Annotated in this window: 381 protein-coding genes, 5 tRNA genes, 4 pseudogenes and 1 riboswitch (2 of these 391 only partly in view); of the genes and pseudogenes, 209 read left to right on the plus strand and 181 right to left on the minus strand. The window is 60.5% G+C overall.

What is annotated here, in order from left to right:
• The 6 genes from LIS66_RS00820 to pgaD form a co-directional block, all read left to right on the plus strand.
• Window positions 1-27: the end of a hypothetical protein gene (locus tag LIS66_RS00820; protein WP_042610156.1), read on the plus strand. 609 nt of this gene lie to the left of the window's left edge; only the last 27 of its 636 coding nucleotides appear in the window; the start codon falls outside the window, past its left edge; the stop codon is at window positions 25-27.
• Between the two features lie 292 nt (window positions 28-319).
• Window positions 320-1,825, plus strand: coding sequence for a YdgA family protein (locus LIS66_RS00825; protein WP_065615327.1), 1,506 nt, complete (start codon window positions 320-322; stop codon window positions 1,823-1,825).
• 235 nt (window positions 1,826-2,060) lie between these two features.
• Window positions 2,061-4,541 (plus strand): poly-beta-1,6 N-acetyl-D-glucosamine export porin PgaA, encoded by a 2,481-nt coding sequence (gene pgaA, locus LIS66_RS00830; RefSeq protein WP_227973412.1) that lies wholly within the window; start codon window positions 2,061-2,063, stop codon window positions 4,539-4,541.
• Between the two features lie 12 nt (window positions 4,542-4,553).
• Window positions 4,554-6,551 carry a poly-beta-1,6-N-acetyl-D-glucosamine N-deacetylase PgaB gene (gene pgaB / locus LIS66_RS00835; RefSeq protein ID WP_227973413.1) on the plus strand — a complete coding sequence of 666 codons (1,998 nt, stop codon included), beginning with the start codon at window positions 4,554-4,556 and terminating at the stop codon, window positions 6,549-6,551.
• A 1-nt stretch (window position 6,552) separates the two neighbouring features.
• The gene (gene pgaC, locus LIS66_RS00840) at window positions 6,553-7,908 is read left to right on the plus strand and encodes a poly-beta-1,6-N-acetyl-D-glucosamine synthase (RefSeq protein WP_042610160.1); all 1,356 of its coding nucleotides are present in this window, start codon (window positions 6,553-6,555) and stop codon (window positions 7,906-7,908) included.
• A complete protein-coding gene (pgaD, locus tag LIS66_RS00845) occupies window positions 7,905-8,426 on the plus strand; it encodes a poly-beta-1,6-N-acetyl-D-glucosamine biosynthesis protein PgaD (protein WP_042610161.1) in 522 nt (173 codons plus the stop codon). Before pgaC ends, pgaD begins: the two co-directional genes overlap by 4 nt.
• 109 nt (window positions 8,427-8,535) lie before the next feature.
• On the opposite strand, the gene LIS66_RS00850 is transcribed toward pgaD, so the two are convergent.
• Window positions 8,536-10,059, minus strand: coding sequence for an FAD-dependent oxidoreductase (locus LIS66_RS00850; protein WP_227973414.1), 1,524 nt, complete (start codon window positions 10,057-10,059; stop codon window positions 8,536-8,538).
• A gap of 139 nt (window positions 10,060-10,198) precedes the next feature.
• Between LIS66_RS00850 and LIS66_RS00855 the strand changes: the two genes are divergently transcribed.
• Together LIS66_RS00855 and LIS66_RS00860 are read left to right on the plus strand one after the other, a co-directional pair.
• A complete protein-coding gene (locus LIS66_RS00855) occupies window positions 10,199-10,759 on the plus strand; it encodes a YbhB/YbcL family Raf kinase inhibitor-like protein (RefSeq protein ID WP_227973415.1) in 561 nt (186 codons plus the stop codon).
• 46 nt (window positions 10,760-10,805) lie between these two features.
• Window positions 10,806-11,075, plus strand: a complete 270-nt coding sequence (locus LIS66_RS00860) for a hypothetical protein (protein WP_177330582.1) — start codon at window positions 10,806-10,808, stop codon at window positions 11,073-11,075.
• Window positions 11,076-11,152: 77 nt separating this feature from the next.
• Here the strand turns inward: LIS66_RS00860 and LIS66_RS00865 are convergent.
• Window positions 11,153-11,229: transfer RNA gene (locus tag LIS66_RS00865), tRNA-Arg, on the minus strand.
• A gap of 433 nt (window positions 11,230-11,662) precedes the next feature.
• Here LIS66_RS00865 and gabD point away from each other — a divergent pair.
• The 3 genes from gabD to LIS66_RS00880 all read left to right on the plus strand — a co-directional run bounded on the left by gabD (window position 11,663) and on the right by LIS66_RS00880 (window position 15,913).
• Complete coding sequence (gene gabD, locus LIS66_RS00870) at window positions 11,663-13,105, plus strand: NADP-dependent succinate-semialdehyde dehydrogenase (RefSeq protein WP_227973416.1); 1,443 nt, start codon at window positions 11,663-11,665, stop codon at window positions 13,103-13,105.
• 184 nt (window positions 13,106-13,289) lie between these two features.
• Entirely contained in the window at window positions 13,290-14,567 is a 1,278-nt protein-coding gene (gabT, locus tag LIS66_RS00875; protein ID WP_016772251.1) for a 4-aminobutyrate--2-oxoglutarate transaminase, read from the plus strand.
• 134 nt (window positions 14,568-14,701) lie between these two features.
• Entirely contained in the window at window positions 14,702-15,913 is a 1,212-nt protein-coding gene (locus LIS66_RS00880) for a response regulator (RefSeq protein WP_042610166.1), read from the plus strand.
• Window positions 15,914-16,046: 133 nt separating this feature from the next.
• On the opposite strand, the gene LIS66_RS00885 is transcribed toward LIS66_RS00880, so the two are convergent.
• Both LIS66_RS00885 and desA read right to left on the minus strand, forming a co-directional pair.
• The gene (locus LIS66_RS00885) at window positions 16,047-17,036 is read right to left on the minus strand and encodes a GGDEF domain-containing protein (protein WP_042610167.1); all 990 of its coding nucleotides are present in this window, start codon (window positions 17,034-17,036) and stop codon (window positions 16,047-16,049) included.
• Between the two features lie 210 nt (window positions 17,037-17,246).
• Window positions 17,247-18,431 carry a delta-9 fatty acid desaturase DesA gene (gene desA / locus LIS66_RS00890; protein WP_042610168.1) on the minus strand — a complete coding sequence of 395 codons (1,185 nt, stop codon included), beginning with the start codon at window positions 18,429-18,431 and terminating at the stop codon, window positions 17,247-17,249.
• A 147-nt stretch (window positions 18,432-18,578) separates the two neighbouring features.
• On the opposite strand from desA, the gene dibA reads away from it, so the two are divergent.
• The 6 genes from dibA to LIS66_RS00920 all read left to right on the plus strand — a co-directional run bounded on the left by dibA (window position 18,579) and on the right by LIS66_RS00920 (window position 24,929).
• Window positions 18,579-20,498 carry a phosphodiesterase DibA gene (gene dibA, locus LIS66_RS00895; RefSeq protein WP_042610169.1) on the plus strand — a complete coding sequence of 640 codons (1,920 nt, stop codon included), beginning with the start codon at window positions 18,579-18,581 and terminating at the stop codon, window positions 20,496-20,498.
• A gap of 237 nt (window positions 20,499-20,735) precedes the next feature.
• Window positions 20,736-20,918 (plus strand): sulfur starvation response protein OscA, encoded by a 183-nt coding sequence (gene oscA / locus LIS66_RS00900; RefSeq protein ID WP_007917682.1) that lies wholly within the window; start codon window positions 20,736-20,738, stop codon window positions 20,916-20,918.
• A gap of 146 nt (window positions 20,919-21,064) precedes the next feature.
• Window positions 21,065-22,078: a sulfate ABC transporter substrate-binding protein gene (locus LIS66_RS00905; RefSeq protein ID WP_042610170.1), complete on the plus strand. Its 1,014-nt coding sequence runs from the start codon at window positions 21,065-21,067 to the stop codon at window positions 22,076-22,078.
• A 154-nt stretch (window positions 22,079-22,232) separates the two neighbouring features.
• Window positions 22,233-23,051, plus strand: a complete 819-nt coding sequence (gene cysT, locus LIS66_RS00910) for a sulfate ABC transporter permease subunit CysT (protein ID WP_007952818.1) — start codon at window positions 22,233-22,235, stop codon at window positions 23,049-23,051.
• Between the two features lie 12 nt (window positions 23,052-23,063).
• Complete coding sequence (cysW, locus tag LIS66_RS00915; RefSeq protein ID WP_042610171.1) at window positions 23,064-23,936, plus strand: sulfate ABC transporter permease subunit CysW; 873 nt, start codon at window positions 23,064-23,066, stop codon at window positions 23,934-23,936.
• Window positions 23,937-23,939: 3 nt separating this feature from the next.
• Window positions 23,940-24,929 carry a sulfate/molybdate ABC transporter ATP-binding protein gene (locus tag LIS66_RS00920; protein ID WP_064361636.1) on the plus strand — a complete coding sequence of 330 codons (990 nt, stop codon included), beginning with the start codon at window positions 23,940-23,942 and terminating at the stop codon, window positions 24,927-24,929.
• 81 nt (window positions 24,930-25,010) lie between these two features.
• On the opposite strand, the gene LIS66_RS00925 is transcribed toward LIS66_RS00920, so the two are convergent.
• Window positions 25,011-25,535, minus strand: coding sequence for a DUF962 domain-containing protein (locus LIS66_RS00925; protein ID WP_227973417.1), 525 nt, complete (start codon window positions 25,533-25,535; stop codon window positions 25,011-25,013).
• A gap of 84 nt (window positions 25,536-25,619) precedes the next feature.
• On the opposite strand from LIS66_RS00925, the gene LIS66_RS00930 reads away from it, so the two are divergent.
• Window positions 25,620-26,297, plus strand: coding sequence for a Crp/Fnr family transcriptional regulator (locus LIS66_RS00930; protein ID WP_227973418.1), 678 nt, complete (start codon window positions 25,620-25,622; stop codon window positions 26,295-26,297).
• A gap of 124 nt (window positions 26,298-26,421) precedes the next feature.
• Here LIS66_RS00930 and uraH read toward each other — a convergent pair whose 3' ends face one another.
• Window positions 26,422-26,832: a hydroxyisourate hydrolase gene (gene uraH, locus LIS66_RS00935; protein ID WP_042610175.1), complete on the minus strand. Its 411-nt coding sequence runs from the start codon at window positions 26,830-26,832 to the stop codon at window positions 26,422-26,424.
• Window positions 26,833-26,843: 11 nt separating this feature from the next.
• Window positions 26,844-27,329: a GlcG/HbpS family heme-binding protein gene (locus LIS66_RS00940; protein WP_065615337.1), complete on the minus strand. Its 486-nt coding sequence runs from the start codon at window positions 27,327-27,329 to the stop codon at window positions 26,844-26,846.
• 136 nt (window positions 27,330-27,465) lie between these two features.
• On the opposite strand from LIS66_RS00940, the gene LIS66_RS00945 reads away from it, so the two are divergent.
• From LIS66_RS00945 to LIS66_RS00960, 4 genes are all read left to right on the plus strand, one after another.
• The gene (locus LIS66_RS00945) at window positions 27,466-28,146 is read left to right on the plus strand and encodes a heavy metal response regulator transcription factor (protein WP_064361631.1); all 681 of its coding nucleotides are present in this window, start codon (window positions 27,466-27,468) and stop codon (window positions 28,144-28,146) included.
• Window positions 28,136-29,524 (plus strand): heavy metal sensor histidine kinase, encoded by a 1,389-nt coding sequence (locus LIS66_RS00950; RefSeq protein WP_227973419.1) that lies wholly within the window; start codon window positions 28,136-28,138, stop codon window positions 29,522-29,524. The genes LIS66_RS00945 and LIS66_RS00950 overlap by 11 nt, the downstream gene beginning before the upstream one ends.
• 111 nt (window positions 29,525-29,635) lie before the next feature.
• Window positions 29,636-29,884: a helix-turn-helix domain-containing protein gene (locus LIS66_RS00955; RefSeq protein WP_064361629.1), complete on the plus strand. Its 249-nt coding sequence runs from the start codon at window positions 29,636-29,638 to the stop codon at window positions 29,882-29,884.
• Complete coding sequence (locus LIS66_RS00960) at window positions 29,877-31,100, plus strand: type II toxin-antitoxin system HipA family toxin (RefSeq protein WP_227973420.1); 1,224 nt, start codon at window positions 29,877-29,879, stop codon at window positions 31,098-31,100. The genes LIS66_RS00955 and LIS66_RS00960 overlap by 8 nt, the downstream gene beginning before the upstream one ends.
• A gap of 3 nt (window positions 31,101-31,103) precedes the next feature.
• Here LIS66_RS00960 and LIS66_RS00965 read toward each other — a convergent pair whose 3' ends face one another.
• Complete coding sequence (locus tag LIS66_RS00965) at window positions 31,104-32,108, minus strand: AraC family transcriptional regulator (protein ID WP_042610181.1); 1,005 nt, start codon at window positions 32,106-32,108, stop codon at window positions 31,104-31,106.
• A 100-nt stretch (window positions 32,109-32,208) separates the two neighbouring features.
• On the opposite strand from LIS66_RS00965, the gene LIS66_RS00970 reads away from it, so the two are divergent.
• Window positions 32,209-33,279 (plus strand): fatty acid desaturase, encoded by a 1,071-nt coding sequence (locus tag LIS66_RS00970; RefSeq protein WP_227973421.1) that lies wholly within the window; start codon window positions 32,209-32,211, stop codon window positions 33,277-33,279.
• 177 nt (window positions 33,280-33,456) lie between these two features.
• Here the strand turns inward: LIS66_RS00970 and LIS66_RS00975 are convergent, their stop codons facing one another.
• Genes LIS66_RS00975 through LIS66_RS00985 form a run of 3 tightly spaced genes read right to left on the minus strand, consistent with a single transcriptional unit; the run spans window position 33,457 to window position 37,492 of the window.
• Window positions 33,457-35,067, minus strand: coding sequence for an arylsulfatase (locus tag LIS66_RS00975; protein ID WP_227973422.1), 1,611 nt, complete (start codon window positions 35,065-35,067; stop codon window positions 33,457-33,459).
• 14 nt (window positions 35,068-35,081) lie between these two features.
• Window positions 35,082-35,897, minus strand: coding sequence for an ABC transporter ATP-binding protein (locus LIS66_RS00980; protein WP_227973423.1), 816 nt, complete (start codon window positions 35,895-35,897; stop codon window positions 35,082-35,084).
• Window positions 35,894-37,492: an ABC transporter permease gene (locus tag LIS66_RS00985; RefSeq protein ID WP_227973424.1), complete on the minus strand. Its 1,599-nt coding sequence runs from the start codon at window positions 37,490-37,492 to the stop codon at window positions 35,894-35,896. Before LIS66_RS00985 ends, LIS66_RS00980 begins: the two co-directional genes overlap by 4 nt.
• 381 nt (window positions 37,493-37,873) lie before the next feature.
• Here LIS66_RS00985 and LIS66_RS00990 point away from each other — a divergent pair, with 381 nt between their 5' ends.
• Complete coding sequence (locus tag LIS66_RS00990; RefSeq protein ID WP_227973425.1) at window positions 37,874-38,887, plus strand: ABC transporter substrate-binding protein; 1,014 nt, start codon at window positions 37,874-37,876, stop codon at window positions 38,885-38,887.
• Window positions 38,888-38,989: 102 nt separating this feature from the next.
• On the opposite strand, the gene LIS66_RS00995 is transcribed toward LIS66_RS00990, so the two are convergent.
• A complete protein-coding gene (locus tag LIS66_RS00995; protein WP_064361622.1) occupies window positions 38,990-39,910 on the minus strand; it encodes a LysR family transcriptional regulator in 921 nt (306 codons plus the stop codon).
• Window positions 39,911-40,092: 182 nt separating this feature from the next.
• Here LIS66_RS00995 and LIS66_RS01000 point away from each other — a divergent pair, with 182 nt between their 5' ends.
• The gene (locus LIS66_RS01000; protein WP_083353959.1) at window positions 40,093-41,001 is read left to right on the plus strand and encodes a TauD/TfdA dioxygenase family protein; all 909 of its coding nucleotides are present in this window, start codon (window positions 40,093-40,095) and stop codon (window positions 40,999-41,001) included.
• Between the two features lie 191 nt (window positions 41,002-41,192).
• Here LIS66_RS01000 and LIS66_RS01005 read toward each other — a convergent pair whose 3' ends face one another.
• Together LIS66_RS01005 and LIS66_RS01010 are read right to left on the minus strand one after the other, a co-directional pair.
• Window positions 41,193-42,809: an alkaline phosphatase family protein gene (locus LIS66_RS01005; RefSeq protein ID WP_227973426.1), complete on the minus strand. Its 1,617-nt coding sequence runs from the start codon at window positions 42,807-42,809 to the stop codon at window positions 41,193-41,195.
• A gap of 179 nt (window positions 42,810-42,988) precedes the next feature.
• A complete protein-coding gene (locus LIS66_RS01010; protein ID WP_042608540.1) occupies window positions 42,989-43,933 on the minus strand; it encodes a LysR family transcriptional regulator in 945 nt (314 codons plus the stop codon).
• Window positions 43,934-44,098: 165 nt separating this feature from the next.
• On the opposite strand from LIS66_RS01010, the gene LIS66_RS01015 reads away from it, so the two are divergent.
• On the plus strand, window positions 44,099-46,459 hold the full coding sequence (locus LIS66_RS01015; RefSeq protein ID WP_227973427.1) for a TonB-dependent receptor: 2,361 nt from the start codon (window positions 44,099-44,101) through the stop codon (window positions 46,457-46,459).
• A 160-nt stretch (window positions 46,460-46,619) separates the two neighbouring features.
• Here LIS66_RS01015 and LIS66_RS01020 read toward each other — a convergent pair whose 3' ends face one another.
• A complete protein-coding gene (locus tag LIS66_RS01020; protein ID WP_227973428.1) occupies window positions 46,620-47,186 on the minus strand; it encodes a hypothetical protein in 567 nt (188 codons plus the stop codon).
• Window positions 47,187-47,568: 382 nt separating this feature from the next.
• Between LIS66_RS01020 and LIS66_RS01025 the strand changes: the two genes are divergently transcribed.
• The 10 genes from LIS66_RS01025 to LIS66_RS01070 all read left to right on the plus strand — a co-directional run bounded on the left by LIS66_RS01025 (window position 47,569) and on the right by LIS66_RS01070 (window position 56,040).
• Window positions 47,569-48,378, plus strand: a complete 810-nt coding sequence (locus LIS66_RS01025) for an energy transducer TonB (protein WP_227973429.1) — start codon at window positions 47,569-47,571, stop codon at window positions 48,376-48,378.
• Between the two features lie 45 nt (window positions 48,379-48,423).
• A complete protein-coding gene (locus LIS66_RS01030; RefSeq protein ID WP_042608544.1) occupies window positions 48,424-49,149 on the plus strand; it encodes a MotA/TolQ/ExbB proton channel family protein in 726 nt (241 codons plus the stop codon).
• Window position 49,150: 1 nt separating this feature from the next.
• On the plus strand, window positions 49,151-49,552 hold the full coding sequence (locus LIS66_RS01035) for an ExbD/TolR family protein (RefSeq protein WP_007972930.1): 402 nt from the start codon (window positions 49,151-49,153) through the stop codon (window positions 49,550-49,552).
• Between the two features lie 286 nt (window positions 49,553-49,838).
• Complete coding sequence (locus LIS66_RS01040; RefSeq protein ID WP_064361616.1) at window positions 49,839-50,420, plus strand: alpha/beta hydrolase; 582 nt, start codon at window positions 49,839-49,841, stop codon at window positions 50,418-50,420.
• A 51-nt stretch (window positions 50,421-50,471) separates the two neighbouring features.
• The gene (locus tag LIS66_RS01045; RefSeq protein ID WP_227973430.1) at window positions 50,472-51,392 is read left to right on the plus strand and encodes a sigma 54-interacting transcriptional regulator; all 921 of its coding nucleotides are present in this window, start codon (window positions 50,472-50,474) and stop codon (window positions 51,390-51,392) included.
• Window positions 51,393-51,646: 254 nt separating this feature from the next.
• Window positions 51,647-52,444 carry a MetQ/NlpA family ABC transporter substrate-binding protein gene (locus LIS66_RS01050; RefSeq protein ID WP_042608547.1) on the plus strand — a complete coding sequence of 266 codons (798 nt, stop codon included), beginning with the start codon at window positions 51,647-51,649 and terminating at the stop codon, window positions 52,442-52,444.
• 642 nt (window positions 52,445-53,086) lie between these two features.
• Complete coding sequence (locus tag LIS66_RS01055; protein ID WP_227973431.1) at window positions 53,087-53,752, plus strand: amino acid ABC transporter permease; 666 nt, start codon at window positions 53,087-53,089, stop codon at window positions 53,750-53,752.
• Entirely contained in the window at window positions 53,733-54,392 is a 660-nt protein-coding gene (locus LIS66_RS01060) for an amino acid ABC transporter permease (RefSeq protein ID WP_227973432.1), read from the plus strand. The genes LIS66_RS01055 and LIS66_RS01060 overlap by 20 nt, the downstream gene beginning before the upstream one ends.
• Window positions 54,389-55,171, plus strand: a complete 783-nt coding sequence (locus tag LIS66_RS01065; RefSeq protein WP_227973433.1) for an amino acid ABC transporter ATP-binding protein — start codon at window positions 54,389-54,391, stop codon at window positions 55,169-55,171. The genes LIS66_RS01060 and LIS66_RS01065 overlap by 4 nt, the downstream gene beginning before the upstream one ends.
• Window positions 55,168-56,040 carry a transporter substrate-binding domain-containing protein gene (locus tag LIS66_RS01070; protein ID WP_042608551.1) on the plus strand — a complete coding sequence of 291 codons (873 nt, stop codon included), beginning with the start codon at window positions 55,168-55,170 and terminating at the stop codon, window positions 56,038-56,040. Before LIS66_RS01065 ends, LIS66_RS01070 begins: the two co-directional genes overlap by 4 nt.
• Before the next feature lie 221 nt (window positions 56,041-56,261).
• Here the strand turns inward: LIS66_RS01070 and LIS66_RS01075 are convergent, their stop codons facing one another.
• Complete coding sequence (locus tag LIS66_RS01075; RefSeq protein WP_083353965.1) at window positions 56,262-57,422, minus strand: AAA family ATPase; 1,161 nt, start codon at window positions 57,420-57,422, stop codon at window positions 56,262-56,264.
• A gap of 194 nt (window positions 57,423-57,616) precedes the next feature.
• On the opposite strand from LIS66_RS01075, the gene LIS66_RS01080 reads away from it, so the two are divergent.
• From LIS66_RS01080 to LIS66_RS01090, 3 genes are read left to right on the plus strand one after another with little or no spacing between them, the layout of a single operon-like run.
• Entirely contained in the window at window positions 57,617-58,720 is a 1,104-nt protein-coding gene (locus tag LIS66_RS01080) for an efflux RND transporter periplasmic adaptor subunit (RefSeq protein ID WP_064361610.1), read from the plus strand.
• Window positions 58,717-59,781, plus strand: coding sequence for an efflux RND transporter periplasmic adaptor subunit (locus tag LIS66_RS01085; RefSeq protein WP_064361609.1), 1,065 nt, complete (start codon window positions 58,717-58,719; stop codon window positions 59,779-59,781). The genes LIS66_RS01080 and LIS66_RS01085 overlap by 4 nt, the downstream gene beginning before the upstream one ends.
• Window positions 59,778-62,831, plus strand: a complete 3,054-nt coding sequence (locus LIS66_RS01090) for an efflux RND transporter permease subunit (protein ID WP_042608555.1) — start codon at window positions 59,778-59,780, stop codon at window positions 62,829-62,831. Before LIS66_RS01085 ends, LIS66_RS01090 begins: the two co-directional genes overlap by 4 nt.
• 97 nt (window positions 62,832-62,928) lie before the next feature.
• Here LIS66_RS01090 and LIS66_RS01095 read toward each other — a convergent pair whose 3' ends face one another.
• The 13 genes from LIS66_RS01095 to LIS66_RS01155 all read right to left on the minus strand — a co-directional run bounded on the left by LIS66_RS01095 (window position 62,929) and on the right by LIS66_RS01155 (window position 75,922).
• Entirely contained in the window at window positions 62,929-63,558 is a 630-nt protein-coding gene (locus tag LIS66_RS01095; protein WP_227974482.1) for a class I SAM-dependent methyltransferase, read from the minus strand.
• A gap of 102 nt (window positions 63,559-63,660) precedes the next feature.
• Window positions 63,661-64,017: a DUF6124 family protein gene (locus tag LIS66_RS01100; protein ID WP_042608557.1), complete on the minus strand. Its 357-nt coding sequence runs from the start codon at window positions 64,015-64,017 to the stop codon at window positions 63,661-63,663.
• 412 nt (window positions 64,018-64,429) lie between these two features.
• Window positions 64,430-65,074, minus strand: coding sequence for a methionine ABC transporter permease (locus tag LIS66_RS01105; RefSeq protein WP_064361607.1), 645 nt, complete (start codon window positions 65,072-65,074; stop codon window positions 64,430-64,432).
• Entirely contained in the window at window positions 65,064-66,185 is a 1,122-nt protein-coding gene (locus LIS66_RS01110) for a methionine ABC transporter ATP-binding protein (protein ID WP_227973434.1), read from the minus strand. Before LIS66_RS01110 ends, LIS66_RS01105 begins: the two co-directional genes overlap by 11 nt.
• Window positions 66,186-66,187: 2 nt before the next feature.
• Window positions 66,188-66,997 (minus strand): MetQ/NlpA family ABC transporter substrate-binding protein, encoded by an 810-nt coding sequence (locus tag LIS66_RS01115; RefSeq protein ID WP_227973435.1) that lies wholly within the window; start codon window positions 66,995-66,997, stop codon window positions 66,188-66,190.
• A gap of 120 nt (window positions 66,998-67,117) precedes the next feature.
• Window positions 67,118-68,476 (minus strand): LLM class flavin-dependent oxidoreductase, encoded by a 1,359-nt coding sequence (locus LIS66_RS01120; RefSeq protein ID WP_227973436.1) that lies wholly within the window; start codon window positions 68,474-68,476, stop codon window positions 67,118-67,120.
• Window positions 68,476-69,669, minus strand: a complete 1,194-nt coding sequence (locus LIS66_RS01125; protein WP_227973437.1) for an SfnB family sulfur acquisition oxidoreductase — start codon at window positions 69,667-69,669, stop codon at window positions 68,476-68,478. Before LIS66_RS01125 ends, LIS66_RS01120 begins: the two co-directional genes overlap by 1 nt.
• A gap of 26 nt (window positions 69,670-69,695) precedes the next feature.
• Window positions 69,696-70,937: an SfnB family sulfur acquisition oxidoreductase gene (locus tag LIS66_RS01130; RefSeq protein ID WP_227973438.1), complete on the minus strand. Its 1,242-nt coding sequence runs from the start codon at window positions 70,935-70,937 to the stop codon at window positions 69,696-69,698.
• Window positions 70,938-71,200: 263 nt separating this feature from the next.
• Window positions 71,201-71,965: a hypothetical protein gene (locus LIS66_RS01135; RefSeq protein WP_227973439.1), complete on the minus strand. Its 765-nt coding sequence runs from the start codon at window positions 71,963-71,965 to the stop codon at window positions 71,201-71,203.
• A 461-nt stretch (window positions 71,966-72,426) separates the two neighbouring features.
• Window positions 72,427-73,176 carry an L-cystine ABC transporter ATP-binding protein TcyN gene (tcyN, locus tag LIS66_RS01140; protein WP_042608565.1) on the minus strand — a complete coding sequence of 250 codons (750 nt, stop codon included), beginning with the start codon at window positions 73,174-73,176 and terminating at the stop codon, window positions 72,427-72,429.
• A 4-nt stretch (window positions 73,177-73,180) separates the two neighbouring features.
• On the minus strand, window positions 73,181-73,846 hold the full coding sequence (tcyL, locus tag LIS66_RS01145; RefSeq protein WP_042608566.1) for a cystine ABC transporter permease: 666 nt from the start codon (window positions 73,844-73,846) through the stop codon (window positions 73,181-73,183).
• Window positions 73,846-74,646 carry a cystine ABC transporter substrate-binding protein gene (tcyJ, locus tag LIS66_RS01150; protein WP_064361601.1) on the minus strand — a complete coding sequence of 267 codons (801 nt, stop codon included), beginning with the start codon at window positions 74,644-74,646 and terminating at the stop codon, window positions 73,846-73,848. Before tcyJ ends, tcyL begins: the two co-directional genes overlap by 1 nt.
• A 283-nt stretch (window positions 74,647-74,929) precedes the next feature.
• A complete protein-coding gene (locus tag LIS66_RS01155) occupies window positions 74,930-75,922 on the minus strand; it encodes a D-cysteine desulfhydrase (RefSeq protein WP_227973440.1) in 993 nt (330 codons plus the stop codon).
• 191 nt (window positions 75,923-76,113) lie between these two features.
• On the opposite strand from LIS66_RS01155, the gene epsC reads away from it, so the two are divergent.
• Window positions 76,114-77,040 carry a serine O-acetyltransferase EpsC gene (gene epsC, locus LIS66_RS01160; RefSeq protein ID WP_227973441.1) on the plus strand — a complete coding sequence of 309 codons (927 nt, stop codon included), beginning with the start codon at window positions 76,114-76,116 and terminating at the stop codon, window positions 77,038-77,040.
• Between the two features lie 865 nt (window positions 77,041-77,905).
• Window positions 77,906-79,867 (plus strand): choline transporter BetT, encoded by a 1,962-nt coding sequence (gene betT / locus LIS66_RS01165; protein ID WP_160768576.1) that lies wholly within the window; start codon window positions 77,906-77,908, stop codon window positions 79,865-79,867.
• A 24-nt stretch (window positions 79,868-79,891) separates the two neighbouring features.
• Here the strand turns inward: betT and LIS66_RS01170 are convergent, their stop codons facing one another.
• Window positions 79,892-80,152, minus strand: coding sequence for a hypothetical protein (locus LIS66_RS01170; protein WP_042608731.1), 261 nt, complete (start codon window positions 80,150-80,152; stop codon window positions 79,892-79,894).
• A gap of 189 nt (window positions 80,153-80,341) precedes the next feature.
• Window positions 80,342-81,379, minus strand: coding sequence for a LacI family DNA-binding transcriptional regulator (locus LIS66_RS01175; RefSeq protein ID WP_227973442.1), 1,038 nt, complete (start codon window positions 81,377-81,379; stop codon window positions 80,342-80,344).
• A gap of 202 nt (window positions 81,380-81,581) precedes the next feature.
• Here LIS66_RS01175 and LIS66_RS01180 point away from each other — a divergent pair, with 202 nt between their 5' ends.
• The 3 genes from LIS66_RS01180 (at window position 81,582) to mgrA (ending at window position 86,238) form a co-directional block, all read left to right on the plus strand.
• Window positions 81,582-83,807, plus strand: a complete 2,226-nt coding sequence (locus LIS66_RS01180; protein ID WP_227973443.1) for a TonB-dependent receptor — start codon at window positions 81,582-81,584, stop codon at window positions 83,805-83,807.
• A gap of 1 nt (window position 83,808) precedes the next feature.
• A complete protein-coding gene (locus LIS66_RS01185; RefSeq protein ID WP_227973444.1) occupies window positions 83,809-85,128 on the plus strand; it encodes an LLM class flavin-dependent oxidoreductase in 1,320 nt (439 codons plus the stop codon).
• A gap of 72 nt (window positions 85,129-85,200) precedes the next feature.
• Entirely contained in the window at window positions 85,201-86,238 is a 1,038-nt protein-coding gene (gene mgrA, locus LIS66_RS01190) for an L-glyceraldehyde 3-phosphate reductase (RefSeq protein ID WP_064361597.1), read from the plus strand.
• Between the two features lie 198 nt (window positions 86,239-86,436).
• Here mgrA and tauD read toward each other — a convergent pair whose 3' ends face one another.
• The 7 genes from tauD to LIS66_RS01225 all read right to left on the minus strand — a co-directional run bounded on the left by tauD (window position 86,437) and on the right by LIS66_RS01225 (window position 94,875).
• Entirely contained in the window at window positions 86,437-87,279 is an 843-nt protein-coding gene (tauD, locus tag LIS66_RS01195; RefSeq protein WP_227973445.1) for a taurine dioxygenase, read from the minus strand.
• A 141-nt stretch (window positions 87,280-87,420) separates the two neighbouring features.
• Window positions 87,421-88,254 (minus strand): taurine ABC transporter permease TauC, encoded by an 834-nt coding sequence (gene tauC, locus LIS66_RS01200; RefSeq protein ID WP_042608576.1) that lies wholly within the window; start codon window positions 88,252-88,254, stop codon window positions 87,421-87,423.
• Window positions 88,251-89,045 (minus strand): taurine ABC transporter ATP-binding subunit, encoded by a 795-nt coding sequence (tauB, locus tag LIS66_RS01205; protein WP_042608577.1) that lies wholly within the window; start codon window positions 89,043-89,045, stop codon window positions 88,251-88,253. The genes tauC and tauB overlap by 4 nt, the downstream gene beginning before the upstream one ends.
• A 16-nt stretch (window positions 89,046-89,061) precedes the next feature.
• Entirely contained in the window at window positions 89,062-90,039 is a 978-nt protein-coding gene (gene tauA, locus LIS66_RS01210) for a taurine ABC transporter substrate-binding protein (protein ID WP_227973446.1), read from the minus strand.
• A gap of 274 nt (window positions 90,040-90,313) precedes the next feature.
• The gene (gshA, locus tag LIS66_RS01215) at window positions 90,314-91,897 is read right to left on the minus strand and encodes a glutamate--cysteine ligase (RefSeq protein WP_042608579.1); all 1,584 of its coding nucleotides are present in this window, start codon (window positions 91,895-91,897) and stop codon (window positions 90,314-90,316) included.
• Between the two features lie 270 nt (window positions 91,898-92,167).
• A complete protein-coding gene (locus LIS66_RS01220) occupies window positions 92,168-92,551 on the minus strand; it encodes a PaaI family thioesterase (RefSeq protein WP_052512482.1) in 384 nt (127 codons plus the stop codon).
• Window positions 92,551-94,875 (minus strand): Tex family protein, encoded by a 2,325-nt coding sequence (locus tag LIS66_RS01225; RefSeq protein ID WP_064363403.1) that lies wholly within the window; start codon window positions 94,873-94,875, stop codon window positions 92,551-92,553. Before LIS66_RS01225 ends, LIS66_RS01220 begins: the two co-directional genes overlap by 1 nt.
• Before the next feature lie 358 nt (window positions 94,876-95,233).
• On the opposite strand from LIS66_RS01225, the gene ompR reads away from it, so the two are divergent.
• A complete protein-coding gene (gene ompR / locus LIS66_RS01230; RefSeq protein ID WP_042608581.1) occupies window positions 95,234-95,974 on the plus strand; it encodes a two-component system response regulator OmpR in 741 nt (246 codons plus the stop codon).
• 113 nt (window positions 95,975-96,087) lie between these two features.
• Window positions 96,088-97,401 carry an ATP-binding protein gene (locus LIS66_RS01235; RefSeq protein WP_016770645.1) on the plus strand — a complete coding sequence of 438 codons (1,314 nt, stop codon included), beginning with the start codon at window positions 96,088-96,090 and terminating at the stop codon, window positions 97,399-97,401.
• A gap of 91 nt (window positions 97,402-97,492) precedes the next feature.
• Here LIS66_RS01235 and rimK read toward each other — a convergent pair whose 3' ends face one another.
• The 3 genes from rimK to LIS66_RS01250 all read right to left on the minus strand — a co-directional run bounded on the left by rimK (window position 97,493) and on the right by LIS66_RS01250 (window position 99,670).
• On the minus strand, window positions 97,493-98,398 hold the full coding sequence (rimK, locus tag LIS66_RS01240; RefSeq protein ID WP_024011184.1) for a 30S ribosomal protein S6--L-glutamate ligase: 906 nt from the start codon (window positions 98,396-98,398) through the stop codon (window positions 97,493-97,495).
• Entirely contained in the window at window positions 98,395-98,814 is a 420-nt protein-coding gene (locus tag LIS66_RS01245) for an ATP-dependent zinc protease (protein WP_231982547.1), read from the minus strand. Before LIS66_RS01245 ends, rimK begins: the two co-directional genes overlap by 4 nt.
• 76 nt (window positions 98,815-98,890) lie before the next feature.
• Complete coding sequence (locus LIS66_RS01250; RefSeq protein WP_042608582.1) at window positions 98,891-99,670, minus strand: EAL domain-containing protein; 780 nt, start codon at window positions 99,668-99,670, stop codon at window positions 98,891-98,893.
• 116 nt (window positions 99,671-99,786) lie between these two features.
• On the opposite strand from LIS66_RS01250, the gene LIS66_RS01255 reads away from it, so the two are divergent.
• Window positions 99,787-100,191: an RNA-binding S4 domain-containing protein gene (locus LIS66_RS01255; RefSeq protein WP_042608583.1), complete on the plus strand. Its 405-nt coding sequence runs from the start codon at window positions 99,787-99,789 to the stop codon at window positions 100,189-100,191.
• 158 nt (window positions 100,192-100,349) lie between these two features.
• Here LIS66_RS01255 and LIS66_RS01260 read toward each other — a convergent pair whose 3' ends face one another.
• Window positions 100,350-101,153 carry a phosphatase PAP2 family protein gene (locus tag LIS66_RS01260; RefSeq protein WP_227973447.1) on the minus strand — a complete coding sequence of 268 codons (804 nt, stop codon included), beginning with the start codon at window positions 101,151-101,153 and terminating at the stop codon, window positions 100,350-100,352.
• A 106-nt stretch (window positions 101,154-101,259) separates the two neighbouring features.
• On the opposite strand from LIS66_RS01260, the gene hslO reads away from it, so the two are divergent.
• Window positions 101,260-102,162, plus strand: a complete 903-nt coding sequence (hslO, locus tag LIS66_RS01265; protein ID WP_042608585.1) for an Hsp33 family molecular chaperone HslO — start codon at window positions 101,260-101,262, stop codon at window positions 102,160-102,162.
• 181 nt (window positions 102,163-102,343) lie between these two features.
• On the plus strand, window positions 102,344-103,885 hold the full coding sequence (locus LIS66_RS01270) for a phosphoenolpyruvate carboxykinase (RefSeq protein ID WP_016772179.1): 1,542 nt from the start codon (window positions 102,344-102,346) through the stop codon (window positions 103,883-103,885).
• A gap of 127 nt (window positions 103,886-104,012) precedes the next feature.
• Here the strand turns inward: LIS66_RS01270 and nadS are convergent, their stop codons facing one another.
• The 4 genes from nadS to LIS66_RS01290 form a co-directional block, all read right to left on the minus strand.
• The gene (gene nadS, locus LIS66_RS01275) at window positions 104,013-104,300 is read right to left on the minus strand and encodes a NadS family protein (RefSeq protein WP_064363398.1); all 288 of its coding nucleotides are present in this window, start codon (window positions 104,298-104,300) and stop codon (window positions 104,013-104,015) included.
• A gap of 2 nt (window positions 104,301-104,302) precedes the next feature.
• Complete coding sequence (locus LIS66_RS01280) at window positions 104,303-104,617, minus strand: type II toxin-antitoxin system RelE/ParE family toxin (RefSeq protein WP_083353976.1); 315 nt, start codon at window positions 104,615-104,617, stop codon at window positions 104,303-104,305.
• Window positions 104,618-104,722: 105 nt separating this feature from the next.
• Window positions 104,723-105,022 carry a hypothetical protein gene (locus tag LIS66_RS01285; protein WP_064363396.1) on the minus strand — a complete coding sequence of 100 codons (300 nt, stop codon included), beginning with the start codon at window positions 105,020-105,022 and terminating at the stop codon, window positions 104,723-104,725.
• Window positions 105,023-105,367: 345 nt separating this feature from the next.
• Complete coding sequence (locus LIS66_RS01290; RefSeq protein ID WP_227973448.1) at window positions 105,368-106,510, minus strand: hypothetical protein; 1,143 nt, start codon at window positions 106,508-106,510, stop codon at window positions 105,368-105,370.
• Between the two features lie 298 nt (window positions 106,511-106,808).
• Here LIS66_RS01290 and LIS66_RS01295 point away from each other — a divergent pair, with 298 nt between their 5' ends.
• From LIS66_RS01295 to LIS66_RS01305, 3 genes are all read left to right on the plus strand, one after another.
• Complete coding sequence (locus tag LIS66_RS01295) at window positions 106,809-108,743, plus strand: RecQ family ATP-dependent DNA helicase (RefSeq protein ID WP_227973449.1); 1,935 nt, start codon at window positions 106,809-106,811, stop codon at window positions 108,741-108,743.
• A gap of 124 nt (window positions 108,744-108,867) precedes the next feature.
• The gene (locus LIS66_RS01300; RefSeq protein ID WP_227973450.1) at window positions 108,868-110,094 is read left to right on the plus strand and encodes a 3-hydroxyacyl-CoA dehydrogenase; all 1,227 of its coding nucleotides are present in this window, start codon (window positions 108,868-108,870) and stop codon (window positions 110,092-110,094) included.
• Window positions 110,095-110,239: 145 nt separating this feature from the next.
• Window positions 110,240-110,671, plus strand: coding sequence for an acyl-CoA thioesterase (locus LIS66_RS01305; protein ID WP_064363392.1), 432 nt, complete (start codon window positions 110,240-110,242; stop codon window positions 110,669-110,671).
• A 55-nt stretch (window positions 110,672-110,726) separates the two neighbouring features.
• Here the strand turns inward: LIS66_RS01305 and LIS66_RS01310 are convergent, their stop codons facing one another.
• The 4 genes from LIS66_RS01310 to LIS66_RS01325 form a co-directional block, all read right to left on the minus strand.
• Window positions 110,727-111,212: a glycine zipper domain-containing protein gene (locus LIS66_RS01310; RefSeq protein WP_039756448.1), complete on the minus strand. Its 486-nt coding sequence runs from the start codon at window positions 111,210-111,212 to the stop codon at window positions 110,727-110,729.
• Between the two features lie 349 nt (window positions 111,213-111,561).
• On the minus strand, window positions 111,562-113,910 hold the full coding sequence (locus tag LIS66_RS01315; RefSeq protein WP_042608592.1) for an FdhF/YdeP family oxidoreductase: 2,349 nt from the start codon (window positions 113,908-113,910) through the stop codon (window positions 111,562-111,564).
• On the minus strand, window positions 113,907-114,746 hold the full coding sequence (gene fdhD, locus LIS66_RS01320) for a formate dehydrogenase accessory sulfurtransferase FdhD (protein ID WP_227973451.1): 840 nt from the start codon (window positions 114,744-114,746) through the stop codon (window positions 113,907-113,909). Before fdhD ends, LIS66_RS01315 begins: the two co-directional genes overlap by 4 nt.
• Window positions 114,747-114,838: 92 nt before the next feature.
• Window positions 114,839-115,726 (minus strand): LysR family transcriptional regulator, encoded by an 888-nt coding sequence (locus tag LIS66_RS01325; RefSeq protein ID WP_042608594.1) that lies wholly within the window; start codon window positions 115,724-115,726, stop codon window positions 114,839-114,841.
• 137 nt (window positions 115,727-115,863) lie between these two features.
• Between LIS66_RS01325 and lysM the strand changes: the two genes are divergently transcribed.
• Entirely contained in the window at window positions 115,864-116,304 is a 441-nt protein-coding gene (gene lysM, locus LIS66_RS01330) for a peptidoglycan-binding protein LysM (protein WP_227974483.1), read from the plus strand.
• Window positions 116,305-116,392: 88 nt separating this feature from the next.
• Here lysM and yrfG read toward each other — a convergent pair whose 3' ends face one another.
• Window positions 116,393-117,064, minus strand: a complete 672-nt coding sequence (gene yrfG, locus LIS66_RS01335; RefSeq protein WP_227973452.1) for a GMP/IMP nucleotidase — start codon at window positions 117,062-117,064, stop codon at window positions 116,393-116,395.
• 88 nt (window positions 117,065-117,152) lie between these two features.
• Between yrfG and nudE the strand changes: the two genes are divergently transcribed.
• Both nudE and cysQ read left to right on the plus strand, forming a co-directional pair.
• Window positions 117,153-117,722 carry an ADP compounds hydrolase NudE gene (gene nudE / locus LIS66_RS01340; protein WP_042608597.1) on the plus strand — a complete coding sequence of 190 codons (570 nt, stop codon included), beginning with the start codon at window positions 117,153-117,155 and terminating at the stop codon, window positions 117,720-117,722.
• Between the two features lie 7 nt (window positions 117,723-117,729).
• Entirely contained in the window at window positions 117,730-118,557 is an 828-nt protein-coding gene (gene cysQ / locus LIS66_RS01345; RefSeq protein ID WP_227974484.1) for a 3'(2'),5'-bisphosphate nucleotidase CysQ, read from the plus strand.
• A gap of 204 nt (window positions 118,558-118,761) precedes the next feature.
• Here the strand turns inward: cysQ and LIS66_RS01350 are convergent, their stop codons facing one another.
• From LIS66_RS01350 to LIS66_RS01370, 5 genes are all read right to left on the minus strand, one after another.
• The gene (locus tag LIS66_RS01350) at window positions 118,762-119,217 is read right to left on the minus strand and encodes a YiiD C-terminal domain-containing protein (RefSeq protein ID WP_227973453.1); all 456 of its coding nucleotides are present in this window, start codon (window positions 119,215-119,217) and stop codon (window positions 118,762-118,764) included.
• Window positions 119,214-120,596, minus strand: a complete 1,383-nt coding sequence (locus LIS66_RS01355) for a sigma-54-dependent transcriptional regulator (protein WP_042608600.1) — start codon at window positions 120,594-120,596, stop codon at window positions 119,214-119,216. Before LIS66_RS01355 ends, LIS66_RS01350 begins: the two co-directional genes overlap by 4 nt.
• Entirely contained in the window at window positions 120,593-122,401 is a 1,809-nt protein-coding gene (locus LIS66_RS01360) for a sensor histidine kinase (protein WP_042608601.1), read from the minus strand. The genes LIS66_RS01355 and LIS66_RS01360 overlap by 4 nt, the downstream gene beginning before the upstream one ends.
• A 186-nt stretch (window positions 122,402-122,587) precedes the next feature.
• Window positions 122,588-123,133, minus strand: coding sequence for a dTDP-4-dehydrorhamnose 3,5-epimerase (rfbC, locus tag LIS66_RS01365; RefSeq protein ID WP_042608602.1), 546 nt, complete (start codon window positions 123,131-123,133; stop codon window positions 122,588-122,590).
• An 83-nt stretch (window positions 123,134-123,216) separates the two neighbouring features.
• On the minus strand, window positions 123,217-123,741 hold the full coding sequence (locus LIS66_RS01370; protein ID WP_227973454.1) for a DUF3916 domain-containing protein: 525 nt from the start codon (window positions 123,739-123,741) through the stop codon (window positions 123,217-123,219).
• A 212-nt stretch (window positions 123,742-123,953) separates the two neighbouring features.
• Between LIS66_RS01370 and LIS66_RS01375 the strand changes: the two genes are divergently transcribed.
• The 9 genes from LIS66_RS01375 to LIS66_RS01415 all read left to right on the plus strand — a co-directional run bounded on the left by LIS66_RS01375 (window position 123,954) and on the right by LIS66_RS01415 (window position 133,806).
• Window positions 123,954-126,866, plus strand: a complete 2,913-nt coding sequence (locus LIS66_RS01375; protein WP_227973455.1) for an aminotransferase — start codon at window positions 123,954-123,956, stop codon at window positions 126,864-126,866.
• A gap of 305 nt (window positions 126,867-127,171) precedes the next feature.
• Window positions 127,172-128,050 carry an N-carbamoylputrescine amidase gene (aguB, locus tag LIS66_RS01380; RefSeq protein ID WP_227973456.1) on the plus strand — a complete coding sequence of 293 codons (879 nt, stop codon included), beginning with the start codon at window positions 127,172-127,174 and terminating at the stop codon, window positions 128,048-128,050.
• Window positions 128,050-129,156: an agmatine deiminase gene (aguA, locus tag LIS66_RS01385; RefSeq protein ID WP_227973457.1), complete on the plus strand. Its 1,107-nt coding sequence runs from the start codon at window positions 128,050-128,052 to the stop codon at window positions 129,154-129,156. The genes aguB and aguA overlap by 1 nt, the downstream gene beginning before the upstream one ends.
• 244 nt (window positions 129,157-129,400) lie before the next feature.
• Window positions 129,401-129,613 (plus strand): hypothetical protein, encoded by a 213-nt coding sequence (locus tag LIS66_RS01390; protein WP_042608606.1) that lies wholly within the window; start codon window positions 129,401-129,403, stop codon window positions 129,611-129,613.
• Window positions 129,614-130,075: 462 nt separating this feature from the next.
• Window positions 130,076-131,362, plus strand: a complete 1,287-nt coding sequence (locus LIS66_RS01395) for an OprD family porin (RefSeq protein ID WP_065615377.1) — start codon at window positions 130,076-130,078, stop codon at window positions 131,360-131,362.
• A gap of 231 nt (window positions 131,363-131,593) precedes the next feature.
• Window positions 131,594-132,340 carry a 2OG-Fe dioxygenase family protein gene (locus LIS66_RS01400; RefSeq protein ID WP_064363380.1) on the plus strand — a complete coding sequence of 249 codons (747 nt, stop codon included), beginning with the start codon at window positions 131,594-131,596 and terminating at the stop codon, window positions 132,338-132,340.
• Between the two features lie 79 nt (window positions 132,341-132,419).
• The gene (locus LIS66_RS01405) at window positions 132,420-132,797 is read left to right on the plus strand and encodes a GNAT family N-acetyltransferase (RefSeq protein ID WP_042608609.1); all 378 of its coding nucleotides are present in this window, start codon (window positions 132,420-132,422) and stop codon (window positions 132,795-132,797) included.
• Window positions 132,794-133,510, plus strand: coding sequence for an AzlC family ABC transporter permease (locus tag LIS66_RS01410; RefSeq protein WP_227973458.1), 717 nt, complete (start codon window positions 132,794-132,796; stop codon window positions 133,508-133,510). The genes LIS66_RS01405 and LIS66_RS01410 overlap by 4 nt, the downstream gene beginning before the upstream one ends.
• A complete protein-coding gene (locus LIS66_RS01415; protein ID WP_042608611.1) occupies window positions 133,489-133,806 on the plus strand; it encodes an AzlD domain-containing protein in 318 nt (105 codons plus the stop codon). The genes LIS66_RS01410 and LIS66_RS01415 overlap by 22 nt, the downstream gene beginning before the upstream one ends.
• On the opposite strand, the gene LIS66_RS01420 is transcribed toward LIS66_RS01415, so the two are convergent.
• The gene (locus tag LIS66_RS01420) at window positions 133,723-134,649 is read right to left on the minus strand and encodes a LysR family transcriptional regulator (protein WP_227973459.1); all 927 of its coding nucleotides are present in this window, start codon (window positions 134,647-134,649) and stop codon (window positions 133,723-133,725) included. The two genes, LIS66_RS01415 and LIS66_RS01420, sit on opposite strands and share 84 nt — an antisense overlap.
• Before the next feature lie 469 nt (window positions 134,650-135,118).
• Here LIS66_RS01420 and LIS66_RS01425 point away from each other — a divergent pair, with 469 nt between their 5' ends.
• The 3 genes from LIS66_RS01425 to LIS66_RS01435 all read left to right on the plus strand — a co-directional run bounded on the left by LIS66_RS01425 (window position 135,119) and on the right by LIS66_RS01435 (window position 136,764).
• Window positions 135,119-135,409 carry a type II toxin-antitoxin system RelB/DinJ family antitoxin gene (locus LIS66_RS01425; protein WP_042608613.1) on the plus strand — a complete coding sequence of 97 codons (291 nt, stop codon included), beginning with the start codon at window positions 135,119-135,121 and terminating at the stop codon, window positions 135,407-135,409.
• A gap of 270 nt (window positions 135,410-135,679) precedes the next feature.
• Window positions 135,680-136,087: an MbcA/ParS/Xre antitoxin family protein gene (locus tag LIS66_RS01430; protein ID WP_083353988.1), complete on the plus strand. Its 408-nt coding sequence runs from the start codon at window positions 135,680-135,682 to the stop codon at window positions 136,085-136,087.
• A complete protein-coding gene (locus LIS66_RS01435; protein WP_227973460.1) occupies window positions 136,084-136,764 on the plus strand; it encodes an RES family NAD+ phosphorylase in 681 nt (226 codons plus the stop codon). The genes LIS66_RS01430 and LIS66_RS01435 overlap by 4 nt, the downstream gene beginning before the upstream one ends.
• Window positions 136,765-136,820: 56 nt before the next feature.
• On the opposite strand, the gene LIS66_RS01440 is transcribed toward LIS66_RS01435, so the two are convergent.
• The 8 genes from LIS66_RS01440 to LIS66_RS01475 all read right to left on the minus strand — a co-directional run bounded on the left by LIS66_RS01440 (window position 136,821) and on the right by LIS66_RS01475 (window position 143,761).
• Complete coding sequence (locus LIS66_RS01440) at window positions 136,821-137,978, minus strand: ATP-binding protein (protein ID WP_227973461.1); 1,158 nt, start codon at window positions 137,976-137,978, stop codon at window positions 136,821-136,823.
• 233 nt (window positions 137,979-138,211) lie between these two features.
• Window positions 138,212-138,287, minus strand: a tRNA-Thr gene (locus LIS66_RS01445).
• A gap of 75 nt (window positions 138,288-138,362) precedes the next feature.
• Window positions 138,363-139,199 carry an FkbM family methyltransferase gene (locus tag LIS66_RS01450; RefSeq protein WP_227973462.1) on the minus strand — a complete coding sequence of 279 codons (837 nt, stop codon included), beginning with the start codon at window positions 139,197-139,199 and terminating at the stop codon, window positions 138,363-138,365.
• Between the two features lie 346 nt (window positions 139,200-139,545).
• Window positions 139,546-140,781: a methyltransferase gene (locus tag LIS66_RS01455; protein ID WP_227973463.1), complete on the minus strand. Its 1,236-nt coding sequence runs from the start codon at window positions 140,779-140,781 to the stop codon at window positions 139,546-139,548.
• Window positions 140,762-141,451 carry an ABC transporter permease gene (locus LIS66_RS01460; protein ID WP_064363372.1) on the minus strand — a complete coding sequence of 230 codons (690 nt, stop codon included), beginning with the start codon at window positions 141,449-141,451 and terminating at the stop codon, window positions 140,762-140,764. Before LIS66_RS01460 ends, LIS66_RS01455 begins: the two co-directional genes overlap by 20 nt.
• The gene (locus LIS66_RS01465; RefSeq protein ID WP_042608620.1) at window positions 141,448-142,143 is read right to left on the minus strand and encodes an ABC transporter permease; all 696 of its coding nucleotides are present in this window, start codon (window positions 142,141-142,143) and stop codon (window positions 141,448-141,450) included. Before LIS66_RS01465 ends, LIS66_RS01460 begins: the two co-directional genes overlap by 4 nt.
• A gap of 78 nt (window positions 142,144-142,221) precedes the next feature.
• Entirely contained in the window at window positions 142,222-142,974 is a 753-nt protein-coding gene (locus tag LIS66_RS01470) for an ABC transporter substrate-binding protein (protein WP_042608621.1), read from the minus strand.
• 13 nt (window positions 142,975-142,987) lie between these two features.
• Complete coding sequence (locus LIS66_RS01475) at window positions 142,988-143,761, minus strand: ABC transporter ATP-binding protein (RefSeq protein WP_064363370.1); 774 nt, start codon at window positions 143,759-143,761, stop codon at window positions 142,988-142,990.
• A gap of 543 nt (window positions 143,762-144,304) precedes the next feature.
• Here LIS66_RS01475 and gabP point away from each other — a divergent pair.
• Window positions 144,305-145,696, plus strand: a complete 1,392-nt coding sequence (gene gabP / locus LIS66_RS01480) for a GABA permease (protein ID WP_042608623.1) — start codon at window positions 144,305-144,307, stop codon at window positions 145,694-145,696.
• 301 nt (window positions 145,697-145,997) lie between these two features.
• Here gabP and LIS66_RS01485 read toward each other — a convergent pair whose 3' ends face one another.
• The 16 genes and pseudogenes from LIS66_RS01485 to LIS66_RS01555 all read right to left on the minus strand — a co-directional run.
• The gene (locus LIS66_RS01485; RefSeq protein ID WP_123419788.1) at window positions 145,998-146,450 is read right to left on the minus strand and encodes a hypothetical protein; all 453 of its coding nucleotides are present in this window, start codon (window positions 146,448-146,450) and stop codon (window positions 145,998-146,000) included.
• A 6-nt stretch (window positions 146,451-146,456) separates the two neighbouring features.
• Complete coding sequence (locus tag LIS66_RS01490) at window positions 146,457-146,870, minus strand: hypothetical protein (RefSeq protein ID WP_227973464.1); 414 nt, start codon at window positions 146,868-146,870, stop codon at window positions 146,457-146,459.
• A gap of 29 nt (window positions 146,871-146,899) precedes the next feature.
• Window positions 146,900-147,820, minus strand: a complete 921-nt coding sequence (locus tag LIS66_RS01495; protein WP_227973465.1) for an alpha/beta fold hydrolase — start codon at window positions 147,818-147,820, stop codon at window positions 146,900-146,902.
• A 121-nt stretch (window positions 147,821-147,941) separates the two neighbouring features.
• Window positions 147,942-149,000: a PDDEXK nuclease domain-containing protein gene (locus tag LIS66_RS01500; RefSeq protein ID WP_042608626.1), complete on the minus strand. Its 1,059-nt coding sequence runs from the start codon at window positions 148,998-149,000 to the stop codon at window positions 147,942-147,944.
• Window positions 149,001-149,256: 256 nt separating this feature from the next.
• Window positions 149,257-149,595: a hypothetical protein gene (locus LIS66_RS01505; protein ID WP_227973466.1), complete on the minus strand. Its 339-nt coding sequence runs from the start codon at window positions 149,593-149,595 to the stop codon at window positions 149,257-149,259.
• Between the two features lie 49 nt (window positions 149,596-149,644).
• The gene (locus tag LIS66_RS01510; RefSeq protein WP_227973467.1) at window positions 149,645-151,123 is read right to left on the minus strand and encodes a PLP-dependent aminotransferase family protein; all 1,479 of its coding nucleotides are present in this window, start codon (window positions 151,121-151,123) and stop codon (window positions 149,645-149,647) included.
• A 27-nt stretch (window positions 151,124-151,150) separates the two neighbouring features.
• Window positions 151,151-152,575 carry an L-lactate permease gene (locus LIS66_RS01515; RefSeq protein WP_227973468.1) on the minus strand — a complete coding sequence of 475 codons (1,425 nt, stop codon included), beginning with the start codon at window positions 152,573-152,575 and terminating at the stop codon, window positions 151,151-151,153.
• Window positions 152,576-152,590: 15 nt separating this feature from the next.
• Window positions 152,591-153,205, minus strand: coding sequence for a glutathione S-transferase family protein (locus tag LIS66_RS01520; RefSeq protein WP_227973469.1), 615 nt, complete (start codon window positions 153,203-153,205; stop codon window positions 152,591-152,593).
• The gene (locus tag LIS66_RS01525; RefSeq protein ID WP_227973470.1) at window positions 153,202-154,983 is read right to left on the minus strand and encodes an FAD/NAD(P)-binding protein; all 1,782 of its coding nucleotides are present in this window, start codon (window positions 154,981-154,983) and stop codon (window positions 153,202-153,204) included. The genes LIS66_RS01520 and LIS66_RS01525 overlap by 4 nt, the downstream gene beginning before the upstream one ends.
• On the minus strand, window positions 154,977-156,008 hold the full coding sequence (gene sbnB, locus LIS66_RS27780) for a 2,3-diaminopropionate biosynthesis protein SbnB (RefSeq protein ID WP_322746233.1): 1,032 nt from the start codon (window positions 156,006-156,008) through the stop codon (window positions 154,977-154,979). Before sbnB ends, LIS66_RS01525 begins: the two co-directional genes overlap by 7 nt.
• Before the next feature lie 5 nt (window positions 156,009-156,013).
• The gene (sbnA, locus tag LIS66_RS27785) at window positions 156,014-156,988 is read right to left on the minus strand and encodes a 2,3-diaminopropionate biosynthesis protein SbnA (protein ID WP_322746234.1); all 975 of its coding nucleotides are present in this window, start codon (window positions 156,986-156,988) and stop codon (window positions 156,014-156,016) included.
• A gap of 405 nt (window positions 156,989-157,393) precedes the next feature.
• Window positions 157,394-157,469 (minus strand) — tRNA-Phe (locus tag LIS66_RS01535).
• Between the two features lie 91 nt (window positions 157,470-157,560).
• On the minus strand, window positions 157,561-157,833 hold the full coding sequence (locus LIS66_RS01540; protein WP_227973471.1) for an oxidative damage protection protein: 273 nt from the start codon (window positions 157,831-157,833) through the stop codon (window positions 157,561-157,563).
• The gene (gene mutY / locus LIS66_RS01545) at window positions 157,830-158,897 is read right to left on the minus strand and encodes an A/G-specific adenine glycosylase (protein ID WP_042608633.1); all 1,068 of its coding nucleotides are present in this window, start codon (window positions 158,895-158,897) and stop codon (window positions 157,830-157,832) included. Before mutY ends, LIS66_RS01540 begins: the two co-directional genes overlap by 4 nt.
• Window positions 158,894-161,110 (minus strand): AsmA family protein, encoded by a 2,217-nt coding sequence (locus LIS66_RS01550; RefSeq protein ID WP_227973472.1) that lies wholly within the window; start codon window positions 161,108-161,110, stop codon window positions 158,894-158,896. The genes mutY and LIS66_RS01550 overlap by 4 nt, the downstream gene beginning before the upstream one ends.
• A gap of 78 nt (window positions 161,111-161,188) precedes the next feature.
• Window positions 161,189-161,407: pseudogene (locus LIS66_RS01555) on the minus strand (acetyl-CoA sensor PanZ family protein); the annotation flags it as partial.
• Window positions 161,408-161,635: 228 nt separating this feature from the next.
• Here LIS66_RS01555 and LIS66_RS01560 point away from each other — a divergent pair.
• The 7 genes from LIS66_RS01560 (at window position 161,636) to LIS66_RS01590 (ending at window position 167,601) form a co-directional block, all read left to right on the plus strand.
• On the plus strand, window positions 161,636-163,300 hold the full coding sequence (locus tag LIS66_RS01560) for an OFA family MFS transporter (RefSeq protein ID WP_227973473.1): 1,665 nt from the start codon (window positions 161,636-161,638) through the stop codon (window positions 163,298-163,300).
• Window positions 163,301-163,564: 264 nt separating this feature from the next.
• The gene (hisB, locus tag LIS66_RS01565; protein WP_016772125.1) at window positions 163,565-164,158 is read left to right on the plus strand and encodes an imidazoleglycerol-phosphate dehydratase HisB; all 594 of its coding nucleotides are present in this window, start codon (window positions 163,565-163,567) and stop codon (window positions 164,156-164,158) included.
• Window positions 164,158-164,796 carry an imidazole glycerol phosphate synthase subunit HisH gene (hisH, locus tag LIS66_RS01570; protein ID WP_042608636.1) on the plus strand — a complete coding sequence of 213 codons (639 nt, stop codon included), beginning with the start codon at window positions 164,158-164,160 and terminating at the stop codon, window positions 164,794-164,796. Before hisB ends, hisH begins: the two co-directional genes overlap by 1 nt.
• A complete protein-coding gene (locus tag LIS66_RS01575) occupies window positions 164,797-165,057 on the plus strand; it encodes a DUF2164 domain-containing protein (RefSeq protein ID WP_042608637.1) in 261 nt (86 codons plus the stop codon). It abuts the gene before it with no gap.
• A gap of 103 nt (window positions 165,058-165,160) precedes the next feature.
• Entirely contained in the window at window positions 165,161-165,901 is a 741-nt protein-coding gene (gene hisA / locus LIS66_RS01580; protein ID WP_227973474.1) for a 1-(5-phosphoribosyl)-5-[(5-phosphoribosylamino)methylideneamino]imidazole-4-carboxamide isomerase, read from the plus strand.
• Window positions 165,902-166,001: 100 nt separating this feature from the next.
• Window positions 166,002-166,772, plus strand: a complete 771-nt coding sequence (gene hisF / locus LIS66_RS01585) for an imidazole glycerol phosphate synthase subunit HisF (protein WP_007897430.1) — start codon at window positions 166,002-166,004, stop codon at window positions 166,770-166,772.
• Between the two features lie 73 nt (window positions 166,773-166,845).
• Window positions 166,846-167,601, plus strand: coding sequence for a substrate-binding periplasmic protein (locus LIS66_RS01590; RefSeq protein WP_042608639.1), 756 nt, complete (start codon window positions 166,846-166,848; stop codon window positions 167,599-167,601).
• On the opposite strand, the gene LIS66_RS01595 is transcribed toward LIS66_RS01590, so the two are convergent.
• The 5 genes from LIS66_RS01595 to gpmI all read right to left on the minus strand — a co-directional run bounded on the left by LIS66_RS01595 (window position 167,582) and on the right by gpmI (window position 174,250).
• The gene (locus LIS66_RS01595) at window positions 167,582-168,955 is read right to left on the minus strand and encodes a Vps62-related protein (protein WP_227973475.1); all 1,374 of its coding nucleotides are present in this window, start codon (window positions 168,953-168,955) and stop codon (window positions 167,582-167,584) included. The two genes, LIS66_RS01590 and LIS66_RS01595, sit on opposite strands and share 20 nt — an antisense overlap.
• 118 nt (window positions 168,956-169,073) lie before the next feature.
• A complete protein-coding gene (locus LIS66_RS01600; RefSeq protein WP_042608641.1) occupies window positions 169,074-169,850 on the minus strand; it encodes a divergent polysaccharide deacetylase family protein in 777 nt (258 codons plus the stop codon).
• A gap of 2 nt (window positions 169,851-169,852) precedes the next feature.
• Window positions 169,853-171,172 carry a S41 family peptidase gene (locus LIS66_RS01605; RefSeq protein ID WP_042608642.1) on the minus strand — a complete coding sequence of 440 codons (1,320 nt, stop codon included), beginning with the start codon at window positions 171,170-171,172 and terminating at the stop codon, window positions 169,853-169,855.
• Between the two features lie 31 nt (window positions 171,173-171,203).
• On the minus strand, window positions 171,204-172,490 hold the full coding sequence (locus tag LIS66_RS01610; protein WP_083354001.1) for a murein hydrolase activator EnvC family protein: 1,287 nt from the start codon (window positions 172,488-172,490) through the stop codon (window positions 171,204-171,206).
• 230 nt (window positions 172,491-172,720) lie between these two features.
• Window positions 172,721-174,250, minus strand: a complete 1,530-nt coding sequence (gene gpmI / locus LIS66_RS01615) for a 2,3-bisphosphoglycerate-independent phosphoglycerate mutase (RefSeq protein ID WP_227973476.1) — start codon at window positions 174,248-174,250, stop codon at window positions 172,721-172,723.
• Between the two features lie 153 nt (window positions 174,251-174,403).
• Between gpmI and LIS66_RS01620 the strand changes: the two genes are divergently transcribed.
• The 3 genes from LIS66_RS01620 to secB are packed head-to-tail and all read left to right on the plus strand — an operon-like array spanning window position 174,404 to window position 175,616.
• Complete coding sequence (locus LIS66_RS01620) at window positions 174,404-174,817, plus strand: rhodanese-like domain-containing protein (protein ID WP_016772116.1); 414 nt, start codon at window positions 174,404-174,406, stop codon at window positions 174,815-174,817.
• Between the two features lies 1 nt (window position 174,818).
• Complete coding sequence (grxC, locus tag LIS66_RS01625; RefSeq protein WP_042608645.1) at window positions 174,819-175,073, plus strand: glutaredoxin 3; 255 nt, start codon at window positions 174,819-174,821, stop codon at window positions 175,071-175,073.
• 57 nt (window positions 175,074-175,130) lie between these two features.
• Window positions 175,131-175,616: a protein-export chaperone SecB gene (gene secB / locus LIS66_RS01630; RefSeq protein ID WP_016772114.1), complete on the plus strand. Its 486-nt coding sequence runs from the start codon at window positions 175,131-175,133 to the stop codon at window positions 175,614-175,616.
• 123 nt (window positions 175,617-175,739) lie between these two features.
• Here secB and trmL read toward each other — a convergent pair whose 3' ends face one another.
• Window positions 175,740-176,195, minus strand: coding sequence for a tRNA (uridine(34)/cytosine(34)/5-carboxymethylaminomethyluridine(34)-2'-O)-methyltransferase TrmL (gene trmL / locus LIS66_RS01635; protein WP_065615411.1), 456 nt, complete (start codon window positions 176,193-176,195; stop codon window positions 175,740-175,742).
• Here trmL and LIS66_RS01640 point away from each other — a divergent pair.
• From LIS66_RS01640 to LIS66_RS01650, 3 genes are all read left to right on the plus strand, one after another.
• On the plus strand, window positions 176,194-176,634 hold the full coding sequence (locus tag LIS66_RS01640) for a hypothetical protein (RefSeq protein ID WP_227973477.1): 441 nt from the start codon (window positions 176,194-176,196) through the stop codon (window positions 176,632-176,634). The two genes, trmL and LIS66_RS01640, sit on opposite strands and share 2 nt — an antisense overlap.
• Window positions 176,635-176,824: 190 nt before the next feature.
• Window positions 176,825-178,879, plus strand: coding sequence for a leucine-rich repeat domain-containing protein (locus LIS66_RS01645; RefSeq protein ID WP_227973478.1), 2,055 nt, complete (start codon window positions 176,825-176,827; stop codon window positions 178,877-178,879).
• Window positions 178,880-179,414: 535 nt separating this feature from the next.
• Window positions 179,415-180,983, plus strand: coding sequence for a leucine-rich repeat domain-containing protein (locus LIS66_RS01650; RefSeq protein WP_227973479.1), 1,569 nt, complete (start codon window positions 179,415-179,417; stop codon window positions 180,981-180,983).
• 639 nt (window positions 180,984-181,622) lie between these two features.
• Here LIS66_RS01650 and LIS66_RS01655 read toward each other — a convergent pair.
• The 6 genes from LIS66_RS01655 to glnA all read right to left on the minus strand — a co-directional run bounded on the left by LIS66_RS01655 (window position 181,623) and on the right by glnA (window position 188,468).
• Window positions 181,623-182,764 (minus strand): IS3 family transposase gene (locus LIS66_RS01655; protein WP_371919907.1). Its coding sequence is split into 2 segments (ribosomal slippage): window positions 181,623-182,503 and window positions 182,503-182,764, totalling 1,143 coding nucleotides; the frame shifts between segments, so codons are not numbered across the junction.
• A gap of 124 nt (window positions 182,765-182,888) precedes the next feature.
• Complete coding sequence (gene ntrC / locus LIS66_RS01660; RefSeq protein WP_065615412.1) at window positions 182,889-184,325, minus strand: nitrogen regulation protein NR(I); 1,437 nt, start codon at window positions 184,323-184,325, stop codon at window positions 182,889-182,891.
• Window positions 184,322-185,407 carry a nitrogen regulation protein NR(II) gene (glnL, locus tag LIS66_RS01665; protein WP_039756599.1) on the minus strand — a complete coding sequence of 362 codons (1,086 nt, stop codon included), beginning with the start codon at window positions 185,405-185,407 and terminating at the stop codon, window positions 184,322-184,324. Before glnL ends, ntrC begins: the two co-directional genes overlap by 4 nt.
• A 230-nt stretch (window positions 185,408-185,637) precedes the next feature.
• Complete coding sequence (locus LIS66_RS01670) at window positions 185,638-186,261, minus strand: DUF4124 domain-containing protein (RefSeq protein WP_227973480.1); 624 nt, start codon at window positions 186,259-186,261, stop codon at window positions 185,638-185,640.
• Window positions 186,258-186,770, minus strand: coding sequence for a DUF4124 domain-containing protein (locus LIS66_RS01675; protein WP_227973481.1), 513 nt, complete (start codon window positions 186,768-186,770; stop codon window positions 186,258-186,260). Before LIS66_RS01675 ends, LIS66_RS01670 begins: the two co-directional genes overlap by 4 nt.
• Window positions 186,771-187,061: 291 nt before the next feature.
• A complete protein-coding gene (gene glnA, locus LIS66_RS01680) occupies window positions 187,062-188,468 on the minus strand; it encodes a type I glutamate--ammonia ligase (RefSeq protein ID WP_016772104.1) in 1,407 nt (468 codons plus the stop codon).
• A 327-nt stretch (window positions 188,469-188,795) separates the two neighbouring features.
• Here glnA and thiI point away from each other — a divergent pair, with 327 nt between their 5' ends.
• Complete coding sequence (gene thiI, locus LIS66_RS01685; protein WP_042608651.1) at window positions 188,796-190,250, plus strand: tRNA uracil 4-sulfurtransferase ThiI; 1,455 nt, start codon at window positions 188,796-188,798, stop codon at window positions 190,248-190,250.
• 139 nt (window positions 190,251-190,389) lie between these two features.
• Window positions 190,390-192,210, plus strand: a complete 1,821-nt coding sequence (gene typA / locus LIS66_RS01690; RefSeq protein WP_016772102.1) for a translational GTPase TypA — start codon at window positions 190,390-190,392, stop codon at window positions 192,208-192,210.
• A 284-nt stretch (window positions 192,211-192,494) separates the two neighbouring features.
• On the opposite strand, the gene LIS66_RS01695 is transcribed toward typA, so the two are convergent.
• Window positions 192,495-192,932, minus strand: a complete 438-nt coding sequence (locus LIS66_RS01695; protein WP_042608652.1) for a YkgJ family cysteine cluster protein — start codon at window positions 192,930-192,932, stop codon at window positions 192,495-192,497.
• 259 nt (window positions 192,933-193,191) lie between these two features.
• Here LIS66_RS01695 and LIS66_RS01700 point away from each other — a divergent pair, with 259 nt between their 5' ends.
• The 5 genes from LIS66_RS01700 (at window position 193,192) to LIS66_RS01720 (ending at window position 202,766) form a co-directional block, all read left to right on the plus strand.
• On the plus strand, window positions 193,192-195,642 hold the full coding sequence (locus tag LIS66_RS01700) for a glycogen/starch/alpha-glucan phosphorylase (protein WP_042608653.1): 2,451 nt from the start codon (window positions 193,192-193,194) through the stop codon (window positions 195,640-195,642).
• A gap of 251 nt (window positions 195,643-195,893) precedes the next feature.
• A complete protein-coding gene (locus tag LIS66_RS01705) occupies window positions 195,894-199,475 on the plus strand; it encodes a DUF2339 domain-containing protein (protein ID WP_227973482.1) in 3,582 nt (1,193 codons plus the stop codon).
• Complete coding sequence (locus LIS66_RS01710) at window positions 199,472-200,836, plus strand: DUF3999 domain-containing protein (RefSeq protein WP_227973483.1); 1,365 nt, start codon at window positions 199,472-199,474, stop codon at window positions 200,834-200,836. The genes LIS66_RS01705 and LIS66_RS01710 overlap by 4 nt, the downstream gene beginning before the upstream one ends.
• A gap of 313 nt (window positions 200,837-201,149) precedes the next feature.
• Window positions 201,150-202,160 carry a class 1 fructose-bisphosphatase gene (locus LIS66_RS01715; protein WP_039756611.1) on the plus strand — a complete coding sequence of 337 codons (1,011 nt, stop codon included), beginning with the start codon at window positions 201,150-201,152 and terminating at the stop codon, window positions 202,158-202,160.
• Window positions 202,161-202,163: 3 nt separating this feature from the next.
• A complete protein-coding gene (locus LIS66_RS01720) occupies window positions 202,164-202,766 on the plus strand; it encodes a DUF924 family protein (RefSeq protein WP_116657416.1) in 603 nt (200 codons plus the stop codon).
• A gap of 89 nt (window positions 202,767-202,855) precedes the next feature.
• On the opposite strand, the pseudogene LIS66_RS01725 reads toward LIS66_RS01720, so the two are convergent.
• Window positions 202,856-204,748 (minus strand): annotated as a pseudogene (locus tag LIS66_RS01725) (methyl-accepting chemotaxis protein).
• Window positions 204,749-205,029: 281 nt separating this feature from the next.
• Here LIS66_RS01725 and LIS66_RS01730 point away from each other — a divergent pair.
• Both LIS66_RS01730 and LIS66_RS01735 read left to right on the plus strand, forming a co-directional pair.
• Window positions 205,030-205,284 carry a hypothetical protein gene (locus LIS66_RS01730; RefSeq protein ID WP_016772095.1) on the plus strand — a complete coding sequence of 85 codons (255 nt, stop codon included), beginning with the start codon at window positions 205,030-205,032 and terminating at the stop codon, window positions 205,282-205,284.
• A gap of 29 nt (window positions 205,285-205,313) precedes the next feature.
• Window positions 205,314-205,883: a lipocalin family protein gene (locus tag LIS66_RS01735; protein ID WP_042608659.1), complete on the plus strand. Its 570-nt coding sequence runs from the start codon at window positions 205,314-205,316 to the stop codon at window positions 205,881-205,883.
• 120 nt (window positions 205,884-206,003) lie between these two features.
• On the opposite strand, the gene LIS66_RS01740 is transcribed toward LIS66_RS01735, so the two are convergent.
• A complete protein-coding gene (locus tag LIS66_RS01740) occupies window positions 206,004-207,368 on the minus strand; it encodes a formimidoylglutamate deiminase (RefSeq protein WP_227973484.1) in 1,365 nt (454 codons plus the stop codon).
• Between the two features lie 146 nt (window positions 207,369-207,514).
• Here LIS66_RS01740 and hutC point away from each other — a divergent pair, with 146 nt between their 5' ends.
• The 18 genes from hutC to LIS66_RS01830 all read left to right on the plus strand — a co-directional run bounded on the left by hutC (window position 207,515) and on the right by LIS66_RS01830 (window position 230,288).
• Window positions 207,515-208,225, plus strand: a complete 711-nt coding sequence (gene hutC, locus LIS66_RS01745) for a histidine utilization repressor (protein WP_162803449.1) — start codon at window positions 207,515-207,517, stop codon at window positions 208,223-208,225.
• On the plus strand, window positions 208,222-208,791 hold the full coding sequence (locus LIS66_RS01750) for a HutD family protein (RefSeq protein WP_227973485.1): 570 nt from the start codon (window positions 208,222-208,224) through the stop codon (window positions 208,789-208,791). The genes hutC and LIS66_RS01750 overlap by 4 nt, the downstream gene beginning before the upstream one ends.
• Before the next feature lie 482 nt (window positions 208,792-209,273).
• The gene (hutU, locus tag LIS66_RS01755) at window positions 209,274-210,962 is read left to right on the plus strand and encodes a urocanate hydratase (RefSeq protein ID WP_227973486.1); all 1,689 of its coding nucleotides are present in this window, start codon (window positions 209,274-209,276) and stop codon (window positions 210,960-210,962) included.
• A 146-nt stretch (window positions 210,963-211,108) separates the two neighbouring features.
• Window positions 211,109-212,581 carry a purine-cytosine permease family protein gene (locus tag LIS66_RS01760; RefSeq protein WP_083354013.1) on the plus strand — a complete coding sequence of 491 codons (1,473 nt, stop codon included), beginning with the start codon at window positions 211,109-211,111 and terminating at the stop codon, window positions 212,579-212,581.
• 71 nt (window positions 212,582-212,652) lie between these two features.
• Window positions 212,653-213,621, plus strand: coding sequence for an ABC transporter substrate-binding protein (locus tag LIS66_RS01765; RefSeq protein ID WP_064363319.1), 969 nt, complete (start codon window positions 212,653-212,655; stop codon window positions 213,619-213,621).
• 70 nt (window positions 213,622-213,691) lie between these two features.
• A complete protein-coding gene (locus LIS66_RS01770; protein WP_016772087.1) occupies window positions 213,692-214,543 on the plus strand; it encodes an ABC transporter permease in 852 nt (283 codons plus the stop codon).
• Complete coding sequence (locus tag LIS66_RS01775; protein WP_042608737.1) at window positions 214,540-215,370, plus strand: quaternary amine ABC transporter ATP-binding protein; 831 nt, start codon at window positions 214,540-214,542, stop codon at window positions 215,368-215,370. The genes LIS66_RS01770 and LIS66_RS01775 overlap by 4 nt, the downstream gene beginning before the upstream one ends.
• Window positions 215,371-215,526: 156 nt before the next feature.
• Window positions 215,527-217,050: a histidine ammonia-lyase gene (gene hutH / locus LIS66_RS01780; RefSeq protein WP_042608665.1), complete on the plus strand. Its 1,524-nt coding sequence runs from the start codon at window positions 215,527-215,529 to the stop codon at window positions 217,048-217,050.
• A 116-nt stretch (window positions 217,051-217,166) separates the two neighbouring features.
• Window positions 217,167-218,699 (plus strand): histidine ammonia-lyase, encoded by a 1,533-nt coding sequence (hutH, locus tag LIS66_RS01785; protein ID WP_227973487.1) that lies wholly within the window; start codon window positions 217,167-217,169, stop codon window positions 218,697-218,699.
• A 200-nt stretch (window positions 218,700-218,899) separates the two neighbouring features.
• Complete coding sequence (gene hutI / locus LIS66_RS01790; RefSeq protein WP_227973488.1) at window positions 218,900-220,105, plus strand: imidazolonepropionase; 1,206 nt, start codon at window positions 218,900-218,902, stop codon at window positions 220,103-220,105.
• A gap of 10 nt (window positions 220,106-220,115) precedes the next feature.
• Window positions 220,116-220,919, plus strand: a complete 804-nt coding sequence (hutG, locus tag LIS66_RS01795; RefSeq protein WP_227973489.1) for an N-formylglutamate deformylase — start codon at window positions 220,116-220,118, stop codon at window positions 220,917-220,919.
• A 241-nt stretch (window positions 220,920-221,160) separates the two neighbouring features.
• Window positions 221,161-222,132 (plus strand): prolyl aminopeptidase, encoded by a 972-nt coding sequence (pip, locus tag LIS66_RS01800; RefSeq protein ID WP_041477549.1) that lies wholly within the window; start codon window positions 221,161-221,163, stop codon window positions 222,130-222,132.
• Entirely contained in the window at window positions 222,129-222,566 is a 438-nt protein-coding gene (gene dtd, locus LIS66_RS01805; RefSeq protein WP_042608669.1) for a D-aminoacyl-tRNA deacylase, read from the plus strand. Before pip ends, dtd begins: the two co-directional genes overlap by 4 nt.
• Window positions 222,567-222,916: 350 nt before the next feature.
• On the plus strand, window positions 222,917-224,698 hold the full coding sequence (locus tag LIS66_RS01810) for a glucan biosynthesis protein G (RefSeq protein WP_161806073.1): 1,782 nt from the start codon (window positions 222,917-222,919) through the stop codon (window positions 224,696-224,698).
• A complete protein-coding gene (gene mdoH / locus LIS66_RS01815) occupies window positions 224,691-227,261 on the plus strand; it encodes a glucans biosynthesis glucosyltransferase MdoH (RefSeq protein WP_065615427.1) in 2,571 nt (856 codons plus the stop codon). Before LIS66_RS01810 ends, mdoH begins: the two co-directional genes overlap by 8 nt.
• Before the next feature lie 359 nt (window positions 227,262-227,620).
• Window positions 227,621-228,418 (plus strand): transporter substrate-binding domain-containing protein, encoded by a 798-nt coding sequence (locus LIS66_RS01820; protein ID WP_039756640.1) that lies wholly within the window; start codon window positions 227,621-227,623, stop codon window positions 228,416-228,418.
• Window positions 228,419-228,601: 183 nt separating this feature from the next.
• Complete coding sequence (locus LIS66_RS01825; RefSeq protein WP_080902497.1) at window positions 228,602-229,561, plus strand: amino acid ABC transporter permease; 960 nt, start codon at window positions 228,602-228,604, stop codon at window positions 229,559-229,561.
• Window positions 229,554-230,288, plus strand: coding sequence for an amino acid ABC transporter ATP-binding protein (locus LIS66_RS01830; protein ID WP_042608674.1), 735 nt, complete (start codon window positions 229,554-229,556; stop codon window positions 230,286-230,288). Before LIS66_RS01825 ends, LIS66_RS01830 begins: the two co-directional genes overlap by 8 nt.
• A 94-nt stretch (window positions 230,289-230,382) precedes the next feature.
• On the opposite strand, the gene LIS66_RS27855 is transcribed toward LIS66_RS01830, so the two are convergent.
• The 11 genes and pseudogenes from LIS66_RS27855 to ubiE all read right to left on the minus strand — a co-directional run bounded on the left by LIS66_RS27855 (window position 230,383) and on the right by ubiE (window position 238,645).
• The gene (locus LIS66_RS27855) at window positions 230,383-231,255 is read right to left on the minus strand and encodes a methyl-accepting chemotaxis protein (protein ID WP_370695128.1); all 873 of its coding nucleotides are present in this window, start codon (window positions 231,253-231,255) and stop codon (window positions 230,383-230,385) included.
• 30 nt (window positions 231,256-231,285) lie between these two features.
• A pseudogene (locus LIS66_RS27860) lies at window positions 231,286-232,299 on the minus strand (methyl-accepting chemotaxis protein); the annotation flags it as partial.
• Between the two features lie 236 nt (window positions 232,300-232,535).
• Window positions 232,536-233,243, minus strand: a complete 708-nt coding sequence (locus tag LIS66_RS01840; RefSeq protein ID WP_227973490.1) for a 16S rRNA (uracil(1498)-N(3))-methyltransferase — start codon at window positions 233,241-233,243, stop codon at window positions 232,536-232,538.
• A complete protein-coding gene (gene tatC / locus LIS66_RS01845) occupies window positions 233,240-234,031 on the minus strand; it encodes a twin-arginine translocase subunit TatC (protein ID WP_016772075.1) in 792 nt (263 codons plus the stop codon). The genes LIS66_RS01840 and tatC overlap by 4 nt, the downstream gene beginning before the upstream one ends.
• Window positions 234,028-234,486, minus strand: coding sequence for a Sec-independent protein translocase protein TatB (gene tatB / locus LIS66_RS01850; protein ID WP_227973491.1), 459 nt, complete (start codon window positions 234,484-234,486; stop codon window positions 234,028-234,030). Before tatB ends, tatC begins: the two co-directional genes overlap by 4 nt.
• A gap of 10 nt (window positions 234,487-234,496) precedes the next feature.
• Window positions 234,497-234,778, minus strand: coding sequence for a twin-arginine translocase TatA/TatE family subunit (locus LIS66_RS01855; RefSeq protein WP_039756649.1), 282 nt, complete (start codon window positions 234,776-234,778; stop codon window positions 234,497-234,499).
• A 25-nt stretch (window positions 234,779-234,803) separates the two neighbouring features.
• Window positions 234,804-235,136, minus strand: coding sequence for a phosphoribosyl-ATP diphosphatase (locus tag LIS66_RS01860; protein WP_007909355.1), 333 nt, complete (start codon window positions 235,134-235,136; stop codon window positions 234,804-234,806).
• Window positions 235,129-235,530 (minus strand): phosphoribosyl-AMP cyclohydrolase, encoded by a 402-nt coding sequence (gene hisI / locus LIS66_RS01865; protein WP_007899278.1) that lies wholly within the window; start codon window positions 235,528-235,530, stop codon window positions 235,129-235,131. Before hisI ends, LIS66_RS01860 begins: the two co-directional genes overlap by 8 nt.
• A gap of 120 nt (window positions 235,531-235,650) precedes the next feature.
• Window positions 235,651-237,255: a ubiquinone biosynthesis regulatory protein kinase UbiB gene (gene ubiB, locus LIS66_RS01870; protein ID WP_064363295.1), complete on the minus strand. Its 1,605-nt coding sequence runs from the start codon at window positions 237,253-237,255 to the stop codon at window positions 235,651-235,653.
• Window positions 237,252-237,875, minus strand: a complete 624-nt coding sequence (locus LIS66_RS01875) for a ubiquinone biosynthesis accessory factor UbiJ (RefSeq protein WP_227973492.1) — start codon at window positions 237,873-237,875, stop codon at window positions 237,252-237,254. Before LIS66_RS01875 ends, ubiB begins: the two co-directional genes overlap by 4 nt.
• Entirely contained in the window at window positions 237,875-238,645 is a 771-nt protein-coding gene (gene ubiE, locus LIS66_RS01880; protein ID WP_039756654.1) for a bifunctional demethylmenaquinone methyltransferase/2-methoxy-6-polyprenyl-1,4-benzoquinol methylase UbiE, read from the minus strand. Before ubiE ends, LIS66_RS01875 begins: the two co-directional genes overlap by 1 nt.
• 154 nt (window positions 238,646-238,799) lie before the next feature.
• On the opposite strand from ubiE, the gene LIS66_RS01885 reads away from it, so the two are divergent.
• The 3 genes from LIS66_RS01885 (at window position 238,800) to LIS66_RS01895 (ending at window position 240,642) form a co-directional block, all read left to right on the plus strand.
• The gene (locus LIS66_RS01885; RefSeq protein WP_042608680.1) at window positions 238,800-239,075 is read left to right on the plus strand and encodes a polyhydroxyalkanoic acid system family protein; all 276 of its coding nucleotides are present in this window, start codon (window positions 238,800-238,802) and stop codon (window positions 239,073-239,075) included.
• A gap of 216 nt (window positions 239,076-239,291) precedes the next feature.
• Entirely contained in the window at window positions 239,292-239,714 is a 423-nt protein-coding gene (locus LIS66_RS01890; RefSeq protein ID WP_227973493.1) for a phasin family protein, read from the plus strand.
• A 10-nt stretch (window positions 239,715-239,724) separates the two neighbouring features.
• A complete protein-coding gene (locus LIS66_RS01895; RefSeq protein WP_227973494.1) occupies window positions 239,725-240,642 on the plus strand; it encodes a phasin family protein in 918 nt (305 codons plus the stop codon).
• Window positions 240,643-240,896: 254 nt separating this feature from the next.
• On the opposite strand, the gene LIS66_RS01900 is transcribed toward LIS66_RS01895, so the two are convergent.
• The 9 genes from LIS66_RS01900 to argS form a co-directional block, all read right to left on the minus strand.
• Window positions 240,897-241,517 carry a TetR/AcrR family transcriptional regulator gene (locus tag LIS66_RS01900; RefSeq protein WP_042608683.1) on the minus strand — a complete coding sequence of 207 codons (621 nt, stop codon included), beginning with the start codon at window positions 241,515-241,517 and terminating at the stop codon, window positions 240,897-240,899.
• A gap of 30 nt (window positions 241,518-241,547) precedes the next feature.
• Window positions 241,548-243,230 (minus strand): class II poly(R)-hydroxyalkanoic acid synthase, encoded by a 1,683-nt coding sequence (phaC, locus tag LIS66_RS01905; protein ID WP_042608684.1) that lies wholly within the window; start codon window positions 243,228-243,230, stop codon window positions 241,548-241,550.
• Window positions 243,231-243,370: 140 nt separating this feature from the next.
• Window positions 243,371-244,225 (minus strand): poly(3-hydroxyalkanoate) depolymerase, encoded by an 855-nt coding sequence (phaZ, locus tag LIS66_RS01910; protein WP_016772063.1) that lies wholly within the window; start codon window positions 244,223-244,225, stop codon window positions 243,371-243,373.
• Window positions 244,226-244,375: 150 nt separating this feature from the next.
• On the minus strand, window positions 244,376-246,055 hold the full coding sequence (gene phaC / locus LIS66_RS01915) for a class II poly(R)-hydroxyalkanoic acid synthase (RefSeq protein ID WP_039756663.1): 1,680 nt from the start codon (window positions 246,053-246,055) through the stop codon (window positions 244,376-244,378).
• 257 nt (window positions 246,056-246,312) lie between these two features.
• Window positions 246,313-246,690 (minus strand): gamma-butyrobetaine hydroxylase-like domain-containing protein, encoded by a 378-nt coding sequence (locus tag LIS66_RS01920; RefSeq protein WP_133337328.1) that lies wholly within the window; start codon window positions 246,688-246,690, stop codon window positions 246,313-246,315.
• Between the two features lie 153 nt (window positions 246,691-246,843).
• The gene (gene hslU / locus LIS66_RS01925) at window positions 246,844-248,181 is read right to left on the minus strand and encodes an ATP-dependent protease ATPase subunit HslU (RefSeq protein WP_016772060.1); all 1,338 of its coding nucleotides are present in this window, start codon (window positions 248,179-248,181) and stop codon (window positions 246,844-246,846) included.
• A 55-nt stretch (window positions 248,182-248,236) separates the two neighbouring features.
• Window positions 248,237-248,767, minus strand: coding sequence for an ATP-dependent protease subunit HslV (gene hslV / locus LIS66_RS01930; RefSeq protein WP_007968352.1), 531 nt, complete (start codon window positions 248,765-248,767; stop codon window positions 248,237-248,239).
• 289 nt (window positions 248,768-249,056) lie between these two features.
• Window positions 249,057-249,767, minus strand: coding sequence for an SPOR domain-containing protein (locus LIS66_RS01935; protein WP_016772059.1), 711 nt, complete (start codon window positions 249,765-249,767; stop codon window positions 249,057-249,059).
• Window position 249,768: 1 nt separating this feature from the next.
• A complete protein-coding gene (argS, locus tag LIS66_RS01940) occupies window positions 249,769-251,505 on the minus strand; it encodes an arginine--tRNA ligase (RefSeq protein WP_227973495.1) in 1,737 nt (578 codons plus the stop codon).
• On the opposite strand from argS, the gene LIS66_RS27675 reads away from it, so the two are divergent.
• The gene (locus LIS66_RS27675; protein ID WP_016772057.1) at window positions 251,504-251,626 is read left to right on the plus strand and encodes a hypothetical protein; all 123 of its coding nucleotides are present in this window, start codon (window positions 251,504-251,506) and stop codon (window positions 251,624-251,626) included. The two genes, argS and LIS66_RS27675, sit on opposite strands and share 2 nt — an antisense overlap.
• A gap of 102 nt (window positions 251,627-251,728) precedes the next feature.
• Here the strand turns inward: LIS66_RS27675 and LIS66_RS01945 are convergent, their stop codons facing one another.
• Window positions 251,729-253,948: a primosomal protein N' gene (locus LIS66_RS01945; protein WP_227973496.1), complete on the minus strand. Its 2,220-nt coding sequence runs from the start codon at window positions 253,946-253,948 to the stop codon at window positions 251,729-251,731.
• Window positions 253,949-254,233: 285 nt separating this feature from the next.
• Here LIS66_RS01945 and rpmE point away from each other — a divergent pair, with 285 nt between their 5' ends.
• The 3 genes from rpmE to LIS66_RS01960 all read left to right on the plus strand — a co-directional run bounded on the left by rpmE (window position 254,234) and on the right by LIS66_RS01960 (window position 256,733).
• Window positions 254,234-254,455, plus strand: a complete 222-nt coding sequence (gene rpmE, locus LIS66_RS01950) for a 50S ribosomal protein L31 (RefSeq protein WP_041477565.1) — start codon at window positions 254,234-254,236, stop codon at window positions 254,453-254,455.
• A gap of 41 nt (window positions 254,456-254,496) precedes the next feature.
• Window positions 254,497-255,279 carry a thermonuclease family protein gene (locus LIS66_RS01955; protein ID WP_227973497.1) on the plus strand — a complete coding sequence of 261 codons (783 nt, stop codon included), beginning with the start codon at window positions 254,497-254,499 and terminating at the stop codon, window positions 255,277-255,279.
• Window positions 255,280-255,464: 185 nt separating this feature from the next.
• Window positions 255,465-256,733: a malic enzyme-like NAD(P)-binding protein gene (locus LIS66_RS01960; RefSeq protein ID WP_042608691.1), complete on the plus strand. Its 1,269-nt coding sequence runs from the start codon at window positions 255,465-255,467 to the stop codon at window positions 256,731-256,733.
• A 357-nt stretch (window positions 256,734-257,090) separates the two neighbouring features.
• On the opposite strand, the gene LIS66_RS01965 is transcribed toward LIS66_RS01960, so the two are convergent.
• Complete coding sequence (locus LIS66_RS01965) at window positions 257,091-259,535, minus strand: penicillin-binding protein 1A (RefSeq protein WP_371919887.1); 2,445 nt, start codon at window positions 259,533-259,535, stop codon at window positions 257,091-257,093.
• Between the two features lie 219 nt (window positions 259,536-259,754).
• Between LIS66_RS01965 and LIS66_RS01970 the strand changes: the two genes are divergently transcribed.
• The 11 genes from LIS66_RS01970 to hemE all read left to right on the plus strand — a co-directional run bounded on the left by LIS66_RS01970 (window position 259,755) and on the right by hemE (window position 275,548).
• A complete protein-coding gene (locus tag LIS66_RS01970) occupies window positions 259,755-260,819 on the plus strand; it encodes a pilus assembly protein PilM (protein ID WP_042608693.1) in 1,065 nt (354 codons plus the stop codon).
• Window positions 260,819-261,385: a PilN domain-containing protein gene (locus LIS66_RS01975; protein ID WP_042608694.1), complete on the plus strand. Its 567-nt coding sequence runs from the start codon at window positions 260,819-260,821 to the stop codon at window positions 261,383-261,385. The genes LIS66_RS01970 and LIS66_RS01975 overlap by 1 nt, the downstream gene beginning before the upstream one ends.
• Complete coding sequence (gene pilO, locus LIS66_RS01980) at window positions 261,382-262,005, plus strand: type 4a pilus biogenesis protein PilO (RefSeq protein ID WP_227973498.1); 624 nt, start codon at window positions 261,382-261,384, stop codon at window positions 262,003-262,005. The genes LIS66_RS01975 and pilO overlap by 4 nt, the downstream gene beginning before the upstream one ends.
• Window positions 262,002-262,526: a pilus assembly protein PilP gene (locus LIS66_RS01985; protein ID WP_039756678.1), complete on the plus strand. Its 525-nt coding sequence runs from the start codon at window positions 262,002-262,004 to the stop codon at window positions 262,524-262,526. The genes pilO and LIS66_RS01985 overlap by 4 nt, the downstream gene beginning before the upstream one ends.
• Before the next feature lie 13 nt (window positions 262,527-262,539).
• Window positions 262,540-264,618 carry a type IV pilus secretin PilQ gene (gene pilQ, locus LIS66_RS01990; protein WP_227973499.1) on the plus strand — a complete coding sequence of 693 codons (2,079 nt, stop codon included), beginning with the start codon at window positions 262,540-262,542 and terminating at the stop codon, window positions 264,616-264,618.
• Between the two features lie 4 nt (window positions 264,619-264,622).
• Window positions 264,623-265,141 (plus strand): shikimate kinase AroK, encoded by a 519-nt coding sequence (aroK, locus tag LIS66_RS01995; RefSeq protein ID WP_024011270.1) that lies wholly within the window; start codon window positions 264,623-264,625, stop codon window positions 265,139-265,141.
• Window positions 265,142-265,293: 152 nt separating this feature from the next.
• Entirely contained in the window at window positions 265,294-266,394 is a 1,101-nt protein-coding gene (gene aroB / locus LIS66_RS02000; RefSeq protein ID WP_227973500.1) for a 3-dehydroquinate synthase, read from the plus strand.
• A 10-nt stretch (window positions 266,395-266,404) separates the two neighbouring features.
• Entirely contained in the window at window positions 266,405-267,991 is a 1,587-nt protein-coding gene (locus LIS66_RS02005) for an AAA family ATPase (protein WP_039756683.1), read from the plus strand.
• A 351-nt stretch (window positions 267,992-268,342) separates the two neighbouring features.
• Window positions 268,343-272,788, plus strand: coding sequence for a glutamate synthase large subunit (gltB, locus tag LIS66_RS02010; RefSeq protein WP_227973501.1), 4,446 nt, complete (start codon window positions 268,343-268,345; stop codon window positions 272,786-272,788).
• Window positions 272,789-272,821: 33 nt separating this feature from the next.
• Entirely contained in the window at window positions 272,822-274,240 is a 1,419-nt protein-coding gene (locus LIS66_RS02015) for an FAD-dependent oxidoreductase (protein ID WP_007909438.1), read from the plus strand.
• A gap of 240 nt (window positions 274,241-274,480) precedes the next feature.
• Window positions 274,481-275,548, plus strand: a complete 1,068-nt coding sequence (gene hemE / locus LIS66_RS02020) for a uroporphyrinogen decarboxylase (protein WP_116659283.1) — start codon at window positions 274,481-274,483, stop codon at window positions 275,546-275,548.
• A 178-nt stretch (window positions 275,549-275,726) separates the two neighbouring features.
• On the opposite strand, the gene LIS66_RS02025 is transcribed toward hemE, so the two are convergent.
• Entirely contained in the window at window positions 275,727-277,001 is a 1,275-nt protein-coding gene (locus LIS66_RS02025; protein WP_227973502.1) for an MFS transporter, read from the minus strand.
• A gap of 118 nt (window positions 277,002-277,119) precedes the next feature.
• Between LIS66_RS02025 and LIS66_RS02030 the strand changes: the two genes are divergently transcribed.
• Window positions 277,120-278,022, plus strand: a complete 903-nt coding sequence (locus LIS66_RS02030; protein ID WP_042608701.1) for a LysR family transcriptional regulator — start codon at window positions 277,120-277,122, stop codon at window positions 278,020-278,022.
• Between the two features lie 260 nt (window positions 278,023-278,282).
• Here LIS66_RS02030 and LIS66_RS02035 read toward each other — a convergent pair whose 3' ends face one another.
• The 21 genes from LIS66_RS02035 to LIS66_RS02135 are packed head-to-tail and all read right to left on the minus strand — an operon-like array spanning window position 278,283 to window position 296,872.
• Window positions 278,283-278,726 carry an excinuclease gene (locus LIS66_RS02035; RefSeq protein ID WP_101156598.1) on the minus strand — a complete coding sequence of 148 codons (444 nt, stop codon included), beginning with the start codon at window positions 278,724-278,726 and terminating at the stop codon, window positions 278,283-278,285.
• Between the two features lie 29 nt (window positions 278,727-278,755).
• A complete protein-coding gene (locus LIS66_RS02040; protein WP_227973503.1) occupies window positions 278,756-279,982 on the minus strand; it encodes a beta-ketoacyl-ACP synthase in 1,227 nt (408 codons plus the stop codon).
• Window positions 279,982-280,710, minus strand: a complete 729-nt coding sequence (gene fabG / locus LIS66_RS02045) for a 3-oxoacyl-ACP reductase FabG (protein WP_227973504.1) — start codon at window positions 280,708-280,710, stop codon at window positions 279,982-279,984. The genes LIS66_RS02040 and fabG overlap by 1 nt, the downstream gene beginning before the upstream one ends.
• Window positions 280,703-281,167, minus strand: a complete 465-nt coding sequence (locus LIS66_RS02050; RefSeq protein ID WP_227973505.1) for a hotdog family protein — start codon at window positions 281,165-281,167, stop codon at window positions 280,703-280,705. The genes fabG and LIS66_RS02050 overlap by 8 nt, the downstream gene beginning before the upstream one ends.
• Window positions 281,164-282,360, minus strand: coding sequence for a beta-ketoacyl-[acyl-carrier-protein] synthase family protein (locus tag LIS66_RS02055; protein WP_227973506.1), 1,197 nt, complete (start codon window positions 282,358-282,360; stop codon window positions 281,164-281,166). The genes LIS66_RS02050 and LIS66_RS02055 overlap by 4 nt, the downstream gene beginning before the upstream one ends.
• A complete protein-coding gene (locus tag LIS66_RS02060; RefSeq protein WP_227973507.1) occupies window positions 282,357-282,950 on the minus strand; it encodes a hypothetical protein in 594 nt (197 codons plus the stop codon). The genes LIS66_RS02055 and LIS66_RS02060 overlap by 4 nt, the downstream gene beginning before the upstream one ends.
• Window positions 282,938-283,675: a class I SAM-dependent methyltransferase gene (locus LIS66_RS02065; protein ID WP_227973508.1), complete on the minus strand. Its 738-nt coding sequence runs from the start codon at window positions 283,673-283,675 to the stop codon at window positions 282,938-282,940. Before LIS66_RS02065 ends, LIS66_RS02060 begins: the two co-directional genes overlap by 13 nt.
• On the minus strand, window positions 283,672-284,919 hold the full coding sequence (locus LIS66_RS02070; RefSeq protein WP_227973509.1) for an NAD(P)/FAD-dependent oxidoreductase: 1,248 nt from the start codon (window positions 284,917-284,919) through the stop codon (window positions 283,672-283,674). Before LIS66_RS02070 ends, LIS66_RS02065 begins: the two co-directional genes overlap by 4 nt.
• Entirely contained in the window at window positions 284,906-286,069 is a 1,164-nt protein-coding gene (locus LIS66_RS02075; RefSeq protein WP_227973510.1) for a sodium:proton antiporter, read from the minus strand. Before LIS66_RS02075 ends, LIS66_RS02070 begins: the two co-directional genes overlap by 14 nt.
• Window positions 286,066-288,396, minus strand: a complete 2,331-nt coding sequence (locus tag LIS66_RS02080; protein WP_227973511.1) for an MMPL family transporter — start codon at window positions 288,394-288,396, stop codon at window positions 286,066-286,068. Before LIS66_RS02080 ends, LIS66_RS02075 begins: the two co-directional genes overlap by 4 nt.
• Complete coding sequence (locus LIS66_RS02085) at window positions 288,380-288,982, minus strand: outer membrane lipoprotein carrier protein LolA (RefSeq protein ID WP_042608712.1); 603 nt, start codon at window positions 288,980-288,982, stop codon at window positions 288,380-288,382. The genes LIS66_RS02080 and LIS66_RS02085 overlap by 17 nt, the downstream gene beginning before the upstream one ends.
• The gene (locus LIS66_RS02090; protein ID WP_042608713.1) at window positions 288,979-289,404 is read right to left on the minus strand and encodes an acyl-CoA thioesterase; all 426 of its coding nucleotides are present in this window, start codon (window positions 289,402-289,404) and stop codon (window positions 288,979-288,981) included. The genes LIS66_RS02085 and LIS66_RS02090 overlap by 4 nt, the downstream gene beginning before the upstream one ends.
• Window positions 289,397-290,941, minus strand: coding sequence for an HAL/PAL/TAL family ammonia-lyase (locus tag LIS66_RS02095; RefSeq protein WP_227973512.1), 1,545 nt, complete (start codon window positions 290,939-290,941; stop codon window positions 289,397-289,399). Before LIS66_RS02095 ends, LIS66_RS02090 begins: the two co-directional genes overlap by 8 nt.
• Entirely contained in the window at window positions 290,922-291,869 is a 948-nt protein-coding gene (locus LIS66_RS02100) for a glycosyl transferase (protein WP_227973513.1), read from the minus strand. The genes LIS66_RS02095 and LIS66_RS02100 overlap by 20 nt, the downstream gene beginning before the upstream one ends.
• Window positions 291,866-292,600, minus strand: a complete 735-nt coding sequence (locus LIS66_RS02105) for a glycosyltransferase family 2 protein (RefSeq protein WP_227973514.1) — start codon at window positions 292,598-292,600, stop codon at window positions 291,866-291,868. Before LIS66_RS02105 ends, LIS66_RS02100 begins: the two co-directional genes overlap by 4 nt.
• Window positions 292,601-292,623: 23 nt before the next feature.
• The gene (locus tag LIS66_RS02110; protein WP_227973515.1) at window positions 292,624-294,303 is read right to left on the minus strand and encodes an acyl-CoA synthetase family protein; all 1,680 of its coding nucleotides are present in this window, start codon (window positions 294,301-294,303) and stop codon (window positions 292,624-292,626) included.
• On the minus strand, window positions 294,300-294,845 hold the full coding sequence (locus LIS66_RS02115; protein WP_042608716.1) for a membrane protein: 546 nt from the start codon (window positions 294,843-294,845) through the stop codon (window positions 294,300-294,302). Before LIS66_RS02115 ends, LIS66_RS02110 begins: the two co-directional genes overlap by 4 nt.
• Window positions 294,842-295,096 (minus strand): acyl carrier protein, encoded by a 255-nt coding sequence (locus tag LIS66_RS02120; RefSeq protein ID WP_016772026.1) that lies wholly within the window; start codon window positions 295,094-295,096, stop codon window positions 294,842-294,844. Before LIS66_RS02120 ends, LIS66_RS02115 begins: the two co-directional genes overlap by 4 nt.
• Window positions 295,097-295,105: 9 nt before the next feature.
• Window positions 295,106-295,381 (minus strand): phosphopantetheine-binding protein, encoded by a 276-nt coding sequence (locus LIS66_RS02125; protein ID WP_039756723.1) that lies wholly within the window; start codon window positions 295,379-295,381, stop codon window positions 295,106-295,108.
• Window positions 295,359-296,171, minus strand: a complete 813-nt coding sequence (locus LIS66_RS02130; protein ID WP_042608718.1) for a lysophospholipid acyltransferase family protein — start codon at window positions 296,169-296,171, stop codon at window positions 295,359-295,361. The genes LIS66_RS02125 and LIS66_RS02130 overlap by 23 nt, the downstream gene beginning before the upstream one ends.
• Window positions 296,147-296,872 carry a beta-ketoacyl synthase chain length factor gene (locus LIS66_RS02135; protein ID WP_227973516.1) on the minus strand — a complete coding sequence of 242 codons (726 nt, stop codon included), beginning with the start codon at window positions 296,870-296,872 and terminating at the stop codon, window positions 296,147-296,149. Before LIS66_RS02135 ends, LIS66_RS02130 begins: the two co-directional genes overlap by 25 nt.
• Window positions 296,873-297,228: 356 nt before the next feature.
• On the opposite strand from LIS66_RS02135, the gene LIS66_RS02140 reads away from it, so the two are divergent.
• On the plus strand, window positions 297,229-297,999 hold the full coding sequence (locus tag LIS66_RS02140; RefSeq protein WP_024011296.1) for a ParA family protein: 771 nt from the start codon (window positions 297,229-297,231) through the stop codon (window positions 297,997-297,999).
• Window positions 298,000-298,132: 133 nt separating this feature from the next.
• Here LIS66_RS02140 and trxC read toward each other — a convergent pair whose 3' ends face one another.
• Window positions 298,133-298,567 (minus strand): thioredoxin TrxC, encoded by a 435-nt coding sequence (trxC, locus tag LIS66_RS02145; RefSeq protein ID WP_227973517.1) that lies wholly within the window; start codon window positions 298,565-298,567, stop codon window positions 298,133-298,135.
• A 200-nt stretch (window positions 298,568-298,767) separates the two neighbouring features.
• Here trxC and LIS66_RS02150 point away from each other — a divergent pair, with 200 nt between their 5' ends.
• On the plus strand, window positions 298,768-299,157 hold the full coding sequence (locus LIS66_RS02150) for a helix-turn-helix domain-containing protein (RefSeq protein ID WP_042608722.1): 390 nt from the start codon (window positions 298,768-298,770) through the stop codon (window positions 299,155-299,157).
• Window positions 299,158-299,163: 6 nt separating this feature from the next.
• Here the strand turns inward: LIS66_RS02150 and selO are convergent, their stop codons facing one another.
• The 5 genes and pseudogenes from selO to LIS66_RS27870 form a co-directional block, all read right to left on the minus strand.
• Entirely contained in the window at window positions 299,164-300,627 is a 1,464-nt protein-coding gene (gene selO, locus LIS66_RS02155) for a protein adenylyltransferase SelO (RefSeq protein ID WP_227973518.1), read from the minus strand.
• A 48-nt stretch (window positions 300,628-300,675) separates the two neighbouring features.
• On the minus strand, window positions 300,676-304,029 hold the full coding sequence (mscK, locus tag LIS66_RS02160; protein WP_083354048.1) for a mechanosensitive channel MscK: 3,354 nt from the start codon (window positions 304,027-304,029) through the stop codon (window positions 300,676-300,678).
• A 34-nt stretch (window positions 304,030-304,063) separates the two neighbouring features.
• Window positions 304,064-305,806, minus strand: coding sequence for a potassium/proton antiporter (locus LIS66_RS02165; RefSeq protein ID WP_042608725.1), 1,743 nt, complete (start codon window positions 305,804-305,806; stop codon window positions 304,064-304,066).
• A gap of 322 nt (window positions 305,807-306,128) precedes the next feature.
• The gene (locus LIS66_RS27865; protein ID WP_371919857.1) at window positions 306,129-307,001 is read right to left on the minus strand and encodes a methyl-accepting chemotaxis protein; all 873 of its coding nucleotides are present in this window, start codon (window positions 306,999-307,001) and stop codon (window positions 306,129-306,131) included.
• A 30-nt stretch (window positions 307,002-307,031) separates the two neighbouring features.
• Window positions 307,032-307,754 (minus strand): annotated as a pseudogene (locus tag LIS66_RS27870) (MCP four helix bundle domain-containing protein); the annotation flags it as partial.
• A gap of 277 nt (window positions 307,755-308,031) precedes the next feature.
• Here LIS66_RS27870 and LIS66_RS02175 point away from each other — a divergent pair.
• Window positions 308,032-308,262, plus strand: a complete 231-nt coding sequence (locus LIS66_RS02175; RefSeq protein WP_227973519.1) for a hypothetical protein — start codon at window positions 308,032-308,034, stop codon at window positions 308,260-308,262.
• Entirely contained in the window at window positions 308,259-308,561 is a 303-nt protein-coding gene (locus LIS66_RS02180; RefSeq protein WP_064363216.1) for a cell division protein ZapA, read from the plus strand. The genes LIS66_RS02175 and LIS66_RS02180 overlap by 4 nt, the downstream gene beginning before the upstream one ends.
• A 183-nt stretch (window positions 308,562-308,744) precedes the next feature.
• Here the strand turns inward: LIS66_RS02180 and LIS66_RS02185 are convergent, their stop codons facing one another.
• Window positions 308,745-310,547: an acyl-CoA dehydrogenase gene (locus LIS66_RS02185; protein ID WP_227973520.1), complete on the minus strand. Its 1,803-nt coding sequence runs from the start codon at window positions 310,545-310,547 to the stop codon at window positions 308,745-308,747.
• A gap of 311 nt (window positions 310,548-310,858) precedes the next feature.
• The gene (putA, locus tag LIS66_RS02190; RefSeq protein ID WP_227973521.1) at window positions 310,859-314,812 is read right to left on the minus strand and encodes a trifunctional transcriptional regulator/proline dehydrogenase/L-glutamate gamma-semialdehyde dehydrogenase; all 3,954 of its coding nucleotides are present in this window, start codon (window positions 314,810-314,812) and stop codon (window positions 310,859-310,861) included.
• A 458-nt stretch (window positions 314,813-315,270) separates the two neighbouring features.
• Here putA and putP point away from each other — a divergent pair, with 458 nt between their 5' ends.
• The 5 genes from putP (at window position 315,271) to LIS66_RS02215 (ending at window position 321,472) form a co-directional block, all read left to right on the plus strand.
• Window positions 315,271-316,755 (plus strand): sodium/proline symporter PutP, encoded by a 1,485-nt coding sequence (putP, locus tag LIS66_RS02195; protein WP_065615468.1) that lies wholly within the window; start codon window positions 315,271-315,273, stop codon window positions 316,753-316,755.
• A gap of 353 nt (window positions 316,756-317,108) precedes the next feature.
• Entirely contained in the window at window positions 317,109-319,121 is a 2,013-nt protein-coding gene (tssI, locus tag LIS66_RS02200) for a type VI secretion system tip protein TssI/VgrG (protein ID WP_227973522.1), read from the plus strand.
• A complete protein-coding gene (locus LIS66_RS02205; protein ID WP_227973523.1) occupies window positions 319,111-319,824 on the plus strand; it encodes a DUF4123 domain-containing protein in 714 nt (237 codons plus the stop codon). Before tssI ends, LIS66_RS02205 begins: the two co-directional genes overlap by 11 nt.
• Window positions 319,825-320,155: 331 nt before the next feature.
• Window positions 320,156-320,476, plus strand: coding sequence for a hypothetical protein (locus LIS66_RS02210; RefSeq protein WP_064363204.1), 321 nt, complete (start codon window positions 320,156-320,158; stop codon window positions 320,474-320,476).
• A gap of 156 nt (window positions 320,477-320,632) precedes the next feature.
• Entirely contained in the window at window positions 320,633-321,472 is an 840-nt protein-coding gene (locus tag LIS66_RS02215; RefSeq protein WP_227973524.1) for a 23S rRNA (adenine(2030)-N(6))-methyltransferase RlmJ, read from the plus strand.
• A gap of 102 nt (window positions 321,473-321,574) precedes the next feature.
• Here LIS66_RS02215 and msrA read toward each other — a convergent pair whose 3' ends face one another.
• The 5 genes from msrA to aceE form a co-directional block, all read right to left on the minus strand.
• Complete coding sequence (msrA, locus tag LIS66_RS02220; protein ID WP_227973525.1) at window positions 321,575-322,240, minus strand: peptide-methionine (S)-S-oxide reductase MsrA; 666 nt, start codon at window positions 322,238-322,240, stop codon at window positions 321,575-321,577.
• 202 nt (window positions 322,241-322,442) lie between these two features.
• Window positions 322,443-325,139, minus strand: a complete 2,697-nt coding sequence (locus tag LIS66_RS02225; RefSeq protein WP_042607750.1) for a putative bifunctional diguanylate cyclase/phosphodiesterase — start codon at window positions 325,137-325,139, stop codon at window positions 322,443-322,445.
• A gap of 243 nt (window positions 325,140-325,382) precedes the next feature.
• Entirely contained in the window at window positions 325,383-326,780 is a 1,398-nt protein-coding gene (locus LIS66_RS02230) for an alkaline phosphatase D family protein (RefSeq protein ID WP_227973526.1), read from the minus strand.
• Between the two features lie 277 nt (window positions 326,781-327,057).
• On the minus strand, window positions 327,058-329,019 hold the full coding sequence (aceF, locus tag LIS66_RS02235; RefSeq protein WP_227973527.1) for a dihydrolipoyllysine-residue acetyltransferase: 1,962 nt from the start codon (window positions 329,017-329,019) through the stop codon (window positions 327,058-327,060).
• Window positions 329,020-329,030: 11 nt separating this feature from the next.
• Window positions 329,031-331,676 carry a pyruvate dehydrogenase (acetyl-transferring), homodimeric type gene (gene aceE / locus LIS66_RS02240; RefSeq protein ID WP_042607752.1) on the minus strand — a complete coding sequence of 882 codons (2,646 nt, stop codon included), beginning with the start codon at window positions 331,674-331,676 and terminating at the stop codon, window positions 329,031-329,033.
• A 262-nt stretch (window positions 331,677-331,938) separates the two neighbouring features.
• On the opposite strand from aceE, the gene LIS66_RS27680 reads away from it, so the two are divergent.
• From LIS66_RS27680 to LIS66_RS02295, 12 genes are all read left to right on the plus strand, one after another.
• Complete coding sequence (locus LIS66_RS27680) at window positions 331,939-332,064, plus strand: hypothetical protein (RefSeq protein ID WP_265583206.1); 126 nt, start codon at window positions 331,939-331,941, stop codon at window positions 332,062-332,064.
• Window positions 332,061-335,000, plus strand: a complete 2,940-nt coding sequence (glnE, locus tag LIS66_RS02245; RefSeq protein WP_042607753.1) for a bifunctional [glutamate--ammonia ligase]-adenylyl-L-tyrosine phosphorylase/[glutamate--ammonia-ligase] adenylyltransferase — start codon at window positions 332,061-332,063, stop codon at window positions 334,998-335,000. Before LIS66_RS27680 ends, glnE begins: the two co-directional genes overlap by 4 nt.
• A gap of 310 nt (window positions 335,001-335,310) precedes the next feature.
• Window positions 335,311-336,345 (plus strand): lipopolysaccharide heptosyltransferase II, encoded by a 1,035-nt coding sequence (gene waaF / locus LIS66_RS02250; RefSeq protein WP_042607754.1) that lies wholly within the window; start codon window positions 335,311-335,313, stop codon window positions 336,343-336,345.
• 1 nt (window position 336,346) lies between these two features.
• The gene (gene waaC / locus LIS66_RS02255) at window positions 336,347-337,408 is read left to right on the plus strand and encodes a lipopolysaccharide heptosyltransferase I (RefSeq protein WP_227973528.1); all 1,062 of its coding nucleotides are present in this window, start codon (window positions 336,347-336,349) and stop codon (window positions 337,406-337,408) included.
• Window positions 337,408-338,529, plus strand: a complete 1,122-nt coding sequence (locus tag LIS66_RS02260) for a glycosyltransferase family 4 protein (RefSeq protein ID WP_227973529.1) — start codon at window positions 337,408-337,410, stop codon at window positions 338,527-338,529. Before waaC ends, LIS66_RS02260 begins: the two co-directional genes overlap by 1 nt.
• Entirely contained in the window at window positions 338,529-339,335 is an 807-nt protein-coding gene (gene rfaP, locus LIS66_RS02265; protein ID WP_064363185.1) for a lipopolysaccharide core heptose(I) kinase RfaP, read from the plus strand. The genes LIS66_RS02260 and rfaP overlap by 1 nt, the downstream gene beginning before the upstream one ends.
• Entirely contained in the window at window positions 339,335-340,069 is a 735-nt protein-coding gene (locus tag LIS66_RS02270; protein ID WP_042607758.1) for a lipopolysaccharide kinase InaA family protein, read from the plus strand. Before rfaP ends, LIS66_RS02270 begins: the two co-directional genes overlap by 1 nt.
• A complete protein-coding gene (locus LIS66_RS02275) occupies window positions 340,066-340,818 on the plus strand; it encodes a lipopolysaccharide kinase InaA family protein (protein WP_123419866.1) in 753 nt (250 codons plus the stop codon). Before LIS66_RS02270 ends, LIS66_RS02275 begins: the two co-directional genes overlap by 4 nt.
• On the plus strand, window positions 340,818-342,269 hold the full coding sequence (locus LIS66_RS02280) for a lipopolysaccharide kinase InaA family protein (RefSeq protein WP_227973530.1): 1,452 nt from the start codon (window positions 340,818-340,820) through the stop codon (window positions 342,267-342,269). The genes LIS66_RS02275 and LIS66_RS02280 overlap by 1 nt, the downstream gene beginning before the upstream one ends.
• 336 nt (window positions 342,270-342,605) lie before the next feature.
• The gene (locus LIS66_RS02285) at window positions 342,606-344,360 is read left to right on the plus strand and encodes a carbamoyltransferase (protein WP_042607761.1); all 1,755 of its coding nucleotides are present in this window, start codon (window positions 342,606-342,608) and stop codon (window positions 344,358-344,360) included.
• Window positions 344,353-345,261, plus strand: coding sequence for a glycosyltransferase family 2 protein (locus LIS66_RS02290; RefSeq protein ID WP_042607762.1), 909 nt, complete (start codon window positions 344,353-344,355; stop codon window positions 345,259-345,261). The genes LIS66_RS02285 and LIS66_RS02290 overlap by 8 nt, the downstream gene beginning before the upstream one ends.
• 76 nt (window positions 345,262-345,337) lie before the next feature.
• A complete protein-coding gene (locus tag LIS66_RS02295) occupies window positions 345,338-346,774 on the plus strand; it encodes a hypothetical protein (RefSeq protein ID WP_227973531.1) in 1,437 nt (478 codons plus the stop codon).
• 3 nt (window positions 346,775-346,777) lie between these two features.
• Here LIS66_RS02295 and LIS66_RS02300 read toward each other — a convergent pair whose 3' ends face one another.
• The gene (locus LIS66_RS02300; RefSeq protein WP_042607764.1) at window positions 346,778-347,431 is read right to left on the minus strand and encodes a lipopolysaccharide kinase InaA family protein; all 654 of its coding nucleotides are present in this window, start codon (window positions 347,429-347,431) and stop codon (window positions 346,778-346,780) included.
• Between the two features lie 125 nt (window positions 347,432-347,556).
• On the opposite strand from LIS66_RS02300, the gene msbA reads away from it, so the two are divergent.
• From msbA to LIS66_RS02335, 7 genes are all read left to right on the plus strand, one after another.
• Entirely contained in the window at window positions 347,557-349,383 is a 1,827-nt protein-coding gene (gene msbA, locus LIS66_RS02305) for a lipid A export permease/ATP-binding protein MsbA (RefSeq protein WP_227973532.1), read from the plus strand.
• Complete coding sequence (locus LIS66_RS02310) at window positions 349,377-350,273, plus strand: GNAT family N-acetyltransferase (protein WP_042607766.1); 897 nt, start codon at window positions 349,377-349,379, stop codon at window positions 350,271-350,273. Before msbA ends, LIS66_RS02310 begins: the two co-directional genes overlap by 7 nt.
• A gap of 4 nt (window positions 350,274-350,277) precedes the next feature.
• Complete coding sequence (locus tag LIS66_RS02315) at window positions 350,278-351,678, plus strand: PIG-L deacetylase family protein (RefSeq protein ID WP_227973533.1); 1,401 nt, start codon at window positions 350,278-350,280, stop codon at window positions 351,676-351,678.
• A gap of 64 nt (window positions 351,679-351,742) precedes the next feature.
• Complete coding sequence (gene hldE, locus LIS66_RS02320; RefSeq protein ID WP_042607768.1) at window positions 351,743-353,164, plus strand: bifunctional D-glycero-beta-D-manno-heptose-7-phosphate kinase/D-glycero-beta-D-manno-heptose 1-phosphate adenylyltransferase HldE; 1,422 nt, start codon at window positions 351,743-351,745, stop codon at window positions 353,162-353,164.
• Between the two features lie 130 nt (window positions 353,165-353,294).
• On the plus strand, window positions 353,295-354,269 hold the full coding sequence (locus LIS66_RS02325; protein WP_064363163.1) for a glycosyltransferase: 975 nt from the start codon (window positions 353,295-353,297) through the stop codon (window positions 354,267-354,269).
• On the plus strand, window positions 354,270-354,956 hold the full coding sequence (locus LIS66_RS02330; protein WP_042607770.1) for a hypothetical protein: 687 nt from the start codon (window positions 354,270-354,272) through the stop codon (window positions 354,954-354,956). It begins immediately after the preceding gene.
• A 57-nt stretch (window positions 354,957-355,013) separates the two neighbouring features.
• The gene (locus LIS66_RS02335; protein WP_042607771.1) at window positions 355,014-355,814 is read left to right on the plus strand and encodes a hypothetical protein; all 801 of its coding nucleotides are present in this window, start codon (window positions 355,014-355,016) and stop codon (window positions 355,812-355,814) included.
• On the opposite strand, the gene LIS66_RS02340 is transcribed toward LIS66_RS02335, so the two are convergent.
• The 4 genes from LIS66_RS02340 to LIS66_RS02355 form a co-directional block, all read right to left on the minus strand.
• Window positions 355,811-356,776, minus strand: a complete 966-nt coding sequence (locus LIS66_RS02340) for a metal ABC transporter ATPase (protein ID WP_227973534.1) — start codon at window positions 356,774-356,776, stop codon at window positions 355,811-355,813. The genes LIS66_RS02335 and LIS66_RS02340 overlap by 4 nt on opposite strands.
• 31 nt (window positions 356,777-356,807) lie before the next feature.
• Window positions 356,808-357,620 carry an aldo/keto reductase gene (locus LIS66_RS02345; RefSeq protein WP_227973535.1) on the minus strand — a complete coding sequence of 271 codons (813 nt, stop codon included), beginning with the start codon at window positions 357,618-357,620 and terminating at the stop codon, window positions 356,808-356,810.
• Window positions 357,617-358,792: an NAD(P)/FAD-dependent oxidoreductase gene (locus tag LIS66_RS02350; RefSeq protein ID WP_116657173.1), complete on the minus strand. Its 1,176-nt coding sequence runs from the start codon at window positions 358,790-358,792 to the stop codon at window positions 357,617-357,619. The genes LIS66_RS02345 and LIS66_RS02350 overlap by 4 nt, the downstream gene beginning before the upstream one ends.
• A gap of 199 nt (window positions 358,793-358,991) precedes the next feature.
• The gene (locus LIS66_RS02355) at window positions 358,992-359,324 is read right to left on the minus strand and encodes a DMT family transporter (protein WP_042607775.1); all 333 of its coding nucleotides are present in this window, start codon (window positions 359,322-359,324) and stop codon (window positions 358,992-358,994) included.
• A gap of 108 nt (window positions 359,325-359,432) precedes the next feature.
• On the opposite strand from LIS66_RS02355, the gene LIS66_RS02360 reads away from it, so the two are divergent.
• Together LIS66_RS02360 and waaA are read left to right on the plus strand one after the other, a co-directional pair.
• Window positions 359,433-360,329 (plus strand): LysR family transcriptional regulator, encoded by an 897-nt coding sequence (locus tag LIS66_RS02360; RefSeq protein WP_042607776.1) that lies wholly within the window; start codon window positions 359,433-359,435, stop codon window positions 360,327-360,329.
• A gap of 11 nt (window positions 360,330-360,340) precedes the next feature.
• Entirely contained in the window at window positions 360,341-361,615 is a 1,275-nt protein-coding gene (gene waaA / locus LIS66_RS02365) for a lipid IV(A) 3-deoxy-D-manno-octulosonic acid transferase (protein ID WP_227973536.1), read from the plus strand.
• Window positions 361,616-361,706: 91 nt separating this feature from the next.
• Here the strand turns inward: waaA and LIS66_RS02370 are convergent, their stop codons facing one another.
• Complete coding sequence (locus tag LIS66_RS02370) at window positions 361,707-363,140, minus strand: TolC family outer membrane protein (RefSeq protein WP_227973537.1); 1,434 nt, start codon at window positions 363,138-363,140, stop codon at window positions 361,707-361,709.
• 206 nt (window positions 363,141-363,346) lie between these two features.
• A riboswitch (TPP riboswitch) is annotated at window positions 363,347-363,452 on the plus strand.
• Window positions 363,453-363,597: 145 nt separating this feature from the next.
• Here LIS66_RS02370 and thiC point away from each other — a divergent pair.
• Together thiC and cytX are read left to right on the plus strand one after the other, a co-directional pair.
• A complete protein-coding gene (thiC, locus tag LIS66_RS02375; RefSeq protein WP_123419877.1) occupies window positions 363,598-365,487 on the plus strand; it encodes a phosphomethylpyrimidine synthase ThiC in 1,890 nt (629 codons plus the stop codon).
• Window positions 365,488-365,682: 195 nt separating this feature from the next.
• On the plus strand, window positions 365,683-366,975 hold the full coding sequence (cytX, locus tag LIS66_RS02380) for a putative hydroxymethylpyrimidine transporter CytX (protein ID WP_227973538.1): 1,293 nt from the start codon (window positions 365,683-365,685) through the stop codon (window positions 366,973-366,975).
• On the opposite strand, the gene LIS66_RS02385 is transcribed toward cytX, so the two are convergent.
• Window positions 366,944-367,690 (minus strand): RsiV family protein, encoded by a 747-nt coding sequence (locus tag LIS66_RS02385; protein WP_227973539.1) that lies wholly within the window; start codon window positions 367,688-367,690, stop codon window positions 366,944-366,946. The two genes, cytX and LIS66_RS02385, sit on opposite strands and share 32 nt — an antisense overlap.
• 227 nt (window positions 367,691-367,917) lie before the next feature.
• Here LIS66_RS02385 and LIS66_RS02390 point away from each other — a divergent pair, with 227 nt between their 5' ends.
• From LIS66_RS02390 to LIS66_RS02430, 9 genes are all read left to right on the plus strand, one after another.
• Window positions 367,918-368,535 (plus strand): NUDIX domain-containing protein, encoded by a 618-nt coding sequence (locus LIS66_RS02390; RefSeq protein ID WP_024011344.1) that lies wholly within the window; start codon window positions 367,918-367,920, stop codon window positions 368,533-368,535.
• Window positions 368,526-368,978, plus strand: coding sequence for a DUF1249 domain-containing protein (locus tag LIS66_RS02395; protein WP_016771972.1), 453 nt, complete (start codon window positions 368,526-368,528; stop codon window positions 368,976-368,978). Before LIS66_RS02390 ends, LIS66_RS02395 begins: the two co-directional genes overlap by 10 nt.
• A gap of 97 nt (window positions 368,979-369,075) precedes the next feature.
• Entirely contained in the window at window positions 369,076-369,891 is an 816-nt protein-coding gene (gene cpdA / locus LIS66_RS02400) for a 3',5'-cyclic-AMP phosphodiesterase (RefSeq protein ID WP_227973540.1), read from the plus strand.
• Window positions 369,892-370,048: 157 nt separating this feature from the next.
• Window positions 370,049-370,657, plus strand: a complete 609-nt coding sequence (locus tag LIS66_RS02405; RefSeq protein ID WP_227973542.1) for a YqiA/YcfP family alpha/beta fold hydrolase — start codon at window positions 370,049-370,051, stop codon at window positions 370,655-370,657.
• Between the two features lie 41 nt (window positions 370,658-370,698).
• Window positions 370,699-372,606 (plus strand): DNA topoisomerase IV subunit B, encoded by a 1,908-nt coding sequence (gene parE / locus LIS66_RS02410; protein ID WP_024011346.1) that lies wholly within the window; start codon window positions 370,699-370,701, stop codon window positions 372,604-372,606.
• Window positions 372,606-373,595, plus strand: a complete 990-nt coding sequence (locus tag LIS66_RS02415; RefSeq protein ID WP_227973543.1) for an esterase-like activity of phytase family protein — start codon at window positions 372,606-372,608, stop codon at window positions 373,593-373,595. Before parE ends, LIS66_RS02415 begins: the two co-directional genes overlap by 1 nt.
• Window positions 373,592-374,116, plus strand: coding sequence for a retropepsin-like aspartic protease family protein (locus LIS66_RS02420; protein ID WP_227973544.1), 525 nt, complete (start codon window positions 373,592-373,594; stop codon window positions 374,114-374,116). The genes LIS66_RS02415 and LIS66_RS02420 overlap by 4 nt, the downstream gene beginning before the upstream one ends.
• Before the next feature lie 7 nt (window positions 374,117-374,123).
• Window positions 374,124-376,388 carry a DNA topoisomerase IV subunit A gene (parC, locus tag LIS66_RS02425; protein WP_227973545.1) on the plus strand — a complete coding sequence of 755 codons (2,265 nt, stop codon included), beginning with the start codon at window positions 374,124-374,126 and terminating at the stop codon, window positions 376,386-376,388.
• Window positions 376,389-376,573: 185 nt separating this feature from the next.
• Window positions 376,574-377,284: a PqiC family protein gene (locus LIS66_RS02430; protein ID WP_039756820.1), complete on the plus strand. Its 711-nt coding sequence runs from the start codon at window positions 376,574-376,576 to the stop codon at window positions 377,282-377,284.
• Between the two features lie 346 nt (window positions 377,285-377,630).
• On the opposite strand, the gene LIS66_RS02435 is transcribed toward LIS66_RS02430, so the two are convergent.
• On the minus strand, window positions 377,631-379,142 hold the full coding sequence (locus LIS66_RS02435) for an AhpA/YtjB family protein (RefSeq protein ID WP_227973546.1): 1,512 nt from the start codon (window positions 379,140-379,142) through the stop codon (window positions 377,631-377,633).
• Between the two features lie 134 nt (window positions 379,143-379,276).
• Between LIS66_RS02435 and serB the strand changes: the two genes are divergently transcribed.
• Complete coding sequence (gene serB / locus LIS66_RS02440; protein WP_227973548.1) at window positions 379,277-380,491, plus strand: phosphoserine phosphatase SerB; 1,215 nt, start codon at window positions 379,277-379,279, stop codon at window positions 380,489-380,491.
• 103 nt (window positions 380,492-380,594) lie between these two features.
• Here serB and LIS66_RS02445 read toward each other — a convergent pair whose 3' ends face one another.
• From LIS66_RS02445 to LIS66_RS02460, 4 genes are all read right to left on the minus strand, one after another.
• Window positions 380,595-382,343 carry a hypothetical protein gene (locus LIS66_RS02445; protein WP_042607787.1) on the minus strand — a complete coding sequence of 583 codons (1,749 nt, stop codon included), beginning with the start codon at window positions 382,341-382,343 and terminating at the stop codon, window positions 380,595-380,597.
• Window positions 382,344-382,409: 66 nt separating this feature from the next.
• Complete coding sequence (gene asd / locus LIS66_RS02450; protein ID WP_024011354.1) at window positions 382,410-383,270, minus strand: archaetidylserine decarboxylase; 861 nt, start codon at window positions 383,268-383,270, stop codon at window positions 382,410-382,412.
• An 18-nt stretch (window positions 383,271-383,288) separates the two neighbouring features.
• Window positions 383,289-384,104, minus strand: a complete 816-nt coding sequence (gene rhdA / locus LIS66_RS02455; protein WP_042607788.1) for a thiosulfate sulfurtransferase — start codon at window positions 384,102-384,104, stop codon at window positions 383,289-383,291.
• A 42-nt stretch (window positions 384,105-384,146) separates the two neighbouring features.
• Window positions 384,147-385,685 carry an HDOD domain-containing protein gene (locus LIS66_RS02460; protein WP_042607789.1) on the minus strand — a complete coding sequence of 513 codons (1,539 nt, stop codon included), beginning with the start codon at window positions 385,683-385,685 and terminating at the stop codon, window positions 384,147-384,149.
• 166 nt (window positions 385,686-385,851) lie between these two features.
• On the opposite strand from LIS66_RS02460, the gene motA reads away from it, so the two are divergent.
• On the plus strand, window positions 385,852-386,703 hold the full coding sequence (gene motA, locus LIS66_RS02465) for a flagellar motor stator protein MotA (protein ID WP_024011357.1): 852 nt from the start codon (window positions 385,852-385,854) through the stop codon (window positions 386,701-386,703).
• Between the two features lie 3 nt (window positions 386,704-386,706).
• Complete coding sequence (gene motB / locus LIS66_RS02470) at window positions 386,707-387,747, plus strand: flagellar motor protein MotB (RefSeq protein ID WP_042607790.1); 1,041 nt, start codon at window positions 386,707-386,709, stop codon at window positions 387,745-387,747.
• Window positions 387,748-388,008: 261 nt separating this feature from the next.
• On the opposite strand, the gene LIS66_RS02475 is transcribed toward motB, so the two are convergent.
• The 3 genes from LIS66_RS02475 to rsgA all read right to left on the minus strand — a co-directional run bounded on the left by LIS66_RS02475 (window position 388,009) and on the right by rsgA (window position 390,798).
• The gene (locus LIS66_RS02475; RefSeq protein WP_083354071.1) at window positions 388,009-388,494 is read right to left on the minus strand and encodes a toll/interleukin-1 receptor domain-containing protein; all 486 of its coding nucleotides are present in this window, start codon (window positions 388,492-388,494) and stop codon (window positions 388,009-388,011) included.
• A complete protein-coding gene (locus LIS66_RS02480; RefSeq protein ID WP_227973549.1) occupies window positions 388,494-389,453 on the minus strand; it encodes a caspase family protein in 960 nt (319 codons plus the stop codon). Before LIS66_RS02480 ends, LIS66_RS02475 begins: the two co-directional genes overlap by 1 nt.
• Window positions 389,454-389,766: 313 nt before the next feature.
• Window positions 389,767-390,798 carry a small ribosomal subunit biogenesis GTPase RsgA gene (rsgA, locus tag LIS66_RS02485; RefSeq protein ID WP_024011360.1) on the minus strand — a complete coding sequence of 344 codons (1,032 nt, stop codon included), beginning with the start codon at window positions 390,796-390,798 and terminating at the stop codon, window positions 389,767-389,769.
• Window positions 390,799-390,905: 107 nt separating this feature from the next.
• Here rsgA and orn point away from each other — a divergent pair, with 107 nt between their 5' ends.
• The 8 genes from orn (at window position 390,906) to LIS66_RS02525 (ending at window position 403,688) form a co-directional block, all read left to right on the plus strand.
• Complete coding sequence (orn, locus tag LIS66_RS02490) at window positions 390,906-391,448, plus strand: oligoribonuclease (RefSeq protein WP_227973551.1); 543 nt, start codon at window positions 390,906-390,908, stop codon at window positions 391,446-391,448.
• A gap of 456 nt (window positions 391,449-391,904) precedes the next feature.
• Window positions 391,905-392,930 carry a hypothetical protein gene (locus LIS66_RS02495; protein WP_227973552.1) on the plus strand — a complete coding sequence of 342 codons (1,026 nt, stop codon included), beginning with the start codon at window positions 391,905-391,907 and terminating at the stop codon, window positions 392,928-392,930.
• A 146-nt stretch (window positions 392,931-393,076) separates the two neighbouring features.
• Window positions 393,077-393,688 (plus strand): trimeric intracellular cation channel family protein, encoded by a 612-nt coding sequence (locus LIS66_RS02500; protein ID WP_042607795.1) that lies wholly within the window; start codon window positions 393,077-393,079, stop codon window positions 393,686-393,688.
• Between the two features lie 174 nt (window positions 393,689-393,862).
• Window positions 393,863-394,894 carry a hypothetical protein gene (locus tag LIS66_RS02505; protein WP_227973553.1) on the plus strand — a complete coding sequence of 344 codons (1,032 nt, stop codon included), beginning with the start codon at window positions 393,863-393,865 and terminating at the stop codon, window positions 394,892-394,894.
• 184 nt (window positions 394,895-395,078) lie between these two features.
• Window positions 395,079-397,508 carry a DUF6543 domain-containing protein gene (locus LIS66_RS02510; RefSeq protein WP_227973554.1) on the plus strand — a complete coding sequence of 810 codons (2,430 nt, stop codon included), beginning with the start codon at window positions 395,079-395,081 and terminating at the stop codon, window positions 397,506-397,508.
• Window positions 397,509-397,845: 337 nt separating this feature from the next.
• Window positions 397,846-398,832 (plus strand): hypothetical protein, encoded by a 987-nt coding sequence (locus tag LIS66_RS02515; RefSeq protein ID WP_042607798.1) that lies wholly within the window; start codon window positions 397,846-397,848, stop codon window positions 398,830-398,832.
• Between the two features lie 84 nt (window positions 398,833-398,916).
• Entirely contained in the window at window positions 398,917-401,172 is a 2,256-nt protein-coding gene (locus LIS66_RS02520; RefSeq protein WP_227973555.1) for a hypothetical protein, read from the plus strand.
• A complete protein-coding gene (locus LIS66_RS02525) occupies window positions 401,106-403,688 on the plus strand; it encodes an RHS repeat domain-containing protein (RefSeq protein WP_227973556.1) in 2,583 nt (860 codons plus the stop codon). Before LIS66_RS02520 ends, LIS66_RS02525 begins: the two co-directional genes overlap by 67 nt.
• A gap of 26 nt (window positions 403,689-403,714) precedes the next feature.
• On the opposite strand, the gene queG is transcribed toward LIS66_RS02525, so the two are convergent.
• Window positions 403,715-404,788 (minus strand): tRNA epoxyqueuosine(34) reductase QueG, encoded by a 1,074-nt coding sequence (gene queG, locus LIS66_RS02530; protein ID WP_227973557.1) that lies wholly within the window; start codon window positions 404,786-404,788, stop codon window positions 403,715-403,717.
• A gap of 63 nt (window positions 404,789-404,851) precedes the next feature.
• On the opposite strand from queG, the gene LIS66_RS02535 reads away from it, so the two are divergent.
• The 9 genes from LIS66_RS02535 to hflC all read left to right on the plus strand — a co-directional run bounded on the left by LIS66_RS02535 (window position 404,852) and on the right by hflC (window position 414,923).
• Entirely contained in the window at window positions 404,852-406,351 is a 1,500-nt protein-coding gene (locus LIS66_RS02535; protein WP_227973558.1) for an NAD(P)H-hydrate dehydratase, read from the plus strand.
• Window positions 406,339-406,809 carry a tRNA (adenosine(37)-N6)-threonylcarbamoyltransferase complex ATPase subunit type 1 TsaE gene (gene tsaE / locus LIS66_RS02540; protein WP_227973559.1) on the plus strand — a complete coding sequence of 157 codons (471 nt, stop codon included), beginning with the start codon at window positions 406,339-406,341 and terminating at the stop codon, window positions 406,807-406,809. Before LIS66_RS02535 ends, tsaE begins: the two co-directional genes overlap by 13 nt.
• 51 nt (window positions 406,810-406,860) lie before the next feature.
• Window positions 406,861-408,240 (plus strand): N-acetylmuramoyl-L-alanine amidase, encoded by a 1,380-nt coding sequence (locus tag LIS66_RS02545; protein WP_376779067.1) that lies wholly within the window; start codon window positions 406,861-406,863, stop codon window positions 408,238-408,240.
• Entirely contained in the window at window positions 408,237-410,144 is a 1,908-nt protein-coding gene (mutL, locus tag LIS66_RS02550) for a DNA mismatch repair endonuclease MutL (RefSeq protein ID WP_042607803.1), read from the plus strand. The genes LIS66_RS02545 and mutL overlap by 4 nt, the downstream gene beginning before the upstream one ends.
• Window positions 410,144-411,115 carry a tRNA (adenosine(37)-N6)-dimethylallyltransferase MiaA gene (miaA, locus tag LIS66_RS02555; RefSeq protein WP_227973560.1) on the plus strand — a complete coding sequence of 324 codons (972 nt, stop codon included), beginning with the start codon at window positions 410,144-410,146 and terminating at the stop codon, window positions 411,113-411,115. The genes mutL and miaA overlap by 1 nt, the downstream gene beginning before the upstream one ends.
• Before the next feature lie 95 nt (window positions 411,116-411,210).
• On the plus strand, window positions 411,211-411,477 hold the full coding sequence (hfq, locus tag LIS66_RS02560; protein WP_016771947.1) for an RNA chaperone Hfq: 267 nt from the start codon (window positions 411,211-411,213) through the stop codon (window positions 411,475-411,477).
• Window positions 411,478-411,489: 12 nt separating this feature from the next.
• A complete protein-coding gene (gene hflX, locus LIS66_RS02565; RefSeq protein WP_042607805.1) occupies window positions 411,490-412,791 on the plus strand; it encodes a ribosome rescue GTPase HflX in 1,302 nt (433 codons plus the stop codon).
• Between the two features lie 96 nt (window positions 412,792-412,887).
• A complete protein-coding gene (gene hflK / locus LIS66_RS02570; RefSeq protein ID WP_024011368.1) occupies window positions 412,888-414,054 on the plus strand; it encodes an FtsH protease activity modulator HflK in 1,167 nt (388 codons plus the stop codon).
• The gene (hflC, locus tag LIS66_RS02575) at window positions 414,054-414,923 is read left to right on the plus strand and encodes a protease modulator HflC (protein ID WP_016771945.1); all 870 of its coding nucleotides are present in this window, start codon (window positions 414,054-414,056) and stop codon (window positions 414,921-414,923) included. Before hflK ends, hflC begins: the two co-directional genes overlap by 1 nt.
• Window positions 414,924-414,940: 17 nt before the next feature.
• On the opposite strand, the gene LIS66_RS02580 is transcribed toward hflC, so the two are convergent.
• Window positions 414,941-415,186, minus strand: coding sequence for a hypothetical protein (locus LIS66_RS02580; protein ID WP_227973561.1), 246 nt, complete (start codon window positions 415,184-415,186; stop codon window positions 414,941-414,943).
• Between the two features lie 49 nt (window positions 415,187-415,235).
• Here LIS66_RS02580 and LIS66_RS02585 point away from each other — a divergent pair, with 49 nt between their 5' ends.
• From LIS66_RS02585 to LIS66_RS02595, 3 genes are all read left to right on the plus strand, one after another.
• Complete coding sequence (locus tag LIS66_RS02585; RefSeq protein ID WP_042607806.1) at window positions 415,236-416,423, plus strand: ATP phosphoribosyltransferase regulatory subunit; 1,188 nt, start codon at window positions 415,236-415,238, stop codon at window positions 416,421-416,423.
• A 54-nt stretch (window positions 416,424-416,477) separates the two neighbouring features.
• The gene (locus LIS66_RS02590) at window positions 416,478-417,767 is read left to right on the plus strand and encodes an adenylosuccinate synthase (protein ID WP_042607807.1); all 1,290 of its coding nucleotides are present in this window, start codon (window positions 416,478-416,480) and stop codon (window positions 417,765-417,767) included.
• Between the two features lie 139 nt (window positions 417,768-417,906).
• Window positions 417,907-419,841: a methyl-accepting chemotaxis protein gene (locus tag LIS66_RS02595; protein ID WP_042607808.1), complete on the plus strand. Its 1,935-nt coding sequence runs from the start codon at window positions 417,907-417,909 to the stop codon at window positions 419,839-419,841.
• A gap of 91 nt (window positions 419,842-419,932) precedes the next feature.
• On the opposite strand, the gene LIS66_RS02600 is transcribed toward LIS66_RS02595, so the two are convergent.
• The 4 genes from LIS66_RS02600 to LIS66_RS02615 all read right to left on the minus strand — a co-directional run bounded on the left by LIS66_RS02600 (window position 419,933) and on the right by LIS66_RS02615 (window position 423,047).
• Window positions 419,933-421,498 (minus strand): ABC transporter permease, encoded by a 1,566-nt coding sequence (locus tag LIS66_RS02600; RefSeq protein WP_042607809.1) that lies wholly within the window; start codon window positions 421,496-421,498, stop codon window positions 419,933-419,935.
• Complete coding sequence (locus tag LIS66_RS02605; RefSeq protein ID WP_016771941.1) at window positions 421,498-422,508, minus strand: extracellular solute-binding protein; 1,011 nt, start codon at window positions 422,506-422,508, stop codon at window positions 421,498-421,500. The genes LIS66_RS02600 and LIS66_RS02605 overlap by 1 nt, the downstream gene beginning before the upstream one ends.
• 185 nt (window positions 422,509-422,693) lie before the next feature.
• Window positions 422,694-422,780, minus strand: a tRNA-Leu gene (locus LIS66_RS02610).
• 180 nt (window positions 422,781-422,960) lie between these two features.
• Window positions 422,961-423,047, minus strand: a tRNA-Leu gene (locus LIS66_RS02615).
• Window positions 423,048-423,272: 225 nt separating this feature from the next.
• Between LIS66_RS02615 and rnr the strand changes: the two genes are divergently transcribed.
• The 7 genes from rnr to dnaB all read left to right on the plus strand — a co-directional run bounded on the left by rnr (window position 423,273) and on the right by dnaB (window position 430,565).
• Complete coding sequence (gene rnr / locus LIS66_RS02620) at window positions 423,273-425,903, plus strand: ribonuclease R (RefSeq protein WP_227973562.1); 2,631 nt, start codon at window positions 423,273-423,275, stop codon at window positions 425,901-425,903.
• On the plus strand, window positions 425,900-426,664 hold the full coding sequence (rlmB, locus tag LIS66_RS02625) for a 23S rRNA (guanosine(2251)-2'-O)-methyltransferase RlmB (RefSeq protein WP_024011372.1): 765 nt from the start codon (window positions 425,900-425,902) through the stop codon (window positions 426,662-426,664). Before rnr ends, rlmB begins: the two co-directional genes overlap by 4 nt.
• 306 nt (window positions 426,665-426,970) lie before the next feature.
• A complete protein-coding gene (gene rpsF / locus LIS66_RS02630) occupies window positions 426,971-427,393 on the plus strand; it encodes a 30S ribosomal protein S6 (RefSeq protein ID WP_016771938.1) in 423 nt (140 codons plus the stop codon).
• Between the two features lie 29 nt (window positions 427,394-427,422).
• On the plus strand, window positions 427,423-427,653 hold the full coding sequence (rpsR, locus tag LIS66_RS02635; RefSeq protein ID WP_002551829.1) for a 30S ribosomal protein S18: 231 nt from the start codon (window positions 427,423-427,425) through the stop codon (window positions 427,651-427,653).
• Between the two features lie 36 nt (window positions 427,654-427,689).
• On the plus strand, window positions 427,690-428,583 hold the full coding sequence (locus LIS66_RS02640; RefSeq protein WP_042608968.1) for a hypothetical protein: 894 nt from the start codon (window positions 427,690-427,692) through the stop codon (window positions 428,581-428,583).
• 18 nt (window positions 428,584-428,601) lie between these two features.
• Entirely contained in the window at window positions 428,602-429,048 is a 447-nt protein-coding gene (gene rplI / locus LIS66_RS02645) for a 50S ribosomal protein L9 (RefSeq protein WP_003221136.1), read from the plus strand.
• A gap of 119 nt (window positions 429,049-429,167) precedes the next feature.
• Entirely contained in the window at window positions 429,168-430,565 is a 1,398-nt protein-coding gene (dnaB, locus tag LIS66_RS02650; protein WP_016771936.1) for a replicative DNA helicase, read from the plus strand.
• A 42-nt stretch (window positions 430,566-430,607) separates the two neighbouring features.
• On the opposite strand, the gene LIS66_RS02655 is transcribed toward dnaB, so the two are convergent.
• On the minus strand, window positions 430,608-435,002 hold the full coding sequence (locus LIS66_RS02655; protein WP_227973563.1) for an NEL-type E3 ubiquitin ligase domain-containing protein: 4,395 nt from the start codon (window positions 435,000-435,002) through the stop codon (window positions 430,608-430,610).
• Between the two features lie 373 nt (window positions 435,003-435,375).
• The gene (locus LIS66_RS02660) at window positions 435,376-437,988 is read right to left on the minus strand and encodes a hypothetical protein (protein WP_227973564.1); all 2,613 of its coding nucleotides are present in this window, start codon (window positions 437,986-437,988) and stop codon (window positions 435,376-435,378) included.
• A 208-nt stretch (window positions 437,989-438,196) separates the two neighbouring features.
• On the opposite strand from LIS66_RS02660, the gene LIS66_RS02665 reads away from it, so the two are divergent.
• From LIS66_RS02665 to LIS66_RS02680, 4 genes are all read left to right on the plus strand, one after another.
• Complete coding sequence (locus LIS66_RS02665; protein ID WP_064363086.1) at window positions 438,197-440,500, plus strand: YgiQ family radical SAM protein; 2,304 nt, start codon at window positions 438,197-438,199, stop codon at window positions 440,498-440,500.
• A 406-nt stretch (window positions 440,501-440,906) separates the two neighbouring features.
• Window positions 440,907-444,182 (plus strand): DUF2126 domain-containing protein, encoded by a 3,276-nt coding sequence (locus tag LIS66_RS02670; protein WP_227973565.1) that lies wholly within the window; start codon window positions 440,907-440,909, stop codon window positions 444,180-444,182.
• Window positions 444,183-444,270: 88 nt separating this feature from the next.
• On the plus strand, window positions 444,271-446,757 hold the full coding sequence (locus LIS66_RS02675; RefSeq protein ID WP_227973566.1) for a circularly permuted type 2 ATP-grasp protein: 2,487 nt from the start codon (window positions 444,271-444,273) through the stop codon (window positions 446,755-446,757).
• A complete protein-coding gene (locus tag LIS66_RS02680; protein WP_227973567.1) occupies window positions 446,757-447,647 on the plus strand; it encodes a transglutaminase family protein in 891 nt (296 codons plus the stop codon). The genes LIS66_RS02675 and LIS66_RS02680 overlap by 1 nt, the downstream gene beginning before the upstream one ends.
• A 205-nt stretch (window positions 447,648-447,852) precedes the next feature.
• On the opposite strand, the gene LIS66_RS02685 is transcribed toward LIS66_RS02680, so the two are convergent.
• Both LIS66_RS02685 and LIS66_RS02690 read right to left on the minus strand, forming a co-directional pair.
• On the minus strand, window positions 447,853-448,041 hold the full coding sequence (locus LIS66_RS02685; RefSeq protein ID WP_016771927.1) for a hypothetical protein: 189 nt from the start codon (window positions 448,039-448,041) through the stop codon (window positions 447,853-447,855).
• A gap of 68 nt (window positions 448,042-448,109) precedes the next feature.
• Entirely contained in the window at window positions 448,110-448,697 is a 588-nt protein-coding gene (locus tag LIS66_RS02690; protein ID WP_042608963.1) for a TIGR00730 family Rossman fold protein, read from the minus strand.
• A 342-nt stretch (window positions 448,698-449,039) separates the two neighbouring features.
• Here LIS66_RS02690 and azu point away from each other — a divergent pair, with 342 nt between their 5' ends.
• Both azu and LIS66_RS02700 read left to right on the plus strand, forming a co-directional pair.
• On the plus strand, window positions 449,040-449,486 hold the full coding sequence (azu, locus tag LIS66_RS02695; RefSeq protein WP_042608962.1) for an azurin: 447 nt from the start codon (window positions 449,040-449,042) through the stop codon (window positions 449,484-449,486).
• Between the two features lie 185 nt (window positions 449,487-449,671).
• The gene (locus tag LIS66_RS02700; RefSeq protein ID WP_227973568.1) at window positions 449,672-451,120 is read left to right on the plus strand and encodes a hypothetical protein; all 1,449 of its coding nucleotides are present in this window, start codon (window positions 449,672-449,674) and stop codon (window positions 451,118-451,120) included.
• A gap of 110 nt (window positions 451,121-451,230) precedes the next feature.
• On the opposite strand, the gene nadE is transcribed toward LIS66_RS02700, so the two are convergent.
• From nadE to LIS66_RS02715, 3 genes are all read right to left on the minus strand, one after another.
• Window positions 451,231-452,058, minus strand: a complete 828-nt coding sequence (gene nadE / locus LIS66_RS02705) for an ammonia-dependent NAD(+) synthetase (RefSeq protein ID WP_227973569.1) — start codon at window positions 452,056-452,058, stop codon at window positions 451,231-451,233.
• Window positions 452,059-452,062: 4 nt separating this feature from the next.
• On the minus strand, window positions 452,063-453,286 hold the full coding sequence (gene pncB, locus LIS66_RS02710; protein WP_042608959.1) for a nicotinate phosphoribosyltransferase: 1,224 nt from the start codon (window positions 453,284-453,286) through the stop codon (window positions 452,063-452,065).
• Between the two features lie 215 nt (window positions 453,287-453,501).
• Complete coding sequence (locus tag LIS66_RS02715; RefSeq protein WP_042608958.1) at window positions 453,502-454,401, minus strand: LysR family transcriptional regulator; 900 nt, start codon at window positions 454,399-454,401, stop codon at window positions 453,502-453,504.
• Window positions 454,402-454,565: 164 nt separating this feature from the next.
• Here LIS66_RS02715 and LIS66_RS02720 point away from each other — a divergent pair, with 164 nt between their 5' ends.
• The 5 genes from LIS66_RS02720 to livM all read left to right on the plus strand — a co-directional run.
• On the plus strand, window positions 454,566-456,056 hold the full coding sequence (locus LIS66_RS02720) for an aldehyde dehydrogenase family protein (protein WP_042608957.1): 1,491 nt from the start codon (window positions 454,566-454,568) through the stop codon (window positions 456,054-456,056).
• A gap of 153 nt (window positions 456,057-456,209) precedes the next feature.
• Window positions 456,210-457,493 carry an NAD(P)/FAD-dependent oxidoreductase gene (locus LIS66_RS02725; RefSeq protein WP_227973570.1) on the plus strand — a complete coding sequence of 428 codons (1,284 nt, stop codon included), beginning with the start codon at window positions 456,210-456,212 and terminating at the stop codon, window positions 457,491-457,493.
• A 368-nt stretch (window positions 457,494-457,861) separates the two neighbouring features.
• Window positions 457,862-458,995 carry an ABC transporter substrate-binding protein gene (locus LIS66_RS02730; protein WP_064363070.1) on the plus strand — a complete coding sequence of 378 codons (1,134 nt, stop codon included), beginning with the start codon at window positions 457,862-457,864 and terminating at the stop codon, window positions 458,993-458,995.
• Between the two features lie 241 nt (window positions 458,996-459,236).
• Entirely contained in the window at window positions 459,237-460,151 is a 915-nt protein-coding gene (locus LIS66_RS02735; RefSeq protein WP_039756948.1) for an ABC transporter permease subunit, read from the plus strand.
• A 3-nt stretch (window positions 460,152-460,154) separates the two neighbouring features.
• On the plus strand, window positions 460,155-461,373 hold the 5' portion of the coding sequence (livM, locus tag LIS66_RS02740) for a high-affinity branched-chain amino acid ABC transporter permease LivM (RefSeq protein WP_024011385.1). 83 nt of this gene lie beyond the right edge of the window; the window shows 1,219 of its 1,302 coding nt (coding positions 1-1,219); the start codon lies at window positions 460,155-460,157; its stop codon lies off the right edge, out of view.

Raw genomic sequence — 461,373 nt, forward strand, 5'->3', positions numbered from 1 at the left:
GATGAAATTGAAGTCCAATATTCCTGATTTGTTGTGAATCCTCCGGCGCTATCGCGAGCAGGCTCACTCCTACATTTGGAATGCGTTCCCCCTGTAGGAGTGAGCCTGCTCGCGATAGCGTCCTTCCAGACACTGAAACTCTTCAACCCTGTCAGCGGTCCATTCCCCCCACAGACACTCTTTAACCTCTAAACAGTGGGCCGTCCCCCGCGCCCGGTGCTAATCTCCACCGCTTATTGCGCACAGTCGAGCCGCGACCCGATCCCGGGTTCAAGGAAGACGACTTCATTCACAGCCACGGAAATCGATCAGGTCATTCATGAATAAATCAGCAGGCGTGCTCCTCGGAATCGTTGTTGCCATCGGCGCGATCAGCGCAGGCGGGGCCTGGTACACCGGGACCAAGATCGAAGGCGTACTGAACAACGCCGTGACCAACGCCAACAAAGAGCTGCAGACCGCGATGGCCGGCTCCAACGGCACGGCGTCGCTGGAGCTGGTGTCGCTGGAACGCCACACCTTCACCAGCACCGCGCACTATCGCCTCAAGGGCGAAGGCGAGATGTTCGGTGATGCGCCGGTCGAGCTGCTGTTCGTCGACCATATCGAACACGGCCCGTTGCCGTTCTCCCGTCTGGTTTCGCTGAAGTGGCTGCCGGTCATGGCCACCAGCAACTATGAACTGGAAAAGAGCCCGTCCACAGAAAAATGGTTCGCCGCCACCAACGGCGCCGCGCCGCTCAAGGGCGTGACCAACATCGGCTACGACGAATCGACCACCAGCACCCTCAACCTGGTGCCGTTCGAAACCGCCCTGGATGAGCAGTCGAGCCTGAAGTTTTCCGGTCTGAGTATGGACATCGCCGCCAGCGCCCAGGCGCAGAAGGTCAAGGCCGACGGCTACATGGACAATCTGAAACTGGTCACCGTGTCTGAAGACCAGGCGCCGGTGCAGATCGAGCTCAACGGCCTGACCCTGGCCAGCAACCTCGCCAAGAGCACCTACGGTTACTACACCGGGGAAAACACCCTGGAAGTGACCAGCAGCAAAACCACCTTCGGCGCCAAACCGATGGTGCTGGGGGTGAAGAACTTCGAAATGAAGAACCGCACCGAAGAAAGCGGCAGCAACGCCTCGGGCCGTGCCGATTACAAAATCGGCGAAGTGACGCTCAACGACAAGAAAGTCGGTTCGGCAGCCATGGCCATGAGCCTGAAGAACCTCGACATTCCTTCGACCATGTCGCTGATGCAGATCTACCAGACCAAATTGCAGCCGTACGAAAAAGCCGCCGCCGAAGCCGCCGCACAGGGCCTGCCGGCACCGGAGCTGAACCTGACCGAAGCGGAAAACGCCCAGGTCAAAGCCGACCTGCAGAAGCTGCTGGCCGCCGGCCCGCAACTGGCGCTGGAGAACCTTTCGTTCAACACCGCCAACGGTGAAAGCCGCGCCAATCTGGTGATCGACCTGACCAAACCGCAATCGATGGACCTGCCACCGGATCAACTGGGCAAGCAGCTGATTGCGCTGCTCGACCTGAACATTCAAGTGTCCAAGCCGATGCTGGTCGATCTGCTCAGCGTGCAGGCGCAACTCGATGGCCAGACTGACGCCAAAGCCATCGTCGATCAGTCCAGGGAAGCGGCGGACATGTTCGCCGGCATGGCGGTCGGCTCGCAATTGGCCGTCGTCGACGGCACCAACGTGGTGACCAAGCTGCATTACGCGGCCAATCAGGTCGAATTCAACGGCCAGAAAATGACCGTCGAACAGTTCATCGGCTTCCTGATGAGCAAGTTCGCCGGCGTCACCCAAGTGCAATAAATCCACCGCGCGCCACCCGGACGCCCGGCCCCTGTGTGAACAGGCGCCGGGCGTTTTGCTGTACGGGTTTTGTACAGAAGGGCCGATTCTGAACAATTATTGCGATGTGAAAATTCGCTCTCGCTTGCGTGCAGACTGCCTCACCAAGCTTGGCCGAAGGCTGTCTTCTCGGCCACCGTTACGAATGGGCAAGGAGGGCATTGCGACCCGGCTGGCCATGTAAGGATGCTGACGAATGCCGCGTATTGATGGTCCTGTAGTACATCGTGGTTTGCGCCCTTTGTTCCGATTCGCCCTCTGCAGCCAGTTGCTCTGGCCGCTGCTGGCGTTGGCCGACACACCCTATGATGAAATGGTCCGCGATGCTCGCGCCGGGCACTACACGCCCGCGTTGACGGTGTTGCGTCAGGTGCCGCCGGGCCAGGCCAGCGATGGCCAGATCAGTGATCACCTGCAAATCGCCAGTTGGGCCGGGCTCGATGCCGAAGTGGTCAAGGTCTATGAAACCCAGGGCCGCGACCGCGTCCTGCCGGTTCAGGCGCTGACCGCCGCTGCGCGTGCCTATCGCAACCTCAAGCGCTGGGACCAGGCCGCCCAGGTCTATAACCAGGCGCTGGCGCTGGAACCGGATAACGCCGACCTGCAACTGGGTCTGGCGCTGACCCAGGCCGATTCCGGCAAGCCCGATCAGGCCGTCACCCGTGCCCAGGCGCTGGTCGCCGCCAAACCCGATGATCCGTCACGCCGCCTGGCCTTGGGCTATGCCCTCGGCCGCGCCGGCAAGCAGTACGACGCACTCTTCGAATACGATCAGGCGTTTATCCGCGCCGGCAACAAACCGGAAGTCGCCCGCGAGTACGTGGTCGCGCTGCAAAAGGCCCGTCTGCCTGAACCGGCGCTGCGCCTGGCCAGTCAGCGTCCCGGTCTGATTGATCCGGTGACCTTGCGCCGTCTCGAAGGCGATCTCGCCGCCGAACGTGTGCGCCTCGCCGAACTCGCCACCCGCAGCGAACAGGAACGCTACGTCATCGCTGACCGCGCGCTGGCCGATTACGACAAACTGCTCGCGACCTGGACGCCTGACGCCACTGCCCACGACGACGTGACGCGCTGGCGCATCGACCGCATGGGGGCGCTCAAGGCCCGGGCGCGCACCGCCGACGTCATCAGCGAATATCAAAAGCTGCAGGCCGAGGGCGTGCAGATTCCGACCTACGCCCTGCGTTGGGTGGCGGCGTCTTATCTCGATCAGCGTGAGCCGGAGATCGCCACCGATCTGTATCGCCAGGTGCTTTCAGCGCCTGACGCCGATGTCGGTGATCGTCTCGAAGACACCACTGCGCTGTACTACTCGCTGCTGGAAAGCGATCGCGCCGACGAGGCGCGCAAGGTCGCCGAAGACGCGGCGAAAGCCCAGCGTCCGCGCGTCGAACTCAAGGGTCTGCCGATCGGCAATCCCAACGATGAGTGGATGGACGCCCAGCAACTCGCGGCGCAGGCCGGCACTTACAGTTCCGACCTGCCCCACGGCGAAGAGCGTTTGCAGACTCTCATCGAGCAAGCGCCAGGCAATCTCGGCTTGCGTCTGGCCCAGGCCGATCTCTACCTCGCCCGCCAGATGCCGCGCCGCGCGGAAAGCCAGCTCAAGGAAGCCGAGAGCGCGGCACCGCGCGACGCGGGCCTGGAGGTCGCTCAGGCGCGCACCGCGATGGAGTTGCAGGAGTGGCGGCAGAACGATGCGCTGGTCGATGACGTGGTCGCGCGCTATCCGGACAACCGCCAGGTGCAGCGACTGGCCCGCGAGCGCGAAGTGCATGACATGGCCGAACTGCGCGTCGAAGCCTACGGCGGCAAGGCCAATGGTGGCGGCAGTGGCGATGCCGGTGCGGTCAGCGGCAGCCGTGATTTCGGCATCCAGAGCACGTTGTACAGCCCGCCGATCAACGAAGACTGGCGTGTGTTCGCCGGCGCCGGTTATGCCACCGGTGATTTCGCCGAAGGGACTGGCCACCATCGCTTCCAACGGGTCGGCCTGGAACGGCGTACCCGTGACATGACCCTCGAAGCCGAAGTGTCGAATCACGATTACGGCTTCGGTGACAAACAGGGCGCGCGCCTGGCGATCGCCCGCGACATCAACGATCACTGGCAGTACGGCGGCAGCCTCGAATACCTCTCGGCGGAAACACCGCTGCGCGCACTCAACAGCGATATCAAGGCCAATGGCGGCAGCGCATTCCTGCGCTGGCGCGCCAACGAAAGCCGCGAGTGGCGCGTCTCGGTCAGCCCCTCGCACTTCAGCGATGGCAACAACCGTGTCGAAGCGTTGGTGACCGGACGTGAAGGTATCTACAGCGCGCCGAACATCCAGGTCGATGCTGGTCTGGAAGTCGGCACCAGCCACAACTCGAAATCCGATGACGTGCCGTACTTCAACCCCAAGTCGGACTTCAGCGTGATGCCGCTGGTCAACGTCAACCACGTCCTCTACCACCGTTACGAAACTTCCTGGAGCCAGCAATTCCAGGCCGGCGCCGGCACCTACAGCCAGCGCGACCACGGCACCGGCGGCATGGCGTTGCTCGGTTACGGCCAACGGTACGCCTGGAACGACGTGTTCGATGTGGGCGGCATGTTCAGTGTGATCAACCGGCCTTACGACGGTGATCGGGAAACTGATCTGCGTCTGCTCGTCGACCTCACTTTCCGCTTCTAGAAGAGTTTGAAGATGCCTTTTATCTCGCGTTTCATCCTTTTGCTGGGAGCGCTGCTGATCAGCGCCTGCGCCCAGCAGGCCCCGGCCTTCGCGCCGCCCTCCGAGCGCCCGGTCGCGGCCAGTGAACAACCGTGGCCAAAAAACCATGTGCTCGGCATCGCCTATCACGACGTTGAAGACCGTGATCCCGATCAGGCCGTGGTGGCAGTGCGCACCGAACGCATGATCGAGCAACTCGCCTGGCTGCGTGAAAACGGCTACAAACCGGTAACCGTCGACCAGATCATGGCCGCACGCAAGGGTGGCCCGCAGCTGCCGGCGAAAGCGGTGCTGCTCAGCTTCGACGACGGTTATGCCAGCTTCTATACCCGCGTCTTGCCGGTGTTGCGCGCCTACAACTGGCACGCTTTGCTGGCGCCGGTCGGCACCTGGATCGACACACCGCTGAATCAGCCAGTGGACTTTGCCGGCACGCCGCGCAAGCGTTCGGACTTTCTGACCTGGGAGCAGGTCCGCGAAATTTCCAGGTCGGGGCTGGTAGAGATCGCCGCCCATACCGACGCCAGCCACAAAGGCATCCTCGCCAACCCGCAGGGCAACTTGCAGCCGGCCGCTGCGACCCGGCGCTATGACCCCGTGACCAAGCGCTACGAGTCCGAAGCCGATTTCCAGGCACGCATTCGTGCCGACGTGAAGACTATTTCCGAGAAGATCCGCCAGGTTACCGGTTACAAACCGCGGGTCTGGGTCTGGCCGTACGGCGCTGCTGACGGCACGTCGCTGAGCGTGGTTGGCGAGGAGGGCTATGAAATGGCCCTGACCCTGGACGACGGCCTCGACACCCTCGACAACCTGATGAGCGGGCCACGCTTCCTCGTTACCTCCGACCCTGACGGCGAGCATTTTGCCAACAGCATCGTCGCGGTGCAGGAAGAGTTGGCGATGCGCGTGGTGCATGTCGATCTGGATAACGTCTACGATCCGGACCCGGCGCAACAGGACATCAACCTCGGCAAACTGGTGCAGCGCATTTCTGACCTGGGCCCCACCACGGTGTTTCTGCAAGCTTTTGCCGATCCCAAGGGCGATGGTCTGGTGCACTCGCTGTACTTCCCCAACCGCCACTTGCCGGTGCGCTCCGACCTGTTCGACCGCGTCGCCTGGCAACTGCGCACCCGCGCTCATGTGAAGGTCTATGCATGGATGCCGGTGCTGAGTTTCGAGCTCGATTCGAAGCTGCCGCGGGTGACCCGCTGGGACCCGAAGACCGCCATCACGTCGGTCGATCCAAAGCAGTACAAGCGCCTGTCACCGTTCAATCCCGAAGTGCGGAAAGCCATTGGTGAAATCTACGAAGACCTGGCGAGTCTGACCTCGATCGATGGCGTCCTCTACCATGACGACGCAGTGCTGTCGGACTTCGAAGATGCCAGCCCGGATGCCTTGAAGGCCTACGCTGCACATGGGTTGCCCGGCTCGATCGCCGCGCTGCGCGACGACCCGGCGGCGATGCAACGCTGGACCCGCTTCAAGAGCCGCTACCTGATCGACTTCACCAACGAACTGACCGCCAGGGTCCGCGCCATTCGCGGCCCGCAGGTGCTGACCGCGCGCAACATCTTTGCCGAGCCGATGCTCAATCCCGAGAGCGAAGCGTGGTTCGCACAGAATCTCGACGATTTCCTCGCCACCTACGACTGGACGGCGCCGATGGCCATGCCATTGATGGAGAAACAGACCCGGGCCGAGTCCGGGCCGTGGCTGGAAACCCTGGTGGCCACAGTTAAAAAACGTCCCGGTGCGCTCAATCGCACGGTGTTCGAATTGCAGGCGCGTGACTGGAACCAGAAGGATCAGGCCGACATCGATGCCGCACAACTGGCGGACTGGATGGGCCGGCTCAAGCGCCAGGGCGCGACCAGTTTCGGTTACTACCCGGACAACTTCCTCGACAACCTGCCGGACCTGAAAACCGTAAGGCCTGCACTCTCCAACAAATGGAATCCATAACATGCTGGATAGACTGTTAGCCCTGCTTGTTCTGGCGATCGTTCTTGGCGTTCCGCTGGGGCTGATTTTCCTGGTGACCGGCCAGTTCCTGATGTCGTTCGTGTTCTTCTACCCGCTGTTCATGTCCGGGTTGTGGATCGCCGGCGGCCTGTATTTCTGGTTGCACTGGGAGCGCCACTGGCCATGGCAGGACGACACGCTGCCGCCGCCACTGGAAGGCGAGCCGCTGATCTCGATCCTGATTCCTTGCTACAACGAAGGCGACAACGCTGCCGACACCATTCACGCGGCACTGGCGCAGCATTACCCGAACATCGAAGTCATCGCGATCAACGACGGCTCCAAGGACAACACGGCTGAAGTTCTCGACGCACTGGCCAAGGAAGATCCTCGTTTGCGGGTCCTGCATCTGGCGGAAAACCAGGGCAAGGCGGTGGCCCTGCGCATGGGCGCGATTGCTGCGCGCAGTGAATATCTGGTGTGCATCGATGGCGACGCCTTGCTGGCGCCCAATACCGCGGCCTATCTGGTCGCGCCGATGCTGGATAACGCACGTCTCGGCGCGGTGACTGGCAACCCGCGCATCCGCACACGGTCGACGTTGATCGGGCGGGTGCAGGTCGGCGAGTTCTCCTCGATCATCGGTCTGATCAAACGCACGCAACGGGTGTTCGGGCGCATCTTCACCGTCTCCGGGGTGATCGTCGCGTTCCGCCGTACCGCGCTGAACCGGGTCGGCTACTGGAGCCCGGACATGATCACCGAAGACATCGACATCAGCTGGAAGCTGCAGCTCGATCACTGGAGCATCTTTTACGAACCGCGCGCGCTGTGCTGGATCCTCATGCCGGAGACCCTCGGCGGCCTTTGGAAGCAGCGTCTGCGCTGGGCTCAGGGCGGCGCCGAAGTGCTGTTCAAGAACATTCGCGGCATCTGGCAGTATCGCCATCGTTACCTGTGGCCGCTGCTGTTCGAATACTGCCTGTCCACCGGTTGGGCGTTCACCTTCCTGTTGTCGGTGATTTTCTGGGGCATGGGCAAATTCATGGTCATGCCGGATGCAATCGCTGTGGATCACTTGATGCCACCGGCCTTCACCGGTCTGTTGCTGGCGGTGGTCTGTCTGGTGCAGTTCGCGGTCAGCATCGTTATCGATCGGCGCTATGAGCCGGGTCTGGGCAAGACCATGTTCTGGGTGGTCTGGTACCCGCTGGTGTTCTGGCTCGTCAGTCTGCTGACCACTTTGGTCAGTTTCCCCAAAGTGTTGTTCAGCCAACACAAGAAACGCGCGCGCTGGGTCAGTCCTGATCGGGGCATCCGACCGCTGGGCGACGAGCAGGAGGAAGTCATCAAATGAAAATTATCCGCACTCGCCAACGGCCCTTTCTGGTGGTGATCGACGTCATCCTCACCGTGATGGCCTGGATCGGCCTGCTGTACCTGTTGGTGCGCGGCCTATGGCCATTGATCGAAACCACCGGCGGCCCGCGCATCGAGCACTCGGCGTTCGATGCCTTGGGCACCTTGCAGGTTTATCTGTGGGTGGCGGTGGTCAACGCAGTGATCCTGATTGGTTGGGCACGTTATCAGCAACGCAAGAGCCGCAGCTTCGCTCAGCGCCGGTTGCCCTCGCCGGTGATTGGTGATGAAGGTCTGAGCAAAAGCTTCAAGCTCTGCGATGAGCGTTTCCAGAAACTGCGCACGCCTGGCGTGATGACCATCCACAACGATCAGGACGGCGATATCAGCCACGTGGAAACGCATTTCTGGCCGGTGCAGCAGCAGGCATTGCCCGCGCCGCTGGGGCAACAGCGGGTGATCTTTCTGCATGCCGATGGCGATGACCAACGCGAGCCGGTAAACCGCCTGACGTGACCGAGACGGAGCCCGTAGGAGCTGACGAGTGAAACGAGGCTGCGATCTTTTGATCTTGTTTTTAACAGTCAAAAGATCGCAGCCTTCGGCAGCTCCTACCGGACCGGTATCAGGCCTGGATCAGCGTCCAGGCCTCCTTCATCCGCAAAGGTTGTTTCATCCGTTCGGCCAGCAGCGCCATCGCGCGTTGCTTGTCGCAGGCCACCGCCGCGACGACGATGCCGTTTTTCGCGAACAGACCAATGAACGGCGGCTTTTCCGGCTCGCCGTTGAACTCGACCTCGTCCCATTCTGCAGCGTGACCGAGATAGTCGTAGTTCTTGCCGAAGTGGTACGTCCAGAAGAACGGCACATCCAGATAATGCTCCTCGCCACCGAGCATGTTGGCGGCGGCAATGCGCGCGTGTTGCTGGGCCAAACGCCAGTGCTCGATCCGGGTTGGCTGGCCGCTCAGCGGAAACGTGGCGATATCGCCGATGGCCCATAAACCATCGCCGACACGCATGCCGTCATCGACGCGCAAAGACTGATCATCTTCCTTGGACAGTGAGCCGAAGGCCTCGGTAGCCGGGTGGACGCCGACGCCAGCGAGGATCAAATCCGCCGCCAGGCGCAAGCCGTTGTCGAGCAACACGCCCTCGACCTTCTCTTCGCCAAAGATCTCGGTAGCCTCGTGCTCGCTGATGAACTTCACCCCGTGCTCTTCGTGCAACGCGCGAATCGCCTTGCCCACCGCTTCGCCGAATTGCTTGGCGAAAGGGATCGCATGACGCGCCAGCACGGTAACGTCGAGGCCGTACTCGCGCAGGGCTGACGCGCATTCGAGGGCGATGAAACTGTCGCCGATGATCACCGCGCGCTGGCCCGGTTGAGCGGCGTTGATGATCTGTTCAGCCTGGGCTTTCGAACGCAGGACGAAGACGTTGGCCAGCTCAGCGCCGGTTAGTTTCAGCGGGTTGGGTGCGCCACCCGTCGCGAGTACCGCGGCGTCGTAGCGCAGGATTCCGCCATTGCTTAAATGAAGGGTTTTGCCTGGAGCGTCGAGTGCGCTGACTTCGCTTTGTACGCGTTCGATGCGTTGTGCTTGATAGAAGGCTTCATCGCGCAGGGGCGGGACCTCTTTCGGCGACATCTCCCCGGACAGAACAAATTTGCTCAACACCGTGCGGTCGTAGCCGGCATCCGGTTCGCCGTCGACCATAACGATGCGCCCGCCAAAACCCTTCTCCCGCAACGCCGCCGCGCATGCAGTGCCTGCGGCGCCGGCGCCGACCACCACGAACGTTCTTGGATCGTCGGCCGGCGGGGTGTGCTGATCGGGCAGGGGCTGGTCATCGACCCAGATCTCCTCGCCGCGCAACTCCAGCGGAAAGCGCTTGAGACTGTCCAGCGACGGCGGCTCGCAAAGGCCGCCGTCCTCGGCGCGGTACGCGGCTTTGTGCCAAGGGCAGATCAACCTGCCGTGACACAACGCACCCTCTGCCAGTGGCGCACCGGCGTGTGGACACAGGCCCTGAAACGCTCGCAACTCTCCGTTGACACGCAGCAGGACGATCTTGCAGTCGCCGATTTCGACTTGCAGGCCACGGTCTTGCGGGACATCGGCGAAACGGGCGACACGGTGCAGGGACATCTTCAGCTTCCTCGCAGGCATTTCTCTTGTGAGTTGAGGCCGCCGCGGGAGGTTCAGCCATTTGCTACTGCCAAGGCACGAACGGTACAGCTATAGTTTGCGGGCCGACGACGGCCTCACTGCACAAGGTGCTCCCGGAATGACCCGATTGACCTCTCTCAACCCATGGCTGGCGGCCATCGCCGTGACCCTTTGCGTGCAGTTCCCGGCGCAGGCCCAGGAGCGCTTCACCCTGAGCATCCCGGGCGTGTCGGATAACCGCTTGTTCACCTCGGCCGCCGCCAGCGACGCGCCTGGCTGCGGTGGCAAGAACCAGTCGCCGGCGCTGAGCTGGAACGCCGGCCCGGCCGGAACCCAGAGCTACGCCATCGTCATGCATGACCCGGACGGCCAGAAGGGCCTGGGCGTCGATCACTGGATTCACTATGGGATCAAACCCACCACCCACCAGATCGCGGCCGGCGTCGGCTCTAAATCCGCGCTCGAAGGCGTCGGCGGCACCAACAGCAAAGGCAACACCCATTACATGGGCCCATGCCCGCCAGTGGGCGACAGCGCGCACCACTACATCATTCAGATCTACGCGCTCGACCTCGCCTCGGACGCTTTGCCGGCCGGCCTGACCCGCGCCGAGCTGATGGACAAGATCAAAGGCCATGTGCTGCGCAACAGCAGCGCGGTGCGGCGTTATCACCGCTGAGGCTCGGCCGCTTACGGGCGGCTGACTGCCCTGATTTCCCAGCCATTTGGCATTGCCCCGCGAAAACGCGCACTATCGAGCCATTGCCAATGCGCTGGAGGACACCGTGGCAGCAAAAATCGACCGCATCGCCCAGCTACTCAACTGCCCGGAGAAGGGCGAACAAATGCGGCGTGCAGTAACCGAGACACGTAAGGAATTTCTGCTGAATCAGCCGGAGGAAGACCTCGTTGATGAAGACGAGGTGTTTGAAGAGGTGGAGGAGGAGGGAGATGACGACGATGAATATGACGAGTTTGACTGGACGACGGAGTGACGGCGTTCCAGCGATCTTGTCATCACCCACAAAAAAGCCCCGGACCATCACAGTCCGGGGCTTTCTCGCTTGATTCATGGTGCACCAGGCGGGATTCGAACCCACGACCCCTGCCTTCGGAGGGCAGTACTCTATCCAGCTGAGCTACTGGTGCAGCGGGCGACATCATACCTAGGTCGGCTCGGGGCGTCCATGCCGGGTTTGGCGGGTTTTGTCAGAGTGCGTGTCAGCACAAAATCGCGGTATTCCTTAAAGCGGTAACGTCCTGCAAAACCCTCGCTTGGCGCTTTGCCGGGGTTGATCTAAGGTTTTTCCTGCAGTACGGATTTTCGGTGCGTTGATCTGAAAAGCGGCATTTTTGTTCTTTTTTTCGAACGACCTATTGTCCTTTACCCCCTTTGAACCTACGATCCGTTTGAGATTTCAAACGCTCGTTGACGGGATGTTGCAGCGCAGGTGCGCCCGGTCGTGCACTGTCGATGCGCCACAATCCGCTCACTGATTTCCCTGACGGCAGCCTTGCGAGGCGCCTTTCTACAATCATAATTTGCTCCGCGCAGGCCGCGGTGCTGTTAAGGAAAGCCGACATGCAGCTTAAAGACACCCAGTTGTTCCGCCAGCAAGCCTTCATCGATGGCGCTTGGGTCGATGCGGACAACGGTCAGACGATCAAGGTCAACAACCCGGCCACCGGCGAGATCCTCGGCACCGTGCCGAAGATGGGCGCCGCAGAAACTCGCCGTGCCATCGATGCCGCCGACAAGGCGCTGCCGGCCTGGCGTGCACTGACCGCCAAGGAGCGTGCCGGCAAGCTGCGTCGCTGGTTCGAGCTGATGATCGAGAATCAGGACGATCTCGCGCGCCTGATGACCCTCGAGCAGGGCAAGCCGCTGGCCGAAGCCAAGGGCGAAATCGTTTACGCCGCTTCGTTCATCGAGTGGTTCGCCGAGGAAGCCAAGCGCATCTACGGCGACGTGATTCCGGGCCACCAGCCGGACAAGCGCCTGATTGTGATCAAGCAACCGATTGGCGTCACTGCCGCGATCACCCCGTGGAACTTCCCGGCGGCGATGATCACTCGCAAGGCCGGCCCGGCGCTGGCCGCCGGTTGCACCATGGTGCTCAAGCCTGCTTCGCAAACCCCTTTCTCCGCGTTCGCCCTGGCCGAACTGGCTCAGCGCGCGGGCATTCCGGCGGGTGTGTTCAGCGTGGTCTCCGGCAGCGCCGGCGATATCGGCAGCGAGCTGACCAGCAACCCGATCGTGCGCAAACTGTCCTTCACCGGCTCGACCGAAATCGGTCGCCAGTTGATGGCCGAATGCGCCAAGGACATCAAGAAAGTCTCGCTGGAACTGGGCGGCAACGCGCCGTTCATCGTGTTCGACGATGCGGATCTGGATAAGGCCGTCGAAGGCGCGATCATTTCCAAATACCGCAACAACGGCCAGACCTGCGTCTGCGCCAACCGTCTGTACATTCAGGACGCGGTCTACGACGCGTTCGCCGAGAAGCTGAAAGTGGCTGTGGCCAAACTGAAAATCGGCAACGGTCTGGAAGACGGCACCACCACTGGCCCGCTGATCGACGAAAAAGCCGTGGCCAAGGTTCAGGAGCACATCGCTGACGCCGTGAGCAAAGGCGCGACCGTACTGGCCGGCGGCAAGGCGATGGAAGGCAACTTCTTCGAGCCGACCATCCTCACCAACGTGCCGAAAAACGCGGCCGTGGCCAAGGAAGAAACCTTCGGTCCGCTGGCGCCGCTGTTCCGCTTCAAAGACGAAGCGGAAGTGATCGCCATGTCCAACGACACCGAATTCGGTCTCGCCTCGTATTTCTACGCACGCGACCTCGGCCGTGTGTTCCGTGTCGCCGAAGCGCTGGAATACGGCATGGTCGGCGTCAACACCGGGCTGATCTCCAACGAAGTCGCGCCGTTCGGCGGCATCAAGGCCTCCGGCCTGGGCCGTGAAGGTTCCAAGTACGGCATCGAAGATTACCTGGAAATCAAATACCTCTGCCTGGGCATCTAAGCCGGGAATGGGATCGCTGCAAACGCAAAGGGCACGAGAGCGCTGTCCTTTGTGTCGTTTCAAAACGGAATTTTCTCTGCGGCCGGGAACGCCGTGGCAGTCGATCATCGCATGCTGCCACCGCCGATTCCTCCCGCTTCATCCTTGAACCACGCCGCCCGATGAGCGGCGAATGAGGACTGTAATGAGCAAGACTAACGCTGAACTGATGGCCCGCCGCACCAATGCCGTACCTCGTGGTGTTGGCCAGATTCACCCGATCTTCGCCGAATCGGCAAAGAACGCAACGGTGACCGACGTCGAAGGTCGTGAGTTCATCGACTTCGCTGGCGGCATTGCTGTACTGAACACCGGCCACGTGCACCCGAAAATCATCGCTGCCGTAACCGAACAGCTGAACAAGCTGACCCACACCTGTTTCCAGGTGCTGGCCTACGAACCGTACGTTGAGCTGTGCGAAAAAATCAACGCCAAGGTGCCAGGCGATTTCGCCAAGAAAACCCTGCTGGTGACCACCGGTTCCGAAGCGGTGGAAAACGCCGTGAAGATCGCCCGTGCCGCCACCGGCCGCGCTGGCGTGATCGCGTTCACCGGCGCTTACCACGGTCGCACCATGATGACCCTGGGCCTGACCGGTAAAGTCGTGCCGTACTCCGCTGGCATGGGCCTGATGCCAGGCGGCATCTTCCGCGCGCTGTACCCGAACGAACTGCACGGTGTGAGCATCGACGACTCGATCGCCTCCATCGAGCGCATCTTCAAGAACGACGCCGAGCCGAAAGACATCGCCGCGATCATCATCGAACCTGTTCAGGGTGAGGGTGGTTTCTACGTCGCGCCGAAAGAGTTCATGAAGCGTCTGCGCGCGCTGTGCGACCAGCACGGCATTCTGCTGATCGCTGACGAAGTGCAGACCGGCGCTGGCCGTACCGGCACTTTCTTCGCCATGGAACAGATGGGCGTTGCCGCCGACCTGACCACCTTCGCCAAGTCCATCGCTGGCGGTTTCCCGCTGGCCGGCGTGTGCGGCAAGGCCGAGTACATGGACGCCATCGCCCCGGGTGGCCTGGGCGGCACCTACGCTGGTAGCCCGATCGCTTGCGCCGCTGCGCTGGCCGTGATGGAAGTGTTCGAAGAAGAGCAACTGCTGGACCGCTGCAAGGCTGTCGGCGAGCGTCTGGTCACCGGCCTGAAGGCCATTCAGGCCAAGTACCCGGTGATCGGTGAAGTGCGCGCGCTGGGCGCGATGATCGCGGTCGAGCTGTTCGAAAACGGCGACAGCCACAAGCCAAACCCGACCGCTGTAGCGGCAGTTGTCGCCAAGGCGCGTGACAAGGGCCTGATCCTGCTGTCCTGCGGCACTTACGGTAACGTGCTGCGCGTGCTGGTCCCGCTGACCTCGCCGGACGAGCAACTGGACAAGGGTCTGGCGATCATCGAAGAGTGCTTCTCCGAACTCTGATCGATGGTGTGACCTGCTCGACAAAAACCCGCTTCGGCGGGTTTTTTTACGCCCGTTGAAACACATCGGCCGCGTTTGCGCTGTAACGAATGTCCGGCATTGGCTAAGGTTCAGGCATTGCAAGGAGAGCGCGCATGACTGCCGTTGATTTACCCGCCGTACCCCGGGTGTTGATTGCCGAGGCCGATCCCTGGTCTCGCGACCTGCTTAAACAAGTACTGCTCAACGTGCGCTGCGATGCGCGCCTGGATCTGTGCGCCGACGGCCAGCAAGCGCTGTCGTTGCTTGGCGAGGTGCCGTATGACCTGGCCATCGTCGATTGGGAGCTGCCCGGAATCGATGGACTGCATGTGCTGCGCAGCGTTCGTCAGCGCAAACGCAATCCGCCACTGCCGTTCATTCTGATGAGCAGCCGCAACGACAGCGCCAGCGTGCGCGAAGCGATTCCGCTGGCGCCGACCGCGTACCTGACCAAACCGTTGAACATGGACGGCCTGACCGAGCGCTTGCAGGGTTTGCTGCTTAACGCCGGCGAAGCCGTGGTCTGCGAAGTGCCGGCACTGGCGCCGGGCATGACCCTGTCAGTGTTTCTGGAACGGCGTCGCGAGCAGGCCGATGGCGCGCCGCTGATGACCGACGTGCAAGTGGCGGTCAAGCGAAGCCTCAATCCCGAAGGGCTGGACCTGAAACTGCTGGAGGAAGAGGTTCGCACCGATCCCCAGATCACCGCGGTGCTGATCGCGGCCGCCAACAGTGCTGCGCAGCACCATGGCGCGCCAGTGCAGACCCTGGCGCAGGCGCTGCATCGACTCGGCACCGGGCAAAGCATGAACCTGATACTCGGGCTGGCGCTCAAACGCAGCGCCCGGCTCAGCAATGCATGCCTGGCAGATTACGCCGAGCGCTACTGGGGGCTGTCACTGCACACGGCGGAATATGCCCGCACGCTGGCGCGCTTGCTCGATCTGGATCAGGAACGCTGCTATTGCGCGGGCATGCTGCATCGACTCGGCGATCTGGCGCTGCTGCGCTGCTTGCAGGAATGGCAACAGGCCGGCGGCGAGCTGGACGAGCTGGAAGAGGTCGGTGAAGCGTTGGCGAAGTTTGCCGCTTCCTACGGCTCGGCATTGAGAACTCGCTGGCGGCTGCCGCTGGAGTTGCGCGAGTTGATTGCTTCGGTCTACCAGCTCGGTGGTGGCGTTTACAGTCGCGAGGCGCTGGTGATGAACATGGCGGCGCAGATGGCGCGGCTGACCGAGCATGAAGGCGTCGAGGAACTGGCGAAGAGCAGGACGGCGCGGTTGCTGAAGATCGGCTTGCCGGAGTTGATGCGGATGCGCAAATAACCGGCTTACATAAACCCTGTAGGAGTGAGCCTGCTCGCGATAGCGGAGTGTCAGTTATTAAAGTTTCGTCTGACACTCCGCGATCGCGAGCAGGCTCACTCCTACAGGGGGATGTGTTGAATATGAGACCGGGTCAGGCCGCAATAATCCGGTTCTTGCCCTGCCGCTTCGCCTCGTACATCGCGGCATCCGCGCGGGCGAACAGGTTGTCGAGGCTCTTGTCTTCGTCGGTGAGATTGGTCAGGCCCTGGCTCACGGTGATGCTGAACGGCTGACCGTCGTGGTTGAAGCGCAGCCGCTGGATTTCCTGCTGCAGTCGCTCCGCCACTTGCACGGCCATCTCCGGCGCACAGCCGGGGAACACCGCAGCGAACTCCTCACCGCCAATCCGCCCGAACAGGTCGCCACGACGCAATGATCCACGCCCGCACTCGGCGATCCGTTGCAGCACGTTGTCGCCTTCGGGGTGGCCGTAGCTGTCGTTAATCACTTTGAAATCGTCGATGTCCAGCAGCAGGAAGGCCAGCGGTGTGCCGTGGCGGCGGGCCTCGGCGAACTCGCGGTGGGCACATTCGAAGAAGTGGCGGCGGTTGCTGCTCTGCGTCAGCACATCGGTGGTGGCCAAGCGTTGCAGCTCGGTTTCCATGTTTTTCTTGTCAGTGATGTCTTCGGCGATGCCGACGATGATCACCGGTTGACCGGGCTCGTCCTGCCGATTGATGAAGCATTTGTCGCTGATCCAGCGCACCTGGCCGTCGGCGGCGATGATGCGGTACTCGCGATCTTCCACCGCACCTCGGTGCAGGACTTCGGCGAGGCTCTGTTCGGCGTACTCGAGATCATCGGGATAAATGCTGTCACGCCACTGGTTGTAGTCAGCCAGCAACAGTGCTGCGGAGCGGCCGAAAATCCGTTCGTACGCCGGGCTGACATACAGCACCTGACGTGTTTCCCAGTTGAAAGCCCAGAGCACGGCGTTGACGCTGACCAGCAGGGAACTGATCAACTGTTCGCGTTCGCTCAGGCGCGCGACTTCGCCTTGCGCGTGCATCAGCGCCATCAACGTTTGCGCGGCCTCGGGCCATTGGGTGAAGGATGTGTCTTTCTGGTTGTTGTTGACCATCGGCACAGATCTCAAAGGGCGCGCCGCAATGTCGACAACGGCCACAGGACAACCCGCCGGGATGGCGAAGTGTCTTTGAGATAGAGGATTTTCGGCGAAGTTCCCGGCCATTACCGAGTCCCGCCAGGCGGCGAGCTGTAGGAGCTGACGAGTGCAACGAGGCTGCGATCTCTTGATCTTAAGAATCAGAAGATCGCAGCCAGTGCCGGATCAAACCGCCGCAGGACGCAGCGAGTAGGTTTTCAGCTGATCGGCAAAATCACGCAACGACTGGATGCCACTGGCCTCGGCCTCGTGAATCCATTCCTTGATGGCAGCGAGCATGTCGTGGCCATTGGAACTGGTCTTGACCCAGATCTGCTGCAGGGCCAGGCGTTTTTCGTAAATGACTTTCAGCGCCTGGCTGTGTTCCAGCATGGTCTGGATGCGCAGGTGATGACGGTCTTCCAGCAGGCTGGTTTCCCGAGACAGCAGGCGTTTGGCCCGGTGGAACTGGTGGCGCACCGAGTGATCGACCTTGGCCAGCTCCTGCTTGACCAGCGGGCCGATCACCAATTTGCGGTACTGGGCCATGATCTGGAAGCGGTTGTTGAGGATCGCCATGGCAGTGTCCATGTCGAGGCTGCCCTTGCCTTCAACGCGGTGGGCGATGGGTGCGACCCGCTGCACCTTGGCCAGACGCAGGAAGCAGAAGACCTTGATCCACGCCCAGCCGAGGTCGAATTCCCATTTCTTCACCGACAGCTTGGCCGAGTTGGGATAGGTGTGATGGTTGTTGTGCAGTTCTTCACCGCCGATCAGGATGCCCCAGGGCACCAGATTGGTCGCCGCATCACGGCATTCGAAATTGCGATAGCCGACGGCGTGGCCCAGGCCGTTGATGACACCTGCGGCCCACACCGGAATCCACATCATCTGGATTGCCCAGATGGTGATGCCGATGGTGCCGAACAGCAGCAGGTCGATCACGCCCATGATCGCCACGCCCAGTAATGGATAGCGGCTGTACAGGTTGCGTTCGATCCAGTCTTCCGGGCAGTTCTTGCCGTAGATGCGCAGGGTTTCCGGGTTCTGTGCTTCGCTGCGGTACAGCTCGGCACCGGTGCGCAGTACCGTGGACAGGCCCTTGATCACCGGGCTGTGCGGGTCATCTTCGGTTTCGCATTTGGCGTGGTGTTTGCGGTGGATGGCGGTCCACTCGCGGGTGTTCTGCGCCGTGGTCAGCCACAGCCAGAATCGGAAAAAGTGCTTCAGACCCGCATTCAGCTCGAGCGAGCGGTGGGCCGAGTAACGGTGCAGATAGACCGTGACGGCAACAATCGTCACATGGGTCATCAGCAGGGTGACCGCGACCAGTGACCAAGCCGACAAGCCAAGAAAACCTTCGTACCACATAGGCTATAGGGCCCTCGATAAAGATAAAAACAGCCGTTGCATTATCACTAAGCACACAGATAAAACCAGTCGCCCTTTCAGATAAGAAGTCGCTGAATGTTTCTTGACCTATAATTCCAACCTTTTTGTAGGGACATGGACGACCGAATGTCTGCGACTTACCGCGATGCCTTGCGTGCAGCGCTGCTCTACCTGTTACTGGCCGCCGTGTGGCTGCAGGTTTCTGATCATTTATTAAGCAAATTCTTCGATGACTCCGGTGAGCGGGCCCATTGGCAACTGATCAACGGTTATCTGCTGGCAGCGGTCAGCGCCGGGGTGATTTTTCTCGCGCGGGCGCGTCTGTGTCGGTTTCTCGGCATCGGCGCGCGCTTGCGTGAGCGGCATACCGACCGCGAGCGCCTGCGTCAGGCGGCCGCCGTGTTCGACTGCACCCGCGAAGGTGTACTGGTCACCGACCATCGAGGCTCGATCGTCCACGTCAACCGGGCTTTCATCGAGATCACCGGTTATCGGCGCGACGAGGTGATCGGCCAGCAGCCCAGTCTGTTCAAGTCCGGCCACCATCCGCCGGGGTTCTATCAGGCGATGTTCGCCACACTCGAGGCCGAAGGTGAATGGAGCGGCGAGATCTGGAACCGGCGCAAGAGCGGCGAGATTTATCCACAGTGGCAGACGATCCGGGTGATTCACGATGATTTCGGTCGGCTCAGCCATTATGTGGCGGTGTTCTCCGACATCAGTGCGATCAAGGATTCCGAGTCCGAGCTCAAACACCTGGCGCATCACGATCCGTTGACCGATCTGCCCAATCGCCTGCTGTTCAGTGATCGCGCCGAGCAGGCGCTGGCGTCGGCGCAGACGCACAAGCGTGGCTGCGCGCTGCTGCTGCTCGATCTGGACCATTTCAAGATGATCAATGACAGCCTCGGGCATAACGTCGGTGATCGGTTGCTCAAAATGGTGGCGACGCGTTTGCAGGAGCTGTCCGGCCCCGGCATCACCCTGGCACGGCTGGGCGGTGATGAATTCGCCGTGCTCGCGGAAAGTTCTCCACAGCCCGCGCAGGCGGCGGCATTGGCACAACGGATTCTGGACGCGTTGAAGGAGCCGATGCTGATTGACGGCAATCAACTGTTTATCAACGCCAGCATCGGCATCAGCCTGTTTCCCAGCGATGCCTTGAGCGCCGAGCAGTTGCTGCGCAACGCCGACAGCGCGCTGTTCAAAGCCAAAAGCAGCGGGCGCAACGGCTACGCGCTGTACACCGAAGAGCTGACCGCGCACGCCCAGCAACGGGTCGAAATCGCCTTCGAACTGCGCCGGGCATTGGAGCAGCAGGAATTGCGTGTCTATTACCAGCCGGTGCACGACCTGCAAAGCAGCCGTCTGATCGGCGTCGAGGCACTGGTGCGCTGGCAGCATCCGCAGCGCGGCCTGGTGTCACCGGCAGAATTCATTCCGATTGCCGAGCGCACCGGTCTGATCGCCGACATCGATGCCTGGGTGATGCAGCAGGCTTGTCGACAGATGTGCCAATGGCAGCAAAGCGGCGTGGTGCTGTCGTTCGTCGCGGTGAATGTCTCGTCGCGGCTGTTTGCCCGGCGTGAGCTTTACCAGCAGGTGGCGCAGGTGCTGCACGACACCGGGCTGGATCCGGCCCATCTGGAACTGGAAGTCACCGAAAGCGCGGTAATGGACGATCCAGAAGTGGCGCTGGAGCAAATGCATCGGTTGCGTGAACTGGGTGTGCGCCTGGCCATTGATGATTTCGGCACCGGCTATTCTTCGCTGCTGCGGCTCAAGCGCCTGCCGGTGCAGAAACTCAAGATCGATCAGGGTTTCGTTGCCGGGTTGCCCTGGGACGAGGATGACGTGGCGATTGTCCGGGTGATCATCGCGCTGGCGCGGAGCATGGGAATGCAGGTGCATGCCGAGGGGATCGAGGAGGTTGAGCAGGCGGCGTTTTTGCTTGAGCAGGCGTGTGATCTGGGGCAGGGGTATTGGTTTGGGCGACCAATTTCTGCGGCGGAAATTGATTGGGAGCGTGCTCCACTGATTAGTTAAAGATCAAAAGATCGCAGCCTTCGGCAGCTCCTACGGGGATCGGTGCAGGAGCTGATGCAAGCTGTGATCTTTTGCTTTTACAGGCTGCAACCCCTTGTGCGGGCAGACAAACATTTCTGGTTATATAAACATTCTTAAATAGTCTTTTTAAGAATATCCGTGCCTCTCTTATATTGCTCTCACGCCGAACGCAGTGCCGCCCACTGCCAGGCAAAATCCCTTCAAAGGAGCAGCACCATGAGCGCATCCCTTCGCAGCGTTGACGGTCAGGACGAAAGCACCATCTTGCGTGAAATCCAGAGCGCCCTGCGCGATCTGCGGTTCGGCGCGGTGGAGATCACTGTGCACAACGCGCAAGTCGTACAGATCGAACGCAAAGAGAAATTCCGTTTGCAGCAACCCGGTAAACAACCGGGCTGAGCTTGAGATCAAAAGATCGCAGCCTTCGGCAGCTTCTACAGGGGGCTGTGTGCAGGAGCTGGCGAAGGCGGCGATCTTTCAACGGGACCCGATTCCAGCAATACATAAGAAAAAGCCACCACCAAGAATTCCAGGAGCTTTCACCCATGTCGTCGATTCGCCGTTACGCTTTGGCCGCGCTGGCCAGTGCCGTGTTTGCCGGTTCCGCCGTTGCCAAGGATTACGAACTGCTCAACGTGTCGTATGACCCGACGCGCGAGCTGTATCAGGAATACAACGCCGAATTCATCAAGTTCTGGCAGAAGGATCATGCTGGCGACACGGTGAAAATCCAGCAATCCCATGGTGGTTCGGGCAAGCAGGGTCGTGCGGTGATCGACGGTCTGCGTGCTGACGTGGTGACCCTGGCCCTGGCCGGCGACATCGATGAAATTGCCAAGCTCGGCAAGAGCCTGCCCGCGGACTGGCAGAAGCGTCTGCCGGAAGCGAGCACGCCGTACACCTCGACCATCGTGTTCCTGGTGCGCAAGGGCAACCCGAAAGGCATCAAGGACTGGGGCGATCTGGTCAAGAATGACGTCTCGGTGATCACGCCGAACCCGAAAACCTCGGGCGGTGCGCGCTGGAACTTCCTCGCGGCGTGGGCCTATGGCCTGAAAGCCAACGGCGGTGATGAAGCCAAGGCCAAGGAATACGTGCAAACCCTGTTCAAGCACGTGCCGATCCTCGACACCGGCGCCCGTGGTTCGACCATCACCTTCGTCAACAACGGTCAGGGCGACGTGTTGCTGGCCTGGGAAAACGAAGCGTTCCTGGCGCTGAAAGAAGACGGCGGCGCCGACAAGTTCGACATCGTCGTACCTTCGCTGTCGATCCTCGCCGAACCGCCAGTGGCCGTGGTCGACAAGAATGCCGAGAAGAAGGGCAACGCGCAGATCGCCGAAGCCTATCTCAAGCACCTGTACAGCCCGGCCGGCCAGGAAATCGCCGCGAAGAACTTCTATCGTCCACGTGACAAGGACGTAGCGGCCAAATATGCCCAGCAGTTCCCGAAACTGGAGCTGGTGACCATCGACAAGGACTTCGGCGGCTGGAAATCCGCGCAGCCGAAATTCTTCAACGACGGTGGCGTGTTCGACCAGATTTATCAGGCGCAGTAATCTCACTCGAAACGAGCCTGAAGTTCAGGCACAAACCATGTGGGAGCGAGCCTGCTCGCGAAGGCGGTCTATCAGCGACAGGGATGTTGACTGATACTCCCTCTTCGCGAGCCGGCTCGCTCCCACATTGATGCGTTTTCAACCAGGGACTTTTATGTCGCGTCGTATCTCCCCCGTCATACCCGGCTTCGGGCTGACGCTGGGTTACACCTTGGTGTACCTCAGCCTGATTGTGCTTATCCCGCTGGCGGCGATGTTCGTCCATGCCGCCCAGCTGACCTGGGATCAGTTCTGGACGATCATTTCCGCACCGCGTGTGCTGGCGGCGTTGAAGCTGAGCTTCGGTACCGCGCTGTGTGCGGCGATCATCAACGGCATCATCGGTACGTTGCTGGCCTGGGTGCTGGTGCGCTACACCTTCCCCGGGCGCAAGGTGATCGACGCGATGATCGATCTGCCGTTCGCCCTGCCCACCGCCGTGGCCGGCATCGCGCTGACGGCGCTGTACACGCCGACCGGTCTGGTCGGCCAGTTCGCCGCCGACCTCGGCTTCAAGATCGCCTACACGCCGCTGGGCATCACCCTTGCCCTGACTTTCGTGACCCTGCCTTTCGTGGTGCGCACGGTGCAGCCGGTGCTGGCCGATATTCCCCGTGAAGTCGAAGAGGCGGCTGCCTGCCTCGGTGCTAAACCATTACAGGTGTTCCGCCACATTCTGCTGCCGGCGCTGTTGCCGGCCTGGCTGACCGGTTTCGCTCTGGCGTTCGCTCGGGGTGTCGGCGAGTACGGTTCGGTGATCTTCATCGCCGGCAACATGCCCATGAAAACCGAAATCCTGCCGCTGCTGATCATGGTCAAACTCGACCAGTACGATTACACCGGTGCCACCTCCATCGGCGTGCTGATGCTGGTGGTTTCCTTCGTCCTGTTGCTGCTGATCAACTTGCTGCAGCGGCGCATCGAAACCCCATAAGGAGGCGCGAACATGTCCCAATCGTCTATTGCGGCCGCGTCCTCGGCCAACGCTGCGCGGCGTGGCAGTGCGACCTCGCGCATAATCCTGATCGGTCTTGGCTGGCTGATCTTTTTCCTGTTTCTGCTGCTGCCGCTGTTCATCGTTGTATCGCAGGGTTTGAAGAATGGCCTTGGCGCGTTCTTCACCGCGATTTTTGAACCGGACGCGCTGTCGGCGCTGAAACTGACGGTGATCGCCGTGCTGATCTCGGTGCCGCTGAACCTGGTGTTCGGCGTCAGCGCGGCGTGGTGCGTGAGCAAATACTCGTTCCGTGGCAAGAGCATGCTGGTCACGCTGATCGACCTGCCGTTCTCGGTGTCGCCGGTGATCGCCGGTCTGGTCTACGTGCTGATGTTCGGTGCGCAGGGCCTGTTCGGGCCGTGGCTGCAGGATCACGACATCCAGATCGTCTTCGCCTTGCCGGGCATTGTCCTGGCGACGATTTTCGTCACCGTGCCGTTCGTGGCTCGTGAACTGATCCCGCTGATGCAGGAGCAAGGCACCCAGGAAGAGGAGGCCGCGCGCCTGCTCGGTGCCAATGGCTGGCAGATGTTCTGGCACGTCACCGTACCCAACATCAAGTGGGGTCTGATTTATGGTGTGGTGCTGTGTACTGCGCGGGCCATGGGTGAGTTCGGTGCGGTGTCGGTGGTGTCCGGGCACATTCGCGGGGTGACCAACACCTTGCCGCTGCACGTCGAGATCCTCTACAACGAATACAACCACGTGGCCGCGTTCGCCGTGGCGAGCCTGTTGCTGATCCTGGCGCTCTTCATCCTGCTGCTCAAGCAGTGGAGCGAAAACCGTATCAACCGCCTGCGCGCCAGCGCCGCGGAGGAATAATTCATGTCGATCGAAGTGCGTAACGTCAGCAAGAATTTCAATGCGTTCAAAGCGCTGGACAACATCAGCCTGGATATCCAGAGCGGTGAGCTGGTCGCGCTGCTGGGCCCTTCGGGCTGCGGCAAAACCACCTTGCTGCGCATTATTGCCGGTCTGGAAACCCCGGATCAGGGCAACATCGTCTTTCACGGCGAAGACGTTTCCGGCCACGATGTGCGGGATCGCAACGTCGGTTTCGTGTTTCAGCATTACGCGTTGTTCCGCCACATGACGGTGTTCGACAACGTCGCGTTCGGCCTGCGCATGAAGCCGAAAAACCAGCGCCCGAGCGAAAGCCAGATCGCGGCCAAGGTCCACGAACTGCTGAACATGGTGCAACTGGACTGGCTGTCGGATCGTTATCCTGAGCAATTGTCCGGTGGTCAGCGTCAGCGTATCGCCCTGGCCCGTGCCCTGGCGGTCGAGCCGAAAGTATTGCTGCTCGATGAACCGTTCGGCGCCCTCGACGCCAAGGTGCGCAAGGAACTGCGGCGCTGGCTGGCGCGGCTGCACGAAGACATCAACCTGACTTCGGTGTTCGTGACCCACGACCAGGAAGAAGCAATGGAAGTCGCCGACCGTATCGTGGTGATGAACAAGGGCGTGATCGAGCAGATCGGCTCACCGGGCGACGTCTACGAAAACCCGGCCAGTGATTTCGTCTATCACTTCCTTGGCGACTCGAACCGCTTGCTGCTGAGCGACGACAACCATGTGCTGTTCCGCCCGCATGAAGTGTCGTTGTCCAGGCATGAGCTGGAAGATCACCATGCCGCTGAAGTGCGCGATATCCGCCCACTGGGCGCGACGACGCGGGTGACGCTGAAGGTCGAAGGGCAGACTGATCTGATCGAAGCCGAGGTGGTGAAAGACCACGACAGCCTGATCGGCCTGGCCAAGGGTGAAACCTTGTTCTTCAAACCGAAGGTCTGGCAGAAAGTCGCTAACCTCTAAAAGCAAAAGCTTCGCGAGCAGGCTCGCTCCCACAATTGGAATGCGTTTTTCTGTGGGAGCGAGCCTGCTCGCGAAAGCGGTCTAAACAGCCGCACGATTCGGATTGACCCGCACCACCCCCGCCCGCGCCTCGATCTGCGCTTTCAACTCCTGGCGCATCCCCAACAGAAACGCCACCTCGGCCACGACAAACAATGGCCCGACAATCAGCCCGCTGATGTCATCGACAAACGCCGGTTTGCGCCCTTCATAGTGATGCCCGACAAACTGGATCACCCAGCCGATCACGAACATCGCCAGGCCGCTGCTCAGCCAGACCAGGATGCTTTGCTGCGCCAGTGCATGTCCGATCCACACCGACAGGCCCATCAGCAGCGTCATCAACACGCCGAGCTGTAACTCCAGACGCAGGTAGAACCACGCCGACGCCAGCGCCACGACAACGGCGGGAGATACCCACAACCCGCCCAGCGACCACTCCGGCCGAGACAGCAGAACCGCGACCGCCACCACGATCAGCGGTATGCCGATAAAGTGGCTGACGATGTTGCGCGGGTCGCGGTGGTAGGCGGCGTATTGACTGAGGTGGTCGACGAGGCTTTTCATTGTTGTTCCTCCAGTGGGGTTGAATGCATCATCCCTCGGGATCGGCGCTCGCTCTGTCGGGCAGGCGACACTCCAGGAGTGGTTATGCAAATTCGTGCACGGTTGCTCAACGGCCAGTGGTTCAGTCATCTGCCGCTGTCCTTTCAGGATAGTCTGCTGGCGTTGGCCCGAGAGCGGCGGCTGACCGCGGGGCAGCGGCTGTTCCAGCGCGGCGATGCGCCGTGCGGTCTGTACGCGGTGCTCGATGGCGCGGTGCGCATCGGCGCAGTCAGCGAGCAGGGCAAGGAGGCGTTGTTGAGTCTGGTGGAGGCGCCGCACTGGTTCGGCGAAATCTGTCTGTTTGACGGTCAGCCACGCACCCATGATGCCTATGCCGTCGGGGCATGCACCTTGCTGAATATTCCGCAGGCGGCGCTGCTCAAACTGCTCGACGAACAGCCGCAGTACTGGCGGCATCTGGCGCTGCTGATGAGCCACAAATTGCGCCTGGCCTTTATCAATCTTGAACAACTGAGCCTGCTGCCGGCCCCGGCGCGCTTGGCTCATCGCTTGTTGATGATCGCCGAAGGCTACGGCGAACTCGACGCACCACGCCGGACGCTGCAACTGCCGCAGGAGCAGTTGGCGGCGATGCTGTCGCTGTCGCGGCAGACTACCAATCAGATCCTCAAGGACTTGCAGGGGCAGGGGATTATCGGTCTGGCTTACGGCGAGATCGAAATCCTCGATAGCGCGCGATTGCGGGCCTTGGCCACGATCTGAGATTTCACACCGAACCATTGTAGGAGTGAGCCTGCTCGCGATAGCGGTATGTCAGTCACACATGAATCAACTGACAGATTGCTATCGCGAGCAGGCTCACTCCTACAGGGGATCTACGTTTGGATTACGAACCGCGATAGGTCGAGAAGCCGTACGGGCTCAGCAGCAGCGGGATGTGGTAGTGCTGATCGGTCTGCTTGACCTGGAAGATCACCGGAATTTCCGGGAAGAACGTTTCGTGCTTGATCTTCTGGTAGTACTCCCCGGTCTTGAACACCACGCGGTATTCACCGGCCTCGAATGGCTGTTTGGCCGGGAACAGTTCGGCGATCCGCCCTTGCTCGTTGGTGGTGCCTTGGGCCAGTGGCTGCCAGTTTTCGCCGACGTGTTTTTCCAGGGTGACGTTGATGCCCGGTGATGGCAGGCCGTTTTCCAGGTTGAGCACGTGCACGCTCAGCGGGTTGCCGGCGGCCAGCGCCAGGCTGGAAACAGCGCTCAGGCCGAGGGCGGCGAGGGTCATGCGCAGGGTGGTCATGGTGGATCTCCTTAGTGGGAACGGGTGATGGTCAGGCCGGCTTTGTCGGCGGCGGCGAGGGCGCAGTTTTCGTCTTGCTCACCGCCGCCAGAACCGGCCACGCCCATGGCGCCGACCAGTTCGCTGCCGGCGAACAGCGGAATGCCGCCGCCGAGCAAGAGCAATTCGTCGAGGGTGTTGAGGTTGGCGGTTTCCGCGTTGCTGCGGGCGCGCTCGGCGAAGAGCCGCGTCGGGGTCTTGGTCGACAGCGCGGTGTAGGCCTTGCGCTGACTGGCGGCGGTGTTATGCGGGCCGACGCCGTCACCACGCAGCGTCACCAACAGGTTGCCGCCACGGTCGAGCACCGACACCGTGCCGGTGCAGCTGCTCATCGCCTTGTCGGCCAGCCAGCGTGCGGTTTTCAGATCGAGGTCGGCGTGGCGCGGCAGTTCCGGTGTGGCGCTCGCGGCGCCGCTGAGGCCGAGGATCAGGCTGGCGACAAGGTATTTGACGGTCATGGGCAGGCTCCGAATGGGGATGTCTGCACCTTAACCGGCGCACTTCGTCAGAACCCCGTCAGGCGGATTACAAGTTTGTAATGGGCAACGACGCCGAACACGCCTAGCCTGTGTGCCTGAACAATCGAGGTGTGCCATGCGTTTGCTGGTCGTAGAAGATGAAGCCAAAACCGCCAATTTCCTCGCCAAGGGCCTGGGCGAGTCGGGTTTTGCCGTGGATGTGGCGCTCAATGGTCTCGACGGCCGCTATTTTATCGAGCAGCAGGCATATGACCTGATCATCCTCGACGTGATGCTGCCCGGTCTCAACGGCTGGCAATTGCTGCAACTGATCCGCCAGCGCGGCGCCACACCGGTGCTGTTTCTCACCGCCAAGGACGCCATCGAAGACCGCGTGCGTGGTCTTGAGCTGGGTGCCGATGATTACCTGCTCAAACCCTTCGCCTTCGCCGAATTGCTCGCGCGGGTGCGCACACTGCTGCGACGCGGGCCGATGCGCGAAGCCGAGTCGTACAACATCGCTGATCTGGAGATCGACGTGTTGCGCCGCCGGGTCAGTCGCGGCGGCCAACGCATTGCCCTGACCAACAAAGAGTTTGCCTTGCTGCAGTTGCTCGCCAGCCGCCAGGGCGAAGTGCTGTCGCGCACGCTGATCGCTTCGCAGGTGTGGAACCTGAATTTCGACAGCGACACCAACATGGTCGAAGTCGCAGTCCGACGCTTGCGCGCCAAGGTCGACGACCCGTACATGCCGAAACTTATCCACACCGTGCGTGGCGTCGGTTATCAACTGGAAGCGCCGGACGATGTGGAGTAGATCGATCGCCTGGCGTCTGGCGCTGGCCTTCGCCGTGGTCTGCGCGCTGGTACTCAGCGCAATCGGCGTTTTTCTCTACCGCTCGCTGGCCTCGGAGCTGGCCTTTCGTGACGACATGGCCTTGCTTGGCCGCCTGGAACAAGTGCGCGCCTTGCTCGCCGACAGCGACAGTCTTGACGCTTTGCAGGCACGGCCGCGGCTGTACCAGAACATGCTCGGCAATCTCGACAGCCTGCTGCTGGTGCGCCGCGCCGACGGCTCCAGCGTGATCGCGATCAACCCGCGTCAGCGCGAATTGCCAGCGCTCAATGCATTAGCGCGAGAACAACTGCCGCAACGCCGCGACGTGCTCACCTGGCAGGCCAGCGACGGTGCCGAACTGGCATTGCTGTCCGGTCAGGCCCAAGGCCCCAACGGTGAAACCCTGACGGTGATCGCCGGCAAAGTGCTCAGCGAGCGCGAGCAGATGCTCGGCAGTTATCGCCTGCGCCTGTATCTGGCTGTCGGCCTCGGCGCATTGCTCGCCTTTGCGCTGGGCCTGTTGTTGCTGCGTCGGGGGCTGCAACCGTTGCATCAGTTGAGCGAAGCGGTGCGCAACATCGATCTGCGCAGCCTCGATCGGCGCCTGCCGACCGACGGCACGCCGACCGAATTGCGCGAGCCGGTGCACGCGCTCAACGCCATGCTGGCGCGGCTGGACGACAGTGTGCAGCGTCTGTCGCAGTTCTCTGCCGACCTCGCCCACGAAATCCGCACGCCGTTGCACACCTTGCTGGCCAGCAACGGCCAGGCTTTGAACCATCCGCGCAGCACGGCGGAATATCAGGACGTGCTGGCCTCGAACATGGAAGAGTTTGAACGGCTCAAGCGCATGGCCGAGAACCTGATGTTTCTCGCCCGCGCCGAACAGGCCGAACGCGCGCTCAACCTGCAAACACTGGACTTGCGCAGCGTCGGCGACGAGCTCTGCGATTACTTCGAAGCCCTGGCCGATGACCGCGACCTCCAACTGCAAAACCGCATGCACGGCGAATTGCCCGCCGACCAGCAACTGCTGCAACGCGCCCTCGGCAACCTGTTGGCCAACGCTGTGCGTCACGCCGACCCCGGCACCCTGATCAGCCTGCAACGCCGGGATGAACCGGGTATGTGCTGGCTGCAAGTACACAACCACGGCCCGATCATCCCGCCTGAGCATCTGGGCAAACTGTTCGATCGCTTTTATCGCGTCGACCCTTCGCGAGCCGAACCGGGGGATTCGGGCGGGTTGGGGCTGGCGATAGTGCAGTCGATCATGCAGTTGCATGGCGGGCAGGTGCGGGTGAGTAGTGATGTGGCGGGGACGGTGTTTGAGTTGGGGTTTGAGGGGCGGTGTTAAGACGTTAGCGATGGCTGACCATCTACGCTAAGCTCATTTAATTGCATTGTTGATGATGCAATTAAATTTTTTTGGTGGATTTGCATTGTAAACAATGCATTTGGGGCGGTGATGGAAAAAATTGGCGAGTTGATCAGAAGCTTGCGTAAGGCTGAAAAGCTGTCCCAGCAAGCTTTGGCGCAGCAATACGGCATGAGTCGCGCAACAATCTCGGGGATTGAAAACAACACAATCTCGGAAATCGGTCTGCGTAAAGTCGAAGCGATTCTTAACGGATTCGGCTACGAATTGGCCGCAATCCCCCGCGCCTCTCGACGGCCGACACTCGACACGCTGCGCAAGGTGAACTTCCATGGTTGAGGCATTGGACCGCTTGCAGGTCTGCGTCGGCGGCCATGAGGTTGGAAGATTGGGGCGCGGGCACGCAGATGTCGACAGCGTGTTCAGCTATCGGGACGATGCGATTGATGAAAATGCCGTTTCGCTGACCATGCCGACACGCCTGGAAAGTTATGGTTGTGAACGCGGCATTCATCCGATATTCGAGATGAATCTTCCTGAAGGTGCGTTGCGCGATGAGTTGGTCCGGCGTTTCAGCAAAGCCGTGCGCGGCTTCGATGACTTCGCTTTACTAAGTATCGTCGGCCCGCATCAACTCGGGCGTCTTTCGATCGCGAGCGCATCGACAACTGATCGTCCACCTGAAACCTCGCTCGCTGAGTTGTTGGTTCATGACGGTGCGCATGGTTTGTTCGAGGATCTTTTGCAGACTTACGGGCAGTATTCCGGGGTTTCAGGCGTGCAGCCCAAAGTATTGGTGCGTGATAGTGCCGCTGCAATAGACCGACTGACGCACCGAGGCTCGACTCATCTGGTCAAAGCCTTCCGTGCCGAAGAGTATCCCGAGCTGGCAACCAACGAATATTTCTGCCTGCGCGCTGCGCAACTTTGTGGCCTCGACGTGCCGCATTTCGAACTCAGCGAGCATGGCAAATTTCTCGTCATCGAGCGTTTTGACTTGAGTGACACCGGATACCTCGGTTTCGAAGACTTTTGCGTGCTCAACGGCTGGCCGTCGAAGGCCAAATACGATGGCTCTTACGAAGGAGTCGCACGGCAGATCAAGGCGTTTGTTTCGCCCTCATTACTCAAGCACGCACTGGAAGCTTTCTTCAAGATTGTCGCTTTATCGGCGGCATTGAAAAACGGCGATGCCCACCTGAAAAACTTTGGCGTGCTCTATGAGGATTGTGGCGAGCGCGCATTGGTCAGGCTGGCTCCGGCGTACGACATCATCACCACGTCGGTGTACATCAAGAGCGATAGTATGGCACTGCTGTTGGGCGGTTCGAAGGGGTGGCCCAAGCATAAAATGCTTACCAAGTTTGGTCGTACGGCCTGCAATCTAAGTGAAGCGCGTTGCAACCAGTTACTGCAAATGGTCGCGCAGGGTGTACAGCAAGCGCTGGGCGAAATGGCGGAGTACAGCGCAAATCATCCTGCCTTCGCAGAGGTGGGCGCTGCAATGATCGAACAATGGTCGGCCGGTCTGGCGCGCAGCCTGCGCAACAGTTGAAACTCAGCGCAACTGATCCCGAAACTGCCCCGGGGTCATCCCCGTCCAGCGCTTGAACGCGCGGCTGAAGCTGCTGGTGTCGGCGAAGCCCAGCAGATAGCTGACTTCACTCAACGAACACTGTGGATCGCGCAGGTGCAACAGCGCGAGGTTTTCACGGCTTTCGTTGAGCAGGGTGTCGAAGCGACAGCCTTCGTCGGCAAGATGCCGTTGCAGGCTGCGCAGGCTCAGGTGCAAGGCCTGGGCGATGCGTTCGGCGCTCGGTTCGCCTTCGGGCAATTGTTCTTCAATGGCATCGCGCACTTTGCGTTCCCAGGTCAGCGGTTTGAGCTGGGCGAGGGTGCGTTTGAGTACGGCTTCGTTGTGTTCGGCCAGTTCCGGGTTGGCGTCATCGAGGTGGCTGTCGAAGTCGCTGAGGGCGAACTCCAGGCGGTCTTCGGCGGCGGAAAAATACACTGGCGCGCGGAGGACTTTGTGCCATTGCTGGGCGTCGTGCGGTTCCGGGCGGCGCAAGTACACCGCCAGCGGTGCATAGTCACGGCCGAGACGATTGCGGCAGGTGCGCACGTAGATCGCCGCGAAGGCGTCGATGGCTTCGAAGGCCGGGGCCGGGTTGCCTGAGGGGATTTTCAGGCGGAATTGATAGCGGTCTTCGCGGCGGCTCAGTTCCAGCTCCAGCGCATCGCTGACCACCGGGTGATAACGCACGATGCGCTCGAACACCTCGCGCAAACTGCCGCTGGCCACCAGTGCATAACCGAGCGCGTGGAACGTGGTCGGGCTGACGAAGCGCGACACGCGCAAGCCCAGCGCCGGATCGCCGCTGGCCTCAACCGCGAGTGCCCACAAACGCGTGGTGCCGGACAGCGGATAACGCGCGTTAGGGTCGTCCATCAGCGTCGGGTCGAGCCCGGCCTGCTGGCACAGGGCGAGGCTGTCCAGACCCAGCGCGTCGAGTTGCTTGCGCAGGGCACGGGTCCAGCTGGCGAGGGAGGTCGGTTCCTTCATGCTGATTGGCGCGTCCGGTCAACAGGTTGGCGTTCTTGGCTAGCGCGGTTCAAGCCCCGGCGAGGCACGATGCACACATCTTAGACCGGAGGATGGAAGCATGGACGGTACTTCTGCAAGCCCTGAACGACTGAATGCGGCGCAGCGCTCGGCGCATATTCGCCAGGTGGTGCTGGCCAAAGGTGTGGAATTGCGTGAGCGCTACCCGATTCTCCAGCATCAGGATGCTCTGGGCGTGGGGATTCTGGTGTTCGCGCTGGCCGGGATGATTGGATCAGCGGCGCTGTACATCACCGGCCATATGGCCTGGTGGGTGTGCCTGCTGCTCAATGGTTTTTTCGCCTCGCTGACCCATGAGCTTGAGCACGACCTGATCCACAGCATGTATTTCCGCAAGCAGCGCGTGCCGCACAACCTGATGATGGGCCTGGTCTGGCTGGCGCGGCCGAGCACGATCAACCCGTGGATCCGCCGTCATCTGCACCTCAACCACCACAAGGTGTCCGGCACCGAAGCCGACATGGAAGAGCGTGCGATCACCAACGGCGAGCCGTGGGGTTTTGCGCGCCTGTTGATGGTGGGCGACAACCTCATGTCGGCGTGCATCCGCCTGCTGCGGGCCAAAACCTGGGCGCACAAGCTGAGCATCGGCAAACGCGTGCTCAAGGTCTACGCACCGCTGGCGCTGCTGCACTGGGGCGCGTGGTATGTGTTTCTCGGCTTTCATGCGGCGAACGGCATCGCCTATTGGCTGGGCTCGCCAATCGAGTGGTCGGCCACCACGCTTTCGGTAATGCAGGTGATCGATATTGCCGCCGTGGTGATCATCGGCCCGAACGTGCTGCGCACTTTTTGCCTGCATTTCATCAGCTCGAACATGCATTACTACGGTGACGTCGAACCGGGCAATGTGCTGCAGCAATGTCAGGTGCTGAACCCGTGGTGGCTGTGGCCGTTGCAGGCGTTTTGCTTCAACTTCGGCAGCAGTCACGGGATTCATCATTTCGTGGTGAAGGAGCCGTTTTACATTCGCCAGATGACGGTGCCGGTGGCGCATAAGGTAATGCGCGAGATGGGCGTGCGTTTCAATGATTTCGGCACGTTTGGCCGGGCGAACCGGTTTGTGCGCAGGGACGAAGAGGTGGTGTCCGGGGAAGTGGTGGAGGCCTGACAGATGCCCCTCACCCTAGCCCTCTCCCGGGGGGAGAGGGGACTGATCGAGGTGTTTAGGCTTGATACATCGACCTGAAATTCCGTGCCGAACTCGGGTTTGAAAAGCATGAAGATCTGCTCCCTTTCCCCCTCTCCCTCTGGGAGAGGGCTGGGGTGAGGGGCTCTTGATCTTGCTTCAATCCGGCTGAAACGGCGAAGCACTGAGGATCACTCCGGTCTCCTCGACATACCGCTGCCAATGCCCGATCAGGTCAGTGAGTTTCTGCGGCTGACTCAATGCCAGGTCATGAATCTCCCCCGGATCGCTTGCCAGATCATAGAGCTGCCAGGTCGCCGGCCCCACCGGCCCGGGGATCCACACCGCTTTCCACGACCCTTGGCGAATTGCCCGGCGTCCGAACAATTCCCAACCCGTCACGGTGTGTTCGTCATGCACCTGCGTGGTCTCGCCGGACAAAAAGCCCAGCCACGATTTACCGCGCAGTGGCGCCACGGCTTTGCCTTTCCACTGTTTGCCCGGATGCCGCACGCCAGCCAGATCGAGGATGGTCGGGGTGATGTCCATCACCGTGCCGAAACCATGGCTGATCTGCCCTTTGAGCGGCAGTTGCGGATAGTGCAGCAGCGCCGGCACGCGGATCCCGCCCTCGGTGGTAAACGCTTTGAACAACCGCGACGGCGCGGTCGCCACCTGTGCCCAGTTCGGCCCGTACCAGACGTAGGAATTGGCCCGGCCGATGTTGTCGAGGCTGTTGTCGTAATGCTGGTTCAGGTAGGTCATCAACTCCGGACCGAACTTGGGGAACGCTTCCAGCAGCGCGCCTTCTGCACCGTTATCGGACATGAACAGGATAAAGGTGTTATCGAGTTGGCCTTGCTGGCGCAAATAATCGACCACACGGCCGATGTTCCAGTCCATGCGCTCGACCATCGCCGCGTAGACCTCCATCGCTCGTGCGGATATCTGCTTTTGCTCATCGCTCAAAGCGTCCCACTGGGCGCTGAGCTGAATCAGCGGATGCGGCTCGACGTCTGCCTCGATCAGGCCCAGCGCCTTGAGTTTTTCCAGGCGTTCGAGGCGTAGCGCTTCCGGGCCGGCATCGTAGCGGCCACGGTATTTCGCGACGATCTCGGCGGGCGCCTGCAGCGGCCAGTGCGGTGCGGAGAACGGCAGATAGGCGAAGAACGGCCGGGTCTGATCGCGTTCCTTCAGGTACTGCAGCAACTTGTCGCCGAAGGCATCGGAGGAATAGAAATCCTTCGGCAACTCGTCGACAAACTGATCGTCTTCGATGTACAGCGCCGGGGTGGATTTCAGCAGCCCGGGCGTTTGCTCATCGTAGGTCGGCTCGAACCCATAGTGGTTGGCGGCGCCCGGCAACAGCGAAAATGATCGCTCGAAGCCGCGCGCATGGGGCGCCAGTTCGGCCTTCAGACCCAGATGCCATTTGCCGCTCATCAAGGTCTGATACCCGGCCTCGCGCAGCAGCTCGGGCAAGGCGACGACGCGGTCATTGAGGTAGCCCTCGTAGCCGGGTTTGCCGATCAGTTCCGGAGTCAACGCTTCGGCCATGGTGCCGATGCCGGCGATGTGGTGATCGGTGCCGGTCAGCAGCATCGAACGCGTCGGCGAGCAGGTCGGCGCAGTGTGAAAATCAGTCAGGCGCAGGCCGTTGTCGGCCAGTGCATCGAGGTTCGGCGTAGCGATTTCGCCGCCGAACGCACCGATATCGGAAAAGCCCAGATCGTCGGCCAGAATCACCAGAAAGTTGGGACGTTGCGGCATCGCGAAACTCCTGTTCAGCAGGCAATGAACGTCAGCGGCAGATCGCGGATCTGCACCGGTGCGCTCGGTTGGTAGTGGTCATCACTGGTCAATTCGTGCAGCAGTTCTTCGCGCAACTGATGGAAGTCGTAACCGCTGCGCTGGCGCGGGTGCGGCAAGGCGATGTCGACCACTTGCTTGATCCGCCCCGGACGCGGCTCCATCACCACCACGCGGTCGGCGAGAAAGATTGCTTCGTCGACATCGTGGGTCACCAGAATCGTGGTGATCCTTGCCCGTTCGCGGATCGCCAACAGCTCGTCCTGCATTTGCTGACGGGTCAGCGCATCGAGGGCACCGAAAGGTTCGTCGAGCAGCAGGATTCGCGGGCTGGCGACGAGGCCGCGGGCAATCGCCACGCGCTGCGCCATGCCGCCAGAAAGCTGATGCGGATAGGCCTCGGTGAAATCGCTGAGGCCGACCAGCTCGATGAAATCCTTGATGCGCTGTTGTTTCTGCGCCCCGCTCAGCGGTTCGTTGACCAGGCCCAGGCCGATGTTGTCGGCGACCGTCAGCCATGGGAACAGGCGATGTTCCTGAAAGACGATGCCGCGCTCGCCGCCGATGCCGCTGACGGCTTTGCCGTCGACGCTGATCTGGCCGCGAAACTCGGTGTCGAGGCCGACCAGCAAACGCAGCAGGGTGGATTTGCCACAGCCGCTGGAACCGACAATGGCGACAAATTCGCCCTCGGCGATGTCCAGGTTGAATTCACGGATCGCCTCCAGTTCGAAACCGTTGACGGCGAAGGATTTGCCTACGTGGTTGAAGCTGACAATTGGTGCGTTCATGCGTGTCTCCAGCGGGTCGCGCGAATTTCCAGGCGTTGGCCGATCAGGTTGAGCAGGGCGCCAGTAAGTCCGACCAGCAGCATGCCAGCCATGATCAGGTCCATGCGCAGCAGCTGTTGCGCGCCGATCATCTGGCTGCCGATGCCGCCATTGGACGGCATGAAATATTCGGCGCCGATGGTGCCCAGCCAGGCGTAGATCAGGCTCAGTCGCAGCCCGGCGAAAATCCCCGGCGCAGCGCCCGGCAGCACCAGTCGGCGCAGCCGCTGGCCGAGGTTCAGGCGCAGCACTTGCGCGGCTTCGTTGAGTTGCGGCGACAGGTTGGCGACGCTGCGCTGGGTGGCGATGAACAGCGGGAAAAACGCGGCGAGGGCAACGAACACCCACTTGGCCAGTTCGCCCAAGCCGAACCACGCGGTGAGCAGCGGCACCCAGGCGAAAATCGCGATCTGCCGCAGTGCGGCGAATGTCGGGCCGAGCAGGCGTTCACTGAGACGCGACAGGCCGAGCAGCAAGCCCAGGGCGAAACCGAGTCCGCCACCAATCAGCAAACCGCCGAGGGTGCGGCTCAGGCTCAGCGCCATGCCGTTGACCAGCGTGCCGTCGAGCAGTCCGTCCCATGCCGTGCTCAGTACAGCCGCAGGGCTGACCAGAATGCTCGCGTCGACCCACTGTTGATCATTGGCCAGTTGCCACAGCGCCAGCAACCCCAGCGGCAGCAGCCACGGTTGCAGGCGTTGCCAGCCTTGATAGCGTGGGCCGCGAGTGATGTGTGCGGTGGCCGGGTGTGGCCAGTGCACCAGTTTGCGGTCGAGCAGACCGATGCCGCGATCCATGGCCACGCCGATCAGACCGATGATCACGATGCACACGAACACGATGTCGAGCATGAACAGCTGCCGCGCCCAGACCATCAGATAGCCGATGCCTTCACTGGAGGCCAGCAGCTCGACGGCCAGCAACGAGGTCCAGCCGGCGGCGAGTGCCAGGCGCACACCGGCCATGAATGCCGGCAGCGCCGCTGGGAGCACCAGACGCCGAATCAGCAGAAGTGGCGGCAAGCGCAACACGGCGGCGGCTTCGCGCAGTTTCGGTTGCGCATCGCGCACGCCGACCAGCGTGTGCAGGGTAACCGGCACGACGATGGCTTTGATCAACACCACCAGTTTCAGCACTTCGCCGATGCCGAAAAACACCATGAACAGCGGAATCCATGCCAGCGTCGGCACCTGTGCAAGTCCGGCGAAAGTCGGGAAGATCAGTCGCTCCAGACGTCGGCTGAAACCCAGTGCGGCGCCGAGCACCGCGCCGGCCGAAACGCCTGCCAGCAAGCCCCAGAACAACCGTTGCAGGCTGACCCACAAATGGCTCCACAACTCGCCTTGCGCCAGTTCCACGGCACTGCTCCACACCAGCGATGGTGCCGGTAGGATCTGCTCGCTCATCCACTGGTTGCGCGCGGCCAGCCACCACAGGACGAACAGGCTGACAGGCAGGAGCCATGGCAACAGACGTTGATGCAGACTGGGCCAGGAGCGGCGGCTTTTCAGTGGCGGCGCGGCCAGCGGCAGGCTGAGCAGGGATTGACGGGCCATGGGTGACCTCCGTTGTCGGGTTGCATCAAGATCGGGTCAAGACCAGAAGATCGCAGCCTTCGGCAGCTCCTGCATGGATCGCATTCCCCTGTAGGAGCTGCCGAAGGCTGCGATCTTTAGCGGTATTAGCCACACTAAAATAGTTATAAGCCAACGAGAAAAATATCAATTTGGAGATAAGCGAAGCCATTTAAGGCTTACAGTCCGTACGCATCCAATGCATTCGAAGAATATTTTCGATGCTGTTCATGCATATCGCGCTGCAAGCCGCATTCGCTCTCGCTTAGCTCATATAGATATAAAAATGTGCATTTATAGTATTTAAGTGAAGGTGCGCATTCAGCCTACTTTCGGCTCCTCAGCGATCAAGGAGCCGCATCCATGAACCCTCCGTTCAAACGTCTCATCAGTCTGTTGGCCGCCCCGGCGCTTGCAGGCTTTCTCACGCTCAGCGCCCAGGCCGAGGAGCTCAAGGAAATCCGCATCGCCGTGCCCGATCTCAGTGCCGGTACGCAGCACAGCGGTGGCGGCGTAGTCGATGTGCTGCGCGATCAACAGATCTTCGAAAAGGCTTTCGCCGAGCAGGGCATCAAGATTCAGTGGAGTTTCTTCAAGGGCGCCGGGCCGGTGATCAATGAGGCGTTTGCCAACGGTCAGGTCGATCTGGCCTATCTCGGCGATCTCGCCGCGATCATCGGCAAGTCCAATGGTCTGGACACGCGCCTGCTCAGCGCCACGGCGCGTGGGGTCAAGCAATACCTCGGCGTGGTGCCCGGCTCGGGGATCAAGACCCTGCAGGATCTCAAGGGCAAGCGCGTGGCGATCTTCCGCGGTACGGCGACGCAGCTGTCGTTCGATGCGGCGCTGGCCAGTCAGGGGCTGAGCGAGAAAGACGTGAAGGTCATCAATCTGGATTTCAACGCCGCGGTCTCGGCACTCGCGGCCAGGCAGATCGATGCATCGTGGGGCAGCTCCGCCCTGAGTGCCTTGCAAGCCAAAGGCCTGGCGGAATTGCCGCTGAACACCAAGGACCTTGGCGGCGCTGGCAGCGTTCAGGCGGTCCTGCTCGGCAACGGCAAGTTTGTCGACGCACATCCTGAAGTCATCGCGAAACTGCTCAAGGCGCAGCAGCAGGCGGTCGAGTGGCTGACTCAGGACAGCAACAAGGACGCCTATGTGCAACTGGTATCGGGGCTGGCGAGTTATCCGCCGGTGATCCTTACTCAGGATCTGAAAGATCAGAATCTGAGCGAAATTTTCCCATCGACCCTGGATCCGGTGTTTCTCAGTGGCCTGCAGGACAAGGTCGACCTGGCGGCGCAGCAGAGGCTGATCCGCAAGCCGTTCAAGGTCAGTGATTGGGTGGCGCCTGAGCTCTCAGCCGCCAAGCTTTAGATCTCCAGCGTCTTCGCTGAACTCTTCGCGAGCAGGCTCGCTCCCACATTTGGATATGTGCACATATCCAAATGTGGGAGCGAGCCTGCTCGCGAAGGGGTTTCAGACAGCGACGCTGACATCCTGCCGATCCACCGCCACCAGCGTCTCGATCATCGCCCTGGCCGCTGGCGACAGCCGAAACCCGGTACGGCTGACGATGCCGCAGCGCGCGTTCATGCTCTCCAGGTTCTGCGGCAGGTTGCGCCAGTGCAGCAGTACCAGCGCCCCCTTGGCGACATCTTCGACAAACGCCTCCTCCGTGCCGACACCGATTGCATTGGATTGCAGCACCACTTTCACCAGCGCCGGGAAATGTTCGGTCTCGATGGTCGGCGAGAAATCGATGCGTCCGCTGAGGTTCGCCAGCAGCTTGCGAATACCCGGCGGAATCAGCGTGGCGGCCAGCGGGTAGTCGAACATGTCGTTGGTCGACAGGCTTTCCTTGGCCAACAACGGATGTCCCGGGCGGCAGAAAAATACGCCGCGCTTGGGTGTCAGCGGTTGGGTCTGGAAATTCGGATCGGACTCGAAATGGCGAATGTCGGCGATGAAGAATTCGATCTCTTCGCGGCTCAGCGCACGGCTGAGCTTTTCCCAGTTATCCACCTGAAAACAGGTGCGCACTTTCGGGTGCGCATTGATGAATTGCGCCACCGCGTCCGGCACCAGTTTAACCGCCGGCGCCGGGCCGCAGCCGAAGTGCACTTCGCCGGCGTCGAGCTTGGTCATCTGCGTCACTTCAGCGCTGAGCAATGCCGCCCCCTGCACCAGGCTCAGGGCGTGTTGCAGCACTACCTGGCCCTCCGGGGTCGGACGCAGATCCTTGTTGCCGCGATCCACCAGCACGCAGCCGAACTCTTGCTCCAGCCCCTGAATGCTGCGGCTGAACGCCGGTTGAGTGATGCCCATGGCGTCTGCCGCGCGGACAAAACTGCGGTGTTCGTTGAGGGCGATGAAGTAGCGCAACTGGCGAAGATCCATATGCTTTTCCGGCATCCTAAAAATAGCTCGAAGGCATTTGCGACGAGGGTTGCTTGAGGTTTTAAATGCAAGCTCTTATTCCGTCAACGAAGCATGTGAATATCTATTAGATGTAAATGGAATATAGATAGAGCGTTGTTTCGCTGCCGGAAAAATCGCAAACCGTCGATGAGGGTCGTCCCATGAGCAATGCCGCACTCGCCGTAAAACCCGTTTCTCACGCGTTGGAAATTCACCCCGTAGCCGGGCGTATCGGTGCGGAAATCCGCGGCGTGCACCTGTCCGGGGAGCTGGATGCCGCCACCGTCGAAGCAATCCAGCAGGCGCTGGTTGACTACAAAGTGCTGTTTTTCCGCGAACAGACTCAGCTCGACGATCAGCGTCAGGAAGCCTTCGCTCATCTGCTCGGCGAGCCGGTAGCGCACCCCACCGTGCCGGTACGAGAGGGCACTCGATATCTGCTTGAGCTGGACGGCGCCGAAGGTCAGCGCGCCAATTCCTGGCACACCGACGTGACGTTCGTCGACGCCTACCCGAAAGCCTCGATCCTGCGCTCGGTGGTCGCCCCGGCATACGGCGGCGATACGCTGTGGGCCAACACCGCAACGGCATACAGTGGCTTGCCGATCGAGCTGCGTGAACTGGCCGACAAGCTCACCGCCGTGCACAGCAATGAGTACGACTATGCCGGGGCGAAGCCGGACGTCTCTGCGGAAAAACTGGAGCGCTATCGCAAAGTCTTCACCTCGACCGTTTACGAGACCGAGCATCCGGTGGTGCGAGTGCATCCGATCAGCGGCGAAAAGAGCCTGCTGCTGGGGCATTTCGTCAAACGCATCAAAGGCTATTCGCAGGCAGATTCGGCGCACCTGTTCGGCTTGTTGCAAAGCCATGTGATCCGCCAGGAAAACACCGTGCGCTGGCGCTGGCAGGCCGGTGATGTGGCGATCTGGGATAACCGTTCGACGCAGCATTACGCGATTGATGATTACGGCACCCAGGATCGCGTGGTGCGTCGAGTGACGCTCAAGGGCGAGGTGCCGGTGGGGGTGAATGGGCAGCGGAGCCAGACCATCAAAGGGCGTGACTGAAGATCAAAAGCCCCTCACCCCAGCCCTCTCCCAGAGGGAGAGGGAGCCGACCGAGTTGTCTTGCGTTGTACGTCGACCTGAAAGACCGAGCCGATCATTGGTTCGGTCTTTCAGGTCGATGCAGCTTCTGAATATCCCCCAATCAGTCCCCTCTCCCTTTGGGAGAGGGTTAGGGTGAGGGGCTCTTGATGCTACCAAACCCCAATCTGAACCACCTTCTCGCTTTCCGGCTCTCCATAACGAAACCGCTGCCCGCGCAAGTCGATCTCCTGATGGCTGATGGTCGTACGCCGCTTCAGGCCGCGCACCCACTCAAACAGATACCCCGCATGCTCCTCGCGCACCGCCGCGTACGCCGGGTCATCCCCCAGATCACGCAGTTCCTGCGGGTCATTCAACAGATCAAACAGCTGCGCTCGAAAGCCGTCGTACGCCAGGTATTTCCAGCGCTCGCTGCGCACCATGGTCATGCGGCAACGGTCGATCGGTTGGTCCAGTCGTTCCCGCGCCGGTGCCTGAAAGGCGTAGTCGTACTCGCTGATCGCATAGCGGCGCCAATCGGGATTTTCTCCGTGCAGCAGCGGGATCAGTGAACGCCCTTCGAGCCGATGTTCCGCGCCCGGTAATCCCAGCGCTTGAAGAAATGTCGGCAACCCATCGATGGTTTCCGCCAAGCGATCATCGACAGTGCCACGGGTGACATCCGCCGCCGGCCGAGGGTCACGCACGATCAGTGGCACGCCCACCGCCTGCTCGAGCAGAAACTCCTTCTCGCCCAGCCAATGATCGCCAAGGAAGTCGCCGTGATCGCTGGTGAACACGATCAACGTGTCATCCCAGCGCCCGTTGCTCTGCAGAAAATCGAACAGCCGCCCCAAATGATCGTCCACCTGCTTGATCAAGCCCATGTAGGTGGGGATTACATTCAATCGTACTGAATCGCGGGAAAAGTTGAGGCTTTCCTCATGTTGACGAAAGGCAGCATATACGGGGTGTTTGCTGGCTTCAGAGGGCGATGCGCGGACCGGTTCGAGAATCGATTTCGTACTGTACAAGGCGTGGTATGGCGCCGGTACGATGTAGGGCCAGTGGGGTTTGATGTACGAGAGGTGTAAACACCAGGATTTCTCGCCTTGCTCAGCGATGAAGTCGATGGCGCGATTGGTAGTGTAGACAGTCTCGGAGTGTTGCTCGGGAATTCGTGCTGGCAAATTCGCATGACGCATTTTCCAGCCACTGAGGATTTCACCGTTCTCGCCTTCGGCGGCGTTCGCCCAGTCGTGCCAGGGATTGCGGCCGTCGAAGCCGTGTTCGCGCAGATAGTGGGTGTAGGGCGCGGAATCGCGCTTGTCGTCGAATAAAGGATTGTCGGGGTAGATGCCGTCGTGGCGCAGGTACGGTTCGAAGCCGACCTCATTGAGCAACTCGGCTTGCGCGCTTTGCGGGTTGATCGCCAGGCGCTGCAAGGCGTCGACATTGGCCGTGGCGTGGGTCTTGCCGACCAGTGCAGTGCGAATGCCGTGAGGCCGCAGGTAATCGCCGATCGTCAGTTCATCCAGCGGCAAGGGCACGGCGTTCCAGGCCACTTGATGACTGCTGACATAGCGTCCGGTATAGGCCGACATCCGCGACGGGCCGCAGATCGTGCCCTGGGTGTAGGCACGGCTGAAACGCACGCCTTCGGCGGCAAGGCGATCAATGTTCGGCGTGTGCAGATGCGGGTGGCCGTAGCAGGACAGGTAATCGCGGCGCAGTTGATCGCACATGATGTACAGCACGTTGCGCACGGGGTTGGGAGGAGTGGGCATGGGGTTCACCGGTCAGTGGGACAGGTGAGGGTTTTCGCCGTCGGTGGGGGTGTTCGGCAAGTGCATTTGCGGAATGGGGTTTATGCAGGGATTGCATCAGCCTCTTCGCGAGCAGGCTCGCTCGCACATTTGAAATGCGTAATTCCTGTGGGAGCGAGCCTGCTCGCGAAGGGGCCAGCTCAGACCGCAAAATTCTCCAGCGAACACACCTCATCATCCACCGCATCGATCGCCTTGATCTGCTCAATCATCGCTTCGGCCAACGGTGACAACCGATACCCGGCGCGGCTGACAATCCCATAGCGGGTATACAGCTCCTCCAGATCATCGGCGAGACCTTCGATCTTCAGACAGACCAGCTCACCCTTGGCCAGATGCAGCGCATCGGAGTACGCCCCGACAATCCCGATCGCCTCCGATCGCAGCACCACGCTCAACAGACTCGAGCCGTTTTCGCATTCCACATTCGGGGTGAAATCCGGGCGACCGCTGAGGTCGACGATGACCTTGCGCAGGTTCGGCGGGCGGATGCTGACCGCAAGTGGATAACTCAGCAACTGCTCGGCGGTGATCCGTTCAAACGCCGTCAATGGATGCCCGGCGCGGCAGCAGAAATGCCATTTGCGCGCGCGCAAGCGGTGGGTCTGGTAATCCGGATCCGCCTCGAACTGCCGGGTGTCGGCGACGAAGAATTCGAACTCTTCGCTGAGCAGGCGTTTGCTCAGGCTTTGCCAGTCATCGACCTGAAACTGCACCCGTGCTTTCGGGTAGCGACCGATGAAGGCGCCAATCGCGCGCGGGATCAATCCGGCCGCCGGCGCCGGCCCGCAACCAAAGCGCAATTCTCCTGCTTCGAGGCCGTTGAACTGGCTGATCTCGTTGGCCATCTGCTGCGCACCGCTGACCAGCCGCCGCGCATGTTCGAGCAGGACCTGGCCTTGTTTGGTCGGCGGCAATTCCTTGCGCCCACGGTCGACCAACTGGCAGCCGACGCTGTGCTCCAGCGCCTGAATGCTGCGACTGAATGCCGACTGCGACAGGTTCACTGCCTGCGCGCCTGCGACGAAGCTGCGTTGTTCAGCCAGGGCAATGAAGTGACGAAGTTGGCGCAAGTCGATATGCATTTTTCACATAAAAAATATCCGGGAAATGCATTGGATATGCATTAGGTCGACTCCTTATAAAGGCAATCTCTTATGCAGTAAATATTTGTAAATCCATAAATGAATAACTGAAAAGAATATGCAGTGCTGAAGATGTCTGTGTGTTTTTTGACCAGGAGCCGCGCCATGAGTCCGTTGAACCTCGCGTCACCCCCATCACCACGACGGCTCAAACGCCTGCCTTTGGCGCTATTGCTGGCAGGCAGCGCCAGTTGGACTCACGGTTATGCCGCCGAATCGGAAGCCCCGGCGCCGGTCCCGGCAGGCAAAGCGGCAGCCAACGCTTCGCAGCTGGAAACGGTGACCGTCACCACCCGCCGCCGCGAAGAAAGCTCGCAAGATGTACCGACGCCGATGAGCGTGGTCAGCGGGCAGAATCTGGAGACGCAGCGGGTCTACCGTATTCAGGATTTGCAGCAACTGGTGCCCAGCGTCAACGTCGCCTACATGCATGCGCGCCAGTCCAGCGTGTCGATCCGCGGTCTGGGCAACAACCCGGCCAGTGATGGCCTGGAAGGCAGCGTTGGTCTGTACATCGACAACGTCTATCTGGGCCGTCCGGGGATGGCGGTGTTCGATCTGATGGACATCGAGCAGCTCGAAGTTCTGCGTGGGCCGCAGGGCACGCTGTTCGGCAAGAACACCACCGCCGGGGTCATCAACATCAGCACCCGCGCGCCTTCATTCACGCCTGAGCGCAGCATCGAAACCTCGGTCGGCGAGGACGGTTATTTCCAGACCAAGGGCACCATTTCCGGGCCGCTCAATGATCAGTTGGCCGGGCGCTTTTCTGCTTACCGCACGCGCAGTGACGGCGACATCAAGAACGAATACGACGGCCACGACCTTAACGGCGGCTCGCGCGAAGGCTTTCGCGCCCAGCTGTTGTTCAAGCCCGATGAAGATTTCAATCTGCGCTGGATCGGCGATTACAACGAAGAAGATTCCAGCGCCGGTACCCGCGTGCTGTACAACACCGGGCCAACGATCAACGGCGTCAACCTGTATGAATCGCGGGCCAGCGCGGCCGGAGCGACGCTGGTCAACGGTCGGCACCGCAAGGTCAATCTCGACAACGACCAACACGTCACCGTGCATCAGGGCGGCACTTCGGTGGAGGCCAATTGGACGTTGCCGAGCGACTTCACCCTGACGTCGGTCAGCTCGTACCGCTTCTGGAATTTCACCCCGCGCAACGACGACGGCCTCAACGTGCCGGCCAGTTACAACGCCGGCGTGTCGGTGGAAGACAAACAGTACTCGCAGGAATTTCGCCTGGCTTCGCCCAAGGGCGAGTTCTTCGATTACGTGGTCGGTGCCTACTATTTCGGCTCGGATCTGGACAACAAATCCTTTGCCTATTACGGCCCGCAGGCTGATATTTGGAACGGCACGCCGGCCGGCGCCCTGGCCAACGTCACCAGCGTCGGCAAGGGGCATATCAAGACCGACAGTTTCGCCCTGTTCGCTCAAGGCACCTGGCACCTGAGCGAACGCCTGGATTTCACCGCCGGGGTGCGTGGCACCTACGAAGAGAAAAACGCCTCGGTCAGCCGCAACGCGCCGCTCGGTGGCGTGGCGGTGGCGGGCGCGGCAGCCAATGCGCGTCGCGGGCGTGCCGGCGTCTACGATTCCGGAGACTTGAATCAGTACAGCTCCAGCCCCTCGGGACTGCTCAACCTGAGCTATCGCATCACCGATGATGTGCTCGGTTACGCCACGCTGTCCCACGGCGAGAAATCCGGCGGGGTCAACCTCGCGGTCGGCTCTGCGCCGACCGCTGGCGCCGACTCGCTATTGATCGGCACCGAGCGCGCGAACAACGCCGAACTCGGTTTCAAAAGCACGCTGTGGGATCACCGCCTGCAACTCAACGCCAACGTGTTCTGGACTCAGGTCAACGCCTACCAGACCAACGCCTATGACGCCGCCAACCGCGTGCAATACCTGACCAACGCCGGCTCGGTACGCTCGCGCGGCATCGAGTTCGAAAGCACCGTGGTGCCGCTACGTGGCCTGACGCTGAATTTCAACGGCTCGTACAACGACGTCAGCTACCTCTCCTACAAAGATGCACCGTGCCCGCCGGAAGTCAGCCAGGCCCCGGGTGCACCGGCCTCCTGCGATCTCAGCGGCCATCAAGTGGTCGGCGCGTCGAAATGGATCGGCAACGCCAACGGCGAATACAAATGGAATCTGGATAACGGCTTCGAGCCCTACGTTACTGGCAGCTATGCGTTCCGCTCCAAAGCGGTGGGCACGGTCGAGGATTCCGACTACGGGCAGATCCCCAGTTACGCGGTGGTCAACCTCTCCACCGGCCTGCGCGGCGATTTCAATCAGGGCCAGTGGGATGTTTCGCTGTGGCTGAAAAACGCCTTCGACAAAACCTACTACACGACCCTGTGGACGGGCGGCAACGGCGGCTATGAAGGCTTGCTTGGCACGCCGCGAACCCTCGGCGTTACCGGTCGCTACGACTTCTGACGAACGCATCTGATGACAAGCTATCCAGTTTTGTCATCAGATGTGAGCCTATGAAGTTTTATCCAGCTTCAACCCACAACCTCACCGATACCCCTCATTCAAGTGGCTTTATCGGTATGACAATAGTTATGACCACCAATTCCTGTGGCTAAATAAAGGGCTATTTCAGAACGCGCAAACAGTATTGAACTGCGCATTTCTGCTGTTCGATCTGAATAACAGGCATGATTCCTTTTAGGAAAAAACCGGAATTGTCCATGTTGCTGAAAATCTCTCGCTGGCCTGACGGGATCTCTGTCCAGACGCCTGACGTGGTCTTCTGAACGACAATCGGCGAACCACCATCATTAGTGACTTCAAAATCGGGAGTCGAGGTAACTTTGTTTTCCGTTTTACCGGTTTTCTCAGTGGCGGAGGGGGGGGAGTCTGAAAAAACGACGTAGAGCTTTTCAGGCTCGGTTTTCATTGAGACTGACACATATCCCGGTGAAGGCGGGTTCTGGGGAGGGTTGAATAAACCTCCCGCTGTTGGAAGTGCGTTAACACTATAGCTCTCTCCTGGGGCTATCGACGTCTCAGGCTGTCCGTACACTCGAGCATAAACTGTTCCCGACCTGAAGCCGTTTTTGAACTCAGTGCTTAGATACGGCGTTTTATTCTTTTCTTCTGCCTGAACTGTAAGCGGTAATAAGGCGGCAAGCGCAATACACAAAATTCCAGTTTTCATGACGATCTCCGTAGATTTATGGCCGCTTTAATTTGATAACAAAGCCAAGGAGCTCGCTACTGTCAGAAATTACAGGATTTCAAGATCTACAAGATTCCTTCGTAATAAAAAAGCGCGTTTTCGCCGATCTTGGTTATTGATGCCCTTAGTGAATATTTTGAATGCCTAAAATGCATGTCGCGTTATAGCGGGCAGCTACAGCCTGCATAAATCGAGGGTTAGCGGGAATGCTGCGAATTTAATATTCTTTTTGGGCATATCCATGGCGTTAAAAATTACTTTCCGAGATAAGCACTTGGCTTAATTATTAGCTCATTGAACGCCGTAGAGATTTAACCGGCGGATCAACAGCCGAACGCAAAAGACCGCAGGGAGTTGAACAATGGGCAATGTCCAGACCGCCGCCAGCGCAGGGGAATTGCTGTGGCGGCAAACGCCGAGCGGCGAACTGGTCGATCTTGGCCGGCCGCACCGTGTGCCGTTGGGGCAGTTGCGTTTACAGCGTGCACCCAAGGGTATTTTGAGCCGGCGCGAAACCCTTCTGCTCGGGGTGCTCGCGTTTGTCTTGCACGGCGCGCTGATTTATTGGGTCAGCCAGAAACCGACGCCGGTGCTGCCGGTGGTACCGCCGGAAATTCCGCCGATGACCATCGAGTTTTCGCGTCCGGCTCCACCAGCGCCGCCGGTTGTTGCGCCGCCACCACCGCCGCCGGTGGTAGAACCGCCACCGCCAGTGGAGGACGAGTTGGCAGTGAAACCGCCGCCACCCAAGCCGATTCCCAAACCCAAACCGGTGGTGAAACCTGCGCCCAAACCTGCGCCCAAGCCGGTAGAGCAGGCGCCAGCACCAGCGAAACCGGCAGCCCCGGTCGCCGCGCCAGCGCCTCCTGCGCCACCGGCACCGGCGCCTGTTACCCCGGCGTCAGCCAACGCTGCGTATCTCAAAAATCCGGCACCGGAATATCCGTCGCTGGCCCAGCGTCGCGGTTGGGAAGGCACGGTGCTGTTACGGGTGCATGTGTTGGCCAGCGGTAAACCGGGCGAGATCCAGATTGCCAAAAGCAGTGGCCGGCAGCAGCTCGACAACGCAGCGCTCAACGCTGTAAAGCGCTGGAGTTTCGTTCCGGCCAAGCAGGGTGATGTTGCTCAGGACGGCTGGGTCAGCGTGCCCATCGATTTCAAGATTCATTAAACCGAAACCAAATTCGCGCGAAATGTTTACACGAGGGAACACATCATGACGTTACTGGCATCTCCACTGGAATCCATCGAAAGCGCGGTGATCTGGCTGCTGGTGGTTTTTTCCGTCGCCACTTGGGGCCTGGCGCTGCTCAAGGCTGTGCAGTTCGGCCGTCTGAAGGCGCAGGATCGGCGCTTTCATAAACGTTTCTGGGCGGCGTCGAGTCTGGATGCCGCCGCCGAGTTGAGCGAAACCCAGCCCGGTGCCGCAGCACGGGTGGCGCAGGCCGGTTACGCGGCAATTCAGGTGGGCGAGGCGCCGCAGGCGAATGATCTGAGCCAGGCGATCAACCATCAGGATCGCCTCGAGCGCGCCCTGCGCCAGCAGATCGTGCGTGAACGGCGCTCGCTGGAAACCGGTCTGGCAGTGGTTGCGAGTATTGGCAGCACCTCGCCGTTCATTGGTCTGTTCGGCACGGTGTGGGGAATCATGGAGGCCTTGAAAGGCATCAGCGCTGCCGGTTCGGCAAGCCTGGAAACGGTGGCAGGCCCGATTGGCGCGGCACTGGTCGCGACCGGTGTGGGGATCGCCGTCGCGGTGCCGGCGGTGCTGGTTTACAACTACTTTCTGCGGCGTCTGAAATTGACCGCGGCGGATCTGGATGACTTCGCCCACGACTTCTACAGCCTGGCGCAGAAGAGTGCATTCCGCGTACTGATCCACCCGACCGCGCACAAGGTGGCGACGCCGGGCAACGCGGCAAAAGTGAAGGAGGCGTCCTGACATGGCCTTCTCTACGCAAGACACGGACGAGGTGCTCAGCGAAATCAACGTGACGCCACTGGTGGACGTGATGCTGGTGCTGCTGGTGGTCTTCATCGTCACCGCGCCACTGCTGACCAACGCGATACCGATCAACCTGCCGAAGACCGAAGCGGTGGCGCCGGTCGAGCAGAAGGATCCGCTGGTGGTGAGCATCGACGGCGCCGGCAAGCTGTTCATCAACAAGGACGAGATCCAGCCTGACTTGCTCGAATTCAACCTGAAGTCGGCCAAGGCCAAGGACCCGGAAGTGCGCGTGCAATTGCAGGCCGACGACGGGGTGAACTACGGCGAAGTGGCGCGAGCCATGGCTTCGATCGAACGGGCAGGGATTACCAAATTGTCGGTGATCACTGCGCGGTGACAGATGTTGTTTTTCCGGGGCCGTTTCCTTGGCAGGGTGCGGCCCTTTTTTTATGCATTTTTTGCCCACGACACCCTCCAATGTGGGAGCGAGCCTGCTCGCGAAGGCGCCATTCGCCACAACATCTTCGTCGACTGATGCACCGTATTCGCGAGCAGGCTCGCTCCCACAGACTTAATGCGCCATATGCATTATGGGTCTTAATAAATAGCTTCTTATTCCTTAACGAATATAACTCCTCTCCCTATACTCGACCCAGAACAGACACGACGCAGGAGAGCTCCCCATGCGCAACGAATCAATCCGTTACCTGATTGTGCCGGGCTGGCAAGGATCGCCAGAGGATCATTGGCAAAGCCATTGGCAGAACAGCCTGCCGAACAGTGCGCGGGTCGAACAGGCCGATTGGCTGACACCGCGCCGTGAGGACTGGGTCGCCGCGCTGGCCGAAGCGGTTGCCGCCGACAGCACGCCGGTGATTTTGATTGCTCACAGCCTCGGCTGCATCACGGTCGCCCACTGGGCAGCGACGGCGCCGTTGCAATACCTGCGTCAGGTGCGCGGGGCGTTGCTGGTCGCGCCGGCCGATGTCGAGCGTCCTGCCTGCGCGCCGGCACTGCGCAACTTCGCGCCGATCCCGACGGATCTGTTGCCGTTCCCCAGCCAGGTCGTCAGCTCCGACAACGACGCCGCCGTCAGTGCGCCGCGTGCTTTGGAGCTGGCGCGCAATTGGGGTGCGGAGGCGGGGATTCTCGCCGGAGCCGGGCACATTAACGTCAAGTCCGGGCATCAGCGTTGGGAGCAGGGTTTTGCCTATCTCTATCGCCTGCAAAACCGCCTTGAACACCACGCCCGCCGTCGCGCCTGATCTTATTTTTCAACGCCCCCGTCGGCTGGCGGTTTTGGGCGGGAGCCTGCCATGAGTTTCGAAACCTTCGGTCAGCCCTTGCTGACCTTTCCCGATGCGGAAAAAAGCCCCCTGAGCATTCGCGCCAAAGCGCTGGTGTTTGTCGATCCGCGCTCGCGGCAATTGCGTGAAGAACTCGAACAACTGGCACCACGTTCGATCTCGGTGTTGATCCGCGGCGAGACCGGCACCGGTAAAGAGCTGCTGGCCCGGCACATCCATCGCGCCAGCGACCGCAGCGGTCTATTCGTTTCGGTGAATTGCGGCGCGATCAGCCCGACCTACGCCGATGCTGAACTGTTCGGCTACGCCGCCGGCAGCTACAGCGGCGCAGCCAGCAGCCGCGCCGGCTGGTTCGGTTCGGCCAATGGCGGCACCCTGTACCTGGATGAGATCGGCGACCTGCCACTGCCGATCCAGATCAAGTTGCTCGCGGCCCTGGAAAACCACGAAGTCACCCGCGTCGGTGCGCATCAGCCGAGCCCGGTGGATGTGCGCCTGGTCGCCGCGACCAGTATTGATCTGGCCCAGGCCGTGGACGCCGGAAAATTCCACGAGCGGCTCTATCACTACCTCAGCGAGGGTCATCTGGAGCTGCCGGCATTGCGCGCGCGCACCGGCGACATCCTCTCGCTCGCCGAGTATTTCCTCGGCATCTACAGCCAGCGTCTCGACCTGCCCGTGCCACTGATCAGCGAAGCCGCGCAGCATGTGCTCGAACAACACAGCTGGCCGGGCAACACCCGCGAGCTGGAAAACGTCATTCACTTCGCCCTGCTGGTCAGCACAGGTGAAGAGATTCTGCCGGAGCATTTGAACCTGCCGCCGGTGCTGACGCAGATCGAAAGCCAGATCAAACAGATCCTGACCACCGGCTCCACCGCTGACCAAGCCGCGCTCAAGCAACTTCTGGCGAACGCCAAACTCCTGTAGGAGCTGCGGCACGCTGCGATCTTTTGATCTTCAGCTGTCTCAAAGCCTTGGAAATCAAAAGATCGCAGCCTTCGGCAGCTCCTACAGTTGAGGTAGAGCTGTATGAACAAAATGGAATATGAAGCTGAATAAACGTTATTGTCCGGGAATAAAAAATCCGGGTATTGTCCGCCTCACGCCAGCGATATCACTTCACTGGCACACGTATTAATGCCGTCGTCGATGACGACCGTGATTTTCGATAAGGACACTGCATGAAAAAGGTTCTGTTGTTTACCGCATTGGCGGCTGCGCTCACGGCTTCTTTCGCCAACGCCGGCGAGAAACTGGTGGTTGCCGCAACGCCGGTGCCACACGCTGAAATCCTCGAGCTGATCAAGCCGACCTTGGCCAAAGAAGGCGTGGATCTGGAAATCAAGGTTTTCACCGACTACGTGCAACCGAACGTACAGGTTGGCGAGAAGCGTCTGGACGCCAACTACTTCCAGACCCTGCCGTACCTGAACAGCTTCAACCAGGGCAAATACAAGGACGACAAATCCAAGTACCTGGTGACCGTGCAGGGTGTCCACGTTGAACCGTTCGGTGGCTACTCGAGCAAGTACAAGACCCTGGCTGAACTGCCGGACGGCGCCACCATCGCCATCCCGAACGAAGGCAGCAACAGCGGCCGTGCCCTGATCCTGCTGCAGAAGGCTGGCCTGATCGAACTGAAAGACCCGAAAAACGCCTTGGCGACGCCGAAGGACATCGCCAAGAACCCGCACAACTTCAAGTTCAAGGAACTGGAATCGGCCCTGCTGCCGCGCGTACTGAAAGAAGTTGATCTGGACATGATCAACACCAACTACGCCCTGGAAGCCAAGCTGAACCCGACCAAGGATGCGCTGGTGATCGAAGGCGCTGACTCGCCGTACGTGAACTTCCTGGTGGCCCGTGAGGACAACAAGAACAGCGACGCGATCCAGAAACTGGCCAAGGCCCTGACCAGCCCGGAAGTCAAAGCCTTCATCGAGAAGAAGTACAGCGGCGCGGTGTTGCCGGCGTTCTGACCTGACGCTTGAGTGAATCCGCTTCAGACGTGAAAACGCCGATGGCCAGTGATGGGCATCGGCGTTTTTGTGTGTGCGTTGAAAAGCCCCTCACCTTAACCCTCTCCCGCAGGGAGAGGGGGCTGAATGGGGGATGCCGTAGAGGTCCGCCGACCTGATCGCGCGTCGCTGAATCCATAATCGACTCGGTCCTTCAGGTCGATGTACGACGAAAGACACTGCGGTCGGCCCCCTCTCCCTCCGGGAGAGGGCTGGGGTGAGGGGCTTTTGATTTACGCTGTGGTCTTCAACGCCCGGCGCAACGCCCTGAGCAATTTCACAATGTCCTGCGGATCCAGCCGCTGCGGCACTTTTACGTCCATGTTGTTCTTCCTTGTGGTGAATGGGCCGGAGAGTCTGGCCAAAAGCTGTTCGTCCTTGGAGGTCTTTCGTGAAAAAAAGATCCGTCCTACAGCGCAAAGAAAAATAGCCTTCTTATTCTTTCCCGGCAAACCCACAAGATAGTTTTTTGAGTGATATCAATATGCTTTAACGGTATTTAAATTCTTGTTTTTATACCTATAAAGTCAGTGGCTGCCGGACAGCCACCCGCCGTCCATGGATTGCATCACCGCCGCTTACCGAGCGGCGTCAGGACGCTTCATGACTTTCGACTACGCCTTTATCCTCAGCACCCTGCCGGCCTTTCTCAAGGCCGTGGGTGTGACGCTGCAGGTCGGATTGATCGCGATCGGCACTTCGCTGCTGGTGGCGCTGTTCAACGCGACGATTCTGGTGTTCCGCACGCCTTACCTGGGAAAACTGGTCGGCCTCTATGTAGAGCTGGCGCGCAACACGCCGCTGCTGATTCAGCTGTTCTTCGTCTACTTCGCTTTGCCGGCAGTGGGAATCCAGGTTTCCGGTTTCACTGCGGCAATCATCACCATGACTTTCCTTGGCGGTGCCTACCTCACCGAAGTGCTGCGCGCCGGCGTCGATGCGGTGCCCCAGGCGCAACTGGAATCCGGGCGGTCGATTGGGCTGTCCCACGGCCAGTTGCTGCGCTATGTGATCCTGCCGCAGGCAGGGATCCTCAGCCTACCGTCGCTGTTCGCCAATTTCATTTTCCTGCTCAAGGAAACCACCGTGGTCTCGGCGGTGGCGGTGCCGGAAATCCTTTACACCACCAAGAGCTACATCGCGCTCTACTACAAAACCTACGAAATGCTCGCCGTGCTGACGCTGATCTGCGTGCTGCTGTTCCTGCCGCTGTCGCTGTTGCTCCGCCGTCTGGAAAGGAGGCTCCAGCATGGCCAGTTCGGGTCTTGAACTGCTCTGGGTGTCGTTGCCACAACTGGCCAAGGGCGCCGGGCAAACCCTGTCGATCTCGTTTCTGAGCATTGCCATCAGTACGGTCGGCGGCGTGCTCTACGGTGTGCTGCGCACGTTGAACGCAACGTGGCTGAACGCGATTTTGCGCATCTATCTGGAGTTGTTCCGGGCGATCCCGGTGCTGGTCTGGCTGTATCTGCTGTTCTTCGGTTTGCCGATTTTCTTCGGCCTGAGCCTGCCGAGCTTCTGGTGCGCGGTGCTGGTGCTGTCGCTGTGGGGCGCCAGCGAGGTCGGCGAAGTGGCGCGCGGTGCGCTGCATTCGTTACCGCGCGGGCAGCGCGAAGCGGGGCTGTCGATCGGGCTGAACGCTGCGCAACTGTATGGCTACGTGCTTTTGCCGCAAGCGCTCAAGCGCATGACGCCGCCGACCATCAACGTCTACACGCGGATCATCAAGACCAGTTCGCTGGCGGTGCTCATTGGCGTCGTCGATGTGATCAAGGTCGGCCAACAGATCATCGAGCGCACTTACGAATCGGTACTGATCTACGGCGCGCTGTTCCTGTTTTTCTTTTTCATCTGCTACCCGCTCTCGGCCGCCTCACGCGTGCTGGAACGGCGCTGGACGCAAGCATGAGCGCACTGATCGAGTTTCACGGCTTCAACAAATTCTATGGCGAGCAGCAGGTGCTCAACGGCATCGACCTGCAAGTGCAGAGCGGCGAAGTGATCGTCATTCTTGGCCCCAGCGGTTGCGGCAAAAGCACCTTGCTGCGTTGCCTCAATGGTCTGGAAGAGGCGCACAGCGGCAGCCTGAAATTCGTCGGCCGGGAGCTGCTGGACAAAGCCACTGACTGGCGCGAAATCCGTCAGCAGATCGGCATGGTGTTCCAGAGTTATCACCTGTTCCCGCACATGAACGTGCTCGACAACCTGCTGCTCGGCCCGCTCAAGGTGCAGAAGCGCCAGTGCCGCGAAGCGCAACAGCAGGCCGAAGCCTTGCTTGAGCGCGTCGGTCTGCTGGACAAGCGCGATGCTTTCCCGCGCCAGCTCTCCGGCGGTCAGCAACAACGCATCGCCATTGTCCGGTCGCTGTGCATGAACCCACGGGTCATGCTCTTCGACGAAGTCACCGCCGCCCTCGACCCGGAAATGGTCAAGGAAGTGCTGCAGGTCATTCAGGGCCTGGCCCGCGAAGGCATGACCCTGTTGATCGTCACCCACGAAATGGCCTTCGCCCGCGCGGTGGCCGACCGCATCGTGTTCATGGATGCCGGGCGCATCCTTGAACAGTCCCCACCCGAGATTTTCTTTACGAACCCGCAGACCGCACGCGCGCAGCAGTTTCTGGAGAAGTTCTCCTTCGTTGCCACACTGCCAGAAACGAATCCGACAAAGGAACTGGAACCGCTATGAAAACTGCCGCTCTGTTAATGCCTCTGCTCAGCCTCGCCTTGCTTGCCGGTTGCGGCAAAACCGAAGAGCCGCCAAAGCCGAAGGTCGCCAGCGAAAGCGCCGCGCCTGCCGGTTATCTGGACAAGATCAAGGCCCGCGACAAATTGATCGTCGGTGTATTTACCGACAAACCACCGTTCGGCTTCGTCGATGAGGCCGGGCGCTACGTCGGCTTCGACACCGACATCGGCCGGCGCTTCGCCAAGGATCTGCTCGGCGATGAAAACAAGGTCGAGTTTGTTGCCGTCGAGCCGGCCAGCCGCATTCCGTTTCTGCAAAGCGACAAGGTCGACCTGATCCTCGCCAACATGACCGTCACCCCGGAGCGCAAGGAAGCGGTGGAATTCACCAACCCGAACCTCAAGGTGGCCGTGCAGGCGCTGGTGCCGCAGGGCAGTTCGGTGAAAAAGCTCGATGATCTGGCGACGCGCACCACGATTGTCACCACCGGCACCACCGCTGATATCTGGCTGACCAAGAACCACCCGGACTGGAAACTGCTCAAGTTCGAGAAGAACTCCGAGTCGCTGCAAGCCTTGGCCAATGGCCGCGGCGATGCCTATGCGCAGGATAATCTGGTGCTGTTCAGCTGGGCCAAACAGAATCCCGGCTATCGCGTGCTCGAGGAAAAACTGGGCGCCGAGGCGCCGATCGCGCCGGCCGTGAAGAAGGGCAACCTGGAGTTACGTGACTGGGTCAACAGCGAGCTGGCCAAACTGGGCGAGGAGAAATACCTGCTCAAGCTCTATGACCAATATGTGCGTAAAGAGCTGAGCGATGACACCCGGCCTGAAAGTGTGATTGTTGAAGGGGGCAAGTGGCAGGGCTGATTGCCTGTTGGATCGGCGGTGAGGCTTGCCCCTCACCCCAGCCCTCTCCCGAGGGAGAGGGAGCCGACCGGGTTGTCTTGCATCAGAATCGACCTGACAAACCGAGTCGATTATGAATTCACAGAAGCAATTTCAGGTCGACGCAATTCTCGCAAACAACTCGATCAGTCCCCTCTCCCTCTGGGAGAGGGTTAGGGTGAGGGGCTTTTCGCTGGCACTGCTCAATCCGGCCAGTGCCACGCTGGCTCGTCCAGCATCCGCTGCCCGACAATTCCGGTCTGCCCCAGCGTCTTCTCCAGCACGATGCAATTGCACTGCGGATCTTCCTGCAATGCCGAGATCAGTCGCCGCGCGTGGGACACCACCCACACCTGGCATTGCTCTGAAGCGCAGATGATCAGTCGCGCCAGCGCCGGCAGCAGGTCCGGATGCAGGCTGGTTTCCGGTTCGTTGAGCACCATCAGCGATGGCGGTCGCGGAGTCAGTAGGGCTGCGACCAACAGCAGATAGCGCAAGGTCCCGTCCGACAGCTCTGCCGCTGACAACGGCCGCAGCAAGCCTTCCTGATAAAACTCGATGGCGAAACGGCCACCGGCCAACGGCGCGATGTTCAGTCGCGCGCCGGGAAACGCATCGCTGATCGCCGCGCTTAACGCCTGCGGGTCGCCGATTTCGATAATCGTCTGCAAGGCTGCCGCCAGATCGCGACCGTCGTGGTGCAACACTGGCGTGCGCGTGCCCAATTGCGGCTGACGCACAGGCGCGTCGGCATCGCTGCGAAAGTGATCATAGAAGCGCCAGCGGCGGATGAACTCGCGCATCTGGAATACTTCCGGCGAGCTGCGCAGATTGCCGACCTGATCGAACAGGCTGTCGAAGTTCGGCGTGTGTTGCGCCAGCACATCCCAGGTACGACCTTCGCGGGCGCGAATCATCGGGCCGTTACGGTCGACCAGCAGGCTCGCCGGGCGAAACACCGGGCCGGCCCAGATGCATTCACGTTTGATTTCCGGATCGAGCGAAAAACACGAACGGCTCGGCTCCGGCAGGCCCAGGCCAATGGCGTAACTGAAATCCTCGCCGGCAAATCCCAGGCGCAACCGTTTCACGCCCTGGCGCACCGTCGCCTCGATCGCCACCTCACCGTTGCGCATGCGCCGGCTGATGGTTTCCGGCCCGGCCCAGAACGTCGATTCCAGCCCGCCCTCACGCGCCAGCGCATTGACCACGCCGCCCTGCGCGGTTTCCGCCAGCAGGCGCAGGGCGCGATAGAGGTTGGACTTGCCGCTGCCATTGGGTCCCGTAATGAGGTTCAGGCGCCCGAGCGGAATCACCAGTTTGTTGATCGAGCGGTAATTGGCCACGGCCAGGGTATTGAGCATGGAATTCCTTCTCTTCGGGCGGCCCTTGTAGGAGCTGCCGAAGGCTGCGATCTTTTGATCTTGAAAAAGCAAAGATCGCAGCCTTCGGCAGCTCCTGCACGGAAATATTGTGATCGCTCAGGCGAACGTTGAACCCTGTTCTAAGCTCACAGTCGTATCGTCACTTGCACGTTCGTACACAGGAAGGAGTCTGCATGGCGAGTCCCGGAATGAAAACAGCGGTCATGCTGAGTCTGTTCACTTTGCTCACCGCTTGCGGCGACAAGAAACCTGCTCAGGAATACCTGCCACGGGTCTTTGTGCAAGCGGTCGAACCGGCCAACTACGCCGCAGCGGTGACCCTCACCGGTGATGTGCAGGCGCGGGTGCAGACGCAGCTGTCGTTCCGCGTCGGCGGCAAGATCATTCAGCGCATGGTCGATGTCGGCGACCGGGTCACGGCCAAACAGGTACTGGCCAAGCTCGATCCGAAAGATCTGCAGACCAACGTCGATTCCGCTCAGGCCCAGGTCGTCGCCGAACAGGCCCGCGTCAAGCAAGCCGCGGCGGCCTTCGTCCGTCAGCAAAAACTCCTGCCCAAGGGCTACACCAGTCAGAGCGAATACGATTCGGCGCAAGCGGCGCTGCGCAGCAGCCAGAGCGCATTGAGCGCGGCGCAGGCGCAATTGGCCAACGCCAGGGACCAGCTCAGCTACACCTCGCTGATCGCCGATGCACCGGGCGTGATCACCGAGCGCCAGGCTGAAGTCGGCCAAGTGGTACAGGCCACCGCACCGATTTTCAGCCTTGCCCGCGACGGCGACCGCGACGCAGTGTTCAATGTCTACGAATCGCTGCTGGCCGAGCGGCCATCCGACCGTTCGATCGTGGTCAGCCTGCTCGACAACCCTGAAATCAAAACCACCGGCACCGTGCGCGAAATCACCCCCTCGGTATCGGCGCAGTCGGGCACCGTGCAGGTCAAGGTCAGCCTCGACAAACTGCCGCCGGGCATGCAGCTCGGTTCGGTGGTGAGCGCCACCGCCAAAGGCACCGGCAAATCGGCGGTGGAACTGCCATGGTCGGCGCTGACGAAAAACATCAGCGACCCGGCGGTATGGCTGGTCGATGACAAGGGCGAAGCGCAGTTGCATACGGTCACCGTCGGTCGTTACCTGACCGGCAAAGTGATCATCAGCGAAGGCCTCAAGGGCGGCGAGAAAGTCATCGTCGCCGGCGGCCAGTTGCTGCACCCCGGCATGAAAGTCGAGATTGCCGAAAACACCTACAAGGATCTGCAACCGGGAGCGCAGCCATGAAGCGTCTCGGCCTGTTGTGCATGGCGCTGCTGCTGGGCGCCTGCTCGGAAAAGGAAAAACCACCGGAACCGGTCCGCCCGGTGCTGTCGGTCACGGTCAAAGCGCTGAACGAAGAAAGCCTCGGGCGCTTTGCCGGCAGCATTCAGGCGCGCTACGAGAGCAACACCGGTTTCCGCGTCGGCGGCCGTATCGCCCGGCGTAACGTCGATGTCGGCGCCGAGGTGCAGAAGGGCACTTTGCTCGCCACCCTCGACCCGTCCGACCAGCAGAATCAGTTGCGTTCGGCCCAAGGCGATCTGGCGAGAATCCAGGCGCAACTGATCAACGCTCAGGCCAACGCACGTCGTCAGCAAGCGCTGTTCGATCGCGGCGTCGGTGCCCAGGCGCAACTGGACGTCGCCAACACCGACCTGAAAACCACCCAGGCCTCGCTCGATCAGGCACGCGCAGCGGTCAGCCAGAGCAAGGACCAGTTGAGCTACACCGAGCTGCGCTCCGATCACAAAGCCGTGGTCACCGCGTGGAACGCCGAGGCCGGGCAGGTGGTGACCGCCGGGCAACAAGTGGTGACGCTGGCGCAACCGGACATCAAGGAAGCGGTGATCGACCTGCCCGATACGCTGGTCGATCAGTTGCCCAGCGACGTGGTGTTCTCGGTGGCCGCGCAACTGGACCCGAGCATCAACACCACGGCGATCATCCGCGAGATCGAGCCCCAGGCACAAAGCGCTACGCGCACCCGTCGCGCCCGTCTGACGTTGTCGGATACGCCGGACGGTTTCCGCCTCGGCACCGCGATCAGCGTGACCCTCAGCTCGGCGATCAAGCCGCGGATCGAACTGCCGCTCACGGCCTTGCAGGAAGTCGATGGCAAAACCCGGATCTGGGTGATCGACACGCAAAACAAAACCGTCAACCCGCGTGAGGTCAGCGTGGTCAGCCGTGGTGACAACAGCGTGGTGCTGGCCGGCGGTGTGCAAAACGGCGAACGCGTGGTCAGCGCCGGCGTCAACAGTCTCAAACCCGGACAATCGGTAAAACTTGACGAGGACAGTCAATGAAAGGCTCTTTCAACCTCTCCGAATGGGCCCTCAAGCACCAGTCTTTCGTGTGGTACCTGATGTTCGTCGGGCTGCTGATGGGGGTGTTCTCGTACTTCAATCTGGGGCGCGAAGAAGACCCGTCATTCACCATCAAGACCATGGTGATCCAGACCAAATGGCCGGGCGCGACCCAGGAAGAAACCCTCAAGCAGGTCACCGACCGCATCGAGAAAAAACTTGAGGAGCTCGATTCCCTCGACTACGTGAAAAGCTACACGCGCCCCGGCGAATCGACGGTGTACGTGTACCTGCGTGACACCACCAGTGCCAAGGACATCCCGGAAATCTGGTACCAGGTGCGCAAGAAGATCGACGACATTCGCGGCCAGTTCCCCCAGGGCATTCAGGGCCCGGGATTCAATGATGAATTCGGTGACGTGTACGGCTCGGTCTACGCCTTCACCGCCGACGGCCTGACCATGCGCCAGTTGCGCGATTACGTGGAACAGGCGCGCGCCGAGATCCGCAACGTGCCGGGGTTGGGCAAGATCGAAATGGTCGGCCAGCAGGACGAAACGATTTACCTGAATTTCTCCACGCGCAAACTCGCAGCGCTGGGTATCGACCAGCGCCAGGTGGTGCAGAGCCTGCAATCGCAGAACGCCGTGACCCCGGCCGGGGTAATCGAGGCGGGGCCGGAGCGGATTTCCGTACGCACCTCGGGCCAGTTCGCTTCGGAAAAAGACCTCGCCGAGGTCAATCTCAAGCTCAATGATCGCTTCTATCGTCTGGCCGACATCGCCGAGATCAGCCGTGGCTACGTCGACCCGGCGACGCCGGAATTCCGCTTCGACGGCAAACCGGCGATTGGCCTGGCGATTGCCATGCAGAAGGGCGGCAACGTTCAGGAGTTCGGTAAAGCGCTGCACGAGCGCATCGACCAGCTCACCGCCGACTTGCCGGTCGGCGTCGGTGTGCACACGGTTTCCGATCAGGCGGTGGTGGTGGAAGAGGCCGTCGGCGGTTTCACCAGCGCCCTGTTCGAAGCGGTCATCATCGTGCTGGTGGTGAGCTTCATCAGCCTCGGCGTGCGCGCCGGCCTGGTGGTGGCCTGCTCGATTCCGCTGGTGCTGGCGATGGTCTTTGTGTTCATGGAATACAGCGGCATCACCATGCAGCGGATTTCCCTCGGCGCGCTGATCATTGCCCTTGGCCTGCTGGTGGACGACGCGATGATCACCGTGGAAATGATGGTCACGCGTCTGGAAATGGGCGAGAGCAAGGAGCAGGCGGCGACCTTCGCCTACACCTCGACGGCGTTCCCGATGCTCACCGGTACGCTGGTGACCGTCGCCGGTTTCGTGCCCATTGGCCTCAACGCCAGCTCTGCCGGTGAGTACACGTTCACGCTGTTCGCGGTGATCGCGGTAGCGATGATCGTCTCGTGGGTGGTGGCGGTGTTCTTCGCGCCGGTGATTGGCGTGCACATCCTCAGCGACAAGGTGAAGGCCCATGATGCCGAGCCGGGTCGCGTCGGCCGGGCGTTCAACGGCGGTCTGTTGTGGGCCATGCGCAATCGCTGGTGGGCGATCGGTGTCACCGTGCTGTTGTTCGTGCTGGCAGTGTTCTGCATGCGCTTCGTACAGAACCAGTTTTTCCCGGCATCCGACCGCCCGGAAATTCTCGTCGACCTGAACCTGCCGCAAAACGCCTCGATCGATGAAACCCGCAAAGCGGTGGACAAGCTCGAAGCAACGCTCAAGGGCGATCCGGACATCGTGCGCTGGAGCACTTACATCGGTCAGGGCGCGATCCGTTTCTACCTGCCCCTCGATCAGCAATTGCAGAATCCGTACTACGCGCAACTGGTGATCGTCAGCAAGGATTTCGAGGCCCGCGAGGCCCTCAGCCAGCGCTTGCGCGAGCGCCTGCACAAAGACTTCGTCGGCATCGGCAGCTACGTGCAGGCCCTGGAGATGGGGCCTCCAGTGGGGCGTCCGATTCAGTACCGGGTCAGCGGCAAGGACGTCGATCAGGTGCGCAAACACGCCATCGACCTGGCCACCGAACTGGACAAGAACCCGCACATCGGCGAGATCATTTACGACTGGAACGAACCGGGCAAAGTCCTGCGCATCGACATCGCCCAGGACAAGGCGCGGCAACTCGGGCTGTCGTCCGAAGACGTCGCCAACCTGATGAACAGCATCGTCAGCGGCTCGCCGTTGACCCAGGTCGATGACGACATCTACCTGATCAACGTGGTCGGTCGCGCGGTGGACTCCGAGCGCGGTACCCCGGAAACCCTGCAGAACCTGCAGATCGTCACGCCGAGCGGCACCTCGATTCCGCTGCTGGCGTTCGCCACCGTGCGCTATGAACTGGAGCAGCCGCTGGTGTGGCGTCGTGATCGCTTGCCGACCATTACCATCAAGGCCTCGGTGCGCGACGAGATTCAGCCGACCGATCTGGTGAAATTGCTCAAGCCGTCGATCGACGCTTTTGCGTCGAAATTGCCGGTCGGCTACAAGGTCGCCACCGGCGGTACGGTCGAGGAAAGCGGCAAGGCCCAGGGGCCGATTGCCAAGGTGCTGCCGCTGATGCTGTTTCTGATGGCGACGTTCCTGATGATCCAGTTGCACAGCGTGCAGAAGATGTTCCTGGTCGCCAGTGTCGCCCCGCTGGGGCTGATCGGCGTAGTGCTGGCGCTGGTGCCGACCGGTACGCCGATGGGCTTTGTGGCGATCCTCGGGATTCTTGCGCTGATCGGCATCATCATCCGCAACTCGGTGATCCTGGTGACCCAGATCGATGAGTTCGAGCAAAAGGGCTACGCGCCGTGGGACGCGGTGGTCGAAGCCACCGAACACCGACGCCGCCCCATCCTGCTGACCGCCGCAGCGGCGAGCATGGGCATGATCCCGATTGCGCGGGAAGTGTTCTGGGGGCCGATGGCCTACGCGATGATTGGCGGCATCGTCGTGGCGACGTTGCTGACGCTGCTGTTCCTGCCGGCGCTGTATGTGGCCTGGTACAAGATTCGTGAACCGCAGAAGGACGCGGCTTAAAAGCGAGTGCTGCGCACTCATCGCGAGCAGGCTCACTCCTACAGTTGAAATGCGTCCCCTGTAGGAGTGAGCCTGCTCGCGATGGCGTCAGAACGGTTTATGAAGATTTATGCCACACGCTCGCCAGCCAAGGCTGCTGTTCGCGCGGCAAACCGGCCGGCCGGTAATAATGCTCAAGCTCGACAAACCCCGCCGCCGTCAACAAACCGCGCCAGGCCTCGAGATCGTGGTACGAGCCGTAGCGCGGCCCGTTCCAGCCCTCCCGGTTGTCGCCACGCGGATTGGAGCTGAACAACACACCGCCCGGTTTCAGGGTGTCGTGCAATTGCCGCAGCACCTGCGGCAATACCTGCAACGGCACATGAAACAGCACGGCATTGGCGAAAATGCCGTCGAAGCGTGCGGCGGGCAGGTCAAGTTGCAGAAAGTCCTGCTGCCAGACTTCGCAACCGCTGTCCTCGCGGGCCATGCGCGCGAACTCCTGCGAGCCATCGAGGCCGATCGCGAGGTGGCCCATGCGCGTGAACGTCTGCAAATCCCGTCCCGGACCGCAGCCGAAATCCAGAATCGTCAACGGCGGCTCCGCCTGAATGTGGCGCAACAACGCTTCGATATTCTGGCTGACATCGTGGTCGCGAGTGCCCTCACGGAAATCCTCGGCCACCGAGTTGTAGTGACCAAGGGTCGTGGCGGTGATCTGTTCGAGGTCGCTGGGCGTTTTCATGATCGATGCTGTATTGGCGATGTGAGGGCGGACTATAAGCTGTTTTGCCGGTAAAAAAACGCCGCCTGCGCTGGCTTCAGTGCGGGCGGCGATGGGTGCCAGGCTTCAGAGCTGCTTCGCTCCCAGACAATCGATCGAACGGTCCATCATCGCTTTGGCCATTTCCAGCAGATGCCAGACCGAGAACACCATGGCGCGATCCGCGCCCCCGAGCTGATCACCGCATTGATGCACGGTCACCGAAGCGCAGCGCAGCAGATCGGCGACATACAACTGCGCATCCTCCAGCGTCACATCCTCGCTGATGCTGTAGACACGTTTCTGTCCCGCCAACGTGACCTGTGTGCCAGCCAGATGCGAGTCGACGGCGCGGCACAGTGCGGAGCGATCCTTGAGCAAATCCTCGGTGAACCGCTTGCTTGAGGTAAGGCTGAGTGGCGGATCGGCAAGATTTTTTTCCATGGGTAAACTCCTGACTACAAGTGGGAGCCAACCATTTCGCGACTAAACGAGCAGGGCGGCGGCTGCACGCGGATCAGTCGCCGGCCGCCGGTTATCGGCGCACCCGAAAGTGTCCTGCGCACAGCCAACATCGGACAGCTAAAGCCTCTGCCGAGGTCAGGCCTGACTGCACGCCCAGCGAATCCGGACAACTGAATCCGGTCACCGCAAAACAGTGACGACCGGAGATTAGCTACGGGATATTTCGGGTACAAGCGGGCAAATCATTCTAGGAATCGTCCTGCAAACCCGCGTGGTTCGGGCTGGCGAAACGATAAAAATCATGTAGGAAGCTTCTGATTTTAACTACAGGCGTTGCCCAAAATAGTGCGATCACATCGGCTCGGTTGATGGCCACCTGCCGCTATCGACCTTAGCGCTTATTCAGCCCTCGCGCCAGCCTGTCTCCACCCAACTGAATCAGCGCCACCAACGCCACCAGCAAGACAATCACCGTCAACATGATCTGACTGTCGAAGCGCTGATAGCCGTAGCGGTAAGCGATATCCCCCAACCCGCCCGCACCGATTGCACCGGCCATCGCCGAGGAGTTGATCATTGTCACCAGGGTGATGGTGAACCCTCCGACAATTCCGGGCAGCGCCTCGGGCAACAGTACATGCCAGACGATGTGCCAGCGTCGGCAGCCCATCGCCTGTGCCGCTTCGATCAGGCCATGATCGACCTCGCGCAGACTCACTTCGGCGATCCGCGCAAAGAACGGCGTCGCAGCAATGGTCAGCGGAACCACAGCGGCCCACACACCGTATGTGGTGCCGACGATCAGGCGGGTGAATGGAATCAGGGCGACCATCAGAATCAGGAATGGAATCGAGCGGAACAGATTGACGAAGGCGCCCAAGGCGCGGTTCAGCAGCGGCGCTTGATAGATCCCGCCCTTGTCGCTGGTGACCAGAATCACCGCCATGGGAATGCCCACCAGCAGCGCGATCAGCGACGACACGCCGACCATCAAAAAGGTGTCGATAAAACCCTGCAGCAAGCGATCAAACCACATAACCCAATACCTCCACCCGTTGCGCCCAGTGTCCGGCGCGTTCACGCAATTGTTCGGCGCTGAAAGTCGAGCCGCTGACGGCCAGCAACAGCTGCCCCAGCGCATGACCCTGGATCCGTTCGACACCGCCCTGAAGCAGCTTCACCCGGCCACCCAATGCAGCGAATAACGCGGCCAGATCCGGCTCGTCTGCCGCACTGCCGGTGAACTGCAAACGCAACACCACCGTCGCATCAGAAGCCGTGGATTGCGCCTGCAAACGGCTTTGCAATTCTTCCGGCAGGGCGTGCTGCAGCGGCGCCAGCAGGGTCTGGCTGACTGCGTGTTGCGGATTGCCGAACACTTGCCACACCGGCCCTTGCTCGACCACATGGCCATGCTCGAGCACGACGACGCGGTCGCAAATCTCGCGGATCACCGCCATCTCGTGAGTGATCAGCACAATGGTCAGGCCCAGGCGTTTATTGATCTGGCGCAACAGGCCGAGGATCGACTGCGTGGTTTCCGGGTCGAGGGCCGACGTCGCTTCATCGCAGAGCAGAATGTCCGGGTCATGTACCAGCGCGCGGGCGATGCCGACGCGCTGTTTCTGCCCGCCGGAAAGCTGCGCCGGGTATGCCTTGTGCTTGCCTTGCAGGCCGACCAGTTCGAGCAGTTCGCGGACCTTGTTCTCGCGTTGCGCTTTCGGCACACCGGCCACTTTCAGCGGCAACTCGACGTTCTGCCAGACGGTCTTGGCCGACATCAGATTGAAGTGCTGGAAGATCATGCCGATGCGTCGGCGCAGGGCGACGAGGCGGTCTTCATCGAACTCGCCGATATCCACCTGATCGATCAGCACGCGGCCCGATGTCGGTTGCTCGAGACGATTGATCGTACGGATCAACGACGACTTGCCGGCGCCGCTGCGGCCGATGATGCCGAACACTTCCCCGCGCTGGATTGCCAGGTCGATGCCCTGCAAAGCCGCGACCGGGCCTTGCCGGCCGTTGTAGGTTTTGCCCAGGCCGATAAAGCGTACGTGGGCGCGATTCAACTCGGGGTGCAGCTCGGTTTGTTCAGCATTGTGTGGCTCTGGAAGCTCCAGTCGCCGTTGGATCGCGGCAGTCATGTTCAGCTTTCCCAACCGGCCTGATAGAGCTTGCCGTGGGCTTTATCCAGCGCCGCGCGAACGGCTGGCGAATGCTGATAGATGTCGACGAACTTGATCAGGCGCGGGTCGGTTTTGCTCTTCGGCTGGATGACGAACTGGATCACGTATTCCTTGTGATCGAGACCGTCGAACAGCAGCGCCGAGCCGGCATCGAAGGTCTTCGCCAATCGGATATAGGCCGGGTAACCCTGGACCAGATCGGCGTCGTCATACGCGCGCACCAGTTGCACGGCTTCGACCTGAAGGATCTTGATCTTCTTCGGGTTGGCGACGATGTCGTCCTCGGTGGCCTTGTAGCCGACGCCCGGTTTCAAGGTGATCAACCCGGCCTTGGCGAGCAATTGCAAACCGCGACCGCTGTTGATCGGATCGTTGGCGATGGCGACGCTGGCGCCTTCGGGCAGCTCATCGAAGCTTTTGTATTTCTTCGAATACAGGCCGACGTTGTTGATGATCCCCGGTGCGAACGGCACCAGGTCGAAACCGGACGCGGCTTTGGCATTTTCCAGGAACGGGACGTGCTGGAAGTAATTCACGTCGATATCACCAGCGGCGAGGCTGACGTTGGGCGCGATCCAGTCGGTGAATTCCACCAGCTCGACTTTCAGGCCTTGCCTGGAGGCCTCTTCGACGGCGGCTTCCAGCGGTATGGCAAACGCGGCGGTGGTGCCGACTTTCAGCGGCGCATCGCCAGCGAATACCGCCGAGCTGAACAGGCCGAAGGCCAGGGCCAGTGCTTTGACTGGGTGGGACAGGATTTTTTTGGACATGGTGGTTTTTTCCAGTCAGTGCATAAGATGTGTGGTGTCTGTTATGGCCTCATCGCGAGCAGGCTCACTCCTACATTTGGAATGCGTTCCCCTGTAGGAGTGAGCCTGCTCGCGATGCTTTTAGTGGCGATACTCGGAGCCGGTGTGTTGCTCAGGCAACTGCGCCGCACCGTGAAACAACTTCTCGCGCAAGGTGCCGTCGTCGTACGCGGTCTTGTACGAGCCGCGCCGCTGCAACTCGGGAATCACCAGTTCGATGAAATCGACATAGCTTTCCGGGGTGACGATGCGGGTCAGGTTGAAACCGTCCAGCCCGGTTTCGGCGATCCACGATTCCAGCGCATCCGCCACTTGCTCGGGCGAACCGACCACGGTGATGTAGCGGCCTCCGAGGGCGTGTTGCTCGAGCAATTTGCGTCGGGTCCAGTCGTTGTTCTGCAGATTTTTCGTCGCCGACTGAATCGCGTTGCTCTTTACGTACTGGATCGGTTCGTCGATTTCGTATTGGGCAAAGTCGATGCCGGTGGACGCGGAAAAGTGCGCCACGCCGGCCTCGGCACTGGCGTAACTCAAGTACTCGGCATGCTTGGCCCAAGCCGCCTCTTCAGTGGCACCGACAATGACGTTGAGGCCCATGAACACCTTGATGTCTTGCGGATTGCGCCCGGCCTCGACCGCGCTGGCGCGGACTTTATCGACCTGCACCCTGGTCGACGGTTTGTTCTGACCGCTGATGAACACGCACTCGGCGTGCCGCCCGGCGAAGAGCAATCCGCGATCGGAGCTGCCAGCCTGAAACAGCACTGGCGTGCGCTGCGGTGAAGGTTCGCAGAGGTGATAGCCCTCGACCTGATAGAACTCGCCCCTGTGCTCGACCTTGTGCACTTTTTCCGGGTTGGCGTAGATGCGCTGCTCCCGGTCATTGAGCACCGCGCCGTTTTCCCAGCTGCCTTCCCAGAGTTTGTACAACACCTGCAGATATTCTTCGGCCTGGTCATAGCGACGGTCGTGTTCGACCTGTTCGCGCAGACCCATGGCTTTGGCAGCGCTGTCCAGGTAACCGGTGACGATGTTCCAGCCGACCCGGCCGCGACTCAGATGATCGAGCGTGGACATGCGTCGAGCGAACAGATACGGCGGTTCGTAAGTGAGATTGGCGGTCAGGCCGAAGCCGAGGTTTTTGGTGACAGCGGCCATCGCCGAAACCAATAGCAGCGGATCGTTGACCGGCAACTGGATCGACTCTTTCAGCGTCACGTCCACCGAGTTCTGGTAGACGTCGTAGACGCCGACGATATCAGCGATGAACAAGCCATCGAATAATCCGCGCTCCAACAGCTGCGCCAGTTCGGTCCAGTACTCGATGGTGTTGTAGCGGGTCGAGGTGTCGCGCGGATGCGTCCACAGGCCATGATTGATATGGCCGATGCAGTTCATGTTGAACGCATTGAGCAGGATCTTCTTTTTCGCGGCGGCCATCAGATGGTCCCCCGCAATGGCGGTTTTTCGTCATTGAGGTAGTAGTTGCCCACCGCGTGATATTTCCAGCGCACTGGGTCATGCAGGGTGTGCACGCGAGCGTTGCGCCAGTGCCGGTCGAGGCCGTGCTCACTCAGCGTCGCCTGACTGCCGGCGAGTTCGAACAGCGTACTGCCAGCGGCGAGGGAAATTTCCGTGCTGATTGCGCGTGCTTCAGCCACCGCGATCGATGCGGCAGCGACAGTGTCAGCATTGGTTTCAGCTTGCGCGGCATCAAGGAATTCGCCGGCGCGCTCGAGCAAGGCTTCGGTGGCGTGCAGACGAATGCTCAAGTGGCCGAAGCTCTTCAGCGTCAGCGGATCTTCGGTGGCCTTGTCGTTGCCGGAATCGATCCACGGACGGGTCTTGCTGCGCACGAAATGCAGCGCATCTTCGTAAGCTGCGCGGGCAATGCCAGTGTCGATGGCGGCGTGAAGAATCTGCGCCAGCGGGCCGACGGTGGTCGGGCGCTCGAAAGCGCTCTGGAACGGCAGCACGTCTTCAACCGCCACATACACATCTTCGAACACCACTGAACCGCTGCCGGTGGTGCGCTGGCCGAAGCCGCTCCAGTCGTCGATCACCGTCAGGCCTTTGCTCTCACGCGGGACGAAGGCCAGTTGCTGCACACCGTTTTCATCGACTACCGACGTCGGGATGCGCTGCGCGTAAATCGCCCCGGTCGAGTAGAACTTGCGACCGTTGATGCGATAACCCTCGCCGTCGCGGGTGAGGCGCGTGATGCGGTCGTGAGCGGTTTTGGTGCCCAGTTCTGCCAAGGCATTGCCGAAGCGTTGCCCGGCGAGTACCTCCGCGTACAGGCGCTGTTTCTGTTCGTCGCTGCCATTCACGCGCAGCACTTCCAGCGCGTAGAAATGGTTCTGCGGAATCTGTCCCAGCGAGCCGTCGGCCTGGGCGATCAGCGCGATGACTGTGGCCAGGGTGACGTTGGATACGCCAGCGCCGCCGTATTCTTTCGGCACGGTGATGGCCCACAAACCGGAGCGGGAAAACACTTCGAGCTCCGCCAATGGCAGGCGGCGTTCGCGGTCGCGCAGGGCACTGTCGCGCTTGAAGTCTTCGGCCAGGTCGCTGGCGACGATCAGGGCTTGCTCATCGCTGGTGATGACCGCGACGTGATGGGAAAGCGTCATGTTTTTCCTCCAGATGTCTGGTCGTCTCAGATCCAGGAATGGCGAGCCGGCAAGGTGCCGTTGAGGCGATAAGCACCGACCGCGTGATATTTCCAGCGCACCGGGTCGTGCAGGGTGTGCACGCGTGCGTTGCGCCAGTGGCGGTCGAGATTGAATTCGGCGAGGGTCGCGCGACTGCCCGCCAGTTCGAACAGCTTTTCGCTGGCCACCAGCGCAACTTCGGTGGTCAGCACTTTCGCTTCGGCCACGGCGATAGACGCGCGTGCGGCCGATTCGGCAGTCAGCGGTGCGGCGTGGACCTGATCGAGTACTTTGCCGGCCTTGCGCAGCAGTGCTTCGGCAGCGTGCAGTTCGATTTTCAGTTTGCCGATATCGGCGATCACGTAGAGGTCATCGCTGGCGCGCTCGACCTTGGCGTCGATCCATGGCCGTGCGCGGGTTTTGACGAACTCGATGGCGTCGTCGATGGCGCCACGGGCGATGCCGGCATCGATCGCCGCTTGAATCAGCTGCGACACTGCGCCTTGGGTGTTCGGCTTCTCATTGATCTTCCAGTTGTCGATGACCAGGCTCGATTCGACGCGCACGTTGTTCAGCAAAATCGTGCCGCTGGCGGTGGTGCGCTGGCCAAAGCCCGACCAGTCATCAACGATACGCAAACCCGGTGTGCCGCGACGGACGAAAGCCAGCACTTGCCTGCCGTCATCGTTTAGCGCTTTCACCGCGACCCAGTGCGCAAACAGGGCACCGGTGGAGTAGAACTTCTGGCCGTTGATCACGTAGTCATCGCCATCGGCGGTGATGCGCGCTTTCAGTTCCAGAGTATTTTTTGTGCCGCGTTCCGGGCCGGCATTGCCGATGCGCCAGCCTTCCAGAACACTCTGGAACAGCTGCTTTTTCTGCGCTTCGGTGGCGCTGCCGAGCACCAGATTGATGATGCCGAACTGGTTCTGCGGGATCTGCCCGAGCGCCGGGTCGGCGGCGGAAATGATCGCGAATACTTCGGCCAGCGTGACGAAGGAAACCTGAGGGCCGCCGTATTCACGGGGGATGGCAATGCTGCCCAGACCGCTGCGGGTGAACTGTTCGATTTCCGACCACGGCAGCTTGCGCTGGCGGTCGCGTTTGGCCGCCTGCACGCGTGCAACCTGCGCCAGGTCATGGGCGGCCTTGATCGCTTGAGCGTCGTTGCGCAGTACTTGCGCGGGCAACAACAGCGGGGCGATGTCCAGATCGGACTGCACGTTTGCATCTGCAAGACTGGACATCAGTGCCGCTCCCTGGCTGCACGCAATGCCCTGGCGATCTGCACTGGGGTGATTGTGTTCCGGACCATACCTACCTCACATCTCATGAAAAACGCCGCGAAGTGCGACGATTGAAAGAATGTCCGGTGGTCCGGTTCATATACCCTAAGCGCGTATAAAAATTAAATAAACTAACTTTTAGGAATATGCATAGAAGGGGGGATGTCAGCGTGGGTTGCCGATTTTCAGGTGAAAGGTAACGTACCTCCCATCCTGAGCGGCGCTCACTTGGTGCGCGATTCGGCGGCCTTGAATTCGGGGTTCAACGGGACTTTCACATACGGATTCACGCAGCCGATTTTCAATGTGCGCGGCGGCGCCCAGCGCGAGTTGTTACCGACCCGGTCGAGGATGCAATAGGTCACGTCCAGTCGCAGATCTTCGCCCGCTTCGACGATGACTGCCGGTGGCACCCACACCTGAATCGGCAGCCCGACATCGGCCGCCGTGACCGGCGCCAGATCCATGCGCACATCGCCCCAGCGCAGGGTGATGGCGTCGTCTTCAGCCATGTTCAGATAGGGTTCGATGGTCAGCGGCACGCCGCGTTTGATCTGGTTGGGGTTTACGCCCTGACGGCGAATCGCCTCCGGGATGATCACCGGTGCCAGTTGCTGATTTTCGTCTTCGCACTGCCCGGTGGGCTGGCCACCGGGGCAATCAAGTTTGACCTGCACCCGGGTCGCTGAGGACAGGGCGGGGCCTTGGCCGACCTGCATCACGCGGTAGTGAATGCGGGCGGTACCGTTGCCGATGAAACTCTCCGGCACCCGCAGGCTGACGGGCGCGCCGACATCGGCCGCGCTGAGGACTTTGGAAGCGACATAACACTTGTTCCAGAACAGCTCGATCAGGTCGCCATCGTCCATGCCAGGGTAGGGCGGCACATTGACCAGCAGGTGAGCGGCTGTCGCCAGGTTGACGCCGGTTGTCTGTGCGCATGCCAGCGTTGGCGCTGCAAGTTCGGGGGTGTGCGAAGTGCGGGTCATCGGTTTCTCTCCTTGAAGTCTTGCAGCGAAATCCGTTTCTGGAAAACAAAAGGCGCGAATCAACTGGCAATAAAGTGACAAGTATTTTGCTCAGTATTGATTTGGTTTTTTTTAACTAAGTGGCGCCGGTTGCCGACTAGATAAAAGTCTGCGGAGAGGGGTGTCAATAGACGGGGTTAGTTAATCCGTGAATTACAAGTTAATCAGAAATCTCCTACGCCATTGAGGCACTGTACCTCGGCGGAGCGGCGAAAGCAGCTACAGAAAAACGCCGATTCCGCTGCGTTTTGTGCGGGTTTATGCTTGAGCAAACGTATAGGGATGCGATGAGTAAAGGATGAATGCATGCATTGCGCAATGTATCTTGCGTGCGCTGTTAATAAATATCTGAAAGGTACAAGTGCGGGAGAGAAAAGCTAACTTCCATCCGTGGAAGTTAAGAGCTATTGCAGAGAAAGTTCTCAGGCGTGATTCAGAAACTTGCTGAGAAACTGTTGGGTGCGTTCTTCTTTCGGGTTGGCAAACAGTGCTTTCGCTTCACCTTGCTCAACAATTACGCCCTTGTCGAAAAACACCACACGATTGGCCACGTCACGGGCGAATCCCATTTCATGGGTGACAATCACCATGGTGCGGTTTTCTTCCGCAAGTCCTCGAATGGTTGCCAGCACCTCGCCAACCAGTTCCGGATCGAGCGCTGAGGTCGGTTCGTCGAAGAGGATGACCTCCGGCTCCATTGCCAGCGCCCGGGCGATCGCCACGCGCTGCTGTTGGCCACCGGAGAGACGACGCGGATAAGCATCCTCTTTGCCGGCGAGCCCAACCTTGGTCAGCAGCTTCTTGCCCAGCGCAACGGCCTGGTCGCGCGGCATCTTCTTGACCACGATCGGGCCTTCGATGACGTTTTCCAAGGCAGTGCGATGGGGGAACAGGTTGAAGTTCTGGAACACGAAACCGACGTGCTGACGAAGGTTACGCACCAGACTCTGCTGCTGGTTCAACGGGCGGCCGGTATCGATTTCGATATCGCCGACCTTGATCCGGCCGCTGGTGGGTTCTTCGAGGAAATTCAGGCAGCGCAGGAACGTCGTTTTCCCCGAGCCGCTGGGGCCGATGATCGCGACGACTTCGCCTTCCTTTACCTCAAGGTCGATGCCGTTGAGCACGACCTGACCCTTGAATTGCTTGGTCAGTTTTTCCACGACAATCATCGGGTCAGGACTCCTGGTCATGCCGATTGACCCGCTCTTCCAACTTGTTCTGGAAGTGCGAAAGCACTGTGGCCAGAATCCAGTAGATCAGCGCAGCGGCAAGATACATGGTGAAGACTTCGAAGGTCCGGGCGGTAATCAGCTGCGCCTGACGGAACAGTTCCGGCACCTGGATGGTGGCGGCCAGCGCCGTGTCCTTGACCAGCGAAATGAAGCTGTTGCCCAGCGGCGGCAATGCCGTGCGCATCGCTTGCGGCAGGATGGCCCGCCGCAAGGTCTGCGCGCGGGTCATGCCGATACTCGCAGCAGCTTCCCACTGACCGCGTTCGATCGAACCGATCGCGGCACGCAGGATTTCACAGGCGTAGGCGGCCATGTTCAGCGAAAAGCCGATCAGTGCCGCCGGCAGCGGATCAAGCTCCATGCCCAGTTGCGGCAGGCCGTAATAGATCACAAACAGCTGGACCAGCAACGGCGTACCGCGGAAGAACGACACGTAGATGCGGGCCAGCCAACTGACCGATTTGAAGCGCGACAGGCGCATCAGTGCCAGGCCGAAGCCCAGCAGCAGACCGAAGAACATCCCGCCGAGGCTGAGAACTACCGTGTAGTACGCGCCCTTCAACAGGAAGGGCGCGGAATCCAGCGCGAGTTGGAAAGCCTCTTCCATTATTTAGTGACGTCTGCGTTGAAGTATTTCTTCGACAGTTTCTCAAGGGTGCCGTCGGCACGCAGTTCGTCCAGCGCCTTGTTCACCGCAGCCAGCAGTTCAGGCTCGCCTTTGCGCAGGGCGATACCGGATTCCTGACGGGAGAAGGCCTCACCGGCAGCCACGGTTTTCGGGGCTTTCTTGGCGTATTCGAGTGCAGCCAGACGGTCGATCAGGATGGCATCGGTACGACCGTTGTTGAGGTCGGCGAACTTGGTCGGATCATCGTCGTAGGTGCGCACGTCAGCACCCGGCACGTTGGCGCGAACCCACTGCTCGTAGTTGGTGCCCAGGCCGACACCGACTTTCTTGCCGGACAGGTCAGCGGCGGTCTTGATATTCAGCGCCGACTCTTTGCTTTTCAGCACGAGGGCCTGAATGCCGGAGACAGTGTAGGGTTCGGAGAAGTCATACTTCTTCTTGCGCTCGTCGGAGATGGTTACCTGATTGACTACCAGATCCAGACGCTTTGATTCCAGTGCAGCGAGGATGCCGTCCCATTTGGTCGGCTGGATCTTGGCCTTGACCCCGAGTTTTTGCGCCAGCGCTTCGGAGAGCTCGACTTCGAAACCGGACAGCTTGCCGTTCTCGTCAACGAAGCTGAACGGCGGATAAGTACCTTCCAGGCCGACGCTGAGAACGCCTTTGTCCTTGATCTGTTGCAACTGCTCACCGGCCACTGCCTGACCGATCAGGCCGGCGCCCAGCGCCAGACCCAGCGAACCGACCAGCAGAGTGCGACGTAGTGCGGAAAAATTCATGACAAGCCCCTGTGTTTTCTTATGGAAGACGCTTAAGGAATGTAGGCAAATGGGTGATTTGGACGACAGCGCTATCCTGCCTTAAAGCAGCTTAAGCGTCTCGCCCGAAATTCGCCTGCGGCGAGACTATAAGATGTCTGTTTTAGACTTGAAAATACTTAATATGGAAACTGTTATTCATTTAAGGAATATCCATGCCTTTTTAAAAGATCGCAGTCTGCGGCAGCTCCTGCGGGTGATCCCATGCAGGAGCTGCCGCAGGCTGCGATCTTTTGATCTGCTCTTACAGAAAATCCTTGTAGGCAAACAACGCCGGCGCGCCACCGGTGTGCAGGAAGATGATCGGGCCGTCATCGAAGCGCTGCCGGCCGATCCCGTCTAACAGGCCGGCCATGGCCTTGCCGGTGTACACGGGGTCAAGCAACAGACCCTCCTGAGCGGCCAACAGTTTCACCGCCGCCAAAGTCCCGGCATTGGGTTCGCCGTAACGCGGGCCGAAATACTCGTCCCACAGCTCGACCTTGAAGCTGGTCGGCAACTCGATGCCCAGCAGCTCCGCCGTGCGTTCAGCCAGACCCTGGACCTTCGGCCGCTGATCTTCTTCACTGCGCGAAACTGTTACACCAATCACTGGCAATTGCGGCAGCGCCTCACTCAGCGCCAGTCCGAGACCACTGTGAGTTCCGGCACTGCCGGAGGCCAGCACCACTGCGGCGAAATCAATGCCGCTGTCCCTGATCTGCTCAGCCAGTTCCAGTCCGGCACGCACGTAACCCAGGGCACCGAGCGCATTGGACCCGCCAATCGGTACCAGATACGGCTTCTTGCCGTTGCTGCGCAGGCGCGCGGCGAGGGCGGCCAGTTGTTCGTCGGCATTGTCGAGGTTGTCGACCAGCTCGACCCTGGTATCGAATAGCTCGAGCAGCAAGCGGTTGCCGTTGCCGGTGTAGTTACTGTCGTCAGTGCCCAGCGGGTTCTCCAGCAGCGCCACACAGCCCAGGCCGAGTTTCGCCGCCAGTGCGGCGGTCTGGCGCACATGGTTCGATTGCAGCGCGCCTGCGGTAATCAGCGTGTCGGCGCCTTGTGCCAGCGCATCGGCGCCGAGGTATTCAAGTTTGCGCAGTTTGTTGCCGCCCATCGCCAGCGGCGTCAGGTCATCACGCTTGATGTACACCTCGCGGCCAAGCCAGCTCGACAGGCGTTCGAGTTTTTCCAAGGGTGTGGGATGGCTCAGCAGTTCAAGACGGGGAAAGCGTTGCAGCTGTGGTTTGATCATGGGTCCGTACTGGCGCAGAAGAATGAATGGACTATAGGCACGCGCTTTTGCCCGGGCAACCGTGAATCGCTTATAGCCAAAAGGACTTAAGCCAGCACTATCGGTTCTTAATTCGTCAGCAAAGGCATGCCGTAAAGTAGGCGCCGTTGACGCGGCCAGACAGTCCGGCTGCCCCGTGAGGAGACTTCACCGTGAGCGAGCGTTCCAGCCATTGGCAATTGCAGACCATCGTCAGCCAGCTGCGCAGCGCGCGGGATCAGTGGCGTGCACAGAATGGCCGGGCATCCGGAGAGCAGGGTGGGCGCGAGTTGCCGTCGCGGGCGGCGATGGCGGAAATCCTCGAGGCGCTGTGCGGCGCGTTGTTTCCGATGCGTCTGGGTCCGGTGGACCTGCGTGAGGAAAGTGAAGATTTCTACGTTGGTCACACCCTTGATGTAGCACTGAATGCCTTGCTGGCGCAGACACGCCTGGAGTTGCGTTACGTCGCCCGTCACAGCGCCCAGGGCGACAGTGAAGTCGAGGGCCGGGCCATTCGGATCGTGCAGGATTTTGCCTTGGCCTTGCCGGGTCTGCGCACGCTGCTCGACACCGACGTGCTGGCGGCGTACCACGGCGATCCGGCGGCACGCAGCGTTGATGAAGTGCTGCTGTGCTATCCGGGCATTCTCGCGGTGATTCACCATCGTCTGGCGCACCACCTGTATCGTGCCGGGCTGCCGCTGCTGGCGCGGATCAGCGCGGAAATTGCCCACTCGGCGACGGGCATCGACATTCACCCGGGCGCGCAGATCGGTCGCAGTTTCTTCATTGATCACGGCACCGGTGTGGTGATTGGCGAAACCGCGATCATCGGCGAGCGAGTGCGCATTTATCAGGCGGTGACCCTGGGTGCCAAGCGCTTCCCCGCGGATGAGGACGGCCAGTTGCAGAAGGGCCATCCGCGCCACCCGATCGTGGAAGACGATGTGGTGATTTACGCCGGGGCGACGATTCTCGGGCGAATCACTATCGGCAAGGGATCGACCATCGGCGGCAACGTGTGGCTGACACGCAGCGTACCGGCGGGGGCGAATCTGACCCAGGCGAATCTGCAGCATGATGACGGGACGCAGAAGTAGGCCGTGGAATCCTTTTCCCCTCACCCCAGCCCTCTCCCGGAGGGAGAGGGGGCCGACCGAGGTGTTTTGCGTCATCCATCGACCTGAAATACCGGGTCGATTATGGATTCGGCACGGTTTCCTCAGGTTGGCGCACATTCTGAACGTCCCCCAATCAGTCCCCTCTCCCTGAGGGAGAGGGGGTGACCGAGGTAATCTTGCGTCATACACCGACCTGAAATACCGGGTTGATTATGGCTTCGGCACGGTTTCCTCAGGTTGGCGCACATTCTGAACATCCCCCAATCAGCCCCCTCTCCCTGAGGGAGAGGGGGTGACCGAGGTAACTTGCGTCATACACCGACCTGAAATACCGGGTCGAGTATGGATTCGGCACGGTTTCCTCAGGTTGGCACACATTCTGAACATCCCCCAATCAGTCCCCTCTCCCTGAGGGAGAGGGGGTGACCGAGGTAATCTTGCGTCATACACCGACCTGAAATGCCGGGTCGATTATGGATTCGGCACGTTTTCCTCAGGTTGGCGCACATTCTGAACATCCCCCAATCCGTCCCCTCTCCCTCTGGGAGAGGGTTAGGGTGAGGGGCTTTTGATTCTTGCTTGGCGCAGTGAACGAATCTCACAAAACCCGCGTCATACACCTCCTCGGGCGCTGTAGGAAACCTACCGCCCAGCCCGGCGATTAGTCCTTACCACCCCATTCATGTTTAACTTGAACGTTCATTCAAGTTAAACCGGTGGTTCGCTGCCCGCTCACAACAGGAGGCTTGCCTTTGCTGAGTCCGATCATTTCAGCCACGTTTCAACCCATCGAGGTGCACGTTTCATGAGTGCATCGTCTACCCCCGCCAGCGGTCTGGTGCGCATGAATCCGCCGGTGTTCTACTTCGCCGCGACGGTGATTCTGCTGTTTGGCCTTGTCGTCATCGCCATACCTGAACAGGCCGGCGCCTGGTTGCTGGAAGCGCAAAACTGGGCGGCCAACACGGTCGGCTGGTACTACATGCTCGCGATGACTCTGTATCTGGTCTTCGTGGTGGTCACCGCCTTATCCGGCTACGGCAAGATAAAACTCGGTGCCGACCACGACGAGCCCGAATTCAGTTACCTGTCCTGGGCCGGCATGCTGTTCGCCGCCGGGATCAGCATCACCCTGTTCTTCTTCTGCGTCTCCGAACCGCTGACGCACATGCTCCAGCCGCCGCAAGGCGAGGCCGGTACCGCCGATGCGGCGCGCCAGGCGATGCAGATTCTGTTCCTGCACTGGGGCCTGCATGGCTGGGGCGTGTTCGCCTTTGTCGGCATGGCGCTGGCCTATTTCGCGTATCGCCACAACCTGCCGCTCGCCCTGCGTTCGGCGCTCTACCCGCTGATCGGCAAACGCATCAACGGCCCGATCGGCTACGCGGTGGACGGCTTCGGCATCATCGCCACGGTGTTCGGCCTCGGTGCGGACATGGGCTTCGGTGTGCTGCATCTCAATTCCGGTCTGGACTACCTGTTCGGCATCGCCCACACCCAGTGGATTCAGGTCGGGCTGATCACGTTGATGATGGGCGCGGCGATCATCGTTGCGGTCTCCGGCGTCGACAAAGGCGTGCGGGTGATGTCCGACATCAACATGCTGCTCGCCTGCGGACTGCTGCTGTTCGTGCTGTTCGCCGGACCGACGCAGCACTTGCTCAATACCTTGATCCAGAACGTCGGCGACTACCTCGGCGCGTTGCCGATGAAAAGTTTCGACCTCTACGCCTACGACAAACCGAGCGACTGGCTGGGTGGCTGGACAGTGTTCTACTGGGCCTGGTGGATTGCATGGTCGCCGTTCGTGGGCCTGTTCATCGCGCGGATTTCCCGTGGCCGGACCATCCGTGAATTCGTCTTCGGCGTGCTGCTGATCCCGCTCGGTTTCACCCTGGCGTGGATGTCGATCTTCGGCAACAGCGCCTTGGACCAAGTGCTTAATCACGGCATGAGCGCGCTGGGCATGTCCGCCATCGACAATCCGTCGATGAGCATTTATCTGCTGCTGGAAACCTACCCGTGGAGCAAAACCGTTATCGCCGTGACGGTGTTCATCAGCTTCGTGTTCTTCGTCACCTCGGCGGACTCCGGCACCGTGGTGCTCTCGACGCTGTCGGCCAAGGGCGGCAACCCGGATGAAGACGGGCCGAAATGGCTGCGGGTGTTCTGGGGCGCGATGACCGCGCTGATCACCAGTGCGCTGCTGTTCTCCGGCAGCATCGATGCGCTGAAGTCAGCGGTGGTGCTGACTTCGTTGCCGTTCTCGCTGATCCTGCTGCTGATGATGTGGGGTCTGCACAAGGCGTTCTATCTGGAATCGCAGAAGCAGATCGCGCAGCTGCATTCGCTGGCGCCGGTCTCCGGTTCGCGGCGCGGCACCGGCGGCTGGCGACAGCGCCTGAGTCAGGCCGTGCACTTCCCGTCCCGCGACGAGGTGTACCGCTTCATGGAAAGCACGGTACGTCCGGCGATCGAGGAAGTGACCGCCGTGTTTGTCGAAAAAGGCCTGCACGTTGTCACTCAGCCGGATCCGGCGCATGACAACGTCAGCCTGGAGATCGGCCATGGCGAACAGCATCCGTTCATCTATCAGGTGCAGATGCGCGGCTACTTCACGCCATCGTTCGCGCGTGGCGGCATGGGCTCCAAGCAACTCAACAATCGCCGCTACTACCGCGCCGAAGTGCACCTGAGCGAAGGCAGTCAGGACTACGATCTGGTCGGCTACACCAAAGAGCAGATCATTAACGACATCCTCGACCAGTACGAACGGCACATGCAGTTCCTGCATCTGGTGCGTTGAATGGCCCCTGAGCGCCGGGACGTTTCACGCCTCGGCGCTCAGCACCATGAACAACACCATCGCCGCCACCGGCACGCCGAACACCGCACTGCCAATCGCAATCTCCGTGCCCAACGGCTGCCCCGCATGCACCACGCCGACCGCCCCGTTGATCAGCGTCAACGCCAGCCACAGCGCTGCGAAAGCGTAGGCCAGCGTGTGGCGGCTGAAGCCGATGTGCTCGCCGATGTAAAGCATCAGCGCGAGCAGGACCAGGCCGAAGACAATGATGATGGTGGTGTGCATGGTGCGTTCTGCCTGATGGAGGTGCAGTGCCGGGAAGGGCCCCTTCGCGAGCAGGCTCGCTCCCACATTGGATCTCGGCTGGACATAAATTTCATGTACACAGGAAATCCCTGTGGGAGCGAGCCTGCTCGCGAAAGGGCCACCTCTGTGTCCTTCAGAGCATAGCCAATCCAGCCCCCGCCATATTCATCAGATGCTTTCGCGCTCGATCACTTGGCACTGCAGCAGATTCAGCCGCTGCACTTCGTCGCTCGGCAACACGCCAAGGCTTTCCAGCACGCGTGTCGCGGCGAGTACACCGATCTCCAGTGCCGGTGGTTTGATCGTGCTCAGGCTGGGCAACAGCATCTCGGCGAACGGGTAATCACCGAAGCCGAGAACGGCGCAGTCTTCGGGAATTTTCAAACCGGCGCGTTGCCCGGCGAGCAGGCCGCCGGCGGCGAGGTTGTCGTTGGCGAAGATAATCGCGTCGGGGCGTGGTGAGGCGTTCATCAAGGCTTCCATCGCTTGCTTGCCGGCCTCGAACGGTGCGCGCTCGGCGTCCGGGGCGAAGAGCCATGGCTCCCTCCCTGCGCCTCGCAGAGTGGCGGCATAACCATCGCGGCGCTCCAAGGCACTGAAGTCCCCCGGCGCGCTGTTTTGCACGAAGGCGATGCGTTGGTAGCCTTTTTCCAGCAGATGCCTTGCCGCCGTCACGCCCACTTCGAAATGCGAAAAGCCGATCTGCATCGGCCCGCGTTCCGGCTGGTAATCCCAGGTTTCGATGACCGGGATATCCGCCTCGGCGAGCATCTTCTCGGTGCCTGTGCTGTGGAAGTGGCTGGTCAGCACCAGCGCTGCCGGCGACCAGCCGAGAAACGCGCGCACGGCATTTTCTTCCTGCTCGATATCGAAATAACTCGATGCCAGCAACAGCTGATAACCGTGTCGACTGAGGGTGTCGCTGAAGCCCTGGATCGTGTTGGCAAAGATCGGCCCGGAGATGTTCGGAATGACCATGCCGACAATTTTCCCGCGCGCCGAGGCCAGGCCGCCCGCCACCAGATTCGGCACGTAGCCCAACTCGGCGACCACTACCGCAATGCGCTCGCGACGCTCAGGCGAAACCTGTTCAGGCTGATTGAAATACCGCGAGACGGTAATCGCCGACACCCCGGCCGCACGCGCCACGGCATTCAGCGTGACTCGGCCGGCGCCTCGGCGTTTGCGCGTTTTCTCGTTGCTCAAGGCACGATCCTTGTAAAAACCAAATCGCATATAAAAGTAATTTTTCAGTATTGGACGCTCTATGCCGAGGTGCCAATACTGGCGATGTTAGCGCTAACAAAGCGCGTTGTCTGCTACTCGCTCGAGCGAATGCCCAAGACAGATTCAGGCGCTGTCGTCGCAGAACGGCAGCGGTTCAGGGCCATTTTTCGAGCGGATACCTATGCGCAATTTTCCTGGGGCAACACACACACTGACGCAGTCGATTCGCGCGGCGGGCTGGATTTTCACCGGGCTGGCGGCGCTGCCGCTGCCCACCGCGCTTGCCGCTGACAGCAGCGATCAGGAACCGACGCTGAAATCCGTCACGGTGACCGCGACTCGCCGGGAAGAGTCGCTGCAGAAAGTACCGGTGGCAGTTTCGGTGCTCGACGGTGAACAGCTCGAACGCGACAACCGCAACGGCGTGGCGAGCATCGTTCAGCAAGTGCCTTCGTTGAACTTCCGCACCGGCGCCTCGAACAAGGACACCTCGTTATTCGTGCGCGGCGTCGGCACGATTTCCACCTCGCCCGGGGTCGAGCCGACCGTGGCGACGGTGATCGATGGCGTGGTGTATGCGCGGCCCGGTCAGGCCACGCTGGATCTGCTCGATCTTGAGCGCGTCGAAGTGCTGCGCGGCCCGCAAGGCACGCTGTTCGGCAAAAATGCCTCGGCCGGTGTACTCAACATCACCAGCAAAGCACCGACCGCCGAAACCCACGGCTACATCGATCAGTCGTACTACAGCGGCAACGAAAGCCGCACCCGTTTCGGCCTCGGCGGCAGCCTCATTCCGGACACGCTGAAGGGCTCGATCAGCACCTTGTTCGGCACATACGACGGCAACGTCGACAATCAGCACAACGGCCATGAAGTGAACGGCTACAACCATCGCGGCGTGCGCGGCAAACTCGAATTCACCCCGAACGACGACATCACCTTTACCCTGGTCGCTGACTACATGCAGTCCCACGACGACGCGCCCAATGGCGTTGTCAGTCAAGCGCTGACGCCGGCCTTCGCCAACGCGCTGAGACCGGTGAATGCCACCAGCCACAACCGCGATATCAACACCGATACCCGCTCTCACATCGAAGACATCAACAAAGGCCTGTCCGGCCAGCTTGACTGGCAACTGGGTGATTACACGCTGACGTCGATCACGGCGTGGCGTGGCTGGGACAACACCCAGTATCAGGATGGCGATCGCCTCGGCACCGTCACCGCCGCGTTTCCCGGCACCGCAGACAAGGGTGATCTGGCCTTCGACCAATACTCGCAAGAGTTGCGTCTGGCCTCACCGAAAGGCGAGTTTCTCGAGTACGTCGGCGGCCTGTTCTACATGCACGGCAAGGACGACGAGACCTACCGGCGCACCCTGACCACCCCCACTCGCACCGACCGTGGTGTCGCCGATTACAGCACCACCAGCGACAGCTACGCGGTGTTTGGCGAGAGCACGCTGAACTTCACTTCGGACTTTCGTGGCATCGCCGGCCTGCGCTATACCCACGATGATCTCGAATACGATCACCGACGCGTTTCAACCTCGGCCACCACGGTCAGCGGCATTCAACCCGCGACAAGCAGTTCAGGCTCGGTGGACGAAGACGGCTGGTCCGGTCGCCTCGGCTTGCAGTACGACCTGAGCGATACCGTCACCACTTACCTGACCTATTCGCGCGGTTACAAGGGCCCGGCCTACAACGTGTTCTTCAACATGCAACCGCGCGATACCGAAGCACTGAAACCGGAGACTTCAAACACCTGGGAGGCGGGGATCAAAGCTACCTCCTGGAACAATCGCCTGACCACCAACCTGGCGATCTTCCACAGCGAGTACGACAACTATCAGGCGAACTTTTTCGACACCGTCGCCGGGCAGGTGGTGACGCGTCTGATCAACGCCGGCAGCGTCACCAGCGAAGGCGTCGAACTCGATTACACCCTGCAAGCCAGCCAGCAACTGAAGTTCTCCGGCGCCTTGGCCTACACCCGCGCACGCATCGACGAATTCGCCTGCCCGGCCGGGGCGGCGGCGTCGTGCAACGTCAACGGCAAACCACTGCCGTTCAGCCCGGACTGGAAAAGCTACGTGCGCGCCGACTACACAATCCCCCTGGACAATGGCCTCGATATTGAATTGGGCACCGATTACAGCTGGCAGAGCGAAGTGCAGTACGACATCAGCCAGAACCCCGATACCAAACAGGGCGCCTATGGGCTGTGGAACGCCAGTCTCGCCCTGGCCGATTACAGCAATGGCTGGCGCGTCGCCCTGCTCGGCAAGAACCTCGCTGACAAGTCCTATTCGCCGTTGCTGGCCAGTGGCGGCAGCTACATCTATCGCGCTGTGCCGCGGGATGACGAACGCTACTTTGGCGTGCAACTGCGCAAGGATTTCTGAGATGAGCCGACAGATGAAACTCGGTGCGTTTCTCATGGCCACCGGGCACCACGTGGCAGCGTGGCGGCACCCGGATGTGCCGGCGGATGCGGGGCTGGATTTCGCCCATTACAAACGTCTGGCGCAAACCGCCGAAGCGGCGAAGTTCGATGCACTGTTCGTCGCCGACAGCGTCGCCGCACCGACCCAGGACATCGCCAGCCGCATGGCGCGCTCCGATCACTTCGAGCCGCTGACGTTGCTCTCGGCACTGAGCGCGGTGACCGAGCACATCGGCCTGATCGCGACGGCCACCACCAGTTACAACGAGCCGTACCACGTGGCGCGCAAGTTCGCCTCGCTCGATCATTTGTCGGGCGGACGTGCCGGATGGAATCTGGTGACTTCGGACAACGCCGCCGAGGCGCTGAATTTCGGCCGCGACGCACACATCGGCCATGCCGAACGCTACAGCCGCGCCCGCGAATTTCATCAAGTGGTCACCGGGCTCTGGGACAGTTGGGAGGACGATGCCTTCCACCGCGACAAGGCCAGCGGCGCCTATTACGACCCGCAGAAGCTGCATGTGCTCGATCATGTGGGTGAGCATTTCCGGGTCAAAGGCCCGCTGAATGTCGCGCGCTCGCCACAGGGGCAGCCGGTAATTGTCCAGGCCGGATCTTCCGAAACCGGGCGTGAGCTGGCCGCGCAAACCGCTGAAGTGGTATTCACCGCACAGACTTCGCTGGCCGCCGCTCAGGCGTTTTACGCCGATATCAAGGGACGCTTGCCCAGGTTCGGACGCAGTGCCGATTCGCTGAAAATCATGCCTGGGGTTTTTGTGGTGGTCGGTGCCAGTGAGGCCGAAGCGCAGGAGAAATGTGAAACGTTTCAGCAATTGGTCGAACCCGAGGTGGGCGTCGCGCTGCTTGGGCGTATGCTGGGCAACTTCGATTTATCGAAGTACCCGCTGGACGGGCCATTGCCAGAGTTGCCGCTGACTGACAGCGGTCAGCAGAGTCGACAGAAACTGCTGACCGAACTGGCGGGTCGGGAGAACCTGACCCTTGCCGGACTCGGTCGCAGGATCGCCGGCGGGCGCGGGCATTACAGCCTGGTCGGTACGCCGGCACAGATTGCCGATCGCCTGCAGGAGTGGTTCGAGCAAGGCGCGGCGGACGGCTTCAACGTGCTGGTACCGCACCTGCCGGGCGGGCTCGAAGATTTCGCCAAAGGCGTGGTGCCGGAACTGCAAAGGCGTGGCTTGTTCAGAACTGAATATGAAGGCCGCACGTTGCGGCAGAATCTGGGCCTGACTCGACCCGGCAATAGATTTGCGTAACAGCCTTCGCGAGCAGGCTCGCTCCCACACGAGCAATCGACACCCATTTCAAGACAGACAAGAGAGGATTCGATGACCTACACCGCTGCCGAAAACCGCTATGACTCCATCCCCTACCGCCGCGTCGGCCGCAGCGGTCTGGTGCTGCCGGCACTGTCGCTGGGCCTGTGGCACAACTTTGGCGACAGCACACCGATCGACACCCAGCGCGCCTTGCTGCGCACCGCGTTCGATCTGGGCATCAACCATTTCGATCTGGCCAACAACTACGGCCCGCCGTACGGCAGCGCCGAGATCAATTTCGGGCGCCTGCTGCGCGAAGACTTCAAGCATTACCGTGACGAACTGATCATCTCCAGCAAGGCGGGCTGGGACATGTGGCCCGGCCCTTACGGTCAGGGCGGCGGCTCGCGCAAATACGTGCTGGCGAGCCTCGACCAGAGTCTGCAACGCCTCGGTCTCGACTACGTGGATATCTTCTACTCGCACCGCTTCGACCCGGATACCCCGCTGGAAGAAACCGCCAGCGCCCTCGCCACCGCCGTGCAACAGGGCAAGGCGCTGTACATCGGTATCTCGTCCTATTCGGGAGTGAAAACCCGCGAAATGGCCGCGTTGCTGAAAGAGTGGAAAGTGCCGCTGCTGATTCATCAACCGGCGTACAACCTGCTCAATCGCTGGGTGGAAAAGGATCTGCTCGATACCACCGATGAGCTCGGCACGGGCGTCATCGCCTTCACGCCTTTGGCGCAAGGCCTGCTTACCGACAAATACCTCAACGGCGTGCCGGCCGATGCACGGGTCAATCGTCCCGGCGGCGGTTCGTTGCAGGCGTCGCATTTGTCCGAGGCCAACATTGCCCATGTGCGGGCGTTGAACGAGATCGCCCAGCGTCGCGGCCAGAGCCTGGCGCAACTGGCGCTGGCGTGGACGCTGCGCGACCCACGGGTCACCTCGGCGCTGATCGGCGCGAGCCGGCCGGAGCAGATTATCGAGAACGTCGGTGCGCTGAAGAATCTGAATTTCAGCGCTGAAGAGCTGGCGGAGATCGATCGGTTTGCCCAGGAGGGCGGGATCAATCTTTGGGAGAAGCCTTCGACGGCAGAATAAGCGACCCTCACCCCAGCCCTCTCCCGGAGGGAGAGGGAGCCGACCGAGTTGTCTTGCGCCATACATCGACCTGAAATACCGAGTCGATTATGGATTCAGCAAAGCAATATCAGGTCGGCGTACCTCTAAAGCATCCCCCAATCAGTCCCCTCTCCCTCCGGGAGAGGGTTAGGGTGAGGGGCTTTTGCTGTTCAGGGCTCAGCGAAAAAACGGCACATCCCCCAACACCGTCGCCCGCTGCATCACCCGTCGCGCCGGCCGATAATCATCCACCGCGTAATGCTGGGTCACGCGGTTGTCCCAGAAGGCGATGTCGTCTTGCTGCCAGCGCCAGCGAATGGTGAATTCCGGCCGGGTGGCGTGGGCAAACAGAAACTTCAGGATCGCCTCGCTCTCGGTTTCCGAGAGTTCGTTGATCTTCGAGGTAAACCCTTCACTGACGAACAGCGAGCGCCGTCCGCTCACCGGGTGCGTGCGAATCACCGGGTGCGACAGCGGTGGATTCTTGCGCCGCGCCTCTTCCCACTGCGCCAGCGCCTCTGGGGTATTGCCGTAGCGCTCCAGTGGAAACGAGCGGGTGAAATCGTGAGTCGCCGTCAGCCCTTCGAGCAGGTTTTTCATCGGTGCCGACAACGCTTCATACGCGGCGATACCGCTCGCCCACAAGGTGTCGCCACCAAACTCCGGCAGCAACTTGGCGCTGAGCACGGCGCCCATCGCCGGCGTCGGCAGGAAGGTCACGTCGGTGTGCCAGATCGCGTTGTCGCGCACGTCGGTGACGGCGGTATCGAGGATCAGTACTTCCGGTTGCTCCGGCACGTTCGGGTAGATCGGATGAATGTGCAGGTCGCCGAAATAATGCGCGAAACGTGCCTGCTGCGCCGGCTCGATCGGCTGGTTACGGAAGAACAGCACCTGATATTTGAGCAACGCCTGTTCGATGGCGTCGCGGTGTTCCAGGCTCAGCGGCTGGCTGATGTCGACGCCGCTGATCTGCGCGCCGAGGGCCGAGCTTAATGGGGTGATGTTCAGGCTGCTCATGGTCTTTCTCTTCAATTGCGGTCATCACCCTATGTAGGAGCTGCCGAAGGCTGCGATCTTTTGATCTTGATCTTTTTAAAAACAAGATCAAAAGATCGCAGCCTTCGGCAGCTCCTACACAGGGGGTTGATTTGAAAATTGTCAGTGCGCCTGGCCGTGCCACGGCACCAGTTTGCGCTGCAAGGCGCGCAGGCCCATCTCCATGGCGAAGGCGATCAGGGCGATGACCAGAATCCCCAGCACCACCACATCGGTGACCAGAAATTGCGCGGCCGATTGCACCATGAAACCCAGGCCACTGGTGGCCGCGATCAGCTCAGCGGCGACCAGGGTCGACCAGCCAACCCCCAGGCCAATGCGCACGCCAGTGAGAATGTCCGGCAAGGCGCTGGGCAGAATCACATGGCGAATCAGCTGCGCGCGCGTCGCGCCCAACGACTGCGCCGCACGCAGTTTTGCCGGATCAACCGTGCGCACCCCCGTCGCTGTGGCAATGGCAATCGGCGCAAAAATCGCCAGGTAGATCAGCAGCACTTTCGACAACTCGCCGATGCCGCACCAGATCACGATCAGCGGCAGATAGGCCAGCGGCGGGATAGGGCGATAGAACTCGATCAGCGGATCGAGCACGCCACGGGCGATGCGGTTGGCGCCGATGGCAATGCCCACCGGCACGGCGGTCAGGATGGCAAAACCCAGGCCCAGACCAATGCGGCTCAGGCTGGCGCCCAAGTGCTGCCACAACGTCGAATCCATGTATCCGGAAGTCGCCAGCAGCCAGCCCTTTTGCAACACGGCAGAAGGTGGCGGCAGGAACAGCGGTTCGATCAGGCCGGTAGCAGTCACCGCCCACCAGATCGCCAACAGGCCGAACAGGGTCAGCAGGCTGATCCAGCGCGTGCTGAGGCTACGGCGTACCGGAATGCTCACCGAAGGGGTTTTCACCGCCGCAGCGGAAACGTCGTAACTGCTCATGCGCGCTCCTGCCGGGGTACGGCGCTGCGTTGCGAGAAGACTTTGCTCAACACGTGTTCGCGGGTTTCGATAAAACGCGGATCGGATTTGATCGCGCGAGCCGACTCGCCAGCGGCGTAGCGCTGACCGAAATCCAGCTGCAGACGCTCAACGATCTGCCCTGGATTGGGTGCCAGCAGAATCAGGTCCGTGGCGAGGAACACCGCTTCTTCAATGTCGTGGGTAATCAGGAAAACCGGTTTGGCGGTGCGCTGCCAGACTTGCAGCAACAGCTCCTGCATCTGCTCGCGAGTAAATGCATCAAGCGCGCCGAAGGGTTCGTCCATCAGCAGCACGCGTGGATCGGCGGCGAGGGCGCGGGCGAGGCCGACGCGTTGTTTCTGGCCCCCGGACAATTGCCAGATGCGCCGGTCCTCGAAACCGGCGAGATCGACCAGTGCGAGCATTTCCCGAGCGCGCTGCTCGCGTTTGTCCCTGCCGACACCGGCCAGTTCGAGGCCGAAGGCAACGTTGGCGAGCACGTCCTGCCAGGGCAGCAAGGCGTCGTCCTGGAACACCACGCCGCGCTCGGCGCTCGGGCCTTTGACCGGCACGCCGTCAAGGGTGATGCGCCCGGCACTTGGTTCGACGAAACCGGCAATCAGGTTCAACAGTGAAGTCTTGCCACTGCCGGACGGGCCAAGGGCGACCAGCAATTGCTGCGGCCCCAGGGTCAGAGAAATATCCGCCAGCACCGGCTCCGGGCTGCCCGGGTACTGTGCGCTGATGCGCTCCAGCTGTAGCAAGGCCATCGCTGTAATCTCCGGTTCAGTTGGTGATGTATTTGGCGCTGACGTACGGCGCGTAATCCGGCAGGACGGCTTCGACCTTGCCCTGCTCCTTGAGGAACGCGGCGGTGTCGGTGATGGCTTTGGTGGTCGGCGCGCCGAGGTCACTGACCTGATCCGCCGCCAGCGGGTAGACGTTGCCCTGCAGCAGCAACGGAATGTCGCTGGCCTTGGCGCCGGACAGTTTCACCAATTTGTCGACGTTGGACTGATTCGCCAGCCACGCTTTCGGATCCTTGCGGTAGTCGGCGTAGGCGTCGAGGGTGACCTTGGCAAACGCGGTGACGATGTCCGGATGCTTCTCGGCGAAGTCCTTGCGCACGATCCACGCATCGAATGTCGGCGCGCCGAACTTGGCCAGCTCGCCGGAGGTGATCAGCACTTTGCCGTTTTCCTTGGCCACGCCCAGTGCCGGATCCCAAACGTAAGTGGCGTCGATGTCGCCGCGTTTCCACGCGGCGATAATCGCCGGCGGCGCGAGGTTGAGCACGGTGACTTTCGACGGATCGATGTTCCAGTGCTTGAGCGCGGCGAGCAGGCTGTAATGCCCGGTGGACACGAACGGCACGGCGATTTTCTTGCCGATCAGATCCTGCGGCGTTTTGATGCCGGAGCCGTCGCGCGCGACCAGCGCTTCAGCGGCGCCGATCTGCGTGGCAATCAGGAAGGTTTCCACCGGCACTTTGCGGGTGATCGCGGCGGTCAACGGGCTCGAACCGAGGTAGCCGATCTGCACATCCCCGGACGCGATGGCGGCGATGATGTCGGCGCCGTTATCGAACTTGCGCCAACTGATGTCGGCCTTGGTGGCTTTCTCGTAGGCCCCGTCGGCCTGAGCGACTTTCGCCGGATCGACGGTGGTCTGGTAGGCAACGGTGAGACCGGCCGCCTGGGCCAGGAAGCTTGCAGCAGCCAGAGAGGCCACGGCGAGCAGGCGAAGCGGGAAATTCAGTTTCAATTGGGAGCTCCAGATCAGGCGACCGAATGTCGGCGTGAACGGAGACTAAATGATCTAAGAATCGAGAAATAAATAACTTTTTCGAATGAGCTTATGAGCGGAAAAATCTAAGCACAGCGGGCGGTTGGCACTTGTGGCGAGGGAGCTTGCTCCCGCTGGAGGCCGAAGGACTCCCAAATCCGTTAACGCATTTCATCTGATGCGCCGCGTTGGATAATTTGCGACTGCTGCGCAGCCGAGCGGGAGCAAGCTCCCTCGCCACAGAGAAATTTGATCAGTTACTGATCGCCAGGATGCTCGCCTGATACGCGCCGACAAACACATCGAAATCGCCGACTTCGTTCTGCTCAAGCTCGGTCTGCTGCGCCAGCGACGCCCGGGCCAGTTCTTCAAACTTCGCTTGCTCGTCAGCCGCCAGCGGTTCGCGACGGAAGAACTCGGCATGGATCTGGCTCTGGCGCAGGGAGAACTGCGCGAAGCTTTCCTTGTGCTCGGCCATGGCGGCCAGCACCTGCGCCGATGGCGTCAGGGACGGATCGTTGACCTTGGCCAGTTGGGCATCCAGCGCCTTGCTGTGGGCATCGCCGCCGACGCTCTGATCGAGCATCGCCGCCAGTGGAGCAATCTGCTCGAGCAGCTCGGCCGCCCATTGCTTCATCTCGACCGGCTGACCGTCACGCTGCAATTGCAGGCCCGGACGGCGGCCTTCCTTGACCACGCTGAGGAAGTTCGAGGTGGCGTTGCCGCACGAAGTGTTAGTCAGCAGCGGGCTGTCGTTCAGCGCGCAATACAGCAGGAAGGCGTCGATGAAGCGCGATTCGGTGAGGTCGATGCCCATCGGCAGGAACGGGTTGATGTCCAGGCAGCGCACTTCGACGTATTGAATGCCGCGCGCCATCAGCGCCTGGATCGGCCGTTCGCCGGTGTAGGTCACGCGTTTCGGGCGGATGTTGGAGTAGTACTCGTTTTCGATCTGCAGGATGTTGGTGTTGAGCTGCACCCACTCGCCGTCCTTGTGCGTGCCGACTTCAACGTACGGCGCGTAAGGCGTGGCCACCGCTTCGCGCAGGCTGTCGGTGTAACTGGCCAGATCGTTGTAGCAGGGCGTCAGGCCGGCCTGGGCGTTGCTCTGATAACCGAGATCGCTCATGCGCAGGCTGGTCGCATACGGCAGATACAGCGTGTCCGGATCAAGCTGTTCGAGTTGATGCGAACGCCCGCGCAGGAAACCGGCATCCAGTGCCGGCGAGGCGCCGAACAGGTACATCAGCAGCCAGCTGTAGCGGCGGAAGTTGCGGATCAGCGCGATATAGGACACCGACTGGAAATCGCGATCAGTGCCGACGAAGCCTTCGGCCTCGCGCAGCAATGGCCAGAGCTGTTCCGGCAGGGAAAAGTTGTAGTGAATCCCGGCGATGCACTGCATGGTCTTGCCGTAGCGCAGGGCCAGGCCCTTGCGATAGACGTACTTGAGCTGGCCGATGTTGGAGGTGCCGTAATAGGCAATCGGGATGTCTTCCTCGGCCGGCAACGGGCACGGCATCGATGGACTCCACAGGTACTCGTTGCCGAGCTTGCTGTAGGCAAAGCGGTGAATCTTGTCCAGGCTCGCCAGCGTGTCGGCAGGATCCGGCAGGGCAGGCGTGATGAATTCCAGCAGCGACTCGGAGTAGTCGGTGGTGATCTGTTCGTTGGTCAGCGCGGAACCCAGGGCTTCGGGGTGCGGCGTTTGCGCCAGGCGACCTTCACTGGTCACACGCAGGCATTCACGTTCGATACCGTGCAGGCACTGCTTGAGCAGAGAGAGGTTGGCGCGCTCGCCGAGCAGAGCCAGGCGGCGGTTGAGAAGTTCGCTCAATTTGGATTCCTTCACGCGTCAGTCGCCCCAATATGGGGGTGGGCAGGACGGTCTACAAGGGTGAAGTTGAAACTGGCGTGATCGCCTGGTTTTGTAGCGGCAGGCCATTTGCCGGTCAGTCAAGAACTGCACAATCCCTGTGGGAGCGAGCCTGCTCGCGAAGAGGGTTTTGCAGTCAATATCACCGTCGACTGACACACCGTCTTCGCGAGCAGGCTCGCTCCCACAGGATTCGTTGCGCCGAAATTAACTCAAAATGATGAGCAACATCTACAGGACAGCGAAGGTGCCTTGCGCTTTTGCGACCAGCTTGTCGCCTTGCATCACCTCGGCTTCGACCACCAGCGTGCGCCGGCCCGGGTGGATCACCCGGGCCGTGCACAGCACCTCGCCGTCGGAAACGGCGCGGATGTAGTTGATCTTGCACTCGATGGTTGCGCTCTGCTGATCAAAGCCATGGCTGCTGGAACAAGCCAGGCCCATGGCAATGTCGACCAGACTGAACAGCGCGCCGCCGTGTAGCTTGCCGCCGCGATTGCGCAGTTCGGGCTCAAGCGCCAGGGCGACTTGCGCGACCCCGGTTTCGAGGCTGTGGAGGCGGCAGCCCAACAGCTTGAAAAACGCGCTCTCGACGAGCCCGGCCGGCATTTCCATCAGCGTTTCTTCAACTGCTTGGCGTTGGCGAACAGCGAGGCCATCGCGTTGTTCACCGGCGCGGCGGTCGCGGTTTCCTTGCGCGGCGCGTTGCCGGAGGACTGGCGCGGTGCCGAGCCCGGACGCGAGCCACGGGCGCCGTCGATTTTTTCGCCCGGGGTGTCGCTCATGCGCATCGACAGGCCGACGCGTTTGCGCGGGATGTCGACTTCCATGACCTTCACTTTCACCACGTCACCGGCCTTGACCGCTTCGCGTGGGTCCTTGATGAACTTCTCCGACAGCGCCGAGATGTGCACCAGACCGTCCTGATGCACGCCGATGTCGACGAATGCACCGAACGCGGTAACGTTGGTTACCACGCCTTCGAGGATCATCCCCAGTTGCAGGTCCTTGAGGTCTTCTACGCCTTCCTGGAACTCGGCGGTCTTGAACTCCGGCCGCGGATCGCGACCGGGTTTTTCCAGTTCTTGCAGGATGTCGGTAACGGTCGGCAGACCGAAGGTTTCGTCGGTGAATTTCTTCGGATCCAGGCGCTTGAGGAACGCGGCATCGCCGATCAGCGAGCGGATGTCGCGGTCGGTTTCAGCAGCAATGCGCTGCACCAGCGGATAGGCTTCCGGGTGCACCGCCGAAGAATCCAGCGGATTGTCGCCGTTCATCACGCGCAAGAAACCGGCGGCCTGTTCGAAGGTTTTTTCGCCCAGTCGCGCCACTTTCTTCAGCGCCGCGCGGGTCTTGAATGCGCCGTGTTCGTCACGGTGAGCAACAATGTTCTGCGCCAGCGTCGCATTGAGGCCGGAGATCCGCGCCAGCAGTGCCACGGAGGCGGTGTTCACATCCACGCCCACGGCGTTCACGCAGTCCTCGACCACCGCGTCAAGACCACGCGCCAGTTTCAGCTGCGAGACATCGTGCTGGTACTGGCCGACACCGATGGATTTCGGGTCGATTTTCACCAGCTCGGCGAGCGGGTCCTGCAGACGACGGGCGATCGACACGGCACCACGGATCGACACGTCGAGGTCCGGGAATTCCTTGGCCGCCAGTTCCGATGCGGAGTACACCGAGGCGCCGGCTTCGGACACCATGACCTTGGTCATCTTCATCGCTGGATATTTTTTGATCAGCTCGATCGCCAGCTTGTCGGTCTCACGGCTGGCGGTGCCGTTGCCGATGGCGATCAGGTCCACCGAGTGCTTGGCGCACAGAGCGGCAAGAATGGCGATGGTCTGATCCCATTTGTTGTGGGGCACGTGCGGGTAAACCGTGGCGTGATCGAGCAGCTTGCCGGTGGAATCGACTACGGCAACCTTGCAGCCGGTGCGCAGACCCGGGTCGAGGCCCAGGGTGGCGCGCGGGCCGGCCGGAGCGGCCAGCAGCAGGTCGTGCAGGTTGTGCGCGAAAACGTTGATCGCTTCGGTTTCGGCGCCGTCGCGCAACTCGCCGAGCAGGTCGGTTTCCAAGTGGGTGTACAGCTTGACCTTCCAGGTCCAGCGCACCACTTCGCTCAGCCATTTGTCCGCCGGGCGGTTCTGGTTCTGAATGCCGAACTGCTGGGCGATCATGCCTTCGCACGGGTGCATGGTGCCGGGCAGCTCATCGCCGACCTTCAGCGCGGAGCTGAGAATGCCTTCGTTGCGACCGCGGAAAATCGCCAGGGCGCGGTGCGACGGCATGCTTTTCAGCGGCTCGTCGTGTTCGAAGTAATCACGGAACTTGGCGCCTTCCTCTTCCTTGCCAGCGATGACGCGGGCACTGAGGATCGCTTCCTGCTTGAGGAAATTACGTAGTTTTTCCAGCAGGGCGGCGTCTTCGGCGAAACGCTCCATGAGGATGTACTTGGCGCCTTCCAGCGCAGCCTTGACGTCGGCCACGCCTTTTTCGGCGTCGACGAAGCGCGCGGCTTCGGTTTCCGGCGCCAGGTTCGGGTCGTTGAACAGGCCGTCGGCCAGTTCGCCGAGGCCGGCTTCAAGGGCGATCTGGCCTTTGGTGCGGCGCTTCTGCTTGTACGGCAGGTACAGGTCTTCGAGGCGCGTCTTGGTGTCGGCGAGCTTGATGTCACGCTCGAGGGCCGGGGTGAGTTTGCCTTGCTCTTCGATGCTGGCGAGGATGCTGATGCGCCGTTCGTCGAGTTCTCGCAGGTAGCGCAGGCGCTCTTCCAGATGACGCAACTGGGTGTCATCGAGGCTGCCGGTCACTTCTTTTCGGTAACGGGCGATGAAGGGAACGGTAGAACCTTCATCGAGTAGCGCGACGGCCGCTTCGACCTGTTGTGGGCGTACGCCGAGTTCCTCGGCGATGCGGCTGTTGATGCTGTCCATAAAACCACCTGACATAGTGTGAAAGCAGGCTCACAGGCACGCTGATAAAGGCCTGGAGGCTGATTGAGCGGCTGGAAAATGGCCGCTGCCTGGATCAAGAGGCTGCCCATTGACCCGTGAAATCGAACAGTTGCTGCACAGGGCCGGAAAAAATACCGGCCACTTACGGTAACGATTCAGACGTTGCCTGGCGCAAAACGCCGCGCATTATAACCAGCGTTCTGTCATTCGGGGGCGTTGCAGGCTGTAGGCATAAACCCCGGTTTTCTGGCAGTGAAGGAAAAATCTGCTAACAATGCACACGGTGCGTATAACGGCAGCTACGCCATAATGCGCGCCGAGCTAAAAGGAGCATCCAATGAGCAGCACTGCACAAACGGCTGAAGGCGAAAAAATTCTTATCGTTGATGACGATCCGGGGCTGAGCAGCCTGCTGGAGCGTTTCTTCGTCAGCAAGGGCTACCGTGCCCGTACCGTTCCGAACACCGAGCAGATGGATCGTCTGCTGGCGCGTGAAGTGTTCAATCTGGTCGTCCTCGACCTGATGCTGCCGGGCGAAGACGGCCTGACCGCGTGCCGCCGCCTGCGTGGCGCGAACAACCAGATTCCGATCATCATGCTCACCGCCAAGGGCGATGAGCTGAGCCGTATCAAGGGCCTCGAACTGGGCGCCGACGATTACCTGGCCAAGCCGTTCAACCCGGACGAGCTGATGGCGCGGGTCAAAGCCGTATTGCGCCGTCAGGCCGCACCGGTACCGGGCGCGCCGGGCAGTGAAGACGAAAACGTCACCTTTGGTGATTACGTGTTGTCACTGGCCACCCGCGAACTCAAGCGGGGCGATGAAGTGCACATGCTCACCACCGGTGAGTTCGCTGTGCTCAAGGCGCTGGTGATGAACGCGCGTCAGCCGCTGACCCGCGACAAACTGATGAACCTCGCCCGTGGCCGGGAATGGGATGCACTGGAGCGTTCCATCGACGTGCAGATCTCGCGTCTGCGCCGGATGATCGAACCCGATGCGTCGAAACCGCGCTATATCCAGACCGTCTGGGGCGTGGGCTACGTGTTCGTACCGGATGGCACCGCCACCAAGTGATCGGTGATTTGTAGGAGCGGGTCTGCCGGTATTGGTCGCACGGCCATTGCCACAGACTCGCAATCCGCAATATGCGAGCATTGCTCGCTCCTGCAAGTGTGTAGCGGTTAAAGATGAAAACCCCCGTCTGGTTCCCCCAAAGCTTTTTCTCTCGCACCCTTTGGCTGGTGCTTATCGTCGTGCTGTTTTCCAAGGCGCTGACCCTGGTTTATCTGTTGATGAACGAGGACGTGCTGGTGGATCGCCAATACAGTCACGGTGTCGCTCTGACGCTGCGCGCATATTGGGCCGCCGATGAAGAAAACCGCGCAAAAATTGCCGATGCCGCGACCCTGATTCGTGTGGTCGGTGCCGGTGTGCCGGAAGGCGAACAGCACTGGCCGTACAGCGAAATCTATCAGCGGCAGATGCAGGCGGAACTGGGTGCCGACACCGAAGTGCGTTTGCGCATGCATTCGCCGCCGGCGTTGTGGGTTCGCGCGCCGAGCCTGGGCGATGGCTGGCTGAAAGTACCGTTGTATCCACATCCGCTGCGTGGTCAGAAAATCTGGAACGTGCTCGGCTGGTTCCTCGCCATCGGCCTCTTGTCCACAGCGTCGGCATGGATTTTCGTCAGCCAGCTCAACCAGCCGTTGAAGCGACTCGTCTATGCCGCGCGGCAACTTGGCCAGGGCCGCAGCGTACGCCTGCCGATCAGCGATACGCCCAGCGAAATGACCGAGGTCTACCGCGCGTTCAACCAGATGGCCGAAGACGTAGAACAGGCCGGACGCGAACGTGAGCTGATGCTGGCGGGGGTGTCCCATGACTTGCGCACGCCGCTGACACGCTTGCGCCTGTCGCTGGAATTGATGGGCGACCACACCGACCTCACCGACGACATGGTCCGCGACATCGAGGACATGGACGCGATTCTCGACCAGTTCCTCGCGTTCATTCGCGACGGTCGCGACGAATCGGTGGAAGAAGTCGACCTCAGTGATCTGGTGCGTGAAGTCGCCGCGCCGTATAACCAGAACGAAGAAAAAGTGCGTTTGCGTCTGGAACCGATCCAGCCATTCCCGCTGCGTCGCGTGTCGATGAAACGCCTGCTCAACAACCTGATCGGTAACGCCTTGAACCATGCCGGCACCGGCGTGGAAGTGGCGGCCTATGTGTCGGGAGATACCAGCGCGCCGTACGTAGTCCTGAGTGTGATGGACCGTGGCGCGGGGATCGATCCGTCGGAGCTTGAGGCGATCTTCAACCCGTTCACCCGAGGCGATCGGGCGCGGGGGGGCAAGGGCACCGGATTGGGATTGGCGATCGTCAAGCGCATTGCGGCGATGCATGGCGGCAATGTCGAATTGCGCAACCGGTCCGGAGGTGGGCTTGAGGCGCGGGTGAGATTGCCGCTGGGATTGATGTTGCCCCGGGATGCGGTTTAGAAGCAGCTGCAAGCTACAAGCTACAAGCTACAAGCTACAAGCTACAAGCAAAGCGCTTTCCACTTGCAGCTTGCAGCTTGAAGCTGCTCCTCTAGCCTTTGCCCTTGGTCCGGGTCATATTCGGCCCGCCATTCTTTTCCAGGTGTTCGATGATGATCCCGGCCACGTTCTTGCCGGTGGTAGTCTCGATCCCTTCCAGTCCCGGCGACGAATTCACTTCCATGACCAGCGGCCCGTGATTGGAACGCAGGATATCCACGCCCGCCACCGCCAAGCCCATCACCTTGGCGGCGCGTAACGCGGTCATGCGTTCTTCCGGGGTGATCTTGATCAGGCTGGCGCTGCCGCCGCGATGCAGATTGGAACGGAACTCGCCCGGTTTGGCCTGGCGCTTCATCGCCGCGATCACCTTGTCGCCGACCACGAAGCAGCGGATATCCGCGCCGCCGGCTTCCTTGATGTATTCCTGGACCATGATGTTCTGCTTCAGGCCCATGAACGCTTCGATCACCGACTCTGCCGCTGTTGCGGTTTCGCACAGCACCACACCGATGCCCTGAGTGCCTTCTAGCACCTTGATCACCAGCGGTGCGCCGTTGACCATGGCGATCAGGTCGGGAATATCGTCTGGCGAGTGGGCAAAACCGGTGACCGGCAAACCGATTCCGCGTCGCGACAGCAGCTGCAACGAACGCAATTTATCCCGGGAGCGAGCAATGGCCACCGACTCGTTGAGCGGGAACACGCCCATCATTTCGAACTGACGCAACACCGCGCAGCCGTAGAACGTTACCGACGCGCCGATCCGCGGGATCACCGCATCAAAACCTTCCAGCGGTTTGCCGCGGTAGTGGATCTGCGGCTTGTGGCTGGCAATGTTCATGTAGGCGCGCAAGGTGTCGATCACCACCATTTCATGCCCGCGCTCGATTCCGGCTTCGACCAGACGGCGGGTGGAATACAGACGCGGATTACGCGACAGCACAGCGATCTTCATGCAACACCTGTGGAAGAGGTAGATACCGGGAACACCGGCTTGTCTTGTACATATTTGATGCCCGGATTGACCACCAACTGGCCATCGATCAGGGCTTTGGAACCGAGCAACAGGCGATAACGCATGGACTTGCGGCAGGCCAGGGTGAATTCCACCGGCCAGACTCGATCACCCAGGGCCAGCGTGGTGCTGATCACGTAGCGCACCTGCGCATGGCCATTGGAGCTTTTGATGGTTTTGCGCGTGACCAGCGGGGCTTCGCAGCGCCGGTGACGCAATTGCACCACCGTGCCCAGGTGCGCGGTGAAGCGCACCCATTTCTCGCCGTCGCGCTCGAACGGTTCGATATCGGTGGCGTGCAGGCTGGAAGTGCTGGCGCCGGTGTCGATTTTCGCGCGCAGACCGGCGACTCCCAGGCCCGGGAGCGCCACCCACTCGCGCAGACCAACAACGGTCAAATGATCAAATGTCTTCAAAGAAAAAAACCAAGAGTTAACGCTTCCAGGCCTCGTCTGGCACCCGGGGCAACGCTTTGAACGCAGGTTTGGCGAACCAGTAGCCCTGCATCAGAAATATTCCACAGTCCGCGAGGAAATCCCGTTCCCCGACGCTCTCGATGCCCTCGGCGATGACTGTAACGTTCAACTCCGCACACATTGTGACAATCCCCCGCACGATCACCTGACGGACACGGTCTTGATCGACATCGCGGATCAGCGCCATGTCGAGTTTGATCAGGTCCGGTTGGAAATCAGCCAGCAGATTGAGCCCCGAATAGCCGGCACCGAAATCGTCGATGGCGGTCTTGAAGCCGAATTCGCGGTATTCACGCAGAATATTGGTCAAATGGCGATAATTATCTACGTGCTCGATTTCCAGGGTTTCGAAAATCAGCCGGTCGATCGGAAAGTTGTGTTTTCGTGCGGCCTCCAGCGTGCTGCGAATGCACAGCTCTGGACGGTAGACGGCGTTGGGCAAAAAGTTGATCGACAAGTGTGTCTGCATATTAAGACTGGCCGCACCTTCGATGGCGCGGGTCCGGCAGAGCTGGTCGAAACGGTAACGGTTGTCTTCTGTAACCTGATTTAACACGGACAGTGCGCCTTCTCCTGCGATGCCTCGCACCAGTGCTTCGTGGGCAAACACGGACTGATCGCGCAGGTCGACGATCGGCTGGAAGGCGAAGGCAAAATCGAAGTCCAGCGGCTCGCTTTGCTGGCAGCCCTGGCAACCGCCCTTGGGCGAGGTCAATGAAGTCGGGAATTTTGTCACTCGGTCACTCCAGGCCGGTCATGCGGCGAAGATCACAGTCTATCTGGTGGGCCGAGTTCTTGCGCCCGACAGAAACGGTAGTACAGTTCCGACTACTGGCTGAACGAGGAATTCATATGGCGCAGAAACAGGAGGAGGACGACAAGGTCCGTCTCGATAAATGGCTATGGGCGGCGCGCTTCTACAAGACTCGTGCCCTGGCCAAAGCAGCGATCGAAAGTGGCAAGGTGCATTGTCGCGGCGAACGCTGCAAACCGGGCAAGGAACCACGCATAGGCGATGAGTTCGAGATTCGCACCGGCTTCGAAGTGCGCACCGTGAGGGTCGAGGCCTTGTCGATCGTGCGTCGGGGCGCACCCGAAGCGCAGACCTTGTACGCCGAGACCGAGGCGAGTATCGCCAAGCGTGAAGCGGCTGCGGCAATGCGCAAGGCAGGGTCGTTGGGCGTGAGCACCGATGGCAAGCCGAGCAAGAAGCAGCGGCGCGATCTGTTCAAGTTTCGCGGTAGCAGCAACGAATGACGTGAGTTGAACACTATTGTGGCGAGGGAGCTTGCTCCCGCTGGCGGCCGAAGGACGCCCTGTACCGTCGAGCAGTGCGCCTCGAGCGACAAATGCACCGACCGGTATGGCGACTGCTGCGCAGCCGAGCGGGAGCAAGCTCCCTCGCCACAGGTCCATCAGCGTGCGGCAGACACCACACTCATCCGCGACACCAGCGGCAACTTGCCCAGCAGCGCGAAAACCGGCGCGGTCAGCTTCAACCAGAAGTTCGACGCGTGCCAGGCAAAGGGTGTGTAGTAACCCCAGCCCAACGCCCAGACCGCCAGCAGCACGCCACCGATGTAATCGTCCTGGCCCCAGTGCGCGCCAGCCACCAGGCGCGGCATCATGAACAGCACTGCCAGACTCCAGACCGTGAAAAACTGGCCGACGGTGCGGCTGAACACGCCCATGAACAACGCCCAGATCAACAGCACCGAGGCATGATCACCCGGGAAACTCTGGCCCGAACGGTCCTTCAGCTCCCAGGTTTTTTCCAGATGCGGAAAGTAATCGCTGATGTGCACGGCGCCCTCGATCACCATCGACGGGCTGCTGTGCTGCCAGCCCATGTGATCGGCGAATTTGGAAAACAGCGCGCGAATCACCACCATCAACAGCAGGATCGAGAAAAAACCGAAGAATGCGCGGCGCACGTCGATTGCCCTGAAGACCCAGTCGCCCCTGATCAGCAGCGTCAGCAGAATCAGGCCAACGACAATGTCGAACGGACGCAGACTTGCAATTGCCCAGATGTGGAGCCATATCGGGTTGCTGGCCAGCGGTGCATTCAGCGAGCGGAACAGCCACTCGTCGAAAATCACACACAGCATCTGACCGGTAGGCCATAACCAGAAAGCCAGTAGCGCCAACGGCACTACGTTACACAGAACCAGCCGGCCGAGGTTCCACCTTGATTGGAACAAACCCGGATTGTTCATAAAATGCCTCCCATGGCGAAAAGCGCCGGCACCAAAAAAAGTGCCAGCAAGCGCAAATTTTCACGTTTTGTAACCATTTTGTCATCACATTCAGATACCCAGACCTATGACCGACCTAGCGGATACCGATTTCACTCAACGCTTCATCTTCGATGACAGCGACACTCGCGGCGAACTGGTAGCGCTGGAGCGCAGCTACGCCGAAGTCCTCGCCAAGCACCCGTACCCGGAGCCAGTCGCGCAGTTGCTCGGCGAACTGATGGCGGCCGCGTCGTTGCTGGTCGGCACGCTGAAGTTCGATGGCTTGCTGATCTTGCAGGCGCGTTCGGAAGGGCCGATTCCGCTGCTGATGATCGAGTGCTCCAGCGAGCGCGAAATCCGTGGCCTGGCGCGCTATGACGCCGAGCAGATCGCGGCGGACGCCACCCTCAGCGACCTGATGCCGAACGGCGTTCTCGCCCTGACTGTCGATCCGACTGTGGGCCAGCGCTATCAGGGCATTGTCGATCTCGACGGCGAAACCCTCTCCGATTGCTTCACCAATTATTTCGTCATGTCGCAGCAAGTCGGCACGCGCTTCAAGCTGTTCGCCGACGGTCGTCGTGCCCGTGGCCTGCTGCTGCAGCAATTGCCCGCCGATCGCTTGAAAGACGAAGAAGAACGGGCCGCCAGCTGGCAGCACCTCACCGCACTGGCCAGCACTTTGAGCGCCGATGAGCTGCTCAGCCTGGACAATGAAACCGTGCTGCATCGCCTGTACCACGAAGAGCAGGTGCGCCTGTTCGATGTGCAGCATCTGCGCTTCAGTTGCAGCTGCTCGCGGGAACGCTCTGGCAATGCGCTGGTCAGTCTTGGGCTGGAAGATGCGCTGGCGCTGGCAGCCGAGCAGGGCGGCAAAGTCGAGATCGATTGCCAGTTCTGCAATCAGCAGTACCTGTTCGACGCGGCCGATATCGCTCAATTGTTCGCTGGCGCGGGCGTCGATACGCCGTCAGATACCCGTCACTAAAACGGTTCAGCGCAGGTAAATTCACTGCGTAATGACGGAATATCGCCGTTACGACGGGAGGACCCTACTCTTTTTGGGCTTTTCTGGCATAATCCGGCCCACTTTTTTCGCGGTAGTAGTGCACGACTTTCTACTACAAAACGTTTGGAGCACACTCGGCCAATGGCCGACGGGGAACCTCATGACGCAAGCCAATAACGCCGTGTACACCGATCTGAGTGTTGATGATCTGGTAAAAGAAGCCCTGAATCGCGGTGAAGGCGAGCTTGCCGATACCGGCGCTCTGGTTGTTCGCACCGGTCACCGCACCGGCCGTTCGCCAGTCGACCGTTTCATCGTTGAAGAGCCTTCCACCCAGGCCGCTATCGCCTGGGGCCCGATCAACCGCAAGTTCCCGGCCGACAAGTTCGATGCCCTGTGGGCTCGCGTCGAGGCCTTCAACAATGCGCAAGAGCACTTCGTTTCCCACGTGCATGTAGGCGCGGCGGAAGATCACTACCTGGCCGTGAAAATGACCACGCAGACTGCTTGGCAGAACCTGTTCGGTCGTTGCCTGTTCATCAACCCGGCCCAGTACAACCCGGCTGGCCGCGAAGAATGGCAAGTGCTCAACGTCGCCAACTTCGAGTGCGTGCCTGAGCGTGACGGCACCAACTCCGACGGCTGCGTGATCATCAACTTCGCGCAGAAAAAAGTGCTGATCGCCGGCATGCGTTACGCCGGTGAGATGAAGAAAGCCATGTTCTCGGTGCAGAACTTCCTGCTTCCGGCCGCTGACGTGCTGCCAATGCACTGCGCTGCCAACATCGGCGAAGACGGCGACGTGACCCTGTTCTTCGGTCTGTCGGGCACTGGTAAAACCACTCTGTCGGCCGACGAAAGCCGTTACCTGATCGGTGACGACGAACACGGCTGGGGCGAAGGCGTGGTGTTCAACATCGAAGGCGGTTGCTATGCCAAGTGCATCGACCTCTCCGAGAAGAACGAGCCGGTCATCTGGAAAGCCATCAAGCACGGCGCGGTGCTGGAAAACGTCGTCATTGACGATGCCAAGCACGCCGACTACGCCGATGTCAGCCTGACCCAGAACAGCCGAGCGGCGTATCCGCTGGAGCACGTTGCCAAGCGTTCCGAGAAGAACCTGGGTGGCGAGCCAAACGCGGTGATCTTCCTGACCTGCGACCTGACCGGCGTACTGCCGCCAGTGTCGATCCTCAACGAAGAACAAGCGGCCTACCACTTCCTGTCCGGCTACACCGCACTGGTGGGCTCGACTGAAATGGGTTCGGGCAGCGGCATCAAGTCGACCTTCTCGACCTGCTTCGGCGCACCGTTCTTCCCGCGTCCGGCTGGTGAATACGCCGAGCTGCTGATCAAGCGCATCCGCGGCTTCGGCTCCAAGGTCTACCTGGTCAACACCGGCTGGACCGGCGGTGGCTACGGCGTCGGCCAACGCTTCAACATCCCGACCACCCGTGCAGTGATCGCCGCTATCCAGAGCGGCGCTCTGATCGGTGCAGCCACCGAGCACCTCGACACCATCAACCTCGACGTGCCACTGGCCGTTCCGGGCGTCGACACCAACCTGCTCAACCCACGCAACACTTGGGCTGACAAGGCTGCGTATGACGAGGCAGCGAAAGCACTGGCCGGTCTGTTCATCGAGAACTTCAAGAAGTTCGAAGTGAGCGACGCGATCAAGGCTGCTGGGCCGAAGTTGTAAGCAGTGGTTTGCAGTGAATAAAAAAAACCGCCCTTTGGGGCGGTTTTTTATTTTCGATTTGAAATGCAGCCTGGTTGGCCTCAAAAACTGGACTTTGGCTTTGGCTTGGCTACTTCTTCAGAACCTGTCAATCAGCCAGTGCACTGAGCACATGGACAGGATCGTTATGAATGGCCTTGAGTAGTGCTTTAGCCGGGCCAGTCGGCTGACGACGACCTTGCTCCCAATTGCGTAACGTCCCGAGCTGGACATCAATCAAGGCTGCGAACTTTGCCTGCGTCATTCCCGTCGCTTTGCGAATCTGTTTAACCTGTAATGCATCCACATGAAATTCGCGGGAAGGTTTTTTTTCACCCCGAAGAATCTCATCCATTTCCTGCACGCTTTCCATCAGCTCATCAAAAAATTTGCTCATGGTTACCTCCAGTTTCCAATCATGGCCTTCAGTGCTTTCCGTTCGTCATGAGTAAGATCCTGCTGCTCATTTTTTGAGTAAATCATCAACAACGCGATCTGTGATGCTGAAACGAAGTGGTAGTAGATGACCCGTGCTCCTCCTCGTTTACCGTGGCCTTTGGAGGCGACTCGTGCTTTACGCACCCCCCCGGTCCCTTCGATTACATCGCCAATGGACGGGTCTGCGACCAGCTGCTTTTGAAAGGTGGCGTAGGCATCGTCGTCCAGTAACTCTCTTACTCGGCGGGTAAAGACTGAAGTCTCAATAAAAATCATGGTCAATGTACGCCAGTGACTTACTTTCAGGCAATGCTGAAGTGTTGATGAGGATGATTGGTGGTTGATCGCCGACAGGGATCGGCGGTGATAAGGCTGCTCGGCTTAGGCCGGCGCTTTCCAGTTGAGCATTTGTGTCTGTGCGACTTGCAGCAGGTCGCAGCCGTCCTGAGTCAGCAGGTACAAGGCGTGGGTGATGTGGGGGATGTCTTCGACGTCGGCTTGTTTGAAGCTCAGGCAGTACAGGGTTTGCAGAAGGTCGCTTGAGGCGCGCAGGCGCTGGACGGCGCACTCGAGGATGTCCTGCGGGTTGGCTTGTGTGTCGATGATCAGCGGTTTGCTGTCGGTGAGGTTTGATTCGAGTGGGCGGTAGCGATCGGTGGTGTATTGACTGCGTGCTTTCATTTTTCGACCCTCGGATGCTGCAAATGAAGCCGCCACATCGTGACCAAGCGACAGGAGGCGACTGTGTTCGGGTTGGTCAACCGGTGAGGATCGTGCACATACCCGGCACACCCGAGGGTGTCCCAAACACAGTCACCATAAACTGCAGGCAAATGAGTGCCCGCAGCATACAGTGCATGCGTATACACGAACCAATCGGGTGACCAAGCCCGAGTCGCTGAACACACAGCGACACCCACGACTATAGGTTCGCACCACCAGCTCGCGATAGCCGACAAGGCATCACGTGAAGTAGGAACGGGACGAACTCTTTGCCGGACGTTGCTATCGATTCTTCAACGTTTTTCAACGCAGATGCTGGTAACCGGAAATATCCAGCAGGCTCGTGGTCAGTCCGGTTGCCGGCCGGTAGATCGTGCCTTTGACTGCCGAGAACGGCACGCCTTTGCTGCCCAGCGAGACATAGCGCTCGCCTTTGTCCAGCTCGGTGAAATAGGTGTAGGACTGGCTGTGCATCTTCTTGTAGCGAGGTTCGTCGCTGACGATGGCGCCGGTGAATCGGAGCAGGTCGGCATTGCTCAGGTTGAGGGTTTTGCTCAGTGGGACGCCCCAGCGTTTGAGGCAGGTTTCGGCGAAATGGCGAACGATGCGGCCGGGTTCGATCAGGGCGTTGAGGTCGCTGCCGCTGGTGGGGTCGCCGCCAAGGGCTGTAGCGTTGCCAGCGAGGGTGGCGTGGCGACCGGCCATTGGGTAGATCGAGGTCCTGGTACCCGTGGCTGTTTGTGGAATCACGCAACTGAAGCCTTTCGAGCGCTCGTCGCGGGCATAGAACGCGATGTATTCCTTGACGTTGGACTGAAGTTTCACCCGGTTTTCCTGAAAGTTGCCGATACCCGGAACTGGATCAATCGCAAATATATTCACCGGAATATGTTTGAGGGCAGCGTCCTTGAACATGGCATTGGCCAACATGTGGCAACTGATCCCCCCACGGCTCCAGCCGACCATATTGACTCGGGTGGGAATGATGCTGTCCTTGCGGAAAGTCTTGATGATCTGTTCCTGTAATTTCTGCTGCGTGATACTCCGCTCGCCATAGTTGTATTGGCGCCACAACCAGGAGCCTTCCACTTTCACATCTTCAATAGGAATGCCTGCGGCTTTCAGACGGTTATATTCTGCCTCGGTAAGTTGTTTACGCTGCCAGTCGCATTTGCCTTTGATGACATTTATGGCATGTTGCACGTTTTCGTCCCAGCCTTTACCGAACAGGGTTCCAGACAGGCCGTATTCGGAGGTCTTGGTGAACAGGTCATCGGCTTGCAGATTGCCGCTGCCAGGGCCGTCGACCACGATCCAATCGGCAAATTCGCGTCCGCTATGGTGTGCAGCAAGCGTAGAAACGATTTCGCCATCCCAGAAGCTTTTATGTTTGTCATCAAACTTGTTGGAACCGGTACCGCAGAAAAAAATGGTTAACGTTGTCATGTTGTTGCTCTCGTTTGTTTTAAGAGCAAGTAAATTAGTTTGAGTGGGATCGCTTGATAAAGTCCTTGGTTGTTTCGATTCTTGTAGATTTGAATAAATCTGTTTTTTGTTTTTTCTGTAATGAAAGTTTTATTGAGCGGAATCGTTAGTTGTCCGGATACTTTATCTACCTGACGATCCCTCGTGTACGCTTGATACCCTGTATCATTCCGTATCGATTTGCCCCCAACCTTTTCTCGACTCGCTGCGATCGCCCGCTAGGCTTTGGGCATGGCAGCAGTCAAAGGAGTGACAGCGAATGCACAACACCCTGGAACAGGTTTTTGGTTATCCACAGTTTCGACCCGGTCAGGAGGCCGCCATCAGCGCGGTGCTGGCGGGGCGCTCGGCGGCGGCGATCTTTCCCACCGGCTCCGGCAAATCGCTGTGCTACCAACTGCCGGCCCTGCTGCTGCCGCATCTGACATTGGTGGTCTCGCCGCTGCTGGCGTTGATGCAGGATCAACTGGCTTTTCTCAAGCGCCACGGCATCTCGGCAGGCAGTATCGATTCGGCGCAGAGCCGCGAGGATGCCAACGACGTCATGGCCCGTGCGCGTTCGGGCGAGCTGAAAATTCTGATGATTTCCGTCGAGCGCCTGAAAAACGAGCGCTTCCGCAATTTTCTGCAACAGGTGCCGATCTCGTTGCTGGTGGTCGATGAAGCACACTGCATTTCCGAGTGGGGCCACAACTTTCGTCCCGACTACCTGAAACTGCCGGACTACCAGCGCCAGTTCAACATCCCCCAGGCCCTGCTGCTTACCGCTACGGCCACACCGAAAGTCATCGCCGACATGCAGACCAAGTTCGCCATTGCCCCGGCAGATGTGGTGACCACTGGTTTTTACCGACCCAACCTCAACCTGCTCGTTGAGCCTGTGCGCGGCCACGACAAGCGCCGGCGGCTGGTGGAATGGATGGCCGAGCGCCCCGGGCAACCGAGCATTGTCTACGTCACGTTGCAGAAGACCGCCGAGCACATTGCCGAGCATCTCGAGCGCAACGGTATCCAGGCCGAGGCTTACCACGCAGGTTTGCCCCACGATCAGCGTGAGGACATTCAACGCCGCTTCATGGCCGGGCAGTCCAATTGCATCGTCGCCACCATTGCCTTCGGCATGGGCATCGACAAGAGCGACATTCGCAACGTCGTGCATTTCGATCTGCCCAAATCCATCGAAAACTACAGCCAGGAAATCGGTCGTGCCGGCCGTGACGGTCAGCCCTCTGACTGCCTGGTGCTGGCCAATCGCGACAGCCTCAATGTGCTGGAGAACTTCGTTTACGGCGACACACCCGAGCGCGATGGCATTCGTTATGTACTCGATGAACTGAAAGCTTCGGTGCCTGAGGGGCAGTGGGAGTTTCTGCTCGGGCCATTGGCGGATCAGAGCAATATTCGCTCGTTGCCATTGAAGACGTTGCTGGTGCAGCTGGAACTGCGCGGTCTGATTGCTCCGCGTTACGCCTATTACGCCGAGTATCGCCTCAAATATTTGCTCGAGCCGGAGGCACTGCTCGAGCGTTTTGAAGGCGAGCGCAGGGATTTCGTTGCGGCGATCATCAGAACGTCCGCGCGAGCACGCACTTGGGCCACGGTAGATTTCGAGGCGATGTACTCGCAGTATTCCGCCGAGCGCAATCGCGTGGTGACAGCGCTGGATTACTTCCAGGAAAGAGGCTGGGTCGAGCTTGAGAGCAAGCAGATGACCGAGGTTTACAGCCTGCTGCACAGTGATTTTGCCAGCGATGCCCTGAGCGCTGAGCTGCACGAGTATTTCACCCGCCACGAACAGACTGAGGTGGCGCGGATTCACGCCATGCTCGAGGTGTTCGCCACCGAACGCTGCCTGGGTTATCGCCTGGCCGAATATTTCGGTGATCACAATGCCCCCGAGCGTTGTGGCCATTGTTCGGTGTGTCACGGCCATGTCGCCCGGTTGCCCGAGCCGCCAGCGTTGCCGCCGCTTGTGGATAAAAACTTCGCAGAATTGTGTGGTGATTTTATCCACAGGCATGAGCAGCATACTGGGCGCATTCCGTCGGCCGAACGCCTGACGCGATTCCTCTGCGGTATCAGCGTGCCTTTGTTCACCAGGCTCAAGGCGCGCGCGATTCCAGGATTCGCAGTGCTGGAGGAGTATCCCTACGCTGAAGTCCGGGAGTGGGCAGACAATCACTTGCTCGATTAGGCAGAGGATCTGTGGGCGCTGCATCCATCCGCTGAATGTCGATCATCACGCTAATAGACTTCAAAAAGCGTCGTGGCCTGACTAAGGTTGGAATCTGTCTTCGGGCCACTCACAAGAGAACAACATGAGCCAGACATCCTTTGAAATCCAGCAGGCTGCGGTGATCGGCGCAGGCACCATGGGCCGTGGCATTGTCATGTGCCTGGCCAATGCCGGCGTGAGCGTGCAGTGGGTGGATAGCAATCCACAGATGCTTGAGCAGGCGCTGATGGCGGTCGCCGAAACTTATGCACACAACGTGCGTCAGGGCCGCATCGATCAGGCCGAGGCGGGTACCCGTATCGCTCGCGTCTCTGCGGCGGCGGATTACGCGACGATCCGCAATGTCGACCTGGTGATCGAAGCGGTGTACGAAAACCTCGAGCTCAAGCAGAAGATCTTTCGTGAGCTGGATGGCCTGCTCAAGCCTGAGGCTCTGCTGGCGAGCAACACCTCGGCGCTGGACATCGACGCCATTGCCGCTGCGACCCGGCGCCCGGCACAGGTGCTGGGCCTGCACTTCTTCAGCCCGGCGCACATCATGAAACTGCTGGAAATCGTACGCGGCGCGCAAACGTCGCCGGCGGCACTCGAAGCCGCCTTGGCCCTCGGCAAGCGTATGGGCAAGGTCAGCGTGGTGTCGGGCAACTGCCACGGTTTTATCGGCAATCGCATGCTGCATCCGTATGTACTCGAAGCGCGCAAGATGCTTCTCGAAGGCGCTTATCCACAGCAGGTGGACTCCGCGCTGCAAGGTTTCGGCTTCGCCATGGGGCCGTTTCGCATGTACGACGTGGTCGGTATCGATCTGGAGTGGCGTGCTCGGGAGCTCGCTGGCAAGGGCCAGGATGCGCCGGAGGTCCAGATCGATAACCGCCTGTGCGAAATGGGCCGGTTCGGGCAGAAGTCCGGTAATGGTTATTACCACTACGAGCCGGGCAGTAGGCAGGCCGAGCATGATCCCGAGGTCGATGCACTGGTGCTGCGGGTCAGTGAGGAATTGGGTTTCCAGCGTCGCGACATCGGTCCTGAAGAAATCCTTGAGCGCTGTTTGCTGGCGCTGGTCAATGAAGGCGCGAAGATCCTGCAGGAGGGCATTGCCGGCTCGGCCCATGACATCGATCTGGTGTACTTGAATGGCTATGGTTTTCCAGCGGAGAAGGGTGGGCCGATGGCCTGGGCGGATCAACAGGGGCTGGCGGATATCCATCAGCGCCTGCTGGCGCTGGAGACGCGCCAGGGCGATCAGTGGAAGCCGGCGCGGCTGATTGGCGAGCTGGCGGCGCAGGGGAGGGGGTTTGCCGATCGCTGAACAATGCTGCGATTGATACATCGCCTTCGCGAGCAGGCTCGCTCCCACAGGTTCGCGCCTTTCAATATTGGAGCGAGCCTGCTCGCGAAGGTGCTGCCACGGTTTGAATTAGACTCGCCGAAAAATCCGAAGGAATCCTTGGTCAATGTCCAGCCCGACACCACAACGCTCCGACTACCCTCATTTCCAGCCCATCACCACACGCTGGCACGACAACGACGCCTACGGTCACGTCAACAACGTTACCTACTACAGCTTCTTCGACACGGCGGTGAACACTTATCTGATTCAGGTCGGTGGCCTGGATATTCATGACGGCGAAGTGGTGGGATTCGTGGTCAGTTCGGCGTGCGATTACTTTGCCTCGATCGCTTTCCCCGATCTGATCGAGATCGGACTGCGGGTCGGCAAGCTGGGCAACAGTTCGGTGCAGTACGAGCTGGCGGTGTTCAAGGTTGGCGAAAGCGAGGCGTGTGCGGCGGGGCGGTTTGTGCATGTGTTTGTCGATCGGGCGAGCAATCAGCCGGTGCCGATTCCTGCAGGTCTGCGCGGGGCGCTGGAACGGTTGGTCATCTGAGCGCGCAAAAAAAATCGCAGCCCAAGGGGCTGCGATTTTCGTTCAAGCTTTCGCCTCAATGGTGGCGATAGTACTTGTGATGCTTGCGGTGGCCGTAAGCGTGGCCGCGACCCGGGTGACCACGGTCGCGGTAGTAGCGACGGTCATCATGGCGACGGTCGTAACGACGATCATCGTCGTCGCTCTTGTTGCCCATGTAGTTACCCAGCGCGCCGCCCGCGCCGCCACCTGCGGCAGAGCCGATCAGGCTGCCGGTGGTGCCGCCAAGACTGCGGCCAACCACGTTACCGCCGGCTGCACCCAGTGCACCGCCGATGGCCGCTTCGCCACGGCTGCGCTTGTCTGCGCCGACCGCACTACCACCCGCGCCGCCCAGGGCTGCGCCGATGGTGGAACCTGTATTGCCGCCTAACGATTGACCGACGACCGAGCCAAGAACCCCGCCCAATGCGCCGCCCACACCTGCTTCGGTGGTGCCTCCGGCAGAAGCGAAGCCACTGACCAGGCCAAGGGACAACAAGAGAATCGAGGAGAACTTCATAGAGGATGAGCCTCAAAGGGATGACGGCGCCGATCCTGAGGCTCTGCATTGGGCGTGACAATCAAAATCCGACGAATAACACGACATGTATACAATATTGCAAGTTACTGTTTTTTCACCGGAACTTAACCGATTTTCGCCGGTCTTTAGCTACTTCGGACAGGCCGTTTTTATACAAAAACGGCCTTTTTTGTGGGCGGTCGAAAAATGTTGAGTGGCGAGACATTCGGTGAATCGGCTACCGCCATCGCGAGCAGGCTCAATCCTGCAGTGACCGCGTTTCTACAGACAGGACACGGTCAATTGTAGGAGTGAGCCTGCTCGCGATAGCAATCGTCCAGTCACCGCATCAAGCAGACTTGGCCATGATCAACCCAGTCTCACTCGCCGCTTCCAGCCGGATCGCAATGAACTTCGAGGTCGGCGTATGGCTGCCATCGCCAGTGCTTTCAAGCGGCACCAGCGGATTGACTTCCGGATAGTACGCCGCCGCCTGCCCGGCAGGAATGTCGAACGCCAACAATGTAAACCCTTTCACCCGGCGCTCGCGCCCGTCGTCCCAGATCGACACGATGTCAGCCTTCTGCCCCGGACGGAAGCCCAGACGAATGATGTCGGCCTCGTTGGCGAACAGCACGTCACGTTGGCCCTTCACGCCGCGATAACGGTCATCAAGTCCATAAATCGTCGTGTTGTACTGATCGTGAGAGCGCATCGATTGCAAAATCAGATCCGGCACCTGGCCGGTGGCACGAGTGCGCTCGTGGACCAGATCTTTCGGCAACTGGTTGGCGCGGAAGTTGGCCCGGCCTGACGGCGTGTTCCACTTGCGTGCACCAGCGGAATTGCCCAGATAGAAGCCGCCCGGGTTCTTGATCTTCTCGTTGAAGTCTTTGAAGTTCGGGATGGTGTCGGCGATCAGTTCGCGGATGCGCCCGTAATCGGCCACCAGCCAGTTCCAGTCGACCGGTTGGCTGCCCAGAGTGGCGGCGGCGATGCCGGCGATGATCGACGGCTCCGAGCGCATCTGGTTCGACAGCGGCTGCAATTGGCCGTTGGAAGCGTGGACCATGCTGAACGAGTCCTCCACGGTCACTGCTTGCGCGCCTTCGGTCTGGATGTCGATATCGGTACGGCCCAGGCACGGCAGGATCAGCGCATCCTTGCCGTGAGCGAGGTGGCTGCGGTTGAGTTTGGTGCTGATCTGCACGGTCAGGTCGCAGTTGCGCAGTGCTTCGAAGGTGCGCGAGCTGTCCGGGGTGGCCTGGGCAAAGTTGCCGCCCAACCCAATGAACACCTTGGCGCGACCTTCGGCCATCGCATGAATTGCCTCGACCACGTTGTGGCCGTTATGACGCGGCACCTTGAACTGGAAGCGACGTTCCAGCGAATCGAGGAACGCCACCGGCGGACGCTCGTTGATGCCCATGGTGCGGTCGCCCTGCACGTTGCTGTGACCGCGTACCGGGCACAGACCGGCGCCCGGCTTGCCGATGTTGCCGCGCAACAACATCAGGTTGGCGATCTCCTGAATGGTCGGCACCGAATGGCGGTGCTGGGTGATGCCCATGGCCCAGCACATGATCACGTTCTTGCCTTTGGCGTACATGCGCGCGGCTTGCTCGATCTCGACCAGCGTCAGGCCGGACTGCTCGACGATCTGCTCCCACGAGGTGTCGTCGACAGTGGCGAGATACTCCAGCACGTTGGCGCTGTGGGCATTGAGGAAATCATGGTCGAACACCGCCGGCTCGCCAGCCTTCTGCGCATCGCGCTCCCATTGCAGAAGGAACTTGGCCATGCCGCGCAGCACGGCCATGTCGCCGCCGAGTGCCGGGCGGAAGTAGGCGGTGTTGGTCGGCTTGTCGCCGTTGGTGAGCATTTCGATCGGGTGCTGTGGATGCTGGAAACGCTCCAGGCCCCGCTCCTTCAGCGGGTTGATGCACACCACCTGGGCGCCGCGTTTCACCGCTTCACGCAACGGTTCGAGCATGCGCGGATGGTTGGTGCCGGGGTTCTGGCCCCAGACGAAAATCGCGTCGGCGTGTTCGAAGTCATCGAAGGTCACCGTGCCTTTGCCGACACCGACGCTCTGCGCCAACGCCACGCCGCTGGCCTCGTGGCACATGTTCGAGCAGTCAGGGAAATTGTTGGTGCCGTAAGCCCGTACGAACAACTGATACAGATACGCCGCTTCGTTGCTGGCGCGGCCCGAGGTGTAGAACTCGGCCTGATCCGGGCTCGGCAGATTGCGCAGGTGCTTGCCGATAAGGGCGAAGGCATCTTCCCAACTGATCGGCTTGTAGCGATCGGACTCGGCGTCGTAAACCATCGGCTCGGTCAGACGACCCTGATATTCCAGCCAGTAATCGCTCTGCTCCAGCAGAGAAGTGACGCTGTGCTTGGCGAAGAACTTCGCATCGACGCGACGCTTGGTCGCTTCCCAGTTCACCGCTTTGGCGCCGTTCTCGCAGAACTTGACCATGCCGCTTTCCGGCGAATCACCCCAGGCACAACCCGGGCAGTCAAAGCCGCCGTTCTGGTTGGTCTTGAGCATCATGCGCAGGTTTTTCAAGGCGTTGTCGCTGGTCAACCACGCCTGGGCCACACTGATCAGGGCGCCCCAGCCGCCGGCGGCGCCTTTGTAAGGCTTGTAGCGCGGAACAGGTTTCTGGTCGGCTTGATGATGTTGGCTCACGCTTGATTCTCCATCGCGGGGCTGTACACCCGCGGCGCACTTTTCTGCGGCAGGTGGATGAGATTGAGGTTGTGGCGCCGGGCCCATTGCACGGCCAGGCCGGTGGGTGCCGACAGGCTGACCAGGGTCTGGATGCCGGCACGCAAGACTTTCTGGATCAGTTCGAGGCTGCAACGGCTGGTGACAATCGCCAGCCCACCCTCGGTGGAAATTTTCTGGCGAATCAAACCGCCGATCAGCTTGTCCAGCGCGTTGTGCCGGCCGATGTCTTCGCGGCCGAGCAGCAATTCACCGCTGGCATTCATGAACACCGCCGCATGTACCGCGCCGCAGTGCTGGCCCAGCGGCTGGAACGCGCCGATGCGCTGGCGCAGGCCATCTAGCCACTCGATCGGTGGCAACGCTGCGCCCGGCAACACTTTAAGATCGGGCAACGCCTGTTCCACCGCTTCGACGCCGCAGAGTCCGCAACCACTGGTGCCGGCCAACTGCCGACGCTGCTGCTTGAGATTCCAGAACGCCCGGTTGGCGATGGTCACCTGCGCGTATTGCGCCGAGCCTGCACCCGTCAGTTGCAGATCATAGATATCGCTGGCGTCTTCGATGATGCCGCTGCCGAGGCTGAAACCGACGATGAAATCTTCGAGGTCAGTCGGGGTGACCAGCATCACTGCCTGACTGATGCCGTTGTAGGCGATCGCCAACGCAACTTCCTCGGCCAGCGCGGTGCTGGCCGATGCCTCGAAGGATAAATCGCTGTAGCTGTAGGTCTGGCTGGCGGCAGGCGCGGGCGTTTCGATTGCTGGCGCCGCGCAGGGAGGACGCTTGGCGTTCATGGCATCACCGACGGTTTGATCTAGGTCAAGACTAGGCGCGGCAAGTTGTCGCGTCTAATCGCTATTACCGATCTACCGATAGATGCCGTCGATCAAGCTTCTTTTGGCGATTTTTGATACAGCGCGAAACACGCCTCAGCCAGCGCTGAACGCGGCGCACCACGGCGCATGATCAGGCCCAGCGGAGCGAGGGTGTGGGCATTCTCGATGGGTTGCAGACGCAGATGATCGGCGAGGGTTTCCGCGCCGCCGTCGAGCGGCATGATCGCGCAGCAAAAGCCGCCGTGTACCGCTTGCAGCAATTGATGCACGGCGTCGGTTTGCAGCAGCGGCTGCGGCGTCAGGCCCCGACTGTGGAAGTTGTGGTCGATGGACTGGCGAAAATGCATGCCGCTGGTGAGCATGCACAGCGGCAGCTCGATCAGCGATTCCCAGCTCAGGGGCGCTTCGCCGAAGCTGAACGAGCGCTCGTCGTAGAGCAGGCCCATGCGGGTCTCGTTGAAGGCCAGCGAATCGAAGCGCTCACTGTCCAGACGCTCCAGATAGGAAACGCCGATGTCGATGCGGTTGTTCGCCAAGTGTTCGAGCACCTGCTCGGAGCTTAGCGAGGACAGCTCGAAGCGCAGTTCCGGGTGCGCTGCGTGCAGACGCTGCATCAACGGTAACGGATCGAAACTCGACAGTGGCACCACACCCAGGCGCAGCGTACCGATCAGGTTGCCGCGACAGGCCGCCGCTTCCGCCTGCAAGCCGTCGTAGGCCGCCAGTACCGTACGCGCCCAGGCCAGCACACGCTCGCCCGGCGCGGTGAAGCCTTCGAAGCGCTGGCCGCGGTTGACCAGTGGCAGATCAAGTTCTTCTTCAAGGCTGCGCAAACGCATCGACAGGGTCGGCTGGGTGATGTGGCAGCGCGCGGCGGCCTGGCCGAAATGGCGGGTTTCGTCGAGGGCGATGAGGAATTTCAGCTGCTTGATGTCCATCTTCGCTCCGGGCGGTTGGCGGGGTGTGGCGATTCTACCGCCTGCGGCGCGGCAGCGTCATTGGTCGGACTGGAACCGGGTTTGGCCGGGGTGGTCTAGGCTTGGACGACTGGAACCCAAATCAAGGAGTGTGCGCTATGAGTCTGTTGAGCTTTGTGAAAGAGGCCGGTGAGAAGCTGATTGATCTGTTGACCCCAGGCAATGCCAATGTGAGTGAGCAATTGAAGGAACATATCAGCAAGGTCGGGTTGGGCAATCCCAACGTGCAGGCGACCGTGGATGGCGACAAGGTGACGGTGACCGGTGAAGTGGCGAGCCAGGAAGAAAAGGAAAAGGTTCTGCTTGCGCTAGGCAACATTGCGGGCGTAGGCAGCGTCGATGATCAGATCACCGTGACCGGCCCGGTTGTGGCGGCCGCCGAGCTTGTCGAGGTCAAGGCAGGTGACACGCTTAGTGCGATCTCACTGCGCGTCTATGGCAATGCCAACCAGTACCAGAAAATCTTCGATGCCAACAAACCGATGCTCAAGGATGTGAACAAGATCTATCCGGGACAAAAACTGCGCATTCCAAAATAACGCAGTCATGTAGGAGCTGCCGAAGGCTGCGATCTTTTGACTTTGATTTTTAAAACCAGAATCAAAAGATCCCAGCCTTCGGCAGCTCCTACAGGGATCCTAGTCCGGTAATCAGATCGCGATAATCCCCGACTGCGGCGAACTCCGCCGTGTCCTTCGGCCCTTTGCGGCTGTCGGGTTCTTTCACTGCGAGCAAATGCGCCACGCCAAAATCCCGTGCACTGCGCAGGATCGGCAAGGTGTCGTCGATAAACAGGCTGCGCGCCGGATCAAAACCGATGTCCGCCTGCAAGGCGTCCCAGAACTGTGGGTTCTCTTTGGGAAAACCATAGTCATGCGAGCTGATCAGCCGCTCGAAGTAGCGCGCCAGTTCGATCCGTTCCAGTTTCAACGACAGCGAATCGCGGTGCGCATTGGTGATCATGATCACCCGTTTGCCGGCACGCTTGATCGCGGCGAGAAAGGTGTCGGCATCCGCGCGCAGGGCAATCAAGTGCGCGGTTTCCTGTTTCAGTTCCCGCACCGACAGTTTCAGCTCCGCGCTCCAGAAATCCAGGCAGTACCACTGCAACTGGCCGGCGTGGCGTTCGAACAACGGCTGCAATTCCAGCTCGGCCATCGCCCGGCTGATGCCGTGCAGTTCGGCGTAGCGCTGGGGCAGGTGCTCGAGCCAGAAATGGTTGTCGAAGTGCAGATCCAGCAGCGTACCGTCCATGTCGAGCAGAACGGTATCGATGTCGGACCACGGTAAAGAGGGCATGGCAACGTCTCGAACGGTGAAAGGATATCCGACGCAAACAATCGGGAAAGCCGCGTTATAGTAGCGCGTTCACGCCAAGGAGCTTTGCATGCGCCAGAAACCCACCGTACTTGCCCGCGAGATCGTCGCCACCAGTCGCCTGTTTCGCGTCGAAGAACTCAAGCTGCGATTTTCCAATGGCGTGGAGCGCACCTACGAGCGTCTGGTCGGCAAAGGCGCGGGGTATGGCGCGGTAATGATCGTCGCGATGCTCGACGCCGAACATGCGGTGCTGATCGAAGAGTATTGCGGCGGGACCGAGGAGTACGAACTGTCTCTGCCCAAAGGCCTGATCGAGCCGGGCGAAGATGTGCTGGCGGCGGCCGAGCGGGAGCTCAAGGAAGAGGCCGGTTATGGCGCGCGCCAACTGGAGCATCTGACCGAGCTGTCGCTGTCGCCCGGTTACATGAGTCAAAAGATTCAAGTCGTCCTCGCCACTGATCTTTACGAGGAACGGCTGGAAGGCGATGAGCCTGAGCCGATGCGCGTCGATAAGGTCAATCTGCGCGAACTGTCGGCGCTGGCGCTCAATCCGCAATTTACCGAAGGCCGCGCGTTGGCGGCGCTGTATTTGACCCGTGACCTGCTGACCCAGCGCGGGGTGTTCAGCTATGAGTGAGATCTTAATGAATTTTCCCCATCCGTTAATGGCACCGGTGGTCGAGCTGGCGTTACAGGCCGGCGAGGCGATTCTGCCGTTCTGGCGTGCCGGTGTTGAAGTCACGGCCAAGTCCGATGATTCGCCGGTGACGGCTGCTGACATGGCAGCACATCACCTGATCGTTGCCGGCCTGACGGCGCTTGATCCGAGCATTCCAGTGCTGTCCGAAGAGGACGCCGATATCCCGCAGAATGTGCGCGCCGGCTGGCAGCGCTGGTGGCTGGTGGATCCGCTGGACGGCACCAAGGAGTTCATCAGCGGCAGCGAGGAGTTCACCGTCAACATCGCACTGATCGAAAACGGCCGGGTGGTGTTTGGCGTGGTGACGATGCCGACCAACGGTCGTTTTTACGTCGGCGGCGCCGAACTGGGTGCCTGGCGTGGCGACAAGGGCGCAACGCCGGTGCCGATTCAGGTGCGCGACGTGCCTGCGCCGGGCGAGGCGTTTACTGTGGTCGCCAGCCGCCGTCATTCAAGTCCTGAGCAAGAGCGTCTGCTGGCCGGGTTGAGCGCGAGTCTCGGTGAGCTGCAACTGACCAATATCGGCAGTTCGTTGAAATTTTGCCTGTTGGCCGAAGGTGCGGCCGATTGCTATCCACGCCTGGCGCCCACTTCGCAGTGGGACACGGCGGCAGCTCAGGGGGTGCTGGAAGGGGCGGGTGGCGAGGTGCTGGATCTGCGCGGCGAGGCGTTCAGTTATCCGCCGCGGGAATCGCTGTTGAACGAGTTCTTTCTGGCGCTGCCGGCGAAGGCTGCGTGGCGCGAGAGATTGTTGGAGTTGGCTCGAGGTTAACTGCCGATCCGGAATTCCCCCTCACCCCAGCCCTCCCCCCAGGAGAGGGCTGGGGTGAGGGGTCTGGCGTTATGCATGGACCTGAAGAATCGAGTCGATTGTGGATTCGGCGAAGCAGTTTCAGGTCGCCTTCAATCTGCAGCATCCCCGTATCGGTTCCCTCTCCCTCGGGAGAGGGCTAGGGTGAGGGGGGGCTTTTGATCTTCAGCTGTGCAACACGTACTGCCCGGTAAACCTCACCGCCTCGTCCTCACTTCCCGCATTCAAAATCTGCGTATCCAGCGTCAACCGCGCTCGCCCATAGCGGCGATACATCGCCACAAACCGCTTCCACACCGCTGCATCTGGCGGCGGACAAATGGCCACGGCGTCCCCGGTCACCGGTAGCGGATAACTGATCTGCCCTTCCTGTATGACGATGTGCCCGTCGGTTATCCCTTCTTCTTTCAAACGCAAATGCAACCAGCCCCAACCGGCCAGCACCGCGCCGCAGTAGAGGCTGCCGCCAAACAGGGTGCTCTTGTGATTGACGTTGGGCGCGAGGGGCAGGTGCAGGCTCAATTGCTGCTCTCGCCACTCAAGCACCTTGAGCCCCATCTCGACGGTCAGCGGAATGTCGTGATGCAGCACCGTTTCCAGGTATTCGCTTGCGCTGCTCATTCGCTCTCTTCCCCGTGGCTGCTGTCGCCGAAATTCAGGCCGTGTTTGCGCAACTTGTCGTGCAGAGTCTTGCGCGGAATGCCCAAGGCTTCGGCGAGGCTGCGTACCGAACTGTGCGAGCGCGCCAGTTCGGCGGCGATCAACGACTTCTCGAAGTTTTCCACTTGCTCGCTGAGGCCGCCGTTGACCACTTCCACAGGCGCGGCGCCGCTGCCGTCAGCGCTGCTATCCAATGCCAGCTCCAGGCCCAGCGCAAAACGCTCGGCGGCATTTTGCAATTCGCGTACGTTGCCCGGCCAGGTGTGGCGCAGCAGCAATGCGCGTTGCGCCGGTTGCAGTTCGTGGGGCGGCAAACCGTGGCGAGCGCTGGCTTCGTCGGCGTAATGCTGGAACAGCACCAATGCGTCTTCACCACGTTCGCGCAGGGGCGGGATACGCAGCGGTGCGACGTTGAGGCGGTAATACAAGTCGGCGCGGAAGCGGCCTTGGTCCGCCGCCTGGCGCAGGTCTTCCTTGGTCGCGGCGATGACCCGGATGTCCAGCGGGATCAACTGATTGCCGCCCAGGCGTTCGACGACCCGCTCTTGCAGCATGCGCAGCAATTTCACTTGCACGTCCATGCTCATACTCTCGATTTCGTCGAGGAACAGCGTGCCGCCGTTGGCGAATTCGAATTTGCCGATGCGGCGCTTCTGCGCGCCGGTGAAGGCGCCGGGCTCGTGGCCGAACAACTCGCTTTCCACCACCGATTCGGCGAGTGCGCCGGCGTTGATCGCCACGAACGGACCGTTGCGCCGGCTCGACAAATCGTGCAGCGCGCGGGCGACCACCTCTTTGCCGGCACCGGTCTCGCCGAGGATCAGCACATCGGCCTTGGTCGCCGCCAGCGCACCGATCTGCTCACGCAGGCGCAACATTGGCGTCGAGTGCCCCACCAGCCGCGCGCTCAGTTCGTTGCGGTCGCTCAAGGCCAGACGCAGGCTGCGGTTGTCCAGCACCAGACGCCGTAACGAGAGGGCGCGACGCACGCTGTCGAGCAGGGCATCGCTGGCAAAGGGTTTTTCCAGAAAGTCGTAAGCGCCGGCGCGCATCGCCTGCACCGCCAGCGGTACGTCGCCATGGCCGGTGATCAGCAGCACCGGCAATTCGGGATCCTGTGCATGCAATTCATTGAGCAGTTCGAGGCCGTCCATACCCGGCATGCGAATGTCGCTGACCACCACACCCGGCCAGTCACGCTCAAGCTGTGCGGCCAGGCCTTTGGCTTCGGACAGTGGCAGGATTTTCAGACCGGCCAGGTCCAGGGTCTGGCCGAGGGCCTGGCGCAGGTGCGGATCGTCGTCGATCAACACTACCTGGATGCGATTGTCGATGGTCATGCACTTCGATCCTCGGACGGTTGCAGGCTGACTCCGGGCGCACCGGCGCGCAGGCGCAGGGTGATCAGGGCGCCGCCTTGCTTGTGGTTGGCGAACGACAGCTCACCACCGAAGGCGCGCATCAGCGTTTCGCAAATGGCCAGCCCCAGACCCAGGCCTTGCGTGCGGGTCTTGGTGGTGTAGAAGGGCTCGCTGGCGCGGCCAAGGGCTTCCATGCAGAACCCGGGGCCGTTGTCGCGAATGTACAGATTGACGCCTTCGGCGGTGGCTTCGGCGCTCAGCCACAATTTGCGCGGCGGGCCTTTTTCGGTCAGCGCATCAAGCGCGTTGGCCAGCAGATTGCCGAGCACTTGGCGCAATCGGGTTTCGCCGGCCTCGACCCACAGCGTGGCGGCAGGCAGGTCGCGGATCAGCTCGACTTCCATACTGCGCCGACGTTTGGCCAGCAATGCCAGCGCATCGTCCAGCGCCGGTTGCAGCGCGACACTTTCCGGTGCGTGGCGATCGCGGCGGGCGAAGGCGCGCAGGTGGGCGATGATCGAGGCCATACGCCCGGTCAGTTCGCTGATCAGTTTGAGGTTGCCGCGCGCGTCGTCGGTGCGTTGATGGTCGAGCAGCACCTCGGCGTTCTCTGCATAACTGCGAATCGCCGCCAGTGGCTGATTGAGTTCGTGGCTGATGCTCGCCGACATGGTGCCCAGCGCCGACAGCTTGCCGGCCTGAACCAGATCGTCCTGGGCGCGCACCAGCTCCTGCTGCGCGTGCTCACGCTCGAGCACTTCCTGCTTCAGGCGTCGGTTGAGGCCTTCCAGATCGCTGGTCCGTTCGGCGACCCGGCCTTCCAGCTCGCGGCGGGCCTTGGCTTCGAAAGCGATGCGCTCCAGATAATGCCGACGCCGCTGCATCATCAAACCCACCAGCAGCATGACCACCAACAGCGTGGCGCCGCCGATCGCGACTACGGTGCGCACCGGGCGATCGATCAATGTGCGCGGGGCGAGAATGCTCACGCTCCAGCCGGTTTCGGCAATGTCGTGGGTCTGCGTCAGCCACGCGTCAGGGCTGAGGTTCAGCGGTCTGGGTTCGCGGGTCGGGTAGGGCTGGATCGCGGTGATCGCGGCGCGCTCGGAATCACTCAGTTCCCGGGTTGATCGGAAACGCCACTCCGGACGCGAGGTAAGAATGACCACGCCGTTGTGGTCGGTCACCAGCAATTGCTCAGGGGTTTTGCCCCACAGGCTTTCGGTGTGGTCGAGGTCGACCTTGATCACCAGCACGCCGATGATTTTCTCGCCGTTGCGCACGGCAGCGGCGAAGAAATAACCGCGTTTGGCCGAGGTGGTGCCGAGGCCGAAGAAGCGTCCGAGGCGTCCGGCCATGGCTTCGCTGAAATACGGGCGAAAGGCGAAGTTGCGGCCGACGAAGCTGTCACGTTTGTCCCAGTTCGACGCCGCCAGTGTCTGGCCGGACGTGTCCATCAGGTACATGACTTCGGCGCCGGTCTGCGCGGCGATGTTTTTCAGCAAACGATTGGCATTGCCTTGGGTCACGCCGTCGTCCGGCGCACCGAGTACCGCGCGCAGGGCCGGCAGGTCGCCGAGAATCTGCGGCAGCACTTCATAGCGATGCAGGGTGCCGAGCAGGTTGGCGACGTAGAGGTCGAGGGTCTGGCGATTCTGCCCGGCGAGTTCGCTGCGGTAATAGCGTTCGGCAAGGTGTTCCAGCGGCCACAGCAGCGGCGCCAGGCACAGGGCCAACAGCGCGAGGCTGCGCCAGCGGGGTCTGCGGGGGAGTGTTGGTTTCATGAGCCGGATACGCCTGTAGAGACAGGCGCATTATGCCTCTGCTCTGTACGAAAACTGCCTGCGCGTCGATCATGCTGCGTTAAAAACAGGCTCGGAATGCTCATTTAGGGGGCCTGGACTCCGCTTCCTCGCCTGTTTTTTGCCTGGCCTGATCACCGCTCGGCGAGTTTTCGTCCAGACCTGGCCTCAGGCGAAGACGTCAGCGTCCTTGAAAAGTGCGGCCGCCTGATCCTTGGTCGACAGTTTCGGCGCTGCGTCCAGTTGCCAGTCGATGCCCAGATCCGGGTCATCCCAGCGGATCGCGCGTTCGGCTGAGGGTGAGTAGTAATCAGTGGTCTTGTAAAGAAATTCGGCGTAATCGCTCAGCACCACAAAGCCATGGGCAAAACCCTCCGGTATCCACATCTGCCGGTGGTTGTCGGCAGACAGACGCACGGCCACCCATTTGCCGAAATCGGGCGAGCTGCGGCGGATGTCCACGGCAACATCGAGCACTTCACCGGCGGTCACCCGAACCAGTTTGCCCTGGGTTTGCTGCAGTTGGTAATGCAGGCCACGCAGTACGCCTTTTTGTGACCGCGAATGGTTGTCCTGCACAAACTGAACATCGAGGCCGGTTGCTTCCAGAAACGCCTTGGCGTTGAAACTCTCGTAGAAAAAACCGCGCTCGTCACCAAACACCTTCGGTTCGATGATCAGAACACCGGGCAGGTCGGTGGTGATTACATTCATGAGTATTTCCATAGATTCAAGGCGAACGGGCGACATTCTTGCGCAAAGCGCTGCGAGGCGCGAGTGCCGACTGCGTGGAGGCGTCAATCCACCTCGCCAAAATACCAGCGTTCCTCCTGGTAATACTGGCCATCCCAGCCTTCAACCTCGTAGCGCAAGCCTCGCTCTCCCATGCCCTGTGGCAAAACCAGCCCCCATTCCAGAGACAGGCTTCTGCCGGTTTCCACATATTCGCTGTCGGAGGCAGGTATATGACCGCGGTGATATTCCAGATCCGCATAGATACAGATTTCGCTGGAAAACATACCGGGAACACAAATGGCTGCGACCACCCTGCAGTCAAGCGCATGCTCCGGTCGGGCCAGGCGTAGATGCTGCGCCGCGTCGATCAGGTGCTGGGCGCATTGCCTTTTCAGGTCGGGTGTCGCCTGTTTTCCTTCGACCATCGACATGTGGATTGGAATTTTCCAGTTCCAGTACTTGTCCTCGAGCGTGAGATCCGCTGGAAAGTATCCCTCGAAATCAGCGGCCCAGGCCGCCAGAGCTCGTAAGCGGCGCGGAATGTTGCGGACTTTTTTATTCGAAAGGGCGAGGCGACGATGGGACATGACTTGGTCTTGCATCCGTGCTGTGAAATTCAGGGCGCAGGTTGCACAGAGCTGCGCGGAAACACAATCTGAAAGTCATGTAGGAAAATTTGACTGGAAGGCTTTCGCGACGGCAGGGCGGCCTTCTTCTGGTCGGTCTTCGTTATAAAGGGTTGCGTATCGCCGGGAGCAATGGCGATATAAGCGCCTAATAAAATGTCAGGGGTCGTTTCATGCCGCTCGCCACGTTGATTCATCGCGCCAGTTTGCCCGGTCCGCAGGTTTCAGAAGCGCAGGCGCTGCAATGGCTGGCCGAATATTACGGGCTTGGCGGCACCTTGCAGGCGCTGGGCAGCCAGCAGGATCTGAATTATCGCGTCGACAGTGCGCGTGGGCGCTTCGTGTTGAAAGTCTGTCGGGGTGACTACGCGCTTTCGGAGCTGCAGGCCCAGCACGCCGGGCTCAAGTATCTGGCCGAGCACTCGGCGATCAAGGTACCACGCGTGATCGCTGCCAATAACGGCGAAGACCTGTTGTCGCTGCACGCCAATGGCGAAGCGGTACATGTGCGGTTGCTGGAGTACATCGACGGGCAGCCGTTGACCGATTTCGATCATCTTGGTCAGGACGTGGTCGCCGGTTTTGGCCGACTCTGTGGAGAGATGGATCTGGCGCTGGCAGGCTTCGATCACCCCGGCCTCGAGCGCACCTTGCAGTGGGACGCGCGCCATGCCAACGCGTTGATCAATCACCTGTTGCCGGTGATCAGCGACGAGCAGCAGCGCGCGGCGATAGGCGCTGCCGCCGAGCGGGCCGAGCGCCATTTGCGGCCGCTGCTGGACAAGTTGCCGGTGCAGGCGATTCACATGGATATCACCGATGACAATGTCGTCTGGCAGCGCGATGTTCAGCGCCATTGGCAGTTGCAAGGGGTGATCGATTTCGGTGATCTGGTGCGTACGTGGCGTATCACCGATCTCTCGGTGACGTGTGCGGCTTTGCTGCATCACGCCGATGGCGATCCGTTTGTCATCCTGCCGGCGGTCAAGGCGTATCACGCGGTCAATCCGTTGCACTACGAAGAGCTGCAAGCGCTGTGGCCGTTGATCGTCGCGCGAGCGGCGGTGCTGGTGCTCAGTAGCGAGCAGCAGGTGAGCGTCGATCCGGGCAATACCTACAGCCGCGACAACCTCAGTCATGAGTGGGAGATCTTCCGCGTCGCGACCTCGGTGCCACTGGCGCTGATGGAGGCGGCGATTCTGACGGCCGTGGGCCAGTCCCTGCCCGGTGTCGAAAACATTCAATTTGCACCACTGCTGCCCGGCCTGGTCGGGCGCGAATTTGCCCTGATCGACTTGGGTGTGCTGAGCCCGCACTTCGAGGCCGGCAATTGGGAGCAGCAGGGCATTGATCAGCGTTTGCTGAAAGAGGCCGCAACGGTGCACGGGCTGGCGGCCACGCGTTATGGCCAGTACCGCTTGTCACGCACGCGGCCGGACAGCGCGACTGAACCGGATACGTTCCCGCTGCATGTCGAATTGCATGTGCCGTCTGGAACCGACGTGCAAGCACCGTTCGCGGGTGTTCTGAGTCAAACGGCGGACGGTGCGCTGCGGCTTGACGGGCCGCAGTTCAGTGTTCGGCTATGGGGCGTGACGCCATTCCCTGACCCTGGCGCAGCGCTGGACCAAGGCCAACGAATCGGTAAGGTCAGCGGGCCTTTGCTCGTGCAATTGTGCCGAGCAGCAGAGCTCGACGCGCCGCTGTTCTGCACGCCGTCCCGGGCACTGGCCTGGCAGGCGTTGTGCCCGTCACCGGCGACGTTGCTTGGCCTCGCCTGCGACGCCGAGCCAGAGCTGGACGCGCAAACCCTGCTCGCGCGTCGCGATGCCAGTTTCGCCCGTACGCAAAAACACTATTACGTCGACCCGCCACGCATCGAGCGCGGCTGGCGCAATCACCTGATCGACATGCACGGCCGAACGTATCTGGACATGCTCAACAACGTTGCAGTCCTGGGCCACGGCCACCCGCGCATGGTGGCGGTCGCGGCGCGGCAATGGTCGTTGCTCAATACCAACTCGCGGTTCAACTATGCGGCAGTCGCCGAGTTTTCCGAACGCTTGCTCAAGCTCGCACCGAAGGGCATGGACCGGGTGTTCCTGGTCAACAGCGGCAGCGAGGCCAATGACCTGGCGATTCGCCTGGCCTGGGCCTACAGCGGCGGGCGCGACATGATCAGCGTCCTCGAGGCCTATCACGGCTGGACGGTCGGCGCCGATGCGGTTTCAACGTCGATTGCCGACAACCCGAAAGCTCTGGAAAGCCGCCCGGACTGGGTGCACCCAGTGACGGCGCCGAACACCTATCGCGGCGAATTCCGTGGCCCCGATTCGGCGCCGGATTACGTGCGCAGCGTCGAACATCATCTGCGAAAACTTGCCGAGCAGAAGCGGCAACTGGCCGGTTTCATTTGCGAGCCGGTGTACGGCAATGCCGGCGGTATTTCGTTGCCGGCGGGTTATCTGCAAAAGGTCTATGCGCTGGTGCGTGCACAGGGCGGGGTGTGCATCGCTGACGAGGTGCAGGTCGGTTATGGGCGCATGGGCAAATTCTTTTGGGGCTTCGAAGATCAGGCCGTGGTGCCGGACATCATCACCATGGCCAAAGGCATGGGCAACGGTCAGCCTCTTGGCGCGGTGATCACTCGTCGAGAGATAGCCGAGGCGCTGGAGGCCGAGGGCTACTTCTTCTCCTCGGCGGGCGGCAGTCCGGTCAGTTGTCAGATCGGCATGGCAGTGCTGGACGTTATGGCAGAAGAAAAGCTCTGGGAAAACGCCCAAGTCGTCGGCGGCCACTTCAAGGCGCGACTGGAAGCGTTGATCGATAAACATCCGCTGGTTGGCGCGGTACACGGCTCAGGGTTCTATCTGGGACTCGAGCTGATCCGCAATCGGCAGACGCTGGAGCCGGCGACTGCAGAGACTGCGTTGCTGTGTGATCGCCTGCGTGAACTGGGGATTTTCATGCAGCCGACCGGCGATGACTTGAACATCCTCAAGATCAAACCACCCATGGTGACGTCGCGCCAGAGCGTGGATTTCTTTGTCGATATGCTGGATCGGGTGCTTACCGAAGGCTTGTAAGCAAGGCACATCCCATGTGGGAGCGAGCCTGCTCGCGAAAGCTGTGTATCAGTCGCCAAATGCGGTGACAGACGCACCGCATTCGCGAGCAGGCTCGCTCCCACATTTGTATTCGGTCTAAAGTTCGATTTGTATCGACTTAATAAGCGTTTAAATAGCGTATTTTCTGATTTATAGGTTTTAAAGCCGATATTTATCGGTTATAAAGTCGCCATTGCCCCGGCCTTGGCGATCTCTTGTCCGGTGCGCGCGTTTCTTTTCGGTCGAATTCGTCGACCGTCAAAGCACTAGCCCGGAGATGATTCATGAGCCGTATCGTTACCGTCGCCGCCACGCAGATGGCCTGTTCGTGGGATCTTGAAGCCAACCTCGAAACTGCTGAAAGGCTGGTGCGTGAAGCCGCCGCCAAAGGTGCGCAGATCATCCTGATTCAAGAGCTGTTCGAGGCACCGTACTTTTGCCAGAAGCCGAATCCGGGTTACCTGCAACTGGCAACGACCGTTGAAGAAAACGTCGCCATCAGGCATTTCCAGAAAATCGCCCAAGAACTTCGAGTGGTGTTGCCGATCAGCTTCTACGAGCTGGCCGGACGGGCGCGCTTCAATAGCATCGCGATCATCGACGCTGATGGCAGCAACCTCGGGATTTATCGTAAAAGCCACATCCCGGACGGCCCGGGCTATCACGAGAAGTATTACTTCAACCCGGGCGACACCGGTTTCAAAGTGTGGAACACGCGTTACGCGAAAATCGGCGTAGGCATCTGCTGGGATCAGTGGTTTCCGGAAGCGGCCCGCAGCATGGCCCTGCAAGGCGCGGAAATCCTGTTCTATCCGACCGCCATTGGCAGCGAGCCACACGACAACAGCATTTCTTCGCGCGATCACTGGCAACGTGTGCAGCAGGGCCATGCCGGCGCCAACCTGATGCCGCTGATCGCCAGCAACCGCATCGGCAACGAAGAACAGGACGGCTATGACATTACTTTCTATGGCTCTTCGTTCATCGCCAACCAGTTCGGTGAAAAAGTGCAGGAGCTGAATAAAACCGAAGAAGGTATTCTTGTGCACACGTTCAACCTCGACGAGCTGGAGCATATTCGCAGCGCGTGGGGTTCATTCCGCGACCGCCGGCCGAATCTGTACGGCGCGTTGAAAACCCTCGACGGTTCCCTGGAGTCCTGATGACCACATTGAAAAGTACCCCACGCGCCGACGGCTTCTACATGCCCGCCGAGTGGGCGCCACAAACCCAGACCTGGATGATCTGGCCCGAGCGCCCGGACAACTGGCGTCTGGGTGGCAAACCGGCGCAGGCCGCGCACGTCGCGGTAGCCAAAGCCATCGCCCGTTTCGAGCCAGTGACCGTTGCCGTCTCCGCCGGCCAGTACGAAAACGCCCGCGCGCGTCTCGATGTGCCGAATATCCGCGTGGTGGAAATGTCCAGCGACGACGCCTGGGTTCGCGACAGCGGCCCGACCTTCGTCATCAACAACCGTGGCGAAGTGCGCGGTGTGAACTGGGATTTCAACGCCTGGGGTGGTTTCGACGGCGGTCTGTATGCGCCGTGGAATCGTGACTCGCAGGTCGGCGGCAAAATCCTCGAGATCGAGCGCAGCCCGCGCTACCGCACTGAAGGTTTCGTGCTCGAAGGCGGTTCGATTCATGTCGACGGCGAAGGCACTTTGATCACCACCGAAGAATGCCTGCTCAACCGCAATCGCAACCCGCACCTGAGCCGTGAAGAAATCGAAGCGGTGCTCAGTGACAACCTGTCCGTGGACAAGATCATCTGGCTGCCGGATGGTCTGTTCAACGACGAAACCGACGGCCACGTGGATAACTTCTGCTGCTACGTGCGCCCGGGTGAAGTATTGCTGGCGTGGACCGACGATCCGCAGGATCCGAACTATCCACGCTGCCAAGCCGCAATGCGCGTGCTGCAAGACAGCACCGACGCCAAGGGCCGCCCGTTGACGGTGCACAAAATGCCGATTCCGGGGCCGTTGTATGCGACCGAGGAAGAGTGCGCCGGGGTCGATCCGGTGGACGGCTCGCAGGAGCGTAATCCGTCCGTGCGCCTGGCCGGTTCCTACGTGAATTTCCTGATCGTCAACGGCGGCATCATTGCGCCGAGCTTCGATGACCCGATGGACGCGCCAGCCAAGGAAATCCTGCACAAGCTGTTCCCGCAGCACGAAGTGGTGATGGTGCCGGGCCGCGAACTGTTACTGGGTGGCGGCAATATTCACTGCCTTACCCAGCAACAGCCGGCGCCGCACAAAGAGTGAGTTGAGTCGTAACAGCTTGAGCTGGTTAACAAATCAGCCTGGCAATGATTAGCTCGCTACGCATGAAAGCAAGCCCGCAGCCCGTCAGGACCGCGGGCTTGTTTGTATCCGCCGGTCGCTGTTCGGCGCGCTTTGGCATAGCTCTTGTATTGCTTCTGTTGCACTAGGGAGGGCGGGGAACTTCAACAGTTCTGTCACAAACCTTGGATAACTTAGCCGCTCATGAACGGGGGAGAGCGCTGAAATGAACGCCGAAGTGAACGTAGTCAGCGAGCGGACTGTGCATCCCATGGCCGTCAATGGCGAATCGCTCCAGCTTGTCGCGCACTGGTTGAAGTCCAATGGAACGCGTCAGATCAGAGAACCTGATCCGCGCCGGATGATGATCGAGCGCTACCCCGCTGGGCTGTTAAGCGAGGCCGAACTGGAAGCGTTGTGGGATGTGATGGAAGGATAGGAGTAACAGGGATTGATCAAAGCGCTGCCGGGATGGCGGCGCTTTTTTTTGCCTGAATTTTATCTACAGGTATTCAAAGGTGGGAGCGAGCCTGCTCGCGAAGGCGTCCGCCCTGCCAATGACTCGTTGACTGATTCATCGCTTTTCGCGAGCAGGCTCGCTCCCACAAATCAAAACTCCCTGCTTAATCTGGTTTTCCTGCAATCGCCCAGCTAAGAATTTACGTTTCTTAGACGTTTTTCGCCTATTTAAAGACGATTCTTGAAATTGACACACTGTTAAGGGCGCGGCTACGATTCCGCCCAACGCCTGTGGCTAACCGCCATGACTCAAAATAAGGAGCAGGCCCGCCATGACGTATCCGTCGGCGGGTCTTTTTGTTTCGGGGTGAATACAAGAGTGCAAAAGCGCCGTTTCAGCCGTTCGACACAGCGCGTTTCAACCCGTAATAAGGAAAACAAAATGTTGAACAAGCGAATCAGTCTGATCGCACTGGGGATGTTGAGTGCTACACAGGCCATGGCTAACGACCAGGCCGAATCCAAGGGTTTCGTTGAAGACAGCAGCCTCAAAGTGCTGCTGCGCAACGCCTACATCAATCGTGATTACAAAGACGGTCGCCCGGACAAAGCCGAGTGGGGCCAGGCGGCGATCGGGACGTTCTCGTCCGGCTTCACCCAAGGCACCGTGGGTGTCGGTGTTGACGCCTTTGGTCTGTACGCATTGCGTCTGGACGGTGGCAAGGGACGCACCGGCGCCCAAGGCATCGACTTCTTCAAGCAGGAAAATGACGGTCGCGCCAACCACGACATCGCCAAGGGCGGCGCAGCGGTCAAATTCCGCTTCTCCAACACCGTGCTGACCTACGGCGACCAGATGCCGGCCCTGCCGGTGCTGAGTTACGACAACGTGCGTCTGTTGCCGGAAAGCTACACCGGTACTTTGATCACTTCCCGTGAGATCAAAGGTCTGGAGTTGAATGCCGGTCGTTTTACCGCTGAATCGCGCAAGAGCGATGAAGGCCGTGACAGCGGCGGTCTGAAGTCGATCAATGTATTGGGCGGCAGCTATCAGTTCACCGAACGCTTCAAAGGCGCGCTCTATGCGTCGGACGTTGAAGACGTCTTGAAGAAACAGTACGTGAACGCCAACTACGTGATTCCGTTCAACAAGGACCAGTCGCTGACCCTGGACTTCAACGGCTATCGCACCAAACTGGACAACTCCTATGTCCGCGAAAACGGTGTAACCGGCGACGACAACAAGATCTGGAGCCTGGCGGCGACCTTCGCCACCGGCCCGCACTCGTTCACCGTGGCGCACCAGCGTTCCACCGGCGACAGCAACCTGGGTTACGCCTACGGCGGTTATCAGAAAGATCAGGGGCGTGTCGGTGACGGTGGCAATACCATCTACCTGGCCAACTCCTACTGGTCGGACTTCAACGCCGAAGATGAACGCAGCTGGCAGCTGGGCTACGGCCTGGACTTCGGTGTATTCGGCGTTCCGGGTCTGAGCTACAACTTCGCTTACGTGCGTGGCGACAACATCACCACCTCCACCAGCGAAGGCGGCACCGAGCGCGAGATCTTCAACCAGTTCAAGTACGTCGTGCAAAGTGGTCCGGCCAAAGACCTGAGCGTGAAGCTGCGCAGCTCGATTCTGCGTGTCTCGCAGAAATCCAGCGAGTACAACGTCAGCGGTAACGAAGTGCGAGTATTCGTGGACTATCCGATCAATATCTTCTGATGATCGAAATGCTGTAAGAAAAATGAGAAAACCCCGATTCGTTCGGGGTTTTTTTTCGACGGTTTTTCAGCCGAAACCGGAAATAACCAGTGTTTTTGTCATGTAAAAGTTGTTTTCGATGCGCCGCAGGTTTCGTTTCAAACAACACTTCAAATGCCTGAAATTCTTTCTCATGGACGCAAATTCTCCACCTAATAGATTAGGGCGTTCAACGCAGCGGAGAATCTGGTAATGATCGTTTTGAACAGAGAAGTGGGCGAATCGCTACGGCGCGACAAATTTGTCAACGTCCAGGGTGGTGACTTCAATCTCTACGGTCATTTTGCCGACTTCGTCAGACTGACCAAGAGTTGGGAAAACATGGAGCCTGACAGCTATTACGGTCAGGCCGAAGCCGGCATGCGCTACCGTCGTTACAGCGACTTTGAATACAACCCGAAAACCCGCGAACTCAAACAACTCGAGCATCGCGCCTATGTGCAATCGAAAGCGAACAACGCCTATGTCGGCGGCGTGGTACGGCACTTTCAGGACTTTTCCGAAGAAGTGATCTCTTCACCGGTGATGCGCAGCCTGATCGACACCGATTTCGAAGTGTACAAGAGCGTTCTGCCGGAAGAGTTGCACGATGAAATCTGGCAATGCCAGATCCATCAGATTCGCATCGAGATCAAACCCGGCAAACAGCTGGAAATCACTCCCGAAGGCATTCACTGCGATGGCTATCCGTTCAGCGGCGTGCACTTCTGGGGACGCAATAACGTCGAGGGTGCGGAGAGTCGTCTGTACGACATCCACAAGCATCAATTGGCGGCGACCACCTACGAGGAAATTCTCGACACCACCTACTTCCTCGATCGCGACATGCGTCACTACGTGACCCCGGCGCGCAACACTCACACGCATGCCATGGCATACCGGCAGATTCTGGCAATTTCCTTCTCGCGGCCCGGGACCGCTTTCGACATTGTTCGCTAATCAGATCACCCCAATCGACGGCGTCGAATGCTCGACGCCAGTGGTCCTGCGCCGGGCTACGGCCAAGGATGCGCAACGCATGGAACGCTTCTTCCGCCAGTTCGACGAAGTGTCGTTCTGCGAATGGCAGGACGCCAAATGCCTGCGCGGCGTGTTGATCCAGAAAACCACCACGGCGTACCTGGCGTTCGATGTCGACGGCGAGATCGTCGGCGCGGTGCTGGGCGGCATGCTCGGCAGCCGCGGCACGATCAATCATCTGGCCGTCAGCCCGCGCTACCGCAGCCAGGGCGTGGGTCAGCGCCTGGTCGAAGCCGCGTCATCCGACATGAAGAGGGTCGGGGTTCTGCGGATGTTTCTGTTCGTCGACGATGCTAACCTCGCGGGCAAGCGATTCTGGACCGCCCAGGGTTTTTGCGAACCTCACGGCGAACGGACATTTGAGAGGGATCTATGAATGACAGGTCCGGCAGCGCACCGTTGATGGCGACTCATCAGCCGTCGCGCACGTTTGCCGAAGCCAGCCCGGTGGTCGCCGGGTATTTCACCGTGTCGTTTGTCTTCGGGCTGATGGCGGTCAACGCTGGTTTGCCGATGTGGCTGCCGGTGGCGATGTGCTTGTTCGTGTATGCCGGCGCATCGCAATTCGCCGCGCTGGCGCTGATCTCCAGCGGCGCATCGCTGACCACCATCGTACTGACCACGTTCCTGATCAATGCGCGGCACATGCTGATGTCGGTGTACATGGCCAAGGCCCTGCGCGCCCTTGGCTTGAGCCGCATGGAACGTTGGGCTTACGCCGGTGGCCTGACCGACGAATCCTTCGCCTTCCACAGCGTCAAGCTCGGCACTGGCGCGCCGGTCAATGTGCGTTATCTGATCGGTTTCAACCTGTTCTGCCACACGTCGTGGGTGCTCGGCGGTTTGCTCGGTGCGGTCTGCGCGCAGTACGCGGCGCACTTGATCAAATATCAGCTCGATTACGCACTGACGGCGATGATGCTCTACGTGCTGGTTTCGCTGTGCAACACGCGCAGAAAACTGATCGCCGCCGCTGCCGCCGTGGTCTGCATGGGAGCACTGAGCCTGATCGGCAGTTCGCCCTTCAACGTATTTATCGCCACGTTTGTGGGCTGCGGAGTGGGTGTATGCCTGACCAAACGTTCCTGATTCTGGTGGTGGCATTGATGATGGCCGTGACCTTTCTGCCACGTGCCTTGCCGCTGCAGATCAACACCGAACACTGGCCGCCGTTCGTGGCGCGGGCGCTGGAATATTTGCCGGTGGCGATCGTCGCTGCGATCAGCCTCACGCCCCTGTTGATCAAGGACCGGCAGATACAGCTCGATCGCCCGGAATTCTATGCCGCGATTCCGACGTTGCTATGTGCGTATTTCAGCAAAAACCTCTTTCTCAGTGTGGCGGTGGGGACGGCTGCGTACATTGCGCTCGGCTCGTTCATGTAGCGGCATATCGACGACATCGTTCAACGCCTGGTGCGACAACTCCGGATTGTTCACCGCCAGGCGCACTTCGAGAAAATCCTCGAAACCGGGGAAGATCGTCAGGCCGTTCTTCTGCGCCGCTTCACGCGAGACCATACCGACCGCATCCATCTGTGTGATGAGCGACAGCGTCAAGGTTTCGCTGCATGAATAGACCATGCGCTGACCGTTCTCGTGATTACCCAGGCCGGCGTCGAGAAAACGCAAAAAGCTGTGGGAATACGGACAGTCTTCAGCAGGACGCACCTGGAACTTGTTGCCCAGCAAGGTCAAAGGATCGTTTTCCTGACCGCAATGCGCACCGACCACCTGCACCTGCACATCCGGCAGCACGATGCTCGGCAAGCCGGGACGCTGCGGGCCGATCAGCACGGCGAGGTCGAAATCTTCGTTCTTCAGCTTGCTGAGATTTTCCATCGACTCGGCGTAGCTGAATTCCATCTGATAATCGGGAAATACCTCGATCAACCGTCCGATCATGCGCCGGTTGAAGTCAGGCGACAGCGTGTTGTTCAACGCCACCTTCAACGTCCGCTGCCCCGGCACCTTCAGCGCCTCGACCTTTTCCTCCATCTGCCGCGTGGCGATCAACACTTTGTCGATGTAGGGCGTCAGCTCCGTGCCTTGCGGCGTCAGCGTCAGCCCCTTGTTTGAACGGCGAAACAAGCGGAAACCGAACTGCTCTTCGACCTTGTTCAACTGCGCGGCCAACGCCTGCACAGTCAGGCACGAATGCTCGGCTGCAGCCGACAACGAGCCGGTCTGCACGATGCGCATGAGGTTGTGTAAGGTTCTGCTATCCATGGGTAATGCCCTCTGAAGTGGGCTGGGTATTGTTGTTTACGAAACGACCGAACCGGCGCCATATGCCGGCTATATTCCTGCACCTGAGCATAGTTGTCGCGGATTTAGTAGCGAATTGATTCCCCCGCCGATGGCTGGAGGCTGACAGAGGATCGGGGTTTTTGGTGGCTTGGGGGTGATGGAGGTCAAAAAAAGTGCTGGGTTTTGGTGCGTGGGGGCGGTTTTTCCGATGAGAAACGGCTTACATCCTCCGAGGTTTTTGCCAGCGTCACGCGCAGAACGATCTCAGGCAGAGTAGCGATTTAGCTGATAGCGCTTACCTGTCAAAGCAGTTGAAATGGATGCTTGGCATTCGATCCATGGCGGTTAACAACCACCTATCAACTTCGCGTTGACCGACGAAGATCCCTCCGACCACAATGTAGAGGTAGCGCTGATGTAGCTACAAAATCACAGCGAGGTTATCGTAATGGCTGCACTACTGAAAACTACCGATGTGCGTTGCCGCATTGATGAGGATTTGAAAACGCGTGCCACTGAAGTCTTAAACGCTTGCGGGCTGAGCATCAGCGACGCCATGCGACTTTTTCTGCGACAGGTTGTTGCCACTCAGGGGCTTCCCTTCGAGGTGCGAGTTCCATCAGAGAAAACGGCGCGCGCAATGATGGAAGCACGAGAAATCCGTGAGCGTTTCGACTCCATAGACGACATGCTGAGGACTGTTGATGGCGAAACCGGAGAAAACGCAAAAACGCGCTGATCGGCCTAAACAGTGTGCACAGACTTCTGAATTCAAGAAGTCTTGGGATCGTTATAACCGTGCCGGAAGGCGAGACATGAACGACGTCCGGAATGTGATGGCGATGTTGTTCTTGGGGCAGCAATTACCCGCAGAATATCTGGATACATAAGCCGGCTTAACTCCGGCTTCTGTGCGGCTGTTTGTTGCGATTGTTCGTTTGTGTATCAAAACTCTAAAAAATTACAGTTTTGTACTAGTCTTGAGCTAAGACAAAATCAGGAGGCGTCTATGCCTACCTCATCTCCAGCCCTCATCCCACGCGAACAACTCGACGCCCCCGAAGCCGGTCGCGTCGCGCTGAAGTTCTTCTTCAACCTTATGGAGCGTTGGGGCTGCAGCGCAGAGCAGCAACGCACATTGCTGGGCGGCGTCGGCAACACCACGTTCTATAAATACAAACATTTGCCGAACATACGTCTGCCTAACGACACCCTTGAGCGGATCTCCTACCTGATGGGCATTCACAAAGCGTTGAGCATCATCTTCAGCAACAGCCGCGAGCGCGCTTACGCTTGGGTCAGCAGCCCGAACACCGCGGCACCGTTCAACGGCAAAACCGCACTGGATTACATGCTGGCGGGCAGGGTGGTCGACATCGCCGATGTGCGCCGCTACCTCGATGGAGTGCGCGGTTGAAAACGCCGGCGCTGGTCGAGGTGCCATGGCCGCGCGCGTATCGCATCGTCAACAGCAGCTTCCCGCCGATTGCGCTGTTCGAAGATGTGCTCGATCCAGAAGACCTCGAAGTCGCCTACGCCATCGAGGCGCTAACCAATGATCGTCTGATCGAGCAGGCCGGCGTGCTCGCTCGCGTGCGCCCGGAAGATCGCCTGTCCGGCCCCGGTTCCAGTCCAGTAATGGCCGCGTTTACCCATGTCGGCAAACGCAGCCGTTTCAGCGACGGCACCTTCGGCGTCTATTACGCGGCCAGCAGCCAGGCCGCAGCCATCGCCGAAACCTGTTACCACCAGGAACGCTTCCTCGCCGCAACCCAGGAAGCCGACCTCGAATTGACCATGCGCACTTACGTCAATCAGGTGATCAAACCGCTGCATGACGTTCGTCATGGCTTTGATCATTTGCATCAGCCTGATCCGGACGCCTACGGGCCGTCGCAGGTTTTTGCGCGGCAATTGCGCGATGCTGAATCTTGGGGCTTGCTCTATAACAGCGTGCGATTGGCGGGGCATGAATGCGTTGCGGCGTTTCGGCCCCCGGCGGTTTCGATTCCAAAGCAGGGCAAGCATTTGCGCTATGTGTGGAGTGCGAGTCAGCAGAAGATTTCGTTTGTGTTCGAGATCAGTCAGGTCTGAACCCAAAAAGCCCTCGAAGAGGTCTGTCCCCAATACTGCTTCAATACTGCTTGAGCCTAACTTCCCTCGATCAAAGCCCGCTCCTCCAGCCAGATCTCTTGCACGAACTGATCGGTGATCGCATAAATGCCATGCCCGCGTCGCATGATGATGTTCTCGGCAACCAGCGCAATCACTACCGGCTGAATCTCTTCGACCCGCACCTCTCGCCCGACGGACTTTGAATATTCAGCCGCTGCGTCTGTGGAAAAAATTCCGCGAGCATCGCCTTCTGTAGATGCGATCTTGTTGAAAACGGCTAGAGCCAAGCTACCCAGTTGCTCGACTTTTTCCAGCTCGATGCTCGCCGCCGCCGAACGTAGTGTGCTGGCGATTACTGGCAGAAAAACATCTGGCTCGCCCTCTTGCTGTAAGAGTTGGCGTAGGGCCTTCAGCATTTCTTCAGGCCGATTGCCCAAAGTGTCGAACGCTTCGATTGCAGCTTCGAGGGACGGTAATTTGTCCTGCTTCACGGTCATTGCGAGTCGGTTGAGCAAAAATTCAACGTAATCGCCTTTCAGCAATGGATAGGCTGCTGACGTGGCGCCGGAAAAGGCGTGGTTGCGTTTGGCGCTCAGTTCGCTGACTTGCGCTCTGTGCGAACCTGTGCCGATAAATAGAAAGTATCCCGGTGTTTTCGGACGAGGGTTGATTGCATCGCGGGCGGCTTTGAGTGCCAGGAGCAGCTGATTACCGTCGTCTGAGGAAATGGCATGCTGCACCTCGTCAATGATCAACACCAGATCAGTCTTGGCTTGATCTACGACTTCGGTGAGTGCTTGCGCCAGTGTTGGGCCGTCGACGTTGCCAATGCTGTCGAGTTTGAAGCCGAACTTGAATCCAGAGGCGCCGATTTCAACATTGCTGACTCGCTTGAAGGTTTCCAAGGCAGAGGAGCCAGGTGTTTGCAGATCTTTCAGGGTTTTCCGGATGGCGTTGTGCACGAGCGTTGCCGGGTTAGCCAGAGTGTCGCTCCATAAATCGACGTAGATGACCAAAGCGCCTGCTTCTTCCAGGGCCGGGATGAGATCATTCCTCAGAAACGTCGTTTTGCCTGTGCGGCGCAGACCAGATAGAAACAAGCCTGAGCGCAAACCTTCGTCGAGCACACCTGGGTTAAGAAGCTGGTTAGCCATTGACTCAGCCAGTTCTGGTCGCTGAAAAATGCTGCTCATGCGATTACACCTTTTTATGTGCACACCATAATTATTGCTATTTCATAATTTAGCATAAAGATGGAAACGAGGACCGTCGGTTCAAAGTCCGCGCTTTCGAGTGTGTAAGAGGAAGTGTGGCCAATCGCGCGAAGTGCGAGGGAGAAGCTACTTTCACCGGGGGAAAGTGCCAGGGATATAAACAAAGCAGAAACAACAAAGCCCCTGCATTTCTGCAGGGGCTTCGTTTTGTATGGTGCCGGCACCAGGAGTCGAACCCGGGACCTACTGATTACAAGTCAGTTGCTCTACCAACTGAGCTATACCGGCGTGTGGGCGACGATTATAGCGATTGGGAAGATCCTGTAAACCCCTGAATTCAGACTATTTTTGCATCCGCTCTAATCAAGCCCTGCGCAGCACATTGCGCAGGGTTTGCACGGCCTTCACGGTGCGGCTGTTCTGCAGGGCCGATAGTCGCGCTTCGGCCTGCTCCGCGCGTTGCAGGGCGTTGGCCAGTTGTTGGGCGGTGTCGAGTTCGCTGGGGCTGAGCGGGTGAGCGAAGGCGTGGCCTTTGCACAACTGGAAGTTGTCGAGATTGCACGGTGGGATATCGAAAGCAGGTTTGAGGTTCAGGTGTTCGTCGGCGAGGAACCAGGTGTTGAGACCGTCGAACAGGATCGCCTGATAACCGGCGTCGGTGACCAGCGGTTCCCACGTGTGGTCGCGCTTCCAGGGGGTCTCGATGACTATGATCCAGGGACGGAAGCGAGTGAAATCCATGCCGCGCAGGACGCTTTCTTCGTGGCCTTCGACGTCGATTTTCAGGAAATGGATTGGTCGATCAGCGGCATATTGTTCGCAGATAGACGTCAGTGTGCGCGAGTCTACTGTGAGGCTGCGCACCTCCATGCCTTGATCTTCGTGCTGTTTGGCGATCGCCGGGTCGGCCGTGGACAGGCCGGTATCGGGGATAGCGTAGAAAGTCATTTCGCCGGGCCGATCGCTGGCGATGCATTGCACAGTAGTGTCGTGCGGACGTTGCTGACAGAGGGCGTCGTAGTAGTTCTGTATCGGTTCGACGTTCACGCCGTTCCAGCCGTGGTCATAGAAGGCTTTGGTGACCGAATCGTGGTTCGGGTCATTGGCTCCTACATCGATATAGAAGCCGTCTTCGACTTGCTTGAGGGCACGCCACAAGCGGACGTCTTCAAAATTCTGCGCATAGGAAATAAACGTCACGGTCGCATCCTGTCGGGTTTGTTTTGTTCTTGTTGGGACGCGTGCGGGTGGCACGTTGTGGCCTTGTATAGCAAGGCGGGCGAGATGCCGCAATTATTCGCTGCGAGCGGGTGCAATCAGGCGGTTATGTCGTTTTGATTGGCGGCTTATGCACATTCGGCTGGCATGGAATCGGGTCAGGCGGGATTTTCTGGAAGCGTTCTCATTTTGTTCGCAAATTCCTGTTTTAACGGTTTTTTATTAATGTGAACAAAAAATGAACAGCGCTGTTAATGGCTTGAAACAGGCGTAAATATTGGATCCACTATGGATTCATCAACAGAGTTATCCACAGGGTGGTCGCGTTTTATTTGCGTTCGGCCAACATCAGCAAATTCCGCGGCGTAAGGGGGGCTGAGCAAAAAGTGCCAAGGCGTACGGCGTAGCCCTGTTCGACGAGGAACAGTGCCCGATCCAGATTCAACCAAAGCTCCAGTGGCCGTCGGAACAACCCGCGGAGCAATTCCAGGTTGCGTACTTCGGCCAGTCGCTGCCAACCGGTAGCTTCCAGTTTTTCCCAATCCGTCGGTCCAACTGTGGATAACTCTTTCAGCGCGGCCAGATCGCGACAGTAGTCAGGGAAGGATTTATCCAGCCAGGCGCTCGGCAGAGATGGGGTTGGCAAATACTCGTCAGTACCGCGCAACTGCCGTTGCAGACAATCGAAAGCCAAGCGTCGGGCCATCGAGGTATCGCGCTGGCGTTTGACCCTCGCACCGGCGGTGACGGTTTCGCTCATCGGCAGAGCCAGATCTTCGAGTGATAGCCGTAGGGCTGATCGCAAACCCTCAGAAGACAGTGGCTGATACTCGCTGCGATTGATCCGGTTGTAGCAACATGGCGCGATCGCCATCTGCTGACATCCAGCGGCACTCGCCAATCGCATGAGGCGTACGTGCAGATCGCCGCAGGCGTGCAGGGCGATGGGTGTGTGACTGGCGCTCACCACGGCAGCGGCGTCCGCCGCGAGTACGTCCTGCTCCACATGCAGCGCATGCAAGTCATGACGCTGACTCAGCGCCTGCCCGCTCGCAACCAACAAAGGATCATATTCGACACAAGTCAGTTGCTGCCCTTCATTCAACAATCGTCGACCCAGATGCCCTTTGCCGGAACACCAGTCCAGCCAATGCGTCGGCTGCGAGGCGAAAGACAGACAACTGGCAAACGTCTCGATCTGCTGCCACTTGCGCCCAGGCACATCGACATTCAAGCGATGCCCGGCAGCCTCAAGCGCGTGCCTTGGCAATTCGCCGACTGCGCTCAGTTGGGCCGATAATTTCGCCAATGAGGCAAATGGCTCGGGCGCATCGGTCAGATCAGCAGGATGGTTATGCGTCCGCTCTGCATCTTCCAGCGATCGCCCGCGCAGCCAGGAAGACAATTCCGGGTGACTGGTTTCCCACGCAAGGGAAAGATGCGTAAACGGTCGAGGTTTCCACAGCGCCTGATGCACAATCAGAAAAGCATCCAGCGCGATGAAGCGGGCGAGCAAGTCATCGCCCGTCAGCACGCAGGAAGTTTCAGCGGCCCTGGCAGGCATCGACGCGCAGCCAGCGCTCCAGCAGCTTGAAGCCGCGTACCAGCACGTAAGCCATGACCAGATAGAACACGCCGGCGGCGAAGAAAATCTCCACTGGCAAATAGGTGCGGGCAATGATCGTGCGGGCCATGCCGGTCAATTCCAGCAGGGTCACGGTGCTCGCCAGGGCGCTGGCCTTGAGCATCAGAATCACTTCGTTGCTGTACGCCGGCAGGCCGATCCGCGCAGCACGCGGGAGGATGATGTAGAACATCGCTTTCGGTCTGGACATGCCCAACGCTCGCGCCGCTTCGATCTCGCCCGGTGGAATCGCCTGTATCGCACCACGCAGAATCTCGGCGATGTACGCCGCTGTGTGCAAGGTCATGGTCACCGTGGCACACCAGAATGGATCGCGCAGGTACGGCCACAGCGAGCTTTCACGTACGGCGTCGAACTGCGCCAGGCCGTAATAGACCAGGAACAGCTGCACCAGCAACGGCGTGCCCCGGAAAAAGAAGATGTAGGCGTAAGGCAGCGAGCGCACGTACCACAGCTTCGAAGATCGAGCGATGCCCAGCGGAATCGCCAGCAGCAGGCCGGCAATCACTGCGATGGCAACCAGTTCGAGGGTCAGGGTCGCGCCCTGCGCCAGTTTCGGCAGCCACTTGATGATGACTTCCCAATTCATTGCGCGCTCCTCGCAAAGCCGCGGGCGGCGCGTTTTTCCAGGAAATGCATGCCGGTCATCGCCAGTACCGTCAGGGCGAGGTACATGACCGCCGCGACCATATAGAAGGTGAACGGCTGTTTCGACACGGTCACGCCGATCTGCGCGTGACGCATGATTTCTTCCAGACCGATGACCGATACCAGCGCGGTGTCTTTCATCAGAATCATGAACAGATTGCCCAGGCCGGGCAGGGCGATGCGCCACATCTGCGGCATGATCAACCGGGTGAAGATCCGCCACTTCGACAGGCCCAGGGCCTGGCCGGCCTCACGGTGACCCTTGGGAATGGCAAGCAGGGCGCCACGGAACACTTCCGTGGCGTAGGCGCCGAAGCACAGGCCCAGTGCGATCACACCGGCGGCGAATGCGTTGAGTTGCAGATCGGGGTTGCCGAAGTACTCACCGAGGGTGCGCATCAGGTTGACCGTACCGAAGTAGATCAACAGCACCCAGAGCAATTCCGGGACGCCGCGCACCAGCGTCGAATAGGTGCCGCCAAGCCATTGCAACGGCTTGTACGGGGAAGTCTTGGCCAGAGCGCCGAGCAGGCCGAGCACCAGGCCCAGGCACAGGGCGGTGAGCGCCAGTTGGACGGTCATCAGCGCGCCAGCGGCGAGCGCCGGGCCGAATCCGTAGAGGTCGATAATCATGGGTTTCTGTTCAAATTGCGGCAGGCAAAGTCGGGAGCCGGCGCCGCTTGTTCACGGCGCCAGTCCCCACAGGTCAGATCAATAGATGCTGAACGGGAAGTACTTGTCGTTGATTTTCTTGTAGGTACCGTCAGCGACGATTTCCTTCAGTGCAGCGTTCAGCTTGTTGCGCAGTTCGTTGTCACCCTTGCGCACGGCGATGCCGATCTTGTCGCTTTCCACCACCGGGTCGCCCTTGAACTCATAGTTCTTGCCAGCGTCGGTTTTCAGCCAATCGTAGTTGGCGTATTTGTCGGCGAGGATCGCATCAACACGACCGGAGGTCAGGTCGAGGTAGGCGTTTTCCTGGGTATCGTAGAGGCTGACCTTGATGTCATCACCGTAGGTGTCTTCCAGCCAGGTGCCGGCCAGCGTCGCACGCTGGGTGCCGATGGTCTTGCCCTTGAGCGAGTCCTTGTCGGTTTTGAAATCGACATTTTTCGGCGCGATGAACTGCAGCTTGTTCGAGTAGTACGGGTCAGTGAAATCCACCGCGGCTTTGCGCTCTTCGGTGATCGACAGCGAGGAGATCAGGAAGTCGAACTTCTTCGCGTTCAGGGCCGGAATGATGCCGTCCCAGTCAGAGGTGACGACGGAGCATTCGGCTTTCATCTTTGCGCACAGGGCGTCGCCGATTTCCTTGTCGAAGCCGACAACCTGTCCGCTGGCATCTTTGTTGTTGAACGGCGGGTAGGCCGCTTCGATGCCCATTTTCAGGGTTTCAGCCATGGCACCGGCGCTGAACGCGAGGGTGACTGCGGCGGCCAGGAAGACCTTCTTGAAATTCTGCATGCATGTTGCTCCGTTAGCGGTTGCTGGACATGAATTGTTTGCAGCGCGCCGAAAGCGGGTTGTCGAACACCTGCTGTGGCGATCCTTGCTCTTCTATAAGGCCCTGATGAAGGAACACCACTTCGCTGGAGACCTGACGGGCGAAGCCCATTTCGTGGGTCACGAGCAGCATGGTGCGGCCTTCTTCGGCCAATGCGCGGATGACACTAAGTACTTCCTGAACCATTTCCGGGTCAAGGGCGGAGGTGGGCTCGTCGAACAGAATGACTTTCGGCTGCATCGCCAGTGTGCGGGCGATCGCTGCGCGTTGTTGCTGGCCGCCGGACAGTTGCGCCGGGTAGGCGTGGCGCTTGTCGGCGATGCCGACCTTGGCCAGCAGGGCTTCGGCGACTTCGATGGCCTCGGCCTTGCTCTGGCCGAGCACCCGGCGCGGGGCTTCGATGATGTTGTCGAGCACGCTCATGTGCGGCCACAGATTAAAGTTTTGAAATACAAAACCAATCTCCGAGCGCAGGCGATTGATCTGCTTGCCGTCGGCGGCAACCAGTTCGCCATTCTTGGCGGCTTTGAGCTTGAGTTCTTCACCGGCCACCAGGATCTGGCCCTGATGCGGGTTTTCCAACAGGTTGATGCAACGCAGGAACGTGGACTTGCCGGAACCGGAAGAGCCGAGGATCGAGATCACGTCGCCGTCGCGGGCGGTCAGCGAGATGCCTTTGAGCACCTCGAGCTGTCCGTAGCGTTTGTGCAAGTTGCGGATTTCCAGCGCGGGCGTGGCCTCAGCCATGTGCGTTCCTCATATATGTTGCGCTCCTGCTGTTGGCGGGCCTTCCAGGCGAGGCGGCCAAGCTAGCATAGCGTTTCAATGGCAGCCAACAGCGCTACGAGCAGTAATCGGGTGGCCTGTGGCGGGTTGTCGCATCGGCGCAGCAGACTGTCGCCCCATCAACAACCGAACGGGTGTTTGATCATGCAGACCCGTAGGTGTCGCGTAAAAAAAGGCGCGATGTTGCCAGCTTTGGCGGGGTGTTGGAAGCGCTATCCGGCCGAACGTTCCTTATTCGCCCTTTTTCTGTGCGTCGCACACTTTTTCGGTGTGTTTCTGGTGCGCGAATTCGTCTTCAAAGTGAGTCGCAGGGTAACGTTCTGGCGAATAGCCAGTAAACTCAATGACTTGCATCGGATGCCAGAGCCCGCGGCCTTCAAGGACTTGAAACATTTTGGCGCAAATATTGCGTGCAGAATAAGGAACAGGTCGTTGGATTCTTTTTACGAGAAAGAATTTTCAGACGTGCCGGATGCACTCGCTTTCCTTGCAAAGGTAGTCTCTATGAGCAGTACCCCAAGCTCCACTGGCCTCGAACAGGGGCTCAAACCGCGTCATGTGACCATGTTGTCAATCGCCGGTGTGATCGGTGCCGGTCTGTTTGTCGGCTCCGGCCACGCCATTGCTGCCGCCGGCCCGGGCGTGCTGCTGGCCTACGCCGCTGCCGGTACCCTGGTGGTGCTGGTGATGCGCATGCTCGGCGAGATGGCCGTGGCTTCGCCGGACACCGGCTCGTTTTCCACGTATGCCGATCGCGCGATCGGTCACTGGGCCGGTTTCACCATCGGCTGGTTGTACTGGTGGTTCTGGGTGCTGGTGATTCCGCTGGAAGCCAACGCCGCCGCGACCATCCTGCATGCCTGGTTCCCCGGTGTGGATATCTGGGCCTTCGCGCTGGTCATCACCATGCTGCTGACGGTGACCAACCTGTTCAGCGTGAAGAACTACGGCGAGTTCGAGTTCTGGTTCGCCCTGATCAAGGTGCTGGCGATCATCGGCTTTATCGGCCTGGGCCTTGCGGCGATTTTCGGCTTCCTGCCGACCAGTCAGGTCAGTGGTGTCTCGCACTTGTTCGACAGCGGCGGCTTCCTGCCCAACGGCATGGGCGCCGTGCTGGGCGCAATCCTGACTACCATGTTTTCGTTCATGGGTACCGAAATCGTCACCATCGCGGCGGCGGAATCGAAAGACCCGGGCAAGCAGATTTCCAAGGCCACCAACTCGGTGATCTGGCGGATCGGCCTGTTTTATCTGGTGTCGATCTTCATCGTCGTGGCGCTGGTGCCGTGGAACGATCCTACCCTGGCCAACCTCGGTTCCTACCAGACCGTGCTGGAGCGCATGGGCATTCCCAATGCCAAGATGATCGTCGATATTGTCGTGCTGGTCGCGGTGACCAGTTGCCTGAACTCGGCGCTGTACACTTCGTCGCGCATGCTGTTCTCCCTCGGCAAACGCGGCGATGCCCCGGCCATGTCGACCCGCACCAACAAAAGCGGCACGCCTTACTGGGCGGTGATGTTGTCGACCGGCGCAGCCTTCCTCTGCACCTTCGCCAACTATGTGGCTCCGGCCGCGGTGTTCGAATTCCTCCTGGCCAGCTCCGGCGCCATCGCGCTGTTGGTCTATCTGGTCATCGCCTTCTCGCAATTGCGCATGCGTAAACAAAGCGTGGCGCGTGGCGAGAAAATCGAATTCAGCATGTGGCTGTTCCCGGGGCTGACCTGGGCGGTGATCATCTTCATCGTCGCCGCGCTGACCATCATGCTGTTCCAGGAAGCCCACCGCGTGGAAATCCTCGCCACCGGCCTGCTGAGCCTGATGGTGGTGGCTGCCGGGCTGCTGGTGTCGCGCCGGCGCAAGCTGGAGAAGCGTGGTGCTGTTGTATTGAACTGAGTCGTAACGTGTAATGCAAAACGGCCGCTGTCAGGGATGACTAGCGGCCGTTTTTGTTTACACGTCGGATGATGATTGCTTCGGATCCTGATTCAGCTTTGGTCTCGCGACACCATAAAGTCTGAGCTGCAGTTCTCTGCATCGAACCATTCATCCCAAGTCGTTGGCTCGTTGGGACTACAAGTATCGCTTTGAAGGGATGCTGAGTCGCTCGGCTTTGACAACTTATCGTCTTTGCATGAGTCCGTGTTTTTCACCTGACCTCCTTGTATTGGATGTGCATGAAGGTCAGGCACGAGGATTATTCGGATTTGGGTTCGCTATCTTCTACCGACTTCCCATAAGCATCCAGCGCCACCCCGAAATCCGTAATGAACTGCGGCTCGCTCAGCCAGGCCTGGGCTTGTTCGATGGTCATTCCGTCGGCCCACATGCGGTAGTCGATGAGCATGTCGGCGGCCAGGTGAGTAGCGGCCATGCCTTCGTTGTCGGCGTTTTCCATATCGAGCAGTTCAGGATGATCGACGATGATGAAGGCCAGCTCGCGCAGCAGGGTCAGCAGCATTTCGTTGCGGCTGACGGCTTCAGCGTCGCGCATTTTGCTGAACATCGCCAGGGTGTATTCCGGGATCGGCTCGGCGAGGTGGCCGAGGTCTTCGTCCTGATCCAGCGGTTTGCGCCCGACCATACGGATCTGCTTGGCTTTGGCCTTGGCGCGTTTGGCGCGTTTCTGTTGCTTGTTCAGGGATGCCATGGGAGCTCAGTTCTTCTGTTGGGTTTGCGCAGCAATCGCGTCGGATGCCGCTACATAGTCAGCCTGAAAGGCCGGGGATTCGATCCACGCCAGCGCGCCAGCCTCATCGGTTTCCTGCGACCACTGGCGATACTCGATCAGCGCGGCGAGGATGAAATCCATCGCGCCTTCCTCACCTTCCTGCTCATAGACCAGTTCCAGCAGCGGATCTTCAAGGAACGCGGTGCACATGGCCTGTTGGCTGATCTTCTCGGCGTCGATCATTTTCTTGAACAGGTCGGTGAGGTCCACCGATTCGAAATCGATGCGATCATCGTTCGGGTCGAGCTCGACCGGCGCTTCGGCGCGTTTGGTGCGGTTCTGCTTGGCCTTGGCTTTGGCCCGGGTGGCGCGTTTTTGCTGCTTGTTGGCGGAGGCCATGATGTGTTCCGTCGTGCGTGGAAAAGGGCTTAACTGCGCGGGACTGGCCGTCCGGGTGTGTCGAGGGCCAGTGCGCCGGTCTGCAGCCAGGTCAGAGCGATGGGCCATAGTGTGGCTTGGTATGCGCTACGAAAAAAGCCGAAATGTCCGACTTGTTGTTCGCCGATGTCCTGCGGCTCGATGCGCAGGTGAGTTTTTGTCGCGTTGCTGAAGTAGGCGAGCAGGCGTTCGATCGCCGGGATCGTGCCGTAAGGGTCGTCGCCGAGGCTGATGGCCAGGGTCTGCGCGCGGACATTGGCGAAGGGCAGGGCGCCCGACTTTTTCATCAGCGCGCGACCGCTTGGGCGTTGCTCGTAACGTGCGGTAGGCGTGCTCCAGTCGCGGACTACGCCGGTGGGCGTGTCCTCCAGCCAGCCGAGCCGCTTGCCTGGAAAATAGCCGCAGAGCAGCGCCATCAAAGGCATGAGCACATGCCACTTGCCGAACATCCGCCAGCGCTGTTCAGGGGCGTAATCGCGCCAGTAAGCGAACTGCGCCCCGACGGTAACCAGCCGTCGGATGACCGTGCCCGATGCGGCCAGACCGGCCGCGCAACCACCGAAACTGTGCCCGACCACATCGATTGGCTGACCGGGAAACTCCCGATGCGCGCGGTTGAGCATCGCTTGGAAATCCAGCGCACCCCAATCGGTCCACGAGGTACGCAGCCCTTTGATCGACTCGCCGCGCGATTCGCCGATGCCCCGATAGTCGTAGGTCATCACGTCGAAGCCGTGGCTGAACAGATAGGCCGCGAATCGTGAATAGTGCCGACAGCGCACGGAGGTGGCAGGGTTGATGATGACCACCGGGCGCTGAGGATCGGGCGAACTGTGGCGCCAGGTGAAGCCCCCGAGTGCGTAGCCGTCGGCTGCGGTTTCCTTGAAGGGCGTAGCTTTAGTTACAGTCAAAGCTGCTTGGCTCAATTCTGGGTCGCCCACATCGGATGTCTGCTGACAGCGCATGGTGCTTGACCTCGGCGGTTAGGTGCCAACCTTAGTCGCCGCGCTGATCAAGAACAATCCGGCCGGTTCATTCACTGGATTGAATGAGCATGCGTTCTTCGATCAACGCCTGTTCGCGGTTGAGTTCAGCACGTAACTCTTCTTCGCTCGGCAGTATCGTCTTGTAGCTGCTGGCGAACAGTTGCTCATTGCCTTTGAGCATGGAATAGCGCGCCACCGAGTCATTGCTTTCCGCGCTGAGAATGATACCGACGGTTGGCTTGTCACCTTCGCTGCGCTTGAGCTCGTCGTACATGCGCACATACATGTCCATCTGCCCGACATCGCGGGCGCTGAGCTTGCCGCGTTTCAGGTCGATGATCACGAAGCACTTGAGCAGGAAGTTGTAGAACACCAGATCGATATAGAGGTCGACGCCGTCAGTGCTGATGCGTTGTTGGCGGGCGACAAAGGAAAAGCCTTTGCCAAGTTCAAGCAGAAAGCTCTGCAAGTGGTCGATGAGTGCTTGTTCGAGTCCGCTTTCCCTGACTTTGCCTGCCGAGGGCAGGCCGAGGAATTCGAGCATGACCGGATCGCGAATGAATTCCCGCGGATTGCATTTCATCGCGTCGATGTTGGTCGTGGCTTCCTCGACCACCTCGGCTTTGTCCTGACTCATCAGCAGGCGCTCGTAGTAGAGCGTCAGGATCTGACGATCAAGGGCGCGGCTTGACCAGTTGAGGTCGGCGCATTCGTTCATGTACCACAGGCGCGCTTTCTCGTTCTCGACGCGTAGCAGGCGGCGGTAGTGGGTCCAGCTCAATTCGGAACGCACTGCGTTCCAAATTGGAAAAGACTGATAAAAGCTACGCATATATCGCAGATTGCGCTCATCAAATCCCTTCCCGAATTGCCCCGTGAGATCCTTCGCCAGCAGCGCGAGCAACTGCTGGCCATAACCCGCACGCTGAGCGCCTTTCTGTTCGAAATCGACGATATGCCGGCCGATTTGCCAACAGGTCTGCACTTGGATCGTATCGACCGCGCGTAGCACTTTTTGCCGCGCCTGGCGAATCAGCTCGCCCAGTTCGCCCAGCAGTGAATGGATTTTCGGGTCTTGGGTTTCAGCGGGTTTTAGCTGGGTCATCGGGTTTTCCGCGTTCTGGAAACAGAGACGCAAGCATGCCGGTGATGTCGACGCAGGTATGTCGGGCGAACCTGCGAGTTTGGAAGGAAAGCCGGATTGGCGTCGCAGGATATTGCCACCGGAAGGCGCGTAACAGAGTAAATGTCCGTAGTCCATTTCGTACTTTTGCCCGGTCGATCGCCGCAGATTTGGCAACGCTTCGGTGAGCGATCTGGTGTTGCGCTTGAAGGAGGGGAAAAGGCAGGTAAAAGGCTGCTTAAAAAAGCACCTCAGTTGCATCATCGCGAGCGCTTGCCCTTAGGCCTCTGCTCACGCATCCGCCCTTTGCGATAACCCACAGCCCGAACACATCGATGGCCAACATGAACGAGGTCCAGAAGCTCTGCCACACGAACTCGAACCAATATCGCCGAGGTTGCAGTGCCAAGGTGTAGGTGCTGCGCGGCCCGCGATTGCTGGTGGTAATGGAACCGCTGATCCAGCTTTCGATGAGCATGTAGATCGAGAGACACACGGCAAAGGCGATCAGCACGCCAGCGAGCACCGTCAGCCAGAATGTCCAGCGGCTCGGCCTGTACGGCGGGGGATGCGGCAAGCGAATACGGGTTCTTTTCTGATTCATAAGCAGGGCTCGCGCAAGCCGGTCAGGAAACTGCCGGCTCTTGAAGTTGTTCAGTCGGCATCGGCTGCAGGCTGGTTGGGCATGCGGCAAGGTGGGCGCATTCGGCAATCACCTTGAGAATCCCGATCACCGCCGGAGTCAGGGTGGTGCCAAGGCAGATGCGCACGCCTGTGGAAGCCTGGCCGTCGGCGAAAAAGATGCCACTGCCAGCCACGTGGCAACCGCGCTCCGTGGCCAGTTGTTGCAATGCCCGCATGTCGGTGTTCGCAGGCATTTCGATCCAGTGAATGAAGCCGCCGCGCGGTGGCACATAGAGGGTCCCGACCGGGAAATCCGTGCGCACCAGCGCTTCGACAAAACTCGCCAGCGAGGACAGTTGCGATCTCAATCTGGCGCAGTGTTCGTCCATGTAGCCACGGCCGATGAATTCATTGAGGACATTTTGCGCAAGGCTGGAAACGGCCAGGTTGCGCGAAAACATCTGCGCGAGGATGGCATTGCGGTATTTGCCGGCCAGACACCAGCCGACGCGATAACCCGGCGCAATGGTTTTGGAAAACGACGAACAGTAGATCGTCTGGCCGCTGGTGTCGTAGCTCTTGATGGCGCGCGGCCGATCAGCCTCGGGCACCAAGTCGAAGAAGATGTCGTCTTCGATGATCGGCACATCCGCTTCCCGGGCGATCCTTGAAAGGCGCGCGCGCGCTTCGTCGGGCATGATGAAGCCACGCGGATTCTGCAACGTCGGGTTGAGAAAAATCACCGCGACTTTTTTCTGTTTCAGTGCTTCTTCCAGATGATCGATATCCAGGCCCGTGCGGCCGTCGGTGCGGATCGGCAGGGCGCGCATGCCCAGGCGTTCGATGGTCTGCAGGATGCCGTAATAGGTCGGGGTTTCGATGGCGACTGTAGCGCCTTTCAACTCGACGGCTTCGAGGGCCAGTTCGAGAGCGATGGTGTCGCCCGATGTCACCAGAATGTCGTCCGGCCCGCAGACTACACCGCGAGTCAGCATCAGGCCGGCAATACGCCTTCGCAGGGCGGGAAGGCCGGGTGGCGCGACCAGGCCGCTCAGCGCGTTGTCAGTCTTGGCAGCCAGCACCGAGAGGCATTTGTTGAGCAGCACGTTGGGCGTGAGATCGCTGTGCAGGACCGCCGAATTCAGCGATGCGGTGGTGCGCGAGGCCGCTTCGGAGAGCATCGCGACCACCGCATGATTGACGTTGACGGTGACACTGGAAAAGTCGAAAGCGCCGGACGGTTTTGCCCGCCCTGATGCCGAGACGAAGTAGCCGACGCGCGGCACCGTCGAGACGTAGGCGTCGGCCTCGAGATCGGCCAGCGCCCGCTGCACCGTGGTGATGCTGGTCTCGAACATCCGCGCCAGAACGCGGATTGACGGCAGTTTCGCTTCGGCCGCCAGGTCACCGCTGTCGATCTGACGAATAATCCAGTCCTTGACTATCCGCCAGCGCTTGTCTGGCAAATCAAACCTGTCCATAAGTTCTCAGTGATGTTTCGAAACAATTCACAGAAAGTAGAGCAAAACGATCCCCGTTGCAGCAACTATGACGATGTTCAGCGCCACCAGACCGAAGGCGAAGCGGATCAGGCTGTTTTCTTCCTGGCGGTTGGCACCGGCAAGTCCGGTGATCAACGACAGGATCGACAGCGAGCCAAGTGCGCCATGGCCTGCGGCGCTGTTGACCATTGCCGCCAGCCACGGCCCGTGTTCGCTGCTCAGCGCGGCAATGGACGGCATCACCAGCGTGTTGCCGCCGACGTTGGAGCCGGTGACATAACCGGCAATCCCCGCCAGCAGAGCGATCGTCGGCGCCAGCGAAATACCCGACATGGATTGCAACGCGCTTTGCGCCTCGGCGAGAAATCCGGCGTTGACCATCACTTGGGAGAGCAGCAGGAACAGGAAGATTGTCGTGACCGGAAACTTCGCCCGGTTGAACAGCGCTTGCCACGGGAAGCCGGCGCCCGCGGTTTGCCTGAACGCCATCAGCACGGTCACGATCAGCAGCGCCAGCCCTGGAGACGCCAGCGGCTTCCATGAAACGTGTTCGCCCCTGACGACCCACAGGCCATCCCAGCCCGACAGCACGAACAGTCCGCGCGACGCCACAATCACTCCCAGCAAGGCCAGATAAGGCCATGCCGCATTCGGCCAGCGCACCAGTTTTTTCCGTTGCGCCCAGGAGATGCCCAGGCCGACGCAAGCCACGGCCAGCCCGGCCAGCACGCCGGAAACTTCCGGGCCGACCCACCGGTTGACGCAATACAGCACGGCAACGAACAGGGCAGTCACGACAAGCAGCCCCAGCCACGGTGTGATCCTGCGGATGCCGGCCTGCCACAAGGCCAGCGACGCCAGGCAGAGGAACACCGGCGCGCTGATCAGCGCCGAATGGCTACCGAGGGATTGCGCCGGCAAATGCGCCAGCAAGGCACCGATCACCGTCGCCAGACCCAGCGTGCCCCACGGCATGATCACCATTCCGGCGAGAGCGATTTTCATCCCCGATTGGCGAGTGAAAAGCCCCATCAGCAGCGGCACCGTGGCGATCAGGGAAACGCCGAAGCCGGTCATCGCTTCCAGCAGCGGTGCCAGCCCCAGCACGATGAAAATCACCTGCGCCGGGGGTGTCCAGCCGAGTTCCTTGACCCACGCGCCGATGGCCTGTGGCGCGCCGCCGCGCTCGACCAGAATGACGAAGGCCAGCCCCGGGACGATTACACAGGCCGTGCTGAGAAACAGGATCGTGGTGTCTTGAAAAATCGCCGAGGAGATCGCCGCCGACACCGGTCCGGCAGCGCCCAGTGCCCACAGCACCAGCACCAGCACCACACCGGCCAGCGCCGCCTGTACCGGCGGACGCCGGACGATCAGAATCAGCGCGATCACCAGCGCGATCGGTGACATTTGCAGCAAGAGAGAGCTCATAGCGGTTTCCTTGGCTTAATCGTGCGTCTGTCCGCTGTACTCGGTCGCCCGCATGGAAGCGCGCTGGCAGAACGTCTGATACCACTCGCTCAGGCGTCCTTGCGCCGAGAAATCCGAGAGTTGACGGAAAGCGATCCAGTCCAGTGCCGTCGCCAAGGCGATGTGGCCGACGGTGATCGGGCCATTGAGGTCGACGTGTTCTTCGATGAAGCGGTAAGCCTCCTTGAGTTTGTATGCCTGGCCGTCCGCGTACGCCGGGTAGCGCAAAGCCTCGGGGCGGCGCTCGACTTCCCAGCGCAGCTTGATGCCGACGTCGCACATGCCCTGCGCCAATGCCTGCAGGCGCAACGCCTTGTAGCGCTCGGGTCCGCTTGCCGGGATGAATTTGCGGCCGTCGCTCAGGTCATCGAGGTATTCGCAGATCACGATGGAATCGAACAGTGCGGTGTCGTCGGGCAGCATCAGCACCGGCACTTTACCCAAGGGGTTGGCTTGGTAAATGGTCGCGTTCGGTGAAGTCGGGCTGGTCTCGTGATGTATCACCTCAAGGCTCGATGCGATGCCAAGTTCGTGAGCCAGCACCAGTACCTTGCGGGCGTACGGCGAATGCGACTGATAGTAAAGTTTCATGCGCGAGTTCCTGTCTCAAGGATTGCGGTGGCGACTCGATGGGCGTCCATGAACAGCCGCGAAGGTGCGCCCGCCGAGGTGACGTAGTGGTTGTAATAACAGGAGCCTTCAGCGAGCGGGCCCAGCACCCAGATGTCACGCACCGCTTCGCCGCTGTTCGACTTGGGGTTGGACGCCGCGTCGACATCGATGCCGTCGATGCCCGGCACATCGGTGCGCGGCCGCACAAGGCCCAGGCGCGCGAGGTCGCGCACCGGTGCGCAGTCGCTGTGGGTGACGCCGCTGCTCTGGACGTAACCGGCGACTCGCTTGAAGTGTTCGATCGCGGGGCGTGAGCCGGGCTTGAGGAAGGTCAGCAGGCCGGCATCACACAGCGCGAGCAGATCGGCGTGGCGCTCCTTCTGCGGGCCGGCGACCAGACGATTGATCGCCTTGTGCCAGCGGCCATAGAACTGCCGATGCGAATCCTCGGTGAGCCCGTCGAAATCGACCGCCTCACGCAGCCGGTCACGCAAGTCGCGCCAGACTTCGATAGCGGCTTTGATCGGCGACGCGCCGCGTCCCAGACGCGCTTCCAGCAAGTCGGCTTCGAGGGTGTCGTAAATCCATGCGTGATAGTTGTAAGGCGTGACGCTGTCGGGCAGTTTGTGGCTGATCAGCTCCAGCGGACTGATTGCGCCGGCAATCGCTTCGAACTCGCGCAGCAAGGCTTCACAAGCGGCCACACCCGCGGGGCCGGCAACGCTGACGGTTCGGAGCTGCGCAAGCAGCTGTTGTGGCGCTGAGGGTTTGTGCAGGACGGCGACCGCAGCGGCACGCATCTCCAGCAGCATCAGCGGCAGAATGTCCCGTTCGAAATCCAGCCGGCGGTTGTGGGCGTTGACCCGCAACGATTCGATACGCTCGCTCGTCAGCAGCACAGCGGTGTGGCGCAGGCAGCCAATCAAGCCGTCGGGCCGAGTACGAAAAGGCAGCCCGTCCCGCGACTGAATGCAGATCACCGGCTCCTGACCCGAAGGCTGGTAAGTGTGACTGCCATCGGCCATGGGTTTGTAAATTCCGCCTCTGCCAGCAGTCAGCGCCGCCAGGGTGTCCATGGCGCCCAGGCCCAACCCTTCGATCAATACCGTTTCGCCGGGCTCGACGGTGGTGAGGCTGCCGGGCAGCGGATAGATGTTATCGACCCGGTTCTGCCCCGCCAGGCGCAGGCGCCCGGTGTGGCCGACGGTCAGCACCAGACGATCCACCGTTACCGCAGCGCCTTGGGCGGTTAGCAGAATGTATTGCTGATTCTCGTTGCGCTCGACCGCCGTGACCTGATGACGGTGCAGATTGACCGTGACCCAGCCGGGTGCGGTCGCGAGGATCCGCGTGAAGGCGTCGGCCAGATAAGCGCCGAGCAGGTGCCGTGGCAGAAAATCCTCCGGCTCGACGTCGCGACCGTCGGCGGCGAGCAGGCCACTGTCGGGGTCAACCTTGACGTGCTGTGCTCGGCACCACGCGAGAAAGTCCGGCCCTGGTCGTTCCCGGGCGTCGGTCAGATCACCGAACGCTGCTGCGTCGGGAAATACCCCGAGCTGACCGGCGACGGTGTTGAGCAACAGGTAGTCCGGTTGATCGGGCCAGTGCGCGCCGCTGCCGAGCACGTTGGGCTCGAAGATGTCGATGACCACCGGTTGTTGCGGGCGTTCCTCGGCGCGGCTCAACAGGCGCTCGAATATCGACAATCCGCGCGAACCGCAGCCGACCAGGCCGATGTGCACAGGCGCCTTCACCATCTGCGCTCCTCGCCAAAAAATGACGGGATGGCAATTGCCGTACCGGCCGCGACCGCAATGTCGTGGATCATCCGGCCAATCGCGAGATCGAGTATGCCCATGCCGAATGGCGAATAGATCAGCGGTTTGTCTTGGGCGACATGCAGGTCGCCGCGAATCAGCTGCGCCACTGTGCCAGTGACAAAGTCGCGATGGCCGTATTGCTGCTCGGCCAGATGCGGTGAGGTATTGGCCTTCAGGCAATGGGTGATGTCGTCGAAGTAGTTGTAACTTTCCTCGATGATTTCGGCGCCGATATCCCGCAGCGAGATGTTCAGAACAATCTGCCCCGGGCGGAACGTGCCCTGGCCTTTTACGTACGGCTCGCCCGCGCTGGTGGCGAACACCACGATGTCGGCAGTCAGTGCTTCTTCGAGCGACAGCAGGCGTACGTCCGGCAGGCCCAGTTGTTCGCCAAATTCCGCGAGGGCTTGCGCCGATTCCGCGTTGAGATCGTGTATGCCCACGCTGTCGAAGGACCAGTCGTCGGCGACGAAAGTCTCGACGATATTCCTTGAGATTACCCCGCCACCAATGATCGAAAGTGTCGCCGCGTGCCGGTTCTGGCCATTCAGCCACCAGGCACCCAATACCGCCGACGCCGCCGTGCGCACGGCGCTGATCAGTGCACCTTCGATCAAGGCGTAGGGGTAACCGGTCTGCGGGTCGTTGAGAATCAGCACGGCAGATGCGCGCGGAATGCCTGACTTGATGTTGTCGGGATAACTGGCAATCCACTTGATCCCGGAGACGGATTGATCGCCCTCGCTGTCGACGATGGCCGCCGGCAGCGCAATGATCCGGTTCGCCGGTTGCGCAGGGAAACGCAAAAAGTAACTGTCGGGGTTAACGGTTTCGCCACGCTCGTGGGTCAGGTAGGTCTGCGCCACCATGTCGATGGTTGCGTGCCGCAGCCCGTTGAGGATGTCTTTGACGACAGCGCCGGGGATGACGTGGAACGGTTGGATCAGATTCTGTGTGGTCATGAGGATTACGCCGAGAGTGCCAGAGCGATTTCAGGAAAAAGGGGCTGCAGTGCGGTTGCGCCGATCCGCTGGGTGACCCAGTCGTCGCAATAGATGGTTTCGAGATAGCGCTCGCCCATGTCGGGGGAGATCGCCACCACGATATCGTCGGGCCGGATATGCGCCGCCCACTGGCGGATGCCGGCGAGCACAGTGCCGGTGGAGCCGCCGAAGAGCAGGCCGTAGCGTTGCGCCAGCCAACGGCAGACCTTGATCGTCTGTTCCTCGGGAATCGACAGGAAGTCGTGAATGCCCGACGACTCGAATATCTCCGGCAGGCGGCTGGTGCCGAGCCCCGGAATATGGCGCGTGCCGCCCGGCAGGCCGAGCGTCACCGAGCCAACGGTATCGACGGCAATGACTTTGGTCTGCGGATGATGTTCGGCGAAGTAGTTCTTGCAGCCCATCAGCGTGCCGGTGGTACCCGCGCCGACGAACAGGTAATCCACTTGGGGAAACTTGTGCGCGATGGACTTGGCAGTCGCTTGATAGTGGGCGAGAGGGTTGGTCGGATTCTTGTACTGGTTGAGCCAGATGTAGTCGGCATTGTCAGCGACCAGTTGTTCGATCAGGCGAATCCGCGAATTCAGGTAACCGCCATTCTCGTCACGCTGATCGACCATGAGCATTTGCGCGCCCAGGGCGTGAATCATCTTGCGGTTCGGCGCGGAAATATTCGGGTCGATTACGCAAACGAACTTGTAACCCTTGGCGGCGCAGACCATGGCCAGCGCAACGCCCAGATTCCCCGATGAGGATTCGATAAGGCGGGTCTTGTGGTTGATCAGTCCGCGAACCTCAAGATCAGTGATCAGCGCGTGCGCGGTCTTCAGCTTGATAGAGCCGGCGGGATTCAGTCCTTCGATTTTCAGCTGGATCGTTGCGCTGCAAAGATCGCCGATCTGCACATAACTGTCTTCATTGATGAGTTGCTTGATCATACGTCGTCCGTTTCGCTCTTTTGCCGGGCGCACGGGGGCGCCAGCATTCATCCTGGAATGTTTGAAAAGCAGTAACTGCAGTTCGCCTGTGGGTTGGGTTTCAGATTTTTTTGCTGGACAGGAAGTGACCTTGCGGGCGACGCCGATCGATTCAAAAAATCAGGTTTTTGCGCTCTGAGGGCTACAGGAGTCCAGAGTGTTGCGGGGCGCAAAGTAGAGCCAGTCATTGGCTCGCCAAGGCTTGCTTGAAGTATTGGCGAAACGCCATCTGCGCGGAGAGATACAGATTTCCGGTTTTTTCCAGTACAGCTGGAATCCGGGTGTATCGAAGGACGAAGAGAGGAGGGGGATCAAATCGCAGGCATAAAAAAACCCTGAATCTTTCGATTCAGGGTTTTCGGTATTTGGTGCCCAGAGACGGAATCGAACCGCCGACACGGGGATTTTCAATCCCCTGCTCTACCGACTGAGCTATCTGGGCAACGGGGCGCATTAAAAGGGTTTTTCGAATTTACGTCAACGACTTTTTGAAAATTTCTTAAATTAATTCCGTCGCTTACGAAATATGCGGGTTATTCGGCTGGCGGCACGTAGCCTTCGGCCTTGGCGTATTCCTCGCCGGAGAAGTACTTGTCCATTTCGCCCTGCAGGTATTTGCGATCTTCGGCATTCATCATGTTCAGACGCTTTTCGTTGATCAGCAGGATCTGGTGTTTCTGCCAGTCGGCCCAGGCCTTGGCCGAGACGTGGTCGAAAATATCCTGGCCCTTGGCCCCCGGGAAAGGGGCGCGTTCCAGCGCGGGCAGTTCTTCTTTGTACTTGCGGCACATTACGGTGCGGGTCATGGCGACTCTCCTGCATTCAAGACGGCGGCCGCGCGTTCGAGCAAGGTCTTGACCGGGGCAGCAAGGCCCAGGCGCGGCGGGGTGGCGAGGTTATACCAGAGCCAGTCGGCCTCGGCCACGTGATGGCTGGCTTCCTGCACCTGAACCAGCCACGGTTCGATGGACAACTGGAAATGGCTGAACGTGTGAACCAGGCTCGGCAGCGCTTGCTGCTGACCCATGGTCAGCGAGTGCTGATCGGCCAGATGCTGCAGGTCTTCCAGATCATCCAGTTCCGGCAGGCTCCACAGACCGCCCCACAGGCCCGTCGACGGGCGGCGGTAAAGCAGAATTGCGCCTTCGCCATTGGCCAGCATCGGCATCAGCGTGCGTTTCTGCGGAATGGCCTTGCGCGGCTTGGGAATTGGGTAGCGGGTTTCCAGGCCAAGCATGTGCGCTTCACAGCCGCGCTTGAGCGGACACAGCAGGCAACTCGGCTTGCTGCGCGTGCAGAGTGTAGCGCCGAGATCCATCATCGCCTGGGTGTAGGCGTTGACCCGGTCGTGCGGGGTGAACCGCTCGGCGTTGGCCCACAGCTGTCTGGCGACCTTCGGTTCGCCGGGGTAGCCCTCTTGCGCCGTGAAGCGCGCCAGCACGCGTTTGACGTTGCCGTCGAGGATCGGCGCGCGCAGGCCCATGCTGATGCTGGCGATCGCGCCGGCGGTGGACAGACCGATCCCCGGTAGCTCGGTGAGTTTTTCCACGTCCCGCGGGAATTCGCCACCGTACTGGCTGACGACGATCTTCGCGGTCTTCTGCAGATTGCGTGCGCGAGTGTAGTAACCCAGCCCGGTCCACAGGTGCAGCACCTCGTCTTCCGGCGCTTCAGCCAGCGCTTCGACCGTCGGCAGCGCTGCCATGAAACGCTCGAAGTAATTGAGCACGGTGCTGACCTGGGTCTGCTGCAACATGATCTCGGACACCCACACCCGGTACGGGTTGATGTCCTGCTGCCACGGCAAATCGTGGCGGCCATGGCGGTCGAACCACTCCAGCACCGCCGTGGAAAACTGCTCCGCTGTCATCGCTTGAACAGCCCCTTCAATGCGTTTTTCAGTTCCGGGCTGACTTTGTCCCCCAGTTTCTGGTCGATCTTCTCGCTCAGTTTGTTGCCGGCCATTTTGCTGGCGACCTGACCGAGACGGTCATTGTCGACGCGGCAGGCCTTGGCCCCCAGTTCCAGCGGGCCACGGCAGCGCAGCGGCCACTCGATGCCGACGAACTTCTCGCCGACCTGACAGGCCGGGTCGGGCATGGCGCTGGTGTCGCCCTCGACGATGATGCCGACGCGGTAATCCATGCCCAAAACGCGCAGGTCGATATCGCCGTCACCGTTGACGGTCATGCCGGGGATGCGCACTTTCAGGTCCGGGTTGCTGGCGACGCCGTTGCGCACGGTCAGGTTGCCCTTGAGCTCTTCGAACGGTGTGTCCTTGCCGCGCGGCTCGCCACTGAGGGTCTTGCGATTGAGGGTGGCGATGCCTTTGCACAATTGCTGTTCAAGATTGGCGTTGAGCAGCACGCCGTTGTTGATGACGAAGCTGGCGTTGCCGTTGAGCGTATCGATCAGCGCCTGTTGGCTATTGCCGCTGCCGGTGAGGCTGCTGGTCAGCGTTACCAGACCTTTGACCGGGGGATTCTTGCCCTGGCTTTCGATGATTTTTTCCGCCGGCACGCGATTGAGGCGGGTCTGCAGGTTCAGCACCGGCGCGCTTGGGCGCACGTCGAGGGTGCCGTTGGCGACGAAGCCGCCGTTGTACAGATCACCGCTCAGGTTAGTCAGCGTCAGCAAGCCACCCTGGCCGGTGGCTTTGAGCGCGGCGTTCTGGATCGGCAGTTTGTCGAGAGTCAGCTGGCCGAAAGTGAGGTCGGCATCTACGTCCAGTTTCGCCAGGCGTTCCACCGGCAGCAGGCGCTCGGTGCTCCAGGCGGTTTTGCTCGGTTTGTCCGGCAGCGGCGTGGTGCCTGCCACCGCGCCGGCCTCGGTGCTGGCGACTTCGGCCTGACGCGTTTGCGTGGCGCTGTTGGCCTGGGCCGATTTCGGGGGCAGGTAGCGGTCGACGTTGAATGTGTCGGCCTTGAGAATGGCGCGCAGCGACTGTTTGGCGAAATCCTCGATGGCGATGCGGCCGCTGAAGCTGCTGTCATCGAGTTTCAGGTTGATGTTGTCGAACGACAGGCTGGTCGGCGTGGCGGCGACGCGGCTGACCAGTTCAACTTTGCTCAGGCTGCCTTCGCCCATCGCCGGCAGTGTCTGGCCGATGCTGTCGACGAATTTCGCCAGATCGAACTGGGCGATGGAAATGCCGCCGCTGATCTGCGGCGTCTTGTCGAGGTCGTTGGCTTTCAGCTCACCCAGGGCACGCAACTGGTTGGCGGAAATCTTGATGCCGGTCCATTCGGCGACGTTCGCTGCCTTGTCCAGCAACAACTGGCCCTGGGCGGAGAAAGTCATGGTCTTGCCTTGCAGCGGATCGCCAGCGAGTTCGCCGGTCAGCTTCAGGTCTTCGAATTTGTAGCGTTGCAGCGCGCGCTCGAAGCGCAATTCGCCGTTGAGCTCGGTGCGCACGCGCAACACCGGTTGATTGGTGCCGAGGAACGCGGTGGCCTTCACCGGGATGTTGGTCGAGTCGTGCACCGGGCCGGTGCTCAGCTGAATGCTTTCGGCGCTGAACTGCTTGCCGGTCAGCTCATCGGTGTATTCAACGCGGGCGTTGTTGACGGTCAGGCTGTCGATGTCGAGGCGGATCGGCTGCGCCGGTTTTTCCACGGCGACGGTCGGCTCGCTGGCAGTCGTGCCCGGTGTGACGGGTGGCGTCGAGCCGGGCGCCACAGGCACCTTGCCGATATCTTCCCAGTTGCCGTGGCCGTTCTTGTCACGGTTCAGGCGCAGGTTGAGGCCTTCGACGCGCACATCGCTCATCTGCACTTCACGGCGCAACAACGGCAGGACGCGGACGGACAGACCGAGCATCTGCAAATCGGCAAACGGTTCGGCGGGTTTGGCCAGGGTGGCGACGCTGGCTTCGTGCAGTTCCAGGCCGAGCCACGGGAACAGGCTCCAGCCGATATCGCCATTGAGCGTCAGCTCGATGTGGGCCTTGTCGCGGGCTATCTGGCGGATCTCGTCTTTGTAGTCGTTGGGATCGAAGAGGTGGGTCAGGGCAAAACCTGCCGCCACAATGATCAGCAACAGCCCGAGAAGTACCAGACCCAGGATTTTGCCGAACGCTTTCATGGGCGAGTCCTTGTAGTTAGTCGAATTCGTCATTTGGCCGGGGAGTATAGCGCTGCAAGCACCCGGTTCGGTGTGGCGTCATCTGCCGAGGGTCGGCGGTGGCACCTGCAACTTCGCCACCGGTGCCTGCGCTTGAGGATGCCCGGCGGGCGCCAGAGGGCGCAATCCGGCCCCCGCTTGCGACGCCATTTTTTGCGCTTGGTTCACCAGTCGTTCAGCCCCGCCAAGGCGACGGGTAACTTTTCGCACGCATAAATGGGACAAGTAGCAAACGGCGTGGTGCCTTTGCAGACGCGGGGTTGGCGGCTTCCCGAGTCGTACGAGAACAGATGACTTGAAAAAAGGTGATATCAGTTTGGTTTTTCTGTCACCTGAGAATGGTAACCTTCGCCAGTTCGTCCGCCCGTCTGCGACTTAACGTCGCGCCATCAAGGAGCTTCACCTAAAAAAACGGTCATGCCTGCGTGCATAAGGCCGAGGGTGAGCAGTGGCTGGCGAACCATACTGACAATTGGGGGATACACAATGAGCACGAGCATCACGGCGGACGGCCTCAAAGCCGACCAGCCTGCGTTCCTGTCCAAGGAACGCATCATCGCCAAGCCCGGTTTCAACCGCTGGCTGGTTCCACCGGCCGCTTTGGCCATTCACCTGTGCATCGGCATGGCCTACGGCTTCTCGGTGTTCTGGTTGCCGCTGTCCAAGGCACTGGGCGTTACCGCACCGATGGCTTGCGCGCCGGACATGAGCTTCATCGCACAGGTATTTTCGTCGAACTGCGACTGGCCGATCTCCATGCTCGGCTGGATCTACACGCTGTTCTTCATCTTCCTCGGCTGCTCGGCAGCGATCTGGGGTGGCTGGCTGGAACACGCCGGTCCTCGTAAAGCGGGCGTGGTGTCGGCGCTGTGCTGGTGTGGCGGTCTGCTGATTTCCGCGCTGGGTATCTATACCCACCAGATCTGGCTGATGTGGATCGGCTCGGGCGTGATCGGCGGCATCGGTCTGGGCCTGGGCTATATCTCGCCGGTATCGACCCTGATCAAGTGGTTCCCGGACAAGCGCGGCATGGCGACCGGCATGGCGATCATGGGTTTCGGTGGCGGCGCGATGGTCGGTGCGCCGTTGGCGACTGCGCTGATGAGCCACTTCGCTTCGCCAGAAGGCGTGGGCGTATGGCAAAGCTTCGTGGCCATGGCGGCCATCTACTTCGTGTTCATGATCGGTGGCGCATTGTCCTACCGCGTGCCGCCAACCGGCTGGAAGCCTGAAGGCTGGACCGCTCCGGCGAAGAAAGCTTCGAACGCGATGATCACCAACCGTCACGTCCATGTGAACGTAGCGTGGAAAACTCCGCAATTCCGTCTGGTCTGGCTGGTGCTGTGCCTGAACGTTTCGGCGGGTATCGGCATCCTCGGCATGGCTTCGCCACTGTTGCAGGAAGTGTTTGGCGGCAAGTTGCTGGGCGTTGACGTGCCGTTCGGTCAACTCGACGCCGGCCAACTGGCTTCGATCGCGGCGATCGCGGCGGGCTTCACCGGTCTGCTGAGCCTGTTCAACATCGGTGGCCGCTTCTTCTGGGCCTCGTTCTCGGATTACCTGGGCCGCAAAAACACCTATTTCGTGTTCTTCGCCTTGGGTTTTGCCCTGTACGCACTGATTCCGAACCTGGGTCACTTGGGCAACGTTGCGCTGTTCGTGGCGGCGTTCTGCATCATCCTGTCGATGTACGGCGGTGGTTTTGCCACGGTGCCGGCTTATCTGGCCGACCTGTTCGGTACGCAGATGGTCGGTGCGATCCACGGTCGTCTGCTGACTGCCTGGGCTGCTGCCGGTGTGCTCGGTCCGGTGCTGGTGAACTACCTGCGTGAATATCAGTTGAGCATCGGCGTGGAACGCGCAGCTGCCTACGACATCACTCTGTACATCCTCGCCGGCCTGCTGGTGCTGGGCTTCCTGTGCAACCTGATGGTGCGCCCAGTCGCTGACAAGTACTTCATGACCGACGCTGAACTGGCTGCCGAACAGGCGCTGGGCCACGACAAGGGTGCTGATGCCAGCACCGTTCTGGAGTGGAAAGCGGCGCCGGGCACCAAACCTCTGGCAATCGCTGCCTGGCTGGTGGTGGGTATTCCGTTGGCGTGGGGTGTGTGGGTGACCCTGCAGAAAACGGCGGTACTGTTTCACTAAGTAAAAAGGCAGTACCCCTGTAGGAGTGAGCCTGCTCGCGATAGCGGTCTGACAGTCACAGAAATGTTGATTGCCAGGTCCTCATCGCGAGCAGGCTCACTCCTACAGTTGTTTTTGGCGTGTCTGTAATGGCTTGTATGGACATGTCTACCCGCGACAGCCGGGCGTTCTATCCGTCAGGCATCTCTCCTCTCGTGTTTCTGTTTGCGCCTCGCGTGCCTATAATGGCTGCCTTTTTCGCCCAATGATTTTGCGGAGCTGGTGATGGCCGAACGTAAGGCGTCTGTCGAGCGCGACACTCTGGAAACCCAGATCAAAGCCTCGATCAACCTTGATGGCACCGGAAAGGCCCGATTCGATATCGGCGTTCCTTTTCTTGAGCACATGCTGGATCAGATCGCCCGTCACGGGTTGATCGATCTGGATATCGAATGCAAGGGCGATCTGCATATCGACGACCACCATACGGTGGAAGACGTCGGTATCACCCTCGGCCAGGCCTTCGCCAAAGCCATCGGCGACAAGAAAGGCATCCGTCGCTACGGCCATGCCTACGTGCCGCTCGATGAAGCGCTGTCGCGCGTGGTGATCGATTTCTCCGGTCGCCCGGGCCTGCAGATGCACGTGCCGTACACCCGCGCCACCGTCGGTGGCTTCGACGTTGACCTGTTCCAGGAATTCTTCCAGGGCTTCGTCAACCACGCGCTGGTCAGTGTGCACATCGACAACCTGCGCGGCACCAACACTCACCACCAGATCGAAACCGTGTTCAAGGCATTCGGCCGCGCGCTGCGCATGGCCGTCGAGCTGGACGAACGCATGGCCGGGCAAATGCCATCGACCAAAGGCGTGCTGTAATGCAGACGGTTGCAGTTATCGACTACGGCATGGGCAACCTGCACTCAGTGGCCAAGGCGCTGGAGCACGTCGGCGCCGGCAAGGTGCTGATCACCAGCGATGCGAACGTGATTCGTGAAGCCGACCGCGTGGTATTCCCCGGCGTTGGCGCGATTCGCGATTGCATGGCGGAGATCCGTCGGCTCGGCTTCGATTCGCTGGTCCGTGAGGTCAGCCAGGATCGGCCATTCCTCGGCATCTGCGTCGGCATGCAAGCCTTGCTCGACAGCAGCGAAGAGAATGATGGCGTTGACTGCATCGGCCTGTTCCCGGGCGCGGTGAAGTTCTTCGGCAAGGACCTGCACGAAGACGGCGAGCACCTGAAGGTCCCGCACATGGGCTGGAATGAGGTGAAGCAGAATATCAGTCACCCGCTGTGGCACGACATCCCGGATCTGGCGCGTTTCTACTTCGTGCACAGCTACTACATCGCCGCCGCCAATGGGCGGCAGGTGGTGGGCAGCGGTCATTACGGTGTCGATTTCGCCGCAGCGCTGGCCGATGGCTCGCGCTTCGCCGTGCAGTTCCACCCGGAGAAGAGCCATACCCACGGCCTGCAATTGCTGCAGAACTTCGCCGCATGGGACGGTCGCTGGTAAATGGCTGGCAAGAAGTCCAAACCGCCGATCCTGACCCTCACTCCCGAGCAGGAGAGCGAGGCCAATCGCAAGATTCAGCGGTTCATGGAAGACCGTTTCGAACTGGACCTGGGTTCGTTCGAAGCGGCGGAAATTCTTGAGCTGTTTACCCGCGAAATTGCTCCGCACTATTACAACAGGGCGATTTTCGATGTGCAGACCCACCTCAAGGAGCGGTTTGAAAGCATCGAAAGCGACCTGTGGGCGCTCGAAAAAAATTAAGAGCAGCGGCAAGCGTCAAGCTGCGAGCTGCAAGAGATAGACGCGCGTGCGCGCTTGCAGCTTATGGCTTGCAGCTTGCCGCTCTTTTGACGAAGGAAAAAGCATGCTGATTATCCCCGCTATCGATCTCAAAGACGGTGCCTGCGTACGTCTGCGCCAGGGCCGCATGGAAGATTCCACGGTGTTCTCCGATGACCCGGTGAGCATGGCTGCCAAGTGGGTGGAGGGCGGTTGCCGCCGTCTGCATCTGGTCGACCTCAACGGCGCGTTCGAGGGCCAGCCGGTCAACGGCGAAGTGGTCACCGCGATCGCCAAGCGCTACCCGACCCTGCCGATCCAGATCGGTGGCGGCATCCGCTCGCTGGAAACCATTGAGCATTACGTCAAGGCCGGCGTGAGCTTCGTGATCATCGGCACCAAAGCCGTAAAGGATCCGGCGTTCGTTGCTGAGGCCTGCCGCGCCTTTCCGGGCAAGATCATCGTCGGTCTGGATGCCAAAGACGGTTTCGTCGCCACCGATGGCTGGGCTGAAATCAGCACCGTACAGGTGATCGATCTGGCCAGGCAGTTCGAAGCCGACGGCGTGTCGTCGATTGTTTATACCGACATCGCCAAAGACGGCATGATGCAGGGCTGCAACGTACCGTTCACCGCTGCTCTGGCCGCTGCGACGAAGATTCCGGTGATCGCTTCCGGCGGCATCCACAATCTGGGTGACATCAAGTCGCTGCTCGACGCCAAGGCGCCGGGCATCATCGGCGCGATCACGGGTCGCGCGATTTATGAGGGCACGCTGGATGTGGCAGAAGCCCAGGCTTTCTGCGATAGCTACGCGACCAGATAAAAGCAGCTTCAAGCTGCGAGCTGCAAGTTAGAAGCGCGACCGCAATCCGCCCTTTCTTGCAGCTTGAAGCTTGAAGCTTCTTAATCGGAGATTAAGTCTTATGGCGTTAGCCAAACGCATCATCCCTTGCCTGGACGTGGACAACGGCCGGGTCGTCAAAGGTGTGAAGTTCGAGAACATCCGTGACGCCGGTGACCCGGTGGAAATCGCCCGTCGCTACGACGAGCAGGGTGCCGACGAAATTACCTTTCTCGACATCACCGCCAGCGTCGATGGCCGCGACACCACGCTGCATACCGTCGAGCGCATGGCCAGCCAGGTGTTCATTCCGCTGACCGTCGGCGGTGGCGTGCGCACCGTGCAGGACATCCGCAACCTGCTCAATGCTGGCGCGGACAAGGTGTCGATCAACACCGCTGCCGTGTTCAACCCGGAGTTCGTAGGTGAAGCCGCGCAGCATTTCGGCTCGCAGTGCATCGTCGTCGCCATTGACGCCAAGAAGGTTTCCGGCCCGGGCGAAACCCCGCGCTGGGAGATCTTCACCCACGGCGGGCGCAAGCCGACCGGCCTCGATGCAGTCGAGTGGGCGAAGAAAATGGAAGGCCTCGGTGCCGGCGAAATCCTCCTGACCAGCATGGATCAGGACGGCATGAAAAACGGCTTCGATCTCGGCGTTACCCGCGCCATCAGCGATGCGCTGGGCATTCCGGTGATCGCTTCCGGCGGTGTCGGCAACTTGCAGCATCTGGCCGATGGCATCCTCGAAGGGCACGCCAGCGCGGTACTGGCAGCGAGTATTTTCCACTTCGGCGAATACACCGTGCAGGAAGCCAAGGCCTACATGGCGCATCGCGGCATCGTCATGCGCTAAAGCGTACAGGCCAGTGGACAGCATGGCGCGCCCAAGGCACTCTTGGGCACGCCATGGATTCCGGTAGCCCGACATGATCAAACGCCTGCTTGTTGTTCTCGCCAGCGCCTCATTGTTGTTCATCAGCAATGCCCGGGCGCAAAACAGTCCCGACACCGATCTGGTGCTGCTCACCGAAAACTTCCCGCCGTACAACATGGCGAAGAACGGCAAGAATTTCGCTCAGGGCGAAAACATCAACGGCATTGCCACCGACATCGTTCGCGAGATGTTCCAGCGCGCCGGCCTAACGTACAGTCTGACCCTGCGTTTCCCTTGGGAGCGTGTCTACAAACTCGCGCTGGAAAATCCCGGTTATGGGGCCTTCGTCATGGCGCGCCTGCCCGATCGCGAAAGACTGTTCAAATGGGTCGGACCGATCGGTCCCGATGACTGGATCCTGCTGGCCAAGGCTGACAGCAAGATCACCCTTGAAACCCTCAACGATGCACGCAAATACAAGATCGGTGCCTACAAGGGCGACGCGATTGCCGAGACGCTGACCAAGCAAGGCCTCAAGCCGGTGGTGGTGCTGCGCGATCAGGACAATGCGAAGAAACTGCTCAACGGCCAGATCGATCTGTGGGCCACGGGTGATCCTGCCGGCCGTTATCTGGCCCGGCAGGATGGCGTGACTGGCCTGAAGACTGTGCTGCGCTTCAACAGCGCCGAGTTGTACCTGGCGCTGAACAAGGATGTGCCGGATACAGTCGTTGCCAGGTTGCAGGCTGCGCTTGATCAGATGCGCAAGGACGGTGTTGTCGACGAGATCATGGGACGCTATCTGTAACCACTGGCAACTCTGTGCTTGCCGGCAACGCTGCGACTTCGTTATCCGCTTCGTGATCGACTGTCGCGCTTTGCGTGTGCGAGGCCTCAGCAGGCAGGTCTGTCGCGTTCGGTTGCGGTGGTGTGTACACGCTGAAGTGCAGGTTCCTGCCATCGGTGTAGCTGACGGTGCTGCCGATCTGTGTGCCGTCCGCGCGAAGCAGCTTATAGTCACTTTGAGTCAGATACACCGCCATCGAGCTGTTGCCGGCGACGATAGCCGCGACATCGATGGGTGCCGGGTTGAGCCATTCGTTCGAGTGTGTTTCACAGTGGGTAAAGTCATTGTTCAACCGCGCCGAAAACAGAAAGGGTTGCGACAGGTTGCTTTGCCACTGTGCGCCGAACTCGATCAAAGTGGCATTGCTGAACAGGCGCAGTCGGTTGTTTTGCTGCAGGCGGGGTGCGACCCAGCGCACAGTCTTGTTGTTGTTTTCCGTGTTGTGGCAATGGCCAACGAGCTGATAGTGATCCGTGCGCTGAAGCAGATACTCAGGTGACTGATGGAACTGTTGGCGTCGGGTGAGCTGTGGGTCTTTTACGATGAACCATGGCAGTCGAGCGCTGTAAGCAGGTTGCTCGGGCGCCTGCAGGGTGGCTGGTGTTACATCGACAAGGACTGGCGCGGCGGGGCGCGCATTGACGTCAATCACAATCGGGATACGCAGGGAATAAAGGTTGAAATTGGCGGGTTTGGAATAACCGTTGACGCCGACGAAGGTGCCTGGCGCCAGATGGATTTCATCCGCAGGCGCCGAAGGCGGAATGGCACTCCACGTGCTGATGCTTTGTCGGGCCCCACTGCCCTTGTCTGTCCACACCGGTACGTTGAGGCCAGAAGCAATCAAGAGGTCGGCACGGACGCAACGGACAGCATTCAAGGAAGGCTTTCCGTGACCGTCGGAGCAAACCGAACCGAGCGCTACGTACCCTTGCGGAGGAATGGGTCGCCAGATCGCCCCGTCCTTTTTCGAACCTGAACCTGTGTCTTGCCAGATCAGTTCGTAGTCGTCAGGCCGGCGCAACGCGCTGCCTTTTGCGGGGTCTGCACTGGGTGTCGCCGCTTCGCAAACCACGGCCACCGCATGCCTGTCATTAATGTTGTCATGGTCATCAATCGCCACGTCGCCCAACGGGAAATAACCCGGCAGCACATCGGCTGGTGGCGTGGGCCGCCAGAAGGCCGCCGGTTTCACTCGGGAGCCAACGGTGTCCCAGATGCGCAGAAACTCCGTCGTGAAGCTGATCAGCAAGTTGTCGTTTCGGATGGGTTGCATTTGCCCGGTTGGCAAAGCGGCAGTCTCATGAGTAGGCATTGCAATTCCTGATAGTTGTAAGGCGACGCAAGGGCGTCGCGACCTGTTGCAGGTCGCACTATCGGAGACGGGGACGGTTATCGGGTGGTAACTATGTATGTGCCAGCGTCACAGGGTTTTACCGGTAGACGCCGTCCTTGCCATGGCCGGCCATAGCGCGGTTGCTGCGTACGCTGATCATCTGCCGGATATCGATCCAGTCGATGCCCTGCGCTTTGAGCTTGGGCAACTCGCGCTCCAGTACCGCCAGGGTCTGCGGGTACGGATGGCCGATCATCACCGCCGAACCCTGTTTGTGCGCCAAGGCGATCGCGGTCTGTAGCTGGGTGGCAATGGCCGCTTCGGTGCGCTCGTCATCGAGAAACACATCTCGGGAAACGCTGGCCAGATCGATCTTCTGCGCCTGCTGCGCCGCCACGGTCTGCGCACTGGTGCGGCTGTCAACGAAGAATTTGTGACGACGCTGCAACTCACCCATCAACCACGCCATCGCCACCGGTTGCGCGGTCATGCGGCTGCCCATGTGGTTATTGATGCCGGCGGTGAACGGGACTTTTTCGAACGCGGCATTCAGACGTTTCTGCAGTTCTTCGATGGGCAGTTCGGGGTGCCAGGCGTAGGGGCCGGTGGCCGGATCCATCGGCATGTGCAGAATGACGATCTTCCCGGCGCGATGGGCTTCGCGCGCAAACTCGGTGGCGTGCGGGGTATCGGGCATGATCGCCGCTGTGACCGGACCGGGCAAGGCGAGCACGCGACGATCCCGAGGCAGGTTCTGCCCCAGGTCGTCGATGATCAGCGTCAGGTAGGCTTTGTGCGGCGAGGAGCTGGCGGGCTCTGCTTGCGCAAAACCCGCCAGACAGCACAACAGAATGCAAAGTGAACGCAGCAACATCCTCAACGGCCGGAGGTGATGCTCAGGCCTTTGAGCAGGCTCAGGGCCTGGGCCAACTGGTAATCGTCATCCTGCGGCATCGCTTTGGCCTTGCCAGCCGAACCACTCGGCTTGTCGGCGCCGCCGTTGCCGTTGCCCAGGTGACCTTGCAGGTCCGCTTCCTTGAAGTACTCGCTGTCGGCTTCGTTGGTGATCTTCGCGCGGCGCACTTCAATGTCCGGGACGATGCCCTGGGCCTGAATCGAGCGGCCATTGGGCGTGAAGTACAGCGCGGTGGTGATCTTCAGCGCGCGATCATTGTTCAGCGGCAGAACGGTTTGCACCGAGCCCTTGCCGAAGCTGGTGGTGCCCATGACCACGGCGCGTTTCTGGTCCTGCAGGGCGCCGGCGACGATTTCCGAAGCCGAGGCGCTGCCACCGTTGATCAGCACCACCATCGGTACCGCTTCGCTTTCATCCTTGCCGGTGGCGGAGAAGCGCAGCTCGGAATTGGCGATGCGCCCCTTGGTGTAGACGATCAGGCCCTTGGTGATGAAATGGTCGACCACTTCAACCGCCGATTGCAGCACGCCGCCCGGGTTGTTGCGCAGGTCGAGAATGATGCCGTTGAGCTTCTTGCCGTTGTCCTTGCGCAGCTTGGCCAGCGCCTTGGAGACTTCTTCGCCGGTCTTGACCTGGAACTGGGTAATGCGGATGTAGCCGTAGCCCGATTCCAGCAACTGCGCCTTGACGCTCTTCACCTGAATCACCGCACGCGCCAGGGTCACGTCGAATGGCGTGCCGCCGTCGCGAACCAGAGTCAGGGTGATTTTCTGGCCGATCTTGCCGCGCATCTTGTCGACGGCTTCGGTCATGGTCTGGCCGCGGGTTGGCTGGCCGTTGATCTTGACGATGAAGTCACCGGCCTGAATGCCGGCCTTGGATGCCGGGGTGTCATCGATTGGCGAGACGACCTTGATGAAGCCGTCTTCAGCACCGACTTCGATGCCCAGGCCGCCGAACTCACCGCTGGTGCTTTCCTGCAGTTCGGTGAAGTCTTCCGGGCCAAGGTAGGCCGAGTGCGGATCGAGGTTGCTGAGCATGCCCTTGATCGCGTTTTCCAGCAGGGTCTTGTCGTCCACAGGTTCGACGTACGCGGCTTTGATCCGGTCCATGACCTCGGCGAAGGTGCGCAACTCTTCCAGCGGCAACGGCGCCTTGGCGGTCGCGGCAGTGCCTGCCGGAGCGACGGTCGGGGCCGGTTGCGCGGCGAACGCCAGAGGCGCGCCGATCACCAGGGCGATCGTCAGGGCCAGCGAGGTAAGGCGGGACAAATGCAGCATGTCGAACGAACTCCTGAATTAGGTAACGTGCTTATCCTTGCGCACGACACCATTGCGCCGGATCACTCGGGTGACCCTGCTGACGAATTGCGAAATACAGCGCTGGCGTGTCCTGACCGCCACTGTTACCGACAGTGGAAATCGACTCGCCAGCCTTGACCACATCACCCGCCGACTTGAGCAGCGTCTGGTTGTGACCGTAAAGACTCAGAAAACCGTTGCCGTGATCGAGGATCACCAGCAACCCGGCACCGCGCAGCCAGTCGGCAAACACCACGCGCCCACCATGTACGGCATGCACCTGGCTGCCGGCGGAGGCGCTGATCATCACGCCATCCCACTTGGTGCGGGCATCGTCGCCGCGGCTTTCACCGAAGCGTGCGAGTAATCGACCATCAACCGGCCACGGAAGTTTTCCCCGGGTTGCGCCAAAAGGCCCGCCAAACGTTTCGCCGCTGCTCGATACCAGCGCGCCGGGGCTTGATCTGACGGGTTTTCGTGGGGCGTCGCTGTTTTCAGCCTGCGCCTCACGCAAACGCTTTTTTTCCGCTTCCTGCTGGGCGATCAGCGCTTTCTGCCGCGCTTCTTCTGCCTCACGAGCCTGACGGGCGAGGGTTTCTTCAATGGTTTTAAGGACTTTAGACAGGTCTGCCTGATCCTGCTCGCGGGCGGCCAGTTTCTGGTCGCGGGCCTTCACGTCGTCATTGAGTCTGGCGAGAACCTGCTGACGCTCCTTGCGGACTTTTTCGAGTGCTTCGCGCTGGGTGTCGAGGTCGCTTTTCTGTACCAGCAACTGCGCCTGCTGCAGACCGATGTCTTTTTCGACATTGGCCAGTTGGCGCAGGGTTTCGTTGAAGTTCTTCAACTGCTCCAGGCGTGCCTGGCTCAGGTAGTCGTAATAGGTGAGGGTGCGGGCGAATTTCTCGGGATTCTGCTGGTTGAGCAGCAGCTTGAGGTATTCCTGGCGACCGTTCTGATAGGCCGCTCGGGCCTGAATGGCGATCAGTCGCTGCTGTTCAGTGCGCGCGCTCTGGAGTTTTTTTTTCTCTGCATCGAGCCGCTGCAGCTCGGATTCGCTTTTCTGCAGTTCTTTCTGCAGCGCATCGACCTGTTTCTGCAGCTTGCCCATCTCGGTTTCAGTGCCCTTGAGCTCCTTCTGCACGCCGGACTTTTCTTCCTGCAGCTTGCCCAGGAGCTTCTTCAACTCGGCAATATCCTGACGCGTGGCGTCCAACTGCTGTTGGGTTTGCGCGCGCTCGTCGGCGAAGGCCGGCTGGAGCAGACAGGTCAGAGCAAGGGCGATCAGGACGCGAAGCATAGGGGCGGGCGGCACCAGGGTAAGGGACGGCCTAGTATGCCCGCCCGAGGCTGCAAAAAAAACGCCCAATTGGGGCTGTGTGATAACTGGACAGGAAAACACCGCAAACCAGTGTAGGAGTGAGCCTGCTCGCGATGACGTACTCACATTCAACAGAGGAATTGACTGTCAGATGGCTATCGCGAGCAGGCTCACTCCTACAGGGTTTTGCGGTGTTTTCTGGATTCTGGTCAGACGAGGATCGAAGTCCCGGTCATCTCCGCCGGTTTTTCCAGACCCAGCAGCATCAGCATGGTCGGTGCCACGTCCGCCAGCACGCCGCCTTCGCGCACCTTCAGGTTGCGTTTGCCGACATAGATGAACGGCACCGGCTCGGTGGTATGCGCGGTGTGCGCTTGGTGGGTTTCTTCATCGGCCATTTTTTCGACGTTGCCGTGGTCGGCAGTGATCAAGGCTTCGCCGCCGACTTTTTCCAGCGCTTCAACGATGCGACCGACGCAGGTGTCCAGGCACTCGACCGCTTTCACCGCGGCGTCGAACACACCGCTGTGGCCGACCATGTCGCCGTTGGCGTAGTTGACGATAATCACGTCGTAACGCTCATTTTCGATAGCGTCGACGATGCGGTCGGTGACTTCAGGCGCGCTCATTTCCGGCTGCAAATCGTAAGTAGCGACTTTCGGCGACGGGATCAGGATGCGCTCTTCGCCCGGGAACGGTTCTTCGCGACCGCCGGAGAAGAAGAAGGTCACGTGGGCGTATTTCTCGGTTTCGGCGATGCGCAGTTGGGTCTTGCCGTTTTTCGCCAGGTAATCGCCGAGAACGTTTTCCAGGCTGCCGGCGGCGAAGGCCGATGGTGCCGGAATGCTGGCAGCGTACTGGGTCAGCATGACGAAACCGGCCAGCTTCGGCTGACGGGCGCGCTCGAATTCCTTGAAATCGTCTTCGACGAACACCCGGGTCAGCTCGCGGGCGCGGTCGGCACGGAAGTTCATGAACACCACGGCATCGCCGTCTTCGACCTTCACCGGCTCGCCGATGGAAGTGGCTTTGACGAATTCGTCGCTTTCGCCACGGGCATAGGCGGCTTCGAGGCCTTCCTGAGCGGTGGCGGCGTTGAACTCGCCGTTGCCGTCGACGATCAGGTTGTAGGCCTGAGCGACACGGTCCCAACGGTTGTCACGGTCCATGGCGAAGTAGCGGCCGATGATGCTGGCGATACGGCCCTTGCCGAGTGCCTGGAAAGTCGCGTCGAGCAGTTCGATCGACGAAGCAGCGCTTTTTGGCGGTGTGTCACGACCATCAAGGAAGGCATGCAGGTAGATTTTTTCCGCGCCGCGCTTGAAGGCGAGTTCGGCCATGGCGATCAGATGGTCCTGGTGGCTGTGCACGCCGCCATCGGACAGCAGGCCCATGAAGTGCACGGCTTTGCCGGCGGCTACGGCTTTATCCACAGCGGCGCAGATAGTCGGGTTCTCGAAGAACTCGCCGTCGCGGATCGCTTTGGTCACACGGGTGAAGTCCTGATACACCACGCGCCCGGCGCCGAGGTTCATGTGGCCGACTTCGGAGTTGCCCATCTGCCCGTCCGGCAGACCGACGTCCATGCCACTGCCCGAGATCAAGCCGTTCGGCACGGTAGCCCACAGACGATCCAGCACAGGTTTCTTCGCCGCGAACACGGCATTGGATTCGGGGCTGTCGCTGTGACCGAAGCCGTCGAGAATCATCAGGACCAAAGGTTTGGGCGTAGTCGTCATGGAATCCACTCGTGGCTGATAAAGAAGAGGGCGATGGAAAACGGAGTTGGAGTTTAAAGCGAAGTTCCGACCGCGTCACCGCCGGACGGGGTTTGGCCGACCATAGTGGCTGTGTATACTGGCCGACATTTTAACGCCCTGGAACCTCCTTCGATGGTTGCTCACCTGATTGAATTTGCCACTAACCACTACATTCTTGTCGGTATCTTCGTCGTACTGCTGGCTCTGTTGCTGGCACACACGATGCAGGGCGGCGGTAAAAGCCTGAGCACCGGCGAGCTGACCGCACTGGTCAATAAAGATGCAGGCGTGGTGGTGGACATCCGTCCGGCCAAGGATTATGCCGCTGGCCACATCGTTGGCGCGGTGAACATCCCTCAAGACAAACTGGCGGCCCGCGTCGGCGAGCTGGAAAAGCACAAGGCCAAGACCATCATTCTGGTCGATGCCCTCGGTCAGACCGCCGGCACCCACGCCCGCGAGCTGATGAAATCCGGCTTCACCGCCGCCAAACTGTCCGGCGGGATTTCCAGCTGGAAGGGCGACAACCTGCCGCTGGTGAAATGACATGAACAAAGTCATCGTCTACTCCAGCGACTACTGCCCTTACTGCTCGCGCGCCAAGCACCTGCTCGCCAGCAAAGGTGTGGCCTTCGAAGAGATCAAGGTCGATGGCAAGCCGCAGCTGCGTGCCGAAATGACCCAGAAAGCCGGGCGCACGTCCGTGCCGCAGATCTGGATCGGCGCAAAGCACATCGGCGGTTGTGATGATTTGTATGCTTTGGAGCGCGCCGGCAAGCTCGACGCGCTGCTCAAGGCCTGAACGGCTGCACCCACGTACAGCACTCCCTAAAAGACCCAAGATCGATAAGGATCTGAGATGACTGACCAACAGAACACTGCAGCCAGCGAAGAAGAAACCGCACCGCAATTCTCCTTGCAGCGCATCTACGTACGCGACCTGTCCTTCGAAGCCCCGAAAAGCCCGGCAATCTTTCGCCAGCAGTGGGATCCGGCGGTCGGTCTGGACCTGAACACGCGTCAGAAAGCACTGGAAGGCGACTTCTACGAAGTGGTGCTGACCCTGTCGGTGACCGTGAAGAACGGTGAAGAAGTAGCGTTCATTGCTGAAGTGCAGCAGGCCGGTATTTTCCTGATCAAGAACCTCGACGCGGCTTCGATGAGCCACACCCTCGGTGCGTTCTGCCCGAACATCCTGTTCCCGTACGCCCGCGAAACCCTGGACAGCCTGGTCACCCGTGGTTCGTTCCCGGCGCTGATGCTGGCCCCGGTCAACTTCGATGCTCTGTACGCGCAAGAGCTGCAGCGCATGCAGGAAAGCGGCGAGACGCCGACCGTTCAGTAAGACGGTTCAGCGACACCCCATGTGGGAGCGAGCCTGCTCGCGAAAGCGGTCTGTCAGACACATCAATGTTGCCTGACACGCCGTAATCGCGAGCAGGCTCGCTCCCACATTTGTTTTATGGCGTTACTTGAAATCGTTCTGGCGCCACGCTTCGTACACGGCGACCGCCACGGTGTTGGACAGGTTCAGGCTGCGGCAGCCTTCGCGCATCGGCAGGCGCAGGCGCTGGTCGGCAGGCAGGGCGTCGAGCACATCCGCCGGCAGCCCACGACTTTCCGGGCCGAACAGAAACGCATCGCCGGGCACGAATGCGGCATCATGGAAAGGCCGCGAACCCTTGGTGGTAAACGCGAACAATCGCGGGTTGCCCAGGCTTTCCAGGCAACTGGCCAGGTCTGCATGACGTTGCAGCGTGGCATATTCGTGGTAGTCGAGACCGGCGCGGCGCAAGCGCTTGTCGTCCATCTCGAAGCCCAGCGGTTCGATCAAATGCAGGTGGCAGCCGCTGTTGGCGCACAGCCTGATAACGTTGCCGGTATTCGGCGGAATTTCTGGTTGAAAAAGGATGACGTGAAACATGCACGGCTCCGAAGGTAAAGATGAGCGGCATTCTACGCCGCCTGTGGACAACCGTTCGAAACTATTCCCGCGAGTCATCGGTTCGCTGGCGATTGTCGGGTTGATGATCGGTTTGATGATCGGCCGCCTGACGACGCCGGATCCGAGCGTGTTGCAGCAGGTAGAAGTGACCGATAGCGGTTTGGTGGTTTGGTTCAACAACGAGCCGAAGCTGCACGGTGAGATCATCGATGGCACGGTGGCGTTGTTGTTTCAGGCCGAAGGTCCGGCGCAGAAAGGCCAGCTCAAGCTCAATGGCAAGGACGTCAACTGGCGCGTTCGTAAAAGTGACGGTGGGTTATTGTTGACGGTACTGGCAGCGCGGCCGCTGCAGGGCAATTGGCTCGGCAGTGAGGCCGATGACCGCTGGCGGCTGGAGATTCGTTTGCAAACGAACTGATTGAAATCCTGCCGTCCTCCTCGAGACCCCTACGCTTCCTGACGTCGTTTCCCACTGCGCCTGTCTGGTTTTCCACTCTCCTTGAAATGCTTGCACACGCTATCGTGCGATCCTCTTCAAACCGGCAGGATGCCGAAAGCCTTCGCCCCTTGCACGACTGCCAGGGGCGACCTTTTCAAGGATGAACAACATGCCAGTAAAACCACCTACCGGTGGCAGCACCCCCGTGAAAGTGGATGCATCGACCAGCCCGACCCGACCGGCCGAGGTGGGCACACCGCTCCCCGGCCCATCGGGCCGTAGAGATTTTGGTTCAGGACTCTCCCTCGATGACCTGCGGCCGCGCCCGGGTTCGTCCAGCGCTGTTGACGCAGATGCCGCTGGCACGACCCCGGCGGTCATTATTCACGCGGCCCCTGTTGAAACGCGTTTGCTTGCGCCTGGACCGGCGCTGGACGATTACGTAATCAATGCCCGGGCAATTCTTCCAGAAGTCAACAGTGAAGGTTTAACGGTATTCAAGAAGCGCACCTACGCTGAAGTGGCCGATGGCGAATTTGTGCTTGTCGCCGTGGATCCGGAGACGGGACTGCATCGAGCCCGGCGGCCAAGCGATCTGCTTCCAGGCCCGGTAATGCTGCGTGATGCCGCTAGCGGTTTTTGGTACCCGCGTACGGTCGTTGAGCCAGCCACCCGAGCGCAGGTCCGAAGTTATCTTCCGGAAATGAGCGATCAACACGCGGATGATTTTATCGCCCGGTACGATGACAAGGACGTAGCGGAGCTTGAGCTCAAGCGGATTCAGCTTGGGCTTGCGCAACTGGGCAGCGAAAACGTCTGGTTCCCGCACTTTCAGTCTCGCGAGGCCTGGGGTAGTGAAAAACAGGCGGCGATTGACATGTGGGGCACGTTACGCCAGTTGTACAAGTGGCAAGGTCAGCCTGATCTGCGGGTCTATCGTGATGGGCAGCTGTCGGGGTACAAGCTGGATATGAATCTCATGCTCTGGCCAGTCGAGAGGCTGCATTCATTGAAATTCAAAGCAGTCGTCGAGCTTTCTTTAAGAGGAAATGCGCGGCTGAATCCTGAGGTGTTTTTTGCGCAGTTTCCCAACATTGAAAGCCTGACGGTAACAAGCGCGCAGTTTGCCACCGGGCTACATGCCTGGAACAACGCTGCTGGGCGTTATCAGTTTCAGATACTTCAATCACGACTCGAGATAAATTCGCGCTTTGCGACGCTATTGAACGGCCTGTCCCGTTTACGAGTGCTGAGCCTGCAGGATTGCAACTTTCCCGCACGGTTTTCGGTGAGCGGCATGACCCAATTGCAAGTGTTGAGGCTTGGGAACACATATGGCATGGCAGATCTTGCTGGCGTGGTGGCCGGGTTGCCCAGTCCTTCGCGCTTACAGGTGCTTGACCTGCATAAGAATAATTCTTTGCTGGTGGCGCCTGACATTACCCGGATGACCGAATTGCGTGTGCTGGATCTGACAGGAACCGGAATAAACCGTCTCCCTGGCGGGCTTGGTGCAGATAACGCGCGGTCAAGACTGGAAGTATTGAGACTTGGTGACAATGCGCTGTCGGTCGCACCATCACTCAAAGCAATGACTGCACTACAGGAGCTGGATCTTTCCAATGCAAGGTTGGACAGTTTCCCGGAGGGCATCACCAGCGAGATTCCCGCGAAAGTGTTGAACCTGGCGAACAACCGCATTACGTCGATTCCCGAATCCGTTGAACTCAGAGCCGGCTTCAATCTCATCGGCAATCCAATAACGGATCCGGCTTCGCTCCGCCGGCTGATACATGCACGTATCAAAACAGGCACCGATATCTGGCTGGGAGTTGAAAGTAATGATCGCTCGGCAAACCTTTGGCTGCGCAATGTGCCGCCGGGGAAAGAATTAACTGAAAAATTGGAGCTCTGGGACACCTTCGGTTCTCGGCCCGGCCTGCTGGACGCGATCCGGAGATTGAGTCGTACACCCGAATTTCATGTCGAGCATCCGCTAACGCAACGGCGCGTCTGGTGGTTCCTGAAAATCTACCGTGGGCGCGGCGCTGGCGAGCAGGCACGGCTCGACGACATTTTGCTCCATGAAACCAGCCCAGGAAAAATGCTGGACAGGCTGGAAGCCGAGATCCGGGAATATGACTCGGGGCGGCAAAATCCGCCTCTGCATCATTTGCCCAAGCGTCCGAGGCTTGATCCGGCAATCGGTTTCGACGAGCAATAAACAATAACGGCGTTTCATGGATATCGGCAGGATGCCAAAACTTTCGTCCCTTGCACGAATGCCAGGGGCGACTTTTTCAAGGACGAAAAACATGCCAATAAAACCACCTACCGGTGGCAGCGCCCCCGTGAAAGTAGATGCATCGATCAGCCCGACCCGACCGGCTGACGCGGACGCTCCGCTCCCAGGCCCATCGGGCCGTAGAGGTTCCGGTTCAGGGCTTTTCCCCGAAAATCCGCAGCCGCGAGCCGGGGGATCCAGTTCTACAGACATTGATGCCGTCCACCCGGCGCCGGCCGTCGTCGTTCACGCAGTTCCCACCGAGAGGCGTGTCCCCGTACCTCAGTCGTCGCTGGATCATTACGTAATCTCCGCCAAGGCGATACTTCCGCAAGCCAACGAAGAAGGTTTAAGGGTTTTTAACAATCGCACCTACGCTTAAGTGGCCGATGGCGAATTTGTTCTTGTCGCAGTGGATCAGAAAACCGGATTGCATCGGGCTCGACGGCCAAGCGAGCTGCTTCCAGGTCCGGTGATGTTGCGCGACGTCGATACCGGCCTCTGGCATCAGCGTGAGGTCGTTGAGCCGACCACCCGCGCGCAGGTCAAAAAGACGCTTGCGGAAGCGACTGACGAGGACGCGGATGCCTTCATCGCTCGATTCGATGACAAGGACGTGGCAGAGCTTGAACTCAAGCGTATTCAGCTTGGGCTTCCTCAGCTGGACAGCAAACACATCAGCATCCCGCAACATCAGAATCACGTTGTACAGTCCCATGAGGTAACTGAGGCGTTTGCCATGTGGGGCACGCTACGCCAGTTGTACAAATGGCAAGGTCAGCCTGATCAGCGGGTCTATCGCGATGGGCGGCTATCGGGTTTTAAGCTGGATATCAATCTCACGCTATGGCCAGTCGATAAGCTGCTTTCATTGAAGTTCAACTCAGTCGTTTCTCTTACGTTAAGAGGCAATGCGCCTCTGAACTCGGAGGTGTTTTTTGCGCAGTTTCCCAACATTGAAAGTCTGACGGTAACAAGCCAGATAATTACAAGAAGAACCTTCGGGGCCTCTATGTATGAGTTTGCTTACTCAAGATTCAATATGGACTCGCGCTTTGCCGAGCAATTGACAAGACTCCCGCGTTTAAGAGAACTCAGCCTGCAGGATTGTGAGTTGCCGGCAGGGTTTTCGGTGCGCGGCATGACCGAATTGCAGGTGTTGAGGCTTGGTAACACATCGGGGAGGACAGATCTTGTTGCCGGGGTGAATGCTTTGCCCGGTCCGTTGCGCTTTCGGGTACCTGATCAACACCTGAACGATTTTTTGCTAACGGATCCTGACGTTACCGGGATGACTGAGTTACGTGTGCTGGATCTGACAGGAACCGGAATAAGCCGAATCCCTTTCGGGCTTGATGCCGGCAATGGACCGTCGAGGCTGGAAGTATTGAAGCTTGGCGACAATGCGCTTTCTGTCGCACCCTCTCTCAAAGCAATGACTGCGTTACAGGAGCTGGATCTTTCCAATGCAAGGTTAGACAGTTTCCCGGAGGGCATCACCAGCGAGATTCCCGCGAAAGTGTTGAACCTGGCGAACAACCGCATTACGTCGATTCCCGAATCCGTTGAACTCAGAGCCGGCTTCAATCTCATCGGCAATCCAATAACGGATCCGGCTTCGCTCCGCCGGCTGATACATGCACGTATCACAACAGGCACCGATATCTGGCTGGGAGTTGAAAGTAATGATCGCTCGGCAAATCTGTGGCTGCGCAACGTGCCGCCATTGGAGTTATCCGAAAAGCTGAAGCTCTGGGACAGTTTCGGCGGAGCAGCAAGTGACGTGCTCAATGGGATCCGGAAGCTGAGTCGTACACCTGAGTTTCACGTTGAACATCCACTTTTGCAGCGGCGGGTGTGGTGGTTTCTGGATATCTATACGAAGGCTGAGCCAAGCGAACAGGCAAGGATGAAGGGCATTCTGATCAATGAACCCAGCCCCGGAAAAATGCTGGACAGGCTCGAAGCACAAATACGGGAATATGACTCGGGGCGGCAGAACCAGCCCCTGCACCATTTACCCAAACGTCCAAAGCTTGATTAGAGCCGGGCTGGGCACCTCGGCTGGCGGTGTAAAAGCGGGAATCCCTGACCTGCCTGTATCAGGGTTCCCAAAAGGATGGACTTCGCTGTTGGCGGCGGTCCGGTGTAAAGAGGGAACCCCCGGCCTGCCTGTACCAAGGATCCCAAAAGGGTGGGCTCGCCGCTTTGTGCCGTGAGCCCGGTGTAAAGAGGGGAATCCCCGGCCTGCCTGTACCAAGGTCCCCGAAACGGGTGGTGAAACGAATCACCTGTCAGAGGTATTGCAGGGGGCGTGCCAGGTTTTAATTTGTTGAAACAAAAAAGCTGATCAGAAACACGAAGGCCCCGGAGTTCGGGGCTTTCGCGTTTTTGGGAAGTGGTCTTTTCGGTGTTTCAAGGAAGGCGTGTGGCGATGCGGCTGTGCGCGATCACGGGTCATTGTGCATTGATGCGGTGCACGAAGGCCCCTCACCCTAACCCTCTCCCAGTGGGAGAGGGGACTGACCGAGTTGCCCGGTCAATTTACGCCGACCTGCAAAACCCCGCCGAACTGAGGTCTTGAAAATCATACAAATCGGCTCCCTTTCCCCCTCTCCCCTACGGGGGAGAGGGTTGTTCTGGTCAAACGATCTGGACACGGTTATAGGGTTTAGGTCATTTCTCATGCTGCCAAGGCTTCCATTGCTACCGGAGTCCGATATCCGTTGTGACTGTGCAGCCTGATCCGATTGTAATAATGGGTCAGGTAGCGCAACACATCGGTACTAGCCTCATCTTCGTTTCGGTAGCCAGCCTTGGGTATCCATTCAGATTTCAAACTGCCAAAGAAACGCTCCATCGGGGCGTTATCCCAGCAGTTTCCTCGTCGACTCATGCTTTGTTTTATGCGCATGTCCGCCAGCATTTCACGAAATACTTTACTGCTGTAATGACAGCCCTGATCCGAATGGAACATTAGGTTTTCAGGGCGTCCTCGCGACTCGAAAGCCATCTTTAACGCTCGACAGGTCAGAGCTGAATCCGGGCTTCTGGACATCGCCCAGCCGACGATACGCCGGGCATGCAGATCAAGTACAGCAGCCAGATAAACCCAGTAAGTACCGGCCCAAATGTAAGTCACGTCGCCACACCACACTCGATTGGGGACCTCGACATTGAATTTACGCTCCAAATGATTGGGGGCGTATTGCGCCTCCGCACCGCTGGGTTTGTAACGATGCCTGCGCCGTTGCTGACTCTTCAACCCGAGCTCGCGCATCAGGCTACGAGCCATGTAACGACCCACCGACTCTTTTTCGTTACATAGCGCCTTTGACAGGCTGCGCGCGCCCATTGAGCCGCGACTTTGCTCATGTAATTCAGCAGCTTTGATCTTTAGGCGATTGCGCCCGTCATCTACTTTCGCCCGCTGTTTCAGACGCTCGTAATAACTGCTGCGGTTGATTCCAAATACAACGCACAACTCGGATCTTGAATATTGCTCGCTTAACTCCTCGACCAGCCTTACCGATCGAGGGAATCCGACATCAAGAGAGCTGTAGCCTTTTTTAAAATTTCCTTCTCGCGCTCAATCCGTCGAATTGTTGCTTCCAGTTCCTGGATGCGTTGTTGGTCAACGGTCATGGCCTTGGACTTCTCAGGCGTCTTGCCGCTGCGCTCCGCACGCAGTTGCTCAACCCAGCGACGCAGAGCTGTAGGGCCCACGCCCATTGCTTCGCAGGCTTCACTCACCGAATAGTCTTTATCCAAAACCAGGCAAGCCGCATCCCGTTTGAAATCTGTCGAAAAATATCGTCTGGTCAAATCACACCTCGTCTATGGGCGTAGATTACCGCCCTTTAGGGGTGTCCAGAATCATTAAGCCAGATCAGGCTGGGGTGAGGGGGGTGGATCCTAAGTACACAACTACCCTCAAGCGAACAAGGTTTTAACCCTCATCCCCCTCATCATCATCCCCACCATCAACCTTCATCCCCAGTTCCTTGATCTTGCGCGTCAGGGTATTACGCCCCCAGCCGAGCAAAACGGCAGCATCACGACGGCGCCCGGCGGTGTGCTTCAACGCCGTCTCGATCATGATCCGCTCGAACGCCGGCACCGCGCTGTCGAGCAGGCTCGACTGGCCACGGGCCAAGGCCTGATCGGCCCACTGGCGCAGGGCCTGTTCCCAGTTAGTCACGGGCGCCGAGTCCTGCGGCAGGTTAAGCAGTTCTGGCGGCAAGTCGCTGATGTGCACTTCACGGCCGGAGGCCATGACGGTAATCCAGCGGCAGGTGTTCTCCAGTTGACGCACGTTGCCCGGCCACGGCAGGTTCTTCAGGTATTCCTCGGTCTCGCTTTTCAGCAGCTTCGGCTCGACTGCCAATTCCTGCGCGGCACGGCTGAGGAAGTGCCGGGCCAGCGTCGGGATGTCTTCACGACGATCCGACAGGCGCGGGATGTGGATACGGATCACGTTGAGGCGGTGGAACAAGTCCTCACGGAATTTGCCGGCGTGAACCAGGGTTTCCAGATTCTGGTGGGTGGCGGCGATGATGCGTACATCGACTTTGACCGGCACATGCCCGCCAACGCGATAGAACTCGCCATCGGCCAGGACACGCAACAGGCGGGTCTGGGTATCCGCCGGCATGTCGCCGATTTCATCAAGGAACAGCGTGCCGCCGTCGGCCTGCTCGAAGCGACCGCGCCGCAGGTTTGCGGCGCCGGTGAATGCGCCTTTCTCGTGACCGAACAGCTCCGATTCCATCAGATCCTTGGGAATCGCCGCCATGTTCAACGCGATGAACGGAGAAGCCGCGCGCGGGCTGTGGCGGTGCAGGGCGTGGGCAACCAGTTCTTTACCGGTACCGGATTCGCCGTTGATCAGCACGGTGATGTTGGAGTGGCTCAAGCGACCGATGGCGCGAAACACTTCCTGCATCGCCGGCGCTTCGCCGATGATTTCCGGAGTGCGGGTCAGCGCCGGCACAACTTCCAGGCCTTGCTGCTCCTGCGCATGTTGATTGGCACGCTTGACCAGCGACACCGCTTCATCGACGTCGAACGGCTTGGGCAAATACTCGAAAGCGCCGCCCTGATAGGAGGCGACAGCGCTGTCCAGATCGGAATGAGCGGTCATGATGATGACCGGCAGCCGTGGGTGCTGTTCGCGAATCCGCGCCAGCAGATCCAGGCCACTGGCACCCGGCATGCGGATATCGGAAATGATCACGTCCGGCTGCTGCCGGGCCAGACGACTCATCACGCCATCGGCGCTGTCGAAGCTCTGGGTAGTCATGCCTTCCTGCTGCAAGGCCTTTTCCAGAACCCAACGGATAGAACGGTCGTCATCGACGATCCACACGGTTTCACTACGGCTCATGTCGATGTGGCTCCTTGTTCCAGTGGCAGGAAGATCGAGAACGTGGTGTGGCCTGGATGGCTCTCACACTCGATCAGGCCCTGGTGCTGACTGATGATGTTCTGGGTAATGGCCAGGCCCAGCCCGGTACCGTCCGGGCGACCGCTGACCATCGGAAAGAAAATGGTTTCCTGCAGTTCCGCCGGGATGCCCGGACCGTTGTCGATTATCTCGATCTTGGTCACCAGACGATGGCGGATATGGCCGATGGTGAACTGGCGCATGGCGCGGGTGCGCAGGCTGATGCGGCCAAGGCGCAGTTCGTTCTGGCTGCTGATCGCCTGCATCGCGTTGCGCACGATGTTCAATACCGCCTGGATCATTTGTTCGCGGTCGATCAACACGTCGGGAATGCTCGGATCGTAGTCGCGCACCAGAGTGATGCAGCCCTGGCTTTCGGCTTCGACCAATTGGCAGACGCGTTCTAGGACTTCGTGAACGTTGCACATCGCCAGCGATGGCAATTTGTTCGAGCCGAGCATGCGATCGACCAGATTGCGCAGGCGATCGGCCTCTTCGATGATCACATTGGTGTAGTCACGCAGGCTTTCTTCCGGCAGCTCGCGGGCCAGCAACTGTGCTGCACCGCGAATGCCACCGAGGGGATTCTTGATCTCGTGGGCGAGGCCGCGCACCAGCATCTTGCTGGTTTCCTGTTTGGACAGCTGCGCCTCTTCCTTGGTAATCCGCAGCAGGCGATCGCGCGGGTGGACTTCAAGCAGTAGCAGGGTCGCGCCGTTGCTGAGGATCGGTGTGACCGCGTAATCCACAGTCAGGGTCTGGCCGGTGAGGGCGGTGAGCATCGCTTCGCGTTTGGTGAAGGGATGCGCCTGCTCGACCGCCTGTCGCAGGGAATTGAGCGCCTCGGGGGATTCGGTGAACAGCTCGCTGATGAACTGGCCGTGACTGCGTTGACCGCTGACGGCCAGTAGCATCTCCGCCGCCGGGTTCATGTACTCCAGGCGCAGTTCGGCGTCGAGCAGGATGGTCGCCGTGGTCAGGTTGTCGAGCAGCAAACGGTGGATAGCGTCGCTTATGGTCATCTGGACCCCTTTTGGAGCAAGGCGTGCGCGAGAACAAAGCGCTGATAACAGGAAAATGCAAAAACCAAACCAAGGCTCCGAAAAGAAGCGTTTAAGCCCTGAAACAGGCGTTTGACGCGCGTTTGTATGGCACGAAGCCAGCTCAAACGGGAAGTTTCGAACCAAAATGGGTTGAGTGGTGGGCAGGATGCAGTTTAGTGCACCAATAGAGTGCGCATTGCGGATGGGCGTTAAAAGAAGCGCAAAAACGGATTTTTTGGTTCTTCAGGTTTGTCCTTGAGCGGGCATTCCGGGCGGGCGCCGTAGTCGTCGGCGACGCAGGGTTTGATCTGGCGTTTCTGCGCCAGGGAAATGCGCAGCATGTGAAACGGCTGATTGGCGGTGCGCTCCACGGTACGCCCGGCGGCGTCGAGAATCTCGATTGAAAGGCTGTGGCTGCCGCGATCGATATTACTCAGGGCAAATACCGGACTGACGCCGGGCTCGCCCGTGGCCTTGCCATCGAGCAGCAGGCGATAACGATGGCCGCTTTGCAGGCCGGGCTCGCTGGTGACGCTGACGATCAGCTCGCCGGCGCTGCTGCGCAAAGTAGCGTCGGGCTCCGGGATCAGAATGCGCAGCATGTCGTAATGAAAGGGCGGTGGTTCGGCGGATTTTTTCGCCGTGGTGATCGGCGCGGCGGTGCTGGCAGGGACGGCCATGCGATTGCTGGTTGCGATGGGTACACGCTTGGCATTGGCCCGGGGCTGGTCGGTGTAGACGCGATTGCCCTGTGCGTCGACATAGGTAAAGACCTCAGCCGACGCGGGCAGCGCCATCAGCACCAGGATGAGTATCAGTGCTGCGCGGATCATGGCGTGTGCACGCGTTGCACGGTGAAGACGGCTGGCGGGCTCTGCTGGATGACGGTCTGGCCGTCGATCACTTGCACGGCCAGGCGATGCTCGCCGCGATCGATGTTGACGAGTTGCAGAACCGGCACGTTGCTCGGCTGGCCATAGGGTTGATCGTCCAGCACCAGTCTCAGTTGATGCGGCGGTTGCAGGCGCGGTTTGATCAATACGTTGACCGTGAAGGTGCCATTGTTGGCGCGCAGGGCCTCGTCAGTGGGCAGGCCGGCGAGCTCAAGGATTTCGTAAGCGTTGCGCGGAGGCTGGCGCTCATCGGGACCGGGTGCTTGCGGAGCGCTCGGTGCTTGCGGTTCGACCCGATTGAGGGGCGGCAGGTCGACCGGTTGCGCCTGCACGCCGTCCGGCGGCTGGTTGCTGTATGCGGTGTTGCCGTTGGCGTCGGTGTACTTGTAGATCTGCGCAGCGGCGGGCAGGGCGATCAGCAGCAGAATGTAGAGAAACGTGCGACCCATGAATTCGACCGGGGTTGGAAACTGTGGGTAGCAGCATAGGACAGGTGAGGCGGTTGGCCCAGCCCGGTCTCACCCTAACCCTCTCCCAGAGGGAGAGGGAACCGACCTTGTTGTTTGCATGAGTTACAGCGACCTGAAATTCCCCTGTGAACTCAGGTTTTGAAGAGCATGAAGATCAGTTCCTTCTCCCTCTGGGAGAGGGTTAGGGTGAGGGGGCTTTTGATCTGCAATGAAAAAAGGCCTCCCGAAGGAGGCCTCTTTTGTCACGCCGCTTTGCGCAGCGCTACCGGATCAGCAGCTGTAGTACAGCTCATATTCCAGTGGGTGTACGAAGGTGCGAACCTTGATTTCTTCTTCCGATTTCAGCGCGATGTAGGCGTCGATGAAGTCGTCGGAGAACACGCCGCCCTTGGTCAGGAACGCGCGGCCCTTGTCCAGCTCTTCCAGGGCTTCTTTCAGGCTGCCGCAAACCTGTGGAATCTCTTTCGCCTCTTCAGGCGGCAGGTCGTACAGGTTCTTGTCGGCGGCATCGCCTGGGTGGATCTTGTTCTGGATACCGTCCAGACCGGCCATCAGCAGGGCTGCGAAAGCCAGGTACGGGTTGGCGGCCGGATCCGGGAAGCGCGCTTCGATACGGCGGGCTTTCGGGCTCGACACGTAAGGAATGCGGATCGAAGCGGAACGGTTGCGCGCCGAGTAGGCCAGCATTACCGGCGCTTCGAAGCCTGGTACCAGACGCTTGTAGGAGTTGGTCGCCGGGTTGGTGAAGCCGTTCAGGGCCTTACCGTGCTTGATGATCCCGCCGATGAAGTACAGAGCGGTGTCGGACAGGCCGGCATAGCCTTCGCCTGCGAAGGTGTTCTTGCCGTCTTTCCAGATCGACATGTGTACGTGCATGCCCGAACCGTTGTCGCCGTACAGTGGCTTCGGCATGAAGGTCGCGGTGCGGCCGTAAGCGTCGGCCACGTTGTGCACAACGTATTTCAGGGTTTGAACTTCGTCGGCCTTCTTCACCAGGGTGTTGAACTTGACGCCGATTTCGTTCTGGCCGGCAGTTGCCACTTCGTGGTGGTGAACTTCAACCGACTGACCCATTTCTTCCAGTGCGTTGCACATGGCGGTACGGATTTCGTGGTCGTGGTCGAACGGTGGAACCGGGAAGTAGCCGCCTTTCACGCCTGGACGGTGACCCTTGTTGCCGCCTTCGATGTCCTGGTCGGACATCCACGAACCTTGCTCGGAGTAGATCTTGAACATCGAGCCGGAGATGTCCGACTTGAATTTCACCGAGTCGAAGATGAAGAATTCTGGCTCTGGACCGGCGAATACGGTGTCACCGATACCGGTGGCTTTCAGGTGCTCTTCGGCGCGCTTGGCGATCGCACGTGGGTCGCGATCGTAGCCCTGCATGCTCGAAGGTTCGATGATGTCGCACACCAGAATCAGGGTTGGGTCTTCGGTGAACGGATCGAGTACGGCCGTTTCGTCGACCGGCATCAGGATCATGTCGGAGGCTTCGATGCCTTTCCAGCCGGAGATGGAGGAACCGTCGAACATCTTGCCGACTTCGAAGAAGTCGTCATCCAGCGCATCGCGAGCCGGCATGGTCACGTGGTGCTGAGTGCCTTTGGTGTCCGTGAAGCGCAGATCAATCCACTTGACGTCATGATCTTTGATGAGTTGAACCGACTTCGACATAGTGTCCTCCGGGTGAATTAGGGCGGGTAGTGGATGCCCTTAATAATGGTGATGCCGGCGCGAATACTCTGCCAAGGCAACCTGCCTCACAAGGGAGCAAATTGCATGCCAGTGCCCCAGCATGGGTTTTTTGCCCCAAATTCACGCTTATTAAGGTGCGCGAGCTACTGAATCGACAAATCTCGCCCCGTAATGTTGCGTTTGAATTCAGAAATGACCTGTTTTGGTGCGCGCAAAACCTTCTGCACATTAACTGGTTAAACCTTGAGCAATTTCCGCTATAATCCGCGCCCCCCTTTTTCGGCTGGCCGTTCGCGCGCTGTTTTCATGAAACTTATCGTAAAAGTCTTCCCCGAGATCACCATCAAAAGCCGACCTGTCCGGACGAAATTCATCCGCCAGTTGGCCAAGAACATCCGCACCGTGCTCCGTGACCTGGACCCGGCCGTGGTGGTGAACGGTGTGTGGGACAATCTCGAGCTGGAAACCCGCGTCACCGACCCCAAAGCCTTGAAAGAGATGGGCGAACGCCTGACCTGCATGCCGGGCATCGCGCACTTTCTGCAGATCGACGAGTACCCGCTGGGCGACTTCGACGACATCACCGAAAAGTGCAAACAGCACTACGGCGATGCGCTGGCCGGGAAGATTTTCTCGGTGCGCTGCAAGCGCGCGGGCAAGCATGCGTTCAGCTCGATGGACGTCGAAAAATACGTCGGCAGCAAGCTGCGTCGTGAGTGCGGTGCCGCCGGAATCGACCTGAAAGCGCCAGAAATCGAAGTTCGTATCGAAGTTCGCGACAAACGGTTGTTCGTGATTCACAGCCAGCACAACGGCATCGGCGGTTACCCGCTCGGTGCGCTGGAGCAGACGCTGGTGTTGATGTCCGGCGGCTTCGATTCGACCGTGGCGGCTTACCAGATCATGCGCCGCGGCCTGATGGCGCATTTCTGCTTCTTCAATCTCGGCGGGCGTGCCCACGAATTGGGCGTGATGGAAGTCGCGCACTTCATCTGGAAGAAGTACGGCAGCTCGCAACGCGTGCTATTTGTCAGTGTGCCGTTCGAGGAAGTGCTGGGCGAAATTCTCGGCAAAGTCGATAACAGTCATATGGGCGTGGTTTTGAAGCGTATGATGTTGCGCGCCTCGTCCGAGATCGCCGAACGCCTGCACATCGATGCGCTGGTGACCGGTGAAGCGATCTCCCAGGTGTCGAGCCAGACGCTGCCGAACCTGTCGGTGATCGACTGCGTGACTGACAAGCTGGTGCTGCGGCCGCTGATCGTCGCGCACAAGCAGGACATCATCGATACCGCCAACGAGATCGGCACCGCCGATTTCGCCCGGCACATGCCGGAATACTGCGGCGTGATTTCGGTCAACCCGAAGACCGCCGCCAAGCGTGGCCGGGTTGAGCACGAAGAGAAAGAATTCGACATGGCGGTGCTCGAGCGTGCGCTCGCCAACGCCAAACTGGTGCCGATCGATCGGGTGATCGACGAATTGGGCCAGGATTTGCAGATTGAAGAAGTCAGCGAAGCGCTGGCCGGTCAGATCGTGATCGACATCCGCCACCCGGATGCCGCCGAGGATGACCCGCTGGAACTCGCCGGCATAGAGGTACAGACGATGCCGTTCTATGCAGTGAACGCACGTTTCAAGGAACTGGACCCTACTCGCCAGTACCTGCTGTATTGCGACAAAGGCGTGATGAGTCGCCTGCATGCCCACCATTTGCTCAGTGAGGGGCATGCCAATGTGCGCGTTTATCGACCGAGCTAAGTGCCCGGGGCTGTTTGCCTGTGGCCTGCGTCACCGGCCCCCCGACACCGCCGTCAAGCTGTAACGGCCATGCCGGACACTACTGCTAATCGCTGCCATGACTTGTCAGCAAACCGAATCCTCTGATCGAGATACACAAGTGATCGAAAATCTACGCAACATCGCCATCATTGCCCACGTTGACCACGGTAAAACCACCCTGGTAGACAAACTCCTGCGTCAATCCGGCACTCTGGAGCGCAACGAGCTCAACGACGAGCGCGTGATGGACTCCAACGACCAGGAAAAAGAGCGCGGTATTACCATTCTGGCGAAGAACACCGCCATCAACTGGAACGGCTACCACATCAACATCGTGGACACCCCGGGCCACGCCGACTTCGGCGGCGAAGTTGAACGCGTAATGTCGATGGTCGACTCCGTTCTGCTGCTGGTTGACGCTCAAGACGGCCCTATGCCGCAAACCCGCTTCGTGACCAAGAAGGCTTTCGAAGCCGGCCTGCGTCCAATCGTGGTGATCAACAAGGTTGACCGTCCAGGCGCGCGTCCGGACTGGGTTCTGGACCAGATCTTCGACCTGTTCGACAACCTCGGTGCTACCGAAGAACAACTGGACTTCCAGGTTGTTTACGCTTCGGCCCTGAACGGCATTGCCGGTCTGGACCACACCGCCATGGCGGAAGACATGACTCCGCTGTACCAGGCGGTAGTCGACCACGTTCCGCCTCCGGCCGTTGACCGTGACGGTCCGTTCCAGATGCAGATCTCCGCGCTGGATTACAACAGCTTCCTGGGTGTTATCGGTGTTGGCCGTATCGCTCGCGGTCGCGTCAAGCCGAACACTCCGGTTGTCGCTATCAGCGCCGACGGCAAGCGCCGCAACGGTCGTATCCTGAAGCTGATGGGTCACCACGGTCTGCACCGCATTGACGTTGACGAAGCAGCAGCCGGCGACATCGTTTGCATCAGCGGCTTCGACGAGCTGTTCATCTCCGACACTCTGTGCGATATCAACACCGTCGAGGCGATGAAGCCGCTGACCGTTGACGAGCCAACCGTTTCCATGACCTTCCAGGTCAACGACTCGCCATTCTGCGGTAAAGAAGGCAAGTTCGTGACTTCCCGTAACATCAAGGATCGTCTGGACAAAGAGCTGCTGTACAACGTTGCACTGCGCGTTGAAGAAGGCGACTCGGCTGACAAGTTCAAGGTTTCCGGCCGTGGTGAGCTGCACCTCTCGGTACTGATCGAAACCATGCGTCGCGAAGGCTTCGAGCTGGCCCTGGGCCGCCCGGAAGTGATCATCCGTGAAGTTGACGGCGTGAAGCAGGAACCGTTCGAAAACGTCACCATCGACATCCCTGAAGAATCGCAGGGCAAGGTCATGGAAGAGATGGGTCTGCGTAAGGGCGACCTGAGCAACATGGTGCCGGATGGCAAGGGCCGTGTTCGTCTGGAATACAACATCCCTGCTCGCGGTCTGATCGGTTTCCGTAACCAGTTCCTGACCCTGACCAACGGTGCTGGCATCCTGACCTCGATCTTCGACCGTTACGCTCCAGTGAAGTCGGGCCACATGTCCGGCCGTCAGAACGGCGTTCTGGTTTCGGTTGAAACCGGCAAGGCTCTGACCTACTCGCTGGAAACCCTGCAGGCTCGTGGCAAGCTGTTCGTAGAACACGGCCAGGAGATCTACAACGGTCAGATCGTTGGTCAGAACAGCCGCGACAACGACCTGGGTGTCAACCCAACCAAAGGCAAGAAGCTCGACAACATGCGTGCTTCGGGTAAAGACGAAACCATCGCTCTGGTCCCACCTGTTCGCTTCACACTGGAACAGGCTCTGGAGTACATCCAGGAAGACGAGCTGTGCGAAGTCACGCCTAAGTCGATCCGTCTTCGCAAGAAGATCCTCGACGAAAGCGAGCGTACCCGCGCTGCCAAGAAAGCCAAGGCGTAATTCAGCCCTGGAATAGAAAACGCCCCCGGTCGCGAGACCGGGGGCGTTTTTGTTTGTCCGGGATCAAAAGCCCCTCACCCTCACCCTCTCCCAGAGGGAGAGGGGACTGATTGGGGCATGCCCAGGAGATGCATCGACCTGAGCGAATTCTGCCGAATCCAGAATCGATTTGGCGGGCTTCACCGAATCCATAATCGACTGGTTTTTTCAGGTCGGTGTATGGCGCCAGACACCTCGGTCGGCTCCCTCTCCCTCTGGGAGAGGGCTGGGGTGAGGGTTTGCTGTTAAAACTTCTCAATCGCTCGGGAATTCTGCACTCGCTCGACTTCCTTCGGCTTGTAAGCGCAATACCCCGGCCGCGGGCCGATTTTCGGGTGGTTGCGGCAGGTGTCCGGGCGCTTGTCATAAATGGTGCACAGGCGGCTTTTACGATCGAGGTAATAGCAGTCGTTGTTGCTCATGCGCTGCAGGGTGAAGATCCCCGACTTCTGATTGAAGCGTTCGACCAGACCTTCCTTTTGCAGACGCTTGGCGATGTTCTTCGGCGGATCGCCCAGTTCGAACTCGTCGACCACACCGATGCGCACCAGATCCTTGATCTTGACCTCGACCGGCAGCGTGCAGCAGCTGGACATGCACGAGCCACACATCGGCGCAGAGTATTTGGCCCACGTATCGAGACGATCAATCTCGGCGGCGGCGATCAGGTTGGGCTTCATCATCGGGAGTTACCAGGGGTGTGTGCATCAGGGCGCGCGATCATACCGGGAGCGGTGGAATTTTGAACAACCTTTCGCCGGATATTTTCACCGCGATCGCATTTTGCCCGACAGGACGGCACGGCCCCTGCATTCATTGGCCCATCCGCCAAGGTTATGTCGCACCGGCGCACAGTCCGGGCAAATACTGCCGAACCAGAGCCGTAACCGCCGGTCAGACCGTCTAGGCTCAGAAATTTCCCGCTCGCTCGAGGTCCTGTTGATGACTCAAGAACCACTAGTTCGCGAAGCAGAGGTGGCCGCATTCCGCGACGCCGTCCTGACCAAACTCACCTATGCCGTGGGCAAAGACCCCGATCACGCCTTCGACCATGACTGGTTCGAAGCCATCGCCCTGGCGGCGCGTGATCACATGGTCGAACACTGGATGGACCACACCCGGCAGATCTACCGCAAAGGCCAGAAGCGCGTTTATTACCTCTCGCTGGAATTCCTGATCGGCCGCCTGCTCTACGACAGTCTGAGCAACCTCGGCCTGCTCGACGTCGCCCGTGAAGCGCTGACCGAACTGGGCGTCGACCTGGAGCGCATCCGCCTGCTGGAGCCCGACGCGGCGCTTGGTAACGGCGGCCTCGGTCGTCTGGCGGCGTGCTTCATGGAAAGCATGTCGACCCTCGGCATCGCCGGCCATGGCTATGGCATTCGTTATGAGCACGGCTTGTTCCGTCAGGCGATTGTCGATGGCTGGCAACAGGAACAGACCGAACACTGGCTGGATTTCGGCAACCCATGGGAGTTCGAACGGCCGGAAGTGGTGTACCCGATCGGTTTCGGCGGCAGCGTCGAAACCGTCACCGACGCCAACGGCAAAACCCGTCAGGTCTGGTCGCCGGCGGAAACCGTGCGTGCGATTGCCTACGACACACCAGTGGTCGGCTGGCGCGGGGCGAGCGTCAACACCCTGCGTCTGTGGCGTGCCCGCGCCATGGAAGATCTGCACCTGGAACGCTTCAACGCCGGTGACCACTTGGGCGCCGTGGCGGAAGTGGCCCGCGCCGAAAGTATCTCCCGTGTCCTCTACCCGGCAGATAGCACCGAAGCCGGCCAAGAGCTGCGTCTGCGCCAGGAATATTTCTTCGTTGCCGCTTCGCTGCAGGATCTGCTGCGCCGTCACCGCAACATGCACAGCTCGGTGCTGACCCTCGGTGATCACGCGGCGATCCAGCTCAACGACACTCACCCGTCGATCGCGGTGGCCGAACTGATGCGCCAACTGGTCGATGTCTACGACGTCGCATGGGACGCGGCGTGGCAAGTCACCGTCGATACTCTGTCGTACACCAACCACACGCTGCTGCCCGAAGCGCTGGAAACCTGGCCGGTCGGCCTGATGGAACGCATGCTGCCGCGGCACATGCAGATCATCTATCTGATCAACGCCCAGCACATCGACTCGCTGCGGGCCAAGGGCATTCACGACTTCGACGTATTGCGCGCCGTGTCGCTGATCGAAGAAGACAACGGCCGGCGGGTGCGCATGGGCAACCTCGCGTTCCTCGGTTCGCACAGCGTCAACGGCGTGTCCGGTCTGCATACGCAGCTGATGCGCAAAACCGTGTTCGCCGAACTGCACAAGCTCTATCCGGAGCGGATCAACAACAAAACCAACGGTATTACCTTCCGCCGCTGGCTGTATCAGGCCAACCCGGAACTGACCTCGATGCTGGTCGATGCCCTCGGCCCGGACGTGCTCGACCATCCCGAGGAGCGCCTGCTCGACCTTGAACCGTTCGCCGAGAAAACCGCGTTCCGCAAAGCCTTCGCCGAGCAGCGCTTGCACAGCAAGAAGGCGCTGGCCTATCTGATTCACGAGCGCCTGGGGATCGCAGTCAACCCGGCGGCGATGTTCGACGTGCAGGTCAAACGTATTCACGAATACAAACGCCAGTTGCTCAACCTGCTGCACACCGTGGCGCTGTACCAGGCGATTCGTGCCGAGCCGGAAGTCGACTGGGTGCCACGGGTGAAAATCTTCGCCGGTAAAGCGGCGGCGAGTTATCACCAGGCCAAACTGATCATCAAACTGACCAACGACATCGCTCGGGTGGTGAACAACGACCCGACCGTGCGCGGGCTGCTGAAAGTGGTGTTCCTACCCAACTACAACGTCAGCCTGGCCGAAAGCATCATCCCGGCGGCGGACTTGTCCGAGCAGATTTCCACCGCCGGTTTCGAGGCGTCGGGCACCAGTAACATGAAGTTCGGCCTCAACGGCGCGCTGACCATCGGCACCCTCGACGGTGCCAACGTGGAAATGTGCGAGCGCATCGGTGCCGAGCACATGTTCATCTTCGGCCTCAGCGCGCAACAGGTTGAAGCGCGCAAGCAGAACCACGAGTTCAGCGCCGTGCCCGACATCGCCGCCTCGCATCGGTTGAACGATGTGCTGCAAGCGATTCGCAGCGGTGTGTTCTCGCCGGATGACACCTCGCGTTACACCGGCCTGATCGACTCGTTGATCGACTATGACCGCTTCCTCGTCTGCGCCGACTTCGACTCCTACTGGGAAGCGCAGAAGCGCGTCGATGCGCACTGGCATGACTCGCAGAACTGGTGGCGCTCGGCGGTGCTCAACACCTCGCGGATGGGCTGGTTCTCCTCGGACCGGACGATTCGCGAGTACGCCACGGATATCTGGAAAGCTTTGGAGTAACTTTCCCCGACAAATCTGCGCAAGGCCCGACGTTTGTTGGGCCGGATCGATATACTGAGCGCCGGTTACAAGGCATCAATCACCGCCGTACCCTGTGGGAGCGAGCCTGCTCGCGAAGCGATCGTCGACTTAAACAGAAATGTTGGCTGACAATCCGCCTTCGCGAGCAGGCTCGCTCCCACGCGGTTTGTGCCTAGACTGAAGCCATCGCCGGACTCGCCTCGCCTCGGGGCTGCTTAGGGATATCGACCATGCAATGGATGTTCATGTTGATCGGGCTGGTGCTCGGTGGACTGTTTGACGAGTCATTCAGTGGCGCGCTGTTGGGGGCGCTGCTGGGGCTGGTCATCGGCCAGACGCTACGCATTGCACGCCTTGGCGCGCAGGCGGCGGAGCAGCAGCGCCAACTCGAACAGGTGCGCGAAGCCTTGCAGGGCGTTGCTCAGCGGCTGTTTGTGCTGGAGGGCTCGCCCTCGCATGCGCCAACCCCGCCACCTGAAGTCGAGCCGGTCGCCGAACGCGTCGACGTGGCTGAGCAGGCCGCCCCGACCCCTGAGCTGATCTGGGAGCTGCCTCCCGAGCTCGAACCGATCCCAGCCGCCGCCCGCGAAACCAGTCAGCCGCTACCGGCCGATGTCTGGCGCGCCGAGCCGGCGCCTGCTGCCTCTCCACAACAACCAGCCGAACCCCGTGGCCCTAACCTGATCGAGCGCGGCATCAGCGCGGCGCGCAACTGGCTGTTCGGCGGCAATACCGTGCTGCGCGTCGGCGTGGTGCTGCTGTTTTTCGGTCTGGCGTTTTTGCTGCGTTACGCCACCGAAGGCATGGTGGTACCGATCGAGTTGCGTTACGCCGGTGTCGCGGCAGCGGCATTGGCCCTGCTGGCGCTGGGCTGGTGGCTGCGCCGGCGCAACAGCCACTATGCGTTGATGTTGCAAGGCACCGGGATCGCGGTGTTGTACCTGACGGTGTTTGCGGCGATGCGTCTGCATCCGTTGCTCGATCCCTCCGCCGCACTCGGCCTGCTGGTGGTCGTCACGGTGTTCTCGGCGATTCTGGCGATCACTCAGGATGCGCTGGGGCTGGCGGCAGCGGCGGCACTCGGCGGTTTCGCCGCGCCGATTCTGACGTCTACCGGCGAAGGCAATCACGTCGCGCTGTTCAGCTATTTCGCCTTGCTCAATGCCGGCATTCTCGCCATCGCCTGGTTCAAGGCCTGGCGCCTGCTCAACCTGATCGGCTTCGTCGGCACCTTCGGCATCGGTTTCGCCTGGGGCCTGCGTTCATACACCCCGGAACTGCTATGGAGCACCGAGCCGTTCCTGATTTTGTTTTTCCTCATGTACCTCGCCATTGGCCTGCTGTTCGCCCGGCGCAAATTGCGCGAGATGGCGGATGCCCCGGCGGATGCTGACCGTGAGGCGTTGCTGCAGTGGTCGGCACGCAAGGGCGATTACGTCGACGGAACGATGCTGTTCGGCCCGCCGATCATTGGCTTTGGTTTGCAGTTCGCGCTGGTCCAGCACCTCGAATTTGCCGCGGCTTTCAGCGCGTTGGCGCTGGGCATGATCTATATGGCGCTGGCCAGAGTGCTGATGGGCGGGCGGGCGATGCTGCTCGGTGAAACCTGCCTGGCCCTGGGGGTGATTTTTGCCAGCCTGGCGATTCCGCTGGGGCTCGATGCACGCTGGACGTCAGCGGCGTGGGCCGTCGAAGGCGCGGGGATTTTCTGGCTGGGGTTGCGTCAGCATCGACCGTTCGCCCGGGTTTTTGCGCTGTTGCTGCAACTGGGTTCGGCGTTGGCGTTTCTCGGTCAATTGCAGCTCGGCGAGAGCAGTCTGCTCGACGGCGCACCGCTGGGCGCGCTGATGCTCGGGATTGCGTTGCTGTTCAGCTTCCATCAATTGCGCAAAGCCACGCCGGAGCAAAGTTCGCCGTGGGAGCGCCAAGGTCTTCCGCTGCTGGCTTGTCTGGGCCTGACGTTCCTTTATCTGCTGGCACCGTTGTTCCTGTTCATCCAGGGCACGGCGATCAGTTGGGCCTTGGCCGGGTTGGCGACATTATTTGTCGGGCTGCGGATTCAATCGCGCACGTTCCTGTTTACCGCGTTCGCCGTGCAGTTGCTGGGCGGCGCGTTGTTCCTGTTGCGGCTGCAAGGCGCCGGTGAAGATTCGGCGGCGGTATTGAGCGCGGGCTGGAGTGGTTTGCTCAGTGCGTCCTTGATCGGTCTGGCGTTGATCGCCGGCATGCTCCTGGCCGCGCGGGATGAAATGGTGCGCGCCGATGTGCGCCTGCTGCGTGGCTTGTCGGTGGTGCTGCTGGCCGGGCTGGTGCTGATCAATCTGGCGGTGCTCTTTGTCTTGCCGTGGCAGACCGCGAGTGCGGTGTGGGCGGCCAGCGGCTTGCTGATCATCTGGCTGAGCCTGTACCTGCAACAGCGTCTGAGTTTCGTCTTCGGGTTGCTGTTGCAGGTGATCGGCGGCGCCGCGTTTTTGCTCGCCGGTCCGGAATTGCTCGGGCCATTGTCCAGCGAAGGCCTGCGGCCTCTGGGCCATGGCGGCTTCTGGACGCCGCTGGTGCTCGGGCTGGCGGCACTGATCGGCGCGTGGCGCCTGCAACTGGGCAACCCTGCCAGTGCTTTCGATGCGTTGAGTTTGCAACGCTTGTCGCAAGTGCTGCTGGTCTGGGGCGCCGCGTGGTGGGCGCTGGCGTGGATCAGCGAAGTGCTGCGGTTTGCTTCGCCGAATCTGCAGGGCACGTTGTTGCTGTTGGTGGCGGCGATCAGTGTGGCGCTGTGGACGCTGTTGTCGTTGCGTCTGAGATGGCCGGCGCTGGGGTTGCTCTGCACCTTGCTGATTCCGGCGGCGGCGCTGGTCTTGCTCGGTGCGTGGCATGCGCGTTATCACCCGGCCGCCGACTTCGGTTGGCTGGCGTGGCCGCTGCTGTTCGCGGTGCATTTCTTCAGCCTGCGCCGCCTGGCGTCGATGTTGCCGGCGCGTGCGTTGAGCGCGGCCCATGTGCTGGGTTGCTGGCTGCTGATCGGCGTGCTGGCGCTGGAGTTGCGTTACGGCCTGCTGCTGATGTCCGAGCAATACAATGCCTGGCGCTGGCTGGGCTGGGCGATTCTGCCGAGCGTTTATCTGTTGCTGATGGCGGCACCGCGCGACTGGCCGTGGCCGGTCGCCGCGTTCACCCGCGAGTACCGCTTGTATGCGGCGGCACCGTTGGCGGTGCTGATGCTGGCGTGGTTCTGGCTGGCCAATGGCGTCAGCGATGGCAATCCCGAACCGTTGCCCTACGTGCCGCTGCTCAACCCATTGGAGTTGGGTCTGCTGTTTGCGTTGTTCGGTGTTTATGTCTGGTCGCGCAGCGCCGTTACGCAGTTGTCGGTCCGCCAGGATTACGCCGACCACGCCACGCAACTGATCGCCGGGGTCTCGCTGTTCGCTTTCTGTACCGCGCTGGTCACTCGCGCTGCGCATCACTGGGCCGGCATTCCGTTCGAGCTTGATCAACTGCTCGCTTCGATGCTGGTGCAGGCCGGTCTGTCGATCGTCTGGACGTTGATGGCGCTGGGGCTGATGATCGGCGGCCATCTGCGCCATCGCCGCGAAGTGTGGCTGATCGGCGCAGCCCTGATTGCGCTGGTGGTGGCCAAACTGATTTTTGTCGAACTGAGCAACCGTGGCGGCCTCGCCCGGATCGTCTCGTTTATCGGTGTTGGCGTGTTGCTGCTGGTGGTCGGCTACTTTGCACCGCTGCCGCCCAAACGCGTCGAGGCTGAACCGGCGGCGGACAAACCCGTGCCGGAAACCGAAGGAGTTGCATCTTGAGTCGCATGCTGAATCTGGGGTGGTTGGCGCTGGGCGTGGTGATGGTGGCCGGCGCTCAGGAAAAACCGGCGGACTTCGCCTCGCAGGTGCCATTGTCGGTGAGTGGCAACGGCCCGTGGTATCGCCTCGACCTGCCGCTGAGCGCGCAATTGCAGGCGCGCCAGACCGATCTCAGCGACCTGCGCGTATTCAACGCTGCCGGCGAAGCGCAGGCTTACGCTTTGGCTCGCGAGTCGGCGCAGACCCGCGACGACGGCAAGTTGCACGAGGTCAAGTGGTTCCCGCTGTACAACGCCGCCGACGCCAGCGAGCGTGCGCCGAATGTGCGCGTGCAGTCGACCACCAACGGCACGCTGGTGGAAGTGCAGCCGTCCTCGCAACTGGAAGCGGGCGAAGAAGTGCTGCGCGGCTGGTTGCTCGATGCCAGCGCGATCAAGGCGCCGTTGCAGCAACTCATCCTCGACTGGACCAGCGAACGCGACGGTTTCCAGCGTTTCAGCATCGAGGCCAGCGACGATCTACAGCACTGGCAATCCTGGGGCGAGGGCCAGGTGGCACGCCTGACCTTTTCCGATGAGCGCATCGAACAGCACGAAGTAACCCTTCCGCGACAGACTGCGCGCTATGTGCGCCTGCTGTGGGAGTCGCCGGGCTCGGCACCGATCCTCACCTCGGCGCAACTGAAAAGCAGCGACCCGCGCAACCTGCCGCTGCCCTTGGTCTGGTCGCCAAACGTGGCCGGCAGCAGCGCCAAATCAGGGGAATACAGCTGGCAGCTGCCGATGGGGCTGAATGTGGAGCGGGTGCAGGTGGAGCTGAAACAGCCGAACAGCCTGGCGCCGGTCACGTTGGCTGGCCGGCGCGAAAGCAACTTGCCCTGGCAGACAATCAGCAGTGGCTTGCTGTATCGCCTGACCCAGAACAATCAGGACGTGGTGCAGAACGAAATCGCGCTTTCCGGGCAGACCGTGCAGCAACTCAAGCTGATCGTGGATGAGCGCGGCGGCGGTCTGGGTGAGCAGGCGCCGGACCTGAAATATGCGGTGCGCGCCACGCAGGTGATTTTCCTCGCCCGGGGCGAAGGGCCGTATAGCCTGGCGCTGGGCAACTCCAATGTGAGAGCGGCGAACCTGCCGCTGGCAACGCTTATTCCGGATTTCAAACCGCAGATGCTGGCCACGCTGGGCAAGGCCACGGTGCAAGACGAGGCGCTGGTTACGCAGACCTCGACGGCGACGACGGCTGCGGTGGCCGGGACCAACTGGAAGAAGATCGGCTTGTGGGCGGTGTTGCTGCTCAGCGTGGTGTTTCTCGGGGCGATGGCGTTCAGCCTGTTGCGCAAGCCCCCGACCAGCACCTGACAAGGCGGATGCTGCGCATCCGATCGCGAGCAGGCTCACTCCTACAATGGACCGCATTTCCCCTGTAGGAGTGAGCCTGCTCGCGATAGCGGTCTGCCTGCCGACAAAAATCCTGAAACCGTCGCTTCGCCTAACCACCACCCGGCCCATTTCCAACTACGCTCAATCCGACACCTGAACTCTCCACCGACAATCACGTCTCATACAGGCAAATAAACCCAGGCGCACGTTAGCCGGCGTCTTTGCTCGCTAGGTTTTCAGACTCCCTGTAAACTGCGCGGGTTTTCCGCCCCCCATTCCACCGGAGCCGTCCATGTCCCGCGTTACCTTGAGTCGCTATTTGATTGAGCAGACCCGCAGCAACAACACTCCTGCCGATCTGCGCTTTTTGATCGAAGTGGTGGCGCGTGCCTGCAAGGAGATCAGCCACGCCGTGTCCAAAGGCGCCCTGGGTGGTGTTCTGGGCAGCATGGGCACCGAGAACGTACAAGGCGAAGTGCAGAAGAAGCTCGACGTGCTGTCGAACGAAATCCTCCTTGAAGCCAACGAATGGGGCGGTCACCTGGCCGGCATGGCGTCCGAAGAAATGGACAATGCCTACCAGATCCCGGGCAAATATCCGAAGGGCGCCTATCTGCTGGTATTCGACCCACTGGACGGCTCGTCGAACATCGACATCAATGCCCCGGTTGGCACGATCTTCTCGGTATTGCGTTGCCCGAACGAATACCTCAGCCAGAACGAGCCGCTGAACGAAAAAGCTTTCCTGCAGCCAGGCACCCAGCAAGTGGCCGCCGGCTACGCGATCTACGGCCCGCAGACCATGCTGGTGCTGACCTTGGGCGACGGCGTCAAAGGCTTCACCCTGGATCGTGAAATGGGCAGCTTCGTCCTCACTCACGAAGACATCACCATTCCTGAAACCACTCAGGAATTCGCCATCAACATGTCCAACCAGCGTCACTGGGAAGCCCCGGTGCAGCGCTATGTCGGCGAGCTGCTGGCCGGTGAAGAAGGGCCGTTGAAGAAGAACTACAACATGCGCTGGGTCGCGGCGATGGTCGCCGACGTGCATCGCATCCTGACCCGTGGCGGTCTGTTCATGTACCCGCGCGACAGCCGCGAGCCGTCCAAGCCGGGCAAGCTGCGCCTGATGTACGAAGCCAACCCGATGTCGTTCCTCGTTGAGCAAGCCGGCGGCGCGTCCACCGATGGTCATCAGCGCATTCTCGACATCCAGCCGGAAGGCCTGCACCAGCGCGTCGCAGTGTTCCTTGGTTCGAAAGAAGAAGTCGCCCGCGCCACGGCCTACCACAAGGAATAAACCATGCACGCGCCCTGGCAGCCGTTGCTCGACTGGTGGTTCGGACACGCCGAATCAGCCAACGCAGTAGCGGCCGAAAAGGGCAAGTTGTGGTTCGGTAAGCGGAAAAGCCAGGACCTCGAAGCGCAGACGCGTTTCGGGGTCTTTGTCGATCAGGCCCTGGCCGGTGAATTGACCGAGTGGACGCAATGTCCCGAAGGTTGGCTGGCGGTTGTGCTGTTGCTCGATCAACTGCCGCGCATGATCTATCGCGACACCCCCAAAGCCTTTTCCGGTGATCTGCTTGCACAGAAACTTGTCGCGCAAGGCGTTGCGGCGGATTTTGATCGGCAATTGAAGGCTATTCAGCGGGTATTCATTTATCTGGTGTTCGAACACTGCGAAAACCTCGCGGTGCAGAACGAAGCCGTTTCCAGATTTATCGAATTGGTGTCTGAACAGCCGGAATCGGAGCGCGCGGTGTTTGCCGATAACCTGGACTATGCCGAGCGGCATCGGAAGGTGATTGCGCAGTTTGGAAGGTTTCCGCATCGCAATGCGGTGTTGGGGCGGGAGTCTACGGATGAAGAGTTGGTATTTCTTTCCAAACCCGGGTCGCGGTTCTGACCGCAGAAAAGATCGCAGCCTTCGGCAGCTCCTACATGAGTAAAGCATTCATTCTGTAGGAGCTGCCGAAGGCTGCGATCTTTTGATCTTTATATACGGAAGCTACCAACCAGTTGCTTGAGACGTGCCGCCTGCTGCTCCAGATCCGAGCACGCGCGCAACGTCGCCTGCAAGTTCTCCACGCCTTCCTGATTCAGTGTGTTGATCTCGTTGATATCAACGTTGATCGACTCGACCACGGCCGTTTGTTCCTCGGTCGCAGTGGCTACCGACTGGTTCATGCCGTCGATTTCGCCGATGCGCTGGGTCACGCTGCCCAGGCGGTCGCCGGCCTGGTTGGCGATGCCGACGCTGCTTTCACTCTCGCGCTGGCTCTCGGTCATGATGGTCACCGCCTGGCGTGCGCCGACTTGCAGCTCTTCGATCATCTTCTGCACTTGCTGCGCCGAGTCCTGGGTGCGATGCGCGAGGTTGCGCACCTCGTCGGCCACCACGGCGAAACCGCGCCCAGCCTCACCGGCACGCGCAGCTTCGATGGCGGCGTTGAGTGCGAGCAGGTTGGTCTGCTGGGAAATGCTGGTGATCACTTCGAGAATCTGGCCGATGTTCACCGTGTTGCTATTCAGCGTTTCGATGTTGCCACAGGAATCGCTGATCTACGCCGACAGTTGCTGCATGGCTTGAATGGTTTTATCCACAACCTGCTGGCCGTCGACCGCAAGGCTGCGCGCATCGCTGGAATGCTGCGAGGCGAGGGCGGCGTTCTGCGCGATTTCCTGGGCGGCAGCGCCGAGCTGATTGATCGCGGCGGCGACGCTGTTGGTACGGTTGGCCTGCTGGTCGGAGTTGTACATCGAGGAGTTCGAGGCGGCGACCACGCGCAGGGCGACTTCGTTGACCTGGCCGGTGGCCGAGGACACTTCGCGGATCGAGGTGTGAATGCGTTCGACGAAGCGGTTGAACGAAGTGCCCAGTGCGCCGAATTCATCGTTGCCGTGGATCACCAGACGTTTGGTCAGGTCGCCTTCGCCTTCAGCGATGTCATGCATCGCACGGCCCATGGTCAGCAGCGGCTGCATCAGCACGCGAATGAGCATGCCGAGCAGGCCGATGATGATCAGCACGGCGATGACCATGGCGATCAGCGCCGAGGTGCGGAATTCGCTGAGCATCGAGAACGCGATGTCTTTGTCGAGCACCAGCGCCACGTACCAGTCGGCCGACGGCACGCCGTTGACGCGAGTGAAGGAAATCAACTGGGTCTTGCCATCAAACTCGACTTCTTTCAGGCCCGGACTGACTTGAGGCGCACCGTTCGGGTAGGCCTCGGCGAGGGTTTTAAGCACCAGTTTGCTGTCCGGGTGAATCAGGATCTTGCCTTCGGCGCTGACGATGAACGCGTGCCCGTGGCCGCCGAAGTTCAGCGAGTTGATGATTGCGCTGACACTGGTCAGGTCGATGTCCGCACCGGCGACGCCGAGCATCTGGCCCTGGCGCTGCACCGGCGTCGCTACTGTGATGACCAGTTTGCCCGACGACGCGGCGATGTACGGTTCGGTGACGATAGTCTGTTGCGCGCTGTTCGCCGCTTTGTACCAGCCACGCGCACGTGGATCGTAATCCGGCGCGCGGTTGCCGGCGGGCACGGAAAACATCACGCCGTCAGCGCCACCGAAATAGCTGAGCTGGAAATTGCCGGTGTAGGCGGGCAGGTCGATGATGCGTTTGAGGCTGGCGGGTGCGTTGCCGTCGACCGCGACCTGCTGCGATAACGATTGCAGCAGCTGGATGCGGCTTTCCAGCCAGGTCTGGATGTTGCTGGTGGTCAGGCTTCCCAGTTCCTGCATGGTGGCTTCGGTGCTGCTGCTCAAGGCCTGACGCTGGCGATAGTCGTTGAAGAGGATGAAACAGGCGAACGCAACGGCCACCACAAGGGCAGCAGCCAGCAAAATCTTGTGGCTGAATTTCATGTTTCTGGTCATCGAATGAACTACCGCGAAGGGGCTGGTCAGGAAAGGGCGGCAATTTGCCATATTCGGCAGCGTTGCGCTGCTCTTATTTCGACCGCGCCGCGCCAAAGATTAGGCGCTTGTGGGGAAAGTCGACGAAATGCTCGACAGCTTCACAAAGTTTCTGATTTATCGGCAAAAGTCAGACAGGCGGGCTGATAAATAGGCAATTGAGCACGGAACCAGATGACACTTTTCTCTTCTAAGCTTCTGGTTGGCACCATGCCATCCCCCCTCGTTCCAGGAGTTTCACCATGTCGCTGCGATCTATCGCCCTGCTGTCGTTTTGCGTGCTGTTGGCCGCATGCAGCAAGGTCAATCAGGAAAACTACTCGAAGCTCTCGGCCGGCATGGCCAAGTCCGAAGTGGAAACCCTTCTCGGCAAGCCCACTGATTGCTCGGGCGCGCTCGGTATGTCCAGCTGCACCTGGGGCGACAAGAACAGCTTTATCAGCGTGCAATACGCCGGTGACAAAGTGCTGATGTTTTCCGGCCAAGGCCTGAAGTAAACCGGGGCTTCGCGCCCACGGAGAAAAAAATGAAGCGGTTATTGCTGATCCTTTTTGCTGGCCTGGTACTGGCTGGCTGCGCCACTTCCGGCGTCGACCCGTTGGCGCCGAGAACTGTCAACAGCGTCAACCTCAAGCGTTATCAGGGCACCTGGTATGAACTGGCACGCTTGCCGATGTACTTCCAGCGCCACTGCGCCCAATCCGAAGCCCACTACAGCCTCAAGCCGGACGGTAACGTCGGCGTGCTCAACCGCTGCCTGACCCCGGACTGGCAATGGGAAGAAGCCAAGGGCACGGCTTATCCCCAGGTGCCGGGCAAGACCGACAAGCTCTGGGTCGAATTCGATAACTGGTTCTCGCGCCTGGTGCCGGGTGTGGCGAAGGGCGAGTACTGGGTGTTGTACGTCAGCGACGATTACAAGACCGCCATCGTCGGCGATCCGAGTCGCAAGTACCTGTGGCTGCTGTCACGCACGCCGACCGTCAACGGTGTAGTGCGTGAAGAATTGCTGAGCAAGGCGCGTCAACAGGGTTACGACACCACACGCCTGATCTGGCGCGCGTCGGATCGGCAGATGGCCAAGACGTCTAATTAAGTCTCGATACAAATCAAATGTGGGAGCGAGCCTGCTCGCGAAGAGGGTGTGTCAGTCGACATGAATATTGACTGATGCACCGCTTTCGCGAGCAGGCTCGCTCCCACAGTTTGTTTTGCGTCAGCCCAAGAGATCGCGCAGGACCTGGGTAAAGGCTCGGGCGCTTTGTTCTTCGCCGGCATGCCGTCCATCGCGTACCACCCACTGACCATTCACCAGCACATCGCGCACCTGCCGATCGCCGCCGGCGAACAGCCAGCGATTCAGAATCCCGTCCCCCGACGCTGTCGCCAGATACGGATCGTTGCCATCGAGCACGATCCAGTCCGCGCGCTTGCCCACTTCCAACGCGCCGATCGGCTGACCCAGCGCCTGCGCGCCGCCGTCCAGCGCCGCGTCATACAGCGTGCGGCCGACCATCGGCTGCTGCGCGCCATACAAGCGATTGCGCCGCTGATCACGCAGGCGCTGGCCATATTCCAGCCAGCGCAATTCTTCCACCACGCTCAGCGACACATGGCTGTCGGAGCCAATGCCCATGCGCCCGCCCTGGGCAAGAAAGTCCACCGCCGGGAAAATTCCGTCACCCAGATTCGCTTCAGTGGTCAGGCAAAGCCCGGCGATCGCGCGACTGTTGGCCATCAGCGAGACTTCTTCCGGGTTGGCGTGGGTCGCGTGGACCAGGCACCAGCGCTGATCGACTTGGGTATTTTCGTACAGCCATTGCAGCGGCCGCCGACCGCTCCAGCTCAGGCAGTCGTCGACTTCTTTCTGCTGTTCGGCGATGTGGATATGCACCGGGATCTGCTTGTCACTGGCAGCGAGCACTTCGCTGATCTGCTGCGGCGTCACCGCGCGTAGCGAGTGGAAACACAGGCCCAGCGATTGCGCCTTTTGCTGTGCCAGTAATGGCTGCAACCGCGCGTGCAGATTCAAGTAGTTTTCGGTGCTGTTGATAAACCGGCGCTGGCCGTCATTCGGCGTCTGCCCACCGAAACCAGAATGGCTGTAAAGCACCGGCAGCAGGGTCAGACCGATACCGCTTTCACTGGCTGCCTGGCTGATGCGTAAGGCCAGTTCGGCCGGATCGGCATACGGCTGGCCGCTGCTGTCGTGGTGCACGTAGTGGAATTCGGCGACCGAGGTGTACCCGGCCTTGAGCATTTCGATGTACAGCTGACGGGCGATGATGCCGAGCTGATCCGGACTGATCTTTCCGACGAGGCGATACATCAGATCGCGCCAGGTCCAGAAGCTGTCGTTCGGGTTGCCGGCCACTTCGGCCAAACCAGCCATTGCGCGCTGGAAGGCGTGGGAGTGCAGATTGGGCATCCCCGGCAGCAGCGGCCCGTTCAGCCGCTCGGCGCCGTCTGCGGTGGAATCGGCCTGGATTCGGGTCAGCAGGCCATCGGCGCTGACCTCGAGACGTACTTTGTTGGCCCATCCGTTAGGCAGCAGTGCGCGTTCGGCAAAGAAGGCGGACATCGTTCGGCACCCCATCGTGTGTTATTTGTATATACATATACAGACGTTTGCCTGCCCGGTAAACTCCGGCAAGCTAGTCACTTTCATCCAATGAACAGGGATCAACCGTGCCGACTCCGCCTCCAGTCTCTCCGTTGGCCGCGAACATGGGCGACAGTCCGGCGCCCTTGTACGCCCGCGTCAAACAGATGATCACCCAGCAGATCGACAGCGGTAACTGGCCGCCGCACTACCGCGTGCCGTCCGAAAGCGAACTGGTCAGCCAGCTCGGCTTCAGCCGCATGACCATCAACCGCGCCCTGCGTGAGATGACTGCCGATGGCCTGCTGGTGCGCATGCAAGGCGTGGGCACCTTTGTCGCCGAACCGAAGAGCCAGTCCGCGCTGTTCGAAGTGCACAACATCGCCGACGAAATCGCCTCGCGCGGTCATCGCCACACCTGCCAAGTCATCACCCTCGAGGAAGAGGCCGCCGGCTCCGAGCGTGCGCTGGCACTGGATATGCGCGAAGGGCAGAAGGTCTTCCACTCGCTGATCGTGCATTACGAAAACGACATTCCGGTGCAAATCGAAGACCGGTTCGTCAACGCCCTGGTCGCCCCGGAGTACCTCAAGCAGGACTTCACCCTGCAGACACCTTACGCCTACCTCAACCAGGTCGCGCCGCTGACCGAAGGCGAGCACGTGGTCGAAGCGATTCTTGCTGAGCCGTCAGAGTGCAAATTGCTGCAGATTGAAAAGGGCGAGCCGTGCTTGCTGATCCGTCGGCGTACCTGGTCGGGGCGTCAGCCAGTGACGGCGGCGCGTTTGATCCATCCGGGTTCCCGTCATCGTCTCGAAGGGCGGTTCCATAAATGAATGCAATTAAGGTTTTACGCGCCGAAGGCTACCCGCGCATGCCGTGGAAAAACGGCGGCGGCAGCACCGAAGAAATCACTCGCGATGCGGGTGCTGGCCTGGACGGTTTCGGCTGGCGGCTGTCGATTGCCGACATCACTGAGTCGGGTGGGTTCTCGACGTTCGCCGGTTACCAGCGAGTCATCACCGTGTTGCAGGGGGACGGCATGACCCTGTGCGTCGACGGTGACGATACCCGCCCACTGTTACCCCTCGACCCGTATGCGTTCCGCGGCGAAAGTCAGGTGTCCTGCACGTTGCTCGGCGGTGCGATTCGCGACTTCAATCTGATCTACGCGCCGCAACGTTACAGCGCGCGGTTGCAGTGGCTGGACGGTGAGCAGCGATTTTTCAGCTCGGCATCGACGTTGCTGGTGTTCAGTGTCAGTGAGTTGCTGCAAGTGCAAGTCGGTGAAACCGCATCGCAACTCGGTCGCCATGATTGTCTGCAACTGGACGGTAACGCCGGACTGGTTGAAGTCGCCACCAATGCCGCTTGCTGCGTCATCGAACTCCTCCAAAACTGAACACAATTCCCCTGTGGCGAGGGAGCTTGCTCCCGCTGGAGGCCGAAGGACTCCCAATTCTGGTAAACACCGATTTGGGGCTGCTTCGCAGCTCAGCGGGAGCAAGCTCCCTCGCCACAGTTGCATTCACACTTCCTGTTTCCATCCTCGCACCAACTTGTTACCGAACGCCCCAGCGTGGCGCAAAACCTCGCTTTCGAAACACTCCCCAACCCCTTCCATTAATACCCTCGAAATATTTCATCCACGCGTGACCCCTTGATTCAGGCGCTCTCCAGCCCTGTCCGTATTTTTTCTTGAACACCTCTCCAACAAGTTGGCCGCTTGATTGCATATGCTTGTATGTACAAGTAAAGACGTATGCGTATGAGTCGTCCGAGACTCTCCGCAGCGTCCACTGATTCGCTTGTCGCGCAGAAAAGCGCGCAGGCTGCTGCCCACTGCCAGGGTTGGTTTGAATTGATCGCTGAGGAGTCTTTTTCGTGACTGACAATACCCAGAACAGCAACAAGTTTCGTGACGTGCAGATTCGCGCCGCTCGCGGTAACACGCTGACCGCCAAGAGCTGGCTGACCGAAGCACCGCTGCGCATGTTGATGAACAACCTCGACCCGGAAGTGGCCGAGAACCCGAAAGAACTGGTGGTCTACGGTGGCATCGGCCGCGCCGCGCGGAACTGGGAGTGCTACGACAAAATCGTCGAGAGCCTGACCCACCTGAACGACGACGAAACCCTGCTGGTGCAATCGGGCAAACCGGTCGGCGTGTTCAAGACTCATAGCAACGCGCCGCGCGTGCTGATCGCCAACTCCAACCTCGTGCCGCACTGGGCGAGCTGGGAACACTTCAACGAACTTGACGCCAAAGGCCTGGCCATGTACGGCCAGATGACCGCTGGCAGCTGGATCTACATCGGCAGCCAGGGCATCGTTCAGGGCACCTACGAAACTTTCGTCGAAGCCGGTCGCCAGCATTACAACGCTGACCTCAAGGGGCGCTGGGTGCTGACCGCGGGCCTCGGTGGCATGGGCGGCGCACAACCGCTGGCCGCTACCCTGGCCGGCGCCTGCTCGCTGAACATCGAATGCCAGCAGGTCAGCATCGATTTCCGCCTGAAAAGCCGTTACGTCGACGAGCAAGCCAAAGACCTCGACGACGCCCTGGCACGCATCGACAAATACACCAAGGAAGGCAAAGCGATCTCCATCGCTCTGCTCGGCAATGCTGCCGAAATTCTCCCGGAGCTGGTCAAGCGCGGCGTGCGCCCGGACATGGTCACCGACCAGACCAGCGCCCACGACCCGCTCAACGGTTACTTGCCGGCCGGCTGGAGCTGGGACGAATACCGCGCCCGCGCCAAGACCGAACCGGCCGCTGTGATCAAAGCCGCCAAGCAATCGATGGCCGTGCACGTCAAGGCCATGCTGGAATTCCAGAAGCAAGGCATTCCGACCTTCGACTACGGCAACAACATCCGTCAGATGGCGCAGGAAGAGGGCGTCGAAAATGCTTTCGATTTCCCGGGCTTCGTGCCGGCGTACATCCGTCCGCTGTTCTGCCGTGGCATCGGCCCGTTCCGTTGGGCGGCGCTGTCGGGTGATCCGCAGGACATCTACAAAACCGACGCCAAGGTCAAAGAGTTGATCCCGGACGACGCACACTTGCACAACTGGCTGGACATGGCCCGCGAGCGCATCAGCTTCCAGGGTCTGCCGGCACGTATCTGCTGGGTCGGTCTGGGCCAGCGCGCCAGGCTCGGTCTGGCCTTCAACGAAATGGTGCGTAGCGGTGAGCTGTCGGCACCGGTGGTGATCGGTCGCGACCACCTCGATTCCGGCTCGGTCGCCAGTCCCAACCGCGAAACCGAATCGATGCAGGACGGTTCCGACGCCGTGTCCGACTGGCCACTGCTCAACGCGCTGCTGAACACTGCGAGCGGCGCGACCTGGGTATCCCTGCACCATGGCGGCGGTGTCGGCATGGGCTTCTCGCAGCATTCGGGGATGGTGATTGTCTGCGACGGTACCGATGAGGCCGCCGAGCGCCTCGCCCGCGTACTGCACAACGACCCGGCCACCGGCGTCATGCGCCACGCCGACGCTGGCTACCAGATTGCGATCGACTGCGCGAAAGAGCAGGGGCTGAATCTGCCGATGATCACCGGCAAATAATGCTTTCCCCCTGTAGGAGTGAGCCTGCTCGCGATAGCGGTGTGTCAGCCAGCACATTTGCTGAATGTGCTGGCCTTATCGCGAGCAGGCTCACTCCTACAAAAGCGAAACAATCGATATCCAGAACAATCCACAGAGGTTGAATCATGGCGGTTAACAACGAACGTGCAGGCAGTACTCCGTTGATCGAAAGGCGTTCGATCGACTACATCCCGGAAGCGGAAAGACACGGTCGTCTGTTCAGTCAGTTCACCCTGTGGATGGGCGCCAATCTGCAGATTACTGCGATCGTCACCGGGGCCTTGGCCGTGGTGCTCGGCGGTGATGTGTTCTGGTCGTTGATCGGTTTGTTGATCGGTCAATTGCTCGGCGGTGGCGTGATGGCGCTGCATGCCGCGCAAGGGCCGAAACTGGGCTTGCCGCAGATGATCTCCAGCCGCGTGCAGTTCGGCGTTTATGGCGCGGCGATTCCGATCGTGCTGGTGTGCCTGATGTACCTCGGCTTCACCGCCACCGGGACGGTGCTGTCCGGGCAGGCGCTGGGTCAGTTGTTCGGTGTCAGCGATAGCGTTGGCATCCTGATATTCGCCAGTGTCATTGTGCTGGTCACGGTGCTCGGCTATCGGGTGATTCACTGGATCGGCCGCGTCGCCAGTGTCATTGGCGTGATCGCGTTCGTGTTCCTGTTCTGGCGGCTGATGAGCCAGACCGACGTCGGCGCACTCCTGCAGATTCGCCATTTCAGCTGGAGCAGTTTCCTGTTGGCGGTGTCGCTGGCAGCTTCCTGGCAGATCGCGTTCGGTCCTTATGTGGCGGACTATTCTCGCTACTTGCCGAGCGCCACTTCGGCGGTGAAAACCTTTTTCGCCGCTGGCGCAGGCTCGGTGATCGGCGCGCAAGTGGCGATGATCCTCGGCGTGTTTGCTGCCGCATCGGCCAACGGTCAATTCGCAGGCCATGAGGTCGCCTACATCGTCGGGCTCGGCGGTACCGGCGCCACCGCCGCGCTGCTGTATTTCAGCATCGCGTTCGGCAAGGTGACCATTTCGACGCTGAACTCCTACGGCAGCTTCATGTGCATTGCGACCATCATCAGTGGCTTCAAAGGACACCTGACGGTTACCCGTATGCAGCGGCTGGTGTTCGTGCTGTTCATCGTCGGCGCGGCGACGCTGATCGCCCTGCTCGGGCAGCACTCGTTCCTCGGTGCGTTCAAGTCGTTCATCCTGTTTCTGCTGGCCTTCTTCACCCCGTGGAGCGCGATCAATCTGGTCGACTACTACTGCATCACCCGCGAGCGCTACGACGTGCCGGCGCTGGCCGATCCGAACGGCCGCTACGGCCGCTGGAACCTGCTCGGTATCAGCGTCTATGTGTTCGGCGTGCTGGTGCAGTTGCCATTCATCTCGACCAAGTTCTACACCGGCCCACTGGTGGCCGCCCTCGGTGATGTCGATATTTCCTGGATCATCGGCCTGGTGCTGCCGGCCGCCGTCTATTACTTCTGCGCGAAAAAATGGCACAGCGCAGTGCCCGATCAGCTGATTCTGCCGGTCGAGCAGAACAGCGTCGTACAAGCAAAAACCAGCGGGACCGGTCGCGCTGCGGCGCAGGCCTGATCTGGACGTGGACCAGGCTGGATGCCTCTTGAACTGCCGTAAGCCCATTCATGATTAGGAGCGTCACGACAATGAAATCGAACAAGACCCTGCTGACCACATTGCTGTCCATGGGCCTGTTGGCCAGTGCCGGTGCGACCCAAGCCGCCGGCTGGTGCGAATCGGGCAAACCGGTGAAATTCGCCGGGCTGAACTGGGAAAGCGGCATGCTCCTGACCGACGTGCTGCAAGTGGTGCTGGAGAAAGGTTACGGCTGCAAGACCGACAGTTTGCCGGGCAATTCCATCACCATGGAAAACGCCCTGAGCAGCAACGATATTCAAGTGTTCGCCGAAGAGTGGGTCGGCCGCAGCGAGGTCTGGAACAAGGCCGAGAAGGCCGGCAAGGTCGTCGGTGTCGGCGCGCCGGTAGTGGGCGCTGTCGAAGGCTGGTACGTGCCGCGTTACGTGATCGAAGGCGACGCCAAGCGCAAGCTCGAGGCGAAAGCCCCGGACCTGAAAAACATCGCTGATCTGGGCAAGTATTCCGCCGTGTTCAAGGATGCCGAAGAGCCGTCCAAGGGCCGCTTCTATAACTGCCCGGCCGGCTGGACCTGCGAGCTCGACAACAGCGAGATGCTCAAGAGCTACGGCTTGGAAAACAGTTACACCAACTTCCGTCCGGGCACAGGACCTGCACTGGATGCAGCGGTGCTGTCGAGCTACAAGCGTGGCGAGCCGATTCTCTTCTACTACTGGTCGCCGACCCCGCTGATGGGCCAGATCGACGCGGTCAAACTCGAAGAAAAACCGGGCGTCGACAAGACCGTGACCATCAAGGTCGGCCTGTCGAAAACCTTCCATGACGAAGCCCCCGAACTGGTCGCCGTGCTGGAGAAGGTCAACCTGCCGATCGACCTGCTCAACCAGAACCTCGGGCGCATGGCCAAGGAACGCATCGAGTCGGCAAAACTGGCGAAAATCTTCCTCAAGGAACATCCTGAAGTCTGGCACGCATGGGTGAGCGACGACGCAGCCAGGAAAATCGACGCGGCCTTGTAGGTCAGGTTTACCCGGCTGCCAGCCACGGCAGCCGGACGCTTGATCGCAACCCCTTGATTGAGAGTCCCTTATGTTTCCCGAAAGCTTTACTTTTTCCATCGCCGACTGGGTCAACGGTTGGGTCGATTCGCTGGTCACCAACTACGGCGACGTGTTCCGCCACATCTCCGACACGCTGTTGTGGGCCATCGTCAGTCTCGAAGGTCTGCTGCGTGCGGCGCCGTGGTGGCTGATGCTGGCGATCGTCGGCGTCATCGCCTGGCACGCTACGCGCAAAGTCGTCACCACCGCGGTGATTGTCGGTCTGCTGTTTCTGGTGGGCGCGGTCGGCCTCTGGGACAAACTCATGCAGACCCTGGCGCTGATGATGGTCGCGACGATCATTTCGGTGCTGATCGGCATCCCGCTGGGGATCCTCTCGGCGCGCAGCAATCGCCTGCGTTCGGTACTGATGCCGTTGCTCGACATCATGCAGACCATGCCGAGTTTCGTGTACCTGATTCCGGTGCTGATGCTGTTCGGCCTGGGCAAGGTGCCGGCGATTTTCGCCACGGTGATCTACGCGGCGCCACCGCTGATTCGCCTGACCGACCTGGGTATTCGCCAGGTCGACGGCGAAGTCATGGAGGCGATCAACGCCTTCGGCGCCAACCGTTGGCAGCAACTGTTCGGCGTGCAATTGCCACTGGCGTTGCCGAGCATCATGGCTGGCATCAACCAGACCACGATGATGGCCCTGTCGATGGTTGTCATCGCTTCGATGATCGGCGCCCGTGGCCTCGGTGAAGACGTGCTGGTGGGCATTCAGACACTCAACGTCGGTCGTGGCCTCGAAGCCGGACTGGCGATCGTGATTCTCGCTGTGGTCATCGACCGCATCACTCAAGCGTACGGTCGGCCACGCCACGAGGTGAGCAAATGAGCAACGCAAGCGTGAGCAAGATCGAAGTGCGCAACGTCTTCAAGATTTTCGGCAACCGCGCCAAGGATGCGCTGGCCATGGTCGGCCAGGGCAAGAGCAAGGATCAGGTGCTCAACGAAACCGGTTGCGTGGTCGGCGTGAACGACTTGTCGCTGAGCATCGGCACCGGCGAAATCTTCGTGATCATGGGCCTGTCCGGCTCCGGCAAATCCACCCTGGTGCGCCACTTCAATCGGCTGATCGACCCCACCAGCGGGGCGATTCTGGTGGATGGTGAGGACATCCTGCAGTACGACATGGAAGCGCTGCGCGAATTTCGTCGGCACAAGATCAGCATGGTGTTCCAGAGCTTCGGTCTGCTGCCGCACAAAACCGTGCTCGATAACGTCGCCTACGGCCTGAAAGTACGCGGCGAGAGCAAGCAGGTCTGCGCCGAACGCGCGCTGCACTGGATCAATACCGTCGGCCTCAAAGGCTACGAAAACAAATACCCGCACCAGCTCTCCGGCGGCATGCGTCAGCGCGTCGGCCTGGCTCGGGCGTTGGCGGCGGACACCGACATCATTCTGATGGACGAAGCCTTCAGCGCGCTGGATCCGCTGATCCGCGCGGAGATGCAGGACCAGTTGCTGGAACTGCAAAAGACCCTGCACAAGACCATCGTCTTCATCACCCACGACCTCGACGAGGCCGTGCGCATCGGCAATCGCATCGCGATTCTCAAGGATGGCCGGTTGATTCAGGTCGGTACGCCAAGAGAGATCCTGCATTCGCCGGCGGATGAGTATGTCGACCGGTTTGTGCAGCGGCGGGCGGCGGTGGTTTAGAAGGATTCGCGGTGAGACAGCTTTTGTGGCGAGGGAGCTTGCTCGCGCTCGAGCGCGCAGCGGTCGCAGAATTTTGGGCCTGCTTCGCAGTCCAGCGGGAGCAAGCTCCCTCGCCACAGGAATTCATGCAGCAACAGAATTTGTATGAGGCTTCAGATGTCCCAGGCTGAAAAAATCGTCATCACCGGTGCTCATCTGCGTTGGCAGGACGTGGTCGCGGTCGCCCGTCACGGTGCGCTGCTGGAACTGTCCAGCGACACTTGGGCGCGCATCGACAACGCTCAGGCGATCGTCCAGCGTATCGTCGCCAGCGGCGAGCGCGCCTATGGCGTCAATACCGGTCTGGGTGGCCTGTCCAACGTTTCGTTGCAGGACGAACAGCTCAGCCAGCTCTCGCGCAACACCTTGCTCAGCCACGCTTGCGGGGTCGGCCCGGTTCTCAGTGATGAGCAGACCCGCGCAATCATCTGCGCCGCGATCCACAACTACAGCCACGGTAAATCCGGCCTGCATCGGCGCGTGGTCGAGGGCCTGCTGGCGCTGCTCAATCGCGGTATCACCCCGCAAGTGCCGGCGCAGGGTTCGGTGGGTTATCTGACGCACATGGCGCACGTCGGTATCACGCTGCTCGGCGTTGGTCATGTCAGCTATCGCGGTCAGATCATGCCGGCGCAGCAGGCACTGGCCGAAGAAGGCTTGAAACCTGTGCAATTGGGCGCGAAGGACGGTTTGTGTCTGGTCAACGGCACGCCGTGCATGACCGGCCTCAGCTGTCTGGCGATTGCCGATGCCACGCGCCTGTTGCAATGGGCCGATGTCATCGGTGCGATGAGCTTCGAAGCCCAGCGCGGCCAGATCGATGCCTTCGATGCCGAGATCATCGCGCTCAAGCCGCATCCGGGCATGCAGCAGGTCGGCAACAACCTCCGCGCCTTGCTCGATGGCAGCGAAGTGATCGCCGCGAGCAAAGGCATTCGCACTCAGGACGCGCTGAGCATCCGCTCGATCCCGCAGGTGCACGGCGCCGCGCGTGATCAACTGGAGCACGCAATCAAACAGGTCGAAGCCGAGCTCAACGGCTGCACCGACAATCCGCTGCTGCTCGGCACCCCGGACGATTTCCGGGTGATGTCGCAGGCCAACCCGCACGGCCAATCGGTGGCGATGGCCGCCGATCTGCTGGCGATTGCCATGGCCGAGATCGGCTCGATTGCCGAGCGTCGTCTCGACCGTCTGGTCAACCCGCACGTCAGCGGTCTGCCAGCGTTTCTGGTGGCCAACCCCGGGGTCAACTCGGGGATGATGATCGTGCAATACGTCGCCGCTTCGCTGTGTGCGGAAAACCGCCAGTTGGCGCAACCGGCGGTACTCGACAACTACATCACCTCGGGCCTGCAGGAAGACCACCTGAGCATGGGCACCAACGCCGCGCTGAAGCTGCACCGCGCCTTGGAAAACTGCACGCAGATCCTCGCGATTGAATATCTGTTGGCGGCGCAGGCGTTTGAGTTCCTCAAGGAACAGCGCTTTGGGGCTGGCACCGATGTCGCCTGGCGCCTGCTGCGCGAAACCGTCCCTGCCTACGATCAGGATCGCTGGCTGGCGCCGGATATTGCTGCCGCTGCGAGCGTCTTGAAAGTCCCGAATCTGCCGCACAACGTTTTACCGAATTTGCACTGACAACTGCCCATACCAGCGTGCCAAGGCGTGGATCGTTCACAAGACGAGAAACGACGGATAACGGAATGCTCCGGAGCGACTGGTAGTTAATAACAATGCCTAACAGGAGCATTTTAATGACTGCGCTGAACCTGATCCCCGGCCAACTGAGCCTGGCCCAACTGCGTGACGTCTTCCAGCATCCGGTCACCTTGACCCTCGACAACAGCGCCAGCGCGCAGATCGAGGCCAGCGTCGCCTGCGTCGAGCAGATCCTCGCCGAGAACCGCACCGCCTATGGCATCAACACCGGTTTCGGCCTGCTGGCCTCGACGCGCATCGCCAGCGAAGACCTGGAGAACCTGCAGCGTTCGCTGGTGCTCTCGCATGCTGCCGGCGTCGGCCAGCCGATCAGCGACGACCTTGTGCGACTGATCATGGTGCTCAAGGTCAACAGCCTCAGCCGCGGTTTCTCCGGTATCCGTCGGCAGGTGATCGACGCGCTGATTGCGCTGATCAATGCCGAGGTCTATCCGCACATTCCGCTGAAAGGTTCGGTCGGCGCGTCGGGGGATCTGGCGCCGTTGGCGCACATGTCGCTGGTGCTGCTCGGCGAGGGCAAGGCGCGCTACAAGGGCGAATGGCTGGAGGCGACCGAAGCGCTGAAAGTCGCCGGCCTGACACCGCTGACCCTGGCGGCGAAAGAAGGTCTGGCGCTGCTCAACGGTACTCAGGTTTCCACCGCGTTTGCGCTGCGCGGTTTGTTCGAAGGCGAAGATCTGTTTGCCGGTGCGTTGGCGCTCGGCAGTCTCACCGTTGAAGCCGTGCTCGGTTCGCGCTCGCCGTTCGACGCGCGCATTCACGCCGCACGTGGGCAGAAAGGTCAGATCGATGCCGCCGCTGCTTATCGTGACCTGCTCGGTGAGCGCAGCGAAGTCTGCGCCTCGCACCAGAACTGCGACAAGGTCCAAGACCCGTATTCGCTGCGCTGCCAGCCACAAGTCATGGGCGCCTGCCTGACCCAGTTCCGGCAGGCCGCTGAAGTGCTGGCGGTCGAAGCCAACGCGGTTTCCGACAACCCGTTGGTATTCGCCGCTGAAGGCGATGTGATTTCCGGCGGCAACTTCCACGCCGAACCGGTGGCCATGGCCGCTGACAATCTGGCTCTGGCCATCGCCGAAATCGGCTCGCTGAGCGAACGGCGCATCTCGCTGATGATGGACAAGCACATGTCGCAACTGCCGCCGTTCCTCGTCGCCAACGGCGGGGTGAACTCCGGTTTCATGATCGCCCAGGTGACCGCAGCGGCACTGGCCAGCGAGAACAAGGCGCTGGCCCATCCGCATTCGGTGGACAGCCTGCCGACCTCGGCCAACCAGGAAGACCACGTATCGATGGCCCCGGCTGCCGGCAAACGCCTGTGGGAAATGGCCGAGAACACCCGCGGGATTCTCGCCGTGGAGTGGCTGGCGGCGGTCCAGGGCCTGGATCTGCGCAACGGCCTGAAGACCTCGCCGAAGCTGGAACAGGCGCGGGCGATCCTGCGCAGGGAAGTGCCGTTTTATGAGAAGGACCGGTTTTTTGCGCCGGATATCAATGCGGCGACTGAATTGCTGGCGTCGCGGTGTTTGACCGAGCTGGTTTCGGTGAAGCTTTTGCCGAGCCTGTAAAAACCAGCCCTCACCCCAGCCCTCTCCCGGAGGGAGAGGGAGCCGATCTCTGCGAGCTTCAAGACCTGAGTTCGGCTCAAGACTCTCTGGTCGATGTAGCTCGACAGAACAACCCAGTCAGTCCCCTCTCCCTCCGGGAGAGGGCTAGGGTGAGGGGCTTTTGAGGCTGCTCACCATACCAACCCAAACGGAGGCCAACAGTGAAAACCCTCTGGCAACACTGCCACGTCGCAACCATGGCCAACGGCGTCTATTCGATCATCGAGGATGCCGCGATCGTGACCACCGGCACGCTGATCGAGTGGATCGGCCCGCGCACTCAACTGCCGTCCGGCGAATACCCGGCGGTCAATGACCTGCAAGGCGCGTGGGTCACGCCCGGACTGATCGACTGCCACACCCACACCGTGTTCGGCGGCAATCGCAGTGGCGAGTTCGAGCAGCGTCTGCAAGGCGTCAGCTACGCCGAGATCGCCGCGCAGGGCGGTGGTATCGCCAGCACCGTGCGCGCCACGCGCGAAGCCACTGAAGACGAGCTGTTCGCCAGCGCCGCCAAACGCCTGAAAAGCCTGATGCGCGATGGCGTGACCACGGTGGAAATGAAATCCGGCTACGGCCTCGATCTGGCCAACGAGCGCAAGCTTCTGCGAGTCATCCGGCGCCTGGCCGAGGAACTGCCGATCAGCGTACGCAGCACTTGCCTGGCGGCGCACGCCTTGCCGCCGGAGTACAAGGATCGCGCCGACGATTACATCGATCTGGTCTGCAGCGAGATGCTCCCGGCCCTCGCCGCCGAAGGTCTGGTGGATGCCGTGGATGCGTTCTGCGAATACCTGGCATTCTCGCCGGAGCAGGTCGAACGGGTGTTCGTCGCGGCGCAGCAGCTCGGTCTGCCGGTAAAACTGCACGCCGAACAATTGTCCTCGCTGCACGGCTCGAGCCTTGCCGCGCGCTATAAAGCCTTGTCCGCTGATCACCTTGAATTCATGGACGAGGATGACGCCATCGCCATAGCCGCTGCCGGCACCGTCGCCGTGCTGTTGCCCGGCGCCTTCTACTTCCTGCGCGAAACCCGGTTGCCGCCGATGGAAGCGCTGCGCAAGCACAAGGTGAAGATCGCGATCGCCAGCGACCTTAACCCCGGCACCTCGCCGGCGCTGTCGTTGCGTCTGATGCTGAACATGGCCTGCACCTGTTTCCGCATGACTCCGGAAGAAGCTCTTGCCGGGGCGACCCTCCATGCCGCGCAGGCATTGGGCATGGCTGACACCCACGGCTCGCTGGAGGTTGGCAAGGTCGCCGACTTTGTCGCGTGGAACATCGAACGTCCGGCGGATCTGGCTTATTGGCTCGGGGGCGATCTGGACAAGCGCGTCGTGCGTCACGGCGTTGAATCGAATTTCTAGGAGGGCGGTTGTGGACAAGGTTCTGAAATTCAAACAAGGTCGCGTGCCGTTGCTGATCAGCATGCCCCACGCGGGTGTGCGTCTGACCCCAGCGGTCGAAGCCGGGTTGATCCCCGCCGCGAAGAGTTTGCCGGACACCGACTGGCATATCCCGCAACTCTACGATTTCGCCGAGGAGCTGGGCGCCAGCACTTTGGCTGCCGAGTATTCGCGCTTCGTCATCGACCTCAACCGGCCGTCCGACGACAAACCGTTGTACGCCGGGGCGACGACGGGGTTGTATCCGGCGACGTTGTTCGACGGCATTGCGTTGTTTCAGGAGGGGCTGGAGCCTTCGCCGCAAGAACGCGCGAGTTATTTGCAGCAGATCTGGACGCCATACCATCGCACCTTGCAGCAAGAGCTGGCGCGGCTGAAGGCTGAATTTGGCTACGCACTGCTGTTCGATGCGCACTCGATCCGTTCGATCATCCCGCACCTGTTCGACGGCAAACTGCCGGACTTCAACCTCGGCACGTTCAATGGCGCCAGTTGTGATCCGCAACTGGCTGCTGAGCTGGAAGCGATCTGCGCACGGCACGAGCAGTTCACTCATGTGCTTAACGGTCGCTTCAAGGGCGGGCACATCACCCGCCAGTACGGCGCCCCGGCGCAGAACATTCACGCGGTGCAGCTGGAATTGTGCCAGTCCACCTACATGGAAGAGTTCGAACCGTTCCGCTACCGCGCCGACCTGGCCGAACCGACGCGGGTGGTGCTCCGGGAATTGCTGCAGGGCTATCTGGCCTGGGCAAAATCTCACTACAGCGCATAACCCCTGTGGGAGCGAGCCTGCTCGCGAAAGCGACCTTTCAGCCAAAATCCAGGTTGAATGACACACCGCGTTCGCGAGCAGGCTCGCTCCCACAGGATCGCGTTCAGACCGTGAAGGTGATGGCTGACAAACGGTGACAGCGCACAGGCATGCTCATTGACGCAAATCGGGTTTATGATGCCCAACGGCAGAATAATACGAGTCCCCCCAGGGATGACCTCGACCCCTTACGGAGCGCGCAATGCAGACTTTGTTTCCGCAGATCAAACCCCACGCCCGGCACGATCTGGCTGTCGATGACACCCATACGCTGTACGTCGATGAGAGTGGCTCGCCGGAGGGTTTGCCGGTGGTATTCATCCACGGTGGCCCCGGCGCCGGCTGCGACGCACAGAGCCGGCGCTATTTCGATCCGAATCTGTATCGCATCGTCACCTTCGACCAGCGCGGCTGCGGTCGCTCCACCCCGCATGCCAGCCTGGAAAACAACACCACCTGGGATCTGGTCGAGGATCTCGAGCGCATCCGCAAACATCTCGGCATCGAAAAATGGGTGCTGTTCGGCGGCTCCTGGGGTTCGACCCTGGCGCTGGCCTACGCACAAACCCACCCGGAGCGAGTACACGGTCTGATCCTGCGCGGGATCTTTCTCTGCCGTCCGCAGGAAATCGAATGGTTCTACCAGGCCGGCGCCAGCCGTCTGTTCCCCGATTACTGGCAGGACTACATCGCACCGATCCCGCTGGACGAGCGCGACGACCTGCTCACCGCTTTCCACAAACGCCTGATCGGCAACGACCAGATCGCCCAGATGCATGCGGCCAAGGCGTGGTCGACCTGGGAAGGGCGCACCGCGACCCTGCGGCCGAACCCGCTAGTCGTCGATCGTTTCTCCGAGCCGCAGCGCGCACTGTCGATCGCGCGGATCGAATGCCACTACTTCACCAACAATGCCTTCCTTGAGCCCAACCAGCTGATCCGCGACATGGGCAAGATCGCCCATCTCCCCGGCGTGATCATTCACGGTCGCTACGACGTGATCTGCCCGCTCGACAACGCCTGGGAATTGCACCAGGCCTGGCCGAACAGCGAATTGCAGGTGATCCGCGATGCCGGCCACGCCGCGTCCGAGCCGGGGATCACCGATGCGCTGGTGCGCGCTGCGAGCAAAATGGCCCAGCGCCTGCTCGACCTGCCACTCGAAGAAGCATGAAGGCGCTGTTGCAGCGCGTACGCGGTGCGCGGGTCGAGGTCGCTGGCGAGGTGGTCGGCGCGGTCGATCAGGGTCTGCTCGTGCTGGTGGCGGTAGAACCCGACGACACGCGTACCAACGCCGACAAACTTCTGCATAAGCTGCTTAACTATCGGGTATTCAGTGATGCCGAGGGCAAGATGAATCTGTCCCTGGCGGATGTGGATGGCGGGTTGCTGCTGGTCTCGCAGTTCACCCTTGCCGCCGACACCAAAAGCGGCCTGCGTCCGAGCTTTTCCACGGCCGCACCGCCGGCGCTGGCGGAGGAATTGTTCGACTATTTGTTGAGCCAGGCGAAACAGGTGCATGGCACTGTGGCATCAGGTAGATTCGGCGCCGATATGCAGGTGCACCTGGTCAACGATGGCCCGGTTACCTTTTTGTTACAGACCTGACAGTGCCTGAAACGCCTTTTTCGGAAATTTCGACTGTTTTTAGGCTGTTTTCGCGATAAATACTTTGTTACCCCTGATGCGTTGTCATCCGGGCTACTAGATAATCGCGCGCTGCGGGGATCGACATTCGTTGATCCGTTTTGACTTAGGTAGAGACTTGTCTGGATCCGATTGGGGAATCATTTTGCCCCGGCGGAGTCGGAACAATGCTCGCCAACTTGGCAAGGGTGCCCTGAAAGGTCGGTTTTTCACTGCCGAAAACCCTAAAGGCACTTCATCTGGCCGTTGGTTTATTGATCTGTTTTCGGCGAGGGTTGCTCGTGATTGTTAGTCCCTGTAATGCAGCAAAAATGTCTGCCAAACGCATGCGAAGTGCTCTGGTAGCGGGTTCGGCGCTCCTGTGCCTGCTCAGCGCCGGTCAGCTTTGGGCGTTCAATCTTGACGACGTATCGGCCAAGGCCAAAGAGCTGGCCGGGCAGAAGTTCGAAGCCCCGCGCAGCAACCTGCCGAACGAATTCCGCGAAATGAAGTTCGCGGACTACCAGAAGATCCGCTTCCTCACCGAAAAGGCTGAGTGGGCCGATCAGAAGACGCCGTTCAAACTCTCCTTCTATCACCAGGGTATGCACTTCGATACGCCGGTGAAAATCAATGAAATCACCGCGAACACCGTCTCGGAAATCAAATACGATCCGAGCCGCTTCGATTTCGGCGACCTGAAATTCGATCCGAAAGCCACCGAACAACTGGGCTATGCCGGTTTCCGTGTGCTGTACCCGATCAACAAGGCCGACAAGCAAGACGAGATCATGACCATGCTCGGCGCGAGCTACTTCCGCGTCGTCGGCAAGGGCCACACCTATGGTCTGTCGGCCCGTGGTCTGGCGATCGATACCGCGCTGCCGTCGGGTGAAGAATTCCCGCGTTTCCGCGAGTTCTGGATCCAGCAGCCCAAGCCGGGCGACAAGCACCTGGTGATCTTCGCTCTGCTCGATTCGCCGCGTGCCACCGGTGCCTATCGTCTGATCCTGCGTCCGGGCAGCGACACCATCGTCGACGTCAAGGCGCAGATGTTCCTGCGTGACAAGGTCGGCAAACTGGGCATCGCGCCGCTGACCAGCATGTTCCTGTTCGGCGCCAACCAGCCGTCGAAAGTCCTCAACTACCGTCGTGAACTGCACGACTCCAGCGGTCTGTCGATCCATGCCGGCAACGGCGAGTGGATCTGGCGTCCGCTGAACAACCCGAAACATCTGGCCGTGAGCAACTTCAGCGTCGAGAACCCGCGTGGTTTCGGTCTGCTGCAGCGTGGCCGCGACTTCAGCCACTACGAAGACCTCGACGATCGCTATGACAAGCGCCCAAGCGCCTGGATCGAGCCGAAGGGCGAGTGGGGCAAAGGCACCGTTGATCTGGTAGAGATTCCGACCGCCGACGAAACCAACGACAACATCGTTGCGTTCTGGAGCCCGGAAAAAATGCCGGAGCCAGGCCAGCCGCTGGACTTCGCCTACCGCATGCACTGGACCATGGACGAAGCAGCGATCCACGCGCCTGACAGCGCCTGGGTGGCGCAGACCCTGCGTTCGACCGGTGACGTCAAGCAATCGAACCTGATCCGTCAGCCGGATGGCAGCGTTGCCTATCTGGTCGACTTCGAAGGCCCGTCTCTGGCGGCCCTGACGCCGGACGCCGACGTGCGCAGTCAGGTCAGCGTCGGCGACAACGCCGAGCTGGTCGAGAACAGCGTGCGCTACAACCCGGAAACCAAGGGCTGGCGCTTGACCCTGCGGATGAAGATCAAGGACGCCAGCAAGGCGACCGAGATGCGCGCTGCGCTGGTTCAGCCAGTGGTCACCGCGGATCTGGCCAAATCGGTACCGGCCTCCAATTCGTCGGTCGCCAAGGCTGACAAGGTTGCCGCCAAGCAGCAGGAGAAGCTCGACAAGGAAGCCAAGGCCGCCGAAGCCAAACAGGCTGAAGCCAAGCCTGCAGCCGATGCCAAGGACAAGGCCAACAAAGACGCCAAGCAGCCAGTCGCTGCCGACGCGGCCCCAGCCACACCGGAATCGGCGCCGACTGAAGAAGTCCTGACCGAGACCTGGAGCTATCAGTTGCCTGCCGATGAGTAACTCACAAGTACAGCCAGAGACTCTGTCCGAGTATCTGGCGCATCTGCCGATGACCGACGAGCAACGCGCGGAACTCGCGGGTTGCCAGTCGTTCAGCGAGCTGCATGAACGCCTGTCGTCCTCGACATTCGACGCCCCTGCCGAAGCCGCCCAGGCCTCGGTGGGCAAGCGCCTGACCCTGAGCACCGCCGAAGAACTGGCCGAAGCGGAAATGCTGGTGCTCGACGCCAGTGGTCGGGTCAGCCTCAAGGCGACCCCGCCGATCCGCCGTACCAAGGTTGTGCCGGAGCCATGGCGCACCAATATTCTGGTGCGTGGCTGGCGTCGTCTGACCGGGCGCACCAACCCGCCGCAGCCGCCGAAGGACGCCAATGTCCTGCCGGCCGCGCGCTGGCGCACTGTCGGTTCGATCCGTCGCTACATCCTGTTGCTGCTGATGCTCGGCCAGACCATCGTTGCCGGCTGGTACATGAAAGGCATCATGCCGTACCAGGGCTGGTCGTTCGTCGATCTCGATGAAGTGCTGCATCAACCGCTGCTGCAAACCGCCACGCAAGTGCTGCCGTATGCGCTGCAAACCAGCATTCTGATTCTGTTCGGGATTCTGTTCTGCTGGGTGTCCGCCGGTTTCTGGACCGCGCTGATGGGCTTCCTTGAGCTGCTCACCGGTCATGATAAATACCGAATCTCCGGGAAAAGCGCCGGTAACGAGCCGATCCCGAAAGATGCGCGTACTGCGCTGGTGATGCCGATCTGCAACGAAGACGTGCCGCGTGTATTCGCCGGTCTGCGTGCAACGTTCGAATCGGTCGCCGCCACCGGTGATCTGGATCGTTTCGACTTCTTCGTTCTCAGCGACAGTAACGACACCGATATCTGCGTCGCCGAGCAGCAGGCCTGGCTGGACGTCTGCCGCGAAGCCAAGGGCTTCGGCAAGATCTTCTATCGCCGCCGTCGCCGCCGTGTGAAGCGCAAGAGCGGCAACCTCGACGACTTCTGCCGTCGTTGGGGCGGTGACTACAAGTACATGGTCGTGCTCGACGCCGACTCGGTGATGAGCGGCGAATGCCTGACCAGTCTGGTGCGCCTGATGGAAGCCACGCCGGACGCCGGGATCATCCAGACCGCGCCGCGGGCGTCGGGCATGGACACCCTGTATGCGCGCATGCAGCAGTTCGCTACCCGCGTGTACGGTCCACTGTTCACTGCCGGCCTGCACTTCTGGCAGTTGGGTGAATCCCACTACTGGGGTCACAACGCGATCATCCGCATGAAGCCGTTCATCGACCACTGCGCCCTCGCGCCGTTGCCGGGCAAGGGCGCGTTCTCCGGTGCGATTCTGTCTCACGACTTCGTTGAAGCCGCGCTGATGCGCCGTGCCGGTTGGGGCGTGTGGATTGCCTACGACTTGCCGGGCAGCTACGAAGAACTGCCGCCGAACCTGCTCGACGAACTCAAGCGTGACCGTCGCTGGTGCCACGGCAACCTGATGAACTTCCGCCTGTTCCTGGTAAAAGGCATGCACCCGGTGCACCGCGCGGTGTTCCTCACTGGCGTGATGTCGTACCTGTCGGCGCCGTTGTGGTTCTTCTTCCTCGTGTTGTCGACCGCGCTGTTGGCGGTGAACACGCTGATGGAACCGCAGTACTTCCTCGAACCGCGTCAGCTCTATCCACTGTGGCCACAATGGCACCCGGACAAGGCGATTGCGCTGTTCTCGACCACCATCGTGCTGCTGTTCCTGCCGAAACTGTTGAGCATCATCCTGATCTGGGCCAAAGGCGCGAAAGAGTTCGGCGGCAAGTTCAAGGTGACCCTCTCGATGCTGCTGGAGATGCTGTTCTCCATGCTGCTGGCGCCGGTGCGGATGATTTTCCACACGCGTTTCGTCCTTGCCGCTTTCCTCGGCTGGGCCGCGACCTGGAACTCGCCGCAGCGTGACGACGACTCGACACCGTGGAGCGAAGCGGTCAAGCGCCACGGCCCGCAGACCTTGCTGGGCTTCTGCTGGGCACTGCTGGTGATCTGGCTGAACCCGAGCTTCCTCTGGTGGCTGGTGCCGATCGTCGGTTCGCTGATGCTGTCGATCCCGGTGTCGGTGATCTCCAGCCGCGTCGGTCTGGGCCTGAAATCCCGTGACGAGAGCCTGTTCCTCATCCCTGAGGAATACAATCCGCCACAGGCCTTGCTGGCAACTGATCAGTACACCCACGAAAACCGTTATCACGCCCTCAACGACGGCTTCGTCCGCGCCGTGGTCGACCCGCAGCAGAACGCCCTGGCGTGCTCGCTGGCGACCTCGCGTCACGGCCAGGCCGAGCCGATCGAGTGGCTGCGTCAGGAGCGTGTGCGTCACGCGATCAAGGTCGGCCCGTCCGGGCTGAACAACCACGATCGCCTGCAACTGCTCAGCGACCCTGTTGCACTGGCACGCCTGCATGAGCAGGTCTGGGCCGAGGGTCTCGCCGAGTGGCTGGACGCTTGGCGCGCCTCGGTGAAAGCCGATCCGCATGCGCCGTTGCTGCCGCTGCGACCGGTGAGCCTGCAGGCTCAGCCGGCTTGATAAAGGAACCCCGCGATGTTGCGGGGTTTTTTTTGGCCTGCTGAAAAGCCCCTCACCCTAGCCCTCTCCCGGAGGGAGAGGGGACTGACCGGGTTGGATATTCGAGATACGCCGACCTGAGATATCGAGTCGATCTCGGATTTGAACAGCATGAAGATCGGCTCCCTTTCCCCCTCGCCCCCTTGGGGGAGAGGGTTGGGGTGAGGGGGTAGCTCTTGATTGTTAAACAAATCGTCCATTAAACCTTGTGCAAAAAAACGAGTGCGTTAGCATCCGTCCCCGAATTGGCGCACCCGGGCTTTTTTGCCTGTGACTGTTGGTTTTCGCGCCGCACACGCAATGGTTTTGGGGACTTGAAGATGAAGAAGTATCTGTCGATGCTGCTGGTCGGCGTCACGGCACTGGTTGCAGTCAATGCGGCGCAGGCCGGCGCTATCGATGACGCGGTCAAGCGCGGCTCGCTGAAAGTCGGCATGGACCCGACCTACATGCCGTTCGAGATGACCAACAAACGCGGCGAAATCATCGGTTTCGAAGTCGATATCCTCAAAGCCATGACCAAGGCCATGGGCGTCAAGCTCGAGCTGGTCTCGACCGGTTACGACGGCATCATCCCGGCGCTGATGACCGACAAGTTCGACATGATCGGCAGCGGCATGACCCTGACCCAGGAGCGCAATCTGCGCCTGAACTTCAGCGATCCGTTCATCGTCGTCGGCCAGACCCTGCTGATCCGCAAGGAGCTGGAAGGCACCATCAAGTCCTACAAAGACCTGAACACCGCCGACTACCGCATCACCTCCAAGCTCGGCACCACCGGCGAAATGGTCGCCAGGAAACTGATCTCCAAAGCCAAGTACCACGGCTACGACAACGAGCAGGAGGCTGTGCTCGACGTGGTCAATGGCAAGGCTGACGCCTTCATCTACGACGCGCCGTACAACGTCGTTGCCCTGAACAAAGTGGGTGCCGGCAAGCTGGTGTTCCTCGACAAGCCGTTCACCTACGAGCCGCTGGCCTTCGGTCTGAAGAAGGGCGACTTCGACAGCCTCAACTTCATCAACAACTTCCTGCACCAGATCCACGAAGACGGCACCTACGATCGCATCCATGACAAGTGGTTCAAGAGCACCGAGTGGCTCAAGGACATGGAATAAGCCCGGTCACCTGTGGCGAGGGAGCTTGCTCCCGCTCGGCTGCGAAGCAGTCGTAAACCCGTTGACTGGTTTTGCCCGACGTTGCGCGGTGGCTGATTTCAGGGCCGCTTCGCAACCCAGCGGGAGCAAGCTCCCTCGCCACAGAGGCAGCGGGCACCCTGATCGTTATGGATTTAGCTCTTGATGAAACAGAAAAAAGCCCAATGGCCCTGGCACGTCCTCACCGTGCTGGTGCTGGTCGGCCTGGCGGGCGCGTTGTATTACGCGACGTCGCTGATGTCCTACGAATGGCGCTGGAATCGCGTGCCGCAGTACTTCGCTTATCAAGCTGAAGAAACCCAGCGCGCCGCGGATATTTCCACCGTCACCGAACTGGTGCGCAAGGGCGGCAGTGCCGAGGTCACTCTGCGCAACGACGCCGGTGACGAGCAGAAGCTGACCGTCGACGAGAACAGCCTGCAATTCGCACAGGGCGACGATGTTGCCGAAGGCGATGTCGTCGGCGTGACCCGGCACTGGGCGGCAGGGCCGCTGTTGTGGGGCCTGTGGACGACGTTGTGGCTGTCGCTGGTATCCGGCGTGCTCGGCTTGCTGATCGGACTGGTCACTGGCCTGTGTCGGCTGTCGAGCAACCCGACCCTGCGCGACCTGTCGACGATTTACGTCGAACTGGTTCGTGGCACGCCGCTGTTGGTGCAGATTTTCATTTTCTACTTCTTCATCGGCACGGTGATGAACCTGTCCCGCGAGTTCGCCGGGATCGCTGCGTTGTCGCTGTTCACCGGCGCTTACGTGGCGGAGATCATCCGTTCCGGCGTGCAATCGATTGCCCGTGGTCAGAACGAGGCGGCGCGCTCGCTCGGCCTGAGCGCCGGCCAGTCGATGCGTCACGTGGTCCTGCCGCAGGCGTTCAAGCGGGTGCTGCCGCCGCTGGCCGGGCAGTTCATCAGTCTGGTCAAGGACACGTCGCTGGTGTCGGTGATCGCCATCACCGAGCTGCTGAAAAGCGGTCGGGAAGTCATCACCACGTCATTTTCGCCGTTCGAAATCCTGTTCTGCGTCGCCGGTCTGTACCTGTTGATCAACCTGCCGCTGTCGAAAATCGCCAGTCGGCTTGAGCGGAGGCTCGCGCAAAGTGATTGAAGTCCGCGATCTGGTAAAAGTCTTCGACACCCGTGGGCAAGTGGTGCGCGCGGTGGACAACGTCAGCACCACGGTGGCCAAGGGCGAAGTGCTGGTGGTGATCGGCCCGTCCGGTTCCGGCAAGTCGACCTTCCTGCGTTGCCTCAATGGTCTGGAAGAGTTCGATTCCGGCTCGGTGAGCATCGACGGCCTGCAACTGGCCGACGCGAAAACCGACGTCAATGCTTACCGCCGCGAAGTCGGCATGGTCTTCCAGCATTTCAACCTGTTCCCGCACATGACCGTGCTGGAAAACCTCTGTCTGGCGCAGAAAGTCGTGCGCAAGCGCGGCAAGAAAGAACGCGAAGCCAAGGCCATGGCGTTGCTGGAAAAGGTCGGCATTGCGCAGAAGGCCCACGAGTTTCCGTCACGCCTGTCCGGCGGTCAGCAGCAACGGGTGGCGATTGCCCGGGCGCTGGCGATGGAGCCGAAAGTCATGCTGTTCGACGAGCCGACCTCGGCCCTCGACCCGGAAATGGTCGGCGAAGTGCTCGACGTGATGAAAAACCTGGCGGTAGAGGGCATGACCATGGTCTGCGTCACCCATGAGATGGGCTTCGCCCGGGAAGTGGCGGATCGGGTGCTGTTCTTCGATCACGGCAAATTGCTCGAAGATGCAGCGCCGGCGGAGTTCTTCGATGCACCGAAGGATCCGCGGGCTCAGGCCTTTCTAAGACAGGTTCTTTAACGGCAAAAAAGATCGCAGCCTTCGGCAGCTCCTACAGGGTTTTGTGTACACCTGTAGGAGCTGCCGAAGGCTGCGATCTTTTGTTTTTGGGCTGTTAAACCTTGAAGCGGCCCACCAGCATCTGCAGATGCGTGCCCAGCCGCGCCAGCTCAACGCTGGAGGCCGCTGTCTCTTCACTCGCCGCCGAGGTCTGATCCGACACATCGCGCACGTTCAGCACGCTGCGGTTGATCTCTTCGGCCACGGCGCTCTGCTGCTCGGCGGCTGCGGCGATCTGCTGGTTCATTGCCTGAATCGCCGAGACGGTGCGGGTGATGCTTTCCAGTGAGCCACCGGCACGCCGGGTCAGTTCGACGCTGCTGTCGGTGAGGCTGCGGCTGTTGTCCATGATCGTCGCCACTTGCTGAGTGCCGTTTTGCAGGCCGACGATCAGCTCTTCGATCTCTTCCGTGGACTTCTGCGTGCGCTGGGCAAGGCTGCGCACTTCGTCGGCAACCACCGCGAAACCACGACCCGCTTCACCGGCGCGTGCGGCCTCGATGGCGGCGTTGAGCGCCAGCAGGTTGGTTTGCTGGGCCACCGACTTGATCACGTCGAGCACGCTGCCGATCTTGTCGCTTTCGCGCTTGAGCTCGCCCATGGCTTCGGTGGAATGCCCGACCTCGATCGCCAGGCGCTCGATCTGCGCGATGGCTTCGCCGACCACCTTGTCGCCCTCACGGGCCTGTTGGTCGGCGGCGACAGCGGCTTCCGAAGCTTCTTCAGCGTTGCGCGCGACTTCCTGCACGGTGGCGGCCATTTCGTTCATGGCGGTGGCGACCTGATCGGTCTCGACCTTCTGATTGTTGACCCCGGCGCTGGTCTGCTCGGTCACGGCCGAGAGTTCTTCGGCGGCGCTGGCGATCTGCGTGACGCCGTCGCTGATGCCACCGATCAATTCGCGCAGGCCCTGAGTCATGCTTTGCATCGAGCGCTGCAACTGGCCGAGTTCGTCGCGACGCAGGGAGACCAGATTGTGAGTCAGGTCGCCGGCCGCCACGCGTTCGGCCACTTTCAGGGTCTGGGTCAGCGGAATGATGATTTGCCGAGTGATGATCCACGCTGCCAGCAGACCGAACACCAGCGCCAGCACGGTGGCGATCAGCAGCATGTTCTTGGCGTGGGCAGCGTCAGTGTCGCGCACCACGGTTTGCGATTCGGTGAGTTTCTTGCTGAGCGCCATGAGGATGTCGCCCTGAGCCGCCATGTTCGCCAGTGCGGCAGTGTTTTTCACCTGCGAGTCACGGAACTGAGCCACGGCTGCACGATAAGCCTTGAGCGAGTCGGTGGCTTGCTGCAGGTTGGCGATGTGCTGCTCCGGCACGCGGGTCGGCAGGCTTTCGAGGTTTTTCAGGGCGTTGTCGATGGCGGTCAGCGCCGGTTGCTCGGCGTCGGCCTTGCCGCTGTAGGTGTAGCCGCGCACTTGATAGCGCGCTTGCTGGAGCAATTTGCTCAGCTCGATCACCGCGTTGTACTGCGCGACGCTGTCGCCCTGCAGCAGTGCACTTTCGACTTCGCCGACCCTGGCCACGGCATTGTCGGCGTTGGCGCCCAGCTTGCTGCGCGCATCTTCACGCTGCACGGTGGCCTGGGTCATTTCGCCGAAGGCGCGTTTGTATTCGGCAACCGCAGCCAATTGCTGGTCGACCATCGCCACATCGGACGGCTGCTCGATCATGCCGCGTGCCGATTGCAGACCGCTTTCGAGTTTGTTGAGGAATTCGTTGACCGCGCCCGGGCCCTGTTCGCCACGGCGCATGTCGTAGTCCATGCGCGCCAGGCGCAGGTCTTTGGTCAGCTCATTGAGGCTCGAGATGAAGCCGAGCTTGTCGCCGCGGCTGATGATGCCGCTCATGCCGGTCCAGCCGGTGAAAGTGATCAACAGCGTCAGTAACAGCACCAGGCCGAAACCGATGCCCAGCTTGCGTTTGACGCTGACGTTTCCAAGACTCTCGGCTAACCAACGGTACATGCGACCACTCCCTTCGGACCACTAAAATTGGACTTATAGGGGCTGTATCGGCTGGCTGATGGCAATCTGTAACGCCACTTGTCCGTGGTTGTCGCGATTCTGTGGCGAGGGAGCTTGCTCCCGCTCGACGGCGCAGCCGTCGTAACATCGGCAAGTGCGTTGCTCGTGAGAGAAAGAGCGATGGCCGCTTCGCGCCCAAGCGGGAGCAAGCTCCCTCGCCACAAAAGTTGCTTGGATTAGAACAGGCGCGCGAGCAGTGCGGTGACGGCGGTTTCGACGCGCAGGATGCGCTCGCCCAGTTGCACCGGTTGCAGGCCGGACTTGGCCAGCAGTTCGATTTCGTAGGGAATCCAGCCACCCTCGGGGCCGATGGCCAATGTCACCGGTTCGCTGAGGGCGCGGGGGCAGGGCGGGTAGTTGCCGGGATGGCCGACCAGACCGAGGGTGCCGTCGGTGATTGCCGGCAGTCGATCTTCAACGAAAGGCTTGAAGCGCTTCTCGATGACGATCTCGGGCAACGCCGTATCGCGGGCCTGTTCGAGGCCAAGAATCAATTGCTCACGAATCGCTTCCGGCTCCAGAAACGGTGTCTGCCAGAAGCTTTTCTCCACGCGGTAACTGTTGACCAGAATCACCTTGGCCACGCCCATGGTCGCAACGGTCTGGAACACCCGGCGAAGCATTTTCGGCCGGGGCAGGGCCAGTACCAGGGTCAGCGGCAGCTTGGCCGGCGGAGGCTGATCGAGGCTGACACGCAGTTCCGCTTCGCCCGCCTCCAGGCGCAGCAACTCGGCCGAACCCATCAGCCCGTTGATGCGCCCGACACGCAGGCTGTCGCCCACTTCCGAGCGATGGACTTCCTGCATATGGGTCAGGCGGCGATCGCGCAGGACCACGCGGTCCGCCGCAATGAAATCGGCCTCTTCGAGCAGCAGCAGGTTCATGCCTGGGTCGCTGGCGGCTGATCGTTGTGATCGTCGGCCGGCGTTTCATCCGGGCGTTCGCGCTTGCTGACCAGCGCGCCGAAGAGGATGCCGATCTCGAACAGCATCCACATCGGCACGGCCAGCAGGGTCTGCGAGAAGATGTCCGGCGGCGTCAGGATCATCCCGACCACGAAGCAGCCGATGATCACGTACGGACGGATCTTCTTCAGGTATTTGACGTCGACCACGCCGATCCACACCAGCAGCACCACGGCCACCGGAATCTCGAACGCCACGCCGAAGGCGAAGAACAGCGTCATGACGAAATCGAGGTAGCTGGCGATGTCGGTCATCATTTCCACGCCGGCCGGGGTGGCGGCGGCGAAGAACTTGAAGATCAGCGGAAAGACGAAGTAATAGGCGAACGCCATGCCGATGTAGAACAGCAGGATGCTAGAGATCAGCAGCGGTACCGCAACGCGTTTTTCATGCTTGTACAGGCCTGGCGCAATAAAGCCCCAGATCTGGTGCAGGATCACCGGAATCGCAAGAAACAGCGAAACCATCATCGTCAGCTTCAGCGGCGTCAGGAATGGCGACGACACGTCGGTGGCGATCATCGTCGCGCCGACCGGCAGGTACTGGCGCAGCGGCGTCGAGACGAAGGTGTAGATCTGCTGGGTAAAGGCGAACAGCCCGGCAAAGATAATGAAGATCGCCGCCACGCAACGCAGCAGGCGGGTGCGCAACTCGGTGAGGTGCGAAACCAGCGGCATGTGCTGGTCGTTTTCCGGAAGATCGCTCATGGGGCTCGCGGCGGCAAAGTGGTGTCGTGAGGCGCAGGTGTAGTCGGCGCGGCGGTGGGAGCTACGTGTTCAACCAATGTGTCCGCGGCAACCGGCGCCGGTGCTGGCGGTGTTACAACCGGTGCAGGTGCAGGTGCAGGTGCAGTCGGAGCGGAAGCGCTGTGAATTGTCTGCTCGCCCACAGGCTCTACCGGCGTCGGCTCCTGCTGGTTCGGATTGAAAATCTTCCGCGCCTCCTGCTCCAGCGACAGAATATGTTCGTTGTGCAGTTGCCGACGGATCTCGTCGGCACCGATCTCACGTTCAACTTCCTGCTTGATCGCGTTGAAGCTGCGCTTCAGGCGGCCGACCCACAGACCGGCGGTGCGCGCAGCGCCCGGCAGACGCTCGGGGCCAAGCACCAGCAGGGCAACGAGGCCGACGAGCAGCAGTTCAGAGAAGCTGATACCAAACATTATTCAGTGCTCACACGTCTTTGCGGATCGGCTCTTCGACTTTCTGCGCCTGCACGTCGATGGTGTGCGGCGGGTTGGCCTGGGCGGTGGTTTGCGGCTGCACCGGTGGCACTGGCTGCGCCGGCGGGGTCACGTTCGGCTCGGTCGGTTTTTCGTCGTCATTCATGGCTTTGCGGAAGCCCTTGATTGATTCACCAACGTCAGTACCGAGGTTTTTCAGTTTCTTGGTACCGAACACCAGCACCACGACAATCAGAATGACGACCCAGTGTTTCCAGTCAAAAATGCCCATGTGGCGATTCCTCTCTAAAAATTGTTCAGGCGGACGGACGCGAGGCTTTCTCGACGTGTCCGGACAGGCCGAAGCGACGGTCCAGTTCATCCAGCACGGCCTGCGGATGCTGCCCCAGTTGGGCGAGCATGACCATGCTGTGGAACCACAGGTCGGCGGTCTCGTAGATCACATCACTGCAATCGCCGCTGATCGCGGCATCCTTGGCGGCAATAATGGTTTCGACCGACTCTTCGCCGACTTTCTCCAGAATCTTGTTCAGCCCCTTGTGATACAGGCTGGCGACATACGAACTGTCGGCGGCTGCACCTTTGCGCTCTTCGAGCACTTCAGCCAGACGGGTCAGGGTGTCACTCATGTGTGTGTCCTGCGGAGTAGATGGCATGCGGGTCTTTCAGAACCGGGTCGACCGTTTTCCAGTCGCCGTTTTCGAAGACTCGGTAAAAGCAGCTTTGACGGCCGGTGTGGCAGGCGATGTCGCCGATCTGTTCAACCATCAGGATGATCACGTCGGCGTCACAGTCCAGACGCATTTCATGCAGAGTCTGCACATGGCCGGACTCTTCGCCCTTGCGCCACAGCTTGCCACGGGAACGTGACCAGTAGATTGCACGATTCTCCGCTGCGGTCAGTTCCAGCGCTTCGCGGTTCATCCAGGCCATCATCAATACGCGCCCGGTCTTGTGATCCTGAGCGATCGCCGGCACCAGGCCGTCAGCGTCCCACTTGATCTCGTCCAGCCAGTTTTTCATCTTCAGTTCCTGAAAAGCAGCTTCGAGTTTCAAGCTTCAAGCTGCAAGTAAAAGCAGGTTGCGGTGTACCTGTGTCGTCAAGCTTGCAGCTCGCAGCTTATAACTTGCAGCCGATTCGTGCTATCGGCGAACGACCAGATACAAGCCGACCGCCACCATGATCCCCGCGGGCCAGTGCGCCCAATCGGTCAGCGGGCCACCAGCGGCGAGGGTCGCGCCGCCGGCCAGATGTGCGCAGCCGAGCAGGCGCAGGAACCAGTCGTCCTTGCGTTTGTGCCACGGCGGCGGCGGGTCTTTGGCATGGGGTTGCGACATGCGCTCGAGCAGGTCGCGGGCCATGTTCGACAGGTGCGGAATCTGCTCCAGCTGGCTCTGCACGTTGCCCAGCAAGGCTTTCGGGCTGACGCGCTCGCGCATCCAGCGCTCGAGAAACGGCTGCGCGGTGTTCCACAGATCCAGATCCGGATACAGCTGGCGACCGAGGCCTTCGATGTTCAGCAGAGTCTTCTGCAACAGCACCAGTTGGGGCTGCACCTCCATGTTGAAGCGGCGCGCGGTCTGGAACAGGCGCATCAGCACCTGGCCAAATGAAATATCTTTTAACGGTTTTTCGAAGATCGGTTCGCAGACGGTACGGATCGCCGCTTCGAATTCATTGAGTTTGGTTTCCGCCGGCACCCAGCCCGAGTCGATGTGCAACTGCGCGACACGGCGGTAGTCACGCTTGAAGAAGGCGAACAGATTGCGCGCCAGATAATCCTGGTCTTCCGGGGTCAGGCTGCCGACGATGCCGCAGTCGATCGCAATGTACTGCGGGCTCCACGGGTTGACGGTGCTGACGAAGATGTTGCCCGGGTGCATGTCGGCGTGGAAGAAACTGTCGCGGAACACTTGCGTGAAGAAGATCTCCACACCGCGCTCGGCGAGCATTTTCATGTCGGTGCGCTGGTCGGCGAGGGTCGCCAGGTCAGTGACCTGAATCCCGTAGATGCGCTCCATCACCAGCACTTTCGGCCGGCACCAGTCCCAGTAGACTTGCGGCACGTACAGCAGCTGCGAGCCCTCGAAGTTGCGGCGCAACTGGCTGGCGTTGGCCGCCTCGCGCAACAGGTCGAGTTCGTCGTAAATGGTTTTTTCGTAATCCTGCACCACGTCGACCGGGTGCAGCAGGCGCGCGTCAGCGGAGAATTTCTCGGCAGCGCGGGCGAGGATGAACAGCCACGCCAGATCTTGGGCAATCACCGGTTTCAGGCCAGGGCGAATGACCTTGACCACCACTTCTTCGCCGCTTTTGAGCTGCGCCGCATGCACCTGCGCCACCGAGGCCGAGGCCAGCGGTTCAACGTCGAAACGGCTGAACACTTCGCTGATTTTCTTGCCCAGCTGTTCTTCGATCAGCTTGATCGACACCTGCGAATCGAACGGCGGCACGCGATCCTGCAAGAGCATCAGCTCATCGGCGATGTCTTCCGGCAACAGGTCGCGACGGGTCGAAAGGATCTGCCCGAACTTGATGAAGATCGGCCCCAGATCCTGCAACGCCAGACGCAAGCGCGCGCCACGGTTGAGCTCCAGCGGCTTGCGCGGCAGCCAGCGCCACGGCAGCAGAAAGCGCACGGCCAGGAGAAACCACGGCAGCGGAAGATCGAACAGCAGGTCATCGAGGCGGTAGCGGATCACGACGCGCTGGATGCGCAACAGACGGCGGACGGCAAGCAGCTTCATGCGTTATCGCTTGGGTCGAGGGATCGGGAAAGGCGCTCGAAACGCGCCTCGAGTCGTTCCAGATCAAGTTTGATCCGGTCCAGTTCGCTGAACCGCGCTTCGGCTTCGCGTTGCCCGACGAGGGTGCGCGATTCTTCGGCGAGGTATTCGGCAAGATTCTGGTTGAGGCTGGCAAATCCTTGTTGATACCAGCGCGCGCGGCTGCGCAGATGACCACCGAGCAACTGCGTGGCGACCGGACCGAGCCAGCGCGAGAGTTCGTACTCCCAGTCCAGCTCGAGGTCTTGCAGCACGCCGGCCAGCTCCAGCAACACGCCGCTGTCGCCTTCGAGCTCGACTTCCGGAGCGTGCAGCACGGCGGTCTTGTCTTTGCTCAGGGCCAGTTTCACCAGGCTCGAGGCCGGTGCGCGCAATGTGCAATCGACGTCCGCCGCCCACTGTGAAGCCAGCATCAGGCCTTCGTCGCTGGGCAGAATGAACAGTTGCAGGGCCGGGCTGCGGCAATCGACGGCAATCACCTTGCCGGTCAGATGCGCCAGGCGCGGCAGCGCCGTGCTGTCGAGACGCAGCACCCGGTTGAGGCCGAGTTCGACGCTGGCGAGCAGCCCGGTCAGCAACATCAGGGCTTGATGCCGCGGTGCAGGGCGACGATACCTGCGGTCATGTTGTGATAGGTCACGCGGTCGAAGCCGGCTTCGACCATCATCGACTTCAGGGTTTCCTGATTCGGGTGCATGCGGATCGATTCGGCCAGGTAGCGGTAGCTTTCCGAGTCATTGGTGATCAGCTTGCCCATCAGCGGCATGAAGGCGAACGAGTAGGCGTCGTAGGCTTTGGACATCAGCGCATTGGTCGGCTTGGAGAACTCCAGCACCAGCAGGCGTCCGCCGGGCTTGAGCACGCGCAGCATCGAACGCAGCGCGTCCTCTTTGTGCGTCACGTTGCGCAGGCCGAAGGCGATGGTTACGCAGTCGAAATGGTTGTCCGGGAACGGCAGCTTTTCTGCGTCGGCCTGGACGAATTCGACATTGCCGGCAACGCCGAGGTCGAGCAGGCGATCACGGCCGACCTTGAGCATCGATTCGTTGATGTCGGCCAACACCACTTGGCCAGTCGGGCCGACGAGGTGCGAGAACTTGCGGGTCAGGTCGCCGGTGCCGCCGGCGATGTCGAGCACGCGGTTGCCGCTGCGCACGCCGGAAAGCTCGATCGCGAAACGCTTCCACAGGCGGTGCATGCCGCCCGACAGAAGGTCGTTCATCAGGTCGTATTTCGCGGCTACGGAATGGAAAACCTCAGCGACTTTTTCCGCTTTCTGGCTTTCCGGAACGTTTTTGAAGCCGAAGTGAGTGGTGGGTTCGGCATCGCTGCCTTTGCGCTGATCAGTCATATCGCTGTCACCAAAAGAGAATGCGCGACATTCTAATCCCCAAGCCATGCTTTGTCTTGGAATGGCTAAAGGTAAGATGGGCAACCTTCGGGACGATTTGCCGCAGATGCGGTCAAGATTCCACGTCAGCCATTCAATCATCAGGAGTCATTCCATGGCCAAAATCAGTGTTGAGCGCGCCCACACCCTGGGCAAGGAAGCCGCCCGCGAGAAGGCCGACAAACTGGCCAGGAAACTCAATGAACAATACGGCCTGGAGCCGCAGTGGTCAGGCGACACCCTGAACCTCAAGCGCTCGGGCGTGAAAGGCGCAGTGCATGTGGCGGACGATTCGATCAGGGTCGACGTCGAGCTGGGCCTGATGATGTCGGCCATGAGCGGCATGATCAAAGCCGAGATCGAAAAAGCCCTCGACAAAGCCCTGGCCTGAAACACGATCCCCTGTAGGAGTGAGCCTGCTCGCGATAGCGGTCTGTCAGTCACAGATAATTTGACTGACAGACCGCTATCGCGAGCAGGCTCACTCCTACATTTGTTCTGGTGCGCCCACTGGTTAGGGTGCCCTTTCTAATTTTTCTACCTACTTTGTGCCTGAGCCCGACACTCGTCCGGCAGTTCCTCAAACCTTCTGCGCGTGAGGTGCACCATGGCCAAAGTCATTTTGAAGAAAAAAATCGACGCTCCGACTTCCACTCTGAGCGACGTCAAATCCTATGCCCGCAAGATCTGGCTGGCAGGCTTGGGCGCCTATACCAAGGTCGGCCAGGAGGGCAGCGAGTACTTCCAGGAACTCGTCGCCGCTGGTCAAACTGTTGAAAAGAAAGGCAAAAAAGCCGTCAGCGAAAAACTCCTCGCGGCCAACGCCGAGATCGATGATGCGGCCATTCAGGTCAGCTCGTTCAAGGGTCGTGTTGAAGTTCAGCTGGACAAGGTCGAGAAGGCCTTCGACAACCGTGTGGCCAGCGCCTTGAATCGGATCGGCATTCCGTCTAAACATGACGTTGAGGCACTCTCTGCTAAGCTCGATGAGCTGACGGCATTGCTCGAACGCGTCGCGCGAAAATCTTAAGGAGAACGGGATGGCTGGCAAAAAGAACACCGATAAAGAAAGCAGCTCGTGGGTCGGGAAGGTCGAGTCCTACTCCCGCAAGATCTGGCTGGCTGGTTTAGGCGTGTACTCGAAGATCGACACTGACGGCAGCAAACTCTTCGATGCATTGGTCAAAGACGGCGAGAAAGCCGAGAAGCTCACCAAGACAGCAGTCGGCAAGAAAGTCGAGGGCTCGACCTCCTCGGCGAAGTCGCGCATCAGCGGCGTGAAAGACCGCGCACTGGGCAAATGGGACGAGCTGGAAGGCGCGTTCGACAAGCGCCTGAACAGCGCGATTTCGCGCCTGGGTGTGCCGAGCCGCAATGAGGTCAAGGCGCTCAACGCCAAGGTCGATACGCTGACCAGGCAGATCGAGAAACTCACCGGTCTGAAGGCTCAGCCCGTAGCGGCGAAAACCGCGGCGGCGAAACCGGCTAGCAAAACTGCGGCGGCCAAACCTGCAACGAAAACCGCAGCCAAGCCACTGACCAAAGCGGCGGCAAAACCTGCTGCGAAAGCTGCGGCCAAGCCGGCCGCGAAAACGGCAGCCGCCAAGCCTGCGGCCAAAGCGGCCGCCAAACCGGTTGCCGCCAAAGCCCCTGCCAAACCGGCAACCAAGGCGGCAGCAAAACCTGCGGCTAAAACTGCAGCGAAACCAGCGGCCAAGCCAGCAGCGAAGACCGCTGCCGCCAAACCTGCTGCGAAGCCTGCGGCCAAACCGGCTGCGGCGAAAAAGCCTGCAGTGAAAAAACCGGCCGCGCCGAAAGCCGCTGCACCGAAACCGGCCGCCGCGCCATCGACGGCTCCAACAGCTCCGGCCAACGCGGCAAATTCCGCTGCGGCACCCACGGCAGCAGCTACCCCGACTGCAGCATCGACTCCGTCGACGCCATCCAGTCAGTCCTGATTTCAGGGCAAATCAAAAACGCCCGGCCTGTGAAGGTCGGGCGTTTTTGTTTGTGCATTCCAAGCGGCCCCTCACCCCAGCCCTCTCCCCTAGGAGAGGGAGCCGACCGAGGTGTCCTGCGTCATACATCGACCTGAAAAAATCGAGTCGATTATGGATTCGAAAAAGCTCGCTCAGGTCGGCGTAGCTCTCGAACATCCCCCAATCAATCCCCTCTCCCTCTGGGAGAGGGATAGGGTGAGGGGCTTTTCAGGTCAGTCGTGATCCTCAAGGTATTGCAGCGCCATCCGCTCTGTCGCCACCTTCACCGGCGGCAGCAGATGCGGCGCCACCAGCATCATGATCTGATAAACCACCAACCGAACCTCACCCTCACGATCGAGGATCCGCTGGTAATCCAGTGAGAACAGCAACGTCATGGTCACCTGCTCCACCAGTTGCCCCAGCGCCTGGGTATCGCTGACCAGTTGCCCGGCAGCCTTCAACCGCGCCAGCAGCGACGCCAGCGTCCTCTTCAACGCGTTAAGCAGGTTGCGAATGCCCTTGGCCAGTTTCGGCAGGCGTCCGGCGAGGTTCGACAGGTCCTGGAACAGGAACCGGTATTGCGCCAGCCTCTCGACGATCAAATGCAGAAACAGCCAGTAATCCTCCGGTGCCAGTTCCACCTCCGGCGGTGGGTCGAGCAGTGGCGCGAGTTCATGCTGGAAGCGCTCGAACAGACCGAGAATCAGCGGTTCCTTGCCGTGGAAGTGGTAGTAGAGGTTGCCGGGGCTGATCCCCATTTCGTTGGCCACTTCCATGGTGGACACGTTCGGCTCGCCCTTTTCGTTGAACAGTTGCAGCGCACATTCGAGAATCCGGTCGCGGGTTTTCATCCAGTCTTCTTAGAAAAATTCGGTTGAGCGTCAACGCACATGCACGTAGGTGCCGGGTGCCGCTTCCATCGGTGGATAATTCGGGCTGCCGAGGGTGGTACGGGTCTCGTGCAGCGCGCCGGAGCGCTGCGCGACCCACTCCAGCCACTGCGGCCACCAACTGCCCTCGACATGTCTGGCGTCGTAGTACCAGGCGCGCGGGTCGCTGCTCAGTCTGGCGTTTTCGACGTAGGCAGCTTTCGGATTGCTCGGCGGGTTGAGGATGCTTTGCACGTGGCCGCTGTTGGACAGCACGAAGCGCCGCTCGCCACCGAGCAGCAGGGTCGAGCGGTACACCGCGTCCCATGGCGTGATGTGGTCGTTCATGCCGGCGACGCTGAAGCTGTCGACGTTGACCTTCTGCAGATCGATCGGCGTGCCGCACACCTCGAGACCGCCCGCGTGGGTCAGCGGGTTGTGCTTGAAGAAGTCCAGCAGATCACCGTGCAACGCCGCGGGCAGGCGCGTGTTGTCGTTGTTCCAGTAGAGGATGTCGAAGGCTGGCGGCTCTTTGCCCAGCAGGTAGTTGTTGACGAAGTAGCTCCAGATCAAATCGTTGGGGCGCATCCAGGCGAAGACCCTGGCCATGTCGCGACCGTCGAGCACGCCCCTCTGATACGAGCGACGCTTGGCTGCTTCCAGTGTTTGTTCATCGGCGAACAGCGTGGCCGGGGTGTCGATCTGGCTGTCGAGCAGGCTGACCAGATACGTCGCGCTGGCGACCCGACGCAGTTGCCGTTTGGCCTGCAGATGGCCTTGCAGGGCGGCGATGGTCAGGCCGCCGGCGCAGGCGCCCATCAGGTTAACTTCGCGCGCGCCGGTAATCGCCCGGCAGATGTTCATCGCTTCTTCGACCGCTTCGACGTAACTCGACAGGCCCCACTCGCGATGGCGCACATCGGGGTTGCGCCAGCTGATCATGAAAGTCTGCAGGCTGTTTTTCAGGGCGTACTGGACGAAGCTGTTCTGCGGGCTCAGATCGAAGATGTAGTACTTGTTGATTTGCGGCGGCACCACCAGCAACGGCTTGGCGTACTGCTTTTCGCTCATCGATTTGTACTGGATCAACTCGAACATTTCGTTGCGGAATACCACCGATCCTGTGGTGGTCGCTACGGTTTTGCCGACCTCGAACGCCTGCCTGGTCACTTGTCGTGGCAGGCCGTCGTTGTGCAGCAGATCATCGAACAGGTGGCTGAGACCGCGCACCAGACTCTGCCCGCCGGAGTTGAACAGCTCCTTGACCGCCAGCGGATTGAGCAGCGTATTGGAAGGCGCCACCGCGTCATTGAGCAGGGTGAAAGCGAAGTGCGCACGGGCGCGATCTTCGGGACTCATGTCGCCTTCGTCGATCCAGCTCTTGACCTGTTTCTGCCAGGCCAGATACGCCTGCAGGCTGCGCCGATAGAACGGGTTGAGGCTCCACGCCGGATCGGCGAAGCGGCTGTCTTGCGGATTGGTCGGATGCAGGGTTTCGCCGAGCAGAACGCGGCCCAGTTGTCCGCCCAATGTCAACGCGTGCCTCGCGCTGTGCAACGGATTGCGCAAGCCGTGGGCGGCGACGCTGCGCAGGGTCGACAGCAGATCCCTGCCACGCAGGCCGGCGATCGCGCTTTGGGCGTTGATAAACACGGCGGGGCTGGGCACCACGCCCGTCGCTGGTTTTTCGCGCATGACTCAACACTCCTTCGTCTTCAGGGCAAAAACACACTCACCGAACCAGAACACCATAGACGCTGTTGCCGGTTGCTGCCTGCGCGGCGTCCTGCCGCGCGCTTGATATTAAAAGTGCTGCATAAAGCCTGCCGCCGCCATCAGCCGCCCAGCGGTGTCGGATGCGGGTGCATGACCGCGCGCAGACGCTCCTCCTCGAGAAACTTCATGATGATCGGCGCCACCGCTTCGGCGCGGGTGATCAGGAACAGATGGCCGTCATCGATGATGTGCAACTGCGCGTTGGGAATGCGCCAGGCAAGCATGCGCATGTTGATCAGCGGGATCAGCGGATCGTCATCGCCGGCCAGTACCAGCGTCGGCTGATGGATCTTGTGCAGCCAGTGAATGCTGGTCCAGCCGAGGCCGGCGAACAGCTGCCAGTAGTAACCGAGCTTGCCCGCCGAACGCACTTTCGCCGCATGGCTGGCAGCCAGCGTCGGGTCGCGGCGGAACGAGCCGCCGTAGATCATCGGCGCGATGCGAATCACATGGGACGGCTGAATGTAGCGGCGCGGGCTGGCCATCATCCACAGCACTTTAGGTTTGCCCGGCACCATCACCGCACCGGCAGCGGTGGCCGCCAGCACCAGTTTCTTGCAGCGCTCGGGGTAGTCGTAGGCAAACTGCTGCGCCAGGGCGCCGCCCCACGACACGCCGATCACATTGACCTGACCGTAGTCGAGATAATCGAGCATCCGCGCCGTCAGTTTCGCCAGACCGGGAAAGCGATATGGCCGGTTCGGTGTCGACGAACCGCCGACCCCGGGCACGTCGAAGGCAATCACTTCCAGATCCGGGTCCAGCGCCGCGACGAACGGAAACACCAGTTCCAGGTTGGCGCCGATGCCGTTGAAAATCAGCAGAGGCGTCAAATGGGGCTTGCCGGGGCGCACCGCTGTGCGGAGGGTCTGGCCATCCAGATCGACGGTGCGGAATATGAACGGTTGCGGCATGCGTGAGGCCCTGTAGATTTCAAGTCCACCCGTATCCAGTAGGAGCTGACGAGTGAAACGAGGCTGCGATCTTTTGATCTTTTACGACGACATCAAGAGATCGCAGCCTCGTTTCACTCGACAGCTCCTACAGCGTCCGGGGGGTGTCAGTTACCGTTCGTGAACATAAGTGCCCGGCGAAGCCTCGCCCGCCGGATACGCCTTGTTGCCCAGTTTCGTCGGGGCCTTTTTCAGGTTGCCTGAGCGCTCGGCCAGCCATGCCTGCCAGTACAGCCACCAGGAATCGGTGTGCTTGGTCGAGTTTTCCTGCCAGTCATCGGCAGTCGCGGCCATTTCTTCGCCGGTCATATAGCGCGACTTCGGATTGCCCGGCGGGTTGAGGATGCTCTGGATATGGCCGCTGCTCGACAGCACGAATTCAACTTTTCCGCCGAACAGCTGCGCCGACTTGTAGCAGGACTTCCACGGGGTGATGTGGTCGTTGGTCCCGGCCAGCGAGAAAATGTCGGCGGTCACCTGCTTGAGGTCGATCGGCGTGCCGCACACTTCCAGTGCATTGGGGCGGATCAGTGGATTGTTTTTGAACATCTCGATCAGGTCGCCGTGGAATGCGGCGGGCAAGCGCGTGGTGTCGTTGTTCCAGAACAGGATGTCGAACACTGGCGGCTCATTGCCGAGCAGGTAATTGTTGACCCAGTAATTCCAGATCAGGTCGTTGGGACGCATCCAGGCGAAGACCTTGGCCATGTCTTTGCCTTCAAGCACGCCGGCCTGATAGGAGTGGCGCTTGGCGGTCTCGAGGGTCTGCTCATCAACGAACAGGGCGACATCGCTGTCCAGGGTGGTGTCGAGCACGCTCACCAGCAGGGTGAGGGCGTTGACCTTGTTCTGACCAAGCGCGGCGTAGTGGCCGAGCAGGGCGGTGCAGGTGATGCCGCCGGAGCAGGCACCGAGCATGTTGACATCTTTGCTGCCGGTGATTGCGGTGACCACGTCCACCGCTTCCTTCAGCGCTTCGATGTAGGTCGACAAACCCCATTCGCGCTGGGCCTTGGTCGGATTGCGCCAACTGATGATGAAGGTCGGCACGTTGTTGCGCAGGCAGAAACGCGCCAGGCTCTTGTCCGGGCTCAAATCGAAAACATAGAACTTGTTGATCTGCGGTGGCACCACCAGCAACGGGCGCTCGTGGACCTGCTCGGTGATCGGCCGGTACTGGATCAGCTCCAGCACGTCGTTGCGAAACACCACGGCGCCTTCGGTGACGCCGAGGCTCTTGCCGACCTCGAACGCACCCATGTTGACCTGGCTCGGCATGCCGCCGTTGTGCACCAGATCCTTGGCCAGATGCGAGAGGCCATCGAGCAGGCTCTTGCCGCCGGTTTCGAAGAAGCGTTTGACCGCTGCCGGGTTGGCCGCCGTATTGGTCGGGGCCATGGCTTCGGTCATCAGGTTGATGACGAAGTGCCCGCGAGCGATGTCTTTCGGTGACAGGCTGCTGTCGTCGATCCAGGCATGCAGTTCCTTGCGCCAGGCCAGGTAGGTTTGCAGATAGCGTTTGTACAGCGGGTTCTGGCTCCACGCCGGGTCGGCAAAACGGCGGTCATCGCCGGCCGGTTGCAGGGCGGATTTGCCCAGCAGCACGTTCTTCAGTTCGAGGCCGAAATGGGTCACGTGCCTGACGCTGTGAATCGGTTGTCTGATGGCCTGTTTCAGCACCATTCGAGCAGAGGCCAGCAGATCCTTTCCGCGCAGCCCGACGACGGGGTTAAGTCCCAGGGTGTTTTCCGAGGCTTGGTACTTCAGGTCATCGTTATTCTTGTCACTCATCTACGACGCTCCATTGTCCTGAGACGAGTACCCGGTCTTGCGCTGTCGCTTCCACAGCCAATGCCGGGTACTACTGCTCGGGTGACCGTTGATTCTGCATGGCTGCTTTACAGTCGTAGAGCACTGCAGGGAACTTGCCAGCTCCATTGGTTACCCGAGTTTAATTTTTTTCGCAAGCGGCCCATCCTGGGCTGCGTGAGCGGAGCATTCAAACAGATGAAGTTAGAAAATGCCCTCTAAAGAGCAAGAGCCACGGGCTAGAGCATCAGCTTGACGAACGACTCGTTCGGATCGCGGGATTTTCCGGCAGCGCGCAACTCGGCGAGATAATCGTCCCAGAGTTCGTTCTGGCGTTTGCCGAGTTCGTAGAGGTATTCCCAGGTGAACAGGCCACTGTCGTGACCGTCGTCGAAGGTCAGTTTCAGTGCATAGTTGCCGGCCGGCTCCAGCTTGCTCAAACCAACATTGAGCTTGCCGAATTGCAGGATCGGTTTGCCGTGGCCCTGGACCTCGGCGGAGGGGGAGTGCACACGCAGAAACTCGGCGGGCAGGGTGAATTCCTCGCCGGACGCATAAGTGAGCGTCAGGGTTTTCGAGGCTTTGTGCAGTTTGATGTCGGTGGGGATTCGATTCATGGGCTGGCGTCCGATGTGTGGGCGACCCTGATTCAAATGTGGGAGCGAGCCTGCTCGCGAAAGCGGTGGGTCAGACGGCATTGATACCGCCTGACACGACCTCTTCGCGAGCAGGCTCGCTCCCACAGGGTCCGCTATCGCTGTAAGTATGGCTTACAGGATATAACGGGACAGATCTTCGTTCTGCGCCAATTCGCCGAGGTGGCTGTTGACGTAGTCGGCGTCGATCAGGATCGCCTTGTCATCGTGGGCGCTGGCCAGATCACCGGCGCTGAATGACACCTCTTCAAGCAGGCGCTCAAGCAGCGTGTGCAGTCGCCGGGCACCGATGTTCTCGGTCTTCTCGTTGACCTGCCAGGCGATCTCCGCCAGACGCTTGATGCCCTCGGGCTGGAACTGGATGTTCAGGCCTTCGGTTTTCAGCAGCGCGCAGTATTGTTCGGTGAGCGAAGCATGCGGTTCGCTGAGGATGCGCTCGAAATCTTCCGGGCTCAGCGCCTTGAGTTCGACGCGAATCGGCAGACGGCCTTGCAGCTCCGGCACCAGATCGCTCGGCTTGCTCAGGTGGAACGCGCCGGAGGCGATGAACAGGATGTGGTCGGTCTTGACCATACCCAGTTTGGTGTTGACGGTGCAGCCTTCGATCAGCGGCAGCAGGTCGCGCTGTACGCCTTCGCGGGAGACATCGGCGCCGCCGACATTGCCGCGCTTGGCGACCTTGTCGATTTCGTCGATGAACACGATGCCGTGCTGCTCGACCGCTTCCAGCGCCTTGGCCTTCAGCTCTTCTTCGTTGACCAGACGCCCGGCTTCTTCATCGCGCACCAGTTTCAGCGCTTCCTTGACCTTGAGCTTGCGCGACTTCTTCTTGCCCTTGCCCATGTTGGCAAACAGCGATTGCAGCTGGTTGGTCATCTCTTCCATGCCCGGCGGCGTGGCGATTTCGATGCCGGAAACTTCGGCCACTTCGATCTCGATTTCCTTGTCGTCCAACTGGCCTTCGCGCAGGCGCTTGCGGAACAGCTGACGCGTGTTGGAATCAGAGCTCGGCGCTTCTTCGTTGCTGAAGCCCATGCGTGCCGGCGGCAGCAACGCGTCGAGGATACGATCCTCGGCAGCGTCTTCGGCGCGGTGGCGTACGCGGGTCATTTCCTGCTCGCGGAGCATCTTGATCGCAGCGTCAGCCAGATCACGGATGATCGACTCGACGTCACGGCCGACATAACCGACTTCGGTGAATTTGGTCGCTTCGACCTTGATGAACGGCGCATTGGCCAGTTTTGCCAGGCGACGGGCGATCTCGGTTTTACCGACACCGGTCGGGCCGATCATCAGGATGTTCTTCGGGGTCACCTCAACGCGCAGCTCTTCAGGCAGCTGCATGCGGCGCCAGCGGTTGCGCAGGGCAATCGCGACGGCGCGCTTGGCATCGTCCTGGCCGATGATATGGCGGTTGAGTTCGTGGACGATTTCGCGGGGAGTCATGGACATAATAATTGACGGTCCTCAAGCAGAAACAAGCCGTGGCACATGGGCCGCAACAGGCTTATTCAGCGAGATCCTGCTCCTCAATGGTCTGGGTGTGGTTGGTGAATACGCAGATGTCGCCGGCGATCCCGAGGGCGGTTTCGACGATCTCGCGCGCCGACAGATCGGTCTTTTTCAGCAGAGCGCTGGCTGCGGCCTGCGCATAGGCGCCGCCGGAACCCATGGCGATCAGGCCATCTTCCGGTTCGACCACGTCACCGTTGCCGGTGATGATCAGCGAGGCGTCCTTGTTGGCGACCGCGAGCATCGCTTCGAGGCGGCTCAGGGAGCGGTCGGTGCGCCACTCTTTGGCGAGTTCGACGGCGGCGCGGATCAAGTGGCCCTGATGTTTCTCGAGCTGGCCTTCGAAGCGTTCGAACAGGGTGAAGGCGTCGGCGGTGGCACCGGCGAAACCGGCGATGACCTGGCCGTGGTACAGGCGACGAACCTTTTTGGCGTTGCCTTTCATCACGGTGTTGCCGAGAGAAACCTGGCCGTCGCCGCCCATGACGACTTTGCCGTGGCGGCGGACTGAAACGATGGTGGTCAAGGGAAGAGTCTCCACGCAGCGGGGCGAAAATGCCTTATGCCCATTCATATGGGGGTGCTGGAGGGGATTTCAACCGCAGGGCGGGAGAGGGGACGAGCGGTGTCGAGCGAGGGTGCCAGACTCTGTGGCGAGGGAGCTTGCTCCCGCTCGGCTGCGCAGCAGTCGCAAACCCAGCTGATGCGGTCTGTCTGACGCACCGCATTTGCAGGGTTTGGGGACACTTCGCACCCCAGCGGGAGCAAGCTCCCTCGCCACAAAGTGAGCCGGACCCTGTACGCCCGGCGTGGGATCAGCGGCTCTGGCGTTGTTGTAACAACAGGTTGCTGAAGCCGGCGCCGGCCAGTTGTTTCTGGGCCGTGGTCAGTTGCTCGCGGTTGCTGAACGGGCCGACCAACACGCGATACCAGGTTTCATCCTTGACCGTGCCGGACTCCACCGCCACGGCCTGGCCGAGCAGAATGATCTGCGCGCGCACCTTGTCGGCATCGGTCTCTTTGCGGAACGAGCCGGCCTGGAGGAAGAACTTGGTGACCGGCGCGGCCTTGCTCACTGGCGGCGCAGGCGGCGGAGTAATACCCGCCAGAGCTGCCTGCGCGCGCGCCGTGTCGATCTTCGCCGCCTCGGCCGGGGTCACCGGCGTGGTCGGGATCGCCGGCACTTGCGGCGTCGGCAGGGTTTTCTCCGGCACCGCGTCCGGCGGCACGATCACTTCCGATTCCGGCAGCAAGGTGTAGAAGTCGTACTTCGGCTTCACCGGTTGCGTCGGGCTCGGCGGAGTCTTGTTGGCCTCGGCGATCTTCGACGCTTTCTGCTGCTGTTCGACTTTCTCGCGCTTGACCGTGTCGCTGCCCTTGCCCGGTTCCAGTTTCATCAGGAATACGATGAAGGCGCCGACGGTCAGGCCGATGGCCATCCACAGCCAGCCCGGAATCGGTTGTTTTGCCGGAGCCTGATAGCGGCTGGCGCCGCGTTTGGGTGCAGGTTTTTTCTTGGCGGCCAACTTACATACGCTCCAGAGTTTCCAGACCCAACAGCTCCAGGCCTTGCTTGAGGGTGCGACCGGTCAGTGCGGCAAGACGCAGACGGCTCTGCATCTGCGCCGGGGTGTCGGCGGCGAGGATCGGGCAGTTCTCGTAGAAGCTGGAGAACAGGCCGGCGACGTCGTACAGGTAGGTGCAGAGAATGTGCGGTGTGCCTTTCTCAGCGACGTTGTTCAGCACTTCGCCGAATTGCGCCAGTTTCGCCGCCAGCTCAAGTTCGTGTTCCGCCTCGAGGACGATCTGGCCATCCACTTCGCTGAAGTCCTTGCCCAGTTTGCGGAACACGCCGGCCACGCGGGTGTAGGCGTAAAGCAGGTACGGCGCGGTGTTGCCTTCGAAATTCAGCATGAGGTCGAAGTTGAAGCTGTAGTCGCTGGTGCGATGCTTGGACAGGTCGGCGTATTTCACCGCGCCGATGCCGACCACCTTGGCGATGTTGCGCAACTCGTTTTCGGCCAGGGTCGGGTTCTTCTCTTTCACCAGGCTGTAAGCGCGTTCCTGGGCTTCGGTCAGCAGGTCGATCAGCTTCACGGTGCCGCCGTCACGGGTCTTGAACGGACGGCCATCGGCGCCGTTCATGGTGCCGAAACCCATGTGCTCCATTTCCATCGGATGGGTGACGAAACCGGCCTTGCGCGCCACGGCGAAGACTTGCTGGAAATGCAGCGCCTGACGCTGATCGACGAAATACAAAGCGCGATCAGCCTTGAGCTTGCCGCTGCGGTAGCGCACGGCCGCCAGGTCAGTGGTGGCGTACAGGTAACCGCCGTCGGCCTTGACGATGATCACCGGCAGCGGGTCGCCATCGGCGTTCTTGAACTCGTCGAGGAACACGCACTGGGCGCCGTTGCTCTCGACCAGCATGCCGGCAGCCTTGAGGTCGTTGACCACATTGATCAGGTCGTCGTTGTAGGCGCTTTCGCCCATGACGTCGGCCATGGTCAGTTTGACGTTGAGCAGTTCGTAGATCTTCTGGCAGTGCGACAGCGAAATGTCCTTGAACCTGGTCCACAGTGCCAGGCATTCGGCATCGCCGGCCTGCAGCTTGACCACCAGGCCTCGGGCGCGGTCGGCGAACTCTTCGGACTCGTCGAAACGCTGCTTGGCGGCGCGGTAGAAGTTTTCCAGGTCCGACAGCTCGTCGCTGGTGATCGGGTTTTCCTGCAGATACGCCATCAGCATGCCGAACTGGGTGCCCCAGTCGCCGACGTGGTTCTGGCGGATCACTTCGTCACCGAGGAATTCCAGCACGCGGGCCACGCCGTCACCGATGATGGTCGAGCGCAAATGGCCGACGTGCATCTCTTTGGCCAGGTTCGGTGCCGACAGGTCGACCACGGTGCGCTGCGCCGGGCCGGCCTTGCGTACGCCGACATGGGCATCGGCCAGCGCGGCGTCGAGACGCGCGGCCAGAGCCTGGGTGTTCTGGAAAAAATTGATGAAGCCCGGGCCGGCGATTTCGGCCTTGGTGACGTTCTCGTCAGCGGGCAGGGCGGCGATGATTTTCTCCGCCAGATCGCGCGGCTTCATGCCGGCTGGCTTGGCCAGCATCATGGCGATGTTGCTGGCGAAGTCGCCGTGGGTCTTGTCGCGGGCGTTCTCCACCTGGATCGCCGGCGTCAGGCCTTCAGGCAACACACCTTCGTTGACGAGTTGGGTGAGGGCTTGCTGGATCAGCTGGCGAATGGTGTCTTTCATGGTCTTCTCTTTCGACCGCAAGCGCGGCGGGCGCATCGATGCGCGGGTGGAAAAACTGGGCATTATCCGTTGCGAAGACGGGCTTGCCAACCTTAGCAGGCAGGATGTGGATATGTGGTGACATCAAAGTCAAAAGATCGCAGCCTTCGGCGGCTCCTACAGTGGAATCGGCATTTATCTGTAGGAGCTGCCGAAGGCTGCGATCTTTTGCTCTTTCGGCTCTTCAATACAGATCCACCGGATCGACATCCAGCGACCAGCGCACCGCCCGCCCGCTTGGCACCTGCTCCAGCACCAGCATCCAGCTGGCCAGCAATCGGTGCAGTGGCGCCCGCGCGGTCGCCTGCAACAACAGCTGCGCGCGATAACGCCCGGCCCGGCGCTCCATCGGCGCCGGCACCGGCCCGAGCAGTTCGATGCCGCTCAGGTTCAATTCGGCCAGCAAGCGCTCGGCCTCGCTGCACGCTTCATCGAGAAAGCCTTCCGCCTGCCCCGGCTTGTGCGCCTCGGCGCGCAACAAAGCCAGATGGGCAAAGGGCGGCAACCCGGCGGCGCGGCGTTCGCTCAAGGCCTGCTCGGCGAAGGCGAAATAACCCTGCTCGGTCAGTTGCACCAATAAAGGATGGTCGGCGAGGTGCGTCTGGATGATCACCCTGCCCGGTTCCTCAGCCCGCCCGGCACGCCCTGCAACCTGGACGATCAGTTGCGCCATGCGCTCGCTGGCGCGGAAGTCGCCGGAGAACAGGCCGCCGTCGGCATCCAGAATCGACACCAGCGTCACCCGGGGGAAATGGTGCCCTTTGGCCAACATCTGCGTGCCGACCAGAATGCACGGCTGGCCTTTCTGGATCGTCGCGAACAGCTGATTCATCGCGTCCTTGCGCGAGGTGCTGTCGCGATCGACGCGCAAAACCGGGTAATCAGGGAACAGAATCGCCAGACGCTCTTCGGCACGTTCGGTGCCAGCGCCGACCGGACGCAGATCGACCTTGCTGCACTTTGGACACTGGCGCGGCGTGCGCTCGACGTTGCCGCAATGGTGGCACCGCAATTCGCCATAACGCTGATGGACGGTCATGCGCGCATCGCAGCGCGAGCACTCCGACATCCAGCCGCAATCGTGACAGAGCAACGTCGGCGCAAATCCGCGCCGGTTGAGGAACACCAGCACCTGCTGGCCGTTGGCAAGGGTCTGGCCGATGGCTTGTTGCATCGGCCCGGAAATACCACTGTCGAGCGGACGGCTTTTCACGTCCAGACGCAGGAAGCGCGGTTGCTTGGCGCCGCCGGCGCGTTCGTTCAGACGTAACAGACCATAGCGACCGGTGTAGGCGTTGTGCAGGCTCTCCAGCGACGGCGTGGCGGAACCGAGCACGATCGGGATGTTTTCCTGCCGTGCGCGTACCAGCGCCAGGTCGCGGGCGTGGTAGCGCAGACCTTCCTGCTGTTTATACGAGCCGTCATGCTCTTCATCGATGATGATCAGCCCGGGATTTTTCATTGGCGTGAACAGCGCCGAGCGGGTGCCGATAATAATGTCGGCCTCGCCATCGCGGGCGGCGAGCCACGCGTCGAGGCGTTCGCGGTCATTCACCGCCGAGTGCAACAGGGCAATGCGCGCGTTAAAGCGCTGTTCGAAGCGCGCCAGGGTCTGCGGGCCGAGGTTGATCTCCGGAATCAGCACCAAAGCCTGCTTGCCGGCTTCGAGGGTTTCGCGGATCAGTTGCAGATAGACTTCGGTCTTGCCGCTGCCGGTAACCCCGGCCAGGAGAAAGGCGTGGTAGCTGTCGAAGCCGGCGCGAATCGCTTCGTACGCCGCGCGTTGTTCGCTGTTGAGCGGCAGCTCCGGTTGCGCCAGCCAGTGCTCGTGGCGCGCGCCGGGGGCGTGGCGGCGGATCTCGACTTGCACCAGACCCTTGGCCAGCAGCAGGTCGAGGCTGTCCTTGCTCAGCATCAGTTTGCTCAGCAACTGATGAGCCACGCCGTGGGGATGCTGGGCCAGCGTGGTCAGCGCCTCGCGCTGACGTGGCGCACGGGCGACCCGTGGGTCATCGACGCTGGCGCCGGGGGCCACCGACCAGAAGCGTTCCTGCCGGGCCTCGGCCAGCTCGCCCTGACGCAGCAGCACTGGCAAGGCCCAGTTCAAGGTGTCGCCAAGGCTGTGCTGGTAATACTGCGCTGTCCACAGGCACAGCTTGAACAGTGCTGGCGGCAGCGGCGATGTCGAGTCGAGGAGGGCCAGAGCCGGTTTGAGTTTTTCCGCCGGCACCTCGCTGGTGTCGGTGACTTCGACCAGAATCCCGATCATCTCGCGCCGGCCAAACGGTACCCGCAGGCGCATGCCCGGCTGCAATTGCTCGCGCCGCACCCCGGCCGGCGCCCGGTAATCGAACAGGCGGCGCAGGGGCGAAGGCAGAGCAAGGCGCAGAATGGCGTCGGGCACGCGGGGGGATCTCGATCAGCAGGCGGTAGGACTTGGCACATAACCTTGTAGGAGTGAGCCTGCTCGCGATAGGTCTTTCATTCAACATTGAGTCGTCTGATACACCGCTATCGCGAGCAGGCTCACTCCTACAAGGGAATCGCATATTGGGTCGGGAGCCTAGCAGACGGTCGGTCTCGGTGACAGCTTGCGTGTTTGAAAAGGTCTGGTAGAATCCGCGGCCTAATTACGTGCGGTATTCAACAATAGTGTTGGGTGGCGGCACGCTAGCCTGAGGAAGACACCATGAAAGCCGATATCCATCCGAACTACCCGGAAATTGCTGTTACCTGCAGCTGCGGTAACAAGTTCGAAACTCGTTCGACCTACGGCAAAGCCCTGGCGATCGACGTTTGCAACGAATGCCACCCGTTCTACACCGGTAAGCAGAAGACTCTGGACACCGGCGGCCGTGTGCAGAAGTTCGCAGACCGTTTCGCTACTTTCGGCGTCGGCAAAAAAGCCTGAGGCTGATCATTTTGGAAGGTCGCTTCGACTTCTCCAGACTGATGAAAAAGGCGTCCCTTGCGGGCGCCTTTTTTGTGTCTGCGATTTGGCTGTCCGCCGCCCAGGCCTTTTGTCCGACCCCTGCGGGGCTGGCCAGCGTCAGCGTGCAGCGGGTGGTCGATGGCGACACCCTGCGCCTGAGCGACGGCCGCAGCGTGCGCATGATCGGCCTCAACACGCCGGAGCTGGGCAAGCAGGGCCGCAGCGACGAACCCTTCGCCGTGGCGGCGCGCAAACGCCTGCAAGCACTGGTCGATGACAGCGGCGGCCGTGTCGGTCTGCGACCCGGCAAGCAGGCCAAAGACCATTACGGGCGTACGCTTGCGCATGTCTACAGCGTCAGCGGTGCCAATCTCGAAGCGCAAATGCTTGCCGATGGCTTGGGCTTTCAGGTCGCCGTGGCGCCGAACGTCGATCTGCTCGCCTGCCAGCAGACCGCCGAACGCAGCGCACGACAGGCTGGACTTGGCGTCTGGCGGCAATCGCCGGTGCTCAAAGCGCCACAGATTCAGCGATCCGGTTTCGCCATAGTCAGCGGTCGGGTGAGCAAGGTTCAGCGCAATCGCGGCGGAATCTGGATCGAGTTGCAGGACGCGCTTGTATTGCGGGTTGCACCCAATTTGCTTGAACAATTCGACAGTGCCCGCTTGCAGGCGCTAAAGGGTAAGCAAATCGAGGCGCGCGGGTGGGTAGTAGACCGATCCCGTCGCGGTGGATCGCAAAAAGGTCAGCCACGCTGGTTGTTGCCACTGACCGATCCTTCGATGCTGCACGTGCCGCACTGAAGAAAAAATTGTAGACATTTTCCGTGTTGATTGTGAACAGTCCAGCCCTTGTGCGCCGTGGCTCTTGGCCCAAAGTCGTAGGGCAGGGCGCTTGACAGCAGTGACTGCCCAGTCTTGTGGGGACTTTGCGAGGCGCGTATCCTCGCTGACCAGTCTGTCCAACAGTAAAAAAGCGGAATGCCAAAATGTCTGATCTGAAAACTGCCGCTCTCGAATATCACGCCCATCCTCGTCCGGGGAAGCTGAGTGTCGAGCTCACCAAGGCCACTGCTACCGCCCGCGACCTGTCGCTGGCCTACAGCCCCGGCGTAGCCGAACCAGTGCGCGAGATCGCTCGCGATCCTGAACTGGCCTACAAATACACCGGCAAGGGCAACCTGGTGGCAGTCATTTCCGATGGCACCGCGATTCTCGGCCTGGGCAACCTCGGCCCATTGGCTTCCAAGCCTGTCATGGAAGGTAAAGGCGTGCTGTTCAAGCGCTTCGCCGGCATCGACGTGTTCGACATCGAAGTCGACTCGGAAAGCCCGCAAGCCTTCATCGACACCGTCAAGCGTATCTCGATCACCTTCGGTGGCATCAACCTGGAAGACATCAAGGCGCCTGAGTGCTTTGAGATCGAACGTGCTCTGATCGAGCAGTGCGATATTCCGGTGTTCCACGATGACCAGCACGGCACCGCGATCGTGACCGCTGCCGGCATGATCAACGCCCTGGAAATCGCTGGCAAAACCCTGCAGGACGCGAAGATCGTCTGCCTCGGCGCCGGCGCTGCCGCCATCTCCTGCATGAAACTGCTGGTGAGCATGGGCGCTCGCATCGAAAACATCTTCATGGTTGACCGTACCGGCGTGATCCACTCCGGCCGTGACGACCTGAACCAGTACAAAGCCGTGTTCGCCCACGCCACCGAGAAACGCACCCTGGCTGACGCACTGGCAGGCGCTGACGTGTTCGTCGGTCTGTCCGGCCCGAACCTGCTGAGCGCTGAAGGCTTGCTGTCGATGGCGGCCAACCCGATCGTGTTCGCCTGCTCGAACCCGGATCCGGAAATCTCCCCGGAACTGGCGCACGCTACCCGTAGCGACGTGATCATGGCCACCGGCCGTTCGGACTACCCGAACCAGGTCAACAACGTACTGGGCTTCCCGTTCATCTTCCGTGGTGCCCTGGACGTTCGCGCCAAGCGCATCAACGAAGAAATGAAAGTTGCCGCGGCCAATGCCCTGCGCGAACTGGCCAAACTGCCAGTACCGCAGGAAGTCTGCGACGCCTACGGTGGCATCAAACTGGAATTCGGCCGTGAGTACATCATTCCGAAGCCAATGGACAAGCGCCTGATCACCCTGATCTCCGACGCCGTGGCCAAGGCCGCGATCGAGACTGGCGTTGCTACCCTGCCGTATCCGAAGAACTACCCGCTGAAAAGCGTGGATGACGTGTTCAACGGCTAAGTCGTTGTAGCGCTTCAAACAAAAGCCCCGGCTCGTTATGAGTCGGGGCTTTTTTGTGGCTAGGGGTTTTGTATTCCATATCTGGAGCAGCCCTCACCCTAGCCCTCTCCCAAAGGGAGAGGGGACCGAATGGGGGATATTGATGAATGACGCCGACGTGAAAGTCTTGCTTTGAATCCATAATCGACTCGGTTGCGCAGGTCGATGCATGAAGCCAGACACCTCGGTCGGCTCCCTCTACCTCCGGGAGAGGGCTGGGGTGAGGGGCTGGATGTTCGTAACGCCGCAAACTCCAAACATCAGTCAATAAAAAGCCCCGCTCTTCTCTCGAATGCGGGGCTTTTCAATGGTGCTGGATCAGAACAGATCGATCGGCGCCTGCTCGTCCGCCGGCAGCGGGCTGCCCGGCACGGCGCCGTTGCCCAGCTCATTCACCGACGGCGGCGTGTCTTCAGCCTTGAACAGTTCGAAGTAGGCCCCCGGCGTGCTCGGCGTCGCGGCGCGGCCACTGACCGGATCCACCCGCAGGCTGAGCAGGCCTTCCGGCTCAGGCTGGACATGCGGCGGCTTGTCTTTCAGCGCGGCGGACATGTAATTCATCCAGATCGGCAGCGCCACAGTACCGCCAAACTCGCGGCGGCCGAGGCTTTCCGGCTGGTCGAAGCCAGTCCACACCGTGGTCACGTAATCGGCGTTGTAGCCGGAGAACCAGGCATCTTTCGATTCGTTGGTGGTGCCGGTCTTGCCGGCGATGTCGCTGCGGCCCATGGCCAGTGCGCGACGGCCGGTACCGAGTTTGATCACATCCTGAAGCATGCTGTTGAGGATGTAAGTGGTACGCCCATCGACAATCCGCTCGGCCACGGCTGGCGCTTGCGGCACCGCCGGGTTGCCCGGGGCTTCACCGGCAACCGGTGCGGCATTGACCGTGAACGATTCGGTGGCTGGCGCGGCGATGCCATCGGTCGCCGAACCGCCCTGTGGCACAGTCGGCGGGTTGGCGACGAACAACGTGTCACCGTTACGGCTTTCGATCTTGTCGATGATGTACGGGGTGATCTTGTAGCCGCCGTTGGCGAAGGTGCTCCAGCCAGTGGCGATTTCCATCGGCGTCAGCGTCGCGGTGCCGAGTGCCAGCGACAGGTTCGGCGGCAGGTCCTGCTTGTTGAAGCCGAAGCGGGTGATGTAGTCGATGGTCTTGCCCACGCCCATGGCCTGCAGCAAGCGGATCGACACCAGGTTGCGCGACTTGTACAGCGCTTCACGCAGGCGGATCGGGCCGAGGAAGGTGTTGGTATCGTTCTTCGGGCGCCAGACCTTGTCCAGGTATTCGTCGACGAACACGATCGGCGCATCGTTGACCAGGCTCGCTGCGGTGTAGCCGTTATCCAGCGCGGCGCTGTAAACGAACGGCTTGAAGCTCGAACCCGGCTGACGCTTGGCCTGCAGGGCACGGTTGTAGTTGCTCTGCTCGAAGGCAAATCCGCCCACCAGCGAACGGATCGCACCGTTCTGCGGATCCAGCGACACCAACGCGCCCTGGGCCTGCGGTATCTGACTGAATTTCAGCGAGTTGTCTGTCTGCCGCTGCACGCGGATCAGATCACCGACCTGGGCGACATCCGCCGGCTGACGCGGGTTGGCACCCATGCTGTTGGTATTGAGGAACGGCCGCGCCCATTTCATCGTGTCCCAGGCAACGTGCTCTTCACCGGTGCGGGTCAGGACCTGCAGGCCGTTCTTGTCGACCTGAGTGACGATGGCCGGTTCGAGGCTGCTGATGGTGCGCTGTTTGGTCAGTTCGCTGGCCCAGGCTTCGCGGGTCTTGCCCGGCAGGCGCGACTCGGGGCCACGGTAGCCGTGGCGCTGGTCGTAGGTCATCAGGCCTTCGTGCAGCGCGGTATTGGCCATTTCCTGCAGGTTGCTCGGCACCGTGGTGGTGACGCGGAAACCTTCGGTGTAAGCGTCGCTGCCATAACGGCCGACCATTTCGGCACGGGCCATTTCGGCGATGTACGGTGCGTTCACTTCCGGGGTCGGAACGTGGTAGCTGGCGTTCAGCGGCTCGTTGATCGCCGCGGTGTAGTCGGCCTCGCTGATCTTGCCCAGCTTGTACATGCGCCCGAGGATCCAGTCGCGGCGTTCTTTACTGCGCGCCGGGTTGGCCAGCGGGTTGAAGCGCGACGGTGCCTTCGGCAGGCCGGCGATCATCGCCATCTGCGCCAGGCTGACGTCACGGATCGATTTGCCGTAATAGACCTGCGCCGCGGCTTCGATGCCGTAGGCGCGGTTGCCCAGGTAGATCTTGTTGACGTACAGCTCAAGGATCTCGTCCTTGGTCAACTGCCGCTCGATCTGCAGAGCCAGGAGAATTTCCGTGGTTTTACGCGAGAAGCTGCGCTCGCTGGTGAGGAAGAAGTTCTTCGCCACCTGCATGGTGATGGTGCTGCCGCCGGACTGAATGTGTCCGCTTTTGACCAATTGGGTCGCCGCGCGCATCAGGCTGCTCGGGTCGACACCGTAGTGGTTGGCAAAATTATCGTCTTCAGCACTTAGTAACGCATTAATGAAATTGGGCGGAATGTCGGCGAAACGGATCGGTGTGCGGCGCATTTCGCCAAATTCTGCGATCAACTTGTTGTCGCTGCTGTAGACCCGCAGAGGAATCTGCAACTGAATGCTTCTCAGCGCCTCCACAGACGGCAAACCCGGACTAAGGTAAAGAAAGGCGCCGCTGAGACCTAAGAGCAGTCCGCAGAAAACGGCGACGATGGACCAACCGAAAAATTTCAGCAGACGAATCAAGGCTTTTGGACATCCAGGGCAAAGAATGAATTTGGCACGGGGCTGCGGTTACACACAAAGCCATCCGCGCGGGCAGTAAAAAGCGGAAAAAATCGCTGGGCATTATAAGCACTTTTCCGTCGGGGGCGTCATTGGCGCTTCTGTCAAGACGGGGGTGAAGGAACGCAATGTGTATTACAGAGTCCGTAACTCACGGAAAGTCATAGGGAATTGGTAGTGCTGGGACTCTTCAATAAAAAGACCAATGCGTTACTGGGGATCGACATCAGCTCCACGTCGGTGAAGCTGCTGGAACTGAGTCGCCAGGGCGAGCGCTACCGGGTCGAGGCCTACGCGGTAGAGCCGTTGCCGGCCAACGCCGTGGTCGAAAAGAACATCGCCGAACTGGAGGGTGTCGGCCAGGCGCTCAGCCGGTTGCTGGTCAAGGCACGCACCGGATGCAAGAGCGTGGCGGTGGCGGTGGCCGGTTCGGCGGTGATCACCAAGGTCATCGAAATGGACGCCGGGCTGTCCGACGATGAACTGGAAAACCAGCTCAAGATCGAGGCCGATCAATACATTCCCTATCCGCTGGACGAGGTCGCCATCGACTTCGAAGTCCAGGGCGTCTCGCCGCGCAACCCGGAACGGGTCAACGTGCTGCTCGCCGCCTGTCGCAAGGAAAACGTCGAGGTGCGCGAGGCGGCGCTGGCGCTCGCCGGCCTGACTGCACGGGTGGTGGATGTCGAGGCCTACGCGCTGGAGCGCTCGTTCGGGCTGCTGGCGACGCATCTGGCTGCTTCCCAGGAGCGCCTGACCGTGGCGGTGGTCGACATCGGCGCGACGATGACCACCCTCAGCGTCCTGCATAACGGCAAGATCATCTATACCCGCGAGCAACTCTTTGGCGGGCGTCAGCTCACCGAAGAGATCCAGCGCCGCTATGGCCTCACTGTCGAGCAGGCGGGCCTGGCGAAAAAGCAGGGCGGCCTGCCTGACGATTACGTGACCGAAGTCCTGCAGCCATTTCGCGAGGCACTGGTGCAGCAGGTTTCGCGTTCGCTGCAGTTCTTCTTCGCCTCTGGCCAGTACAACGCCGTCGACCATATCCTGCTGGCCGGCGGCACGGCCTCTGTACCCGGGCTGGATCGCCTGATCGAACAGCGCTTGAACACGCCGACTCAGGTTGCCAACCCGTTTGCCGACATGGCCCTGGGCAGCAAGGTCAACGCCGGTGCGCTGGCCAGTGATGCGCCCGCATTGATGATCGCCTGCGGGCTCGCGCTCAGGAGTTTCGACTGATGGCGCGGATCAATCTTCTCCCCTGGCGCGAGGAGCGTCGCGAAGAACGGCGCAAACGCTTCCTGCTGGTGTTGATCGGCGTGCTGGCCGGCTCCATCGGCGCGGTGCTGATTGCCGATCAGATCATCAGCGCGGCCATCGAGCGGCAGATGGCGCGCAACGATTACATCGGCAAACAGATTGCCGTGGTCGACGAACGCATCAAGCAGATCAGCGAACTCAAGGCGCGCCGCCAGCAACTGGTCGAACGCATGCGCATCATCCAGGACCTGCAGGGCAACCGGCAGATCAGTGGGCGGGTCTTCGATCAACTGGCGCGTACGTTGCCGGACGGTGTGTATTTCACCGATGTGAAAATGGCCGGCAAGACCCTGTCCATCAGTGGCGCGGCGGAGTCGAACAACCGGGTTTCCGAGCTCATGCGCAATCTCGACGCGTCCGACTGGTTCGACGCGCCGAGCCTGAATGAGGTCAAGGCGACCAGTGCCGATCAGGTCGAGCAGGCCAACGTCTTCCAGCTGACCGTTCGACAGACCCAGCCCAAGGTTCTGGAGGACGAGCAATGAAAGCCTCCGAATGGCTGGAAAGCCTGCGCAACATCGATTTCAACGACCTCGACACCAGCAACATGGGTTCCTGGCCGCCGGCGGTGAAAACCTTGTGCGGTGCGTTGGTGATGGCGTTGATCCTCGCGCTCGGCTATTACTTTTTCATCAGCGATATGGAAAATCAGCTCAACCTCAAGCGCGAGGAGGAAGTCACGCTCAAGGAGCAATTCGCCAGCAAGGCGCGGCTATCGGCAAATCTTGAGCTGTACACCCAGCAGATGAAGGAAATGGAAAACACCTTCGGCGTGCTGCTGCGGCAACTACCCAGCGACACCGAAGTGCCGGGCTTGCTTGAAGACATCACTCGCACCGGTCTGGGCAGCGGTCTGGAATTCGAAGAGATCAAACTGCTGCCGGAAGTGACCCAGCCGTTCTATATCGAGCTGCCGATCCAGATCACCGTGACCGGCGCCTATCACGACCTGGCAACGTTCGTCAGCGGCGTCGCCGGACTGCCACGCATCGTTACCCTGCACGATTTTGAACTGGCGCCGGCCAACCCAGAAGGCGGGCCGAAGCTGCGCATGAGCATCCTCGCCAAGACGTATCGCTACAACGACAAGGGGCTGGAAAAATGACCCCGATTCGTTATCTCGTCCTGCTCATGGCGCTGGCGTTGGGCGGCTGCGGTGGCGGCGATGACTTCAGCGACCTCGACGCTTACCTCAACGAAGTCCGCCTGCGTCCGGCTGGCAAGATTGAACCAACGCCGACATTCCGGTCTTACCCCACATTCACCTACAGCGCCGCCAACCTGCGCAGCCCGTTTTCGCGGCAGGCACGGGTTGATCTGGCCGGGCAGAAGCACGGCTCGCGCAACGTCAAACCCGACCCCAACCGGGTCAAGCAGTACCTTGAAGGGTTCAATATCGAGCAGTTCGAAATGGTCGGCACGATCGCCAACGCCTCCGGATCGTTTGCGCTGCTGCGCGGCGCGGGCGGGGTGCATCGCCTGAAGGTCGGCGACTATCTGGGCCGCAACGATGGCCGCATCGTCGCCATCAGCGCCACTCAGGTCGATGTCGTCGAGATCGTGCCCGACGGCGCCGGCGCCTGGCTGGAGCGGCCGCGCACCATTCCTTTGAAAGAGCACTCATAGTGGAAGTCGAACAATGAACAGGATTTTCTCCACCCTCGGTTTTTCGCTATGGATAGCGCTGGTGTCACCGATGGTAATGGCGGCCAACCTGAAAGCGCTGGATGTTGCCGCGCTGCCGGGTGACCGCGTCGAACTGAAGCTGTCGTTCGACGGCCCGCCACCCCAGCTCAAGGGCTACACGACCGAGTCGCCCGCGCGTATTGCACTGGATCTGCCGGGGGTGGCCAGCCAGTTGGCCAACAGAAATCTTGATCTGGGCAGCGGCAATGCGCGCACGGCCACGGTGGCCGAAGCCAAGGATCGCACGCGGCTGATTGTCAGCCTGACGCAATTGGCGCCATACAGCACGCGGGTCGAAGGCAATAATCTGTTCGTGGTGGTTGGTCAGGGCGCCTCCGCGACCGCGCCGCGCCCGGCCACCGTTGCACCACGTGCCGCCCCGGCCGCTGCGGCGCCCGCGAAATCTTCTGTGCCGCGCAGCCGGGCAATTCGCGGCGTCGATTTCCAGCGCGGTACCGAGGGCGAAGGCAACGTGGTCATCGATCTCTCTGATCCGACCATCGCCCCGGATATCCAGGAACACGACGGCAAGATCATCCTCAGCTTCGCCCGCACCCAATTGCCGGAAAAGCTGCGCGTGCGCCTCGACGTCAAGGACTTCGCCACCCCGGTGCAGTTCGTCAACGCAGCGCTCACCGGCGATCGCACCGTGATCAGTGTCGAGCCCAGCGGCACCTTCGACTATTCGACCTTCCAGACTGATAACAAGCTCACGGTGAGCGTTCGCCCGATGAGTGTCGACGATCTGCAAAAGCGCAACGCCGACCGTCAGGCCTATGTCGGTGACAAGCTGTCGCTGAATTTTCAGGACATCGACGTACGCTCGGTGCTGCAACTGATCGCGGACTTCACCAACCTCAACCTCGTGGCAAGCGACACGGTGCAGGGCGGCATCACGTTGCGCCTGCAGAACGTGCCGTGGGATCAGGCACTGGATCTGGTGTTGAAAACCAAAGGTCTGGATAAACGCAAGATCGGCAACGTGCTACTGGTGGCGCCGGCCGATGAAATTGCCGCCCGCGAGCGCCAGGAACTGGAGTCGCAGAAGCAGATCGCCGAGCTGGCGCCATTGCGTCGCGAGCTGCTGCAAGTCAATTACGCCAAGGCTGCGGACATTGCCAAACTGTTCCAGTCGGTGACCAGTGCCGAGGCCAAGGTCGACGAGCGCGGTTCGATCACTGTCGATGAGCGGACCAACAACATCATTGCCTACCAGACCCAGGATCGCCTCGACGAATTACGGCGGATCGTCGCGCAGCTGGATATTCCGGTACGTCAGGTGATGATCGAGGCGCGCATCGTCGAGGCCAACGTCGATTACGACAAGAGCCTCGGCGTACGCTGGGGCGGCTCGGTGCAGAACAAGGGCAACTGGAACGCCTCCGGGGTCAACGGCTCATCGAGCACCATCGGTACGCCGGGCAGCACCAGCACCAACTCGCCCTTCGTCGACATGGGCACGGTCAACAATACCTCCGGGATCGGTATCGCGTTCATCACCGACAACGTGTTGCTGGACCTGGAACTGACGGCGATGGAAAAGACCGGCAACGGCGAGATCGTCTCGCAGCCGAAGGTGGTCACCTCGGACAAGGAAACCGCGAAGATCCTCAAAGGCACCGAGATACCGTATCAGGAGGCCAGCTCCAGTGGCGCGACCTCGGTGTCGTTCAAGGAGGCTTCGCTGTCGCTGGAAGTCACTCCGCAGATCACGCCTGACAACCGCATCATCATGGAGGTCAAGGTCACCAAGGATGAGCCCGACTACCTGAACAAAGTGCAGGATGTACCGCCGATCAAGAAAAACGAGGTCAACGCCAAAGTGCTGGTGAATGACGGCGAGACCATCGTAATCGGCGGTGTTTTTTCAAATACTCAGAGCAAGGTTGTAGATAAGGTGCCATTTCTTGGCGATGTGCCGTATCTTGGCCGCCTTTTCCGGCGTGATGTGGTTTCGGAGAAAAAATCCGAGCTGCTGGTATTTCTCACTCCGCGTATCATGAATAACCAGGCGATTGCTGTGAGTCGTTGATTCTGTGCGAAATTTGATACTTGTAGGACCGATGGGTGCTGGCAAAAGCACCATCGGCCGATTACTGGCCAAAGAGCTGCGCCTGCCGTTCAAGGATTCCGACAAGGAAATTGAGCTGCGCACGGGTGCCAATATCCCATGGATCTTCGACAAGGAAGGCGAGCCGGGCTTTCGTGACCGTGAGCAGGCGATGATCGCCGAGCTCTGCGCGTTCGATGGCGTGGTGCTGGCGACCGGCGGCGGCGCGGTGATGCGTGATGCCAATCGCAAGGCCCTGCATGAAGGCGGGCGCGTGGTGTATCTGCACGCCTCCGTCGAGCAGCAGGTCGGCCGCACCTCCCGCGATCGCAATCGGCCGCTGCTGCGCACCGCTGATCCGGCGAAAACCCTGCGTGATTTGCTCGAGATCCGTGACCCGCTTTATCGGGAGATCGCCGATCTGGTGGTGGAAACCGACGAGCGGCCGCCGCGCATGGTGGTGCTCGACATTCTTGACCGCCTCGCGCAGTTGCCACCCCGTTAAAGCGTTGCCCGAAATGCGCTATCCTCGGCGTCCTGTCAGCGCCCGCCGAGGGTGTGGCGGATGCCGGGCGAGCGGCGTCATACCGCTACAGGCCGCAGAACACCAATAATTTCAGGGCAGGATGCCTGCTTCCATCTTCACTGTGGGGACACATGCAGACACTCAAGGTCGATCTAGGCGAGCGCAGCTACCCGATTCATATTGGCGAAGGTCTGTTGGATCAGCCGGAACTGCTGGCGCCGCATATTCACGGGCGGCAGGTGGCAATCATCTCCAACGAAACCGTCGCGCCGCTCTATCTCGAACGTCTGACCCGCAGCCTGTCGCAGTTCTCGGTAATCTCGGTGGTGTTGCCCGACGGCGAAGCCTTCAAGAACTGGGAAACCCTGCAACTGATTTTCGATGGCCTGCTGAGCGCCCGTCATGATCGCCGCACCACCGTGATCGCCTTGGGCGGCGGGGTGATCGGCGACATGGCCGGTTTCGCTGCCGCCTGTTATCAGCGCGGTGTCGATTTCATCCAGATTCCTACCACACTGTTGTCGCAGGTCGATTCGTCGGTTGGCGGCAAGACCGGCATCAACCATCCGCTGGGCAAGAACATGGTCGGCGCGTTCTACCAGCCGAACGTGGTGCTGATCGATACCGCATCGCTGAAAACCCTGCCGCAGCGCGAGCTGTCGGCGGGGCTGGCGGAAGTCATCAAGTACGGCCTGATCTGCGACGAACCATTCCTGACCTGGCTGGAAGACAACGTCGACGCCCTGCGCGCGCTGGATCAGACCGCGCTGACCTATGCGATCGAGCGTTCCTGCGCGGCCAAGGCTGCCGTGGTCGGCGCCGATGAAAAGGAAACCGGCGTACGCGCCACCCTCAATCTCGGCCACACCTTCGGCCACGCCATCGAAACCCACATGGGCTATGGTGTCTGGCTGCATGGCGAGGCGGTGGCGGCAGGTACCGTGATGGCGCTGGAAATGTCCGCGCGCCTGGGCTGGATCAGCGAGCAGGAGCGTGACCGCGGCATTCGTCTGTTCCAGCGCGCAGGTCTGCCGGTCGTTCCACCGACAGAAATGACCGAAGCCGATTTTCTCCAACACATGGCAATTGATAAAAAAGTGATCGACGGTCGTCTGCGCCTGGTGCTGCTGCGCCGGATGGGCGAAGCGGTAGTGACCGACGATTATCCGAAAGAGGTTCTACAGGCCACGCTGGGAGCGGATTACCGCGCTCTGGCTCAGCTTAAAGGTTAAAACGATTCCGATGACTAGTTTGCATGCCGACGAGGCGTTTCTCGGCCATTTCCAGTTAAGTCACGACCCGTTCGCGCCACGGGTGCCGGGCTTCAAATTCTTTCCGGCCCAGCGCAAACCGGTGCTGGGTCAACTGCATCACCTGGCGCGTTACAGCCAGTTGCTGCTGGTGGTCACCGGGCCGCAGGGCAGCGGCAAGACCCTGTTGCGGCAGGCGCTGGTGGCCAGCACCAACAAACAATCGGTGCAAAGCGTGGTGGTTTCCGCCCGTGGCGCCGGCGACGCGGCCGGCGTGCTGCGCCAGGTGGCGCAGGCGCTGGATGTCGCCCAAGCCGAGGTCGGCGCGATTCTCGAGCAGGTGGTGCAACTGGGTCTGACCGGACAGGAGGTCTATCTGCTGGTGGACGACGCCGAGCAGCTCGACGAGTCGGCGCTGGAAGCGTTGATGGCGCTGGGTGCCGGCACACCGGAAGGTCGCCCGCATGTATTCCTGTTCGGCGAGTCGTCGCTGATCGCTCAGCTCGAAGCTTTGCAGCTCGAAGAAGAGCGTTTCCACGTCATCGAATTGCAGCCGTACACCGAAGAAGAGACTCGCGAATATCTCGACCAGCGGCTGGAAGGCGCGGGCCGGGGTGTCGAACTTTTCACCGCAGATCAGATCTCTGATATTCACGAAAGCTCCGAGGGCTGGCCGGGCAACATCAACCAGGTCGCTCGCGATGCACTGATCGAAGTCATGATTGCCAGCCGCTCTGCGGTCAAGCGTCCAAGTATGGGGTTCAACATGCCGAAGAAACACGTATTGGCGATTTCCGCCGTCGTTGTGGTCGCGGTTGCCGCCGCCTGGCTGATGCCGGGTCGCAGCAAGGCACCGACCACCGGTGCTCCGGCCAATGAACAGGCGCAACTGCCATTGGGACAGGGCGCCGCGAATGGCGCCAACCCGTCCGTCGAGTTCGCTGGCAACACCCAGCCGATGCCGCTGCCGCTGGTCGGCAACTCGCAGCCGGTCATGCGTGGCCCGCTCGCTGAAGCCGCCGGTGGCATCACCGAAGGCGATGACGGCGTGCCACTGGAAGGCTCCAGCGATACCCCGCCGACCGTGACCACCTCTGCACCGCCTGCGGGCGTTCCGGCCGGTCCTGCGCCGACACCGGTTCCGACCCCTGCCGCCAAACCGGCACCAACCCCGGCACCGACGCAGATCGCCACGGCCAAGCCTGCTCCGGCCACTCCAGCGCCAGCTGCGAAACCGGCCCCGGCTCCGGCCAAGCCTGCCGACAAGCCGGTCACCGTGGCCAAGGCTGCCGGCGGCAGCTGGTACGCCGGTCAGCCGACCAGCAATTACGTGGTGCAGATCCTCGGCACCAGCTCGGAAACCGCCGCGCAGAACTTCGTCAAGGAGCAGGGCGGCGAGTACCGTTATTTCAAGAAAGTCCTCAATGGCAAGCCGCTTTACGTGATCACCTACGGCAACTTTGCCAATCGTGATGCGGCCGTTTCTGCCATCAAGGCCTTGCCAGCGAAGGTTCAGGCTGGTAAACCTTGGCCTCGCACTGTCGCCAGCGTCCAACAGGAACTGGCAACAACTCGCTGAAGATTCGGCGGCCTTACCCAGGCCGCCTCTCCCGGCACCTCAAAATCTCCACGAGTGCGCGCTTCCTGAAAAGGTCGCGTGCCTTGTGGTGTCTGCGTCACAGTAGTTTTTGAGTCGTTGCGGTCAGAATTTAAAAAAGTTTTGACTAGCACAGCAGATCGCTTTAAACCTTTCACAAATGCGACATGAATTTGCGACAGTTCGTCGTCAAATTTGTGAGCCTCTGTGTCGCTGTGTACAATGACCACCCTTTTGCCCCCGCTAAGCCGGCGTACGTTCGGCGCGGAACGCAAGTGGTTGAATTGAAAAGAAATTTGCCTCGAATAGAGGCAGCCTGGTGAGAAAGTGTCTATGAAAGCAGGTCTGTACCAACCAGATGAATTCAAGGATAACTGCGGTTTCGGCCTGATAGCTCATATGCAGGGCGAGCCCAGTCATACCCTTTTGCAAACGGCCATCGAGGCCCTGACCTGCATGACCCACCGCGGTGGGATTAATGCCGACGGCAAGACCGGTGACGGTTGCGGTCTGCTGATTCAAAAACCCGACGCCTTCCTGCGAGCCATTGCCCAGGAGAGCTTCGGCGTCGAAATGCCCAAGCAATATGCAGTGGGCATGGTGTTCTTCAATCAGGATCCGGCCAAGGCCGAAGCTGCTCGCGAGAACATGAACCGCGAGATCCTCGCAGAAGGCCTGCAACTGATCGGCTGGCGTAAAGTGCCAATCGACACCAGCGTCCTCGGCCGCCTCGCCCTTGAGCGCCTGCCGCAGATCGAGCAGGTCTACATTGGCGGCGAAGGCCTGAGCGATCAGGACATGGCCGTTAAGCTGTTCAGTGCCCGTCGCCGTTCGTCGGTGGCCAACGCCGCTGACACCGACCACTACATCTGCAGCTTTTCGCACAAGACCATCATCTATAAAGGCCTGATGATGCCGGCCGACCTGGCGGCGTTCTATCCGGACCTGAGTGACGAGCGCCTGCAAACCGCGATCTGCGTGTTCCACCAGCGCTTCTCCACCAACACCCTGCCGAAATGGCCGCTGGCGCAGCCGTTCCGCTTCCTCGCCCACAACGGCGAAATCAACACCATCACCGGTAACCGTAATTGGGCACAGGCCCGTCGGACCAAGTTCACCAACGATCTGATGGATCTGGAAGAGCTCGGCCCGCTGGTCAACCGTGTCGGTTCCGACTCGTCGAGCATGGACAACATGCTCGAACTGATGGTCACCGGTGGCATCGACCTGTTCCGTGGCGTGCGGATGATCATTCCGCCAGCGTGGCAGAACGTCGAAACCATGGACCCGGATCTGCGTGCGTTCTACGAGTACAACTCGATGCACATGGAGCCGTGGGACGGCCCGGCCGGCGTGGTCATGACCGACGGTCGTTATGCGGTGTGCCTGCTCGACCGTAACGGTCTGCGTCCGGCACGCTGGGTCACCACCAAGAACGGTTTCATAACATTGGCGTCGGAAATCGGCGTGTGGAACTACCAGCCTGAAGACGTGCTCGCCAAGGGCCGCGTCGGGCCGGGTCAGATCTTCGCCGTGGACACCGAAACCGGGCAGATCCTCGACACCGATGCGATCGACAACCGTCTGAAATCCCGTCATCCGTACAAGCAATGGCTGCGCAAGAATGCCCTGCGCATTCAGGCGACCATGGAAGACAACGACCACGGTTCGGCTTTCTACGACGTCGATCAGCTCAAGCAATACATGAAGATGTATCAGGTCACGTTCGAAGAGCGTGATCAGGTGCTGCGTCCGCTCGGAGAGCAAGGTTACGAAGCCGTGGGCTCGATGGGCGACGACACGCCGATGGCCGTGCTGTCCCAGCGTGTGCGCACGCCGTACGACTATTTCCGTCAGCAGTTCGCGCAGGTGACCAACCCGCCGATCGACCCGCTTCGTGAAGCGATCGTGATGTCGCTGGAAATCTGCCTCGGCGCCGAGCGCAACATTTTCCAGGAGTCGCCGGAACACGCCTCGCGCGTGATCCTCAGCTCGCCAGTGATCTCTCCGGCCAAGTGGCGCTCGCTGATGAACCTCGACCGTCCGGGTTTCGAACGGGCGATCATCGACCTCAACTACGACGAAAGCGTTGGCCTCGAAGCGGCGATCCGCAATGTTGCCGATCAGGCTGAAGAAGCCGTGCGCGCCGGGCGTACCCAGATCGTCCTCAGCGACCGTCATATCGCGCCGGGCAAGCTGCCGATCCACGCCTCGCTGGCGACCGGTGCAGTGCACCACCGTCTGACCGAAAAAGGCTTGCGTTGCGATTCCAACATTCTCGTGGAAACCGCCACCGCCCGTGACCCGCATCACTTCGCCGTGCTGATCGGTTTCGGCGCCTCGGCGGTCTATCCGTTCCTGGCCTACGAAGTGCTGGGCGACCTGATCCGTACCGGTGAGGTACTGGGCGACCTCTACGAGGTGTTCAAGAACTACCGCAAGGGCATCACCAAAGGCCTGCTGAAGATCCTCTCGAAGATGGGTATTTCGACCATCGCTTCGTACCGTGGGGCGCAACTGTTCGAGGCTATTGGCCTGTCCGAAGAAGTCTGCGAATTGAGCTTCCGTGGCGTGCCGAGCCGCATCAAGGGCGCGCGTTTCGTCGACATCGAAGCCGAGCAGAAGGCCCTCGCCGTCGAAGCCTGGAGCCCGCGCAAGCCGATCCAGCAGGGCGGTCTGCTGAAGTTCGTCCACGGTGGCGAATATCACGCGTACAACCCGGACGTGGTCAACACCCTGCAAGCAGCCGTGCAGCAGGGCGACTACGCCAAGTTCAAGGAATACACCTCGCTGGTGGACAACCGTCCGGTGTCGATGATTCGTGACCTGTTCAAGGTCAAGACCCTCGATACGCCGCTGGACATCAGTGAAGTCGAGCCGCTGGAATCGGTGCTCAAGCGCTTCGACTCCGCCGGTATCTCGCTGGGCGCACTGTCGCCGGAAGCTCACGAAGCCCTGGCCGAAGCCATGAACCGCCTCGGCGCGCGTTCCAACTCCGGCGAAGGTGGTGAAGATCCGGCGCGTTACGGCACCATCAAGAGCTCGAAAATCAAACAGGTCGCCACTGGCCGTTTCGGTGTAACCCCGGAATACCTGGTCAACGCCGAAGTGCTGCAGATCAAGGTCGCCCAAGGTGCCAAACCGGGCGAGGGCGGGCAACTGCCGGGCGGCAAGGTCAACGGACTGATCGCCAAGCTGCGTTACGCAGTGCCGGGCGTGACCCTGATTTCGCCGCCGCCGCACCACGACATCTATTCGATCGAAGACCTGTCGCAGCTGATCTTTGACCTCAAGCAGGTCAACCCGCAGGCACTGGTTTCGGTGAAGCTGGTGGCTGAAGCGGGCGTCGGCACCATCGCCGCCGGTGTGGCCAAGGCCTACGCGGACTTGATCACCATCTCCGGCTACGACGGCGGTACCGGTGCTTCGCCGCTGACCTCGATCAAGTACGCCGGAGCACCGTGGGAACTGGGCCTGGCTGAAACCCACCAGACCCTGCGCGGCAACGACCTGCGCGGCAAGGTCCGGGTGCAGACCGACGGCGGTCTGAAAACCGGCCTCGACGTGATCAAAGCCGCGATCCTCGGCGCCGAAAGCTTCGGCTTCGGCACCGCGCCGATGATCGCGCTGGGCTGCAAATACCTGCGCATCTGCCACCTGAACAACTGCGCCACCGGCGTTGCCACTCAGAACGAAAAGCTGCGCAAGGATCACTACATCGGCACCGTCGACATGGTGGTGAATTTCTTCACCTACGTCGCCGAAGAAACCCGTGAGTGGCTGGCCAAGCTTGGCGTGCGCTCCCTCGAAGAGCTGATCGGTCGCACCGATCTGCTGGAAATCCTCGAAGGCCAGACCGCCAAGCAACATCACCTGGACCTGACGCCGCTGTTGGGCAGCGATCACATCCCGGCGGACAAACCGCAGTTCTGCGGCGTTGAGCGCAACCCGCCGTTCGACAAAGGCCTGCTGGCGGAGAAGATGGTCGAGCTGGCCTCGTCGGCGATCAGCGATATGAGCGGTGCCGGGTTCGAGCTGGATATCTGCAACTGCGACCGCTCGATCGGTGCACGGATCTCCGGCGAAATCGCGCGCAAGCACGGCAACCAGGGCATGGCCAAGGCGCCGATCACCTTCCGTTTCAAAGGCACGGCCGGGCAGAGCTTCGGTGTGTGGAACGCCGGCGGTCTGAACATGTACCTGGAAGGCGACGCCAACGACTACGTCGGCAAAGGCATGACCGGCGGCAAGCTGGTCATCGTGCCGCCGAAGGGCAGCGTCTATAAAACTCAGGACAGCGCCATTATCGGCAACACCTGCCTGTACGGCGCCACGGGCGGCAAGCTGTTCGCCGCCGGCACCGCAGGCGAGCGTTTCGCCGTGCGTAACTCCGGTGCCCACACGGTTGTGGAAGGCACTGGCGATCACTGCTGCGAGTACATGACCGGTGGTTTCGTCTGCGTGCTGGGCAAGACCGGTTACAACTTCGGCTCTGGCATGACCGGTGGTTTCGCCTACGTGCTCGATCAGGACAACACCTTCGTTGACCGGGTCAACCACGAACTGGTGGAGATCCAGCGGATCAGCGGCGAGGCGATGGAAGCCTATCGCAGCCACCTGCAGAACGTGCTGAACGAGTACGTCGCCGAAACCGACAGCGAGTGGGGTCGTGAACTCGCCGAGAACCTCGACGATTACTTGCGGCGTTTCTGGTTGGTCAAGCCCAAGGCTGCCAGCTTGAAAACCCTGCTTTCCAGCACTCGTGCCAACCCGCAGTGATATGCGCCTGAAGAGTTTGATGAGGTTTTAACAATGGCTGAACGTCTGAATAACGACTTCCAGTTCATCGATGTCGGGCGCAAGGATCCGAAGAAGAAACTGTTGCGTCAACGCAAGAAAGAGTTCGTCGAAATCTACGAACCGTTCAAACCCCAGCAGTCGGCCGATCAGGCTCACCGCTGCCTGGGTTGCGGCAACCCGTATTGCGAATGGAAGTGCCCGGTGCACAACTTCATTCCCAACTGGCTGAAACTGGTGGCCGAGGGCAACATCCTCCAGGCCGCCGAGCTGTCGCACCAGACCAACACCCTGCCGGAAGTCTGCGGCCGGGTGTGCCCGCAGGATCGTCTGTGCGAGGGTGCCTGCACCCTCAACGACGGTTTCGGCGCGGTGACCATCGGTTCGGTCGAGAAGTACATCACCGACACCGCGTTCGCCATGGGCTGGCGCCCGGACATGTCCAAGGTCAAGCCGACCGGCAAACGTGTCGCGATCATCGGTGCGGGCCCGGCGGGCCTGGGTTGTGCCGACGTGCTGGTGCGTGGCGGCGTGACCCCGGTGGTGTTCGACAAGAACCCGGAAATCGGCGGCTTGCTGACCTTCGGCATCCCCGAGTTCAAGCTGGAAAAGACCGTGCTGAGCAATCGTCGCGAAGTCTTCACCGGCATGGGCATCGAGTTCCGTCTGAATACCGAAGTCGGCAAAGACGTGACCATGGAACAACTGCTCGCTGAGTACGATGCGGTGTTCATGGGCATGGGCACCTACACCTACATGAAGGGCGGTTTTGCCGGGGAGGATCTGCCGGGCGTTTATGACGCGCTGGATTTCCTCATCGCCAACGTCAACCGCAACCTGGGCTTTGAAAAGTCGCCGGAAGATTTCGTCGACATGAAAGGCAAGAAGGTTGTAGTGCTCGGCGGCGGCGACACGGCGATGGACTGCAACCGCACCTCGATCCGTCAGGGCGCCAAGTCGGTGACCTGTGCCTATCGTCGTGACGAAGCGAACATGCCCGGCTCGCGCAAAGAGGTGAAGAACGCCAAGGAAGAAGGCGTGAAATTCCTCTACAACCGCCAGCCGATCGCTATCGTTGGTGAAGACAAGGTCGAAGGCGTGAAGGTGGTCGAGACCCGTCTCGGCGAGCCGGACGCCCGTGGCCGTCGCAGCCCCGAGCCGATTCCGGGTTCCGAAGAGATCATCCCGGCCGACGCCGTGGTCATCGCCTTCGGCTTCCGCCCGAGCCCGGCACCGTGGTTCGAACAGTTCGAGATCCAGACCGACAGCCAGGGCCGCGTTGTTGCGCCCGAGCAAGGTCAGTACAAGCACCAGACCAGCAACCCGAAAATCTTCGCCGGTGGCGACATGGTGCGCGGCTCCGACCTGGTGGTGACGGCGATCTTCGAAGGGCGTAATGCCGCTGAAGGGATCCTCGATTACCTGGGTGTCTAAAAAACAACGCAATCCCTTGTAGGAGTGAGCCTGCTCGCGATGGCGGTAGATCAGTCACCTGATGCATTGACTGATACTCCGCTATCGCGAGCAGGCTCACTCCTACAGTTGTTTTGTGTTGCTGCAAAAATCAGCATTCCAACGCAATAAATTGACCCGATAGACAAAAGGCTGACCCACATCCGTGCCTTTTGCCTCGCGCTCTGAGAAAATGCCCGCACTTTTTTTCCGGATGCCGACATGACTGCCCTGAAGAACGACCGTTTCCTCCGCGCCCTGCTCAAGCAACCCGTTGACGTCACCCCTGTGTGGATGATGCGCCAGGCCGGTCGCTACCTGCCGGAGTACCGCGCCAGCCGCGCTCACGCCGGCGACTTCATGAGCCTGTGCATGAACCCGGAATTCGCCTGCGAAGTCACGCTGCAACCGCTCGACCGCTACCCGCAACTGGACGCGGCGATCCTGTTTTCCGACATCCTCACCATCCCCGATGCCATGGGCCAGGGCCTGTACTTCGAAACCGGTGAAGGCCCGCGCTTTAAGAAAGTCGTCAGCACCCTCGCTGACATCGAAGCCCTGCCAATCCCCGATCCGCACAAAGATCTCGGCTACGTCATGGACGCGGTCAGCACCATCCGCCGTGAGCTCAACGGTCGGGTACCGCTGATCGGCTTCTCGGGCAGCCCTTGGACTCTCGCGACCTACATGGTCGAAGGCGGCTCGTCGAAAGACTTCCGCAAGACCAAAGCGATGCTCTACGACAACCCGCAGGCCATGCACCTGCTGCTGGATAAACTGGCGCAGTCGGTGACCTCGTACCTCAACGGCCAGATCATGGCCGGCGCGCAAGCGGTACAGATCTTCGATACCTGGGGCGGCAACCTGTCGGCAGCGGCGTATCAGGAATTCTCGCTGGCCTACATGAAGAAAATCGTCAGCGGCCTGATCCGCGAGAACGACGGCCGCAAGGTGCCGGTGATCCTCTTCACCAAGAACGGCGGCCTGTGGCTGGAAAGCATCGCCGACGCCGGCGCTGACGCCCTCGGCCTGGACTGGACCTGCGACATCGGCAACGCCCGCGCCCGTGTCGGCGACAAGGTCGCGCTGCAAGGCAACATGGACCCGACCGTGCTCTACGCCAAACCGGAAGCGATCCGTACTGAAGTCGGACGCATCCTGGCCAGCTACGGCAAGGGCAGCGGCCACGTGTTCAACCTTGGCCATGGCATCACCCCGGAAGTTGATCCGGAACATGCCGGCGCGTTCCTGCGTGCAGTGCATGAGTTGTCGGCGCAGTATCACGAGTGATCAGCCCACAATAAAAAACGCCCGGCTAAATGCCGGGCGTTTTTGTTTGCGCGACTCAATGTCGGACACAGATCAATTGTAGGAGTGAGCCTGCTCGCGATAGCGGTGGGTCAGCCAGTACATTCAGCGACTGACTCACCGCTATCGCGAGCAGGCTCACTCCTACAGGGGTTTTATGTCAGGCTTTGACACCCTGCAACGGCGGCAGCTTCGCCAGCTTCAGTGCCACCAGCAGTGCGATCAGCAACAACGCACCGATAAACAAGCCGATCCCGTTCCACCCGCCCAGATGCCAGAACACCCCGCCCGCCGTCCCGGCAATACTCGAACCGGCGTAATAACTGAACAGATACAGCGACGAGGCCTGTCCCTTGGCCGTCAATGCGCGCCGGCCGATCCAGCTGCTCGCCACCGAGTGCGCGGCGAAGAAGCCGAAGGTGAACACCAACATGCCGATGATCACCAGCAACAGAGGCGTGAACATCGTCAGCACCAGCCCTGCAAACATCAGCGCAATGGTCGCCCACAACACTTTGCGCCGTCCCAGCTTGTCCGCGAGCGAACCGATCTTCGCTGAGCTGTAGATCCCCGACAGATAGACCACCGAGAGCAAACCGACAAATACCTGATCCAGGTTGTACGGCGCGGCCAGCAAGCGATAGCCGATATAGTTGAACAATGTGACGAACGCGCCCATCAGCACAAACGCCTCAAGAAACAGCAGCGGCAGGCCGGCGTCGCGAAAGTGCATGGTGAAGCCATCGAGCAGGCTGCGCGGGTGCAACGAGCGGGCGCGGAAATTGCGCGACTCCGGGAGGATCTTCCAGAACACCGCCGCCGCGACCAACGCCAGACCGCCAATTACCAGCATCGCCGTGTGCCAGCTGACGAAGTCGATGAGAACTCCAGTGATCAAGCGCCCGCTCATCCCGCCGATCGCGTTGCCGCCGATGTACAAACCCATCGCCAGGCCGATGTGCTGTGGATGAATTTCTTCGCTCAGGTAAGTCATCGCCACTGCAGCCAGACCGCTCAACGACAGACCGATCAACGCGCGCATGATCAGCACGCCGTGCCAGCTCGGCATCATCGAACTGGCGATGGTGCACAACGCGGCAGCGAACAGCGCCGCGACCATCACCGGTTTACGGCCGATGCGGTCGGAAATCGGCCCGGTGATCAGCAAGCCGAAGGCCAGCATGCCGGTTGCCACCGAGAGGATCAGGCTGCTCTGCGCCGCGTTGATTCCGTACTCATGGGACAGCAGCGGCATCATCGGCTGCACGCAGTAGAGCAGGGCAAACGTCGCAAAGCCGCCACAGAACAGCGCCAGCACCGTGCGCATGAACGCCGGCGTGCCTTTTTCGATGTAGATCTCCTGCAGCTCGGCGAGGGTATCGTCGCCGGCAGAGGGCGGGACTTCGTGGGCAACGGGCGCGACAGCAGTTTTCACTTCAGACCTCGGAAAGCATAGCCGGGCAGGCAATGAAAAAATCATATAGCTGGCTAATGTTTCTATCCAATATATTGTTCGACCTGTTTGATAGCTTTGACGACCTATTGGAGCCCCCATGGAACTGCGTCATCTGCGTTACTTCATTGCCGTCGCCGAAGAGCTGCATTTCGGCCGCGCCGCGCAGGTGCTGGGCATTTCCCAGCCACCGCTGAGCCAGCAGATTCAGGCGCTGGAGCAACAGCTCGGCGCGCGATTGTTCGAGCGCACCAATCGTCGGGTGGAGTTGAGCGAGGCGGGCAGGTTGTTTCTGCAGGAGGCGCGGCTGGTGCTGGCGCAGGTCGACAAGGCGGCGGACGTCGCCCGCCGCGCGCAGCTTGGCGAACTTGGCGAGCTGAAGATTGGCTTCACTTCGTCGGCGCCGTTCAACTCGACCATTCCGCAGGCGATTTTTTCCTTCCGTCAGCGCTTTCCGGCGGTGCATCTGAACCTGCGCGAGATGAGCAGCACCATGGTCGCCGATGCATTGGTCGATCAATCGATCGAGGTGGGCATCATGCGTCCGTTGGGCTTGCCGGATTCATTGAGTGTGGTTGAGTTGATGCGTGAGCCGTTGGTGGCGGTGCTCAGTTCCAAGCATCCGTTGGCGCAGGGCAGCGACGAAGGCCTGTTTCTCTCGGCGCTGGCGCTGGAGCCCTTCGTGTTCTTTCCGCGCAGCTATGGCAGCGGGCTCTATGCACAACTGCTCAGTCTGGCCCGCGATGCCGGATTCAGTCCGCACTTCGCCCAAGAGGCGGGGGAGGCGATGACGATCATCGGTCTGGTCGCGGCGGGGCTTGGAGTTTCGGTGTTGCCGGCGTCCTATCAGCGGATGCGCATCGACGGCGTGGTCTACCGCCCGCTGCTCGATCCCGAGGCAATTTCAGCGGTATGGCTGGTGCAGCGCAAGGACCAGAAATCGCCGATGGCCAAGGCGTTTGTCGAACTGCTTACGTACAAGGTTGAGCCACTGACGGTGTGAAGGCGGCTGGCGCTTTCGCGAGCAGGCTCGCTCCCACAGTTGATCTGGGCGCCCACCGAAATTGTGTATGTCTCCTAACTCCTGTGGGAGCGAGCCTGCTCGCGAAGAGGCCGGAAGCGGCCTGCGCTCCCGAAAGGGGCTTGTGAGACTCTGAGGATCTTGGGTAACCAGCCATCGCAGAGCCAGGCAGGTAACCGGCGGTGACAAGCCAGCCTGTCTGTGAAAGGGCGCCAAACGGCGCCCTTTGTCATTTCTGGCGTTTACTGAACCTTCGCCAGATCACCCTTCAACGCAACGCCCGCCATGATCGCGCCGGCGTGGCACTCGTAGGTTTGCGCGTCCTTGCGCTCGTTGCGTTTGTAGAAGCTGACGATGTTGGTCACGGCGTTGGCGCCGGCATTTTTTGCGGCCTGATGCAGGCTGATGATTGCCGATTGGGCGACCCACTCGCAGGCGACTTCGTCAGATTTGTTGAAGGCGTTGGTTTTCTTGTTGGTCACGGCGTCGGGGCTGACGACGGTGACTTTGCCGGCCGGGGTGTTGCCGGCCAGATAGAATTTCACGCTGCCATCGATCTTGCCCGATCGGGTGGCCTCGGCGACGGCTTTGTCGAATGGCAGGTAGACCGCTGTGTCGCGGGCCTGGCTGACCGCTGGCAAGGCGCAGAGCAGCAGAGTGACGGCGGCGAGTTTCTTGAAGTGCATGAAGGTCTCCTTGACCTGGATTAATCGGGTTACGGCCAGCGGCGGAAAATCAACGAAGTGTTGACGCCGCCGAAAGCGAAATTGTTGTTCATCACGTAGTCGTGATGCATCTGGCGGAATTCGCCGCGCAGGTAATCGAGCTTGCCGCAGTGCGGGTCGACCTCGTCGAGGTTGAAGGTGTGCACGTACTGATCGCGATTCATCATCTCAATACTGAACCACGACTCCAGTGCTCCGCAGGCGCCGAGGGTGTGGCCGAGAAAACTCTTCTGCGAGCTGATCGGCATGTGCTCACCGAACAGGCTGCTGGTGGCCAGTGTTTCGGCGATGTCGCCCTGCTCGGTCGCGGTGCCGTGGCCGTTCACATAACCGATGGCATCCGGGCTGAGGCCGGCATCTTCCAGGGCCAGCTCCATGGCGCGGCGCATCGTGACCTGTTCCGGGCGGGTAGTGTGCTGGCCATCGGCGTTGCTGCCGAAACCGACAATTTCCGCGTGGATATGCGCGCCACGGGCGAGTGCGTGTTCAAGCTCCTCAAGCACCAGCATGCCGCCACCCTCACCGATCACCAGACCGTCACGGCCCTTGTCATACGGGCGAGGGCTGGTCTGTGGTGCATCGTTTTTCAGACTGGTGGCGTAGAGCGCGTCGAAGACCATGGCTTCGGTCGGGCACAGCTCTTCGGCGCCCCCAGCGAGCATCAGTGGCAAGCGGCCGAACTTGATCGCCTCGTAGGCGTAACCGATGCCCTGGCTGCCGCTGGTGCAGGCGCTGGAGGTCGGAATCAGGCGTCCGGTGAGGCCGAAGAAGATGCTGATATTGGCCGCGGTGGTGTGCGGCATCATCCGCACATAGGAGTTGGCGTTGAGCCCCTCGGCCACCGAGTTGAGCAGCATGTTGCCGAAAGCCTTGATCTCGTCAGTGCTGCCGGTGGACGAGCCGCAGGCAACGCCCATGCGCCCGTCCTTGATCGATTCGTCGCCGAGCAGGCCTGCGTCGGCCAGGGCTTTTTCCGCCGCCGCGACCGCCAGGCGGGAAACCCGGCCCATGCTGCGCAATTGTTTGCGGGTCCAGTGCGATGGCACGACAAAGTCATCGATGGGGCCGGCCAGACGCGTGTTCAGTTCAGTGAAGCGATCCCACTCGTCCATGCGGCGAATGCCGCTGCGGTTGGCTGCGAAGTTGCCGGCAATGGTCTGCCAGTCGCTGCCCAGCGAGGTGATGCCGGCCATGCCGGTGACGACGACGCGCTTCATCAGCACAGGCCTCCGTTGACTGCCAGGACCTGGCGGGTGACGTACGAGGCTTCCGCCGACATCAGGAAATTCACCGCAGCCGCCACTTCTTCAGGGGTGCCCATGCGCTGCGCGGGGATCATTTTCATCAGCTCTTCCACCGGTACGTTTTCGTCGAGCATGGCCGTGTCGATCAGGCCCGGGGCGACGCAGTTAACGGTGATTTTGCGCTTGCCCAGCTCGATCGCCAACGCCTTTGCCGCGCCGATCACCCCGGCCTTCGAAGCGCTGTAGTTGACCTGGCCACGGTTGCCGATCAGACCCGACACCGACGTGATGCAGACGATGCGCCCGGCGGCGCGGCGACGGATCATCGGCATCATCACCGGGTGCAAAACGTTGTAGAAGCCGTCGAGGTTGGTGCGCAGGACCACGTCCCAATCGTCATCGCTCAGCGCCGGAAACGCGCCGTCGCGGGTCAGCCCGGCGTTGAGCACTACGCCGTAATAGGCACCGTGGTTATCGACATCGGCTTCGAGAATGCTTCTGCAGGTGTCACGGTCGGCAACATCGAATTGCAGAATGCGCGCACGGCGACCCAGTGCTTCGATTTCGGCCTGCACCGCTTGGGCTTCGGTCATGCCGTTGCGGCAATGCAGGACGATGTCATGCCCGGCTTGCGCCAGACGCAAGGCAATGGCGCGGCCGATGCCACGGCTGGAGCCGGTGACCAGGACGGATTCAGTCATCGTGCGACTCCTTTGTCTGTTGCAGGTATTGGTTGGCTTCGGGCGGACGGAACACGTTCAGCCGTGCGCTGGCATGAATGCCGTCGCCATGGATATGGCATTCGAACACGCCCATGCCATTGTCGTCTTCCAATGAGCGAATGCCGTGGACGGTCAATTCGCTGCCCGGCGCAAAGGCTTCGACGTTGCACTCGAACTTGCGCGTGCCGAGGAGAAAGCCCAGCTCCACCGGATTGCCTTTTTGCCGCGCGTGGCAACCGGCGAAAGCGGCGACGCTCTGCGCCATCAGCTCGACGCCGACCCACGCCGGCAGGCTACCGTCGGGCAGGTTGAACAGGCCGTCGGGCTTGACCGTCAGGCGGGTGAAGATCTGCTCGTCATCGAAGCGCTCGATGGCGTCGATCAGAATCATGTCGCCGGCGTGCGGCAGCAGTTCGGCGAGTGGCCAGTGGCTCATGGGGCGTCTCCGATAATCAGGCTGACGTTGTTGCCGCCGAAGGCAAACGAGTTGCTCATCAGGTAGCGCGGTGCAATGGACGTCAGGCGCTCGCTCGCAGTCACCCACTGCAGGGGCGGCAGCGTGGGATCGGCCTGGCCGTCCCAGATGTGCGGCGGCAACGCTTGGTCGGGGTTGTCGGCGCTCAGGCTCAGCCAGCAGAACGCCGCTTCCAGTGCGCCAGCCGCGCCGAGGGTGTGGCCGGTCAGCGGCTTGGTCGACGAGCATGCGACGCCGTTGGGAAACAGCGCCGCGACCGCCAGACTTTCCATGGCGTCGTTGTGTTGAGTGGCGGTGCCGTGCAGGTTCAGGTAGTTGATCTGCGCGGCTTGCAGATTGGCGCGGCCAAGGGCTTTTTGCATCGCTTGCAGGGCGCCGCGACCGCTCGGCTCTGGCGCGGAAATATGGTGCGCATCCGAGCTGGCGCCTGCGCCGAGCAGGGCAATCCCCGGACCTTCGCCGCGCTGTTTGCTCATCACGAACAGCACCGCTGCTTCGCCGATATTGATGCCGTTGCGGTTGGCCGAAAAAGGATTGCAGCGTTCATCTGAAACGGCTTCCAGCGAAGAAAAACCGTTCAGGGTGAGCTTGCACAGACTGTCGACGCCGCCGCACAGCACCGCGTCGCACAGGCCCAGATCGAGCAGACGCTGAGCACTCATCAAAGCGCGGGCGCTGGAAGTGCAGGCGGTGGAAATCACGTAGGCCGGACCGCTCAGTTGCAGCCACTCGGCGAGAAAATTCGCCGGAGCGCCGAGTTCCTGCTGGCGATAGTCATACTCGCGAGGAAACTGCTGCTCGCGGATGTAATGCGCCAGACCCCGGCTCGCCTCGTCGATGCCTGACGTGCTGGTGCCGAGCACAACGCCGATGCGTTCACGGCCATAGGTCTGGATCGCGCGATCGATGTCGTCACGAATCTGCAGCGCGGCTTCCAGCAGCAGTTGGTTGTTGCGACTGCTGTGCTCGATCATTTCGGCTGGAATCGCGGCCAATTCACCGTGCACGGCGGCCACTGGCAGCTCACGCTCGACAACCCGGCCGGCCTCGCGGCGCATCCCCGAACAGTCGCCGGCGAACAGATTGCGCGCGACTTCAGACTTGTCGCGGCCCAGGGCACAGATTACGCCGAGGGCATTCAGGTAAGCGGTCATGGCGTCGATTCACCTAACTGGGAAACGCGATAGTGCGGGCCTTGGGGCAGGCCCATTTCGAAGCTCAACGGTTGTGAATAACGGACGTGCCAGCGCGCCGGCAGAGAACGCTGATCGGTCTGTTGCCGGGCGTCGGGATAGTTGCGCAGCAGTTCGGCGGACGGGGTCAGGGCGAACAGCAGCGCGGCGAACAACTCCCGCGCCTCGGGATTGGGCGGCAGCAGGCCGTCGGCCTGCCAATGCCCGTCGATCAGTTGCTGACGGGCTTGGGGAATGCCCAGCGGATCCATCATCGACCAGCGCGTGCCGGCGCCTTCGCGCTGGATCACCAGCAACCAGTCCTGACGCTGCCCGGCCTGCTCGCGTTCGATGTGCAGTTGCAGCGGCAGGGGCAGCGTCGGGTTGGCCGCTGGCAGCGGTGCCTGGCTGGCGCAGGCACTGAGCAAAAGGGCGCAGAACACCATCATCAGCCATGCCACAATCCTTGTAGGAGTGAGCCTGCTCGCGATAGCGGTCATGCATTCAAAATAGTCATTGGCTGACCCACCGCTATCGCGAGCAGGCTCACTCCTACAGGTTATGCGTTGCATGAGATAGCACCTGCAAGCGGCTTGCGCGCGACGACATTCACCAGCGTCTCTTCGCGTTCGCCAAACGGCTTCGGCTTACGCAACCCCAACCGCTCTAGCAAGCCAAAGTCCTTCGATCGGCTCCACCACAGGTACGGGTAGGAAACATTGTGCTCGGCAAACTCGAAACCCTGCTCGCGAATCATCTGCAGATACCCGGCGGCGCTCTTTTGTACGTGCATCGGATGACGGAACAGCCAGCGGATGACCCAGGTATCGATATAAGCCTCGGTGGACTCGGCGAACAGCAGATAGCCGCCCGGCTTCAGCACGCGATAGAACTCGGCCAGGGCTTTTTCCTGCTCGACCAGATGATGGAAGGTCTGGTGACAGAACAGCAGATCGACGCTGGCATCGGCGACCTGGAGCGTGGCGCAATCGCTGCCGATCAACTCGACCGGCATGCCCAGGCGCGTAGCCTCTTCGCCGCTCAGGTGCAGGCTGTGCGGGTCGGCGTCGACGCCGATCAGGCGCTGCGGGGCAAAGGTCTGGCGCAAGTGAGCGAACGACTTGCCTTGCCCGCAACCGGCGTCCAGCAGCACCGGCTGTTCCGGCAGCGGCTCACTGAACAACTCACGCAGATCATTGATCGCCACGCGCAGCACATGGTGCTGCCAGGTGTGGCTGCGCAGGAACCAGAAGCCGAAGCGGGTTTCCTCGACGTAACTGTGGCTGAGGTAATTCATGAGGCGTCCTGCGCGCAGAGTTCGGAAATCATCTTCAGCCGGCGCCGCGCTTCGCTGACGAACGGGTTGCGCTCGTCCCAGGCGTAACCGGCGAGGATCGAGCAGATCATCCGGCGAATGTCCGCCTGGCTGTCCTCGTAGAAAATCACGTCCTGAAAGGTGCCGGCGTACCAGCCTTCGACGTAGCAGCGAAAGGTGTCGACGCCGCGTTTCAACGGCTCGGCAAATTCCCGTTGCCAGTCGACCGTTTCACCCTGCAACTGACGGTGCAGTACGCCGGCGGCCATGCTCGCCGAACGCATGGCGATGGTCACGCCGGAGGAGAACACCGGGTCGAGGAATTCTGCGGCATTGCCCAGCAGGGCGAAGCCCGGGCCGTGCAGGGTTTTCACGTTGGCCGCGTAACCGCCGAGGGTACGCGCCGGGGTGTCCCAGACCGCGTTGTTGAGAACCCTGGCGAGGCTTGGTGTTTCGGCGATGAAACTGCGCAGGCAGGCATCGAGGTCGCTGTCGCGGCCCTGGAAATGTTCCTCGGCCGCGACCACGCCCACGGAGCAGCGACCGTTGCTGAACGGGATGGTCCAGAACCACACGTCGCGGTGCTGCGGGTGAGTGGTGACGAGGATTTTTTCCCGGTCGAACGCCGGGCTGTCGATGTGATCTTCAACATGGGTGAATACCGCCTGACGCACCGGGAAATTCGACGGCGCTTCGAGGTCCAGCAGACGCGACAGCACGCGGCCGTAACCGCTGGCGTCCAGCACGAATTCGGCTTCTACGCGGTACTCGCTGCCGTCTTCGCGACGCACATCGAGTTGTGGTTTCGCCCGCTCGAAGTCGACGCTGACAATCGCATCGCCATAGCGGATCTCCGCGCCTTGCAGCGCCGCTTGGTCGGCCAGCAACTTGTCGAAATCGGCGCGCTGCACCTGGAACGTGGTCGGCTTGCCGGCGGTGAAGGTATCGCCAAAATCGAAGGCGCTGTAGCGCTCGCCCCAGGCAAACGCTGCGCCGGTCTTGCGCTGGAAACCAGCGGCGTTGACGGCGTCGAGCATGCCGGCTTCTTCGACGAAATCCAGGCAATGGCTGAGCAGGCTTTCGCCGATGGAGAAGCGCGGGAAGTGCTGACGTTCGAGCACCAGCACATCGTGGCCCTTGCGTTTGAGCAGGGCCGCGGCGATAGCGCCGGACGGGCCGGCACCGATGATCACGACCTGACGGGATTCCATTTCAACGATTGGCACGTGAGCTCCGGGGCAAAGGACTGTTCAGATTCAGGGGCGCGCGATGCAGGCCGATCAGGGCCGGCAGCAGCGTGGCGATCAGGCCCATCAGCATCAGCGCGAAATACAGCGCCGGGGTGATGAGCTGTTGTTGCAACAGCAGGTTGAGAAAGACGATTTCGCTCAGGCCGCGAATGTTCAGCAGCACGCTTTCGCGCCAGCGACTGGCGCCCGCGAACGACGCACCTGCCCAGCCGAGGCCGAGCCAGTTGCCTAGCAGTTTACTGGCAATCGGCAACAGCAGCAGCGCCGCCCATTGTCCGCCGTCAAGACTGGCAAGAGCGCTGTGCACGTCGATCTGGACGATGCCGAACGTGAGGATCAGCGGGATCGCGATCCACACCTGCAAGCGGCTCATCCAGCGCGCCGGCAGTGGCAGCACCAGCGGCACTTTCAGCACCGCCATGCACAGCAGATAGCCGATGCCGAAAATCAGTGCGTTGAGTTTGTAATGCTCGGCCATGACCAGCAGCGCGAAGAATCCGAGGCTGTAGGTCAGCGGGCGACGCACGCGTAGCAGATACAGGAACAGCGGCACGCCAGCCATGGCCAAGGGCAGCAACAAGCTGCTCAAGTGCAGGCTGCCCTGGGCGAGCCCGAACAGCGTCCAGCACGTCAGGTCGATGAGGATTGCGGTCTGCACCAGTCGACGAGTGGCGGCGGGCGGATAATCGATATGGCGCAGGTACAGATACAGCACCGGGATCGCGGTGATCGCGAACACCAGCCCGATCGCCAGTGAGTTGAGCCATGGCTGCGCGGGCAACAGCCAGTGCGCGGCTGCCAGACCGCAGGTGAATGGCACGATGAAACTCGGCAGGGCAATTTTCACGCTCTGACGATCGAGTTTCAGGTCGATCACATCGCTGAGAATGTGCCCGAGCAGCAAGGCGAAACTCAGGCTGTAGAGGTTTTTCAGCCAGTCCGGCGCGATCAGTTGTGCACCGCTGAGCTGCCAGCCCGGCTCGATCCAGAAGTACATCAGCAGCGGCAAACCGAAGCTCGCCAGCAGCAACTGACTGACGATCGGAATCAGGCCGAAACGGCGGCCGACCCGGGTCGCCAGCGCAAACAACGCCAGGGCCAGCAACCAGAAGCCGACAACCATCATGCTGCTGTCTCCGAAACCGTTTCATGGCGCCCGGCCCATGGCGCGAGCATGAAGCTGAACGCCAGACCGAGGCTTACCGACAGGCCGAAATTGCTCACCGCCGGCGTGCTGGACACTGCCAGCAGGCCGAACGACAGCCATGTCGTCAGCGCCGCGAGCAGGGTGCCGAGCAGGCTCACCGCCGCGCCGCCCACCTGTTCACGCATGAGGATCGCGTAATCGACGCTGATCGCCGTCACCAGCAGCAGGCCGAACAGGCTGAACAGAGTCAGCGGCTGACCGAGCCAGCCGAGGCTGGCCAGACTGCACAGCGCCGCCAGCAGCGGCAGGGCAACGATACGCAGCGCGCCGGTGAGGCCGAACGGCAGAATCAGCACCAGCACGATCAACACGCAGGAGGCCAGTTTCAGTTCGGCGGCGCTGATCTGCGTGGCGGCGAACACTTTGTTCAGATCACCGAGGCGATCGACCAGCACCACTCCTGGCAAGTCCAGCGCCTGCACGCGCAGCAACGACGGATTGTTCAAGCCCTGCAGGCTGGTCATTGCCGCAACACCGTCTTCAGTCGGGCCAAGCCATAGCGTGCGATACGGCTCACCGAGCGGGCCGGCCAGCGCGGCGTCGATGTCTTCGGCGGGCAGGGCCTGCAACTGCTGCAATTCGTTTTGCAAAGCCGCCGCCGGCACGCCGAGGTCGAGCAGCGGTTGCCAGAACGATGGCAGCTTGCTCAGTGATTCGCGCACTTGCTGTTGCTGGCTCGGCGCGCTGACCAGTTGATCGAGGGCGAGAAAGCCCTGCAGCTTGTCGAGGTTGACCAGCTGCTGCAGACGCTCGCTCAGCGCCGCCTGGCGCTCAAGCAATTGCTCCTGATTGGCGGCGCGGATGAGGAAGAACTGGCTGGTCGGTTGGAAACCGGTGATGCGCGCGATGGTCTGCGCTTCGTCGGTCAGGTGCTGCGGCGCCCCGACCCATTGGCGGATGTCGTTCTTGCTTTGCAACTGCATCAGACCGCCGACGCAGAAGGCGATCAGCAGGGCCAGCAGCACGGGCGTGCGAATGCAACCGAGCAGCGCTTCGCGCAGATGAATCAAGCGTTCGGCCAGGCGCAGCGGCCATTGCGCCGGGCGCAGTTCGACATTTTTCAGCAGCGCCGGCAGCAGACAGACCGCCGACAGATAGGCGCCGAGCAAACCGGCGGCGGAGAAAACGGCGATCTGCGTCAATGCCGGGAACGGGGTCCACGCCAGCGCCAGATAGCCGATGACGCTGGTGATCAGGCTCAGGGTCAGCCCCGGCAAAGTCAGGCGCAGGGCCGGCCAGCTGCGCCAGGGCTTGAGGCTCCAGCTCTTGGACAGATAGTGCAGCGGGTAATCCACGGCGACGCCGATCAGGCTCGAACCGAGCACCAGCGTCATCACATGCATGTGGCCGAACAGCGCCACGCAGGCCACCGCGCCGAACAGCATGCCCACCAGCACGGGAACGAAGGCCAGCAGCACGCGCCAGCGACGAAACGCCAACAGCAGCAACAGCAGAATCCCGACCGTCGCGCCGCCGCCGACCCAGGTCATTTCGCGGGTGGCCTGTTGTTGGCCGTTAGCCGCATAGAGCAGGCCACTGGCGGCAAGCAACTGCACGTCGCTTTTCGCTGCCTGTTCACGGCTGTGCTGGAGCAGATCCGCGACTTGCAGCGGCAGGTTCATGTCGAAGGCGTTGCCGGTGGTGCGCGCCCGCAGCATCACCCAGCTCTTGCCGTCGGCATCGGCGATCAGTGCGCCGCTGCCGATGTCCAGTTGCACCGCGCCGTGTTTCGGCTGGCTGTTCTGGATGCGCCCGGTCAGGCCCAGCCAATCGTCCTGACTCGGCACCAGGGTAAAGCCGTTGAACGGATCGAACAGCGCCTGCACCCGCTGCTGGATGAACACGTCGGGGTGTTCGCTGAGCAACTGCCGATCATCCGCCGAGAGCATCGCCAGGCGCCCTTGCAGCAATTGCGTGCGTAGCGCTGGCAGGTCGGCTTGCAGATTCCACTGCACGGTTTCGAACAGACCGCTGGCCTGCCATTGCTCGCCCAATTGCCGGGCCATGGTCAGTGCTTGCTGGCGATCGGCGTGGCCGACCAGTACCAGCATTTCGCGGTTGAGCGGCTCCTGCATACGCTGCTCGGCGCGCAATTCCAGCGCGTCGGGATTGGTCCCGGGCACCAGCTCCATGAGATTGGCCGACAACGGCGCACCGTCGCGCCACTGCCACGCGGCCAGCGCGACGACGGCCAGCAGCAGGCTCAGAAACAGCCAGGGCAGCCTGCGTTCACTCGGCAAAGTCATGTTGCTCCGCTTCGCTCAAGGGTTGCTCGGCGGTGCTGTCCTGCATGCGCAGCAGGGTGCTGTCGCCCTGGGTTTCCAGCAGTTCGATGGTTTGCACCAGAGCACCGCCGTCGATATTGATTTGCTGGAACACCTGCTTGAGCAGCATCGAACGCGGTGTCAGGGTCAGCTTCCATTGTTGCGCCGTGCCGCTCAGGGCCAGCTCGAAATCCCGTTGCAAACCGCTGCTGTCACCTTGCAGCACAGCCAGGAACAGCCGGTTCTGCTCGGCACCGGCGCTCTTGTTCGGCAGCAGTTGCCAGCCATTGGTGTCACGGCGGGCGATGCCTTTGGCGGTGATGCGGTAGTCCTGTTGCAGCGGGGTTTTCAATAGCCACAGCAAGCCATGCGTTTTCGCGAGGACGAAGCTGCCCTTGCTGATCAGCGGCTGCGGCAGGGCGCGCAGGTGTTTTTCCTGAATGAACTGGCCGTGGATAACGTCCGGTTTCGCCAGTTGTTCACTGAGCTGTTGCAGGTCGAAGGCATGGGCCCATGACGACACGGCCAGCAGCGTCAACGCACCAAGGCTTTTGAAAAACATATTCATCGCAGCATCCTTTCCACGGCATCGGTGAAGACTTTCGGTGAAGCCAGCTGCATCTCGCGGCTGCTGACTTCGACGGCGACCTGCACCGAGCTGGCGCGGGTCAGGCGCTCGCCGGTCTGCAGGTCGGTGATCAGGTAATTGATCTTCAGGCGGTTTTCCCACTCGACCAGACTGGCGCGCACATTCAGCCGTTGACCGAACACCGCGCTGCGCACGTAGCGCAGCTGCAGGTCGATGATCGGCCAGGCGTAACCAGACTCGACCATCTGCGTGTAGTTGTGGCCGATCTTGTCCAGCAGCGCGCAGCGCGCCACTTCCAGGTATTTGACGTAATGGCCGTGCCAGACCACGTGCATGGTGTCGACGTCGAAGAACGGCACCAGAATCTCGGTATCGGCGTGAAGCACTCCGGCACTACGCATGCAGCCTCCAGTGTTGCGCGGCGATGCGTTGCAGGCACAGGCGCAATTCGCCTTCCAGCGCGCGGTCTTCGATGACCGGCGGGAAGTCTTTGCCGAGTTCTTCGTGCATCGCCGCCAGCGCCGGCGGCAGCGGACGCGCATCGAACGCTTGAGCGCGCAGCCACACGCCCTGATTGGCGGCGAGCAGCGTGGCGGCGGCAACCTGCTCGGTCAGCTCCAGCACACGAATCGCATCACGGGCGGCGATGGTGCCCATGCTCACCTTGTCCTGGTTGTGACACTCGGTGGAGCGCGAGAACACGCTGGCCGGCATGGTGTTTTTCAGCGCTTCGGCGGTCCAGGCACTGGTGCCGATCTGCACCGCCTTGAAGCCGTGATTGATCATCGCCCGATCGGCGGGTGCGCCGGACAGGTTGCTCGGCAAGCCGTGGTTGTAGCGTTCGTCGACCAGCAGCGCCAGTTGCCGATCGAGCAGATCGGCGACGTTGGCCACAAGGTTTTTCAGACTGTCCATGGCGAAGGCAATGTGCCCGCCGTAGAAGTGCCCGCCATGCAGAACGCGCTCGGCTTCGGCATCGATAATCGGGTTGTCGTTGGCACTGTTCAGTTCGATTTCGATGAAACCGCGCAGCCAGTTCAGGCTGTCGGCCAGCACGCCGAGCACATGCGGCGCGCAACGCAGCGAGTAACGATCCTGCAGACGATGCAGCGGCGCGGTTGGCGCGTCGATCGCCAGATCCTTGCGCAGCCAAGCGGCCACCTGCATCTGCCCCGGATGCGGCTTGGCGGCGAACAGGCGCTCGTCGAAGTGCTCCGGATTGCCCTGCAGCGCGACGACGTTGAGCGCGGTGATGCGTGTGGCCAGTTGCAGCAGGTAATCGGCGCGGGCGAAGGCGAGGCAGGCGAGGCCAGTCATCACCGCCGTGCCGTTCATCAGCGCCAGCGCTTCTTTCGGGCGCAGTACCAATGGCGTCCAGCCGAGTTCGCGATGCACATCGGCAGCCTGACGACGCTCGCCGCGGAACATCACTTCGCGCTCCCCGGACAGGGTCGCGGCGACGTAGGACAGCGGCGTCAGATCGCCGCTGGCGCCAACCGAGCCTTCCTCGGGAATCAGCGGCAGGATGTCGTATTCGAGAAATGCATGCAGACGCTCCAGCAGCTCCACGCGCACCCCGGAGACGCCGTGACACAACGACTGCAAACGCGCTGCCAGCACCGCGCGGGTGGCTTGCGCGTCGAGCAGCTTGCCGAGGCCGCAACCATGGAAAGTATAGAGATGACGCGGCAGCGCCTCGACGTGATGCAGCGGCACCGCGACCACGCAGGAATCGCCGTAACCGGTGGTGACGCCGTAGATCACCCCTTCCTTGTCCAGCAGCGAATCGAGAAAACGCGCGCCCTTGGCGATGCGCTCGCGATAGTCGGCGTCAGCCTGCAGCTGCACGGGCGCCTGACGGTTGGCCAGGGCCAGCACGTCTTCGATGCGCAGAGGGCGTTCGCCGAAGGTTACCGGCTCATGGGTTGGCGTCGTCATCGGTCTTCCAGAAAGGGTAAAAGTTGAACCATTGCTGTGGGGCTTCGAGGCAATAGTGACTCAGGCGCTGCGCGTAGCGGGTGGCCCACTGATGAATGACCTGCTCGCGCTCGCGGCGTGTCCACACCACCGCGTCGGCGAACGGTTCGAGAGTCAGGCGATAGTGGCCTTCAGGTTGCTTGAGGCACATCAGCAGATTGACCGGGCACTTGAGCAGGCCGGCCAGCAACCACGGGCCTTGCGGGAACGGCGCCGGATGGCCGAGAAAATCCACAGTGACACTGCGCCCGCCATGCAGCGGCACGCGGTCACCGGCGATCGCCAGCCACTCGCCGCGCTCCAGCCGTTCGTGCAGTTGCAGCATGATCACCGGGTCGAGTTCGCTGACCTGAATCAGGCGCAGATTGGTCGCCCCGGCCTCACCAAGCAGGCGGTTGAACTGCTCGGCGTGCTTGGTGTGCACCAGCACGTTCATGGTGACCTTTTCGCCGATCTCCGCCAACGCCCGGCACACTTCAAGATTGCCCAGATGCGCGCCGACCAGCAGTTGTCCGCGACTGCCGCGCAACTGCTTGCGCAGCAGCGCCGGGTCGATGATTTCGATCTGCTCGATGCTCAGTTTGCCGTTCCATACATCGAGCTTGTCGAGCAGCGAATCGGCAAATGTCATGAACTGGCCGAACACCCGCCGGTGGCTCGGGCGCAGGTCGGCACGCTGACTCCACTCGGCCAGACGCTGCTGGTACTGCCAAGCGCTGCGCCGGGCGATGCGGCCGAACAGGAAAAAATACAGCACGATGGCGTACAGCAACGGACTCAGCAGGCGCCGGCCAAGCACCTTGGCGGCGAATGCGGTGAATTTCATCAGCAGGAAACTGCCGCGTTCTTCGCGGTCGGCCCAGTGCTTGTTGTCGACTTCTTCGCTCATGGTTTCCACCGCCGCCAGAGGATCAGCGGCCAACGCAGCAACATGCCGAAAAACAGCCGCGTGTGCATGCTGGAGATCAGCGCGTTGTCGTGGAACAGGCGAAAGTGCGACACGCCGTCCAGCGGGTAATGCACGCTGGTCTGCAGCCAGCGCATCGGCTGATTGCGCCAGGCCAGGCGCACGAGAATGTCCGAATCGAAATCCATGCGTTTGCCCACCTTGGCCGAGTCGATCACTGCCAGGGTCGGCGCCAGCGGGTAAACACGGAAGCCGCACATCGAATCGCGAATCTGCAACGACAGGCTGTTGATCCACACCATCACGTGGGTCAGATAGCGCGCGTACAAACGTCCTTTCGGCACGCTCTCGTCAAACAGCGGATAGCCGCAGATCATCGCCTCCGGATGAGCGCGGGATTCGGCGACGAAGCGCGCGACATCGTGCAAATCGTGCTGGCCGTCGGCATCGACCTGCAAGGCATGGCTGTAGCCCAGTCGCGAGGCTTCGCGCAGACCGGTCATCACCGCGCCGCCCTTGCCCTGGTTGGCGGTCAGGCGCACCAGGTGCACGTTTTCGCGTTCGGCCAGAGCGTCGAGGACTTTTGCGCAGGAGGGCTCGCTGGCGTCGTCCACCAGAATGCATGGCAGACCTTGCGCGAGCAGAGCATCGACCACGGTGCCGATTGCGGTTTCGTGGTTGTAGACCGGGATCACGGCGCAAGGGTTATGCATGGAATACATCCCCTCGCCACAGGTTATGCATTGCCAACTCCTAGCAGGATTCGGCCGCTGGAACAGGTCGCCGTGTCATTGCGATAAGCGAAATACAGTTTGCTGCGATCCGGATCGAAACGCAGGTGTAACTGGATTTCATCGCCGGGGCGCACCAGTTGCTGGAACTTCAGCACTTCCATGCCGGCAAACGGGCCGGTCAGGTTGAGCAATTGGCGACCCAGGTTCAATGCCCATTCCACCTGCACCACACCAGGCAAAACCGGCGCCTTGGGGAAGTGCCCGCTGAAGTAGGCCAGGTCCGGCGGCACGCTGAGTTGCAGGCTCCACTCACCTTCGGTTTCGCTTTGTTCCAGCACTTCGGGCGCTTTTGGTCGTGCGGCCAAAAGCAACGCTTCGACGTCGGCTTGCGCCAGTTTGCCCTGGCTGTTGAATGGCATTTGCCGCAGCAGGCGCCAGCGTCGGGGCAGGGCGAGGGCTTCGCAATGCTGGCTCAGATGTTTGCGCAGTATTTCGGTCAGGCCACGGCGGCCGTGCTCGCGCAGGGCGAACAGGCCAGATTCGCTGAGTACCAGCAGCGCACCGAGCGAGGCGCGGTTTTCCTGCACGACACCGAGGCGCGCTTCAGCGACCCAGTCGTGATCGATCAGAGCCTGTTCGAGCATCGGCAGCGAGATGCGTTTTTCTTCCAGTTTGACGATGCGGTCCAGCCGCCCCAGCAGTTCGAAGCGACCGTCAGCGGCAATGCGCGCGGCGTCGGCGCTGTGTTCGATGTGGCCGGCAGGCAGATAAGGCGAGGCGATCAGCAGGGCGCCGTCGCTGTCCTGGCTCAGTTCGACGCCGGCGAACGGCTGCCATAACGACTCGCCCTGGCGCCAGGCGATGCCGCCGGTTTCCGAACTGCCGAGGATTTCCGTCGGCCATTGCTGCAAGCGCTGTTGCAGACTTTGCGCGGCCTCCAGCGGCAACGCGCCACCGGAAGAAAATACCCGGCGCACGGCCCTCAAGGCCGGCCAGTCGAGGTTGTCGCCCATGCGCTTGAGCAGCGCCGGGCTGGCGACCCAGGCAAAGGTCGGGTGCTCGCGGCTGGCGCGCTGCAAGTCTTCGGAAAACGCCAGTTGCCGGCGCACGAATGGACGTCCGGCGCACAACGGCCACAACACGCGAAACAGCAGACCGTAGATGTGCTGCGTGGCGACACTGCCGATGATGCAAGCCTCACCGAGGTCTGCGCCCCACAGCTGCTCCAGCGCTTCGACTTCATTGGCCAATTGACGCAGGGTCTTGTCGATGCGCTTGGGCTCGCCGCTGGAGCCGGAGGTGCACAGGCTCAGTCGGCATTGATCGAGATCCAGTTCGGCGCCGGGTAAACCCGGTTGAGTGTAATCATCGAGCTGCGCGTCGCCCGGCTGATCGGTCAGCCACAGATCGACTTCAGGGGACCAGCGCTGGCGCGTCTGTGCTTGCAGGTCTGCCGGCAGCAACACGCTGACGCCGGCGCACCACGCACCAAGCAGGGCGATGGCGAGGTCGGCGGCATCTTCCAGGTGCACGGCCAGGCGTTTCACGCCTTGGCCTTGCAGGCCAGCGGCAACGCTCAGGGCCTGCGCGTGCAACTGCGCGTGATCGAGAGCCGGCGCCTGGCAGATCGCCCGTTCCGGCAGTGCCTTGAGCAAAAGCTGCTCAAGTTTTATCCAATTCATGTACGGCCTCTTACCCGTTGTCGTATCAGCCATTCAATGGCAAACATCAGGCCGATCAATCCATAGGAGATCAGGCCGGTGTACAACATCCACCAATCCAGCGGCGCCCACAGGGTGAGGAGGGCGGCGCACAAACCGTTGCAGAAGAAAAACACGCTCCAGGCCAGCGTGACCTTGCGTGTGTAGCGAACGGCAACCTCCGGCAGCTCCGGCTCGCGCAAGCGCGCCAGACGCTCGACCATCGGCGGGCCGTATTTCAGGCTCACGCCGAACAGCACCAGCATGAACGCGCTGATCAGCACCGGGTACCAGCGCAGCAATTGCGGGCTGTCGAATACCGCCAGCAACAGGCAGAACGCGATCGCTACGCAGGCCATCCACAGGCTGCCGGGCTTGCGTTCGCCGGTCAGGGCGCGCGCCAGCCACAGGCTGCCCAGCAGCAGTGCAAATTGCCACGGGGCGAAATGCTCCATGCCGAAATACACCGCGAAGGGGTACAGCAGACCGGCCAGCAGCAGGCCCAGGCCGATCAGTCGGCTCATGCGGCCGGTTGAACCAGACGGAACACCGCCTCGACCACGTCACCGACTGTGCGCACTGATTTGAATTCTTCGGCGGCGATCTTCTTGCCGGTCTGGCGTTTGATGTGATCGATCAGGTCGACGGCGTCGATGCTGTCGATTTCCAGATCCTGATACAGATTGGCGTCCATGCTTACACGGGCCGGATCCAGTTCGAACAGCTCGACCAGGGCATCGCGCAGGGTGTTGAAAATATCGTCACGAGTTTGCATGGTCCGGTCTCAAGCTGCCTGTTTTGCCGTGACGAATGCCGCAAGGCTGGCCACGTTGGTGAAATGGTTGCGGGTGTCTTTGGCATCGGCGTCAATCTTGATGCCGTATTTTTTCTGGATCGCCAGGCCCAGTTCCAGTGCGTCCACGGAATCCAGGCCGAGGCCTTCGCCGAACAATGTCTGCTCGTCGCCGATGTCCTCGGGGCTGATGTCTTCGAGGCCGAGGGCGTCGATGATCAGCAGTTTGATGTCACGCACCAGGCTAGCGGTGTTCAGTTCGCTCATCTGCGGCGAGCTCCTTAATGAAATAGTCATGCAAATAATCGTTGAGCTTGCGCGAGGCCTGCGGTGCGGGGCCTTGCGCGGCGAAGGTCTGTGGGTCTATATCGGCCCCCACGCGAAAACTGAAGTGCACGCGGCGATGGGGGATGCGATACCACGGCTCGGCTTTGGTCAGGGTGGTCGGGCTGACCTTGATGATCACTGGGGTAACGATTTTCGCACCGCGCAAGGCAATCGCCGCCGCCCCCCGATGAAAGGCCGGCGCCTGCCCGGGCCGGGTGCGCGTGCCTTCGGGGAATATGATCAGGGTCTGGCCGTCCTGCAACGATTGCGCAGCGGCATCGAGCATATCCATGCTGCCGTCATTGCTGATGTACTCGGTGCGGCGCAGCGGGCCACGGGTGAACGGGTTTTCCCAGAGAGTCTTCTTCACCACGCAATTGGCGTGGCGCACCAGACCGATCAGAAACACCACATCGATCAGCGACGGGTGGTTGGCGATGATCATCTGCCCCGGCCGGCCAAGTCGTTCGGCGCCCTCGATGTCGTAGGTGAGCACGCCGGTGCGCGCCATGAACCGCACGAAAAACCAGAACAGTCGGCTGACCGTACGCCGGGCGCGCAGGCGATGTTCAAGTGCGTCACCGGGCAGGCAACCGAGCAGCGGAAATACCAGCAGGCGCAGGCACAGCCCGCCGAGCCCGAACAGGGCGAAGCTCGCAGCAGTGGCCAGCAGGCGCCAGTAATAGGCGTCGCGGTGTTTGGCGGTCACGGGTTGCGATGCCAGGTCCATACACGATTTTTCCACGCATGTTGGCAATCAGGTTGCTGGCCGAGCAGGGTTCGCAGCAGGTTGAGCGCGTGCGGCCAGTGCGCCTTTGACCGGGTTTCGCTGCTGCTGTTCAGGGTCAGCCGCCAGTCGGTACCCGGCGTCAGCAACAAACCGAGCGCGTAAGGGAACGGCACATCATCGACCCACTGTGAGTACGCCTCGGGTGGCTGCTCTTCGGTGATCACCAACAGCACCGCCGTGGCGCCTTCAGCAAGCAGTGCCGCCGCTTCGAGCATGCCGTGTTCCAGACCGTCGCCAGCGGCAGCGAGGGCGGTCATTTCGCTGGTTTCGCCGCGCATGATTGACCACAAACCGATGATCGCGTTATGCACCGAAAGGCTGAACTGGGTCGGCGACAGAGGCTGTTCGGTGGCCAGATCGCGGAGGATTTCAAACGTGCGAGGGGTTTCACCGTGCCGCGAGACGAATACCAGCGGCAGATTGTTCCTTCCGTCGGCCAGCGGCCAGCCAACGCTGAAGGCCATCCGCGCCAGACGGCTGAGGCGGCGGCGCTGCATGGCCGGCAGAAACGACACATCGGGCGCGGCATCACTGCTCTGGAGCACGACCGGTTGTCGGCTCCAGGCCTGCCAGGCGTCCACGCTGTCGAGCCCCGGGGCCCACGCGCGCCATTGGGCGATGTTGAAGTTGATCACGGACATTCATCCCGCCCCTGCGGGCTTTCGTTGACGCGTTGAGTCGCCAGCGCCGCAGCAGGCTTGGCTTGGCGCAGGGCGCCGGGTGGCGCGCATTATCCCGGTGCGACGGGTGTGTAGCAAATGTTGGTTACATTTTGCCCAACAAAATGTACCGAGCGGTTCGTCAGGTGGCTATCACTTGGCCATTATCCATATTCCCCGCGGCCTGTCTGTCAGGAGTCTCTGCGATGGCTGGCGGTTTTTTCCATGGCTGAGCGTCGATATTTACACCTGACGGCGTAGTCCATGTCCGTGAAGGTAGCGAAGCGCAGTCACCGGCAACTACACTCGGTCATTCTTTGATACACGGAGGTTTGGTCATGCGGCGCGTGGTGTTCAATCAGAAAGGTGGCGTAGGCAAATCCAGCATCGCCTGCAACCTGGCGGCGGTCAGCGCCAGCGAGGGTTATCGCACGTTGTTGGTCGACCTCGATGCCCAGGCCAATTCCACTCAGTATCTGACCGGGCTCACTGGCGACGACATCCCCATGGGCATCGCCGATTTCTTCAAACAGACGCTGTCCTCAGGGCCGTTCTCGAAAAAGAATCAGGCGGACATCTACGAAACGCCGTTCGACAACCTGCACATCATTACCGCCACTGCCGAGCTGGCCGATCTGCAGCCCAAGCTCGAGGCGAAACACAAGATCAATAAGCTGCGCAAGTTGTTGGACGAGTTGTCCGAAGACTACGACCGCATTTATCTGGATACCCCGCCAGCCCTGAATTTCTATGCGGTATCGGCGCTGATTGCGGCGGATCGGGTGTTGATTCCTTTCGACTGCGACAGTTTCTCGCGTCAGGCGCTGTACGGGTTGATCGCCGAAATCGAAGAATTGAAGGACGACCACAACGAAGGCCTGGAAGTCGAAGGCATTGTGGTCAATCAGTTCCAGGCGCGGGCCAGCCTGCCACAGCAGATGCTCGATGAGCTGATCGCTGAGGGCTTGCCGGTGCTACCGGTGTATTTGAGCAGTTCGGTGCGCATGCGCGAGTCGCACCAGGCCAGCATGCCGCTGATCCACCTCGATCCACGGCACAAACTGACGCAACAGTTTGTTGAACTGCACAATCTGCTGGAAGACCACTGATTCCCCGAATGACACGCAAATTCCTAATGTGGGAGCGAGCCTGCTCGCGAATAGGCCGGCACATTCAATATCAGCGCTGAATAATCGGCCGCCTTCGCGAGCAGGCTCGCTCCCACAGGGTGATCTGGTTCTTTCAGATGCCTTGGCTACGCAACCACGCCATCAACTGCGGCAACGGAAACGCACCACTCTGGCGCGCCACTTCCCTGCCGTTTTTAAACAGAATCAGACTCGGAATCGAGCGAATTCCCAACTGTGCCGACAACTGCTGGTTCGCCTCGCTGTCGAGCTTGGCCAGTCGACACTTGCCCGCCAACTGCACCGCGGCCTGTTCAAACACCGGCGCAAACGACTTGCACGGCCCGCACCAGTCCGCCCAGACATCTACCAGCAACGGCAGATCACCCTTGATCTGACTGGCGTAATCGCCTTGTTTGAGCTCGAAGGGTTTGCTCAACAGCACCGCAGATTTGCAGCGTCCGCATTTGGGCTGGTCAGCCAGGCGCTCGGCGGGGATGCGGTTGAGGCCGTTGCAGGTGGGGCAGGGGATGAGAAGTGGGGTGGACATAATGGGCTCTCGGGCAGGAAGTCTTTGAAGACTGATCTGGAGTCGAAGTCGCGATTATCAAGTAATTGTTCTGTAGGTCACGACCTTCTTTATTTGAGGAAAGCGCCTACGCATATCGGTGGGGAGGCTGACTATCTGGAATTTATCGAGTCGGTAATCTTGTGCAGCCCTCAACGATATATCTCTTGGACTTCCGTGCAATGACCACCAAGACTGTGAAACGCTTTTCCCTCTCCGAGCTTTTGCGTAGACCGGAAGACGAAGACGACTACGACGCTCTGGTATCGGCAATTGACGAACTGCTGGAAATTACCGGCGATGATGAGTCGCACCCGTTGATGAGCTTGGTGGACATCATCGGTGACTGGATCGAGGAATGGGATCGCACCCATCACCCCATGGCTAAGGCAAGTGGCGAAGAGGTTCTCGGTTACATGATGCGCGAGCACGGCCTGACCCAGAGCGATTTACCGGGTGTTGGTACTCAATCGGTTGTCTCGGAGATTTTGAGCGGTAAGCGCAAGCTCAACTTGCGCCAGATTCGCTGGTTGGCCGAACGTTTCAATGTGCCTATCGACGTGTTCACCTGACCTTGCTCACGACGAACAACTGATCTCCAAATGCTTGCCCCACTCCGGTGGCCGCTCGGCGTAACCTTCCATTCCCGGCTGTTCCTCGAACGGCTTGCTCAACACCGCATGCAGGCGGCGTACTTCGGTGTAGTCGCCTTGCTCGGCAGCATCAATGGCTTTCTGCGCCAGGTAATTGCGCAGGATGTACAGCGGATTGACCGCGTGCATCCGCGCGCGGCGTTGTGCCTGATCGGCATCGCCGTCGCGGGCCACCCGGGCGACGTAGCGTTCGCCCCAGGCATCGAAACCCTTGATATCGACGAAGTCATCGCGCAGGCAGGCAATGGCCTGTTCGGCTGAATCTTCACCGAGGCGGCGGAAGAACAGCGTGTAGTCGACTCCGCTGTTCTGCATCAGTTGCAGCAGGTTTTCCAGCAGTTGCTGGTCATCGTCCTCGGCGGTGGTGAAGCCGAAGCGGCGACGCATCAGGTCGAGATAGTGCGCCTGGAACAGCGGCAGGTACAGGCCGAGGGTTTCACGCAGGGCCTCGACGCTGATGAACGGCGTCAGTGCCTGGGCGAGGGCGCTGAGGTTCCACTGCCCGACCGGCACCTGATTGCTGAACGAGTAGCGGCCCTGATCATCGGAGTGGTTGCAGATGAAATGCGCGTCGAAGTCATCGAGGAAAGCGAACGGGCCGAAGTCGAAGGTGATGCCGAGGATCGACATGTTGTCGGTGTTCATCACGCCGTGGCAGAAGCCATAAGCCTGCCACTTGGCGATCAGTTCGGCGTTGCGCTCGACGATCTCGCGGAACATCGCCAGATACGGTTCCGGTTGCTCAAGGCATTCGGGGAAGTGCATCGCCAGCACATGCTCAGCGAGCTGTTTCTGCTGCTCGGGGCGTTTGGTGTAGTAGAAATATTCGAAGTGGCCGAAGCGGATATGGCTCGGCGCCAGGCGCAGCACCATCGCCGCGCGTTCCTGCTTTTCACGCCAGACGGGCGTGTCGGAGCCGATCACGCAGGCGGCCCGGGAAGACGGAATGTTCAACGCGTATAGCGCTTCGGAAGCGAGAAATTCGCGAATCGAGGAACGCAGCACCGCGCGGCCATCGCCCATGCGCGAAAACGGTGTTTGTCCGGCGCCCTTGAGGTGCAAGTCCCAATGCTCGCCGGCGTTGTTGTAGACCTCGCCCAGCAGCAGACCGCGGCCGTCACCCAGTTGCGGGGTATAGCCGCCGAATTGATGCCCGGAATACACCATCGCTCGGGGTTCGGCGTCGGCCCAGAGTTTGTGGCCGCCGAACAGTTGCGCGAATTCTTCGGTTTCGGCGCTGGCCTCATCGAGATCCAGCAGAGCCAGGGCGGCCGGGCTGGCGACCACCAGACGCGGGTTGTCGATCGGCTCCGGCAGTACGTGCGCAGAGAACGCGTCGCCGAGACGGGCGAAGCGGTTGTCGAAAGTCAGTTCGTCGAGGGCTTTCACGGGCCGGCTCCAGCAGAATGTCCGAGCATTCTGCTGGGATCATGACGGTTAGTCGAGTTTGCCCGGCGGCGGTTCCGACAACGGTTTCTGCCCGTCGACGACCGGCACGATGGTTTTGTTCTCCGGTTCCACCGGCACCATCTTGTATTCCTGGCCGTGCAGATTCTTCAGGTAAACCTCCATCTGCCGGAACGAGATGTTGATGTGCTGCTTCTTGAACTCGCGGTTGATGAAGCGGTTGACCTCGTCGAGCACCGGGTTACGGTCACCCAGATCGCGCACATGCATGCGCAGTTCGTGGTCGAGGGTGCTTTCGCCGAAGTTGAGGAAGTACACGTGCGGCTCCGGCTCCTTCAGCACGCGCGGATTCTCCCGGGCCGCCTTGAGCAGCAACTCCTTGACCAGATCCAGATCCGAGCCGTAGTCGACGCCGAGCTTCAGCGTGACGCGGGTGATGGTGTCGGTCAGCGACCAGTTGATCAGTTGCCCGGTGATGAACGTTTTGTTCGGGACAATGATGTCCTTGCGGTCGAAGTCGGTGATGGTTGTGGCGCGGATGCGGATCTTGCTCACCGTGCCCGACAGGTTGCCGATGGTGATGGTGTCGCCGATCCGCACCGGGCGTTCGAAGAGGATCATGATGCCGGAGATGAAGTTGGCGAAGATCTCCTGCATACCGAAACCCAGACCCACCGACAGCGCCGCCACCAGCCATTGCAGCTTGTCCCAGCTGACGCCGAGGGTCGACAGGGTGGTGACAAAACCAACGCCGGCAATCACGTAGGACAGCAGCGTGGTTGTCGCATAAGCGCTGCCCTGGGCCAGGTTGAGCTTGGACAGGACGAACACTTCGAGCAGGCCGGGCAGGTTGCGCGCCAGAGCGAAGGTAATGCCGATGATGATCAGCGCGCCGAGCATGTCGCCGATGCTGATCGGCACCATGCTCATGTTGGCGCCGGTGCCGCTGGTGTATTCGTAGAGGGTGATGTTGTCCAGATACGAGAACACCGAAATCAGGTCCGACCAGACCCAGTACAGTGCCGCGATGAAACCGCCGAGCAGGGCCAGACGGATCAGGCGCAGGGACTGTTCGTTGACCTTTTCGATGTCCAGCGTCGGCTCTTCGATCACCGCTTCGCCGTCGCCGGCCTCTTTCGCTGCCTGCCGTTTCGCCAGCGCGCGCTGATAGGCCAGACGCCGCGCGGCAACGCTCAGGCCACGCACGAAGGTGGCTTCGATGACCAGCCAGAACATCAGCAGGTACAAGGTGTTGATCAGGCGGTCGCTGAGTTTCAGCGCGGTGTAGTAGTAGCCGAAGCACACCGCAACGAACAGGGCGATCGGCAGCAGAGTGAACATCACTCCGACGGCTTTGCGGAACAGCGAAGCATTCTGGTGCGTCGGGCTGCTGATCAACAGGCGACTGAGCAGCCACGCCATCAAGGCGTAGCAGGTCAGCACCACCGGCATGCCAAGCACGTCATCGGCCAGCGCCGCCGGTTGCAGTTCGGCAACCGCCACCACCGCGACCAACGCCATCACTACCAAGCCGAGTCGACGTACCCAGCCCTGAAGGAACTCGACCTGCGGTTTCTCCCAGCGGAAGTGCAATTCCGCCACGCCGCCGGGCGCAAGGATCCGGTAAGCGGTGTAGAACACCAGCCAGGCCTGCCCCATCTGCAACAGCGCCGCGCCCATATTGGCGTTCTGCCCGCGCGCGTCAATCTGCAGGGCCAAACCGCACAGCGCCAGACCCAGCGCCACCGGCATCGCCAGCAAAATATTGATCAGGATTGCCTGCGGCGTGTGCCATTGGCTGTCGCGCTTGAAGTGGCCGATGTCCTGGTGAACCTTGTTGAGTCGTCCGTACAGGGCCTTGCGGCGCCACAACAGGGCGCCGATCAGCAGCGCCAATGGCAGAAACAGCAATGGCCGCTGGGTCAGGCCGTCAGTCAGTTCGCTCAGGCTCGACGCCCACGGCAGGGTGTTTACCTGTCGCTCGAGACGCTCGGGCACACCGCGCATCCATTCCACATCCAGCGGCTTGTTGCTGGGGATCCAGAACATCTGTTCGTCGAGGGTCGCGCGCAGGCTCTGCGCAGTGCTGAGCAATTGTTTCTGATTGAGCTGCAGGGTGATCGACTCATTGAGCATCGCGCTCAATTCGCGGTTCAGCCGCTCGAGCAGATCGGCGCGAGTGTTGGCCAGATCGAGCAGGCTCTTGCGCAACTGCGGAGTGACCTGCTCCGGCGGCTGCGTGGCCAGCAGATTGTCGACATAGGTCGCCGGGTTGCTGAGCAGTTCGCGTTGCTGGCTGACGTCGAATTGATAGAGGCGAATATCGGCAATCTGGTCGGCGAGGTCGCGGTCGACCTTCAAATGGGGAAGTGCCTGTTTTTGTTTGTAGAGAATCTTGGACAGGAGCAGGCTGCCCTTCAACACGTTGATCTGCTCGTCCAGCGCTGAATCGCTCTGGGTCAGGGTGTCGAGTTGCTGTTTGGTCTGCAGGTTCTGCTGCGTGACTTCGTTGAGACGGTCGGTGCTCTTGAGCAAATAGTCGGAAAGCTTGAGGTTGGTTGCACTCTCGCTCGCCAGCAGGCTGCTGCCCCCGGCCTTCTGCGCTTCGATCGATTGCTGAGTAACGGTTTCCTGCGACTGCGCCAGACGCTTCTGGTTGATCAGGGTCTGCAGTTCCTGGATTTCGCGGTCGAGGCGATCGGATTTCTCCGAGAGCAAGTCATGCTGGGCGTTGCCCAGATCCTGCAATTGAGTGTTGCCGGCCAGTTCCTGACGGCGCAGCGGAATCAACGCATTGAGTGCGGCCAGTTCGGCATTCAACTGGTCGCGCTGTTCGGCGGTGACCGTTTTGCCGGTGTCCTTGCCGGATTTGAGGATGGTGTTGATCTGCTGGATGCGCGTCTGGCTGGCGGAAATCTCTGCCTGAGCACGTTCGGGACGAGTCTGCGCGGTGATGATCAGGCTGTTGGCTTCGGCCAGGGCTTTTTGCAGATCGCTTTGCTGGGTCGAGCGATCGGTGAGGATCTGCTCCAGTTGCTGGATCGACTCCTTCGGAAAACGCTGGGCTACCGGCACCGGCGCGGTAGCCTTGAGGCGGCTCAGTTCGCGGGTGTTTTCAATCGTCAGCTTCGGCGCATTGGCCAGCTGACGCTTGAGATCGATCAGCTTCTGCTCGTAATCACGCTCGTTATTGAGCTGATTGAGGGTGTTCTGCAGGACGGTCTGCAAAGTCTTCTTGTCGGCGTCCGGCAGTTTGCTGTCGGCCAGCTTGTCGAGGCTGGCCTGCACGGCGTCGCTGGACGGTGGTTCGGCAGCATGCAGCGGGCCGACGACAAGACTGAGGCCCAGCAGGGCCGCGGCGAAAAAGGAGCGCAGGGTAGGCATAGAGACCGGTCAAGCAAGTGAGAGTGGAGGCAGTTTAGAGGAAGAGTCCGGGGCCCGGGCGACTTCCTTCGGGGAATCTGACGCCCACTTTGCCGATCTTGTTCCCGTCCATGACCGCGACCGTCCAGTGGGTATTGTTCCACTCCACCTGGTCACCGACGATGGGTGCGCCCCCTACTTTCTGGGCGATGAACGCCCCCAGCGTCATGTCCGGATCGATGCCTTCGGCCGGCAAGCCATACAGCGCTGCAACCGCTTTAAGCTGGGCGTCTCCTTCAAGCACGAAGTCGCCGAAGAAACGCAGGTCGAGGCCGCGTTGCGGCGCCTGGCTGAACAGTTTGCCGAGGGCCGACAAGTTGTGTTCATGGCCAATAACACACAGCAAATCATCGACTTCCAGCACCGTACTACCCGACGGATGGAGCAGTTGCTGGCCACGAAACAGTGCCGCGATGCGTGTGCCTTCGGGCATTTTCAGTTCACGCAGGGGCGAACCGATGCACCATTTCTCGGCGCCGAGCTTGTAAACGAACAGTTCCCACTCGCTGGTCACGTGCACTTCCAGCGCCGCCCGGGAGATCGGCGCGGGTTCTGGCGGCACCGTCACCTTGAGCAGCTTGGCCACCCACGGCAGGCTCGTGCCCTGCACCAGCAGCGACACCAGCACGATGAAGAACGCGAGATTGAAGTAGAGCTGCGCTTGCGGCAGCCCGGCCATCAGCGGGAATACCGCGAGAATGATCGGCACCGCGCCGCGCAGACCGACCCAGGAAATAAAGGCTTTTTCGCGACCGTGGAAGGCCTTGAACGGCAGCAGACCGACCATCACCGACAGCGGCCGCGCGAACAGGATCATCCACAGCGCCAGACCGAGGGCGGGCAGGGCGATCGGCAGCAGATCATGGGGCGTGACCAGCAGCCCCAGCACCAGGAACATGCCGATCTGCGCCAGCCAGGCCATGCCGTCGAGCATGTGCAGAATGCCGTGGCGGCTGCGCACCGGGCGGTTGCCGATCACCAGACCGCACAGGTACACGGCGAGAAAGCCGCTGCCATGCAGGGCGTTGGTCAGCGCGAACACCACCAGGCCGCCAGCGATGATCAGAATCGGATAGAGGCCGGCGGCGAGGTTGATGCGGTTGACCAGTTGCAACATTACCCAGCCGCCGCCCAGACCGATCACGCCACCAATGCCGAATTCGCGGATCAGGTGGGTCAGCAGGCTCCAGTGCAGGCCGGTCTGGCCACTGGCGAGCATATCGATCAGGGTAACGGTTAGAAACACCGCCATCGGGTCGTTGCTGCCGGATTCGATTTCCAGGCTGGCGGTGACCCGCTCGTTCAGCCCTTTGCCGCCGAGCAACGAGAACACCGCAGCGGCGTCGGTCGAACCAACGATGGCGCCGATCAGCAGGCCCTGAATCAGATTGAGGTCGAACAGCCACGCCGCGGCCATGCCGGTCAGCCCGGTGGTGATCAATACACCGACCGTGGCCAGCGACAGCGCCGGCCATAACGCCACGCGAAAACTCGACACCCGCGTGCGCAAACCGCCGTCGAGCAGGATCACCGCCAGAGCGAGGTTGCCGACCAGATAGGCCGTCGGGTAGTTATCGAAGATGATCCCGCCACCATCGACCCCGGCACTCATGCCGACCGCGAGGATGATGACCAGAATCGGAATGCCGAGACGTGAAGAAAGCGAGCTGACAAGAATGCTTGCGCCTACCAGCAACGCGCCGATCAAGAACAGGCTGTTGATGGTCGTCGCATTCAAAGGCAGTACTCCAGAAGCGTAAAGACGGGGGCACAAACTGACCATGCAGTCTGCGTGCCAGCGATTCTAACCTGTTGAAATGTGATGCTGTCAAAAAGCTTTTCAGGGTGGCATCAGGATTTGCGGCAGGCGGACGATTGCGGCCCTCACCCTAGCCCTCTCCCAGAGGGAGAGGGGACCGACCGCGTTGATCATGCGAGATACATCGACCTGAAGTTCCTGAGTCGAACTCAGGTTTGAACAGCACAGAGATCTGCTCCCTTTCCCCCTCTCCCTCTGGGAGAGGGCTGGGGTGAGGGGCTTTTGACCTTGATCTCAAAATTTACAGGCTGAACCGCCCAACCATATTGTTCAGATCCAGCGCCAACCGCGACAGCTCGTTGCTCGCCGCACTGGTCTGACTCGCGCCGGTCGCCGATTGCACCGACAGATCACGGATGTTGACCAGATTGCGGTCGACTTCCCGCGCCACCTGCGCCTGCTCTTCGGCGGCGCTGGCGATGACCAGGTTGCGCTCGTTGATTTCGACGATGGCGCTGTTGATCGTGTCCAGCGACATCCCCGCGCCTCGGGCGATGTTCAAGGTCGATTCGGCGCGCTCGGTGCTGTTGCGCATCGAATCCACGGCGTGTTCGGTGCCGCTCTGGATGCTGCCGATCATGCGTTCGATTTCGCTGGTCGACTGTTGAGTGCGATGGGCCAGCGCGCGCACTTCGTCCGCCACAACGGCGAAACCACGACCGGCCTCACCGGCGCGGGCCGCTTCGATCGCTGCGTTCAATGCCAGCAGGTTGGTCTGGTCGGCCAGGCCACGGATCACGTCGAGCACCTTGCCGATGTCGCGGGATTCATTGGCCAGGTCGCCGATCAGCGAAGCCGTGCTCTGCACATCGGCGCTCATGCGTTCGATGGCGCTGACGGTTTCCTGCACCAGATCACGACCGTCGCCCGCCGAAGTGGTGGCGTTTTTCGAGGCTTCCGAAGTGCTGACCGCGTTGCGCGCGACTTCTTCGACGGCACTGGTCATCTCGTTGACGGCAGTGGCCGCCTGCTCGATTTCGTTGTTCTGCTGGGTCAGGCCGCGAGCACTTTCGTCGGTGACGCTGTTCAACTCTTCAGCGGCGGAGGCCAGCTGCGTGGCCGACCCGGAAATGCGCTGCAGGGTGTCGCGCAGCTTCGATTGCATCTTGGCCATCGCCGCCAGCAGGCGCCCGGCTTCATCTTCGCCATCGACATGGATCGGCTGGGTCAGGTTGCCTTCGGCGATGGTTTCCGCCGCTTCGAGTGCCTTGGAAATCGGTTTGGTAATGCTCACGGTCAGCAGCCAGGCGAACAGCAAGGTCAAGCCGCTGGCGATCACCAGCAGAGTGACGACCAGATCGAACGACATCGAGTACTGATCCTTGGCGCCCTGATCGGTTTCGGCGATCTGCTGGGTGTTGATTTCCAGCAAACGCGCCAGCGCGGTATTCACCGCTTCCGAATTGCTCAGCAAATCGCTGTTGAGCATCTGCCGCAACTCGTCGACCTGATTGTTGCGCGACAGGGTTTTCATGCGCTCTTCAAGCTGACGGTACTGCGCCAGCAACTGCACGTACTGATCGTACGCCGCGCGTTCCTGCGGACCTTCGATCAGCGGCTCGTATGCACGCTGCGCATCGCTGATCTGGCGGTTACGCAGGTCGAACAGTTCGATGGTTTTCTGCTGCACATCGGGTTCGCGGTTGATCAGCAAGCGGTAGGACAGCACGCGAAGGCGCAGGGTCAGCTGGGTGAATTCGTCGAGGGCCTTGATCGATGGCACGCTGGCGGTGGCGATGTCTTCGCCGGCCGCGCGGATCTTGCTCATCTGGTTCAGGGCAAACACGCCGAGAATCAACATCAGGCCGCCAATCAGGGCGAAGCCGGTGAACGCCCGTGGGGCGATATTCATATTGCGGAGGGACATGGGCGGATACCGAAAAGGGCCGCATCCATGCGGGCTGAGACTGCTGTATGGGTGACTTATCGGTCATACGACTAAAGTCTTGAGGTGGTGTGCGTATTTGTCGCAGACGGCTCTGTGCGACGAAGTGCAGGAACCAGATCGACCAATCACAGTCTTTTAAACTCGCGAGAAGCTTCGCCACCCAGGCAAATCAAGGCCTTGCGTCGGTTTAACCCTGGCATCCGTGGTGACTTTTCTTTATCGTACGCGCCCTTTGAAAAACGCTTGGAAGATCAAAATGTTGGAAGCATCCCTCAGCCAATTGGAACAGCTCGTCAGCGACCTGGTGCAACAGAACCAGACACTCACGCAGACCAACCAGACCCTGTCCACGGAACTGGCCCAGGCCAAGGATGAAAACGAAAACCTGCAACTGAACCTGATGGAGCAGGAAGAAAAACACGGCGCCACCGCCGCGCGCATCCAGGCACTGGTCGATCGCGTCAACGCAGGTCCCGTCAGCGCATGAACCACGGCACAGCAGGGGTAAAAGTCATCTCCATTCTCGGCGAGGACTATTCGATCAAGGCACCGGCCGGGGAAGAACAGACCCTGCTGGATGCGGCGATGATGCTCAAGGCCGCGCTGGAAGACACCAAGCGCAAATACCCGACGCTGATCGGTGACCGTTTGCTGGTGCTGGCCGCGATGAATCTGTGCTCGCAGCAGATTGAAATGAAGAAGCAGCACAAAGAAGAACTCGACCGTTATCAAGAGCAAGTCAGCGCCACGGTCGAGACCATTGCCAAGACGATCAATCAGGGTTGATCGGGTTGCTGGCGTGCAGATGAGTGGATTCACGCTGGGCTGATGTGTCGTCAGCCCCGGCCCTTTCGCGGGCAAGCCTGCTCTCACAGTTATCGTGGTGATTCACTGGGTGTGTGAACACCACCGAACCCTGTGGGAGCAAGCCTGCTCGCGAAGGGTTTGAAGCACTGAACAGCTTTCGGATCAGAACCACTCCTCGCGCATCGTCAGGCACGTATCATCCCGCGCCTCCAGCAAGTCCAGCTCATGCTGGCAGCCCGGCACTTCCCACGTCAGGAAGTACCGAGCCGCCTGCAACTTGCCCTTATAGAAATCGACATCCGCCGCACACCCTTTTGCCAGGCCTTCCTCAGCGCGAATTGCCTGTTCCAGCCAGCGCCAGCCGATCACCGCGTGGCCGAACACTTTCAGGTACAGCGCCGAGTTCGCCAGGCTGCTGTTGACCTTGCCCTGGGCCAGATCGGTGAGCAGGCCGATGGTTACGGTTTGCAGGCGGGCAACGAGTTTTTCCAGCGGTTCGCGCAGTGCGCTCAGCGAGTCGTACGCGGTCGCGCGTTGCGCGGTGTTGGCGATCAAGCGAATCAATTGCTTCAACCCGGCGCCACCGTTCTGCGCCAGCTTGCGTCCGAGCAAATCCAGCGACTGGATACCGTGGGTACCTTCGTGGATCGGGTTCAGGCGGTTGTCGCGGTAGTACTGCTCCACCGGGTATTCACGGGTGTAGCCGTGACCGCCAAGAATCTGGATCGCCAGTTCGTTGGCCTTCAGGCAGAACTCCGAGGGCCAGGATTTGACGATCGGCGTCAGCAGGTCCAACAGTTCATGCGCCTGCTTGCGTTCGGCTTCGGTCTCCAGCGTCGTGGTGTCATCGAACAGCCGCGCTGCATACAGGCCAAGATCGAAGGCACCTTCGACGTAGGATTTCTGCGTCAGCAGCATGCGTCTGACATCCGCGTGCTGAATGATCGCCACCGGCGCCGTGGTCGGATCCTTGCTGTCCGGCACCCGACCCTGCGGCCGCTCGCGCGCGTACTCCAGTGAATACAGGTAACCGGCATAACCGAGCATGACCGCGCCCATGCCGACGCCGATCCGCGCTTCGTTCATCATTTGGAACATGTAGCTCAAGCCGTGGTGCGCCTTGCCTACCAGATAGCCGACGCACTCACCGTTATCGCCGAAGTTCAGCGCGGTAGATGTGGTGCCACGCCAGCCCATCTTGTGGAACAGCCCGGCGAGCAGCACGTCGTTGCGCTGCCCGAGGCTGCCGTCGTCGTTGACCAGAAACTTCGGCACGATGAACAGCGAAATACCTTTCACTCCCGGCGGCGCGTCAGGCAGTTTGGCCAAGACCATGTGCACGATGTTTTCCGAGAGCGGATGATCACCGCCGGAAATGAAAATCTTGTTGCCCTTGAGACGATAGGTGCCGTCGGATGCGGGCTCGGCGCGGGTACGAATATCCGACAGTGACGAACCGGCATGGGGCTCGGTCAGGGCCATGGTGCCGAAGAAGCGGCCGTCGATCATGGGTTGCAGGAAGCGCTGCTTCTGCTCTTCGCTGCCGAAGCTTTCGATCAGGTTCGCTGCGCCCATGGTCAGGAACGGGTACGAAGTCGATGCGGCGTTTGCCGACTGGAAGTGCGCGAAGCAGGCTTGCGACAGCAGGGTGGGCAGTTGCATGCCGCCGGCTTCGAAACTGCGTGCGGCGTTGAGAAATCCCGCCTCGAGGAAGGCATCCACCGCCGGTTTCACTTCGGGGATCAGAATGGCCTGGCCATCTTCATAGCGCGGCTCGTTTTCATCGCCCTTGCGGTTGTGCGGGGCGAAATACTTTTCGGCGATGCTGCGCGCGGTGCCGATCGCGGCGTCGAAAGTCTCGCGATTGTGCTCGGCAAAGCGCTCACGTCGAGTCAGGCCCTCGGCATCAAGGACTTCGTACAGCTCGAAAGCCAGATTGCGGGAACTGAGCAGGGTCTCGGACATGGCGGCTTACCTTGAGATTGAGGTTGGGCCGAGTCTAGGTGTGCTGATGAAGGCTGAACAGGATGATTGATGAGCGTGATGCAGAAGCAAAAGATCGCAGCCTTCGGCAGCTCCTACATTTGGAATGCGGTTCCATGTAGGAGCTGCCGAAGGCTGCGATCTTTTGATCTTCTGTGGGAGCGAGCCTGCTCGCGAAAGCGGTGGCTCAGGCAACATCGATGTCGACTGGAACGCCGTCTTCGCGAGCAGGCTCGCTCCCACAGGGTATTGCGTACCAGGCGACCATTGCGGTCGCTTGGATTTACAGCGGTTTAACCGATGGTCATCAAGCTGGCATTACCCCCCGCCGCAGCGGTGTTGACGCTCAGTGCCCGCTCGATTACCAGACGCTCCAGGGCAATGTTGGTCTCGCCCTGGGACAGGCCCTGAACCCCAACGATCGCGCCGCCGCGCTGGGCAATCTGCTGGCAGACGCCGCGCAACTGGTCGGAATGGCCGTGATGCAGCACGGCATCGAACACCACCTCGTCCTTGTTCCAGTCGGCAACGCGCTTGATCCGCGCCTGGACTTCCTTCGGCAGACGGGCGAACAAGGCCTTGGTCTGCTCGGATTCCGGCCATACCGCCGAACCGCCCACCGCCAGCACCGCGGCCAGTTGCGTCAACAGATCATCTTCAACCTCCGCGAGGCACAGTACGTGCTCGCGCGGCAGGATCGCGTAGCTGTTTTTCTCGCCGGTCGGACCGGCCAGCACGCGGGTGATGCCGCTCTGAGATTGCGCCGCGTATTGCACGCACAGGGTGCTCAGGTCGGCGAACTTGTTGTTGTCGGCCCAGGCTTTCAGAGCGTTCAACGATTGGCTCATGGCATCGCGCAAGCGCACGTCCGGGGCAACGATGGCGTCACCGCGGGCGAAGGATTGTTCGATGGCGTCAGCAGGACGCGTCGACAGCAGGCGGTACAGATACAGCGGGCCGCCGGCTTTCGGGCCAGTACCCGACAGGCCTTCGCCGCCGAATGGCTGCACGCCGACCACGGCACCGACGATGTTGCGGTTGACGTAGACGTTACCGGCGTTGACGTTGTCGATCACCTTGGCGATGGTTTCGTCGATGCGCGTGTGCACGCCCAGCGTCAGGCCGTAACCGGAGGCGTTGATCTGACCGATCAGTTGATCCAGCTCTTTGCGCTTGTAGCGCACCACGTGGAGCACCGGTCCGAAGATCTCGCGTTGCAGTTCGTCGAAGCTTTCCAGTTCGATCAGAGTCGGCATGACGAAGGTGCCGCGCTTGACCTCTTCGCTGTCGGCAATCGCTACCTGGTAAACATTGCGGCCTTTATCGCGCATGCCCTGGATGTGCTTGTCGATGCCAGCCTTGGCTTCGGCGTCGATCACCGGGCCGATGTCCACGGACAGGCGCTCCGGGTTACCGAGGCGGCTTTCAGCCATGGCACCCTTGAGCATTTCGATGACGCGATCGGCGGAATCTTCCTGCAAGCACAGTACCCGCAGGGCCGAGCAACGCTGGCCGGCACTGTCGAAAGCCGACGACACCACGTCGATCACAACTTGTTCGGTGAGTGCCGAGGAGTCGACGATCATCGCATTCTGGCCACCGGTTTCGGCGATCAGCGGAATCGGCCGGCCCTGGCTGTCGAGGCGCCCAGCGATGTTGCGTTGCAGCAGGCGCGCGACTTCGGTCGAACCGGTGAACATCACGCCTTTGACGCGCTCATCACCTACCAGACCAGCGCCGACCGTTTCACCACGCCCCGGCAGCAGTTGCAGCACGCCTTCCGGAATCCCGGCTTCGAGCAGCAAGCGCACGGCTTGCGCGGCGACCAGCGGGGTTTGCTCCGCAGGTTTGGCCAGTACCGGGTTGCCGGCAGCCAATGCCGCAGCGACCTGGCCGCTGAAGATCGCCAGCGGGAAGTTCCACGGGCTGATACATACCACCGGACCCAGTGGGCGGTGGGCGTCGTTGCTGAAATCGTTGCGCGCCTGCACTGCGTAATAACGCAGGAAGTCGACCGCTTCGCGGACTTCGGCGATGGCGTTGGCGAAGGTCTTGCCGGCTTCGCGAGCCAGCAGGCCCATCAGCGGCTGGATTTCACCTTCCATCAAGTCAGCGGCACGTTCCAGAATCGCTGCACGTTCGGCCGGCGGCGTGGCCTGCCAGATCGGCGCTGCGTTCAGCGCGCACTGAATGGCGTTGTCGACGTCTTCGACGGTGGCTTCCTGCACGTGACCAACCACATCGCGGTGATCGGCCGGATTCAGCACGGCAACCGGCGTTTCGTTGCTGGACGCGCAACCGAGCATCGGCGCGGCCTTCCAGTCGTTATGCGCAGTGGCGAGCAGAGCGCAGGACAGCGAAGCCAGACGATGTTCGTTGGCCATGTCGATGCCGCTGGAGTTGGCACGCTCGGCACCGTACAGGTCACGCGGCAGCGGAATGCGTGGGTGCGGCAGACCGAAACCACCTTCCACGGTCGCCATCTGCTCGATCTGCGCCACCGGATCGGCCACCAGTTCCTGAATCGAAATCGACTGGTCGGCAATGCGGTTGACGAACGAGGTGTTGGCGCCGTTTTCCAGCAGACGACGCACGAGGTACGCCAGCAGGGTTTCGTGGGTGCCGACCGGAGCGTACACGCGGCACGGACGGTTCAGCTTGCCCTCGGATACTTTGCCTACAACCTGTTCGTAGAGCGGTTCGCCCATGCCGTGCAGGCACTGGAATTCGTACTGGCCCGGGTAATAATTCTGACCGGCAATGTGATAGATCGCCGACAAGGTGTGGGCGTTGTGCGTGGCGAACTGCGGATAAATGACTTCCGGCACCGACAGCAGTTTGCGTGCGCAAGCGATGTAGGAAACGTCGGTGTACACCTTGCGGGTATAGACCGGATAGCCTTCCAGGCCTTCGACCTGGGCGCGCTTGATTTCGCTGTCCCAGTACGCGCCTTTTACCAGACGGATCATCAGGCGATGACGGCTGCGACGGGCCAGATCGATCACGTAGTCGATCACGTACGGGCAACGCTTCTGATAAGCCTGGATAACGAAACCTATGCCGTTCCAGCCAGTCAGTTGCGGCTCGAAGCACAGACGCTCGAGCAGATCCAGCGACAGCTCGAGGCGGTCGGCTTCTTCGGCGTCGATGTTCAAGCCGATGTCGTATTGCTTGGCCAGCAGGGTCAGCGACAGCAGACGCGGGTACAGCTCGTCCATGACGCGCTCGTATTGCGCACGGCTGTAGCGCGGGTGCAGCGCCGAGAGCTTGATGGAAATGCCCGGACCTTCATAAATCCCACGACCGTGGGACGCTTTGCCGATCGAATGGATCGCCTGTTCGTACGACGCCAGGTATTTCTGCGCGTCGACTTCGGTGAGTGCCGCTTCACCGAGCATGTCGTAGGAATAACGGAAGCCCTTGGCTTCGAACTTGCTCGCATTGGCCAGTGCTTCGGCGATGGTTTCGCCGGTGACGAACTGCTCGCCCATCAGGCGCATGGCCATGTCGACGCCCTTGCGGATCATCGGCTCGCCGCTCTTGCCAATGATGCGGCTCAGCGAAGAAGTCAGGCCGGCTTCATTGTGAGTGGAAACCAGTTTGCCGGTCAGCAGCAGGCCCCAGGTCGCCGCGTTGACGAACAGCGAAGGGCTGTTGCCCAGGTGCGGATGCCAGTTGCCGGTGCTGATCTTGTCGCGGATCAGCGCATCGCGAGTGCCCTTGTCGGGGATACGCAGCAGCGCTTCGGCAAGACACATCAGCGCCACGCCTTCCTGGGACGACAGGGAAAATTCCTGCAGCAGGCCCTGAACAATACCGGCACGACCGCCGGCACTCTTCTGGTTACGCAGTTTTTCCGCGATGGTCGCGGCGAGTTTGTTGGTGGCTTCGGCCATTGGAGCCGGCAGGCGCGCCTGCTCGATCAGCATCGGCACCACTTCCGGCTCAGGACGGCGGTAGGCCGCGGTGATCGAGGCACGCAGAACCGATTGCGGCAGGATGCTTTCGGCGAATTCGAGGAAACATTGGTGAGCGTGATCGGTCTGCACTTCGCCTGCGTCATCGGCATCTTTGGCGGTCAAACCGTTCAACTCGGTCAGGGTTGCACCACCCTCGAGCTTTTCCAGGTAATTGAAAATTGCCTGTTTGATCAGCCAGTGCGGCGTGCGATCAATCGAGGTTGCGGCAGCCTTGAGGCGCTCGCGGGTCGGGTCATCAAGTTTGACCCCAAGGGTGGTGGTAGCCATATTTTTATCCTCATGGTTGCCACAGTTGCGTGGCATCAGCTGGCCGCAAGATTAGCCGTGCGCCGAATGAGGTGCAACCGGGTGCAACCCTTTTTTTGTCGGAATAATTCGCAGCTCGTCAGGAATTAATTTCTGGTACGAAAGTGCCGCTCCTGCTTGGTGCTTTTGCTTCTAGCAACGACCGCTGACTGCCACAAAAGGGAGCAAAAACACGCTGCTCTTCGAATATTCCGACTAGGTGCAACTGATTCTGGCGAAACTGGTTGCACCTTATTTGCTTTGTTGCATAGCATTCGCCGCCAAGGTGCAACCGGGAATAACCCGGTGTACCGGCTGATGGCTTTCCTGGGGAAACATCAGTCTTAAATGCGCGGGATCCCGGATCGTCTGCCAAACGTCGTCGTTTGCGAGCGGTTCACCACCGCCGCTACATAAAAACAAAGCCAGGGCGTAACTTAATGAGCGTTAGCAATCCAACCTTGATCACATTCGTGATCTACATCGCAGCAATGGTGCTGATCGGCTTCATGGCCTATCGCTCCACCAACAACCTTTCCGACTATATTCTCGGCGGTCGCAGCCTCGGTAGCGTGGTAACTGCGCTGTCCGCCGGTGCCTCGGACATGAGCGGCTGGTTGCTGATGGGCCTGCCGGGCGCCATCTACATGTCCGGTCTGTCCGAAAGCTGGATCGCCATCGGCCTGATCGTCGGTGCTTATCTGAACTGGCTGTTCGTCGCCGGCCGTCTGCGGGTGCAGACCGAGCACAACGGCGATGCCCTGACTCTGCCGGACTATTTCTCCAGCCGTTTCGAAGATAAAAGCGGCCTGCTGCGGATTATCTCGGCGGTGGTGATCCTGGTGTTCTTCACCATCTACTGCGCTTCCGGCATCGTCGCGGGTGCGCGTCTGTTCGAAAGCACCTTCGGCATGTCCTACGAGACAGCGCTGTGGGCCGGTGCGGCGGCGACGATTGCCTACACCTTCGTCGGCGGTTTCCTCGCAGTCAGCTGGACTGACACGGTACAAGCCACGCTGATGATCTTCGCGCTGATCCTCACGCCGATCATCGTGCTGCTGGCGACCGGCGGCGTCGACACCACGTTCCTGGCCATCGAAGCCAACGATCCAAGCAACTTCGACATGCTCAAGGGCACCACCTTCATCGGTGTGATTTCGCTGTTGGGCTGGGGCCTGGGTTACTTCGGTCAGCCGCACATCCTCGCGCGTTTCATGGCGGCGGATTCGGTGAAATCGATCGCCAATGCCCGTCGCATCTCCATGACCTGGATGATCCTGTGTCTGGGCGGCACCGTGGCCGTGGGCTTTTTCGGTATCGCCTACTTCTCGGCGCACCCGGAGGTGGCTGGCCCGGTGACCGAGAACCACGAGCGTGTGTTCATCGAACTGGCGAAAATCCTCTTTAACCCATGGGTTGCCGGTGTGTTGCTGTCGGCGATTCTCGCCGCTGTGATGAGCACCCTGAGCTGCCAGTTGCTGGTGTGCTCGAGCGCCCTGACCGAAGACTTCTACAAGACCTTCCTGCGTAAAACCGCGTCCCAGGTCGAGCTGGTCTGGGTCGGTCGCGCCATGGTGCTGCTGGTAGCACTTATCGCTATCGCGCTGGCCGCTGACCCGGATAACCGCGTACTGGGCCTGGTGTCCTACGCCTGGGCTGGTTTCGGCGCTGCGTTCGGCCCTGTTGTGCTGATCTCGGTGGTCTGGAAAGGCATGACCCGAGACGGCGCACTGGCCGGTATCCTGGTCGGCGCGATCACCGTTGTAGCCTGGAAACACTGGGAAGTGATGGGTTTGTACGAAATCATCCCTGGCTTCATCTTCGCCAGCCTGGCCATCTACATCGTCAGCAAGCTCGGCGCGCCGACAGCCGGAATGGTGCAGCGCTTCGAAGCGGCGGAGAAGGATTTCCACCTGAACAAGTAATGCGCTGAGCTCCGGCTCACACGAAAACGGCCCGTTTCCTACAGGAGGCGGGCCGTTTTTTTGTGCCTGTGATTTCTCGAATCCTGTGGAAATCCATTGTGGGAGCGAGCCTGCTCGCGAATGCGATAGATCATTCAATGAATGTGTCGACTGACATGCCGCTTTCGCGAGCAGGCTCGCTCCCACAGTGTTCGGTGGGGGGGGGGTGGAGATTGTCTGTAGTTGAAGGCGCCGCTTTTTGCAGGGGTTTTCATCAATGAAAGTAGGGCAATTCTGAATTTCCCGTCACCTGCTCATCCCCCCTTGCCCCTCATGCAGAATCGCCCGCCCTTCATTCTGCAGAGAGACATCGGATGTTCGCCCCTGCCAATCAACCGCGTTTCACGTTGACCCTCGAAGGCACCCAGCATGACCTCAAGGTCCTTGAATTCACCGGCAGGGAGGCCATCAGTCAGCCTTTTCGCTTCGAGCTGGAACTGGTCAGCGAGCGGCCGGACCTGGAGCTGGAAAGCCTGCTGCATGGTCAGGCGTTTCTGGGTTTCGATGCTCAGGGTTCCGGCATTCATGGTCAGATTTATCAGGTCGGGCAGGGCGATTCCGCGAAGCGTCTGACACGCTATCACCTCAGCCTCGTCCCGCGTCTGACGTATCTTGGGCATCGCATCAACCAACGGATTTTCCAGCACCAGAGCGTGCCGCAAATCGTCACTCGGATTCTCAAGGACCATTCGATCCTGCGCGATGCCTTTGAATTTCGCCTCGGCAGCGAATACCCGGAGCGCGAATACTGCGTGCAATACGCTGAAAGCGATCTGGCCTTTATCCAGCGTCTATGTGCCGAGGTCGGCATTCATTACCACTTCCAACACAGCCCCGAAGGCCATTTGCTGGTCTTTGGCGACGACCAGACCGTGTTCCCGAAACTGCCCGAGCCGACGCTGTATCTGCCGGGCAGCGGCATGTCGGCTGGCGCGCCGGCGATTCAACGTTTCAACGTGCGCGTGGAAACCCGCACCAGTGTCGTCACCCGGCGTGACTACAATTTCGAAAGACCACGCCTGTCTCTGCAAGGCCGCAGCGACGGCGAACAACGTCCGGTGCTGGAGGACTACCACTTCCCCGGGCAATTCAATGATCGCGAAACCGGCAAGCACCTGGCGCGGCGAGCGCTGGAACGGCACGTCGCTGACTACCGTCAGGCCGAAGGCCGCAGCGACGAATCCGCATTGGTCTGCGGACATTTCCTGCAGCTCACCGAACATCCGCGCAGCGACTGGAATGATCTGTGGTTGCTCACTGCCGTTGAACACCGGGGCCGCCAGCCGCAGGTGCTCGAGGAGTCGGTGACCAGCGATGGCGAATCGTTCCAGGGTTACCGCAATACCTTCGTGGCCACACCGTGGGACGTGTTCTATCGTCCGGCGCTCGGGCCGGAGAAACCGCGCATGTCCGGTTACCAACCCGCCGTTGTCACTGGCCCGAAAGACCTGGAAATCCATTGCGATGAATACGGGCGGGTCAAAGTCCAGCTGGCCTGGGATCGCGATGGCGAGCTGAACGAGCACTCCAGTTGCTGGCTACGTGTCGCGGCCGGTTGGGCCCACGATCACTACGGCAGCGTGTTGATTCCGCGAGTCGGAATGGAAGTGCTGGTCGGCTTCATCGATGGCGATGCCGACAAGCCGCTGGTCATGGGTTGCCTGCCAAATGCGGCGACTCCGGTGCCGCTGGACCTGCCGGCGGACAAGACCCGCAGCATTTTCCGCAGCCAGAGCAGCCCCGGCGGTGGCGGGTATAACGAACTGCGCATCGAGGACAAAAAGGGCGCCGAGGAAATCTACCTGCGTGCCCAGCGCAACTGGACCCAGCACGTACTCAACGACCAGCAACTGCAGGTCGATAATCAGCGCAGTGTGGTCGTCGCCGGCACTGCCCGCCATGAACTCAAGGCCGACGAGCAACGCATCACCCATGGTCAGCGGCAGACCGAGGTCAGGCAGGATGACCATTTGTCCGTACTCGGCGACCAGCAGGTTCGGGTTAACAGCCAGGCGACCAGCGCTTCTGCGCAGATCCATATCAGCGCGGGCCAGCAAGTGGTCATCAATGGCGGCGCGAGCGCTACGATTCAGGCGGGCGGGCAGTGGATCAATATCGGCCCCGGCGGGATTTTCAGCAGCGTACCGATTGTCGTGGGCGGCGCGCCGATGCTGGCGACCAGTGCTGCGCCAGTGGCGCCGGGGCTGGTGGAAAAACTCGCCGCACCGGCAGCCATCCTCACCGCCGCACAAATCATGAGTTTCAAGGGCGATGCGCCGTTCTGCGAAGAGTGTGAACGTTGTAAGGACGGTGTTTGTGCAGTCTGAAGAATTGACGCCCGAACAGTGGCTGGCGCGTCAGCCGCTGCACGCGTCGGAGCAACTGTTCGCAATTTTCAGCCGCGCCAGTGATGCCGATGTTTTTGCGGCCTGGCGGGGCACGGCTGATCCGGTCTGGGCCGAGACGATTTATGCCGAGTGGGACGCGGTGATGCCTTACGTGGGAATTGTCGCTGCGGACAGTGAGTTTTTACGTTGGGTGGCACAAACCGACTCGCGGGATTGGGGGTGGCTGGCGGTGTCTTCGGCGGATCTGGAAGCGCTGGTCGAGCATTTCCGCAGCTTGACTCAAGTGCTGATGTCGGACGGTAAACCAGTGTTTTTTCGCTTCTGGGATGGGCGGTATCTGCTGCCTCTATTGCAGGTCGATGAGGTCAATCCGGCGCAGTTGCTGCCGGTGATTTCGCGAGGCTTGATCAATGGCAAAGCCGTTGAAATCGGCGGCCGGGCGCTGGTTTCGGGGCGAGTCTTTCCGTGGTGGAGGGTGCCGGACCGGGTGTTGACGCAGACCGATGAAAGCGTTCGCGTCGCGAATGTTCTGCAATGGCTCGGCGAGGAGCAACCGGCCGTGTTCGAGGCGTTTCCCGAGGCGGTGCTGCGCTGCAAGGTCGGGCAGTTTTTCAGATTATCGATGTCGGAAGATTCGTCACGATCGGCGCTTCTGGAGTTTTTGCTGGCAGAGGCGGAGTGAAATTTCGGGGCAAACGCTTCGGACGTTTCCTTCGAATTGCGGCGGTTTTCATGAACTGGTGCGCGGTGGGTTGCAGGGATAGTCTTTTCGTTGTCACTGCGAGAGTGGTGACAGGGTGAAGGATCCCCGCATTCATGACGTTACAGTTCGTTGGCTTTTTGCGGCGCTTGGTTCAAGTCCGTAAGATCGTTCGCGGCGGCTGTGCGTGGGGCACGCTTCGGCGTGGCCGAGGTCCATGATTGCTCGGTTCCTACTCCTGCGCACAGCTGCCACCCTAACCCGTAGGAAGGTGTGATGGCGGCTCACGTTAATCAATCATGGAACGACAAAAATGGCCAATATGCATACAGATCCTCCTTACGAAAAAATCACCCCTCACCCCGATAACCGCTTCATGGCCCTCACCGGCAATTGCAGCGACATGCCCAGCCTGTTCGTCGACACCCACGTGCCCCTCGACATCCTCATGGACGCCGCCAACTACCGCATCCGCGCGGTGGTCCAGGTCCTGGAAAACATGTGCATGCGCGGCTCGATCGAATGCGACTCCGTGATCCTCAGCGACTTCGCCCTGCTGTGCGCCATCCCATTGCGCGATGGCTGTGATGTGCTGGACGTCATCGGCAAGCGCCTGCGCAGCTTACCCGCCTGAAGATCAAAAAGACCGCAGCCGTCGGCAGAGTGAGCGCCTGTCCCGTGTAGGAGCTGCCGAAGGCTGCGATCTTTCGATGTTGAGGCCCGCTCGGCTGCGAACCCCTGACTTGCCGCCCGGTAAAAGGTAAACTTTGCGGCCCTCGCAGGAGCAGCCATGAATTATCGTCACGCCTTCCATGCCGGCAATCACGCCGATGTGTTCAAACACCTGACCTTGACCCGCCTCATCGCCCTGATGTCGCGCAAGGAGCAGCCGTTTGCCTATCTCGACACGCACGCCGGCATTGGTCTGTATGACTTGCAGGGCGATCAGGCCAATCGCACCGGCGAGTACCTGGAAGGCATCGCGCGGTTGTGGGATCAGCCGGACATGCCGGCACTGACCGCCGACTACATGAAGGTGCTGCACGAGATGAACCCGGATGGCCAGTTGCGCTACTACCCGGGTTCTCCCGAGCTGGCGCGGCGTCTGACCCGGCCGCAGGATCGGGTGATGCTCAACGAGAAACACCCCGAAGACGGTGTGTTGCTCAAGGACAACATGGCCGGTGATCGTCGGGTGAAAGTGCATCTGGGCGAGGGCTGGCATGTGGCGCGGGCGATGTTGCCGGTGCAGGAGAAGCGCGCGGTGATGCTGATCGATCCGCCGTTCGAGCAACTGGACGAGATGCAGCGCTGTGCGGCATCAATGAAAGAAGCCATCGGTCGTATGCGCCAGACCGTCGCGGCGATCTGGTATCCGGTGAAGGATCAGCGTGCACTGCGGCGTTTCTATCAGGATCTGGCCGGCACGGGTGCGCCGAAGCTGCTGCGTGTGGAGTTGCTCGTGCATCCGCTGGACACGCCGAACAGCCTGAACGGTTCCGGGCTGGCGATCGCCAATCCGCCGTGGGGGCTGGAGGAAGAGTTGCGTGAGTTGCTGCCGTGGCTGTCGAAGAAGCTGGGGCAGACCCAGGGCGGCTGGCAGATGGATTGGCTGATTGCCGAGAGCTGATCAACAGCAAGATCAAAAGATCGCAGCCTTCGGCAGCTCCTACAGTTGAAATGCGTTTCCCTGTAGGAGCTGCCGAAGGCTGCGATCTTTTGCTTTCAGGGGTTAGTTGGCTGCCAGGCTCGCAGGCATGCACACGCCGGTGCCGCCAATGCCGCAGTAACCTTCCGGATTCTTCGCCAGATACTGCTGGTGATAGACCTCGGCAAAGTACACGGTGGGTGCCTGGTCGATCTCAGTGCTGATTTCACCCAGACCGGCCTTCGCCAGTTCAGCCTGATACACGGCTTTGCTTTTCAACGCAGCATCCAGTTGCTCCGGGGTGGTGGCGTAGATCACCGAGCGGTACTGGGTGCCGATGTCGTTGCCCTGGCGCATGCCTTGGGTCGGGTTGTGCAGCTCCCAGAACATTGCCAGCAGCTCTTCATAGCTGACCTTGGCCTTGTCATACACCACCAGCACCACTTCGGCATGGCCGGTCAGGCCGGAGCAGACTTCTTCATAAGTCGGGTTCGGCGTGAAGCCACCGGCGTAACCGACCACAGTGCTGACTACACCTTCGCGCTGCCAGAAGCGTCGTTCCGCGCCCCAGAAGCAACCGAGACCGAAAATCGCGAAGTCGACGTCCTGAAAGAATGGACCGAGCAGCGGAGTTTCTTCGAAAACGAAATGTTTTTCCGGCAGGGTCATCGGGGTTTCGCGGCCGGGCAGGGCTTGTTCTTTGGTTGGAAGCACGTTTTTGTTCACCAGAATTTCCGAGCGCAGAACCATGATCGTTCCTCTCAGTCAGGTTGGAGGTAAAAGGTCAGACCGCCAGTGTGCCGAATGATGCCGAGTTAATCACTACCCAATGTAGGAGCTGCCGAAGGCTGCGATCTTTTGATTTTGCTTTCTAAAAACCAGATCAAAAGATCGCAGCCTTCGGCAGCTCCTACAGGGGACGGCATGTTATGGCGAGAATGGGGTAGCGGGGTTAGAGGCACAGCGGCCCACGCGGGTAGCGCTTGAGGGCTTTGATCAACTCGTCACCGGGAATCGGTCGGTCGAACAGATAACCCTGACCGACGTCGCAACGATGCCGGCGCAGGAACGCCAGTTGCTCGGCGGTTTCGATGCCTTCGGCGACGACCTTGAGTTTCAGGTTGTGGGCCATGGCGATCACCGCGGAGGTGATTTCCATGTCGTCCTGATTGTCAGGGATTTCATGGATGAAGCTGCGATCGATCTTGATGATGTCGATCGGGAATTTCTTCAGATAGCTCAACGATGAATAACCGGTGCCGAAGTCATCCATGGCCAGGGTCAGGCCGAGGCGCTTGAGCTGGTCGAGCTGCAGATGCGTGTCTTCGGTAGCTTCCAGCAGCAGGCCTTCGGTCAGCTCCAGCTCGAGCAGATTGGCCGGCAGCGCTTCTTCCTTGAGGATGTTGGCGATCGAGGCGACCAGATCCGGATCGGAGAACTGTTTCGGCGACAGGTTGATTGCCACTTGCAGATTGCCCAGGCCGGCGGCGGTCAGGGATTTGCTCATGCGACAGGCCTGACGGGCGATCCATTTGCCAATCGGAATGATCAGGCCGGTCTCTTCGGCGACGCTGATGAACTGGTCCGGACGGATCATGCCGCGCTCCGGGTGGTTCCAGCGCAGCAGTGCTTCCATGCCCAGCAGGCGACCGCTGCGCAGGCACAGCTTCGGCTGGTAGAACACGTCCAGCTCGTTCTGGGTCAGGGCGCGGCGCAGGTTGTTTTCGACGAACAGTTTGTAACTGGCTTCGGCGTTCAGCGCTTCAGTGAACACCTGCAACTGGTGTTTACCGTTGGCCTTGGCCTTGTGCAGCGCCAGACCGGCGTTGCGCATCAGGGTTTGCGGATCGCGCCCGTGCAGCGGCGCGCAGGCGAGGCCGACGGAGCCGGTGACGCTGATCAACTGATTGTCGACGAACATCGGCTTGTCGAGCGTCATCAGCAACTGACTGGCAATCTGCTGCCCGGCTTCAAGGTCGGTGTCGTCGAGCAATACGGCGAATTCGTTACTGGCAAAACGCGCCAGGCTGCCACTCGGGCTGAGGCTGTTGCGCAGGCGCCGGGCAAGGCTGATCAACAGTTTGTCGCCGGTCTGGTGACCGAGGCTGTCGTTGATCCGCTTGAAGTTGTCGATGTCGACCAGCAACAGGCTGATCGGCGCATCGCTGTCGCGGGCGAAACGCTCGTCAAGATTGCGGATGAATGCCGGACGGTTGCCCAGGTTGGTCAGGTTGTCGGTATACGCCAGGCGCTCGATACGCTGCTGCGCCAGTTTGGTCTGGGTGATGTCCTCGTAGATGCCGATGTAATGCGTCAGCTCCCGGTTGTCGCCATACACCTTGGAAATCGACAACTGCCCCCAGTACGGTTCGAGGTTCTTGCGCCGGCTTTTGAATTCGCCCTGCCAGCTATTGCTCTGGGCCAGCGCCGAGGGCGCGTCGAACAGCAGCTCGCTGAGGTTTTCCAGTGCCGGCAACTCCGACAGGCGCTGGCCGTGGACTTCATCGGTGGTGTACTGGGTGATCGCCGTGAAGCTCGGGTTGACGTACTCGACCACGCCGTCGCAGTTGACCAGCAAAAAGGCGTTGGCACTTTGCTCGACCGCGCGCTGGAACAGGTGCAGGGCGCTGGTGGCGGTGCGGCGGTTGTGGTTGTTGATCACTTGCGCGAACTGGTCGGCCAGCTCGCCGGCAAAGGCGATTTCGTCGGACTGCCAGGCGCGGGTGGCGCCGGTCTGTTCCAGGCACAACACGCCGACCACCTGGCCGTCGACGCGAATGCTGGCGTCGAGCATCGCATTGACGTCACGCGGACGCATGGCCTCGGCCATTTCGCGGGTACGCGGGTCATGCATCGCATTGTGCGCATCGATGGCGCGGCTGCTGTGCAGCGCTTCCATGTAGTTGGGGAAGCCGCTGATATCGATGGGCTCCGGCAGGAGATATTCCTGGGTCGCACGATGGTAGGCGGAAATCGGCAGCAACCGCTGGCCTTCGAGGTTCCACAGGCTGGCGCAGTCGATCTCGTAGATGTCGCAGGCGCAGCGGGTGATCAGCTCGGCGGCTTCCTGCAGTGAGTTGTGCGTGCTGTAGCGCTGGCGCGCGAGCAGCAGAATCAGATCCTGCTGGGCACGCACGCGTTCCAGATGCTGCAGTTGTTCCTGCTGGGCGCGCTGGTTAAGCTCCAGCGCGATCTGCAGGCGCGAGTTCTGGGTTTCCAGATCGACCGAAGGCAGTGCCTGGGTTTCGTCGAACACGTCGTCGACGGCCAGCAGATAGCCGCGCAGCAAGTGCCGGTTGTGCTGTTTATAGGCTTCGCCCAACTCAAGGATGTTCAACGCACCGGCGACGGTGTGCAGGGTGTAGCGCACGGCGTAATGCGGGTTATTGCTCAACTGTTGCTGGATCGCATCGTGCAGCTGATAGCGCGCTTCCGGCTCCATCAGACTGGCGTAGGGCGAACCGACCAGTGCGCAAAGCTCGACGGCCGGCTGGCCGAATTGGCGTTCGCAGTTGGGATCGAGAAACAGCATCGCCCAACTCGCTTCATTCAGGCGCTCGAAACGCAGCATGCCGAGCCGCGAGGGCACAGGCAACTGCGTCACTACCTCGGCCGCCTTACGGCTGGCGGCATCGGGTTGGCTCTTCATGAAGGAAACTCGCTTGGAAATATGCTGAATGCGCCGGGCTCTCGCCCTCTTGTCTGTTGGCTGCGGCAAGGTTGCATCATTGCGGCACCGACTGACAAGAGAGATGAAGGCCAAGTGCTATAAGAATATGTCGGCTGCAGTGAACATTTCTCCAGTGCACAACTGAAATGAGCAAAAGATCGCAACCTCACCGGGAGTGCAGGTCCATGCAGGAGCTGCCGAAGGCTGCGATCTTTCGCGGGTTCAACGCAATTTCATACTGATCGATTGCAGTAGTTTGCCGTCACGATCGTGATACTTGACCAGGATCCGATCAGCCTCGACGACCACATGCGCAAAGTTGTCCTGGCTCACCACTGTACTGGTCAGGTCGTGCCGGTAGTCGCCGGCCGCCGTGCGCACCAGCGGTTGATCGAGGATGAACGTCGACGCCTTGGCATAGGGCAACAATTTGCTGTTGTGAAGCGGCGAGGACACGATGGTGTGGACTTCGAAATCGGCGTCTTCGCTGTGAGTCAGTCGACTGGTCAGCGAGCCATGGACATCGCCTGAGACAAACACCACGTTCTTGAGCCGATGGGTGCGAATGGTTTCCAGCAAGCGCAGACGCTGTTCGGGGAATGCTTTCCAGGCATCGTCACCGTTCAACTTGCGGTCGGGATAGAACATCACGCTGGTCACAACAAACTTCACCCGTGCCGTGTTGTGGATCAGCCAGTCAAGCAGCGCCTCTTCCTGCTCAGTATCGAGAATGCGCCGGTCATCCTTCGACAAGTTGCGCCGGGTGCGACTGTCAGTGACGAACCAGGCAATATCGCTGTCGCCGAACTGGTACCAGTAATGTTTCAAGCTGTCCCGGTCTATCTGACCCTTGCCGTTACATGCATAAACCGGGCTATGGCTGGCTTGATATAGTTCATAAGCGGCCATGGCATTGCGATATAAGTCCTTGTCCGCTGCTTTCGCATTGGCGGGCCAGTTATCTTCAATTTCATGATCGTCGAGCATCATGTAAGTTGATGTATTGGCCATCAGTCGTTGAATATTGGGTTGCGAAAATGCGGTCCGATATTTCTTCAGGATGTCTTTGGCTTCGCGATCCGGTGCAATGATATTCAAATCGTCTACATACACTTGATCCCCGGTCATGATCACCGCACTGACGGGAGGCCGGCTGCTTTCAATGAGCCGATTGATCGAGCCGAAAATGCGGTCGCCCAGTTGCGGTAACGTCGCGATGCCGGCGGTGATCCGCAGATAGCGGCACGACCCGACCACAAAAGCTCGTGGCTGGCTGGATTGCGGGGTGCGGGTGCGAAAGCGGTAAAGCTGTCGCGGCCATTGCAGTGGGAACTCCACTACCGTGTCGATCGTGTGTACCGGGTTCATCGGACTCAACCAGCCGGCCTGGTATTCATATTCGCAATCGGCTTCGAGATCCTGCAGTACCAGTACTCCCGACATGTCATTGGCTGGATTCAAAAGTGCAAATACACTGTTTGACCATTTTTCCGCGCCCGCTTTGCGAGCGCGGACTCCGGCAAATACGCGTTTCTTGTCCTGTTGTTCGCCGCACATGAAAATGCGAACTTCATTAGTTGTGGCATGACCCACGATGGGGCCGATAGTCGGTTTGAACATAATCGATTCCGTTCGAAAGCTGTAGTGATAAGAATTAAATAAGCGGAGCGCGTTGATGCAACTTTCCTGAGCAGAGGTTAGTTGGCCGGCGACGGAAAATATTGGCGTGAAGTGGACCAGGCCTGTGGCCGATGTCAGCGCAGGTTGTAGGAAAGGGGTGGGGGCCGGTTTATTTCGGGCAAAAAAAGCCCCGCCAGAGTGGCGGGGTTGAGGTACGAGCGTGTGGCGCTCGAAAGGGTGCAGCAAGCGGCCCTCCGTTGCCGGAGGGCCGCTCGGGTTACAGCAGGATGGTGCGGATGTCGCCCAACAGGCTGCCCAGACGCTGGGTGAAGCGTGCGGCGGCTGCGCCGTTGATCACACGGTGATCGTAGGACAGCGACAGTGGCAGCATCAGCTTCGGCTGGAAGGCTTTGCCGTCCCAGACTGGCTGGATGGTTGCTTTGGAAACACCGAGGATCGCCACTTCCGGCGCGTTGACGATCGGCGTGAAGCCGGTGCCGCCAATGTGGCCGAGGCTGGAAATGGTGAAGCAGGCGCCTTGCATCTCGTCCGAGGACAGCTTCTTGGTGCGGGCCTTTTCAGCCAGCGAAGCTGCTTCGGCAGCGAGTTGCAGCAGGCTCTTCTGGTCGACGTTCTTGATCACCGGCACGAGCAGGCCATCCGGAGTGTCGACGGCGAAGCCGATGTTCACGTACTTCTTGCGGATGATCGCCTTGCCACTTGGTGCCAGCGAACTGTTGAAGTCCGGCAGCTCCTTGAGCAGGTGCGCGCAGGTCTTGAGCAGCAGCGGCAGGATGGTCAGCTTGACGCCAGCCTTCTCGGCCACGGCTTTCTGCGCAACACGGAAGGCTTCCAGCTCGGTGATGTCCGCCGAGTCGAATTGCGTCACGTGCGGCACGTTCAGCCAGCTGCGGTGCAGGTTGGCGGCACCGACCTGCATCAGGCGGGTCATCGGCACTTCTTCGATTTCGCCGAAACGGCTGAAATCGACCACCGGGATCGGCGGGATGCCCGCACCACCGGTAGCGCCGCCAGCAGCGGCCGGTGCTTCCTTGGCCTTCTGCATCATCGCCTTGACGTAAACCTGCACGTCTTCCTTGAGGATGCGACCGTGCGGACCGCTGGCGCCAACAGCGCTCAGCTCGACGCCAAACTCGCGGGCCAGTTGACGCACGGCAGGGCCGGCGTGAACTTTCGCGCCAGGCTTGGCCGGCGCAGCGGCTGGATCGGCAGCAGGTGCAGCAGGTGCAGCGGCGGCCGGAGCAGCAGCGGCAGGTGCCGGAGCACTCGGTGCAGCAGCCGGAGCCGGTGCAGCAGCAGGTGCTGCGCCTTTGACTTTAAGCTTGAGAATCAGGTCGCCGGTACCGACTTCGTCATCCAGCTTGATCGAAACGCTTTCGACCACGCCAGCGGCAGGCGATGGAATTTCCATGCTGGCCTTGTCGGATTCCAGGGTGATCAGCGACTGGTCGGCTTCGACGCTATCGCCGGCCTTGACCAGCACTTCGATGATCTTCGCCTTGCCGGCCGAACCGATGTCCGGGACGTGGATGTCCTGAACACTGTCAGCGGCCGCTGCTGCCGGAGCAGCAGCCGGGGCTGGCGCAGCGGCGGCAGCAGGCGCAGCAGCCTGAGCCGGGGCGGCAGCAGCAGGAGCCGCAGCACCTGCCACTTCCAGATCCAGAATCAGGTCGCCGGTGCCGACTTCGTCGTTGAGCTTGACGCTGATGGCCTTGACCACGCCAGCGGCCGGCGACGGGATTTCCATGCTGGCCTTGTCGGATTCCAGGGTGATCAGCGATTGATCAGCTTCGACGCTGTCGCCGACCTTGACCTGGATTTCGATGATCTGCGCCTTGCCCGACGAACCGATGTCCGGCACGTGCACTTGCTGTACCGAAGCGGCAGCAGGGGCAGCGGCAGGCGCGGCAGCAGCAGGGGCTGCAGCCGGTTTCTCTTCGGCTTTCGCAGGAGCGGCGGCAGGTGCAGGGGCCGCTTCTGCGGCGCCCTCGACTTCCAGCTCGAGCAGTTCGTCGCCTTCTTTCAGGCGGTCGCCCAGCTTCACTTTCAGGCTCTTGATGACGCCGGCTTTCGGGGCCGGCACTTCCATGCTGGCCTTGTCCGATTCCAGGGTCAGGATGCTCTGGTCGGCTTCGATGCGGTCGCCGACCTTCACAAACAGTTCAATTACTTCACCTTCACCGCTGCCGATGTCAGGTACGCGAATGAGTTCGCTCACAAAATGTCTCCTCAGCAGTCCAGTGGGTTGCGTTTTTCCGGGTCGATGCCGAACTTGACGATGGCTTCTGCCACGACTTTAGGTTCGATATCACCACGGTCAGCCAGTGCTTCCAGGGCTGCCAACACCACGAAATGACGGTCGACTTCAAAGAAATGACGCAGTTTCTTGCGGCTGTCGCTGCGGCCGAAACCGTCGGTGCCCAGGACTTTGAATTCCTTGGACGGTACCCACTGACGAATCTGCTCGGCGAACAGCTTCATGTAGTCGGTAGAGGCGATGACCGGCCCCTTGCGACCGCTCAGGCACTCTTCGACGTAGCTCAGCTTCGGCTTCTGGCCAGGCTTGAGACGGTTGCTGCGTTCTACGGCCAAGCCGTCGCGACGCAGTTCGTTGAAGCTGGTAACACTCCACACGTCAGCGCCGATGTTGAACTCTTCACGCAGGATCTTCGCCGCTTCACGCACTTCGCGCAGGATGGTGCCGGAACCCATCAGCTGAACGTGGTGCGCCGCATCGCGAGTGTCTTCCTCGAGCAGGTACATGCCTTTCTTGATGCCTTCTTCGGCACCGGCCGGCATGGCTGGCTGCTGGTACGACTCGTTCATCACGGTGATGTAGTAGAAGATGTCCTGTTGCTCTTCGGTCATCTTCTTCATGCCGTCCTGAATGATCACCGCCAGCTCGTAGCCGTAGGTCGGATCGTAGGTGCGGCAGTTCGGGATGGTCGCGGCCAGCAGATGGCTGTGACCGTCTTCGTGCTGCAGACCTTCACCGTTCAGGGTGGTGCGGCCGGCGGTGCCGCCGATCAGGAAGCCACGGGTACGGCTGTCGCCAGCGGCCCAGGCCAGGTCGCCGATACGCTGGAAGCCGAACATCGAGTAGAAGATGTAGAACGGCAGCATCGGCTGGTTATGGCTGGAGTACGAAGTACCGGCAGCGATGAACGAACTCATGGCGCCTGCTTCGTTGATGCCTTCTTCAAGGATCTGACCTTTCTGGTCTTCCTTGTAGAACATCACCTGGTCTTTATCGACTGGCTCGTAGAGCTGGCCGACGGACGAGTAGATGCCCAACTGACGGAACATGCCTTCCATACCGAAGGTACGGGCTTCGTCCGGGATGATCGGAACGATGCGCGGGCCGATTTCCTTGTCCTTGACCAGTTGCGCGAGGATCCGCACGAAGGCCATGGTGGTGGAAATTTCACGGTCGCCGGAGCCATCGAGGATGGCTTTGAGGGTATCCAGATCCGGAGTCGGTACGCTGAAGCTCTGCGCGCGGCGCTGTGGCACGAAACCGCCCAGTGCGGCACGACGCTCGGCCAGGTAGCGGCCTTCGGCGCTGTTCGGCTCTGGCTTGAAGAACGGCAGGTGCTCCAGTTCTTCGTCCTTGACCGGAATGTCGAAGCGGTCGCGGAACAGCTTCAGGCTCTCGACGTCGACCTTCTTGGTGTTGTGCGCAGTGTTCTTCGCTTCGCCGGCACCGGTGCCATAACCCTTGATGGTCTTGGCCAGGATGACGGTGGGTTGTTCCTTGTGGTTGACCGCTTCGTGGTACGCCGCGTAGACCTTGTACGGGTCGTGGCCGCCACGGTTGAGTTTCCAGATCTCGTCGTCGGACAGATCGGCAACCATTGCCTTGAGTTCAGGCGTGTTGAAGAAGTGCTCGCGAACGAACGCGCCGTCTTTGGCTTTGTAGTTCTGGTACTCGCCGTCGATGACTTCGTCCATGCGACGTTGCAGGATGCCGTCGACGTCCTTGGCCAGCAGTGGGTCCCAGAAACGGCCCCAGATGACTTTGGTCACGTTCCACTGTGCACCGCGGAACACGCCTTCGAGTTCCTGGATGATCTTGCCGTTGCCGCGAACCGGGCCGTCGAGGCGCTGCAGGTTGCAGTTGATGACGAAGATCAGGTTGTCCAGCTTCTCGCGGCCGGCCAGGGAGATCGCGCCCAGGGATTCCGGCTCGTCGCACTCGCCGTCGCCCAGGAAGCACCAGACTTTCTGTTTGCCCGGCTGGATGAAACCGCGGTGTTCCAGGTACTTCATGAAGCGCGCCTGGTAGATCGCCTGGATCGGGCCCAGACCCATCGATACGGTCGGGAACTGCCAGAAGTCAGGCATCAGCCAAGGGTGCGGGTAGGACGACAGGCCCTGACCGTCGACTTCCTGGCGGAAGTTGTTCATCTGGTCTTCGGTGATGCGGCCTTCCATGAATGCACGGGCGTAAACGCCTGGCGAGGTGTGGCCCTGGAAGTAGATCAGGTCGCCGCCGTGTTCGTCGGTCGGGGCCTGGAAGAAATAGTTGAAGCCGATGTCATACAGGGTCGCGCTGGAAGCGAAGCTGGAGATGTGACCACCCAGGTCCGAATCTTTCAGGTTCGTGCGCATTACCATGGCCATCGCGTTCCAGCGTACCAGCGAGCGAATGCGGCGTTCCATGAACAGGTCGCCAGGCATGCGTGCTTCGTGGGTAACGGGGATCGTGTTGCGGTAAGGCGTGGTGATCGCGTAAGGGAGCTGCGAGCCGCTGCGGGTCGCGAGTTCGCCCATACGGGTCATCAGATAGTGAGCACGGTCTTCGCCTTCTTTGTCGAGAACCGATTCCAGGGCGTCCAGCCATTCCTGGGTTTCGACGGGATCGAGGTCTTGCATGGCTTGCTCCAGGGCGGAAAGGCTTCCAGAATCGGTTGCCTGAGTTTGCGACTGGCCTTGTGGGCAGACGATTTAAAATTCTTGGATTGCCGACAGGTTGTTCCGGCGGCGTGTAGTTTTACTACAAATCTTCCGGCATTTCAGCCTTTCGAATGTATAGACGAGTAGTAAAACTACAGATGAAAGGCTTGTGGCCTCCGACTGCGTTGTGAGAATAATCGTTAAGGCGGGTCGATTTCCATCCGAATAAGGTGAAAGTTTGATGCTGGATGCCAAAGAAGAAGAAATTTCAGCTATTTCTAACTTTTGTTCGACAGTCCTTCACGTAGCGGGTTTTCATCATTCACTACAAGCGGCCCCTTATACGCCGATCAAGGATAGAACATGACCCTGCCCGCGCTTGCCGAACTGCCCGCCATTCTCCTGCCGTTGGTCAGCCGATCCGAGCAGTCGTTCCGTACGTCCGTCGCCGCCCTTGAAGACGATCACGGCCTGTCGAACTGGTCGCCGGAGCGCTGGGCGCAATTTGCCCGCGTCACCGCCGCCAGCGAGTTTGTCATTGAACAGAGCGTTCGTGACCCTTTGATGTTGCTGTCGCTGGTGGCGTCCGGCGAACTCGACCGACCCTTCGCGCCCGGCGAGTTGCGCGCGCAGATCGCTGCCGCCGCGAACAGCGCGCAGAACGAAGATGAGCTCGGCCGTGCCCTGCGCCGCCAGCGCGCGCGCCATCAGGTGCGGATCATCTGGCGCGACCTGACCCGCCAGGCCGATCTGGTGCAGACCTGCCGCGACCTCTCGGACATGGCCGACGCCACCATCGATCAGGCTTATCAGTGGCTGTACAGCCGCCATTGCGAGCAATTCGGCACACCGACTGGCCGGCGCAGCGGGCTGCCGCAGCAGATGGTCATCCTCGGCATGGGCAAACTCGGCGCGGTCGAGTTGAATCTTTCTTCGGACATCGACCTGATCTTCGCCTACCCCGAAGGCGGCGAAACGGTTGGTGTAAAGCGCTCGCTGGATAATCAGGAATTTTTCATTCGTCTCGGTCAGCGTCTGATCAAGGCCCTCGATCCGATGACGGTCGACGGCTTCGTTTTCCGCGTTGACATGCGTCTGCGCCCATACGGATCGTCCGGCGCGCTGGTGCTCAGCTTCAATGCGCTGGAGCAGTATTACCAGGATCAGGGCCGCGACTGGGAACGCTACGCGATGATCAAGGCGCGGGTGGTGGCTGGCGATCAGGTTGCCGGCGCGCAGTTGCTCGACATGCTGCGGCCGTTCGTCTACCGCCGTTACCTGGATTTTTCGGCGATCGAAGCGCTGCGCACCATGAAGCAGCTGATCCAGCAGGAAGTGCGGCGCAAAGGCATGGCCGACAACATCAAGCTCGGCTCCGGCGGCATTCGTGAAGTCGAGTTCATTGCTCAGGCCTTCCAGTTGATCCACGGTGGCCGCGACCTGAGCCTGCAACAGCGCCCTCTATTAAAGGTGCTGAGCACGCTGGAGGGGCAGGGCTATCTGCCGCCGGCGGTGGTCAGTGAGTTGCGCGAAGGTTACGAGTTTCTGCGTTACACCGAACACGCGATTCAAGCGATTGCCGATCGGCAGACGCAAATGCTGCCGGACAATGCGCAGGATCAGGCGCGTATCGCGTTCATGCTGGGTTTCGCCGATTGGCAGGCCTTCCATGAACAATTGATGTTCTGGCGCGGCCGCGTGGCCTGGCATTTCGCCCAGGTGATTGCCGATCCCGATGAGGAAGAGGGCAGCGAAAGCGAAGTGGTGGTCGGTGGTGAATGGCTGCCATTGTGGGAAGAAGAACAAGACGAAGAGGCCGCGTGCCGACAGTTGCAGGAGGGCGGTTTTGTCGATGCCGGCAAAGCGCTGAAGGCGCTGGCCGGTTTGCGCGGCAGTCCGCAATTGCGCGCGATGCAGCGACTGGGGCGCGAGCGTCTCGATGCCTTTATTCCGCGACTGCTCGCGCAAGCGGTAGAGCACGACAATCCCGACTTGGTACTTGAGCGCGTGCTGCCACTGGTGGAAGCGGTGGCTCGGCGTTCGGCGTATCTGGTGTTGCTCACGGAAAACCCCGGTGCGCTGCGGCGTTTGCTGACCCTGTGTGCGGCGAGCCCGTGGATTGCCGAGCAGATCACTCGCTTCCCGCTGCTGCTCGACGAATTGCTCAACGAGGGCCGGCTGTTCAAACCGCCGCTGGCGCCGGAACTGGCGGCCGAGTTGCGCGAGCGCCTGACGCGAATTCCCGAGGACGACCTCGAACAACAAATGGAAGCCCTGCGCCATTTCAAACTGGCGCACCGCTTGCGCGTGGCTGCCTCGGAAATCGCCGGCAGTCTGCCGTTGATGAAAGTCAGCGATTACCTGACCTGGCTGGCCGAGGCGATTCTCGAACAAGTGCTGGCCCTCGCCTGGCGCCAGACCGTGGCCAAGTACGGCACGCCGCTGCGCACCGATGGCACCTTGTGCGATCCCGGCTTCATCATTGTCGGGTATGGCAAAGTCGGCGGCATTGAATTAGGGCATGGTTCGGATCTGGATCTGGTGTTCATCCACGACGGCGATCCGCAGGCGGAAACCGATGGGCCGAAATCCATCGATGGCGCGCAGTTCTTCACGCGCCTGGGGCAGCGGATCATTCACCTGCTCACGGCGCAGACCAACTCCGGCCAGCTGTATGAAGTGGACATGCGTCTGCGTCCGTCCGGTGCTTCCGGGCTATTGGTGAGTTCCCTTGGCGCGTTTGCCCGCTATCAGGAAAACGAAGCCTGGACGTGGGAGCATCAGGCTTTGGTGCGCGCGCGGGTGCTGGTGGGCAGTCAGGATGTCGGCCAGGCTTTCGAGAAGGTCCGCGCGCAGGTATTGGGCAAGCCGCGAGATCTGGCCAGGCTGCAACAGGAAGTCAGCGAGATGCGCGCGAAGATGCGCGACAACCTCGGCACGCGGATTACCGCGGCCGGTACCGCGGCGAACGCTTTCGATGCAGGCGTGCCGTTCGACCTCAAGCAGGACGCCGGTGGTATCGTCGATATTGAATTTATGGTGCAATACGCGGCCCTGGCGTGGTCGCAGAGCCATCCGCCCCTGCTGCGCTGGACCGATAACATCCGCATTCTGGAAGAGCTGGAACACGAAGGGCTGATGCCCGCCGAAGATGCCAGCCTGTTGCGCGAGGCCTACAAGGCCTACCGCTCCGCCGCCCATCGGCAGGCCTTGCAGAAAGACGCCGGGGTGATACCGGGCGACCAGTTTGCCGACGAACGCCGGCAGGTTTTGCGGATTTGGAAAGAGTTGGGGCTAAGCTGAGCCACAAATGTATGGCCGGATGCAAAACCCTGTAGGAGTGAGCCTGCTCGCGATAGCGGAGTGTCAGACGACATTAATGTTGAATGTAACGACCCCATCGCGAGCAGGCTCACTCCTACAATGGACCTGCGGTGAGTCGCAGTGATGTGAACAGATGCAAAACCGTGTAGGAGTGAGCCTGCTCGCGATAGCGCAATGACAGTCGACAGTCATGTTGAAGCAAGTGACCCATCGCCAGCAGCGCCGCTTCCACAATGATTATCGAGGCGGGGAGGCGTAAATGCCTCCCCGGTTCGTTTTTGGAAACCACATGAATATTCTGATCGTTGGGCCCAGTTGGGTCGGTGACATGGTGATGGCGCAGACACTGTTTCAGTGCCTCAAACAGCGCCACCCGCAATGCGCAATCGACGTGCTGGCGCCCGAGTGGAGCCGGCCGATCCTCGAGCGCATGCCCGAAGTGCGCAAGGCCTTGAGCTTCCCGCTCGGCCACGGTGCGCTGGAACTGGCGACGCGCCGGCGTATCGGCAAATCCCTGCGCGGTCAGTACGATCAGGCGATCCTGCTGCCCAATTCGCTGAAATCGGCGCTGGTGCCGTTTTTTGCCGGCATCCCTAAACGCACCGGCTGGCGCGGCGAATTCCGCTACGGCCTGCTCAACGACGTGCGCACCCTCGACAAACAACGCTATCCGCTGATGATCGAGCGGTTCATGGCTCTGGCCTACGAGCCGAACGCCGAGCTGCCGAAGCCGTACCCGCGGCCGAGCCTGCAAATCGACCCGGTCACCCGCGAAGCGGCCCTGGCGAAATTCGGTCTGACCCTCGATCGCCCGGTCCTGGCCCTGTGCCCCGGCGCCGAGTTCGGCGAATCCAAGCGCTGGCCGTCCGAGCACTATGCCAAGGTCGCCGAAGCGCGCATCCGCGAAGGCTGGCAGGTATGGCTGTTCGGCTCGAAAAACGATCATGCAGTGGGCGAAGACATTCGCGCCCGGCTGATCCCGGGTTTGCGCGAAGAGTCGGTCAATCTCAGCGGCGGCACCTCACTGGCCGAGGCCATCGATCTGCTGTCCTGCGCCGATTCGGTGGTGTCCAACGACTCCGGTCTGATGCACGTCGCTGCGGCATTGAATCGTCCGCTGGTCGCGGTCTACGGCTCGACCTCGCCGGGCTTCACGCCGCCATTGGCTGAGCAGGTCGAGATCGTGCGCCTGGGCATCGAATGCAGCCCTTGCTTTGATCGCACCTGCCGTTTCGGCCATTACAACTGCCTGCGCCAGCTGATGCCGGATGCGGTCAATGATGCCTTGCAGAAACTGCAGGGCTCCGTGGTCGAGGTTCATTAACTTGCGGGTATTGCTGATCAAGACTTCATCGCTGGGCGACGTGATTCATGCGTTGCCGGCGCTGACTGACGCCGCCCGGGCCATTCCCGGAATCAAATTCGACTGGGTGGTGGAAGAAGGCTTCGCCGAGATCCCGACCTGGCACCCGGCCGTCGACAAAGTGATTCCGGTGGCGATCCGCCGCTGGCGCAAAAATATCTGGAAGACCATTACCAGCGGTGAGTGGAAACGTTTCAAGCAAAGCGTGCGCGCGAACAAATACGATCTGGTGATCGATGCCCAAGGCCTGCTGAAAAGCGCCTGGCTGACCCGCTACGTCAAAGCGCCGGTGGCCGGTCTCGATAAAGGTTCGGCCCGTGAGCCGATGGCTTCGCGTTTTTATGACCGCAAACTGGCGGTGGCCCGTGGTCAGCACGCCGTCGAGCGCGTGCGGCAGTTGTTCGCCATTGCCCTCGGGTACGACTTGCCCAAAGGCCTCGGCGATTACGGCCTCAACGTCGAACGACTGGTCGAGTTGCCACGCAGGAATGCCTACGTGGTGTTCCTGCACGGCACCACCTGGGACACCAAGCACTGGCCGGAACTCTACTGGCGCGAGCTGACCGAGCGGGTTGGCTATCTTGGCGTCGGCGTCAGACTGCCGTGGGGCAACCCGCAGGAAAAGGCCCGCGCCGAGCGCATCGCTGCCGGGTTCAAGCACGCCGAAGTGCTGCCGAAGCTGAATCTGGCCGGCGTCGGCAAAGTCCTCGCCGGCGCGCAGGCTTGCGTGGCGGTGGACACCGGACTCGGCCATCTGGCCGCTGCGCTGGACGTGCCGACCATTTCGTTGTTCGGCCCGACCAACCCGGGCCTGACCGGCGCTTACGGCAAATTGCAGATTCATCTGGCCAGCGACTTCCCGTGCGCGCCTTGCCTGCAGAAGAAATGTACTTATCAACCGACCGAGCAGGATGCCCGTCAGTTTGACCTGAAACGCGAGCAGCCTCTGTGCTTCACGCGTGTAAATCCCGAGCGTGTCGCCAGTCGACTGAGCACGTTGTTGATGGCTGAGGAGCTGCGCTGATGCAATTGGCATTCGTCCTGTACAAATATTTCCCGTTCGGTGGCTTGCAGCGCGATTTCATGCGCATAGCCCTCGAATGCCAGAAGCGTGGTCATCAGATTCGCGTCTACACGCTGATCTGGGAAGGCGACGTACCGCCGGGCTTTGAAGTGCTGGTGGCGCCGGTCAAGGCGTTCTTCAATCACCGCCGCAACGAAAAACTCAGCGCGTGGATGGCAGCGGATCTGGCCAGGCGCCCGGTCGATCGTTTGATCGGCTTCAACAAGATGCCGGGCCTGGACGTCTACTACGCCGCCGACGGCTGCTTCGAAGACAAGGCGCAGAACCTGCGTAACTCGCTGTACCGCCGCTGGGGCCGCTATCGCCACTTCGCCGAGTACGAGCGGGAGGTGTTTGCCAAAGACGCGAAGACCGAAGTACTGATGATTTCCGAAGTGCAGCAGCCACTGTTCATCAAGTATTACGACACCCCGCTCGAACGCTTCCATCTGCTGCCGCCGGGCATCGCCCAGGATCGTCGGCGTCCAGCGAATGCTGATGAAATCCGCGCCGGCTTCCGCGCCGAGTTCAATCTCAAGGACGACGAACTGCTGCTGGTGCAGATCGGCTCCGGCTTCAAGACCAAAGGTGTCGATCGCAGCCTGAAAGCGCTGGCCGGATTGCCTGGCGAATTGCGCAAACGCACGCGGCTGTTTGTAATCGGCCAGGATGACCCCAAATTGTTCCAGATGCAGAGTGCGACGCTGGGCCTGGGCGACAATGTGACCTTTCTCAAAGGGCGCAGCGATATCCCGCGTTTTCTGCTTGGCGCCGATCTGTTGATCCACCCGGCCTACAACGAAAACACCGGCACCGTGCTGCTTGAGGCGCTGGTGGCCGGGTTGCCGGTGCTGGTCAGCGCGGTCTGCGGTTATGCCCATTACATTGCCGAGGCGGATGCCGGGCGAGTGCTGGACGAGCCGTTCGAGCAGGCGCAACTGACGCAGTACCTGACCGAGATGTTGAGCAACGACGCTGCACGTGCGGCCTGGAGCCGCAACGGTCTGGCCTTCGCCGAGACGGCCGACCTCTACAGCATGCCGCAGCACGCGGCCGATGTGATTCTGGCGGAGCACGCTTAATGAAGTTGATGCTGGCTGAACCGTTCAAAAGCCTTTGGGCCGGACGCGACCCGTTCGCCGCAGTCGAAGGCTTGCAGGGCGAGGTATACCGCGAGCTGGAAGCGCGCCGGACATTGCGCACCGAAGTCGACGGGCATGGCTTTTTCGTCAAGATCCACCGTGGCATCGGCTGGGGTGAAATCTTCAAGAACCTGCTGACCGCCAAACTGCCGGTGCTTGGCGCCGGGCAAGAGTGGAAAGCCATTCAGCGGTTGCAGGAGGTCGGCGTGCCGACCATGACCGCCGTCGCTTATGGCGAGAAGGGCAGCAATCCGGCGGATCAGCATTCGTTTATCGTCACCGAAGAACTGGCGCCGACCATCAGTCTTGAAGATTACAGCATCGACTGGGTCAAACAGCCGCCGGAGCCGAAGCTCAAGCGCGCGCTGATTGCCGAAGTCGCGCGGATGACCGGCATGATGCACCGCGCCGGGGTCAACCACCGTGACTGCTACATCTGCCACTTCCTGCTGCACACCGACAAGCCGGTCACGCCGGAAGATTTCAAGCTCTCGGTGATCGACCTGCACCGTGCCCAGACCCGCGCGAAAATCACTCAGCGCTGGCGCAACAAGGACCTGGCGGCGCTGTACTTTTCGGCGCTGGATATCGGCCTGACCCGCCGCGACAAACTGCGTTTCCTCAAGGGCTATTTCCAGCAGCCGCTGCGGCAGATTCTGGCGCAGGAAGCGCCGCTGCTGAACTGGCTGCAAGGCAAGGCCGACAAGCTCTACGAGCGTAAGCAGCGTTACGGGGACGCGCTCTGATGGCGGGCTGGACTCTTGAGCCGCAGTACAGCGAGCTTGCCGAAGATTTCGGCAGCCTCGAAGCGGTGTTTGCGTTGCAGGGTGAACGCCTGACCCGCGATCCGCTGTCGGAGGTGATCCGCGTGCAGCGCGACGGTGTCAATTACTACGTCAAGCGCTACGTCGGCGCCGGTAAGGGCCTGCGCCGCTACCTCGGCAAGCCGCGGGTGAAGATGGAGTGGCAGAACCTCAAGCGCTTCGCCAAGTGGGGCATTCCCACCGCCGAGGTGGTGGCCTGGGGGCTGGAGCGGCGGGGCGCGGCCTACGATCGTGGCGCGATGATCACCCGCGAGTTGCCCAACACCGAAGACCTCTCGGCACTGGCCGAGCGCAAGGATCCCAAGCTTGAAGATCGCGCCTGGGTCGACGGCGTCAGTCGTCAACTGGCCGGCTATACCCGGACAATGCATGATCACCGCTTTACCCATAACGACTTGAAATGGCGCAACCTGTTGATCGATGATCAGGCGCGGATTTTTCTGATCGACTGCCCCAATGGCGAATTCTGGCGCGGCTTCTGGCTCAAGTACCGAATCACCAAGGACCTGGCCTGTCTCGACAAGCTGGCCAAATATCACCTGTCCAATACCCAGCGCCTGCGCTTCTATAAGCAATACCGCCAGTGCGATCGGCTCGATGTTGCCGACAAGAAACGGATTCGGCACGTGGTGAGATTTTTTGAGGGACGGGAATGACTGATTTTCTCGCCGAACAAGACCGTGCGCTGCTGGAGCGTCACGGTCTCGGCACTTTCGATGCGCTGTGGGCCAAACAGCTTGAGGCTGTGGATGAGCCCAACACTGCCGGTGGCGGCTGGAGCAGCGTGTTTCGCCTGGATCTGGAAGGCCAGGGTTACTACCTCAAGCGTCAGAGCAACTATCTGACGCGTACCTTGCATGCGCCCTTTGGCGAGCCGAGTTTCGCCCGCGAATTCCGCAATATCAGCCGCTATCGCAAGCTCGGCATTCCGGCGCTGCAGGCGGCGTTTTTCGGTGAGCGCAAGGTCGACGGAGAAGTGCGCGCCATTTTGCTCACCCGCGCACTGGATGGCTGGAGCGATCTGGATTCGTTGCTCGAACGCTGGGGGCAACTCAGCGCCGCGCAACATTCGGCCATCCTCAAGGCTTGCGGATTGCTGGCGCGGCGTCTGCACGGCGTGCGGCAGGTGCATGGCTGTTTTTATCCCAAGCATATTTTTCTGCGTGCCACCGGCGACGGCTATGAGGCACAGCTGATCGATCTGGAGAAAACCCGGCCGCTGCTGTTCGGCATGCGCGATCGGGTCAAGGATCTCGAACCGTTGCAACGCCGCGCGCCGCAGTGGAGCGAGGCAGACTTGCGGCAATTGCTCGCGGCTTATCTGGATCAGCCGGATGACAGTTCACTGCTCGACCGTTGGCTGGTGCGGCTGACGGCGCGGCGCAGCCACAAGGAGGCCCGCTGATGCGCTTGTCCGAGCTGGCCCTGGCCGGGCGCACACCTTCTTTGCCGCTGACTGTGACGTTGGCGGATGCGGCCGGTGCGGCGGATCTGCAATTGCTGAGTCTGCTGCGGGTGTTGCCTGGGCAGCGCTATGTCGGTGCCGGGGTCTGGCGTGGCCGGCCGGTACTGGCGAAATTGCTGGTGGGCAGCAAAGCCGCCCGGCATTTCCAGCGTGAGCTCGAAGGCGTGCGGTTGCTGGCCGCCCAGAGCATGACCACGCCGCTGCTGTTGGCTGATGGCCTGAAAGACGGCGAGGGCGGCTGGCTGCTGTTCGACTTTCTTGAAGAGGCTGAAAGCCTCGGCGATGCCTGGGCGAAAGTCGAGTCGCTGCCCGTGCTGGCTGATGAGCAAACGGCGGTGTTGGCCGAAGCGCTGGATGCGATCGGCCGGCTGCACGACAAAGGACTCTGGCAGGAAGATCTGCACCTGGACAATCTGTTGCGCCACGGCGCTCAGCTGTATCTGATCGATGGTGCCGGCGTGCGTGCCGAAACACCGGGGCAGCCGTTGTCGCGGCAAAAGGTGCTGGAAAACCTCGGGGTATTTTTCGCCCAGTTGCCCAAGTCACTCGAACCGTTCACTGAAGAATTGCTGGTGTATTACCTGCTGAGCAACAGCGAACATGCCTTGCCGCTGGAGGCATTGCAGAAGCAGATCGACAAGGTTCGTAGCTGGCGACTCAGGGATTATCTGATCAAGGTCGGCCGCGATTGCACCTTGTTTTCGGTTCACCGCGGCGCATTCGCTTTGCGCGCGATTCGCCGCGAAGAAGAGGCTGCCATGCTACCGGTGCTCGATCAGGCAGACGCCTTGCTTGATCGGGGGCATCTGTACAAGACCGGCGGCGCGGCCAGCGTCGGCCGAGTCGAGGCGGACGGCCGCACGCTGGTGATCAAGCGCTACAACATCAAGGGTTTTGCCCATTGGCTCAAACGCTTCTGGCGCCCGAGCCGGGCCTGGCACTCGTGGCGCGAAGGCAATCGTCTGGCCTTTCTTGGCATCGCCACGCCGAAACCGCTGGCGGTACTGGAGAAGCGCTTTTTGTGGCTGCGTCGCAGTGCCTATCTGGTCACCGAGTATCTGCCTGGGCCGGACATCATCGAGCGCTTCGCGCCTTACGTTGAGAGTGGCCAGGCACCGGAAGCCGAGTTGCAGGCGCTGGATCAACTGTTTGCCCGGTTGATCGCCGAGCGCATCAGTCATGGCGATTTCAAGGGGCACAATCTGTTCTGGCAGCAGGATCGCTGGGCGCTGATCGATCTGGATTCGATGTGTCAGCATGGATCCGACGGCAGTTTTGCACCGGCCTATGCCCGTGATCGCGCGCGATTCATGCGCAACTGGCCTGAAAGCAGTGCATTGTACAAGGCGATTGATCAGCGGTTGCCGAAGGCAGCCCCCGGCGCTGGTTGAAGGCTTTGGCGAAAGGGCGCGAATGCGTTGAAAGATGCCCGTTTGCGTTGGCGGACAGAAAACCGCGATTTGTCCTACAACTTCTGTGGAAGCCATCAACTGTGCTCTGCTGGGCTCCGATGTTAATTTCACCGGATGGTTGCTCGGGGGCGGGCTGTACTTGAATACTCGCGCCCGGTTTCTTTCCTCCGATCGCCACGAGTCAATTCGTACAGGGTAATTTCAGTGACGTTTACGCTATAATCCCGCCCTTTAGCTGTCACTCGCCCTGTGCGAGGACACATCAATTTTCAAGGCGCATCGCGCCTGCATGCAGACTAAAGAGGCTAGACCCCTGTGGCATTGACGATTCTTGGCCTGTCCGGCGCCCTTAGCCATGATCCTTCCGCAGCCTTGTACATCGACGGCAAGCTGGTCGCGGCGGCAGAAGAAGAGCGCTTCGTACGCGATAAACATGCAAAGAACCGCATGCCCTACGAATCGGCAAAGTTCTGCCTCGAGCAAGCTGGCATCAAACCTTCCGACGTTGACGTAGTGGCGATTCCTTTCGCCCCGATCAGCCTGTTCGGCAAAGCCCGCTGGCACTACGCCAAGCGCTACTGGTATGCACCGGATCGCGCGCTCGATGCGATCCTGATGGGCAACCGTCGCTACAAGCGCTATCGCAACAAGATCGTCTGGTGCCTGGAGCAACTGGGCTTCGATCCGAAGAAAATCAAGATCGAGCCGGTCGAGCATCATTTGGCTCACGCCTCCAGCGCCTACCACTGCTCGGGTTTCAAAGAGAAAACCGCGATCCTCGGCATCGACGGCAAGGGCGAATACGCCACGACCTTCTTCGGCTACGGCGAAAACGGCAAGATCCACAAGATCAAGGAATTCTTCGATCCGGACTCGCTCGGTGGTCTGTACGGTGCGATCACCGAATTTCTCGGCTTCGAGATGCTCGACGGCGAATTCAAGGTCATGGGCATGGCGCCGTACGGCGATGCCAGCAAATATGATTTCTCGCGTCTGGCCTCGTTCGAGAATGGCGAGCTGGTGATCAACACCGACTACGCCAACGTCATCGGCCTGCGCCGCTATAAAGAGAAGGGCAAAGGCTTCTACTTTTCTCCGAAGCTGATCGAGTGGCTGGGGCCGAAGCGAGAAGGCGACATCGCCGACGAGCCTTACATTCACTACGCCGCCAGCATGCAAGCGCTGTTCGAGAAGCTGGCGCTGCAGATGATCGACCACTACCTGGGCGATGTGCTCAAGGAAACCGGCAAGCTGGCCTTCGCCGGCGGCTGTGCGTTGAACGTCAAACTGAACCAGAAAATCATTGCCCGCGACGACATCAAAGAGCTGTTCGTCCAGCCGGCATCCGGTGACGCTGGTACGGCCGTAGGCGCCGCCGCTTACGTGTCCCACGCTCGTGGCGTACCGGTGGAGAAGATGGAGCACGTCTACCTTGGCCCGTCTTACAGCAACGAAGATGTGATTGCCGCCTGCGCCCGTCATGAGAACAAGCCGACCTGGCGCAAACTCGACAACATGCCGCAAGAGATTGCCAAGATCATGGTCGAGGGCAATCCGGTGGCCTGGTTCCAGGGCCGCATGGAATTCGGCCCGCGTGCACTTGGCGGTCGTTCGATCATCGGTTGCCCGAGCATTCCCGGTGTGGCTGACCGCATCAACCACCAGATCAAGTTCCGTGAGCGCTGGAGGCCTTTCTGCCCGTCGATGCTCGACACCGTCGCGCCACAGATGATCAAGATCGATCACCCCGCGCCGTTCATGACCTTCACGTTCGAAGTGGCCGAGGAGTGGAAGACGCGCGTCCCGGAAGTCGTTCACGAAGACGGTACTTCACGCGCTCAGGTGCTCAAGCGTGAGTACAACCCGCGCTACTACGACATGATGAAGGCGCTGGAAGACCTGACCGGTAACGGCGTATCGCTGAACACGTCGCTCAACCGTCGGGGCGAACCGATGATCTGCTCGCCGACTGACGCCCTGAACATGTTTTTCGGCTCTGACCTGCAATATCTGATCATGGAAGATATTCTTGTCGTCAAAGAAGGCGTGCAAGGAAACGGTCTTGACTGAAACACTGATCAGCGTCGTGATCCCCGCGTACAACTACGCCAGATCGCTGCCACGGGCAGTGGAGTCGGTATTGGCGCAGTTGCACGAGGCCGCAGCGGATCTGCTGGTCATCGATGATGGGTCTACAGACACGACGCCTGAAGTGTTGGACAGACTGCTGGTCGAGCATGCCGGACGATTTCGGGCAATACGACAAAGCAATGGCGGACTTTCCTGCGTGCGCAACCGCGGGATCGAGGAAACCAGCGGGCGTTTTCTCGTGTTTCTCGACGCTGATGACGAAATGGCGCCGGGGGCGCTGGCCGCTCTGGCGCGACATATCGCGAGCAACCCCGAGACCAGAATGATCATCGGCTCGCACTGGTCGGTTTTCTCCGGGGGCAAACGCAGCCTGCAGCCTGTAAAGCCATTGCCTGCCACGGTGCGGCAGCGGGTCAAGGGCTATCTGCTGGATAAAACCGTGTCAATCTCCAACGGCGCCTGTGCGATGCATCGCGAGGTGTTCGCACCGGGCAACTATCCGGAACAGTTGCGCAACGTCGAGGACTTGCCGGTCTTCGCGCAGGTGTTGGCGCGGTTCCCTTGCAGCGTCCTGCAGCAACCACTGGCGCTCATTTACAAGCACGCAGACAGCATGCGTCATGACCTGCATCAGAGTCTTGCGGCGGGTACCGAACAGGTTGTCAGCGAGGTCTTTTCCAGTCGGCGAATGCCACAAGAGTTTCATGATTTGCGTCAGGCCTATCTGGCGCAGCGTTGCCTGTCATTGTTCCGGGATTGCTACTCGCATCGTGAGTACGCGCTGGCGAAGACCTTCTATATGCAAGCGCTACGGGCCGACTGGCACATTCTGGGGCGTTGGTCGTACTTGCGCAAAGCGCTGCGCCTGCTGTTTCGATAAACCGGGTTATTGATTTCTGCGTACCTGTGGCGCGTGATGTTGAGGGGGCTGGGTGAAAGGTACGGATAGGAAATGGGTGGCCAAGGCCGCTCAGGTAATCAGTGAACGACCGGTCAGCGTGGCGTTCTGGGCAAGCATTCTGCTCTCGCTGGTCGCCGTGTCAGGTACTGCCACGGTCGGGCGCGATGCCGCCTTGTACATCGATATCGCGCAGCAGGTGGTCTTGCATGGCACTGATGCCGCCTGGCAGCATTTCGACTGGCCCTGGTTTTCCTTCCTTCTGGCGCTGACCCATCGCGTCACGCATCTGCCCCTGGAATTGAGTGCCTATCTGTGGTGCGGCCTGTTTTTCGCCGGCACCAGTGCCCTGATGGTGGATTGCGTGCGCCGCCGCTCTCCCGAGATCGCCGGCTGGGCATGCCTGGTCGTGCTGGCGATGCCGGCAGTCAATGCGTTTCGAAATGACATCATCCGCGAATGCGGCTTCTGGTTTTTCTGCACCCTGACATTGTGGCAGGCGTTGCGCTGGCAAGCCCTGGGCGGCTGGCTCAGAGCCGGGCTGATTCATCTGGCGATCGTGGCCGCAGCCTTGTTTCGACTGGAAGCTCTGCTGTTATTGCCGGCGCTGGCGCTGTGGCAGTTGCCGGGTTTGTGGCGCTCTGGCCAGCGCATACGATTGTTGCAGCTGGGGTTACTGCCTGTGTTGGGGCTTGCGGTCGCCGCGGCCTCGGGCGTGTTGATGTCTGCGCGCGTCGTGCTCTATCTGGACATGATTGCGCCGCAAGGCGTGTACGCCTCGTTTCAGACACTTTCAGAACAATTTGCCAATTCGTTGATCACCAAGTATTCGCAGGACGAAGCTGGGCGCATTGTGTTTTTTGGCATGCTGGCCGCAATGGCGATCAGTTTCGTCAAACTGACGGGACCTTTCGCTGCGCCTTTCGTACTGCGCCGCAACTGGTCGGTGCTGAGCGATTACTGGCGCGACTATCGCCTGTTCGCCTGGGTTGCGCTGTTGTATCTGGTGGTGCTGATTCTGTTTTTCATCAAGCTGCAGTTCATGAACACGCGTTACCTGAGCTTCCTGAACCTGTTATTTGTACCTGCGCTGGCTATGGCATTGGCAGCGTTTGCCCGGCAGTTTCCACGCTGGACCAAGGCGCTGGTGGTCGTAGCGCTGCTGGTGATGCTGTCAAACGTGATCTCCACCGGCGCCGGCAAAACCCATTACGTGGCGGCGGGACGCTGGTTGTCCGAGCATGTCGAGCCTGACGCTGCAGCCTGGTTCGAAGACGGTCGCATCAGCTACTACGCGGGACGGGGTTATGTTCTGCCGACGCTGACCCGCGAGCAGGCGATGTCGCCGGAGCATGCTGGTCAGTACCGCTATTTCCTCATTGAAGGAAAAGGTGATGAGCCGTGGCTTGGCGAGTGGCTGATGGCGCACAAAATGCGCATCATCGAGCGCTTCGCCAACCGCAAGGGCGCGACAATTCTGGTGATCGGCCGCTGAAGGTCAGCTCAGCAGCAGGCGCAAGCGCTCGATCAGCGCATCCTGACGATTGCCTGGCAACGCCTGGCGGTAGCCTTCGAGGAAAGTTTTGCCGGCGTCCTGGCCGAGCAGCCATTGCCGGTCTTGCTTGTAGCGCAGCAGATGAGCGAAGTTGCGCAGTCGCTTGCTATCGCTCAGGGCGCGTCGCTGGCAACGCAGGTCGGCAATGTCGATCAGCCCGAGATGATTGTCCGGTGTCTGCACCACGTTGCCGAAGTGCAAGGATCGAAAGTACACGCCTCTCTCATGCAGTTGCGCAATGAACGCCCCGAGTCGGGCGCGCAACGTGTCGGTTTCTTCGGGAGTGCCCTGCAATTGCCGCACGGTCTCGCCCGCCAGCGGCGCGTAATAGACGCCGTCGCGTTGAATGCTCGGAATACGGTAAACGGCGATCACATCCGGGCAGAGGATGCCGCGCTGCTGCAACGCTCTGGTGTTGTTGGCAAAGCGTTGGGCATAGGGAAAGAACAGCGCCGAACTCAGCAAGCGCTTGCGGCGAAACAGTTTGAGCATGCGACCGTCGGCCAACCTGAGCACCTTGTCGCCGGAACCGTCGGCTTCGAGTACCTGAGCACCTTTGCGCAGTGCCTCGTAAGTGCTGTGATCAATCGATTGCATGCCAGACTCCCCATCGTGAGCCGGCTATCTTAACCGACTTGGCCAAAGGCTGGCGCCCGGTGATGTTTATCGGCGCAAAAGGGCCTGTGATATCATCGCCGCCTCACTGATTTACGCGGATTCCCATGAGCAGTCCTGAACCGAAAGCCCAGTCAACGCTGGCGATCTATTTCCGCCTTTTGGCTTACGTGCGTCCCTACGCCGGCCTGTTCATCCTGAGTATCGTCGGCTTCCTGATCTTCGCCTCGACCCAACCGATGCTTGCCTACATCCTCAAGTATTTCGTCGATGGCCTGGCCAATCCAGAGGCCAGTCTGTTCCCGGGCAACCCCTATCTCGGCAAGTTGCAGCTGCTCGAAAGCGTGCCGTTGTTGATCGTGCTGATTGCCGTGTGGCAAGGCGTCGGTTCGTATCTGGGCAACTACTTTCTGGCGCGGGTCTCCCTGGGCCTGGTGCATGACCTGCGGGTTGTGCTGTTCAACAAGCTGCTGGATCTGCCCAACAGCTATTTTGACAAGAACAATTCCGGTCATCTGATTTCCCGCATCACGTTCAACGTGACCATGGTCACCGGCGCCGCCACGGATGCGATCAAGGTGGTGATCCGCGAAGGCATGACGGTGATCTTCCTGTTCTGCACCCTGTTGTGGATGAACTGGAAACTCACCTTGGTCATGGTCGCGATCCTGCCGGTCATCGGCCTGATGGTGAACAGCACCAGCAAGAAATTCCGCAAGCAGAGCAAGAAGATTCAGGTGTCAATGGGCAATGTCACGCACGTGGCGTCCGAGACCATTCACGGGTACCGCGTGGTCCGCAGTTTTGGCGGCGAAACCTATGAGAAGACCCGCTTTCGCGACGCCAGCCAGAGCAATACCGATAAACAACTGACAATGACCAAGACCGGCGCGGTGTATACGCCGATGCTGCAACTGGTGACGTACAGCGCCATGGCCGTGGTGATGTTTCTGGTGCTGTACCTTCGGGGTGATGCGTCGCCTGGTGATCTGGTGGCCTACATCACCATGGCCGGTTTGCTGCCGAAGCCGATTCGCCAGCTCTCCGAAGTCAGCTCGACGATCCAGAAGGGCGTGGCTGGCGCCGAGAGTATTTTCGAACAGCTGGACGAACCGGCGGAAGTCGATCACGGCACGGTCGAGCGCCACCGTCTGCAAGGTCGCCTCGAAGTGCGCAACCTCAGCTTCAGTTATCCGAACAGCGAGAAAAAAGTCCTCGATGACATCAGTTTCGTCGTCGAGCCCGGGCAAATGGTGGCGCTGGTCGGTCGCTCCGGCAGCGGCAAGTCCACCCTGGCCGGCCTGATTCCGCGCTTCTATCAGCATGAGCAGGAGCACGGGCAGATTCTGCTGGATGACGTGCAGGTGCAGGACCTGACCCTGCGCAGCCTGCGTCGGCAGATTGCCCTCGTGACCCAGCAGGTCACGCTGTTCAACGACACGGTGACCAATAACATCGCTTACGGCGATCTGGCGGGAGCACCGTTCGACGAGGTCAAGCGCGCGGCCACTGAAGCCTACGCCGATGAGTTCATCATCAAGATGCCGCAGGGCTACGAGACGCTGGTCGGCGAGAATGGCGTGCTGCTGTCCGGCGGCCAGCGTCAGCGCATCGCCATTGCACGGGCATTGCTCAAGGATGCGCCGCTGCTGATTCTCGATGAGGCCACGTCGGCCCTCGATACCGAGTCCGAGCGGCATATCCAGGCGGCGCTGGATCATGTGGTGCAGAACCGCACGACGCTGGTGATCGCTCACCGCTTGAGCACCATCGAGAAGGCCGATCTGATTCTGGTCATGGACGAAGGCAAGATCGTTGAGCGGGGCACTCATACCCAGCTCCTGGCGCAGAATGGCTATTACGCCCGCTTGCACGCCAAGGAATTCGAAGAAGGCGACGAGCTGCAACCGACCCATGTGACTGACCTATGCTGACGGCGTTTCGCGCCTGGCGTGAGCGCGGCTGGAGCGAGATCGATCAGGCCGCTTATGCCCAAGCCTGGCAGCGCTTCGGTGGCAGTTTTGCGACTCATCCCGAGGTGGTGGAGCGGCTGTCGACGTTTGTCGGCATCAAGCTGCACTACCTCGGCTGGATCGTCGATGGTGACGTCGTCGCGGCTGTTGCTTGCTGGGGCCGGCACGCCGCGCTGTCCAAGGAAGTCCTCAAGCGCGAGGGCAAGCGCGGGCTGCTCGACATGGGCAATGCCGAACTGATTCTGCCGATTGCCGCAGACGTCGTCGTCCCGGTGCGCCAGCGCATGGCGTACGTTTCGCAACTCAACGCCGAGCAGATCAGCACCCTGCGCGCGCAACCGGAAGGGCTGGCACTGGCGCGGTTGCCCGAGGATTACTCGAAGAAGTTTCGCTACAACCAGCGTCGCGAACAGCGCCTGCTGGAAGAGGCGGGCGGGTCGCTGGTGCCGATGTCCGACTTGACGCCACAGGAGCAGGCGGCCGCCTATGGCGATCTGTTTCAACGTCGCTGGGGCTTTGAAGTGCCCGGCAAGGCCGGGCTGGTCGAAGTGTTCACCCTGCTCCGCGAGTTCATGACCGGGTCAGTGGTGATGCTTGAATCGGCACCGGTGGCGATCCAGATTCTCTACCGGGTCGAAGCGCCGCAGTGGGTGTCGCTGGAGTACGTCAATGGCGGCGTCGATCCGCAAAGTCGCGAGTTCAGCCCCGGCAGCGTATTGAGTTTCGTCAACACCCAGCAGGCCTGGGCGGATGCTCAGGCACTGGGCAAGACGCTGCGCTATTCGTTCGGCCGTGCCGACCGTGAATACAAGGATCGCTGGTGTCACACGGTGCCCGTCTACAAGGTCTGAATCCATGACTGCTCGCAAGCAACAGCTCCTCAAGGCCCATCGCCGCAGCAAGCGCCTGTTCCTGATTGCGTTCTTGATCGTGCTGTTGGCGGCCGGCTTCCTGCTGGGCTGGTGGCTGCTGCCGTTATTGCTGGTGTTGGCCTGGGTGGCGCATGAGGCGTGGTTTGCCGACCATCTGTTCTATCGCGCCGCTGACGACTATCAATATCACTTTCCCAAGGATGCTGCGCAGCAGGCCGTGAAGCTGGATGCCGGTGTCCTGCGTCTGAGCGAGTCGCTGGCGCCGGGAGAAACGCTGGTGCTTGAACTCGAGGTCAAGGCGACCTGGCTCGGGCGCTGGCTGGATCCTTATGTCGAGCTGGGCGACGATCGCCAGGACTTCGAGCGGGGCGTCAACGGCCGGCGCTTTCTCAATCTGTCCGGGCAGGGCGTAGCGCTGGGTGAAAATACCCTGACGTTGCGCGGCCGCCATTGCACCCTGAGCGCTGCCGGTACGTTATGGGTCATGAGCAATCCCGATTACGCGCAGCAACGGGTCATGGTCATCGCGCCTCACGCCGATGATGCCGAACTGGCTGCGTTCGGCCTCTACAGTCGCTGCGAAGAAGCAAGCATCGTCACGCTGACCCAGGGCGAAATCGAGGCCGAAGACTTCCAGCGCCTGGGTCTGGACAAGGCTCAGGCAGCTCGGCTGAAGGGCAGGCTACGCAGTTGGGACAGCCTGAGCATTCCGATGTGGGGCGGGGTGCCGGCCAGTCGATGCGTACAGCTGGGCTATTACTGCCTGCAATTGCCAGCCATGGCCGAAGAGCCGGACACTTCATTCGGCTCGCGCGAATCCGGCGAAAACGATGTGCGCACTGTCCGCCAGCACAATCCGCTCACACTGCCGGGCGATGTCGACGGTGCGCCGACCTGGAACAATCTGGTCGGCGATATACAGCGATTGCTGGAGCACTTTCGCCCCGAGGTCGTCGTCACTCCGCATCCCGAACTGGACCCGCACAGCGACCACGTCGCCTCCACCCGTGCCCTGCTGGAAGCCATCGCAGCCAGTGCGTGGAAGCCGTCGACCCTGCTGATGTACGCCAACCATCTGCATGACAATGATCGTTGGCCGATGGGCCCGGCCGGTGGCGGTATCGCCCTGCCGCCGGCGATCGAGCCCTTGCCGGCTGATCGCTTGTGGAGCCCGGTGCTGTCGGCGGATATGCAACTGGACAAGGCCATGGCGCTGGCCATGGAGCATGACCTGCAGGGCGCGCTCGGATTCAAGCGGCAATTGCGTCGCGTCATTCAACAGATGCTTGCCGGACGCCGCTGGCCGGTCACAGGCAGTAACGAGTTTTTCCGCAAGGCCGTGCGGCGTCACGAACTGTTCTGGGTGCGTGACCTTTCAGATTGAGGCGGACGGCGCTTTACCCTGTGGTAATATCGCGCCCCTGTTCATTTTGTATGTGGGTTGCTCCATGAAGTTGTCCATGCCGCGTTTCGATCAAGCCCCTGTCTTGGTAGTCGGCGATGTCATGCTCGACCGTTACTGGCATGGCGGAACCTCACGGATTTCCCCTGAGGCGCCGGTGCCGGTGGTCAAGGTCGAGCAGATCGAAGACCGTCCGGGCGGTGCCGCGAACGTTGCCTTGAACATTGCCGCGCTGGGTGCACCGGCGTCGCTGGTCGGTGTGACCGGCGATGACGAGGCCGCCGACAGCCTGAGCAACAGTCTCAAGGGCGCCGGCGTCCGCGCCCTGTTCCAGCGCATCGCGCACCAGCCGACCATCGTCAAGCTGCGGGTCATGAGCCGGCACCAGCAATTGCTGCGTATCGACTTCGAAGAGCCCTTCGCCACCGACGCCCTGGCCCTCGGTTCGCAGGTCGATGACCTGCTTGAAGGCATCAAGGTGCTGGTCCTCTCCGACTACGGCAAAGGCGCGCTGAAAAACCATCAGGCGCTGATCCAGGCCGCGCGGGCGAAAAACATCCCGGTGCTGGCCGATCCGAAGGGCAAGGACTTTTCCATCTATCGTGGCGCGAGCCTGATCACGCCGAACCTCAGCGAATTCGAAGCCATCGTTGGCGGTTGTGTCGACGAGCACGAGCTCGTCAGCAAGGGCGCGACGCTGATGCACGAGCTTGAACTCGGTGCGCTGCTGGTCACCCGTGGCGAGCATGGCATGACCTTGTTGCGCCCGGACCAGGCGGCATTGCACTTGCCGGCGCGTGCGCGGGAAGTGTTCGACGTGACCGGTGCGGGCGACACGGTCATCTCGACCCTCGCCGCCGCGATCGCTGCTGGCGAAGACCTGCCCCATGCCGTGGCGCTGGCCAACCTGGCGGCGGGTATCGTGGTCGGCAAGCTCGGTACGGCCGCCATCAGCGCCCCGGAACTGCGTCGCGCCATTCAGCGTGAAGAGGGTTCGGAACGCGGTGTGCTCGGTCTTGAGCAATTGGTGCTGGCCGTCGCCGACGCCCGTGCCCATAACGAAAGAATCGTTTTCACCAATGGCTGCTTCGACATTCTCCACGCCGGGCATGTGACCTATCTGGAACAGGCACGGGCCCAGGGCGACCGTCTGATCGTTGCGGTCAACGATGATGCTTCAGTCAGTCGCCTGAAAGGGCCGGGCCGTCCGATCAACAGCGTTGACCGACGCATGGCCGTTCTGGCGGGCCTTGGGGCGGTCGACTGGGTCATCAGCTTCCCCGAAGGCACCCCGGAAAACCTGCTGCGCGAGGTCAGACCCGATGTGCTGGTCAAGGGTGGCGATTACGGCATCGACCAGGTGGTCGGCGCGGATATCGTCACCGCGTACGGTGGCACCGTGAAAGTGTTGGGACTGGTGGAAAACAGCTCGACGACGGCGATTGTCGAAAAAATCCGCAGTCGCTGATCAGATGAATCTTTACCGTTGTGTACTGCGTGTGAACGGATTTTGCCTTGGGGATCTCACCGTTTCCGTTGATGTTGGCAGGTTTGAATCCGCTGCGCTTGCCTGCCTACATTACGTGGTCGATTAATTTATGAAAGTCATGCTCCTGGTGATGGACGAACAGCGGGTCATTCTCGACCGGCTCTACGACATCGTGCAGCAGAACTGTGATGAATGTTTCATCTATCGTCTGAGCAAACAGCAGCAGATGAACCTGGGTGCGTTTCTGGCTTCAGTCGACTACCAGACCTTTGACCGCGTGGTGATTTTCTCCCGGGTCAAGCGACTGGCTCCGCAACTGCGGGTGCTCAAGTGCATTCCCGGGCTGGTCTTTCTTGAACACGACGCCTATCAGAACTACATGCCCGCCAGTAAGTACCGTGGCGTCTACTCGCGTTTGTACAGCCGCTTGCCAAGCTGCCGGGCCTTGGTGTCCGGCGCTGTTGTCGCGCGCAAGATGCTCGCCGAAGGCATCGATACGCTGTTCGTCTCCAAGGGCTACGACGAGCAGATGCTGCACAACACCGGTGTCGAACGAGACATTCCGATCGGCTTCCTCGGCAGCCTGAAAAGCACCGAGTACGCCGAGCGCAAGGCCATGCTCGAATCCCTCTCGCGGCGCACCGGCATGCTCGTGACCCGCACCCAATCAGGCGCCGAATACCTCGAAACCCTCAATCGCATCAAGATCTTCGTCAGCGCCGATATCGGCATGAACGAATTCATGATCAAGAACTTCGAGGCCATGGCGTGCGGCTGTGTGCTGCTGGCCTGGAGCCAAGGCGAAGAAGATCGCTTGCTCGGTTTCGAAGACATGCATAACACGGTGTTCTACCGCAGCGAAGACGAGGCGGTAGCAAAAATCAAAATGCTGCAGGACGACCCCGAACTGGCACAACGCATTGCCAGCAACGGCCAGGCGTTCGCCGAAAGTCGCTATTCGTTTGCGCGGGTCGGCCAGGCACTCGCCGAAGCCATCCAGCGTGAGATGCGCCCATGGCAGCCGCCGTCGGCGTTCACCCGGTTCTGGGTCAAATTGCGCTACGGCATGAAGGTGCCAGCCTGAATGACGGACGAATACATGGCGCTGGATGCGCTGCCCGGTGGCGACCAGTCGGTTTTGCAGGCCTTGCCCGATGCACTGCGTGAATGCATGAGTCGCGCCGCCCGAGTGGTGCTGATCGCCAATAATCCCGCCATTACCGCAGCCGACTTCGAGGCGCTGAACATCGGCGCCGATGATGTCGTCGTCAGTTTCAACCACTGCATCAAGGCGTCGCTGCTCAACGAGCAGAGCGTCAATCTCTTCGTGCACGGCTACAACGCGCCCGATGCCTATTTCTTCGGCTTGCCTGGCAATGCGGACGTACAGCGACTGTTCGACCGCGCGGCTCAGCGTTGCTTCACCATGCTGGTGGGGTGCGCGGCGCCGATGTGTCCACTGCCGCGCGTGGCGATGTATTGGGATCGCATCCCGTTGCCACCGCTGTGGAATTACCCGATCGACCGCCCGGGGGGCAAACGCTACGTCGGGCCGTCCACGGGCTTCAACACGCTGGTGCTGTTCGACTGGCTGCGCGGGCATGTCGGTTACACCTATCAGTTGATGACCCTGGGCTTTTCCAACGAGGCGGGGAAGCTGTGGGGCGGCCATGCCTGGGACTACGAGCGGGACTGGTTGCAGAAGTCCGATGTGATTGTCGTGCCGCTGCAACCCCGGCGCTGGTGGCAAAAACTGTTCAAGCGCAAATAAGCGGCGCCGCCGTCACGTGCCTGCCGGGCCGAACCATTTCTTCATAGGTGCAATCGAGTGTTGAAAATTGCCGTGGCATTTTTCGGGATTCCGAGGAATTCCCAGATTTGCTTCCCCTCCATCGAACAGAACGTATTGGCACAGTTGCCTGCGGGCAGCGACGTCCAGTGCTTTTATCACTTGTATAAAATCGATGAAGTGCAGAATTCGCGCTCCGGCGAGAAGGGCGAGCTGGCGGCCGACAACTATCGGCCCTTCGAGTCCATGCGCGGCGCGCTTACCTCGACCGACGGTGTGCTGGAGCGTTGGAATTTCGAGCAGGTCAAGGCACTGGGCGATACCTGGGCCGATGACTATGCATCGCTGCGCAACCTGATTTATCAGCTCAACTCGTTGCACACCGTCACCACCGAGATCGAGTCCTTCGATCCGGACTTTGTCGTGTTCGTGCGGCCGGACAATTTCTTCCACACCGCGCTGCCAGGCTACGTGTTCAACCACGTCGAGGCGCGGCGGCACAACGTCTATATCCCCGACTGGCAATGGTGGGGCGGTCTGAATGACCGTTTCGCCGTATGCGGGCGCGATACCTATGTCGCCTACGGCAAGCGCATCGAACGCATCTTCGATTTCTGCAAGGCGACCGGCCGCAAGCTGCACTCCGAGCGCTTGCTCAAATACGCGCTACTGGAGGCGGGCGCCAAGGTCTGCACACTGCCGATTCAGGCCTCCCGGGTGCGTATCACCGGGGCATTTGCCGAAGAGTCGTTCTCACCCAAGCGTGGCATGGGCAAGCGCGAAAACCGTTACTTTCACTTCTTCGCGACGTTGCGCACCTGGTGGGATCGCCGCCGCTAGCGGCTTGCGCGTTTCCTGCCCAGCCCGACCAGACGCAGTGCTTTGATGCTCAACTGCTTGAGGCCGGTGCGGGGTGCCTTGGCCGATTGCAGGCCCTGCTGCACCAACCAGTCCTTCCAGCGAATGCGCTCGTCGTGCACGACCCAGCCCTGTTGCGTCGCGAAGCTCTCGGCCAAATGAATGCCGCGGGTGCTGGCCGGTATCAGCTTGTCGCGTTTGAGGGTGAACAGCTCCGCAGTTGGCGCGCCGTCCTTGAGGGGCATCAGATACAGGTCTGGCCGCTTGCGGTCGAGCCGCGCGACCAATTGATCGCCCTCGAGGCGTTCATCGACATGAAACAGACTCAGGGACTTGGCTTCCTTGGGCACTTCCAGGCGCAAGTCGTAGATCAATTGCAGCGACGCCGTCGGTAGATGCACGTAGGCCCGTGGTCGCTCCAGCAATTGCAGGTTGGCGCAGCGCACCGGACGCGCCGAACCGGACAGCGGCGTCAGGCGAAACGGCAATGCCTCGCGATAATGCAGCGCAGCGGAGTAGGGCGCTGGCAGCCAAGTGTCGTTGAAACGCCCGCCGAGCCAGCCTTCCGGGGTTTCCAGCAGGCATTCTTCGGCAATTTCCTGAATCGCCGTGTGCAGCGGGATGTTCAATTCGTGGGCCGGCACGTAGCCGGAAATCAGCTTCAGCACCACGTCACCGCGATCCTGCCGACGTTGGCGCACCAGCACCCAGTAATCGCGGTTCTGCCAATGCAGGGTCAGGCGCACGGATACGCCGAGATTGGCCAGCTCCAGGGCAAAGCGCTCGCTGTCGGCAACGCTGACCGGTTTGCGCCGTTGCAGGGTCTGGGCGAAATTCAGCGGCATGCCGACGCTCTGATAGCTCAGGCCCTCGGGCGTGGCTTCGACGAACAGCGGCAGCGTCTTGAAGTTGCTCGGGTTCTTGCGGATGAGCGTGCGCGGCATATCGGCTCCTGCTTAAGGCCGCGGGGCGGCGTCAGTGACCACGCAGGACCTGGGCAACGGTCGCGGCGTTGTGGGCGAGGTGCAGCGGATTGATCGTGCCGACAATAGCACTGGCGACGCCCGGCTGAGCGAACAGCAACTCGAAGCTGGCGCGCACCGGATCGACTCCCGGACTCAGACAGACATGACCGCTGGCCAGGGCTTTTTTCACCAGAATGGCTTTGCCGTGGCCAGCAGCATAGTCAATGACTGCCTTTTCGTTTTGTTCGTTCAGATTGTAGGTGACCATCGCGCAGTCGCCTTGCTCCAGCGCCTTCAAGCCGCCTTCGACGGTTTTGCCGGAAAAACCGAAGCCGCGAATCTTGCCCTCGGCCTTAAGCGCCGCGAGGGTGGCGTACACCTCTTCGTGCTCGAGGATGGCCATGTCGTTACCATCGGAGTGCACCAGAATCAGATCGATAAAATCCGTTTCCAGACGTTGCAGGCTGCGCTCGACCGACATCCGCGTGTGCGCAGCGCTGAAGTCATGGCGTGACATGCCATCGGCAAACTCTTCGCCGACCTTGCTGACGATCACCCAGTCCTGACGCTGACCACGCAGCAGCGGGCCGAGGCGTTCTTCGCTGCGACCATAGGCCGGCGCAGTGTCGATCAGGTTGATGCCCAGGTCGCGCGCCTGGCGCAGCAGCATGCGCGCCTCGTCGTCGCCGGGAATCTGGAAACCGTTGGGGTATTTCACCCCTTGGTCGCGGCCGAGTTTGACCGTGCCCAGGCCCAGCGGCGAAACCGTCAGGCCGGTGCTGCCCAGCGGGCGATGGAGTTGGTGCAGAGTGGCGATGGTCATGGCAGCAGTTGCTCCCAGGCGGGCACGCCGAGCGGCGGTTTCGGCAACGGCGGCAACGGCTCGGTCGCTTGCGGCTGGATGCCGTCGTGTTGCAGCGAAGCGATGACCCGGTCGGCGAAGTCCGGCGCCAGTGCCAGTTTGGTCGGCCAACCGACGAGCAGACGACCTTCCTCGGCGAGGAACGCGTTGTCCGGGCGGGTCAGACCGGTCTGCAGCGGCTCGGCACGGTCAACCCGCAGGGTCGCCCACCGCGTGGTGCTGAGGTCGATCCACGGCAGCAATTGGGCGATTTCCTTTTGCGCGGTGGCGATCTGCTCGGCCGGCTCGCGGGCCACGCCTTCGCTTTCGGCGATATCGCCGCCCATGTACCAGACCCATTGGCCGTCAGCCGCCGGGTGCGTGGTCACGGTGATGCGCGGTTTGCTGCCGCCGCCCAGGCAGTGGGCGTACAGCGGTTTCAGGCCGGGGCCCTTGGCGAGGATCATGTGCAGCGGCCGGCGTTGCATGGCCGGCCGGCTCAGGCCCAGGGCTTCAAGCAATTGGGCCGTGCCGGCGCCAGCGCTGAGGACAATGCGCTGGGCGCGGATTTCGCGGCCATCGACTTTCAGGCCGACCAGTACGCCCGCCTCCAGCAGCGGCTCGATGACCTGACCGGCGAGCAGACCGTCACCGGCGAGATCAGCCAGGCGCTGGATCAGGCTTGGCACATCGACCACCAATTCGGCGAGACGGTAGACCTTGCCCTTGAAACGCTTGTCTTGCAGGGCCGGCGGCAGGTCGTCGCCCTTGACCTGATCGACCCGGCCACGCACGGCTTTGCTGGCGAAGAAACTGGTGAGGTTGCCCGCCAGCGTGCCCGGCGACCACAAGTAATGCGCCTCCGATAGCAGGCGCACACCGGACAGATCCAGCTCGCCAGTCCCGGCCAGCGCTTCACGCCAGCGGCGCGGCATGTCGGCGATCGCTTCCGAGGCGCCGGTCAGTGCACCGTGCAGCGCGTACTTGGCACCGCCGTGGATGATGCCCTGGGACTTCACGCTCTGCCCGCCGCCGAGGCTGGCGCTTTCCACCAGCACGGTCGAAAAACCCTGGCGGCGCAGGCGCGCATTCAGCCAGAGGCCGGCGACACCAGCGCCGACAATCAGAACGTCGGTGGAAATAACGGATGGCATGCAGCGACCTCAGTGTTCAAGACGAGGGCGCAGTATACAGACTCGGGAAAAGGACGGATTTGTCGATGATCAACTGGCTGAGCGCGAAACCTGTAGGAGTGAGCCTGCTCGCGATGGCGGTGTAGCAGACGACATAAATGTTGAATGACAGACCGCTATCGCGAGCAGGGTCACTCCTACAGGGGAGATGTGTTTGTCGTTAATGCCCGGCGGTCTTGGAAAACAGCTGGATCACGACGACGCCGAGCACAATCAGCGCCATCCCCAGCATCGCCGGTACGTCGAGCTTCTGCCCGTAGATGAACAGCGCCGCGACGCTGACCATGACGATGCCCATTCCCGCCCACACGGCGTAGGCAACGCCCACCGGTACAGTGCGCACCACCAGTGTCAGCATCCAGAATGCGATCCCGTAGCCGACGATGATCAGAATCAGTGGCAGTGGCGTGCTGAAGCCTTTGACCGCTTTCATCGAAACGGTGGCGATCACTTCGGCGCAGATGGCGATGGCCAGATAGACGTAGGCGTTCATGATTTCAATCCCTCAGATAAATCGTTGCTTGCTGAGGCGACATTCTAGGGGTTGCCCAGATGGGGTAAAGTCATTACCTATCTCCTCTGAAGATGGGTTGAAACAGGCATGCAATGGAATCTCGAGCAGTTGCGGGTATTTGTCGACGTCGCCGAGCAGCGTTCGTTTTCCGCCGTGGCGCGGCGGCAGCGCAAGGCGCAATCAGCAATCAGCAGCGCCGTTGCAATGCTCGAAGAGGATCTAGGCGTGAGCCTGTTCGAGCGCAGCAGTGGCCGCCAGCCGATTCTCACCGAGGCCGGCGAGGCATTGCTGGAAGAGGCCCGCGAAGTGTTGCGCCAGTGCGAGCGCCTCAATGGCCGCGCCATGGCCATGCTGCGCGGCCAGGAGGCGCAGCTGCGTGTGGCCCAGGACGAGGCGATGCCGTATCAGGCGCTGGTAGAAAGTTTCGGCGAGCTGGCCGAGCAGTTTCCCAGCCTGGAAGTGCAGTTGACCAGCGCCGCCCAAGGCGAAGTTGCGCGCAAACTGGTCGAGCGTCGCGCCGACCTCGGCCTGCTGTTCTATCACGATGAAATCCCCGAAGCCCTTGAGCGCCGCGTGCTGGGTCGTGTCGAGATGGTCACGGTGTGCGGCATCAATCACCCGCTGGCTCAGCAGTCTTACGTGACCTGTCAGCAACTGGCGCAGCACCGACAACTGCTGATGTCGACGCAGACCAGCGTCTATCCCGGCAACGAGCCGGCCAGCCCACAGGTGTGGCGCGCCGACAGCTTCTACGTGATGTCCGAATGGCTGGTTCGCGATCTCGGCTGGGCCTGGCTGCCGCGCCACGTTGTGCAGTATTCGGCGTATCAAGGCCAGATGATTGAACTCGACAGCGAATGGACGCCGCCGGCGCTGGTGGTGGAGCTGGTCTGGCGCCGCGACGAACCGCTCGGCCCGGCCGCGCGTTGGCTGGCGGAACGTTTTGCCGTGCACTTGCGGGCGATCGGTGACAAAAGCCGATAAACTCCGCCGCCATGAATAGAACTCTCTACACCGTGCTGTTTTACCTGGGGCTGCCATTGGTGGCGATTCGGCTGTGGCTGCGCGCGCGCAAGGCGCCGGCGTATGCCAAACGCATTGGCGAGCGCTTCACGCTTGGCATGCCGACCCTGCAGCCCGGTGGCATCTGGGTGCACGCGGTGTCGGTGGGCGAAAGCATTGCCGCCGCGCCGATGATCCGCGCGCTGCTGGAACGTCATCCGGCGCTGCCGATCACCGTGACCTGCATGACCCCGACCGGCTCGGAGCGGATTCAGGCGCTGTTTGCCAATGAGCCGCGCATCCAGCACTGCTATCTGCCGTATGACTTGCCGTGCGCAGCGGCAAGATTTCTTGATCGGGTGCAGCCCAAGCTTGCAGTGATCATGGAAACCGAGCTGTGGCCCAATCACATTCATCAGTGCGCGAAGCGCGGGATACCGGTGGCGCTCGCTAACGGACGCTTGTCCGAGCGTTCGGCGCGTGGTTATGGCCGCTTCAGCAAACTCACGGCGCCGATGCTGGCGGAAATGAGTTTGTTCGCCATACAGACCGAAGCCGAGGCCCAGCGCTTCCGTGATCTCGGCGCGCGTCCGCAAACAGTCGAAGTCACCGGCTCGATCAAGTTCGACCTGACCATCGACCCGCAACTGCTGCAACGCGCAGCCGAGTTGCGCAGCCAGTGGCAGGCACAGGACCGCCCGGTGTGGATCGCCGCCAGCACCCACGAAGGCGAAGACGAGGTGCTGCTTGATGCCCATCGTCGCTTGCTGAGCAGTCATCCCGATGCATTGTTGATTCTGGTGCCACGCCATCCGGAGCGCTTCAACACGGTGTTCGAACTGTGCCAGCGCGAAGGCTTCGCCACGGTGCGTCGTTCGACCGGGGCTAATGTCGATGCGCAGACGAGCGTGCTGCTCGGCGACACCATGGGCGAATTGCTGTTTCTCTATGCCTTGGCCGACAGCGCCTTTGTCGGCGGCAGTCTGGTTCCGAACGGCGGGCACAACCTGCTCGAACCTGCCGCGCTGGCAAAACCGGTGCTCAGCGGCCCGCACCTGTTCAACTTCCTCGATATCGCCGCGCAGATGCGCGAAGCCGGGGCGTTGGTCGAAGTCGATGACGCCGAAGGCGTGGCGATTGAAGTGCAGCGCTTGTTCGAATTGCCCCGCGATGCGCAGCGTATGGCTGAGGCCGGGCTGGCGGTGATGCGCCGCAATCAGGGCGCGTTGCAGCGGCTGCTGGATAGCTTGGGCAGATTGATCAAGTAAGCAAAAAGATCGCCGCTTTCGGCAGCACCTACAGGGAAATGCATTCCAACTGTAGGTGCTGCCGAAGGCGGCGATCTTTTGTTTTTAACGCTTAAGGCCGGGCTTTGAGCTGTGCTTCAGCAGCCTTGGCCAGATCCGGCGGCAGGAAGTCCTTGTCCGGGTTGTAGTCGGCTTTCAGATAGCGCCGCAGATCTTCCAGATCACCCGGATTCAACGTCCCCGCCGCTTGCTTCAGGCGCAGGTTGTCGAGGATGTAGTCGTAGCGGGTGTTGTTGTAGTTGCGCACCGAGGTGTAGAGCTGGCGCTGCGCATCAAGGACGTCGACGATGTTGCGCGTGCCGACCTGATAACCGATTTCCGTGGCTTCCACGGCGCTCTGGTTGGAGATGATCGACTGGCGGCGCGCCTGCACCTGCTCGACGTCGGTGTTCACCGCGCGGTGCAGATTGCGGGTGTTTTCCACCACCTGCCGGCGCAGCGATTCGCGCTGCTGTTCGCTCTGATCGAGTTGCGCATAGGACTGACGTACTTGCGAACTGGTCAGCCCGCCGCTGTAGATCGGGATGTTCAGTTGCAGGCCCAGGGTGCTCTGCTCGACGTTGCCGCCGTAGGGCACGCCGAAGGAATTCGGGTTGCCGAAACCCAGTGCGTCGTTGTCGCCTTTCTCGTATCTCGCCACCGCGTCGAGGGTCGGCAAGTGGCCGGCCTTGCGCTGCTTGAGCGTCTGCTCGGCGGAGCTGACCGCGTAGTTGCTGGCGAGCAGATTGAGGTTCTGCCGCGCCGCCGTGTCGACCCAGGATTTCGCATCGTTGGGCGCTGGCGGCAGGATCGGCAGGGTATGGACGATGCCTTGAATCGAGTTGTACTGACGGTTGGTCAGGGTGATCAACGCCTCGAAGGCGTCATCGACCTGACGCTGGGCGACGATGCGGTTGGCCCGTGCGGTGTCGTAACTGGCTTGCGATTGCAGCACATCAGTCTTGTCCGAGAGGCCGACATCGAAGCGCTCGTTGGACTGGTCGAGCTGACGTTTGAACGCCGCTTCTTCAGCCTTGGTCGAGGCCAGATTGTCCTGGCTGCGCAGTACGTTGAAGTAGCTTTCGGCTGATTGCAGGATCAGGTTCTGCTCGGTGGCCGACAGTTGCAGCGCGGCCTGCTCGTTGACGTCTTTGGCCGCTTGATACTGAAACCAGCGATCGGCGCGGAACAGCGGCTGCGCCAGCGTCGCCTGATAGGAATGCGCGCTGCGGTTGGCGATGGCCGAGGGCTGATCGATCGAGGTACGTACGTCGGCGACTTCGGCGCCACCGGACAGGTTCGGCAGCAGACCGGCGCGGGCCTGGGGCACTACTTCTTTCTGCGCACTGTACTGGGCGCGGGCCGCCGCCAGATCGGCGTTATTGTCGACCGCTTCCTGATAGACGCTGACCAGATCGGTTCTGGTCGACAAGGGTGCTTCCGCTGCCCAGGCCATTGTGTTGGACGCACAGGACACGGCAACAGCCAGTGAAAGTTTGCGCAGCATGAGGCGATCCCTAGCATGAATATTATGGAAGTAATCCGGGCGCCAAAGGTAAGGCGCAGCCCGCGCAGCGTCAAGGCTGAGCCGGGCCAAGCGAGTGTAGTTGCGCATTGCTCCGGCAACAATCGGGCAAGCCTGTGTATTTACGCCATTCATCAAGGCGTTCGTTGCGGTGTTGGCGTTCCCCGGCGGTTGTGTCTAGACTGGCCGGGTTCTTGTCGGGGTGCCTTGCTATGAGGCTGAGATCGAATAATTTCGGATCCCGTTGAACCTGATCAGGTTAGCGCCTGCGTAGGGAACAAGATTTCTCGTCACCCGGCGAGTCCTCTTGTGCTTCGTCCGGGATATTGTTCGACAATCGAACGCTCGTGACGAATGCACAGCACCGGTCCTGGTGCGTCCGTGCCTTTCAGGTTCTGCTCCGACAATCCACTGCTGGATGCTGTCTGGAGAGCCCGTGATGACAACAAAAGAAAATAACGCGATCAACCTCAGTGACTCGGCCAGGGTCGACGAGCAATCGGTCAAGCCGTTCACCCGTTCGCAAAAAATCTACGTTCAGGGCTCGCGCCCGGACATCCGCGTGCCGATGCGCGAAATCAGCCTCGATGTAACCCCGACCGACTTCGGCGGCGAGATCAACGCGCCCGTCACTGTCTACGACACTTCCGGCCCGTACACCGATCCGAATGTCATCATCGATGTGCGCAAAGGTCTGGCCGATGTGCGTTCGGCGTGGATCGATGATCGCGGCGACACCGAGCGCCTCGCCGGTCTGAGCTCCAACTTCGGCCGCGAACGCCTGGCCGATCCGGAACTGACCAAACTGCGCTTCGCCCACGTCAACAACCCGCGCCGCGCCAAGGCCGGGCACAACGTCACGCAGATGCATTACGCACGGCAGGGCATCATCACGCCCGAGATGGAGTTCGTGGCCATCCGCGAAAACATGAAGCTGGAAGTGGCTCGCGCCGCCGGCCTGCTCGATCAGCAACACCCCGGCCACAGCTTCGGCGCCAGCGTGCCGAAGATCATTACCCCGGAATTCGTCCGCGACGAGATCGCCCGTGGCCGCGCAATCATCCCGGCCAACATCAACCACACTGAACTGGAACCGATGATCATCGGGCGTAACTTCCTGGTGAAGATCAACGGCAACATTGGCAACAGCGCCCTGGGTTCTTCGATCGAAGAAGAAGTGGCGAAACTGACCTGGGGCATTCGCTGGGGCGCGGACAACATCATGGACTTGTCCACCGGCAAGCACATTCATGAAACCCGCGAGTGGATCATCCGCAACTCGCCTGTGCCGATCGGCACCGTACCGATTTATCAGGCACTGGAAAAAGTCGGCGGCGTTGCTGAAGACCTGACCTGGGAGTTGTTCCGCGACACGCTGATCGAACAGGCCGAACAGGGCGTCGACTACTTCACCATCCATGCCGGCGTGCTGCTGCGTTACGTGCCATTGACCGCCAAACGCGTGACCGGCATCGTCTCGCGTGGCGGTTCGATCATGGCCAAGTGGTGCCTGGCGCATCACAAGGAAAACTTCGCCTACACCCATTTCGAAGAAATCTGCGAAATCATGAAGGCCTACGACGTCAGCTTCTCGCTCGGCGACGGCCTGCGTCCGGGCTCGATTGCCGACGCCAACGACGCCGCGCAATTCGGTGAGCTGGAAACCCTCGGCGAGCTGACCAAGATCGCCTGGAAGCACGATGTGCAAACCATGATCGAAGGCCCGGGCCATGTGCCGATGCAGTTGATCAAAGAGAACATGGACAAGCAGCTCGAATGCTGCGACGAGGCGCCGTTCTACACCCTCGGCCCGCTGACGACCGACATCGCCCCGGGTTACGACCACATCACGTCCGGCATCGGTGCGGCAATGATCGGCTGGTTCGGTTGCGCGATGCTCTGCTACGTGACCCCGAAGGAGCACTTGGGCCTGCCGAACAAGGATGACGTGAAAACCGGGATCATCACTTACAAGATCGCCGCGCACGCAGCGGACTTGGCCAAGGGGCATCCCGGCGCGCAGATTCGCGACAATGCGCTGAGCAAGGCGCGTTTCGAATTCCGTTGGGAGGACCAGTTCAACCTCGGCCTGGATCCGGATACCGCGCGTTCCTATCACGACGAGACCCTGCCGAAGGACTCGGCCAAGGTCGCGCATTTCTGCTCGATGTGCGGGCCGAAATTCTGCTCGATGAAGATCACCCAGGAAGTCCGCGAATACGCGGCCAACCAGCGCATCGATGCGGTCGACGTGGACGTCGCCAAAGGCCTCGCGGAGCAGGCCGAGCGGTTCAAGAAGGAAGGCAGTCAGCTGTACAAGAAAGTCTGACCGAGCGGCGTTCACCTGTGGCGAGGGAGCTTGGTCCCGCTGGCCTGCGAAGCAGGCCCAAAATCAGTCACCGCGTTCTGGCAGTCAGAATCGTGGTGACCGGATGGGCGGCTGCTTCGCAGCCGAGCGGGAGCAAGCTCCCTCGCCACAAGGGTGATCAGCGACCCAAAACAATAAGCTCCCTGAGATATTCCTGTGAACATTCAACCCGGCACCTACTCCCCCGATCTCGCCGTCCCCGCTGCAAAGCGTGTCTTCGGCGGGCGCGATCTGTTTTCCCTGTGGTTCTCCCTCGGCATCGGTCTGATGGTTTTGCAGACCGGCGCATTGCTCGCGCCGGGCCTGGGCCTGTCCGGCTCGTTGCTGGCGATTTTCCTTGGCACGCTGGTGGGCGTACTGCTGCTGGCTGCGGTCGGCGTGATCGGCAGCGACACCGGCCTGTCGTCGATGGCGGCGCTGAAGCTCAGCCTCGGCCGCAAAGGTGCGAGCCTGCCGGCATTGCTCAATCTGCTGCAACTGATCGGCTGGGGCTCGTTCGAAATCATCGTCATGCGCGATGCCGCCAGCCTGCTCGGCACCCGAGCGTTCAGCGAAGGCTCGCTGTGGGCCAATCCGATGCTGTGGACGCTGTTTTTCGGTGCGCTGGCGACCTTGCTTGCCGTGAGCGGGCCGTTGACGTTCGTGCGGCAGATTCTGCGCAAGTGGGGCATCTGGCTGCTGCTCGCGGCGTGCCTGTGGCTGACCTGGAACCTGTTCGCCAAAGCCGACCTCCCGGCACTGTGGGCGCGTGCCGGTGACGGTTCGATGCCATTCGCCGTGGGCTTCGACATTGCCATCGCCATGCCGCTGTCGTGGCTGCCGCTGATTGCCGATTACTCGCGTTTCGGCAAGCGCGCGAAGAACGTTTTCGGTGGCACGGCGGTGGGTTTCTTCATCGGCAATTTCTGGCTGATGAGCCTTGGCGTCGCCTATACCCTGGCGTTTGCCCCGAGTGGAGAAGTCAACGCGTTGTTATTGGCTCTGGCGGGCGCCGGTCTGGGCATTCCGCTGCTGCTGATTCTGTTGGATGAGTCGGAAAATGCTTTCGCCGATATTCATTCGGCGGCGGTTTCCAGCGGGATTCTGTGGCGTCTGAAAGTCGAGCATCTGGCCCTGGCCATTGGCGTGATCTGCACGCTGATTGCCCTGCTGGCGCCATTGGCGCAGTACCAGAATTTCCTGCTGCTGATCGGCTCGGTGTTCGCGCCGCTGTTCGGCGTGGTGCTGGTCGATCACTTCATCCTGCGCAAGCGCAGTGCGCAGGTCGCGTCAGCCGCATTGCGCTGGCCGGCGTTGCTGGCGTGGCTGGGTGGGGTCAGCACTTACCACTTGCTGGCGAATCTGTACCCGGAGGTCGGCGCCACCCTGCCGGCGCTGGTGCTGGCAGGGCTGCTGCAACTCCTCCTGGGCCGGGCTTTCAGTTACGGCCGGGAAACAGCTCAGGCTTGAGAATGCCGTTCAGGCGCGGATAAGGAATCTTCAGTTCGACGTGGCCCAGCGCGTAAGGTGCAATGGTGGTCACGTCGTACTTGAGGATCACGCCGCCGTAGGTCAGTGCTACGTGCGGGGTTTTGACGAACGGCCAGTTCGCGACGAATTCAGCCTCCTGATCGAGTTTGGTGCTGATCAGCCAGCTGTTGTGCGCCACTTGCGCGGCGTTCCAGAACGCCTCTTCCTGACCCGGCAGCAACATGTCCGACAGATTCAGCACCTTGTGCTGCTGGCGCGAATAGTTGATGAAGCCGCGACCCGGGTTGCCATGGGCGCCGCCGGTGTCGAGGTAACTCGACAGCTCGATGATCACCAGTCCGTCATGCTGCTCGCGTACTTTTGCTTGCAGGTAGCTGCTGTTGCGCGGGCCGGCGCTGGCCAGGAACTGCTCGCGGTAGGCGGCCAGGGTTGGCGCTACGGGTGCGTTCTTCTCGGTGCGGGTCATTTGCAGCAGACGCTTTTCGATGATGCCGTCCAGTGCCGGCTCATCCGGGAAGCGCAGGGTGTCGATGTTCACCAACGGGCAATCGGGGTTGGAACAGCCGGGTTTGAGTTGTTCCGAGGCGTCGCGGGTGGTTTCCAGCGGCGTGCGGTAGTTGGGCTGGAACAGGCTGGCACACGCGCCCAGAGTCAGGGCAATAGCGGCCACAGAGGCGATTTTGAAAAGCGACATGGGCGTCCTTTCGAAAGCAGGGGAAGGCGAAAAGTTACCGCTTCGACTCTCAACGAGGCAGTCAGTTCGCCACTAAGCTAATTAGAGTGGGTTTCACCGTCACCGTCCATCCCGCTGACGGTAAAGGGGCTGCATCAAACGGTGCGGGCGCGTTAGGATGGCGCGAAGTCGAGGTTGCCGGTTGTACTCAGAAACCTCGTAATGGATGTGCAGTAAAGAGGATGATTATGACTGACTTTGCCAACGCCATTCCGACCGCCGTCGATATCGTGCGGCGCGAAAAATGCTACGAGGGCTTCTACAAGCTCGACCGTGTGCACCTGCGCCATGAATTGTTCGCCGGTGGCATGAGTCGCGAGATCAACCGTGAAATCTTCGTGCGCCACGATGCCGTGTGCGTGTTGCCTTACGATCCGCAGCGCGATGAGGTGGTGCTGATCGAGCAGTTTCGCGTCGGCGCCATGGGCAAGGCCGACAACCCGTGGCTGGTCGAACTGGTCGCCGGTCTGATCGACAAGGATGAGCAACCGGAAGAAGTTGCTCACCGCGAGGCGCAGGAGGAAGCTGGGCTGGACATCAAGGCGTTGTGGCCGATGACCAAGTATTTCCCGTCGCCGGGTGGCAGCAACGAGTTCGTGCATTTGTATCTGGGGCGTTGCAGCACCGACGGCGTCGGCGGTCTGCACGGGCTGGAAGAAGAGGCCGAAGACATTCGCGTTACGGTCTGGGCATTCGAAGATGCCTTGCAGGCCGTTCGTGACGGACGTATTGCCAACGCGGCGAGCATCATCGCCTTGCAGTGGCTGGCGCTGAACCGCGCCGAAGTGAGGGGGTTATGGTCGTAAACAAGCTGCGCGATCGTTATCGGGTTGACCTCGTGGGGCTGCAAGCCGCCTGCGAGGCCAACTACGCGCGCCTGATGCGACTGCTGCCGGACATGCGCAACGAACCCGAGGCGCGGCGTATCGCTGTGACCCAGGGCGAGCAGATGCTCGGCGTGCTCGCCCTCGAAGTGCTGCAGACCTGCCCGTACACCACGACCTTGCAGGTGCGCCAGGAGCACAGCCTGCCGTGGTTGCCGGTGCCGCAACTTGAGGTGCAGGTCTATCACGACGCGCGCATGGCCGAAGTGGTCAGCGCCGAACATGCACGACGCTTTCGCGGCATCTATCCTTACCCGAACGCCGCCATGCATCAGCCTGATGAGAAGGCCCAGCTCAATGTGTTCCTGGGCGAATGGCTGAGTCATTGCCTGGCGTTGGGGCACGAGTACGAAGTCGTTCGCTAGTTGTGAACTGCGTCCGCTTCGGCGGTTTCCCCTTTGTGTCATCCCCCAGCATAATTGCCGCACCCATTCATTGCGTGCCTTAGCCCGGGAGAACGCTTTGTCCAGCGTATCGACATTGACCAGCGCCGACCCGGCACTGCTCGTGCAGTTGTCCGACAGCCACTTGTTCGCCGAAGCGGACGGCAAGCTGCTGGGCATGAAGACCCGCGAGAGCCTGCAAAAAGTCATCGACCTGGTGTTGGGGCAACAGCCGCGGATCGATCTGGTGCTGGCCACCGGAGATATTTCCCAGGACGGCACGCTGGGGTCGTATCAGGCCTTTCGCCAACTGAGCGCGCAGATCGATGCGCCAGCGCGCTGGCTTCCCGGCAATCACGACGAGCCGATGGTCATGGCCGAGGCGGCGGTGCAGAGCACGTTGCTGGAGCCTGTGGTCGATATCGGCAATTGGCGGGTGACGATGCTCGACTCAGCCGTGCCGGGCTCGGTACCGGGCTATCTGCAGGACGATCAATTGCAGTTGCTGGCGCGCTCGCTGAGCGAAGCGCCGGAGCGTCATCATCTGGTGTGCTTGCATCATCATCCGGTGTCGATCGGCTGCGCGTGGATGGAGCCGATCGGCCTGCGCAACCCGGAAGCGTTCTTTGAAGTGCTGGATCGCTTTCCTCAGGTTCGCGCGGTGTTGTGGGGGCATGTGCATCAGGAAATCGATCGTGACCGCAATGGCGTGCGCTTGATGGCCTCGCCTTCGACGTGCATCCAGTTCGAGCCGGGGAGTGCGGATTTCAAGATCGGCGAGCAGGCGCCGGGGTATCGGTGGTTGCGGTTGTTGCCGGATGGGGGGTTGGAAACCGGGGTTGAGCGCGTTACCGGATTCGACTTTCAGGTTGATTACGGTTCCGAAGGTTACTGAGACCCCACAGGCCGCTTCGCGAGCAGGCTCGCTCCCACATTGAAACGCGTTTCCCTGTGGGAGCGAGCCTGCTCGCGAAGGCGACCGCACAAACACCCACGATTGCTCTGACTCCCTGTAAACTCCGCTATCTTTCGCCGACAGCCAGGGAGCTCAAATGTCCGGTTCGATCCTCTATATCCACGGTTTCAACAGCGCGCCGGCCTCGAAGAAGGCCTGTCAGCTGGTCGCGGTCATGGAGCAGCTGGGTTTGAGCGGGCAATTGCGCGTGCCGGCGCTGCATCACCATCCGCGCGAAGCCATCGGTCAGCTCGAGCAGGCAATCGCCGAGCTGGGCCGGCCGTTGCTGGTGGGAAGTTCGCTCGGCGGCTACTATGCGACTCACCTGGCCGAGCGCCATGGCCTGAAAGCCTTGCTGGTCAACCCGGCGGTCAGCCCGCACCGGATGTTCGATGGTTATCTGGGCACGCAGAAAAACCTCTATACCGATGAAACCTGGGAACTGACCCACGACCACGTCACGGCGCTGGCGGAACTGGAAGTGCCGGCGCCGCAGGATCCGCAGCGTTATCAGGTCTGGTTGCAAACCGGCGACGAAACGCTGGATTATCGCCTCGCCCAACAGTATTACCGCGCCTGTGCCTTGCGCATCCAGGCTGGCGGCGACCACAGTTTCCAGGGCTTTGCCGGGCAATTGCCGGCGTTGCTGAGTTTTGCCGGCATGGCTGCCGATATGTATCAGGCAATCGATTTCACCACGCTGTGAAGTCTTGCCCCTCTTTCATGAATGACTGACGACGAGACCTTATGGCCACTCCCAGCGCTAGTTCTTATAACGCCGACGCCATCGAAGTCCTCTCGGGCCTCGACCCGGTGCGCAAACGCCCCGGCATGTACACCGACACCAGTCGGCCGAACCACCTCGCCCAGGAAGTCATCGACAACAGCGTCGACGAGGCCCTGGCCGGCCACGCCAAATCGGTGCAGGTCATCCTGCACGCCGACCATTCGCTGGAAGTCAGCGACGACGGCCGTGGCATGCCCGTCGACATTCACCCGGAAGAGGGTGTGTCCGGCGTTGAACTGATCCTCACCAAACTGCACGCGGGCGGCAAGTTTTCCAACAAGAACTACCAGTTCTCCGGCGGTCTGCACGGCGTGGGTATTTCCGTGGTCAACGCGCTGTCCACCGAAGTGCGCGTGCGGGTCAAACGTGACGGCAACGAATACCAGATGACCTTCAAGGACGGCTTCAAGGCCTCCGAGCTGGAAATCGTCGGCACCGTTGGCAAGCGCAATACCGGCACCAGCGTGTACTTCGCGCCGGATCCGAAATACTTCGATTCGCCGAAATTTTCCATCAGCCGCCTCAAGCACGTGCTCAAGGCCAAGGCAGTACTGTGCCCTGGGCTGCTGGTCAGCTTCGAAGACAAAGGTACCGGCGAGAAAGTCGAGTGGCATTACGAAGACGGCCTGCGCTCCTATCTGGTGGATGCGGTCAGCGAATTCGAGCGCCTGCCGAACGAGCCATTTTGCGGCGCCTTCGCCGGTAATAAAGAAGCGGTCGACTGGGCGCTGCTGTGGCTGCCGGAAGGCGGCGACGCGGTGCAGGAAAGCTACGTCAACCTGATCCCGACCGCGCAGGGCGGTACCCACGTCAATGGTTTGCGTCAGGGCCTGCTCGATGCGATGCGCGAGTTCTGCGAGTTCCGCAGCCTGCTGCCGCGCGGCGTGAAGCTGGCGCCGGAAGACGTCTGGGAACGCATCGCGTTCGTCCTGTCGATGAAAATGCAGGAACCGCAATTCTCCGGCCAGACCAAAGAACGTCTGTCATCCCGGGAAGCGGCGGCGTTCGTCTCCGGTGTGGTCAAGGATGCGTTCAGCCTGTGGCTCAACGCCAACCCGGAAACCGGTCTGGCCCTGGCCGAACTGGCGATTAACAACGCTGGCCGTCGCCTCAAGGCGAGCAAGAAGGTCGAGCGCAAACGCGTCACTCAAGGCCCGGCGCTGCCCGGCAAACTGGCTGACTGCGCCGGGCAGGACCCGATGCGTTCCGAGCTGTTTCTGGTCGAGGGTGATTCCGCCGGCGGTTCGGCCAAGCAGGCGCGGGACAAGGAATTCCAGGCGATCCTGCCTTTGCGCGGCAAGATCCTCAACACTTGGGAAGTCGACGGCAGCGAAGTACTCGCCAGCCAGGAAGTGCACAACATCGCCGTGGCCATCGGCGTCGATCCGGGCGCGGCGGACATGAGCCAGTTGCGCTACGGCAAGATCTGCATCCTCGCTGACGCCGACTCGGACGGTCTGCACATCGCCACGCTGCTTTGCGCTCTGTTCGTCCAGCACTTCCGCCCGTTGGTGGATGCCGGTCACGTCTATGTGGCGATGCCGCCGCTGTACCGCATCGACCTCGGCAAAGAGATCTACTACGCCCTCGACGAAGCCGAGCGCGACGGTATTCTCGATCGCCTGGTGGCCGAGAAGAAGCGCGGCAAGCCACAGGTCACCCGATTCAAGGGTCTGGGTGAAATGAACCCGCCGCAACTGCGTGAAACCACCATGGACCCGAACACTCGGCGTCTGGTGCAGTTGACGCTGGGCGAAGACTTCGCCGAAACCTCGGAAATGATGGACATGCTGCTGGCGAAGAAGCGCGCCGGCGACCGCAAATCCTGGCTGGAATCCAAAGGCAACCTCGCCGAGGTGCTGGCCTGATGCAGTTTGGCTGGGCCTTGGCGGGTGCGTTGCTGCTGAGTGCGCTGAGCGTGTCGGCCGAGCCGTTGCAGGAACTGCGCGTGCTCTCCGAGCACCCGGTCGAGGGCATGCGCGGCGGCAACCTGTCGGGTCTGGCCATGTGCGGCAATGAACTGTGGACGGTGTCCGATCGCGATGACGAGCAGATCTACCGGCTCGATACCCGCGATCCGGTCTGGCAAGCGCAAACCGTGCACATCGACGTGCCGCCGGTGCCCGAAAGCGGCTTGCCTTGGGGCTTGAGCTCGCGTACCTGGGCGGCGTCGTTCATTCGCGGTGGCGATCTGGATTTCGAAGGCATCAGTTGCGACAGCGCTGGCAATCGCTACATCGTCAGCGAGGCTCACGCAGCAGTATTGCAGGTGCCGGTCAGCGGCCCGGCAAACTGGCTGAAGATCTCGCCGCTGCTGGTTCGCGAGGCGCGGGCGAGCGGCCTGCTGCTGAAGTTCAATTCGATCTTCGAGGGCCTGGCGATCAACCCGGCCGGTGATCAGATGTGGCTGGCCGCCGAACGGCAAAAGCGCGGCCTGCTGCTGATCAAGCGCCAGCAGACGGTGTGGGATTGCGACGGTCGCTGCGTGCTGCTCAGTGAGGGCGGCAAGGAGATGCAGCCGCCACAGTTTCCCAAGGCGAAAGCGGTTCATCGCGACTTTTCCGACATTTCATTGTTCAACGGCAAGCTGTTTACTCTTGAACGCAACGTTTATGAGATCTGTCGTCGCGATGCACAGACGACCAAGGTCGAGAAATGCTGGTCGTATGCCGATGAACTGTTGCAGGAAAAACGTCGCTACTCGCAGAACTACGGGCTGGAAGAAGCGCTGATCGTTGACGCCGAGGGCGCGTGGATCGGCGTCGATAATAATTTCGGCCCGCGAGCCGACGGCGAGGCCCGCCCGGTGGTCTGGCGCTTCGCCGCACCGGACGGTGGCTGGAGCGCCAGGCCATGAGCGGGCAACCGCCGGGCAAGCGTGCCGGTCGGGTGTTGATGGTTCTCGCCTGGTGCGCGGCGCTGTTTCTCGCGACGAAATTTTTCGGGCAGTGGGAACAGCGCCAGCAGAATCCGAACATCGTGGTCACGTCGGAGCAGGGCGAAGGCTTTATCGAGGTGAAACTGGCGAGCAATGCCCAAGGGCATTTTGTCGCCAGCGGCCAGATCAACGGCGAGCCGGTCGAGTTCATGCTCGACACCGGCGCCACCGATGTCGCGATTCCCGCGGATCTGGCCAAGCGTTTGAAACTGCAAGAAGGTTTCGGCGTGACCCTGAGCACGGCCAATGGCCTGAGCCAGGGTTATCGAACGAAGATTGCCCGCCTGCAATTGGGCGACATTGTGCTGCGGGATGTCCGCGCATTGGTGGCGCCGGGGCTGCATGGCGATCAGGTGCTGCTCGGCATGAGCGCCCTGAACAAACTTGAATTTACCCAGCGCGGTGGCACCATGCTGCTGCGCCAGACAACGAACCGATGAGGCCCGCATGAGCGACTCCCTTGATCTCAGCCTGGACGGTGTAGAACGCCGCTCGCTGGCTGACTTCACCGAAAATGCCTACCTCAACTACTCCATGTACGTGATCATGGACCGCGCCTTGCCGCATATCGGCGACGGCCTGAAACCGGTACAGCGGCGTATCGTCTACGCCATGAGCGAGCTGGGGCTGGATGCCGATTCCAAGCACAAGAAATCGGCGCGTACCGTCGGTGACGTGCTCGGCAAGTTCCACCCCCACGGCGATTCGGCGTGCTACGAAGCAATGGTGCTGATGGCGCAGCCGTTCAGCTATCGCTACACGCTGGTCGACGGCCAGGGCAACTGGGGTGCGCCGGACGATCCGAAGTCCTTCGCCGCCATGCGTTACACCGAAGCGCGGCTGTCGCGCTATTCCGAGGTGCTGCTCAGCGAACTCGGTCAGGGCACCGCTGACTGGGGCCCGAACTTCGACGGCACCCTGCAGGAACCGCTGGTGTTGCCGGCACGCCTGCCGAACATTCTGCTCAACGGCACCACCGGTATCGCCGTAGGCATGGCCACCGATGTGCCGCCGCACAACCTGCGCGAAGTCGCCACTGCCTGCGTGCGCCTGCTCGATGAGCCGAAAGCCACGGTCGAGCAGCTCTGCGAACACATTCAGGGGCCGGACTATCCGACCGAAGCGGAAATCATCACGTCGCGCGCCGACCTGCTGAAAATGTACGAAACCGGCAAGGGCTCGGTGCGTATGCGCGCCGTGTACCACGTCGAGGACGGCGACATCATCGTCACCGCGCTGCCGCATCAGGTCTCCGGGGCCAAGGTGCTGGAGCAGATCGCCGCGCTGATGCAGGCCAAACCGTCGAAAGCACCGCAGATTGCCGATCTGCGCGACGAATCCGACCACGAAAACCCGTGCCGCATCGTGATTATCCCGGTCAACAGCCGCGTCGATCACGAAGCGCTGATGCAGCATCTGTTCGCCAGCACCGAGCTGGAGTCGACCTACCGGGTCAACGTCAACATCATCGGTCTGGACGGCAAGCCGCAGCTGAAAAACCTCCGCGCCTTGCTGGTCGAATGGCTGGAATTCCGTGTGCTGACCGTGCGTCGCCGCCTGCAATTCCGCCTCGACAAGGTCGAGCGTCGCCTGCACCTGTTGGACGGTTTGCTGATCGCCTACCTCAATCTGGATGAAGTGATCCACATCATCCGTACCGAGGAGCACCCGAAAGCCAAACTGATCGAGCGTTTCGCCCTCAGCGAGATTCAGGCCGACTACATCCTCGACACCCGTTTGCGGCAGTTGGCGCGACTGGAAGAGATGAAGCTGCGCGACGAGCAGGACGAACTGCTCAAGGAACAAGCCAAGCTGCAAGCCCTGCTGGGCAGCGAAGCCAAGCTGAAGAAACTGGTGCGCACCGAGCTGCTCAAAGACGCCGAAACCTATGGCGACGACCGCCGCTCGCCGATCGTCGAGCGCGCCGAAGCCAAGGCGCTGAGCGAACACGATCTGCTGCCGAACGAAAAAGTCACCGTCGTGTTGTCGGAAAAAGGCTGGGTACGTTCGGCCAAGGGCCATGACATCGACGCCACCGGTCTGTCCTACAAGGCGGGCGACGGCTTCAAGACCTCGGCGGCGGGGCGCTCCAACCAGTTTGCCGTGTTCATCGACTCCACCGGCCGCAGCTATTCGGTCGCCGCTCACACCTTGCCGTCGGCCCGTGGCCAGGGCGAGCCGTTGACCGGCCGCCTGACGCCGCCACCGGGTGCTTCGTTTGAATGCGTGCTGATGCCCGAGGACGATGCGCTGTACGTGATCGCGTCGGATGCCGGTTACGGTTTCGTGGTCAAAGGTGAAGACCTGCAAGCCAAGAACAAGGCTGGCAAGGCTTTGTTGAGTCTGCCAAACAACGCCAAGGTCATCGCACCGCGCCCGGTCGCCGATCGTGAGCAGAACTGGCTGGCCTCGGTCACGACCGAAGGTCGCCTGCTGATCTTCAAGATCAGCGATCTGCCACAATTGGGTAAGGGCAAAGGCAACAAGATCATCGGTATTTCCGGTGAGCGCGTGGCCAGCCGCGAAGAATATGTCACGGACATCGCCGTCCTGCCGGAAGGCGCCACCCTGGTGTTGCAGGCTGGCAAACGGACCCTGTCGCTGAAGGCCGACGACCTCGAGCACTACAAAGGTGAGCGTGGACGTCGCGGAAACAAACTTCCGCGTGGCTTCCAGCGGGTGGATGCGCTGCTCGTCGAAAACCTCAATTAGGCTGGAACGCCTTCCTAGAGCGTTCGATCTGCGATTAAACGCGTAGATCGACGCTTTGGCGCTGGAGTCGGAACGCATATTCACGGATGATATGGCCTTTCAAGCGCCGGCGTGGTCGAGCGTTCTTCATATTTATTGAGTATTTTCACTGTGGTCAGCCTTGTGGCGGCCACCTGGACGGGATGATGACTGCTCTACGCCCCCTTATTTTGTTGCTCGCCGGCGTTCTTGGCCTGGCGGGTTGCAGCGTTCACCAGCCGGTGTCGCTGTATCAACTGGACAGCGGAAGTCCGGTTCAGCCTGCGCAAAGCGCGGGCATGGCGGTTTTGCTGGGGCCGGTGGTTGTGGCCGATTACCTTCAGCGCGAAACCCTGCTGCAACGTCAACCGGACGGCAGCCTGCAAGCGGCGACCGACGGTCGTTGGGCTGGCAGCCTTTCGTCGGATATCGATCAGTTGCTGATGCGTCAGGTCGCCGGTCACCTGGACAGCCAGCGTGTGGTCCTGGCGCCTGCTACCGCCGGATTCACGCCGGATGTGCAGGTGCTGCTGACCATCACCCGTCTGGACTCGGGTGCGAAACAACCGGCGATTCTCGATGCGCAATGGCGTTTGATCGATCGTCGCGGCAAGGTGCGCGATAACCGCATCATTCATCTGCAGGAATTGCACGCTGGCAGCACCGCTTCGCAGGTGCAGGCGCAGGGGATCCTGTTGCAGCGTCTGGCCGAGCAACTGTCGGTGGCACTCAAGCCACTCGCCAACCAGCCGCCAGTGGCCGAGGCCCCGCGTAAAGCCGCGCCGAAACCTGCAGCGCCGGCGGCGGATGCCGAGAAGCAACCGAAGATTCCGATGGCCTCGCCGATTCGTACCGATATGGAAGTGTTTCGCTTCTGAGGCTGGAACGAGTCAGAACAGAGCCCGCCTTGTGCGGGCTTTGTTGTGTCTGGAGGTGGGGTGGAAGATCAAAGCCCCTCACCCTAGCCCTCTCCCGGAGGGAGAGGGGACCGACCGAGGTGTCTGGCGTCTTACATCCACCTGAAAGATCTTGGCGATTATGGATTCAAAGCAGGGCGTTCAAGTCGGTGTAACTCTGGAATCTCCCCCAATCAGTCCCCTCTCCCTCCGGGAGAGGGCTAGGGTGAGGGGCTTTCAGTGATGCACACGATTCCAATAACGCCGCACACAAAAAAGCCCGCAGACAATCACTCGTCTGCGGGCTTTTGCGTATCAGGCCCAAGCCTTACGCCCGGCGCTCATGCATCCGCGCCAGTTGCCGCTCGAGCATCGACGGATAAGGCTCCATCAACCGCTCGACACAGCAAGCGCCTTCAGGGCTGGCGATCGGCCGGATCCGCGCACGTTGGCGGATCAGCGCGTCATCGCTGATCTTGCGCTCGACCAGCAGCAGGTTGCGGCTGTGCTGCGACAAGGCCAGTGCATCCTGGGCCGAATCGGTCAGCAGCAGATCAATCTGGCTCAGACCGAACAACTCATCGCCCAAGGTCAGGCCAAGCTGCAGTTGCAGGGTGATGCCGCTGTCCGCGACCTCGATCTGCAACTGATGACCCAGTGCCCGCAGCAGTTCGCCGCAGCAGATGGCGTTGGTCAGGTAGTCGTCGCCGCAATCTTCGGTGTGGAACAGCAGCAGCGTGCTGCCATCGTTGAGGGTTTCGATTTCGCCCTGATACAGCGAAGCCGCCTGCTCGAGGCAGTCGCGATAGCGTTCCTGCAATTCTTCCAGACGTGCGCGAGGCAAGCGGCGCAGTTGTTCCTGCGAACCCAGTTGCACGGCCAGTACCGCAGTGTGCTGTGGCACGTCAGGGGTCGGTTTGCGCGTCAGCGGTTGTGCGGCGCCGGTGATCGATTCGTCGCGCAGGTCGGCGAAAGCGTCATCGTCATCATCGTCTTCGACGGTGCTGACCAAGTGACGCGGCGCCGGTTTCTTCGCGGCCAGCGGGCGGCTTTCGTCGAAGCTCGGATCACGCAGGTTACGCACCTCGAATTCCGGCTCGTCTTCATCCTCGGCGAATTCCGGCTCGGGTTCAGGCTCATGCTCGGGTTCCGGGGCGTAGCTGGCGTGCAGCTGGCGCGCCAGATCGCCGATTTCATCCTGACGATCGATGCCCGGGGTGTGCGCGTCGATCCGGCGCAGCCACACACGCAATTGCAGCAGCGGCGTCGACAGATAACGCCCCATGCGCAGGCTCAGGGCCAGCGACAGTGCCAGCAGAATCGCGCTCAAAATCCCCATGCTCTGCAGGCTGATGGTCATCGGCTGCTGGAACTGATCCATGTCCAGGCTGATGCGCAGTTGCCCGGCGGTCACGTCCTGAAAAGTGATCTTGCTCTCGTACATGCCCTCGGCTTCGCCCAACAGGCTGTGCTTGGGCCGCTGACCGGACTCGGCGAGGATACGGTTATCCACACTGTAGATCGCCGCATGGGCCACCAGTTTGTTCTTGGTCAGGTTGTTGAGCAGCACGTTGAGGCTGAGGATGTCATTGGACACCAGCAGCTCGGTGGCGGAGGTGGCGGTCTGCGTGGTCAGGCTTTCGCCCAGCGCATCGGCCTGCTCGTGCATGGCCTGCTTGAATTGCAGCCCCATCACCCCGGCATAGATCACCAGGGCCAGAGCGACCAGGATCACGTTGTGGCTGGCAATGCGCAATGCAATCGGTACACGGCGGTGGCGCAGTGCACGGAAGATCAGCAGGAAGAAGTTATCGGTTTTGACTGGCGTGGGCCGGTTCACTTGAGCTCGGCTCTTTGTCCGTGAAGTTGACGCGCAGTATAGCGACAGGCCCCAGACCGGCAAAGCGCTCGCGGTGCCCGATGGTCACTGAAAGTGGGTAGAATGCGGTTTTTTTCCAGTTGCGGGGGTGCGCGTTGCGCGAAATCGTCCTGATTAACATCACGGGAGTCGACCGTCCGGGTCTGACGGCGGCCATCACCGGTGTTCTGGCACAAGGTGGTGTGAACATTCTCGACATCGGTCAGGCGGTGATCCACGACACCCTGTCGTTCGGCATCCTGGTTGAAATTCCCGATTCCGAGCAGGGCAAGTCGGTGCTCAAGGACATCCTGTTCAAAGGCTACGAACTCGACCAGCAAGTACGCTTCACCCCGGTGTGCGAAGAGGATTACCAGCAGTGGGTGGGCAATCAGGGCAAGAAACGCCATATCGTTACACTGCTGACGCGCAAAGTCACCGCCGGCCAATTGCAGGCTGTCAGCGCGATCACCGCCAAATATGGCCTGAACATCGACCATATCGACCGTTTGTCAGGGCGCATGCCGCTGGACACCCCGGCCGACAAGGGCAAGGGCTGCATCGAATTTTCCGTGCGCGGCGAAGCCGCCGATCCGCAGGCCTTGCGCGCCGAATTCCTCAGCGTCGCGCAGGAATTGAACGTCGACATCGCCTTTCAGGAAGATTCGCTGTTCCGCCGCAACCGGCGCCTGGCGGTATTCGACATGGACTCGACGCTGATCGAAGCGGAAGTCATCGATGAGCTGGCCAAGGCAGCAGGCGTGGGCGATCGGGTTTCGGAAATCACTGAGCGCGCGATGGCCGGTGAACTGGATTTCCGTGCCAGTTTCAAAGAGCGTCTGGCCCTGCTCAAGGGCCTCGACGTCAGCGTGCTTGACTCGATCGGCGCCTCGCTGCGTCTGACCGAAGGCGCCGAAACCCTGTTCGCCGAACTCAAGCGCCTCGGTTACAAAACCGCGATTCTGTCCGGCGGCTTCACTTATTTCGCCAAACAGCTGCAAGCCAGACTTGGCATCGACTACGTGTTCGCCAACGAGCTGGAAGTGGTCGACGGCAAGTGCACTGGCGTGGCGATCGAGCCGATTGTCGATGCACAGCGCAAGGCGGATCTGCTCAAGGAGCTGGCGCACAAGGAAGGTCTGCGCCTGGAGCAGACCATTGCCGTCGGCGACGGCGCCAACGACCTGCCGATGCTGGCAATTGCCGGTTTGGGTGTGGCGTTCCGCGCCAAGCCACTGGTCAAGCAGTCGGCGAAGCAGGCGATTTCAACGCTGGGTCTCGATGGTGTGTTGTATCTGTTGGGCTTCCGCGATCGCGACGGGCAGCTTTGAGTTCTTGAGCGCCTGAACCGGCCCCTTCGCGAGCAGGCTCACTCCCACAGCAAACCTCATTCCAGTGTGGGAGCGAGCCTGCTCGCGAAGGCCGCGCCTCGGTCTAGAGCGAATTCCATAACGAATCGAAATCCTCTTCACCCCCGCCATTCTGCGCAGGATCCAGCGAGCGATAGGCGAACTGGTTGAAACTGTGGGTACTCGCCACCCGCCGATCCAGCCCGGCGCGGTGTTCCTCGCCTTGAGTGTTGATCAGCACTTTGTTGCCTTCCTGAAACGGCAGGCGCGGCGCCAGTACGGTGGCCGGCAAGTCGATCGCGCTGATCTCCGGCAGCAGCAAAGCGCGCAAGTAATGGCCGTGATCGTCCTTTGAACGCACCAGTTGCAGGCCGCACGGCTGGGCGTGTGGCGCGACCAGTTCGATGCCCATCTGCGTGCCGCTGCCGCGTACCTGGCGGATCCAGCGAATCACCGCAATGCTCCAGCCTCTGCTTTCGCTGTCCTGAATGCCGAGCATTTCCCCGGCCTGCAATTCGGCGGGCACCTCGCTCGGCCAGGCCAGGCAATAGCCGCCGGGGCTGTGGTTGATCACGGGCAAGGCGTAGGTCGGATAGTTCGGCGCGTTGCCGGGGCCTTCATCCTCGGCTAATTGGTCGTACTGGATTTCTTCGTACGGCAACAGCTCATCGTTACTCTGCGGTGCGGCGTCGAACGCCTGACTCCAGCTGTCCTTTTCGCCGTTGGCCACCACGCTGCTGAAATTTGCCGCGCGGGCACCGGGGTGTTTGAGCAATTCGCTGAACGTGCGCTCGCCGCCGAGGTAGAAGTGCAGGGCGCTCATGCCGACGCACACGGTCAATGTGCCTTGCCCGGCGCTGCGCTGGAAGCTGCGTTCGGCAGCCTGGCCCCAGGTGGCGTGCAGATGTTGCAGGGTATCGATGCTGAGGCCGGCGGAGACGGGTAAGGGTGTCGAGGTCGGCTGCTGCCGTAAATGCGTTTCGAGCTGCTTGACCAGCGGTTGTGGATCGAAGCCCAGCAGTCCGCTCTGTTGTTCGCTGCGAAACATCTTGCGGTAGCGTGGGCCAACATCCAGTTCCGGGCTGACCGCAAACAAACCGCCGTCTGCGCTGCCGGGATGCAGCTTGAGCAGGGCGCTCCATGGCTCGATCACCTCCGCCAGTCTGGCAATCTGGCTCTGGCGCAATTGATTGCAACGGGCACTGCCCAATAGCAGTGCGGCGATGTAGGTCTGCTCGACGCTCAGTTCGCTGGTCAAAAACGCCAGATCATCGCGCAGTCGCCGCTGCTGCAGCTGTAATTCAGAAGCGCTGCGATACAGCTGATGCAGTTCGAACCACACATGTTCGGGCGGCGAGCTGTACAGCTGCGTTGCGCGTACCAGTTGCGCCTTGAGAGCATGCGCGGCGCGTTGCAAGGCGGTGCTGACCAGCGTCGCGCGATCCTTGCTGTATTTCGGCAGGATGCGCAGGACGATCTGTTTATAGCCGATGGCCAGCTGACCCTGCAGCGCCTGGCAAAGGTTGCTGACCTTGCGCGAGCGCTCGTCGAGCATGATCGCCTGATGCAAAAAATGCCGTTCCAGATGCTGGCAGACGAAATACACCTCGGGCCGCAGCAACTCTAAAAGTTGCAGACGATTATCGCTGGGGGTGAGCAGCAGGTTGAGTTCGCCCAGGCCCTGATAGAGCAGGCGCGCGGTTTCGCCGATGTTGGCCTTGGGCAGGCCAGCGATCCAGCGCTTGAGGTCGCGCGGGCTGGTGTCGCAGAACGACAGGCGCGTTTGCGTAGGAGTCGGAGCGCGTAACTTGGGAGGGAAGAGGTTTTGGCTCATGAGCAAAACCATAGCAGCAATTGCCGCAGTTTGCGGAAGCAGCCTCGGCTGCTTCCGCGAACAGGATCACGCTTTTGGCAGTGCCAGACCCTGGCCCATCTGCACTGGCGAGCCGGCCACCAGCTCTTCGGCCCACTTCACCTGATCCGGGCCAAACAGCACGATCGCCGTCGAACCCAGCTTGAAACGCCCCAGTTCAGCGCCTTTCTCCAAGTGAATCGGTGCGCGCGCGGCTTCGTCGTAGCGGAAGGTTTTCAGCTCGCGCTTCGGTGGCGTGACCAGACCGGCCCACACGGTTTCGATCGAAGCGACAATCATCGCGCCGACCAGCACCACCGCCATCGGTCCGCGTTCGGTGTCGAAGATGCATGCCACGCGCTCGTTGCGGGCGAACAGCTCGGGAACGTTCTCGGCGGTGGTCTGATTCACCGAGAAGATCCGGCCCGGGATGTAGACCATTTCGCGCAGGGTGCCGGCCAGCGGCATGTGCACGCGGTGGTAGTCCTTCGGCGACAGGTAAATGGTGGCGAAGTCACCGCCCATGAATGGCGCGGCGTTGGCCGCATCACCGCCGAGCAATTCGAGCACGCTGAAACTGTGGCCCTTGGCCTGGAACACGCGACCGTGCTCGATCGGGCCGAGCTGGCTGACCGCGCCGTCGGCCGGGCTGAGGATCGCGCCCGGGGTTTCGTCCAGCGGACGCGCGCCGTCTTTCAGGGCACGGGTAAAGAATGCGTTGAAGTGCTCGTAAGCGGTCAGGTCTTCGACCAGCGCTTGCGACATGTCCACTTGATAACGCTTGGCGAACCATTGGGTGAAGGCATTCTTGAACCAGCGCACGCGGCATTCGGCGATGCAACCGGCCAGGCGCGACAGCAGGTGATGCGGCAGCAGGTATTGGCTGAGGATAAACAGACGCTCTTTCATTAGTTGTCCTTTAAAACCTTAAATCTCGACTGGCGTGTCAGGGTGGTTGCCCCATTCGCCCCATGAACCGGCGTAGCCCTTGACCCGCGGATAACCGAGGGATTTAGCCACCAGATAAGTGAAGCCCGACCGGTGATGGGTCTGGCAGTGGGTAATGATTTCCTTGTCCTTGGTGATCCCGAGGTTATCGAGGATCTGCGGCATGTCGGTGCGGATGCGCAACTGGCGTGCCTGATCCATGCCGGCGGTCCATTCGAAATTGACCGCGCCAGGAATATGGCCGCCCTTGGCTGCGAGAACTTTCTCGCCGGAATACTCCAGCGGCCCGCGCGCGTCCCAGATCGCCAGATCGGCCGCGCCGAGACGGCTTTGCAGGTATTCGCGGGTGGCGGTCGGTTCGTCGTGCAGGGTCAGCGAGACCGGGCCGCCGACGGCCGAGGGCACCTGGATCGACATCGGCATGCCGGCCGCCAGCCAGGCCGGCAGGCCACCGTCTATATAGTGGTACTTGTCGTGGCCGATGACGTCGAGCAACCAGATGAAGCGCCCGGCCCAACCGCCGCCTTCATCGTCATACACCACGTAGACCGCGTCCTTGCGATGGCCAAGCTCACCGAACAACGCTTGCAGATCGGCTTTCGCCGGCATCAGTCCCGGCGCCGGCGGTTGGCCGAGCTGGGTGCGTTTCGGGTCGACAAAACGTGCGCCGGGCAAGTGACCTTCGGCATACCGGGCAGGGCTGGTCAGGTCCACCAGAATCAGTTCCGGGGACTCCAGGCGCGGCAGCAGGTCGCTCGGCTCGATGACGAGCGGCAAGCCAGAGAAGTCAGACATGTGAGGTCTCCAGAGCACAAAGGGGAGGATTGTAGCGCAGGCTCATTGGCCACGGCTGCTAAAGCTGTGCAGGGCTTTTTCTATGCACTGCGCGGTTTTGCCGAAGGCTTGCACGGTGATGTCGGCAAACGGGCCGCCGCCCTGATCGGCGACGACGATCATGATCACCCGGCCGTTGTTGACCAGTGACCGCAGGAACAGATGCTCACCGCGAAACAGTGTGCGCAGGCTCGCGGGTAACAAGGCAGAGAACTGCGCGTTGTTCTCCGGCGTGATGCGCACCTGCGCCTGCTGCGCGAGCAGGCGTTGCAGGACCTTGCTCTGGCTGACGACAAAACTCAGCGCCGCCGCGTCTTTCGGCAAACCGGCGGTCTGGTGTACGCGCAGAGTCGAGTGTGTGCGATCAGCCATCAGAATCATCACCCGGCGCATGCCGCTGGCCACCAGTGCCTCGCGGGCAGCGACGGTCAGGCTCATCGCATTGGTGAAGCGACTGGGCTCGGCGAGCAGTTCGGCGCATTGCCGACGCCAATGGCTCAAATCTTCGACATTCGGTGCCGCTGCCGGCAGCATTCCGGCAGGCAAACGACGGCTGCCCCACGGCCAGATCAGCGAAACTGCCGGGTGCCACAGATCGGGCATTGCATGCTGACGTGCGCTGTTCGCCGCTTGCTGGTGCAACTGCTGCTGCACTTCGTCCATCGAGATTTGCAGGTACAGGCTGGTCAGGTACTGCCAGCGTTTGCTGTGCGGACTGTCCCAGGCCTGTTGCGCCGACAGCGCCAGGCCGTTGGCCAGCAGCACGGTATTCGCCGGTTGGTTGAGCCAGCGCCGTAGCGTCGGGTCATCGTCGAGGCGGTTCTGCTGGCGCAGCGGGTGTTCGCTGTCACGGGCGATGCGCAGCACTTTGACCAGTTCGCGTTGTTCGCTGAGCAGCAATTTGTAGCCTTGCTCGACCCAGATCGGCAGGTGCCAGGCATGCACCAAGGCCTCGGCAATCTTCAACAGGCGCACGCCGAACAACTGTTTTTCAACCACACGTGCCGATTCGCCCTTGTGGATCACCCGCAATTCCCACTCTTCGAGCAACTGGGGATAGGTCAGCGCCAACGGCCACAGCGGCGAGAGGAACAACAGGCTGCCCCAATGAATGTCCTGCCACAGCCGTGCCAGGCGACTGGCGAAAAAACCGTTGGCCTGTTGCGTCGCATGCTGGCTGATCAACTGCAATTGGCGCAGGGCCTTGGGGATCTGCATGTGCGCTTCGGCGGGCAGGCGCGCGAGCAGTTCTTCGGTACGGGCCAGGCCCAGGCGATTGATTGCCACCTCAAGATTTTCCGCCGGCGCAGCCATCGTGCCGTGGGTGTGACGATTGGCCTCACGGATGATGCTCAAGGCCAGCGCCGGGCTGTCCTGCATCAGGTCGGCGATGTCGCGCAGCGAGCTGCGGTTGTCGCGGATTGCCCGGCAGACTTTGTCGTGAGCCTCTTGCGGCACGGGCAGGCGGACGCTGTCGAGCAGCTTGACCCACGCCTGGAGGGTGGTCGGTTTTACCGATGGAATGTTCGTTTCATTAGCCATGTCTGGACGAGATCTTCACTGACTGTAGACGCGCCCGGCATGGGCTAAATTGGCTTTTCGCCTGAACTGGCTATAGTCTGGCGCAGTTTTGCCGATAAGTAGAAGAAGAGATTTTTTAACTTCCGAATATGACCTTGAACCCGACTTAAACAAGTACCTTCTACCTATGGCTAAAATTATCGGCATCATCGTCGTATTCGCGAGCGTGCTCGGCGGATACGTGCTCTCCCACGGCAAGATTGCCGCCCTGATCCAGCCCTTCGAGGTGATGATCATCGGCGGTGCGGCCCTCGGCGCTTTCCTCCAGGCCAACCCCGGTTACATGACGATGCACGTGCTCAAGAAATCCCTGAGCATGTTCGGTTCGCGCTTCACCCACACCTTCTACCTGGAAGTGCTCGGGCTGATCTACGAGATCCTCAACAAGAGCCGCCGCGAAGGCATGATGGCTATCGAGGGCGACATCGAAGATGCCGCCGCGAGCCCGATCTTCGCCAAGTACCCTGCCGTGCTCAAGGATGAACGCATGACCGCGTTCGTCTGCGATTACCTGCGCATCATGTCCTCCGGCAACATGGCCCCGCATGAACTGGAAGGCCTGTTCGACATGGAGCTGTACAGCCTCAAGGAAGACCTCGAACACCCATCGCACGCGGTCAACGGCATCGCCGACGGCATGCCCGGTTTCGGTATCGTCGCGGCGGTACTCGGTATTGTGGTGACCATGGCCTCGCTGGGCGAGGGCGACCAGGCGTCGATCGGTCTGCACGTGGGTGCGGCACTGGTCGGTACCTTCTTCGGTATTCTCGCGGCGTACGGTTTCTTCGGCCCGCTGGCGCATTCCCTGGCCCACGATGCCAAGGAAGAGCTGAACGTCTACGAAGCCATCAAGGCCTCGCTGGTGGCTTCGGCATCCGGCATGCCGCCGTCGCTGGCGGTCGAGTTCGGCCGCAAGGTTCTGTACCCGGCGCACCGTCCAAGCTTTGCCGAGCTGGAACAAGCGGTTCGCGGTCGTTAAGTTATGGAAAATAATCAGCCGATCATCGTCAAGCGCGTCAAGCGCATTGCCGCCGGGCACCACGGCGGGGCGTGGAAAATCGCCTTTGCCGACTTTGCCACGGCGATGATGGCGTTCTTTCTGGTGCTGTGGCTGCTGTCCACCGCTACACCGGAACAGAAGATCGCCATCGCCGGTTATTTCAAGGACCCGGTCGGCTTCTCCGAAAGCGGCACGCCGTACATCATCGATCTCGGTGGCACGCCGACCCTGGCGCCGGAAAATACCCTCAACCCGGAAGTGAAGTCGCAGCCGCAGCCTGACAAGGTCACGGTCGACACCGAACAGGTGGAAGGCATGGCCGAACAGGTCGAGAAGGAGCGTCTCGAGCTGCTGCTGCAAGAACTGCAGAACAAGGTCGACGAGAACCCGCAACTGCAGAAATTCAAGGATCAGATCCTCTTCGAAATCACGCCGAACGGCTTGCGCATCCAGATCATGGACGCTGAGAACCGGCCGATGTTCGACTCCGGTTCCGCGCGCCTGAAACCGTACTTCGAAGACATCCTGCTGGCCATGGCCGACACCATCAAAGCGGTGCCGAACAAGATCAGCATCAGTGGCCACACCGACGCCAAGCCATACATCGGCACTGGCGATTACGGCAACTGGGAACTCTCGGCCAACCGTGCCAACGCGGCTCGTCGTGCCTTGGTCGCCGGCAGCTATCCGGATGCGCAAGTGGCGCGTGTGGTGGGTTATGCCTCGTCGGCATTGTTCGACCGGGAAAACCCGTTCAACCCGGTGAACCGCCGGATCGACATTGTCGTGCTGACCAAAAAAGCCCAGGCGGCGATTGAAGGTGCGCAGGGTCCTGAGGCGGCGAAACCGGCGGATCAGGGGCAGAACGGTGCTGCTCCGGCAGCCCCGGTTGATCCGAACGCATTGCCGGCGGACAAGCAGCCAGTGCCGGCTCACGAGTTGCGCGAACGCTTGAATCTGTTCGATGACGCCGCGCCGAAGCCGGCTGAGCCGGGTGGGGCTGCGCCAGCGCCGAAGCAATGATTGAAAAAGAAACCGACAGTGATGTCGGTTTTTTTTGGGCTGATTTTCGGCTTTGTATTTGGTGCGTTGCCAAGAGCAACCCCCTCACCCCAGCCCTCTCCCCCAAACGGGCGAGGGGGAAAGGGAGCCGATTTGTGTGCTTTTCGAATTCGAGTTCGACTCAGTATTTCAGGTCGGCGTACTTGGAACATTCACCTCGGTCAGTCCCCTCTCCCTCCGGGAGAAGGCTAGGGTGAGGGGCCTTTCGAAAGTGACTACATTCTAGAACCCACGACGAATCCGATTCTTCAACTGTTCATGAAACATCTCTGCATCGCGCTTGTAGGCCCCTTTCACCGACTCGCTGATCGAGTCCAGCGTCATCGAGCGCTGGTTCGACACCTCATCCCGATACGCCTCGATAAAGAAATCCAGATCGCTAGCGGTACTCAGCTTCGGCCACTTGTCCAGATAGATCGGCAGCTCCGCCGGCCCGGTCTTGAACGTACAGATCCGCCGGTTGCTGATCGTGGCCTCGCCAATCTCAAATGGCACCCACCACGACAGCGCTGTCCTCTCCGACACCACCGCCAGCAAATGCGTGCATTCGGTGATGTTGCGGGTGATGACCTCGGTGATGTCGTCGGTGGTCTGCGATTCCGGATCGAGCACGTCCAGGTAAGTCCTGATCTTCGCCTGAGTCAGGCGGGTGTTGATGGCAATCGCATGAGCGCGATCCATATGGCGGTAGCTGATAAAGACGGGCATCAGAAGTGTCCTTTGAGGGCGAGTTCGCGGTAATAGGCGCCGAGTGCCGTCAGGCGGCAGCCGGTCGAGTGAATGGCGGCGTAATACATGTGCTCGGCGTCGACCGGTTCGATCAGGCTGTGGCGGTTGCACTTCTGCAACTGGGCGAAGACCTCGCCATGCTCGGGCACGAACGCCTTTTCAGTCGGCTCATAGCTGGGGTCGAGCGGGAACACCGATTCGGCTTCGGCGAACCAGTCCGGCAATTTGCGCAGGATGTCCTTGGGGATCAGCGGCGAGACTTCGCGCAGGGAAATGAACTGCGACACATTGGTCTTGAACACCGGACGCTGTTCCCAGGCGCCGAGGGCGTTGTCCACGAAGGAATACAGGCTGCCGGGGGTGATCTTGCCGAGGATGTTCGCCGCGCCGCCATGCAGCGCTTGCAGGAGCAGGCCGGTGAATACGCCATGCTGCGCGCCCTCCATGGCCGGCTCGGTTTTTTTGCAAGCGGTGAGAATGCTCATGCCTTCGCCGACCATGCTGCTCTCGCTGCGCAAGGCTCGCACTTCGCCGGCCGAGCCGCTCTGGCAGCAGTCGAGGATGATCACTTTGTTTTTGATCCGCGTGGCTTTGTCCGCCCAGTTGAGAATGTCGCTGATGCGGATGCCGTCCTTGGGGGTACGGTAATCCTGGGGGATCAGCATGCCTTCATCGCTGTCGGCGTCGAAATCACCATGGCCGCCGAAGTACAGCAGAGCGACGTTGCTGTCGCCGGAAAACAACTCGCGGATCTGGTCCTCGATTTTCTCCCGGCTCAGATAGTCCTCAGCGGACGTCAACACGACATTCTTGAAATTGGGGTCGCCATTGGCGTTGGTTTTGAGTACCGACGCCATGGCCATGGCGTCGTTGCAACAGCCGCTCAACCCGCAGATATGCGCATAGTCATTGATGCCGATAAACAGTGCCTTGCGCATGGTTACACCACCGTGTGCAGGCTGTTCGTGCTGACGATTCTGGGGGGATTGCACACGTGGGCGATGCGAGACGATTGGCTGATGAATGAATGACAGCTTTGCATTGGATTCCTCTTGGATCGCAGTAAGCGAAGGAGGAAACGAATGTAGGCCGCTGGCAAAGACCTACAAGGTCCAAGCGGCAAAACAGAAAGGTCCTGCAGGCAGGCGCGCAAAAGCCTACAGACAGGGCTGATGTTTAAGGAGGGAGTGATTGTGTCAGATGCGATCCGACAACCGGCAACCCATGGCGCGGGGTTGCCGGCGCGGCTGTTTAATAGCCGTTTTCAGGCAGGCTGGCGATGATCGAGCGGTAGCTGTTCATGCGCTGCTGCTGGATGCGGCCGTCTTCGAGCGCCTTGAGCAGCGCGCAACCCGGTTCGCGGTCGTGCTTGCAGTCGCGGAAGCGGCAGGTGCCGAGCAGGTCGTCGAACTCGATGAAACCGGCTTCGACATCGGCGCGGCTGACGTGGCCGAGACCGAATTCGCGGATGCCCGGGGAGTCGATCAGTTCGCCGCCGCCGGGGAAGTGGAACAGACGCGCGGTGGTGGTGGTGTGCGTGCCCTGTCCGGACAGCTCGGACAACGGCCCGACACGGGTTTCGACTTCCGGCAGCAGGCTGTTGACCAGCGACGACTTGCCGACGCCGGACTGGCCGACGAATACGCTGATGCGCCCGTCGAGCTGCTTTTGCAGCTGTTCCATGCCGTCGCCGTGGTGCGCCGAAACTTCCAGCACCGGGTAACCCAGCGTGCGATACACCGCCAGCAACGCGTTGAGCGCCGGGGCGTTCTGCTCGTCGATCAGGTCGAATTTGTTCAGCAGCAGAAGCGGGCGGATGCCGGCATGTTCGGCGGCAACCAGATAGCGGTCGATCAGGTTGGCGTGGGGCTCGGGCAGCGGCGCGAAGACGATGACGATCATGTCGACGTTGGCGGCAACCGGCTTGAGCTGACCACGGCTGTCCGGGCGGCACAGTTCGGTGCTGCGCGGCAGTTGCGCGACGATCACGCCGATGCCTTGGTTGCCGGCGCGCCAGACGACTTTGTCGCCAGTGACCAGCGCCGGCAGGTTGGCGCGCAAGTGACAGCGGAACACTTGACCGGCGAGTTCGCCGTCAACGGCCTCGACTTCGACCTGTACACCGAAGTGAGCGATCACCAGACCGTGTTGCTCAGGGCCGAGGTCGCCGCCCTCGAGGGCTTCGACCGCCGAGGACTCGCGTTTGGCGGCGCGTGCGGCGCGCTCGCCCTGAATCTTTTCGATGCGCCAGTTTTGACGACGATTGAGTTGGCGTTTGGCCATGGGTGTTCCGTCTGAAGAATGCAGCGATTAGGTAAAACGGCCGCGAGTTTAGCACGCCCGGCCACCGGCCTAGGCTAAACTGCGCAGCATTGCCTAGGAGCCCGAATATGCAAAACCCGCAGAACCTGATCTGGATCGACCTGGAGATGACCGGTCTGGACCCGGACAACGACGTGATCATCGAAATGGCTACCATCGTCACCGACAGTGAGCTGAACACATTGGCTGAAGGTCCGGTAATCGCCATCCATCACAGCGACGAAGTCCTTGCGCGCATGGATGAGTGGAACACCCGCACTCACGGCAACTCCGGCCTGACCCAGCGTGTGCGCGATAGCCGCATCAGCATGGCCGAGGCCGAAGCCGAAACCATCGCCTTCCTGGAACAATGGGTGCCGAAGGGCAAGTCGCCGATCTGCGGCAACAGCATCTGCCAGGACCGTCGTTTCCTTTACACCCACATGAAGGCGCTGGAAAGCTACTTCCACTATCGCAACCTCGACGTTTCCACACTCAAGGAACTGGCCGCGCGCTGGGCGCCGGACGTGCGTGACAGCTTCAAGAAGGGCAGCACGCACCTGGCGCTGGACGACATTCGCGAATCCATCGCCGAGTTGCAGCATTACCGTAAGCATTTCATCAAGTTCTGATGGTGTTGTGCAGGAGCTGCCACAGGTGGCTCCTGCATTGGAGCGTGGCGCCCCTGCGCGAAACGATCTGAAGGCGTTCACCCTGATCGGCGGCATCTGTTGCAATGACAGCCGCTGACCTTTCAACGCTGTTTATGCCGGCGTTAGTGCTGCAACTGTTTGGAAGTTGCATGTCATGTATTTATCTGTTGTTTCCATACTGACATTGGGTCTGGCGGTGAATTGTTCTCGCTCTGGAAGTGTAAGCTTGTGTCTGGAAGTTTGTTACTGTGTGTTTGCGTAAGGTCAGACCTTTGAAGTTTTTCAATCAGGATGTCTCTTGAATGAGGGGTGCCTGCGTTCGTCTGTTTTATTAACACTTTCAGGTGATGGATTTTCCTTGGCGTATGTTATTCATGCTGCTCAGTGTTGCGAACCACGTAATGTTCGAGTTTATGTCTGGCAAGGAAGTAATTCATGAGTGAACAATTGAATGCGTTACGTCGTCAATCCGATGAGTCTGGCGTCGCAGAAAGCATCGGTAGTTTTGCTGTAAAATTTGACGCCGGCGCATCCAGTCGCAGCAAAGTGCTCTACGCCAATGGGCGCATGCAGGTCAAAGTCCAGGTCGTAGTTGCTGGTCTGGATCGCGATGGTAACGTCGTTGCTGTGTCCGACGAGGTCATGGAGAGTATCCGTCTTATTCACTACGATAGCGGCAAAACCTTGCGCAATGGGTGGCGAGCCAGCGCGGAGCAGGGCCGTTTCACCTTGGCGGTAGCGCACAACCCCAACGCTATGGAAGATGAGGATGATGTCAACGAGGATGCCTCGGACCAGCGCCGGGTACGCACATTCTGGGTTTCCAGCGAAAATGTTGAAACCATTCAGATCGGTGCTTCCATAAAGTTTGCTGACACCGTCATCCGCAGTAATGGGACAACGCTGTCGAGCAGGCATGACAGCAGTATCAGCATTGAAGCCATCCTGCCGGTCACCTACGCGATTGAGCAATTCCGTTGGGAAGATGTCTGGTACGACGGCGGATTCAGGAATCAACGTATTTACAAATACTATCTCGGCCTGTATCCCCATTCGCAGCAAGTCAAGTTGGTGGACTGGATTGCTGAAGGTCCGGTAAAGAATGTTGTATTTGCTTTCGGTAATAAAGTCGAAGCATGGAATGCAGCGTTTCAGGCAGGAATTCTGCTTCGCCCGGACAGGGAAGTTTTTAACGTCTCGTTACCGTATGCCGAGACTTCCGGCTCGACGCCTGACTCCATCAGTTTCATTCATCGCGAGAAGGACTATGAGGTTCGAGTCAACGACCGCGTCGGAGAACTGACGGTTGTCCAGGTATTGTCCCCCGTGGCACGAGATCAATTGCCTGCCGACAGATCGGAAGTTTTTCGCTTCACCGCTCTGGATCAATTCGGCACTGAGCATAAGTTGGCTATCCGCACTGACTTTAAAGAGCGAAGCTTAAGGCTGGAACGCGGTTGATACTTCATTTTTTCTGAAATCCCACCGCCGGCATTCCGTTCCGTCACCCATGACGGCGGCTTTGAATCGGAGCGAGCTTAGCGTCATCTCTGTCGGTGCCGGCGCCTAGTGGCTAAACTGCGCGCCTCACTGCCAGGATTGCCCCCATGTTGCTGATGCTCTATCTGATTGCCATCACCGCTGAAGCCATGACTGGCGCGCTGTCTGCCGGTCGTCGCGGCATGGACTGGTTCGGTGTGGTGCTGATTGCCTGCATCACGGCGTTGGGCGGTGGCTCAGTGCGTGATGTGTTGCTTGGGCATTATCCGCTGACCTGGGTCAAGCACCCGGAATACCTGGTGCTGACCTCGGTTGCGGCAATGTTCACCGTATTCACCGCGCGCTGGATGCGCCATCTGCGCTCGCTGTTCCTGGTGCTCGACGCTGTCGGTCTGGTGGCGTTTACGCTGATCGGCTGCATGACCGCTCTGGAAATGGGCCATGGCATGCTGGTGGCTTCGGTCAGCGGCGTGATCACCGGGGTATTCGGCGGCATCCTGCGGGATATTTTCTGCAACGACATTCCGCTGATTTTTCGGCGCGAACTGTATGCGAGTGTCTCCTTCGCTGCCGCGTGGTGCTACATGCTGTGTCTTTATTTGAATGTGCCGAGCGAACAAGCCATTTTGATCACACTATTCGGCGGGTTTTTGTTACGTCTGCTTGCCATCCGTTTCCATTGGGAAATGCCAAAATTCGTTTATAACGACGAGCATTAATATCTTTTGCATGGAATATTGGCCTGTCGAATAAAGTCCGGTAAATCGCCATGGACTTGCAAGTGTATGTTTCTTACATTTTTCGCTTTGCTGTTTATTTGAAGGGTCTGTAGTTTTTTTGTTGGCATATTTTCGATGTCAATATTCAAATACAACTTGTCAAGGAAATGCATCATGAGTGAAAGCATGGACGCTACACACGGTCAGCAAACCATTGCGCCAGTACTTACAGGCCTCGCCCGTTTAAGCGTCAAGTTCGACGCCAATGACAGTACTCGCAGCAAAACACTGTTTGGTAATGGCCGGATGCAGGTCAAGGTTCAAGTTCTGGTTACCGGGGTAGACGCCGACGGCAATACCATGCACGTACCGGCTGATGTAATGGACAGTATCGAACTCATTCATTACAGCACCGGCAATACGTTGCGCGACGGCTGGGCCGCGAGCACTGTGCAAGGTCGCTTTACCCTTGAGGCAAGGCCTTTACTCACTGCCTCAGAGGTTCACGACGATGATCTGGAAAATGATAGTGCCCATCCGCAGGTGCGCACGTTCTGGGTATCCACGTCCAGCGCCGGGACCACCCGGATTGGCGCGCGTCTGTCTCTGAACGGTGAGAGGATTCTCAGCAACGGAACCACACTTTCCAGTGTCCAGGACAGCAGTGTAACCATCGAAGCACAACCCCCTTCGGCGTACTCCATGGAAGAATTTCGTTGGTATCAAACCCGGCGCGGCGACGAATTGCCGGGTAATCGGATCTGGAGCTATCGTCTGGGACTGTATCCGCGGGGGCAGCAGATCAAGCTGGTCGATTGGGTTGTAGACGGTATAGAGAAAGGGGCTGATCATGATTTTGCGGGGGGTAACAGGCTTAATGAAAGCAAAACCAATTATATGAAGGTCATTCTTGCCAGCCCTGAAACCCGTGAGGTGACAGTGTCCTTGCCGGTTAAAGGTGATCCTTTTGTATTCGCTTTTTTCCCCGACGCCCATACCTGGGAGGACGAGAATTATACTGTCAGGGTTCAGAGCGACGGCGAGTTTACCGTCGTGCAAGCCCTGTCGGAATACTCGAAAATCGGAAAGGCATTCAAATACGGAAATAAACTTTATTTTCTGGCCATTGATGAACACGGCACGGAGCATAGGCTGGCGATTCGCGTGAACTTCTACGAGCGTAATTTATACCTGGAGCGAGGTTGAGTCTCCACTGATGCAATGTCGGTGGATGGAATAGATATATATATGCTTTTTGGCATGACGACTACCGATAAGCTGCGGTGTTCAGTTATCAGGTAATCGCACCCAACGTGCTGTTATTTATATCTAGCGTTGGCCCTCCAGCTATGCGGGGGCCAACACACCCATATATCAAGGATGAGTAGTCATGACTGGCAAACCGCCCAGAGTCAAACCTGTACCCGCCCCAACCAAAACCCCCGATTTCAGCGTAGAGGATGCTCACTGGTCATCCTCCGTTTCTTCATCAACGCCGGCTCTGCCCATCCCGCGCCGCCTGGAACCCGCGCATCCTTCTCTGGCGCCTGACCCGGCCGCATTGACGCCAGAGATCTGGGTGAGCGTGAACCCGAGTTCTTCCGTGATCAATGAACTCACGATGCACGTCGCGAAGTCTTCACTGGCAGATTACTGGATACCCACACCCAAAAAACTCGGCGAGTTCGATGCGCAAGGCATGCGGATCGTGAAGCAGCGTCAGTATGTTGCCGTAGACGATGACCATATGGTGCAAGTGGTGCTGGATGTCGAGAGTGGCCTGTTTCGTGCCACGCTGGCCAGTGAACTCGACCCTTCCGGCCCGCTGATGAAACTCGACAGCGAGGGCCGGTTCTGGGGCCCGCTTGACAGCGATTTCGCCACCGTCACCGATTCAATATCAGTACAAACCGCACAACTTTTCCGCCGGATGGGTCGTTCTGTGGCGCAGTTTTCCGACGCCACGGTTGCACGCCTGCTGGCAGTGAGTGGCGTCGATGAAGTCGTCCTGCGCGATGTGCTCATTAATGATCGTCCTGCGCCGTTTTTACTGGAGGACACCATCAGGCGCTTCGAACTTGATCAGAAGATTCAGGCGCAGGGACGCGGGGCCGCACCTGAGCGGTTTACGAGGTTCAAGGAACTGGAAGACGCATTTGAAGCCAATTGCGATGAACATACTTTACGGATGCGCCGGGTATTTCCAAATCTACCGAAAACGGCTGCACTGGCGATATGGCGCAACATGAGCGCCGCCGAGCGTTTACATATGCACAACCAGCCTGGCATGCCACAGCGAGTGGCGAAAGAGGCACTGGTGGCGCTTCGGGATATTCGCCTGGCGAGGGCCAGGGAAGGTATTTATCTGGAGGCGGTATCCAATCTGGACAGTGATCGGCTAGTGCTGCATATGCTCGGAAATCTCGCGAACTGGCCGCGGCAGATTGCTTTCGAGATTCGCCAGGGGGCTGGGGACGGGCCTGTGCTCAGCACTAGCGGCGACGCCCGGTCGCCGTTTCGTCACATACTGATTCGTGAGGATGATGGCTATGTCATCCAAAGCAGCGACGCCCAAATACCTGAGGACTCGAAGGATCTGTATTCAGCCATCTGGCTTGTGTTGTTGCCCGGGCATCGCCGTTTGCTGGGTGTGACAGAAGGTGGGGGCGCGGCACTGCAACAGCTGATCCGTGCACTGCCGTTGCCGTCGCACCATGCCGTGAACGAATTGCTGGGGCTGCCGACGCTTCCGGTTACCGCCGATCCTGCCATCGCGCGATATGGGCAAACGGGGCATCTGCGAGGGGGAGGTGACGACAACCCGCTATCGCCGAAGTCCGTTGTAGAGCGCGTACGTAATCTATATCCGCATCTTCCAGATGAGGAGGTGACGGCATTTATCACTGAGCGCTTGAAGAGTGATTCATCAGAGGTTTTGTTTCGCCTGGAAACAGAGCTTGCGACGTTGCGTGAGGAATTGGCGGTATGGACTGCCGAAGAGGCATTCCCCCATACGCCGGCAGCGCAACCAGAAGGCGCGCCGACACCCGCCGGACAGCGCCAGGCTCGCGAGCAGTTCAGCACAAAGTTGCAAGCTATCTGGCAACGCAAGTCGGTTTCGAAGTGGGACGAGGGAGACGATCATTTTTCTCACTACGTTGATTTTTCGGGTGAATTACCAAGGTTGTCCAGCCGGTTTGAATATGTAACAGAGTTGATATTGACCGCAAATGAACCGATAGCACGGATAGGTGCGTTTCTTGACAGTTTTCCAAATCTTCAATCTTTGGGAGTCTTTGGCATAAAGACAGAGGAATTCCCGTCAGGAATATTTCAAATGCGCCAGTTAAGCGATCTTGCGCTGGACGGGTGCTCGCTGACACTATCCGAGGCCACAGTTGAAGGATTGTCCAGAATTGAAACGCTTACCCGCTTGAATCTGGCAAACAATCCTCTGACAGTTACTCCGCATGTAGGCTACATGGCTGGCTTGACCGGATTGATGCTGAGCAACGCAAATCTTACCAGCGTTCCTTCAGGCATAGATCGGCTCACGAAACTGGGTGTCGTGGCATTGCATGATAATAATATTTCAGACGTGGGATATGAACTGTTAGAGATTCCGGATACCCAGGATCTGTTCATCGGTTTATTGAATAATCCGCTGAGTGCCGCGTCAAGGCAGCGGATTGGTCAGTATCTTGAAAATTCCAGTATGGATCGAAAGGTGGAAATCCATACGGAGGAGGTAGTTTTACAGTCCGACTCCGATAGTGAGTCCTCGGAGAGCGGTTTTTCGACAGGTTCAGAGAGTGACTGAATATTGGTTAAAGTAACGACTCCTTTGTTTTTCTGACATAGCCAGACAAGAAATAGACTACTCGATGGCTCCGCTTCTGATTCTGTGACGGTCAGGTCGGGAGGGGAGCAATCATTGAGTGCCAGAACCAAAGGATGGCAGGGGAGTTGTTGCAGGCGGTTGTATAAAACTCACGATTCTTCAAGATATTAGTATTTATGTGAGTTGTTGGAGGTGATGTTGAAATATTACTTCCTCATAATTTGTCTAATGTCGCAGCTGTTATTATTTAAATCTAGCCTCAATACTTTGCTGAGTCCTTAAAGGGCGAAATCTTCAGTCAGCCAGGTATTGTTAAATGTTTAATGATCATATTGGTATTTCTCGTATCGAGGTAAAACTCGACGCCACAAGGTCGGGCCAGCATAAAGTGCTGTATGCCAATGGACGTATGCAGGTGCGCGTGTTGGTGCTTCTGCACGGGATCGATAACAACGGCGATGGTGCATCACTGCATGGGCACCCCGCCTTACAGTCCCTGCGACTTATTGACTATAACGGTGCTCGGCCGCTGGAAGGGGCCTGGAGCGTTTCGTTGCAGGAAAACCGTTATGCCCACGAAATGTCAGGTGGGGCACCGCGGATTACCGAAATCCCCCGTGCCACGCATAACGGGATAAGCGACGACTCTGATCCGGTGCAGATTTTTCAGTTTTGGGTTTCGGCCACCCGGCCTGGTGTCATGGAAGTAGCCGCTGAGATCGTTATGGATAACGTGGTATTGCGAAGTAACGGAATTGGTTTTGACAGCAGTGTCACGCTTGAGGCGATCCCGCCGAAAAAATATAACCAGAATAGTTTTTCTCTTCACAAGTACGGCACGTTCAGTGAAAGAGTCTACGAGGAACGCATTCAGTATTTTCATCTCGGACTTCACGCTGACGGTCGTCAGATTCAGCTGCTCGACTGGTATAGCAACGATATAGAGCTTAACCCGTATGATGCTGAAGATGCAGTGATGGTGTACTCGTCAGGCACGATAAACCACTACAGTGGCGGCGGCAGAACTTTCTATGGTTATCTGGCACCGATATACGGACGATCGGCCTCGGTCAATACTCCTCTCGGTTACATTACCTTTCCGATTAACGATGTGCAGGGCGTGTTGACTCTTGTGCAGCGCACGACTCTGCAGACAGAGGAGAAGCCGGCAACCGGCGAAACCTTCGAAGTTGCCGTTATTGATGAGTTCGGTACGGAGCACTGGCTTGGTATCAAAGGTGATATAGAGCAGCGAACTTTCATTCTGGGTGAATCGAAGCGTTCGACAAAACAATTTGCCTGATTTCATCTGCATGGTCAGCGGGTTCTCGCTGGCCGTTTTTTGATCTGCCAGTAGCACAATCTTGAAATAAAGGGACGTTTTTCAATGGCAAGTAATTCATCTTCCGCTGTTCATTCAAACGCTTTCAACTTTGGTGAGTTTGTATCAGGAGGCGTTGACCCGCGCACCGGCATGTACACGAGCTCTTTTTCCTTGGGAAAGGTGCACTCGTCGGATCTTAACGGTCCTGAATTTGCACTTTCCCTGAGCTTCAATCCGCTCAACCAGGCGGACTCCGGTTTCGGCATCGGCTGGTCTTTGACCATGACCAATTACGACATGCTCAGCAAAGTCATGACGCTGTCCAACGGTGAGCGCTACAAGGCTGTGGAAACATCTACCGGTCTGAAGTTCAGGGAAATGAAGCTGCAAACGGCGAAGGTATTGATGACCGGAGCAGGGCGCTATGAAGTTCGATACAAGGATGGTCGGCGTGAACTGCTCAAGATCCTGGCTGGCACTCAGGTCGCCGTAGCGGAAAAAATAATCGCGGCGAACGGTGTGAGCATTTCGCTCAAGCATGAATTATTCAATCAGTTTCCCAGACTGGCGGAAATCCGTGATGCCAAACGATGCCTGCTGAAAATTACCCGTACTGAAGGTCAAGTGAAGTTGACCCGGCATCCTGACACTTCGTCCAGTTCAACCTACAAGTTGCTCTTGAAAAACAGTCGGGTAACGGCCATCGAGCTTCCGGTCGGTAACGGCTGGGAGCTGGAATATGAAATCATCGATGGGGCCAGCTATTTGTGGCGCGTCGTCAACCCGTTGCGTGGCGTAGAAATCATTCGCTACAAGCGCCAGGGTCACCATTTCGTCAATGACGGGGAAAAGACACTCCCGTTTGTCATTGCTCACGATGCTTATCCAGGACGTGGCCAGCCCCGGCTTTGCAGGGCATACACATACTCCGACCATAATTTTCTCGGACAAGGCCTTCTCCCGGCCACGGACAATGATCTGGATCCGCTCTATCTGGCGCCCGGTCACTATGTCTACACCTCGGACGAGCAGTTGCTGGTGAGCGGCAAAGTCCATACCCGCATTAAACGCACCTACAACAAGTTCCATCTGTTGGTGGCTGAGGTTACAACCTGTGGCGACGCCCAGATCGCCACCGCCACGGAGTATCACGGTTCTGTCGCCAAACCTTTCAATGAGCAGTTGGCGCAATTCCGTCTGCCCAAGGTTCAGACGGTGACTTACCTCGATCGGCCCACTCAGCAGAAGCGCGAGGAAACGACCGTCACCGAGTTCGATGGCGAAGGCAACCTGATCAGGCACGTCGAGCCGAACGGGGTGACGACTTCGACGGAGTTTCATCCGGCAAGCGGAGGCGACAATTGCCCGGAGGATCCGCTGGGGTTTTCCAGATTTCCAAGGAAGAGGACGGTCACCGCTGCCGCGTCGGGCGGTGCTGCGACGGTCACGTACTACGACTATGCCCTGCACCCGGCGTTGGAAGGTGCGGAACTGCCATCCGTATTACCGATCACGGAGCGTTTTTACGAAGTTGTGGAAGGTGTTGAGGTCTTGCGTTCGAAAACCGAACGCAGTTACCTGGACGCGCCCAAGGACCCGCTCAAGCACGGGGCCACGAAAGAGCAAAGCATCATTCTGAATGATAAAAAAACCTCTACCAAATTTTCCTATGAGCTTGAGGGTGACAGGTTGCGGGTCAAGTCCAGCACACGCGGATTTGACGGCGCGTTACAGGCCAGTGAGAAAGTGCTGTCGACGCTGACCGGATTACAGGTCTCTGAAATCGCTGTCGAGGGCGAGCGCATCGAGCATGAATACGATGCGATCGGCCGCGCAGTGTGCAAAACGGTTGCTTCCGGCACCCCCTATGCTGCTTCTACCCGGTGGGCCTATCTGGCTGCCAGCAAACAGCAGCCGGCTACCGTGGTGACCACCGATCCCGTTGGCGGCGAGCAAAGAGTGACCTATGACGGCCTGGAGCGGGTAGTCACCGTTCAGGAAAAGGACTGCGACCATCCCGACAAGGACGGTCTCATCCAGACGCGCACGCTTTATTCTGCCCTGCATGATTCGGTCGGTCACAGGGTGAAAGCGACGCTGACGGATTGGCGTGATGGCAAGCCGTATCCGGTCAGCACCCGCTACGAATTCGATTCTGGGGCCAGGTCTGCAAGACGCTGCATGCCGATGGGCGTATCGAACACAGCGAGATGGATCCGGTCCTTCGCCAGCAAACCACCCGGCTCCAGGGGATGGGCAAGACACTCACCGTCATTAGCGACTTCGGTAAACCGCTCAGTGTCGAGAGCTTCAATCTGAAGAACAAGAGTCTCGGCAAGACCGTTTACACCTATGACGGATTCGGGCGCACAACCAGCGAGACAGATCCCGTCGGCAATACCACTCGATATGAATACGACGTTTTTGACCGGATAATTCGCACCGTCCTGCCTGACGCCAGTGAGGTAGTGACCGACTACGCCGAACATAGCGATGAAGGGCTGCCGATCGGCATCAAGGTCGATGACAAAGCGTTGGGACAGCAGGCCTACGATGGTCTGGGTCGTTTGATACAAAGTACCGTGGGCGGACGAAAGTCCGAGGCTGGCTATGAAGCGGGCTTCACTCAGCCACAGTGGTTCAAGAGTGCTGATGGCCAGAAAACCGAATTCACTTACTTGCGCGATCTGGGCGGTTTGCTGACTGAGCGCAAGGCGGGGGGGCTGGTCACGACCATGACTTATGACCCCGTCAGCGGCAATCCCTTGACCTGTACCGAAAACGGCAGGGAACGCCGTTTCACCTATTACCCTTCCGGGCGCGTGAAAACCGAAACGACGACCCTTGGTGCCGTCACGAAAGCAACATCCCGTACCTGGTCCCTGCAGGGGCGGCCGATCACCCATGTCGATGTACTCGGAGCCGAAAGCACATCCGAATACGATCAGCATGGTCGCCTGCTATCCACCTCGCAGGGCACGCTGAAAACCGAGTTCCACTACAACATACAGACGGGGATGCTGGACTGGACTAAAACCGAAGAAACCTCGATCAAGCGTCAGATGATCACCCGGTTTGCCTATGACGATATCGGTCGCGAAACCCGCCGTACATTCGAGATTCAGGGCCAGCCGGACCAGACCCTGGAGTCGACTTACACGCTGGCTGGCAAACTGGCGCAGAAAGTCTCCAGGCGTGGCACGCAACTATTGCGTGACGAGCAATTCACTTACGATGTGCGCGGGCGTCTGATCCAGTACGACTGTGCCGGCACCCACAAGCCCCGCGATCCGTATGGCAAGGAAATTGTCCAGCAAACGTTCACCTTCGATGCGCTGGATAACATCCTCACCGTGCAGACTAAGTTCCCGCTGGGCGTGAATCTGACCACGTTCAGTTATGACAATCCCGATCCCGCCCAGCTCAGCGCAGTCAAACATTCCCATGTCGACTATCCACCGGCAGTGACGCTGGAATACGACGCCAACGGCAGGATGATCAAGGACGACCAGGCGCGGACTCTGGCCTATGACGCCTTCGGACGTCTTGAGCAGTTGTCCGGCGCAGGGGGATCAGTCATTCGTGGCTACCATTACGACGGTTTCGACGATCTGGTTGAACTGTCGCAACCCGAAAAGACAACTGTGCAGCGTTACTACCACGCAGGCCGGGTCGCCAATGAGGTGAGTGGTGAAAGCTCATCCAGTGTTGTGCGTCACGGTGGCGCGCTGGTGGGCCAACAGCAATTTGGTTTGCACGCTGGCGCGCAGCTATTTGGGACCGATCAGCAGCAAAGCGTGCTGGCAACGCTGGGCAAGGAACAGCTCACCGATTGCGCCTACAGCCCTTACGGCCATCGTCCTGCCGAGGGTGGTTTGTTCAGCCTGGCGGGGTTCAACGGCGAGCAGCTGGATCCGGTGACCGGGCTTTATCTGCTGGGTAACGGTTACAGGGCCTATAGTCCGACATTGATGCGATTCCTCGCCCCCGACAGCATGAGTCCGTTCGGCGCGGGCGGATTGAATGCCTACAGTTATTGCCTGGGCGACCCTGTCAATCGTGTCGACCCTACCGGGCATATCTCCTGGCAATCGATATTGGGCATCGGACTCAGTATTCTCGGGATCGTTGCCAGCGTGTTGACGATGGGCGCGGCGACGCCATGGGCAGTGGCGGCGCTGGGCCTGGCCGTGACTTCAGGCCTGGCGGGTATTGCCAGTGAAGTGGTCAATGAGCTGGCACCGGATTCTCAAGCAGGCGAGATACTGGGCTGGATCAGTTTCGGTCTCGGGCTGGCTTCGCTCGGTGCAGGTTTGGCGGCGGGTGCAAAAGCTGCTGTGAATGCGGGCAGGAAGATGGCTTCAGCCTTTGAAAAAGGTCTCAGTCCCGGTGGCAAGGACGCAGCCAAAGCGGCACGACATATTAAAAAGGGTGGAAAAGGCGCCAGGGATGCGGCCAAAAAAGCCAAGGCGCCCGTGGAGGAAGCCGCGGAGAGGCCTTGGCAATTAATCAGGCCCGAAGCAGAAGACTATCTCTACGCCACTCACAAGACGATGGCCGACGAATTCTTCGGGCTCGTGGAAAGCGACATGTCCCCCCTCCAGGCAGCCAGGAGGTCCAGGATGTATTACGAGGAATTCGGCCCAGCCGGTGATGGAAGAAAAGTAACGCATGTTTTTTTCTCGGCCTCGAAAGGACGTGGGGAGCGTCTTTATCTTCTGGAGGACAGTAAACAGAGAGTTTGCAAAGTACTGCAGGCGGGTGGCCATTGGTCCGACGGAGAGACCAACGCAATAATGAGATCGGCCAGAAATATGGTTACAACGCGCATATGAGCACTCTGAACACTTTGCTTGCCCTCTTATGGGTGTGAAGGGCTGGAGTGCTGTGCAAGCGCCCACTCCACGTGTTCTTTGACCAACTCTGACGGATGATCCCGTCGCGCCTTCAACGCTTCCAGCACCGGAATCGTTGAAGGCGCATTACCCAGCCCCACCGCCAGATTCCTCAACCAGCGCTCATACCCGGCCCGCCGCAACGGCGAACCTTCGGTGCTGCTCAAAAACTTCTCTTCATCCCACAAAAACAACTCGGCCAACTGTGCGTTATCCAGATTGTGCCGTGGCTTGAAATCGCTCTCACCGCTCGGCCTGGCGAAACGGTTCCATGGGCAGACGATCTGGCAGTCATCGCAGCCGAACACGCGATTGCCGATCAGCGGCCGCAACTCTTCGGGAATCGCGGTTTTCAGCTCGATAGTCAGGTAGGAAATGCAGCGCCGCGCATCCAGCACGTACGGGCCGACGAAGGCGTTGGTCGGGCAGATGTCCAGACACGCAGTGCAACGGCCGCAATGTTCGCTGCGATGCGGTTCATCCACCGGCAACGGCAGGTCGACAAACAGCTCGCTGAGGAAGAAATAACTGCCTGCCTTGCGATTCAGTACAAGGGTGTTTTTGCCGATCCAGCCCAGCCCGGCTTGCTCGGCGATGGCTTTTTCCAGCACCGGCGCGCTGTCGACAAAGGCGCGAAAACCGAACGGGCCGATCTGCGCCTGAATCCTGTCGGCCAATTGCTGTACACGTTTACGGATCAATTTGTGGTAATCGCGGCCCAAGGCATAACGCGACACGTAGGCTTTTTCAGGTTCAGCCAGGCGTTTGGCCATTTCGGTATCGCCGGGCAGGTAGTCCATGCGCAGCGAGACCACGCGCAGCGTGCCCGGTACCAGCTCTTCGGGGTGCGAGCGTTTGCTGCCGTGGGCGCCCATGTAGTCCATTTCGCCGTGGTAGCCGGCCTCGAGCCAGCGCGCGAGGTGCTGCTCATGCTCGGCCAGATCCAGACCGCTGATGCCGACTTGCTGAAAGCCCAGCTCGCGGCCCCAATCCTTGATCGATTGGGCGAGGGCGGGCAGGTCTGTGGTGATGGCGGACATGAGGCGAGAGAAACCGGAGCTGAGGTGCGTATAATTCTGCCAGACATCGGAGCCCGAAGACGCATGCCGCAGACGAAAGATGATTTACCCGACGCGCTGTACCGCGCCGCGCAGGTGCGCGAACTCGACGCACGGCTGATCGCCGCCGGGACGCCGGGCTTCGAATTGATGCAGCGCGCCGCCCGCGCCACCTGGCGCGCACTGCTGCGCAAATGGCCAGCAGTGAATGAACTGACGGTGCTCGCCGGGCACGGCAACAATGCCGGTGACGGTTACCTGGTGGCCGCACTGGCGCTGCGGGCAGGTTGGACCGTGCGCGTACTGGCAGTCGGCGATCCGCAGCGTTTGCAGGGTGATGCCGCACTGGCCCGTGCCGAATCCATAGCTGCTGGCGTTGCGGTGCAGAGCTGGCAGGCAGAGAACGAGCTGCGCGGTGTCGTCCTCGATGCCCTGTTCGGCACGGGTCTCAGTGGCCAAGTGCGTGAGCCGTATGCCGCTGCCATCGCCGCCATCAATGCCAGCGGTTTACCGGTGGTGGCCGTCGATATTCCCTCCGGGCTGTGCGCCGACACCGGTCGGGAACTGGGCGTCGCGGTGCGTGCCGATCTGACGGTGACATTCATCGGCATGAAGGTCGGGCTGTTGACCGGCGACGCAGCGGATCATATCGGTGAACTGGTCTTCAACGATCTGCAAGCCACCGATGACATTTTCAGTGACATTCCTGTCTGCGCTCGACGCCTCAGCGCCGCTAATCTTCCGGCACTTGCGCCGCGCGCGCCGACTTCGCACAAGGGCCGCTTTGGCCATGTGCTGTTGATCGGCGGCGATCATGGTTTCGGCGGGGCGATTCTGCTCAGCACTGAAACGGCGTTGCGCAGCGGCGCGGGCATGGTGTCGCTGGCGACCCGTCCCGAGCATGTGCCGGCAGCGCTCACTCGCGTGCCGGAAGCCATGGCCCTCGGCACCTCGTCTGCCAATCAACTGATGGGCCTGCTGGAAAAGGTTTCGGTATTGGTCGTCGGGCCCGGCCTTGGCCAGGCAAGCTGGGGCCGCGCCTTGTTGTCGGCAGCCGCCAATGCGTCGGTACCGCAGGTTTGGGACGCCGACGCGTTGAACCTGTTGGCCGGCGGTTTTGTCCAGTTGCCCAGGGATTGCGTGATCACCCCGCATCCGGGCGAGACGGCGCGCCTGCTCGGCATCAGTACTGGCGAAGTACAGGCCGATCGTCCGGCCGCTGCATTGGCGTTGAGCAAAAGGTATTCAGCGGTAGTGGTTCTGAAAGGCGCCGGTAGTTTGATCGCGCATCCCGATGGGCGTCTGGCCCTATGTCATCAAGGCCATCCGGCAATGGCCACGGGCGGGCTCGGTGATGTGCTGGCCGGTCTGACCGGCGCATTGCTGGCGCAAGGCATGGACGCGTTCGACGCTGCAAGCCTGGCCGTCTGGCTGCACGCCAATGCCGGCCTGCAACAAGGCAAATTCGGCCGTGGGCTGGCGGCCAGTGATCTGATTCCAGCCATTCGTCAGTTGTTGGAGGAGCATGCACCGTGTCTGAAGTAACCCTGTACCTGGCCGATGAACAGGCCATGAGCGACTTTGGCGCACGGATCGCCCGCGTGACCCAGGGCCATGGCCTGATTTTTCTTGAAGGCAATCTGGGCATGGGCAAAACCACCCTGTCGCGGGGCATCATTCGCGGGCTGGGTCATGTCGGCGCGGTAAAAAGTCCGACCTTCACTTTGGTTGAACCCTACGAGATCGGTGACATCCGCGCCTTCCACTTCGACCTGTATCGTCTGGTCGATCCGGAGGAACTGGAGTTTCTCGGCATCCGCGACTACTTCGAAGACGATGCCCTGTGCCTGATCGAATGGCCCGATAAAGGTGCAGGCTTTTTGCCAAAGCCTGACCTGACCATTACCATTGGCCCGCAAGACAGCGGGCGTTCGCTGAAAATTTTAGCCGAGGGCTCGCGTGGCGAGGCCTGGTGTGCCGCTTTGGCATTGGAATCCAATTAAATGATGGGGTTTGGTATGCGCTTTCGCGCGTTGGTGGCTGCCGCTGGACTGATGTTGATGGCAGTAACCGTCAACGCTGTGGCCGATTCAAAGGTCAACAGCGTGCGCCTGTGGCGGGCGCCGGACAACACGCGACTGGTCTTCGACCTGAGTGGCCCGGTGCAGCACAGCGTCTTTACCCTGACCGCGCCGGACCGGCTGGTGATCGACATCAATGGCGCCACGTTGGGCGCACCGTTGAACGTGCAGACCGCGAACACGCCGATCACCGCGATGCGCTCGGCCCAGCGTACGCCGACCGACCTGCGGGTGGTCATCGACCTGAAAAAAGCCGTCACCCCGAAAAGTTTCTCGCTGGCGCCGAACGCGCAGTACGGCAACCGTCTGGTGGTCGATCTGTTCGACAACCCGGCCGATGCCGCGCCGCCGCCAGCTCCAACGCCGTCGGTGGCGACCTTGCCGGCAGTGCCGGTGACCCCGACTGAGCCGGCGATAAAGCTGCCGCCAGCGCCGGCCGGCAAGCGCGACATCATTGTCGTGATCGACGCCGGCCACGGTGGCGAAGACCCGGGGGCGTCCGGTTCGCGCGGCCAGCGTGAGAAAGACGTGGTGCTGCAGATCGCTCGCGAACTGCAGCGTCAGGTCAACGGCATGAAAGGCTTCCGCGCCGAACTGACCCGGACTGGCGATTACTTCATTCCATTGCGCGGGCGTACCGAGATCGCCCGCAAGAAGGGCGCCGACCTGTTCGTCTCGATCCACGCCGACGCCGCACCGTCCGCAGCCGCTTTCGGTGCGTCGGTGTTCGCCCTGTCCGATCGTGGTGCTACCTCCGAGACCGCCCGCTGGCTGGCCGACAGTGAAAACCGATCCGACCTGATCGGCGGCGCCGGCAACGTCAGCCTCGACGACAAGGACCGCATGCTCGCCGGCGTCCTGCTCGACCTGTCGATGACTGCGTCGCTGACCTCCAGTCTCAATGTCGGCCAGAAGGTTCTGACCAACATTGGTCGGGTCACGCCGCTGCACAAACAGCGCGTGGAACAGGCCGGCTTCATGGTGTTGAAGTCGCCGGACATTCCGTCGATCCTGGTCGAAACCGGCTTTATCTCCAACGCCAACGAAGCGAACAAACTGTCTGCATCCAGCCACCAGCAGGCGCTGGCCCGATCGATCAGCAGCGGCGTGCGCCAGTTCTTCCAGCAGAATCCGCCACCGGGCACCTACATCGCCTGGCTGCGTGACTCCGGCAAGATTGCCCAGGGCCCACGCGACCACCGCGTCGGCCCCGGGGAAACCCTGGCGATGATTGGCGTGCGCTATCAAGTCTCCCCGGCCACTCTGCGCGCCGCCAACAACCTGAAAAGTGATGAGCTGAAAGTCGGTCAGCACCTGACCATTCCCGGCACCGAACTGGCGTCCAAAGAATGAACCAGGTATTGAACACTGCGCGCATCGAGCTGCTCAGCCCGCGGCTGGCGAACCAGATCGCCGCCGGTGAAGTGGTTGAACGTCCGGCCTCTGTTATCAAGGAGCTGCTGGAAAACAGCCTCGACTCCGGCGCCAAGCGTATCGACGTCGATGTCGAGCAGGGCGGAGTCAAGTTGCTGCGGGTGCGCGATGACGGCAGCGGCATTTCTGCCGATGACCTGCCGCTGGCTCTGGCCCGTCACGCCACCAGCAAGATCCGCAACCTCGAAGACCTTGAACAGGTGATGAGCCTGGGGTTTCGTGGCGAGGCGTTGGCGTCGATCAGCTCTGTGGCGCGTTTGACTCTGACCTCGCGCACCCGCGATGCCGATCAGGCCTGGCAGGTCGAGACCGAAGGCCGCGACATGGCACCGCGCGTGCAGCCGGCGGCGCATCCGGTCGGCACCTCGGTGGAAGTTCGCGACCTGTTCTTCAACACCCCGGCCCGGCGCAAATTCCTCAAGACCGAAAAAACCGAATTCGATCACCTGCAGGAGGTGATCAAGCGTCTGGCGCTGGCGCGTTTCGACGTGGCATTTCATCTGCGCCACAACGGCAAGACCATCCTCAGCCTGCACGAGGCCCATGACGATGCGGCCCGTGCGCGGCGCGTGGCGGCGATCTGCGGTTCCGGTTTCCTCGAACAGGCCCTGCCGATCGAGATCGAGCGCAATGGTCTGCACCTGTGGGGCTGGGTCGGTTTGCCGACTTTCAACCGCAGTCAGGCGGACTTGCAGTATTTCTTCGTCAACGGTCGGGCGGTGCGCGACAAACTGGTGGCCCATGCGGTGCGCCAGGCTTATCGCGACGTGCTGTTCAACGGCCGGCATCCGACCTTCGCGTTGTTTTTCGAGGTCGATCCGGCAGCAGTAGACGTCAACGTCCACCCGACCAAGCACGAAGTACGCTTCCGTGACGGGCGCATGGTTCATGACTTCCTGTACGGCACGCTGCACCGTGCGCTGGGCGACGTGCGACCGGAAGATCAACTGGCCGGTTCGGTCACCACGGCGATCGTTCGACCCAGCGGAATCGAGGCGGGCGAATTCGGCCCGCAGGGCGAGATGCGTCTGGCCGCCAATGCGCTGCTCGAGCAGCCGCAGGCGCAACCTGCGTTCAACACGTCATCCGGTGCCAGCGCTGGCGGTGCCTATCAGTACCAATACACGCCGCGGCCGCAATCGACAGTGCCTGCCGCCGAGGCGCAAGCCGCTTACAAAGAGTTTTTCGCGCCGCTGCCAGAAGCCAATGCCAACGCGCTTCCGGCTGGTCAGGAAGATATTCCGCCGCTCGGCTATGCACTGGCGCAGCTCAAGGGCATCTATATCCTGTCTGAGAACGCCCATGGCCTGGTGCTGGTGGACATGCATGCCGCCCACGAGCGGATCATGTACGAGCGCTTGAAAATCGCCATGGCCAGCGAAGGCCTGAGTGGTCAGCCGTTGCTGGTGCCGGAGTCGCTGGCGGTCAGTCAGCGCGAGGCCGACTGCGCTGAAGAACATGCGGCGTGGTTTCAGCGACTTGGTTTTGAGTTGCAGCGGCTTGGCCCGGAAACCCTGGCGATCCGGCAGATTCCTGCGTTGCTCAAACAGGCGGAAGCCAATCGGCTGGTCGGCGATGTTCTGTCGGACCTGATGGAATATGGCACCAGCGACCGCATTCAGGCGCACCTCAACGAACTGCTCGGCACCATGGCCTGCCACGGCGCGATCCGCGCCAACCGGCGTCTGGCCCTGCCGGAAATGAACGGCCTGCTGCGCGACATGGAAAACACCGAGCGCAGTGGCCAATGCAACCATGGCCGACCGACCTGGACCCAACTGGGCCTGGACGATCTGGACAAACTGTTCCTGCGCGGTCGTTGATGAGCCAGCTCCCTCCAGCGATATTTCTGATGGGCCCGACCGCTGCGGGCAAGACCGATCTGGCCATCGAGCTGACCAAGGTGCTGCCGTGCCAATTGATCAGCGTCGATTCGGCGCTGGTCTACCGCGGCATGGATATCGGCACCGCCAAGCCTTCGAAAGAGCTGCTGGCCGAATACCCGCACCGCCTGATCGATATCCTCGACCCCGCTGAGGCGTATTCCGCTGCCGATTTCCGCCGCGACGCCCTGCAAGCCATGGCCGAGATCACCGCGCGGGGAAAGATCCCGCTACTGGTCGGCGGCACCATGCTCTATTACAAGGCTCTGGTCGAAGGTCTGGCCGACATGCCGGCGGCCGATCCCGAGGTGCGCGCGCAGATCGAGGAAGAAGCTGCACGTCTGGGCTGGCAAGCGCTGCACGATCAGTTGGCGCAAATCGATCCGGTGTCGGCGGCGCGGATTCATCCAAATGATCCGCAGCGCTTGAGTCGGGCGCTTGAAGTCTTTCGAGTCAGCGGGCAGAGCATGACCACCCTGCGTGAGCAACAATCTGCGCAAAGTACTGAAGCAGCCGCTTCGGGACGCCAACAATTGCCCTATACTGTCGCGAACCTGGCCATTGCTCCGGCGAATCGTCAGGTTCTGCACCAGCGAATTGAACAAAGATTCACAAATATGTTGGAACAGGGATTCATCGACGAGGTCGTAGCCCTGCGTAAAAGAAGTGACCTGCATGCCGGGTTGCCGTCTATACGTGCGGTAGGCTACCGCCAAGTCTGGGATTATCTGGACGGCAAGCTGACATTGGCCCAGATGCAGGAGCGCGGCATCATCGCCACGCGCCAATTGGCCAAGCGCCAGTTTACCTGGCTGCGCAGCTGGGACGATTTACACTGGCTGGACAGTCTTGATTGCGACAATCTGCCACGCGCCTTGAAATACCTCGGGACCATCTCCATATTGAGCTGAGTCCTTGCAATTGCCGTCTATCCTTGGGGGTGTGACGGCCGAAGCCATCTGAATTTACCTGTTTTTATTATTGAATCCTTAAAGGAGTGCGGCACATGTCAAAAGGGCATTCGCTACAAGACCCTTACCTGAACACTTTACGTAAAGAGAAAGTCGGGGTTTCCATCTACCTGGTCAACGGTATCAAGCTGCAAGGAACGATCGAGTCGTTCGACCAGTTCGTGATCCTGCTGAAAAACACCGTCAGCCAGATGGTCTACAAACACGCTATCTCGACCGTCGTGCCGGTTCGTCCAATTCGTCTGCCTAGCGCAACCGAAAACGAACAGGGCGATGCCGATGCAGCGCCGGGTAACGCCTGATAGGAGTCTCCTTTGTTCTTTGAGCGCCACGGTGGTGGTGAGCGAGTCATCCTCGTTCACTTGGATGGACAGGACCCTGAGGCGCGCGAAGATCCGCAGGAGTTTCAGGAGTTGGCAAATTCGGCTGGCGCCGAGACCGTTGCGTTTTTTAACGTGCCGCGTCATCGGCCAACCGCCAAATATCTGATCGGCAGCGGCAAGGTCGAGGAACTGCGCGACCTGGTCAAGGCTGAAGAAGCCGATCTGGTGATTTTCAATCACATCCTCACGCCCAGTCAGGAACGCAACCTCGAACGTGTTTTCGAGTGTCGCGTGATCGACCGCACCGGGCTGATTCTCGATATTTTCGCTCAACGCGCACGTACCCATGAGGGCAAGCTGCAGGTCGAACTGGCCCAGCTTGACCACATGAGCACGCGACTGGTTCGCGGCTGGACTCACCTTGAACGTCAGGGTGGCGGCATCGGTATGCGCGGCCCGGGTGAAACCCAGCTGGAAACCGACCGTCGTCTGTTGCGGGTCCGCCTGCGCCAGATCAAGGGGCGGCTGGAGAAGGTGCGCAGTCAGCGCGAGCAGTCGCGCCGTGGCCGATCCCGTGCGGACATTCCTACCGTTTCGCTGGTGGGCTACACCAACGCCGGCAAATCGACACTCTTCAACAACGTGACGAAGTCCGACGTGTACGCGGCCGATCAACTGTTCGCCACACTCGACCCGACCCTGCGCCGCCTGGAGCTTGACGACCTCGGTCCGATTGTCCTGGCCGACACCGTGGGTTTCATTCGTCATCTGCCGCACAAGCTGGTCGAGGCATTTCGGTCTACGCTCGAAGAGTCGAGCAATTCCGACCTGTTGTTGCACGTGATCGATGCGGCCGAACCGGATCGCATGTTGCAGATCGAGCAGGTGATGGTGGTGCTGGGCGAGATTGGCGCTCAGGACTTGCCGATCCTGGAGGTCTATAACAAACTCGATTTGCTTGAAGGCGTCGAGCCGCAGATCCAGCGCGATGCCGATGGCAAGCCGCAACGGGTCTGGCTGTCGGCGCGTGATGGCAGTGGTCTGGAGTTGCTCGAACAAGCGATCGCCGAGTTGCTCGGCAGTGACCTGTTCGTGGGGACCTTGCGCCTGCCGCAACGATTCGCTCGACTGCGTGCGCAGTTCTTCGAACTCGGAGCGGTGCAGAAAGAAGAATACGATGAAGAAGGTGTCAGCCTGCTGGCCGTTCGTTTGCCCCGGATCGAGCTGAATCGATTGGTAAGCCGCGAAGGATTGCAGCCGATGGAATTCATCGAGCAACACACTTTGCAATAAAAGCCTGAAAAAGCGGTTGTGCCGCGACGGCAGGCATTCTGTAGCATTGGTCGGCGCGCCGTGGGTGCGTCTTTGCTTTATCAGATGGAGAGCGCTATGGCTTGGAATGAGCCGGGTGGCAACTCGAATAATCAGGATCCCTGGGGTGGCAAGCGCCGCAATAACGGCGACCGCAAGGGACCACCGGATCTCGACGAGGCCTTCCGAAAGCTGCAGGAAAGCCTGAACGGGTTGTTCGGTGGTGGTAAGAAACGCGGTGATGACGGCGGCGGTTCCGGCAGGAGCAGTGGCGGCTTCGGCGGTCTGCTCGGCATCGGCCTGGTCGTGCTGGCGGCCGTCTGGCTGTACAGCGCGGTTTACGTGGTGGACGAGCAGGAGCAGGCCGTGGTGCTGCGCTTCGGCAAGTACTACGAGACTGTCGGCCCGGGCCTGAACATCTACTTCCCGCCGATCGACAAGAAGTACATGGAGAACGTGACGCGTGAGCGTGCGTACACCAAGCAGGGCCAGATGCTGACCGAAGACGAGAACATCGTCGAAGTGCCACTGACCGTGCAGTACAAGATCAGCAACCTGCAGGACTTCGTGCTGAACGTCGATCAGCCGGAAATCAGCCTGCAGCACGCGACCGAAAGTGCACTGCGTCACGTGGTCGGTTCCACCGCCATGGACCAGGTCCTGACCGAAGGCCGTGAATTGATGGCGAGCGAAATCAAGGAGCGTCTGCAACGTTTCCTCGATACCTATCGCACCGGTATCACTGTCACCCAGGTCAACGTACAGAGCGCAGCGGCACCGCGTGAAGTGCAGGAAGCCTTCGATGACGTGATCCGCGCCCGTGAAGACGAGCAGCGTTCGCGTAACCAGGCCGAAACCTACGCCAACGGCGTGGTGCCGGAAGCCCGTGGTCAGGCCCAGCGCATCATCGAGGATGCCAACGGTTACCGCGACGAGACCATCTCGCGCGCCAAGGGTGAGGCCGATCGCTTCACCAAGCTGGTCGCCGAGTATCGCAAGGCTCCTGAAGTCACCCGCGAGCGTCTGTACCTGGACACCATGCAGGAAGTCTTCAGCAATACCAGCAAGGTCCTCGTGACCGGCAACAAGAACGGCCAGAGCAATCTGCTCTACCTGCCGTTGGACAAGATGATCCAGAACAGTTCGGGTAATGCACCGGTGACCGGTTCGGCCGCCAGCAACAACACGGACGTCACGCCGCATGTCACTGACGTGCCGCAGACGCGTACAAGGGAGACCCGCTGATGAGCAATAAATCGCTGATCGCCCTGATCGTTGGCGTCGTCGTGGTACTGGTGGGCTGGAATTGCTTCTACATCGTCGCTCAGACCGAGCGCGCGGTGCTGCTGCAATTCGGTCGTGTGGTTCAGGCCGATGTCCAGCCGGGTCTGCATGTGAAGGTGCCTTACGTCAACCAGGTGCGCAAATTCGACGCGCGCCTGCTGACGCTGGATGCACCGACGCAGCGCTTCCTGACCCTGGAAAAGAAAGCCGTGATGGTCGATGCCTACGCCAAGTGGCGGGTGAAAGATGCCGAGCGCTTCTACACCGCGACTTCGGGTCTGAAGCAGATCGCCGACGAGCGTCTGTCCCGTCGTCTGGAATCCGGTCTGCGTGACCAGTTCGGCAAGCGCACCCTGCACGAAGTGGTGTCGGGTGAGCGTGATGCGCTGATGGCTGACATCACTGCATCGCTGAACAAGATGGCGGAAAAAGAGCTGGGTATCGAAGTGGTCGATGTGCGGGTCAAGGCCATCGATCTGCCGAAAGAAGTGAACCGCAGCGTGTTCGAGCGCATGAGCACCGAGCGTGAGCGTGAAGCTCGCGAGCACCGCGCCAAGGGTAACGAGCTGGCCGAAGGCATCCGTGCCGACGCCGATCGTCAACGCCGCGTGTTGCTGGCCGAAGCCTATCGTGAATCCGAAGAGGTTCGCGGTGACGGTGATGCCCAGGCTGCAGCGATCTACTCCAAGGCCTACGGTCAGGATCAGGAGTTCTACGGTTTCTACCGCAGCCTGCGTGCCTACCGTGAAAGCTTCGCGAACAAATCCGACGTCCTGGTCCTCGACCCAAGCAGCGACTTCTTCCGTTACCTGGAAAAAGCCAAGCCTTGACACGACGTTGACCTGAATCATTCCGCCCGGCGGCTAAAACCTCGGGCGGGGTGATCCTTTCGGAAAACGTGTGTATGATGCGGCAGCCGGGAAATTCCCGGCTTTTTTGCGTCTGCATGTTTGATTGCTGTTTTTGTTGCAGGCATCGGGTTGAACGGCCCGAGCGTTTTTCGAGGAAAGTGATGGGCGAAGCCGGTAACAGGCCTTTCGCTGCGTCGTTCATGCGCGTGCGTTTTGAACGCCCCGGTCATTTTCTGCTTCACTCAAGGCTCGCCCTCGTGCTGGCCGCCCGGATCAAAGGGGAATGGCGTAATGGCAACGGTAGACCGCTGGCTGCTGCCAGATGGCATCGAAGAAGTACTGCCACCGGAGGCGGCGCGCATTGAAGTCGCGCGTCGTCAGGTGTTGGATCTGTTCCAGAGCTGGGGTTACGAGTTTGTCGTGACTCCCCATATCGAGTACCTGGAATCCCTGCTGACCGGCGCGGGCCAGGACCTGGATCTGCGTACCTTCAAGGTCATCGACCCGCAATCGGGCCGGCAGATGGGTTTCCGCGCCGACATCACGCCACAGGTCGCGCGTATCGATGCGCACACCCTGCGTCGCGAGGGTCCGAGCCGTCTGTGCTACGCCGGCAGCGTCCTGCACGCCCAGCCCCGTGCATTGTCGTCCTCGCGCAGCCCGATCCAGCTGGGCGCCGAGTTGTACGGCGATGCCAGCCCGAGCAGCGACGTCGAAGTCATCAGCCTGATGCTGGCCATGCTGCAACTGGCCGATGTGCCGGATGTGCACATGGACCTCGGGCATGTCGGCATCTACCGTGGTCTGGCGCGCGCCGCCGGTCTATCCGGTGAAGTCGAGCAGCAGTTGTTCGATGCCCTGCAGCGCAAGGCCATCGATGAAGTGATTACCCTGACCGAAGGTCTGCCGGCCGATCTGTCGGGCATGCTGCGCGCCTTGGTTGATCTGTGTGGCGGCCGTGAAGTGTTGAATGCTGCGCGCGAGCGTCTGGCCAATGCGCCGGCGCCGGTTCTGGCGGCGCTGGAAGATCTGCTGGCGATCGCCGAGCGGCTTTCCGTGCGCTTCCCGCAGTTGCCGTTGTATTTCGACCTCGGCGAATTGCGCGGCTATCACTACCACACCGGTGTGGTGTTCGCGGTGTTCGTGCCGGGCGTTGGTCAGTCCATCGCTCAGGGCGGTCGTTACGATGACATCGGCGCCGACTTCGGTCGCGCGCGTCCGGCGACTGGTTTCTCTACCGATTTGAAAACCCTGGTGACCCTGGGGCGTGCTGAGATCGAGCTACCGTCTGGCGGTATCTGGATGCCTGACAGTACGGATGCGGCACTCTGGCAGCAGGTTTGCCAGTTGCGCAGTGAGGGTCAGCGTGTCGTTCAGGCGTTGCCTGGACAACCTTTGGCCGCCGCCCGTGATGCGGACTGCGACCGGCAATTGATTCAGCAGAACGGGCTTTGGCAAGTATCGCCACTGGCTTCTTGAGTTTTCCTGCCGGCCATCGCCGGCACCAAGTTTGCGCGAATGAGGACAAGTGTTATGGGTAAGAATGTCGTAGTCCTGGGCACCCAGTGGGGTGATGAGGGCAAAGGCAAGATCGTTGATCTGCTGACCGAACATGCTGCCGCCGTAGTGCGCTACCAGGGTGGCCACAACGCGGGTCACACGCTGGTGATCGACGGCGAGAAAACCGTTTTGCACCTGATTCCGTCGGGCGTGCTGCGCGAAGGCGTGCAATGCCTGATCGGCAACGGCGTGGTGGTTGCACCTGACGCCCTGCTGCGCGAGATCACCAAGCTGGAAGAGAAAGGCGTACCGGTGCGCGAGCGCCTGCGTATCAGCCCGTCCTGCCCGCTGATCCTGTCCTTCCACGTCGCGCTGGACCAGGCCCGTGAAAAGGCCCGTGGCGAGCTGAAGATCGGTACCACCGGTCGCGGCATCGGCCCGGCTTACGAAGATAAAGTTGCCCGTCGTGGCCTGCGTGTCGGCGACCTGCTGAACATGCCACGTTTCGAAGACAAGCTGCGTGAACTGGTGGACTACCACAACTTCATGCTGGTCGGTTACTACAAAGAGCCAGCCATCGAGTTCGAAAAGACCCTGGCCGAGTGCAAGGAATACGCTGAGCTGCTCAAGCCGCTGATGCTCGACGTGACCGCCGAGCTGCACGACCTGCGTCGTGCCGGCAAGGACATCATGTTCGAAGGCGCGCAAGGTTCGTTGCTCGACATCGACCACGGCACCTACCCGTACGTGACCAGTTCCAACACCACCGCTGGTGGCGTAGCGACCGGTTCGGGCGTTGGTCCGATGTTCCTCGACTACATCCTGGGCATCACCAAGGCTTACACCACTCGCGTCGGTTCCGGCCCGTTCCCGACCGAGCTGTTCGATGACGTCGGCGCGCACCTGGCCAAGCAAGGTCACGAGTTCGGCGCTACCACCGGCCGTGCTCGTCGTTGCGGCTGGTTCGACGCCGTTATCCTGCGTCGCGCTATCGATGTGAACAGTATCTCGGGCATCTGCCTGACCAAGCTGGATGTGCTCGACGGTCTGGAAACCATCAACATCTGCGTCGGCTACAAGGATGCCGAAGGCAATGCCGTTGCCCCGACCGATGCGGACAGCTACGTAGGCCTGCAGCCTGTGTACGAAGAAGTGCCGGGCTGGAGCGAATCGACCGTGGGTGCCAAGACCCTGGAAGAGCTGCCGGCCAATGCTCGCGCTTACATCAAACGCGTTGAAGAGTTGATCGGCGCGCCGATCGACATTATTTCGACGGGTCCGGACCGCAACGAAACCATCGTCCTGCGTCATCCGTTTGCCTGATAAGTCGTTGATGCGAAAAACAAAGGCCCCTTAATCGGGGCCTTTGTCGTTTATGCCTGTTGGACGGCATGACCTTTGCTGTGAATCTGTCTACAAGAGTGCCATCAAATTAATGGCGTCAGAAGTAGAGGGATTTAAAGTGTCAGCCGTTCTCTCACTGTTACAAAGCCGTTTGTTGCGGCCGGTGTTCGTTACCCTTGGTATCGCCCTTTTGGTGCAGGTGCTGGTCGCAGTCGCCCTGACGCGGAGCACGGTCACGGCGCTGGAAGCCGATCTGGCCGTGCGCCTGGGTGCCGACAGTCAGAAGCTCTCCAGTGAGCTGGAGCAGGCCGGACGTGAAGTCACTTCGAGTCTCGATGCGCTGTCAGCCAGTACTCGTCAGCGCCTCACGGCGGGCCTGTCGGCGCGCCTCAAAGAAGAGCAGGCGCAACTGCGCGCAACTTTGGAAAAGGATCTCAAGGATTCGGCCAACGACATGGCGCAGTTGCTTGCATCCGTAGCGCCGCGTGCCATGTGGGACAGCGACGTACCGACGCTGTCGGAGTTCGCCCGCCGTGCCCAGCGCAACCCCAACGTGCTGTTCGTGGTGTACGACGACGCCACCGGCCAACATCTGACTCGTTATCTCAATCGCGAAAACCCGATCAACAAGGCCTTGCTGGAAAAAGGCCAGGGCGAGCGTGCGCTGGATAAAGTGCTGGATGCGGCGAAAAACGATCCTTCGGTTTACTACCTCGAAGCCTCGATCAATCCCAACGGCGTGGAAATCGGCAAGGTGCTGATGGGGGTTTCCACGGCGTCGGTGGAAACCGATCTGGCCGAGCTCGACAAGCGTTTCCTTGCGCTGATTGCCAGCAGCGATCAACTGGTCGGCGACAGCCTCAAAGGCGCAGCCGCGGACAGCGCCAAGGCCATGCAGGCACGCCTGCAATCGGCACAGGGCACCGCTGGCGAAATGAAAGCCAACACCGCACAGACCGTTCAAGAGGCGGCTGCGACATTACGCTGGCGCATCGGCCTCGGCCTGGCACTGGTCGGTTGCGGCGTGCTGCTGTTGCTGGCGGTGGTGCTGGGTCATCGGGTGGTCAATCGCCTGAAAATGCTCAACGCGGCGATGGATGATCTGGCGGCAGGCGAGGGCGATCTCACCAAGCGTGTGCAGATCAACAGCAAGGATGAGATTGGCGACATGGCGTCGGCGGTCAATCGCTTCGTCGACAAGTTGCAGCCGATCGTGCGCGAGGCGGGCGACGTCGCTCAGCGCACCGGCGTGGAAATCGGTGCGATGACCTTGCGCAATGCCGGCGCCGATGCGGCTGCCGGGATGCAGCGCGATGAGGTCGCAGAAAGCCTGCGCGCTCTGTCGCAAATGGCCGACGAGGCGCAGTCGGAAAGTCAGGCGATGCAGGCGGCGCTGAAGCAGGTTGTCGACATTCGCCAGGCCACTGATGAGAACACTCGTACTTCCGCCAAAGTCGGCAGCCTGATTGAGGCACTGGCAGGGCAGGTCGATACCGGAGCGAAGGTCATCGAGCGGCTGGCGCAGCAGAGCGAGCAGATTGAGGTGGTGCTGACGGTGATTCACGGCATCGCCGAACAGACCAACCTACTGGCATTGAACGCTGCGATCGAGGCGGCGCGGGCCGGTGAAACCGGGCGTGGGTTTGCCGTGGTGGCGGATGAAGTGCGTGCCCTGGCGAGCAAGACGCAAAGCTCCACCGGCGATATTCAGGCGCACATCGTCGCTCTGCAGCAGGGCGCGCGTGAAGCGGTCGAAGCGATTGGCCAGGCCGGACGGCAGGCCAGCGAAGGTTTGCTGGTATTGCGCGACAGTGCGCGGTTGCAGCAGTCGGTGCAGGCTTCGGTTGAGCAGGTGCATGCGGCGATCGGTCTGGCGACGCAAGCGGCAGCGCATCAGGCGCAGGGCGCGCAGGCAGTGCGGGGGCGTGTCGAGACGATCCATGCACAGGCCGAAAAAGCGGCGCAGGCAGTGGTGGAAACCACGGCCAGTGGCAAGGTGCTGGATGGTCTGGCGGCGCAGTTGAAAGCCAGCCTGGGGCAGTTCCGCGCTTGATGTTGGCTGGGCTGGCCGCATCGCGAGCAGGCTCACTCCTACATTTGGAATACGTTCCCCTGTAGGAGTGAGCCTGCTCGCGATAGCTGTTTCAGTGGCTCAAATACATCCGCGTCGTTAGCAGATATACCGGCAGTCCGGAAACCAGAATCAACAACGCCGCATACGGCGCCGCTGCCGCAAACTCGACATTCGCCGTGTGCGCCCAGACCTCTGTCGCCAGCGTATTCAGTCCAGTCGGACTGAGCAGCAACGTCGCCGTCAATTCCTTCATCGCATCGAGAAACACCAGCGCAAACGCCGCGCCCAGTGCCGGGAAAATGATCGGCAGGGTCACCCGGCAAAACGCCGTGAACGACGACGCGCCCAGCGTACGCGCTGCTTCTTCCAGCTGCGGTGCAGCCTTGTTCAGCGCGGTACGGATCGGCGCTTGCGCCAGTGGCAGGAACAGCAGCGCATAGGCGATCAGCAACAAGCCCGACGTCTGATACAGCGCCGGCACGTAATGCAGGGCGAAATACACCAGCGTCAACGCAATCACCAGTCCCGGCAGCGCGTGCAGCAGATAAGGCAAGCGTTCGGCCCAGATTGCCAATTGGCCTTTATAGCGCACCACCAGCAGTCCGACCGGAACCGCCAGCACCAGGCACAATGCCGCGCCGCCCAGTGACAATGCCAGCGACGACAATAACGCCTCGCTGATCGCTGCTACCGGGAACGCTGCTGACGAACCGACCGCCAGCCAGTACGCCAACATTCCCAACGGAATGCCGCTGCCGATGATCGCCAGCAACAGGCAATACAACTGACCGAGCGCAGCCCACGGCCCAAGCTTTACTTGTTCGGCCTGTCGGGCTGCGCCCTGGCCGGTGCGCACATGCCGGCCCTTGCCGCGCACGCGCAACTCCAGCCACAACAAGAGCAGACACAGCGCCAGCAACACCGCAGAAAGCATCGCGGCATTGGCGTTGCTGAATTCCAGTTCGAATTGCTGGTAGATCGCCGTGGTAAACGTCTGCAGGCCGATGATCGACAGCGCGCCGAACTCCACCAGCATGTGCAGGGCAATCAGCAACGAGCCGGCCAGCAGCGATGGCCACAGCAGCGGCAGGGTGACGCGGAAAAACACGCCCCAGCGATTCTGCCCCAGCGTGCGAGCGGACTCTTCGAGAGAGGGATCGAGATTGCGCAGGGTCGCCGCGACTGGCAGAAAGATCAGCGGGTACTTCGACAGGCTCATCACCAGAATCGCGCCGCCGAGGCCTTCGAACTGCGCACTCAGCGACACCCAGGTGAAGCTGCTGACAAACGCCGGCACCGCGAACGGCAGGCACAGGATCACGCCCCACAGGCGTCGACCCGGCAGATTGCTGCGTTCCAGCAGCCATGCCAGTGACAGGCCGATCACGCCGCAGGTAATCGTCACGCCGATCATCAGTGCCAAAGTATTGCGCAACAGGCCAAACACATACGGGCGCCACAACAAGTGCAACGCCTCGGCCCAGCCGGCCTGCCAGGCTTTCACTCCGACGTAGGCCAGGGGCAACAGGCTCAATACCACCAGTAGCAGAACCGGCAGCACCAGCCAGATCGACGGCCGTTTGCGTCTTGGCACATAACCCCCGCGCGCGGCGGGGGCCGATAACGATGCTGCCATCAGTTCAGGCCAACTTCGCGTTCCAGCTCCAGGGCTTCTTCAGCATTGCCCAGATCCGCCGGAGTAACGTTCGGCGCTTCCAGTTCGCTGAATGGCTTGAGGCCGCGATCCGATTCCATGCCTTTGTGCAGCGGGTATTCGGCGGTGGTTTGGGTGATCACGCGCTGGCCTTCTTCGCTGGCCATGAACGCGAGGAATTGCTGGGCTTCTTTTGGATGTTTGCTGGATTTGAGAACCGCAGCGCTGGACACGGTGATCAAGCCGCCAGCGTCGCCGCCGGTGAAATAATGCAGTTTGGAGTCGAGCTTGCCTTTCTCGCGCTGCAGGGCGAACCAGTAATAATTGTTCACCAGCACCGTGGCGACTTCGCCGTTCTCCACGGCTTTGAGCGCGACCATGTTGTTGCTGTAGGTCTTGCCGAACGCGCGCAGACCGGTCAGCCATTCTTCGGCAGCGTCGCGACCGTGCAGTTTGATGATCGCAACGGCTTGCTCCTGGAAGGCGCCGCTGGTCGGAACGAAACCGACTTTGCCCTGCCATTGTGGCTCGGAGAACTCCATGACCGATTTCGGCAGGTCTTTTTCATCGATCAGTTTCGGGTTGAACGCTACCACGCGCACCCGGGCGGTAACACCGATCCAGGTGCCATTGGCGGCGACATATTTTTCCGGCAGAACCGCCAGTGTGGCGTCATCGGCCTTGGCCAGCAGGCCCTGTTCGCCGAGGTTGTTCAGCGGCGGCGACTCTTCGGTGTAGATCACGTCGGCGGGGGAGCGATCGCCTTCTTCGATGATCTGGCTGGCGAGCTGATTGCTGCTGCCTTTGCGCACGTTGACGTGAATGCCAGTCTTGGCCTCGAAAGCCTTGGCAATCGCATCGCCGACTTCCTTGTGCTGGCCGTTGTAGAGGGTCAGGGAAACCGCATCGGCAGCCTGGGTGAGGGGAGTGGCGAGCGCCAGGCCGAGGAGGGTGAAGGTCAGGCCTCGGCGCAGGGTATTTCGAAAAGTCATTCGCAGGGTTCCTCACTGTCGCATTGCAAAAACTTGCAACAATGATAAACGATATTGTTTCTCAAGTGCGCCTTGTGCGGGACAAGGGGATCGGATAGACCTGCGGAAATTCAGGGAGCCAGAAACGCAAAAACCCGCTTTCGCGGGTTTTTGGGAAATCCAAGGCCTGAACCCTGGATTTGAATTGGTGCCCAGAAGAAGACTCGAACTTCCACGACCGTAAGGTCACCAGCACCTGAAGCTGGCGTGTCTACCAATTTCACCATCTGGGCAATCATCGCAAGCGTTGCCGCTGTTGATGTGGCGCACTATACGGAGGCCTTTTTGATCTGTAAACCCCTGATTTGGTTTTAATAAATCAGTGTGAACAAAAGCTTTCCCGCAAATGCAAAAAACCCGCTTTCGCGGGTTTTGTGTGAGTCTTGAAACTGATCTAGTCTCAAACTCGAAATTGGTGCCCAGGAGAAGACTCGAACTTCCACGACCGTAAGGTCACCAGCACCTGAAGCTGGCGTGTCTACCAATTTCACCACCTGGGCATCATCGAAAGCGCTTGTGCGTCGTCGATGGCGCGCACTATACGGAGCGTCTTTTTAACTGTAAACCCCTGCTGCAGAAAAAACTGAATTTTTTTACCAGCGGCGTTCAAAAGCGTATCTGCGCGTCGATACAGGGCCTTGTAAGGCCTTATAGAGTCGGAAATTTCCCGTTTCCCGGCGCCTATGCCAAACTAACCCGCATATAGACAAGGTGAAAACTCTCTAATGGCCGATTGGCAGTCCCTCGATCCCGAGGCCGCTCGTGAAGCGGAAAAATACGAAAACCCTATTCCCAGCCGCGAACTGATCCTGGCGCACCTCGCCGATCGGGGTTCGCCTGCTGCCCGCGAGCAACTGGTCGAAGAGTTTGGTCTGACCACAGAAGACCAGATCGAGGCCCTGCGCCGCCGCTTGCGCGCTATGGAGCGCGACGCTCAATTGATCTACACCCGCCGCGGCACTTACGCGCCGGTGGACAAGCTCGACCTGATCCTCGGCCGCATCAGCGGTCACCGTGACGGCTTCGGCTTCCTGGTGCCGGACGACGGCAGCGATGACCTGTTCATGAGCCCGGCGCAAATGCGCCTGGTGTTCGACGGTGACCGCGCACTGGCGCGGGTTTCCGGGCTCGACCGGCGTGGTCGCCGCGAAGGCGTAATCGTCGAAGTGGTATCCCGCGCTCATGAAACGATCGTCGGCCGCTACTTCGAAGAAGGCGGCATCGGTTTCGTCGTTGCCGACAATCCGAAGATCCAGCAGGAAGTGCTCGTCACCCCGGGCCGCAATGCCAACGCGCAGATCGGTCAGTTCGTCGAGGTGAAGATCACCCACTGGCCAACACCGCGCTTCCAGCCTCAGGGCGATGTGGTCGAAGTGGTCGGCAACTACATGGCGCCGGGCATGGAAATCGATGTTGCCCTGCGCACTTACGACATTCCGCACGTCTGGCCTGAAGCCGTTCTGAAGGAAGCCGGCAAGCTCAAGCCGGAAGTCGAAGAGAAGGACAAAGAGAAGCGCATCGACCTGCGCCATCTGCCGTTCGTCACCATTGACGGCGAAGATGCCCGCGACTTCGACGACGCGGTCTACTGCGAAGCCAAACCGGGCAAGCTGCGTCTGTTCTCCGGTGGCTGGAAGTTGTACGTGGCGATTGCCGACGTTTCCAGCTACGTGAAGATCGGCTCGGCGCTGGATAACGAGGCTCAGGTTCGCGGCAACTCGGTGTATTTCCCCGAGCGCGTGATCCCGATGCTGCCGGAACAGCTGTCCAACGGCCTGTGCTCGCTGAACCCGCAGGTCGATCGTCTGGCCATGGTCTGCGAGATGACCATCTCCAAGTCCGGCGAAATGACCGACTACTGCTTTTATGAGGCAGTGATCCATTCCCACGCCCGTCTGACCTACAACAAGGTCAGCGCGATGCTGGAAACGCCGAAAGCTACCGAAGCGCGCAAATTGCGTGGCGAATACACCGACGTCGTGCCGCACCTCAAGCAGCTCTACGCGTTGTACAAAGTATTGCTGGCTGCCCGTCATGTGCGTGGCGCGATCGATTTCGAAACCCAGGAAACCCGGATCATCTTCGGTTCCGAGCGCAAGATTGCCGAAATCCGTCCGACCGTGCGCAACGATGCGCACAAGCTGATCGAGGAATGCATGCTGGCGGCCAACGTCGCCACCGCCGAATTCCTCAAGAAGCACGAAATTCCTGCGTTGTATCGCGTTCACGCCGGCCCGCCGCCAGAGCGTCTGGAAAAGCTGCGCGCTTTCCTGGGTGAGCTCGGCCTGTCCCTGCACAAGGGCAAGGACGGTCCGTCGCCGAAGGATTACCAGGCCCTGCTGGCGAGCATCAAGGATCGTCCGGATTTCCACTTGATCCAGACCGTGATGCTGCGTTCCTTGAGCCAGGCGGTGTACAGCGCTGAAAATGACGGTCACTTCGGCCTGAATTACGAAGCCTATACCCACTTCACCTCGCCGATCCGTCGTTACCCTGACCTGCTCACGCACCGCGCGATCCGCAGCGTGATCCATTCCAAACAGGACACCCCGCACGTTCGTCGTGCCGGTGCGATGACCATTCCCAAGGCGCGCATCTATCCGTACGACGAAGCGGCGCTGGAGCAACTCGGCGAGCAGTGCTCGATGAGCGAACGCCGCGCCGACGAAGCGACCCGCGACGTGGTGAACTGGCTCAAGTGCGAGTTCATGAAGGATCGCGTCGGCGAGTCGTTCCCGGGCGTGATCACCGCTGTGACCGGTTTTGGCCTGTTCGTCGAATTGACCGACATCTACGTCGAAGGTCTGGTGCACGTCACCGCGCTGCCGGGCGATTACTACCATTTCGATCCAGTGCATCACCGCTTGGCGGGCGAGCGTACCGGTCGCAGTTTCCGTCTTGGCGACACCGTTGAAGTGCGGGTCATGCGCGTTGATCTCGACGAACGCAAGATCGACTTCGAGATGGCGGAAAAAACCATCAGCGCGCCGATCGGTCGCAAGAAACGTGGCGCCGAGACCGCTGCGCCTGCTGCCAAGGCTTCGGAAGAAAAGGCTCCAGCGAAAACCGCCAGCCGTCGTCCGGCCAAGGAAAAGGTTGCCGAAGCCTATCGCCCGAGCGATGCCGTGGCGAAAAACGCCGAGCTGCGCAAAAGCCGTGAATTGAAGAAGGCCTTGCTGGCCGATGCGAAAAACGGTGGTAAAGCGGCGTCCGGGGGAAAGACCGGGCGGTCGGCGCCTGACAGGGCGGCCGACGGCAAGCCAGCCAAACCGAGCAAACACCGTAAGGGCCCGCCAAAAGCGGGTTCCGCTCCAGCCAAAAGCGGCGGGGCGCGTAAACCGAAGGCGAAGTCATGAGTCAGTTGGAAAAAATCTACGGCGTTCACGCGGTAGAAGCGTTGCTGCGTCACCACCCCAAACGCGTCAAGCAGATCTGGCTGGCGGAAAGCCGCAACGATCCGCGCGTGCAGACGCTGGTCGAACTGGCCAACGAAAACCGTGTGCAGGTCGGCCAGGCCGAGCGTCGCGAAATGGACGCCTGGGTTGAGGGCGTGCATCAGGGTGTGGTCGCGGAAGTCAGTCCGAGCCAGGTCTGGGGCGAGGCGATGCTCGACGAGTTGCTCGATCGTACTGAAGGCGCGCCGCTGTTGCTGGTACTCGACGGCGTGACCGACCCGCACAACCTCGGCGCCTGCCTTCGTTCGGCCGATGCGGCCGGGGCGCTGGCGGTGATCGTGCCGAAAGACAAGTCGGCCACGCTGACCCCGGTTGTGCGTAAAGTCGCCTGCGGCGCAGCGGAAGTGATTCCATTGGTGGCCGTGACCAACCTGGCACGCACGCTGGAAAAGCTTCAGCAGCGCGGCCTCTGGGTAGTCGGCACGGCCGGTGAAGCCGAGGTCAGCATTTATGACCAGGACCTGACCGGCCCGACCATCCTGATCATGGGCGCCGAAGGCAAAGGCATGCGTCGCCTGACCCGTGAGCATTGCGACTATCTGGTAAACCTGCCGATGGCCGGCAGCGTCAGCAGCCTCAACGTCTCGGTCGCCACCGGCGTGTGCCTGTTCGAGGCCCAGCGCCAGCGGGGGGCGAAGGCCAAGGCTGCCGCGAAAAAATAAGCTTCACGCAATCAATTGTAGGAGTGAGCCTGCTCGCGATAGCGGAGTTACATTCAGCACATAAGTTGAATGTTGCACCCTCATCGCGAGCAGGCTCACTCCTACATTGCTTTGCGCCAAGGCGAAGATCGGTGGTTGTTCAAATATTCACCAATTGCCTTGCGCCCCCGCAGTCCCTTCTCTACAATTGCGCCCCTTGCTGTGACGGCAGGCACGCATGTGCCCCGCGCCAGCAAGTCCATAAGTGTCATTCACTCCTTGTCTGACCGTTTTTGAGCGGCAGGCTACAACCCGTAAGGAGCATTCATGCGTCATTACGAAATCATCTTTCTGGTCCACCCGGATCAGAGCGAGCAAGTCGGCGGCATGGTTGAGCGTTACACCAAGCTGATCGAAGAAGACGGCGGCAAAATCCACCGTCTGGAAGACTGGGGCCGTCGTCAACTGGCCTACGCAATCAACAATGTTCACAAGGCTCACTACGTGATGCTGAACGTTGAGTGCACTGGCAAGGCCCTGGCCGAGCTGGAAGACAACTTCCGCTACAACGATGCAGTGATCCGTAACCTGGTCATCCGTCGCGACGAAGCCGTTACCGGCCAGTCCGAGATGCTCAAGGCTGAAGAAAACCGCAGTGAGCGCCGTGAGCGTCGCGACCGTCCTGAGCACGAAGGCGCCGAAGGCACCGACAGTGATGACAGCGACAACAGCGATAACGCTGACGAGTAATCCACGGACCTTATTAAGGAGCCTATCAAATGGCACGTTTCTTCCGTCGTCGTAAATTCTGCCGCTTCACCGCTGAAGACGTGAAAGAGATCGATTACAAAGATCTCAACACTCTGAAAGCCTACGTATCCGAGACCGGCAAAATCGTTCCAAGCCGCATCACCGGTACCAAAGCTCGTTATCAGCGTCAGCTGGCCACCGCTATCAAGCGCGCCCGCTTCCTGGCCCTGCTGGCCTACACCGACAGCCACGGCCGCTGAGACCGGGCAGTCGACAAGTAGCAAAGGATTGAATGCATGCGCGCCTTAGCTGAGTTCATCATGCGAGGCCGAATGCAGGCCACTCTCGTGGTGGCCGGATGTGCAACATTGCCGTTGTTGTATTGGTTGGGTGCTGCCGCCGGGAGCCTTGTGCTGCTGCGGCGCGGATTGGCGGACGCCCTTGGCGTTCTGTCCCTGGGACTGCTGCCAGCCTTGATCTGGTGGCTGTATGCCGACGACCCACGGGCACTTCTGGTGCTGCTGGGGTCTGCGGTGCTTGCGTTGGTTTTGCGCGCAAGCGAATCCTGGGTCCGTACGCTGCTGGTCAGCGTAGTGATCGGAGTGGTGTTTTCAGTGGTGCTCGGGGTCGCGTTTGCGGCCCAGATCGAGATGCTCGCACAGGCCCTTATAAAGGTCATGCCGGCGCTTCTCGGTGAGACCTACAAGCAATTGTCGGTCGATGAGCAAGCGCGTTTCGCGTCCCTGATTGCACCGGTCCTGACCGGACTGATTGCGGCCTTGTTGCAGATCGTCAGCGTGCTGAGCCTGATTGTCGGGCGGCATTGGCAGGCGTTGTTGTACAACCCGGGTGGTTTCGGTCGCGAGTTTCGCGCCATCCGCATCCCGCTGGGGCCGGCGATGTTACTGCTGGCGTTGATGCTTCTGGGCCCGAATCTCGGTGCACAGATGGCCATGTTGACGCCGTTGTGCAGTGTACCGCTGGTGTTCGCCGGGCTGGCCCTGATTCATGGGCTGGTCGGGCAGAAGCGACTGGCCGGTTTCTGGCTGGTGGGGTTGTACGTCACGCTGCTGTTGTTCATGCAGCTGATCTATCCGTTGCTCGTGGTTCTGGCCATTGTCGACAGCCTGATTGATTTTCGCGGTCGTCACGTGTCGAAAGACACCGACAGCGCGAACGGTGAAGGTTAAAAGTTAGAGGATTTTCACATGCAACTGATCCTTCTGGAAAAAATCGCCAACCTGGGCAACCTGGGCGACAAAGTAAACGTTAAGGCCGGTTACGGCCGTAACTACCTGCTGCCTTTCGGCAAGGCTACCGCTGCGACCGCTGCCAACCTGGCTGCGTTCGAAGAGCGTCGCGCCGAGCTGGAAAAAGCTGCCGCAGACCGTAAGGCATCGGCTGAAAGCCGTGCTGCCCAACTGGCCGAGCTGGAAGTGACCATCACTGCCACCGCTGGCGACGAAGGCAAGCTGTTCGGTTCGATCGGTACTCACGACATCGCTGACGCACTGACCGCTTCCGGCGTTGAAGTGCAGAAGAGCGAAGTTCGTCTGCCAAACGGCACCATCCGCAACGTGGGTGAATTCGACGTGGCCGTGCACCTGCACGCCGAAGTTGAAGCCACCGTACGCGTTGTCGTGGTAGCAGCTTAAGCAACATCGATCGGCTGGCGGCTTGTCCGTCAGACGGTTAACATCGGGCACGATCCTGTTTACAGGTCGTGCCCTTTGTCTTTCTGAATTCCCCGCTTTTCACTAATACTCAAGTGGCCATGAACGATATCTCCGCTCCCGAGCAATACGATCTGCAAACCGCTGCCCTGAAGGTGCCGCCGCATTCCATCGAGGCCGAACAGGCCGTACTCGGTGGTCTGATGCTGGACAACAACGCCTGGGAACGCGTGCTCGATCAAGTCTCCGACGGCGATTTCTATCGACATGACCACCGCCTGATCTTCCGTGCCATCGCCAAACTGGCCGATCAGAACTCGCCGATCGACGTCGTGACCCTTGCCGAGCAATTGGACAAGGAAGGTCAGACGTCGCAAGTCGGCGGCCTCGGCTATCTTGGCGAACTGGCGAAAAACACGCCGTCCGTCGCCAACATCAAGGCCTATGCGCAGATCGTCCGCCAGCGTGCGACGTTGCGCCAACTGATCGGGATCAGCACCGAGATCGCCGACAGCGCCTTCAACCCGGAAGGCCGTACTGCCGAAGAAATCCTCGACGAAGCCGAACGGCAGATCTTCCAGATCGCCGAAGCGCGGCCGAAGACCGGCGGCCCGGTCGGCGTCAACGAGCTGCTGACCAAGGCCATCGACCGCATCGATACCCTGTTCAACACCGCAGACGCGATCACCGGCCTGTCCACCGGCTACACGGATCTCGACGAGAAAACCAGCGGCTTGCAGCCGTCCGACCTGATTATCGTCGCCGGCCGTCCGTCGATGGGTAAGACCACCTTCGCAATGAACCTGGTGGAAAACGCCGTGTTGCGCAGCGAGAAAGCGGTGCTGGTCTACTCCCTCGAGATGCCAGGCGAATCGCTGATCATGCGTATGCTGTCGTCGCTCGGCCGGATCGACCAGACCAAGGTGCGTTCCGGTCAGCTCGAAGACGATGACTGGCCGCGCCTGACTTCGGCCGTCAACCTGCTCAACGATCGCAAACTGTTCATCGATGACACCGCGGGTATCAGTCCTTCGGAAATGCGCGCGCGAACCCGGCGCCTGGTGCGTGAGCATGGCGACGTCGGTCTGATCATGATTGACTACCTGCAACTGATGCAGATCCCCGGGTCCAGCGGTGACAACCGAACCAACGAGATCTCCGAGATTTCGCGATCGCTGAAAGCCCTGGCCAAGGAATTCAACTGCCCGGTAGTCGCCCTGTCGCAGCTCAACCGTTCCCTTGAACAACGTCCCAACAAGCGCCCGGTGAACTCCGACTTGCGGGAATCCGGAGCGATCGAGCAGGACGCCGACGTGATCATGTTCGTTTACCGTGACGAGGTGTATCACCCGGAAACCGAGCACAAGGGCATCGCCGAAATCATCATCGGCAAGCAGCGTAACGGTCCGATCGGGTTCATTCGGCTGGCGTTCATCGGCAAGTACACGCGTTTTGAAAACCTTGCGCCTGGCAGCTACAACTTCGACGACGACGAGTGACAGCAGGCCGAAATCGATCGGCCCGCTGTCACGCTGCACCGCTTACCCAGTCGCGCCGCTTGGTCCCGGACTTTCATCCGCAGGCGTGCCGTCGACAGCAGGTGCCTCGATGGTCGCTCGGGGCTGCAGTTCCTTGCGCGTCAGCGTTTGAATCAAAGTCGCTTCGACAATCGCCAGCTGCGCCGTCACATCATCGGTTTTTGATCTGTATTGAGCGTCGGTCAGCAGGCGTTGCGCTGACTGGCTGTCCAGCATCTCTTGCCGATCCTGAAACGGCTGGCGGCTCGCATCGAATTGCGCCTGGTATTTGTGAACGATGAAGTCCTGCCAGAAATCCATCGATACCAGCGCCTGAAATTCTTCAGGCGAACCGTCCAGCGCAATGACCTTTTTATAAGCCACCTCCAGCATGGCCGGAGTCACCCCGGCCATGCCGATAAAAGTGAGGGATTGCGGTTGAAACGGTAATTGCAGCCGATCCTTGAGGCCAAAGCGATAAGCCATGGTCATTTCATGGGGATCGCGGATGCGCAGGCTGTGGCTGTTTCGCAGCTCCCAGGATGTTGCCGGATTGTCGATGATTGCCTTGCTCGACGCGATCTCTGCCGCCGCAATCTCGTCAACGTGCTTCAAACGAAACAATCCTTTGGACAATTCCACCAATGGCCCGCCCTGCAGGTCCTGTCTGGCCTGCACGCGAGCCTTGTGCGTCATGGCCAGCACCTGCAGGTCGGTGAACGTCGCTGCGGCGAGGTCAGTGCAACCGGCTTCGCATGCGCGAGCGAACAGCTCCCTGCGCAAGGTTCGCGACTGCGGATTGTCTTGGGTGATGACATCGATCACGTCCCAGGCCTGGCGCCGGAAATCGGCGTGGTGAACGCGGCTTGCCAGGATGTTGAAGAAGCCGTCCGAGCCTTCATGTTCGCGCAATGTGCGCCATTGCGCTTTTCTGCGGGAGACTTCATCGACGGTTAATCCCGCAGTCCATTGCGGGTCCGGTTCCATGTTGTTTCTTGCAATGGGGCGCCGGGTAACGGTGACAGACGTCGAGATCAGGTTGGATCTTCGGTTCAGTGGCGTTCTCGCCAGCCTCAGTCGCTCGCCGTAGGCTTGCAACTGCAGGCGGCTGGCGTCAGACAACGGGTTATTGCTCACCAGCGTGCCACTGTTGACCTGAACCGAATGCGCCAGGCGCTCGACGGCCACTGGGGTGACAAACTCAGGAATCGTGGTGATCTGATTGTCGCTCAGATCGATTCTGGTCAGCCTGGGTTGATCGAACAGGCCGGTCGGCCACTGTGAGATTCCGGTGTTCGCCAGACTGGCTTCACGCATATCGGGGATCTGGCTGAAGTCCGGTAGCACGCCAAGATGCGGATTATTGTCTATCCAGAGTGCTCTGAGGGTAGTGCGTTCGGCCAGTATTTGCGCCGTTTCCGCGTTGAGTTCAAGTTGGTTGTTCTGCAAGAACAGCCGCGTCATCCCATGCATTTCGCCCACGGCCGGCGGTAAGTCCCCCAGCCCGTTGCTCGACATGTCGAGCCAGCGCACATGACGAAAGCGGGTGAGGAAACCTTCCGGAGACGCCGTCAGGCTCATTCCGCTCAACCGCAGTGAGCCAACGTGACTGAAGTCCATGCTCAGATCCGGCAGCGTCGGCAAGGTCAGGCCGCTCAAGTCAAGTTCCAGGCCAATTGGCGAGCCATCAAAGGCGTGCACCTGCGCCGTTTCACGCCGCCAGCAACTGATGATTCGATCTCGCGCGGTGGTGCGGTCATTGCGGGTCATGGCGTTGATTTGCAGTTCATTGGCACGCACGTAATGCTGCCTGTTGCCAGCGCCGGAAAACACCCAATCGTCGAGCTGGCCTTTCAGCTGTTCGAACTCTTGTTCCAGCGCGAGCAAGCGCGGGGCAACGGTGCCTCGGTCATGATTCCAGATGAATTCTCTGCACTCTTTAATGGTTTTGGCCGGATACAGAGTTCGATAGCGTTGCGCCCTCGAGTTTTCGCTATCGAACACGGCGGGGTGGGCGGGCTCCATCAGTTCGGGGTGAGATTCTTTGAGGCGCCTCCAGTAGCTGTCGAATTTTCGCCAGTACGCAGACGGAAAGTCGTTGCCTTCAAGCCGCGTGACATTGTTGATTCGCGCGACAACGGACAGCGTCTCGGGTGTCGGGTTGAGGTTCGCCTGGGGAACCTCGCTCAAGCGATTGTCGCGCAGGTCCAGGCTGGTCAAGCCGGTTTTATCCAGCAGCCCGACCGGCCACTGATTGAGGCCGGTGTTTTTCAGATTCAAGACCTGCAAGCCGGGCATGGCGCTGAAGTCGGGCACTATACGCAGTTGGTTGTTGGACAGATCGATGTGTTTCAACTGATGCAATGCACTCACTGCCGAAGCGCTTTGCTCATCCAGCTTTATCCGGTTTGAACTCAGGTTCAGATGGCTGAGTTTGTCCAGCTCGGCAATCCTGGCGGGTAATTTTTCAAGGCCTGAGTGGACGATGGTCAGGCTTTGCAGATTGGGGCAGTTGGACAGGAGAGTAGTGGCCGTGTCCGACCAGATCACCGAGTCGAGTTCGAGGGTTCTGACGTGACTGAAGTCCACGGTCAGCAATGGCAGCGGGCCGTACATCGGTGGCAGTTTCAGCACGCCATCCGAGTCGCCCAGCCAGCAGCCTCTGATGATTCTTGCCAGGCGCGTTGCGTTGATCCTGTCCGGCCCCATGACGCTGGCCGGGCCGGGTTGACTGTCGGCTATATAAGCTTGCAGTTGCGTTTCCAGCAGTTCGAAACCGGCGATCCGTTGGGCTATCCGAGTCTCGGCGTCATCACCCAGGCCGATCAGATACTCCCTGGCGGCTTGCACATCCTTGTCCGGGTACATGCGTCGTACCATCGCTAATTCAGGAATTTCCCCATCCAGTCTGAACGCATCTGCTCGAGAGTCAGTGCGCATCGATGGAAAATCGTTCGCCACACGCCGCCAGTACACTTCGAGGGATCGCCAATAGCCGGCAGGGAAGGGGTTGCCTTCAATCAGGGTGACCGAGTTGATACGGGCACTGGCCAAGAATTGATCGCTGGGCGGATTGAGGATCGCCTGCGGAATTTCGCGCAGTTGGTTGTTGCGCAGGTCGACCACCTGCAGTGCCCCCTGCTCGCGCAGACCGCTGGGCCAGCTCTGCAGTCCGGCGTTGCTGAGGTTCAATGACCGCAGTTGCGACATGCCGCTGAAGTCCGGCGTTTTTCCGAGCGGGTTACCCGACAGATCCAGTTGTTCGAGCTGGTGGAGCGCGCCGAGTTCTATCGCCGTTTGCTCACTCAGCTCGATGTGATTGGAGTTCAGCTCCAGGGTTTTGAGACCGGACATCTTCGCAATGCCGGCGGGCAGCTTATCCAGTGACGAGTGGGTCACCGAGAGTTTTTCGAGGTTGGGAAAACTGCCGAGGAACGTGTCGGCGCTTTCAGTCCAGGCAAGCGCTTTCAACTCCAGCGTGCGTACATGGCTGAAATCGGCAGTCAGTGGGGCGAGGATTGCATCCCCCAGGTCAAGTTTCAGCGTCTCCCCGGTCTGGCGCTTCCAGCAGCGTTTGATTTCTTCGACCGCATGCTCCACCGCGGGGTGCGCAGGGTCGGTGGCGGACTCTGGGGAAGTCTTCTTGATCCAGGCAGCGAGTTCTGCCTTGAGCAACGTGTATTCATTCTCGCGCTGGCTCAGAAAGCTGCTGACGTTTTCCCCCTTCGAGCGCAGAAGTCGAGTGATTCCCTCGCTGTCGAGTGCCGGAAAGAGCTTTTGTGCACGCGACTCAGGGGTACGCAAACGATTGATCGCCGTGGCAAGCCGTTGCAACAGGCCTGGGTGCGCGGGGGCGCCCGACTCGCTACGGAACATGCCGCCGGCACCGCCGACCTCGGTTCCCAGCCAGCCTTCGCGGGCATCGAAAATAATCGGTTCCGACCGCCCCGGACGCGTGGCGATATACGTATTGGCGCTGTCGCGGGCAACCGGATCCTGCGCACGGACGATACGCATCACCGTCGTCGACGGGGTTGACGCATCAACGTCGTGCAGCACTTGATAGCTGTGGTTGTCGATCACCGCATACAGTTTGCCGTTGAACCGGTGCAGACCATCGTTGCCGCTTTGCAAGCCGCTGAAGTCCAGCGGTGTACGGAATGCCTCCAGGCGGGTGACCGACAACGCGATACCGATCGGTTCGAATTGTTCCAGCTCATGCCAGACACCTGAACTGGAGTCGCGCAGCAGCACCGGGCCCGAGGGGCTGGACTCGCTGGGCCGTCTGGCTCTGTACAGTCCCGTTTCCGGATCCTTGCCGACCAGTACGATGCCACCGGGCACGTCGACGTACTGGCGGCCCTTGTGCGTTCTCAAACCGTCAGCATTGCGATCCGACAAGCCGCTGGCCGCGGGCACCCAGTAGTGCTCCAGGGACTGGCTTGCCCCATGCGCATTATCAATGGGCGACCCGGGCTGATGAACCGTGACGCCTGGTGCCGGCTCGATCGCGTCGATATCGGCTGGCGTTGGCAAGCGGCCCGGTCGTGATGACTGCCCACCGGGTATCGAGATATCTGAAGCTGTGCGCAGTGGCAAGTCGAGACGCGGGGTGTCCACGTCTGGCACAGCGTTTTGCCGAACCGGGGGATTGCCGGAACTGTTTCCTCTGGGAGGCGATTTAACGGGCATGTCTTTCTATCCTTGCAGGGTTTGCGCATCAGCCCGACTGAACGGGAACTGATGGCAGGGTCGGCGTCATTGCCTGATGGATGGTGTTTTCCCGAGTCCTTCACTCAGCCCTGGCGGGCACAGCAGCCGGGTTGGCCAGTGCAAATATTTTGCTCGCGGTCTTGCCATCGAAGGTCTGGCGCCAGATCGCCACGTGCGGCAAGCCGGCCTGTTCGTCGCGGCGCTGAGCGTCGATGCCGCGTCGGCTCTGTTCTAGGGTTTTAAGGTGGCCGCCCCGTGTGGTGAAACTCAGGGGCGGGGCGTCGCGCTGGTCATAGTGGAAATGTGCCTCCCACAGCGGTGCGTCATTGGCGCGATCAGTGATCGAATAAACGTCGAGAAACGACTTGCTCTTGCCTTTGCCCAACTGCTTGCGATCAACGGTTTTGCTCACGCTGACTTCGTCGGCATCCATCAGATAATTCAAACGCATGATGTCGAGCACGTCGCTGTTCTTGTACATGCGCACAAGAACGCTTCGGCCATGCGCTTCCAGTAACCTGGCAGCGGTTCGCAAACGCGCAGCCAGGTCGAGGATTTCGCGGTCACCGGGCGCGTCCTCATGGCCTTCCAGGCGTCTCGCCTGCTCGTTCATACGCTCGGTTTCTTTGCTCAGGTCTTCGACAATCTCGCTCGGATTGGCTTTTCTGGTTTCATCCACCCTGGCCTTGGCAACGTGTTGTTCGACATCGGCCAGTAACCGTTTCGCCTCGGCGACCAGCTGGGGTCTTGGGGTGCTGGCGATAGGCGGTCGCACTGGCAACCATTCACCCTGTCGTTTCTCATAGCGGGCGGAGGGAGAGCCCGGGCGCAACGGGTCTGGAACCCTGACGATGACATTGCCGTCCTGAGCGGTTTCCGTTTCGCCGACCAGAACCCGGTAGGTGCCGTGTTGGCGGACCCGGAAAACTTTTCTCGGTGTCAGGGGGCGGGGACTTTCGGAAGGGTCGGGCTGCGCTGGCAGGAAATCGAAATCGATATCGTGGTCGATGTCGGGCAGTTCCCGATCGCGGCCGATCGATTCCAGAATGCCGCTGAGCCTGTTTTCGATCCGCGTCTCGAGTGGATCAATCAGATTGAGGATTTCCCTGAGATACCCGGCCTTCACAGCATCGGTGTCAGCGTTGGCGACCAGTTGCATTGCAAATCGGGACCTGTCCGCCCTGATCTGGTCAAGGCTCAAGAGCAGCGCCATCGGGTGCTCGTGTTGCGGAATGTTTTTCAGGTCTCCGGTGACCAGGTCGACACAGGAAAGCGATGGCATGGTGGTGTTGGGCGAATGGTCTGGCGTGCCCGCATAAAGGTGTACGTAAAGGGTCAGCTTGTTGAAGTTGATGCGCTCGGCCGACGGTACTTGCTGCCTGATTTCTTCGAGTATCGGCTCCGCTCCAGGGGCGGCTTTTCTGATTTCTGCCAACACCACTTCACGTTCTTCGATAAACCTCAGTTTCTTGTTCAGGTGAGGAATGATCTTTTTGCAACTGTCGGCATCCAGCCTGGAAATCGTAGGCTTGACCCTCAGGTCCATGACCGCCATGAGGCGGTTGAGGAATTCGCCGCGTTCTATGCGAAAGGTGTGCAGTTCCTCCTTGAACAACCCGCCGGCTTTGGCAAGGACCAGCCATTTCCTGTTGAGTACCAGCGATTCCACGAAATCCGCCTGCTTTTGCACATGCTTGAGCAGGTGCACTTCAAGGCTCAGCAATTTTGCGTTTCGCTCTGCGCTGCCCTCTGGCAGTTTCCGGGTTTCTTCCCAGAGGGTGTTATGACGTGCCGACGAGTTGGTCAAATCGGTGTGGGCCTTGTGAAAAGGCTCATACATCTGCATCAGCGTATCTTTACTCAAGCGCGCAATCTCTGCGTCCTGAATGACTTTTTGCAGGTCTGGCAGGTGATAGACCCAGCGACTGCCGTCATCGCGCCTGACCGGCCGCGTCTCGCCGCTGCGGCTGGCCCGGTAGATGTTTGCGCTGTCGGCTGCCACGGGGTCTTTCTGGTTGACGATACGCCAGGCTTTTTGTGTCGCAGTGGAGGCGCTCACATCGTGCATGACCTGATAAACGTGATTGTGCAGGGTCAGGTATAGCCGACCCTCATGGCGCACCAACCCGTCGCTGTCGACCTTGGCGTCGGTGATATGCGCAGACTTGTGAAACGTCTGCAGGTGAGTGTCGGCCAAGGTAACGGCGTCACCGTCGTTGAGCGAATGCCACAGTCCGCTGCCAGTGTCACGCAGCATGAGCGGACCCGAGGCAACCCGCTCGGCGGCGAGTTGGGCGCGGTAGAGGCCGGTCTGCGGATCGACTCCGACCAACACGATGCCGCCATCCGCGACATCGACGTATTCGCGTCCTTTGTACGTCCTCAAACCCTCGGTATTGGCGAGGGACAAGCGTTCAGGAGCCGGGATTCGATAGCGCTCCAGCGATTGTGGCCCTGTGGCGCCCCTTTCTACCGAGGCCGTAGTCGCATGCGCTATGACGACGGGAGATTGTCTTGTCAGCTCAGGGCCGGCTGTGCCGTGAGTGCCGAGCGGCCGCACCGGAGGAGGGGTGGACAGGGACGGTTCAGGCTGTGTCCGTGGCGCTCGCCCGCTATGGCCTGGCTGCGGCGAATCAGGGCTGGTCGGAAGATTGACTTTGATGCTGCCCTTGGCGGGCTGTTTGGGTGACATTGCTTCATCCTTGAAGGGTTGTCACATCAGTCGGCACAGATGCTCGACTAATGGATGTTGTATTGGAACGCTGATTTTTTTCACTGTGACGGGCTGTCAGGCAGGCTCGACGTGGTTGTAAGAGAAACCGACCATTGCCGTCGGAATTGGTTAATTTTTGTGCTATATTCCGCGCCCGCGATTTTTCACTTCAACACCGGTCGTCGACATGCAAGCAGCCAAGCCGTTATTTGACTATCCAAAATATTGGGCCGAATGTTTCGGGCCAGCGCCATTCCTGCCGATGAGCAGGGAGGAGATGGATCAGCTTGGCTGGGATTCGTGCGACATCATCATTGTTACCGGAGATGCCTACGTCGATCACCCGTCGTTCGGCATGGCAATCATCGGCCGGCTGCTGGAGTCGCAAGGCTTTCGCGTCGGGATCATTGCGCAGCCGAACTGGCAGTCCAAAGACGACTTCATGAAGCTCGGCGAGCCGAACCTGTTCTTCGGCGTCGCGGCGGGCAACATGGACTCGATGATCAACCGCTACACCGCGGACAAGAAAATCCGCTCCGATGACGCGTACACGCCCGGCGGCATGGCCGGCAAGCGTCCGGATCGCGCGAGCCTGGTCTACAGCCAGCGCTGCAAGGAAGCCTACAAGCACGTGCCGATCGTGCTCGGTGGCATCGAAGCCTCGCTGCGCCGCATCGCCCACTACGACTATTGGCAGGATCGCGTGCGCAACTCGATCCTGATCGACGCCAGCGCCGACATTCTGCTGTACGGCAACGCCGAGCGGGCCATCGTTGAAGTCGCCCAGCGGCTGTCGTGGGGTCACAAGATCGAAGACATCACCGATGTCCGCGGCACTGCGTTCATCCGTCGCGACACGCCGCAGGGCTGGTACGAAGTCGACTCCACGCGCATCGACCGTCCGGGCAAGGTCGACAAGATCATCAACCCGTACGTCAACACACAAGACACCCAGGCCTGCGCCATCGAACAAGAGAAAGGCCCGGTCGAAGATCCGCAGGAAGCCAAGGTGGTGCAGATCCTCGCCAGCCCGCGCATGACCCGCGACAAGACCGTGATCCGCCTGCCGTCGATGGAGAAGGTGCGAAACGACCCGGTTCTGTACGCCCACGCCAACCGCGTGCTGCACCTGGAAACCAACCCGGGCAACGCCCGTGCGCTGGTGCAGAAGCATGGCGAGGTCGATGTCTGGTTCAACCCGCCGCCGATTCCGATGACCACCGAAGAAATGGACTACGTGTTCGGCATGCCGTACGCACGTGTGCCGCACCCGGCGTACGGCAAGGAAAAGATCCCCGCCTACGACATGATCCGTTTCTCGGTGAACATCATGCGTGGCTGTTTTGGTGGCTGCACTTTCTGCTCGATCACCGAGCACGAAGGGCGGATCATCCAGAACCGTTCCGAAGAGTCGATCATTCGCGAAATCGAAGAGATCCGCGACAAGGTCCCGGGCTTTACCGGCGTCATTTCCGACCTCGGCGGCCCGACCGCGAACATGTACCGCATCGCCTGCAAGAGCCCGGAAATCGAATCCGCGTGCCGCAAGCCGTCCTGCGTGTTCCCCGGCATCTGCCCGAACCTGAACACCGACCACTCGTCGCTGATTCAGCTGTACCGCAGCGCCCGTGCGTTGCCGGGTGTGAAGAAGATCCTGATTGCCTCCGGGCTGCGTTACGACCTCGCCGTCGAGTCGCCGGAGTACGTCAAGGAGCTGGTGACCCACCACGTCGGCGGTTACCTGAAGATCGCCCCGGAACACACCGAGGAAGGCCCGCTCAACCAGATGATGAAACCGGGCATCGGCAGCTATGACAAGTTCAAGCGCATGTTCGAGAAGTACACCAAGGAAGCGGGCAAGGAGCAGTACCTGATTCCGTACTTCATCGCCGCCCACCCGGGCACCACCGACGAAGACATGATGAACCTCGCGCTGTGGCTCAAGGGCAACGGCTTCCGCGCCGACCAGGTGCAGGCGTTCTACCCGTCGCCGATGGCCACCGCCACGGCGATGTACCACTCGGGCAAGAACCCGCTGCGCAAGGTCACCTACAAGAGCGACGGCGTGACCATCGTCAAGAGCGAAGAGCAGCGTCGCCTGCACAAGGCGTTCTTGCGTTACCACGATCCGAAAGGCTGGCCGATGCTGCGTGAAGCGTTGGTGCGCATGGGCCGCGCCGATCTGATCGGCTCGGGCAAGGATCAGCTGATTCCGGCGCATCAGCCGACGACCGACAGCTACCAGAGCGCCCGTCGCAAGAACTCGACGCCGGCCGGCAGCCACAAGGTCGCCAAAGAGAAGACCACCAAGATCCTCACCCAGCACACCGGCCTGCCGCCGCGTGCCAGTGATGGCGGTAATCCCTGGGACAAGCGTGAACAGGCCAAGGCTGCGGCATTTGCCCGCAACCAGCAGGCGGCCAAGGAGCGCAAGGATGCGGCGAAGGGCAAAGGACCGAAGCCGACGCGCAAGCCGGTCGTGCCGCGCTAAATACTGCTTGAGCTGAACAGAACGCCAACCTCCGGGTTGGCGTTTTGCATTTCTGTCGTTGGATTTATTCAGGCCCCAAGATCCATCCCCCTCACCCCAGCCCTCTCCCCCAAGGGGGCGAGGGGGAAGGGAGCAGATCTCCATGCTTTTCAAAATCCGGTTCGACTCAAGACTTTCACGTCGGCGCACCTCTTACATCCACCTCGGTCAGTCCCCTCTCCCTTTGGGAGAGGGCTAGGGTGAGCGGCTCTTCGCAACATTTGCGTGCAACTGAGCCAAAGCATTTCCTCGCATCGCCCGGTTTTGGTGCTGTACTGCCTTGAGCATTTCGAGAAAGCGCGCTGGCCTGTGCATGGCATAAGTCTTGCGCGCTTTCCTCTACGCCCAGGCTCGCAGGAGGCACGCCGTGTCGATTCATGTCGCATTGCATCACGTCACGCATTATCGCTATGACCGCGCTGTCGAACTCGGCCCGCAGATCGTCCGCCTGCGCCCGGCGCCCCACAGTCGCACGCGGATTCTGTCCTATGCGCTGAAAGTCTCGCCCGAGCAGCATTTCATCAACTGGCAACAAGACCCTCAGGGCAATTACCTGGCACGCCTGGTATTCCCGGAAAAAACCACAGAGCTGCGCATCGAAGTCGATCTGCTCGCCGAGATGGCGGTGTTCAACCCGTTCGACTTCTTCCTCGAACCCTACGCCGAAAAAATCCCGTTCAGCTACGCCGCCGATGAGTGCAAGGAGCTGGCGCCGTACCTGGAAATCTTGCCGCTGACCCCGACCTTCAAGGCTTACCTGGACAGCATCGACCGCACGCCGCTGCCTGCCGTGGATTTTCTGGTGGCGCTCAATCAGCGTCTCAGCGAAGACATCGGTTACCTGATTCGCATGGAACCGGGCGTGCAAACCCCGGAGCACACTCTCCAGCACGCTTCTGGCTCCTGCCGCGACTCGGCATGGCTGCTGGTGCAGTTGCTGCGCAATCTCGGTCTGGCGGCACGGTTTGTCTCCGGTTACCTGATTCAACTGACCGCCGACGTGAAAAGCCTCGACGGCCCGTCCGGCACCGACGTCGACTTCACCGACCTGCATGCCTGGTGCGAGGTGTATCTGCCGGGTGCCGGCTGGATCGGCCTCGATGCCACGTCCGGGCTGTTCGCTGGTGAAGGACATATCCCGTTGGCCTGCAGTCCCGATCCGTCCTCGGCGGCGCCGATCAGTGGTCTGGTCGAACCTTGCGAAACGCAGTTCAGCCACGAGATGTCAGTCGAGCGAATCTGGGAAGCGCCGAGGGTCACCAGGCCCTACACCGATGAGCAATGGCGGGCGATCCAGGCGCTGGGCCGGCAGATCGACGCCGACCTGCTCGAAGGCGATGTGCGCCTGACCATGGGCGGCGAGCCGACCTTCGTCTCCATCGATGACCCCGACGGCGCCGAATGGAACACCGCCGCGCTGGGGCCGGACAAGCGTCGGCTGTCCGCCGAACTGTTCCAGCGCATGCGCAAGCAGTACGCGCCGCAGGGGCTGGTGCATTTCGGCCAGGGCAAGTGGTATCCCGGCGAACAATTGCCGCGCTGGTCGCTCAATTGCTACTGGCGCCGCGACGGACAGCCTATCTGGCACAACGACGCATTGATTGCCGACGAGCAGCAGGACTACGGTGCCGACGGCGAACTGGCCGGGCGCTTTCTGGCCAGCGTCGCCGAGCGTCTGAAGTTGCCTGCGCGCTTTGTCTTTCCGGCCTACGAGGATCATCTCTATTACCTGTGGCGCGAGGGCGCGTTGCCCGGCAACGTCAGCGCCGAAGATTCGCGCCTGGAAGATCCGTTGGAGCGCGCCCGGCTGCGCAAGGTTTTCGGTCAGGGTCTGAACAAGGTGATCGGTCAGGTGCTGCCGCTGGCGCGCACGGCCAAGGGCGATCAGTGGCAGAGCGGGCGCTGGTATCTGCGCGATGAACATTGTCGTCTGGTGCCGGGGGATTCGCCCTTGGGGTATCGCTTGCCGCTGGCGTCGCAGCCGTGGGTGAAGGCGGCGGAATATCCGTTCATCCATCCCAACGATCCGAATCAGGACTTTGCCGAGCTGCCGGATCCCGCGCAGCTCAGTGTGCACGGCGAACCTGCTGCGCTGGATGAGCGCGTGCCGAAAATCGATGAGTCCGCTGACTGGCTGACCCGCACCGCATTCTGCGCCGAGGCTCGTGAAGGGCGGCTGTACTTGTTCATGCCACCGCTGGAGCGGGTCGAGGATTATCTGGAACTGGTGGCGGCCATCGAGGCCACCGCCGAGGAACTGCATTGTCCGGTGCTGCTGGAAGGTTATGAGCCGCCGAGTGATCCGCGCCTGAGCAATTTCCGGATCACTCCGGATCCTGGTGTGATCGAGGTCAACGTGCAGCCGTCGGCGACCTGGGACGAGTTGGTCGAGCGCACCGGGTTTCTCTACGAACAGGCGCGGCAAACCCGCCTGACCACCGAGAAATTCATGATTGACGGGCGCCACACCGGTACCGGCGGCGGCAACCATTTCGTCCTCGGCGGCGCGACACCGGCGGATTCACCATTTCTGCGGCGGCCGGACCTGCTGCGCAGCCTGATCAGTTATTGGCACAACCATCCGTCGCTGTCGTACCTGTTTTCCGGGCTGTTCATCGGCCCGACGTCCCAGGCGCCACGGGTCGATGAGGCGCGCAATGATGCCTTGTACGAACTGGAGATCGCTTTCGCGCAGATACCCGAACCGGGCGAAGAATGCGCGCCGTGGCTGGTGGATCGGCTGTTGCGCAATCTGCTGATCGACGTCACCGGCAACACCCATCGCGCCGAATTCTGCATCGACAAACTGTATTCGCCGGACGGCGCTACCGGGCGTCTCGGCTTGCTGGAGTTGCGCGCATTTGAGATGCCGCCCCACGCGCAGATGAGTCTGGCCCAGCAGTTGCTGTTGCGGGCATTGGTTGCAAGGTTCTGGCGCGAGCCTTACGCGCCGCCGAAGCTGGCGCGCTGGGGCACCGAGCTGCACGACCGCTTCCTGCTGCCGCACTCTATCGAGCAGGATTTTGCCGACGTCATCGTCGAGCTCAACCATGCCGGCTATCCTTTGCGCGCGGAGTGGTTCGCTGCGCATCTGGAATTTCGTTTTCCCAAGGTCGGCGACTACGCCGTCAACGGCATCGAGCTGGAGCTGCGCCAGGCCCTCGAACCCTGGCACGTGCTGGGCGAGGAGGGCTCGGCGGGCGGCACGGTGCGCTACGTCGATTCTTCGCTGGAGCGCTTGCAGGTCAAGCTCAACGGCCTGGCGCCGCAGCGGTATTTGCTGACCTGCAATGGCGTCGCGGTGCCGTTGCACCCGACCGGACGGGTGGGCGAGTTTGTCGCCGGGGTGCGCTTTCGGGCCTGGCAACCGGCCAACTGTCTGCACCCGACCATCGCGGTGCACGCACCGCTGGTGTTCGACCTGCTCGATACCTGGATGGGACGTTCGCTGGGCGGTTGCCAGTATCACGTCACCCACCCCGGCGGACGCAATTACGAGACCTTGCCGGTCAACGCCAACGAAGCGGAGAGTCGGCGCATGGCGCGGTTTTTCCGCCTCGGACATACCCCGGGGAAACTTGCGATACCTGAAGTGGACATCAGTGACGAACTGCCGATGACCCTCGATTTGCGACGTTTCTAAGTCTCACGTGACACGCGGATTTTTCGTATATCCGCGTGTCACGTGCCTGCGTTAGTCTGACCGTTCCCTGCTGTCTGCCGAGCTTTCCATGCCTGACCTGCTAGACCGCTACCCGCTGAACGCGGGCACCTACCACGAACTGCTCGACGGCAGCGGCGCAGTGCGTCCGCATTGGCAGCGTCTGTTCGATCAGTTGCAGCGCAGCAGCCCCGCGCAACTGGTGCAACGCCAGGCCCTACTGGCCCGGCAGATTCAGGAAAACGGTGTCACCTACAACGTCTATGCCGACCCCAAAGGCGCCGATCGGCCGTGGGAACTGGATCTGTTGCCCCATGTGATTGCGGCGGATGAGTGGCAGCAATTGTCCGTCGGCATTGCTCAGCGTGGGCGCTTGCTCAATGCGGTGCTGGCGGATCTGTACGGCCCGCAACGGCTGATCAGCGAAGGTCTGCTGCCGGCAGAGCTGGTGTTCGGGCACAACAATTTTCTCTGGCCCTGTCAGCGCATTGCGCCGCCCGAGTCAGCCTTTTTGCATTTGTATGCCGTGGATCTGGCGCGCACGCCGGATGGCCGCTGGTGGGTCACCGCTGATCGCACTCAGGCGCCGTCCGGTGCCGGCTATGCGCTGGAAAACCGCACCATCGTCTCCCGCGCCTTTCCCGATCTGTACCGTGATCTGAAAGTTCAGCATCTCGCCGGATTCTTCCGCACGTTGCAGGAAACTCTGGCGCGTCAGGCACCGGAGGGTGATGACGCACCGTTGGTAGTGCTGCTGACCCCAGGGCGTTTCAACGAAAGTTATTTCGAGCATCTCTATCTGGCGCGCCAGCTCGGTTATCCGTTGGTCGAGGGCGGCGATCTGACCGCGCGCAATGCCACGGTGTACCTGAAAACCCTCAGCGGCCTGCGCCGGGTGCACGCGATCATGCGCCGCCTCGACGATGATTTCTGCGACCCGCTGGAGTTGCGTACCGACTCGGCGCTGGGCGTGCCCGGCCTGCTCGAAGCGGTGCGTCAAGGGCGGGTGCTGGTGGCCAATGCGCTGGGCAGCGGGGTGCTGGAATCGCCGGGCCTGTTGGGCTTTCTGCCGAAGATCAACCAATTCCTGTTTGGTGAAGAACTGATCCTGCCGTCGATCGCCACCTGGTGGTGCGGGGAGGCACCAGTGCTGGCGCAAGCGCTGGAAAAACTCCCTGAACTGCTGATCAAACCGGCGTTTCCGTCGCAAAGCTTCGCGCCGGTTTTCGGCCGTGATTTGAATGAAAGTCAGCGCCTGGAGCTGGCGCAACGCATGCAGGCGCGGCCTTATGCCTATGTCGCGCAAGAACTGGCGCAACTGTCGCAGGCGCCGGTCTGGCAAGCCGATGACGGTCAACTGCAACCCCGCGCGATTGGCATGCGCATGTACGCCGTGGCCAGCCACGATGGCTACCGCGTATTGCCGGGCGGGTTGACCCGAGTGGCGGCCGACGCCGATGCCGAGGTGGTGTCGATGCAGCGCGGCGGGGCGAGCAAGGACACCTGGGTGCTGAGCGATCGTGCGCCGAGTGGCGAGCAGTGGAAGGCACAGCGCAATATCGGCGTGCATGATCTGGTCCGACGCGATCCGTATTTGCCGTCGCGGGTGGTGGAAAACCTGTTCTGGTTCGGCCGCTACTGCGAACGCTGTGACGACAGCGCGCGGCTGCTGCGCATCATGCTCACGCGCTATGTCGATGGTGATGATCCGCAAGCGTTGCAGGCGGCGGTCGATCTCGGCGAGCGACTGGCGCTGTTGCCGGATGAAGGCGAACTGCCGGAACGCTTGCTCGCTGCGTTGCTGGGCGAGGATTGGTCGTTCAGCCTGCGTTCCAACTTGCAGCGCTTGCAGTGGGCCGCCTCGCAAGTGCGCGGCAAGCTGTCCCGCGAGAACTGGCAGGCGCTGGTCGAATTGCAGCGCGAGGCACTGGAGCTGGAAGTCGATGAGCCGGACTTCGGCGAACTGCTGGATTTCCTCAACCGTCTGGTGATGTCGCTGGCGGCGCTGTCGGGGTTTGCCCTGGATGACATGACCCGCGACGAAGGCTGGCGTTTTCTGATGATCGGCCGACGCATCGAACGCTTGCAGTTTCTCAGCAGCAGTCTGGCCGCGTTTCTGCGCGGTGCCGGTGCGTTCGATCAGGCGGGGCTTGAGTGGTTGCTGGAACTGGGCAACAGCAGCATCACCTATCGCTCGCGCTATCTCGCGGTGGCACAGTTGATTCCGGTGCTCGATCTGCTGTTGCTGGATGAGCAGAACCCCCACGCCGTGTTGTTTCAGCTGAAACTGGTGACCCGCACGCTGAAGCGTTTGAACGACGATTTCGCTGCGCCTCGCGAGACCGGATTGCTGCAACTGGTCGAACGCCTGTCGCGGTTTGATCTCGGCTGTCTGGAAAATCCGCTGTTCGGCAAATCCAGCGTACGTGCCGCGCTGGACGGTCTGGCCGATCTGTTGCAGGAAATCGCCGAAGCGAGCGGCCAGGTATCGGATCGTCTGGCGTTGCGCCATTTCGCCCATGTCGATGATGTCAGCCAGCGAACGGTGTCGGTGTGATGAGCGCTCAGTATCAGATCTTTCACGACACCTGTTACCAGTACGACAGCCCGGTCTCCCTCGCGCAGCAACTGGCGCACCTGTGGCCGCGCGAATGCAGCTGGCAGCGCTGCACCGAGCTGCAACTGCTGATCAGCCCCGAGCCGACCATGCGCCGCGACGAGCTGGACGTGTTCGGCAATCCGCTGACGCGCCTGGCTTTCGAACGGCCCCATGACCAGTTGCAGGTCAACGCCCGGCTGACGGTTGAGGTGCTGGCGCGACCGGCGCTGGATTTCAATCAGTCCCCGGCGTGGGAGCAGACCCGCGATGCGCTGACCTACAGCGGCCAGCCGTTGTCCGCCGACTTGCTCGAAGCCTGTCGCTACCGGTTCCAGTCGCCTTATGTGCATTTGAAGCGCAGCTTCGTCGAGTTCTCGCACAGCTGTTTTCCGCCGGGACGTCCGTTGCTGCTCGGCGTGCAGGCGCTGATGCAGAAGATATTCAGCGAATTCACTTTCGATGCCGAAGCCACCCAAGTGGCGACGCCGCTGGTGGAAGTGCTGGAGCGTCGACGCGGGGTCTGTCAGGACTTTGCTCACCTGATGCTGGCCTGCCTGCGCTCGCGTGGGCTGGCGTCGCGTTATGTCAGCGGCTACCTGCTGACCCAGCCACCGCCGGGGCAGCCACGGCTGATCGGCGCCGACGCTTCTCATGCGTGGGTATCGGTATTCTGCCCGGTATCGGGATGGGTGGATTTCGATCCGACCAACAATGTGCAGCCGGCGCTGGAACACATCACGTTGGCGTGGGGAAGGGACTTCTCCGATGTATCGCCGTTGCGCGGGGTGATTCTCGGTGGCGGTAATCACGACCCGGAAGTGCGGGTCACGGTGATGCCACTGGAGTAACGCAGATCAAACTGTAGGAGTGAGCCTGCTCGCGATGGCGGTGTGTCAGGCGATAAATGTTGTGACTGACACACCGCTATCGCGAGCAGGCTCACTCCTACAAGGGAAATGGGTGTTTTGGAAAGGGCTGTGAGGGCCGGCAGCAGAACCGCCAGCCCCGTCACAAATCCGCAGGGCCTGATTCGATCATCAAACCCGGTGGGGCTCAGGCGTCGGGCGTCTGATCTTTCGGTGCATCGGATGCATCAACATCATCATCGGTCGCCACTTCACCGTCAGGGTTCAGTGCCGCTTCTTCAGCGGTTTGCTTCTTGCGCTGAAGCTTTTCCTCTTTCTTCTGTTCCTTTGCCAGGTCTCGTTGACGTTTGGCGAAGGAGTAATTGGGTTTGGCCATGGGCGATCCTCTGGGGTCGAAGGTGAGGTTGAGCGGCGCGTATTCTGCCCTGTATCGGTGTCCGGGGGTTAACCCGGTTTTTGGTCGACCCACTTGGGCGTGACGGTCGGCTGCCACTGATCGAGGGCGTCGAGCAGGGAATCTGGCGATTCGCTCACTTGCAGCATGTCACGGTGTGGCGCGCGAACGAAGCCTTCGCCGACGATATGATCGAGAAAAGCCGTGAGTTTGCTGTAGAAACCGTTCACTTCCAGCAGGCCCAAAGGCTTGCCGTGGTAGCCGAGCTGGCCCCAGGTCCAGACTTCGAACAGCTCTTCCAGCGTGCCGAGGCCGCCGGGCAGGGCGATGAACGCATCGCTGAGTTCGGCCATCCGCGCTTTGCGCGCGTGCATGCCATCGACCACTTCGAGACGGGTCAGGCTTTTGTGACCGATCTCCTTGTCCATCAGGCTTTGCGGGATGATGCCGATCACTTCGCCGCCAGCAGCCAGGGCCGCATCAGCGACAATGCCCATCAAACCGACGGCGCCACCGCCATAGACCAGGGTCAACTTGCGCTCGGCCAGCGCCCGGCCAAGGGCCACGGCAGCTTCGGTATAGGCTGGCACGGTACCGGCGTTGGCACCGCAAAATACACAAACGGATTTCAGCGACATGGGTTACTCCTGAGGCGATCAGTCGCACAGGGTAACGGCTCCCGCTCCGCGCTCCAAGGATCAGACTTCGCGTTCGGGCGCTTCGAAGGTACCGCTGGCGCCACAGGCGTAGGCGGCGAGCAAGCTGCACAACAGGCCGTTAAAGAACATGACAGGCACTCCGTATCAGTAGGTGGGCCGATCATAGGGCCGAGCGAATGGAATGACCGTTAGATTGTGTCGATGAGTGTCATAGCCTGAAAGTTGTATACAATTTTTGACTCAAGTCATATGAACTTGCGATGATTTCAGGCAGTCTTTCCACCACTAGTGTTTTTGTTAACCCTGCCTTGGAGATTCACCATGTTTTCCAAAGTTGTTGCGGTATCCCTGCTGGCGCTGGCCAGCAGCCAATTGATGGCTGCCGAGTGCAAAACCACCGTTGATTCCACCGATCAGATGTCCTTCAACACCAAGGAAATCGTGATCGACAAGAGCTGCAAGACCTTCACCGTCGAACTGACCCACTCCGGCAGCCTGCCGAAGAACGTCATGGGTCATAACCTGGTGATCAGCAAAGAAGCTGACATGCAGCCAATCGCTACCGACGGCCTGGCCGCCGGTATCGACAAGAGCTACCTGAAGGATGGCGACGCCCGCATCATCGCGCACACCAAGATCATCGGGGCCAAGGAAACCGATTCGGTGACCTTTGACGTATCGAAGCTGGATGCCGCTGAAAAATACGGCTTCTTCTGCTCGTTCCCTGGCCACATCTCGATGATGAAAGGCACCGTCACCCTCAAGTAAATCCGGGTTCAGGTATTGCAGGAAACGCCGCTGCGCGATGATCGCCAGCGGCGTTTTCGCGTCGGGCGCAAAGCTACCGTTCGTCCGAATAACGTGCCTACCTGTTACTTCTGACAGTAGACCATTCCTTCAAAGTCGGGCTTACATGAGTCTTCTTTCCAGACGATTGCAAAGAGGATTTCCACATGAATGCCAAGAGCAAAAACTCGACCTTAGCCGACCTGAAAATCATTAGAGTGTTTTCAGGTGGGCAGGACGTTCCCGACGGCGGCGCGATTTTTTCAGCAAGAGCCAACTTCACCGTCACCGGGCCTGCCGACGCCAGTCTGCAGCTCCTTATCGATGATGTGCCGAAATACAACGGCCATACAAACAATGCGGGCGACCTGAATTTTTTGATAGACGATCTTCCGGACGGCCGGCACGAATATCGTCTGGCCCATGAGGACGAGCGCACCGATCCATTTACCATGAATGCGGTTGCGACCAAACCCTTTATCGAAACGTTGAAAGATTCCACAGGGGATGTTGAGAACGGCGGCTCGACCGGAGATACCGATCTGAAGATCAATGGCTTGTGGAAGGAAGGTCAGATATGGATCTTGAACGGTGCTGCTGAACCGATTGTCATGTTTCGCGTGGGCAATGACCGCAGTTGGGGCGGCGACCTCACGCTTGCCGCGGGAAAAATCCATACGCTGAAAGCCAGAGCAGATGATCGATCGGAGTCCGACCTCTATACCGTGACCGTCGGCGAGGTCTCCGAAGGCGAGGTGAAGATCACTTCGCTGAAGGACTCGAAAGGTGAAGTAGCAAGCGGTGGGACGACCACAGACACCCAATTGACCATCAGCGGCTCGGCAAAAGACGGCGAGATCAAGTTGCTGGAGGGTGATAACACTACGCCGGTTGAAACGTTTATGGCAACGGATGGCACCTGGGGCGGCGAGTTCGAGCTCACAGCAGGCAAAACCTACGCGCTGAAAGCCGTGGCGGGGGACGGCGAAGAGTCTGCTGTCTACACCGTGACTGTCAGCGAGGCGCCCGAAGTCGAGTTGGAGATCACTTCGCTGAAGGATTCGAAAGGCGACGTAGCAGACGGTGGGGCTACCGACGACACCAGTCTAACGATCAGCGGCAAGGCAAAAGACGGCAAGATCGAGTTGCTGGAGGGTGCTAACACGACGCCGATTGAAACGTATACGGCAACGGATGGCACCTGGGGCGGCGCGTTGGTCCTCGTAGCTGGCGCAACTTATGCGCTGAAAGCCAAGGCTGAAGGCGACGCAGAGTCTGAGACCTACACCGTGACTGTCAACGCGGCGCCCGAAGTCGAGTTGGAGATCACTTCGCTGAAGGATTCGAAAGGCGACGTAGCAGACGGTGGGGCTACCGACGACACCAGTCTAACGATCAGCGGCAAGGCAAAAGACGGCAAGATCGAGTTGCTGGAGGGTGCTAACACGACGCCGATTGAAACGTATACGGCAACGGATGGCACCTGGGGCGGCGCGTTCGTCCTCTCAGCTGGCGCAACTTATGCGCTGAAAGCCAAGGCTGAAGGCGACGCAGAGTCTGAGACCTACACCGTGACTGTCAACGCGGCGCCCCCTGAAACTCGCGTCAAGCACTGATTGCAAGTCTGGGGATACCGTGGCAAAGCTAGCGCAGGCAGCGATCTTTCGATGGTCATCCTCGAAACCGGGATCGCTGTCTGCGACAGTTTTTGCCGTTTTGTACCCGTTCAGGGTGCGAACGGCATCACGCGTTTGTGATGGGTCTTGTTGTAGGTCGCGACGATGATGTCGAACGCTTCCCGGCGCACTGGCTCACCATGCAGGAAAGCGTCGATCTCGGCGTACGTCACACCATGGGACGCTTCGTCCGGTTTGCCCGGCGACAGGTCTTCCAGATCCGCCGTCGGGACTTTCTCGACCAGCGACTCCGGCGCGCCAAAGCTGCGCGCAATCGCCCGAACCTGGTTTTTCACCAGACCGCTGAGCGGCGCCAGATCGCAGGCGCCGTCGCCGAATTTGGTGAAGAAACCCATCACCGCTTCCGCCGCGTGGTCGGTGCCAATCACCAGACCGCCCGCCACCCCGGCAATCGTGTACTGCGCCACCATGCGCATCCGCGCCTTGGTATTGCCCAGCACGAAATCCACCGACGCCGCCGGTTTGCCTTCGAACGCCGACACCTGAGCAGCCAGCGCCTTGACCGCCGGGCCAATGTTCACGGTGTGGATTTCGTCAGGGGCGATGCAGTCGAGCGAAGCCTTGGCGTCGTGCTCGTCAAACTGGGTTTCGTAGGGCAGGCGCACAGCGATGAACTTGTAGCCGTCGTCGCCGGTTTTTTCGCGCAGTTCACGGACCGCGCGCTGGGCCAGGAGGCCGGCGGTGAGTGAGTCGACGCCGCCGCTGATGCCCAGCACCAGGGTCTTGAGGCCGGAATTGACCAGGCAATCCTGAATGAACGTCAGGCGTCGGGCGACTTCGGCCTGCAGGGCCTGATCGTCGGCGAACGGTGGTTGCACCTTGAGCTGCTCAGCAATCTCACGCTGTACGGCTTGCATGAATTCACTCCTTGCTAGATAGACTGGATTCGGCAGGAACCTGAAACACATGTCGCAAATAGGCGACGAAATTCGGATCTTTGCAGTGGGTCTTGCCGGGCTCGTCGGAAATCTTCGCCACCGGCTGGCCGTTGCAGGCGGTCATTTTAAGCACGATGCTCATCGGTTCGACACCCGGGATGTCGCAGGTGAGGTTGGTGCCGATGCCGAAGCTCACATTGATGCGACCGTGCAGCGCGCGGAAAATCTCCAACGATTTGGGCAGGGTCAGACTGTCGGAAAACACCAGGGTCTTGCTCATCGGGTCGATGCCGAGCTTGTGGTAGTGCGCGATGCACTTTTCGCCCCACGCCACCGGGTCCCCGGAATCGTGGCGCAGGCCGTCGAAAAGCTTGGCGAAGAACAGGTCGAAATCGCCAAGGAAGGCGTCGGTAGTGATGCAGTCGGTAAGGGCGATACCGAGCAGGCCCCGGTACTCGCGAACCCAGCAATCGAGCGCGGCGATCTGGCTGTCGATCAGGCGCGGGCCGAGTTGCTGATGGGCCATAATCCACTCGTGAGCCATGGTGCCCAGCGGTTTCATGTCCAGCTCGCGGGACAGATGCACGTTGCTGGTGCCGACGAACCGCCCCGGGAAATCGTGCTTGAGTACGTTGACCACTTCGGCCTGCACACCAAAGGAAAAGCGCCGACGCGTGCCGAAATCGGCGACCTGCAGTTGCGACAGTTCATCGGCCGAGGCGTTGGCGGTCAGCCAGTCGAACTTGCGATACAACTGTTCGCGGGCCTGCTCCAGCGAGGTTTCGCGGTAGCGATAGCGGTTACGCACCTCGCTGACGATCGCCAGCAGCGGCACTTCGTAAAGGATGACGTGCAGCCATGGCCCGCGCAGGCGGATGAACAACTCGCCGTTCTCGATGCCGGTATGCAAGTAACGCAGGTTGAAGCGGAACAGACCCAGGAAGCGCAGGAAGTCCGGTTTCAGGAAGGTGATGCGCTCAAGAAAACTCAGCTGATCGGCACTCAGGCTCAGTTCGGCCAAGCGCTCGATCTGATGACGGATCTCGGCCAGATACGGGCGCAGGTCCTCGGCGTTGCGGCAGCGGAACTCCCATTCGACTTCGACGTTGGGGTAGTTGTGCAGCACCGCCTGCATCATCGTCAGCTTGTAGAAGTCGGTGTCGAGCAGGTTCTGCACGATGCGATCGGCAAACACACTCTCGCTCATAAAACGGGTCTCCAGTTGCGCCGCGCCTGGCGCGGTCTATATCGATGGCGCTAGTGGCGCATATCGGCGGTAGGGATTGCCAGCATTTTTTAAGCACACCGCAGATCGAATGTGGGAGCGAGCCTGCTCGCGAATGCGGTGTGTCGTTAAAGATGATGTGGCTGACCCGACGCTTTCGCGAGCAGGCTCGCTCCCACAGGGATCCCCGGTTGACCTCAAGCCGGGCTGTCGATCTGCGCCAGCATCCACTTCACGAAATCCCGTACCTTCGGTACTTCCGCCGCGTGCTCGGGGTAGGCCAGGTAATAGGCGTCGCTGCTGGGCATCGCATGCTGCCAGGGTATGACCAGTTTGCCCTCGGCCAATTCCTCTTCCACCAGAAACCGTGGCAGGAGTGCCACGCCGCAGCCGACCTGGGCGGCGCGGATGCACATATAGAAGGTTTCGAAACGCGGCCCGTGGTAGCTGTGTTCGGTGTGGTAGCCCTGGCTGTCAAACCAGTCGTGCCAGGCCTGCGGTCGCGAGGCATTTTGCAGCAGCACCAGATCGGTGAGTTGCGTCGGGTCAGTCAAAGGCGTGTCGGGCAGGCTGCCCGGGGCGCAGACCGGTACCAGTTCTTCGCCGAACAATTTCAGGGACTCCGTACCCGGGCGCGACGCCTGGCCGAAATAGAAGGCCAGATCGCTGCGCCCTTGCAACAGATCATCGGCTTCCTGCTCGTTGCACAGGTCCAGATGGATCGACGGATGGCGCAGTCGCCAGCCTTTCAGGCGCGGCACCAGCCAGCGGGCACCGAAGGTCGAAGGGGTGGATACACGCAGGACTTCGGTCTCTCCGCCGTAGGAACGCAGGTAATGCGTCGACATCTCCACTTGAGTGAGGATTTTTCTGACTTCGACCAGATACAAATCTCCGGCCGGAGTCATCTGCAAACGCCGACGCACGCGGCGGAACAGCAAGTGCTGCAACAGTTCTTCAAGCTGTGCGACCTGCTTGCTCACCGCGCTCTGGGTCAGGTTCAGCTCTTCGGCGGCGCGGGTAAAACTCAGGTGCCGGGTCACCGCCTCGAAGCACTGCAGGGCGGTGATCGAGGGCAAGTGGCGTTTGTTCAGCATGGCCAGTCCTTTTTCTTGTCTTTCTGTACGTAGCATGAATAAACGGAATGATATCTGGCGTAAAGGTCGTTTGTTGCATCGCCGCAGTGACGCTACAACTAAAGGCCTGCCCGGCCATGAAATGAATGGCCGCACACATTCTGTTTTTGCTTGAGGAGAGACCGATGGTTGCCGCATTGCTTGATCGTCTGGGAGTCAACCCGGCCCTGTACCAGAACGGCAAAGTGCCGGTGCATTCGCCCATCGATGGCAGTCGGATTGCCTCGGTGAACTGGGAAGGCGCTGCCGAAGTCGAGCAGCACATCAGTCGCGCAGATCATGCATTCGAGCACTGGCGCAAGGTCCCGGCGCCGCGTCGCGGCGAGCTGGTGCGTCAGTTCGGCGAAGTGTTGCGCGAATACAAGGCCGACCTCGGCGAGCTGGTGTCGTGGGAAGCCGGCAAGATCACGCAGGAAGGTCTGGGTGAAGTGCAGGAGATGATCGACATCTGCGACTTCGCCGTCGGCCTGTCGCGCCAGTTGTACGGTTTGACCATCGCCTCCGAGCGTCCCGGCCACCACATGCGCGAAACCTGGCATCCGCTTGGCGTGGTCGGGGTGATCAGCGCGTTCAACTTCCCGGTCGCAGTGTGGGCGTGGAACACCACGCTGGCGCTGGTTTGCGGCAACCCTGTGGTGTGGAAACCCTCGGAGAAAACCCCACTGACCGCGCTGGCCTGTCAGGCGCTGTTCGACCGCGTGGTGAAGAATTTCAGCGATGCCCCGGCGAGCCTGTGCCAAGTGGTGATTGGCGGTCGCGATGCCGGCGAAGCGCTGGTCGACGATCCGCGCGTCGCGCTGATCAGCGCCACCGGCAGCACGCGCATGGGCCGCGAAGTGGCGCCGAAAGTCGCCGCGCGTTTTGCCCGCAGCATACTTGAGCTGGGCGGCAACAATGCGATGATCCTCGGCCCGAGCGCCGATCTGGACATGGCGGTGCGCGCGATTCTGTTCAGCGCCGTCGGCACCGCCGGGCAACGCTGCACGACCCTGCGTCGCCTGATCGCTCACGAATCGGTGAAGGAAGAAATCGTCACCCGCCTCAAAGCCGCGTATTCGAAAGTACGCATCGGCCATCCGCTGCAAGGCAATCTGGTCGGCCCGCTGATCGACAAGCACAGCTTCGAAAACATGCAGGATGCGCTGGAGCAGGCACTCAGCGAAGGCGGCCGGGTGTTCGGCGGCAAGCGTCAACTGGAAGATCAGTTCCCCAATGCCTACTACGTATCGCCAGCCATCGTGGAAATGCCCGAGCAGAGCGATGTGGTCTGCAGCGAAACCTTCGCGCCGATTCTGTATGTGGTTGGCTACAGCGATTTCGAGGAAGCGCTGCGCTTGAACAACGCTGTGCCGCAAGGCCTGTCGTCGTGCATCTTCACCACCGATGTTCGCGAGGCCGAGCGGTTCATGTCGGCGGTCGGCAGCGACTGCGGTATCGCCAACGTCAACATCGGCCCGAGCGGTGCGGAAATCGGCGGCGCCTTTGGTGGCGAGAAAGAGACCGGCGGCGGCCGTGAGTCCGGCTCCGATGCCTGGCGCGCCTACATGCGCCGGCAGACCAACACCGTCAACTACTCGCTGGAATTGCCGTTGGCGCAGGGCATTACCTTCGACTGATGGAGATTGATGCGATGGCCCTGTGGGAGCGAGCCTGCTCGCGAATGCGTCAGGTCAGTCGACATTGATGTTGGCTGATTTACCGCTTTCGCGAGCAGGCTCGCTCCCACAGGATCTGCAGTGTGTTTGTTGGGTTTCTGTTGGAGTCTGGCAATGCCGTTACGGGAAGAATGTCTGTGGGAAAAGCTCACGCCACTACGTCCGGATCATTCGGCGCTCAGGGGTGAGGTCGAGGTCGATGTCTGCGTGATCGGCGCCGGATTCACCGGGTTGTCGGCGGCGCTGCATCTGTTGGAAAAGGGCAAAAGCGTCTGCGTGCTGGAGGCTCATCGCGCAGGGCACGGCGGTTCCGGGCGCAACGTCGGGCTGGTCAATGCCGGCATGTGGATTCCCCCGGACGAGATCGAGGCAGGTTTCGGCGAGGCGGTCGGCAGTCAGCTCAACCGCATGCTCGGGGCGGCGCCGGCGCTGGTGTTCAGCCTTGTGGATAAATACCACATCGATTGCCAGTCGCGCCGCGAAGGCACTTTGCACATGGCGCATAACGCCAAGGGCGAGGCGGACCTGCGCAGTCGCGAGCAGCAATGGAAACGCCGTGGCGCGCCGGTCGAGTTGCTGACCGGCAAAGCCTGCGAGCAAGCCACCGGTACGCAGAAAATCGCCGCTGCGCTGCTTGATCGTCGCGCCGGCACGCTCAATCCGATGGCTTATGTCACCGGGCTGGCCAACGCGGTGCTGGGGCTCGGCGGGCAGATGTTCGATCATTCACCAGTGACTCGCCTCGAACGCATCGGGCAGAAATGGTCAGTGCAGACTGCCCAGGGTGCGGTGCTCGCCGAGCAAGTGGTCATTGCCTCCAATGCCTACACCGAAGGCGACTGGACCGAGCTCAAACGCAATTTCTTTCCCGGTTACTACTATCAGGTCGCCTCGGTGCCGCTCACCGAAGACGCCGCGCAGGCGATTCTCCCGGGCGGGCAGGGCTCGTGGGACACCCGCCAGGTGCTGAGCAGTATTCGCCGCGACAAGGACGGACGTCTGCTGCTCGGCAGTCTCGGTAATGGCAACCAGAAACCGACGTGGTTTCTCAAAGCCTGGGCTGATCGGGTCCAGCAGCATTACTTCCCCAATCTGAAGCCGGTCGAGTGGGAATGCACCTGGACCGGGCGCATTGCTTTTACGCCTGATCACCTGATGCGCCTGTTCGAGCCGGCGCCGGGACTGGTGGCCGTCACCGGTTATAACGGTCGCGGCGTGACCACCGGCACCGTAGTCGGCAAAGCCTTCGCCGATTACCTGTGCCACGGCGATGCACAGGCACTGCCGATTCCCTTCGCACCGATGCAGCCCTTGGCGGGTGCGGGCCTGCGCAGTTGCCTGTACGAGGCCGGGTTTTCCCTGTATCACGCGGGCCAGTGCCTGCGCATCGTTATTTGAGTGTTGAAATTTGTTGCCGGACGCAGCGCTTTTGCAGCCAGCGACTAGCCTGTAATGGTGCGGGTTGTAGCAGTTGCGCACCAGCAGTGTGCAGTTCGGTGACGCGGGCTGTTACAGGCGGGTTGCACGTCGTTTGCCGCTGCGGTTGCAATGATGGCGCGCGCGGGTTGCGCCTGAAAAAACAAACGGTTTCACCTTCCGCGGTTTAGACGGTTGCACGCCCAATGAAAATGGGAACGAAACAGTCGAAATAACAACAACGCAGCGACTTTTTGAAGAATAAAAAACCGATGGCACGGGCCTTGCTCTGCGCTTTGAGTGAAGTGAAGTCGCAGTGCCAACTAAAAAAAACCTTGGAGCACCACCTCATGTCCCAGACGTTTTACAAGAAAGGCTTTCTGGCCCTCGCAGTGGCTACTGCGCTGGGTGTTTCTGCGTTTGCTCAAGCTGATATCAAGATCGGTGTAGCGGGTCCGATGACCGGTGCCAACGCGGCATTCGGCGAGCAGTACATGAAGGGTGCACAGGCGGCGGCCGATGCGGTCAACGCGGCGGGCGGCGTCAACGGCGAGAAAATCGTCCTGGTCAAAGGCGATGATGCCTGCGAGCCGAAGCAGGCGGTGACGGTCGCCAAGGACCTCACCAACCAGAAAGTCGCCGGCGTGGTCGGTCACTTCTGCTCTTCGTCGACCATTCCAGCGTCGGAGATCTACGACGAAGCCGGGATCATTGCGATCACTCCGGGCTCGACCAATCCGCAGGTCACCGAGCGTGGCCTGAGCGCCATGTTCCGTATGTGCGGACGTGATGACCAGCAAGGCATCGTTGCCGGCGACTACATCGTCGACATCCTCAAGGGCAAGAAAGTCGTTGTGCTGCACGACAAGGACACCTACGGCCAAGGCCTGGCGGACGCCACCAAGGCGCAACTGGAAAAACGCGGCGTAAAGCCTGTGCTGTACGAAGGCCTGACCCGAGGCGAGAAAGACTTCAGCACCATCGTGACCAAGATCCGTGGCGCCGGCGCCGATGTCGTCTACTTCGGCGGCCTGCACCCGGAGGCCGGTCCACTGGTTCGTCAGCTGCGTGAACAAGGCCTGAAAGACGTCAAGTTCATGTCCGACGACGGCATCGTGACCGACGAGCTGGTGACCACCGCCGGCGGCCCGCAATTCACCGATGGCGTGCTGATGACCTTCGGCGCCGACCCGCGCCTGCTGCCTGAAAGCAAGACCGTAGTGGACGCATTCCGCAAGGCCGGCACCGAGCCTGAGGGCTACACCCTGTACGCCTATGCCTCGGTTCAGACCCTGGCTGCCGCGTTCAACGGCGCCAAGTCCAACAAGGGCGAAGAGGCTGCAGCCTGGTTGAAGAAAAATCCGGTGAAAACCGTGATGGGCGAGAAGACCTGGGATTCCAAGGGCGACCTGAAAGTCTCCGACTACGTGGTTTACCAGTGGGACAAGGACGGCAAATACCACCAGCTGGAAAAGCAGAAGTAAGGGCTGAAGCGATCATCTGATCACCACGGTTTTCTTGTAGGAGTGAGCCTGCTCGCGATAGCGGTTGAACATTCAACACATGTGTTGCCTGTCAGTCCGTCATCGCGAGCAGGCTCACTCCTACAGGGGGCGGTGGTGGTCCGATGGTCACGCTCCGACATTGCTCCGACGTACATCTGTATTTTTCCTAGAAGAACCGCGCGCCATTGGTGCGCAGGTTCTCACTGCGTGAGATTGCGTTATGGATGGTATTTTCCTGCAGCAACTGGTCAATGGCCTGACCCTCGGGTCGGTCTATGGCCTGATCGCCATCGGCTACACAATGGTCTACGGCATCATCGGCATGATCAACTTCGCCCACGGCGAGGTTTACATGATTTCCGCTTACCTGGCGGCAATCAGTCTGGCTCTGCTGGCTTACTTCGGTATCGAATCCTTCCCGCTGCTGATGCTCGGCACGCTGATCTTCACCATCGTCGTCACGGCGGTGTATGGCTGGGTCATCGAGCGTGTCGCCTACAAACCCCTGCGCAACTCGACCCGCCTGGCGCCGCTGATCAGCGCCATCGGTATTTCGCTGATTCTGCAGAACTACGCACAGATCGCTCAGGGCGCCAAACAACAGGGGGTGCCTACGCTGCTGACCGGTGCCTGGCGTGTTGAAGTCGGCAGCGGCTTCGTGCAACTGACCTACACCAAAGTCTTCATCCTGATCGCCGCGTTTGTCGGCATGGGGCTGCTGACCTACGTCATCAAATACACCAAGCTCGGCCGCATGTGTCGCGCGACCCAGCAAGACCGCAAGATGGCCTCGATCCTGGGGATCAACACCGACCGGGTGATTTCCTACGTGTTCATCATCGGTGCAGCCATGGCGGCACTCGCTGGTGTGCTGATCACCATGAACTACGGCACGTTCGACTTCTATGCCGGCTTCATCATCGGCATCAAAGCGTTCACCGCAGCGGTACTTGGCGGCATCGGCTCACTGCCCGGCGCCATGCTCGGCGGGATCATCCTCGGCATTTCCGAGTCGCTGTTCTCCGGTCTGGTCAACTCCGACTACAAAGACGTGTTCAGTTTCTCGCTGCTCGTCCTCGTACTGGTCTTCCGGCCGCAGGGCCTGTTGGGCCGTCCTCTTGTGTCGAAGGTGTAAGCGATGTCTGCAACCACTGAAAAATCCATCGATATCAAAAAAAGTCTGGTCGAGGCGATTCTTGCCGGCCTGATTGCGCTGATCGTGTTCGGGCCGATTGTCGGCGTGGTCCTCGACGGCTACAGCTTCAATCTCGAAGCAACCCGCGTGGCGTGGATCATTGCCATCGTCATGGCCGGGCGTTTTGCCCTCAGCCTCTTCCTGCAGACGCCCAAGGGCCTGAAGATCCTCGACGGATTCGAGAGCACCGGTTCCGGCGTGCACGTGCTGCCGGCGGATTACAAATCGCGGCTGCGCTGGATCATTCCGTTGATCATTGTGCTGGCGATCATCGTGCCGTTTGTTTCCAACTCCTACCTGCTTGGCGTGGTCATCCTCGGTTTGATCTACGTGCTGCTGGGGTTGGGGCTGAACATCGTGGTCGGTCTGGCCGGTCTGCTCGATCTCGGCTACGTGGCGTTTTACGCCATCGGTGCCTACGGTCTGGCGCTGGGCTACCAGTATCTGGGGCTGGGTTTCTGGACCGTGCTGCCATTGGCGGCGATCACCGCAGGCCTGGCCGGTTGCATTCTGGGTTTCCCGGTGCTGCGTCTGCACGGTGACTATCTGGCGATCGTGACCCTGGGCTTCGGTGAAATCATTCGTCTGGTGCTGAACAACTGGCTGTCCCTGACCGGTGGCCCAAACGGCATGCCAGCGCCACTGCCAACGTTCTTCGGTCTGGAATTCGGCAAGCGCGCGAAGGATGGCGGGGTACCGTTTCACGAGTTCTTCGGCCTGACCTACAACCCGGACGTGAAGTATTACTTCATCTACGCGGTGTTGTTCCTGGTGGTACTGGCGGTGCTGTACGTCAAGCATCGTCTGGTGAAAATGCCGGTTGGTCGCGCCTGGGAAGCCCTGCGTGAAGATGAAATTGCCTGCCGCTCGATGGGCCTCAACCACGTGCTGGTCAAGCTCTCGGCGTTCACCATCGGTGCATCGACGGCGGGTCTGGCCGGGGTGTTCTTCGCCACCTATCAAGGCTTCGTCAACCCGACCTCGTTCACCTTCTTCGAATCGGCGCTGATCCTCGCCATCGTCGTGCTCGGCGGCATGGGCTCGACCATCGGCGTAGTCATCGCTGCGTTCGTACTCACCGTCGCCCCGGAACTGCTGCGCGGTTTCGCTGAGTATCGAGTGCTGCTGTTCGGCATCCTGATGGTGTTGATGATGATCTGGC

This window comes from Pseudomonas sp. HN2 (assembly GCF_020736465.1).
Taxonomy (GTDB): Bacteria; Pseudomonadota; Gammaproteobacteria; order Pseudomonadales; family Pseudomonadaceae; genus Aquipseudomonas; species Aquipseudomonas moraviensis_A.

What these genes read in the sequence shown, in the direction of transcription:
- LIS66_RS00960 (WP_227973420.1), top strand. Translation starts at nt 29,877, where the DNA reads ATGGTTGAGGCATTGGACCGCTTGCAGGTCTGCGTCGGCGGCCATGAG.
- LIS66_RS02110 (WP_227973515.1), bottom strand. Translation starts at nt 294,303, where the DNA reads ATGAATTGGATAAAACTTGAGCAGCTTTTGCTCAAGGCACTGCCGGAA.
- hutC (WP_162803449.1), top strand. Translation starts at nt 207,515, where the DNA reads ATGGGCGACAGTCCGGCGCCCTTGTACGCCCGCGTCAAACAGATGATC.
- LIS66_RS00925 (WP_227973417.1), bottom strand. Translation starts at nt 25,535, where the DNA reads ATGAAAAGCCTCGTCGACCACCTCAGTCAATACGCCGCCTACCACCGC.
- LIS66_RS02340 (WP_227973534.1), bottom strand. Translation starts at nt 356,776, where the DNA reads ATGCCGCGCACGCTCATCCGCAAGAACCCGAGCAACTTCAAGACGCTG.
- LIS66_RS02095 (WP_227973512.1), bottom strand. Translation starts at nt 290,941, where the DNA reads ATGACGACGCCAACCCATGAGCCGGTAACCTTCGGCGAACGCCCTCTG.
- tauD (WP_227973445.1), bottom strand. Translation starts at nt 87,279, where the DNA reads ATGAGCAGCCTGAACATCACCCCATTAAGCTCGGCCCTCGGCGCGCAG.
- hflK (WP_024011368.1), top strand. Translation starts at nt 412,888, where the DNA reads ATGGCTTGGAATGAGCCGGGTGGCAACTCGAATAATCAGGATCCCTGG.
- rsgA (WP_024011360.1), bottom strand. Translation starts at nt 390,798, where the DNA reads ATGGCCAAACGCCAACTCAATCGTCGTCAAAACTGGCGCATCGAAAAG.
- LIS66_RS01290 (WP_227973448.1), bottom strand. Translation starts at nt 106,510, where the DNA reads ATGACAACGTTAACCATTTTTTTCTGCGGTACCGGTTCCAACAAGTTT.
- rfbC (WP_042608602.1), bottom strand. Translation starts at nt 123,133, where the DNA reads ATGAATGTAATCACCACCGACCTGCCCGGTGTTCTGATCATCGAACCG.
- LIS66_RS01155 (WP_227973440.1), bottom strand. Translation starts at nt 75,922, where the DNA reads ATGATCAAACCACAGCTGCAACGCTTTCCCCGTCTTGAACTGCTGAGC.
- LIS66_RS01415 (WP_042608611.1), top strand. Translation starts at nt 133,489, where the DNA reads ATGCCTGACCAAACGTTCCTGATTCTGGTGGTGGCATTGATGATGGCC.
- pgaB (WP_227973413.1), top strand. Translation starts at nt 4,554, where the DNA reads ATGCCTTTTATCTCGCGTTTCATCCTTTTGCTGGGAGCGCTGCTGATC.
- rpmE (WP_041477565.1), top strand. Translation starts at nt 254,234, where the DNA reads ATGAAAGCCGATATCCATCCGAACTACCCGGAAATTGCTGTTACCTGC.
- LIS66_RS01595 (WP_227973475.1), bottom strand. Translation starts at nt 168,955, where the DNA reads ATGCCTACTCATGAGACTGCCGCTTTGCCAACCGGGCAAATGCAACCC.
- LIS66_RS02120 (WP_016772026.1), bottom strand. Translation starts at nt 295,096, where the DNA reads ATGCAAACTCGTGACGATATTTTCAACACCCTGCGCGATGCCCTGGTC.
- hslU (WP_016772060.1), bottom strand. Translation starts at nt 248,181, where the DNA reads ATGTCCATGACTCCCCGCGAAATCGTCCACGAACTCAACCGCCATATC.
- desA (WP_042610168.1), bottom strand. Translation starts at nt 18,431, where the DNA reads ATGTGGTACGAAGGTTTTCTTGGCTTGTCGGCTTGGTCACTGGTCGCG.
- LIS66_RS27855 (WP_370695128.1), bottom strand. Translation starts at nt 231,255, where the DNA reads ATGCAAAGCATGACTCAGGGCCTGCGCGAATTGATCGGTGGCATCAGC.
- LIS66_RS01560 (WP_227973473.1), top strand. Translation starts at nt 161,636, where the DNA reads ATGAGCACGAGCATCACGGCGGACGGCCTCAAAGCCGACCAGCCTGCG.
- LIS66_RS01610 (WP_083354001.1), bottom strand. Translation starts at nt 172,490, where the DNA reads ATGCTTCGCGTCCTGATCGCCCTTGCTCTGACCTGTCTGCTCCAGCCG.
- tcyL (WP_042608566.1), bottom strand. Translation starts at nt 73,846, where the DNA reads ATGGAAGAGGCTTTCCAACTCGCGCTGGATTCCGCGCCCTTCCTGTTG.
- LIS66_RS02715 (WP_042608958.1), bottom strand. Translation starts at nt 454,401, where the DNA reads ATGCTGAACAAACGCCACTTGCCCTCGATCACCGCCCTGCAGTGCTTC.
- LIS66_RS01520 (WP_227973469.1), bottom strand. Translation starts at nt 153,205, where the DNA reads ATGAAACTTTACTATCAGTCGCATTCGCCGTACGCCCGCAAGGTACTG.
- phaZ (WP_016772063.1), bottom strand. Translation starts at nt 244,225, where the DNA reads ATGCCGCAACCGTTCATATTCCGCACCGTCGATCTGGATGGCCAGACC.
- hisH (WP_042608636.1), top strand. Translation starts at nt 164,158, where the DNA reads ATGCAGACGGTTGCAGTTATCGACTACGGCATGGGCAACCTGCACTCA.
- LIS66_RS02460 (WP_042607789.1), bottom strand. Translation starts at nt 385,685, where the DNA reads ATGGCTAATGAAACGAACATTCCATCGGTAAAACCGACCACCCTCCAG.
- LIS66_RS00950 (WP_227973419.1), top strand. Translation starts at nt 28,136, where the DNA reads ATGTGGAGTAGATCGATCGCCTGGCGTCTGGCGCTGGCCTTCGCCGTG.
- LIS66_RS01430 (WP_083353988.1), top strand. Translation starts at nt 135,680, where the DNA reads ATGCCTACCTCATCTCCAGCCCTCATCCCACGCGAACAACTCGACGCC.
- grxC (WP_042608645.1), top strand. Translation starts at nt 174,819, where the DNA reads ATGAACAAAGTCATCGTCTACTCCAGCGACTACTGCCCTTACTGCTCG.
- LIS66_RS00855 (WP_227973415.1), top strand. Translation starts at nt 10,199, where the DNA reads ATGACCCGATTGACCTCTCTCAACCCATGGCTGGCGGCCATCGCCGTG.
- pilQ (WP_227973499.1), top strand. Translation starts at nt 262,540, where the DNA reads ATGAACAGGATTTTCTCCACCCTCGGTTTTTCGCTATGGATAGCGCTG.
- LIS66_RS01775 (WP_042608737.1), top strand. Translation starts at nt 214,540, where the DNA reads ATGAGCAACGCAAGCGTGAGCAAGATCGAAGTGCGCAACGTCTTCAAG.
- LIS66_RS01295 (WP_227973449.1), top strand. Translation starts at nt 106,809, where the DNA reads ATGCACAACACCCTGGAACAGGTTTTTGGTTATCCACAGTTTCGACCC.
- LIS66_RS02015 (WP_007909438.1), top strand. Translation starts at nt 272,822, where the DNA reads ATGGCTGAACGTCTGAATAACGACTTCCAGTTCATCGATGTCGGGCGC.
- mscK (WP_083354048.1), bottom strand. Translation starts at nt 304,029, where the DNA reads ATGCCTACCCTGCGCTCCTTTTTCGCCGCGGCCCTGCTGGGCCTCAGT.
- LIS66_RS01325 (WP_042608594.1), bottom strand. Translation starts at nt 115,726, where the DNA reads ATGGACATCAAGCAGCTGAAATTCCTCATCGCCCTCGACGAAACCCGC.
- waaF (WP_042607754.1), top strand. Translation starts at nt 335,311, where the DNA reads ATGAATATTCTGATCGTTGGGCCCAGTTGGGTCGGTGACATGGTGATG.
- LIS66_RS02135 (WP_227973516.1), bottom strand. Translation starts at nt 296,872, where the DNA reads ATGTCCGTGATCAACTTCAACATCGCCCAATGGCGCGCGTGGGCCCCG.
- LIS66_RS02090 (WP_042608713.1), bottom strand. Translation starts at nt 289,404, where the DNA reads ATGCGTAGTGCCGGAGTGCTTCACGCCGATACCGAGATTCTGGTGCCG.
- hutH (WP_227973487.1), top strand. Translation starts at nt 217,167, where the DNA reads ATGACTGCGCTGAACCTGATCCCCGGCCAACTGAGCCTGGCCCAACTG.
- LIS66_RS02590 (WP_042607807.1), top strand. Translation starts at nt 416,478, where the DNA reads ATGGGTAAGAATGTCGTAGTCCTGGGCACCCAGTGGGGTGATGAGGGC.
- queG (WP_227973557.1), bottom strand. Translation starts at nt 404,788, where the DNA reads ATGTCCGCCATCACCACAGACCTGCCCGCCCTCGCCCAATCGATCAAG.
- LIS66_RS01400 (WP_064363380.1), top strand. Translation starts at nt 131,594, where the DNA reads ATGATCGTTTTGAACAGAGAAGTGGGCGAATCGCTACGGCGCGACAAA.
- waaA (WP_227973536.1), top strand. Translation starts at nt 360,341, where the DNA reads ATGAATAGAACTCTCTACACCGTGCTGTTTTACCTGGGGCTGCCATTG.
- mgrA (WP_064361597.1), top strand. Translation starts at nt 85,201, where the DNA reads ATGACCTACACCGCTGCCGAAAACCGCTATGACTCCATCCCCTACCGC.
- LIS66_RS01730 (WP_016772095.1), top strand. Translation starts at nt 205,030, where the DNA reads ATGTCGCTGCGATCTATCGCCCTGCTGTCGTTTTGCGTGCTGTTGGCC.
- LIS66_RS01955 (WP_227973497.1), top strand. Translation starts at nt 254,497, where the DNA reads ATGAAAAAGGCGTCCCTTGCGGGCGCCTTTTTTGTGTCTGCGATTTGG.
- pip (WP_041477549.1), top strand. Translation starts at nt 221,161, where the DNA reads ATGCAGACTTTGTTTCCGCAGATCAAACCCCACGCCCGGCACGATCTG.
- gpmI (WP_227973476.1), bottom strand. Translation starts at nt 174,250, where the DNA reads ATGACGACTACGCCCAAACCTTTGGTCCTGATGATTCTCGACGGCTTC.
- LIS66_RS02545 (WP_376779067.1), top strand. Translation starts at nt 406,861, where the DNA reads ATGTTGATGGCAGTAACCGTCAACGCTGTGGCCGATTCAAAGGTCAAC.
- LIS66_RS01470 (WP_042608621.1), bottom strand. Translation starts at nt 142,974, where the DNA reads ATGCAGAATTTCAAGAAGGTCTTCCTGGCCGCCGCAGTCACCCTCGCG.
- LIS66_RS01025 (WP_227973429.1), top strand. Translation starts at nt 47,569, where the DNA reads ATGGGCAATGTCCAGACCGCCGCCAGCGCAGGGGAATTGCTGTGGCGG.
- LIS66_RS02215 (WP_227973524.1), top strand. Translation starts at nt 320,633, where the DNA reads ATGAATTATCGTCACGCCTTCCATGCCGGCAATCACGCCGATGTGTTC.
- LIS66_RS02515 (WP_042607798.1), top strand. Translation starts at nt 397,846, where the DNA reads ATGTTTAATGATCATATTGGTATTTCTCGTATCGAGGTAAAACTCGAC.
- rfaP (WP_064363185.1), top strand. Translation starts at nt 338,529, where the DNA reads ATGAAGTTGATGCTGGCTGAACCGTTCAAAAGCCTTTGGGCCGGACGC.
- LIS66_RS01650 (WP_227973479.1), top strand. Translation starts at nt 179,415, where the DNA reads ATGTTGCGCGACGTCGATACCGGCCTCTGGCATCAGCGTGAGGTCGTT.
- LIS66_RS01375 (WP_227973455.1), top strand. Translation starts at nt 123,954, where the DNA reads ATGCCGCTCGCCACGTTGATTCATCGCGCCAGTTTGCCCGGTCCGCAG.
- LIS66_RS01885 (WP_042608680.1), top strand. Translation starts at nt 238,800, where the DNA reads ATGGCCAAAATCAGTGTTGAGCGCGCCCACACCCTGGGCAAGGAAGCC.
- LIS66_RS01035 (WP_007972930.1), top strand. Translation starts at nt 49,151, where the DNA reads ATGGCCTTCTCTACGCAAGACACGGACGAGGTGCTCAGCGAAATCAAC.
- LIS66_RS02175 (WP_227973519.1), top strand. Translation starts at nt 308,032, where the DNA reads ATGTTGGAAGCATCCCTCAGCCAATTGGAACAGCTCGTCAGCGACCTG.
- LIS66_RS01180 (WP_227973443.1), top strand. Translation starts at nt 81,582, where the DNA reads ATGCGCAATTTTCCTGGGGCAACACACACACTGACGCAGTCGATTCGC.
- LIS66_RS02700 (WP_227973568.1), top strand. Translation starts at nt 449,672, where the DNA reads ATGAATGCCAAGAGCAAAAACTCGACCTTAGCCGACCTGAAAATCATT.
- cysT (WP_007952818.1), top strand. Translation starts at nt 22,233, where the DNA reads ATGTCGCGTCGTATCTCCCCCGTCATACCCGGCTTCGGGCTGACGCTG.
- sbnB (WP_322746233.1), bottom strand. Translation starts at nt 156,008, where the DNA reads ATGACCACACAGAATCTGATCCAACCGTTCCACGTCATCCCCGGCGCT.
- LIS66_RS01120 (WP_227973436.1), bottom strand. Translation starts at nt 68,476, where the DNA reads ATGGCCGCCGCGAAAAAGAAGATCCTGCTCAATGCGTTCAACATGAAC.
- LIS66_RS01695 (WP_042608652.1), bottom strand. Translation starts at nt 192,932, where the DNA reads ATGATGAAGCCCAACCTGATCGCCGCCGCCGAGATTGATCGTCTCGAT.
- LIS66_RS01700 (WP_042608653.1), top strand. Translation starts at nt 193,192, where the DNA reads ATGACTCAAGAACCACTAGTTCGCGAAGCAGAGGTGGCCGCATTCCGC.
- LIS66_RS02445 (WP_042607787.1), bottom strand. Translation starts at nt 382,343, where the DNA reads ATGAGCCAAAACCTCTTCCCTCCCAAGTTACGCGCTCCGACTCCTACG.
- aguB (WP_227973456.1), top strand. Translation starts at nt 127,172, where the DNA reads ATGAGCCGTATCGTTACCGTCGCCGCCACGCAGATGGCCTGTTCGTGG.
- pilO (WP_227973498.1), top strand. Translation starts at nt 261,382, where the DNA reads ATGAAAGCCTCCGAATGGCTGGAAAGCCTGCGCAACATCGATTTCAAC.
- LIS66_RS01020 (WP_227973428.1), bottom strand. Translation starts at nt 47,186, where the DNA reads ATGAAAACTGGAATTTTGTGTATTGCGCTTGCCGCCTTATTACCGCTT.
- LIS66_RS02300 (WP_042607764.1), bottom strand. Translation starts at nt 347,431, where the DNA reads ATGCAATCGATTGATCACAGCACTTACGAGGCACTGCGCAAAGGTGCT.
- LIS66_RS02405 (WP_227973542.1), top strand. Translation starts at nt 370,049, where the DNA reads ATGTCCGGTTCGATCCTCTATATCCACGGTTTCAACAGCGCGCCGGCC.
- LIS66_RS01460 (WP_064363372.1), bottom strand. Translation starts at nt 141,451, where the DNA reads ATGAATTGGGAAGTCATCATCAAGTGGCTGCCGAAACTGGCGCAGGGC.
- rplI (WP_003221136.1), top strand. Translation starts at nt 428,602, where the DNA reads ATGCAACTGATCCTTCTGGAAAAAATCGCCAACCTGGGCAACCTGGGC.
- LIS66_RS00930 (WP_227973418.1), top strand. Translation starts at nt 25,620, where the DNA reads ATGCAAATTCGTGCACGGTTGCTCAACGGCCAGTGGTTCAGTCATCTG.
- LIS66_RS01105 (WP_064361607.1), bottom strand. Translation starts at nt 65,074, where the DNA reads ATGTGGTTTGATCGCTTGCTGCAGGGTTTTATCGACACCTTTTTGATG.
- LIS66_RS01985 (WP_039756678.1), top strand. Translation starts at nt 262,002, where the DNA reads ATGACCCCGATTCGTTATCTCGTCCTGCTCATGGCGCTGGCGTTGGGC.
- dibA (WP_042610169.1), top strand. Translation starts at nt 18,579, where the DNA reads ATGTCTGCGACTTACCGCGATGCCTTGCGTGCAGCGCTGCTCTACCTG.
- LIS66_RS00955 (WP_064361629.1), top strand. Translation starts at nt 29,636, where the DNA reads ATGGAAAAAATTGGCGAGTTGATCAGAAGCTTGCGTAAGGCTGAAAAG.
- LIS66_RS01355 (WP_042608600.1), bottom strand. Translation starts at nt 120,596, where the DNA reads ATGACCATCGACAATCGCATCCAGGTAGTGTTGATCGACGACGATCCG.
- LIS66_RS01225 (WP_064363403.1), bottom strand. Translation starts at nt 94,875, where the DNA reads ATGGACAGCATCAACAGCCGCATCGCCGAGGAACTCGGCGTACGCCCA.
- nadS (WP_064363398.1), bottom strand. Translation starts at nt 104,300, where the DNA reads ATGAGCAAATTTTTTGATGAGCTGATGGAAAGCGTGCAGGAAATGGAT.
- ompR (WP_042608581.1), top strand. Translation starts at nt 95,234, where the DNA reads ATGAGCAGCACTGCACAAACGGCTGAAGGCGAAAAAATTCTTATCGTT.
- LIS66_RS02275 (WP_123419866.1), top strand. Translation starts at nt 340,066, where the DNA reads ATGACTGATTTTCTCGCCGAACAAGACCGTGCGCTGCTGGAGCGTCAC.
- LIS66_RS02130 (WP_042608718.1), bottom strand. Translation starts at nt 296,171, where the DNA reads ATGGACCTGGCATCGCAACCCGTGACCGCCAAACACCGCGACGCCTAT.
- LIS66_RS02080 (WP_227973511.1), bottom strand. Translation starts at nt 288,396, where the DNA reads ATGACTTTGCCGAGTGAACGCAGGCTGCCCTGGCTGTTTCTGAGCCTG.
- LIS66_RS02390 (WP_024011344.1), top strand. Translation starts at nt 367,918, where the DNA reads ATGACTGACTTTGCCAACGCCATTCCGACCGCCGTCGATATCGTGCGG.
- LIS66_RS01760 (WP_083354013.1), top strand. Translation starts at nt 211,109, where the DNA reads ATGGCGGTTAACAACGAACGTGCAGGCAGTACTCCGTTGATCGAAAGG.
- LIS66_RS02510 (WP_227973554.1), top strand. Translation starts at nt 395,079, where the DNA reads ATGACTGGCAAACCGCCCAGAGTCAAACCTGTACCCGCCCCAACCAAA.
- uraH (WP_042610175.1), bottom strand. Translation starts at nt 26,832, where the DNA reads ATGACCACCCTGCGCATGACCCTCGCCGCCCTCGGCCTGAGCGCTGTT.
- tcyN (WP_042608565.1), bottom strand. Translation starts at nt 73,176, where the DNA reads ATGATTGTCGTGGAAAAACTGACCAAGCAATTCAAGGGTCAGGTCGTG.
- LIS66_RS02725 (WP_227973570.1), top strand. Translation starts at nt 456,210, where the DNA reads ATGCCGTTACGGGAAGAATGTCTGTGGGAAAAGCTCACGCCACTACGT.
- LIS66_RS02495 (WP_227973552.1), top strand. Translation starts at nt 391,905, where the DNA reads ATGAGTGAACAATTGAATGCGTTACGTCGTCAATCCGATGAGTCTGGC.
- hisI (WP_007899278.1), bottom strand. Translation starts at nt 235,530, where the DNA reads ATGAAAAACTGGCTGGACGAGATCAAGTGGGACGCTGACGGCCTGGTG.
- LIS66_RS02505 (WP_227973553.1), top strand. Translation starts at nt 393,863, where the DNA reads ATGAGTGAAAGCATGGACGCTACACACGGTCAGCAAACCATTGCGCCA.
- LIS66_RS01750 (WP_227973485.1), top strand. Translation starts at nt 208,222, where the DNA reads ATGAATGCAATTAAGGTTTTACGCGCCGAAGGCTACCCGCGCATGCCG.
- pgaA (WP_227973412.1), top strand. Translation starts at nt 2,061, where the DNA reads ATGCCGCGTATTGATGGTCCTGTAGTACATCGTGGTTTGCGCCCTTTG.
- LIS66_RS01485 (WP_123419788.1), bottom strand. Translation starts at nt 146,450, where the DNA reads ATGGCATCCCTGAACAAGCAACAGAAACGCGCCAAACGCGCCAAGGCC.
- LIS66_RS01050 (WP_042608547.1), top strand. Translation starts at nt 51,647, where the DNA reads ATGAAAAAGGTTCTGTTGTTTACCGCATTGGCGGCTGCGCTCACGGCT.
- aguA (WP_227973457.1), top strand. Translation starts at nt 128,050, where the DNA reads ATGACCACATTGAAAAGTACCCCACGCGCCGACGGCTTCTACATGCCC.
- hfq (WP_016771947.1), top strand. Translation starts at nt 411,211, where the DNA reads ATGTCAAAAGGGCATTCGCTACAAGACCCTTACCTGAACACTTTACGT.
- LIS66_RS01960 (WP_042608691.1), top strand. Translation starts at nt 255,465, where the DNA reads ATGTCTGATCTGAAAACTGCCGCTCTCGAATATCACGCCCATCCTCGT.
- LIS66_RS01605 (WP_042608642.1), bottom strand. Translation starts at nt 171,172, where the DNA reads ATGCTGCATTTGTCCCGCCTTACCTCGCTGGCCCTGACGATCGCCCTG.
- tatC (WP_016772075.1), bottom strand. Translation starts at nt 234,031, where the DNA reads ATGAGCGATCTTCCGGAAAACGACCAGCACATGCCGCTGGTTTCGCAC.
- LIS66_RS02720 (WP_042608957.1), top strand. Translation starts at nt 454,566, where the DNA reads ATGGTTGCCGCATTGCTTGATCGTCTGGGAGTCAACCCGGCCCTGTAC.
- LIS66_RS01130 (WP_227973438.1), bottom strand. Translation starts at nt 70,937, where the DNA reads ATGTCCAGTCTTGCAGATGCAAACGTGCAGTCCGATCTGGACATCGCC.
- msrA (WP_227973525.1), bottom strand. Translation starts at nt 322,240, where the DNA reads ATGGTTCTGCGCTCGGAAATTCTGGTGAACAAAAACGTGCTTCCAACC.
- phaC (WP_042608684.1), bottom strand. Translation starts at nt 243,230, where the DNA reads ATGCGCGAAAAACCAGCGACGGGCGTGGTGCCCAGCCCCGCCGTGTTT.
- LIS66_RS02260 (WP_227973529.1), top strand. Translation starts at nt 337,408, where the DNA reads ATGCAATTGGCATTCGTCCTGTACAAATATTTCCCGTTCGGTGGCTTG.
- hemE (WP_116659283.1), top strand. Translation starts at nt 274,481, where the DNA reads ATGACTGCCCTGAAGAACGACCGTTTCCTCCGCGCCCTGCTCAAGCAA.
- LIS66_RS27675 (WP_016772057.1), top strand. Translation starts at nt 251,504, where the DNA reads ATGGTCTTCTCTTTCGACCGCAAGCGCGGCGGGCGCATCGATGCGCGG.
- LIS66_RS02430 (WP_039756820.1), top strand. Translation starts at nt 376,574, where the DNA reads ATGACTGCTCTACGCCCCCTTATTTTGTTGCTCGCCGGCGTTCTTGGC.
- rpsF (WP_016771938.1), top strand. Translation starts at nt 426,971, where the DNA reads ATGCGTCATTACGAAATCATCTTTCTGGTCCACCCGGATCAGAGCGAG.
- LIS66_RS01740 (WP_227973484.1), bottom strand. Translation starts at nt 207,368, where the DNA reads ATGTCCGCCTTCTTTGCCGAACGCGCACTGCTGCCTAACGGATGGGCC.
- LIS66_RS02075 (WP_227973510.1), bottom strand. Translation starts at nt 286,069, where the DNA reads ATGATGGTTGTCGGCTTCTGGTTGCTGGCCCTGGCGTTGTTTGCGCTG.
- LIS66_RS00985 (WP_227973424.1), bottom strand. Translation starts at nt 37,492, where the DNA reads ATGGCCCGTCAATCCCTGCTCAGCCTGCCGCTGGCCGCGCCGCCACTG.
- gltB (WP_227973501.1), top strand. Translation starts at nt 268,343, where the DNA reads ATGAAAGCAGGTCTGTACCAACCAGATGAATTCAAGGATAACTGCGGT.
- LIS66_RS01500 (WP_042608626.1), bottom strand. Translation starts at nt 149,000, where the DNA reads ATGACCCAGCTAAAACCCGCTGAAACCCAAGACCCGAAAATCCATTCA.
- LIS66_RS02415 (WP_227973543.1), top strand. Translation starts at nt 372,606, where the DNA reads ATGCAGTTTGGCTGGGCCTTGGCGGGTGCGTTGCTGCTGAGTGCGCTG.
- LIS66_RS01810 (WP_161806073.1), top strand. Translation starts at nt 222,917, where the DNA reads ATGTCTGCCAAACGCATGCGAAGTGCTCTGGTAGCGGGTTCGGCGCTC.
- putA (WP_227973521.1), bottom strand. Translation starts at nt 314,812, where the DNA reads ATGGCTACCACCACCCTTGGGGTCAAACTTGATGACCCGACCCGCGAG.
- LIS66_RS00975 (WP_227973422.1), bottom strand. Translation starts at nt 35,067, where the DNA reads ATGCCGCAACGTCCCAACTTTCTGGTGATTCTGGCCGACGATCTGGGC.
- LIS66_RS01040 (WP_064361616.1), top strand. Translation starts at nt 49,839, where the DNA reads ATGCGCAACGAATCAATCCGTTACCTGATTGTGCCGGGCTGGCAAGGA.
- orn (WP_227973551.1), top strand. Translation starts at nt 390,906, where the DNA reads ATGCAAAACCCGCAGAACCTGATCTGGATCGACCTGGAGATGACCGGT.
- LIS66_RS01015 (WP_227973427.1), top strand. Translation starts at nt 44,099, where the DNA reads ATGAGTCCGTTGAACCTCGCGTCACCCCCATCACCACGACGGCTCAAA.
- lysM (WP_227974483.1), top strand. Translation starts at nt 115,864, where the DNA reads ATGAGTCTGTTGAGCTTTGTGAAAGAGGCCGGTGAGAAGCTGATTGAT.
- LIS66_RS02480 (WP_227973549.1), bottom strand. Translation starts at nt 389,453, where the DNA reads ATGCGCAAGGCACTGTTTATCGGCATCAATGACTATGCGCATATCTGC.
- LIS66_RS02065 (WP_227973508.1), bottom strand. Translation starts at nt 283,675, where the DNA reads ATGAATTACCTCAGCCACAGTTACGTCGAGGAAACCCGCTTCGGCTTC.
- phaC (WP_039756663.1), bottom strand. Translation starts at nt 246,055, where the DNA reads ATGAGTGACAAGAATAACGATGACCTGAAGTACCAAGCCTCGGAAAAC.
- gabP (WP_042608623.1), top strand. Translation starts at nt 144,305, where the DNA reads ATGAGCAGTACCCCAAGCTCCACTGGCCTCGAACAGGGGCTCAAACCG.
- LIS66_RS01440 (WP_227973461.1), bottom strand. Translation starts at nt 137,978, where the DNA reads ATGAGCAGCATTTTTCAGCGACCAGAACTGGCTGAGTCAATGGCTAAC.
- LIS66_RS02115 (WP_042608716.1), bottom strand. Translation starts at nt 294,845, where the DNA reads ATGAGCCGACTGATCGGCCTGGGCCTGCTGCTGGCCGGTCTGCTGTAC.
- tssI (WP_227973522.1), top strand. Translation starts at nt 317,109, where the DNA reads ATGTTCGCCCCTGCCAATCAACCGCGTTTCACGTTGACCCTCGAAGGC.
- LIS66_RS02345 (WP_227973535.1), bottom strand. Translation starts at nt 357,620, where the DNA reads ATGACCATCGCCACTCTGCACCAACTCCATCGCCCGCTGGGCAGCACC.
- LIS66_RS01820 (WP_039756640.1), top strand. Translation starts at nt 227,621, where the DNA reads ATGAAGAAGTATCTGTCGATGCTGCTGGTCGGCGTCACGGCACTGGTT.
- motB (WP_042607790.1), top strand. Translation starts at nt 386,707, where the DNA reads ATGGAAAATAATCAGCCGATCATCGTCAAGCGCGTCAAGCGCATTGCC.
- LIS66_RS01255 (WP_042608583.1), top strand. Translation starts at nt 99,787, where the DNA reads ATGGCGCAGAAACAGGAGGAGGACGACAAGGTCCGTCTCGATAAATGG.
- LIS66_RS01640 (WP_227973477.1), top strand. Translation starts at nt 176,194, where the DNA reads ATGCACGGCTCCGAAGGTAAAGATGAGCGGCATTCTACGCCGCCTGTG.
- parC (WP_227973545.1), top strand. Translation starts at nt 374,124, where the DNA reads ATGAGCGACTCCCTTGATCTCAGCCTGGACGGTGTAGAACGCCGCTCG.
- LIS66_RS00995 (WP_064361622.1), bottom strand. Translation starts at nt 39,910, where the DNA reads ATGGATCTTCGCCAGTTGCGCTACTTCATCGCCCTCAACGAACACCGC.
- aceE (WP_042607752.1), bottom strand. Translation starts at nt 331,676, where the DNA reads ATGCAAGACCTCGATCCCGTCGAAACCCAGGAATGGCTGGACGCCCTG.
- LIS66_RS00980 (WP_227973423.1), bottom strand. Translation starts at nt 35,897, where the DNA reads ATGAACGCACCAATTGTCAGCTTCAACCACGTAGGCAAATCCTTCGCC.
- LIS66_RS01425 (WP_042608613.1), top strand. Translation starts at nt 135,119, where the DNA reads ATGGCTGCACTACTGAAAACTACCGATGTGCGTTGCCGCATTGATGAG.
- LIS66_RS02350 (WP_116657173.1), bottom strand. Translation starts at nt 358,792, where the DNA reads ATGCCATCCGTTATTTCCACCGACGTTCTGATTGTCGGCGCTGGTGTC.
- LIS66_RS01765 (WP_064363319.1), top strand. Translation starts at nt 212,653, where the DNA reads ATGAAATCGAACAAGACCCTGCTGACCACATTGCTGTCCATGGGCCTG.
- LIS66_RS02355 (WP_042607775.1), bottom strand. Translation starts at nt 359,324, where the DNA reads ATGAACGCCTACGTCTATCTGGCCATCGCCATCTGCGCCGAAGTGATC.
- LIS66_RS01305 (WP_064363392.1), top strand. Translation starts at nt 110,240, where the DNA reads ATGTCCAGCCCGACACCACAACGCTCCGACTACCCTCATTTCCAGCCC.
- hisB (WP_016772125.1), top strand. Translation starts at nt 163,565, where the DNA reads ATGGCCGAACGTAAGGCGTCTGTCGAGCGCGACACTCTGGAAACCCAG.
- LIS66_RS01490 (WP_227973464.1), bottom strand. Translation starts at nt 146,870, where the DNA reads ATGGCCTCCGCCAACAAGCAGCAAAAACGCGCCACCCGGGCCAAAGCC.
- LIS66_RS02535 (WP_227973558.1), top strand. Translation starts at nt 404,852, where the DNA reads ATGCCGCAGACGAAAGATGATTTACCCGACGCGCTGTACCGCGCCGCG.
- oscA (WP_007917682.1), top strand. Translation starts at nt 20,736, where the DNA reads ATGAGCGCATCCCTTCGCAGCGTTGACGGTCAGGACGAAAGCACCATC.
- LIS66_RS02055 (WP_227973506.1), bottom strand. Translation starts at nt 282,360, where the DNA reads ATGACCGCTTACCTGAATGCCCTCGGCGTAATCTGTGCCCTGGGCCGC.
- LIS66_RS02230 (WP_227973526.1), bottom strand. Translation starts at nt 326,780, where the DNA reads ATGTTCAAACCGACTATCGGCCCCATCGTGGGTCATGCCACAACTAAT.
- ubiB (WP_064363295.1), bottom strand. Translation starts at nt 237,255, where the DNA reads ATGAAGCTGCTTGCCGTCCGCCGTCTGTTGCGCATCCAGCGCGTCGTG.
- LIS66_RS01825 (WP_080902497.1), top strand. Translation starts at nt 228,602, where the DNA reads ATGAAACAGAAAAAAGCCCAATGGCCCTGGCACGTCCTCACCGTGCTG.
- LIS66_RS01170 (WP_042608731.1), bottom strand. Translation starts at nt 80,152, where the DNA reads ATGCACACCACCATCATCATTGTCTTCGGCCTGGTCCTGCTCGCGCTG.
- LIS66_RS02500 (WP_042607795.1), top strand. Translation starts at nt 393,077, where the DNA reads ATGTTGCTGATGCTCTATCTGATTGCCATCACCGCTGAAGCCATGACT.
- azu (WP_042608962.1), top strand. Translation starts at nt 449,040, where the DNA reads ATGTTTTCCAAAGTTGTTGCGGTATCCCTGCTGGCGCTGGCCAGCAGC.
- LIS66_RS00825 (WP_065615327.1), top strand. Translation starts at nt 320, where the DNA reads ATGAATAAATCAGCAGGCGTGCTCCTCGGAATCGTTGTTGCCATCGGC.
- LIS66_RS01540 (WP_227973471.1), bottom strand. Translation starts at nt 157,833, where the DNA reads ATGACCCGCACCGTAATGTGCCGCAAGTACAAAGAAGAACTGCCCGCG.
- hisA (WP_227973474.1), top strand. Translation starts at nt 165,161, where the DNA reads ATGCTGATTATCCCCGCTATCGATCTCAAAGACGGTGCCTGCGTACGT.
- rnr (WP_227973562.1), top strand. Translation starts at nt 423,273, where the DNA reads ATGGCCGATTGGCAGTCCCTCGATCCCGAGGCCGCTCGTGAAGCGGAA.
- LIS66_RS02525 (WP_227973556.1), top strand. Translation starts at nt 401,106, where the DNA reads ATGGGCAAGACACTCACCGTCATTAGCGACTTCGGTAAACCGCTCAGT.
- LIS66_RS02520 (WP_227973555.1), top strand. Translation starts at nt 398,917, where the DNA reads ATGGCAAGTAATTCATCTTCCGCTGTTCATTCAAACGCTTTCAACTTT.
- LIS66_RS01515 (WP_227973468.1), bottom strand. Translation starts at nt 152,575, where the DNA reads ATGAGCTCTCTCTTGCTGCAAATGTCACCGATCGCGCTGGTGATCGCG.
- LIS66_RS02035 (WP_101156598.1), bottom strand. Translation starts at nt 278,726, where the DNA reads ATGCACTTCAAGAAACTCGCCGCCGTCACTCTGCTGCTCTGCGCCTTG.
- LIS66_RS02600 (WP_042607809.1), bottom strand. Translation starts at nt 421,498, where the DNA reads ATGGCAGCATCGTTATCGGCCCCCGCCGCGCGCGGGGGTTATGTGCCA.
- pncB (WP_042608959.1), bottom strand. Translation starts at nt 453,286, where the DNA reads ATGAGCGAGAGTGTGTTTGCCGATCGCATCGTGCAGAACCTGCTCGAC.
- LIS66_RS27680 (WP_265583206.1), top strand. Translation starts at nt 331,939, where the DNA reads ATGCTGGATGCCAAAGAAGAAGAAATTTCAGCTATTTCTAACTTTTGT.
- LIS66_RS02030 (WP_042608701.1), top strand. Translation starts at nt 277,120, where the DNA reads ATGGAACTGCGTCATCTGCGTTACTTCATTGCCGTCGCCGAAGAGCTG.
- LIS66_RS01770 (WP_016772087.1), top strand. Translation starts at nt 213,692, where the DNA reads ATGTTTCCCGAAAGCTTTACTTTTTCCATCGCCGACTGGGTCAACGGT.
- thiC (WP_123419877.1), top strand. Translation starts at nt 363,598, where the DNA reads ATGACAACAAAAGAAAATAACGCGATCAACCTCAGTGACTCGGCCAGG.
- fabG (WP_227973504.1), bottom strand. Translation starts at nt 280,710, where the DNA reads ATGACTGAATCCGTCCTGGTCACCGGCTCCAGCCGTGGCATCGGCCGC.
- LIS66_RS02370 (WP_227973537.1), bottom strand. Translation starts at nt 363,140, where the DNA reads ATGCTGCGCAAACTTTCACTGGCTGTTGCCGTGTCCTGTGCGTCCAAC.
- gabT (WP_016772251.1), top strand. Translation starts at nt 13,290, where the DNA reads ATGAGCAAGACTAACGCTGAACTGATGGCCCGCCGCACCAATGCCGTA.
- LIS66_RS02270 (WP_042607758.1), top strand. Translation starts at nt 339,335, where the DNA reads ATGGCGGGCTGGACTCTTGAGCCGCAGTACAGCGAGCTTGCCGAAGAT.
- hslO (WP_042608585.1), top strand. Translation starts at nt 101,260, where the DNA reads ATGACCGACCTAGCGGATACCGATTTCACTCAACGCTTCATCTTCGAT.
- LIS66_RS02185 (WP_227973520.1), bottom strand. Translation starts at nt 310,547, where the DNA reads ATGTCCGAGACCCTGCTCAGTTCCCGCAATCTGGCTTTCGAGCTGTAC.
- LIS66_RS02420 (WP_227973544.1), top strand. Translation starts at nt 373,592, where the DNA reads ATGAGCGGGCAACCGCCGGGCAAGCGTGCCGGTCGGGTGTTGATGGTT.
- LIS66_RS02280 (WP_227973530.1), top strand. Translation starts at nt 340,818, where the DNA reads ATGCGCTTGTCCGAGCTGGCCCTGGCCGGGCGCACACCTTCTTTGCCG.
- LIS66_RS00885 (WP_042610167.1), bottom strand. Translation starts at nt 17,036, where the DNA reads ATGGTCAACAACAACCAGAAAGACACATCCTTCACCCAATGGCCCGAG.
- LIS66_RS02180 (WP_064363216.1), top strand. Translation starts at nt 308,259, where the DNA reads ATGAACCACGGCACAGCAGGGGTAAAAGTCATCTCCATTCTCGGCGAG.
- tauB (WP_042608577.1), bottom strand. Translation starts at nt 89,045, where the DNA reads ATGGCCTTGCTACAGCTGGAGCGCATCAGCGCACAGTACCCGGGCAGC.
- LIS66_RS01235 (WP_016770645.1), top strand. Translation starts at nt 96,088, where the DNA reads ATGAAAACCCCCGTCTGGTTCCCCCAAAGCTTTTTCTCTCGCACCCTT.
- cysQ (WP_227974484.1), top strand. Translation starts at nt 117,730, where the DNA reads ATGAATTTTCCCCATCCGTTAATGGCACCGGTGGTCGAGCTGGCGTTA.
- LIS66_RS00920 (WP_064361636.1), top strand. Translation starts at nt 23,940, where the DNA reads ATGTCGATCGAAGTGCGTAACGTCAGCAAGAATTTCAATGCGTTCAAA.
- LIS66_RS01350 (WP_227973453.1), bottom strand. Translation starts at nt 119,217, where the DNA reads ATGAGCAGCGCAAGCGAATACCTGGAAACGGTGCTGCATCACGACATT.
- LIS66_RS02100 (WP_227973513.1), bottom strand. Translation starts at nt 291,869, where the DNA reads ATGAGCGAAGAAGTCGACAACAAGCACTGGGCCGACCGCGAAGAACGC.
- LIS66_RS00965 (WP_042610181.1), bottom strand. Translation starts at nt 32,108, where the DNA reads ATGAAGGAACCGACCTCCCTCGCCAGCTGGACCCGTGCCCTGCGCAAG.
- LIS66_RS02675 (WP_227973566.1), top strand. Translation starts at nt 444,271, where the DNA reads ATGCCTGACCTGCTAGACCGCTACCCGCTGAACGCGGGCACCTACCAC.
- LIS66_RS01715 (WP_039756611.1), top strand. Translation starts at nt 201,150, where the DNA reads ATGTCCCGCGTTACCTTGAGTCGCTATTTGATTGAGCAGACCCGCAGC.
- miaA (WP_227973560.1), top strand. Translation starts at nt 410,144, where the DNA reads ATGAGCCAGCTCCCTCCAGCGATATTTCTGATGGGCCCGACCGCTGCG.
- gabD (WP_227973416.1), top strand. Translation starts at nt 11,663, where the DNA reads ATGCAGCTTAAAGACACCCAGTTGTTCCGCCAGCAAGCCTTCATCGAT.
- LIS66_RS01525 (WP_227973470.1), bottom strand. Translation starts at nt 154,983, where the DNA reads ATGGTGAAGGCGCCTGTGCACATCGGCCTGGTCGGCTGCGGTTCGCGC.
- LIS66_RS02475 (WP_083354071.1), bottom strand. Translation starts at nt 388,494, where the DNA reads ATGCCCGTCTTTATCAGCTACCGCCATATGGATCGCGCTCATGCGATT.
- dtd (WP_042608669.1), top strand. Translation starts at nt 222,129, where the DNA reads ATGAAGGCGCTGTTGCAGCGCGTACGCGGTGCGCGGGTCGAGGTCGCT.
- secB (WP_016772114.1), top strand. Translation starts at nt 175,131, where the DNA reads ATGACTGACCAACAGAACACTGCAGCCAGCGAAGAAGAAACCGCACCG.
- LIS66_RS01070 (WP_042608551.1), top strand. Translation starts at nt 55,168, where the DNA reads ATGAAAACTGCCGCTCTGTTAATGCCTCTGCTCAGCCTCGCCTTGCTT.
- hutH (WP_042608665.1), top strand. Translation starts at nt 215,527, where the DNA reads ATGTCCCAGGCTGAAAAAATCGTCATCACCGGTGCTCATCTGCGTTGG.
- LIS66_RS01360 (WP_042608601.1), bottom strand. Translation starts at nt 122,401, where the DNA reads ATGAAACCAACACTCCCCCGCAGACCCCGCTGGCGCAGCCTCGCGCTG.
- LIS66_RS00990 (WP_227973425.1), top strand. Translation starts at nt 37,874, where the DNA reads ATGAACCCTCCGTTCAAACGTCTCATCAGTCTGTTGGCCGCCCCGGCG.
- LIS66_RS01065 (WP_227973433.1), top strand. Translation starts at nt 54,389, where the DNA reads ATGAGCGCACTGATCGAGTTTCACGGCTTCAACAAATTCTATGGCGAG.
- LIS66_RS01260 (WP_227973447.1), bottom strand. Translation starts at nt 101,153, where the DNA reads ATGAACAATCCGGGTTTGTTCCAATCAAGGTGGAACCTCGGCCGGCTG.
- yrfG (WP_227973452.1), bottom strand. Translation starts at nt 117,064, where the DNA reads ATGCCCTCTTTACCGTGGTCCGACATCGATACCGTTCTGCTCGACATG.
- LIS66_RS01550 (WP_227973472.1), bottom strand. Translation starts at nt 161,110, where the DNA reads ATGAAAGCGTTCGGCAAAATCCTGGGTCTGGTACTTCTCGGGCTGTTG.
- tauC (WP_042608576.1), bottom strand. Translation starts at nt 88,254, where the DNA reads ATGAGCAGTTACGACGTTTCCGCTGCGGCGGTGAAAACCCCTTCGGTG.
- LIS66_RS02730 (WP_064363070.1), top strand. Translation starts at nt 457,862, where the DNA reads ATGTCCCAGACGTTTTACAAGAAAGGCTTTCTGGCCCTCGCAGTGGCT.
- hflC (WP_016771945.1), top strand. Translation starts at nt 414,054, where the DNA reads ATGAGCAATAAATCGCTGATCGCCCTGATCGTTGGCGTCGTCGTGGTA.
- LIS66_RS00940 (WP_065615337.1), bottom strand. Translation starts at nt 27,329, where the DNA reads ATGACCGTCAAATACCTTGTCGCCAGCCTGATCCTCGGCCTCAGCGGC.
- LIS66_RS01285 (WP_064363396.1), bottom strand. Translation starts at nt 105,022, where the DNA reads ATGAAAGCACGCAGTCAATACACCACCGATCGCTACCGCCCACTCGAA.
- LIS66_RS02060 (WP_227973507.1), bottom strand. Translation starts at nt 282,950, where the DNA reads ATGCAACGCATAACCTGTAGGAGTGAGCCTGCTCGCGATAGCGGTGGG.
- LIS66_RS01310 (WP_039756448.1), bottom strand. Translation starts at nt 111,212, where the DNA reads ATGAAGTTCTCCTCGATTCTCTTGTTGTCCCTTGGCCTGGTCAGTGGC.
- LIS66_RS01270 (WP_016772179.1), top strand. Translation starts at nt 102,344, where the DNA reads ATGACGCAAGCCAATAACGCCGTGTACACCGATCTGAGTGTTGATGAT.
- LIS66_RS00880 (WP_042610166.1), top strand. Translation starts at nt 14,702, where the DNA reads ATGACTGCCGTTGATTTACCCGCCGTACCCCGGGTGTTGATTGCCGAG.
- motA (WP_024011357.1), top strand. Translation starts at nt 385,852, where the DNA reads ATGGCTAAAATTATCGGCATCATCGTCGTATTCGCGAGCGTGCTCGGC.
- LIS66_RS01370 (WP_227973454.1), bottom strand. Translation starts at nt 123,741, where the DNA reads ATGTCCCATCGTCGCCTCGCCCTTTCGAATAAAAAAGTCCGCAACATT.
- ntrC (WP_065615412.1), bottom strand. Translation starts at nt 184,325, where the DNA reads ATGAGCCGTAGTGAAACCGTGTGGATCGTCGATGACGACCGTTCTATC.
- LIS66_RS01185 (WP_227973444.1), top strand. Translation starts at nt 83,809, where the DNA reads ATGAGCCGACAGATGAAACTCGGTGCGTTTCTCATGGCCACCGGGCAC.
- tatB (WP_227973491.1), bottom strand. Translation starts at nt 234,486, where the DNA reads ATGTTTGGTATCAGCTTCTCTGAACTGCTGCTCGTCGGCCTCGTTGCC.
- glnA (WP_016772104.1), bottom strand. Translation starts at nt 188,468, where the DNA reads ATGTCGAAGTCGGTTCAACTCATCAAAGATCATGACGTCAAGTGGATT.
- LIS66_RS01900 (WP_042608683.1), bottom strand. Translation starts at nt 241,517, where the DNA reads ATGAAAACCCGCGACCGGATTCTCGAATGTGCGCTGCAACTGTTCAAC.
- LIS66_RS01100 (WP_042608557.1), bottom strand. Translation starts at nt 64,017, where the DNA reads ATGGAAAAAAATCTTGCCGATCCGCCACTCAGCCTTACCTCAAGCAAG.
- LIS66_RS01890 (WP_227973493.1), top strand. Translation starts at nt 239,292, where the DNA reads ATGGCCAAAGTCATTTTGAAGAAAAAAATCGACGCTCCGACTTCCACT.
- LIS66_RS01405 (WP_042608609.1), top strand. Translation starts at nt 132,420, where the DNA reads ATGGAACGCTTCTTCCGCCAGTTCGACGAAGTGTCGTTCTGCGAATGG.
- betT (WP_160768576.1), top strand. Translation starts at nt 77,906, where the DNA reads ATGAATCCGCCGGTGTTCTACTTCGCCGCGACGGTGATTCTGCTGTTT.
- nadE (WP_227973569.1), bottom strand. Translation starts at nt 452,058, where the DNA reads ATGCAAGCCGTACAGCGTGAGATTGCTGAGCAGCTCAAGGTGCAACCA.
- LIS66_RS00905 (WP_042610170.1), top strand. Translation starts at nt 21,065, where the DNA reads ATGTCGTCGATTCGCCGTTACGCTTTGGCCGCGCTGGCCAGTGCCGTG.
- mdoH (WP_065615427.1), top strand. Translation starts at nt 224,691, where the DNA reads ATGAGTAACTCACAAGTACAGCCAGAGACTCTGTCCGAGTATCTGGCG.
- LIS66_RS01080 (WP_064361610.1), top strand. Translation starts at nt 57,617, where the DNA reads ATGGCGAGTCCCGGAATGAAAACAGCGGTCATGCTGAGTCTGTTCACT.
- LIS66_RS01735 (WP_042608659.1), top strand. Translation starts at nt 205,314, where the DNA reads ATGAAGCGGTTATTGCTGATCCTTTTTGCTGGCCTGGTACTGGCTGGC.
- LIS66_RS01860 (WP_007909355.1), bottom strand. Translation starts at nt 235,136, where the DNA reads ATGAGTGACACCCTGACCCGTCTGGCTGAAGTGCTCGAAGAGCGCAAA.
- LIS66_RS01975 (WP_042608694.1), top strand. Translation starts at nt 260,819, where the DNA reads ATGGCGCGGATCAATCTTCTCCCCTGGCGCGAGGAGCGTCGCGAAGAA.
- ubiE (WP_039756654.1), bottom strand. Translation starts at nt 238,645, where the DNA reads ATGACTGATCAGCGCAAAGGCAGCGATGCCGAACCCACCACTCACTTC.
- LIS66_RS01135 (WP_227973439.1), bottom strand. Translation starts at nt 71,965, where the DNA reads ATGACCCGCACTTCGCACACCCCCGAACTTGCAGCGCCAACGCTGGCA.
- LIS66_RS02140 (WP_024011296.1), top strand. Translation starts at nt 297,229, where the DNA reads ATGCGGCGCGTGGTGTTCAATCAGAAAGGTGGCGTAGGCAAATCCAGC.
- LIS66_RS01855 (WP_039756649.1), bottom strand. Translation starts at nt 234,778, where the DNA reads ATGGGCATTTTTGACTGGAAACACTGGGTCGTCATTCTGATTGTCGTG.
- dnaB (WP_016771936.1), top strand. Translation starts at nt 429,168, where the DNA reads ATGAACGATATCTCCGCTCCCGAGCAATACGATCTGCAAACCGCTGCC.
- asd (WP_024011354.1), bottom strand. Translation starts at nt 383,270, where the DNA reads ATGAAAGAGCGTCTGTTTATCCTCAGCCAATACCTGCTGCCGCATCAC.
- LIS66_RS01115 (WP_227973435.1), bottom strand. Translation starts at nt 66,997, where the DNA reads ATGTCCAAAAAAATCCTGTCCCACCCAGTCAAAGCACTGGCCCTGGCC.
- LIS66_RS01055 (WP_227973431.1), top strand. Translation starts at nt 53,087, where the DNA reads ATGACTTTCGACTACGCCTTTATCCTCAGCACCCTGCCGGCCTTTCTC.
- argS (WP_227973495.1), bottom strand. Translation starts at nt 251,505, where the DNA reads ATGAAAGACACCATTCGCCAGCTGATCCAGCAAGCCCTCACCCAACTC.
- LIS66_RS02640 (WP_042608968.1), top strand. Translation starts at nt 427,690, where the DNA reads ATGCGCGCCTTAGCTGAGTTCATCATGCGAGGCCGAATGCAGGCCACT.
- LIS66_RS01590 (WP_042608639.1), top strand. Translation starts at nt 166,846, where the DNA reads ATGATCAAACGCCTGCTTGTTGTTCTCGCCAGCGCCTCATTGTTGTTC.
- LIS66_RS01600 (WP_042608641.1), bottom strand. Translation starts at nt 169,850, where the DNA reads ATGTTGCTGCGTTCACTTTGCATTCTGTTGTGCTGTCTGGCGGGTTTT.
- LIS66_RS01705 (WP_227973482.1), top strand. Translation starts at nt 195,894, where the DNA reads ATGCAATGGATGTTCATGTTGATCGGGCTGGTGCTCGGTGGACTGTTT.
- LIS66_RS01895 (WP_227973494.1), top strand. Translation starts at nt 239,725, where the DNA reads ATGGCTGGCAAAAAGAACACCGATAAAGAAAGCAGCTCGTGGGTCGGG.
- LIS66_RS02690 (WP_042608963.1), bottom strand. Translation starts at nt 448,697, where the DNA reads ATGTCGCTGAAATCCGTTTGTGTATTTTGCGGTGCCAACGCCGGTACC.
- mutY (WP_042608633.1), bottom strand. Translation starts at nt 158,897, where the DNA reads ATGACAGCGGAGCAGTTTTCCACGGCGGTGCTGGAGTGGTTCGACCGC.
- LIS66_RS01030 (WP_042608544.1), top strand. Translation starts at nt 48,424, where the DNA reads ATGACGTTACTGGCATCTCCACTGGAATCCATCGAAAGCGCGGTGATC.
- nudE (WP_042608597.1), top strand. Translation starts at nt 117,153, where the DNA reads ATGCGCCAGAAACCCACCGTACTTGCCCGCGAGATCGTCGCCACCAGT.
- LIS66_RS01620 (WP_016772116.1), top strand. Translation starts at nt 174,404, where the DNA reads ATGGTTGCTCACCTGATTGAATTTGCCACTAACCACTACATTCTTGTC.
- LIS66_RS00850 (WP_227973414.1), bottom strand. Translation starts at nt 10,059, where the DNA reads ATGTCCCTGCACCGTGTCGCCCGTTTCGCCGATGTCCCGCAAGACCGT.
- LIS66_RS01005 (WP_227973426.1), bottom strand. Translation starts at nt 42,809, where the DNA reads ATGCCCACTCCTCCCAACCCCGTGCGCAACGTGCTGTACATCATGTGC.
- LIS66_RS00970 (WP_227973421.1), top strand. Translation starts at nt 32,209, where the DNA reads ATGGACGGTACTTCTGCAAGCCCTGAACGACTGAATGCGGCGCAGCGC.
- thiI (WP_042608651.1), top strand. Translation starts at nt 188,796, where the DNA reads ATGAAACTTATCGTAAAAGTCTTCCCCGAGATCACCATCAAAAGCCGA.
- LIS66_RS01090 (WP_042608555.1), top strand. Translation starts at nt 59,778, where the DNA reads ATGAAAGGCTCTTTCAACCTCTCCGAATGGGCCCTCAAGCACCAGTCT.
- LIS66_RS02330 (WP_042607770.1), top strand. Translation starts at nt 354,270, where the DNA reads ATGACGGACGAATACATGGCGCTGGATGCGCTGCCCGGTGGCGACCAG.
- LIS66_RS02315 (WP_227973533.1), top strand. Translation starts at nt 350,278, where the DNA reads ATGACTGCTCGCAAGCAACAGCTCCTCAAGGCCCATCGCCGCAGCAAG.
- glnL (WP_039756599.1), bottom strand. Translation starts at nt 185,407, where the DNA reads ATGACCATAAGCGACGCTATCCACCGTTTGCTGCTCGACAACCTGACC.
- rhdA (WP_042607788.1), bottom strand. Translation starts at nt 384,104, where the DNA reads ATGTCTGACTTCTCTGGCTTGCCGCTCGTCATCGAGCCGAGCGACCTG.
- LIS66_RS02225 (WP_042607750.1), bottom strand. Translation starts at nt 325,139, where the DNA reads ATGAAGAGCCAACCCGATGCCGCCAGCCGTAAGGCGGCCGAGGTAGTG.
- LIS66_RS01920 (WP_133337328.1), bottom strand. Translation starts at nt 246,690, where the DNA reads ATGAATCGAATCCCCACCGACATCAAACTGCACAAAGCCTCGAAAACC.
- LIS66_RS01840 (WP_227973490.1), bottom strand. Translation starts at nt 233,243, where the DNA reads ATGAACCTGCTGCTGCTCGAAGAGGCCGATTTCATTGCGGCGGACCGC.
- LIS66_RS01720 (WP_116657416.1), top strand. Translation starts at nt 202,164, where the DNA reads ATGCACGCGCCCTGGCAGCCGTTGCTCGACTGGTGGTTCGGACACGCC.
- rimK (WP_024011184.1), bottom strand. Translation starts at nt 98,398, where the DNA reads ATGAAGATCGCTGTGCTGTCGCGTAATCCGCGTCTGTATTCCACCCGC.
- LIS66_RS02310 (WP_042607766.1), top strand. Translation starts at nt 349,377, where the DNA reads ATGCTGACGGCGTTTCGCGCCTGGCGTGAGCGCGGCTGGAGCGAGATC.
- LIS66_RS01010 (WP_042608540.1), bottom strand. Translation starts at nt 43,933, where the DNA reads ATGCATATCGACTTGCGCCAACTTCGTCACTTCATTGCCCTGGCTGAA.
- mutL (WP_042607803.1), top strand. Translation starts at nt 408,237, where the DNA reads ATGAACCAGGTATTGAACACTGCGCGCATCGAGCTGCTCAGCCCGCGG.
- LIS66_RS02680 (WP_227973567.1), top strand. Translation starts at nt 446,757, where the DNA reads ATGAGCGCTCAGTATCAGATCTTTCACGACACCTGTTACCAGTACGAC.
- LIS66_RS02360 (WP_042607776.1), top strand. Translation starts at nt 359,433, where the DNA reads ATGCAATGGAATCTCGAGCAGTTGCGGGTATTTGTCGACGTCGCCGAG.
- LIS66_RS01045 (WP_227973430.1), top strand. Translation starts at nt 50,472, where the DNA reads ATGAGTTTCGAAACCTTCGGTCAGCCCTTGCTGACCTTTCCCGATGCG.
- LIS66_RS01465 (WP_042608620.1), bottom strand. Translation starts at nt 142,143, where the DNA reads ATGATTATCGACCTCTACGGATTCGGCCCGGCGCTCGCCGCTGGCGCG.
- LIS66_RS02660 (WP_227973564.1), bottom strand. Translation starts at nt 437,988, where the DNA reads ATGTCACCCAAACAGCCCGCCAAGGGCAGCATCAAAGTCAATCTTCCG.
- LIS66_RS02325 (WP_064363163.1), top strand. Translation starts at nt 353,295, where the DNA reads ATGAAAGTCATGCTCCTGGTGATGGACGAACAGCGGGTCATTCTCGAC.
- fdhD (WP_227973451.1), bottom strand. Translation starts at nt 114,746, where the DNA reads ATGAACGCCAAGCGTCCTCCCTGCGCGGCGCCAGCAATCGAAACGCCC.
- LIS66_RS02385 (WP_227973539.1), bottom strand. Translation starts at nt 367,690, where the DNA reads ATGTCGCTTTTCAAAATCGCCTCTGTGGCCGCTATTGCCCTGACTCTG.
- trmL (WP_065615411.1), bottom strand. Translation starts at nt 176,195, where the DNA reads ATGTTTCACGTCATCCTTTTTCAACCAGAAATTCCGCCGAATACCGGC.
- LIS66_RS02665 (WP_064363086.1), top strand. Translation starts at nt 438,197, where the DNA reads ATGCAAGCAGCCAAGCCGTTATTTGACTATCCAAAATATTGGGCCGAA.
- LIS66_RS02125 (WP_039756723.1), bottom strand. Translation starts at nt 295,381, where the DNA reads ATGAGCGAACTGAACACCGCTAGCCTGGTGCGTGACATCAAACTGCTG.
- LIS66_RS01395 (WP_065615377.1), top strand. Translation starts at nt 130,076, where the DNA reads ATGTTGAACAAGCGAATCAGTCTGATCGCACTGGGGATGTTGAGTGCT.
- LIS66_RS27865 (WP_371919857.1), bottom strand. Translation starts at nt 307,001, where the DNA reads ATGGCCAAGATGCAATCGAAGCTGCGCGACACCCTGCAGCGCATTTCC.
- LIS66_RS01000 (WP_083353959.1), top strand. Translation starts at nt 40,093, where the DNA reads ATGAGCAATGCCGCACTCGCCGTAAAACCCGTTTCTCACGCGTTGGAA.
- LIS66_RS01575 (WP_042608637.1), top strand. Translation starts at nt 164,797, where the DNA reads ATGGCTGGCAAGAAGTCCAAACCGCCGATCCTGACCCTCACTCCCGAG.
- LIS66_RS01455 (WP_227973463.1), bottom strand. Translation starts at nt 140,781, where the DNA reads ATGCCTGCCAGGGCCGCTGAAACTTCCTGCGTGCTGACGGGCGATGAC.
- glnE (WP_042607753.1), top strand. Translation starts at nt 332,061, where the DNA reads ATGACCCTGCCCGCGCTTGCCGAACTGCCCGCCATTCTCCTGCCGTTG.
- tcyJ (WP_064361601.1), bottom strand. Translation starts at nt 74,646, where the DNA reads ATGAATTTTTCCGCACTACGTCGCACTCTGCTGGTCGGTTCGCTGGGT.
- pgaC (WP_042610160.1), top strand. Translation starts at nt 6,553, where the DNA reads ATGCTGGATAGACTGTTAGCCCTGCTTGTTCTGGCGATCGTTCTTGGC.
- LIS66_RS02150 (WP_042608722.1), top strand. Translation starts at nt 298,768, where the DNA reads ATGACCACCAAGACTGTGAAACGCTTTTCCCTCTCCGAGCTTTTGCGT.
- LIS66_RS02685 (WP_016771927.1), bottom strand. Translation starts at nt 448,041, where the DNA reads ATGGCCAAACCCAATTACTCCTTCGCCAAACGTCAACGAGACCTGGCA.
- LIS66_RS01475 (WP_064363370.1), bottom strand. Translation starts at nt 143,761, where the DNA reads ATGGCTGAGGCCACGCCCGCGCTGGAAATCCGCAACTTGCACAAACGC.
- LIS66_RS02105 (WP_227973514.1), bottom strand. Translation starts at nt 292,600, where the DNA reads ATGCATAACCCTTGCGCCGTGATCCCGGTCTACAACCACGAAACCGCA.
- cysW (WP_042610171.1), top strand. Translation starts at nt 23,064, where the DNA reads ATGTCCCAATCGTCTATTGCGGCCGCGTCCTCGGCCAACGCTGCGCGG.
- LIS66_RS01390 (WP_042608606.1), top strand. Translation starts at nt 129,401, where the DNA reads ATGAACGCCGAAGTGAACGTAGTCAGCGAGCGGACTGTGCATCCCATG.
- LIS66_RS01645 (WP_227973478.1), top strand. Translation starts at nt 176,825, where the DNA reads ATGCCAGTAAAACCACCTACCGGTGGCAGCACCCCCGTGAAAGTGGAT.
- LIS66_RS00945 (WP_064361631.1), top strand. Translation starts at nt 27,466, where the DNA reads ATGCGTTTGCTGGTCGTAGAAGATGAAGCCAAAACCGCCAATTTCCTC.
- LIS66_RS01075 (WP_083353965.1), bottom strand. Translation starts at nt 57,422, where the DNA reads ATGCTCAATACCCTGGCCGTGGCCAATTACCGCTCGATCAACAAACTG.
- LIS66_RS02085 (WP_042608712.1), bottom strand. Translation starts at nt 288,982, where the DNA reads ATGAATATGTTTTTCAAAAGCCTTGGTGCGTTGACGCTGCTGGCCGTG.
- LIS66_RS01670 (WP_227973480.1), bottom strand. Translation starts at nt 186,261, where the DNA reads ATGATCCGCGCAGCACTGATACTCATCCTGGTGCTGATGGCGCTGCCC.
- parE (WP_024011346.1), top strand. Translation starts at nt 370,699, where the DNA reads ATGGCCACTCCCAGCGCTAGTTCTTATAACGCCGACGCCATCGAAGTC.
- LIS66_RS01220 (WP_052512482.1), bottom strand. Translation starts at nt 92,551, where the DNA reads ATGGAAATGCCGGCCGGGCTCGTCGAGAGCGCGTTTTTCAAGCTGTTG.
- LIS66_RS01110 (WP_227973434.1), bottom strand. Translation starts at nt 66,185, where the DNA reads ATGACTGCCGCGATCCAACGGCGACTGGAGCTTCCAGAGCCACACAAT.
- hldE (WP_042607768.1), top strand. Translation starts at nt 351,743, where the DNA reads ATGAAGTTGTCCATGCCGCGTTTCGATCAAGCCCCTGTCTTGGTAGTC.
- LIS66_RS02605 (WP_016771941.1), bottom strand. Translation starts at nt 422,508, where the DNA reads ATGACTTTTCGAAATACCCTGCGCCGAGGCCTGACCTTCACCCTCCTC.
- msbA (WP_227973532.1), top strand. Translation starts at nt 347,557, where the DNA reads ATGAGCAGTCCTGAACCGAAAGCCCAGTCAACGCTGGCGATCTATTTC.
- LIS66_RS01410 (WP_227973458.1), top strand. Translation starts at nt 132,794, where the DNA reads ATGAATGACAGGTCCGGCAGCGCACCGTTGATGGCGACTCATCAGCCG.
- LIS66_RS02040 (WP_227973503.1), bottom strand. Translation starts at nt 279,982, where the DNA reads ATGAAGCGCGTCGTCGTCACCGGCATGGCCGGCATCACCTCGCTGGGC.
- sbnA (WP_322746234.1), bottom strand. Translation starts at nt 156,988, where the DNA reads ATGATCAAGCAACTCATCAATGAAGACAGTTATGTGCAGATCGGCGAT.
- LIS66_RS02395 (WP_016771972.1), top strand. Translation starts at nt 368,526, where the DNA reads ATGGTCGTAAACAAGCTGCGCGATCGTTATCGGGTTGACCTCGTGGGG.
- trxC (WP_227973517.1), bottom strand. Translation starts at nt 298,567, where the DNA reads ATGTCCACCCCACTTCTCATCCCCTGCCCCACCTGCAACGGCCTCAAC.
- rpsR (WP_002551829.1), top strand. Translation starts at nt 427,423, where the DNA reads ATGGCACGTTTCTTCCGTCGTCGTAAATTCTGCCGCTTCACCGCTGAA.
- pgaD (WP_042610161.1), top strand. Translation starts at nt 7,905, where the DNA reads ATGAAAATTATCCGCACTCGCCAACGGCCCTTTCTGGTGGTGATCGAC.
- LIS66_RS02735 (WP_039756948.1), top strand. Translation starts at nt 459,237, where the DNA reads ATGGATGGTATTTTCCTGCAGCAACTGGTCAATGGCCTGACCCTCGGG.
- LIS66_RS01675 (WP_227973481.1), bottom strand. Translation starts at nt 186,770, where the DNA reads ATGGGTCGCACGTTTCTCTACATTCTGCTGCTGATCGCCCTGCCCGCC.
- LIS66_RS02050 (WP_227973505.1), bottom strand. Translation starts at nt 281,167, where the DNA reads ATGAGCCACTGGCCACTCGCCGAACTGCTGCCGCACGCCGGCGACATG.
- LIS66_RS01085 (WP_064361609.1), top strand. Translation starts at nt 58,717, where the DNA reads ATGAAGCGTCTCGGCCTGTTGTGCATGGCGCTGCTGCTGGGCGCCTGC.
- rlmB (WP_024011372.1), top strand. Translation starts at nt 425,900, where the DNA reads ATGAGTCAGTTGGAAAAAATCTACGGCGTTCACGCGGTAGAAGCGTTG.
- hisF (WP_007897430.1), top strand. Translation starts at nt 166,002, where the DNA reads ATGGCGTTAGCCAAACGCATCATCCCTTGCCTGGACGTGGACAACGGC.
- LIS66_RS01125 (WP_227973437.1), bottom strand. Translation starts at nt 69,669, where the DNA reads ATGACGCTTTCCCATCACGTCGCGGTCATCACCAGCGATGAGCAAGCC.
- LIS66_RS01875 (WP_227973492.1), bottom strand. Translation starts at nt 237,875, where the DNA reads ATGTTGCTGACCGGGCTGCTCGCCAGCGTCGAACTCGGCCTCAACCGG.
- LIS66_RS01420 (WP_227973459.1), bottom strand. Translation starts at nt 134,649, where the DNA reads ATGGATAGCAGAACCTTACACAACCTCATGCGCATCGTGCAGACCGGC.
- LIS66_RS01510 (WP_227973467.1), bottom strand. Translation starts at nt 151,123, where the DNA reads ATGGACAGGTTTGATTTGCCAGACAAGCGCTGGCGGATAGTCAAGGAC.
- LIS66_RS02005 (WP_039756683.1), top strand. Translation starts at nt 266,405, where the DNA reads ATGACTAGTTTGCATGCCGACGAGGCGTTTCTCGGCCATTTCCAGTTA.
- LIS66_RS01280 (WP_083353976.1), bottom strand. Translation starts at nt 104,617, where the DNA reads ATGATTTTTATTGAGACTTCAGTCTTTACCCGCCGAGTAAGAGAGTTA.
- putP (WP_065615468.1), top strand. Translation starts at nt 315,271, where the DNA reads ATGAGCGTTAGCAATCCAACCTTGATCACATTCGTGATCTACATCGCA.
- LIS66_RS02210 (WP_064363204.1), top strand. Translation starts at nt 320,156, where the DNA reads ATGGCCAATATGCATACAGATCCTCCTTACGAAAAAATCACCCCTCAC.
- LIS66_RS01300 (WP_227973450.1), top strand. Translation starts at nt 108,868, where the DNA reads ATGAGCCAGACATCCTTTGAAATCCAGCAGGCTGCGGTGATCGGCGCA.
- LIS66_RS02585 (WP_042607806.1), top strand. Translation starts at nt 415,236, where the DNA reads ATGGCAACGGTAGACCGCTGGCTGCTGCCAGATGGCATCGAAGAAGTA.
- aroB (WP_227973500.1), top strand. Translation starts at nt 265,294, where the DNA reads ATGCAGACACTCAAGGTCGATCTAGGCGAGCGCAGCTACCCGATTCAT.
- LIS66_RS01060 (WP_227973432.1), top strand. Translation starts at nt 53,733, where the DNA reads ATGGCCAGTTCGGGTCTTGAACTGCTCTGGGTGTCGTTGCCACAACTG.